The organism is Nitrospira sp. (assembly GCA_029194665.1).
Classification (GTDB): domain Bacteria; phylum Nitrospirota; class Nitrospiria; order Nitrospirales; family Nitrospiraceae; genus Nitrospira_D.
Genome location: JARFXO010000006.1, coordinates 1 through 381,365, shown reverse-complemented (window position 1 = coordinate 381,365; position 381,365 = coordinate 1). Strand labels below are relative to the sequence as shown.

366 protein-coding genes and 2 pseudogenes are annotated in these 381,365 nt (G+C 56.2%); 252 read left to right on the top strand and 116 right to left on the bottom strand.

What is annotated here, in order from left to right:
• The 18 genes from P0119_19880 to P0119_19795 all read left to right on the top strand — a co-directional run.
• Window positions 1-2,382, top strand: a 2,382-nt coding sequence (locus P0119_19880) for a 2-oxoglutarate dehydrogenase E1 component (protein ID MDF0668313.1), incomplete at its 5' end; no start/stop codon positions are given.
• Window positions 2,372-3,622, top strand: a complete 1,251-nt coding sequence (odhB, locus tag P0119_19875; protein MDF0668312.1) for a 2-oxoglutarate dehydrogenase complex dihydrolipoyllysine-residue succinyltransferase — start codon at window positions 2,372-2,374, stop codon at window positions 3,620-3,622. The genes P0119_19880 and odhB, both read left to right, overlap by 11 nt.
• A gap of 62 nt (window positions 3,623-3,684) precedes the next feature.
• Entirely contained in the window at window positions 3,685-5,079 is a 1,395-nt protein-coding gene (gene lpdA / locus P0119_19870; GenBank protein ID MDF0668311.1) for a dihydrolipoyl dehydrogenase, read from the top strand.
• A gap of 239 nt (window positions 5,080-5,318) precedes the next feature.
• Window positions 5,319-5,750 (top strand): hypothetical protein, encoded by a 432-nt coding sequence (locus tag P0119_19865; protein ID MDF0668310.1) that lies wholly within the window; start codon window positions 5,319-5,321, stop codon window positions 5,748-5,750.
• A gap of 129 nt (window positions 5,751-5,879) precedes the next feature.
• On the top strand, window positions 5,880-6,419 hold the full coding sequence (locus P0119_19860; protein ID MDF0668309.1) for an HPF/RaiA family ribosome-associated protein: 540 nt from the start codon (window positions 5,880-5,882) through the stop codon (window positions 6,417-6,419).
• Between the two features lie 248 nt (window positions 6,420-6,667).
• Window positions 6,668-7,261: a sugar O-acetyltransferase gene (locus P0119_19855; protein MDF0668308.1), complete on the top strand. Its 594-nt coding sequence runs from the start codon at window positions 6,668-6,670 to the stop codon at window positions 7,259-7,261.
• Between the two features lie 131 nt (window positions 7,262-7,392).
• Entirely contained in the window at window positions 7,393-9,237 is a 1,845-nt protein-coding gene (locus tag P0119_19850) for a glycoside hydrolase family 15 protein (GenBank protein ID MDF0668307.1), read from the top strand.
• A gap of 36 nt (window positions 9,238-9,273) precedes the next feature.
• Window positions 9,274-9,612 (top strand): hypothetical protein, encoded by a 339-nt coding sequence (locus tag P0119_19845; protein ID MDF0668306.1) that lies wholly within the window; start codon window positions 9,274-9,276, stop codon window positions 9,610-9,612.
• Window positions 9,613-9,739: 127 nt separating this feature from the next.
• Window positions 9,740-10,414, top strand: a complete 675-nt coding sequence (locus P0119_19840; protein MDF0668305.1) for a hypothetical protein — start codon at window positions 9,740-9,742, stop codon at window positions 10,412-10,414.
• A 172-nt stretch (window positions 10,415-10,586) separates the two neighbouring features.
• Window positions 10,587-11,390, top strand: coding sequence for an ROK family protein (locus P0119_19835; GenBank protein MDF0668304.1), 804 nt, complete (start codon window positions 10,587-10,589; stop codon window positions 11,388-11,390).
• Between the two features lie 35 nt (window positions 11,391-11,425).
• The gene (locus P0119_19830) at window positions 11,426-13,582 is read left to right on the top strand and encodes a glycogen debranching N-terminal domain-containing protein (protein ID MDF0668303.1); all 2,157 of its coding nucleotides are present in this window, start codon (window positions 11,426-11,428) and stop codon (window positions 13,580-13,582) included.
• Complete coding sequence (locus P0119_19825; protein MDF0668302.1) at window positions 13,579-13,743, top strand: hypothetical protein; 165 nt, start codon at window positions 13,579-13,581, stop codon at window positions 13,741-13,743. Before P0119_19830 ends, P0119_19825 begins: the two co-directional genes overlap by 4 nt.
• 108 nt (window positions 13,744-13,851) lie before the next feature.
• Window positions 13,852-14,130, top strand: a complete 279-nt coding sequence (locus tag P0119_19820) for a BON domain-containing protein (protein MDF0668301.1) — start codon at window positions 13,852-13,854, stop codon at window positions 14,128-14,130.
• Between the two features lie 241 nt (window positions 14,131-14,371).
• Entirely contained in the window at window positions 14,372-15,904 is a 1,533-nt protein-coding gene (locus tag P0119_19815) for an FAD-dependent oxidoreductase (GenBank protein ID MDF0668300.1), read from the top strand.
• Window positions 15,905-15,920: 16 nt separating this feature from the next.
• Window positions 15,921-16,148 (top strand): DUF2945 domain-containing protein, encoded by a 228-nt coding sequence (locus P0119_19810; GenBank protein ID MDF0668299.1) that lies wholly within the window; start codon window positions 15,921-15,923, stop codon window positions 16,146-16,148.
• Between the two features lie 109 nt (window positions 16,149-16,257).
• Window positions 16,258-17,628, top strand: coding sequence for a glucose-6-phosphate dehydrogenase (gene zwf, locus P0119_19805; GenBank protein ID MDF0668298.1), 1,371 nt, complete (start codon window positions 16,258-16,260; stop codon window positions 17,626-17,628).
• Window positions 17,629-17,705: 77 nt separating this feature from the next.
• Window positions 17,706-18,392 (top strand): HAD family hydrolase, encoded by a 687-nt coding sequence (locus tag P0119_19800; GenBank protein MDF0668297.1) that lies wholly within the window; start codon window positions 17,706-17,708, stop codon window positions 18,390-18,392.
• 34 nt (window positions 18,393-18,426) lie between these two features.
• Window positions 18,427-19,020 carry a GNAT family N-acetyltransferase gene (locus P0119_19795; protein ID MDF0668296.1) on the top strand — a complete coding sequence of 198 codons (594 nt, stop codon included), beginning with the start codon at window positions 18,427-18,429 and terminating at the stop codon, window positions 19,018-19,020.
• Window positions 19,021-19,256: 236 nt separating this feature from the next.
• On the opposite strand, the gene P0119_19790 is transcribed toward P0119_19795, so the two are convergent.
• Both P0119_19790 and P0119_19785 read right to left on the bottom strand, forming a co-directional pair.
• Window positions 19,257-20,891, bottom strand: a complete 1,635-nt coding sequence (locus P0119_19790; GenBank protein MDF0668295.1) for a heme peroxidase family protein — start codon at window positions 20,889-20,891, stop codon at window positions 19,257-19,259.
• Window positions 20,892-20,941: 50 nt separating this feature from the next.
• Window positions 20,942-21,892 (bottom strand): ATP-grasp fold amidoligase family protein, encoded by a 951-nt coding sequence (locus P0119_19785; protein MDF0668294.1) that lies wholly within the window; start codon window positions 21,890-21,892, stop codon window positions 20,942-20,944.
• Window positions 21,893-22,121: 229 nt separating this feature from the next.
• Here P0119_19785 and P0119_19780 point away from each other — a divergent pair, with 229 nt between their 5' ends.
• The 3 genes from P0119_19780 (at window position 22,122) to P0119_19770 (ending at window position 24,012) form a co-directional block, all read left to right on the top strand.
• Window positions 22,122-22,307, top strand: a complete 186-nt coding sequence (locus P0119_19780) for a DUF5989 family protein (GenBank protein MDF0668293.1) — start codon at window positions 22,122-22,124, stop codon at window positions 22,305-22,307.
• 74 nt (window positions 22,308-22,381) lie between these two features.
• On the top strand, window positions 22,382-22,567 hold the full coding sequence (locus tag P0119_19775) for a hypothetical protein (GenBank protein MDF0668292.1): 186 nt from the start codon (window positions 22,382-22,384) through the stop codon (window positions 22,565-22,567).
• 521 nt (window positions 22,568-23,088) lie between these two features.
• Window positions 23,089-24,012, top strand: coding sequence for a hypothetical protein (locus tag P0119_19770; GenBank protein MDF0668291.1), 924 nt, complete (start codon window positions 23,089-23,091; stop codon window positions 24,010-24,012).
• A gap of 152 nt (window positions 24,013-24,164) precedes the next feature.
• On the opposite strand, the gene P0119_19765 is transcribed toward P0119_19770, so the two are convergent.
• Window positions 24,165-24,437: a hypothetical protein gene (locus P0119_19765; GenBank protein ID MDF0668290.1), complete on the bottom strand. Its 273-nt coding sequence runs from the start codon at window positions 24,435-24,437 to the stop codon at window positions 24,165-24,167.
• On the opposite strand from P0119_19765, the gene P0119_19760 reads away from it, so the two are divergent.
• From P0119_19760 to P0119_19650, 23 genes are all read left to right on the top strand, one after another.
• The gene (locus P0119_19760; protein MDF0668289.1) at window positions 24,430-26,472 is read left to right on the top strand and encodes an FAD-dependent oxidoreductase; all 2,043 of its coding nucleotides are present in this window, start codon (window positions 24,430-24,432) and stop codon (window positions 26,470-26,472) included. The two genes, P0119_19765 and P0119_19760, sit on opposite strands and share 8 nt — an antisense overlap.
• A gap of 140 nt (window positions 26,473-26,612) precedes the next feature.
• Complete coding sequence (locus P0119_19755) at window positions 26,613-27,677, top strand: NAD(P)-dependent alcohol dehydrogenase (GenBank protein ID MDF0668288.1); 1,065 nt, start codon at window positions 26,613-26,615, stop codon at window positions 27,675-27,677.
• A gap of 40 nt (window positions 27,678-27,717) precedes the next feature.
• On the top strand, window positions 27,718-28,782 hold the full coding sequence (locus tag P0119_19750; GenBank protein ID MDF0668287.1) for an aldo/keto reductase: 1,065 nt from the start codon (window positions 27,718-27,720) through the stop codon (window positions 28,780-28,782).
• A gap of 96 nt (window positions 28,783-28,878) precedes the next feature.
• Window positions 28,879-29,940, top strand: coding sequence for an NAD(P)-dependent alcohol dehydrogenase (locus tag P0119_19745; protein MDF0668286.1), 1,062 nt, complete (start codon window positions 28,879-28,881; stop codon window positions 29,938-29,940).
• 84 nt (window positions 29,941-30,024) lie between these two features.
• Window positions 30,025-31,011 (top strand): aldo/keto reductase, encoded by a 987-nt coding sequence (locus tag P0119_19740; GenBank protein MDF0668285.1) that lies wholly within the window; start codon window positions 30,025-30,027, stop codon window positions 31,009-31,011.
• 280 nt (window positions 31,012-31,291) lie between these two features.
• A complete protein-coding gene (locus tag P0119_19735; protein MDF0668284.1) occupies window positions 31,292-31,702 on the top strand; it encodes a RidA family protein in 411 nt (136 codons plus the stop codon).
• Window positions 31,703-31,840: 138 nt separating this feature from the next.
• Window positions 31,841-32,863, top strand: coding sequence for a zinc-dependent alcohol dehydrogenase family protein (locus P0119_19730; protein ID MDF0668283.1), 1,023 nt, complete (start codon window positions 31,841-31,843; stop codon window positions 32,861-32,863).
• A 60-nt stretch (window positions 32,864-32,923) separates the two neighbouring features.
• On the top strand, window positions 32,924-33,199 hold the full coding sequence (locus P0119_19725) for a hypothetical protein (protein MDF0668282.1): 276 nt from the start codon (window positions 32,924-32,926) through the stop codon (window positions 33,197-33,199).
• A gap of 106 nt (window positions 33,200-33,305) precedes the next feature.
• Complete coding sequence (locus P0119_19720) at window positions 33,306-35,723, top strand: ABC transporter substrate binding protein (protein ID MDF0668281.1); 2,418 nt, start codon at window positions 33,306-33,308, stop codon at window positions 35,721-35,723.
• A gap of 18 nt (window positions 35,724-35,741) precedes the next feature.
• A complete protein-coding gene (locus P0119_19715) occupies window positions 35,742-36,731 on the top strand; it encodes an HlyD family efflux transporter periplasmic adaptor subunit (GenBank protein MDF0668280.1) in 990 nt (329 codons plus the stop codon).
• Window positions 36,728-39,475: a ribosome-associated ATPase/putative transporter RbbA gene (gene rbbA / locus P0119_19710; protein MDF0668279.1), complete on the top strand. Its 2,748-nt coding sequence runs from the start codon at window positions 36,728-36,730 to the stop codon at window positions 39,473-39,475. The genes P0119_19715 and rbbA overlap by 4 nt, the downstream gene beginning before the upstream one ends.
• Window positions 39,472-40,602 carry an ABC transporter permease gene (locus tag P0119_19705; protein MDF0668278.1) on the top strand — a complete coding sequence of 377 codons (1,131 nt, stop codon included), beginning with the start codon at window positions 39,472-39,474 and terminating at the stop codon, window positions 40,600-40,602. Before rbbA ends, P0119_19705 begins: the two co-directional genes overlap by 4 nt.
• A gap of 117 nt (window positions 40,603-40,719) precedes the next feature.
• On the top strand, window positions 40,720-41,622 hold the full coding sequence (locus P0119_19700) for a DUF1207 domain-containing protein (GenBank protein MDF0668277.1): 903 nt from the start codon (window positions 40,720-40,722) through the stop codon (window positions 41,620-41,622).
• Between the two features lie 85 nt (window positions 41,623-41,707).
• Window positions 41,708-42,052, top strand: coding sequence for a cytochrome c (locus P0119_19695; protein ID MDF0668276.1), 345 nt, complete (start codon window positions 41,708-41,710; stop codon window positions 42,050-42,052).
• Between the two features lie 54 nt (window positions 42,053-42,106).
• Window positions 42,107-44,242 (top strand): glycogen debranching protein GlgX, encoded by a 2,136-nt coding sequence (gene glgX / locus P0119_19690; protein MDF0668275.1) that lies wholly within the window; start codon window positions 42,107-42,109, stop codon window positions 44,240-44,242.
• Complete coding sequence (locus P0119_19685) at window positions 44,239-46,710, top strand: glycogen/starch/alpha-glucan phosphorylase (GenBank protein ID MDF0668274.1); 2,472 nt, start codon at window positions 44,239-44,241, stop codon at window positions 46,708-46,710. Before glgX ends, P0119_19685 begins: the two co-directional genes overlap by 4 nt.
• A gap of 70 nt (window positions 46,711-46,780) precedes the next feature.
• Window positions 46,781-49,966, top strand: coding sequence for a beta-phosphoglucomutase family hydrolase (locus P0119_19680; GenBank protein ID MDF0668273.1), 3,186 nt, complete (start codon window positions 46,781-46,783; stop codon window positions 49,964-49,966).
• Between the two features lie 64 nt (window positions 49,967-50,030).
• Entirely contained in the window at window positions 50,031-51,176 is a 1,146-nt protein-coding gene (locus P0119_19675) for an MlaE family lipid ABC transporter permease subunit (GenBank protein ID MDF0668272.1), read from the top strand.
• Window positions 51,177-51,188: 12 nt separating this feature from the next.
• Window positions 51,189-51,986: an ATP-binding cassette domain-containing protein gene (locus tag P0119_19670; protein MDF0668271.1), complete on the top strand. Its 798-nt coding sequence runs from the start codon at window positions 51,189-51,191 to the stop codon at window positions 51,984-51,986.
• Window positions 51,983-53,014, top strand: coding sequence for an MlaD family protein (locus P0119_19665; protein ID MDF0668270.1), 1,032 nt, complete (start codon window positions 51,983-51,985; stop codon window positions 53,012-53,014). The genes P0119_19670 and P0119_19665 overlap by 4 nt, the downstream gene beginning before the upstream one ends.
• Complete coding sequence (locus P0119_19660) at window positions 52,944-53,639, top strand: ABC-type transport auxiliary lipoprotein family protein (protein MDF0668269.1); 696 nt, start codon at window positions 52,944-52,946, stop codon at window positions 53,637-53,639. The genes P0119_19665 and P0119_19660 overlap by 71 nt, the downstream gene beginning before the upstream one ends.
• A 417-nt stretch (window positions 53,640-54,056) precedes the next feature.
• Window positions 54,057-55,421 carry an MFS transporter gene (locus P0119_19655; GenBank protein ID MDF0668268.1) on the top strand — a complete coding sequence of 455 codons (1,365 nt, stop codon included), beginning with the start codon at window positions 54,057-54,059 and terminating at the stop codon, window positions 55,419-55,421.
• Between the two features lie 313 nt (window positions 55,422-55,734).
• Window positions 55,735-56,640: an NAD(P)-dependent oxidoreductase gene (locus P0119_19650; GenBank protein MDF0668267.1), complete on the top strand. Its 906-nt coding sequence runs from the start codon at window positions 55,735-55,737 to the stop codon at window positions 56,638-56,640.
• An 84-nt stretch (window positions 56,641-56,724) separates the two neighbouring features.
• On the opposite strand, the gene P0119_19645 is transcribed toward P0119_19650, so the two are convergent.
• Window positions 56,725-57,084 (bottom strand): helix-turn-helix domain-containing protein, encoded by a 360-nt coding sequence (locus tag P0119_19645; GenBank protein MDF0668266.1) that lies wholly within the window; start codon window positions 57,082-57,084, stop codon window positions 56,725-56,727.
• A gap of 101 nt (window positions 57,085-57,185) precedes the next feature.
• Between P0119_19645 and P0119_19640 the strand changes: the two genes are divergently transcribed.
• Together P0119_19640 and P0119_19635 are read left to right on the top strand one after the other, a co-directional pair.
• Window positions 57,186-57,410, top strand: a complete 225-nt coding sequence (locus tag P0119_19640) for a hypothetical protein (GenBank protein ID MDF0668265.1) — start codon at window positions 57,186-57,188, stop codon at window positions 57,408-57,410.
• Between the two features lie 301 nt (window positions 57,411-57,711).
• Window positions 57,712-59,316, top strand: a complete 1,605-nt coding sequence (locus tag P0119_19635) for a Na+/H+ antiporter (GenBank protein ID MDF0668264.1) — start codon at window positions 57,712-57,714, stop codon at window positions 59,314-59,316.
• 289 nt (window positions 59,317-59,605) lie between these two features.
• Here P0119_19635 and P0119_19630 read toward each other — a convergent pair whose 3' ends face one another.
• The 4 genes from P0119_19630 to P0119_19615 all read right to left on the bottom strand — a co-directional run bounded on the left by P0119_19630 (window position 59,606) and on the right by P0119_19615 (window position 60,748).
• The gene (locus P0119_19630; protein ID MDF0668263.1) at window positions 59,606-59,785 is read right to left on the bottom strand and encodes a hypothetical protein; all 180 of its coding nucleotides are present in this window, start codon (window positions 59,783-59,785) and stop codon (window positions 59,606-59,608) included.
• A gap of 12 nt (window positions 59,786-59,797) precedes the next feature.
• Window positions 59,798-60,019: a transposase gene (locus P0119_19625; GenBank protein MDF0668262.1), complete on the bottom strand. Its 222-nt coding sequence runs from the start codon at window positions 60,017-60,019 to the stop codon at window positions 59,798-59,800.
• Window positions 60,020-60,125: 106 nt separating this feature from the next.
• On the bottom strand, window positions 60,126-60,524 hold the full coding sequence (locus tag P0119_19620) for a type II toxin-antitoxin system VapC family toxin (protein ID MDF0668261.1): 399 nt from the start codon (window positions 60,522-60,524) through the stop codon (window positions 60,126-60,128).
• On the bottom strand, window positions 60,521-60,748 hold the full coding sequence (locus tag P0119_19615) for an antitoxin family protein (GenBank protein MDF0668260.1): 228 nt from the start codon (window positions 60,746-60,748) through the stop codon (window positions 60,521-60,523). Before P0119_19615 ends, P0119_19620 begins: the two co-directional genes overlap by 4 nt.
• A gap of 94 nt (window positions 60,749-60,842) precedes the next feature.
• Between P0119_19615 and P0119_19610 the strand changes: the two genes are divergently transcribed.
• The gene (locus tag P0119_19610; protein ID MDF0668259.1) at window positions 60,843-61,163 is read left to right on the top strand and encodes a hypothetical protein; all 321 of its coding nucleotides are present in this window, start codon (window positions 60,843-60,845) and stop codon (window positions 61,161-61,163) included.
• Here P0119_19610 and P0119_19605 read toward each other — a convergent pair.
• Window positions 61,156-63,045: a multicopper oxidase domain-containing protein gene (locus P0119_19605; GenBank protein MDF0668258.1), complete on the bottom strand. Its 1,890-nt coding sequence runs from the start codon at window positions 63,043-63,045 to the stop codon at window positions 61,156-61,158. The genes P0119_19610 and P0119_19605 overlap by 8 nt on opposite strands.
• A 708-nt stretch (window positions 63,046-63,753) precedes the next feature.
• On the opposite strand from P0119_19605, the gene P0119_19600 reads away from it, so the two are divergent.
• The 5 genes from P0119_19600 to P0119_19580 all read left to right on the top strand — a co-directional run bounded on the left by P0119_19600 (window position 63,754) and on the right by P0119_19580 (window position 70,034).
• Complete coding sequence (locus tag P0119_19600) at window positions 63,754-64,917, top strand: efflux RND transporter periplasmic adaptor subunit (GenBank protein MDF0668257.1); 1,164 nt, start codon at window positions 63,754-63,756, stop codon at window positions 64,915-64,917.
• Window positions 64,914-68,096 (top strand): multidrug efflux RND transporter permease subunit, encoded by a 3,183-nt coding sequence (locus P0119_19595; GenBank protein MDF0668256.1) that lies wholly within the window; start codon window positions 64,914-64,916, stop codon window positions 68,094-68,096. The genes P0119_19600 and P0119_19595 overlap by 4 nt, the downstream gene beginning before the upstream one ends.
• A 77-nt stretch (window positions 68,097-68,173) precedes the next feature.
• Complete coding sequence (locus tag P0119_19590; protein ID MDF0668255.1) at window positions 68,174-68,587, top strand: hypothetical protein; 414 nt, start codon at window positions 68,174-68,176, stop codon at window positions 68,585-68,587.
• A gap of 5 nt (window positions 68,588-68,592) precedes the next feature.
• Window positions 68,593-69,039 carry a VOC family protein gene (locus P0119_19585; GenBank protein ID MDF0668254.1) on the top strand — a complete coding sequence of 149 codons (447 nt, stop codon included), beginning with the start codon at window positions 68,593-68,595 and terminating at the stop codon, window positions 69,037-69,039.
• A 122-nt stretch (window positions 69,040-69,161) separates the two neighbouring features.
• Complete coding sequence (locus tag P0119_19580; GenBank protein ID MDF0668253.1) at window positions 69,162-70,034, top strand: MBL fold metallo-hydrolase; 873 nt, start codon at window positions 69,162-69,164, stop codon at window positions 70,032-70,034.
• A 5-nt stretch (window positions 70,035-70,039) separates the two neighbouring features.
• On the opposite strand, the gene P0119_19575 is transcribed toward P0119_19580, so the two are convergent.
• The 12 genes from P0119_19575 to P0119_19520 form a co-directional block, all read right to left on the bottom strand.
• Window positions 70,040-71,740, bottom strand: a complete 1,701-nt coding sequence (locus P0119_19575; protein MDF0668252.1) for a cation:proton antiporter — start codon at window positions 71,738-71,740, stop codon at window positions 70,040-70,042.
• A gap of 210 nt (window positions 71,741-71,950) precedes the next feature.
• Window positions 71,951-72,868: a universal stress protein gene (locus P0119_19570; GenBank protein MDF0668251.1), complete on the bottom strand. Its 918-nt coding sequence runs from the start codon at window positions 72,866-72,868 to the stop codon at window positions 71,951-71,953.
• 174 nt (window positions 72,869-73,042) lie between these two features.
• Window positions 73,043-73,366: a Na+/H+ antiporter subunit G gene (locus tag P0119_19565; protein MDF0668250.1), complete on the bottom strand. Its 324-nt coding sequence runs from the start codon at window positions 73,364-73,366 to the stop codon at window positions 73,043-73,045.
• A gap of 4 nt (window positions 73,367-73,370) precedes the next feature.
• Window positions 73,371-73,640 carry a K+/H+ antiporter subunit F gene (locus tag P0119_19560; protein MDF0668249.1) on the bottom strand — a complete coding sequence of 90 codons (270 nt, stop codon included), beginning with the start codon at window positions 73,638-73,640 and terminating at the stop codon, window positions 73,371-73,373.
• Window positions 73,634-74,119, bottom strand: a complete 486-nt coding sequence (locus P0119_19555; protein MDF0668248.1) for a Na+/H+ antiporter subunit E — start codon at window positions 74,117-74,119, stop codon at window positions 73,634-73,636. Before P0119_19555 ends, P0119_19560 begins: the two co-directional genes overlap by 7 nt.
• Window positions 74,116-75,663, bottom strand: coding sequence for a monovalent cation/H+ antiporter subunit D (locus P0119_19550; protein MDF0668247.1), 1,548 nt, complete (start codon window positions 75,661-75,663; stop codon window positions 74,116-74,118). Before P0119_19550 ends, P0119_19555 begins: the two co-directional genes overlap by 4 nt.
• Window positions 75,660-76,016, bottom strand: a complete 357-nt coding sequence (locus P0119_19545) for a Na+/H+ antiporter subunit C (protein ID MDF0668246.1) — start codon at window positions 76,014-76,016, stop codon at window positions 75,660-75,662. The genes P0119_19550 and P0119_19545 overlap by 4 nt, the downstream gene beginning before the upstream one ends.
• Window positions 76,016-78,796, bottom strand: a complete 2,781-nt coding sequence (locus P0119_19540; GenBank protein MDF0668245.1) for a monovalent cation/H+ antiporter subunit A — start codon at window positions 78,794-78,796, stop codon at window positions 76,016-76,018. Before P0119_19540 ends, P0119_19545 begins: the two co-directional genes overlap by 1 nt.
• A gap of 18 nt (window positions 78,797-78,814) precedes the next feature.
• The gene (locus P0119_19535; GenBank protein ID MDF0668244.1) at window positions 78,815-79,690 is read right to left on the bottom strand and encodes a universal stress protein; all 876 of its coding nucleotides are present in this window, start codon (window positions 79,688-79,690) and stop codon (window positions 78,815-78,817) included.
• 44 nt (window positions 79,691-79,734) lie between these two features.
• Window positions 79,735-82,461, bottom strand: coding sequence for a cation-transporting P-type ATPase (locus P0119_19530; GenBank protein ID MDF0668243.1), 2,727 nt, complete (start codon window positions 82,459-82,461; stop codon window positions 79,735-79,737).
• A 111-nt stretch (window positions 82,462-82,572) separates the two neighbouring features.
• On the bottom strand, window positions 82,573-83,235 hold the full coding sequence (locus tag P0119_19525; protein ID MDF0668242.1) for a response regulator transcription factor: 663 nt from the start codon (window positions 83,233-83,235) through the stop codon (window positions 82,573-82,575).
• Window positions 83,236-83,311: 76 nt separating this feature from the next.
• The gene (locus P0119_19520) at window positions 83,312-84,892 is read right to left on the bottom strand and encodes a PAS domain-containing protein (protein ID MDF0668241.1); all 1,581 of its coding nucleotides are present in this window, start codon (window positions 84,890-84,892) and stop codon (window positions 83,312-83,314) included.
• A 279-nt stretch (window positions 84,893-85,171) separates the two neighbouring features.
• Here P0119_19520 and P0119_19515 point away from each other — a divergent pair, with 279 nt between their 5' ends.
• The 3 genes from P0119_19515 (at window position 85,172) to P0119_19505 (ending at window position 87,758) form a co-directional block, all read left to right on the top strand.
• On the top strand, window positions 85,172-85,432 hold the full coding sequence (locus P0119_19515) for a hypothetical protein (GenBank protein ID MDF0668240.1): 261 nt from the start codon (window positions 85,172-85,174) through the stop codon (window positions 85,430-85,432).
• A 93-nt stretch (window positions 85,433-85,525) separates the two neighbouring features.
• Window positions 85,526-86,299, top strand: coding sequence for a sugar phosphate nucleotidyltransferase (locus tag P0119_19510; protein MDF0668239.1), 774 nt, complete (start codon window positions 85,526-85,528; stop codon window positions 86,297-86,299).
• Between the two features lie 280 nt (window positions 86,300-86,579).
• Window positions 86,580-87,758 (top strand): site-2 protease family protein, encoded by a 1,179-nt coding sequence (locus P0119_19505; protein MDF0668238.1) that lies wholly within the window; start codon window positions 86,580-86,582, stop codon window positions 87,756-87,758.
• A 327-nt stretch (window positions 87,759-88,085) separates the two neighbouring features.
• Here the strand turns inward: P0119_19505 and P0119_19500 are convergent, their stop codons facing one another.
• Both P0119_19500 and P0119_19495 read right to left on the bottom strand, forming a co-directional pair.
• Window positions 88,086-88,607 (bottom strand): hypothetical protein, encoded by a 522-nt coding sequence (locus tag P0119_19500; GenBank protein MDF0668237.1) that lies wholly within the window; start codon window positions 88,605-88,607, stop codon window positions 88,086-88,088.
• Window positions 88,608-88,719: 112 nt separating this feature from the next.
• A protein-coding gene (locus P0119_19495; GenBank protein MDF0668236.1) for an IS5 family transposase occupies window positions 88,720-89,477 on the bottom strand; the annotation gives its coding sequence in 2 pieces (ribosomal slippage) (window positions 88,720-89,142 and window positions 89,145-89,477; 756 coding nt in all).
• Window positions 89,478-89,651: 174 nt separating this feature from the next.
• Between P0119_19495 and P0119_19490 the strand changes: the two genes are divergently transcribed.
• The 13 genes from P0119_19490 (at window position 89,652) to P0119_19430 (ending at window position 102,380) form a co-directional block, all read left to right on the top strand.
• Window positions 89,652-89,888: a CDGSH iron-sulfur domain-containing protein gene (locus P0119_19490; GenBank protein ID MDF0668235.1), complete on the top strand. Its 237-nt coding sequence runs from the start codon at window positions 89,652-89,654 to the stop codon at window positions 89,886-89,888.
• Between the two features lie 97 nt (window positions 89,889-89,985).
• Entirely contained in the window at window positions 89,986-91,530 is a 1,545-nt protein-coding gene (locus P0119_19485; protein ID MDF0668234.1) for a sigma 54-interacting transcriptional regulator, read from the top strand.
• A 235-nt stretch (window positions 91,531-91,765) separates the two neighbouring features.
• Window positions 91,766-92,035: a hypothetical protein gene (locus tag P0119_19480; protein MDF0668233.1), complete on the top strand. Its 270-nt coding sequence runs from the start codon at window positions 91,766-91,768 to the stop codon at window positions 92,033-92,035.
• A gap of 12 nt (window positions 92,036-92,047) precedes the next feature.
• Window positions 92,048-92,554 carry a DoxX family protein gene (locus P0119_19475; GenBank protein ID MDF0668232.1) on the top strand — a complete coding sequence of 169 codons (507 nt, stop codon included), beginning with the start codon at window positions 92,048-92,050 and terminating at the stop codon, window positions 92,552-92,554.
• A gap of 183 nt (window positions 92,555-92,737) precedes the next feature.
• Window positions 92,738-93,061, top strand: coding sequence for a hypothetical protein (locus P0119_19470; protein ID MDF0668231.1), 324 nt, complete (start codon window positions 92,738-92,740; stop codon window positions 93,059-93,061).
• Between the two features lie 158 nt (window positions 93,062-93,219).
• A complete protein-coding gene (locus P0119_19465) occupies window positions 93,220-94,413 on the top strand; it encodes an efflux RND transporter periplasmic adaptor subunit (protein MDF0668230.1) in 1,194 nt (397 codons plus the stop codon).
• Window positions 94,410-97,583: a multidrug efflux RND transporter permease subunit gene (locus P0119_19460; protein ID MDF0668229.1), complete on the top strand. Its 3,174-nt coding sequence runs from the start codon at window positions 94,410-94,412 to the stop codon at window positions 97,581-97,583. The genes P0119_19465 and P0119_19460 overlap by 4 nt, the downstream gene beginning before the upstream one ends.
• A gap of 1 nt (window position 97,584) precedes the next feature.
• Complete coding sequence (locus P0119_19455) at window positions 97,585-99,039, top strand: efflux transporter outer membrane subunit (protein ID MDF0668228.1); 1,455 nt, start codon at window positions 97,585-97,587, stop codon at window positions 99,037-99,039.
• Window positions 99,002-99,598: a nitroreductase family protein gene (locus P0119_19450; GenBank protein ID MDF0668227.1), complete on the top strand. Its 597-nt coding sequence runs from the start codon at window positions 99,002-99,004 to the stop codon at window positions 99,596-99,598. Before P0119_19455 ends, P0119_19450 begins: the two co-directional genes overlap by 38 nt.
• 24 nt (window positions 99,599-99,622) lie before the next feature.
• Entirely contained in the window at window positions 99,623-100,354 is a 732-nt protein-coding gene (locus tag P0119_19445) for a glucose 1-dehydrogenase (GenBank protein ID MDF0668226.1), read from the top strand.
• A 48-nt stretch (window positions 100,355-100,402) separates the two neighbouring features.
• Window positions 100,403-101,353 carry an NmrA/HSCARG family protein gene (locus P0119_19440; protein MDF0668225.1) on the top strand — a complete coding sequence of 317 codons (951 nt, stop codon included), beginning with the start codon at window positions 100,403-100,405 and terminating at the stop codon, window positions 101,351-101,353.
• Between the two features lie 27 nt (window positions 101,354-101,380).
• Window positions 101,381-101,761, top strand: a complete 381-nt coding sequence (locus P0119_19435) for a RidA family protein (GenBank protein ID MDF0668224.1) — start codon at window positions 101,381-101,383, stop codon at window positions 101,759-101,761.
• 40 nt (window positions 101,762-101,801) lie between these two features.
• Complete coding sequence (locus P0119_19430) at window positions 101,802-102,380, top strand: DNA-3-methyladenine glycosylase 2 family protein (GenBank protein ID MDF0668223.1); 579 nt, start codon at window positions 101,802-101,804, stop codon at window positions 102,378-102,380.
• 379 nt (window positions 102,381-102,759) lie between these two features.
• On the opposite strand, the gene P0119_19425 is transcribed toward P0119_19430, so the two are convergent.
• From P0119_19425 to P0119_19405, 5 genes are all read right to left on the bottom strand, one after another.
• On the bottom strand, window positions 102,760-102,960 hold the full coding sequence (locus P0119_19425) for a hypothetical protein (protein MDF0668222.1): 201 nt from the start codon (window positions 102,958-102,960) through the stop codon (window positions 102,760-102,762).
• Between the two features lie 116 nt (window positions 102,961-103,076).
• A complete protein-coding gene (locus P0119_19420) occupies window positions 103,077-103,457 on the bottom strand; it encodes a calcium-binding protein (protein MDF0668221.1) in 381 nt (126 codons plus the stop codon).
• A gap of 466 nt (window positions 103,458-103,923) precedes the next feature.
• Window positions 103,924-104,166: an addiction module protein gene (locus tag P0119_19415; protein MDF0668220.1), complete on the bottom strand. Its 243-nt coding sequence runs from the start codon at window positions 104,164-104,166 to the stop codon at window positions 103,924-103,926.
• Window positions 104,167-104,272: 106 nt separating this feature from the next.
• A complete protein-coding gene (locus P0119_19410) occupies window positions 104,273-104,692 on the bottom strand; it encodes a hypothetical protein (protein MDF0668219.1) in 420 nt (139 codons plus the stop codon).
• 42 nt (window positions 104,693-104,734) lie between these two features.
• Window positions 104,735-105,492, bottom strand: a protein-coding gene (locus P0119_19405) for an IS5 family transposase (protein MDF0668218.1) whose coding sequence is annotated in 2 segments (ribosomal slippage) — window positions 104,735-105,157 and window positions 105,160-105,492 — 756 coding nt in all. Because the reading frame shifts where the segments join, the coding sequence is not laid out codon by codon here.
• 241 nt (window positions 105,493-105,733) lie between these two features.
• Here P0119_19405 and P0119_19400 point away from each other — a divergent pair.
• From P0119_19400 to P0119_19325, 16 genes are all read left to right on the top strand, one after another.
• The gene (locus P0119_19400; GenBank protein ID MDF0668217.1) at window positions 105,734-106,615 is read left to right on the top strand and encodes an MBL fold metallo-hydrolase; all 882 of its coding nucleotides are present in this window, start codon (window positions 105,734-105,736) and stop codon (window positions 106,613-106,615) included.
• A 2-nt stretch (window positions 106,616-106,617) separates the two neighbouring features.
• The gene (locus tag P0119_19395; protein ID MDF0668216.1) at window positions 106,618-108,252 is read left to right on the top strand and encodes a hypothetical protein; all 1,635 of its coding nucleotides are present in this window, start codon (window positions 106,618-106,620) and stop codon (window positions 108,250-108,252) included.
• A 382-nt stretch (window positions 108,253-108,634) separates the two neighbouring features.
• Entirely contained in the window at window positions 108,635-109,327 is a 693-nt protein-coding gene (locus P0119_19390) for a response regulator transcription factor (GenBank protein ID MDF0668215.1), read from the top strand.
• A gap of 199 nt (window positions 109,328-109,526) precedes the next feature.
• Window positions 109,527-109,898, top strand: coding sequence for a hypothetical protein (locus P0119_19385; GenBank protein ID MDF0668214.1), 372 nt, complete (start codon window positions 109,527-109,529; stop codon window positions 109,896-109,898).
• Window positions 109,899-110,050: 152 nt separating this feature from the next.
• Entirely contained in the window at window positions 110,051-110,890 is an 840-nt protein-coding gene (locus P0119_19380; GenBank protein ID MDF0668213.1) for a hypothetical protein, read from the top strand.
• A 355-nt stretch (window positions 110,891-111,245) separates the two neighbouring features.
• Entirely contained in the window at window positions 111,246-112,811 is a 1,566-nt protein-coding gene (locus tag P0119_19375; protein MDF0668212.1) for a phage tail sheath subtilisin-like domain-containing protein, read from the top strand.
• Between the two features lie 24 nt (window positions 112,812-112,835).
• Window positions 112,836-113,363 carry a phage tail protein gene (locus tag P0119_19370; GenBank protein MDF0668211.1) on the top strand — a complete coding sequence of 176 codons (528 nt, stop codon included), beginning with the start codon at window positions 112,836-112,838 and terminating at the stop codon, window positions 113,361-113,363.
• Window positions 113,364-113,369: 6 nt separating this feature from the next.
• The gene (locus P0119_19365; GenBank protein MDF0668210.1) at window positions 113,370-114,098 is read left to right on the top strand and encodes a hypothetical protein; all 729 of its coding nucleotides are present in this window, start codon (window positions 113,370-113,372) and stop codon (window positions 114,096-114,098) included.
• Window positions 114,095-115,390, top strand: coding sequence for a hypothetical protein (locus tag P0119_19360; protein ID MDF0668209.1), 1,296 nt, complete (start codon window positions 114,095-114,097; stop codon window positions 115,388-115,390). Before P0119_19365 ends, P0119_19360 begins: the two co-directional genes overlap by 4 nt.
• Entirely contained in the window at window positions 115,387-116,655 is a 1,269-nt protein-coding gene (locus P0119_19355) for a DUF4255 domain-containing protein (protein MDF0668208.1), read from the top strand. The genes P0119_19360 and P0119_19355 overlap by 4 nt, the downstream gene beginning before the upstream one ends.
• Entirely contained in the window at window positions 116,652-118,769 is a 2,118-nt protein-coding gene (locus P0119_19350; GenBank protein ID MDF0668207.1) for an ATP-binding protein, read from the top strand. The genes P0119_19355 and P0119_19350 overlap by 4 nt, the downstream gene beginning before the upstream one ends.
• Window positions 118,766-119,044, top strand: coding sequence for a hypothetical protein (locus P0119_19345; GenBank protein ID MDF0668206.1), 279 nt, complete (start codon window positions 118,766-118,768; stop codon window positions 119,042-119,044). Before P0119_19350 ends, P0119_19345 begins: the two co-directional genes overlap by 4 nt.
• Before the next feature lie 159 nt (window positions 119,045-119,203).
• Entirely contained in the window at window positions 119,204-121,549 is a 2,346-nt protein-coding gene (locus P0119_19340; protein ID MDF0668205.1) for a DUF4157 domain-containing protein, read from the top strand.
• The gene (locus tag P0119_19335) at window positions 121,546-122,076 is read left to right on the top strand and encodes a hypothetical protein (protein MDF0668204.1); all 531 of its coding nucleotides are present in this window, start codon (window positions 121,546-121,548) and stop codon (window positions 122,074-122,076) included. The genes P0119_19340 and P0119_19335 overlap by 4 nt, the downstream gene beginning before the upstream one ends.
• A 398-nt stretch (window positions 122,077-122,474) precedes the next feature.
• Complete coding sequence (locus P0119_19330) at window positions 122,475-124,805, top strand: DUF4157 domain-containing protein (protein ID MDF0668203.1); 2,331 nt, start codon at window positions 122,475-122,477, stop codon at window positions 124,803-124,805.
• Window positions 124,806-124,956: 151 nt separating this feature from the next.
• Entirely contained in the window at window positions 124,957-125,301 is a 345-nt protein-coding gene (locus P0119_19325) for a hypothetical protein (GenBank protein MDF0668202.1), read from the top strand.
• Between the two features lie 126 nt (window positions 125,302-125,427).
• Here P0119_19325 and P0119_19320 read toward each other — a convergent pair whose 3' ends face one another.
• Window positions 125,428-125,700, bottom strand: coding sequence for a DUF433 domain-containing protein (locus P0119_19320; GenBank protein ID MDF0668201.1), 273 nt, complete (start codon window positions 125,698-125,700; stop codon window positions 125,428-125,430).
• A gap of 345 nt (window positions 125,701-126,045) precedes the next feature.
• Between P0119_19320 and P0119_19315 the strand changes: the two genes are divergently transcribed.
• The 11 genes from P0119_19315 (at window position 126,046) to P0119_19265 (ending at window position 139,808) form a co-directional block, all read left to right on the top strand.
• Window positions 126,046-126,702 (top strand): hypothetical protein, encoded by a 657-nt coding sequence (locus P0119_19315; GenBank protein MDF0668200.1) that lies wholly within the window; start codon window positions 126,046-126,048, stop codon window positions 126,700-126,702.
• 5 nt (window positions 126,703-126,707) lie between these two features.
• Complete coding sequence (locus P0119_19310; GenBank protein ID MDF0668199.1) at window positions 126,708-127,013, top strand: LysM domain-containing protein; 306 nt, start codon at window positions 126,708-126,710, stop codon at window positions 127,011-127,013.
• Window positions 127,014-127,015: 2 nt separating this feature from the next.
• Window positions 127,016-128,131 carry a hypothetical protein gene (locus P0119_19305; protein ID MDF0668198.1) on the top strand — a complete coding sequence of 372 codons (1,116 nt, stop codon included), beginning with the start codon at window positions 127,016-127,018 and terminating at the stop codon, window positions 128,129-128,131.
• Window positions 128,128-128,625 carry a phage baseplate assembly protein V gene (locus P0119_19300; GenBank protein ID MDF0668197.1) on the top strand — a complete coding sequence of 166 codons (498 nt, stop codon included), beginning with the start codon at window positions 128,128-128,130 and terminating at the stop codon, window positions 128,623-128,625. Before P0119_19305 ends, P0119_19300 begins: the two co-directional genes overlap by 4 nt.
• A complete protein-coding gene (locus P0119_19295; protein ID MDF0668196.1) occupies window positions 128,625-128,945 on the top strand; it encodes a hypothetical protein in 321 nt (106 codons plus the stop codon). Before P0119_19300 ends, P0119_19295 begins: the two co-directional genes overlap by 1 nt.
• Window positions 128,945-129,304, top strand: a complete 360-nt coding sequence (locus tag P0119_19290) for a GPW/gp25 family protein (GenBank protein MDF0668195.1) — start codon at window positions 128,945-128,947, stop codon at window positions 129,302-129,304. The genes P0119_19295 and P0119_19290 overlap by 1 nt, the downstream gene beginning before the upstream one ends.
• A gap of 3 nt (window positions 129,305-129,307) precedes the next feature.
• Window positions 129,308-132,319, top strand: coding sequence for a putative baseplate assembly protein (locus P0119_19285; protein ID MDF0668194.1), 3,012 nt, complete (start codon window positions 129,308-129,310; stop codon window positions 132,317-132,319).
• Window positions 132,316-135,450, top strand: a complete 3,135-nt coding sequence (locus P0119_19280) for a putative baseplate assembly protein (protein ID MDF0668193.1) — start codon at window positions 132,316-132,318, stop codon at window positions 135,448-135,450. The genes P0119_19285 and P0119_19280 overlap by 4 nt, the downstream gene beginning before the upstream one ends.
• On the top strand, window positions 135,447-137,573 hold the full coding sequence (locus tag P0119_19275; protein ID MDF0668192.1) for a hypothetical protein: 2,127 nt from the start codon (window positions 135,447-135,449) through the stop codon (window positions 137,571-137,573). The genes P0119_19280 and P0119_19275 overlap by 4 nt, the downstream gene beginning before the upstream one ends.
• 9 nt (window positions 137,574-137,582) lie before the next feature.
• A complete protein-coding gene (locus P0119_19270) occupies window positions 137,583-139,238 on the top strand; it encodes a DUF6519 domain-containing protein (GenBank protein MDF0668191.1) in 1,656 nt (551 codons plus the stop codon).
• 96 nt (window positions 139,239-139,334) lie between these two features.
• Window positions 139,335-139,808 carry a hypothetical protein gene (locus tag P0119_19265; GenBank protein MDF0668190.1) on the top strand — a complete coding sequence of 158 codons (474 nt, stop codon included), beginning with the start codon at window positions 139,335-139,337 and terminating at the stop codon, window positions 139,806-139,808.
• Between the two features lie 353 nt (window positions 139,809-140,161).
• Here P0119_19265 and P0119_19260 read toward each other — a convergent pair whose 3' ends face one another.
• The 6 genes from P0119_19260 to P0119_19235 form a co-directional block, all read right to left on the bottom strand.
• Entirely contained in the window at window positions 140,162-140,680 is a 519-nt protein-coding gene (locus tag P0119_19260) for a DUF488 domain-containing protein (protein ID MDF0668189.1), read from the bottom strand.
• A gap of 7 nt (window positions 140,681-140,687) precedes the next feature.
• A complete protein-coding gene (locus tag P0119_19255) occupies window positions 140,688-140,999 on the bottom strand; it encodes a TfoX/Sxy family protein (protein MDF0668188.1) in 312 nt (103 codons plus the stop codon).
• Between the two features lie 3 nt (window positions 141,000-141,002).
• Window positions 141,003-141,860, bottom strand: coding sequence for a methyltransferase domain-containing protein (locus P0119_19250; protein ID MDF0668187.1), 858 nt, complete (start codon window positions 141,858-141,860; stop codon window positions 141,003-141,005).
• A 4-nt stretch (window positions 141,861-141,864) separates the two neighbouring features.
• Window positions 141,865-142,299 (bottom strand): hypothetical protein, encoded by a 435-nt coding sequence (locus P0119_19245; protein ID MDF0668186.1) that lies wholly within the window; start codon window positions 142,297-142,299, stop codon window positions 141,865-141,867.
• A gap of 96 nt (window positions 142,300-142,395) precedes the next feature.
• Entirely contained in the window at window positions 142,396-142,602 is a 207-nt protein-coding gene (locus P0119_19240) for a DUF1059 domain-containing protein (GenBank protein ID MDF0668185.1), read from the bottom strand.
• A gap of 37 nt (window positions 142,603-142,639) precedes the next feature.
• Window positions 142,640-142,762 (bottom strand): hypothetical protein, encoded by a 123-nt coding sequence (locus P0119_19235; GenBank protein MDF0668184.1) that lies wholly within the window; start codon window positions 142,760-142,762, stop codon window positions 142,640-142,642.
• 184 nt (window positions 142,763-142,946) lie between these two features.
• On the opposite strand from P0119_19235, the gene P0119_19230 reads away from it, so the two are divergent.
• A complete protein-coding gene (locus P0119_19230) occupies window positions 142,947-143,543 on the top strand; it encodes a DNA-3-methyladenine glycosylase I (protein MDF0668183.1) in 597 nt (198 codons plus the stop codon).
• A 95-nt stretch (window positions 143,544-143,638) separates the two neighbouring features.
• Here the strand turns inward: P0119_19230 and P0119_19225 are convergent, their stop codons facing one another.
• Window positions 143,639-143,827, bottom strand: coding sequence for a hypothetical protein (locus tag P0119_19225; protein ID MDF0668182.1), 189 nt, complete (start codon window positions 143,825-143,827; stop codon window positions 143,639-143,641).
• A gap of 187 nt (window positions 143,828-144,014) precedes the next feature.
• Here P0119_19225 and dinB point away from each other — a divergent pair, with 187 nt between their 5' ends.
• From dinB to P0119_19205, 4 genes are all read left to right on the top strand, one after another.
• Window positions 144,015-145,133, top strand: a complete 1,119-nt coding sequence (gene dinB, locus P0119_19220) for a DNA polymerase IV (GenBank protein MDF0668181.1) — start codon at window positions 144,015-144,017, stop codon at window positions 145,131-145,133.
• Window positions 145,134-145,523: 390 nt separating this feature from the next.
• The gene (locus tag P0119_19215; GenBank protein ID MDF0668180.1) at window positions 145,524-145,961 is read left to right on the top strand and encodes a hypothetical protein; all 438 of its coding nucleotides are present in this window, start codon (window positions 145,524-145,526) and stop codon (window positions 145,959-145,961) included.
• Window positions 145,962-146,334: 373 nt separating this feature from the next.
• Window positions 146,335-148,680 (top strand): acyltransferase family protein, encoded by a 2,346-nt coding sequence (locus P0119_19210; protein ID MDF0668179.1) that lies wholly within the window; start codon window positions 146,335-146,337, stop codon window positions 148,678-148,680.
• A 42-nt stretch (window positions 148,681-148,722) separates the two neighbouring features.
• Window positions 148,723-150,147 (top strand): sodium:solute symporter family protein, encoded by a 1,425-nt coding sequence (locus tag P0119_19205; GenBank protein ID MDF0668178.1) that lies wholly within the window; start codon window positions 148,723-148,725, stop codon window positions 150,145-150,147.
• 86 nt (window positions 150,148-150,233) lie between these two features.
• Here the strand turns inward: P0119_19205 and P0119_19200 are convergent, their stop codons facing one another.
• The gene (locus P0119_19200; protein MDF0668177.1) at window positions 150,234-150,596 is read right to left on the bottom strand and encodes a response regulator; all 363 of its coding nucleotides are present in this window, start codon (window positions 150,594-150,596) and stop codon (window positions 150,234-150,236) included.
• Window positions 150,597-150,660: 64 nt separating this feature from the next.
• Window positions 150,661-150,906 carry a hypothetical protein gene (locus P0119_19195; protein MDF0668176.1) on the bottom strand — a complete coding sequence of 82 codons (246 nt, stop codon included), beginning with the start codon at window positions 150,904-150,906 and terminating at the stop codon, window positions 150,661-150,663.
• 404 nt (window positions 150,907-151,310) lie between these two features.
• On the opposite strand from P0119_19195, the gene P0119_19190 reads away from it, so the two are divergent.
• The 3 genes from P0119_19190 to P0119_19180 all read left to right on the top strand — a co-directional run bounded on the left by P0119_19190 (window position 151,311) and on the right by P0119_19180 (window position 155,409).
• On the top strand, window positions 151,311-153,623 hold the full coding sequence (locus tag P0119_19190) for a PBP1A family penicillin-binding protein (protein MDF0668175.1): 2,313 nt from the start codon (window positions 151,311-151,313) through the stop codon (window positions 153,621-153,623).
• A 100-nt stretch (window positions 153,624-153,723) separates the two neighbouring features.
• Entirely contained in the window at window positions 153,724-154,167 is a 444-nt protein-coding gene (locus tag P0119_19185; GenBank protein ID MDF0668174.1) for a polymer-forming cytoskeletal protein, read from the top strand.
• 144 nt (window positions 154,168-154,311) lie between these two features.
• Entirely contained in the window at window positions 154,312-155,409 is a 1,098-nt protein-coding gene (locus P0119_19180) for an AI-2E family transporter (GenBank protein MDF0668173.1), read from the top strand.
• Window positions 155,410-155,478: 69 nt separating this feature from the next.
• On the opposite strand, the gene P0119_19175 is transcribed toward P0119_19180, so the two are convergent.
• From P0119_19175 to P0119_19160, 4 genes are read right to left on the bottom strand one after another with little or no spacing between them, the layout of a single operon-like run.
• Window positions 155,479-156,072, bottom strand: coding sequence for a DUF3365 domain-containing protein (locus P0119_19175; GenBank protein MDF0668172.1), 594 nt, complete (start codon window positions 156,070-156,072; stop codon window positions 155,479-155,481).
• Window positions 156,021-158,516, bottom strand: coding sequence for an ATP-binding protein (locus P0119_19170; protein MDF0668171.1), 2,496 nt, complete (start codon window positions 158,514-158,516; stop codon window positions 156,021-156,023). Before P0119_19170 ends, P0119_19175 begins: the two co-directional genes overlap by 52 nt.
• A complete protein-coding gene (locus tag P0119_19165) occupies window positions 158,513-159,625 on the bottom strand; it encodes an ATP-binding protein (GenBank protein MDF0668170.1) in 1,113 nt (370 codons plus the stop codon). The genes P0119_19170 and P0119_19165 overlap by 4 nt, the downstream gene beginning before the upstream one ends.
• A gap of 29 nt (window positions 159,626-159,654) precedes the next feature.
• The gene (locus P0119_19160; GenBank protein ID MDF0668169.1) at window positions 159,655-160,089 is read right to left on the bottom strand and encodes a response regulator; all 435 of its coding nucleotides are present in this window, start codon (window positions 160,087-160,089) and stop codon (window positions 159,655-159,657) included.
• Between the two features lie 246 nt (window positions 160,090-160,335).
• On the opposite strand from P0119_19160, the gene P0119_19155 reads away from it, so the two are divergent.
• The 4 genes from P0119_19155 to P0119_19140 all read left to right on the top strand — a co-directional run bounded on the left by P0119_19155 (window position 160,336) and on the right by P0119_19140 (window position 162,956).
• Window positions 160,336-160,575, top strand: coding sequence for a BolA family transcriptional regulator (locus tag P0119_19155; GenBank protein MDF0668168.1), 240 nt, complete (start codon window positions 160,336-160,338; stop codon window positions 160,573-160,575).
• Between the two features lie 9 nt (window positions 160,576-160,584).
• A complete protein-coding gene (locus P0119_19150) occupies window positions 160,585-160,908 on the top strand; it encodes a glutaredoxin domain-containing protein (protein ID MDF0668167.1) in 324 nt (107 codons plus the stop codon).
• A gap of 248 nt (window positions 160,909-161,156) precedes the next feature.
• Entirely contained in the window at window positions 161,157-161,981 is an 825-nt protein-coding gene (locus P0119_19145; GenBank protein ID MDF0668166.1) for a cyclase family protein, read from the top strand.
• 426 nt (window positions 161,982-162,407) lie between these two features.
• Window positions 162,408-162,956, top strand: coding sequence for a hypothetical protein (locus P0119_19140; GenBank protein ID MDF0668165.1), 549 nt, complete (start codon window positions 162,408-162,410; stop codon window positions 162,954-162,956).
• A 172-nt stretch (window positions 162,957-163,128) separates the two neighbouring features.
• Here P0119_19140 and P0119_19135 read toward each other — a convergent pair whose 3' ends face one another.
• The 4 genes from P0119_19135 to metK all read right to left on the bottom strand — a co-directional run bounded on the left by P0119_19135 (window position 163,129) and on the right by metK (window position 167,772).
• A complete protein-coding gene (locus P0119_19135) occupies window positions 163,129-163,656 on the bottom strand; it encodes a hypothetical protein (protein ID MDF0668164.1) in 528 nt (175 codons plus the stop codon).
• Between the two features lie 44 nt (window positions 163,657-163,700).
• Window positions 163,701-164,903 (bottom strand): hypothetical protein, encoded by a 1,203-nt coding sequence (locus P0119_19130; GenBank protein ID MDF0668163.1) that lies wholly within the window; start codon window positions 164,901-164,903, stop codon window positions 163,701-163,703.
• Between the two features lie 338 nt (window positions 164,904-165,241).
• The gene (gene ahcY / locus P0119_19125) at window positions 165,242-166,501 is read right to left on the bottom strand and encodes an adenosylhomocysteinase (protein ID MDF0668162.1); all 1,260 of its coding nucleotides are present in this window, start codon (window positions 166,499-166,501) and stop codon (window positions 165,242-165,244) included.
• A gap of 122 nt (window positions 166,502-166,623) precedes the next feature.
• A complete protein-coding gene (gene metK / locus P0119_19120) occupies window positions 166,624-167,772 on the bottom strand; it encodes a methionine adenosyltransferase (protein MDF0668161.1) in 1,149 nt (382 codons plus the stop codon).
• A gap of 324 nt (window positions 167,773-168,096) precedes the next feature.
• On the opposite strand from metK, the gene P0119_19115 reads away from it, so the two are divergent.
• Together P0119_19115 and P0119_19110 are read left to right on the top strand one after the other, a co-directional pair.
• Window positions 168,097-168,651, top strand: a complete 555-nt coding sequence (locus P0119_19115) for a TlpA disulfide reductase family protein (GenBank protein ID MDF0668160.1) — start codon at window positions 168,097-168,099, stop codon at window positions 168,649-168,651.
• 2 nt (window positions 168,652-168,653) lie between these two features.
• On the top strand, window positions 168,654-169,400 hold the full coding sequence (locus tag P0119_19110; GenBank protein MDF0668159.1) for a cytochrome c biogenesis protein CcdA: 747 nt from the start codon (window positions 168,654-168,656) through the stop codon (window positions 169,398-169,400).
• A gap of 84 nt (window positions 169,401-169,484) precedes the next feature.
• On the opposite strand, the gene bamD is transcribed toward P0119_19110, so the two are convergent.
• Window positions 169,485-170,351, bottom strand: a complete 867-nt coding sequence (gene bamD, locus P0119_19105) for an outer membrane protein assembly factor BamD (GenBank protein MDF0668158.1) — start codon at window positions 170,349-170,351, stop codon at window positions 169,485-169,487.
• Window positions 170,352-170,608: 257 nt separating this feature from the next.
• On the opposite strand from bamD, the gene P0119_19100 reads away from it, so the two are divergent.
• From P0119_19100 to P0119_19090, 3 genes are all read left to right on the top strand, one after another.
• Entirely contained in the window at window positions 170,609-171,601 is a 993-nt protein-coding gene (locus tag P0119_19100; protein ID MDF0668157.1) for a ketoacyl-ACP synthase III, read from the top strand.
• Window positions 171,602-171,674: 73 nt separating this feature from the next.
• Window positions 171,675-172,295, top strand: a complete 621-nt coding sequence (locus P0119_19095; GenBank protein ID MDF0668156.1) for a DUF47 family protein — start codon at window positions 171,675-171,677, stop codon at window positions 172,293-172,295.
• A 98-nt stretch (window positions 172,296-172,393) separates the two neighbouring features.
• Window positions 172,394-173,386 (top strand): inorganic phosphate transporter, encoded by a 993-nt coding sequence (locus P0119_19090; protein MDF0668155.1) that lies wholly within the window; start codon window positions 172,394-172,396, stop codon window positions 173,384-173,386.
• Here P0119_19090 and P0119_19085 read toward each other — a convergent pair.
• The 5 genes from P0119_19085 to P0119_19065 all read right to left on the bottom strand — a co-directional run bounded on the left by P0119_19085 (window position 173,359) and on the right by P0119_19065 (window position 179,403).
• A complete protein-coding gene (locus P0119_19085) occupies window positions 173,359-175,218 on the bottom strand; it encodes an ATP-binding protein (protein MDF0668154.1) in 1,860 nt (619 codons plus the stop codon). The two genes, P0119_19090 and P0119_19085, sit on opposite strands and share 28 nt — an antisense overlap.
• Complete coding sequence (locus P0119_19080; protein MDF0668153.1) at window positions 175,215-175,925, bottom strand: response regulator transcription factor; 711 nt, start codon at window positions 175,923-175,925, stop codon at window positions 175,215-175,217. The genes P0119_19085 and P0119_19080 overlap by 4 nt, the downstream gene beginning before the upstream one ends.
• A gap of 158 nt (window positions 175,926-176,083) precedes the next feature.
• Window positions 176,084-177,874 (bottom strand): hypothetical protein, encoded by a 1,791-nt coding sequence (locus P0119_19075; protein ID MDF0668152.1) that lies wholly within the window; start codon window positions 177,872-177,874, stop codon window positions 176,084-176,086.
• 66 nt (window positions 177,875-177,940) lie between these two features.
• Window positions 177,941-178,966, bottom strand: a complete 1,026-nt coding sequence (locus P0119_19070) for a methyltransferase (GenBank protein ID MDF0668151.1) — start codon at window positions 178,964-178,966, stop codon at window positions 177,941-177,943.
• 53 nt (window positions 178,967-179,019) lie between these two features.
• The gene (locus P0119_19065) at window positions 179,020-179,403 is read right to left on the bottom strand and encodes a hypothetical protein (protein MDF0668150.1); all 384 of its coding nucleotides are present in this window, start codon (window positions 179,401-179,403) and stop codon (window positions 179,020-179,022) included.
• A gap of 266 nt (window positions 179,404-179,669) precedes the next feature.
• On the opposite strand from P0119_19065, the gene P0119_19060 reads away from it, so the two are divergent.
• The 6 genes from P0119_19060 to P0119_19035 all read left to right on the top strand — a co-directional run bounded on the left by P0119_19060 (window position 179,670) and on the right by P0119_19035 (window position 182,070).
• The gene (locus P0119_19060) at window positions 179,670-179,912 is read left to right on the top strand and encodes a hypothetical protein (protein MDF0668149.1); all 243 of its coding nucleotides are present in this window, start codon (window positions 179,670-179,672) and stop codon (window positions 179,910-179,912) included.
• The gene (locus tag P0119_19055) at window positions 179,909-180,310 is read left to right on the top strand and encodes a type II toxin-antitoxin system VapC family toxin (GenBank protein MDF0668148.1); all 402 of its coding nucleotides are present in this window, start codon (window positions 179,909-179,911) and stop codon (window positions 180,308-180,310) included. Before P0119_19060 ends, P0119_19055 begins: the two co-directional genes overlap by 4 nt.
• Window positions 180,311-180,479: 169 nt before the next feature.
• Window positions 180,480-180,749, top strand: a complete 270-nt coding sequence (locus tag P0119_19050; GenBank protein ID MDF0668147.1) for a ribbon-helix-helix protein, CopG family — start codon at window positions 180,480-180,482, stop codon at window positions 180,747-180,749.
• Window positions 180,746-181,153 carry a PIN domain-containing protein gene (locus P0119_19045; protein ID MDF0668146.1) on the top strand — a complete coding sequence of 136 codons (408 nt, stop codon included), beginning with the start codon at window positions 180,746-180,748 and terminating at the stop codon, window positions 181,151-181,153. The genes P0119_19050 and P0119_19045 overlap by 4 nt, the downstream gene beginning before the upstream one ends.
• Before the next feature lie 201 nt (window positions 181,154-181,354).
• Window positions 181,355-181,636 (top strand): type II toxin-antitoxin system prevent-host-death family antitoxin, encoded by a 282-nt coding sequence (locus P0119_19040; GenBank protein MDF0668145.1) that lies wholly within the window; start codon window positions 181,355-181,357, stop codon window positions 181,634-181,636.
• A 2-nt stretch (window positions 181,637-181,638) separates the two neighbouring features.
• Window positions 181,639-182,070 carry a type II toxin-antitoxin system VapC family toxin gene (locus P0119_19035; GenBank protein MDF0668144.1) on the top strand — a complete coding sequence of 144 codons (432 nt, stop codon included), beginning with the start codon at window positions 181,639-181,641 and terminating at the stop codon, window positions 182,068-182,070.
• A gap of 156 nt (window positions 182,071-182,226) precedes the next feature.
• Here the strand turns inward: P0119_19035 and P0119_19030 are convergent, their stop codons facing one another.
• From P0119_19030 to P0119_18980, 11 genes are all read right to left on the bottom strand, one after another.
• Window positions 182,227-183,078 (bottom strand): IS3 family transposase, encoded by an 852-nt coding sequence (locus tag P0119_19030; GenBank protein ID MDF0668143.1) that lies wholly within the window; start codon window positions 183,076-183,078, stop codon window positions 182,227-182,229.
• An 11-nt stretch (window positions 183,079-183,089) separates the two neighbouring features.
• Complete coding sequence (locus tag P0119_19025; protein MDF0668142.1) at window positions 183,090-183,380, bottom strand: transposase; 291 nt, start codon at window positions 183,378-183,380, stop codon at window positions 183,090-183,092.
• A 271-nt stretch (window positions 183,381-183,651) separates the two neighbouring features.
• A complete protein-coding gene (locus P0119_19020) occupies window positions 183,652-185,013 on the bottom strand; it encodes a serine protease (GenBank protein MDF0668141.1) in 1,362 nt (453 codons plus the stop codon).
• Window positions 185,014-185,216: 203 nt separating this feature from the next.
• Complete coding sequence (locus P0119_19015; protein ID MDF0668140.1) at window positions 185,217-185,504, bottom strand: hypothetical protein; 288 nt, start codon at window positions 185,502-185,504, stop codon at window positions 185,217-185,219.
• A gap of 67 nt (window positions 185,505-185,571) precedes the next feature.
• Complete coding sequence (locus P0119_19010; protein ID MDF0668139.1) at window positions 185,572-186,852, bottom strand: hypothetical protein; 1,281 nt, start codon at window positions 186,850-186,852, stop codon at window positions 185,572-185,574.
• Window positions 186,853-186,870: 18 nt separating this feature from the next.
• Window positions 186,871-187,818 (bottom strand): hypothetical protein, encoded by a 948-nt coding sequence (locus P0119_19005; protein ID MDF0668138.1) that lies wholly within the window; start codon window positions 187,816-187,818, stop codon window positions 186,871-186,873.
• Window positions 187,819-187,860: 42 nt separating this feature from the next.
• Window positions 187,861-188,976 (bottom strand): hypothetical protein, encoded by a 1,116-nt coding sequence (locus tag P0119_19000; GenBank protein ID MDF0668137.1) that lies wholly within the window; start codon window positions 188,974-188,976, stop codon window positions 187,861-187,863.
• Between the two features lie 22 nt (window positions 188,977-188,998).
• Window positions 188,999-189,928 (bottom strand): hypothetical protein, encoded by a 930-nt coding sequence (locus tag P0119_18995; GenBank protein ID MDF0668136.1) that lies wholly within the window; start codon window positions 189,926-189,928, stop codon window positions 188,999-189,001.
• Between the two features lie 281 nt (window positions 189,929-190,209).
• Window positions 190,210-192,159: a hypothetical protein gene (locus tag P0119_18990; GenBank protein MDF0668135.1), complete on the bottom strand. Its 1,950-nt coding sequence runs from the start codon at window positions 192,157-192,159 to the stop codon at window positions 190,210-190,212.
• A gap of 43 nt (window positions 192,160-192,202) precedes the next feature.
• A complete protein-coding gene (locus P0119_18985; protein MDF0668134.1) occupies window positions 192,203-192,595 on the bottom strand; it encodes a hypothetical protein in 393 nt (130 codons plus the stop codon).
• Between the two features lie 240 nt (window positions 192,596-192,835).
• Window positions 192,836-196,000, bottom strand: a complete 3,165-nt coding sequence (locus P0119_18980; protein ID MDF0668133.1) for a BTAD domain-containing putative transcriptional regulator — start codon at window positions 195,998-196,000, stop codon at window positions 192,836-192,838.
• A 203-nt stretch (window positions 196,001-196,203) separates the two neighbouring features.
• Between P0119_18980 and P0119_18975 the strand changes: the two genes are divergently transcribed.
• The 4 genes from P0119_18975 (at window position 196,204) to smc (ending at window position 201,758) form a co-directional block, all read left to right on the top strand.
• Window positions 196,204-196,485 (top strand): hypothetical protein, encoded by a 282-nt coding sequence (locus P0119_18975; GenBank protein ID MDF0668132.1) that lies wholly within the window; start codon window positions 196,204-196,206, stop codon window positions 196,483-196,485.
• Window positions 196,486-196,785 carry a type II toxin-antitoxin system RelE/ParE family toxin gene (locus tag P0119_18970; protein ID MDF0668131.1) on the top strand — a complete coding sequence of 100 codons (300 nt, stop codon included), beginning with the start codon at window positions 196,486-196,488 and terminating at the stop codon, window positions 196,783-196,785.
• Between the two features lie 152 nt (window positions 196,786-196,937).
• Window positions 196,938-197,900 carry a 4-hydroxy-3-methylbut-2-enyl diphosphate reductase gene (ispH, locus tag P0119_18965; protein MDF0668130.1) on the top strand — a complete coding sequence of 321 codons (963 nt, stop codon included), beginning with the start codon at window positions 196,938-196,940 and terminating at the stop codon, window positions 197,898-197,900.
• Between the two features lie 177 nt (window positions 197,901-198,077).
• The gene (gene smc / locus P0119_18960; GenBank protein ID MDF0668129.1) at window positions 198,078-201,758 is read left to right on the top strand and encodes a chromosome segregation protein SMC; all 3,681 of its coding nucleotides are present in this window, start codon (window positions 198,078-198,080) and stop codon (window positions 201,756-201,758) included.
• 33 nt (window positions 201,759-201,791) lie between these two features.
• Here the strand turns inward: smc and P0119_18955 are convergent, their stop codons facing one another.
• From P0119_18955 to tmk, 4 genes are read right to left on the bottom strand one after another with little or no spacing between them, the layout of a single operon-like run.
• Entirely contained in the window at window positions 201,792-202,646 is an 855-nt protein-coding gene (locus P0119_18955; GenBank protein MDF0668128.1) for a hypothetical protein, read from the bottom strand.
• Window positions 202,643-204,637: a methionine--tRNA ligase gene (gene metG, locus P0119_18950; GenBank protein MDF0668127.1), complete on the bottom strand. Its 1,995-nt coding sequence runs from the start codon at window positions 204,635-204,637 to the stop codon at window positions 202,643-202,645. The genes P0119_18955 and metG overlap by 4 nt, the downstream gene beginning before the upstream one ends.
• Before the next feature lie 35 nt (window positions 204,638-204,672).
• The gene (gene holB, locus P0119_18945; GenBank protein ID MDF0668126.1) at window positions 204,673-205,701 is read right to left on the bottom strand and encodes a DNA polymerase III subunit delta'; all 1,029 of its coding nucleotides are present in this window, start codon (window positions 205,699-205,701) and stop codon (window positions 204,673-204,675) included.
• A gap of 3 nt (window positions 205,702-205,704) precedes the next feature.
• Window positions 205,705-206,379, bottom strand: a complete 675-nt coding sequence (gene tmk, locus P0119_18940; GenBank protein ID MDF0668125.1) for a dTMP kinase — start codon at window positions 206,377-206,379, stop codon at window positions 205,705-205,707.
• A gap of 201 nt (window positions 206,380-206,580) precedes the next feature.
• On the opposite strand from tmk, the gene P0119_18935 reads away from it, so the two are divergent.
• The 17 genes from P0119_18935 (at window position 206,581) to glgA (ending at window position 222,527) form a co-directional block, all read left to right on the top strand.
• Window positions 206,581-207,249, top strand: a complete 669-nt coding sequence (locus P0119_18935; protein MDF0668124.1) for a DUF502 domain-containing protein — start codon at window positions 206,581-206,583, stop codon at window positions 207,247-207,249.
• A gap of 48 nt (window positions 207,250-207,297) precedes the next feature.
• Window positions 207,298-208,896 (top strand): bifunctional UDP-N-acetylglucosamine diphosphorylase/glucosamine-1-phosphate N-acetyltransferase GlmU, encoded by a 1,599-nt coding sequence (glmU, locus tag P0119_18930; protein ID MDF0668123.1) that lies wholly within the window; start codon window positions 207,298-207,300, stop codon window positions 208,894-208,896.
• 54 nt (window positions 208,897-208,950) lie between these two features.
• On the top strand, window positions 208,951-210,780 hold the full coding sequence (glmS, locus tag P0119_18925) for a glutamine--fructose-6-phosphate transaminase (isomerizing) (protein MDF0668122.1): 1,830 nt from the start codon (window positions 208,951-208,953) through the stop codon (window positions 210,778-210,780).
• A gap of 28 nt (window positions 210,781-210,808) precedes the next feature.
• Complete coding sequence (gene gatC, locus P0119_18920) at window positions 210,809-211,102, top strand: Asp-tRNA(Asn)/Glu-tRNA(Gln) amidotransferase subunit GatC (GenBank protein ID MDF0668121.1); 294 nt, start codon at window positions 210,809-210,811, stop codon at window positions 211,100-211,102.
• A 71-nt stretch (window positions 211,103-211,173) separates the two neighbouring features.
• Window positions 211,174-211,530, top strand: coding sequence for an aspartate 1-decarboxylase (locus P0119_18915; protein MDF0668120.1), 357 nt, complete (start codon window positions 211,174-211,176; stop codon window positions 211,528-211,530).
• 75 nt (window positions 211,531-211,605) lie between these two features.
• Window positions 211,606-213,072: an Asp-tRNA(Asn)/Glu-tRNA(Gln) amidotransferase subunit GatA gene (gene gatA / locus P0119_18910; GenBank protein MDF0668119.1), complete on the top strand. Its 1,467-nt coding sequence runs from the start codon at window positions 211,606-211,608 to the stop codon at window positions 213,070-213,072.
• 51 nt (window positions 213,073-213,123) lie between these two features.
• Window positions 213,124-213,531: a DUF948 domain-containing protein gene (locus tag P0119_18905; GenBank protein ID MDF0668118.1), complete on the top strand. Its 408-nt coding sequence runs from the start codon at window positions 213,124-213,126 to the stop codon at window positions 213,529-213,531.
• Window positions 213,521-213,841, top strand: coding sequence for a YtxH domain-containing protein (locus P0119_18900; GenBank protein ID MDF0668117.1), 321 nt, complete (start codon window positions 213,521-213,523; stop codon window positions 213,839-213,841). The genes P0119_18905 and P0119_18900 overlap by 11 nt, the downstream gene beginning before the upstream one ends.
• Window positions 213,838-215,268 (top strand): Asp-tRNA(Asn)/Glu-tRNA(Gln) amidotransferase subunit GatB, encoded by a 1,431-nt coding sequence (gene gatB / locus P0119_18895; protein MDF0668116.1) that lies wholly within the window; start codon window positions 213,838-213,840, stop codon window positions 215,266-215,268. The genes P0119_18900 and gatB overlap by 4 nt, the downstream gene beginning before the upstream one ends.
• A 19-nt stretch (window positions 215,269-215,287) precedes the next feature.
• On the top strand, window positions 215,288-216,574 hold the full coding sequence (eno, locus tag P0119_18890) for a phosphopyruvate hydratase (GenBank protein MDF0668115.1): 1,287 nt from the start codon (window positions 215,288-215,290) through the stop codon (window positions 216,572-216,574).
• A 27-nt stretch (window positions 216,575-216,601) separates the two neighbouring features.
• Window positions 216,602-216,961: a septum formation initiator family protein gene (locus P0119_18885; GenBank protein ID MDF0668114.1), complete on the top strand. Its 360-nt coding sequence runs from the start codon at window positions 216,602-216,604 to the stop codon at window positions 216,959-216,961.
• Complete coding sequence (era, locus tag P0119_18880) at window positions 216,958-217,842, top strand: GTPase Era (protein MDF0668113.1); 885 nt, start codon at window positions 216,958-216,960, stop codon at window positions 217,840-217,842. Before P0119_18885 ends, era begins: the two co-directional genes overlap by 4 nt.
• A 10-nt stretch (window positions 217,843-217,852) precedes the next feature.
• Window positions 217,853-219,310, top strand: coding sequence for a magnesium transporter (mgtE, locus tag P0119_18875; GenBank protein ID MDF0668112.1), 1,458 nt, complete (start codon window positions 217,853-217,855; stop codon window positions 219,308-219,310).
• Between the two features lie 52 nt (window positions 219,311-219,362).
• A complete protein-coding gene (gene recO / locus P0119_18870; protein ID MDF0668111.1) occupies window positions 219,363-220,121 on the top strand; it encodes a DNA repair protein RecO in 759 nt (252 codons plus the stop codon).
• Window positions 220,122-220,146: 25 nt separating this feature from the next.
• Window positions 220,147-220,503 carry a DUF971 domain-containing protein gene (locus P0119_18865; GenBank protein MDF0668110.1) on the top strand — a complete coding sequence of 119 codons (357 nt, stop codon included), beginning with the start codon at window positions 220,147-220,149 and terminating at the stop codon, window positions 220,501-220,503.
• Between the two features lie 104 nt (window positions 220,504-220,607).
• A complete protein-coding gene (locus tag P0119_18860; protein MDF0668109.1) occupies window positions 220,608-220,994 on the top strand; it encodes a hypothetical protein in 387 nt (128 codons plus the stop codon).
• A gap of 21 nt (window positions 220,995-221,015) precedes the next feature.
• Window positions 221,016-222,527 carry a glycogen synthase GlgA gene (gene glgA, locus P0119_18855; protein MDF0668108.1) on the top strand — a complete coding sequence of 504 codons (1,512 nt, stop codon included), beginning with the start codon at window positions 221,016-221,018 and terminating at the stop codon, window positions 222,525-222,527.
• Here glgA and P0119_18850 read toward each other — a convergent pair.
• The gene (locus P0119_18850) at window positions 222,524-223,027 is read right to left on the bottom strand and encodes a hypothetical protein (GenBank protein MDF0668107.1); all 504 of its coding nucleotides are present in this window, start codon (window positions 223,025-223,027) and stop codon (window positions 222,524-222,526) included. The genes glgA and P0119_18850 overlap by 4 nt on opposite strands.
• A 152-nt stretch (window positions 223,028-223,179) precedes the next feature.
• A complete protein-coding gene (locus P0119_18845) occupies window positions 223,180-223,788 on the bottom strand; it encodes a LuxR C-terminal-related transcriptional regulator (GenBank protein MDF0668106.1) in 609 nt (202 codons plus the stop codon).
• A gap of 339 nt (window positions 223,789-224,127) precedes the next feature.
• Between P0119_18845 and P0119_18840 the strand changes: the two genes are divergently transcribed.
• Window positions 224,128-224,466 (top strand): PilZ domain-containing protein, encoded by a 339-nt coding sequence (locus P0119_18840; GenBank protein ID MDF0668105.1) that lies wholly within the window; start codon window positions 224,128-224,130, stop codon window positions 224,464-224,466.
• Window positions 224,467-224,567: 101 nt separating this feature from the next.
• Here P0119_18840 and P0119_18835 read toward each other — a convergent pair whose 3' ends face one another.
• Window positions 224,568-225,128: an integrase core domain-containing protein gene (locus P0119_18835; protein MDF0668104.1), complete on the bottom strand. Its 561-nt coding sequence runs from the start codon at window positions 225,126-225,128 to the stop codon at window positions 224,568-224,570.
• Window positions 225,129-225,180: 52 nt separating this feature from the next.
• Here P0119_18835 and P0119_18830 point away from each other — a divergent pair, with 52 nt between their 5' ends.
• The 3 genes from P0119_18830 to P0119_18820 all read left to right on the top strand — a co-directional run bounded on the left by P0119_18830 (window position 225,181) and on the right by P0119_18820 (window position 228,755).
• Complete coding sequence (locus P0119_18830) at window positions 225,181-225,432, top strand: hypothetical protein (protein MDF0668103.1); 252 nt, start codon at window positions 225,181-225,183, stop codon at window positions 225,430-225,432.
• Between the two features lie 657 nt (window positions 225,433-226,089).
• Window positions 226,090-227,982 carry a cytochrome c/FTR1 family iron permease gene (locus P0119_18825; GenBank protein ID MDF0668102.1) on the top strand — a complete coding sequence of 631 codons (1,893 nt, stop codon included), beginning with the start codon at window positions 226,090-226,092 and terminating at the stop codon, window positions 227,980-227,982.
• A gap of 152 nt (window positions 227,983-228,134) precedes the next feature.
• A complete protein-coding gene (locus tag P0119_18820) occupies window positions 228,135-228,755 on the top strand; it encodes a hypothetical protein (GenBank protein ID MDF0668101.1) in 621 nt (206 codons plus the stop codon).
• 61 nt (window positions 228,756-228,816) lie between these two features.
• On the opposite strand, the gene P0119_18815 is transcribed toward P0119_18820, so the two are convergent.
• Window positions 228,817-229,878, bottom strand: coding sequence for a 3-deoxy-7-phosphoheptulonate synthase (locus P0119_18815; GenBank protein MDF0668100.1), 1,062 nt, complete (start codon window positions 229,876-229,878; stop codon window positions 228,817-228,819).
• Window positions 229,879-229,991: 113 nt separating this feature from the next.
• Here P0119_18815 and P0119_18810 point away from each other — a divergent pair, with 113 nt between their 5' ends.
• The 4 genes from P0119_18810 (at window position 229,992) to P0119_18795 (ending at window position 234,116) form a co-directional block, all read left to right on the top strand.
• A complete protein-coding gene (locus P0119_18810; GenBank protein MDF0668099.1) occupies window positions 229,992-230,378 on the top strand; it encodes a hypothetical protein in 387 nt (128 codons plus the stop codon).
• A gap of 108 nt (window positions 230,379-230,486) precedes the next feature.
• The gene (locus P0119_18805; protein MDF0668098.1) at window positions 230,487-232,907 is read left to right on the top strand and encodes a TonB-dependent receptor; all 2,421 of its coding nucleotides are present in this window, start codon (window positions 230,487-230,489) and stop codon (window positions 232,905-232,907) included.
• 90 nt (window positions 232,908-232,997) lie between these two features.
• Entirely contained in the window at window positions 232,998-233,441 is a 444-nt protein-coding gene (locus tag P0119_18800) for a hypothetical protein (GenBank protein ID MDF0668097.1), read from the top strand.
• Between the two features lie 96 nt (window positions 233,442-233,537).
• Entirely contained in the window at window positions 233,538-234,116 is a 579-nt protein-coding gene (locus P0119_18795; protein MDF0668096.1) for a phosphatase PAP2 family protein, read from the top strand.
• 3 nt (window positions 234,117-234,119) lie between these two features.
• Here P0119_18795 and P0119_18790 read toward each other — a convergent pair whose 3' ends face one another.
• Window positions 234,120-235,088, bottom strand: a complete 969-nt coding sequence (locus P0119_18790) for a GTP-binding protein (protein MDF0668095.1) — start codon at window positions 235,086-235,088, stop codon at window positions 234,120-234,122.
• A gap of 135 nt (window positions 235,089-235,223) precedes the next feature.
• On the opposite strand from P0119_18790, the gene P0119_18785 reads away from it, so the two are divergent.
• The 4 genes from P0119_18785 (at window position 235,224) to P0119_18770 (ending at window position 238,302) form a co-directional block, all read left to right on the top strand.
• A complete protein-coding gene (locus P0119_18785; GenBank protein ID MDF0668094.1) occupies window positions 235,224-235,976 on the top strand; it encodes an asparagine synthase-related protein in 753 nt (250 codons plus the stop codon).
• Window positions 235,960-236,091, top strand: a complete 132-nt coding sequence (locus P0119_18780) for a hypothetical protein (protein ID MDF0668093.1) — start codon at window positions 235,960-235,962, stop codon at window positions 236,089-236,091. The genes P0119_18785 and P0119_18780 overlap by 17 nt, the downstream gene beginning before the upstream one ends.
• A gap of 496 nt (window positions 236,092-236,587) precedes the next feature.
• On the top strand, window positions 236,588-237,370 hold the full coding sequence (locus P0119_18775; protein ID MDF0668092.1) for a ParA family protein: 783 nt from the start codon (window positions 236,588-236,590) through the stop codon (window positions 237,368-237,370).
• On the top strand, window positions 237,367-238,302 hold the full coding sequence (locus tag P0119_18770; GenBank protein MDF0668091.1) for a ParB/RepB/Spo0J family partition protein: 936 nt from the start codon (window positions 237,367-237,369) through the stop codon (window positions 238,300-238,302). The genes P0119_18775 and P0119_18770 overlap by 4 nt, the downstream gene beginning before the upstream one ends.
• A 779-nt stretch (window positions 238,303-239,081) precedes the next feature.
• Here P0119_18770 and P0119_18765 read toward each other — a convergent pair.
• Complete coding sequence (locus P0119_18765) at window positions 239,082-239,408, bottom strand: hypothetical protein (protein MDF0668090.1); 327 nt, start codon at window positions 239,406-239,408, stop codon at window positions 239,082-239,084.
• Between the two features lie 51 nt (window positions 239,409-239,459).
• Window positions 239,460-239,723 carry a hypothetical protein gene (locus P0119_18760; protein ID MDF0668089.1) on the bottom strand — a complete coding sequence of 88 codons (264 nt, stop codon included), beginning with the start codon at window positions 239,721-239,723 and terminating at the stop codon, window positions 239,460-239,462.
• 1,011 nt (window positions 239,724-240,734) lie between these two features.
• Here P0119_18760 and P0119_18755 point away from each other — a divergent pair.
• On the top strand, window positions 240,735-241,331 hold the full coding sequence (locus P0119_18755; protein ID MDF0668088.1) for a hypothetical protein: 597 nt from the start codon (window positions 240,735-240,737) through the stop codon (window positions 241,329-241,331).
• 382 nt (window positions 241,332-241,713) lie between these two features.
• Here the strand turns inward: P0119_18755 and P0119_18750 are convergent, their stop codons facing one another.
• Window positions 241,714-241,959, bottom strand: a complete 246-nt coding sequence (locus P0119_18750; GenBank protein ID MDF0668087.1) for a hypothetical protein — start codon at window positions 241,957-241,959, stop codon at window positions 241,714-241,716.
• Between the two features lie 1,898 nt (window positions 241,960-243,857).
• Between P0119_18750 and P0119_18745 the strand changes: the two genes are divergently transcribed.
• Window positions 243,858-244,073: a hypothetical protein gene (locus tag P0119_18745; GenBank protein MDF0668086.1), complete on the top strand. Its 216-nt coding sequence runs from the start codon at window positions 243,858-243,860 to the stop codon at window positions 244,071-244,073.
• A 235-nt stretch (window positions 244,074-244,308) separates the two neighbouring features.
• Here P0119_18745 and P0119_18740 read toward each other — a convergent pair whose 3' ends face one another.
• The 6 genes from P0119_18740 to P0119_18715 all read right to left on the bottom strand — a co-directional run bounded on the left by P0119_18740 (window position 244,309) and on the right by P0119_18715 (window position 247,853).
• On the bottom strand, window positions 244,309-245,013 hold the full coding sequence (locus P0119_18740) for a site-2 protease family protein (protein ID MDF0668085.1): 705 nt from the start codon (window positions 245,011-245,013) through the stop codon (window positions 244,309-244,311).
• Window positions 245,010-245,897, bottom strand: a complete 888-nt coding sequence (locus P0119_18735; protein ID MDF0668084.1) for a DUF2167 domain-containing protein — start codon at window positions 245,895-245,897, stop codon at window positions 245,010-245,012. Before P0119_18735 ends, P0119_18740 begins: the two co-directional genes overlap by 4 nt.
• Window positions 245,898-246,100: 203 nt before the next feature.
• Window positions 246,101-246,439, bottom strand: a complete 339-nt coding sequence (locus P0119_18730) for a hypothetical protein (protein ID MDF0668083.1) — start codon at window positions 246,437-246,439, stop codon at window positions 246,101-246,103.
• A 127-nt stretch (window positions 246,440-246,566) separates the two neighbouring features.
• A complete protein-coding gene (locus P0119_18725; GenBank protein ID MDF0668082.1) occupies window positions 246,567-247,190 on the bottom strand; it encodes a transposase in 624 nt (207 codons plus the stop codon).
• Window positions 247,191-247,224: 34 nt separating this feature from the next.
• On the bottom strand, window positions 247,225-247,626 hold the full coding sequence (locus P0119_18720; protein MDF0668081.1) for a type II toxin-antitoxin system VapC family toxin: 402 nt from the start codon (window positions 247,624-247,626) through the stop codon (window positions 247,225-247,227).
• A complete protein-coding gene (locus P0119_18715; protein ID MDF0668080.1) occupies window positions 247,623-247,853 on the bottom strand; it encodes a type II toxin-antitoxin system Phd/YefM family antitoxin in 231 nt (76 codons plus the stop codon). Before P0119_18715 ends, P0119_18720 begins: the two co-directional genes overlap by 4 nt.
• 121 nt (window positions 247,854-247,974) lie before the next feature.
• On the opposite strand from P0119_18715, the gene P0119_18710 reads away from it, so the two are divergent.
• From P0119_18710 to P0119_18695, 4 genes are all read left to right on the top strand, one after another.
• Entirely contained in the window at window positions 247,975-248,226 is a 252-nt protein-coding gene (locus P0119_18710) for a hypothetical protein (protein MDF0668079.1), read from the top strand.
• 363 nt (window positions 248,227-248,589) lie between these two features.
• Entirely contained in the window at window positions 248,590-249,174 is a 585-nt protein-coding gene (locus tag P0119_18705; protein MDF0668078.1) for a hypothetical protein, read from the top strand.
• Window positions 249,175-249,369: 195 nt separating this feature from the next.
• Entirely contained in the window at window positions 249,370-249,981 is a 612-nt protein-coding gene (locus tag P0119_18700; GenBank protein ID MDF0668077.1) for a cytochrome c, read from the top strand.
• A 10-nt stretch (window positions 249,982-249,991) separates the two neighbouring features.
• On the top strand, window positions 249,992-250,324 hold the full coding sequence (locus P0119_18695; GenBank protein ID MDF0668076.1) for a DUF5666 domain-containing protein: 333 nt from the start codon (window positions 249,992-249,994) through the stop codon (window positions 250,322-250,324).
• 225 nt (window positions 250,325-250,549) lie between these two features.
• Here P0119_18695 and P0119_18690 read toward each other — a convergent pair whose 3' ends face one another.
• The 9 genes from P0119_18690 to P0119_18650 form a co-directional block, all read right to left on the bottom strand.
• On the bottom strand, window positions 250,550-251,479 hold the full coding sequence (locus tag P0119_18690; GenBank protein MDF0668075.1) for a hypothetical protein: 930 nt from the start codon (window positions 251,477-251,479) through the stop codon (window positions 250,550-250,552).
• A gap of 176 nt (window positions 251,480-251,655) precedes the next feature.
• Window positions 251,656-253,020 carry a DUF2254 domain-containing protein gene (locus P0119_18685; GenBank protein ID MDF0668074.1) on the bottom strand — a complete coding sequence of 455 codons (1,365 nt, stop codon included), beginning with the start codon at window positions 253,018-253,020 and terminating at the stop codon, window positions 251,656-251,658.
• A gap of 271 nt (window positions 253,021-253,291) precedes the next feature.
• Window positions 253,292-253,786 (bottom strand): tRNA adenosine(34) deaminase TadA, encoded by a 495-nt coding sequence (tadA, locus tag P0119_18680; GenBank protein ID MDF0668073.1) that lies wholly within the window; start codon window positions 253,784-253,786, stop codon window positions 253,292-253,294.
• A 167-nt stretch (window positions 253,787-253,953) separates the two neighbouring features.
• The gene (locus P0119_18675) at window positions 253,954-254,592 is read right to left on the bottom strand and encodes a hypothetical protein (GenBank protein ID MDF0668072.1); all 639 of its coding nucleotides are present in this window, start codon (window positions 254,590-254,592) and stop codon (window positions 253,954-253,956) included.
• Window positions 254,589-255,194, bottom strand: coding sequence for a sigma-70 family RNA polymerase sigma factor (locus P0119_18670; protein ID MDF0668071.1), 606 nt, complete (start codon window positions 255,192-255,194; stop codon window positions 254,589-254,591). Before P0119_18670 ends, P0119_18675 begins: the two co-directional genes overlap by 4 nt.
• Window positions 255,195-255,322: 128 nt before the next feature.
• The gene (locus tag P0119_18665; GenBank protein ID MDF0668070.1) at window positions 255,323-256,522 is read right to left on the bottom strand and encodes a nucleotidyltransferase family protein; all 1,200 of its coding nucleotides are present in this window, start codon (window positions 256,520-256,522) and stop codon (window positions 255,323-255,325) included.
• Window positions 256,516-257,517, bottom strand: coding sequence for a hypothetical protein (locus P0119_18660; GenBank protein MDF0668069.1), 1,002 nt, complete (start codon window positions 257,515-257,517; stop codon window positions 256,516-256,518). The genes P0119_18665 and P0119_18660 overlap by 7 nt, the downstream gene beginning before the upstream one ends.
• Window positions 257,514-258,659, bottom strand: a complete 1,146-nt coding sequence (locus P0119_18655; GenBank protein MDF0668068.1) for a 50S ribosomal protein L11 methyltransferase — start codon at window positions 258,657-258,659, stop codon at window positions 257,514-257,516. Before P0119_18655 ends, P0119_18660 begins: the two co-directional genes overlap by 4 nt.
• A gap of 67 nt (window positions 258,660-258,726) precedes the next feature.
• Window positions 258,727-258,897 (bottom strand): lasso RiPP family leader peptide-containing protein, encoded by a 171-nt coding sequence (locus P0119_18650; protein ID MDF0668067.1) that lies wholly within the window; start codon window positions 258,895-258,897, stop codon window positions 258,727-258,729.
• A gap of 350 nt (window positions 258,898-259,247) precedes the next feature.
• Here P0119_18650 and P0119_18645 point away from each other — a divergent pair, with 350 nt between their 5' ends.
• Window positions 259,248-259,946 carry a hypothetical protein gene (locus P0119_18645; protein ID MDF0668066.1) on the top strand — a complete coding sequence of 233 codons (699 nt, stop codon included), beginning with the start codon at window positions 259,248-259,250 and terminating at the stop codon, window positions 259,944-259,946.
• 279 nt (window positions 259,947-260,225) lie between these two features.
• Window positions 260,226-260,873 (top strand): septal ring lytic transglycosylase RlpA family protein, encoded by a 648-nt coding sequence (locus P0119_18640; protein ID MDF0668065.1) that lies wholly within the window; start codon window positions 260,226-260,228, stop codon window positions 260,871-260,873.
• 226 nt (window positions 260,874-261,099) lie between these two features.
• On the opposite strand, the gene P0119_18635 is transcribed toward P0119_18640, so the two are convergent.
• On the bottom strand, window positions 261,100-263,565 hold the full coding sequence (locus P0119_18635) for a glycogen debranching N-terminal domain-containing protein (GenBank protein ID MDF0668064.1): 2,466 nt from the start codon (window positions 263,563-263,565) through the stop codon (window positions 261,100-261,102).
• Window positions 263,566-263,964: 399 nt separating this feature from the next.
• Here P0119_18635 and P0119_18630 point away from each other — a divergent pair, with 399 nt between their 5' ends.
• The 13 genes from P0119_18630 to P0119_18570 all read left to right on the top strand — a co-directional run bounded on the left by P0119_18630 (window position 263,965) and on the right by P0119_18570 (window position 279,061).
• Entirely contained in the window at window positions 263,965-264,945 is a 981-nt protein-coding gene (locus P0119_18630; protein ID MDF0668063.1) for a methyltransferase, read from the top strand.
• Window positions 264,946-265,031: 86 nt separating this feature from the next.
• Complete coding sequence (locus P0119_18625; GenBank protein ID MDF0668062.1) at window positions 265,032-265,745, top strand: DUF420 domain-containing protein; 714 nt, start codon at window positions 265,032-265,034, stop codon at window positions 265,743-265,745.
• 9 nt (window positions 265,746-265,754) lie between these two features.
• Window positions 265,755-266,246 (top strand): PCP reductase family protein, encoded by a 492-nt coding sequence (locus tag P0119_18620; GenBank protein ID MDF0668061.1) that lies wholly within the window; start codon window positions 265,755-265,757, stop codon window positions 266,244-266,246.
• A 106-nt stretch (window positions 266,247-266,352) separates the two neighbouring features.
• Window positions 266,353-267,420, top strand: a complete 1,068-nt coding sequence (locus tag P0119_18615; GenBank protein ID MDF0668060.1) for a hypothetical protein — start codon at window positions 266,353-266,355, stop codon at window positions 267,418-267,420.
• A 4-nt stretch (window positions 267,421-267,424) separates the two neighbouring features.
• Entirely contained in the window at window positions 267,425-269,299 is a 1,875-nt protein-coding gene (locus tag P0119_18610) for a cytochrome ubiquinol oxidase subunit I (GenBank protein MDF0668059.1), read from the top strand.
• Between the two features lie 76 nt (window positions 269,300-269,375).
• Window positions 269,376-269,969 (top strand): DUF3047 domain-containing protein, encoded by a 594-nt coding sequence (locus P0119_18605; protein MDF0668058.1) that lies wholly within the window; start codon window positions 269,376-269,378, stop codon window positions 269,967-269,969.
• A gap of 35 nt (window positions 269,970-270,004) precedes the next feature.
• Window positions 270,005-270,367, top strand: a complete 363-nt coding sequence (locus P0119_18600; GenBank protein ID MDF0668057.1) for a hypothetical protein — start codon at window positions 270,005-270,007, stop codon at window positions 270,365-270,367.
• A gap of 24 nt (window positions 270,368-270,391) precedes the next feature.
• Window positions 270,392-271,309: an SUMF1/EgtB/PvdO family nonheme iron enzyme gene (locus tag P0119_18595; protein MDF0668056.1), complete on the top strand. Its 918-nt coding sequence runs from the start codon at window positions 270,392-270,394 to the stop codon at window positions 271,307-271,309.
• A 6-nt stretch (window positions 271,310-271,315) separates the two neighbouring features.
• Entirely contained in the window at window positions 271,316-272,263 is a 948-nt protein-coding gene (locus P0119_18590) for an SUMF1/EgtB/PvdO family nonheme iron enzyme (protein MDF0668055.1), read from the top strand.
• Window positions 272,264-272,856: 593 nt separating this feature from the next.
• Window positions 272,857-274,773 carry a cytochrome ubiquinol oxidase subunit I gene (locus tag P0119_18585; GenBank protein ID MDF0668054.1) on the top strand — a complete coding sequence of 639 codons (1,917 nt, stop codon included), beginning with the start codon at window positions 272,857-272,859 and terminating at the stop codon, window positions 274,771-274,773.
• Between the two features lie 72 nt (window positions 274,774-274,845).
• The gene (locus P0119_18580) at window positions 274,846-276,153 is read left to right on the top strand and encodes a c-type cytochrome (GenBank protein ID MDF0668053.1); all 1,308 of its coding nucleotides are present in this window, start codon (window positions 274,846-274,848) and stop codon (window positions 276,151-276,153) included.
• 44 nt (window positions 276,154-276,197) lie between these two features.
• Window positions 276,198-277,235 (top strand): cytochrome c, encoded by a 1,038-nt coding sequence (locus P0119_18575; GenBank protein ID MDF0668052.1) that lies wholly within the window; start codon window positions 276,198-276,200, stop codon window positions 277,233-277,235.
• A gap of 53 nt (window positions 277,236-277,288) precedes the next feature.
• Window positions 277,289-279,061, top strand: a complete 1,773-nt coding sequence (locus P0119_18570; protein ID MDF0668051.1) for a c-type cytochrome — start codon at window positions 277,289-277,291, stop codon at window positions 279,059-279,061.
• 113 nt (window positions 279,062-279,174) lie between these two features.
• Here the strand turns inward: P0119_18570 and P0119_18565 are convergent, their stop codons facing one another.
• Window positions 279,175-279,678, bottom strand: a complete 504-nt coding sequence (locus P0119_18565) for a hypothetical protein (GenBank protein MDF0668050.1) — start codon at window positions 279,676-279,678, stop codon at window positions 279,175-279,177.
• Between the two features lie 106 nt (window positions 279,679-279,784).
• Between P0119_18565 and P0119_18560 the strand changes: the two genes are divergently transcribed.
• From P0119_18560 to P0119_18515, 10 genes are all read left to right on the top strand, one after another.
• Window positions 279,785-280,798: a glycosyltransferase family 9 protein gene (locus P0119_18560; GenBank protein MDF0668049.1), complete on the top strand. Its 1,014-nt coding sequence runs from the start codon at window positions 279,785-279,787 to the stop codon at window positions 280,796-280,798.
• 80 nt (window positions 280,799-280,878) lie between these two features.
• Window positions 280,879-282,603 carry an arginine--tRNA ligase gene (argS, locus tag P0119_18555; protein MDF0668048.1) on the top strand — a complete coding sequence of 575 codons (1,725 nt, stop codon included), beginning with the start codon at window positions 280,879-280,881 and terminating at the stop codon, window positions 282,601-282,603.
• Window positions 282,604-282,622: 19 nt separating this feature from the next.
• On the top strand, window positions 282,623-283,798 hold the full coding sequence (gene tgt / locus P0119_18550) for a tRNA guanosine(34) transglycosylase Tgt (protein MDF0668047.1): 1,176 nt from the start codon (window positions 282,623-282,625) through the stop codon (window positions 283,796-283,798).
• A gap of 33 nt (window positions 283,799-283,831) precedes the next feature.
• Window positions 283,832-284,158, top strand: coding sequence for a preprotein translocase subunit YajC (gene yajC, locus P0119_18545; GenBank protein MDF0668046.1), 327 nt, complete (start codon window positions 283,832-283,834; stop codon window positions 284,156-284,158).
• Between the two features lie 37 nt (window positions 284,159-284,195).
• Window positions 284,196-285,833 carry a protein translocase subunit SecD gene (gene secD / locus P0119_18540; protein ID MDF0668045.1) on the top strand — a complete coding sequence of 546 codons (1,638 nt, stop codon included), beginning with the start codon at window positions 284,196-284,198 and terminating at the stop codon, window positions 285,831-285,833.
• A 14-nt stretch (window positions 285,834-285,847) separates the two neighbouring features.
• A complete protein-coding gene (secF, locus tag P0119_18535; GenBank protein ID MDF0668044.1) occupies window positions 285,848-286,813 on the top strand; it encodes a protein translocase subunit SecF in 966 nt (321 codons plus the stop codon).
• Between the two features lie 141 nt (window positions 286,814-286,954).
• Entirely contained in the window at window positions 286,955-290,134 is a 3,180-nt protein-coding gene (locus P0119_18530; protein ID MDF0668043.1) for a PAS domain S-box protein, read from the top strand.
• Window positions 290,131-291,576 carry a sigma-54 dependent transcriptional regulator gene (locus P0119_18525; GenBank protein ID MDF0668042.1) on the top strand — a complete coding sequence of 482 codons (1,446 nt, stop codon included), beginning with the start codon at window positions 290,131-290,133 and terminating at the stop codon, window positions 291,574-291,576. The genes P0119_18530 and P0119_18525 overlap by 4 nt, the downstream gene beginning before the upstream one ends.
• Window positions 291,577-291,647: 71 nt before the next feature.
• Window positions 291,648-292,055, top strand: a complete 408-nt coding sequence (locus P0119_18520; protein ID MDF0668041.1) for a hypothetical protein — start codon at window positions 291,648-291,650, stop codon at window positions 292,053-292,055.
• A gap of 54 nt (window positions 292,056-292,109) precedes the next feature.
• Window positions 292,110-293,081, top strand: a complete 972-nt coding sequence (locus P0119_18515) for an aldo/keto reductase (protein MDF0668040.1) — start codon at window positions 292,110-292,112, stop codon at window positions 293,079-293,081.
• A 581-nt stretch (window positions 293,082-293,662) separates the two neighbouring features.
• Here the strand turns inward: P0119_18515 and P0119_18510 are convergent.
• Window positions 293,663-294,238 carry a thioredoxin family protein gene (locus P0119_18510; GenBank protein MDF0668039.1) on the bottom strand — a complete coding sequence of 192 codons (576 nt, stop codon included), beginning with the start codon at window positions 294,236-294,238 and terminating at the stop codon, window positions 293,663-293,665.
• Window positions 294,239-294,421: 183 nt separating this feature from the next.
• Here P0119_18510 and P0119_18505 point away from each other — a divergent pair, with 183 nt between their 5' ends.
• From P0119_18505 to P0119_18475, 7 genes are all read left to right on the top strand, one after another.
• On the top strand, window positions 294,422-295,144 hold the full coding sequence (locus P0119_18505) for an SIMPL domain-containing protein (protein ID MDF0668038.1): 723 nt from the start codon (window positions 294,422-294,424) through the stop codon (window positions 295,142-295,144).
• A 156-nt stretch (window positions 295,145-295,300) separates the two neighbouring features.
• The gene (locus P0119_18500; protein MDF0668037.1) at window positions 295,301-295,537 is read left to right on the top strand and encodes a hypothetical protein; all 237 of its coding nucleotides are present in this window, start codon (window positions 295,301-295,303) and stop codon (window positions 295,535-295,537) included.
• Window positions 295,534-295,953 carry a type II toxin-antitoxin system VapC family toxin gene (locus P0119_18495; protein MDF0668036.1) on the top strand — a complete coding sequence of 140 codons (420 nt, stop codon included), beginning with the start codon at window positions 295,534-295,536 and terminating at the stop codon, window positions 295,951-295,953. The genes P0119_18500 and P0119_18495 overlap by 4 nt, the downstream gene beginning before the upstream one ends.
• Before the next feature lie 149 nt (window positions 295,954-296,102).
• Window positions 296,103-298,751 (top strand): DNA methyltransferase, encoded by a 2,649-nt coding sequence (locus P0119_18490; protein MDF0668035.1) that lies wholly within the window; start codon window positions 296,103-296,105, stop codon window positions 298,749-298,751.
• 59 nt (window positions 298,752-298,810) lie between these two features.
• Window positions 298,811-299,035, top strand: coding sequence for a DUF2281 domain-containing protein (locus P0119_18485; protein MDF0668034.1), 225 nt, complete (start codon window positions 298,811-298,813; stop codon window positions 299,033-299,035).
• Window positions 299,036-299,078: 43 nt separating this feature from the next.
• Window positions 299,079-301,466 (top strand): DEAD/DEAH box helicase family protein, encoded by a 2,388-nt coding sequence (locus P0119_18480; protein ID MDF0668033.1) that lies wholly within the window; start codon window positions 299,079-299,081, stop codon window positions 301,464-301,466.
• Window positions 301,463-301,825, top strand: coding sequence for a hypothetical protein (locus P0119_18475; protein MDF0668032.1), 363 nt, complete (start codon window positions 301,463-301,465; stop codon window positions 301,823-301,825). Before P0119_18480 ends, P0119_18475 begins: the two co-directional genes overlap by 4 nt.
• Before the next feature lie 8 nt (window positions 301,826-301,833).
• Here P0119_18475 and P0119_18470 read toward each other — a convergent pair whose 3' ends face one another.
• Window positions 301,834-302,916 (bottom strand): WD40 repeat domain-containing protein, encoded by a 1,083-nt coding sequence (locus P0119_18470; protein MDF0668031.1) that lies wholly within the window; start codon window positions 302,914-302,916, stop codon window positions 301,834-301,836.
• 289 nt (window positions 302,917-303,205) lie between these two features.
• Here P0119_18470 and P0119_18465 point away from each other — a divergent pair, with 289 nt between their 5' ends.
• The 15 genes and pseudogenes from P0119_18465 (at window position 303,206) to P0119_18395 (ending at window position 318,140) form a co-directional block, all read left to right on the top strand.
• A complete protein-coding gene (locus tag P0119_18465; GenBank protein ID MDF0668030.1) occupies window positions 303,206-304,204 on the top strand; it encodes a hypothetical protein in 999 nt (332 codons plus the stop codon).
• Window positions 304,205-304,472: 268 nt separating this feature from the next.
• A complete protein-coding gene (locus P0119_18460; GenBank protein MDF0668029.1) occupies window positions 304,473-305,039 on the top strand; it encodes a 4Fe-4S ferredoxin in 567 nt (188 codons plus the stop codon).
• 158 nt (window positions 305,040-305,197) lie between these two features.
• Window positions 305,198-306,169 carry a molecular chaperone TorD family protein gene (locus tag P0119_18455; GenBank protein MDF0668028.1) on the top strand — a complete coding sequence of 324 codons (972 nt, stop codon included), beginning with the start codon at window positions 305,198-305,200 and terminating at the stop codon, window positions 306,167-306,169.
• 66 nt (window positions 306,170-306,235) lie between these two features.
• Window positions 306,236-307,186: an ethylbenzene dehydrogenase-related protein gene (locus P0119_18450; protein ID MDF0668027.1), complete on the top strand. Its 951-nt coding sequence runs from the start codon at window positions 306,236-306,238 to the stop codon at window positions 307,184-307,186.
• Window positions 307,187-307,421: 235 nt separating this feature from the next.
• Window positions 307,422-309,200 carry a radical SAM protein gene (locus P0119_18445; protein ID MDF0668026.1) on the top strand — a complete coding sequence of 593 codons (1,779 nt, stop codon included), beginning with the start codon at window positions 307,422-307,424 and terminating at the stop codon, window positions 309,198-309,200.
• 36 nt (window positions 309,201-309,236) lie between these two features.
• A complete protein-coding gene (locus tag P0119_18440; GenBank protein ID MDF0668025.1) occupies window positions 309,237-310,373 on the top strand; it encodes a hypothetical protein in 1,137 nt (378 codons plus the stop codon).
• An 18-nt stretch (window positions 310,374-310,391) separates the two neighbouring features.
• A complete protein-coding gene (locus P0119_18435; GenBank protein ID MDF0668024.1) occupies window positions 310,392-311,198 on the top strand; it encodes a tetratricopeptide repeat protein in 807 nt (268 codons plus the stop codon).
• A gap of 24 nt (window positions 311,199-311,222) precedes the next feature.
• Window positions 311,223-311,498, top strand: coding sequence for a twin-arginine translocase TatA/TatE family subunit (locus P0119_18430; protein MDF0668023.1), 276 nt, complete (start codon window positions 311,223-311,225; stop codon window positions 311,496-311,498).
• Window positions 311,499-311,510: 12 nt separating this feature from the next.
• Window positions 311,511-312,764 carry a hypothetical protein gene (locus tag P0119_18425; protein ID MDF0668022.1) on the top strand — a complete coding sequence of 418 codons (1,254 nt, stop codon included), beginning with the start codon at window positions 311,511-311,513 and terminating at the stop codon, window positions 312,762-312,764.
• Between the two features lie 86 nt (window positions 312,765-312,850).
• Window positions 312,851-313,675 carry an ethylbenzene dehydrogenase-related protein gene (locus P0119_18420; protein MDF0668021.1) on the top strand — a complete coding sequence of 275 codons (825 nt, stop codon included), beginning with the start codon at window positions 312,851-312,853 and terminating at the stop codon, window positions 313,673-313,675.
• Between the two features lie 98 nt (window positions 313,676-313,773).
• On the top strand, window positions 313,774-314,208 hold the full coding sequence (locus P0119_18415; protein MDF0668020.1) for a PDZ domain-containing protein: 435 nt from the start codon (window positions 313,774-313,776) through the stop codon (window positions 314,206-314,208).
• A 62-nt stretch (window positions 314,209-314,270) separates the two neighbouring features.
• The gene (locus tag P0119_18410; protein MDF0668019.1) at window positions 314,271-315,545 is read left to right on the top strand and encodes a multiheme c-type cytochrome; all 1,275 of its coding nucleotides are present in this window, start codon (window positions 314,271-314,273) and stop codon (window positions 315,543-315,545) included.
• Window positions 315,546-315,549: 4 nt separating this feature from the next.
• On the top strand, window positions 315,550-316,929 hold the full coding sequence (locus P0119_18405) for a multiheme c-type cytochrome (GenBank protein ID MDF0668018.1): 1,380 nt from the start codon (window positions 315,550-315,552) through the stop codon (window positions 316,927-316,929).
• Between the two features lie 100 nt (window positions 316,930-317,029).
• Complete coding sequence (locus P0119_18400) at window positions 317,030-317,314, top strand: hypothetical protein (GenBank protein MDF0668017.1); 285 nt, start codon at window positions 317,030-317,032, stop codon at window positions 317,312-317,314.
• A gap of 70 nt (window positions 317,315-317,384) precedes the next feature.
• A pseudogene (locus P0119_18395) lies at window positions 317,385-318,140 on the top strand (IS5 family transposase).
• Between the two features lie 116 nt (window positions 318,141-318,256).
• Here the strand turns inward: P0119_18395 and istB are convergent.
• The 3 genes from istB to P0119_18380 all read right to left on the bottom strand — a co-directional run bounded on the left by istB (window position 318,257) and on the right by P0119_18380 (window position 320,303).
• Window positions 318,257-319,039, bottom strand: a complete 783-nt coding sequence (gene istB, locus P0119_18390) for an IS21-like element helper ATPase IstB (GenBank protein ID MDF0668016.1) — start codon at window positions 319,037-319,039, stop codon at window positions 318,257-318,259.
• 103 nt (window positions 319,040-319,142) lie between these two features.
• On the bottom strand, window positions 319,143-319,997 hold the full coding sequence (gene istA / locus P0119_18385; GenBank protein MDF0668015.1) for an IS21 family transposase: 855 nt from the start codon (window positions 319,995-319,997) through the stop codon (window positions 319,143-319,145).
• A 21-nt stretch (window positions 319,998-320,018) separates the two neighbouring features.
• Complete coding sequence (locus tag P0119_18380) at window positions 320,019-320,303, bottom strand: hypothetical protein (protein MDF0668014.1); 285 nt, start codon at window positions 320,301-320,303, stop codon at window positions 320,019-320,021.
• A 260-nt stretch (window positions 320,304-320,563) separates the two neighbouring features.
• Between P0119_18380 and P0119_18375 the strand changes: the two genes are divergently transcribed.
• Window positions 320,564-320,932, top strand: a complete 369-nt coding sequence (locus P0119_18375) for a hypothetical protein (GenBank protein MDF0668013.1) — start codon at window positions 320,564-320,566, stop codon at window positions 320,930-320,932.
• Window positions 320,933-321,022: 90 nt separating this feature from the next.
• Here the strand turns inward: P0119_18375 and P0119_18370 are convergent.
• Window positions 321,023-321,159, bottom strand: a pseudogene (locus P0119_18370) (IS4 family transposase).
• A gap of 160 nt (window positions 321,160-321,319) precedes the next feature.
• On the opposite strand from P0119_18370, the gene P0119_18365 reads away from it, so the two are divergent.
• Together P0119_18365 and P0119_18360 are read left to right on the top strand one after the other, a co-directional pair.
• Window positions 321,320-321,538 carry a DUF433 domain-containing protein gene (locus P0119_18365; protein ID MDF0668012.1) on the top strand — a complete coding sequence of 73 codons (219 nt, stop codon included), beginning with the start codon at window positions 321,320-321,322 and terminating at the stop codon, window positions 321,536-321,538.
• Complete coding sequence (locus P0119_18360; protein MDF0668011.1) at window positions 321,522-321,842, top strand: hypothetical protein; 321 nt, start codon at window positions 321,522-321,524, stop codon at window positions 321,840-321,842. Before P0119_18365 ends, P0119_18360 begins: the two co-directional genes overlap by 17 nt.
• Before the next feature lie 38 nt (window positions 321,843-321,880).
• On the opposite strand, the gene P0119_18355 is transcribed toward P0119_18360, so the two are convergent.
• From P0119_18355 to P0119_18340, 4 genes are all read right to left on the bottom strand, one after another.
• On the bottom strand, window positions 321,881-322,495 hold the full coding sequence (locus tag P0119_18355; GenBank protein ID MDF0668010.1) for a hypothetical protein: 615 nt from the start codon (window positions 322,493-322,495) through the stop codon (window positions 321,881-321,883).
• 89 nt (window positions 322,496-322,584) lie between these two features.
• Complete coding sequence (locus P0119_18350) at window positions 322,585-322,839, bottom strand: hypothetical protein (protein ID MDF0668009.1); 255 nt, start codon at window positions 322,837-322,839, stop codon at window positions 322,585-322,587.
• An 88-nt stretch (window positions 322,840-322,927) separates the two neighbouring features.
• Entirely contained in the window at window positions 322,928-325,345 is a 2,418-nt protein-coding gene (locus P0119_18345) for a fatty acid cis/trans isomerase (GenBank protein ID MDF0668008.1), read from the bottom strand.
• Window positions 325,346-325,613: 268 nt separating this feature from the next.
• On the bottom strand, window positions 325,614-326,786 hold the full coding sequence (locus P0119_18340) for a PQQ-dependent sugar dehydrogenase (protein MDF0668007.1): 1,173 nt from the start codon (window positions 326,784-326,786) through the stop codon (window positions 325,614-325,616).
• Window positions 326,787-327,145: 359 nt separating this feature from the next.
• Here P0119_18340 and P0119_18335 point away from each other — a divergent pair, with 359 nt between their 5' ends.
• From P0119_18335 to P0119_18320, 4 genes are all read left to right on the top strand, one after another.
• Window positions 327,146-329,200, top strand: a complete 2,055-nt coding sequence (locus P0119_18335) for a sodium-translocating pyrophosphatase (protein MDF0668006.1) — start codon at window positions 327,146-327,148, stop codon at window positions 329,198-329,200.
• 220 nt (window positions 329,201-329,420) lie between these two features.
• Complete coding sequence (locus P0119_18330) at window positions 329,421-329,618, top strand: ubiquitin-like protein Pup (protein MDF0668005.1); 198 nt, start codon at window positions 329,421-329,423, stop codon at window positions 329,616-329,618.
• Window positions 329,619-329,774: 156 nt separating this feature from the next.
• Complete coding sequence (recJ, locus tag P0119_18325; GenBank protein ID MDF0668004.1) at window positions 329,775-331,475, top strand: single-stranded-DNA-specific exonuclease RecJ; 1,701 nt, start codon at window positions 329,775-329,777, stop codon at window positions 331,473-331,475.
• A 3-nt stretch (window positions 331,476-331,478) separates the two neighbouring features.
• Window positions 331,479-333,656: a bifunctional (p)ppGpp synthetase/guanosine-3',5'-bis(diphosphate) 3'-pyrophosphohydrolase gene (locus tag P0119_18320; protein MDF0668003.1), complete on the top strand. Its 2,178-nt coding sequence runs from the start codon at window positions 331,479-331,481 to the stop codon at window positions 333,654-333,656.
• 22 nt (window positions 333,657-333,678) lie between these two features.
• Here P0119_18320 and P0119_18315 read toward each other — a convergent pair whose 3' ends face one another.
• Window positions 333,679-334,116 (bottom strand): DUF192 domain-containing protein, encoded by a 438-nt coding sequence (locus P0119_18315; GenBank protein MDF0668002.1) that lies wholly within the window; start codon window positions 334,114-334,116, stop codon window positions 333,679-333,681.
• Window positions 334,117-334,297: 181 nt separating this feature from the next.
• Here P0119_18315 and P0119_18310 point away from each other — a divergent pair, with 181 nt between their 5' ends.
• Both P0119_18310 and P0119_18305 read left to right on the top strand, forming a co-directional pair.
• Window positions 334,298-334,483, top strand: a complete 186-nt coding sequence (locus P0119_18310) for a hypothetical protein (GenBank protein ID MDF0668001.1) — start codon at window positions 334,298-334,300, stop codon at window positions 334,481-334,483.
• Between the two features lie 34 nt (window positions 334,484-334,517).
• Entirely contained in the window at window positions 334,518-335,159 is a 642-nt protein-coding gene (locus P0119_18305) for an NAD(P)H-dependent oxidoreductase (protein ID MDF0668000.1), read from the top strand.
• Window positions 335,160-335,555: 396 nt separating this feature from the next.
• On the opposite strand, the gene P0119_18300 is transcribed toward P0119_18305, so the two are convergent.
• Complete coding sequence (locus P0119_18300) at window positions 335,556-337,355, bottom strand: M3 family oligoendopeptidase (protein ID MDF0667999.1); 1,800 nt, start codon at window positions 337,353-337,355, stop codon at window positions 335,556-335,558.
• 156 nt (window positions 337,356-337,511) lie between these two features.
• On the opposite strand from P0119_18300, the gene P0119_18295 reads away from it, so the two are divergent.
• From P0119_18295 to P0119_18280, 4 genes are all read left to right on the top strand, one after another.
• Entirely contained in the window at window positions 337,512-337,844 is a 333-nt protein-coding gene (locus P0119_18295) for a hypothetical protein (protein MDF0667998.1), read from the top strand.
• Window positions 337,845-337,996: 152 nt separating this feature from the next.
• Complete coding sequence (locus tag P0119_18290) at window positions 337,997-338,785, top strand: hypothetical protein (GenBank protein MDF0667997.1); 789 nt, start codon at window positions 337,997-337,999, stop codon at window positions 338,783-338,785.
• A 612-nt stretch (window positions 338,786-339,397) separates the two neighbouring features.
• Entirely contained in the window at window positions 339,398-339,523 is a 126-nt protein-coding gene (locus tag P0119_18285) for a hypothetical protein (protein MDF0667996.1), read from the top strand.
• A 183-nt stretch (window positions 339,524-339,706) separates the two neighbouring features.
• Window positions 339,707-340,540 (top strand): hypothetical protein, encoded by an 834-nt coding sequence (locus P0119_18280; GenBank protein ID MDF0667995.1) that lies wholly within the window; start codon window positions 339,707-339,709, stop codon window positions 340,538-340,540.
• A gap of 81 nt (window positions 340,541-340,621) precedes the next feature.
• Here P0119_18280 and P0119_18275 read toward each other — a convergent pair whose 3' ends face one another.
• Together P0119_18275 and P0119_18270 are read right to left on the bottom strand one after the other, a co-directional pair.
• Window positions 340,622-341,110, bottom strand: a complete 489-nt coding sequence (locus P0119_18275) for a nucleoside deaminase (protein ID MDF0667994.1) — start codon at window positions 341,108-341,110, stop codon at window positions 340,622-340,624.
• Window positions 341,111-341,208: 98 nt separating this feature from the next.
• On the bottom strand, window positions 341,209-341,526 hold the full coding sequence (locus tag P0119_18270; GenBank protein MDF0667993.1) for a tetratricopeptide repeat protein: 318 nt from the start codon (window positions 341,524-341,526) through the stop codon (window positions 341,209-341,211).
• A gap of 153 nt (window positions 341,527-341,679) precedes the next feature.
• Here P0119_18270 and P0119_18265 point away from each other — a divergent pair, with 153 nt between their 5' ends.
• From P0119_18265 to P0119_18220, 10 genes are all read left to right on the top strand, one after another.
• Complete coding sequence (locus P0119_18265) at window positions 341,680-342,576, top strand: histone deacetylase (GenBank protein ID MDF0667992.1); 897 nt, start codon at window positions 341,680-341,682, stop codon at window positions 342,574-342,576.
• A gap of 36 nt (window positions 342,577-342,612) precedes the next feature.
• Entirely contained in the window at window positions 342,613-343,491 is an 879-nt protein-coding gene (locus tag P0119_18260; protein ID MDF0667991.1) for a sulfurtransferase, read from the top strand.
• An 89-nt stretch (window positions 343,492-343,580) separates the two neighbouring features.
• Window positions 343,581-343,928, top strand: a complete 348-nt coding sequence (smbP, locus tag P0119_18255) for a small metal-binding protein SmbP (GenBank protein ID MDF0667990.1) — start codon at window positions 343,581-343,583, stop codon at window positions 343,926-343,928.
• Between the two features lie 93 nt (window positions 343,929-344,021).
• Window positions 344,022-344,312, top strand: a complete 291-nt coding sequence (locus tag P0119_18250; protein ID MDF0667989.1) for a hypothetical protein — start codon at window positions 344,022-344,024, stop codon at window positions 344,310-344,312.
• An 83-nt stretch (window positions 344,313-344,395) separates the two neighbouring features.
• Window positions 344,396-344,740, top strand: a complete 345-nt coding sequence (gene smbP, locus P0119_18245; protein ID MDF0667988.1) for a small metal-binding protein SmbP — start codon at window positions 344,396-344,398, stop codon at window positions 344,738-344,740.
• A 93-nt stretch (window positions 344,741-344,833) separates the two neighbouring features.
• Window positions 344,834-345,625 carry an acyltransferase gene (locus P0119_18240; GenBank protein MDF0667987.1) on the top strand — a complete coding sequence of 264 codons (792 nt, stop codon included), beginning with the start codon at window positions 344,834-344,836 and terminating at the stop codon, window positions 345,623-345,625.
• Window positions 345,626-345,694: 69 nt separating this feature from the next.
• Entirely contained in the window at window positions 345,695-346,255 is a 561-nt protein-coding gene (locus P0119_18235; protein MDF0667986.1) for a YqgE/AlgH family protein, read from the top strand.
• Between the two features lie 80 nt (window positions 346,256-346,335).
• Complete coding sequence (locus P0119_18230; GenBank protein ID MDF0667985.1) at window positions 346,336-347,589, top strand: PDZ domain-containing protein; 1,254 nt, start codon at window positions 346,336-346,338, stop codon at window positions 347,587-347,589.
• Window positions 347,590-347,668: 79 nt separating this feature from the next.
• Window positions 347,669-349,006 carry a DUF3422 family protein gene (locus tag P0119_18225; GenBank protein ID MDF0667984.1) on the top strand — a complete coding sequence of 446 codons (1,338 nt, stop codon included), beginning with the start codon at window positions 347,669-347,671 and terminating at the stop codon, window positions 349,004-349,006.
• Window positions 349,007-349,117: 111 nt separating this feature from the next.
• The gene (locus P0119_18220) at window positions 349,118-349,288 is read left to right on the top strand and encodes a hypothetical protein (GenBank protein ID MDF0667983.1); all 171 of its coding nucleotides are present in this window, start codon (window positions 349,118-349,120) and stop codon (window positions 349,286-349,288) included.
• Window positions 349,289-349,312: 24 nt separating this feature from the next.
• On the opposite strand, the gene uvrA is transcribed toward P0119_18220, so the two are convergent.
• Entirely contained in the window at window positions 349,313-352,183 is a 2,871-nt protein-coding gene (uvrA, locus tag P0119_18215) for an excinuclease ABC subunit UvrA (protein MDF0667982.1), read from the bottom strand.
• Between the two features lie 238 nt (window positions 352,184-352,421).
• Between uvrA and P0119_18210 the strand changes: the two genes are divergently transcribed.
• The 3 genes from P0119_18210 to P0119_18200 all read left to right on the top strand — a co-directional run bounded on the left by P0119_18210 (window position 352,422) and on the right by P0119_18200 (window position 355,931).
• Window positions 352,422-352,718 (top strand): nucleotidyltransferase family protein, encoded by a 297-nt coding sequence (locus tag P0119_18210; GenBank protein ID MDF0667981.1) that lies wholly within the window; start codon window positions 352,422-352,424, stop codon window positions 352,716-352,718.
• Window positions 352,702-353,037, top strand: a complete 336-nt coding sequence (locus P0119_18205) for a DUF86 domain-containing protein (protein MDF0667980.1) — start codon at window positions 352,702-352,704, stop codon at window positions 353,035-353,037. The genes P0119_18210 and P0119_18205 overlap by 17 nt, the downstream gene beginning before the upstream one ends.
• A 278-nt stretch (window positions 353,038-353,315) precedes the next feature.
• Window positions 353,316-355,931, top strand: coding sequence for an SUMF1/EgtB/PvdO family nonheme iron enzyme (locus tag P0119_18200; protein ID MDF0667979.1), 2,616 nt, complete (start codon window positions 353,316-353,318; stop codon window positions 355,929-355,931).
• Between the two features lie 251 nt (window positions 355,932-356,182).
• On the opposite strand, the gene P0119_18195 is transcribed toward P0119_18200, so the two are convergent.
• Both P0119_18195 and P0119_18190 read right to left on the bottom strand, forming a co-directional pair.
• The gene (locus tag P0119_18195; protein MDF0667978.1) at window positions 356,183-356,464 is read right to left on the bottom strand and encodes a hypothetical protein; all 282 of its coding nucleotides are present in this window, start codon (window positions 356,462-356,464) and stop codon (window positions 356,183-356,185) included.
• On the bottom strand, window positions 356,461-356,754 hold the full coding sequence (locus P0119_18190; protein MDF0667977.1) for a DUF4258 domain-containing protein: 294 nt from the start codon (window positions 356,752-356,754) through the stop codon (window positions 356,461-356,463). Before P0119_18190 ends, P0119_18195 begins: the two co-directional genes overlap by 4 nt.
• Window positions 356,755-356,968: 214 nt before the next feature.
• Here P0119_18190 and P0119_18185 point away from each other — a divergent pair, with 214 nt between their 5' ends.
• Window positions 356,969-357,808 carry a DUF2235 domain-containing protein gene (locus P0119_18185; GenBank protein MDF0667976.1) on the top strand — a complete coding sequence of 280 codons (840 nt, stop codon included), beginning with the start codon at window positions 356,969-356,971 and terminating at the stop codon, window positions 357,806-357,808.
• Window positions 357,809-357,835: 27 nt separating this feature from the next.
• Window positions 357,836-358,156, top strand: coding sequence for a heavy metal-binding domain-containing protein (locus tag P0119_18180; GenBank protein MDF0667975.1), 321 nt, complete (start codon window positions 357,836-357,838; stop codon window positions 358,154-358,156).
• A gap of 24 nt (window positions 358,157-358,180) precedes the next feature.
• Here the strand turns inward: P0119_18180 and P0119_18175 are convergent, their stop codons facing one another.
• The 4 genes from P0119_18175 to P0119_18160 all read right to left on the bottom strand — a co-directional run bounded on the left by P0119_18175 (window position 358,181) and on the right by P0119_18160 (window position 362,113).
• Window positions 358,181-358,519, bottom strand: a complete 339-nt coding sequence (locus tag P0119_18175) for a DUF3147 domain-containing protein (protein ID MDF0667974.1) — start codon at window positions 358,517-358,519, stop codon at window positions 358,181-358,183.
• A 15-nt stretch (window positions 358,520-358,534) separates the two neighbouring features.
• The gene (locus P0119_18170) at window positions 358,535-359,551 is read right to left on the bottom strand and encodes a hypothetical protein (GenBank protein MDF0667973.1); all 1,017 of its coding nucleotides are present in this window, start codon (window positions 359,549-359,551) and stop codon (window positions 358,535-358,537) included.
• A gap of 71 nt (window positions 359,552-359,622) precedes the next feature.
• Window positions 359,623-360,330, bottom strand: coding sequence for a CPBP family intramembrane metalloprotease (locus P0119_18165; GenBank protein ID MDF0667972.1), 708 nt, complete (start codon window positions 360,328-360,330; stop codon window positions 359,623-359,625).
• A gap of 220 nt (window positions 360,331-360,550) precedes the next feature.
• Window positions 360,551-362,113, bottom strand: coding sequence for a TolC family protein (locus tag P0119_18160; GenBank protein ID MDF0667971.1), 1,563 nt, complete (start codon window positions 362,111-362,113; stop codon window positions 360,551-360,553).
• Between the two features lie 63 nt (window positions 362,114-362,176).
• Between P0119_18160 and P0119_18155 the strand changes: the two genes are divergently transcribed.
• Window positions 362,177-362,644, top strand: coding sequence for a hypothetical protein (locus P0119_18155; GenBank protein ID MDF0667970.1), 468 nt, complete (start codon window positions 362,177-362,179; stop codon window positions 362,642-362,644).
• Window positions 362,645-362,739: 95 nt separating this feature from the next.
• On the opposite strand, the gene P0119_18150 is transcribed toward P0119_18155, so the two are convergent.
• Window positions 362,740-364,281, bottom strand: coding sequence for a M28 family peptidase (locus tag P0119_18150; GenBank protein MDF0667969.1), 1,542 nt, complete (start codon window positions 364,279-364,281; stop codon window positions 362,740-362,742).
• A 184-nt stretch (window positions 364,282-364,465) separates the two neighbouring features.
• Between P0119_18150 and P0119_18145 the strand changes: the two genes are divergently transcribed.
• From P0119_18145 to uvrB, 4 genes are all read left to right on the top strand, one after another.
• Window positions 364,466-364,720, top strand: coding sequence for a hypothetical protein (locus tag P0119_18145; GenBank protein ID MDF0667968.1), 255 nt, complete (start codon window positions 364,466-364,468; stop codon window positions 364,718-364,720).
• Window positions 364,720-365,520, top strand: a complete 801-nt coding sequence (locus tag P0119_18140) for a hypothetical protein (protein ID MDF0667967.1) — start codon at window positions 364,720-364,722, stop codon at window positions 365,518-365,520. Before P0119_18145 ends, P0119_18140 begins: the two co-directional genes overlap by 1 nt.
• Before the next feature lie 263 nt (window positions 365,521-365,783).
• Window positions 365,784-366,083 carry an RNA-binding protein gene (locus P0119_18135; protein ID MDF0667966.1) on the top strand — a complete coding sequence of 100 codons (300 nt, stop codon included), beginning with the start codon at window positions 365,784-365,786 and terminating at the stop codon, window positions 366,081-366,083.
• Window positions 366,084-366,299: 216 nt separating this feature from the next.
• A complete protein-coding gene (uvrB, locus tag P0119_18130; GenBank protein ID MDF0667965.1) occupies window positions 366,300-368,297 on the top strand; it encodes an excinuclease ABC subunit UvrB in 1,998 nt (665 codons plus the stop codon).
• Here uvrB and P0119_18125 read toward each other — a convergent pair.
• Window positions 368,294-368,554, bottom strand: coding sequence for a DUF4321 domain-containing protein (locus tag P0119_18125; protein ID MDF0667964.1), 261 nt, complete (start codon window positions 368,552-368,554; stop codon window positions 368,294-368,296). The genes uvrB and P0119_18125 overlap by 4 nt on opposite strands.
• Before the next feature lie 230 nt (window positions 368,555-368,784).
• Here P0119_18125 and ffh point away from each other — a divergent pair, with 230 nt between their 5' ends.
• From ffh to P0119_18070, 11 genes are all read left to right on the top strand, one after another.
• On the top strand, window positions 368,785-370,131 hold the full coding sequence (gene ffh / locus P0119_18120) for a signal recognition particle protein (protein MDF0667963.1): 1,347 nt from the start codon (window positions 368,785-368,787) through the stop codon (window positions 370,129-370,131).
• 46 nt (window positions 370,132-370,177) lie between these two features.
• Window positions 370,178-370,471 carry a 30S ribosomal protein S16 gene (gene rpsP / locus P0119_18115; GenBank protein ID MDF0667962.1) on the top strand — a complete coding sequence of 98 codons (294 nt, stop codon included), beginning with the start codon at window positions 370,178-370,180 and terminating at the stop codon, window positions 370,469-370,471.
• A 29-nt stretch (window positions 370,472-370,500) separates the two neighbouring features.
• Entirely contained in the window at window positions 370,501-370,998 is a 498-nt protein-coding gene (gene rimM, locus P0119_18110; protein MDF0667961.1) for a ribosome maturation factor RimM, read from the top strand.
• Window position 370,999: 1 nt separating this feature from the next.
• Window positions 371,000-371,785, top strand: coding sequence for a tRNA (guanosine(37)-N1)-methyltransferase TrmD (gene trmD / locus P0119_18105; protein ID MDF0667960.1), 786 nt, complete (start codon window positions 371,000-371,002; stop codon window positions 371,783-371,785).
• A gap of 4 nt (window positions 371,786-371,789) precedes the next feature.
• Window positions 371,790-372,194 (top strand): 50S ribosomal protein L19, encoded by a 405-nt coding sequence (rplS, locus tag P0119_18100; protein MDF0667959.1) that lies wholly within the window; start codon window positions 371,790-371,792, stop codon window positions 372,192-372,194.
• A gap of 41 nt (window positions 372,195-372,235) precedes the next feature.
• The gene (locus P0119_18095) at window positions 372,236-372,916 is read left to right on the top strand and encodes a ribonuclease HII (GenBank protein MDF0667958.1); all 681 of its coding nucleotides are present in this window, start codon (window positions 372,236-372,238) and stop codon (window positions 372,914-372,916) included.
• A 3-nt stretch (window positions 372,917-372,919) separates the two neighbouring features.
• Window positions 372,920-373,309 (top strand): YraN family protein, encoded by a 390-nt coding sequence (locus P0119_18090; protein ID MDF0667957.1) that lies wholly within the window; start codon window positions 372,920-372,922, stop codon window positions 373,307-373,309.
• A 20-nt stretch (window positions 373,310-373,329) separates the two neighbouring features.
• Complete coding sequence (ftsE, locus tag P0119_18085) at window positions 373,330-374,019, top strand: cell division ATP-binding protein FtsE (protein MDF0667956.1); 690 nt, start codon at window positions 373,330-373,332, stop codon at window positions 374,017-374,019.
• Window positions 374,016-374,915 carry a permease-like cell division protein FtsX gene (locus P0119_18080; GenBank protein MDF0667955.1) on the top strand — a complete coding sequence of 300 codons (900 nt, stop codon included), beginning with the start codon at window positions 374,016-374,018 and terminating at the stop codon, window positions 374,913-374,915. The genes ftsE and P0119_18080 overlap by 4 nt, the downstream gene beginning before the upstream one ends.
• Window positions 374,912-376,096 (top strand): peptidoglycan DD-metalloendopeptidase family protein, encoded by a 1,185-nt coding sequence (locus tag P0119_18075; GenBank protein ID MDF0667954.1) that lies wholly within the window; start codon window positions 374,912-374,914, stop codon window positions 376,094-376,096. Before P0119_18080 ends, P0119_18075 begins: the two co-directional genes overlap by 4 nt.
• Before the next feature lie 68 nt (window positions 376,097-376,164).
• Window positions 376,165-377,523, top strand: a complete 1,359-nt coding sequence (locus P0119_18070; protein MDF0667953.1) for a S41 family peptidase — start codon at window positions 376,165-376,167, stop codon at window positions 377,521-377,523.
• Here the strand turns inward: P0119_18070 and P0119_18065 are convergent.
• Entirely contained in the window at window positions 377,520-377,990 is a 471-nt protein-coding gene (locus P0119_18065; protein ID MDF0667952.1) for a histidinol-phosphatase, read from the bottom strand. The genes P0119_18070 and P0119_18065 overlap by 4 nt on opposite strands.
• 98 nt (window positions 377,991-378,088) lie before the next feature.
• Here P0119_18065 and thiS point away from each other — a divergent pair, with 98 nt between their 5' ends.
• The 4 genes from thiS to arc all read left to right on the top strand — a co-directional run.
• Window positions 378,089-378,307 (top strand): sulfur carrier protein ThiS, encoded by a 219-nt coding sequence (gene thiS, locus P0119_18060; protein ID MDF0667951.1) that lies wholly within the window; start codon window positions 378,089-378,091, stop codon window positions 378,305-378,307.
• 9 nt (window positions 378,308-378,316) lie between these two features.
• On the top strand, window positions 378,317-379,090 hold the full coding sequence (locus P0119_18055; GenBank protein ID MDF0667950.1) for a thiazole synthase: 774 nt from the start codon (window positions 378,317-378,319) through the stop codon (window positions 379,088-379,090).
• A gap of 146 nt (window positions 379,091-379,236) precedes the next feature.
• Entirely contained in the window at window positions 379,237-379,833 is a 597-nt protein-coding gene (thiE, locus tag P0119_18050) for a thiamine phosphate synthase (protein MDF0667949.1), read from the top strand.
• Window positions 379,834-380,065: 232 nt separating this feature from the next.
• On the top strand, window positions 380,066-381,365 hold a 1,300-nt coding region (gene arc, locus P0119_18045; protein MDF0667948.1), incomplete at its 3' end, for a proteasome ATPase.

Here is a 381,365-nt window from a genome sequence, read left to right as displayed (position 1 = left end):
GCGGATTTCCTGACCCTGCGTGAGATCCTGGACCGCCTGCGTGCCGCCTATTGCGGATCGATCGGCTCGCAATTCATGCATATCGACGATCCGAAGCGGCGGGTGTGGGTCCGAGAACGGATGGAGAGGCCGGAGAACCATGCAGGCCTCAAGCGGCAGGAGCAGATCCGTATCCTCACTCGACTGACCGATGCAGTCATCTTCGAGGAGTTCATCCAGCAGAAGTATCCCGGCGCCAAGAGCTTCTCACTCGAGGGGGCGGAAAGCTTGATCCCGTTGCTCGACCTGGCAATCGAGACCGCGGGCGGGCATGGCGTGGAAGAGATCGTGTTGGCGATGGCCCACCGAGGCAGACTCAACGTCCTGGCGAATATTGTCGGGAAGCGACCGCGTGAGATTTTCCATGAATTCGAGAACGTGATCGACCCTCTTCGAGACGGGCGCGGCGACGTCAAGTACCATCTGGGTCACAGCAGGGACTGGCTCACGGCATCAGGGCGAACGGTGCACCTGTCGCTCTGCTTCAACCCAAGCCACTTGGAATTCGTCAATCCGGTCGCGCTTGGACGTCTCCGCGCAAAGCAAGATCGGACCGAGGATCCGACTCGCGCGCGCCGCACGGCATTTCTCATCCATGGAGATGCGTCCTTCGCTGGAGAGGGGGTCGTGCAGGAGTCGCTCAATCTGAGTCGGCTTGAGGGGTACGGCACGGGCGGGACGCTGCATGTCGTGGTCAACAACCAGATCGGCTTCACGACGTCGCCGGAAGAGGGACGATCGTCGCTCTACGCGACGGACGTGGCCAAGATGCTTCAGATCCCGATTTTCCACGTCAACGGGGAGGATCCCGAAGCCGTCGCCCGCGTCGTGCGGCTCGCGATGGATTTCCGACGGGCCTTTCAAAGCGACGTTGTGATAGACATGTACTGTTTTCGACGGCGTGGCCACAACGAAGGGGACGAGCCCGCCTTCACGCAGCCGCTCATGTATGGAGTCATCGACAAGCGCCGACCTCTCCGCGAATACTATCTTGGACATCTCTTGCGTCTCGGCGAAGTAGATCGTGACGAGGCGGATCGGATCGCGGTGGAGCGTCGGCGTGAGCTTGAGCGTGATCTCACCGAGGCTCGGAGTCATACTTACATTCCGTTGCGAGAGAAGCCGACCGGGATATGGGCGGGGTACTATGGAGGGCTCGACGGAGATGACGACGAGGTCGCCACCGGGGTTGAACGAGGACGGCTGATCACACTGATGGAAACACTTACCCGATTGCCCGATCGGTTTCATCCACATGCGAAGATCGCCCAGTGGCTGCAGCGCCGGCGCGAAATGGGAGCCGACGCGCGTCCCCTTGACTGGTCTGCCGGCGAGGCGCTGGCCTTCGCCACTCTGGCTGTGGAAGGGCACCGGGTCCGTGTATCGGGGCAGGACACGCCTCGCGGAACCTTTAGTCAGCGGCATGCCATCCTGCACGATGTCGAGGATGGGCGGAGGTATGTGCCGCTTCAACAACTCGCGCCGGACCAGGCGCCGGTGGAGATTTGCAATAGTCCCCTCTCCGAGGTGGGAGTGCTGGGCTTCGAGTACGGGTATAGCCTGGACTGTCCCGACGGGCTGGTCCTGTGGGAGGGACAATTTGGTGACTTCGTCAACGCGGCTCAGGTCATCATAGACCAGTTTCTCGTCAGTGCCGAAGAGAAGTGGCGCCGACTGAGTGGACTCGTGCTGCTCCTTCCCCATGGGTTCGAAGGGCAGGGGCCAGAGCATTCGAGCGCGCGCCTGGAGCGTTTCCTGGAGCTTGCCGTCAACGACAATATCCAAGTGGTAAACCCGACAACACCGGCCCAATATTTTCATGTGCTCAGACGCCAGGTGCTGCGCCGATGGAGAAAACCGCTGATTATGATGACGCCGAAGAGCCTGCTTCGCCATCCGCAAGCCATCTCTACGCTCGAGGACCTCGAACAAGGCCGTTTCAGGCAAATCCTCTTCGACAGGACGGTCAGGCCGGAATTGGTCGAGCGTGTGTTGCTCTGCAGCGGGAAAGTCTATTACGACCTGGTGGGGTTGCGGGATGAGCTCAAGCGCGACGATGTCGCGATCCTGAGATTGGAGCAGCTCTATCCTCTGCGGGATGAGGAATTGCATAGGGGCCTAACGTCCTATCCGTCGAAGGCGCGGGTGGTCTGGGTTCAGGAGGAACCAGCGAACATGGGGGCTTGGCGGTATTTATTTGCACGATTCGGCGACAGGCTGATGGGAACTTGGCCCTTCTCGGCGGTTTGCCGGCCTGCTTCGGCCAGCCCCGCGACTGGATGGCATGATCTCCACAAGATCGAGCAGCAGAAGCTGCTCAAGGCGGCATTCGATGTCCATTGAACTGAAAATTCCGACGATTGGAGAATCGATTACGGAGGTCCAGATCGACGAGTGGCTGAAATCGCCCGGCGAGACCGTCCGCCAAGATGAGCCGATCGTCGCGCTTGAGACGGAGAAGACTTCACTCGACTTGCCTGCGCCCGTCTCGGGCGTTCTTGTCAAGGTGCTCAAGAAGAAGGGCGACATGGCCCAGGTCGGCGAAGTGATCGCGTATCTGGATGAGGCGGTGGTTCCAAAAGATACGGCCTCCCCAGCAGTTTCCGGTAAGACGACCACAAGCACCGTTGCTCCCAAGACCCTGCCGGTCTCGACACCCGACCAGACGCGAGTGATGCCGTCCGCCCGCCGGCTCTTGCACGAGCACCGGCTTGGCGTTGAAGAGCCGACGCCGACCGGGCCCGGCGGCAGAATGCTCAAAGAAGACGTCCTCCGTCAGCTTGAAAAGCATCGGCCCCAAACGGAACCTGCTTCCACTGCCGAGCCAGTTTCCGAAGAGAAGGCTGCGCCGCCTAGGTCTGTGCCACGTCAGCCGTTGGGCAGCCGCGACGAAGAAGCGGTACCCATGAGCCTCCTCCGGCGCCGCGTCGCCGAACGGCTTGTACAGGCTCAACAGACTGCCGCTCTCCTCACGACGTTCAACGAGATCGACATGACGGCAGTGACGGCCTTGAGACACGATCTTCAAGAAAGCTTCCAGCAGCGGTACGCTGTGAAGCTTGGTCTCATGTCCTTCTTCGTGAAAGCAGTGATCGAATCGCTCAAGCTGGTTCCGGAGCTGAACGCCGAGATCAGAGGCTCGGAGATCTTGTATCGTCACTATTACGATATCGCGGTCGCGATCGGAAGCGGGCGTGGTCTGGTTGTGCCGGTGTTGCGGAACGTCGAGCGTTTGAGCTTTGCTGAAATCGAGACATCTATCGCCGATTTCGCTCAACGCGCACAGGAGAACCGGCTTACTCTTGAGGAGCTGCAGGGAGGCACCTTCACGATTTCGAACGGTGGAGTGTACGGCTCGCTGCTCTCGACCCCGATCGTCAATCCGCCTCAGAGCGGCATCCTTGGGCTGCATGTGATTCAGGACCGACCAGTGGCTCGAGACGGACAGGTCGTGCTCCGCCCCATGATGTACGTCGCCCTCACATATGATCACCGGATCGTGGACGGCCGCGAGGCTGTGACGTTTCTCAAGCACATCAAGGCCTGTATCGAAGAGCCGGCCCGCATCCTCCTCGAAATTTAGAAGAAGGTTAAGGTTGAGGTTAAGAGGAAGGGAGCGCAGTCCAGGTGAAAGGAAGCGAAAAGATGGCTGCTCAGCGCGAGCATGATTTGATCATCATCGGTGCCGGTCCCGGAGGCTACATAGCCGCCATCCGAGCTGCGCAACTTGGGATGAACGTGGCCTGCGTGGAGCGAGAACCAGCGCTCGGCGGGACCTGTCTCCGTGTAGGATGTATCCCGAGTAAGGCGCTGCTCGAGTCGAGCGAGCTCTTCGTCGCCGCCCGTGAGCGTTTCAAGGCACACGGCATTCGACTTGCGGACGTGACACTCGATCTTTCGACCATGCTGGGCCGGAAGAATGAAATTGTGGATCGTCTCACGAAAGGCGTCGACGGCCTTTTCAGGAAACATAAGATCGTTCGGTACCTCGGGCACGGACGGATTTCTGGACCAGGAGCAGTCGTCGTGGAGACCGACAAGGAAACTGTAGCCCTGCGGGCTCGCCGGATTCTGATCGCGACCGGGAGCACACCGGCGAATTTGCCTGGAGTCAGGCTCGATGGCGATCGCATTGCCACGAGCACCGAGGCACTCAGCTATCCCGATGTGCCGGACCATCTCGTGATCATCGGCGCGGGATATATCGGCATCGAGCTCGGGTCCGTGTGGCGTCGGCTCGGTGCGAAGGTCACGGTCGTTGAGTATCTGGACCGCATTCTTTCGGGGATGGACGTGGAGATTGCCGCTGAGGCGAAACAGATGCTCGAACGGCAGGGCCTCGACTTTCGCCTCAGCAGCCGCGTGACGGGGGCACGGGTTGAGGGCGATCACTGTATCGTGGAATGCGAAGGGGCAGAGCCCATCAGCTGTGACCGCCTGTTGGTGGCAGTGGGGCGAATCCCGATGACGGCGAACCTGGGACTGGAGACCGTCGGCATCACGCCTGACGAGCATGGCCGCATCGCCGTGGACGAGCACTTCACTACGAACGCAACCGGCATCTACGCCATCGGCGATGTCATCCGTGGCCCGATGCTCGCCCACAAGGCGTCGGAAGAAGGAATCGCCTGTGTGGAGACGATCGCAGGCGGCTACGGACATGTGCAGTATGAGGCGATCCCCAGCGTGGTCTATACGTACCCAGAAATCGCGTCGGTTGGAAGGACGGAGGAGGAGCTTCGACAGGCGGAGATCGACTACCGAAAAGGAGTCTTTCCGTTTTCTGCGAGCGGCCGCGCGCGAGCCCTGGGCCAGACCGAGGGGCGCATCAAGGTACTCGCCGATAAAAAGACCGATCGCCTGCTTGGGGTCCACATCCTCGGGCCTCGAGCCGGTGACTTGATTGCCGAGGCGGCCACCGCGATGGCCTTCGGCGCGAGCAGCGAGGACATCGCCAGGACCTGCCACGCACATCCGACCCTGGCTGAAGCGTTCCGGGAAGCAGCGCTCGCGGTGCAGGGACGAGCGCTTCACATCTAGCAGGATGCTGAAAAAGCCCACCAGCGGCGTTCTCGCATCGCTCAGAGCCTCAACGTACCACCGGGTAAGAGCTGCTAAGAGCAGCTCGGGGCGGGCCGGGTGAGAAAAGCGTACGCCTCGCCTCTTCGCTTGCTGCGGCCTTGCTGGACGGCCTTTTTGAGCATCCTGAAGGTATTCTGATATGAGCACCGTAGAGCGAAGGGTTGGAGTATCACTTGCTTATCTCTGAAGGAGGAACGATGAGTAGTCAAAAGAGAGTCAACATGCGGAGTTGGATGCGAGCGTTCGTGCTCGGTGGTTGCCTGGCAATCGGCCTTGCAGCCCAGACTGATGCTCAGACCGAGCAACGGATCGATGTGCGGATTCACGACTTCACCTTCATTGCCACTCAGGCTCCACTGGTCTTGAATGTTCCAGCCGTCATCACAATTCACAATGAAGATAGCGAGCGGCATAACTTTGAATCGCCGCTCTTTGAAGGCATTCTGACGGAAGTCGAGGCCGGTGGAGTGACGACGTATGGGCGAGGAGTAGGGGGACTGTTCGTGGGTCCCAATGCCAACGCTGTGATCCGCTTTACGGTGAAGCGCCCGGGTCGGTACGAATTCAAGTGCTCGATTCATCCGAAGATGAAAGGCGAGCTGTTGCTCCTCAACATACAAGGGGTGTAATGATCGGTCGCACAATCGATGGAGTGGAGCCGGCAGACAACGCCGAACGTCGGATCGAACGAACAGCTTGTTCGGCGGGCTATAGATGGGTTCCGTTGTCAGGAACGGATCCGGATAAGGGAGGTGGATATGGAAGACACTGGAAGTCCGCGTGCCCGTTTCGTGAAAAGATCACTCATGCGGCTCGGTGGCATGATGAACGCCAACACGTTCGATGAACTGGGCCGCAACGCTACACGTTCGTCTTTCCCCGGCTGGATCCCCAAGGCAGTCAAGCGGAAGTCCGGCCGGACGGATGTGCCGCTGGTTCCCGCGCACATCCGAATGTTAGGAGTCGATCTCAGCAAAGAGCAACGAGCGTCCATCCGGCAAACGCTGAGCGTGAAGCTCGGAAAGTTTGCGAACTCAATCGAGCGGATCAGCGTTCGTGTGGAGGACGTGAACGGTCCGCGCGGCGGCATCGATCATGTTTGTCGAATCAAAGTGGTCCTCAGCGGTCTTCCGAGCGTCGTGTACGAAGCGCGGGACGAATCTCCGGATGCCGCGATCAGCAACGCCCTCACCGGGACGGAGCGGGCCGTCCGCCGAAGCCTGAAGCGCAGACGCACGAAACCGATCAAGGTTGGGGCGAGATCGAGAACCAGGGCTAGCCGACCGCCAAAAGGATGAGGAATCTCAAATGTCCCTCACATGGCATCGGAAGCCGCGCCTCGTCGTGCTCAACCCGAACCCTCCGTGCTCGACCTAACTCCCGGCTACCGTTGAGGCCACCGTTTCACAGAGCGTCGGCAAAGCCTGTGTGCCTGAGGAAGTCGTTGCCGACAGGAGAGCCGGAAAGCTGAACGGCCGGTGGGAGCGGTAGCGTCTATGGGCTGCGTTACAGCGGTGAGCAGGATCGATTCGACAAGCAGGGTTCCATGAGGGCAAAATCAGAAAAGACGAAGATGCTGAGCGGAAAGCTCTACCGCTCGGTTGACTCGGAGCTCGTCGCTGACACAGAACGGGTCCAGCGCCTGTTGACCCAGTACAATGCCACCCCGAGCGAAGCCACGGAAGCCCGTATGGCACTACTGCGTCAGATCTGTGGTTCGGTCGGGGACGGCGCAGTCATCAGGCCGCTGTTTTTCTGTGATTATGGCTATAACATCCGGCTCGGACGGAACGCCTTCATCAACTTCAACTGCGTCTTTCTCGACTGCGCGTCGATCGAGATCGGCGATAATCTGCAGATGGGTCCGGCGGTGCAGTTGTACACTGCGGCCCATCCGCTTGAGGCGGAGGTGCGACGATCCGGTTTGGAGTATGCCCGTCCGATCCGTATCGGTAACGATGTATGGATCGGAGGCGGCGCGATCGTACTGCCGGGCGTGACCATCGGTGACCGCAGCGTTATTGGCGCAGGCAGCGTCGTGGTACGTGACGTTCCGTCGGCCAAGGTTGTTGCTGGTAACCCAGCCCGCATCATTCGCTCGCTTGATGCCCACAACGATGCGGTGGATTTGTCGAAGTGAGGTGTGCGAGAACTCTTCAGAAGCGGTTACCAACGAACAGCTGAGAAATCGTGCTGTTCAGCCAGGGAAACAGCTCAAGGCAGTCCGATGTTCGGGAACAATTGCTTCGGCGATTCAGAGAGGCAACGTCGATGAATTACCAACCGATCCAAAACTACGGCATCATCGGGAACATGCGCACGGCGGCGCTCGTCAGCATCGCCGGTTCGATCGATTGGTTCTGCTTTCCGCACTTTGATTCTCCGAGCGTCTTCGCGGCCATTCTTGATCACGAGAAAGGCGGTCGATTCGAGATTGTCGCCACTCATGAGGACGTGAGGACCAAACAGTTCTATTGGCCCGACACGAATATCCTGATCACACGCTTCTACGCTGCGGGTGGAATCGCCGAGATCGAGGATTTCATGCCGCCGGGTCTGTCGAACGATTCGGCCTGGCGGCATTCGCTCATTCGCCGGGTGAGAGTCAGGCAGGGCAGCGTGGAGTTTCGCCTGCGATGCCATCCCGCCTTTGACTATGCTCGGGCAACTCATCACACAGTCGTGACCAAGCAAGGGGCCAGCTTCCATTCCGCCGGCCTCAGTCTGGGGCTGGCGACGGAGCTACCGCTCGTGACGGATGGTCGCGGCGTAACGGCGGTCTTTACTTTGGACGAGGAGCAGTCGACGGTGTTCGTGCTCGGAGGCATTCAATCCGATGAGGGCTGCGGCTCTTGTCCAGCGGCGGAAGAAAGCGACGAACTCTTCGAACAGACGGTGGACTATTGGCGTCGCTGGTTGTCTAAATGTACCTACGCAGGTCGTTGGCGGGAGATGGTCCACCGCTCAGCGCTTACCCTGAAACTGATGACGTTCGAACCGACCGGCGCCATCATCGCCGCTCCGACGTGCAGCTTGCCGGAGACTCTCGGTGGAGTCCGGAACTGGGATTATCGCTATACGTGGATCAGGGATGCCGCCTTCACCCTGTACGGCTTGTTGCGGATCGGATTTACCGACGAGGCGGTCGGCTTCATGGGATGGTTGGGGGCGCGAGCTGGAGAGGTGGAATCCGATGGATCGTTGCAGATCGTCTACGGCATCGACGGACGCCACAATCTCACGGAGCACACCCTCGATCATTTGGACGGCTATCGAGGGTCTCGGCCGGTGCGCATCGGCAACGGCGCGTACAACCAACTGCAATTGGATATCTACGGTGAACTGTTGGACTCAGTGTACCTGTATAACAAATATGTGATGCCGATCGGATATGATGTGTGGACGCGTATCCGGAGACGGCTTGATTGGCTCTGTGAAAACTGGCAACAGCCGGATGAAGGCATCTGGGAAGTGCGTGGCGGACGGAGACACTTCGTGTTCTCCAAGTTGATGTGCTGGGTCGCCATGGATCGCGGCCTTCGATTGGCCGAGAAGCGGTCTTTCCCGACGGATCGCACTCGCTGGCTTCAGGTCAGGGACCGAATCTACGAAGAGATCATGACGAAGGGATGGAGCCCCGAACGCCAAACCTTCGTGCAGCACTATGACAGCGACTCGCTGGATGCCTCCAATCTCATCATGCCGCTGGTGTTCTTTCTCTCCCCGAACGATCCGAGGATGCTGAAAACCTTGGAGGCCATCAACCGTTCACCGAAACATGGCGGTCTTGCCTCGGACGGGTTGGTGTACCGCTACGACAGCGAAACGGGAGCAGACGGGCTGCACGGAAAAGAAGGCACCTTCACCATGTGCTCGTTCTGGCTGGTCGAAGCATTGACGAGGGCGGGACGCGTCGATCGCGCGAAACTGAGCGAGGCGCGGCTGCTGTTTGAACGCATGTTGGGTCACGCCAACCACCTCGGGCTGTATTCGGAGGAGATCGGCCCATGCGGTGAAGCGCTCGGCAACTTTCCGCAGGCCTTCACTCACCTGGCCCTCATCAGCGCCGCCTTCAATCTCGATCGGGCACTCGACAGGAAATCGAAGGCAAGATGACGACATGGAACCGATTAACCAACAAAGAGGTAAGAAATGCTTCGTATAGGTCTGATGTCAGTGCTGGTCGGGTTGTTGTCATTGGGAGCCGGCGTGGTCGGATGGACGGCCGATGACGACGGCAGCCGACTCGCGATCGTGAGCCCGACACAGGGCGCAGTGATCAAAGGGGATTCTGTCCAAGTGCGGTACAGGCTGTCTAAGGGTACGGAAGCCACGCACATCCATTGTTACGTGGATGGAGAGTATCAAAAAGGGTTTAAGGGTGTGGTCAAAGGGCTGACTCGCGGTTCGCACGAGATCAAGATCGTGGCGGCGAGCCACGATCATGACGCACTGGGCGCCGAAGCGGTAGTCGCGATCGAGGTGGAGTGAGGGACAGGACCGATCGAATGGGTCGGCTGCAGGCTTATGCCAAGACAATGATCAATGAAATCGAGCGCGCCACGCAATGCCTCACCGTGGGCCAGTGAATGGACGCGCTAAAAAGGAGGACAGGAACATGGCGTTGACGGTTGACGATATCAAGAAATGGCTGGGTTCCTTGGAACAGAAGCGGGATGAGCTGAAACTTCAGGCTCACCTATTGGGGATGGAGGCCCGCGACGAACTCGACAAAGTGGACCAATCGATCGACAAGTTTCGCGGCGCGGTGCAATGGGTGTCGTCCACCGCAACGGCTGCGGCTCGCGAAGCACCCTCCACGATCAAGACCGGCGCCGAAAAGCTCACCAGGACTGTGTCGGATTCCATCACCGAATTCCAGGCTGCGCACGCCGACACCGTCGATTCGCTCAAACAACGGGCCGGAGACCTTCACACGGAGATCGAAAAAGCCACCCTGTCGCTGCAAGAAACGGTCGGATCGTTGAAAGACAAGGCGGGCGAGGCGTCGGCCGATTTTTTGCGTCTGGCCGAGGAAGCCAAGACTGAATTCATCGCAAAAGCGGCAGAAGCCAAAACACAAATGGCAGGGAAGCTTGAGGAGATGAAGCACAAAGGGCAGGAGATGAAGGAACGGTCGGAACTCCTGTCGGAAGGAGTGAAAGGAGCCTTGAAAGGCATGGCGGAAGACTTTTCACGCCATCTCGGCGAACTCCATACCGATCTGGACAAGCGGCTGACCGCTCTCAAGGGTAAGGTGGACTCGTCAGGGCAGCCCGAAGACAGGAAGTAGGGGTGCCGCCTTGGGCCAAGAAGACGGTCGACCAAGGATAGGCCTGAAGGTGACATGATCGAGCTCTGCTTTGGCCGGCCTTTGGGTAGTTGCCCGTTCACGGTTGTGTGCGTTTGTCGGCTGGTTGTTTTAAGGGAATACGGTGCGAATCCAAAGTTGGAGGCCTGATGCCATGGCAAGGCGAGTGAAGGACGACAGCGAAGCATCCCGCCGTCATCGCAACGTGTTGGTGATCGACGTGGGTGGGACCAATGTGAAGATCATGGTCACCGGAAAACGGACCGCGCGAAAGATCCCATCCGGTCCGACCATGACGGCGCAGAACATGGTGGAAGCGGTCAAACAACTCGCCGCCGATTGGTCCTATGAAGTCATCTCATTGGGATTTCCAGGGGCGGTACGAGGCGGTCGGCCGACTGCGGAACCTAAGAATCTGGCCGCTGGATGGGTCGGGTTCGATTTTAAGCAGGCCTTCGGCTGTCCGGTCAAGGTGCTTAATGACGCCGCAATGCAGGCCCTCGGCAGCTACGAAGGCGGCCGCATGTTGTTCTTGGGGCTCGGCACAGGTCTGGGTTCTGCGCTGATCACCGACGGCGTGCTGGTGCCGATGGAACTGGCGCACTTGCAGTACCGGAAAGGTCGCACATATGAAGATTACGTCGGCTTGCGCGGCCTCAAACGGTACGGCAAGAAGAAATGGCGCCAATACGTCATGCGCGTCGTGATGGCGCTGAAGAACGCGCTTCAAGCCGATTACGTGGTGCTGGGCGGCGGCAATGCCAAACGGATCAAGCAGTTGCCGAAAGGCATTCGCCTTGGCGACAACGACCATGCCTTCACCGGCGGCTTTCGCCTATGGGAAGAGGTCTGGAAGGATGAGCGTGCCGGTTGTGTCGTGCAGAGCGGCAGCGCCAGCCAAGAGCAGGGGAGGAGGACCCCATGCGCGACGATGAGTCCAGGGCGAAAGGTGGGCTAGTTGGCGCCGGCAGGCAGTAGCCGGAGGTGATGCGCATGTCGGTGAAAGTCACGGTCGGCCCTCCCGTCATCTCCATTAATCACGGGAATACCTTCTTAATTTCTGAATTCGACGGCTCCATCACGGTTGCCTCCGACCAGGGCCTCTATTCGCGGGACACTCGATACCTCAGCCGCTATCAGCTCTATATCGACGGCGCGCCATGGACCCTTCTCAATTCCGGCGCCGTTGCCTATTACGCCTCGCGAACCTATCTCGTGAATCCACGGGTATCGACGGAGCATGGAACGATCGAAGCCGAGACCTTGGGACTCGTGCTGGGTCGCACGATCGGAGAGGCGCTTCACGAAGACATCGACATCCGGAACTATAGCTCGCAACACCGGCGCTTCAATCTCGAACTCCTGATTCGCAATGATTTCGCCGATATCTTCGAGGTCCGGGCCAAAACGTTGACGCGCAGAGGTCATATCGAGACCGAGTGGACGAGCGACGCCCAACGGTTGATCAGCCGCTATGTTCACGGTGACTTTCGCAGAGCTCTGATTCTGACCCTTGAGGGCTGCGACACGAAGGCCCTCTACGGCAATGGACGCATCAACTTTGCCGTTGATCTCGCGCCCGGCGCTGCCTGGCATGTCTGCTGTAAGTACGACATCAAGGAAGACGGCATCATCCGGCCTGCTCCCGGTGAATGTGCCCATGCGTGTGAAAGTTCCCGCCCCGGTCTAACGTTGGCGGAATGGAAGCAAGCGACCACTCAGATCACCACCTCAAATGAGGAGTGGTACCGGCTGTACCTCCAGGCGGTTGAAGATATGGCGGCCCTGCGTCTCCCGGTCGACGATACGCGTCCGGACGAACTGCTGCCGGCCGCCGGAGTCCCCTGGTTTGTCAGCGTCTTCGGTCGGGACAGCTTGATCGTGAGTCTGCAGAACATGATGGTGTACCCAGATTTTGCCCGTGGAACGCTCAAGCGTCTGGCGGAGCTCCAAGCGACTGCAATGGATCCATACAGGGACGCGGAGCCGGGAAAGATGCCCCACGAGCTTCGGGTGGGTGAGTTGGCCCATTTCAAACGCATTCCCCACACCCCTTATTACGGAACCGCCGACGCGACCATCCTCTATATTATTGCGTGGCATGAGGCCTGGAAGTGGTTGGGCGATGATGTGCTCGTTGAGCACTTTGAGCGAACCATCAAGCCCTGCTTGAAGTGGATCGATGAATACGGAGATCGCGACGGAGACGGATTTCAGGAGTACCAGACCCGTTCCGACAAGGGCTATGAAAACATGGGATGGAAGGATGCCGGCGACTCCGTCCTCTATCCGGACGGCTCGCTGGTGAAAGGGCCCAAGGCGCTCTGCGAACTACAAGGATATGTCTTCGACGCAAAACGCCGGGCTGCCGAGGGCGCGGAATATATCGGCGATTCCGACCTGGCGGCGAAGCTCCGGCGAGAAGCAGCGGAGCTGCAGCAACGGTTTGAAGAGCGGTTCTGGTGCGAGGACCTCCGGTACTATGCCTATACCTTGGATGGAGACAAGAAGCCGGTCAAGACGATCGCCTCCAACGCCGGCCATCTCTTGTGGAGCGGTATCGTCCGCCCGGACCGAGCCGAGCGAGTGATGCGACGCTTGCTTGAGCCGGACATGTGGAGCGGATGGGGCATCCGGACCTTGTCCGCGCGGCATCCAGCGTACAACCCCTTCTCCTATCAGAACGGGTCGGTGTGGCCACACGATAACGGCATCATCGCCATGGGGTTCAAACGATATGGGTTTACAGAGGAAGTGGCCAGGATTGCCCGCGACATCAGCGAGGCCGGCCGCCATTTCATGCTCCATCGTCTGCCGGAGCTGTATGCCGGTATCGAACGGGGATCGGGGACGTTCCCGGTGCAGTATCTCGGTGCGAACGTGCCGCAGGCCTGGGCGGCGGGCAGCGTGTTTCATCTTCTTCGCGCCATCCTGGGACTTGAGGCAGATGCGCCACAAAAGACCCTCTACATCGATCCCGTGCTTCCACCGTGGCTGCCGGATCTCACGGTCCGTCAACTCCGGGTCGGCAGGGCGACGCTCGACCTGCGTTTTTGGCGGGAAGGGCCCGTTACCAGGCACGAAGTGCTCGCCACACAGGGCGACATACAGGTACAGGGCTTGACCTCTCGATCAGTCAGACGCTCGTGACCCAGCAAGGCGGCAAGATTCCGATCAAAAGTGAGCCTGCGACTTTTGCCGCCTGGTTACCCGAAACGTTGATGTCCTCTCTGCCGCATCATGATTTCTGCAAACAGATGTTTTCTTTTTCTGTCCCTTTGTTCGGCATCAACAGGGGATTCACCCAGTAGGACGATTGTCGTACAACAGCGTAGGTTTGAACGGTAGCGGCATGACGCGGGACTACAGACCTGGAAGCGATCAGGGATTGAACTATCATTCTCCGGAGAATATCCAATGTGATCGTGGACAGGGGGTTGGCACCCGATTACAAGATCAGACGGGATGTCTGGGAGGCCTTTAAGCAAACGCCTGCGCTCGAGCGCAATCCAACCGTCCAGGTCTCAGTGCGTAAGGCCGAGGTGACCCTCAAGGGCGACGTTCTTGATGACCTGTCAAAGACAGCAGCCGAACGGGCGGCCGAGGGCGTCCATGGGGTCAAAAAAGTGATCAATCACTTGCAGGTTGTGGAGCAGCTGCCCCCGCAGAAGCTCGAAAACCGCGAGATCGTTCGCTGACCGGCCACCGGAGGTCAAACTCAGGGAACGCACATCTTCGTCAGTGCGCTGTCGGTATGACCGCTGGTGATGAAGCGTGGCACGTCTCTGGTCAACTGTGTGCGCGGGAAACTCGTCGGCACTGGTGCCGGACCCACCAACTGACCTGATCCGAAGTTTGAACGTGATGCTGACATATGACATCGACAAACGACCGAGCAAGGCACGTGAGCGACGATTTGCATGATCAAGGAGAAATGTAATGGCCGAACAGTCACCATCACAGACTGGCCCCGATTTCACTGAGGGGGTGTCGCTAGCGGATGTCGGCGACGGTGGTATGGTGGCAGGCCATGTTGGTGGCGAGCCGGCTCTGCTCGTGCGTCAGGGCGGCGAGCTGTTTGCTGTCGGCGCGATATGCACACATTATGGGGCGCCGCTGGGTAGCGGACTGCTGGTCGATGGTACGATCCGGTGTCCGTGGCACCATGCCTGTTTCAATGTCCGCACAGGCCAGGTTGTTCGGCCGCCCGCGCTCAATGATCTGAAATGCTGGCTTGTAGAGCGGCGGGACGGCCGCGCCCTCGTGCGCGAAACATTGCCGACAGCACGACCACCAAAATTGGCGGCCGCAGGGCTTCCTGAATCAGTCGTGATCGTCGGAGGCGGCGCAGCCGGATACGCCGCGGCCCAGACGTTGCGTCAGGACGGCTATCAGGGGTCTGTGACGATGTTGAGCGCTGATCGGGCATTGCCGTATGATCGGCCGAATTTGTCGAAGGATTACCTCGCCGGGACTGCGCAGCCCGAGTGGATCCCTCTACGGTCTCCGGCGTTCTACGAGGAGCATCGCATCGATGTGCGATGTGAGAGCCGCGTCATCAAGCTCGATCCCGCGCAAAGGGCCCTCACTCTCTCAGATGGCAGTCGGGTGACCTATGGTGCCTTGCTGCTCGCCACAGGCGCCGAACCCATCCGGCTCGCGGTTCCGGGCGCCACCTTGCCACACGTGAGCGTGCTCCGTACCTTGGCAGACTGCGATGCCCTGATTGACCGAATAGGGACGGCGCATCGCTGCGTCGTGGTCGGCGCGAGCTTCATAGGTCTTGAAGTCGCGGCATCATTACGAGCGCGCGGATTGGAGGTACAGGTTGTCGCCCCAGAGGCACGTCCCATGGAACGCATCCTCGGCGCGGCGCTCGGGGATATGGTGAGGGCGCTTCATGAATCTCATGGGGTCGTTTTTCATCTCGGCGCCACCATCACCAAGATTGAACCGGATCGCGTCAAGCTATCGACTGGTAAGGAATTGGCCGCAGATCTGGTGGTGACGGGCATCGGAGTTCGCCCGGAGGTGACCGTGGCCAAGGAAGCAGGCCTCACAGTGGATCGAGGAGTCGTCGTCGATGGATTTCTGCAAACGAATGTCCCGAACATCTACGCCGCCGGCGATATTGCCCGCTGGCCGGACCAGAGGATGGGAGACCACATTCGTGTGGAACATTGGGTGGTCGCGGAGCGTCAAGGTGTCGTTGTCGCGCGGAATATCCTTGGGCAACGGCAACGGTTTGCGGCGGTGCCGTTCTTCTGGAGCCAGCACTATGATACACGCATCAATTATGTAGGTCATGCAGAGCAATGGGATTGCGTGGAGATCGACGGTGATCCCGCAGCGCATGACTGCGCGGTCACCTATTGGCGAAACAACAAGCGGCTTGCTGTCGCGACCGTCGGGCGTGATCTGGATAGTCTCCGAGCTGAGGTCGCGTTCGAGCAGGAGGTGCTACCGGCGTGAATGAGGGGGATGCAAGATGGCTAGGAGGTTCAGGATCGGTGACCATGTAACTTGGAACTCCGAGGCGGGCCGGGTCTCGGGAACCATCATTGCCATCCACAGCAAGGATTTTAGCTACAAGGGCCATGTCCGTCACGCTTCAGAAACCGATCCTCAATATGAAATCAAAAGCGATAAGACCGATCATATCGCGGCCCATAAGGGCCGCGTCCTTGAACTCGCAGATGACAAAGGCGACATGTGAAGCGTCCATGCTTCATGATCGGCCATTCCACCAGACGCATCGAGGAGTTCGTTGAGCTGTTGCGGTGAGCCGATATTGCTCTTGTCGATAAGGAAGGTGAGCGATGGTCATGGCGAAGTCCGACGCGATCGTCTTCTTCGGGGCCAGCGGCGATCTTGCGTACAAGAAGATCTTTCCGGCCCTGCAGGCCATGGCGCGGCGCGGCCATCTTGAGATGCCGGTCATTGGAGTCGCGAAGACTGAGTGGAATCTGGAACAATTAAGGAGCCGGGTCCGCGAGAGTCTCACAGAGCACGGTGGGCTGGATGAGCAGGCCTTCGTGAAGTTGTCGGGGCTGCTCCGGTATGTCTGCGGCGATTATCGCGACAAGGCGACGTTCGAACGATTGCGCAAAGAACTCGGAAGCGCCGAACACCCTCTGTGCTATTTGGCCATCCCTCCGAGTATGTTCTCCACCGCGATCGAAGGGCTGGCGCAGGCCGGGTGTCTGAGGAGCGCGCGTGTGGTGGTCGAGAAGCCCTTCGGTCGCGACCTGGCTTCCGCTCAGGCGCTCAATCGCACGCTTCGTGCCCACTTCCCTGAGCAAGCCGTCTTCCGGATCGACCACTACCTCGGAAAGGAGCCGGTCCAGAACCTCATCTACTTCCGTTTCGCGAATCCATTCCTTGAAGCCGGGTGGAACCGTCACCACGTTGAACGAGTGCAGATCACGATGGCCGAACGCTTCGGCGTGGCGGGCCGCGGCCGCTTCTATGAGGAAACGGGGGCGATTCGGGATGTGGCGCAGAACCACATGTTGATGGTGATCGCGTCGTTGACCATGGAGCAACCGGCCGGGAGCGATCATAAGTCGATTCGGGATGAGCGGGTCAAGGTTCTCAAGACGATTCGGCCGCTCAATCCGTCGGATGTCGTGCGGGGTCAGTTCCGCGGGTATCGCCGCGAAGAAGGCGTCGCGTCTGATTCGCAGATCGAAACGTTTGCGGCGCTCCGGTTCTATATCGAGAGCGACCGCTGGGCGGGCGTGCCGTTTTATGTACGGGCCGGCAAGTGTTTGCCCGTGACCGCCACCGAGGTCCTCGTGGAGTTCAAGCGACCGCCCTGCCCCGTGTTGGACGAAACCGAAGGGCCGCTGCCGAACCACTTTCGTTTTCGGCTCAACCCCGACGTACTGATCGCCCTCGGCACCAAGGCGAAGGTTCCCGGGGAGCTCATGACGGGAGAACGGATCGAGTTGATCGCGCGTCATTGTTCCGGCGACGAGATGGATCCCTATGAACGTCTTCTCGGAGACGCCGTCAAAGGTGACCTCACGCTCTTCGGGCGAGAAGACGGCGTAGAAGCCGCGTGGCGTGCCGTAGAGCCGATCCTGGGCATCGCGACTCCGTTATTCGACTATGAGCCGAACACCTGGGGGCCCAAGGAAGCGGATCAGTTCATCGGAGACGGCGGTTGGCATAACCCGATGATAGACCCCTGAGCGATCGAAACGGTTCCAGAGACGAGGCATAGTAGGATGTTGAGCGTGATTGCGTGATTGATGGAGAAGTGCGTTCTATGTCGCCGACAGACATCGTCTTCCTCTTCGACGTGGACAACACGTTGCTGGACAACGATCGGGTAACCGAGGACTTGCAACAATATCTTGAGTGCGAAGTCGGCCCTGAACGTCGGAAACGATATTGGACGATCTTCGAACAGTTGCGGGTCGAGTTGGGCTATGCGGATTATCTAGGTGCCCTTCAACGGTATCGTGCCGAGTACCCCAGGGACCCGCATTTGTTGACGGTCTCTCATTTTCTGATCAATTATCCGTTCGCCGACCGGCTGTATCCGAGTGCACTTGCGGTGATCGAACATGCCACGCGCTGGGGCCCTGCGGTGATCCTCTCGGACGGTGACGTGGTGTTTCAGCCAAGAAAGGTCGAACGTTCCGGCCTATTCAAAGCCGTACAAGGGCGTGTGTTGATTTACATTCACAAGGAACGGGAGCTGGACGATGTGGAGCAGCGCTACCCAGCCGGGCATTATGTGTTGATTGACGACAAGCTCCGTATTCTCTCGGACGTGAAGACAAGATGGGGCTCACGCGTGACCACCGTGTTTCCCCGTCAGGGCCACTATACGTTGGACCGGCAACTGTTGGCTCGTTTCCCACAGGCGGACGTGACCATCGACTGCATCGGGGATTTGCTCAATCACGATTTTTCGTCACTGCGACGTTGTAAGGATCGAACGAAGTGATCGGCTGCTGGCCTGTCGTGATCGGGTAAAGGCCATGGAACTCAGACGGGCGAAGTTGGAGGACATACCGGCCATTCTCGATGTGCAGGCGGCAAACTTCATCGGTAATCTGAAGGATGCGGAACGCCGGGATGGCTTTTTGTCGGTGAAGTTTACGCGTCAACAACTCGAGGAGATGACGGGCGATGTCGGAATCATCATAGCCGCCATCGAAGGACGCCTGGTCGGTTACCTCTGCGCCTCCTCCTGTAAGCTCAATCGACCATTCCCTCTACTCGCCGCCATGATGCAGCGATTCGATGCAATCGACCATCACGGCCGATCGCTCGCGTCCTCCCGTGTGTTCATCTATGGACCGGTTTGCATCGATCGGGCCTACCGCGGCCGAGGACTCCTCCGCGGACTGTACGAAACATTGCAACGGGAAGTCGCCGGGCGGTATGACATCGGTGTCGCCTTTGTTGCCGAGGATAATCCCCATTCCCTTCATGTCCACGTGGATGGGTTCGGGATGGCTCATGTCGGGGAGTTTGTCCTCTCGGGGAAGCAGTATCACATTCTGGCGTTTGATGTGAGATCCGAAGATGGAAATGTAGCGGCGAGTAAGCCATCTGCCGAAGATGCATGAGCGAGCGAGACCTGCCGGCTGGCCGGGTATGGCCAAGAGGTCGAAGTGACCGATGACCTGCTCGAATGGGACTATGGCGTCTATGAAGGAAAAACGACGCACGAAGTCAGGTTGGAATAGCCTGGATGGTCGATCTGGACGACTTCCATCTCCAAGGGCGAGTCGATCGAGCAGGTTGGTATCGTGCCCAGCGGATGATCCAGTGCCCGGTGGCGGTCGACGGCGATGTGGCCGAGCTAGTTGAGCGGATGAACCACGCCGGCGAAATTCAGCAAATCGGTGATCTCGAACTCTCCAGGTGTAGCCGACGGCAAGGTCGGCTTAAAGTTCTTATCGTCGCCCAAAAAGGTGTTCGTATCGGCTTGCAGTAAGCCGATGAACACCTCCCCGACGATTCGGCCTCCGACCGGCCCCAGGCGCAAGCCATTCTCAAGTATTTCCGCCTCCTTCAGGATGTAATACCAGAGTGGGGTGCTTTCGTCCATGTTGAAAGGGGCCAGTTCGGCAAGTTGTTCGGCAGTCAGCACCGGAGCGCCCATCACTTGGGCAATCGCTTGCCCTGAGGGGATTCCAAAATTGACATGCCGCATGAGATTCCGAGAGGCCAGCGACTGAACTCCGTCAGACGGCATCCCGGGCGCCGGTGCGCGTGACCCGGGGAGCTGCATGAGCGGACTCGACAGTTTGGTGTCGATCTTTTTGTTGAGCCCGAAGTTGGTGTCGAACTTGAAGAAACTCTGCCAGTCGACGAACCGACGTGGAGCCCGTTTGCCACCGCGCAGGTCATTAGGATCGGGATCGTTCGGATCGGCTGTATCATCGAAGAGGGACAGAATGAGTGGCGTCCCTGCATCCGGGCCGAAATTCAACAGATAACTTGGACGAGCTTGCGAATGGCCGAACCGGTATGCGGCCACGGCAAACTCCACCGGGATCAACAGATCGCCTCTCGAGTTGCGGAAGCGGGCATCTTGTGTCCGGTCGAGGGGCCTGTAGAAGCGCGGCCCGTTCTGCAAAATCTCATCCACCTGTTCTTGCCCGATCGTCAACGGCAAATATTCGTGAAGGATGATCCATTGGTAGTGCCATGTCACCAGACGGCGCGCCTCGTTGAATCGCTCTCGGGCCGAACGATTGGCTTGCGCCGGATCCGCGCGCAGCTGATCGACCACGGCGTTGTGAAAGCGCAGCATCGCCAGGTGGAATTGACCGATGACGACATTTTCGTCGTTGCGGCTGTCTGGGATAATCGCGTGGTTGTTGGGATCGCGCGGGAGGTCGAACCGTACCGCGCCTTTCCTGGAAACTTGCTCCGATCCAAGGATGGCCTCGATGCGGAATTTGATGTCGCCCGAATTGGTTTCGTACAGCTCAGGCGATCCGTCTGGACCGTTTCCGTACACGCTGTCAAGATCGAACGCAGCGGTGCGAAAATTCGTCGTCCGTCTGGGATCCGTTTGCTCGAGCAGCGGCGCCCTCAAGGCAAGCGTGAGATCGTGATCCAGAAACTGACCAAAGAAGGTGACCCCCTTGGTCATATTAGGATTGTCGGGATTGATCGCGTTGGTCTGGCCGTCCCGAGCATCGAGGAGGCCTCCTTTCACCCCGAGCTGTTTCGCCTGTTCCCGGGCTTCATCGGTCGGGGGCGCGAAAGGCGGCAACTCTGGAAACATGCGGCTGTAGACATTCTCAGGAGCGGCAGGAGGAGTAGGAGGAGGAGGGGTCGAGGCAGGAGGAGTTGGGGGAAGAGGGGTCGGGCTGGGCGCAGGCGGGGTGTTGTCCTGCGATGGGTTGTCGGCTGCCTGTTCGGCATTGCAAGATAAAAGACCGACAAGGCCGAGCACAATAAAATATGCTGCCCGAACGCGCATCAGCTCCTCCCAGTACATTCCAAAACCGGCTTTCTTGCCACTCTGTCAGATCACGTTTTTGCGTTTGCATCCAATGACAAATCCCAGTGCTCCCCATGCTTCAAATCCCAACTTTCAGGAGTATATTTGAGGATGCCTGCGGCAGGCGTAAAGGTGAACTCGCCAAAATAAACTCCTCCCTTCACATTGTATAAATCGACACGGACATACCCGAACCCGGCTGAGAGCTTCGCAGCCAGTGCGAGCATCTCTTCCAGATTGACCGGCTTCGGCACCCATGGTTGGATTGCACCGACCTTATCGGAGAAGTCGAGGAGCTTCCACGTCGTGTCGAAATAGGGACAGATGTCGTGGGTATGATTGCGCACCAGAATATGCTGTGGCACGCCGTTGAAACAGTGGAACTTATAGTCGAAGGGGGGAGTGCTATTCTGATCTTGCAGGTATTCCTCAACGACAATCTGAGGTTTGATGCCGTAATATTGAAACTCGCGATCCTGCCAATAATAATTGCTCGCCAACCAGCCTGAGACGGTCCGGATGATCTCGTCTCGGTCCGCCCGTCCTTTGACAATGATCACTTGTCCGGCGGCGTGGTTCGGCTTGATGACGTATTCGGTCGGCAGCCGATCAAACGGGATCGCACGAGGATCGGTCCCGTGCCATAAGAGCTTGATCAAATGTTGATCACCCACGGTACTTGCCACATGGGCTCGCACCGCATACTTATCCGTCAGATGCGTAAACCGAGGGGGCATGTCTCCTCGATTCCAGCTAATCATGCGCCAGAACAGTTTTTCCGTATAGGTTTGGGGATTGGTCAGGTTGAGCGGTTTGCCATGGATACGGGCATATCGGCGCAACAGGAAGGCCTCGCCTTCGGATCGCCGCCGCACCCGACGTTTGATAGTCCGATAATGGCTAACAAGATCATGCAGCGGTGTGTCCCGTAGTCTGGATCGAAAACCTATAAGATCCGTCGGTGAGACAGCTTGTTCCATGTCATGCTCCTTACGGATTGCAACGTGAGACAAGAACGACCATTTCTTATGTGCCACTAAACCATTGAATGAACTGGGAGAATCGAAACAGTATTTATAGTCCCTGTCTTTTAATATATGAGTGACTGTTCCCATATCCCCCAAAGAGGGGGCGTTATAACTATGGCGTTCTGTTGACTTGTGTGCAAACCAACACCCTCAGATCAGGGCAGTGTGCACAGTTGGGAGTATGGCGGCTGCCCTAGGCTATGAAAGGAAAACCATCGTGGGATTTATCAGAGAATTGTGGGCGTTTATGAAAGAGCGTAAGAAATTCTGGTTGCTCCCGATTCTGGTCGTTCTATTGTTGTTCGGTATGTTGATCGTCTTGACTCAAGGCTCTGCGGTCGCGCCGTTCATCTATACCCTGTTCTAGCGGCCGATTGGCACAAATGAGCATCGAATGGCGCGCGCTCCTGAGTCATAGGCGGATGCCACCACAGGAAGAACATGATGAGCAAGGGACAGAGCGGGCAACTGAAATTCCATCGCGAATTCCTCGATGCTCTTCAATCCCCTAGGAACCTGCCGGAGTATATGGACGCGACGGTGATCCCCGCAGTCCAGGCGAACCCAGATAAGCGAATTGAGGTAGATGCTCAGGGCGCACTAACCATTACCGAGAAACAGCCCTAACGTTTTCTGTACACACCATCGAGGCACTCTTCACACGTCGGGACGTTCGTCTCTCAAGGATTGAGCAAAGGAACGACATGCTGGAGCAGATCACTCAGCAATATCTCGGTTCCCCACCCAAGGATTACGATACTGGCAATGATGATAAACAGTTGCTTATCGATCAAAGGCTTCATCAGGACTGCTCAAGTGATCAACGATGCGGCAATGCAGGCCCTCAGCATGTATGTGGCTGGCGGATGGGTAGAACGTCCTGAAGATATACTGTATCGCCCCGGTTTATCCGGCTTATGAAGTGAGAGAGTTGCGTTTCTCCCCAAATATCTAGATACTTCTTAACTCCCAAAAGCGAAAGATCGTGGGGTTTCCTCTGGCAAGGATCTTCCGGAGGCCGGGCTGGTGGTTCTATGTATCAGATGGACTGGAATCGAAATCTTTAACCTGCAACCAAGGAGGGTACTGTGAACGGTCGTATTCAACGGTCACCGGAATGTGTGGGACAAATGAAAAGGAGAACGCACATGCGCAAGTTGATCATTCTCGGTTCGATGGTCCTGAGCTTGTCGATGCCGGCGTCCTACGCCTTGGCCGACCAAGGAGGAACGCACGGACATGGTAAGGGGACCCACATGAAGGTCACCGGTACAGTATCGGCCATCCAATCGGACCTCATCACTGTGAAGACCGCGTGGGGTCAGATCAGGATTTCCTCCGCCACCGCGCCGAAAAACCTCGAGGTTGGTGAAGAGGTGGAGATGCAGGTCAACGAGAACAATGTCGTGGTCGATGTCCATCGTGCAGGAGACGCGTCCCATTCCCATCGTTTCGTCTCCGGCAAATTGGCTTATGCGTCAAAGGACAAGAAGGAAATCAAGCTCTGGACACCCGAGGGTAAGAAGAAGTTTGACGTGCAAACTGGTCGGTCCCAACTCTCAGGCGTCAAGGAAGGAACCCCGATAACCGTCGAACTGAACGAAGAGGGTAAAGTCATCGATATCCATCGCATGACGGTGGAAATAGAACTGGACGAACATCCCCATACCCTATCCGGCTACCATATGACGTTGGACGGGGTCGTGACGAAAATCAATTCCGGCTTGGTATATGTAAAGACTCCGGTAGGCCAGTACACCATCAATGCGAAGACTGCTCCGTCCGATGCGGCGGTCGGTGACAAGGTGACCCTGTGGCTCAACGAAGAAAACCTGGTGATCGACCACCATGGGAAACATAAGAATAAGCCGGGGAAGCATCGGCTGATCACCGGCAAGCTGATTTATGCCGGATTGACCAAGCAGGAAATCAAACTGTGGACACCGGAGGGCGAGAAGGTGTTTCCACTGGATCGCATGGAAGTGAAGACCAAGCCGATTGCGGAAGGCTCGATGATTACCATTGAATTGGACGAAAAGGGAACCGTCATCGATCTTCGACAGGCGGAGTGACGGGCGACAGGGAACGCGACGCGCGCATAGGCAAGCCTATGCGCGCGCTGAATGATCATCATGCGCGATGTTCACGGTCCGGTACGTTTCGCTAGCGGGCATGTGAACTAAATATCTCCCTGCTCCTAGCAGGCTGCGGGAAAACCCTCCGTTCATCCTTCGAGAACCTCAGGACGAACGGAGCGGTCATTGCATTTGCTGATATTTTTCGTTCGTGCTGAGCCTGTCGAAGCACAAAAACCGAGTCTTTCCGCAGCCTGCTTGAGTCTGATCAGACAGCCGACCGTCACCTGGCACGTTCGTTCCACCAGCAGCCGCAGCAGGAGCTTCATTCCAGAAAATCGGACGCCAGCGCCTTCAGTTTCGACAAAACCGACTCGCACGACATCTTTGGGTTTGGCGACTGAGGTTAACGTCATGGGCATGACACGAATCATCATAGTGGGTGGGGGATTTGCCGGGGTGAAATGCGCAAGGACGTTACGGAAGAGGCTGCCGGCGAAGGCTTGCGAAATCGTGCTGTTCAGCCAAGAAAACAACATGGTGTTCTATCCGTTGTTGGCCGAGGTGGCAGGGGCTGCAATCAACCCTGGTGCAGTCACGGTGCCGTTGCGCCAGATGCTGCCCGGAGTCCGTTGCAGAACCGAGGAGGTTCGGCAAATCGACCTGGCTACGTCTGAGGTGGAATATGAAAAATACGATGGCCGTCCAGGTCGCGTGACGTTTGACCATGCAGTGCTGGCCTGCGGGACTGCGGTCAATCTAAGTTTGGTCCCCGGCATGGCCGACCATGCGTTTCCTTTGAAATCCGTGGGCGATGCCATGGCCTTGCGGTTCCACGTCATGGAACAACTTGAAAAAGCCGAGGTCTGCGACGACCCGGAGCGGCGACGCTGGTATCTCTCGTTCGTGGTGGTCGGTGGCGGCTTCACCGGAGTGGAGGCGGCCGGCGAGATCAATGACTTGATCAAAGCCAGCATGCGATTCTATAGCAACTTCAGCAGCCGTGATGTCACTGTGACCTTGGTGCACAGCCGGGATCAGATTCTCCCGGAAGTGAGCACGACTCTGCGGGAGTTTGCCCGAACAAAGATGCAGGAAGCCGGCATTCACGTAGTACTCAACGGACGTGCCGTATCGGCGACGGCGGAGGGCGTCGAGCTGCATGACGGTCGAGTGCTCCGCGGAGCCACGGTCGTTTGCACGATCGGCACCACCGCACCGCTCCTGGTTCACCGGCTCGATGTGCCCAAGGAGGGTGGCCGGCTACTGACCGATCCGGATATGCGCGTGCGTGGTACGTCGAACCTCTGGGCGATCGGTGACTGCGCCCAGATTGTCAACGCCTATGACGGCCAGGTCTCGCCGACCACCGGCCAGTTTGCCGAACGGCAAGGGCGGCAAGCGGCGGAGAACATCATTCGGATCCTGCAAGGCCAATCGACCAGACCGTTTTCTTACAGACCGCTGGGCCAACTCTGCGGCATCGGCGAGCGTAACGCGGTCGCAGAAATTCTGGGTGTGCGGCTCTCCGGGTTTCCGGCTTGGTGGCTGTGGCGAACCGTGTATCTCCTGAAATCACCGTCTTGGTCTCGCCGGGTCAAAATCGCGTTCGACTGGACCTGGGAGCTGTTCTTCCCGCGCGACCTGGCGCATCCGCGGGTCAACCAAACGGAACGGATCGCCAGGGCTCATTATCGGCCCGGTGACTTGATCTTTGCCGAAGGTGAGCCCGCGATGAGTTTTTACGTGATCGAAAAGGGCGAGATCGAAGTTCTTCGGCGTGACCCGACCGGACAGCAGCAACTTTTGGCGCGGTTAGGGCCGGGTGAATTTTTCGGAGAAATTGCGCTTCTTGACGGCAACGTGCGAATCGGGAGCGTCCGCGCCCGCACCACGGTTGAGGTGCTCGTGATGGGGAAAGAGGTCTTCTCGAAGCTTTCCGGAGCGCTGACGCCTTTCCGCAATCTCGTCGCTCAGGCGCTACGGTGGCGGAGACCCAGATTGAATCGCCACTTGAGCCAAACCTGGACTGCTCTCGAACGCCGACCGTTGTCTGCGTTCATGGAAGCGGTTCCCGAACATCGTCTCGCTCCCGACGATACGTTTGAAGACACGGTTCGCATGTTTGATCAGCTTGCAGTCGAATATCTGACCGTCTTAGATGAGAAGGGACATTTGGAGGGCATCGTCACCAGGAATGAACTGTTCGAGGCCTTCGCGCAAGGGAAGAAGCCGTCGACCAAGGTGCGGGAGTTCATGCGCGCCGATCCCGTCGTGGTGAATCCGGATGATATGAGCTTGATGGCCGGCGACTTGATGAGTAGGCACGACGTCGACTGGCTTCCGGTGGTCGAGAGCAAGGACAATCGTCGTCTGATCGGGCTCGTTCGGTCTGAGAAATTGCTGCGCTGGCTGATGGAACAATCCCAGCCCGATTCCCGGTGTCCTGACCGGTGAGGCATGGAAGGTATCTGCCGATACCTTTACAGGCTCGAACAGAGCGAGCCTCTCAATGAAGATTGAGCCATGGAGAAAAGCACCACCATTACGGAGGCATGAGGACCGTGTACGGATCGGATGAAAGGAGGGAATAGGCAATGGCACAGACAATGAAAGCATTCGTCATGAAGAAGATCGGCTCTGTGGGGATGATGGAGAAGCCGATTCCTGATCCCGGACCGAATGATGCGGTCGTCAAAACCACGGCCGCGCTCATCTGCACGTCGGATGTCCATACCGTCGGCGGCGCGATTGGAGAACGGACCAACTTGACGCTCGGCCATGAAGCCGTCGGGGTTATCTACAAGCTGGGAAGCGCCGTCAAGGGATTCCGTGAGGGAGATCGGGTCGCGGTCAATGCGATCACCCCCTGTTATCAGTGCGAGAACTGCCTGCGCGGCTACACCTCGCAGTGTCAAGAGATGCTCGGCGGGTGGAAGTTCGCCAACGTCAAGGATGGAAACCTCGCGGAATATTTCCATGTCAACAGCGCGCAAGCAAACCTGGCGCCGATTCCAACGGGTCTCATCGATGAACAGGTTGCGTACTGTGCGGACATGATGTCTACCGGGTTCATGGGGGCCGAGCACGCGAACATTCCTGTTGGGGGCTCAGTGGCCGTCTTCGCGCAGGGACCAGTCGGACTGATGGCTACGGTGGGGGCGCGGTTACTGGGGGCCGGTCTAGTTATCGCGGTGGAGGCCGTGCCGGAGCGAAAGAAACTGGCGAAAGAATTCGGGGCGGATGTGGTGATCGACTTCACGGAACAGGATCCCGTCGAAGCCATTCTCGGCTTGACGGACGGACACGGAGTGGACTCGTCCATCGAAGCCCTCGGGGCCCAGGCGACGTTCGAGGCCTGTATCAAAGCGACACGTCCCGGCGGGACCATCTCTAACGTGGGCTATCACGGAGAGGGAGAGTACGTCCAGATGCCGCGCAAAGAATGGGGCGTCGGGATGAGCGACAAGGTCATCAGGACGGGCCTCTGCCCAGGCGGAGCGGAACGGATGAAGCGGCTGATGCGGCTCTTGGAAACCGGGCGCGTCAATCCGCTGCCGCTGACGACCCATCGGTTCCGATTCAATGACGTCGAAAAGGCCTTTGAGCTGATGAGAACAAAGGCGGACGGCATGTTGAAGCCGCTCATCACGTTTGCGTGATCAGTGCGAGGCTGAACGATAACGCCTCGGAGGAGAAGTTATGCAAAAACGAAAACTCGGAAAGAGCAACTTGGAAGTGTCGGCCCTTGGGCTCGGCTGCATGAACGTGGCCTCGAACTACGGCCCCCCCGTGGACAAGGGCGTGGCGATCTTGTTGTTTCGCGCGGCCGTTGACCAGGGGGTCACGTTATTCGACACCGCCGAGGTCTACGGTCCATTTCTCAGCGAGGAACTGGTCGGCGAGGCGCTGGCACCGGTTCGTGATCGCGTGGTCATCGCGACGAAGTTCGGGTTTGAGATCGACCCCGTGACGAAAGAGCTGCGCGGCTTCAACAGCCGACCCGACTATATCAAGCGCGTCGCCGAGGGGTGCCTCAAGCGTCTCAGGACCGATGTGATCGATCTGTTCTATCAACATCGCGTCGACCCCAAGGTGCCGATCGAGGACGTTGCCGGGGCGGTGAAGGACTTGATCTCGGAAGGCAAGGTGCGCCACTTCGGCCTCTCCGAGGTGGGGAACGCGACCATTCGCCGTGCTCATGCCGTACTGCCGGTGACCGCGGTGCAGAACGAGTATTCGGTCTGGACGCGTGATCCTGAGCACGAGGTGCTTCCGGCCTGCGAGGAGTTCGGGATCGGTTTTGTGGCGTGGAGCCCGCTCGGGATGGGCTACCTGCCCGGCACGATGACCCCCTCGACGACCTTCGACCCCACATCAGACCTGCGGGCGAGGTTTCCTCGCTTCACCTCGGAGGCGCGCCGCGCGAACCGGCTCGTCGTTGAACTGCTTCAGCGCGTTGGCCAACGCAAGGACGCGACACCTGGACAAGTCGCGCTCGCCTGGCTGCTCGCGAAGAAGCCATGGATCGTGCCCATCCCAGGCACGACCAAGCTGAAGCACCTGGAGGAGAACCTCGGCGCGCTCAAGGTTCAGCTGAGTGCCGAGGAGGTCAAGGAGATCGACGCTGCATTCACAAGCATCCAGCTGCAGGGCGCTCGGGCAGACGAGGAGCTACTCCGGGCTCACGACGTTGGTGCCAACCTGGGAACGAGCTCGGCTGGCGGGCACGGCAAGTCTCCCCTGCCTCGAAAGGCAGTTCGGTAGAGCCGCGAGTAAAGCGGACTGGCGACATGGCGTCGCTGAAGTCTGGGTGACCGGAAGTGAATTGATTGAGCGAGAGAAACAAGAAGGAGGAGCACCATGTACAAGACGAAGGCCTACTCCGCTGCAAGCAAGTCGTCGCCGCTTGTCTCTGCGACAATCGCTCGTCGAGATCCAACCGAACGCGACGTGCAGATTGAGATCCTGTACTGCGGTATCTGCCACTCCGACCTCCATTCGGTCCGTAACGATTGGAGCAGCGTCATGTCCACTACCTACCCGATCGTCCCAGGCCATGAGATCGTCGGCCGTGTCACAAAGGTCGGCTCCGCGGTCACGAAGTACAAGCCCGGCGACCTCGCTGCGGTCGGCTGTCTGGTGGACTCGGACGGGACTTGCCCGAACTGTACAGCCGGGCTTGAGAACTTCTGCCCGAACCAGACCCTCACGTTCGGCTCACCGGACAAGCACAAGACCGCCCCGGTCACCTACGGCGGGTACTCCGACAGCATCGTCGTCGACGAGCGCTTCGTCCTGCGAGTTCCCACCAACCTCAACGGCGCCGCCGCCGCGCCTCTGCTGTGCGCTGGGATCACCACCTACTCACCTCTGCGCCACCATGGCGTCACCAAGGGCAAGAAGGTCGGCATCGTCGGCCCCGGTGGCTTAGGCCATATGGGGGTGAAGTTCGCTCGGGTGTTCGGGGCCCACGTGGTGGTTTTCACCACCTCGCCCAGTAAGGCAGAGGATGCGCTGCGCCTCGGTGCCCATGAGGTCGTCGTATCCCGTGATGCGAACGAGATGAAAAAGCACACCGGCAGCTTCGACTTCATTCTCGACACGGTCCCCGTCGATCACGACATCAACCAATATCTTCATCTCCTCCGCCTCGACGGGAACCTGACCCTTGTCGGAGCGCCGTCTCAGCCCCTCGCGCTGTCGTCGTTCGCGTTGATCTTCGGGCGCCGCAGTGTGTCCGGGTCGAACATCGGTGGTATCCCCGAGACCCAGGAGATGCTCAATTTTTGTGGGGAGCACAACATCACCGCCGATGTCGAGGTCATCCCGATCCAGAAGGTCAACGAAGCCTACGACAGACTGCTGAAGTCCGATGTGAAGTACCGCTTCTCGATCGACATGGCTTCTCTCAAATCCGAGTAATAGGCCGAGTGGGTCGGTATGAAAGGCAGCGAATTGCCCTTTGATCAGTGCGAGGCTGAACGATAACGCCTCGGAGGAGAAGTTATGCAAAAACGAAAACTCGGAAAGAGCAACTTGGAAGTGTCGGCCCTTGGGCTCGGCTGCATGGGCATGAGCTTCGGGTATGGCCGGCCGAAGGACAAGCAGGAAGGAATCAAGCTGATCCGCGCCGCGGTGGATCGCGGCGTGACCTTCTTCGACACCGCCGAGGTGTATGGCCCGTATACCAACGAAGACCTCGTCGGCGAAGCGCTACAACCGCTTCGTGATCGCGTGGTGATCGCCACCAAGTTCGGGTTCCACATCGAGAACGGCAAGCAAGCGGGACTGAACAGCCGGCCTGATCACATCAAGCAGGTCGTCGAGGGGTCGCTCAAACGGCTGCGCACCGACCGCATCGACCTGTTCTACCAGCATCGCGTCGATCCGAATGTGCCGATCGAAGATGTGGCCGGCGCCGTGAAGGAGCTGATCCAAGAGGGCAAAGTCAAACACTTCGGCCTGTCCGAGGCGGGCGTGAACACGATTCGCCGCGCCCACGCCGTCCAGCCGGTCACCGCCCTCCAGAGCGAGTATTCTCTGTTCTGGCGGGAGCCCGAGGAGCAGATCGTCCCCGTGCTGGAGGAACTCGGCATCGGGTTCGTGCCGTTCAGCCCGCTCGGGAAGGGTTATCTCACCGGAAAGATCAACGAGAATACCACGTTCGACGCCGCGGACTTCCGCAACACCGTTCCCCGCTTCTCGGTCGAGAACCGCAAGGCGAACCAGGCGCTGGTCGAGCTGCTCGGCCGCATTGCCGAGCGGAAGAGGACGACGCCCGCCCAAGTGGCGCTCGCGTGGCTGCTCGCGCAGAAGATGTGGATCGTTCCCATCCCCGGCACGACCAAACTGCACCGGCTGGAAGAGAACGTCGCGGCTGCGACCGTCACTCTCACGGATGAAGACCTTGGAGAGATTGAGACTGCTGCTTCCCACATTACAATTCAGGGGGCGCGGTATTCTGAAGCGGCGCAGACAATGATCAACCGGTAAAGGGTTCCGTTTCGAAGATTGAGATCGTGGGCGACCGCTATCCGGCGGAGCAACAAGAACTGGTCTCACCCATGGCTATGCATCACCGCCGCACGTTTCTGAACCGTCGGGGCTGCGTAGGGAGAAAACAATGAAAGCAACCAACGACGAAGCTAGAGACTGACAATCAAGACCCGTAGGTCACTCACGACGTGACTTTATTATTTCCGCAGCGACTGCTGTAGCGAGTGTCGGTGCTGCAAACCTGCTGAACTTACAACCCGCACAGGGAGCGAACGCCATGAACAAACCTGAATTCTTCGTCACCCCCGGTTACGGTGACCGCAACCTCAAACTGTTTCACTATTCCCAGGCGGTCAAGATCGGCAACCGGATAGAGATCTCGGGCCAGGGCGGCTGGAACGACGACTGGCAGTTCCCCGAGTCGATCACGGATGAGATCGCCCAGGCGTTCCGCAACGTCGAACGGACCCTGGCTCTCGCCGGCGCGCGCTGGGAGCACGTCATCCATGTGAACTCCTATCACGTGGGATTCGATGGCCACCAAGAGGAAATCAACCAGACCATGACGGAGCGGTTCCGTTATTACATGCCCGATCACGCTCCCGTTTGGACTTGCCTGGGAGTCGCTGCCCTTGGAGACCCAAAGATGCGGGTCGAGATCCGCGTGACCGCCATCCTTCCAGAATGAAGGGAAGGAGCCGGATTGGGCATTCTCGGCGGCTCGGTAGACGGACCTCTGCCGAAAGTGGGCCGCCCTCGACGCGAGAAGCAGGACGTACACCCGCCACGAATCGCGGCGGACACCATTTAGACGAGGAGGTACACCATGCGAGGAGCAGTTCTCTACGGCCCGCGCGATGTGCGCTTCGAGGAGCGCGACGCGCCAAAGATCATCGAGCCGACAGATGCCATTATCCGCATCTCGCTCACCTGTGTGTGCGGGTCGGACCTGTGGCCGTATCGGGGGATAGATGCACCCAATGAACCCACTCCAATGGGCCACGAGTATTGCGGGATCGTCGAAGAAGTCGGCAGTGCAGTAAAAGCCGTCAAGCGTGGTCAGTTCGTGGTGGGGTCCTTCTTCGCCTCGGATAATACCTGCGCGATCTGCCACGCGGGTTATCAAAGCCGCTGTACGCACGCGCAGTACGTGGGCGCCGGCGGTGCACAAGCCCCGTATCTCCGCGTACCACTCGCCGATGGCACACTGGTCGCCACGCGGGATCAACCCTCCGCCCACGAAGTCCCAAGTCTGCTCGCCGCTTCCGACGTCCTCGGGACAGGGTGGTTTGGCGCGGATGCCGCAGAAGTGGCGCCCGGCAAGACGGTCGCCGTCGTCGGCGACGGTGCGGTCGGCCTTTGCGCCGTGCTCGCCGCAAGACAAATGGGTGCGGAGCGCATCATCGCGATGAGCCGGCACCCGGAGCGGCAAAAGCTCGCGCGTGAGTTCGGAGCCACCGACATCGTCACCGAGCGTGGCGACGAAGGCGTGGCCAGGATCAAGGAACTGACTGGTGGGTTGGGTGCGCACTCGGTGGTCGAGGCCGTCGGAAGCCAGGAGTCCATGATGCAGGCGATTCGCTGCACGCGACCCGGCGGGCACGTCGGCTTCGTGGGCGTTTCCCACGGCGTGGAGTTGCCCGGCCAGGAAATCTTTTTTGCGGAAGTCCACCTTCACGGTGGCCCTGCGCCGGTGCGCCGCTACCTGCCCAAGCTGATCGACTTGGTGCTGAACAGGAAAATCAATCCAGGCAAGGTGTTCGATCTGACTCTTCCGCTCGATCAGGTGGCTGAAGGCTATCGGGCGATGGACGAGCGCCGCGCGATCAAGGCGCTGCTGCGGCCGTAGTTCAAAACATGGACAGTAAAAGGGACAGGCTTGCACGAAAGGAACGCTCATGAAGATTCTTTGCCTCGACCGTCCCGACCCGGTGCGACGCTGGAAAAACAGCAGCCTTACCTGCACGATGAGGTGCGCCACATCTGGGAGTCGTACAAAAAGGGCGTGATTCGCGACATCTCCTTCCGCCAGGACCGGCTCGGCGTCGCCGTCACCCTCGAGAGGAACTGTGCAGGATCGCTGAAGCCGATGCCCTGCACATTTCGCAACGATGTGGAGAAGGCCTTTGAGCTGATGAGGACGAAGGCAGACGGCATGTTGAAGCCGCTCATCACGTTTGCGTGAAGGCCTAGCCCCGTGACGTCTAGCCTTGACATATCCTGGAAGGAGCAAGTAACACTTACGAATTGCATCGCCACAGAGACGTAATCCTGTCGGGGAGTGATGGCTTATGCGTACCAAAACGTTCTTGTACATCATCGGCGTCATCTTCCTTCTGTCCTGGAGCTATAACGTGGAGGCCAAGTCGTTGCCGGTCGTCCAGGTGGGGATCGTGCGCGACGGACCCTCGGAATTTGTCCCCGATCCCCGTGATCTCATTCAGAAGGAAATTCGTGCACTCGTCAGCGGGGAATTCGACGTGCGGTTTCCCGATGATTTGCAGCTTGAGGGAGGATGGTCGGTACAAGGGGTGAAACAGGCGATCGATCGTGTGCTGGCACAGCCCCGTGTCGGCCTCGTCATCGCACTCGGGATTCTCGCATCGCAGGAGGTCGGTCAAAGAAGCCGACTACCCAAGCCTGTGATCGCGCCGTTGATCCTCGATCCGCACTTGCAGGAGCTGCCGTTCAAGAAGGGCACGAGCGGGATGAAAAACCTCAGCTATCTCGTTACCGGCAAGGGCTTCGAGCGCAATCTCGAGGTCTTCAAAGACGTCTTTCCGTTTACTCGGTTAACCCTCTTGGCGGATCGGGTTGTATTGGAGGCTCTTCCATCTAAGGACCACGCGCGAAGGATCGCGGAGACGTCCGGCCTGAATCTTACCGTGATTCCGGTCGAGACCTCTGCCGAAACGGTCGTTGCCTCAATCCCTCACGACACAGAGGCCGTCTATCTCTCGCCTCTGCCGCGTCTACCTGCCGGTGAGTTTGATCGCTTGGTTGCAGCCCTCAACCGCCGAAAACTGCCCACCTTTTCGGCGGTCGGAGAGCGGGACGTGCAACGAGGGATCGCTGTCGCTCTGTCGCCTGAATTGGACCTGGGGCGATTCGCGCGAACGATCGCGGCGAATGTGCAGCGTATTCTTGCAGGAACCGACGCAGGACGGATCGAAGTGGCTTTTGTCCGGGGCGAGCAGCTCACGATCAACATGGCGACGGTTCGTGCGATCGACAAATGGCCGAGCTACCAAGTGCTGAGTGAGGCAGAGTTGGTGAACGAGGATGCAGCCGACACCTCACGCCGTCTGTCGCTCTTCGACGCGGTTCGTGAATCTGCGGACGCGAACCTGGATCTGGTCGCGGCGAGCCGCAAGGTCGCGGCGGGAATCGGCCAGGTGGGCCAGGCACGATCCGGTCTTCTGCCTCAGGTGCTCGTCGGCACGGCAGGGGTCCTGAACGGGCGAGGGCCGGATACGTTCGGCACCGGCGAGGACCCCGGTCAAGCCGCAATTGCGCTCGGCGGATTCCGCCAACTCCTGTACTCGGACGACGCCTGGACCAAGTACAGGGTGCAGCAGAAGACGCAACTGTCTCGAGAAGAGGAGTGGAACCAGCTGCGGTTGGATATCGGGAAAGACGCGGCCATCGCCTATCTGACCGTCCTTCGGACCAAGACTGCGCGACGTATCCAGAAAGACAACCTCAAGCTGACGCGTTCCAATCTGGATTTGGCCGCGGCCCGTGAGTCGGTCGGCTATGCCCTCCGGGATGAAGTATTTCGATGGGAAACAGAGGTAGCCAACGGGCAAAAAGCCGTGGTCTCTGTCGACGCTCAAGAGCGGCAGGCGGAAGTGGACCTGAACCGGATGTTGAATCGTCCGCTGGAAGAGAAGTTTCAAACTGTGGAGCAAACCCTGGAGGACCCGGGCTTGCTGGGCGATACGCGCCAATTGTTCGCCTATGTCGAGAATCCACGTGGATTTCAGATATTCCGGGACTTCGAAGTCGAGGAAGGAATCAAAGCGGCTCCAGAATTGCGGCGGCTTGACGCCTTGATCGCAGCTCAGGAGCGAACCGTCACGAATGCCCAGCGAGCCTTTTGGCTTCCGGAAGTTGCCATACAGGGAGCCGGGTTTCAGCAATATGCTCAAGGAGGGGGAGGAGCCGGTAGTTTGACGATTCCCATGGGCCCCGTCGGCTTTGCCCAAACCCAGAACAATTTCTACGTGGCGAGTATCGGGCTGACCTTCCCTCTGTTCCAAGGGGGAAATAAAAATGCCACCTCGCTGAAGGCGCGGGAAGAACTGAATCAACTGCGATTCGAGCATTCCTCCGTCGCACAGCAGGTTGAAGAGCGGATCCGAACCTCGCTCTATCAAACCGGCGCTTCGTTCCCCAGCATCAGGCTCTCGCAGAAGGCGGCCGAGTCGGCCCGCAAGACTCTGGATTTGGTGGTGGATCAATATTCCAGAGGGGCGGTCGACATCATCAAGCTTCTGAATTCGCAGCATGCCGCGCTGATCGCGAATCAGGCCGCCGCCAATGCGGTCTACGAATTTCTGATCGATCTCGCGAAGGTACAGAGGGCGGTGGGGCAGATGAGTTTCTTCCAAAGCTCCGAAGGACGAGCGGCCTGGCTCGAACGACTGAAAACACATTTTGTGAATGCCGGCGTCTCGCCGGTTCTGCGCGATGAACCACGGAAGTAATTAACGCGGAGTGACTCCATGCCGACCTCAAAGATCGCTCGTCCCACTCTCATGCTAGGTGTGCTTCTGTTGATTGTGGCAGGAGCGTCCGTCTGGTGGTTTTATTTTCGAGTTCCACCGCTCGTGGGATTCGGCAGCGGCAACGGACGGCTTGAGGTGCAAGAGATCGACGTGGCCACCAAATTCCCAGGCCGTATTGCGGAGGTGTTGGTCGATGAGGGCGATAGCGTCCAAGTCGGACAGGTCGTCGTCCGCATGGATACGAGTTCGTTGAACGCACAAGTGCGAGAAGCGGAGGCGCAGGTCCAGCGTGCCAAACAGGGCCAAGTCACGGCCAAGGCATTGATCGCGCAACGGCGGAGCGAAGCCTTATTAGCCGAACGGGATTTGGAGCGGGCTCGTGCTCTCTACGTCAACGCCAATATCTCCGCGAAAGACTACGATCGCGCCCGGTCCACGATGGACACGGCGAAGGCCGCGATCACACAGGCTGAAGCTCAATCGGCGGAAGCGGACGCGGCGATCGCGGCGACCCTCGCGCAAAAAGAACGGATTCAGGTCGATCTCAAGGATAGCGTGCTGATTGCGTCTCGCAGCGGCAGGGTACAGTTTCGGTTGGCGGAACCAGGCGAAGTGTTGGCAGCAGGAGGAAAGGTCCTGACGCTCATTGATCCGACCGATGTGTACATGACAATCTTCCTGCCCGCGGCCGAAGCGGGGAAAGTCTCGCTGGGGGCGGAGGCGCGGATCGTACTCGATGCGGCGCCGGGTCTCGTCATCCCGGCCGCAGTCTCGTTTGTCGCTGACAAGGCGCAGTTCACGCCTAAAGAAGTGGAAACCAGGACGGAACGCGAGAAACTCATGTTTCGAATCAAGGTCAAAATCGATCCCGAGCTGGTCAAAGGACATGAGGCCCAGGTCAAACCTGGTCTCCCGGGCGTGGCGTACGTCCGACTCGATAAGGCTGTTCAGTGGCCCTCATCTCTTCAAGCCAAACTCATGCCATGAGTGAATCGCCTCCATCAGTCGCTCGTGTCACCGGCGTCACCCATCGCTATGGGGACACGACTGCTCTTGATGCGGTGACCTTGGACATTCCGATCGGCTGCATGGTGGGGTTCATCGGTCCGGACGGGGTCGGCAAATCCAGTCTGTTGGCCCTGATTGCCGGCGCAAAGAAAATCCAGGCCGGCCGGGTCGAAGTCCTTGGCGGCGATATGACGGCCGTCCGGCATCGCAACGAGGTCTATCCGCGGATCGCCTACATGCCCCAAGGACTGGGAGGCAATCTCTATCTGACCCTATCGGTCTTCGAGAACGTGGATTTCTTCGGTCGCCTGTTCGGGCAGAACCGTGAGGAGCGGGAATGGCGGATCACAGACCTGCTGCGAAGCACGGGGTTGACGCCGTTTCGGGACCGTCCCGCGGGGAAGTTATCCGGCGGCATGAAACAGAAGCTGGGTCTATGTTGCTCGCTGATCCACGACCCAGATCTGTTGATTCTGGATGAACCGACCACCGGGGTTGATCCGTTGTCGCGCCGGCAGTTCTGGGACCTCGTCGACCGGATCCGGGAGCGGCGCGCGGGGATGAGCGTGCTCGTGGCCACCGCCTACATGGATGAGGCTGAGCGATTCGATTGGCTGGTGGCCATGGACGAGGGGAAGATCCTTGCGACAGGAAGTCCTGCGGAACTGAAGGGGCGCATGAACGTACGCACGTTGGAAGAGGCCTTTGTCTCATTGCTCCCTGAAGAGAAACGTCGGGGTCACAGCGCCATCGCGATCCCTCCTCGCCGGACACCCGAGGGTCCGCCGGCGATCGAGGCGCAAGGACTCACGATGCGGTTCGGCAATTTTACGGCGGTCGATCATGTGAGCTTTCGGATCGAACGCGGCGAGATATTCGGCTTCCTGGGCTCAAATGGCTGTGGCAAGACCACCACGATGAAGATGCTCACCGGCCTGCTGCCCGCGTCGGACGGAGTCGCCAGACTGTTCGACCGGCCGGTGAACGCACAGGACCTCGAGACACGCAAGCGTGTCGGCTTCATGTCTCAATCGTTTTCCCTCTATGGCGAACTCACGGTGCGGCAAAACCTGGAGCTGCATGCGCGGCTCTTCCATCTCCCACCGGAGAAGATCCCGGGGCGTGTGGCCGAGCTGACCAGACGGTTCACGCTGGAAGACTATCTGGATGACTTGGCGGAAGCGCTTCCGCTTGGGCTCCGCCAGCGTCTCTCCCTGGCGGTCGCCGTCGTCCATCAGCCGGAGATGTTGATCCTGGACGAGCCGACGTCCGGTGTCGACCCGGTGGCCCGCGATGGATTTTGGGAGCTTTTGATAGAGCTCTCCCGCAAGGACAGCGTGACGATCTTCATCTCCACCCATTTCATGAACGAGGGCGAACGTTGCGATCGCATCTCGCTGATGCACGCGGGACGTGTGTTGGTGAGCGATACCCCCGAAGGCTTGGTCCGTACCCGTGGCGCTGCGAACCTTGAAGAGGCCTTCATCGGGTACCTCGAAGAGGCAAGCGGAGAGGCGACCCAGAAGGAGGTCATTGAGGAAGCCGCCGAGACAATGCCTTCCGCAGCGGGAACCTCAAGGGCTGATCGTGACAGAGCGTTCAGCCCCATGCGGCTGTTCGCCTATGCCCACCGCGAAGCCCTGGAGCTGAGACGGGATCCAATTCGGCTCACGTTCGCGCTGCTGGGCTCGGTGCTGCTGATGTTCATTCTCGGGTACGGCATTACCATGGACGTGGAAGACCTGCGCTTCGCCGCCCTGGACCGCGATCAAACCCCGCAGAGCCGGGACTACATTCAAAATCTCGCCGGCTCACGCTACTTCATCGAGCGTCCGTTCATCACCGATGATGCGGAACTGGACCGGCGGATGCGCAGCGCCGAGTTGAGCGTGGCGATCGAGATCCCTTCGGGTTTCGGCCGGGATTTGAAGCGAGGACGCCAGACCGAAGTCGGCGTGTGGGTCGACGGCGCCAGTCCGTTCCGGGGCGAGACCATCAAGGGGTACGTGCAGGGCATGCACTACCAGTACCTCACCGACCTGGCTCGCCGCACCTACGGCGATCAGCCACAGGCCGGTCTCGCCGATCTCGAGATGCGCTACCGGTACAACCAGGACTTCAAGAGTCTGGAATCGATGGTCCCGGCGGTGATCCCGCTGTTATTGGTCTTCATTCCGGCTCTCATGACGGCCCTCGGCGTGGTGCGGGAGAAAGAGCTCGGCTCCATCACGAATCTGTACGTGACGCCGGTCACACGCCTGGAGTTCCTGCTGGGGAAACAACTACCGTACATTGTCCTCAGCATGATCAGCTTCTTCGGTCTCGTCGCGCTGGCCGTGGTCGCGTTCAAGGTTCCCCTCAAGGGCAGCTTTGCCACCCTGATGTTGGCAGGAGTGGTGTATGTGATCGTCACGACGGGAATCGGCTTGCTGATGTCCGCGTTCACCCGTAGCCAGATCGGTGCAGTAGCCGGGACAGCGATCTTGACCATGATGCCGACGGTCCAGTTTTCTGGGTTGACCGATCCGGTTTCCTCGCTGGAGGGGATCGGCGCGTTCATCGGGCAAGTCTGGCCCGCGACCTATTTCCTCATTATTAGTCGTGGGACCTTTACCAAGGGCCTAGACTTCTGGGATCTCTATGGGTACCTGATTGCCTTGGCGGTGTTCATCCCGGTACTGACTCTGCTCAGCTTGGCATTGCTGAAAAAACAGGGCACATGAAGATAAAGCACGTATCCAATATCTTCCAACTGGGACTCAAAGAATTGCGCAGCCTGTGGCACGACAAGATCCTGGCCTTCTTCATCCTCGCGAGTTTCTCGATCATGATCTATTCCGCTGCGACGGCCTCATCCCGAGAACTGCATAACGCGCCGATCGGCATCGTCGACGAGGATCAGTCGCCGCTCTCGGCCCGCATCATCAGCGATTTTTATGGCCCCTATTTCAAGCCACCCCGGGTGATCTCGATGGATGAGGTCGACCCGGGCCTGGATGCCGGGGAATACACATTTGTCCTCGATATCCCTCCGAACTTTCAGAGAGACGTGCTCGCCGGAAAGCAGCCTTCGATCCAGGTCAACATCGATGCCACAAGGATGACGCAGGCCTTCATCGGGGCGAATTACATCCAAAACATTGTGACGGGGGAAATCACCGAGTTTGTCCAGCGCTATCGGACCGGGGCCGTGTTGCCGATTACGCTCGCGACGCGCGTCAAGTTCAATCCCAACCTGAACGGCATCTGGTTCGGCGGCGTGATGGAGATCATCAGCCAGGTGACCATGCTGTCGATCATCCTGACCGGCGCCGCCCTGATTCGTGAGCGCGAACACGGCACCCTCGAACACCTGCTGGTCATGCCGCTCATCCCTTTTGAGGTCATGGCGGCCAAGGTGTGGGCGAACGGCCTCGTGGTGCTTGTTGGTGCCGGGTTATCCCTGCAGTTCGTCGTGCAGGGCGCTTTGGGAGTTCCCATCGCCGGCTCCGTTCCCTTGTTCCTGTTCGGCGCGATGCTGCACCTGTTCTCCACGACCTCGATGGGCATCCTCATGGCCACGGTCGCCCGCTCCATGCCGCAGTTCGGACTGCTGATGATTCTCGTGGTCCTGCCGTTGCAAATGTTGTCTGGCGGGATCACGCCACGCGAGAGCATGCCGGAGATCGTGCAGACCATCATGCTGGCGGCGCCGACCACGCATTTTACGGCTCTAGCGCAGGCGATCCTGTACCGGGGTGCCGGCGTGGATGTGGTGTGGCCTCAGTTTGCGGCGATTATCGGGATCGGGGTCGCGTTTTTCGCGGCTGCGTTGGTGCGCTTCCGGGCGAGCCTCGCCGCCCAAAGCTGAAGGGCTCGCTTCGAGCTTCTGTAGGATTCCGATTGCGCGAAGAGTCTCATTGGTGCCTCGATGGATCGAGAGAGGCTGTCTTCGTTTTCACCTCTTGCGTGGTGCGTGGTTCTTACGATGCTGTCTCTGCTACCGGCGCATCCAGCCTTGGGTGAAGAATCGAGCAGGGTGGACTGCCGCTATGAAGGAATCGGGACGGTCTCGTCCGGTCACGCTGGTGCCTCGGCGCTGGAGCCCTTCCCGGAGAACGACGTCTTTCGACCACTGTGGGCCGATCCGAAGCAGCCACAGCTCTTCGCCGCCTTGCAGGGGGTCCGCGTCCGTTCCAATGACAGCTCCGTCAACCTCGGTTCGGTTGGGTTCGGTGAGAACATTGGTTTGGTTGGACGAAGGGATGGTTGTAACGGCTGGCAGGTCGGTTTGCTCGGCGGGGTCTTTGCGCAGTTCGATCTTGATTCCGGCTCCACTGATCTCATCAATGCGGATTATGTGATCGGAATTCCTGTCTCGTGGCGTCGCGGGCTCTTCTCGACCCGTGCGCGGCTGTATCATCAGAGCAGCCACCTCGGCGATGAGTTTCTATTGAGAGACCCCCAGTTCAATCGTGTGAACCTGAGTTTCGAAGCGCTTGAAGCCATCCTCTCTCTCGATGCGCCAGGAGGGTGGGGACGAGTATACGCCGGCGGAAGTTACCTGATACACAGGGAACCGGCCACACTGGACAGGATCGGGGTGCAGTGGGGGGTTGAGCTGCGAGGACGGACCGTCGTCGCTCCGATTTTGAGGACACAAATGCCCAGGCTTCGCCTCACGCCCGTCTTTGGGGCCGACTTTAAGAGTTTTGAAGAACTGAGCTGGATGGTCAATACCAACGTGGTGGGCGGCATAGAATGGTCGAAGGCCGGCGCGGACCGGCGCCTCCGGTTGTTGGCGAACTACTATCACGGGTTTGCTCCCTACGGGCAGTTCTTCGCCCTGGAGGTCGAATGGTTCGGCATTGGGCTGTACTTCTCGTTTTGATCGAGGCCCTCACGCCTAATCGGCGGACGTGTACAAGAGGAAGCGGCGGCCGATATTGCAAGCGATCGGCGAAATGGAGTGGGGTATGAATGTGTTGGCTCATGCGCTGTTTATCCTCCTCATACTCATTGGGGCGATTCAGGGATCCGACCTGTGGGCTGCTGGAGGTGATGCCTCCAAAGGAAAGCCGCTGTATGAGGAGAATTGCATGGTCTGTCATGGCCGGGGAGGCAAGGGGGATGGCTATCGCCTGTTCAATCCACCACCGGCCGACCTGACCTCCTCCGCCGTTCAGGAAAAACTTGATGCCGCCTTGCTCAGGACCATTCATGAGGGACGACCGAATACGGCGATGGGAACGTGGAAGTACGTCCTTTCCGATGAGGAGGCCCGTGACGTGCTTGCGTATGTGCGGTCTCTCTCACGATGAGCAGTGGAAACGAAGAACCAGTAAGAAGCTTCTGCCAAGGGGTGAATGAGAGGGATGAACTCAAGAACACAACCGGGCAATAGTTTTCCGCTCGGCTCGACGGTCCGCCCCGACGGAGTCAATTTCAGCCTGTTCTCGAAGAACAGCAGTCTCGTGGAACTGCTGTTGTTCGATCATCCGGGCGAGGCGAAACCGGCGACGGCGATTGCCCTCGATCCTCGATGGAACCGGACATATCACTACTGGCATGTCTTCGTGCCCGGTATTCAGGCCGGCCAGATCTATGGTTATCGGGCGTTCGGACCTTCCGAACCGCAACGTGGATTGCGGTTTGACCCAAACAAGCTGTTGGTTGACCCCTACGGGAAGGCGATGGCCATGCCGGACCGCTACAGTCGCATCAATGCGTCCGTGCCGGGTGACAATTGCGCAACTGCGATGAAAAGCGTCGTCGCCGATCCTAGCCACTACGACTGGGAAGGGGATGTCCCGCTGAAACGGCCGTTTGCCCAGACTGTCATCTATGAGTTGCACGTGCGCGGGTTTACCCGTCATCCCAGTTCCGGTCTCTCTCAGGAAACGCGCGGCACGTATCGAGGATTGATCGACAAGATTCCGTACCTGCGGGATCTCGGTGTGACCGCAGTGGAGCTGCTGCCCGTATTCCAGTTCGACGAACAGGACGCTCCGTCGGGCCTCATCAACTACTGGGGCTACAGCCCCATCTCATTCTTCGTGCCGCACCATGGGTATAGCTCCCGCCACGATCACGTGGGTCCGATGGACGAGTTTCGCGACATGGTCAAGGCGCTTCATCGGAGCGGTATCGAAATCATCCTCGATGTCGTGTTCAACCATACGGCGGAAGGAGACCACGCCGGCCCGACGCTCTGCTATCGCGGTCTGGAAAACGCGGCGTATTACATGCTGCAGGAGGACCGGTCACGCTATGCCGACTATACCGGCACCGGGAACACCTTGAACGCGAATCAGCCGATTGTCCGCCGGTTGATCCTGGACAGCCTGCGCTACTGGGTGGAGTCGATGCACGTAGACGGGTTTCGCTTCGACCTGGCCTCGATCCTCTCCCGCGACGAGAATGGCCGACCCTTGGCCAATCCTCCGATCTTGCGGGATATCGAGTCGGATCCGGTTCTGGCCGGGACGAAGCTCATTGCGGAAGCCTGGGATGCGGCCGGCCTGTACCAGATGGGCTCGTTTATTGGAGATAGCTGGAAAGAGTGGAACGGCCAATTCCGGGATGACGTCCGCGGCTTCATGAAGGGAGACAACGGCATGGTGAGGCGGGTGGCCCGACGATGGTTGGGCAGTCCTGATCTCTATGGGCACAAGGAGCGAGAACCAGAGCAGAGCCTCAATTTCGTGACCTGTCACGACGGGTTCACGCTCAACGACCTGGTCTCCTACAACCACAAACACAATGAAGCGAACGGAGAGGACAACCGGGACGGGACCGACTTCAACCTGAGCTGGAATTGCGGGGCGGAGGGTCCGACCGACGACCCGGCTATCGAGCGCCTGCGCAACCGGCAGGTGAAAAACTTCCTGGCGCTGACGCTGCTGTCCGTCGGCACGCCGATGTTACTCATGGGCGACGAAGTCCGGCGCACACAGCGCGGGAACAACAACGCCTATTGCCAGGACAATGACATCAGTTGGTTCGACTGGACCGGACTCGGGAAGCATGCCGACATCCACCGCTTCGTGAAGATGCTCCTCTTGTTGCGCTCGCTGAGTACACTGGCGCGCAGGGAGAGCAGTCTGACTCTGAATGAGATCCTTTGCCGGGCCAGGATCGACTGGCATGGAATCCTACTCGATCGGCCGGACTGGAACGACGAATCACACAGTCTGGCCCTGACGGCCGGCACCCTCGACGGGCGGTTCCTCGCCCATGTCATCATGAATGCCTACTGGGAGCCACTGGCATTCGAACTGCCGGGTGCGGCGAAGGGGGAGCAGGGCTGGCGTCGCCTGATCGATACCGGTTTGGATTCGCCGGATGACATCTGCGATGGCCTCGATGCCCCGTTCGTTGCGGGTAACAGCTATCTGGTGCAATCCCGGTCGGCGGTGGTCTTGTTCGCGCTCAACGCGGACAGTGCCGGGCAAAAAAGCGCTTCCCCAGGCAACCGACATGTCTGGAGTACTCGGGAGGAGTCTGTATGAGTGATCGTCTGGACGAGCTTCGCCGGCAATATGGATGCGGGCCTGTTTCGTTCTACGGGACAGAGGATGCCCTCTACGAACGGCATCTTGTGTTCGACAATGTCGTTGCGCCCGAGAAAGCCGGCCCGCGCGAGCGGTTTGAGGCAGTGGCACGGTCAATCCGCGACGTCATTTCGCAACGGTGGCTCCGGACGGAACAGGCATACGAGCAGAAGAACCCCAAGCGGGTGTATTACCTGTCGATGGAGTTCCTGCTCGGGCGGATGCTCGCCAACAACGTCACCAATGCGCTGCTGGGACCGTTGGCGTTTGAGGCCATGAAAAAGCGGGGGCTCGACCCACTGCCGCTGACCGACATGGAGCCGGATGCCGGCTTGGGTAACGGAGGACTTGGCAGGCTGGCGGCATGCTTTATTGATTCGATGGCGACGCTTGAACTTCCGGGCATGGGGTACGGTCTCCGGTACGAATACGGCATGTTCAAGCAAACGATCAAAGACGGCTGGCAAGTCGAGCAGCCCGACAATTGGCTGAGGCGTCCGGATCCCTGGGAAGTGGCACGATTGGAGGAAGCGGTTGAAGTGGAGTTGAACTGTTCGTTCGAACTCCGCGCAGGGGAATTCCATCCTATCATCGGCCGGCCGTCGATTCTCCTCGGCATCCCGTTCGACCGGCCGGTGATCGGCTACGGAGGGAAGACGATCAACACGCTTCGCCTCTGGGCCGCCGCCAGTCCGGACTACTTTGATTATCAGCAATTCAGCCGCGGCGACACCGTGGGCGCGCTGGCGGAAACGCTCACCGCCGACACGCTCACGCGCGTGCTCTATCCCGATGATTCGACGTATAGGGGACAGGGACTGCGCTTCCTGCAGGAGTATTTCCTCGTCGCCTGTTCGCTTGCCGATCTTGTCCGCCGCTTCCGGCATGCGAACAATGACTGGAGCGCCTTGCCGGAAAAGGTGGCGATCCAACTGAACGACACGCACCCGGCGATGGCTGTGCCTGAGCTCATGCGGATCCTGCTCGATGAGGCGCGCCTGGGCTGGGAGCAAGCCTGGGACCTGACACAGCGTTCCCTCGCGTATACGAACCATACCCTGTTGCCCGAAGCATTGGAGAAATGGCCGCTCAGATGGTTTGAAGTCTTGCTCCCGCGGGTTGCGGAGATCATGTGCGAGATCGACCGGCGTTTTCTCGACTCAGTACGGGCTCAGGCCCCCAACGACCGATCCCGCCTCAACCGTGTCAATCTCATCGAGGACGGCACAGAGCGGAAAGTTCGCATGGCCCACCTCGCCATCATCGGCTCACACAGCACGAACGGTGTCAGCGCCATTCACTCCAAGCTGTTGCGGACGCGGCTTGTGCCGGACCTCGCCGAGATATTCCCGACACGGTTCAACAACAAGACCAACGGCGTCACGCCCCGCCGGTGGTTGCTGCTCTGCAATCCCGGATTGACACGTGTGATTACCGATGCGATCGGCGATGGCTGGATTACCGACCTCAGCCAATTGGCCAGATTGAAGCCGCTTGCCGGGGACAAGGGGCTTCAGGAGCGTTTTCGCAAGGCCAAACGGGAAGCCAAGGTGCGGTTCGTGGATTGGCTCAAGGCGACAACCGGTGAGGTGGTAGATCCCGATACGATCTTTGATAGCCAGATTAAACGCATTCACGAATATAAGCGGCAACTCCTCAACGCCTTGCACATCGTAGTGCTCTACAATCGTCTGCGCGAGAATCCACACCTCGAGTTTTCGCCGCGCACGTTCTTCTTCGCCGGCAAGGCGGCGCCGGCCTACGCCCTCGCTAAGCTCATCATCAAGTTCATCAATAACCTGGCGGGAACCATCAATGGAGATCCTGCCATGAGCGGGCGGCTGAGAGTCCTATTCGTGCCTAACTACTGCGTCACACTGGCCGAACATCTCATTCCGGCCAGCGATGTGTCCGAACAGATCTCGACCGCGGGGTATGAAGCCAGCGGGACGAGCAACATGAAATTTATGATGAACGGCGCGCTGACGATCGGCACACGCGACGGCGCGACGATCGAGATGGCTGAGGAAGCCGGAGAGGAGAATTTCTTTCTCTTTGGTCTCAGCGCCCAAGAGGTCGCCGATAGCCGTGGCTGGTACAACCCGCGGTGGCACTATGAGAACGAGCCGGAGACGCGTCGGGCCTTGGACCTGATTGTTTCCGACCATTTCAGCCGCCATGAGCCGGGGGCTTTCAATCCGATTCGCGAGGCGCTGCTGACGCATGGTGATTATTACATGCACCTGGCGGACCTCAAGTCGTACAGCGAGACGCAGGAGAGACTGGGGCGCCTCTACGCTGACCCGCAGGGTTGGGCGACCAAAGCCATTCTGAATGTCGCAAGCTCTGGCAAGTTTTCCAGCGACCGCACCATTGCCGAATATGCTCGGGACATTTGGAGAGTGACACCATGCCCTGTCTCGTAGCACAAAGCTGGGCGCCGCCGTCAAACGGGCGCTGCCATGATCCAAGGTTGCACCCGAGGTACGACCTCCAATGAAACAGATGGTTCCCATTGTCACGCTGTCTCCTCGTGATTACGACGCCGTTTTGTTCGATCTCGACGGCGTGTTGACCAAGACGGCGAGTGTGCATGCAGCGGCCTGGAAAAGGCTGTTCGACGGGTTTCTCGAACAGCGCGCCGCCGCCGGTGGGAAAACATTCCTGCCCTTCGACATTGAGCGCGACTACCGGCGCTACGTCGACGGCAAGCCCCGGTACGACGGCGTGGCTTCGTTTCTTGACTCGCGCGGCATTGCCCTGCCTTCCGGCACCCCAGACGACGCCCCCGGCATGCAGACCGTGCATGCGTTGGGCAACATGAAGGACCACTATTTTCTGCAACAGTTGGAGCAGCATGGCATCGAGCCCTATGAAGCCGCGATCGCACTCGTCGAAACACTTCGCACTCAGGAGGTCAAGACGGCCGTCGTGTCCTCCAGCAACAACTGCGCGGCAGTGCTCGAGGCCGCGGGGATCTCGCACCTCTTCGACGCACGGGTGGACGGACAGGACATCACCAGGCTGGCCCTCAACGGCAAGCCGGCGCCCGATGGGTTTCTGGAAGCGGCGCGGCGCGTCAGGGCCGATCCCTCGCGGGCCGTCGTCGTCGAAGACGCCATCGTAGGCGTCGAGGCGGGGCGCGCCGGCCGATTCGATTTGGTCATCGGCGTTGATCGCAGCGGGCAATCGCAGGCGCTGCGCGAGGCCGGCGCCGATGTGGTGGTGACCAGTCTCGCGCAGGTCCAAGTGACGACGGAATCACCTTCTACGTGGTCACTGATCTACGAAGGGTTCGACCCGGCGAGCGAGGGAACCCGTGAAGCATTGTGCACGCTCGGCAACGGCTATTTCTCGACGCGCGGAGCGGTGACGTGGGCGAAGGCGGACGGGATCCACTATCCCGGCACCTACCTTGCCGGCGGCTACAACCGACTGCGCACCGACATTGCCGGTCGAGTGGTCGAGAACGAGGACCTCGTGAATTTTCCCAACTGGCTTGCGCTCGAGTTTCGCATCGCCGGTGGGGACTGGTTCGACGTGAGAAGAGTCACCATCCTCTCATATCGCCAGGAGCTTGACCTTCGCCTCGGCATGCTGTTCCGCACCATACGTTTCGAGGATGGCCAGGGGCGGCGCAGTACGCTGGGGGAGCGCCGCCTCGTCTCGATGAGCGACATGCACTTGGGCGCGCTCGACCTGGCACTCACCGCTGAAAACTGGTCCGCGCGTGTCACGGTGCGTTCGGCCATCGACGGGCGTGTCGTCAATGCAGGCGCCAAGCTCTATCGCAAATTCAACAATCGACATCTGGAGCCGCCGGCAGGCGAGGTGGTCGGTGAAGACAGCGTTTCCTTGCTCGTCCGCACTTGCCAATCGCATGTTCAGGTTGCACAGGTGGCGCGCACGCAGGCGTTCGCCGGCGATAACCCTTGGACCGGTCCGCGTCGGGTCATCAACGAACCGGGCTACATCGGACAGGAATTCGACCTCGAACTGAGGCAGGGCGAAACAGTGAAGCTTGAAAAGCTTGTCTCGTTCTATACCTCGCGTGATCACGCTATTTCCGAATGCGGATCGGCGGCCCGGAAGGCGATCGCGGGCGCTGGTCGCTTCGAGGCGATCATGGCGGCGCATGCCCTCGCCTGGAAACATGTGTGGCGTTACTTCGACGTGCATATGCTGCCGGCCGACGCCCCGTTCAAGCTGAACGTCCCGATGCTGCTTCGGTTGAACATGTTTCATTTGCTGCAGGCGGTCTCGCCCCATTCGATCGGCATCGATATCGGCGTGCCGGCGCGCGGCTGGACCGGCGAGGCCTATCAGGGCCACATCTTTTGGGATGAACTGTTTATCTTTCCGTTTCTCAATTACCGAATGCCCGAGATCACCCGGTCTCTTCTGCTCTATCGCTACCGGCGTCTGGGTGAGGCGCGGGCCGCGGCCAGGCGCGCGGGGTTACAGGGAGCCATGTTCCCCTGGCAAAGCGGGAGCGACGGACAGGAAGAAACACAGGAACTCAATCTGAACCCGCGCTCGCAACGCTGGGTGCCGGACAACTCGTACTTGCAGCGCCACGTGGGGAGCGCCGTCGCCTATAACGTCTGGCAGTACTTTCAAGTCACTCACGACATCGAGTTTTTGCGGTTTCACGGCGCCGAGCTGATGCTCGAGATCGCGCGCTTCTGGTCCAGCATCGCCCATTTCAACGATCAGCGCGGACGCTACGAGATCCACGGCGTCATGGGACCAGACGAGTTTCACGAGGGATATCCCGACTCACCGACACCCGGCCTGAAGAACAACGCCTATACCAACATCATGGCCGTGTGGGTGCTGTGGCGAGCGCTGGAAGTGCTCGACTTGCTCCCGGACATGCGTCGCGAATCGCTCATGACGCAGCTGGGATTGTCGGAAGAAGAGCTCGCCCGCTGGGATGAGATCAGCCGCAGGATGTATGTGCCGTTTCATGACGACGGAATCATCAGCCACTTCGAGGGCTACGAAAAGCTCGCCGAGTTGGATTGGGAGAACTACCGGGCCCGGTACGGCAACATCGGCCGCCTCGAACTGATTCTCGAAGCGGAGAACGACAGCGCCAACCGCTACAAGGCATCGAAACAGGCGGATGTCCTCATGTTGTTTTATCTGTTTTCCTCCGAAGCGCTCGGCGAACTGTTTGAGCGTCTGGGCTATCCGTTCGACCCGGCCACGATTCCGAGACAGGTCGCCTACTACGACTCTCGCTCGTCCCACGGATCGACGCTGTCCCGCGTGGTCCATGCATGGGTGCTGGCGCGTTCCGACCGGTCGCGGGCGGTGCGCTACTTCGCGGAAGCGCTCCAGAGCGATGTGAACGATATTCAACAGGGCACCACCGCGGAGGGCGTCCATCTCGGCGCCATGGCGGGAACGGTCGATCTCGTGCAGCGCGCGACGATGGGGATCGAAGTCACGAGTGATGTGCTCCGTCTCAACCCGAAATTGCCTCTGGGAGTGGAACACCTCGACATGCACCTTCGCTATCGCGGACATTCGCTCGATCTACGACTCACCCGCGATGCGCTCACCGTGCGCGGACGCAACGGCGGCGCGGCGCCGATCAAACTGGGGATCAAGAACGAGGTGTACGAGTTCGCGAGCAGCAACACTCGCCTGTTCAAGCTCGACCCACCGACGTGAGTTGTAAGGGGAACGGAAGACGAAGGAGATGGTGAAGGGAGATGAGTAACACGGTCATCGAGTCATGACCCAAGCACCAGAAACGTCTCTCAATTCGCTGGATGCGCGCCGCTCGAGCGACGGGGGTACGCTCACGCTCATCATGACGGGACGGTGGGATTCGGACACGACCGGGAAGTGGTGGCGGCGAGGCCAACAGATACTGACGCAAGGGAAACCACGCCGGCTCGTGATCGATGCGTCAGGGGTGAGCTATTGCGACGGTGCGGGGGTTGCGTTCCTGATCGACCTTCAGCAGTTGCAGACCCGCACCGGCGGTGATGCCGCCATTCAAGGGCTGCAGGAGGAATTCCGACGCCTTCTGGACATCTATGGGCACATCTCAATAGAGCGTCCACCGGGACGCCGTCGTGAGTCGCTTTCGATCATCGAGCAGGCTGGAAAAGCGGCGGTGGAACTGTGGCGGGATCTTCAGTCCCTCCTGACTTTCGTCGGGGAGCTGGCCGTGATGTTGCTCCGTGCCGCCCGCCGGCCCAGTCTTGTGCGATGGCGAGATGCCTGGCTTGCGGCGGAACAGTCGGGAGTCGATGCGCTCCCCATCATTGCGCTGATCGGCGTGCTGCTCGGACTCATCTTGGCGTTTCAGTCCGCCATTCCGATGCGCCGGTTTGGGGCGGACATTTTCGTCGCCGATCTCCTGGGGATAGGGATGCTCCGCGAGATGGGGCCATTGATCACCGCCATTATCCTGGCCGGCCGGTCCGGTTCGGCGTTTGCCGCAGAACTGGGAACCATGAAGGTCAGGGAAGAAATCGACGCGCTGCGTACGATGGGGCTCGAACCGGTCCGATTCCTCGTTCTGCCGCGTGTCATCGCGGCGGTGGCGATGATCCCGGTCTTGACGGTGTTCGCAAACCTGTTCGGTTTGATGGGAGGAGCGATCGTGATGCGATCGCTGGGGTACCCGCTCATCACCTATGTGAACCAAGTCCTGTCGGCGGTGACAGTGGGGGACCTCGTGGGTGGACTGGTTAAATCATTCGTCTACGGTGTTGTGGTAGCCGCGATCGGCTGCCTTCGCGGTTTGGAGACCAAAACAGGCGCCAGCGCGGTCGGCCAATCGACCACCAGCGCGGTCGTCAGCGGCATCGTGCTCATCGCCATTGTGGATGGCATCTTTGCAGTGGTGTTCTATGCCCTAGACTTGTAACCGTTGCACGTCATGTTGCCAAAAGAAAATAGGCCGATTATTCAAGTGCAGCACTTCACCGCCGCTTACGACGGCTCAGTGGTGATCGACGACATCTCTTTTGAGATCCATCGTGGCGAGGTCTTTGCCATCCTCGGGGGATCCGGCAGCGGAAAGAGCACATTGCTGAAACACATGATCGGTCTGTACCAGCCCGCCGCCGGGCATATCTTCATCGGCGGGAAGGACATCGTGACGGCCGGGGGAGAGGAGCGCACCGAAATTCTCAAGAGCATCGGGGTCACGTATCAGATGGGCGCGCTGTTCGGTTCCATGACCCTGTTGGAAAATGTCCGGTTGCCTCTGGAAGAATACACAGCCCTTCCGTCGGATGCCATGGATCTGATCGCTCGTATGAAACTCAAATTGGTAGGGCTGGAAACGTTTCTGGATTACATGCCCTCCGAACTCAGCGGCGGCATGCAGAAGCGTGCGGCCATCGCGCGCGCCATGGCGCTTGACCCGCATATTCTCTTTCTGGATGAGCCGTCTGCGGGACTCGACCCGATTACCTCGGCAGAACTCGACCGATTGATCCTCGACCTTGCCCGCAATCTCGCGATCACGTTCGTCATCGTCACACATGAGTTGTCGAGCATTGACACCATCGCCGATCGGGTGATCATGTTGGACAAGGGGGTTAAAAAGATCGTGGCGACAGGACGGCCTCAGGAGTTACGCGAACATGCCACCAATCCCTGGGTGCGTCAATTTCTCAATCCTGGTGTGTCGGCCGAGACCGCCGCAAAAGGCACGGGTGGAGAGCGATGAGCGCCAAGGCCAACTATCATAAGATCGGCGTCTTTATCGTGCTCGGATTGGTCACACTGATCATCGCGATCGTCGCGTTGAGTGGAGGGAAGTGGTTCAAAAAGGTGGTGTATTGGGAAAGCTATTTTGACGAATCCGTCCAGGGCCTCGCGGTCGGATCGCCGATCAAGTATCGCGGCGTGCAGCTCGGAACGGTGGAAGCGATCGGTTTCGTGGGCGATGTCTATGGGGAAGAACTCGGCAAGGACGACTTGCGGCGCTATGGGCGCTATATCCTCGTCCGTGGATCTGCTGCTGATCTAAACCCTCATCTCACGCAGGAAGAAAAAGAAACGGAGCGTGACGACAGGATTTCAGCGGGGCTTCGGCTCCGGCTGGCTTCACAGGGCGTGACCGGAGTGGTGTACTTAGAAGCGGATTACCTAGATCCGGAGATGTATCCGGTACTGGAAGTGCCGTGGAAACCTCAAGCTGCGTACCTGCCTTCCGCTCCGAGCAGCGTGAGTGTATTGGGTGCCGCTCTCCATACTATAGCCAGAGATTTGGAAAAAGCCGACATCCACACAATAGCCAGACATCTGGATGGCCTTGTGCTTGAAGTGACGAAAGTGGTCAAAGACACAAATGTGCAGGCATTGAGTAGCCAGACGGGCCGAGTGCTGGCCGATCTTGAGAGGATCGCTCAACAAGGTCGCCGGGTTATGGAGCGCCCAGAGTTGGTCACCATCGTGTCGGACGCAGCCCGCACGATGGAAGGGGCAAAAAACTTGGTCATGGAGTTGTCACACATCTCCAAACAGATCAAGATCGCGTCCGACAGCTTTCCGGATGCCTCGAACCGGTTAGGGAAGAGCCTCCAGCGAGTCGACACGCTGCTCGCAAATAAGAGTCAAGATATCGAGGACACAGTAGAGAATCTGCGCGTCATGTCAGAGAACCTTCGGGAAATAACCGACAATGCGAAACGATATCCCGCTCAAGTGTTCTTGGGCGAACCTCCGCCTCGGGCGGGGGCGACAAAGCGATAACTCGTCCGGGAGAGCAGCGCCTGATTTCATCGGCGTCTGCCTTGTCGCGCTCGCGCTTGGCGGTTGCGTGAATCTCGATAGGAGCTATCCGGAGAAGCACTCTTATATTCTGGAGACGGCGCGCCCAGGCGAGACGCGCGCCTCGATTCCTGAGACCGTCCTGAAGGTTCGAAAATTTCGAGTCTCGTCGGCTTTTGAAGGAAAGGAGCTGGTGTATCGCACGAGCGATGCACGTTACGAAGGAGACTTTTACAACGAGTGGTTTGTCCCGCCCAATGCCATGCTTACTCAGCAGACGCTGAACTGGATGACAACGGCCGGCCTCTTCCAGTATGTCATGGATTCGTCAGGGCCGTTGCCTGCCACGCACCTGCTTGAGGGGACCCTCACGGCCCTGTATGGAGACTATCGTGCGACCCCTGCCAAGGCCGTTCTGGCTGTCCAATTCTTCCTCCTTCATGAGGCGTCCAGTCAGGCAGAGGTTCTGTGGCATCAGGAGTATCGGAAAGAAGTGGAGGTCATGGAACGGACGCCCGAGGCACTCGTGTCGGGTTGGAATGAGGCTCTTCGACTTATCTTGATCGCTCTTGATGAAGACCTCACTCGAACGCTCCGGCGTCGGTGACCGATGGGCAGATCAAGCCGTGACGGCCGTCATTGGGACGATCTTACCTTCACGATCCAGGAAGGTCACCCGACGGACCGGCGGCGAGTGATCGATACGAGCCTCCCGAGCCCGGAGGACTTTCGCAGCCCGGGAGCAGAACAAACCGTTCCATCCCTTCACTACAGAGTGACGGCATGGTCAATCGAGGTCTTGTTGCGGAAGGCAGTCTGAGGGAGTAGGAGGAGGCACGACCTTGCGGATCGGCATGGCAGCAGGCCACGACGGATTGAAGTTGAAGCGAAACGTAGCAGGACCTTTCAGAGAAGGCCTCCTATGCGGTCGAGGTCGTGCGCCAAAGCAAGAGAATCCTTTTCATAGACACCCCGGTTATGCCGGAATAGTAGGCCTTACTTCCTAATTCTCTTGGGTAAAGCTATGTCCCTCGTGAGCTTGCTGCGCGAGACTTTTCAGGGCCTCCGGGATGATGAGCGGACACAGGGAACTCTTGAGGTCGGTGAGCAGCTGAGCTCGAAGAGAAATGTGCGGTGGCTTTGGACTGGGGAGCTAATTTCCCAACTCGGGGACGGTCTCAATAGGCCGGCGATCCTGTGGTTCGTGTACGACCTCACTGGTTCTGCTGTTAAAATGACGTTCATCGGTGTCCTTCAGACCATCCCGCCCTTGGTCCTCGGCCCAGTGATCGGTGTGTATCTCGATCGTCTGTCAGCCGACTGGAAACTTCGCGTGATGATCTCACTGGATCTCGCGCGTGTTGCGCTTTTGGCGTGGCTCGCGACCCTTTCTATTCTCGGTATGCTGACCTTACCCACATTGTACACATTTGTTTTTCTGATCGCCCTTGCTGCAATGCCGTATGGGCCGGCCTTGAACTCGACCATTCCCTCTCTGGTACAAGCTTCGCGCCTGACCGCTGCCAATGCGGCAATACAAAGCACGGCAACGCTCGGCATGTTGTGCGGACCCGCGATCAGCGGCGCCACAGTTGCCCTCCTTGGAGTGGGGCACGTCCTGTACGCCAATGCCGCCACCTTTCTGCTCGCCGCGTTCTCTAAGATGCCGATACGCGTAAATTCAGAAGCACCGAGCCCGAGCCGGAGTGGAACATCCGGTGGATGGATCAATGAACTGGCAGCCGGATTCCGGCTTGTGTTTGTTGAGCAACGAATCATTTTTCGGGTGGCCCTGTTAGGCGCCCTCTTCACCCTCGCATCGACGGGCTTCACCTTTCTCCTTCCCGTCATCACCAAGAACATGCTTTCTGGAGGGCCGATGGCTCTTGGGGTGATATGGTCGGCCCTTGGCCTCGGCATGATACTCATGTCGGTGCTGTTAATGTCGATCGCCCGGAGAACACTCATCGATCATTTGTTGCCGATATCGGCGGGGCCGGTGATTGAAGGGTTGGCCATGGTGGGTCTCGCAGCGGTTGACAGCTTTGTGGCGGCGCTTGGTCTCGTGATCGTCATCGGTGCCGGAACGGCCCTTGTCATGCCGATGATCACGGCCTTTATTCAGGCAACCGCTCCTCAGGAGACTCGTGCAAGAGCGTTGACGATCTTCGGCACCATCACGATGGTCTCCGCCATGGCGGGCATGACGGCCTTCAGCTGGGCGGCTGATCATCTGGGAAGTCGTATCGCACTCGTTCTACTTGGAGTCGTGCAAATGATGGCCGGTGTGATCGGCGTCATGTTTACGCAATCCTCGGAGCTCCAGACAAATCTCGCGAGTCGGTCCGATGACCATCCGTCAAGCAAATCGGACACCGGTATCACTTGAGCCCGTTTCGTCGATGCTCCAGCGAGTTCTGAATAGGACACAACTTTCCAGTAATCGGAGACAGAGACGAACATTGAAGCGGGAACGGCAGGTTGTCGGTGTCTGCATCCAGAGGAAAGGTAGAGGGGATTGAGACGACCGTGAGGCGATTGGACATCTTCCTCCCGATCACCATGCTGCGCTGGTTGGTGGAACAATCTCGAATCGAACCCGCTCGTTCTTGATAGGTCGAAGAGGCGAGGCGGACTGTGAGAATGCTCCGAGAGGAATTCAAGGAGCGTTTGGGCAATGACCGATAACGGGAGGTCAAGCTATGGACTCAATCGGATTCATCGGACTTGGCAAGATGGGCAGCGCAATGGCCGGCAATCTGCTCAAGGCCGGTTTCCAGCTTCATGTCTACAATCGTACGGCTGAGAAAGCCGCGGCCTTAGTTGCACAAGGAGCTAAGCTGGCCCATGAACCCGGCGACGCCGTCCAACGCGGCGGCATCGTGATCACCATGTTGGCGAATGATCGGGCGCTGGAGGAAGTCGGCGACAGTGATCGAGGATTTCTGGAACGACTTGGCCCTGAGGGCATCCATCTTTCGATGAGCACCGTCTCTCCGTGGCTGGCTCGCCGTTTGGCGGAACAGCACAGACATTACGGAGTTGAGTATGTTGCCGCTCCGGTGTTCGGACGCCCGGAGGCGGCGGCTGCACGGAAGTTGTGGATCTGTACCTCCGGTCCTGAGGCAGCCAAGGAGCGGGTGCGTCCCATCCTCGATTCTATCGGACAAGGCATCTTTGACTTCGGCGAGGAACCGGCTGCGGCGCATGTCGTCAAGTTGACGGGGAACTTTCTGCTGGCCTCGGCCATTGAAGCTCTTGCCGAGGCGCTTGTGTTGGGAGAAAAAAACGGCATCGATCGAAACAGTTTGGCGGACATGCTGGGCAGTACTCTGTTTGCCTGCCCTGCCTACCAGACCTACGGCCGCGCGATCGCGCAGCAGCGGTTTCGACCGGCAGGCTTCACCGTGGAGTTGGGATTGAAGGATGTCGATCTGGTGCTCCAGACCGCAGCCGACAGTACGACCCCGCTTCCATTGGCCGGCTTGCTCCATGATCGATTCTTGTCGGCGATGGCGCGAGGCCGAGGAGACCTCGACTGGGCAGCGGTCGCGCTGAACGTGGCAGAGGAAGCGGGGGTGTCGGTAAAGGAAGCTGTCGAACTCTAAAGCCTGGCGATGGAATCATCATCGGGGGGAGAACGGAGCAGCGAGCTGCTCATCGCGATCCGGCAGGTAGGAACAGGATGGAGGTCATGAGGACTCGGACTGCCTCTCGACGCGCTCAAGTCCCCAGTGATGCATCGCCTCCACGATGGGCTTGAGGCTCCGCCCCAACGGGGTCAATGAGTACTCCACTTTCGGTGGGACGTGAGGATAGACGGTCCGCTGCACGATGTGATCGCGCTCCAGTTCGCGCAACTGCTGCGTCAGCATTTTTTGGGTGATGCCGGCGACGGCGCGCTGGAGGTCGGAGAAGCGCAGGGTCTCTTCCAAGAGAAACCACAGGATGATGACTTTCCATCGCCCACCGACCACCTGCAGCGTCACCTCGGCCGGACAGGAGGTCGGCATCCGTTTCATGTCGGAAGGCCCAAGTAGGATGGTTACCAAATGGTGCGTTCTTCCCAAAGCCCCGTCTGGATGTTATCTCAGCCGTGAAGCCGAGACAATACCATCGGCTGCGGTGAGAATGTCTAGGAAAGGAGGCAGCCATGACCTCGACGAAATTGCAACCGTGCGTGGATATCCGGCGAAGCAGTCAGCGGTTCCACACACAGATCAGCTGGCTTGATTCGCATCATTCCTTCAGCTTCTCAAACCACTATGATCCGCGGAATACGCACCATGGCTTACTGCTGGTGCACAATGACGACGTGGTGAAACCGATGAGCTCGAAGACGCCGGAATATTACATGCCGGTGATGAGGCACGATTGACGGCGGCCGGCGCCAGGCAACTCACTGCCGGTAGGACTGAAGGGGCAGAGATTTTGATCTGGGAGACCGACGCCGCACTTGGAGTATAACCGGAAGGTCGCAGCACATAGGCAAGGGACTTCCATGGCATCAAGCGGCCCGAACATACACCGGAGTGGTGTACCCTAGTTCCCTGGCTAGCTCGGGCCGATGACTTGTTGAATGTCTCTTCCCAGGCAGCGATGTGATCCCGATTGAAAAGGCGGGCTGATGGAATACGAGCCGAGAGCAGCATAACTCAATCGACTGTAGTCGTATAGAGATGGACAGCCTCCACCAGCTCGAAATCATCATTCTGTTGCTCGCAGTCGTGCTGGCGCTCACGACCGTGGCGCAGAGAATCTTAATCCCGTATCCGATTCTGCTCGTCATCGGCGGACTCTTGTTGGGTATTGTGCCGGGTTTGCCGACCGTCACGTTGAATCCTGATCTGATCTTTTTGGTCTTCTTGCCGCCCATCTTATGGGCGGCTGCCTACTTCACGTCTTGGCGCGATTTCCGCCGGAACATCCGTCCGATCTCACGCTTGGCGGTGGGACTTGTGCTGGCGACCACGGCGGCTGTCGCCGGAGTCGCCCATGCTCTGTTGGGGTTCGGTTGGGCTGAAGCCGTCGCACTCGGCGCGATCGTTTCTCCTCCCGACGCCGTATCGGCCACGGCCATCGGTAAACGGCTCAACATGCCGCGCCGGATCGTCACAATTCTGGAAGGCGAAAGTCTTGTCAATGATGCGACGGCATTGGTTCTCTATCGGGCCGCCGTCGCAGCAGTCGTCAGCGGCGGCTTCGTGATGGGCGAGGCGCTGTTCCAATTTGTGTATGCTGCGGTGGCGGGCGTCGTGGTCGGAGTTCTGGTCGGATGGGTCACGCGATGGGTACTCCACGCCATTGAGGACAGCTTTACCGAGATCGCGGCGACGTTATTGGCTCCCTACGTGGCTTGGGTGATTGGTGAATCGATCCATGCCTCCGCGGTGCTGTCCTGCGTTGCCGGGGGCATCTATATACGGCAACACTTCAGCAAGGTGGTTGCGCCGACGACCCGACTTCAGGGACGTGCCGTGTGGGATTTGGTCGTGTTTCTGTTGAATGGTGTGATCTTCATCCTGATCGGCTTGCAACTCGGTACGCTCCGGGAAGCCGTTTCGTCGGATCGATTGTGGTCCCTCGTGATCGGCGGGACGCTCATTAGTGGGGCAGCCATTGTCGTCCGATTGGGATGGATTCCCTTGATCGCGACAATTCCACGATACCTGAGCCCAAAGCTCCGCGCCAGAGATCCTCTGCCGCCATGGCCGCATGTTTTCTTGGTGGCCTGGACGGGCATGCGAGGCATTGTGACCTTAGCTGCCGCGATGGCCTTGCCTGTTTCCACCAGCACCGGCGCGCCCTTCCCTTTCCGGTCGGAAATCATTTTGCTTAGCTTTGCGGTGATTCTTGCCACGTTGGTCGTCCAAGGGTTGACGCTGGCTCCGCTGATACGGATGCTTGGAGTAACCGGCGATTCGGAGGGAGAGGAAGAAGAAATGCATGCGAGGGAACAGGCGGCCGGCGCGGCATTGTTACGCCTGAACGAATTGACCAAAGCAGACTGGCCGAAACCGGCTCATGTCGAGCAATTGAAATTGCATTATGGAGGACGCCTGCGGCGCTTCTCGCCGGATGCCGGGATCGATCCTGATTGTAAGAAAGAAACGAGCGAAGCCTTCCTTCGACTCAGAGAAGCGACCTTAGCAGCCGAACGCTCGGCGTTGATTCGGCTCCGGGATGAAGGCACGATCAGCGACGAGGTTCTGCACCGTCTGGAACAGGAGGTGGACATCGAAGCGCTCCGTCTCGGCTTAGGCGAGCAACGACACAGGGGCTGAGGTGCGGCTTCAGGAGCCGTTCGACAGGTATCCAGGAGCGTACCTGCTCCGACTGGTCCACTGGAGAGTTCTAGCGGACATTATTCGCCATGAGCGCCAGAACGCTGTTGGAACGACCGCGTGGGTGTAGCCGAACCTGTGAGCGGGAGGGGCAGGCAAGATGATAGCGAGGTTTTCGCTCGGGCGCGACATCACGACACACGCTTGGAGCTCTGCTGGGGCGCTTGCAGAGACACCACTCCGCTTGTGCATGCGGCACACACCTGTTGTCTTCCTGGTACATTCGACGTTAGCCGGGTGTGGCCCCGACGGACACGGCGATGCGGCACCACGTCTCACCCCACGGGGCGCCCTGGGGCAGGTGCAAGACGAGGCGAGGCACTGATCGTTCCACCCACACCGCCAGTTTGTGCAGCGGATCGTCCGCCAGTCGGGCCGCGTGGTTCGCGCCCTCATAGCCACAAGCCACGCCGCAGATCCCTTACCGCAGCAGGTCACGAAGTGGATGATGGACCTTGTCCGGGTCCCGGCGGTGGACCAGACAGGCCGCCAACTGGCCGCTCAGCCCGAGGCGGTCATCCAACGCTTTGAGCAACAGGGCGCCCCCATCGGTGCTGGCTTGCGTCTGATCAAACCGCGCCACCACTGGCTTCAGTTTGTCGCAGAATTCGAACGTTACTTGCGATAAGCAGTCTGTCGCCATCGAGTTGTCTTCCAGGCTGTACGTAGAAGTGGCTGAGCACCGCTCCTCTAGCACAGTTCGGAGCCGCGATGCTTTTTTTTCTGGCCCGAGCCGTGAATAATGGGGACTAGAGTGATTCGATAAGAAGTCCCTCGATGAGAGTAAAATGGCGCCGATTGTTTGTCAGCACCTTCAGCCCGTGGCGGAGCCCTGTAGAGCCGATGAGTAGGTCAAAGTCACCTGTCATCTTCCCTGCAGCGCGGAGGCGTCCACGGTGGTGGCCAAAGATTTTGCAAGTCTCGTCATCGATACTGAGAACCGTGACCCCACGGAGAAAATCATTCAAGGCGCGTTCGTTGCCCGCTGGATTGGAGGAGTTGTAGACGCCTTCGTACAGTTCGGCGAGCGAGACAACCGACACCGCACAGCCTTCATCACGCAAGGTGTTCAGCCGGCTGACGATATTGGGGTGACCGTTCAGATAATGAATAATCCAGTCTGTGTCGATAAGATACCGAGAGGTCATAGGCTGGGGATTGGTCTCGTAGAAACCAGCCGATCGGCGTAGATATCGCGGATCAGCGCTTCGGCGTCGAGTGTGCCTTTCCACTGCCCTGCGCTACGCTGAAAAGCCTCGCGATCGGTTGGAGCGAGAATGGTCACCATGACTTCTTGGCCTTCCGGCAGGTTGATCCGTTCCAGCGGTTCGATGATGCCGCCCTTGACGCGGGCACGGATGGGGTTGCCCATAAGAGTCCTCCCTTGGAGGGATGCTCCAAGTGGTTCACAGTATAGGGCGCTTGATGTACTTGTCAATTTATCGGTACAGATTGGGAGAAGCAGGATGGTGGCTCTGACCATCAAGGATGGTCCGGAGCCGTTGGTGAAGCCACTCAAACAACAGGCGAGTGCTAAGCATCGAAGCCGGAATGTTCAGGTCATCTCGTATCTCGAACAGATGACGCACGGCGCCTCAGTGGATGCGGATGCGTTGTTAGCCCGTGCTCGGGCGATTCGTCACATGCGGCCATCGACGAAATCGTCAAAGCCTGTCAATGAGTATAGGCTTGGCTATAACATTTCGCTTCGAACCCTCTCGGGTACCATTTGGCAAGGAACCGGCCGCACACATCTCGCCAGGCCTGTGAAGTTGAGCATCATCTGAGATCCGGTTGAATCGCCATGCTCAACCTCCTATCAAAGTTTGTAGCAGGCGCGTTGGAAGTCGTAGATTGTCGCTGGACGCGGATGATGTTCATCATGCCCAAATCCTCGTGACCCAGGATGTGGCAATGAAACACGAAATCGCCGATGTCAGGCCCACGAAAGTCGATCCGGAGCGTGACACGAGGATACGGGTGGCTCGGGTCGCCATCCCAGTGTGGAACTTCGATCGTGTCGAGGAATTGTCCGGTGATCCCCGGCGCCGGCGCGCTGCCGTTCATTTCAAAGTTACTTTGCGCTTCCACCAGGAAGTGAACCTGGTGCAAGTGGAATTCGTGGTTTTCCAGCGTACGATTTTCCACAGTCCACTCTTCCACCGTTCCTTGGGTCGCAGTAATGGCAGGTCCTGCATTCGGGTCAAACACCTTTTTGGGCTGCCCTTCTACAGCCATAAAGAACTCTGTCGGTTGGATCTCATCGAAAAACAGTAGCCGTCTTGCGGTAACAGACGCAGCGACCAAACCGGCGAACCGTGTCAGTTTGGGATTGTACGCCTCGAAATGGCCGACGCGGTCATCCTCGGCAGGTTCGTGATGCCCGTGAGCCCTCACATGAATGTTCAAGAGGGGCCGATTGGGAGCATCGTCACCGTCGGTTCCCGTGTTGATATTCTGGGTCACCAACTGCGCCACTTCACAGTGGGCAGGGGGGGCATTCACGATAAATTCTACCCGCGACGCAGGCGGCAGACGGAAGTGTGTCACCTGAATCAGGCTCCCAGGCTGAGCCCCATCCTGGGAGTTCACCGGTACCCCGTCAATTGCTACTATATCGATGGGTTGCGGGATGCTGTCGAACCGCACTTGGAGATCCAGAATGCTGTCCGCAGTAGAGTTGGATACACGCCAGAACTGCCGCTCTCCCGCTTCCATGTGAAGGATGGCAGGGGTATAGGTGGTGCGACCGGTTGTCGTGTCCGTCGTGGCGTTTGTAGAAATATGGTTGACCGTGAGGTCCTGGAACGGGATGCCATTGGGGTCTCCCCCTACGCCTTCCGGCAAGCCTTGGATCGTCGGCTGGTCCCGTATCATAAGGATTCGATGACGCAGATGCGCAACGGCCGGTTTGAGGTTTTCAATTCCGTCGACGACCAGGGCTCCGGAGGCGCCACCCAGAACTGCTTGTTCCGATAGTCCGTGCACATGGGGATGATACCAGTACAGACCCGGTGGCTCGTCGGCAGGAATAGTGAGCCTATATTGGAACGTCTGGCCGGAATTAATGAGGGTCTTGATCACCTCATCGGAGTGGCATGTGGGTGACGTGTTGGTGCCATGATAGTGAATGTTCAGCGATGCCCCTGTCATGTGGGCGTGACCAGGGCCACAGTGTGGCGGATTGAGCCGCATAAGTCCCGATTGCGCCGGCGTATTGTTGGTCACGGTAATGATTAACTGGTCCCCGGGCTTCACATGCAGCGTCGGGTTTTCAAGACCGCTCGGTGTCATAAAGCAAAACAACGATCGGTTCGCCATGTCGGTTCGGGTTTGATAGGAAAATCGGACGACCAACAGGCCATCGTGGCTAAAAAGCGCCGGTGGCTGATGTACGACACTTCCAGGAGCGAATCGAGGGCAAGGATTCTCCACTGGTGGAACCGACTCCAAGAGAGGGGTGCCAGGAAGAAGCTCACCAGCCGACATCGTAACTTGGGCGAAGGCAGAGGCAGGGATCGTCGCGAACATCATGACGCCAACCACAATCTTCCAGCTGTAGAAGAGATTCAGGCAACCGCCGACGATAGCCTTGAGCGACGACACCAACGGTCTGGCGCAGTCCAGGCGGACGGAGCCGGTGGACCTGAGCAGAAGCCACATTCGCATCGAGATACTCCTTTCGGTTGTGGCTCTGGACTCGCGGTCTCTGGCCTGGCGAGAATTGAATGTCTTAGAACCTCAAAATAAGACTCCTTAGGAAATTGAGCGGGTAATTGATGGCATCGCCGAGTGAAGCAAGCGTGATGCCAGTGAACGGAACGAAGGTCGGTTTATATTTCGAGATGATTTGTCCCAGTGAATCTGCTTACGGTTAAAATAGATTTCTTCGGATCTCAACAAACGTTTGTGACAATTATGACATGGCATGCATAACTGACACAGTGGACGCATGCAAGCAGAATGACGGAAGAGTCAGGAGCTGGTAGGATTGGCGGCTACATGGCTGTGAGCGACGAGATCAACCTCAGCACCGAGCATAGTAAGGTCCGGACGAATATGGACTAGAGCGATAACTGAGGAGTTCATGCTATGGAATCGATCGGATTCATTGGACTTGGCAAGATGGGTAGCGCAATGGCCGGCAACCTGCTTAAGGCGGGCTTCATGCTTTAGGTCTACAACCGCACGCCTGAAAAAGCAACGGCCTTAGTTGCACAAGGAGCAGAACCGGCCCATGAACCCAGCGACACCGCCCAACCCGGCGACATCGTGATTACCATGCCCTTGACATCTCATGCTTGCTGAGTGGATTCTCACCGCGTGTTGTATGTCATGAAAAACGTCTTGCGAACTAAGCCGATACCGATGAGGCTCGTGATTGGCGTGCTTTTCGTCGTCGGAGCAGCCGGCCTGTTCGGCTGCAAGGGCGAAGCCGGCTCTTCCGCGCCTCGTCCGATCCCCGAAGTGCAGGTCGTTGAAACTTTTGCTCAGACTCTTCCCGATGAACCGGAGTTTATCGGGCAAGCCGAGGCGTCGAGCATTGTTGAGATTCGCCCGCAAGTCACCGGCATCATCAAGCAACGGTTTTTCCCCGAGGGTCGCGACGTCAAGCAAGGTGATCGTCTCTACGAGATCGATCCTGTGCCCTTCCGGGCGGCATTCGTGAGCGCGAAGGGACGAGTTGCGCAAGCCGAGGCGCGGCTCGTCCAGGCCAAGCAAAATCTGGCGCGTGTCAAGCCGTTGCTCGTGGAGCAGGCCGTCAGCCAAAAGGATGTGGACGATGCGATTGCGGAAGATCTTGCCGCGCGGGCCGCGCTGGAAGCGGCTAAAGGGGATCTGGTCAAGGCCAAGTTCGATCTGGACAATACGCTGATCGTGGCTCCGGTCGACGGCTTGATCGAGCGAACGCGTTACTACCAGGGGCGGCTAGTCACCGCGCAGACGGATCTCCTGACGGTCATTCATCAAGTCGATCCCATGTATGTGATCGTGAGCGCGCCGGAGAGTTTTCTCCTCAAGCGACGGCGGGACACCCTGTCGAAGCGGATTCAGCACCCGGGAATCTACAAGTTGACGGGCACCATCATCTTTGTGGACGGAACGACCTATGCGCATGAGGGAGTGTTGGATTTTGCTGAAATCGGGTTGCAGGTTCAGACTGGTTCCCGGCAAGCGCGGGTGGTGTTCCCGAACCCCGACCGGGTGTTGTTGCCCGGCCAGTTCGTGACCGTGCGCTTTCACGGAGTGTCGAAACCCAATGCCATCCTTGTTCCGCAACGTGCGGTCCAGCAGGGACCAAAGGGCGCGGTCGTCTATGTCGTCGGACAGGGTGACCAGGTAGAAGTCCGAGACGTGAAGGCGACGGATTGGCAAGAAGACCGGTGGCTCATCGAGGAAGGGCTCCGTGCAGGGGAACGGGTGATGGTGGAGGGATTCCAGCGAGTCGCTCCCGGCGCCCAGGTCATGCCCGTTACGGTTGCCTCAACGACACCAAAGACGCCTCCATCGTCGGTCGGCAGCGCGAAACAGGCAAAATGAACCTCGGGTTTTTCATCGATCGGCCGATTTTTGCCTCAGTTCTTTCCATTGTACTCGTGGTGATAGGGCTCGTGGCAATGTTGGCCCTGCCCATCGCTCAATTTCCTGAAATCACGCCCCCGGTGGTGCAGATCGAAGCCGACTATCCCGGTGCGAGCGCGGAAGTCGTGGCGGAATCGGTCGCCCGCCCCATCGAGTTGCAGCTTCCCGGGATCGATCACCTTCTCTATTTCGATTCGACGAGCACGAACGATGGTCACATGACCATCAAGCTGACCTTCGAAATCGGCACGAACGTGGATATTGCGCAGGTCCAGGCACAGAATCGCCAGAAGCTTGCCGAGCCGCAGCTTCCGCCGGAAGTCATTCGTCAAGGAGTGACCGTTAAAAAAATGTCGCCGGATCTGCTGACGGTCATGGTGCTGAATTCAGACGATCCGCAGCAAGATGCGCTGTTTCTCTCGAATTTCGCGATCCTGCGCATCCTCGACAATATCAAGCGCTTGCCCGGCGTCGGCGATGCGCTGGTCTTTGGACAACAGAACTACAGCATGCGTCTCGTCCTTGATCCAGTGCGTATGGCGCAGTTGGGTCTGACACCGACCGACATCGCGAATGTCGTGCGCGAACAGAACCGTGACTTCCCCGCCGGAACCGTCGGGCGGGAGCCCATGCCGATCTCCACGGAGCTCACCCTCCCGCTCTTTGCCGACGGACGCATGTCCGACGTGCACGAATTCGAGGATATGATCGTTCGAGCAATGCCGAACGGGTCGATGGTTCGTCTCAAAGATGTCGCGCGGGTCGAGTTGGGGGCGCAATCCTACGTGCTCGAGGGCCGTTATAACCGCAAACCCACCGCGCTGCTTCTCACTTTTCTGTTACCCGGTGCCAACGCCCTCGACACGGTCAAGGGAATTCGCGGGGAAATGGAGAGGCTGAGCAAGATCTTTCCACCCGGCGTCACCTATGACATTCCGTACGACACGACACGCTTTGTCGATGTCTCCATCAAGGAAGTGGTCAAGACCTTAGGGGAAGCCATGATCTTGGTGGTCCTGGTGGTGTACCTCTTTCTTCAAAGCTGGCGCGCCACATTGATACCCGTCTTGGCGGTTCCGGTCTCGCTGATCGGAACCTTTGCCGGGATGGCGGCCCTGGGATTTTCGATCAATACCCTCACCCTCTTCGGTTTGGTGCTCGCCATCGGGATTGTGGTGGATGATGCCATTGTGGTTGTGGAAAACGTGGAGCGCCACATGGCGAATGGACTGTCACAGAAAGATGCGGCCAAGAAGGCCATGGAGGAGGTGGCAGGCCCCGTGATCGCCATTGTGCTGGTGTTGTGTGCGGTCTTTGTGCCGGTGGGATTTCTCGGAGGGATCACCGGGCAATTGTACAAACAGTTTGCCATCACGATTGCGGTCTCCGTCGCGATTTCTGGGTTCGTCGCACTGACGCTGAGTCCGGCCCTCTGCGCACTCGTGCTGAAGCCGAGCCATGGGCGACGCAAGGGCTTCTTCGGACTATTTAACCGGCTGTTCGAATGGGTCCAGATTCGGTACTCGACAAGCGTGGGTTTCACGTTGAAACACATGGTGCTCTCGCTCGCGCTCTGTGCGGTCGTGATCGGTGTCGCAGTGAAATTGTTCACGGTGATTCCCATGGCCTTCTTGCCGGAAGAGGACCAGGGATATTTTATTACCGTCGTTCAGCTCCCGGATGGGGCGTCGAAAAAGCGGACGGACGCAGTCGTCGATCGAATCGAGCAGTACTACCATACCCTGCCAGCGGTCTATGGGACACAAGCGCTCTCGGGACAGAACTTCGTCTTCAATACCAGGGGAACCAATACGGCGACCGTCTTCGCGCCTCTCAAACATTGGGATGAACGGAAGAGCAAGCCGGACCATGTCAAGGCGCTGATCGGAGGCGCGTTCGGAGAGTTTGCGAAGATCCCCGGTTCGTTGATCCTGGCGTTTAATGCTCCCTCGATTCGAGGCCTGGGCGCCACCGGCGGCTTTTCCGTGCAACTGCAAGACCCGAGCGGTGGGGATTTTAAGCAGTTCGGCGCGCTCGCTCAGGAGTTCGTCGAACAGGCAAGGCAGGACCCGGCGATCGGGGCGGTCAGTACCAGTTTTCGCGTGAGCGCACCCCGCGTGCACGCCAAGATCAATCGAGAGAGGGCCAAGGCGCTCGGTGTGCCCATCTCTGAAGTGTTCGACACGCTGCAGGCCTATTTCGGCAACCTGTACATCAACGATTTCGTAAAATTCGGCCGTGTCTATCGGGTCCAGACCGAAGCGGAGCCTCAGTATCGATCGCGCCCGGCCGATATCAGTAAGATTTACGTTCGGGCAGTGAACGGCCGAGAACCGACGATGATCCCCCTCGACACAGTGGTGACGACGAGCTATTCCAGCGGGCCTGACCCCGTCACTCACTTCAATGGATTCAATACCGCCCTTGTCCTGGGTTCAGCGGCGCCGGGCTACAGCTCAGGCCAGGCCCTCGATGCGTTAGAGCGGGCGGCGCAAGAGGTCTTGACCCCTCAGGGGTTCGATCTCGATTGGAGCGGCATTTCTTATCAGGAACGTAAAGCCGGCTCTCAGTCGGTTGTCGCGTTTGGATTCGGCTTGCTTATGGTGTTTTTGGTGCTGGCCGCTCAGTACGAGAGTTGGACCGTCCCGTTTGCCGTGATCCTGGCCGTACCGTTCGGCGTGTTCGGCGCCTTGTCGGCGGTCTGGTTGTCGGGGATGGCCAACGATATTTATTTCCAGATCGGCCTCGTCACACTGATCGGGCTCGCGGCCAAGAACGCCATTCTCATCGTGGAGTTCGCGAATCAACGGTACCAGCACGGCCTCCCGTTGAGAGATGCGACGATCGAAGCGGCCAGCCTTCGGTTCCGTCCCATCCTCATGACCTCATTGGCGTTTATTCTCGGTGTGGTGCCGTTGGTCGTGGCCGGTGGAGCAGGGGCGGCCGGTCGTCATTCGATCGGGACTGGTGTGTTCGGCGGCATGATCGCCGCGACGATCCTTTCCGTCTTGTTTGTCCCCTTGTTCTTCATGCTGATCCGAAGGTTGGGCAGGCCTGTTACCGGACCTGTCCAACGAGAGAGAATCAGAGAAGACCGTACCGGACTTGCTTCGGTGCCCGCGCAAGGGGAACTTTGAAATGCGTATCGTGAGAGACGAGCGATGAGCTTGGATAAGAAATTCTGGAAGTAACCAGTAAGGAAGGAGACGGGAGCTTGTCGAGTTCGGACCGATCACGCACGCATCTGGACGATCTTTTTCGTGCTCTGCTTCGTCTGCACAAGGCCTTGCTGGACAACGAGCGGGTGTCCTATGAGCGCGTGCATGGACGTATCCCGTCCAACGGAGCGCTTTTGCAGCTGGTATTGAACGATCCCTGGTTCGCCTGGTTGCGGCCGCTGTCCCAACTGATGACCAAGCTCGACGAACTCAGTGAAAAGAATGACCCCTCAACCCCTGAGGAAATCTCAGCTCTGCTTGCTTCTGCACAGAGGCTCCTCATGCCGACGGAAGAGGGGGAGGGATTCGGTAGACAGTATCACGACGCACTGCAACGAAGTCCCGATGTCGGGCTGGAGCACGCGACGGTCAGAGCATTGCTGAAGCAGTCCGTCCAGAACAAGGGGTGAATCAAATGAAAGCCCATTACCTTGGTCATGTTGTGTTCTATGTGAAGGATCTCGAACGCTCGTTGGCGTTTTATCGTGATCTGCTGGGATTTAAGGAGGTCGGGCGGATCTTCAACGGAGCGGCGGCGGCACTGAGTTCCGGTCGTACGCATCACGAATTGCTGTTGATCCAGGTCGGCGATGCGCCCGGGCCTCCACCGGGCAGGCGTCGCGGGCTCTATCACGTCGGCATCAAAATCGGAGACAGCCTCGATGAGCTGCGCCAGGCCAAACGAGAGCTGGAACAAGCAGGGATCTCGATCGACGGCATGAGCGATCACACGGTCAGCCAGAGTCTCTATCTCAAAGATGCCGATGGGAACGAGGTGGAACTCTACGTGGATGCGGAGGAATCGGTGTGGAAGAACGACCCGGCAGCGGTTGTGTCGCCCATCAAGCCGCTGTATCTGTAATCCTGATGTGGAGACAAGAGGCAGCAAGCGAGAAGGCTGGTAGTCGCTCAGCTCAATCCGGCGAATACGATCTAACGGGGCGTGAGGCCGAGGCCCTGAATCATCTGTAAGGAGAGAACGGCATGTCGATCTCGAAATGGTTCTTCTTTGTGTTGATAGTCGGATGTCTGTTGTTTGACGGTCAGAGGGTGTTTGCACAACAGTCTCCGCCCGATGATGAGGTCACCGAGCTGGCCGAGGACGTCTATCTGTTCCGGCATCACTTTCATCAATCTATTTTCATCACGACGCCGAAGGGCGTGGTCGTGACCGATCCGATCAGTTCCGATGCGGCGGCCTGGCTCAAGGCCAAGATCGAGACCCTGACCGATCAGCCGGTCCGTTATGTGATCTACAGCCACCACCACGATGATCACATCACCGGCGGCAGCGTCTTCGCCGATCAGGCATGCTTCGTCAGCCATGCGGCGGCGCGGGAAAAAATTCTCCAAGCAGCGGATCCGAACACTCCGGTCCCGGACCTCACCTTCACCGACCGGATGTCGATCGACCTCGGGGGGAAACATGTCGAGTTGATCTATACCGGGAAGAACCACTCGGATAACAGCCTCGTCGTCCTGCTCCCACAAAACAAGCTCCTCTTTGCCGTCGATTTCATCCCGGTCGAGACGGTGGCCTACCGCACGATGCAGAGCGATTATCCGGACGACTGGATCGAATCGCTCAAACAGGTCGAGCAATTGGACTTCGAGACTCTAGTCCCAGGCCACGGCAAAATCGGGAAGAAGGAGCATGTGCGACAATTTCGCGGCTACCTGGAAGACCTCAGAGCGGCCGTGGAGGAGCAGGTCCGCAAGGGGGCGAGTGTGGAAGAGGCGAAAAAAACTGTGCGGCTTCCCAAGTACGAGCAGTGGCAGCGCTACGCTGATTGGTTCCCGGAGAATGTGGAGGGGATGTACCGGTACCTCTCGCAGCAGCGGAAGGAACGTCGCTGACGAGATTAACTCGATTGCCGCTTCGTTTCCATGGGTTGCCGGTATTGTTCCACATAGTCCAGAATGCGGTCCTTCGGTACTCCGAACCAGGCCAAGGCATGTCTGATGAGTGTTGCCGACGCCTCGACTTCAGGCTGAATCACCTCGGCTGCACCAACCGTACCAAGTCGTTCCGCTTCCGCTGATCCATGTGCTCGAGCTAAGATCGGGACTTTCGGATTGAGGGCGCGGAGGCGGCGCACTGTGAGCGCGGCAGATTCAATTTCAGGCAGTGCTACGATGATCAGAGACGCATCCTCCGCTCCGGCCTTTATGAGCAATTCGCGGTGGGAGGCGTCTCCATAGAGGCAGGCAATGTGTCTGGCCTGCAACTGGCGAATGGTGTCGGGATTTCGGTCGATGACCACGTAGGGAAGACTGAAGGTCTCCAACGCTCTTCCGAGCGAGCTGCCGACTCGTCCAAATCCACACAGGACGACATGTTGTCGGAGCGGGTCGCCTTCCGGCGGCCAGGGCGCCATGTCGTGCTGATCATGGGCGAGCCGTCTCCGACCTATCCACCCAGGTACATACCGGACGAGAGCCGCATTCATGAGAATGGTGATGACGGAGGCGGCAAGCGTCGCATTGTAGACTTCGCTGCCGACATGGCCTGCCCCTTTTGCAACCTGCACCAGGACAAACGAGAATTCGCCGATTTGGGTGAGACCGATCCCCACCAGGCATGCCGTGGGCCAAGAGTAGCCAAACATCCGCACGATGGTTGTCCAAATCGTGAACATCCCGGCCACGATCAAGCCGATCATGGTGGCAAGGAGAGAAAGGTTATCGATGATCACGCGTGGGTCGATCAGAATGCCGATGGTCACGAAGAAGAGCGCGACGAAGGCATCGCGTAGCGAGAGCAGCCTGGCCAAGGTTTCGTGCCCATACTCTGATGCGCTGATAATGAGGCCGGCCAGGAAGGCTCCCAGCGCGAGGGACAGTCCGACCATCTGCGTGACGGCGGCGGTCCCAAGGCTGATGGCCAGTGTCACGAGCAAGAACAGTTCATGGTTTTGTGTCCTGGCGACGTGCGTCAAGATCGGCGGGATGACTTTGGCGCCCAAGTATCCGACCGGCGCTAGGATCAGCATCGCCTTCGCAAAGGCTTTGCCGATCACGAGCAAGCGCCCCGAGTCGAATTCTCCGAGGGCCGACATGAGCACCGTCATGACGACGACCGCAACGTCTTCCACCAGGGCAATACCGATCATCACCCGTCCGTGTTTTGAACGAAGTTCACCTCGATCGACGAGGAAACGGGCGAGAACCATGGTGCTCGCCATAGAAGTCACTGCTCCGATCACGATGCTTTGGGTCGTCGACCACCCGCTCAAGGTCCCTACCAGTAGGGCCAACCCGATGGACAAGAGAATGCCGAGCGGACCGCCGGCGAGGGCGACCCATTTGACGCGCATCAGGTCCTTCACGGAAAACTCAAGTCCGATCGAAAACATCAACAGAATGATGCCGATCTCCGCAAAGAGATCGAATGTGTGAGATTCCGAGATAGTAGGTCCCGGTGTAAACGGACCGATGGCGATACCGCCCAGGACGTAGCCAAGAATCAACGGCTGCCGGGCAAGCCGAGCGAGTATGCCGCCTGCGACGGCGGCAAGGAATACCGTGGCGAGGTCTCTAAAAAATACGGGGTCGGGCTGCACGGAACACCTTTGTTAAGGGGACTCTCTTCGCCGATCGGCCCGCCATGGTCGATTGAGGGCAGGCCGCAAGACTGGGGAACGAAAATACCACAGACGAGGTGAACAATGTCGCCACCTCATCCATGAATTGTGTGTCCTGATGTCAAAATGTCTCCGGATTAGGGTTAACTTGTACTTCTGGAGAGGGAGGGGAACGCCTCGTGCCGTTGGTCATTTAAACGGTTTTTTCGCTTGAGCCTTCACCACGAAGACGGGACAGGCGGCTCTTCGAACCACAGCTTCGGCAACACTGCCCAGCATGAGTCGCTTCATGCCGCGACGGCCATGGGTTCCAACGACGATGAGGTCAACGTTCCTGCGTTTCGCCTGATCGAGAATGACTTCAACCGGATTTCCCGTGATCACGACCTTGTCGGTGATGACCTCATCTGCTTGGGACGCCGATATAATCCTCTGGAACTGTTGAGCATAGCGCTTCCGCGAGAGTTCATCGATGTGGAGCGGACCAGCCTGCAAGGAACCTGAGGGCTCGGCGGCATGGACCAACGCCACTTGCCCGTTCAGCCGTTTTGCCAGCACGATCGCGGCACGAAGCGCAGCCTTCGAAGAAGCAGAAAAGTCCGTTGCTACCAGGAGACGAGATAGGCTCAGCCGACGCGGATTGACGGAGGTACGGGAAGCAACAGACGCATGGACCGTGAGAACGGGGCAAGCCGCCCAGCGTAAGGTGCTCTCCGCAACACTGCCTAACCGGAGTCGATCCCAGCCGGTCTTACTGTGAGTTCCCATGACGATAAGGGCAACGTCAGGACTCTGTGCAACATCCAAGATGGAATTCTGAGGAATGCCCACCACAAGTCTGTGATCGGCCATGAGGCCGTTCTCGTTCGCAAGACGCACGATCCGGCCCAGCTCAAGAAGCGCCTTGGTCTTCAAGGAGTGAAGGGAACGGCGCGCACCCGGAGACCAGTGCTCGAAGTCCGGAGGGGCCTTCACGACATGGAGGATCGTGAGACGGAGATTCAACAGGAGGGCAAGTTTAAAGGCATACGGGACCGCCAGTTTCCCCGGCTTCGAAAAGTCGGTTGCCACTAGAATCGTTCTCCTTGGATGCGCTGCGGTCCTCATGGCCTACGCCCATTCCACAGTCATTACGTGCACCAACATGACGACGGCACTGTTACGGACGGCGCCGTCATGCTCCAAGACTGCATCGTGGAGGGCTTTTATAGTTCACCCGTTTCGCTCAGGTCAATTGCCGAGAAGGGGTGCCTGTCGTACCCTCGAAGGCAAGTCTGCGGGCTAGTGGCGTAGACCGGGGAAATCTTCCGGCAGCGGCGCGCGCGAGGGGAGACGCCGTCGCAGGGCGGCCTGTCCCACCAAAAAGGCGCTCACCGGCGCGGTGATGAACAAGAACAGGGCGATGAGCAGCTCACGGAGGCTCAGGCCGTCGGGGATGGAGGACAGGACCGCGGCCAGCAGCATGCCGCCCACGCCCAAGGTCGTGGCCTTCGTCGGGCCATGCAGTCGCATGAAGAAATCCGGCAAGCGAATGAGCCCGATCGCGCCGACGAGAATGAAGACGCTGCCGACCAGCAGCAGCACAGATACAACGATGTCGAGCATGTGGTTACTCTCCAATGTTGTCGCGGGCAAGATAGCGCGCCAATGCCACGGTCGCAACGAACCCGATCATCGCTATCAGGAGCGCTGCTTCGAAAAACACGGATGTTGATTGATGGATGTCCAGAACGATCAGTAGCGCGATGGTGTTGATGTACAGCGTATCGAATGCCAGAACTCGATCGGCCGGATCAGGGCCGCACAGCAGACGCAAGGTACAGCATATGATCGCGAGCGCGATGGAACCGAAGGCGATATAGAGCGCGACGGTCAGCATTCCAACATGTCCATTATCGGGCGCTCGTAACGCTCCTTGATCCTCGCGACAAAATGCTTCTCGTCTTCGAGGTGGAGCACGTGCAGCAGCAGGGTGCGGGAATCCGGTGAAAACGCGATGGACAGCGAGCCGGGAACGATGGACACGACGCTGGCAAACAGCGCGATCGCATGCGGGTGAGTCACGGCGAGCGGGACGTGCACGAAGCCCGGCCGCAGGCGCGGGACCGGCCCGAGCACCAGGCGCGCGACCGCAATGTTCGCCAGCACGATATCCCACGCCACCAATCCGGCGAGGCGCAAGGCGGTTCCAGTCGAGCGGATTCCAGGCAGTTCTCCTAAGAACGACGCCGTGATATGCGGGATGGCGATCGCAAGGACGAGTGCCAGGGCGAGTTGAGCCGGCGACAGCCCGGCCAGGGTCAACCAGCAGGCTGCGAGTGACAGCGACAGCACAGGGAATGGAAACACCTTGTTCACCGGAGGTCTCCCGTTGTATGAGGCCGGACAAGACCATCTCGTTGAGGTCCGAGGACCGCATGGACGTACGAGGCCGGCGAGAGCAGTTGCGCCGCCGTTTCATCGGTGTAACGCTTGATCGGAGCTGCAAACAGGACCAAGAGCAGACTGCAGGTCGCGAGCGCCCCCAGCGCCGTCCATTCGCCGGCGCGTGGGGCATGGGCCGGACCGACGGGGAGCGGTTCCGTGACATTCCAAAGCACGATGCTGCCTGCTCGGGAGCAGCTGATCAAGGTGAGCACGCTCGTCATCAGGATTACTGTCCATACCAGGACGACGCTCAGCCCAGTCGTCGTACTTTGCAGAATCATGAGCTTCCCCAGGAATCCCGATGAAGGCGGGATTCCGGCCACCGTCGCACCGGCGAACAGAAAGGCCAGGCCCAGCGGCGCCGCCTGCCGCAGCGGCGGTCCAGGATGAAGCTGGTCTCTCACTGCTCCGCGGCTCCGTCCGAGCAGATCGGCGACGAGGAACAGGATGGCGATGGCGAGGGTGGAATGCGCCAGATAATAGAGCGCGGCGGCGAGGCCCTTGCTCCCACCGTCCGCCACGCCGGTCAGAATCGTGCCGACCGACGCAATGGTGAGATACGCCGTCAGGGTGGCAAGGCGCTGGGCGCCGAGCGCGCCCAATGTCCCGAATGCCAGCGTGAGCAACGCAACCGGCATGAGCCATGGGGAAGTCAATTCCATGACGGCGCTTTCTCCCCTGGTGAAGATCAGCGTCGTGATGCGGATGATCGCATAGATGCCGACCTTCGTCATGATGGCGAACAGCGCCGCGACCGGGGCAGGCGCATTCGAATAGACGGCAGGTAGCCAGAAGTACAGGGGGAAGAGGGAGGCTTTGATGGAAAACACGCCGAGCAACAACAAGCCGGCGGCTCGCACGAGCCCCACGTCTTCGGCCCGTACCTCCGCGACACGTTCGGCCAGATGTGCCATGTTGAGCGTTCCCGTGATGCCGTACAGCAAGCTGGCGGCGATCAGAAATACGCTGGAGGCCGCGATGTTGATGGCGGCATAGTGCAGGGTTGCGCGCAGTCGCTCCACAATCAGGCCTTGCAATGCGAGGCAATAGGACGCGATCAACAGAATTTCGAAGAAGACGAAGAGATTGAACAGGTCTCCCGCAAGGAACGCCCCGTTCAACCCCGTCAACTGAAACAGAAAGAGAGGATGAAAGTATTGTCCGCGCGTATCCCAGCCTTGCACCGCATAGAGCAGCACCGCGAGGGCGAGCAGCGCCGTCAGCAGAAGCATGAACGCGGAGAGTCGGTCGGCGACCATCACGATTCCAAAAGGCGCCGGCCAATTGCCGACCTGGTAGACGAGCGGCGTACTGGATTCAGCTTGCGCCAGGACGGCAATCGCCGTTGCGAAAAGACCCAGCGTGGCTGCCGCACTGAGTGCGCGCGCCGTAACCATCGTCGCGCGATGCAGGACGAGGAGCAGCGCAGCCGCGAATGCGGGCAGGACGATCGGCAACGCGAGCAAGTGATTCATGGCTTACCTGCCGGCCTGGAAATCGTCGCCGGTTCAGCGCCGTCCACATGATCACTCCCTGTCTGATGCCAGGTGCGTACTGCGAGCGCCATGAGAAAACCGGTCATGCCGAAACTGATGACGATGGCCGTCAACACCAGCGCCTGCGGTACGGGGTCGGCGTATCCGGCCGCTTCCGGTGAGAGGATGGGTGGGACGCCCGAGGCCAGCCTTCCCATGGTTAGGATGAACAAGTTGACGGCATAGGAGATCAGCGAGAGACCGAGCACCACCGGGAACGTGCGCCCGCGCAGAACAAGATACAGACCGCAGGCGGTGACGATCCCAAGCCCGATGGCGATCATCAACTCCATCACATGACCTCGCCGGTTGAGGCCGGCTTGCGCCGGGCCTGCCCAAGGGCGCTCAATGTCAGGAGCGTCGCCCCGAGCACCGCCATAAATACGCCGAGGTCGAACACCGTGGCGCTGGCGAGCGGAATCTCTCCCAACAGCGGGACATGCTGATGGCCGACCGCGCTGGTGAGAAACGGCGCGCCCGCAAGCATACCGGCGAGACCCGTCAACCCGGCGAGCAACAGGCCGGAACCGAGCAGGATTCTGAAGTCGATGCGTATGCGGGTCAGCGTTTGCTGCAGGCCCTCACCCATGTACTGCATGATGAGCGCGATCGCGACGACGAGCCCCGCGAGAAATCCGCCGCCCGGCTGATTGTGGCCCCGCAGGAACAGGTAGATGGCTACAAGGAGTGTAAAAGGCAGCAGCAGTCGCGCCGCCACCGCGAACATGATGCCGGTCGCTTCAGATGGTCTTGTGACGGCAGGCCGCTCGACGCGCAGCCCTGTCGTCACTATCCAGGCTCCCAGCGCAGCCATGCTTAGGACGGTGATCTCGCCGAACGTATCGAAGCCGCGGAAGTCAACGAGCAGCACGTTCACGACATTACCCCCGCCCCCCCGCGGCAGGCTGTTTGCGAGAAAGTACCAAGTGATGGATTCCTGTCCGCGCGTCAGGACAGCCCAGGATAACGCCGCGACGCCGGTACCGGCCGTGACCGCAAGGACGGCATCGCGAATTTTGCGCCGCCGCGTTGACTCGGCGGCCGTCGACTGCGGCAGGAGCGCCAGCGCCATGAGCATCAATAGGGTCGTGACGACCTCGACGGCGAGCTGTGTCAGCGCGAGGTCCGGAGCGGAAAAATAAGCAAAGGCGATCGATACGGCCAGACCGACGACGCCGGCCAGTATGACGGCCACGATCCGCTCGCGATGAAACCAGACGGCCCCGAGCGCAGCCGCGATTCCCGCACTCCACGCGACGAGCGCAAGCGGCATCACCGAAGTCGTCTCCGCGTCGCCGGCCTCGAACCCAAACTGCAGGAACGGCCACAAGCCAAGTCCGATCACCGCCGCGATGGTGAATGCGAGATAGCGCTGGAGCGAGCCGTTCTCCATCCAGTTGGTAAGGCGACCCGCGACGCCGATGAATCCATCATAGGCGTGCTGAAAGAGCAGTCGTCCTGTGTAGTGCGCCGGTACGTGCAGGTGCAGGTCGTAGCGATGACGCAGCAGCCAGTAGATCACCGAGCCGCCGACGAGCGCGATCGCACTCATGACCAACGGCGGTGAGAACCCGTGCCACAGTGCGATGTGATAGGGCGGCAGGGAGTCCCCCACCACCGCCCTCGCCGCTACGTCTACGAATGGAGCGACGGTATAGCCGGGCAGCACGCCGACTGCGATACAAACGACCGCCAGAATCTCGGCCGGTACCTTCATATAACGAGGTGGTTTGTGCGGCTGATGAGGAAGGTTATGCGGCTCGTCGAAGAACACATCGTGGATGAACCGCACGGAGTAGGCGACGCTGAACATCGAACCCAGCACGACGGCGAACGGCGTGATGTCATCCAACAATAGCAGGTCATGGAGGTCGAGCGCCTCGGCGAAGAACATTTCTTTGGAGAGAAACCCATTGAATAAGGGCACACCGGCCATCGCCGAGGCAGCGACGATGGCCAACACAGTCGTCTGCGGCATCTGACGCCAGAGCCCGCCCAGCCGCCGCATGTCGCGGGTTCCGCACTCATGATCGATGATGCCGGCCGCCATGAACAGCGAAGCTTTGAAGGTCGCATGGTTGCCGACATGGAACACGGCGGCCAGCGAGGACATCGACGTGTCGAGACCCAGCAGGAACATGATGAGACCCAGATGGCTGATGGTCGAATAGGCGAGCAGTCCTTTCAGGTCGTGCCTGAACATCGCCACATAGGCGCCAAACACCATCGTGGTGAGGCCGACGGTGGTCGTCACGTATTCGAAGACGAGATTTCCGCCGAGCAGGGGGTAGAGTCTTGCGAGCAGGAACACGCCCGCCTTCACCATCGTGGCGGAATGCAGATAGGCCGACACAGGAGTCGGCGCGGCCATCGCAGCTGGCAGCCAGAAATGAAACGGAAACTGCGCCGATTTCGTAAACGCGCCCAGCAGCACCAAGCCGAGCGCGACATTGAACTGAGGATGATTGTGGATCGTCTCCCGTGCCGTGAACCAGACGGACAGCTCGAAACTCCCCGCGATGTTGCCGATGATCAACATCCCGGCAAGCAGGGCGAGTCCGCCGCCGCCGGTGACGGCGAAGGCCATGCGCGCGCCCTGTCGAGCCAGAGGGCTGTGAGTCCAGAAGCCGATCAACAGGAAGGACGAGAGGCTCGTCAATTCCCAGAACATCAGCAGCAGGAGGGCGTTCTCGGAGAAGATGATCCCAAGCATCGAAGTCATGAACAGCATGAGCAGGGCATAAAATCTGCCGATGCGGTCCTGCGCGGACAGGTAATAGCGCGCGTAGAGAATGACGAGCAACCCGATACCAAGGATCAGCAGCCCGAACATGAGGCTCAGCCCGTCGAGTCGGAACGAAAAATTGAGCCCGTGGTCAGGCAGCCACCGCCAACTCTGGAAAAACTGTTCGCCTGCCAGGATGGTCGGCGCTTCATGGGCGAGCAGCGCAAGGCTTACGGCGGTCGGCAAGGCGGCAGCCCATGCGGCGGCGGAGAAACCGCGACGCTGCGCGAGCAGCGTCGCGGTAGTTCCGGCGAGCAAGGGAAGTAGAATGATGATCGGCAACGTCATGGCGGGAAAACGAGGGCGCTAGGCCCGTTCTTGGACGACAAGCACATCACATTCCGAGCGGCCGAGGACATGATGTGTGGTGCTTCCAAGGAACAGGTCTTCGATCCAGGATTGACCCTGTTTGCCGATCACGATGAGGTCGGATGAGAGCTCCTCTGCTTTGGCTAAAATCACAGGAGAGGGATCGCCGCGTTCAACCGCACATGAAACTCGATCCGCATCGATATGGGCTTCACGGATCAGCTCCCCGATTTGCTTCTCTGCCGCCCGCTGTTCCTCTTCGCCGTATTGGCGGATGTCGTCCTCCGACGCACCGACAATACGGAGTCTCCCTTCAAATGGAACGTTGAATATGTGAAGGATCGTCAGGCGGGCGTTGGGCGCGATCAGGCTCGCCGTCGTCAAGGCGGAGGCAGAGTAGGAGGAAAAGTCGACCGGCACGAGCACCCGCTGATATCCTGTCTTCGGGGGGTGTTTCGTTACGAGCATCGGTCGCTTGCACGTGCTGAGCAAGCGTTCTGCCGTCGTGCCGAGAATCAGATCGTGCAGGGAACTCTCACCATGAGCACCCACCACAAGCAGATCCGCGGACTCGGTCGCCGACAGGATTTCGGTCACGGCTTGGCCGATCCTGACGTCGGTACTCCCCATCACCCCTGTCTTACGGCTGATGTCTGCGGCTACTTCGGTTAACATGCGTCCGGCATCGTCGATCAGCTTGGCTTCCACGTCGGTCGGTGTCTGCGACAATTTTCGCGCATCGTTCAAAGCCGATCGGCTCATCACATGCAACAGACTGAGATGCGCATGCTGTTCCTCGGCAATCATGGCGGCGCGTTCCGCAGCGTACCGAGCTTCATCAGAGAAATCGGTTGCTGCGATGATCGTCCTCATGTTTTAGGCTCCTGCTTCAAGGGCAAAATCAGCCGATCGCTCGGTCAGACAGACGCGCGATGAGCGGCGCTTCTGGGGAAGTGCCGAATGATCACTTTCTCCACTTCGGCGAACGTAAAGACGAACGCTCCCACCAGCACGACCTTGAGCCACTCCTCAAACGTCAGGTGGGTTGAGTGAAAGATTACCTGCATCGGACCAGTATGTACATAGGCAATCTGCAGCAGCGCACAGGCTGCAATAACAATCAGGACCCAGCGATTGCCGAAGAGCCCTTCCCGTGAAAGCACGGATCCGAGGATGTGGCGACTATTGAGCAGATAGAACATTTCCGTCACCACGATCGCACTGACGGCCATGGTACGAGCACTTTCCAGGCTTGCGCCCCGGTCCAGCTCCCAGAAAAATAGTCCCAGCGCTCCCGTCATCATCAGCAGGGACACCATCAGGATCCGCCACACGAAAAACCAGGAAAGCAGGGGCTCCCGCGGGTCGCGCGGGGGCCGCTGCATGACGTCGGACTCGGGGAGCTCAAACGCCAAGGCAAGACCGAGCGTGCTTGAAGTCACCATGTTGATCCAGAGGACCTGCGCAGCCGTCAGCGGCAGCGTCAGCTCGAACAGGATCGCGGCCGTGACGACCAACGCCTCGCCGCCATTGGTCGGCAGCATGAACAGGACGAATTTCTTGATGTTGTCGTAAATGCCTCGTCCTTCGCGCACGGCGCTGCTGATCGTGGCGAAATTGTCGTCGGCGAGTACCATATCGGCCGCTTCTCTGGCGGCATCGGTGCCTTTCAACCCCATGGCCACGCCGACGTCCGCTCGCTTGAGGGCCGGTGCATCGTTGACGCCGTCGCCGGTCATGGCCACCACGTGGCCCGTCGCCTGCAACGCATGGACCAGCCGCAGCTTGTGTTCAGGGCTCGCGCGCGCGAAGACATCGACATGGGGCACAATCGAGCGCAGTTGCATGTCGTCCATGGTCTCGACGTCGGCGCCCGTCAAGGTCGCCTGATTGTGACCGACGCCGAGACGGGATCCAATGGCGCGCGCGGTATCCGCATGGTCGCCGGTGATCATTTTGACCCGGATGCCGGCGAACGCGCATTCCGCCACCGCCGCCGTCGCTTCATCCCGAGGCGGATCAATGATCCCCAGCAGAGCGAGGAGCGTGCATCCGGTCTCAACGTCTGAAAAACTCAGACCATGCTGGATAGGCGGAGCCTGCTTTTCAGCGACGGCTAGAACGCGCATGCCCTCGCCGGCTAAGGCCTTGGCTCGTCCATGCCAGTAATTCTGGTCAATGGGCAGATCCTGACCGCCGGCCCGGTACCGGTCGCACATGTCAAGGACACGTTCTGGAGCTCCCTTCACGAAGATGAACCCGTGGTGTTCGTGATCATGGTGAAGCGTCGCCATGAATCGGTGCTCGGACTCGAAGGGGATGGCATCGGTGCGAGGGAGAACGGAATGTTCCGATGCCGGATCGATGCCCGCCTTAACGGCCAACGTCAAGAGCGCTCCCTCCGTCGGATCGCCTTCGACTTGCCAGTCTCCGTCGTGGTTGCGGAGCCGTGCGTCATTACAGAGAAGGGCAGCGCGTAAGGCACCGATCAACTCAGGATAGTCGTCGACCGACACGGCGACGCCCGTCAGATGAAATCCCCCATCGGGCGCATACCCAACCCCGGTCACTTCGAATGCATAGTCGCCGACGGCGACCGATTGGACCGTCATCTCATTCCTGGTCAAGGTGCCTGTCTTGTCGGAGCAGATGACCGTTACGGAACCGAGAGATTCGACGGCCGGCAGATGCCGGATGATGGCGTTGCGTCTGGCCATGCGACGGACGCCGAGCGCCAGCGTAATGGTCATGATCGCGGGAAGTCCTTCGGGAATAGAGGAGGCTGCCAAAGCCACGACCATCATGAACATGTCATCGGCAGCATGACCGCGCCAAAACACGCCGATCAAGAATGTGACGACGGTCATTGCTCCAATGACGATCGCCAGCCAACGACTGAATCCCGCCATCTGGCGCAACAAAGGAGTGGTCACTTCCTGGACCTGCTCCAGCATCGAGCTGATGCGGCCGAGTTCGGTTCGAATGCCGGTCGCGATCACCACCCCGACCGCTTTTCCGGACGCGACCAAGGTCCCTGAATACAACATGCAACGACGATCGCCCAGCGCAGCATCCACCGGCACCGGTGCTGGTACCTTCTCCACTACGTGGGACTCACCGGTCAGAATTGCTTCATTCACATGCAGGTTTTTCCCTGAGATGAGACGCAGATCAGCGGGCACTTTGTCGCCTGACGCGATGACCACGATGTCACCCGGTACGACAGTCTCAGCCTCTATCTCGATTCGTTCCGTGTCGCGAAGGACCGTCGTGTGGAGCGACAGCATGCTGCGGATCGCATCGAGGGCGTTCTCGGCCTTGCCTTCCTGGATAAAACCGATGACGGCATTGACGATGACGGCTGCGAAGAGCACCGCCGCGTCGATCCAGTGGCTCAGGAACGCCGCGATAACGGTCGCCACCAACATCATGTAAATCAGCACGTTATGGAACTGAACGAGAAAGCGTAGCCAGGCCGGCCGCTTGCGTGGCGGCGGAAGACGGTTGGGCCCCTCGCGCGCTAGACGCCGTTGCACCTCCGCAACAGTCAGTCCGCAATGTTGATCTGTTTCCAACCGCTCGACGACATCCTTGACGTCGAGGTGATGCCATTGGACCACATCATCTAGTTCGTGTTTCGCCATCACTTCTCCTTATCATTGCCAGATTGGTCGATCTGCGCAAGGCCGATCCCGACCAATAGCGCACTGGTGCCCTGTACGTACGACCGAGGTCATGGGTGACATGGCACTGCTTTACGTATTGAAAGGTTGGTCGCTGGCGAGACCTTGCACAATCGCGAAACGCATCAACTCCGCCGTGGTGTGGATATCCAGTTCTTCCATGAGGCGGGCCTTATGGAACTCGATGGTCTTCACGGATACGTTGAGCAGGGTGGCGATTTCTTTAGTCCCTTTCCCTTCGCCGATCAATTGCAGGACTTCGCGTCGGCGGGGGGTCAATTTTGAGACGGAACGTTTAAAGAGTGGAACACGTTCGGGATTCAACGTGCGCTCCAGCACCGGCTTGGCGATCGAGGGGGTGAGATAGTGCTGTCCTTGCAGAGCGGCCTCGATCGCCAGCGGCAGCTCCATGGGAGCCGAGTGTTTGAGCAAATACCCGCTCGCGCCGGCGTGAAACGCTTCGGTCGCGTAGGTCGGACTGGTCTGCATGGTGAGGAAGATGAGTTTCGCGTTGGGACAAAGCGTTCTAATCTGACGTGCGGCATCGATCCCGTTCAGCAACGGCATGGCAATGTCCAAGATGATCAGGTCTGGTTCAAGACGCTGAGCCGCCTCGACGAGCGCACGACCGTCTGAGGCTGTCCCGACAATCTCGCAGGTGTTTTCAAGCAGCTTGTGCAATCCGGCCAGCATCATCTTGTGGTCATCGGCCAAAAGAACTCGCGGACTGTTCAACGGATCATCCCTCCCTATCGCCTCACCGATCAGGTTGAGGTCGGTGTAGTCGGCTCAATCGGTCGCGATCTTCTCGTCATGAGGCTCCCTCAGGAATCGAGTCCGGCAACGGGACCCAGGCATGTACTTCCGTCCCCTTTCCAAGTTGAGTGCGGATACGGAACGTGCCTTTCATGAGCTGAACCCGTTCTTCCATGCTGAGGAGTCCCAGCCCGGGAGAGTGGATTTCGGCCGGATTTTGAGAAAATCCCTTTCCGTTGTCCTGGATACACACACCCACGCCCTTGGACGTGCTCAGGAGTCGAACCTGCACCTCCGATGCCTCGGCATGTTTGTGGATGTTTTGGAGGCATTCCTGTGCCACACGGTACAAACAGGTCGCAGTATCGATCGAAAGCGTCCGTGGAATGTCTCGATGCACATATTGAACGGCCAATCCTGTGCGTCGTCTGAATTCGTCGACATAGTCCCGAATGGCCGCCTCCAAACCGAGATGTTCAAGAAGCGAGGGGTGCAGCTGGTAAGCAAAGTTGTGGACGTCGTCAGCAAGTTGCCCGGCAGTCTGTCGAAGACGTAGGAGGTGGTCTCGAAGCGATGTATTTGAGGGGAAAGATTGTTCGAGTGAACCGATATCGACGGCCAGGACAGCAAGCCGTTGTGTGAAATCATCGTGCAGCTCGCGCGCAAGTCGCTCCCGCTCCCGTTCTTGAGCCGCCAGCAGCTTTGCGGTCAACTCTTCAAGTCGTGCTTCATGCTGACGCAGCAGGTCTTCTTCCTGTTTCCGTTGGGTGATGTCCTTTTCCGATCCGACCAAGCGGACGGCTTGGCCTGCGGTGTTCCAGAGCGCGATGCCACACTCTAAAACCCACATCGAGCTTCCGTCACATCGTCGGATTCGATATTCCTCCCGAAACTCCTGTCGTCTCCCGACAAGGTACTCATCGAGATGGCCGAGGACACGGGTGCGGTCATCTGGATGAATCCGTTTCGACCAATGCTCACGCGACTCTTGTTCGTCCTGGTGGGAAAACCCGTGCATCTCTTTCCAGTGAGGCGAATACACGGCCAGGTGCGTCGTCAAATCCCAGTCGTAGACACCCTCGTGCGTGGCCTGCGTCACGAGATTCCAGCGATCGAGTGCGGTCTGGAGCTCAGCGGTGCGCCGGGCAATGCGGGATTCCAGTTCCTCGTTTATTGTGAGCAAGGCTGCTTCCGCTTGCCTGCGTTGTTCGACTTCCCGTTGGAGAGATGCTTTCGCATGTTCCAACTCAGTGGTGCGTCGAGCGAATATCCTCCCACCCCACATGGCAGACCAGAGAGCGACAAAGCCGATGGTCCGGTTTACGGCAGACCAGGACTGAGGAACTCCCGGCGATGACAGAAAGAGACTTGCGAGCGTGAGCCCTGAACACAGCCCGCTCATGATGAACGCGAATCGCCACCCTCTCAGCCAAAGGCCGGCCAGACAGACCGGCACATAGAGCATGGACACGGAAATGCCGAGCGGTGTGTGCCAGTCCAGAAGAAATACTGCGGCCGCAGCTGCGTACAGCAGGACCGGCAAGATCAGAATCGGCTCGCTCGCCATCAGAGGTCGTTTTGTCTCCAACGGATTAACGTGATCCTCCAGGGTCGGCTGAATCACGGGGACGATCATAGGGCTCAGTGATCGTTCCCGCAAGAGCCGCGAGGGGTATGATCGGCGCAAGAGGATCCACTAGTAAACTTCCGCTTCCATGCTGGGTCAATCCCCAGCGGTTGAACAACCGTGACGTCGTGAAATGCTCCAGCCCCTTATTGTGAAGCAGAAAGCCTCCTGCACCAGACTCGCTAGCAAAGTCTTTGTCGCACGCTGGGTCACCCCCTAGTAGTACAGGAGCATGCAATTTCATTACGGTGCTGGTGCAGACCACGATGCAGATTGCTGAGTTTCCAAATGAGACGAGGCCGGATGAATGTCGTGCAGGACGGAGCCGGACACATGAGCTCGATTGCGGAACAGAAGGGATCGTGTCCCCGTTGTTACGGGTTCATGGTGCCGATGACCCTCGACGGCTCCGAGGAAGTCATGCCGGACCGGCGCGAGTTGCCCGGCCGGCGCTGCGTCAATTGCGGTGAGCGGATCGATCCGCTGATCCTGGCTAACCGCCGCGCCTCCGGCAGGGTGGGTACAGTGACGCCCCCGCGAGGTCATTAATTGTGGGTCGGCAATGACCGGCGCTTCTTCGGGAGATTCCGAGGTCGTTCGAGCGGACAGCCCGGTGAAGGGGCCAATGAAAGGAGGACGATCATGACGGGTGGAAATGACCGAGGACACGTCTGGTCTATCGTGTTGGCCGGCGGCGAAGGCGAACGGATGAAGCCGTTGGTGCAGCGATGGTTGGGGCGACATCGCCTGAAGCAATACTGCACCTTCGTGGGGACGCGCTCGATGTTCCAGCACACTGTAGATCGGGCAGCCGATGTCACGGGGCTCGGCAGGACAGTGGTGGTGGCTGGGCGGACGCATGAACCGGAGGTGCGAGCTCAACTGATCGGCCGATCGGTTGAGAAAGTCCTGTGGCAACCGGCGAATTCCGATACCGTAGCCGGTGTCTTTCTCCCACTCACCTATGTGCGGACCCACGATCCTTATGCAACCGTCGTGCTCTTCCCCTCGGATCATTTTGTGTATCCCGAGGCGCGCTTTCTGAATCATGTGCGGCAGGCCATCGAGGTAGCGGAGCGATGGCCTGACCGACTTGTGCTGCTCGGCGCGCGGCCGGATCGATTGGAACCGGAGTATGGATGGATCGAGCCGGAATCGGATCTCATGGATGGGGACCCAGGCAAGCCGGTGCGGAACGTGCGGACGTTTCTTGAGAAACTGGATCCGGTCAGAGCCGACGAGGCCATGCGCAACGGCGCCTTGTGGAACACCTTGGTCTTGGCGGCGGGGGCGGATGTGCTGTGGGAACTGGGGCGCCGATGCTTTGGAGGACTGCTCGCAAATTTTAAACCTTCTGGGATGCGACCTTCGCAGCCTCCAATTTTCTGCTTTCCGTCGTCTGCGGCGCTGCCTTAGGCAATCCTCCAGCTCGACGATTTACAACGGCGCGGTATCGTCCTGCGGATTGCGGGTCGGTCTTGTCTGTCTCGGCATCGGTTTCGGCCTGGTCATCGCCTGCACCATCCGGGTCTGCGTGAGTTTCCGAGGGAAAGTGGAACGAGTCCTGTTCGAGGGACCTTATGAATAGGCTGATTCAGATGACTTCAAGCTGTTCATGTTGTTGACGCAGTGGGGGGCGACTTCTGCGCGCCGATGGATGAATCGACTGTTTCACACGCTGTGCCGGAGGTGATGTTTGATCGGGCAATCAGTCAAACTGACGAGGATTGGCGGGATCGAAGTAGGCGTTCACTACTCGTGGTTCATTATCTTGTTTCTCGTCACGGTTTCACTGACCAGACAGTTTGCGTCGGAATATCCCCAGTGGTCGCCGGGTGAACATTATGTGGTCGGGATCGCCACGAGCCTCCTGTTCTTTGCCTCGATCCTCGTCCATGAGCTGGCCCACAGTTTCATCGCGCTGGCGAAAGGGATTCCGGTCCGTTCGGTCACCCTTTTCTTGTTCGGCGGTGTTGCGCAGATCGGACGGAGGCTGGATCGGCCACTGACGGAGTTTCAGATCGCGATTGCCGGACCGATTGCGAGCATACTCTTGGCTGTGGGATTTAGGACAGTCGAACATCTGGTCGGTGATGAGTTCGAGCAACTGACGGTGCTGGTCGACTGGCTTGCGTGGATCAACCTGATCCTCGCGGCGGTTAACCTTGTCCCGGGCTTTCCGCTCGATGGGGGCCGCATCTTTCGCGCAGCCCTCTGGCACATGACCGGCAGTCTCACGAAAGCGACACGTATCGCGGCGGGAACGGGACAAGGGATCGGGTATGCGCTCATCTTCTTCGGGATCTGGACCGGGTTCAGCATCGATTGGTTCAGCGGCCTGTGGTTGGCATTCATCGGCTGGTATCTCATGAACGCAGCGCAGGAAAGCTTTATTCAAGTCAGCGTCCGCTCCGCGTTGAGCGGATTGGTGGCGGAAGATGTCATGAGTCGTGACTGTCCGTCCGTGACCGGACGGATAAGTCTGGCCGAGTTGGTCCAGGACCATGTCCTTAGAAAGGGGCTATGCTGTTTTATCGTGACCTATGGCAACAGGCTGGAGGGGTTGGTCACCTGCCAGCACATTAACGCGGTGCCCCAGGAGCGTTGGGCTCAGGTCTCGGTCGGGGAGGCCATGACGCCCTTGGCGCACGTGCGGGTCGTGTCACCTGAGAAGTCGCTTCTCGACGTGCTACGGCTCCTGGAAGGTCAAGACATCAATCAGGTTCCGGTTACAGCGGGAGATCGGCTCTTGGGAATGATCACGCGCGATCATCTCTTGCGCGTGCTCACCGCCAATATGGAGCTCGGTGTGCCGCGGAAGAGGGAACTATATGTTCCGAGGTTGTCCAAACTGCCCCAGGCTTCTTCGACGTAAGCCCACGGCCAAGGATCCAAGGTTTCCGGGAGCGTCGAGGCTGGTGAGCCCTCGCGATCTCCTGTGTCTGCCGGCGTCCCGGCGCGATAAGGGCGGCTCTGTGGCCAGTTATGGGTATCTTTCCGACTCAACGTGCTGGGGGCTCGGCGCAACACCCGGGCTAGCATCCGGGCGAATGTCCCTCCTGCCAGTAGCGCAACCAGGTAGGGGTATCCATGAAACAGGTGTATGCGTTGAGACGGGGCCTTCCGGGAGGAGCCCTCACGGTTCGATGGAGACTCTTCCCGTCGGAATGCCTAAAAACAGTGAGTAAGTAGCAGTCGGTGGTTACCCTAGCGCAACTTGTAGGTCAGATTTGGCCAGGGTCGCATACCCGACCGCTTGACCGGCTTTCCCTTCCTGTTGCTCAAAAACAATACTGGTCTGGAACGGGGTCGTTCCTGACATTCCTGTCCAACCTCCGAGCCCACCGGTAAAGGTAAACTCGCCCTTACACTCTTTTAAAGTCCCGGTGCACTTCCAGTGGGCGAAACCGATGTCTTTGGCTTCATGCGCCATGATTGTGCACGGTCCCTCGATCGCTTGGAAGTCCTTCGTTCGGTTAAGGCTCACACGCACCGGACAGGACGGCTTCGAGGAATGGACAACCAGCTTGTCTCCCCCCTGATGACGGACGATCAAGGCTCCTTGTACAATTCCATTGATGACCTGCTCCCCATTTCCAAGTTCCAGGAACTCGCCGCTTCCGATCCAACTCAAACTAGAGGCTCCTGCCTCAACAGTCTTCGCCTCAGCCAAGGATGCCGTGATCTGACCAAGGGCCAGAACGATTCCGAACGCACCTGCCATGAAAAAGCTACTCTTCATATTCATACCCTTTCAATGATGAAACCCGCCGAGGCCCAGTTTGCGGCATGAGGTCAAATTTATATAACGACTGGTTCATGTCTAGGGCGTGTCATCAATTAAGCCATGTCATTGAAGCAGCGAGATAGATGGCACCGAGGAAATTGGCGGCGCGTTTGTCGTAGCGGGTGGCGATGGCGCGGAATTGCTTGAGTCTGGCGAAGAAGTTCTCAATCAGATGCCGGGCTCGGTAGAGGTCTTGATCGTATTCGCGGGGGGTGGTTCTGTTGGCTTTGGGGGGAATGACCACGACCTTGCCCGCTCGTTGCAGCGGCTGGATCACCCGTTCATCGGCATCAAAGGCCTTATCGGCAATGATGGTATCCGCGTCAATGCCGGGTAGCAAGACATCGGCGCCCTCCAGGTCATGCGCCTGCCCTGGGGTGAGATGAAACCCCGTTGGGTTACCCAACGCATCACAGGTGGCGTGGATTTTGGTGGTCAGGCCACCCTTGCTGCGTCCGATGGCTTCCTGCGCGTGGTGCCCCCTTTTGCACCAGCGCTGTGCTGGTGGGCACGAACGATGGTGGAATCGATCATCGCGTATTCGTTGTCAGGATCGTCAGCAAGACGTTCAAACACCCGCTTCCAGACGCCGCGTCGACTCCAGCGCGTATGGCGTGTGTGGATCACTCGGAAATCTCCGAACCGCTCCGGCAGATCCCGCCACGGGATCCCCGCGCGATACCGGTACAACACCGCTTCCACAAACAGCCGGTTGTCCTTCGCCGTCACGCCCACCGTCTCTTCACGACCAGGCAGCAGATGCTCGATCTTCTCCCATTGGTCATCACGCAATCCATACCGTCTCACCATCCGCAGACCCCTCCTTTGGTCTGGGACGGAGTAAATCACAACACGATGGCTCTGTGAATCGAGAAAATTAATTGATGACACGCCCTAGCATGAGGGCGTGCGAAATTCTATGGGAAGAGGCTATACTCAGCCGCGCGATCTCATCTCAACCATCCAGAGGGGGGAAGACTCATGGGACAGCCACGCATTGCAGCCAAGGAGCCGGCGGTGATTACGTTGGAACCAGGAACCTACTACTGGTGCTCCTGCGGGCGCTCGCGAGACCAACCATTCTGTGATGGGTCACATGAGGGAACCGGCTTTGAGCCGCTTGAGTTTACCCTGGATGAAAAAAAGGAAGTGGCGTTGTGTCAGTGCAAGCACACCAAGACCCGGCCATTCTGCGATGGGACGCACCGGACGCTCTGACGGGCTCAGCGAGGTTTCTGGCCGTCGGCTTATCTGCGAGACCCCTTGAGCTGTCGTTGACCGGTAGTCCATACTTGGGCGCATGGATCAGGCAGCCATGATTCCCTGCGAGACCCTCGCGGAGCGCTATCAGGCTCTTTTAGAAGTCGCCCAAGCGATTTCTGCACAACGAGACCTCGATCGGCTCTTCTTCGATTTAGCCCATCGCCTACCTCGGGTCGTGCAGGTCAATTATGTCGATCTCTCTCTCTATGATCCCATCAAGAAAGTCATGCGTCTGCATACCATTCAGGCGAACGTGCCGGCTGACCTCGTCGGGGGGCATGAAGTCCCGATCGACGACTGTCCCTCCGGAGTAGTTTGGCAGCAACAACAGCCAATCCTTGTGTCCAAATTGACGGAGGAGCGTCGATGGCCAGCGGTCATGAGCCATATGAAGGAAGATGGGACAGAGTCGTTCTGTTTTGTTCCTCTCACCACGGCGAGAGGGCGGTTGGGCGCCATGGGGTTCTTGAGCTTGAAGGAAGAGGCTTATAACGATAGGGATATAGAGTTTCTTCAACAAGTGGCCCAACAAGTGGCGGTTGCGGTCGAAAACGCCCTGGCGTTCCAACAGATTGCCGAGCTCAAAGACAGGCTGGCAAAGGAAAAGCTGTACCTCGAAGAGGAACTTCGTCTCGAGCATGGATTTGACGATATCATCGGCGACAGCGATGCGTTAAAGCAGGTGCTGAAGCAAGTCGAGGTCGTGGCTCCGACCGATTCGACCGTGCTGATCCTAGGGGAGACCGGAACGGGCAAGGAACTCATCGCTCGGGCCATCCATCGATTGAGCGGACGCAGCGAGCGCACCTTCGTCAAATTGAACTGTGCCGCCATTCCAACTGGGCTGTTGGAAAGCGAGCTCTTTGGGCATGAACGGGGAGCGTTCACGGGCGCGATTGCTCAGAAAGCCGGTCGATTTGAGTTGGCCGACAAAGGCACGATCTTTCTCGATGAAGTGGGGGAAATCCCGCTGGAGTTACAGTCCAAGTTGCTTCGTGTGTTGCAGGAACAGGAATTTGAGCGGCTGGGTAGCACGAAAACCATTCACGTGGACGTACGCTTGGTCGCCGCGACGAATCGGGACCTCAAACGTTTGGTGGAGGAGCGGCAGTTTCGGAGCGACTTGTACTATCGCCTCAATGTCTTCCCGGTCACCTTGCCTCCTTTGCGCGAACGACGAGAGGATATTCCGATCCTCGTGCGCTATTTCACGCAGCATTACGCCGTTCGCATGAAAAAGAACATCCAAACCGTGCCTGCAGAGGCCCTTGAGGTGCTCTCGCGCTATCCGTGGCCCGGCAATATTCGCGAGTTGGAGAATTTGGTCGAGCGTTCTGTCATCCTCACCCAAGGGACTGATCTGCAGATGCCGATCGGCGAACTGCAAATGGAAAGGCGTCCGGCCACCGTCCAGCCAGCAACGCTTGAGGAGATCGAGCGTGAGCAAATCCTGCGTGTGCTGGATGAAACAAGGTGGGTCATTGGTGGTCCGGCCGGCGCCGCTGCTCGGTTAGGCCTCAAGCGCACGACCCTTCAGTCCAAAATGCAGAGACTCGGTATCTCTCGCTCTGATAGCCTCGCTCTCGACCCTTCGTAGCCTCTCGCAGGCAAGCGTTTCGTGATGACATCATTTTAGGATTCGGGTTTGTGCCGATCCCTCGGCACTGTGCCGTAAGCTCGGCAGATCGCCCCGATTGCTTCGGTCAAGAGTATCCCTCACCGATGTGTATTCTCCATTAATTGCAATGGCTTCGGTGGGGCCCGCGTGAGGAAGCGCGTTGGAACATAAGTTGCCCTAGATTGAGTGAGGTCTTACACAAGGGAGGTCGATCATGGCGACAGCGGTTGAGTCGACGAAGAACGAGCGGACCGGGCGCAATCGACTGGAACGGAACAGGATCTTCAATTCCGTACCTTGTTCCAGGTGCACGGGACTCATGGTTGTGGAACAGGGTTTCGAGTCCATGCTTGGTAGCAGCGAAGCCGACGTGTTGCTCCGACGCTGTGTACAGTGCGGCGACATTGTTGATCCTGTGATTCTGCAAAATAGGCGATCGCAGCGCGGCAGTGAACTGGCGCCGAGTCAGAAGTGCGTGAGTTGAGGGGAGGGTATCATGACGGCATTCTTCAGAACAGATGATTCCTGGGCCGGTCTTATCCTTCGAGTTGGACTCGGGAGCGTGATGTTCGCGCATGGCGCTCAGAAACTCCTAGGCTGGTTTGGTGGAAACGGTTTCGCGGGGACGATGGGGTTTTTTACCCAAAACATGGGGCTCCCTTGGCTCGTGGCGTTCCTCGTCATCATCGGGGAATCCCTCGGCAGCCTGGGATTGCTCGTGGGATTTCTGACGCGGTTCACGGCGGCAAGCTTCATCGTCATCATGCTGGGCGCGATCCCAACCGTGCACTGGCCGCATGGGTTTTTCATGAACTGGTTCGGCCAACAGCAGGGGGAGGGTTTTGAATATCATCTACTCGTGATCGCGATGAGCGCCGCCCTGGTGATCATCGGCGGAGGGAAGTGGGCTCTGGATGGCGTGCTCGCTCGTTGGCTTCAGGAGCGTGACGGAGCTCCTCAACATCCGATGAGGAAGGTCGCTCACGGATTGCGGATGTTCTGATCGAACGTCGGGAAAGCCAAATGAAGAGGGCCAGACAGAGGCCAGGGTCGTATTGCACTGAAGCAAGCTAAAAGAAGGGCATCATGTGGCTGATCATTCTTTTTCTGTTGAACGTGATCGCGGTGATCGCGATGTCGGTCCTGGCTTGAAGCAGGTGACGCCGCAGCGAGGCGCGCGACGAACATGTTGAAGATTACCGAACAACGAGGGCTGGAACCGGACTCCCTGTGGCTGAGACTTGAGGGACGGCTCGCCGGTCCCTGGGTCGGAGAGCTGAGCGCCAGTTGCTGTCGGTTGTCCGCCAGGCAGCAGCGTTGCGTGATGGTTGATCTGACCGGCGTGACGTTCATCGATTCCGACGGCAAGGCGCTGTTGGCCAGTCTGTGGCGGCAAGGGGCGGAGCTGCGCGCGTCCGGTTGTTTAACCAGATGTGTCGTCGAAGAAATCAGAAGACACCAGCCGGGCGGACCTTCAGAAAAAGTCGCGACGAACGGATTGAAGGATTGATGAACCCGAATGTCGGCGATTCGTCACTGTCGTAAGAATCGGTAGGCGGTGATCGTCTAGACTTGCCCTCGTCTCAGCTGTTTGAGTAAAATAACACGTTTGCCTTGCAGTGGAAACATCGTGAGGGTTCAAAAGTAGGCAAAAGTAGGATGGGTTGTATGGAGAAAGATCATCAGTCTATGGGGTATGTCGCAGCGGGGCTTGTCTTTGTGGCCATGGCAGTCTCAGCCGCTTGTAAACAAGAAGCCGAGTCGATGCCGGCACCGGAGGTATCGCAAGTCGAGGTCGTCACTGTGCAAACACAGAACGTCCCCGATGAACCGGAGTTTATCGGTCAGGCCGAAGCGTCTCGTCCGGTGGAGATTCGTCCGCAAGTGACAGGGATTTTGAAGGCGGTCCTCTATCCGGAAGGGCGCGACGTGAAGCAAGGAGATCGCCTGTATCAGATTGAGCCGGTGCCCTTCAAAGCGGCGGTTGCGAGTGCCAAGGCCAGGATTGCGCAGGCGGAGGCTCGTATGGTCCAAGCCAAACAGGACCTGGCTCGAGTGAAACCGTTGCTTGCCGAACAGGCGGTCAGCCAGAAGGACGTCGATGATGCCGTTGCCGAGCAGCTGTCGGCCAGTGCCGCGCTGGAAGGCGCGCACGCCGACCTCATCAAGGCCCAATTCGATCTGGATAACACACTCATCACGGCTCCCATCAGCGGGATTATCGAGCGCAGCCGTTACTATGAAGGACGGTTGGTCTCGGCTCAGACCGATCTGCTGACCATGATCCATCGAGTTGATCCGATGTACGTGGTGGTGAACGTTCCCGAGCTGTTCATCCTACAACGGCGGCGGGACATCGAGGCGAAGCGAATTACCCATCCAGGAGATTACAAGTTGCGAGGCCGGCTTACGTTTATGGATGGCACGGTCTATCCACAAGAAGGGGTCCTTGATTTGTTGGAGCCCGGTTTGCGGACGGAAACCAGCTCGCGTCAAATACGAGTCACATTCCCCAATCCAAATCGTACCCTTCTGCCCGGGCAATTTGTGAAGGTCCGATTTACCGGTGATACGAAAACAGATGCGGTCCTCATTCCCCAACGAGCCGTGATGCAAGGTCCACAGGGTCCCTTTGTCTATGTGGTCAACCCGGACGAGAAGGTTGAGATTCGAGACGTGGCGGCTTCTGATTGGAAAGGAAGCCAGTGGATCATCGACAGAGGTCTGCATACGGGCGATCGGGTGGTCGTGAATGGCTTAATGAAGATCGGTCCAGGGGCTCCCGTAAAGGCCGTTCCCTGGGTCGCGGCGAATGTCTCCGCTACGGAGTCTGCCCCCAGCCCTCCTCAGGATCATTTGTGATCTCGAACGTTTTTATCGATCGGCCGATTCTTGCGTCGGTCATCTCGGTCGTGGTGGTCGTCATGGGGCTGCTCTCCGCGCAGTTCCTTCCGGTCGCGCAATTTCCTGAAATCACCCCACCGGTGGTGCAGATCGACGCGGACTATCTCGGCGCCAGCGCAGAGGTCGCGGCCGAAGGGGTCGCCCGCCCGATCGAGGTCCAGCTCCCGGGTGTTGACAATCTACTGTATTACGAATCGTCCAGCAGTAACGACGGCCACGTCACGATCAAGTTGACGTTTGAGATCGGCACAAACCCGGACATCGCTCAGGTTCAAACACAGAACCGTGAAAAGCTCGCCGAGCCGCAGCTTCCTCCGGAGGTGGTTCGTCAGGGCATCTCCGTCAAGAAGATGTCTCCCGATCTCGTGTTCGTCATCGCGCTCAACTCGACCGATCCGCGGCACGACGCCATCTTTCTCTCGAATTATGCCACGCTTCGGCTCGTCGATGAGTTGAAGCGCCTCAAAGGCGTGGGGGATGTGGTGGTGTTCGGGCAGCAGAACTATAGCATGCGGATCATCCTCAATCCGCTGCTGATGGCGAAATTGGGCCTTGTCCCGAGCGATGTCATCGCGATCATCCGTGAGCAGAATCGCGATAATCCCTCCGGAACGATCGGGAGGGAACCGGCACCGAAGGGGACCGAACTGACGATCCCGATCATTGCTAAAGGCCGTCTCACGGAGGTAAAGGACTTCGAAGATTTGATCGTGCGTGCCATGCCGGACGGGTCGCTGGTCCGGTTGAAAGATGTGGCCCGCATCGAACTAGGTGCCCAAGCCTATGGGTTGGAAGGCCGACAGAACGGCAAGCCGACGACGTTCATGCTGACGTTCTTGTCTCCCGGAGCGAATGCGCTCGATACCGTGCGTCGCACGAGAGCGAAAATGGATGAGCTGGCCCAGGATTTTCCTTCCGGCGTGTCCTATGATTCTCCGTACGACACCACGCGTTTCATCGAAGTCTCGATCAAGGAAGTGGTCAAGACATTGATGGAAGCGATGGTGCTGGTGGTGTTCGTCGTATATTTGTTCCTGCAGACCTGGCGGGCGACCATCATTCCAACCGTCGCCGTACCCGTCTCTTTGATCGGCACCTTCATCGGGCTCTATGCCCTCGGCTTCTCCATCAATACGATCACCCTATTCGGGATGGTTCTGGCAATAGGGATTGTGGTGGACGACGCCATCGTCGTGGTTGAGAATGTTGAGCGACATATGCGTGAGGATCGACTTCCTCCAAAAGAGGCGGCCAAGAGGGCCATGGGCGAGGTGACTGAGCCGATTATCGCGATCGTGTTGGTCTTGGTATCCGTCTTCGCACCCGTGGGTTTTATCGGCGGGATCACAGGGGCTCTCTATAAGCAGTTTGCGGCAACGATTGCGATTTCCGTTACCGTGTCAGGATTTGTGGCATTGACGCTGAGTCCCGCGCTCTGTGGTGTCGTGCTCACACAGCACCATCGGAAACGGAGCAGGTTTTGGGAACTTTTTGATCGTGTGTTCGGCCGGACGCAATCTGGGTATACGAGCGCGATTGCCGCTCTCGTCGTGAGGCCGCTTCGTGTCATGGCGGTGTTTGCGTTGCTCGTCGTCGTGTCCATCGGACTCTACCAGAAGTTGCCGGGTAGTTTTCTACCGGAGGAAGATCAAGGCTACTTCATCGTCATCGCACAATTGCCGGACGGTGCATCGACGCAGCGGACGGAGGCGGTTCTCGAACGAGTCGAGGGGTTTTTTCAGGCGATCCCGGCGGTTCATTCAACCGATGCCTTGGTCGGACAGAATTTCGTGTTCGGCACCAGAGGGCCGAACACGGCGACGATGTTCGTGCCGTTGCACTTATGGGATGAACGGCCGGAGCCTCAGTACCATGTAAAAGCGCTGATCGGAGCTGCCTACGGGGAGTTTGCAAAAATTCCAGAAGCCCTGCTCCTTGCATTCAATGCCCCCTCGATTCGCGGAGTGGGTGCCGTCGGTGGCTTCTCGGCGCAGATCCAAGATCCAAGTGGCGGCGATTTCAATAAATTCGCCATGGTGGCCCAGCAATTCGTCGAGCGGGCGCAAAAAGAACCGGCGATCGGACGCGTCGGGACGAATTTTCGTGTCTCCTCGCCCAGACTCTATGCCGACGTGAATCGAGAACGGGTGAAGTCCTTGGGGATTCCGATTTCGGATGTCTTTGATACATTGCAAGCGTACTTCGGCAATTATTACATTAACGACTTCGTCAAATTCGGGCGGGTGTATCACGTGCAGACGGAAGCAGACGCCGAGTACCGGTCGACGCCTCAGGACCTCTCGAAAATCTATGTGCGTGCCCGAAGCCCGAGGGGTGTCAATATGATCCCGCTCGATACAGTCGTGACGCCGAGGTATCAGAGCGGACCGGACCCGGTGAATCACTTCAATGGCTACAACACGGCGCTTTTGCTGGGTGCTGCTGCGCCTGGTTTCAGTTCAGGTCAAGCACTCGAAGCGTTGGAACGGGTCGCGGAGGAGGTGCTGGATCCGCAAGGCTATACCATCGATTGGAGCAATATCTCGTTTCAGGAGCGTCGGGTCAGTGGTCAATCAAGCCAAGTCTTTGCCATCGGGTTGTTGATGGTCTTTCTCGTCTTGGCCGCACAGTTCGAGAGTTGGGTGGTGCCGTTTGCCGTCATTCTCGCCGTCCCGTTCGCCGTGTTCGGTGCGTTGACGGCTGTCTGGCTTCGAGGGTTCGAAAACGACATCTATTTCCAGATCGGTCTCGTGACGTTGATCGGACTTGCCGCGAAAAATGCCATCCTGATCGTCGAATTTGCCAACACCCGTTATGAAGCGGGGCGACCTCTCATTGAAGCGGCGGTGGAGGCGGCCCGTTTGCGCTTCAGGCCGATCATTATGACGTCACTGGCCTTCATCTTCGGGATGTTCCCCTTAGTGATTGCTTCGGGCGCCGGGGCTGCCAGCCGTCAGTCGATCGGGACCGGGGTTCTCGGTGGGATGTTCGCGGCCACATTCTTGGCGATCTTCTTCGTGCCGTTGTTTTTTGTGCTGCTGAGAAAGATGACTCGGCGTAGCAAGCAACCTGAAGCGAGCGAGAACCAAGCCATGAGGTCGAGCTTTGCGTCGGAGGAGAATTCCTAACATGCGTACAATCTTGGCCATCGGACTTGCGTGTCTTCTTCTATCCTGCGCCATGGGCCCTGATTACACCAGGCCCAAGGCCGACACAGAGGATTCTTTCCGCATGGCGGAAGGTCCGTCGGACCTGCCCTCAATGGCTAATCTGCCGTGGTGGGAGCTTCTGCGTGATGAGCAGCTGCAGCGGCTCATTCGGGCGGCTCTTGAGAACAATTGGGATCTCCAGCGGGCGGTTGCGACCATCGATGAGTTTCGAGCAAGGGCCCTGATCGCCCGAACCGACTTTTTGCCGCAGATCACGGCTGCAGCGAACATGCCGGCCGTCCGCCACACCGCGTTCTTGTTTCCCGGCTTTCCCAATCCGTTCAACTATTATTTCTCAGGCACCGCGGCATTGGAGGTGGATCTGTGGGGTCGCCTCAGACGATCCAACGAGGCGGCGCGCGCTGACCTGTTGTCCAAGGAAGAGAACCGCCGTGCGGTGACGATTCAACTGGTCAGCACAGTGGCCGAAGCGTACTTCAATCTTCTCCAGTTCGACCTCCAGCTCGAGATCGCAAAGCGAACGCTGCAATCGTGGGAAGAGTCCGTGCGGATCGCCCAAGCACGGTTGCGCCAGGGGATGACTTCCAAACTGGACGCAGATCAGTTTGAAGCGGAACGAGCCAATGCGGCGGCTCGTACGGCGGAACTCCAACGACGGATGGTTCAAACGGAGAACGAGTTGAGCGTGCTCCTGGGCCGCAAACCCTTCAGCATGGCCCGCGGGCGTTCATTGGACGAGCAAGCACTGCCCCCGAACGTTCCCGCTGGTTTGCCGTCCGAGCTGTTGCAACGGCGGCCGGATTTGCAGGTCGCGGAACGACAGTTGGCTGCCGCCAACGCCCGTATCGGGGTCGCGAAGGCGGAACGATTCCCTAAAATCACGTTGACCGCAATGGCCGGCATGGCGCACCCCGAACTTTCCTTGCTCTTCACAGATCCCTCCTCCTTCGGCGTGTTCGGCGCCGGTTTAGCGGCTCCTATCTTTAATGCTCAAATACTGGGATTCCAGCAGGAAGCGGCGGAGGCTCAAAACAAGGAAGTATTGGCACAGTATCAACAGACGGTACTGACGGCCTTTCGCGAAGTCGAGGATTCGCTCATCGCCGTTCGGACGGCACGCAGTCAAGGCGAGTCCCAGCAGCAACAGGTCACGGCGCTGCAGTCGGCGTTGAAACTCGCCGAACTTCGCTATAGAGGAGGCCTGGCCAACTACCTTGACGTCCTCGTCGCGCGGAGAAATCTGTTCGAGGCGGAGCTGGCCTTGACCGGTACGCGACGGTTGCTTCTCTCCTCAATTGTGCAACTATACAGAGCACTCGGAGGCGGGTGGTCTCCCGATAGCCAACCGGCCGAGGAGCCAAGCAAGGATAGCGGCCATGGAGAAGCCCGCGCCCAAGCAGTGTCCTATCCATGAGTTGCTCGCTCGTCGTTGGAGTCCGCGCGCCTTCGATGAGCGACCGATAGTGACCGATCTTTTACGAACTCTTTTCGAAGCGGCTCGATGGGCGCCTTCGTCGAATAACGAGCAGCCCTGGCGATTTATCGTGGCGAGCAAGCACGACCACGAAACCGAATGGAAGCGGCTGTTCGATTGTCTGGCTGAGGGGAACCGGAGATGGGCTTTCCGCGCGCCGGTGCTGATCCTCTCGGTCGCCTGCATGAATTTCGAGGATGACGGCAATCCGAACCGACATGCCTTTCACGATACGGGATTGGCGGCGGAGAATCTCGTTTTGCAGGCAACGGCCGGCGGCTTGGCCGCTCATCAGATGGCAGGTTTCGACGTGGAGAAGGCGCGGATCGATCTCAGGATTCCTTCGGGCTTCGAACCGGTTGCGATGATCGCCGTCGGCTACCCAGGTGATCCAGCTGTGCTTCCAGAGCGGCTGCGAGAGCGGGAGCTTCGACCAAGGATTCGTAGGCCGATTCAAGAATGGACATTTTTAGGACAATGGGGGAATCCCATCGCATAACAGGATTGTTGAGGAGCCGAACGGATGAAATCATTGAGCGGGAAAGTGGCGATTGTGACCGGAGCCTCCAACGGAATCGGTCGGGCGATTGCGGAGCGATTGGCCGAGGAAGGCGCGATTGTCGTGGTGAACTATTCGAAGAGTGCGGAGAAAGCTCAGCAGGTCGTTGCGGTGATACAAGCCAAAGGCGGCAAGGCACTCGCGGTCCAAGCCGATATGAGCCAGGTGGCGGGCGCGCGCCGGCTCGTAGCCGATACGGTCAAACAATTCAACCGACTGGATATTCTCGTGAACAACGCGGGCAAGTTTATGCCGAAGCCGCTTGAGGAAACGACGGAGGAAGACTTTGACGGCGTGATCGCGCTGAATGCCAAGGGACCGTACTTTGCCATGCAGGAAGCGGCCAGAGCGCTGAAGGACGGGGGACGTATCGTGAATATCTCAACCGGTGGGACGCATCAGCGCTTTCCCGGAGCTACGGCCTATCTCGGGAGCAAAGCGGCGCTCGAACAATACACCAAAGGGCTGGCGCAAGAACTGGCTCCAAGGGGGATCACGGTGAATACGGTCTCGCCGGGTTTCACCGAGACCGGGATGATGACGGAAGAGTATCGGCAGATGGGCATTGAGCTCTCGCCTATGAAGCGGCTCGGTGTGCCAAAGGATATTGCCGACGTGGTGGCGTTCATCGTGAGCGAGGAGGCTCGATGGCTCACAGGGCAGACGATCCAGGCCGGTGGTGGGATCGTCATGTGACGCACAACGAGACCGATTGTAATCCTGGTTTAGAAAGGGGTGACCATCATGGCCGACAGAAAAATCATCGCCGTCGTGGGTGCAACCGGTATGCAGGGCGGCGGGCTTGTGCGGGCAATCATGAGCGATCCGGACAAGACCTTTCTCGCCCGTGCATTGACGAGGGATGTGAATTCGGACAAAGCCAAGGCTCTCGTCAAGCTTGGCGCTGAAGTAGTACCCGCCGATCTGGACGACGCGACCGGCCTGAAGCGCGCCTTCGCGGGCGCCTACGGCGTTTTTTGCCTGACCAATTTCTGGGAACATTTTTCTCCGGAAAAAGAATATGCGCAGGCGAAAAGCCAAGCGGAAGCGGCGAAAGAAGCGGCTGTGCGGCACGTGATCTGGTCGACGTTGGAAGATACACGCAAATGGGTGCCGCTGTCGGACAACCGTATGCCGACGTTAATGGGAGGATATAAGGTCCCGCATTTCGACGCCAAAGGTGAAGCAGATCGGGAGTTCAGCAAATTGGGCCTTCCTGTGACCTTTCTGCTGGCCTCCTTTTATTGGGACAATTTGATCTTCTTCGGTATGGGGCCAAAGAAGGGGCCGGACGGCACCCTCCTGTTCACCATGCCGATGGGAGACAAAAAGCTTCCTGGGATTGCGGTCGAGGACATCGGAAAGTGCGCCTTTGGAATTTTCAAGAGAGGGCAAGAGTGCATCGGAAAGACAGTCGGGATTGCCGGCGAACATTTGACCGGCCAAGAAATGGCGGCGGCGATGACCAAGGTCTTGGGGCAACCAGTGCGGTACAATGCGGTGACGCCGGAACAGTATCGAGCCTTCGGGTTCAAGGGCGCCGACGACCTCGGCAACATGTTTCAGTTCAAGCGCGATTTCAATGAGGCATTCTGTGGGGTACGCAACCCTGCCGTCGCGAGGAGCTTGAATCCGGCATTGCAGACGTTCGACGCCTGGCTGACACAGAACAAAAGCCGTATTCCGCTGGCTTAAGCCCACGAATAGTAATGATCTAACCAGATGCGACAGCATATTTCGACCGGAGGTCCCTGGGAGAGCAAGATCGGCTATTCGCGTGCGGTGCGCGTGGGTGCTCACGTGTCGGTATCCGGGTCGACGGCAATGACCCCCTCAGGTCTGGTCGGCAAAGGGGACCCCTATACACAAACGATTCAAGCATTGAAAACGATCGAAACGGCCCTTCAACAGGCCGGCACCTCCTTGGCCGACGTGGTGCGGACCAGGATCTACCTCACGAACATCGACCAGTGGCAGGAGGTCGGCCGGGCGCATGGCGAGATCTTTGGAACGATCAGGCCGGCGACAACGATGGTCGAAGTAAATCGGCTGATCGATCCTGATCTGCTCGTGGAAATCGAAGCTGATGCCGTCATCGGGTAGAGATCCTGCCACCGCACATTTGGTCGCAGTTGACCCAGTCATGCGTCGGTTGATCGAGGAGATTGGCCCTTTTTCACTCAAGCCGAAAGGTCGCCGTTCGCCGTTCGAATCGCTTGCCCGCGCGATCGCGTACCAACAGCTTCACGACAAAGCCGCGGAGAGCATTCTCAAGCGATTCATCGCGCTCTTTCCCGGTCGGAGATTTCCTCGTCCGGATGAGCTGCTCGCCATGCATATGAGATCGGTCAGAAATGCGGGCTTCTCGCGACCGAAGATGATGGCGCTTCGTGATCTGGCTGCAAAGACCCTCGATGGGACAGTGCCGACAAACCGTATGATCGGGCAATTGGCTGATGAGACGATTATCCGGCGGCTGATCGAAGTCCGAGGCATCGGACGATGGACGGTCGAAATGCTGCTGATCTTTCAGTTGGGGCGTCCTGATGTGTTGCCGGTCGATGATTTCGGCCTGCGCAATGGTTTCCGCATAGCCTACCGACGGCCCACCATGCCCACGCCAAGACAGCTGTTACAATATGGCGAGCGATGGAAGCCCTATCGAACGACGGCCTCCTGGTACCTCTGGCGCGCCGCGGACCGAGCAAAGGCGGGATCGTGATGTGTTGGAGCAGCAGTTCAATACCCGTCTCTCATCGAAGAGTTAACGATTGAGCTCAACGGCGCCGCCACTATGGCAAGGGAAGGGTGCAGATTTTTCCGGCGTCCGAGTTAAGCGAATGATTAGCCAAAGAACTTGTCATACTCGGCGTGCGGTCCGATCCAGAACCACTGCACTCCCTCAGGAACTGGAACGCCAAGGGCGCGGTAATGAATACCGACCCGAACACTGCGGAAGCGTCCGCCTTGTACGGATTTGAATCGCAGGGACGGATGCGTTGGATTCTGCTTGAGGAGAGCGTAATTGCGTCTCGCGAGATCCTGGATGTCAGTTGGTAGCGCATTGAAGCAGCGCCAAAATTGACTTGACGTGAAATGCCTCAAATCTCACGTGCCTTACCGCTGCGATACTCAGTGAGAGCTTCTTCAGCTAATGCATCGAATTTTCCGGCAGCAGCATCGGCCTCAATCTGGGCATCCCACGCAGCGGCATCGAACTCTAAGAACCAGCGTCGCAACTTCGCAAGTTCGTCCGGGGGAAGCTGCTCAATGGCGCGCTCTATCGTCTCGACACTGGTCATATATCCTCCTCATTTGATAGCGAAGATACCATATTCGTTGTTTCAAGGCTAACGCGTAAGCTCACCTGGTGCGGCGATAGGAGCGCTCCGGCGCAGCGCCGTGGTTGGGCCTGAACTCAGCCAAACTGGTAGCCCATGCCAACCCAGTAGTGCCAGTCATCAATTGCGTCTCGTGTCTGTGCATCTGTGTTCTTGATTGGTTTCAACTGAGCCAACGGTACGGCGAGGTCGTCCTTGCCCCAGCGGATAGTAACGAACATTTCTTTTTCGCATTCTTCCTCCGAAGGCATGCCCGTGACTTCAACTTGATCCTCGACTTTGAGTGGCGAGATTGGACGTTTCTTGATGCATGTGGCCTTGAAGGGGAACCGGAGTCGATTCTCCAGATAGTAGTACCAACCCATGGCCTGTTCCTCTGCGCCGTAGGCCTCAACGATGATTTCCATCCCGATGCGCTCCTCGCGCTGTTCATCGCGCCGAGGCTGCTTTGCTCGCATGGCGCTTTCAGGCCTTACGTTTTAAGTGAGAGGCGTGGCGTGCCGTGTCCTTCTCAACCCGATGGTTAGGCTGGTGTGAATCAATGATCCGCTGGACGCCATGTTTCAGCGCCGGAAGTTTCTTGGACACCACACCCAAGCGATCTGATACTCGACTTCCACAACGAACTGGTTAGCCGCCTTCTTTTAATCGCGCCCTGATCCATAACGGGTTTCTACGACAATCCAGTATGGCGAACACGCGAACCAACTCTCGATCCAGGCGGCCGTAGACGGCAAACGGAAAGCGCTTGGAAAGACATCGGTGATAGCCATAAGTAATTGGATGAATCCCCGCGAACAATAACAGGGAATCAATGTCGGAGAAAAGGCAGTCTAAGAAATAGGAGCCGAGTCAGGCTCCGGGCTTCGTAGAAGCGGAAGCCTTGGATCAGGTCCTCCTGGGCTTCATCCAGGATCTCGATTTTCACGACAGCTTCTTGCGCACGTCCGCTTTGGCTGTCTCCCAATCGATAAATCGAGATTGTCCCTCGGCGAGCCGCTGGCGGCGTTCATCGAGGATGTCCTTGTGCCAGACAGGGGACTCAATAGCCTCTGGGGTACGGGCGAGGTCTTCCCATAGAGACTCCATCGCAGCAAGCTTCACTTGAAGGGTCATCTCTTTGAGAGGCATGTTGAACGGCATACAGGGAGTATACCTTAGCCCCATACGGATTCAAATCCCCTGGCTAACGTTATGCTCAGCGGCGCTGATAAGCGTCCGCTGAAGCTAGAGTTAGAGGGCCGCTCATTCCGGCGATGGCACATTCCGTCGTTTAAGAAAGATCATCGATACCAACGGGGTCCCACGTCTTTCCCAGTGAGGCTCTGCACTCGCGAGCTAGTCGATACGAGAACTGCTCAAGAGATTTCGGGCTGGTATGTTCCGCTTCTACGACGCGCAACTGATCGCCGAATGCTTCCATTGCAGTCTTCACGGCTTTGCTTTCCAGGATTGATAACTCGCCCCAATACAATCGCCAGAATGTCTGGCGTTCTTTTTCGACTGCCGTAATCACGCTCGCAGTGGCAATGCTTGATGCTGCCACGCATGTCCGTCTATAGATTTCCAGTTGCTCCTCCCAAAAGCGCTTTCGGAATTCGCTACGCTTGGTAAGGCCATACTGAACAATGGCAAACATCGCTGTGACTATGCCCACAGCCATAGTAACCGTATTGATCTCAATTTGTGTCATATGCCCCGCCCGTTGAGCTGCAGGAAAATCTAGGGCGTGTCATCAATTAAGCCATGTCATTGAAGCAGCGAGATAGATGGCACCGAGGAAATTGGCGGCGCGTTTGTCGTAGCGGGTGGCGATGGCGCGGAATTGCTTGAGTCTGGCGAAGAAGTTCTCAATCAGATGCCGGGCTCGGTAGAGGTCTTGATCGTATTCGCGGGGGGTGGTTCTGTTGGCTTTGGGGGGAATGACCACGACCTTGCCCGCTCGTTGCAGCGGCTGGATCACCCGTTCATCGGCATCAAAGGCCTTATCGGCAATGATGGTATCCGCGTCAATGCCGGGTAGCAAGACATCGGCGCCCTCCAGGTCATGCGCCTGCCCTGGGGTGAGATGAAACCCCGTTGGGTTACCCAACGCATCACAGGTGGCGTGGATTTTGGTGGTCAGGCCACCCTTGCTGCGTCCGATGGCTTCCTGCGCGTGGTGCCCCCTTTTGCACCAGCGCTGTGCTGGTGGGCACGAACGATGGTGGAATCGATCATCGCGTATTCGTTGTCAGGATCGTCAGCAAGACGTTCAAACACCCGCTTCCAGACGCCGCGTCGACTCCAGCGCGTATGGCGTGTGTGGATCACTCGGAAATCTCCGAACCGCTCCGGCAGATCCCGCCACGGGATCCCCGCGCGATACCGGTACAACACCGCTTCCACAAACAGCCGGTTGTCCTTCGCCGTCACGCCCACCGTCTCTTCACGACCAGGCAGCAGATGCTCGATCTTCTCCCATTGGTCATCACGCAATCCATACCGTCTCACCATCCGCAGACCCCTCCTTTGGTCTGGGACGGAGTAAATCACAACACGATGGCTCTGTGAATCGAGAAAATTAATTGATGACACGCCCTAGTACCCATCGGAGCCGCCTAACCAGTTATGAGGCAGTTATGCGCGCTAGCAAAATGATTTCGATTCCGTCAATTACAAAGACAGATAATTTGACATATCTCTTTAATATCATTCATGATTCGAAACGACTAATATGCGATTTAAGTAGACCATGGCGGACTCGACAAAACGACTCGATTCCAATGTCGCCGGCAATTTTTTTGTTGATGCGACCTGTATCAATTGCGACACCTGTCGCCAGTTGGCGCCGCTGAGCTTCGAAGAAATCGGGGACTATTCAGCCGTCAAGCGGCAACCGGAGGGTGATCAGCAAGTTCATCAGGCCTACCAGGCGTTGCTCGCTTGTCCGGTCGGCTCAATCGGTACCGAACACAAGGACAAGGCATGCTTGCAAACCGCCATGGCGAGCTTTCCCCTCCAGATTGAGAATGGGGTGAGTTATTGCGGTTTCAATTCGGAGAAATCGTTCGGAGCGAATAGTTTTTTCATTGAACATCAGGACGGCAACTGGCTGATCGACTCTCCGCGGTACATCAAGCATCTCATTGAGGCCTTTGAGCGGCGAGGAGGGATCGCCCATATCTTTCTGACCCACAAGGATGACGTGGCGGATGCGGATAAGTATGCGGCGCACTTCGGCGCGAAGCGGATCATTCATCGGGCGGATGCGGATGCCGCTCCGGCTGCAGAACGGCTGATTGGAGGGGAGGAGCCGGTTCGAGTTGGAGCAGAGTTTCAAATCATTCCCGTGCCGGGCCATACGGCCGGGAGTATGGCGCTGCTGTATCGGGAGCGCTTTCTCTTCACCGGCGATCATCTGTGGTGGAATCCACACAGCAAATCGTTGGAAGCTCCTACCCGTCTCATTTGGAGAAGATGGACCTTGATTGAGTCCATCCGGAAACTTCTCGACTACCAGTTTGAATGGATATTGGCCGGACACGGCGATCGAGTGCATCTCGCGTCGATCGACATACGAGCACAGCTGCAGGCATTGGTCGATCGGCGCGAAAAGGGCCGTGTCTTGCGCTAGAGATGCTCACATCCGTCGCCCAGTGGATCGATCGCAACATTCTCTCTCTCGGCCGCGAGATGCGGTTGTCCTATCTCCCGCCGCTCATGGTCTATGTGGCCTACGGTATTTCTGGTCTCACCGGTATCGTTGGGACGTTCTTCGTCAAGGACTACCTCGGACTCTCCGCTGCATTTCTCGCCGCGCTGGGTTTTTGGGCCGGGATTCCCTGGGCCCTCAAGATGCCGATCGGCCACACGGTCGATCTTGTGTGGCGGTGGAAGAGCTGGCTCGTTGGGCTGGGTGCGGGGCTGTTGACGATCAGCCTTGGTATCATGGCCCTGTTGATCGGTAACCGCGAAGCGATGACGACGATATTGTCGGCGGAAATTTGGTATGTCCTGAGTGTGTTGCTGGCTCCCATCGGGTACGTCATTCAAGACGTCGTTGCAGACGCCATGACCGTCGAGGCGGTTCCCCGTGTCGACGATCAGGGGCACCCGTTCGACGATCAAACATGCAAGCTGATGCACACTACAATGCAGACGCTCGGGCGCGTTGCGATTGTCGGCGGCGGGATCCTCGTGGCGCTCGTGAATGTGTATGTCTTCAGCGGGACGGAGGGGCTGTCTCAAGCCGAACTCATTCGAGTATACAAGAACATCTACCTGATGGCCATGGTGATCCCGGTCGTCTCTGTGGTGGGGGTCGGATTAGCCTGGTGGCTCAAGCGGCGGCAGATGCAGCGATTTGTTCAGGAAGGATTCTCACGTGAGCAGGCCCGTCAGATGGTGAATGTCCGTGATGCGGAGAACGAACCGACGAAACCGAACTGGTGGATCCTCGGTGGAAGCTTGGCCTTTGTCCTTTTCACGTTGACGGTCGGATTGAGCGGATTGCCATATCGAGAGGAGATCGTGTTCGTCGGGTCGATGAGCATCGTGCTGTTCCTAATGTCGAAACTCGTTCGGGAACTAGAACCGGATAAGCGGCACACCCTGGTCGGCACTGCCGCGGTGATCTTCGCCTTGCGCGCGATTCCAGGACCTGGCCCAGGATCGACTTGGTGGATGATCGATGACCTGAAGTTCGATCAACAATTCCTGTCCGTCCTCTCCTTGATCGGAGGTATTTTGGCATTGGTAGGCATGTTCGCCTTTCGGCGCTTCATGGCCGAACGTTCGATCATGTATGTGGTCGGATTTTTAACTGTCGTCGGGACTATCCTCTCTTTACCGATCGTGAGTATGTACTACGGGTTACACGAATGGACGTCGAAGGTGACGGGTGGAATCGTCGATGCCAGGTTTATCGCGTTGGTCGACACGGCACTGGAATCGCCGCTCGTGCAGATCTCCATGATTCCGATGTTGGCCTGGATCGCGAACTCCGCTCCGGCCAATCTGAAAGCCACCTTCTTTGCCGTGATGGCCTCCTTCACCAATCTTGCGCTTTCTTTCAGTCAACTCGGCACCAAGTATCTGAATGAGATCTTCGTCGTCACCAGGGAGGTACGTGATCAAGCGACCAATGCTCTCCAAACTCCAGCCGATTACAGCCAGCTTGGCGATCTCTTGATCACACAATTGGTAATCGGACTGGCCCTTCCCTTCTCCGCCATCCTGTTCGCGAAACTCACCAAGTTTAAGGGCGCGTAACCGTGTGACAATCTGTCTCACTAAGACGACCAAACCCACGGGTGTTGCAAAGTGATACAACTTCATAAGGTTGTATCTAATCCGATTCATCCGGAATGAATCGGATTGGATACAGCTGAAACTACTGCTAAGTGTTCTCCCCATCTATCATATTGAATTCAGGTTGAAATGTTCTCACGGAGCGGATGCCGATGGCTTAGCATCAAATTTGCTGACTGTGTGTGAATGGTCACACTTTTTGTGAGCAATCTATTAGGTTTACTTTTCGACTTTATTTGTCTACAAGGATTTGCCGGCAGCACAAATGCTTCCAAGTTAGGGCTCGAGTCGATTTCTGCTCTCGAGGGGATGCCGTCATCCATAGGCTATTGTGAGGTGATCGGTGACGATCCACTGCCAACGTATCAACATTGCCATTGTCCATCGGGATGGCTTGTATCGAGACAGTTTGCAACATTGTCTAGCGCATGCCGAACCCATTTCGATCGTGCATAGTGCAGCTGTGCTCGATCAAAGAACCTGGGATACGGTTGTCGCTCGCAGACCAGATCTTCTCATCCTCGAATTCGGCTTATGTCGATGTCATGGGCCGGTTCAGTCAGGAAAAGGGATGTGTGCATCTTTACTGGGGGTTAGGACGATCGTGATAGGAGTACCAGACAAGGAGGAAGATATTCTTGCCTGCATCGAAGGAGTGGGGGCAGCTGGGTATTTATCGCTGGATGCCACTCTTGAAGATCTGATCCAGAACATCCGAGCCGTCGTGAAGGGGGAAACGCTGTGCTCTCCACGGGTTGCAAGTCTGACGTTCGAACGTGTTTCAGTCTTGGCCCGCCAAGTGGATGCGGCTCAGACTTCGACTCAGGTTGGAATGGGCCTCACACGACGTGAAGGGGAGATTGTACGGTTGATAGAAGATGGTTTGAGCAACAAGGAAATTGCTGTGCGACTCCATATCGAAGTCTCGACAGTTAAGAACCATGTCCATAACATCCTCGATAAGCTGCAGTTGCACAATCGACATTCCGCGGTGAGCTATATCAAAGAACAAGGTGCCACTGTACCTCGGTTTTGAGCCTCTCCACTGTTGCGCGTCTGCACGAGGTTTTACGTTTCATATCATGCCGCAAAATCTTGCTTAGGCGGGAAGAGATCTAGATTCGTATAGATCTGTTTTGTTGTTGTCTCTAGATCCAAGTAGATCCGCCGATCTATTGGCTCCGCACAATCTCTTCTCTACCATCGGTCATGTCACACCATTGGGGGGAACTCTTGTGGATAGAATCCGGGTGCTGATCGGGAATCATCCCATGATGATGCCCGACGCCGTCCGCCAGATGATCGCGGATCAAGACGATATGGAACTGGTGGGGGATTGCCGCGGTCCGATGAACATTCTTCAAGAAACAGGCAAGGTCAAGGCCGATGTCGTCATCTTGGCTCAAGAAGGTCAAGAAGAGCTGGGTCTTTGTAGCCAACTCCTGGCGATCTATCCGGACCTCACCATTGTCAGCGTAGCCCCTGACCTAGACATAGCCTTTACCCAGCAGCTCTGTTCGTGCCGGAGGAGGGTGATCAATGACGATCAGCTGGATATTATACAGACAATGAGAATGGCGGTGAGACAGCCGTGCGGAGAGAGGTAGATATGATGGAGCTGTACCGATGTCTCTCCCCAAAGCCATGGGCCCGTTCCGAAGCTCGCGTGGTCTCGCCGTTCTCGACTTCTATCTGAATGACGGGTAGCTCCGTATGAAGACGCAGATACCAAGTTCAGAGCCAGAAAGGAAAGGGACCCATGCCATTTCATCTCATCAAAGGAACCTTCCACGTCGTCGGCTACTCGCCGGATGGAGACTCGATCCGCTTCCAAGCCGACGATCGCAATAATTGGAATTTGCTCAACGGCCCCCCGGTCGGGCTGAATGCCAGGGAACATGCCCAACTTCGGATGGAAGCGATCGATACCCTGGAGACGCACTATCAAGGGCATCACCAACCATTGAAATTGGCCCACAAGGCCTTGCGGTTTCTACTCGATGAACTTCAGATCAAGAAGGTCAAGTTCGACAAGGGAGGCAAGGTCGTCTCCGCGCAGGACGGCACGCGCGGGTATATCCTGTCGCGCGCGATTGAAAGATACCGCCGGCCGGTCTCCTTCGTGTTTGCGGGGGACGCCGAAGAGGAGGATGGAACGGAGGTGTTTCTTCGGCCGGACCGTCTTGAAAAAAGCGTGAACTATAAGTCGGCGCTGGAAGGGCTGGCCTATCCGACTTATTACACAGGACTCTTTTCCGATCTAAGGGGAAAAGTCACGTCGGCCGTGGCGCAGGCTCGGAGGGGCGGTGGAAAAGGAATCTGGTCAAAGGATAAGACGACGAAAGGGTTTACGGTCTCAAGTCTCTCGTCTGTCACTGAGAAACACGTCATCCTGCCCAAACTCTTCCGCCGCATCGTGAGCTTCATCGGAAACGGCGGGAACATCGATGGCTTCAAGGACTTCCTTGTCGCCAATCCGGACCCGGTCATGGAATTGAAGAATGGCCATTTCACCAATCTTGACACCTTCATCGAAGTGACAGGCGAGGAGGTCAGACTCACGGTGAACCCTGAGGATCTGGTGTTCGTCGAAAAGTAAGCAACAGGGCTCGGGCGACAGATTGCACAGTCGGTCTATATCCAAACTGAATACCTGCTGACCATCGCTTCAGTCGCGCGGCTGCGCGAGGTCTTGTGTATCAGGTCGAGCCGCCTAGGTCAGAAGAGATCTAGATGCACATAGATCCATTTTGGTCCTGTCTCTAGATCCAAATAGATCCGACGATCTATTGGCCCGCCACAATCTCTTCTTTACTGTGCCATATCAGAGCAATGTGAAGAACCCTTGTGGACGAGCCGAGTACTGCGGCCAACTATTTGGTGAGTATTCAGACCTGATCATAGGGACGCAACAGCTGGTTTAACACGAACTAACAGTCTAGCGGAGGAAACCAATGCCGACATCACCGACCTATCCAGGTGTGTACATCGAGGAGATTCCAAGTGGCGTACGCACGATAACGGGCGTTGCCACATCGATTGCTGCGTTTGTCGGATGGGCACCGAAAGGCCCAACCGACCACGCTGAGCTCGTCCTCAGCTGGCCTGATTTCGATCGCAAGTTCGGTGGGTTGAACCAGAACAGCCTGATGAGCTACGCCGTCTATCACTTCTTTTCCAATGGTGGTCAGCGCGCCTACATCGTCCGCTTGGTAACGGCAGGTTCACAGACCAGTACTGACAACGCCGCCACTGCGGAAGTGATACTGGATACCAAGTTGAAAGTGACCGCGAGCAATCCCGGTGACTGGGCGAACGACTATGCGATCGTCACGAAACAGCGCTCCGATGATAACACCCGTTTCAGACTGGTCGTCACGAACATCAAAGCGGACAAGAAGGGCATTCCGGTGGAGGTTTTTGAAAATCTCTCGATGAACCCACAAGATGCACGCTATGTCGTCAACGTGCTGAAGGATGAATCCGCGCTAGTCACGGTTGCCTTAGAAGGGAATGCTTCATCTCCACCCGCAGATACCCCGATCCCGCAGCCTCCCGACCCCAATGCAGGTGTAGTTCCCGACAACGCGAAGCTGGCAAAGGGTGCCAACGGCAAAGTCCTCAAGCCCGATGAAGGAGATTTTGAGACCGCGATGCTCCCGGTCGGCGGAACAGGAGGTGTGTACCATCTCGATCGCATCGATCTCTTCAATTTACTGTGCGTGCCCGGTGAAACCACAGGCTCACAGATTCAGAATTTGCAGGAATTTTGCCGTAAACGACGCGCATTCCTGATCGCAGATTGCAATCAGGACGACGACTTCGGCGATCTCGACGATGGGCTCAACTCTGCCCTGACCGGCAGCAATGCCATCAACGCGGCATTCTATTTTCCATGGATACTTGCACCGGACGCACTACAGGAGAACCGGTCAAGAGACTTCCCGCCGTGCGGTTTCGTCGCAGGGCTCTATGCCCGTACAGATGCCAATCGCGGGGTGTGGAAAGCGCCTGCTGGAACTGAGGCCAGCCTGACGGGCGTGGTCGGAGTGAAAGTCCCTCTGACAAATGACGAAAACGGCGTACTTAATCCGAAAGCAATCAATTGCATCCGCAACTTCCCCGTCTACGGCACAATCGTGTGGGGTGCGCGCACCCTGCAAGGTAACGACGAAATCGGCTCGGAATGGAAGTACATCCCTGTCCGTCGCACGGCCTTGTTCATCGAAGAAAGTCTCTACCGTGGCACAAAATGGGTCGTCTTTGAGCCGAACGATGAACCGTTGTGGGCTCAGATCCGGCTGAACATCGGGGCCTTCATGCACAATCTGTTTCGGCAGGGGGCCTTTCAGGGCAGCACGCCGCGCGATGCCTACTTCGTGAAGTGCGACAAGGAGACCACCACGCAGAACGATATCAATCTTGGCATCGTGAATATCGTGGTCGGCTTTGCGCCGCTCAAGCCCGCTGAGTTCGTCATCATCAAATTGCAGCAAATGGCCGGACAAATCGAAGTCTAGGGACTGATGTGAGGAGGCACAAGCATGGCTCAGTTTAGCGTGAACGCACAACGATTCGATCCCTATAAGAACTTCAAGTTTCGAGTCAAATGGGACGGCAAGTACGTTGCCGGGGTGAGCAAGGTGAGTTCATTAAAACGGACGACCGAAGTCGTCGAGCACCGGGAAGGCGGCGATCCCTCGAGCAGCAGAAAGTCACCGGGCCGCACGAAATACGAGGCGATTACCCTGGAGCGCGGCGTGACCCACGATACCGAGTTCGAAAAATGGGCCAACAAGGTGTGGAACTATGGCTCAGGGTTGGGCATGGAGGTCTCGCTCAAGGATTTTCGTAAGGACATCATTATTGAGATGTACAACGAGGCAGGGCAACTTGCGATTTCGTACAAGGTCTATCGCTGCTGGGCCTCCGAATTCCAGGCTCAGCCGGACTTGGATGCCAATGCTAACGCCGTGGCGATCCAGACCATCAAGCTGGAGAACGAAGGGTGGGAGCGGGACTACGAAGTGACCGAACCAACTGAACCGAGTTTTACCGAGCCTGCTGCGTAAGCATCTATGTCTTCGCTATCTGCCAGGAGTCTCTTAGCGGTCTGGGAGCGTGGGGCGAGCGAGTCCTCGGTTGTGCAAGCACTGAGCTTGCTGGCCGCCGCCGTTCCTAAGGCGGAGCTTGGTGATCTTGAGCATCTGCCGATAGGCCATCGTGACGCACTCTTGCTCACGTTGCGTGAGCAGCTGTTTGGTCCGAGCGTGGAGACGTCGATCATGTGTCCAAAATGCCGGGATCAGCTCGATCTTGTCTTTGATGTCGATCAGATTCGAGCGCCCGTGGGGACCCACTCACGAGGAGAGTTTGTCTGTGATCTCGACGACTATCAGGTGACGTTCCGGCTGCCGACGAGTGAGGATTTGCTGGCGGTCATGAACGAGAGGGAGCCGGCTGCGGCCAAGGAACTACTGCTGAAACGCTGTCTGTTGCGTGTTTTGCATCATGAAGAGGCTGCGACGGAGGTGCCGACATCCGTTTCCGAGAGGGTCATCGAGCAGATGGCTCAGGTAGACCCTCAGGGAGATGTGCAGCTAGCGGTGACCTGTGAGGTGTGTGGACATCAGTGGGAAGCCACCTTCGACATCGTGTCCTTCTTGTGGTGTGAGATTGATTCCTGGGCGAAGCGGCTCCTGCGCGAGATCCACATCCTGGCTTCTGCATATGGATGGGCTGAAGATGACATTCTGAGGATGAGTGCCTGGCGGCGTCAGAGCTATTTGAACATGGTGCAAGGATGAGTGATTATCTTACGAACCTCCTCCTCCGTGCGCGGAGCCCCGAACGCACGATTCAGCCTCGGTTGTCGTCGATGTATGACCCTGTATCGCCTGGTTCCGTGGGTGGCGAGGTCGGAGGCTGGGGCCCTGAGGAATCATTGCATCCGCCGGGTGAGGTGAACGAGTGGTTGCCAAGACATGACCTGTTGGCGAGCCGATCTTTTGGGACGAGAGAGCAGGACCGAACGGACGGTGAAACCCCTCTGGAATCAGCAACGCAGTCGTGGGAACAGGCATCCGTCTCTACCGACGGCGATGAGCCACTGAACTTTTCTTCGGAAACTGCGTCTACTCTTGAGCCAAGGGCGATCGAACGAGATGCGGACAGCGTAACGGCTCCGACAGCGTTGTCCCGCTTGGATGATGAGCAGCGGTGGGCCACATCAAGACCTTCAGCTGAGGACAAACCGGTCAGCTTCTCACCGATAGGCAGCAGCGTGGCGGCTGGTTCCTCCCCTGTCGCTTCTATCGGACCTGATCAGGAGGAAACAGTCGTACGTCACAGGGCCGCAGGCCAGTCCGCGAGTCCTGCGCGACGGTCACCGAGTGATCAGGCGAATGAATGGGGCAGAGGACCAGCTCCTCCGCCGATTGACGATCTCTCCGATGAAAAGAGGCCGATTCCTCAAACAGTCACAACAACAGGGACACATGGTCCTGCGTCAAAGAGCTATGAAGTTGGACGAGGTCCATACGGGAGCGTTTCATCGCCTGTGGCTCCGTTTGTTGGAGCACCGACAGGACAAAGCGATGGTCAATCCCAGGCTCGACTGTCGGCAACGGTGCCTGAGTCGGAAGGGACTATCCCGGCCCTTCGCAAGGCAGTTTCTGGTGAGCCGCCCAATATCAGTGAATTCTCGCTTGATCCTTCCCTTGTCTCTTCAGCGCCAGCAACAAAGATCGGAAGGGAAACGCAACAAGTCATGTCGGGCAAGCTAGGAGATACTCCGGGGATACCTTCCCCACCGGCCGATCAGCAGCAACTATTGGCTCACTCTCTCGCCGTGCCATTGGGCTCGAAGAAATTTATTGCAGAACGACGCATTGCTTCACCAATGACGGCAACCATCGTCAACCATGCATCGGCGACGGACAGCGGAAAGCCGGTAGAACCGGTTGTGCAGGTGACCATTGGTCGGGTGGAGGTGCGTGCGGTTGCTCCTCCGGTGCGCCAAGAGAAGGGGCGCAAGTCACAATCGGCCATGAGCCTCGACGACTATCTCAAACGACGTGGTGGTCGGAGTGGAGGATGAGCAATTCACTGGCGATCGCCTCGGTGACAGCGACGTTACGTCGGCTGCTGGAAAAAGGTGGAGTTGAACACGTGACGGTCAGGACACTGGACAAGGCACCTGAAGGGATCAATGCCGACAAGCAACGGATCAATCTCTTTCTCTATCAGGCGTTACCGGATGCGGCCTTTCGCAATATGGAGATGCCGGGACGGGTGAAATCCGGAGAAACGGGTCACCCCCCATTGCCGCTCACGCTGTACTATTTGCTGACGGCCTACAGTGGCGATGAACGGGATGAGACCAGTAGTCATGCTCTCCTGGGCAAGGCGATGAGCATTTTGCACGACCATCCCCTCTTAGGGACGGACGAGATCAGAGATGCCGTGGGGGCAGACCGCGATTTGGCCGCTAGCGATCTGGCGGACCAGGTCGAGCGTATTCGCATTACGCTTCAGCCGCTGCTGTTTGAAGAGATGTCGAAACTCTGGACGACCTTTCAGATTCACTACCGCTTGTCGACGGCTTACCAAGTCTCCGTTGCGTTGATCGAGAGCACACGCTCAACCAGAACGCCGCTTCCAGTGTTGATGCGAGGAAAAGATGATCGTGGAGTCATGGTCCAACCGGATATGACCCCGCCGTTCCCGACGCTGACGGAAGTCACGGTCCCGACACGGGAGCCGAGTCAGAAGCTAGTCGCCATGACAGGCCTTCCGAAACAGCAGCCCACCGCGTTGTTGGGAGATGAGCTGCTGATCAAGGGACATCATTTGGACGGAAGTTCGGTGGTTGTGCATCTGATGAATCAACAACTCAAGAATCCTATTGAAATTCAGGTCCAAGGACCGACGGCGAATGAATTAAGGACGATCGTCCCTAATGATCCTGCTGGCCTGCCGGCAGGATGGTATACGCTATCCGCCATTGTTTCGAGCACCGGTCAGACTGGAGAGGAGAGGCGTTTCAGCAATGCTCTCAGCCTGTCTATTGCACCGACAATCAAGGGTATTAAACCTGAAAAACCTAGACGCGATGCGGTGTTGACCATTCAATGTCGTCCTGAAGTAAGGGGTACCCAGCGTGTGGCGTTACTGCTGGGCGATCAAGAACTTCTTCCGGAAGCACGATCGGCACAAACGGATACCTTGAAGTTTCGTCTGAAAAACATCTCGTCTGGCACCTATTTCGCCAGGCTACGGGTGGATGGAGTGGATAGTCTACTGGTCGATTGGAGTAAGACGCCGCCGGAATTCGACGCAACGAAAAAGGTCACGGTTCAATGACGGTCTCTAAAGCAAGCTCGTGGCAACAGCAGAACGATGAGTACCTCAGGAAAGCACTGGCGTGGTTGCGGTTCCGCCTGGCCTGGTTCATCGATCAGTCGGCGAGTTCGACGTCATCGGCGTCGTCCGAGCCTCGCTCGGCGCAGCAACAGGGTGCTCGACGTTCATCCGGGCGTGACGGCACGCAGGCTCAACCTGCCGCTGGAAGCACCAGTGTCAGTGAGAAGCAATTAGCCAAAGCTGTAGAAGAGCTGGCGACATTCGACACAGCGAAGCAGCCACCGGCATTGGTGACCTTGCGCCGCAATCTCGGCCTATCGCAGTTTGAGAGGGAAGTGCTCCTTCTCTGCGCCGCGATGGAGTTTGATACGAGAATGGCGTCGCTCTGCGCGCAGGCCCAGGATGATGTGACCCGCCGATATCCGACCTTTGCGCTCGCGATGGCTTTGTTTGCTGAGCCGGCCTGGGATGTCTTGTCTCCAGAACGGCCCTTGCGGTACTGGCGGCTGCTAGAAATCAACCAGCCAGGCGCACAGCCGCTCACGACCAGTGCGCTCCGAGCCGACGAGCGCATTGTCAATTATATAAAAGGCCTCAACTATCTGGACGATCGCCTGGTGCCGCTCCTGTTGCCGGTACGGTATGACGATCGAAGTGTGGAACTGCCACCGTCCCAACGGTCAACGGTGGACGCTATGGTTCGCCAGGTCGGAGAGGCAGGGTCGCTGCACGCAGTTCCGGTTATGCAACTGTTGGGTGCTGATTCGCCAAGCAAGCAACTGGTCGCCAGTCATGCCGCAGCGGCATTGCGCTTGCCCCTCTATCGGCTTCCAGTCGAGTTACTCCCGTCGCCACCGGCCGAACTGGAACAGCTGACCCGACTGCTCATGCGCGAAGCAGTCCTCTGGCCCTTTGCTTTATACCTAGACGCCCATGAGATGGAGAAAGCCACCGCGAACGAGACCCATGCATCCGCCCTACATCGTTTCCTATCCCGAAGCAGCGGCATCTTTTTCCTCGACACACAGGATCGTCGGATGGAAGCGGGCCGTGCCTCTGTCTCGTTCGATATTGGGAAGCCAACGAAAATTGAACAACATGTCGCGTGGGATACTCTCTTGGGGGCGCAGATGAACGGCGCGGCGGCGCGACTCGCCGGCCAGTTCAACCTGAACCTCTCGACGATTCATCAGATCGCCCGCACGACGCTGTCATCTCCTGCCGCCGGACAACAGGCGATCCCGCAACAGCTCTGGGAGGCTTGTGTCGTGGACACCCGCCCACACCTGGAAATGCTGGCGCAGCGGATCCAACCCAAAGCCTCATGGGAGGACATCGTCCTTCCCGAGCCGGAGCTCAATCTTCTGCATCAAATCGCCGCTCAGGTGGCGAATCGCACCCGTGTGTATGGCGACTGGGGGTTTGCGGCCAGGCGAGCGCGGGGCTTGAGCATCAACGCCCTGTTTGCGGGCGAAAGTGGCACCGGGAAGACAATGGCGGCGGAGGTGCTGGCGAACGACTTGCGGCTGAGTCTCTTTCGGATCGACCTGTCGGCGGTGGTCAGTAAGTACATCGGTGAAACGGAGAAAAATCTGCGGAGGCTGTTCGATGCAGCGGAGGACGGCGGTGCGATCCTCTTTTTCGATGAGGCGGATGCCCTGTTCGGCAAACGCAGCGAAGTGAAAGACAGCCACGACCGCTATGCCAATATCGAGATCAACTATCTCTTACAGCGTATCGAGGCCTATCGGGGGTTAGCCATTCTGGCGACAAATCGGAAGAGTGCGTTGGACTCGGCCTTCATGCGCCGCATCAGGTTCGTCGTAGAGTTTCGTGCCCACGGCATTCCAGAGCGGAAGGCCATCTGGGAACGAGTGTTCCCACGTGAAACAGAAACGGCAGAGTTAGATTTCGATCGCTTGGCACAACTCAACCTGAACGGCGGCAACATCAACAATGTCGCCATGAATGCCGCGTTCCTCGCGGCTCAGGCTGGATCGCTGGTGACCATGCCGCTGATCTTTGACGCAGCCCGGGCAGAGTTTCGCAAACTGGAACGGCCCATTTACGAAGCCGATTTTCAATGGGATGACGAAACGGAAGTGGTGGCATGAACGTCCGACTGCACATTGAGCGATTGATTCTGGACGACCTGCCTCTCCGAGGGAGCCAGCGGGCACTCGTACAGGGAGCTGTCGAGCAGGAATTGGCACGATTGATCGAGATGAATGGTGTTGGACCGGATACCATGGCTGGAGGTAACCGTGCCTCTGTGCCACACACGGTGATGCACATGGCGGAAGGTGCAAGCCCCGTCCAACTCGGACAGCAGATTGCCCAAGCGGTGTATCAGGGGATTGGGAAGAGTCCATCGGCGAAGAGGTCGTAGGCGAGAGTTGTAGATAAGTTGAGCGAGAGGGGCTACGAGGCCAAGGGAAGAGCGGGAATGGAACGGACTGGTGTACAGGTCGAAACGGGGAGAAGTCAGGGAGCTCGGTCGAGTTCAGGTGGCCTTCTCCAACGCCAGTGTGCCTGCGGTACGCACACGATGGGTGGAGGGCAGTGCGCGGAGTGTCAGAATAAGAAAATTGGTGTCGGTGGTAGGCCGCTGCAAACCAAGTTGGCGATCAGCGAACCGGGCGATGTCTATGAACAAGAAGCTGATCGCGTGGCGGAGCAGGTAATGCGAATGTCGCCAGCGGACGTGAGCAAGAGGCAAAAGAATGGAATGACGCAACCCCTGGTGCAGCGACAAGCCTCCATCGGTACAACAGGGTTAGCTGAGGTTCCACCGATCGTCCACGACGTGCTGAATTCACCAGGTTTCCCGCTCGATGTGGCCACTCGTGCTTTTTTCGAACTGCGCTTTGGCCACGACTTTTCGCAGGTGCGGGTGCATGCCGATACGAATGACGAGCAATCGGCACGAGACGTCAATGCGCATGCCTATACGGTAGGCCACAACATTGTGTTTGGTGCGGGTCGGTTCGCGCCAAACACCTATGACGGTGATCGGTTAATCGCCCATGAGCTGGCACACGTGGCGCAGCAGTCCTATACCCCAGGCAATACGCTGGCTGTGCAGCGCAAGGGAAGGAGGGCGGTGGTTGGCACGCATGAGGTGACGGTGACAGTCCGCTACGTCGATGATTCGACGGAGCTTGGCCATCGGCTCGTTGCCCGAATCAGCAAAGAGACGGGTATTCCTGAATCTGCGCTGTTCCAGTCAATGTTCAGCGGTGTTGCCGAAAGAATCCACTTTATGCTTGCCCGAGACCACGCGGTCAAAGTGGGAGGCAGGGTCAAGGTTGCTGTTAAAGTGTCTTACTATCCCGAGAGTTCGGTGGTAGCTGCGATTGAGCTGATAGAACCCGCCCGGCCTTTGGTGCAGGACGAACCTGGCGATCGACTCCAGGACCAGGAACACGCCTCCCCGGATGTTGCTGAGCAACCGACGCCTGGCGAGACGGTAGAAGCCAGACTGCGACGACAGGCGCGAACCATCGTACGATCCATGAGCGAAGAGATTGCTGCCGCGGATCGTCAGGGTTATGACTCAATGACGATCACGATTGAGCATACTGGCAAAGAGCTTATACCGGGTTTTCAGAAGAGAAAGCGTGCTGACACCCGACCGGCTGGAACGGTACCCATTTCGGCGAGCGAGATTGCAAAGGAACACCTCACACCCCTCCTCGAGATGATCCTCATGGGACCGGGCAGAAAATCCGAGATCGAGTTCGGTCGGACGGAGACAGGGCGGTTCGACTTCCTCCGCTACACCTCCCGTCGTCCTGTTGGAGAATTGTCAAATCAAGAACTAGGACAGGAATATCCGGATGCCGTACAACTTGCATTAAGTGGTAATCCTGAACGCCGCAATGCCATAGAAGATGAAATTGATCGGCGTGAAGAGCAAGGATTTGGAACTGCCGTACCCAGAGGCATTAAACCAAGTGTTCCTGCAAACACAGAAGTCACTCCCGATGTTGCACTCAAGATTCTCGACAACGTCTCGAAAGGGGAACCCCCATTTCGACCTGAGCTTGGTAAAGGTGGTTCGTCATGGGTTGTTACTGAAGGTTCACCCTATGTGGGTATAGATCCAGCTAAGAACATCAACATAGAAGTTGAAATCTTAAAAACAAAAGATGTTGTTGTATTTGGGGAAAACGAGTTAACAGAGATTCTTGAACAAGAAAGCAAGTCGACGGCGGCAGAGGCAGAGGCAAAATTTCGTGAAAACTTCGGATTGGATAAGACTGCCAAGCTAAGTAATCGCCTCATGAAAAGCCTCACAAGGTTTCAAAAGCGATTTGCTGAATCAAGAATGTGGGATCGAGTCGGTGAGCGAGTTCGGGCATCAACCGGCAAGGTGGGAGAAGTTGTCTTTAAGGAGGGGAGCAGGTTCTCGAAAACTCCCGGAAAGTTTGGAGTTGTTGCTGATCCGGCTAAGGTGCAGGTTAAAGGTGGCATTCCAAAGTTGATGGAATCACTGAGCAAGCAGGGTGTTAGTGCTGAGCCTGTCATTGTTGAAGCGGCAGAAGCGATGGCCAAAAAATTGAAATGGGCAGGGCGCGTTCGTGGTGTGTTCCATTATGGTGGTCGAGTTATGATCGTTGTCGCTATAGCCGCAGATGTTTATAAAATCTATCACGCAAAAAATAAGACTAGAGCAGTAATTGAATCGGCTGGTGGATGGGCCGGTGCAACCGCAGCCGGAACCGCTTTTGCTGCTTGGTTTGCTCCTGCCGATGTTGCCGGTCCTTGGGCATGGGCGGCTCATGGAGTGGGAACCCTTGTCACAGGCGCTATTGGATACTGGGTTGGATCTAAGATAACTCGCACGATTTACGAACTGGTGCTGGAGGATGAAGGGGTCGCAATAGAATGACCAGAGGTGAAGTAATTAAGCAATTGGCAGGTTTTTCAGGCCCGCTTGGGCCACTCGAATCTCTTGAGGAACGGATAAGGCGAAGGGATAAATGGTTAGCTGTGACGGACAGCGACATCGCTGGATTGCTCTTGGAGGTTCTCATGCACCCTCCAGATGTAGCAGAGCTCCTTCCAGCGACTAGGGACGATTTCGAATTAGAGATTTCAGAAGTCCTGACGCTTTTGGGGCAGCGTGACCCTTCTAGCTTTCTAGAAAGAGTAGGGCCGCTGCTGGTGAATGATCGGGCGCGGCCAACACTTATCGAAGTTATTGGCGCCTTGCGAAGACAAGAAGGTATTTACTGGCTTAGAACTCTTTTAAATAGTGCTGAACTGACAGAAGACGAGCATATTCGATTGGCCTGCGCGCTAGGAGAAATAAAAGGATTAGAGGCGCGTATGTTACTTGAGCGAATCCGATTGTCTATTTCTAGTGAGATGAAGAGCGTTCGTCGAGAGATCGATATTGCGCTTCAAAGAACATAACGCTCGGGAAAGGGAGACAGGTCAGAGTTCAGGAGAAATCAAAGGGGTCGGAAATCTTATGGTCATCGTGAATGGCCATGTCACTTCCTTTGCGGGTAACGACGCGGGCGGCCCCAAACGAATGAGGGGCAGAGTCGAACTCCCTGAGTGTACGCTGCGAATGAAGGATTGAGTTGATGAATACGCAATTTCAAACACAGGTGCAAACCACGCCAACGCCCTCCTTCACGCCTGTGCCAAGAGGAATCCTTCAACGCAAATGTGCCTGTGGGACGCACACGATGGGTGAAGGGCAGTGTGCGGACTGTGCGAAGAAGAGCGGTCTCCAGCGGAAACTTACGATTGGGGCCAGCAACGATCCGCTAGAACAGGAAGCGGATCGGATTGCCGAGCAGGTAATGGCGGGGCCAGCACCATCCACCGTCAAACCCATTCCGCCTCATATCCAACGATACACGGGTCAAGCGAATAGTCAAGCCGATCCGACGCCTCCCAGCGTAGACCGTGTCCTCACGAGTTCCGGCAGGCCTTTAGAGCCAGCGTTACAGCAGAACATGGAGCAGCGCTTAGGCCACGACTTTTCGCAGGTGCGCGTACATTCTGGCGATGCGGCCGAGCAATCGGCGCGGGAGGTGCATGCCAATGCGTATACGGTGGGTCACAACATTGTGCTCGGTACGGGACGTTTTGCGCCGGGTACGCGGGAGGGGTGGCGGTTAATCGCGCATGAGTTGACGCATGTCGTGCAGCAGTCGGGCGCGAATATCGGCATCCAGCGGGGCCCGCTGTTTCCCGCACGGACCAACTATCGCTTCGACACCGGCCAGATCACGGTGGACGACCTTTCCGACCCCGAAATCAGTATGCGGGTGCACTCGATGACACGTGGCGAGCTGCGCGCCTATCGGGCCCGCGTGATCGACCCTGGCGTGCAGGAGTACATCGGTCGCCTGCTGGCGCCGCAGCCGACGGCGCAGCTCGAGACCAACACCTTCACGGTGACGCAGGCGGGCATGGACACTTTGGTCGGCCTCAACTACTGGGAGCAACGCACTTGGACGGCGTTCGAATTGAGCAACTCCCCCGCCCGATTCACCAGCAGCGCCGAGGAGCGCGACGCGGTCTACGCAGCGCTGTGGCAAGCGTTTCCGCAGGGTCCGGCGACACCGCCGACATCGAAGCTTGTCACCATCCCGCCGAACGCGCAGCGCAAGAGCGCGCTGCTCTATGAGTTTGTGATCAGCGCGCCAGCGACGGCCGGTGGCAAGACCCGGCTGGACATCAACTTCCAGCGCGAACACGTCGGCCGCGTGACTGACACGGCAGCCGAACCGCCCAAGGGTTACATCGCGCCGCAGCTCAGCTTCAACAGCGACGTGGGGTTCCCCGAGAGCGCGGACCGCTACTTCGCCAACCACCGCGATGAACGACGGCAGATTGCCTACTGGATCAAGCAGCAAAGCGGCTCGTTCGAGCAACTGGTGGTGACGCGGTCGGTTCCCAGGGATGGGAAGGGTTCGCCCACCGAAACTCTGTTCCTGGTCAGCGGCAAGAAGGAAAAGAGCGGCGCGCTCAGAGAACTGAACATCGAATTACGTCCCGGTAGCCGGCCTGCCGAGGTGACACCGGTGGAAGACTACCGTAACCGCGACTACGGCGATCTGCTGCTGGAGAACGCGCAGTCCCAGCCGGACCCAAAGAAAGGCGACACGCTGGGCTACGTGAACGTAGCTGGCGTATCCTCAGACGAGGTGGTGTCGGTCAAGTACGTCATCGCGAACTACTTCACCGTCATCGGGACGCGCAACGCCGAAGTCGACGCGGTGGTGCCGATCACCGGCAAGAAAAGGCACGTGTTCTACACGCTTCGCTTCCGCCCCGACAACGAGGTCGATGTGGAGCGCGTCGGCGAGAAGGGTTCGAGCGAGAAGCTGGACCCCTCGCGCATGGACATCGCGCGTGTGCGCGACTACGAGGCGAATGCCTCCGAGCCGGCCAAGCTCAAGACCTGGCTGGGCAAGCGCTATCCGGGCGTCAAGCCGACCGGCGCGACGGTGGAGGATGTGCGCGACTCGGCCAACCAGGCCATGAGCAGCGATGCTGGAACGCCCGCGTGGTACCAAGCCAACTACAAGGTCACCGTCATCGACGGCGCGGCGACGCAGACGCGCCTGAGAAACGTGCACAAGCTCAACGACAAGCAGACGCCCGATGCCGACAACAAGGATTTCACGCCCCACGAATTGCGGCTGGCGGAGCTGTCACTGCAGACCTTGACCGAGACCATCCTGAAGCTGCTGCACTACGTGCGCCTCGGACGCAAGGCGAATCAGCGCAAGGCAGACGGGACGATCGGACCTTACGGCGGGGAGACGTTCTGGAACGGGTCCAACAAGACGGTGGTGATGTATGACAGCGGAATGGGCGACAACGCATCGGCCTTCCGCGGCGGCCCCGAGGGCGTGAACGTGCCGCAGGCCATGCTCTTCACCCACGAGTTCGGCCACATCATGGAGCCGAGGAGTGGCGCCAAGCGGGCATTCGACAAGTTCGTCAAGGACGCGGGCATCCGGCCGTTCACCCACTACGCCGAAGACAAGCCCGGCACCGAATTCTTCGCCGAGGCGTTTGCGATCTCGCAAACCGATCCGGAGTGGCTGCACCGCAACCACCCAAGCGTGTATCAGTGGTTCGAGACCTTCAACCACACCGGCAAGGTGCCCAAGTGACGAGGACAACACTAGAGTGAGGAAATGGGGGCAGGTTCCTTTCCCGTGGCCAAGAATGCCATGGACGCGGAAGGGGACTGTCTCGGAATAGTCGGTGTCAGGCAGGGGCAAAACGACTTGCGGGTCGGGTCGATTGGGGCGGAAGGGGCATATGACTGGGGCAGAATTGACAGGGGATCGTGAGCAAGCGGTGCAGACTCTGGGTGGAATGTTCACAGCAGAACTGTGTCAGAGTCTTCTAAGGCAAATCCGGTTCTCTGGAAGTGGGAAGCCACAAGATCTGGTTCGTAAGGTCGGTCTCGTGGTGTCGTCTGAAGAACCGACGAAGGCGGCGAAGGAGCTCCGGCAAGGGAACCTCTCTGGAAAGGAGAATGCCCGCATGAGAGCGACCGGTTTCTTGCCACAGGGCGGCAAGCTGGAGGAAGTCTTTTCGATCGAACGTCAAAATGGTTCGTTGTTCATGGCCGGCAAAGGCCAGTTGCTCGTCATCCGATAAGCCGAGATTTCCAGCAGCTTGTGTCGAGAGACAATCGATGCCGTGTTCAGCGAGTAGGGCGCACAACACAGGGGGAACGTGTTCGTCGAGATACAGTCTCATGGGTGGTCATGAAATTCGAGATGACTAGCGGATGGGGTGGGTCGTCGGGTCGAGCGCATCATTGTCGGTGATTTCTCGGTCGATCTCTTCACGATTATCGTAGTAGTACGACAGGGCATCGTAGATGGAGGCGAGATTGAGATGAGGGTAGGAGACCAACAGTTCTTCGGGACTCATTCCATGGTGCAACACATACACGACCACTGTTCGGACCGTGATGCGCGTCCCATCAATACGCGGACTCCCGCCGCAGACGGCTGGATCGCTGGTGATATGAGGGTGCAGTACTTTGGGCATGACCGAGTTCCTCGAATGACTGGGCCTAGCATAGCCGAGGCCGTGAGGCTGGTCAATGCTAGGAGCCTGTCCGACAGTGGCCTTTCTACTGCGGCGAAGGATGCACCGGCATCTGCTTCGTTCTCGGCAGCGAACAATCCTCAACGTATTCCAGCGAATACGCCTGCGGTTTTTCGCAACCTGCGGCCTTGCAGCTGCCAGCGCCTGCTTCGCCTCGCCACGAACGGCAATGTCAGACAGGCCCCTACGAAACGAATGCATGATGTGCAGGAGCACGGGTCTTGGGTGGGAATGGCGGAGTCCGAATCGGAGCAGGGAGTGAACGGACGTTGACATGAGGGACAGATGAGCAGCTTCCCGGGATCCCCTCGTTTGATGAAAGGCGCCATTGTCGGCGTCGATGCCGTTAATCCGCTCGCCAGCGTGGTGGTGTTTCAATACAACCCGGACACGATGACCCGTCGGCTGGAAGCGCGATCAACTGGTGGCGGAGAGACAAGCGATCGAGCGGAAGCGTTTCGCCTGACCGGTCCGCCGAAGGAAACGATTACGCTGAATATCGAGGTGGATGCGACGGACCAACTTGAACAGGCCAACCCGATCGCGCTTGTGTCGGGGATCTCGCCCCCGCTCGCGGCGCTGGAGATGCTGCTGTACCCCAAGAGCGCCACCGTCATTTCCAACTCAATCTTGGCCCAGGCCGGCAACATCGAGATCATTCCGCCGGAAGCTCCGTTGACGTTGTTTGTGTGGGGGGCGACGCGGGTGCTGCCTGTGCGTGTCACCGGCTTCAGCATTACGGAAGAGGCATATGATCCCTTACTCAACCCCATCCGGGCCAAGGTCGACTTGACGTTGACCGTGCTGAGTTACGTGGATCTGAAGATCTCGAACCCCGGGTACTCGCTCTTCCTGGCGCATCAGATTGCGAAGGAAGTCATGGCGACCACCAATGTGGCGAACAGTGCTCAGAATCTCACGGCGTCCATCAAGCTAGGGTGAGGTGCATGATGTTTCCTCCGACCAGTCGCTATTACGGTATCGAGATCGCGAAGTACGAACCGGCGGATGGGAAGGAGATTGCGTATCTGCGGCGCCGTTTTGTGCCAGCTGTCAGCCCGAATAGGCCGATCGTAGCAGAACATGTCGTCACGCAAGGGGAACGATTGGACAATATCACGGCGCGGTACCTTGGCGATCCCGAACAATTCTGGCGTCTGTGCGATGCCAACAATGCGATGCACCCTGAGGAATTGACCAGCACGATCGGTCGCCGGTTGCAGATCACGTTTCCTCAAGGGGGAGCCATTTAGCCATGCCGAGCCTTGGTGCCCGTCTGCAATTGCTCATCGGCCCGACGGTGCCGGCCCCGGCGCCCTATCCGGTCATGGATGCGCTCGTTGATGTGGAAGTCACGAATCGCGATCAAGATTTCGACGGGTTCAAGCTGACGTTCAGCCTGGGTAAGGATTCACTTCTGGATTATGGACTCTTGCTCACCGGGCTGCTCGATCCGCCGAGCCGAGTCATTATTCAGGTCTTTATCGGAACGCTGCCTCAAGTGTTGATCGACGGCATCATCACCAATCACCAGATAGCTCCCAGCAATAGGCCGGGGGAGTCCGCCTTGACTGTGTTCGGGAAGGATATCAGCCTGAAACTCAGTCTGGAGGAGAAGAGCGAAACCTTTCCCAACCAGGCCGATTGGGTCATCGTCAACAAGCTGATCGCCGACTATCCGACGCTGGGGTTGGTGCCTCAGGTTACGACGACGACCGATGTGCCGATTCAGGTCGATCGGATTCCCTCGCAGCAGGGGAGCGATCTTGATTTCATCCAGGAACTCGCTCGCCGCAACGGGTTTGTGTTCTACATCGAGCCGACCCCTATTCCAGGAGTGAACCACGCCTATTGGGGAGTCGACAATCGATTGGGGTTGCCGCAACCGGCGCTCACCATGAATATGGGAGGGGATACGAACGTGGATCAGCCGATGACGTTCAGCTTCGATGCGCTGGGACCGGCTGAACCACAGGTCACCATTCTCGATCCGATCACCAAGCGATCGATCGCGATTCCGCTGCCCAGCGGCTTGCATCCACCCTTGGCCCGGCAACCTGCCGGCTCGTTGCGGAAGACGTTGCCTAGAAATACCGCAAATCTCAATCCGGTCCAGGCAGCGCTGCGAGGGCTGTCCTCGGCGAGTCAATCGTCGGATGCGGTAACCGCGACAGGGGAAGTGGATGCGGTGCGTTACGGCCGCGCCTTGCGTTCGCGGCAACTGGTCGGAGTACGGGGCGTGGGCCAAAGTTACGACGGCACCTATTACGTTCAGGAAGTCACGCATCGTATCAAGCGTGGAGAGTACAAGCAGAGTTTTTCGCTTCGGCGTGAAGGACGCGGCGCCTTGACCTCGGTGGTGGTGCCATGAGCGGCCAGGGCGCGCCGTTTTACGGAAAGTTTCGAGGCGTGGTGTCCGACAATCGCGACCCTCTGATGCTGGGACGGATTCGAGCGAAGGTGCAGGATGTGTTCGGTGAACAGGAAAGCGGGTGGGCCCTCCCTGCGTTACCCTATGCCGGGAAGAACGTGGGCTTGTTCCTTATTCCGCCCACTGATGCGTCCGTCTGGATCGAGTTTGAGCATGGCGATCCGGACTATCCCATCTGGACCGGCTGTTTCTGGGCGCAGGGGGAGTTGCCGGCCTCGCCTGCGGTGGCCGAGATGAAGGTGCTCAAGACCGATGTCGCGACGATGACGCTGAACGACATAACCGGTGCGGGGGGCGTCACCATTGAGACGACTGCGGGCATGAAGATCGTGATGAATGTGACGGGGATCGAAATCACCAACGGTCAGAATGCCAGTATCAAGCTCACCGGTCCACAAGTGTCTGTTAACAGCGGGGCCTTGGAGGTGACGTAATGCCAGGGTATCTTCTGCATCTGGGTGCCACGGTGCTCTGTCTCCATGCGGGGCAAGCCCAAGCGACGGCTCCCAACCCTCGGGTGAAGGTTAGTGGACAGATGGTGGTCACTCAGTCCGCCCCTCATACGGTGGTTGGATGCCCGTTTAATGTCAGCGGGTCGCCGGTGCCCTGCGTCACGGCCCAGTGGATGACGGCGGCCTTGCGCGTCAAGGCAGGGGGGATTCCGGTGTTATTGCAAGATAGCCAGGCGATCTGCGCACCGAATGGGACCGGAGTCAATATTGTTATGACGCAGATGCGTGTCAGGGGGAATTGATGAATATCGACTATCCCTTTCATTTCGACCGGGTCGGTCGTACGGCAACGACCGGCGAGGCGGATCATATCCGCGACATGATCGAAGAGTTCCTGTTTACCAACCCCGGCGAGCGGGCGAATCGGCCGGATTTCGGCAGTGGCCTGCTGCAGATGATCTTTACGCCGAACAGTTCCGAACTTGCCACAGCCCTTCAATTTACCGTTCAGGCCGGCTTGCAACGGTGGCTCGGCGATCTCATTGCGGTCGAACGGCTGGAAGTGATGAACAACGACGAAGGCAGGCTTACCATCCTTATTCAGTACCTGGTGCGGCGTACGAATGAGCGTCGCACGACTCAGTTTTTACGAAAGGTGTAGCTCGTGGATTCCGGAGTAATGTGTCATGACGATCGCCGGCGTGAAGAGGTGCGTCAGGCGGATCTCAATGGGCTGGATTACGTCGAGGTGAGCAACGACGGTCGTGTGCTCGACGTCTATCTCTTGGGAAAGCTGACTGGTGACGTATCCGCCTCCAATATTCGTATTGATGGGGGAGTGCGCATCAAGAATATTGTCGTCACGGACGTTAAGCCTGTCCGTACCCAAGACCAAAAGCGCGATGATGTCTTGCGGGTTTTCTCCAATATGCGGGGAGACTCCTCGACGTACACGCTGCATGTCGTTGAAGCAGATGAGTATAACCGACCCGGGACGGAACCGCTGAAAGGATTTGATGCTCGATATGCCAAAGTGGACTTCACATTTTACGGAGCGGCGCCGACCAGATCAGTGTATTCTTCCAGCCAAGCAGCCCCGGTCTCTCGTGATGAACCGGAGATCAACTACCTCGCCAAGGACTACGCGAGTTTTCGCCAACTGATTCTCGATCGTCTTGCGATCGTTGCGCCGGCATGGCAAGAGCGGCATGTTCCCGACTTGGGACTGACCCTTGTTGAGGTGCTGGCCTATATCGGCGACCAACTGAGCTACTACCAAGATGCCGTAGCGACCGAAGCCTATCTCAATACAGCCCGGCAACGCATTTCCGTGCGCCGTCATCTGCGGCTGATCGATTATTCGCTGCACGATGGATGTAATGCCCGCAGCTGGGTCTGTATTGAAACGGCCGGCGATATGACGCTCGAGCCCACAGATGTCTATTTTGTTTCAGACACGAATCAGACCATGACCAGCCGCGACTTCGTCATGTCTGGAAGAGATATGGGAGAGGTGCCCTCAAGCCAATACGAGGTGTTTGAGATTCTTGAGAATCGAGCGCTGCGTAAGGAGCACAATTGTATCCTCTTCTATACGTGGGGTAACCGGGTCTGTGTGTTGCCTGTCGGGGCGACGTCGGCCACTCTTTACGATGGCTATTGTGGCGAAGCTCGCAAACTGGCACTGGAGCAACTGCGTGCGGGCGATGTACTGATCTTTGAAGAAGTGAAAAGCCCTCGGACAGGTCACATGGCTGATGCGGATCCTAATCATCGACACGCAGTTCGGTTGACGAAGGTGACGCCTGGTTGTGATGAGCTGCATGCTCAGCCGGTGGTCCATATTGAATGGGCTCGTGAGGATGCCCTTCCCTTTCCCCTCGTGATTTCAGCAATCGGCGACGCACCAGGCTGCAAATTGATTGAGGACGTGACGGTTGCGCGGGGCAATGTCGTACTCGTGGACCATGGGCGTACGGTCACTGGGAAGGAGTCTTGGATTGTCTCGGCACAGGACGAACCGACGGAGTGTGAAGGGGAAGGACAGCCGGCGGACAGGGTCGTGCAAGCGGCGCCGTTTCATCCCGCCCTTACCCAGAGCCCTGTCACTCAGGGTGTTCCATTTCCCGAGAGAAGAATGATCGCCCAGGCACAAGCTCTGGTTCTTGATCAGATCATCCGCGATCTCAGGCTTCGAGTCGTGGAGATTTGGCGTGCCGTGCAGAAGCGAGAACGGGACGCTCAAGAACGACATGAGTTGAGCCTGTTGTCCGATGAGTTTGAAACCCTGAAGATGGTTTTTGGGGAAGAGGTCCTTGCCCATTTTGACATCCTGCAGGGCGAAGGGGCCGAAGCCCACCTGAGCAAAGCGTTGAAGAAACTCCTGCTTCGCGAAGGCCGGCTACTGATGCCCTTCGTATCTCGCAGTGTGATGTTCTCGCAGAGATCTCCCTTCGCGCAGAAAATACGCCGTCTCACCACCCTGCGTGAACGTGCGTATTCTGGATACTGTCTGACCGATCGTGATGCTCAAGAGGTGGGAGCCATGTTTGGGCAGCAATACGAAGAGTGGCTGAAGCCGACCAATCCGCGCCTGTATGGCTCCGCACAGCAGGCGATACGGCAAGATGTAGGTGAGGCGCTGCCGTTCCTCACGGTCAGGGAGGAGCACGAAGGGAAGGAACAAGAAGGCAAAGAACAGGAAGGGGAGGGACAAGAAAGCAAGAATCAAGATGAGAAGGAGTGGAGACCACGACGCGACTTGCTGAACAGCCGGCGAGAGGATCGACATGTGGTCGTTGAGGTCGATGACCGAGAGATCGCCCATCTGCGGTTCGGTAACGGCGACCTTGGACGGCCTGTGCAACCGAGTGTTGCCCTGAGGGCAACCTATAGAGTCGGAAATGGAGCGAAAGGGAATGTTGTCGCCGAAGCGATTTCTCATCTAGTGTATCGTTCCACCGTTGTTTCTGGCTCGAGTGTTCTCCGGGTACGAAATCCTCTTCCGGCACAGGGAGGCTCCGACCCTGAACCGATTGCCACGGCCAAACTGAAGGCACCGGCAAGTCTTCGATCTCATATCGAGCGAGCCGTGGTTGCCGAAGACTATGTGCATCTGGCGAAACGGAACCCGAAGGTGCAGCGCGCTGCGGCTGAACTACGCTCGGCGCATGGTTGGTATGAAGTTCGCGTGTTTATCGACCCGCTGCACGGCTTTGTGCTTGAGGATGGGCTACGCGATGAACTAGCCAGAGATCTGCACGCTTATCGACGCATCGGTCATGAGGTGGTCGTGCTGCCTGCCCACTATGTGCCGTTGGAGATTGCGCTGACCGTGACGATTCATGCGCACCAACTCCGGGACCACGTGCTCCAAGAGCTCCGTGCTGCGCTCGGAACCGGGGTACGTCCTGATGGACCAAAAGGATTCTTTCATCCCGATCTTCTCACGTTCGGCGACAGTATCTATCTCAGCCGCCTCGTGGCTACGGCCCAGGCCGTGCCCGGTGTCCTCAGCGTCGAAGTGACCCGACTGTGCCGCTTGTTTTACCCGCCGGCCAGAGAGATCGAAGACGGGGTGTTACCGATTGGTCCCTTCGAAGTCGCTCGTTTAGACAATGATCCAAATCGTCCGGAGCTGGGGAGACTGGCATTGACGATTACAGGTGGACGATGACAGAACCCAAAGATTGTTGGGAACCTGCTGAGACATTGACCCCACTCTCGGTGAGCAACCGGTCGGGATTGAACAGCCTGCGGTATCGAGTCGGTACGCACTCGGCGTTTCTTGCGAGTATGAAAGCCGCGCTCTCTCGTCGGGGGTTCCCGCTGCTCGGCAGACTGACCTCAGACACCAACGACGATCCGGCCATTGCACTCCTCGACGCGTGGGCCACTGTCGCTGATGTGCTGACGTTCTATCAAGAGCGGATCGCCAACGAAGGGTATCTTCGAACCGCGAAAGAACATCGTTCCCGTGTTGAGTTGGCTCGACTTGTGGGGTACGTGCCACGTCCCGGTGTGGCAGCGAGCGTGTATCTTGCGTATACGCTCGATACAAATCTTACCGCGCAGCCTGGGAAGGAGCCTTCCGTCACCATTCCTCTCGGTGCGCGCGTCCAAACTATTCCAGGCCCTGGAGAGCTGCCGCAAACGTTTGAAACCGCGGACGAGCTCGAAGCACGATCGAGTTGGAACAACCTGAAGCCACGTCTGACTCGCCCACAAAGAATCACTCCAGAAGATGTAGAAAATAAACTGGAGAGTTTGTATTTCGATGGCATCGCCACCGGGTTGAAAACCAACGATTTCTTGTTGTTCGTCTTCCCCAATCCAGCCAAGCAATACTTTCGACGAATCTCCATGGTTCACGAGCCGGATATCCTCAATAAGCGAACCATGGTGACTTTGCAGCCTATCTCACAGTTGAGGGCTATAGAAAAAGCGGTTGATCCACTCATCCCGAACCCTCCTGAAAAAGGCAAACAGGAAATCCAAGCTGAAAAGACCATACGAAAGATACTCGAAATCGTGAAACAAGAGACGGTCGCGAACGCGTCTCCAGGGGAACGTTTAACGCGAATCTCAAAGAACATTGAGACACTTGAGGGCATCCTGAAACGAAGCCGAGCGGGGGCGATGCATGACCGGCTCGCGAAAGTCGTCTCGACGCTCAACGCGACGATCAAGAAGGACCGTGGGGGAACAGAAGGGGAGAAAGAGGACGGAACCTCTCAGATTCCGACCCCAGAAACACAGTACGCACAACGTCTACCTTCCAACCTTGTCTATGACGTACTGGCAAATATTCCTTGGCCAAAGGACACGGCATTGTCCGACCGCCTGCCGACCATGAGCGTCGAGGATAATAATCCGGTGACGGTGTATGCGTTTCGAGTGAAGGCGTCGCTCTTTGGTCATAACGCGCCAAAGAAAGCAAAAGGGTTGAACAATAAAAATGTGATGTGTTTCGAGGAATGGGACATTGAACGAGAGGAGAAGACAAAAAACGCAGTTTATCTGGATGCGAGCTATGACAAGATCGCGCCGAAGAGTTGGGTGATGCTCGAATACAGCGCACAGGAACGTGTACTGGTCACTCCCGTCGACACTGTCGATGCCGGGATTTCGCGTGCTGCGTATGGGATCACTGGGAAAAGCAGTCGGATGGTGTTGCCTTCTGCGACTGGGGGCAATCCATGGTTCCAAGAAGAAGATGGGTTTGAGGTTCTTCGTGAAACAGTCATCTATGGGCAGAGTGAGGAACTCCCTCTGGCTGCCGAGCCCTACGTCGCTCCGATTGGGGGAGAAGATAGTAAGCGGATTGAACTCGATGGCTATGTGGCTGAACTGAAGCCCGGCCGCTGGCTGATCGTTTCCGGTCAGGAGGAAGATACCAGTCAAACGCCGGATGAAATTGGACTCAAGGACAAACTACAGAGCGAGGTCAAGATACAAGGGGTGAAGCGGAGTGAGCTCGTGCAGCTGTCTGATGTTCAGCATGGATGGTCGACCTTGCTGCAGAGTGAGGGGAAGGAGAAACGTCTAGCGCCTGTACCGGGTGACCCCGTTCATACCACCCTTGTTCTCCCGACCGATTTACAATACCGCTACAAACGGGAGACGGTCGAAATCTCCGGCAATGTCGTACGCGCGACTCACGGTGAGACTCGCAAGGAAGTGCTTGGGAGCGGCGACGCCAGCAAAACCCTGCAACGTTTCTCGTTATCTCAGAAACCCCTGACCTATACGGCAGCCTCCACACCCTCAGGCAGTGCGAGTTCCTTGAGAGTCTATGTGAATGACGTTCGTTGGCACGAAGCTGAGCGCTTGACCGATCTCGGCCCCAGTGACCGCGCGTTTGTGGCGCAGACAGACGATGAACAGAAGACGACCATTGTCTTTGGTGACGGCACGAATGGAGCGCGGCTCCCAACCGGCACAGAGAATGTGAAAGCCGAGTATCGGATGGGAATCGGCAGCGGCGGGAATGTCGAAGCCGAACGGGTTCGAGTTCTCATGACACGCCCGCTCGGCGTGAAAGCAGTGGACAATCCCATGCGGGCGTCCGGAGGAGCTGAACCCGACAGCAAGAGCGCCGATCTCATGCGGGACAATGCCTCGCTAGGGGTGATGGCGTTTGATCGTGTGGTATCGGTCCAAGACTACGAAGATTTTGCCCGCAGCTTTGCCGGGATCGGCACAGCACTGGTCGAGTTGTTGCGTCATGGGCGGCAACAATTCATTCATCTGACGATTGCCGGAATCGATGACGGTCCGATTGACGGAAACTCCGATCTCTATACACACCTGATCGACGCGTTGCGGCGGTACGGGGATCCCCATCACCAGTTTTCTGTCTCGTCGCGAGAGTTGCTTGTCCTCATCCTGTCGGCCAAGATTGTTGTGCACCCAGACTACCAATGGGGCGACGTTGAGCAGAATGTCCGTGCAACCTTGCTCTCACAGTTCAGTTTTGAGAAACGCACCTTGGGCCAAGACGCATTTCTCAGCGAGGTGATCACGACGATCCAGAAGGTGCGCGGCGTGCAGTACGTCGATGTCGATGTATTTGAAAGTGTTTCCCAGATGCAAGGCGAAGGAAGACTGCGGCGCCCATTGACCTTTCCTGAGATCGATCGGGAGGCCAAAAAGATTATTGAAGCAAAGACGACGGAGGGCCATCCACAACCACGTATTCCTGTGAATGTCGCCGCGATCGTGAATGGGAAAGTTCGTCCCGCACAGTTGGCCTATATCCCTTCCGCGGTGCCGAATGCGATTGTTCTGAACGAGAGGTTGACATGAGTGAGGCTGATGATCGGGTCTATGCATTATTGCCGGTCGTGCACCGTCAGCGCGACGAAGAAACCGGTGGGCCATTAAGAGCCCTGGTGAGCGTGATCGCTGAGCAGGTCGCCATCGTCGAGCAAGACATTGAGCGTCTGTATGAGAACTGGTTCATCGAGACCTGTGATGACTGGGCGGTGCCCTATCTGAGCGACTTAGTGGGTTATCGGCCCGCGCCAGAAGTACGAGAGCGCGGCTTTGTCGACTATGAGCGTCAAAGTACGCAGGACATGGTGTTCGTCTCACGACGCGAAGTTGCCAATACGCTGCGCTATCGGCGCCGGAAAGGATCCCTCGCGCTGTTGGAGTCCCTCGCCAATGATATTGCAGGATGGGCGGCACGGGCGGTTGAGTTCTACCGACTTGTTGCCGGAAGCTATGGACTGAAACACCAGGTGATGCCCAACAATTACCTGGTGGATCTCCGGCTCGGAGATGACATTGACCGGCTGAACACACCGTTCGATGAAACGCCCCATACGGTCGATGTCCGTCGCCTTGGTTCCCGTCGCTCACAAGGCCTGTACAATCCGACTCACGTCGGTGTTTTTGTCTGGCGGTTGAAGGCCTATTCAGTCGGGCCAACACAGGCCTCTGCTGACAACCTAGAACAAGGACAATATCGGTTCGATGCGTTTGGTCATGATGTTCCCTTGTATACCTTGCCTGTGGAAGAGCCAGCGCCAACCCACATCACGGACGAAATAAACCTGCCGGTACCGATTCGCCGGCGTGCGCTCAGGGATCGGTTGGCTGACTACTACGGAGAAGGCAAGAGTTTTTGTATTTGGATCGACGATGCCGAGGAACCTCTCGACTTGAAGGATATTGTGCCCACAGATCTGAGTAGGTGGAGTTGTTCGTTCAACGGTAATCGATCTTGGGTTGCAGTGGACCCTCAGCTCGGACGGCTCTTCTTCGCCCAACCTCCGAAAATGGTGCGAGTTTCCTATCATTATGGATTCAGCGCCGATATCGGTGGTGGTGAATATGATCGCCCGATGTTGCAAGTGGTGGGGAAGACAGGGACAACAGAATCGAGCCCGACTCTCTACAAGGTTGACAGCGGACAAGATTTGATTACTGCGTTCCAACAATGGGGAAGAGACCAGCCATCTCACGCCGTGATCGAGGTTGTTAGGAGTGGATGGTTTGACATACCCGAAGGGCGGGTTTCCTTGAGCCTAAAAGCAAACCAAATCCTGCATTTGCGCGCCGCGAATGCTGTCCGTCCCGTCATCCATGGGACGTTTGATGTCACGGTACATTCTGGGAGCAGGTTGTTGCTCGATGGGCTTCTGATAGACGGCAGCCTGGTACTGAAGGGGGCGCCTGAGGAACAAAACACGCAAGCCGAGATTTTGCTCCGGCATTGCACCCTTGTGTCTGGCAAGGGAGCAGACGCATCACCGAGTTTAGAGCTGACGCGCATCGGATGGAAGGTTGTGATTGAGTCTTCTATCGTTGGACCGCTACACGTATTGCAGAATGAGGTACGAACGGAGCCGCTCCAAATTCGCGTGATCAATAGCATCATCGACTCCGGCAGTGATGGAGCGACAGCTGTGGGTGCCTCGAATCATGATGTCGCCCATGCTGTCCTATCCATCGAGCGCAGCACAATATTGGGGCAGGTGCAAGCGCATGCAATCGATTCCGCTGTCAATACGATCTTTACCGGTTTGGTCCATGTCGATCGTCGTCAACGAGGGGAGATGCGGTTTTGTTATGTGGCTCCGGAATCGCGTACACCGAATCGTCGTCAGTGCCAGCCGGATCTTGCGATGCAGGATGTGGAAAGGCGACTCGGAGTACAGCTGAAGCGAAGGCCTACTCCCGACGAAATCGAGGCAGTGCGGAGCCATATCCGACCGTCCTTCAACAGCCGACAATATGGCGATGCAGCGTACTGCCAACTCTCAGCATTCTGCCCACAAGAAATCGTGCGTGGCGCTGATGATGAAGGTGAAATGGGCGTCTTACACGACCTGTATCATCCTCAGCGCCTTACGAACCTCGATGCTCGCCTTAACGAATATGTACCGGCGGGGATGGAAGTTGGAATCATCGTCGCCAGTTAGGAGTGGAGTATGAAAGGTGATTTCTCTCGACTGACCTTCGATAAAGAGAAACAGTTCTCGCGCGTGTTCATGCAGCAGGGGCGTGTTCAGCTTGATGCGGATTGGAATGAACAAGACGCTATTTTCTTGGATTCGATACGCACGTTGACTGCGGATGTGATCGGACCGCATGGAGGCGCGACGGATACTAGTTTCAAGATTGAGCCCGGTGAAAAGGGCTTCGTCATTAGGCAGGGGCGCTATTATGTCCAGGGAATAGGATGCATAAATGATGACGCCCAAGCGTACGACCACCAGAAGAATTATCCTCTTTCTGAGTCCGAGAAGATCAAAGCCGGATTGTATTTGGTCTATGTGGATGTCTGGGAGCGTCATGTGTCAGCCGCAGAGGATGATCACATTCGTGAGGTGGCGCTTGGCGGTGCTGAGACGACATCACGTGGACAGGTCATTTGGCAAGTCAAGACTCTTCGGCTCGACGACAAGGATGCCGACCATGTTCGCTCGCAAAAGAGAGCCTTGCAGTGCATGGAAACGGCTGAAGCGATATGGCCGCGCAATCCTCAGAAAGTCCAGGAGGCCAGAAAGGGGTTTGCAGATCACGCTCAGAGGCTAATGGAGGGTCGAGTACGACATAAGGGCAATGTGCGACTCCGCGCGTCAGTATCAGATACCAATGATCAGGCAGAAACAGGATACCGCGGCGTAGAGAATCAACTCTACCGTGTGGAGATTCATAAGGGAGTTGTCGGGGAGTCTGGGGGAGCCACTTTCAAATGGTCGCGAGAAAACGGTTCCGTCACTTTTCCTATTCAAACGATGGACGGACTGAACGTCACCTTAAGCTACTTTGGAAGCGATAGCCGAGGGGGATTGAACATCGATGATTGGGTCGAGATCGTAGATGATCGAGATGTCCTCAAAGGGGTTCCTGGAGTTTTGCATCAAATAGAAAACATCGACGCGAGAGGGACGGATACGCTTATAACACTCAAGGACAATGCTGGGCCTACACGTCAGTATGGTGAGCAAGATCCCTACCATCCAGTACTGCGCCGGTGGGACCACAGCGATCGTAATGGGGAGCTGAATGACGGCGCTGTTCTCGTGCGGGAGAAAGGGACTGACGATGTCTGGATCGAGATCGAGGACGGCATCGAGATCCAATTTAGTGGCCAGACTAATGGGAAAACGATGGAGTATAGGAGCGGAGACTATTGGTTGATTCCAGCCAGAGCGGCGACAAGTGATATTGAGTGGCCCCAGACTATTGATGGGAAGGGTAAATCGATTCCTGCCGAGCAGGAACCATTCGGAATTGACCATCACTATGCGCCGCTCGCTTTTATAACTTCTGAAGATGATGGACGAGTTTGTGTCGAGCACGATTGTCGATATGTTATCACCCCCATTGGGCTTCCTGTAGGACCTCCACTGAAGCCCCCGGTTGGTCTTGATGTTCTCGCACTGACTCTTGCTGGAGCTTTGCTTGGGGTACTGTGGTTCGCAGGTGAATATTTGCCGAAATATTTGCCTATAGGAACGGATGTTTTCTTACGATTGGTTATCTATATAGGCATCGGGGGCATCTTCGGGTTTGTCCTCTCCAGCCTGTACAATGTATTTCTCCGGTGGTTAACGCCGTCGCGGCAACCGTCTGAATGATTGGAGCACACGCGGAGGTTCACCCTCGCGGTAACTGGTTTAGTATTATTCTGCAGTGAGAAGGGGGAATTTATGCGAACTCAAGTCTGTGGTTTCTTGCTCGTTCTTTTCCTTGCCATGCTCACACCCATATTCGTCGTTGGAATCTCAGTCAGTTCTGCTGAGGCGGCTGATGGAATTCCCGCCACTCCAGCTGACTATTCGAAGCTTGGTTCTGCTTTGCTCGGGTATCTTGTGATATCCGCCGTCTTGGAGATGGCACTCACCGTCGTGTTCAACTGGCGATTGTTTAGCAGGTATCTTGAAGGTAAAGGCTGGAAGACGCCTTTTGCGATTCTCTTTTCCGCTTTTGTTGTGTGGAATTATGACCTTAACATGATGAAAGACGTTCTGGATGCTCTAGGAATGTGCGGAAAGGATGGTTGTTCCCAATCACCCGCAATTGGCCGGGTTGTCACCGCTTTCGCTCTCGCTGGGGGAAGTGATGCGTTCTTCCGGCTCTTCACTAGGCTAGGGATACGCAATCCCTTGGAACGGAAGGAGAAGGCAGCAGAGGAGGCCGCAGCATAAGACGATAGGAAGCCACATTGGCAGCGGAATCGTCTGCCTGGGAATGGCAAGGGTTTTTGTTCTTCCTTCCTCTTGTAGTGGGTCTCGACCACTCATCGATCGTCTTCATTCAGGGCAGCATGAAGGCAGGTCGCCTATGCGGCAAGAAAGTATCGTGGAAGGGGATCTTACGGGTGGCCAGCGTCGATCAAGGCCGGACGCCGGACGATCAGTGGTATTGTGTTGAGGTCAACCCGTCTCCAGGATTCACGTATTTCCAACCGCAGACTAACCAAGCCATGGCCGAGCTGCTTCTGTGGGAACCTATACCGCTTGGGCACTGCGAAGATTCTACGAGGAATGGGATGATGGCCTCACCCCCTATAGCACAAGAACCCATTCTCAACCGTAGCGAAGGACGTCAGCCGATGTCGGTCTGCTTTCGTCCCCGACATGATATGTCGGACATCCCAGTCCCTCGTCACTAACGCGTCGGCGATCAAGGACCGATGGCAGCGCCAGGGGACTGCTTCGGCGCACATGATCACTGTCTTCTTGCTCGTGCTATACGCCATAAGCTCTTCTAGCGCTTCGCCAAACTGTTCTGTCTGCATGTAATCTGCGTAGCCTCGGAAGCTCGCATTTCGCCAGCCGGCGTTGATGGAATCCTTCCTGGGCTTGCGCAAGCCACCGAGATTGCCTGCATGCCGATAGTGAATGGCAGCACGAGCCAAGCTCTGCGCCAATGTCTCGGTGTTGAATTGCGGATTATGACGTGAGCGAGGAACAGTCCGTACATCGATGAGCTGCTTGATGCCATGTACTTTCAGAAGCGATACGAATTCATCGATCGGTCTTGTTGAATGGCCGATGGTCCAGAGAACTTGGGACATGGTTTGATCATCCCTTGACTGCTGCCGTCGCCCAATGAGTCAAGACTTCCGCATCTTCGATCACCTCAATCGGTACCTCATAAAAGGATTTGAGTGTTTGTTTAGCGTTTGGGCGGAATGGTTTCATGCCCTGTTTCTTGTAGGAAGGCACTGTGGCCACCGTAACTTTGAAGTACAGGCGCCCCTTATGAATGATGCCGAAAAACCTGACTCGCTGATAGAGACCGTACCCGCCGAACATGGCGCGTGCAGCCACTCCGTTCAGCTCCGCCAGCTGATCCAGAATGAAGTCTTTGAAGCCGTCGTTTTTCGTCGGCATGCCTCATCCGGGCTTGCGTCCCGCGACCATCCGCACGGCAATCGGAAACGTGATGCGGGCCCCACGCTGGAACTGCGAAGCAGCTTGGATGATAAGACGTTTCACCTCTTGTCGTTGTGCTTCCGACAGCGTCGCCATGAGATTTTGGACCGGGGCCGCGATTTCAATCAGGCTCGTATAATATTCATCGGTTGAGCCGTAGGACCATTCCCCAAGAAATTCCTGGTCCGTGATGTCTGTGAGGCCGGCTCTCTCCAACATGCCGGCCAGCTCGCCGGGCTGAGCGAGACGGAAGATGCCTGGCGCCATCGGGTCCGTCGGCGGAAGGTCGATGACCTGCTTGACGGCTGCCATTGAGAGGCCGATCGAGGGGTTCTTTTCCGGAGCGGACCAGACGGCTGTCGCGACCCAGCCTCCCGGCTTCAGGACACGCGCAATTTCTGCAGCAGCTTTGGGAATTTCTGGGAGAAACATGAGACAGAAGCGACTGGTGACGGCGCCGAAGGAAGCGGACTCGAACGGGAGGGTTGTCGCATCGCCGACTCTGAACGTCACGTTCTGAAACCTCAATTGCTTGGCCTTTCTCTCGGCTACGGTGAGCATGTGTTCGGCGAGGTCGATGCCCACCACGCTTCCATTTACTCCAACTGTCTGAGCGGCGAGGAGTGCCGGATAGCCGGTGCCTGATCCAAGATCCAACACGCGAAGACCGCTGCGCAGCCTGGCGTCGCCCAGGAGTCGGTGATTCAGGAATGCCATCTGTTCATCGAAGAAGCGATCCCACTTCTCCCAGCCGCCTGCGACGCGGTTCCAGTCTTGTCGTTGGCTATCGATGACTTGCTCAGGTGATGGCGCTGCCATGAAGTTACCTCAGGGTTTCCAGAGTCTGGCGCATCTCTTGGAGTTCGGACACAAAGAGGTCTAGGTGTTGGTCACGTTGAGGCTGATCGTTCTTGAATTTCCATAGCCGCCTGAAAATCGTCCTGAGTTCTTTGTTGTGCGTGACGGCCAGTGCGTAGGCCGGCTGTTCCTTGACTGATTTCTCGACGCAGCAGATGCTGTTGTCGATCGCATGAAACTGGTTGTGCAGATCGTCCAAGGGTTGATCGGCTCCTTTGCCTCCCTTGGCGGCGTTGGCCGTGGCTTCCGCCATATTGGTCAGGTTGATGAGTGTCTCGACGCCTGTTGCGCCCTTGGCCTTTTCGGTAAACTCCTTTGCATGTGGATAAAAGAGGTAGCTGCATCCGCTTGTGCTCAGCAGTAACAGGACGACAATTGGGAATACTGATCTCCAGTTCATATGTCCTCCTTGGTCAAACGGGTGAATGTCGAGAGGGACTTCCCGCCGCCTGATTTGGAGGTTGGGAAGTCCCTCTCTTCATCATCAGTAACGCTCTCAGACGGTGACGGGCACGGTCTTGATCGCGGCCTTCACTTGGGCGGCCATTTCCGGTGGCATCGAATCCAGCTTATGACATTGCTTGGCGTGGGTGGCGACCAACTGCATCAGTTCCGATTCCGTCTCCGCCCGCACCTGGAATCCGCAGCCGCCCGACGGTTGCACGTCCAGACATCCAAGCTGTTTGTACTGTTTGTCTGCCATGGTTTCCTCCTGTGGTTGGGGGTTGAGTTGTTAAGGATCAAGGCATCGCGCGAGCCTCGACGGTCTCGATATGCTGTGTGTAGAAGTGATCGATCGCCTCTTGATTCTTGACCTGTCGGCAGAGGACTACCACTTCCTTTCCAATGTCTATGCTCGTCATAGTGGAATCCTCCTCTGGTGAGCGGGTATAGAAGGATCGTAGTTGATTCATATGGAGGAGATCAATCCTTGATGTGCTGCGCTGGTTTTCTTGTGGAAACTCTCATTGCGATCTTGTTTGGGTGCTTCTACAATTGCCGCCGGTAAGTCTGTCCATTGCTTCAAGGGATCCCTAAACGCAAACGATGACCGTATCAGACGAAAAGACTCGGTGTAGCTGGGTCGGGGTGAAGCCACATCTCATTCGCTACCATGATGAGGAATGGAGTGTGCCGGTGCATGACGATTGCAAACATTTTGAGATGCTTGTGCTCGAAGGGGCTCAGGCTGGTCTGACATGGGAGACGATTCTGCTGCGTCGAGAAGGATATCGCAAAGCCTTTGTCGGATTTGATCCAGTCGAAGTTGCTCGGTTTACACCTCAGGGAAAGACTACACTGCTGAAAGACGCGGGCATTATCCGCAATCGATTGAAGATCGAGGCGGCCGTGACAAACGCGCAAGCCTTTCTGGCCGTGCAGAAGGAGTTTGGATCATTTGACCGCTATGTCTGGCGATTCGTCGATGGCAAGGCGAAGATCAATCGGTGGAAAAATCAGAAAGAAATTCCTGCCACGACGGCTGAAAGTGATGCACTATCGAAGGACCTAAAACAACGAGACTTCCGATTTGTGGGCAGTACGATTATCTATGCCTATATGCAGGCAGTCGGGCTGGTGAATGACCATACCTATGAGTGTTTTTTGGCGGGAAGGGCAATCAGTGAAGGTGCGCTTCTTTAATTTTTTCGAAAATTGAACAAGATTCACGGCGGAAGGACGCAGAGAACGCCACCTGACGGTCGTACTCTATCATTGCAAGGCGGGAAAGCTATCGATCAAGCACTCTTATCTCTTGGGTTTGGCCACATCGAGAATGCGGCTGCAACAACCAGCCACACCACACCCGCAAGAATCGCCCCTATGTGGAGGTCGTACCAGGCGTTTATTCCGAGGAATGCCTCATTGAGAAGCAGCGCGAGCAACAGCATAACGAATCCAACCCAATTGATGAAGCTCATGCCCATGGATTGTCTCCTTTCTAGTGATGGCCTTTGCTTGCGTGGAATTGAACCGTCTTATCTTTCAGCTGGGGGGCAATTGTACGTCACCTCTGCCATGAAAATCTACGACGAAAACGACGGAACGCTCCATGGGGCATCTGCTGATCTGTGAGTTTCGTCAGACGTTTGACGGTACTCAAGGTACCATAGGATGAAAGTGCTCAGGATTATCGCTCACTTAGATATGGATGCGTTCTTCGCGGCGATTGAAGAGCGCGATACTCCATCTTTTCGAGGGGTTCCCCTCGTTGTCGGCGCAGACCCGCTGGGCGGGAAGGGCCGCGGGGTCGCCGCCACATCGAACTATCTGGCTCGTGCGTACGGTATTCACTCGGCGACGCCGATCTCCACTGCCTGGCGCTTGTCTGAGGCTGCTCGCCGGATGGGGAAACCGCCGGTGACCTTTGTATCGGTCGACATGCAAAAGTATGCAAGGGTTTCGGAGAAAGTGATGCGGATTGTACGACGATTCATTCCTCGAGTGGAACAAGCCAGTATAGATGAAGTGTACGGCGACATGAGTTGGACCGGATCGTATGAGGAAGCACAACGCCTCGGGTGCCGTCTGAAAGAGGAGATCCATTCGGAGGAACGACTGACGGCCTCAATCGGGATTGGGCCGAATAAGTTGATCGCCAAAATCGCTTCAGGCTACCGGAAGCCTGACGGACTCACGGTCGTCCGCGAGCAGAAGGCCGAGGCGTTTCTGGCTCCACTCTCGATCCGGGTCATCCCCGGTATCGGACCTAAAACGGAAGGCATGCTGAACGCAAAAAATATCAAGATTGTCACGGATCTCAGAGCGCTGACCTTCCATCAACTCGAAGTTCTCTTGGGGAAACGCGGCGTGGATCTCTATGAGAAGGCTCGCGCACGAGATGACTCACCGGTCGAGGAATATTCGGAGCCAAAATCCATTGGGGAGCAGGAAACGTTCGAATCCGATACCCTCGACAGTCATACACTGCTCACTCAACTCGATGGGCTTGTTCGGGGCGTGAGTGATCGTATGCATCACGAGGGATTTCATTCCTTTCGAACCGTCGTGCTCACCGTTCGCTTTGCGGATTTTGTGACCAAGTCACGCGCCCATACGTTGACCATGGCGACCGATGAGAGGGCAGTATTGAGACGGGAGGCCATGAGGCTGATGCTGCCTTTTCTCGATCAGCGTGAAAACCCGCAGCGAAAACTCATCCGCTTGCTGGGCCTTCGGGTGGAGAAGCTGAGCTGTGAGGTGAATCCTGCAGGGTTGCTGGCTGATTCTTGAGTTAGCCCCGGTAAGAAATGGCAAATATCCGGACTGCAATTCGCTGACCTAACCTCGACAGCTGTATTCCCGCACAGGATTTAGGCCAAACCATCTGACATGACCGACTTTTCCATTCACCGCTCTCTGGGACCCTACATTCTGGTGAAGGGCACTCATCCTGGCCTGTATGCTTTGTCATTCATGACTGAATTATACGTAGAATCAACGGGCTATCTTCACAATACACCGGAATGGTGAATCCAGATCCCTTCGCTGTGTAGTTTCGATACGTTTTTAAACCAGGAATTTAAAGAGGGTTCTTCAGCAATCAGTATACGTATTAATTTCTGCTCAGGTATAACAATTGCTCCTCCGAACTGCAGAGGGTCGTTTATTTTTGGAGGCATCATGAACATTGGAATGAAGGAAGTCATCCACGAATCGCCTATGCGCCGAGGAGGGAATCTGAACGGTGAGGCCGCTGTGGTCGGCGTTCGTAAAGACACGGAGGCTTCATTTCCTTCGCGACGGCGGGAGATGCGGGTGAGCGAACAAAAAGTGTGCGCCTATAGCCTATGCGAATCGCTCGATGGGGAGCAAGCGACCATTGAGCAGGGTGAGGTGTACTGCATCAATAGGAGTGAGCATGGAATCCTCGTGATGATGGGTGGCCGACCTCAAAATCGACAACTATTGGAACTCCATATTGCTGAGACTCGATGGGAATACTCCCTGAGCCTGTATGAAGTACAGTGGACAAAAATACTGCCGGTTGAGTCGTACGGTAAGCTTTTTCTTGTGGGATGCCGTCTGGTATTCGGAGCATCTCGATACGGGGCAGTCTAAGTTGCGTAGGGGGTAGGGCAAAGCATCGCACCGCGTGGGCCAGTGAGCCGAAATACGTCAGGTACAGTCCGGCATAGGTCTTAATTCGTCCCCCAAGTCAGTACATCTCCCGCGGTTGAAGCCAGCATCCGCTGTCCACTGCATCAATAAGTACGACATGGTTTCCGCATGCATGTCATGAGGCGACTCCTTTGACTTTGTCATTTTCATTGGGTATGTTTCGGGTACCACATCTGACGTCATTTCGGAACAACCTGCGAAAATAACGAAAGTGGTGCCTTCTGTTTCCGGTAAGAGCGTCGAGAGCGGGCCACTTTCCGAACTTATGAGTAAGCACGTGCAGTCGGTTCAGGCAAGCGACAGGATCATGTGAATGCATTACCGTCCTGAAATAGATGGCTTGCGAGCCATCGCCGTCATTCCAGTCATATTATTCCACGCTGGGTTCCAGCTTTTTAGCGGCGGCTTTGTCGGCGTGGACATCTTCTTTGTTATCAGCGGGTACTTGATTACCACGATTATTCTTGCGGACCTTGAGGCCGGACGGTTTTCAATCCTCAATTTCTATGAGCGGCGGGCTCGGCGTATTCTGCCCGCGTTGTACTTGGTCATGGCGTCGTGTTTGCCTTTTGCTTGGTTGTGGCTCATGCCAAGCGATGCAAAGGAATTGTCGAAAAGCGTCATGGCTGGCTTGGTATTTGTACCGAATATCTTCTTTTGGCGGCAAAGTGACTACTTCGATACAGCAACGGAGTTGAAGCCGCTGCTCCATACATGGAGTTTGGGGGTAGAAGAGCAGTTTTACGTCCTGTTTCCTCTTGTTCTGATGTTTGCGTGGCAGTTGGGGCGAAAGAGAATCATAGTGTTGCTGACGATCATGGCGCTCCTCAGTCTTGCGTTAGCCGAGTATGCGATCAGTAGGAAACCGGCTGCGACGTTTTTTTTGCTGCCAACTCGGGCATGGGAATTGGCGATGGGTTCACTCATCGCGTTCTACCTGGAAGGGAAGGAGCGTGGCCAGTTCCCTCCGGTGCTCCACCAAATACTCAGCCTTGTTGGGCTCGGGATGATCGCATTAGGGAGCCTGACTTTTAGTAAAGAGACGCCTTTCCCAGGGTTCTCAGCGTTGATACCGACAGTCGGCGCTGCTTTGATTATCGTGTTTGCTTTTCCCGGAACATTGGTCGGGCGCTTGTTGGTTAGTAGAGTGTTCGTTGGTATGGGCCTTGTCAGCTATAGCGCCTATCTATGGCATCAGCCGTTGTTGTCGTACGCTCGCCATCGAAGTTTGACGGAGCCCAATGATCTCGTGATGATGAGTCTTGTCGTGCTGGCGTTCGGGCTCGCCTATCTGACCTGGCGGTATGTGGAGACGCCGTTTCGTCGCGGCGATATCGTTACGAAAAACGTACTGTGGAGATTTGCGTCTGCTTCCGTGGTGGTCATCGCTGTTTCCGCAGCCAGCTTGCAACTCATCCATTCGGATTCTCAAAGTGGAATACCCTCGGATGTGCAAAAACTGTATCGATTTAGGACGTGTTTTTTTGGCTTAGGGCAGACGTTTGAAACACTTTTGCAGAATCAATGTCACCTGACCGAAGGTTCATTTGTTCAAGCGAGTTCGAAAGAGCCAGGGCTTTCTCAGCGATATGTGTTGTATGGAGACAGTGTCGCTGCTCATTTATATCCAGGTCTTTTAAGTATGGTCGGTGAAAACGCAATAGTTCAGTTGACGGCAGGCGTATGTCAGGCAGTACGCAGTGGAAATAGCCGGCGGTGTAATGAATTCTACGACTGGTTTGTGAGTGAATATGTTCCAAGCAATAGCGTGGACGCTATTATTGTCTCGAGTGATTGGTTGACCGAATATAAAAGGGTTGGCGAGAAAGAATTCCGAATGGAACTAAAGGAATTATATGAGAGATTAAAGGGACATCGCGTCGTCGTCTATTCACAAGCAGCGTCGCTCTCCGTCGATATTCGTCGGTACGTTCATAAGCTTGAGAATTTTTCGATGAAGGCACCGGGGGATCTGAAGGTAGGGGCAAATGGTTTGACGGCAGTCAATACTATTCTCCAAGAAGAAACGGCTAAGTTTGGTTTTGATTTTCTCGATATCTCACAGTTGTTCTGCTCTGAAGAGAGGTGCGCAGTCGCAAGGGATGGAATATTTTATTTTTGGGATACCATTCATTTAACCTTGCCCGGCTCTGTACTCGTGGCAGATAGAACCTATAGTCGCTTGAGGGGAACGGTTGCGGAACCACCGGCTGTAAAACCTGATATGCCGAGGGATGACGATGTTCTCTCCACCAGCGCGATGATTGTGCGTAATGCGGACGGTACGATTCAATACTGGAGTGAAGGGGCCAAGAAGCTGTATGGATGGGAACCTCAAGAGGCACTAGGTAGGACTTCCCATCAACTACTGAAGACGGTCTTCCCTATCCCGCTCGAGGTAATTGAGGAAGTGATTCGCGTGAAGGGACACTGGGAAGGCCAGCTCATCCACGAGCGCCGTGATGGCTCGAAGGTCACAGTGGTAAGTTATTGGGATCTCCAACAGCACTCCCGTTCCCACGGTCGCTCGGCTACGGTGGTCGAGATCAACGGGCTCCCTTCGATTTCCGGCTCCGGGTCTTTCAGGAAGGAATTACTTTCACTCCTGCCGCAACCCCGATGTTCGAATGATCCGCCTCTATGCGAGACAATTTCTTGAATATCGATTGATTGCAAGTCCGGATCACTTTATCCTGCGCGCGTGGTCTTCTGGTTCGTCATTCTCTATCTTCTTCTTTCCGTCGGCATCGGACTTTTCGCCGGGACCCGTGTGCAGAACTCAAAGGACTTTGCCGTTGCCGGCAGGAGCCTGCCGTTAGCGGTTGTGACGGCGACTGTGTTTGCAACCTGGTTCGGCGCGGAAGCCGTATTGGGTATCTCAGCCACATTCGTCAAAGAGGGCTTGCGCGGTGTTGTCGCTGATCCCTTCGGGTCCAGCATGTGTTTGGTGCTCGCCGGGCTCTTTTTTGCTCCCCGCCTGTACCGACTTAACATGCTGACGGTGGGGGATTACTATCGGTACCGCTACAACCGCACCGTAGAAGTGTTGTGCACGCTCTGCATCGTCGCCTCGTACCTGGGCTGGGTCGCGGCCCAATTCAAAGTGCTGGGTTTGGTATTCAGCGTCGTGACGGAGGGGAGTGTCAGCCAGTCGGTCGGGATCGTGATCGGCGCAGCGATTGTCCTGACGTATACGACGTTCGGCGGCATGTTCTCTGTGGCGATCCTCGATTTTGTTCAGATCTCCGTGATCATGGGAGGACTTTTGTATATTGCATCGATCGTCGGGGATCTGGCGGGCGGTGTGCGCATGGTCGTCAACCATGCGGCCGAGGCGGGCAAACTTGACTTGTTCCCACCGGCCACGCTGACGGCTTGGGTCCCGTTCGTCGGGGCCTGGATGACCATGATGCTCGGTTCCATCCCACAACAGGATGTGTTCCAGCGGATCACATCGGCAAAGGACGAGCCCACAGCTGTGCGGGGCTCGTTGCTGGGCGCGGCGCTCTATTTTGCCTTCTGTTTTATACCGATGTATCTCGCCTATGCCGCAACGTTGATTGAGCCCACCAAGTTCGGAGCGTTGTTGGAGCAGGATTCACAGCTGGTCTTGCCGACCCTAGTGTTGCAACATACTCCGATCGTGGCCCAGGTTATTTTCTTTGGAGCAGTTCTTTCTGCGGTGATGAGTTGCTCCAGTGCGACTCTGCTCGCACCGTCCGTTGCATTGACCGAGAACGTCATCAGGCCGACCTGTCCATACTTGAATGATTCGGAATTTCTACGACTCATGCGCGTGGTCCTGGTAGGATTTGCCTCGGTGGTATTGGTTCTTGCGTTGTGGTCGGACGCGACGATTTATAAATTGGTCGTGAACACGTACAAAGTAACGCTGGTAGCGGCCTTTTTCCCGTTGTTTGCCGGACTTTACTGGAAACGGGCGACGACACAAGGTGCGCTGTGGGCCATTGTTGCCGGGCTCACGAGCTGGCTGGTCTTGGAGCTAGTAAGCCAGCCGACTGATGTCTGGCCTCCACAGCTCATTGGGTTCGCCATGGCGGGAATCGGTATGCTTGCGGGGTCATTGTGGCCTACCCAGCTGCGCGAGCTCCAGCGACCGATCTAGAGAGTCGAGGACGGGTTCGGATAAGGCTCTGCCCATCTGTTGAGGCGGGGCTGACGCAGTTTGTCCTATTTATCTCGTTGATCCGACTAATGATTAAGTGTGAAACGCACGACTCGACGAATAACGTCCGAGGTGAAGGGTTTCTGAATGATACGTCGGGCGCCGAATAGCTTGGCAACGTTCAGAAAATTCTGGTCGCCTGTAGCACCCGTCATGGCAATGACTCTGGCATCCAGAAATTCCTGCGTCAGCGCAAGGGTGACTTCCATCCCATCGCGCTCCGGCATCAGGACGTCGGTGATGACGAGGTCGGCCGGTGCTTCGCGATAGAGCATGAGGCCGATCCGGCCGTCGGCGGCTTCACGAATCTGATGACCCTCTGCTTCAAGGATGTCGCGCAATGTCCCCCTAATCGGTGCATCATCGTCGACGATCAAAATAGTGGCCATGCCTCTCCTTCCAAGCCAGTACTCCGCATGTAGACGACTGTGGCGGCGCAGTTTGGATTCGGTTTTACGCCGCATGCATGATGACTGAATGCACGTCCGTAAGGCGTTCGTCTTCCTCGTGGCCCGCTTCACCGTTTACGATCATCAGCTTCGGTTGTGCTTTGGCGAGCCGGTGTTGTTCGATGAGCGGGTCATGAACATTCCCGCAATTCATGCAGCGGTATCCGCTGGCCCACATATGCCCGTAGGTGCCCTCAAAATCCAGTAAGTGTTCCCTGACCATGAGTCCCTGGCAGCGTGAACAGTTCATGTGCATTCTCCTTACTAAAGGTTGCGGCTTCAAGCTGATGGTGAGAAAGATAGCCGAGGACTTGGGGGTGAGATAGATCCGGAGGAGGTAACTCGGAAGGAGGGGAGTCTGGGCGCTGGCGGGCTGCGCCGACCCATACAGGAGCGTTGAATGGGGCTCGATCTTACAAGAAACCAACAGCGATGCCCTCCGACGCAGGCGTGATTCTCGTGGCGTGAGAGCGACAATCGAAGTCCATGTTCGGTGCTGTTCAAGCTGTCGAGTTAACCAGGCAACCTGCTGGTTCTTGGCTGCAGTCAGTCACTACTTTCAGATGATGCCGTGATAGCTTAATCAGATCTTCCGGGGTGCATTTCCCATCTCGGACAGTTCCCTTGTCTGAAGATACAGGGTAAGCTGAGACCATGTCGGCTCAAACGTCACCTCGGCTCGCCCCGTTGGCGAGGCGCCTTGTTATTCCCTGCCTTATCGTGTTCGGAGTGATGTTCGCTCTCGTGGGAGGGTATGGCGTCTTCCTGTCAACGAGTTTGTCTCTGCCGAAGAGCGACGAGCATCCGCCGCTGCTGATCTATGGAGCCCCGTTTTTTCTGACGCCGGGACTCCATCCTGTGGATTCGGGGCTGGTCGATCACCTGCAGCGGCTGGAGTACAAGCCGGTTGCTGCAGCACCGCGTGTAGCCGGTGAGTATTTCGTCACAAAGGACTCAATCGAGATCTTTCTGCATGCGCAGGAGGAGAACCGACTCCCTTCGCGATCAGTCCGGTTGATCCTGATGGACGGCATCGTCACTGAGGTGTTGTCAATGTCTGATGGGCAGCCGGTTTCATTGATTTCCCTCGAACCGGTTTTGATCAGCGGGATGCGCTCCGGCTCGAGGCAGGTCCGAGAATGGATTCCTCTGGACCGTGTCCCTCCCACGCTGATCAAGACGCTGTTGATCATCGAAGATCGTCGATTTTTTTCCCATTTCGGAGTTGATCCCATCGCGATCGGTCGAGCGCTTTGGATCAACATCAGTCGCGGCCTCGTTGCGCAGGGAGGTAGTACGCTCACTCAGCAATTGGCTAAGAACCTCTACTATTCTCCGAAGCGAACCATTGGGCGAAAACTCCGGGAAGTGATGGCTGCGATGGCGCTCGAGTTCAAGTACCGAAAAGAAGAAATCCTTGAGAGTTATGTGAACGAGATCTATCTCGGCCAAGCCGGACCGGTTTCGATCTACGGTGTGGCAGAAGCGGCTCATCGCTATTTTAGTAAGAACGTTGATGAATTGTCGATCGATGAGATGGCGCTGATCGTCGGATTGATCAAGGGGCCCAATATCTATTCCCCCGTGAAAGACATTGAGTTGGCAACAAAGCGTCGAAATCTGGTGCTTCGCCGTCTGTGGGAAGAGGGCATCTTGTCGGAGGACGTTGTGGCTCAGGCCATGAATCGGCCGGTGAAGGTCATGTTGAATCAAGATGTCCTGACCGACGCGCCGTACTTTGTCGATCATCTGCTCAGAGAGATCGAGCAGGGGATCGGAACGGAAATCCCGGACGGATCTCGAATTTATTCGACCCTGGATCCCAGGGCTCAGCGAATCGCCGCACATGTGCTACAGGAAGGATTGACGAAACTTGAAAAGAACTATCCGTCGTTGGCCGAAGCCGAGCCTCCCCTTCAGGGGGCGGCGGTCGTGCTGGATGTGAAGACCGGCCACGTGTTGGCAATGGTCGGTGGTCGTAACTATCGGCTGAGCCAATTCAACCGTGCGGTGCAGGCGCATCGGTCGGCAGGGTCTCTGTTTAAGCCTTTTGTCTACCTTGCTGGATTTGAGGCAGCACGCGGCCAAGGTGCGACCGGGCTGACTCCGGCAACATTGTTAATGGATGAGCCTCTGACGTTGGAATCAGACACAGGATCTTGGTCGCCTCAGAATTATGATCGGCAGTATAGAGGTCAGGTGACGGTCCGAACAGCACTCGAGCAATCCTTGAACATTCCCGCCGTTCGGACCGCACACCGAACCGGAATGACTGCGCTCACGAATCTGCTGCACGCGTTCGGAATTACCACGCCGTTGGCCGACAATTTGTCGCTCGCGCTCGGAAGTTCTTCGGTCTCGTTGCTGCAGATCACATCAGCCTACGCGGGGCTCGCCAATGGAGGCGTTGTCATCCATCCCGTGGCACTGTCCAACATGGTACGTGAGGGAAGGGAGACCATTTGGAGTCCACCGCTTGATCGACGCCAAGCGGCCACCCCTCAGGGAGCGTTTCTCATTACGTCGTTGTTGAAAGGGGTGATGGATCGGGGTACGGGGGCCAAGGCCAGGGCGTTAGGGGTGTGGGGTCCCGTGGCTGGTAAGACTGGGACGACCGATGGGTATCGAGACGCCTGGTTCATAGGATATACCCCGGATCTTGCGATCGGTGTGTGGGTCGGTTTTGATGATGAACGGCCGATTAAGTTGACCGGCGCTCAGGCAGCCCTTCCAATATGGAGTGAGTTGGCGGCTCGACTCATCCCACAGGATTCCCCGGATTTTGAGATGCCGGTCGGGGTTGTCCGGAGGAGGATCGATCCCAAAAGCGGACAACTCGTGACGTCGCAATGTCCGGAGAAAACATTCGAGTTCTTCATTGCGGGGACCGAGCCGACGGACTATTGCGAAGTTCACGGAGGCGGGTTCTGGCAGCGGCTCAAGCAGACGTTGGGCTTGCCGCAATGAGTGGAATTCCGGCACAGGAGCGCTGGATTCCATAAACTGTTAGGCATATCCCCGGTCCTAAGGTAACGTTGGGGAAGTTGGCCTGCACCAAGGAGTCCCCATGAAAAAGACCGCCTATGCAGACGATGGCAATATGACGCTGTTGGCGAAAGGTGTCGAACTGAAAGGTGAAATCAAAGTCGACGGTACCGTGCGAATTGATGGGCGACTCGAAGGCGATGTGCACACGAAGGGAGAAGTCATTGTTGGTGAGGATGGGGTTGTGAGGGGGGCCATTCACGCCGATTCACTGATCAGCAGTGGACGGATCAAGGCCACGGTCACGGCAACCGGGAAAATCCAACTGCTCAAAACCGCTATTCTGATCGGCGAGGTCCATTGCCCGATGATGCTGATGGAAGAAGGAGCCAAATTTCAGGGGGTCAGCGATATGGGGGTCACAGGCTGGCCCGAAGAAACCCCTCGATTACCAAGCAATGTTCGCGACATGAGCGCGCATCGTGGGAAAGCGGTGGCGCTGATCGGAAGGGAAGCTGATCTGTAAGCCGACTCCCGCCTCTCGCCCTCAGGTCCTCCTCACTTACGTCGGTGGGGCTCGCACCTTCTCCTCCCATTCTTTTCTACCGTGACAGACGCCGTCGGATCTGCTATTTACTCGATGCCTCTTCAAGTGACTCAGACAGCTTCCATGACTCGACAACAAATCTTTTCCATCGTGTTTTTTGCCCTCCTGGCTCTGCTCCTCTACCAAATTGGGCTGATGCTCAAGCCGTTCTTGTTCTCGGCTTTGTGGGCTGGTCTGTTGGCCCATTGGGCATTTCCTCTCCATCTCCGGTTAACAAAACTGTTCGGCGGTAAGGACGCACTCTCTGCCGGCATACTGACATTCGGGGCGTTGGGGATTGTGGTTGTTCCCTTGGTTGTGATGGGAGTGATGTTGGTACGTGAAGCCAGCCTAGAGGAACAGGAGATCCGATCATGGGTTTCTGCCGGCGGGCTTCAACGATTGCCGGATCAAGTGGCGGCGATTCCCTTCATCGGCAGTTGGTTGAAGTCAGCCATGTCCGGTACCGGTACGCATCCGCTTTCCTTGGAACAATCGGTAATGACCGGGGTGAAGGAACTCAGTCAATTTCTCGTCGGTGGAATGGGGGGTCTGCTGAAGAACACCTTCGCTCTCGTGATGAATTTCTTCATCATGTTGTTGGTGCTGTTCTTCCTTTTCAAGGATGGCCGGCAGTGGCTCGCTGCCTTATACGATCTGATTCCGATGGAAGAATCACACAAGTCAAAAATCTTGACTCGGTTAGATCAAACGATTCGGGCGGTGGTGAAAGGGATACTGGTCACGGCGATCGTTCAGGGCCTCCTGGCGGGTATGGCCTACTTGGCGCTCGATGTACCGTTTCCGATGGGACTCACGGCTTTGACGATCGTCGTGGCGCCGATCCCATTTGGTGGGACCGGGCTGGTATGGGGCCCCCTCGTAATCTACCTGTTCTGGATAGGTGCGACCGGTAAAGCGTTTGCCCTGCTGGTGTGGGGAATCGGCGTCGTCTCAATGGTCGATCAATTTCTTCGGCCCTGGTTGATCGGCCAAGATGTGCAGATTCCCGTCCTGCCGCTCGTGCTGAGCGTGTTGGGTGGGTTGGCGCTCTATGGATTGCTCGGCCTCTTCGCCGGTCCGATCCTCATCAGTTTGTTGATGACTGCCGTACAGATCTATCGAGAGGAGTATCACCTTAAACCACCGGCCGCTTCTGCAAGCACACTCACGCCTTCGTAATCTCTCTGTTACGTTACGTCCGCCCACAGCGCTTTTTCTCAGCTGACGATGATGCGTCGTGTGTCCTGCCTACTCCAGCGGAATCGTAATGGCGATCCCACCCATCACATCGTTCAACTTGAAATCTTGCTTCGGGCTCAGCGGATGGCTGTTGTGGCAAGTCACGCAGGCAGACGAGACAGCCCGGTCTGAATAGATGGCTTGGAAGTACTGCTTCTTGCCGCTCGACACAACTCCGGTAACCGGCCGATCCGGCTGCCGCTGGAGTTCGGTCAGGGATTTTCGCTCGAACTCGGTGGCGGGACCGTTGCGCTGATAGATCGGGGAGAGCCCAATGAGCCTGTAGCGGATACCTCGTCCACTCTCGGCTACCAACCGTCCTGAATGCTGAAGGAATTGGGCAGGGAGGGGGAGGGCGTTGTCCTGCTCCCAATGTTCTGCCGCCGCGACAATGCCTTTCTCCTGCATGCGATTGACGATCTCAGTCGTGTAGATCGAGCGGTCGGCCTCGAGGATGACATGGATATAATCGGCGACCTTCTCCGGAGCAAGGCCGACGAGACCGGAGCCTCCCTTGGCGGATGGAAACGGAATCCCGATCCAAAGTCCCCCTAAGAAGAATGCGAGGGTTGCGGTTCGGAGTGCGCAGCGGCGGTTGTCCATGGGCCTCCTTCAGGAGACGTGGGAGAATTGGTCGGGAGCGTGACGATGCAAGCGGTACCGCGGCCTTCGAGGCTCTCGATACGGAGATCGCCTCCAAACTTTCGAATAATCCGCCTCGCGACCGTGAGCCCAAGGCCTGAACCTTCCCCCTGCCCCTTCGTCGTAAAGAACGGATCGAAGATCTTCGATAGGTGCTGTTTGGAGATACCGGGACCGGTATCAATGATCGTCGCAGTCACCGTCTGGCCCGACAGGGCTGTGGCCAGCGTAAGCGTGCCGGCGCCCTTCATCGCTTGAGCGGCGTTGATCATGAGATTGGCCAGCGCCTGTCGAAGTTGGTCCGGGAATGCCAGCACAGACGTATTGCCTGCATAGGTCTTGTGGACCATGATATCCTTCATTTCCACGGTCAGCTGTGCTGTGGCCAACGCTTGGTCAAATTCTCGTTCCAAAAGCAGCGGCACCGGCTTGTCTGAGGCCTCACGGGTGATCATGCCGGCAAAATCGCGAATGATGGTTGCCATGCGACGACCATGGGCCACGATGTCCCGGGCGCAGCTCTTGATGTGCTCTAGGTCCTGTTCATCCTGAATAACTTCCCCCAATCCGATGATGCCGAACAAGGGGTTGTTGAGCTCGTGGCCGATTCCGGCAGTCAACACCCCGAGACTTCCTGTCTTCTCCGCCTGAACCAGCTGGTCTTGTAGTCGGCTCTCGTCCGTTGTGTCTCGAAGCACTAATCCGATACTGTTTTCCTCCCCTGGTCTCGCGGGTAATCGGAACCATTGGTATTGATAGACGCGGGCTCCGATGTGGAGTTCAGCACGATGACCGGCCGGTTCGTGATCCGCGCTGGGCATAAGGGGGTCCCTTGGTACCTTCTCACGTTCGGTATCGCTTGTGATAACCGGCGTAGCGCCGTTCACTCGGAACTCTGCTCGAAGACGTTTCTGAACGGCCGGGTCGAGGGGAAGCATCGTGAACAGCGATGTTCCCGGCATCGGTTCCTGGATGTTGAAGGATTCACGGGCCGCCTGATTGATGTAGCGCACGACTTCATGTGCGTCGATTAAGAGAATTGGTGTGGGAACGGTGTCCAAGATTTGATCCGTCGACTGCTGCAGGACCTGGACCTCCTGGGTTTTCAACTTGACCTGGTCGGTCAGTCCGGCGAATGCGGCTTTCAGTTGACCGTTCATTCTATTAAACTCGTCTGCCAAGTCTTCCAATTCGTCACCGCTGTTGATCTGAATCGGTGCCCGTAGTTCACCGCGTCCGATGGCCTGCGCAGCCTGCTGCAGTTGCCGTACGGGCGTCACGATGCGACCGGCAGCGATGTATCCCAATGAAGCCAACAGTACAACGGCGACGGCTCCGAATACCGACACCCAGGTGAATAGATGCTGAATCGGCGCGAAGAGTTCGTCGGACGATTGCCAAACGAACGTGTGCCACGATCCATTGCCGATAGAGCTGTTCGCCGCTCGTCCGGTTTCTGGAAGAGGGGCGAAGCCGATCACGGAGGTATCCTGTCCCCCATGACCGTCGCTCGAAGCTTGCACCCATCCGGGATGCTGCGGCGTGACGAGCGGGATTAAGTTCGGATCGGATAGCGGAACGCCGGTGGGAAGAATTGGGCAGCTGACGACGATGCCGTTGCTATCGATCAACATGACATGGCCGGTCTTTCCGAATCGAGAGCCCTGGGTTGAAGGGGAAAAAAAATCCTTGGCGTCGATCACGCGGTGAAGAATCCCGACGACTTCATATCGGAGGCTATCCATGACGGGGAGTGAAATAGTGAACACATAGGCATTCACTTGGTCGTCGAAACGGATATCCTCGATATAGAGTTTGCCCACCGCTTTATGGAAGGCCGCTTGCCACCATCGGGCCTCATTGTGGCGAAACGCGGGATGTTCGGTCATAGTCGCGACGAGCGTGCCCTGTACATCGGTCAAGAACAACATCTTCGTCGAAGAGCGAACTACTCGTGGAAGCAATTGTCCCGGCGCGCTATGGACGCCGGTGAAGTATTCGTGGAGCAACGTACTGAACGGGTTCTCCATCAGGGATTTGATCGTCGTCGGATCTCGTGCCGTCCAACGCCGTTCTAGGTCCGAGGGTACCGTCTTGGGACTCTTGGTATCACCCCGTGCATCACGCCGATGTTCCAGTTCGCGGATGAGCATCGGATCATTCGCGATGCGCGCCGTGTGGGCGACTTCTTCCGCGAGCAGGAGATCGAGTTTCCGGGCTGCTTCAGTCGCCAGCGCTTCGAAGCTCTCGCCGCTGACTTCCCGGATTTCCTGAGACCCCTGCCAGAATGCCATTCCCAAGCCGACGACGAGCGGGATAAGGCCGACGAGCAGCATCGAGAGGATGACTTTGGTTTTAAGCCCCCAGCGTGAACCGGGTGGCGAGGGTGTCGGGTTATCCGTCATGATACCGTTCTTCTCTCGGCGACACCGGACCCATCCTGAAAGGTGAGGGTGAAGGTTGAGCCACGGCCGACATGGCTCTCGACCCCGATGGAGCCATTCATGCGATGGATGACATTTCTAATGTTGTACAAGCCCAATCCCGTTCCTTTCCCCGGAGGCTTCGTGGTGAAAAATGGTTCGAAAATCCGACCTTGTTGTTCCCGGGCGATGCCGCAGCCGGTGTCCGAAACACGAACCTGTGTTGTGCCGGCCACGGCTGAGGTCTCGAGCGTCAAGGTCCCGTGTTGTGCCATGGCCTGGACGGCATTCGTGATGAGATTGACGAACACATGAAGGAGTTCATCGGGGTTTCCCTTGACGACGACGTCAGGCTGATACAGCTTGCGAATTTCAATGTCCTGGAGAGCCACCGCGTAGCGGGCGATCTTGAGGGCTTCGTCCAGCTTGCCGTTGACGCCGACCAGGCCATCTTGCTGGAAGGATGTGCGGCGCGAGTAAGCAGTGAGGTCTCGACAAATCGCTATCGTGCGCTTGACGGCATCGATGATGTCCCGTGCCTGATCGTGCACGACATCAAGGTCTACTTCGTCAACCAGATTTTCAGCCAAACCGAGAATCAACTGAAGCGGATTATTCATGTCGTGAGCAATGCCGGCTGCGAACGAGCCGATTCCGGCGAGTTTTTCCGCTTGGAGCAACTCGGTGTGGAACGTCGATTCATGTTGTACGAATGTCCAGAGTAGCCGCAAGGCCTGTCCGCTTATGATGTCAGCTCCTGCCGGCAGCTGTTTGCGAAGCGCCGACTCCATCGCTGGATCACCGGTAACGTCCATGACGAGGTTGACCCCTTCGCGCTTGATCAGGTCGGTCACCTCGTTATAGGTCGGCAGGTTGAGCTCTTGGGCTCGTTTGAGCCCGGGAGCCGAACGATGCTGATCGGCGATGCCGACGATCTCAATCGTGCCGAGTTGGTGGAGCGCATTGAGCAGCGCAGTTCCCCCACGGCCCGCCCCGATGATCGCGACTCTCATCGGAGGCGGAGTGGAGGTCGGCTCGATGCTCTGACACTCGCTTTGCGAATGGGCTATGGTCGGAGAGGTGGTTGTCATGCTTGATCCCCATACGGTGGCTCAGCCCATCAGAGATGGGCCAATTCACGCTGCTCCATGGCTCGTGCGACGGAGGCCTTCAGTTTCTCGCCTTCTACCGGCTTCACGAGATAGTCCACGACTCCCTGCCTCAGCAACGAAGTGGCCATCTCCGTATCCGGGAATCCGGTCAGGACGATCAGCGGCACGCGCGGATAGTTCTGTCGGAAATAAGCAATCGCCTCGATGCCATTCACCTTCGGCATCCGGATGTCACAGATCATGACGTCAAGGAGCAGACGATTCTCGCCCGTATTGATGGTTTCGATGGCCTTCTCGCCGTTCTCTGCTTCAAGGACGTCATAGCCAGCCTTTTGCAGAGTCATTCGGACGACCTTTCGGATATCAGGCTCATCATCCACAACAAGGACGCGACCGTTGCAGCTTTCGCCTCCCACAAAAAACCCAGACTTGAATTCGCTCATAACGACCTCCTTGGTGATGAGAGAAATGTTCTTGTTGGAGAACGATCACAGCAAGGTCGATGCCGAGTTGCGATCGAGACGACATTGAAAGCTTTCGACTGTTTGCGCGTGAAGAATACCTCCATGCTTCCATTGGGTGGCTCAATTGCACCACCACGTTGCTGAAATCCACCAACCTGGAAGCTCATTGCGTTTCTGAGTCTATTTCGGCTAGGGTATTGAAAACAACGAGGAGAGAAGAGGCCGGTGATTACACCCGATGTTCTGACCGACTATATTCGTAAGAGCCTCCCGGATGCTGAGGTGACAGTAACCGATCGTACGGGAACGATGAATCATCTGAAGGTTGAGATCGTCTCAAATGGGTTTCAGGGGAAAAATCTCTTGGACCGGCATCGAATGATCTATCAAGCGTTAGACGTGCCGATGAAGGACGGACGTATCCATGCGCTCGAATTAACCGCGCGCACCAGAGATGAGATATAGGAGGAGACCATGGCCGACCCGATCGAAGATGAAATCCAGAAGGAAGTGAAGGCCCATAAGATTGTGATCTATGGCAAAGGAACCAAGACGATGCCGATGTGTGGTTTTACGAGAGAGACCATGCAGTTTTTCGACCGGTACGGGTATCCCTACGAGCTCATCGACGTCCTGTCGCAGCCGGCTAAGCGGGAAGCGCTGACGAAGATGACCAATTGGCCGACCCTTCCCAAAGTGTTTATCGACGGCACCTTTTATGGAGATACCGATATCCTCGATCCGATGGCCGCCAAGGGCGAGATCGAACCGCTGCTGAAAAAAGCATTCGGGAGGTAGAGGGAGTGTCGGCTGGCGAACGGCGAGCGAGACTCAGTTGCGCCATAACGCTCGGAAGTCAGACGGCTCATGAATCCTTTTTTTCTCCTCGGATGCTCTTCTAAGGCTGCGACTTCGTCGCAATGCCGTCACATCCTATATTGTCTTCCTGCTGTTCGGCAATTCTAGCTATGGCGCAACTTCCTCGGGCATCCGTTCCATCCGAACCTTGGGATGAGAGAGAATGAAGAGGATCAGGGCTTAAGGTGATGCGACCGAGGTACACGGCGAGTATGTGGATCGCAGCACTGGGTCTGGTCGTCAGTCTTGGATGTGCTTCTAACCGCTGGAGCAATCATTTTTCCTGGTCGCAATCGCAGATCGTTGATCTGACCCATTCCTTTGGATCGGATACGATTGTCTGGCCGACGGAGCAAGATTTTAAGCTGGTTGTCCAGCACGCCGAGGACATGCCGGGCGGATACTACTATGCTTCGAATCGTATGGAGATGCCCGAGCATGGTGGTACGCACCTCGATGCCCCGAATCATTTTTCAAAAGGAAAGCAATCGTTAGACCAGATTCCAATCGAGCGTCTAACCGGGGCTGGTGTCAAAATCGATGTCACTGAGCAGTGCGCTCGCGATCGGAATTACCGGATAACTATCTTGGATGTTGAGCGATGGGAAACCAAGCATGGTGGAATTCCTCCACACACCATCGTCCTGTTGAGTACGGGCAATGCCCGATTTTGGCCAAATCGAAAAGACTATCTAGGCACGGAATTGAGAGGGCAGAAAGGTATACAGACGTTGCATTTTCCTGGATTGCATCCCGACGCGGCTGCCTGGCTCGTGCATGAACGGCAAGTGAAAGCTGTGGGCATCGACACAGCGTCGATCGACTATGGGCAATCGACCGGGTTCGAGACGCATGCCGCTCTGCTTTCTCAGAACGTGCCGGTGTTCGAGAATCTTGCCGATCTGAATGACCTACCGGCGCGGAACTTTGACGTCATTGCACTACCCATGAAAATCGCCGGTGGGACTGGCGGCCCACTGCGGATCATTGCGGTCGTGCCACCATCTCACTAAGCTTTATCTGTCACTCGTAGCGCTTTGAGTTTCTTGGATCTTTCTTGTGGATCTTCTACAGCCGGGATCAGAATTCCGGCCGCTCCGCCAAGCATTGGCCCCTGATCTAAGAAGCCACTGGCCGACGAGACGATCTGGCGGAATTGATCCCTAAGGCAATGAAGGGTCAACTTTTAGCCATTGGACCTTTTTAGGCGGCGGCTTGTAGCAGATTCGTTCTTCACCCTTTTAGGTTCCGGCAGACCTATGTATACTCGCACTCATGAAACCTCGGCAAACAACCATCTCTCAGAAGTCACAACGGCGACCGAGCAAGCTGAGTCAGCAGCTTGCTGACGAGAAGATTGAACGAGCGAGACGTCAGACTCCAGAAGAACGGCTGGCCATCGCATTGAACCTCTCCGATTTCTGCCACGAATTGAACCGGTGTTCTCCGAAGCCCTAAGCCAAATTATTGGACGCTTGGCTCAAGCCCAGAAAGCCCGGCTGCTTCATTCCTACGCGTTGATCGGTGGCTTTGCGGTATCGGCATGGGGTGTTGCGCGAGCTACACAAGACATTGATCTTGCCGTAGCGCTCGGGACATCGGATCCGCAGGCGCTGGCTGCCCACCTTGGGGCTACCTATGAACCGGGCGGCATAGATGACCCACTACGAGGTGTCTTCCGGCTCAGCCTGAAATGTGAAGGACAGGATGTGCCGGTTCAACTGATCGTGCTGCCGTCAAAGATAGCAGCTATTGCATTCAACGGAGTTGAAACACTCACCATACTTGGTTATTCGGTGCCGGTCGTAAACTGGCAAGCTCTCGTGCTCTTGAAGCTCTACGCCGGAGGGCCAGTCGATTTACAGGATGCCCGAAGCATTGTGGCGGTACGAAAACCAACCGGGATAGATCGGGAAAGCCTCATCGCACAGGCCGATGCATTAGGACTTGCTCAAGAAGTGCGAGTTCTGTTTGATTCGGTGGCCTGAGTCAGCGCCTCCTGCATTCACTCTCGGCCTCGATCAGTTATCGCAATCCTCATGATCAAGCCTCGGTGGGGTATCGTGGCACCGATCATATCGCTCTCCCCCTGCATTACTGCCTAACTTTGTAGAAATTCAGCCTGTCCCTATTTTTCTGTTCTTTACCCAATTATTTTGTTCACACATGAACGAAAATGCCGTAGCTGAGAAGTCCAACGCTAAGAAATGTGCACAGGAAGTTGATAGTGGCTAGCCAATTAGGCACAGCATCCTTCGCCCCTTGACGAGCGGTCTCGGCCATCCACTCAGGCAAATGCTTCATCTGTTCAACTCTCAAATCTCGATATTTCTCTCGAGCAAAATTGTCCATCGTGCCCAATGACCAGAAGTAGAGGACGGTGTTCAGAAGAGAGAGAACAAATAGGAAACCGTGATTGGTGTCGTAAAGCAATGCGGCAGAAAGAATGCAGATGAACAAAAACGCCTTTGCCACAGCTGTCATTGGCGGCATTGGTATAACCCATGAGTAAGGAAGTGTTGTAACTTGTAACGCTGTGTAAGCCAAGATAGCAATGCAACTGAACGGGCTCCACGAAAGAACCGTCGCTAGATGATGAGTGGCAGGAAAAAAGAATACGCCTTCTTTTTCCACCACTTTTTCTAGGTGGACCTTCCCAGTGAGACCTTGATGAAGGTAGAGATCCATTGAGATGCTGAGATGAGAAGGCTGGATTAACTGAAGGACTGTGGTTAGCTCACAACGGCTTGTTTGGTTTCGTCCAGATGCTTCTGCAGATAGGTCATGAAGGGAGTGCCGCCGGTGCCTACGGCCGTGGGATTGGTGGTACTGGTTTGATGCTGGCGGTTGATGTAACTGTCGGCGTAACCGATGTGGATTTCTCGGAACTGGGCCAGCAGGCTCACGCAAGCACAGTAGGCGGACCACAGTTCCGGGTGACGCTGCTTGCGAGCATGAACACAGCCGGAAAGGACCGCGCGCCCTTGGCCGTCAGTTTGGCTCTCTAAGGCCTGAAGAAAGGCGCGGTGGCGGGGCGGCATGTATTCTCTCATTTCTTGTAGATACACCGTTAAAGGATCAGGTGCGTGACGGATGCCCAGTCCCGCATCCAGACAAGGGACGATTGAGCTCTGTGCACCGGTCTCACCACGAAACTGCTGCGGTTGTTGTCGATAGGCTTCGACGTTGTCATAAATGAGGCCGTCAGGCAGCGACGGACTGTTCTTCCAGCCGTGGATGTAGGGTCTCACGCGAGTGTAATACACATAGGGATCGCAGCGCTCTTTCATGCGGAGCAGCGTGTCCCGCATGGCAGTCTGCGCGGACGCCAGATCCTGTAACCCCAAGAGAACCTCATCGTCCTTTCCTTCCGAGGCCGCGTTGATCGCTCGCAGCAGCCCTTCCAGGCCAGGCCCCGCCTGCCGCTCAATCTGGATGTGGACGACGACGAACCACTCTTCATCCAGCCCACCGAGAAAGTTCTGCAGCAGCACAATATTGTCGAGCTGAATCGGCTTCATCGGATCAAGCCGGCGCCAATTGTCCAGTGCATAGGAGGCATAGGAAAGGACCGGCGGACGGCTGACCTTCTGGGCGATCTCATACCACGACCGTGCGAGTTGACAGGGAAGCTTGACGGCCGGTTTCCCCGGCGTCTCCCAGACATAGGCATGGCCGGCGAATGAAAGGATTCGCATCGCAGCTCGGTAGTCATCCTCACGCCAGCTCGTTGGAATGGACCGAAGCAACGACGGCTGTTCATCGATAAACCGCTGGACCTGGCGCGTGCTCAGCAACTTCGGCATCTCACGGCTCAGATGGTTTAGCACCGGACAGTCGAGCAGAGTCTCGTGAGGATCAGATGGTAAGAATCCTCGCTCAGAGGAGATGTCAAAATCTGTAAGCGACAGGGGTTGGAATGTGGAGGGGTTCACAGCGGCTCCTTGCCCACACTCTACCACTCGTTCACGATATTGCAATCGGTTGTGGAAACCGATTCTAAACAAAAAGGCCACCTTTTCAGGCGGCCTTTCCCTTTCTCCTCTCTCAAGCAGGTGGGCGTGGGTGCTCTCGCACTGCGCGCATTATCTCACCCACCCACCCGAGCGCGCCGAGTGCGCTCCTTACCTTTTGAGCATCGCCCGAATCAGGATGCTCAAAATGGCATCCCGGCTAGGCCGCAGGGAGCTCGGCGACCGAAGCGTACCCTTGCGGTACGTTGCAGGGAGACGAGCGACTGAGAACAACGCCGGGGGGCATTTTCAGCATCCTGTTACGTCCCCATTTCCCAGGATGCGAGATACTTCTTCTGTTCCGCCGTCAACTGGTCGATCGCCACTCCCATGCCTGCTAGTTTAAGACGCGCAATTTCTTTGTCGATGACCGGAGGTACGGGATAGACCTTTTTTTCGAGCTGTTTGTAATTCTTGACGATATACTCCGCGCTGAGTGCCTGGTTGGCGAAGCTCATGTCCATGACGCTAGACGGATGCCCCTCGGCAGTGGCGAGGTTGACGAGCCGGCCTTCACCGAGCAAGTTGACACGATGGCCATTCTTCTTGAGTGTAAACTGCTCGACGCCGGTACGGACCACCCGGCGTGCCCCGGCCAGCTTTTCGAGGGTTGGGATATCCAGCTCCACGTTGAAGTGGCCGCTGTTACAGACGATGGCCCCGTCCTTCATGGCGGCAAAATGTTCGCCACGGATGACATGGATGTTGCCGGTGACGGTTACGAAGAAATCTCCGACCGGAGCGGCTTGTTCCATCGGCATCACGCGGAAGCCATCCATGACGGCTTCGAGGCCTTTCAACGGATCTATCTCCGTCACGATGACGTCCGCGCCCAAACCTTTCGCCCGCATGGCGATGCCTCGTCCGCACCAACCATAACCCACGACGACGACCACTGAGCCGCAGACCAAGCGGTTCGTGGCGCGCACGATGCCGTCCATGGTGGATTGTCCGGTGCCGTAGCGATTGTCGAACATATGCTTGGTATCGGCGTCGTTGACAGAGATGACCGGAAACTTGAGCACTTTCTTTTCAGCCATGCTGCGTAAACGAATGACGCCGGTGGTTGTTTCCTCCGTCCCCCCAATCACGTTCCGCAGGAGTTCTTTTCGTTTGGAATGCAGGTGCGAGACGACATCGGCGCCGTCATCCATGGTGACATGTGGGCGGTGAGCGATGGCGGACTCGATGTGGCGATAGTAGGTGGGGTTGTCTTCGCCCTTAATCGCAAAAGTTGGAATACCTTCGTGTTGCACCAATGCCGCGGCGACATCGTCCTGCGTGCTGAGGGGGTTTGATGCACAGAGACGGACATCGGCACCACCGGCTTTCAACGTGATCGCCAGGTTCGCCGTTTCAGTGGTCACGTGTAAACAGGCGGTGACGCGAACGCCCTTCAGCGGTTGTTGTCGTTTAAAGCGTTTACGAATCAACCGCAACACCGGCATCGTTGCTTCGGCCCATTCGATCTTCAATCTGCCCTGGTCCGCCAGTTTGATATCTCTGACATCGTAATCCACGAAAGTCCTCCTTCTCGAAAAGAAGGCTCAGGTTAAGGTTGAAGCTGGGCAAAAACCCAACCTCATTCCCTATGCCTGAGCCTCAGTTGCTAAACCTTAACCTTGGCCTCAGCCTGTGGTCGTTACAGTCCCGCGTCTTTGCGCAATGCCTTCGTCTTATCGGTTCTCTCCCACGTGAACTCAGGCTCGGTACGTCCAAAGTGTCCATACGCGGCCGTCTTGCGGAAAATCGGCCGCCGAAGCTTGAGATGATCGATGATGCCCCGTGGAGTCATGGGGAAATGCTTGCGCACGAGTTTGTCCAGAACATCGACCGACACTTTTTCTGTGCCCTTGGTGTCGACGAGTACAGACACAGGATCGGCAACTCCGATCGCGTAAGCCAGCTGCACTTCGCATTTGTCGGCCAAGCCAGCGGCCACAAGATTCTTGGCAATATAGCGAGCCATATAGGAGGCGGAGCGGTCCACCTTTGTAGGATCTTTGCCGGAGAAGGCACCGCCGCCGTGACTGCCATGACCGCCGTACGTGTCGACGATAATCTTCCTGCCTGTGAGTCCCGTGTCGCCCATTGGACCACCGACGACGAAACGACCGGTCGGATTGATGTGATGTTTCACGCCTGTTGGATCATAGAGCCCTTTGGGCATCACGGGCTTGATGACTTTGTCCATGATGTCGCGCTCAATTTGCTTGGTGGTCACATCGGGACTATGTTGCGTGGAGACGACGATCGTATCGATCCGCACGGGCCTGCCGTTCTTGTACTCGACGGTCACTTGAGATTTGCCGTCTGGGCGCACCCACTTTAGAATGTCTGTTTTGCGCACCTCTGCCAGGCGTTTGGTCAGCCGGTGGGCCAGGACGATCGGCATGGGCATGAGCTCGTCCGTTTCATTGGTGGCGTAGCCGAACATCAAGCCCTGATCGCCGGCTCCTCCGGAATCCACCCCCATCGCGATGTCACCTGATTGCTGGTGAATAGCGGTGAGGACCGAGCAGGTATGAAAGTCGAATCCCCACGACGCATCGCAGTAGCCGACGTCCTTGATGACGTCACGGATAATGTCGGGGATTTCGACGTAGGCCTTGGTTGAGATTTCGCCGGCTACAAACGCGATACCGGTGGTTAGGATCGTTTCGCAGGCGACGCGGGAATATTTATCCTGAGCAATGATGGCGTCCAAGATGCCGTCGGAAATCTGGTCGGCGATCTTATCCGGATGTCCTTCAGTGACCGATTCTGAAGTAAACAAGAAATTGTCTCGCATGTGCCCCTCGTGGGTTCAGGTTATGGAAATACCAGCGTTGCTGTATCTGCTGATGGTGAATGTGACGAGTGGTGCTGAGTGACGGATCTCGCACAGACCTGCGCAATTCTAGAGAGATCAGTCGGTTTTGTCCATCACTTCTATCGTAGGGGGAATAAATTTGTCCTTCGTCGTTTGCTTGACTCAGGTTTTTGCGGACTTGTAACATGCTTATATTTCCAGTAAGAACCATGCTGAGCCTGGAGGAAGGAATCCTTAAACCTCAAACCTCTCGATCGCTGATCTTTTGAGGGCAACAAAGTAAATGTCCCTCTGGTCAAGGCCATGAAGAATTCTCTAGTGACTGCTGTTTTCACCTTCGCGTCGGTTGGTGTACTTTTCGCGGCACCTTGCTCTGAGGCGGAGTCGACCCAGACCAAAACGAGGCCGGGCTTCGAACGCGGTGTCGTTCAAGTCGGTGACGAAGCGCCGAATTTCATGCTGCGAGACCTTGCCGGGAACGTCATGAGTTTGTCTCAGCTCAGGGGGAGGGTCGTCCTACTAAATTTCTGGGCGACCTGGTGCGGACCGTGCCGTGTCGAGATGCCGGCGATGGAACAGCTTTATCGAACGTTGCCTCGAAGAGAGTTCGAAATCCTGGCCGTGTCGACGGATCCACAGGGCGCAGCGGTTACCCGTCCGTTCCAGCGGGAAATGGGGTTCACATTTCCCATTCTTCATGACTCGGAGTACCGCGTAGGCCTGGCGTATGGGGCACGTACGATTCCGATCACGTTCATGGTCGATCGCCGAGGCATCGTGCGACAAAAGATTTTCGGTGCACGCGATTGGGACTCACCGGAGGCCCGTGACCTGATTCATGAACTGATGAAATCGTAGCCATGACGCAATCCATCCCACAGATTTCGCTCATTGCCGCCTTTTCGGCGGGGCTCCTTTCGTTCGTGTCCCCGTGCGTGCTGCCGTTGGTACCGAGCTATATTTCCTACATTACCGGCCTGTCGGTCGAGCAGTTGACGGACGCGACCGAACGGGTCAAGTTCAAGAAGGCGATCGTCTTGAACTCGTTGTTGTTTATCCTTGGATTTTCATCGGTCTTCATTGCCTTCGGCGCATCGGCCAGTTTTCTCGGTCAGATCCTGATCTCCTATCAAGACGTGATTCGACGCATTGGTGGTGTGTTGATTGTCGTGTTCGGGCTGTACCTGCTCGGAATTCTGAATCTGAAGTTCCTAAAAATGGAGCATCGGTATCAGTTTCGCAGTAGGCCGGCCGGGTACCTGGGGTCGTTCTTGATCGGTGTCGCTTTTGCCGCTGGTTGGACACCCTGTGTCGGGCCGGTGCTGGGATCCATTCTTCTCTATGCCGGTACGACCGATTCTCTTCTTAACGGAATTGTATTGCTGGCATTTTATTCGTTCGGGTTGGGCCTGCCTCTATTTCTCACGGCACTGGGCATCGATCGATTCTTAGCCTATTTCAAAGAAGTGCGAACCTATCTGTGGGGCGTTTCAACCGTGAGCGGCGTCATGCTGGTCCTCGTCGGCGTGATGATCTACGCCAATTCACTCACCATGGTGACGAGTTTCTTAGAGCGATACGGGATCGGTTGGTATCTTGGGCAATGAAGGGCTGTCGGCTTGTTGAAGTAGGCACTCAGCGACCAGTCTTACCACCGCAGCACTCAATTCTCAGCATTCGCTACTACTGATTCAGCACCAGGCGCCAAGACGACAGACTGTAACGCCTTGTCCCAGCGTGGTGGCAGCGGAAGCACCGAACGAGTCGAGCGACGGAGGGATGCCGAGCGTTCCGATTGCCGGTGGGGATGGATTAGCGGCTGGCCGACTGCTTCGGACCGTCCCTGAGCCTGCGTCGGAAGGGGGCACAGAATCTGGCTTCTGGGCTAGAACCGTACTTGGTTGAGCCCCGCCGATTTTCTTCAGCAATTTTTTACCATCCTCCGAAACTGTACTGTTCGGATGCCTTTCTCCCAATGAGATGAGATTCTCCCTCGCCCAATCGTCGGCTCCCATTTCATGGTATGCCTTGGCGAGGAAGTACAAGGCTTCTGCGGCGGCGGGCTTATCAGGATACTCCTTCAAGATTTGCTGGAATCGATGCGCGGCAGCGAGGTAGGAACCTCGCCGGTAATAGAATTGTCCTACGAAAAGGTGCATCTGAGCGATCCAATCTTGGCATTCCGTGAGTTTTTGCTGAGCCTGGTTCTCATAGCGGCTTCCGGGAAAATCTTTTCTCATCTGCTCAAATGCAGCGATAGCCTTGTGTATCGGTTCGGGATCACGATCGATGGTCTTTGCCATCGCAAAATGAATTTCTCCTATCCTAAAGGCTGCATAGGGAGCCAGGACGTGATTGCGATGGAGCTCCATGAAGTGTTTGTATTCGACCAATGCCTCCGCATACTCTTCTTTCTCAAAATACGCCTCCCCTCGCTTCATGATGACGTTGGGGTGGTAGTGGTTCTCAATCGTATCTCCGAGGAAAATTTGTTCATCGGTGCCACTCAGGGCTTTCTTGATCCCGCTTCGTACGTCGCCGGCTGAGAAATCACCCACGCACGAGACCATGAGCAGAGAGCCAACGCCGAGCCAAGCTGCTAGGCATAAGCCAGATGGCTTGGATAAGGAGATGGAACTGATTCGAATAGTATGGCGGCGCATGGCCGATAGAGATAGCAAGGAAATGGGGAAAAAGCAATCATACAGACGGTTTGGGTGCACTTTGGTTGACCTGTCTCCTCAGGCTCCCTATAATCCCGCCCCACGTTGGAGGTCCGAACAATTTCGTCCACGTAGGTCAGTAGTTGAGGGACATGATCCGAGCAAGAGTCATTGGAACAGGCAGTTATCTCCCCTCTCGGGTTGTACCCAATGAAGAGATCGCTCCTAAACTGGGACTGACCTCGTCGCGAATCCAACGGTTAACCGGGATTCGAACCCGTCACTGGGCCGGAGATCACGAGGCATCTTCCGATATGGCAGTTGCGGCAGGACGTCGGGCACTTGATGCCGCTGATTGCGCGGCTTCTTCCATCGATGCCATCATTCTCTCCACGACCTCTCCCGATATGGTGTTTCCGTCAACAGCCTGTTCGGTCCAACGAGGATTGGGATGTAGACAAGTGGGGGCATTTGATGTGTCTGCCTCCTGTTCTGGATTCTTGTACGGGCTATCGATGGCACAGGCCATGATTCAGAGCGGGCAGGCCAAGACCTGTCTCGTCGTGGCCGCGGAGGTAAAGTCTCGATCGCTCGATCATCAGGATGAAGCGACGGCACTCTTGTTCGGCGACGGCGCAGGTGCCGTCATCCTACAGGGTGAAGAGGACTGCAGCCCTGAGTGGCGAGGGATTCTTGGGATCAGGTTGTATGCCGATGGGGCGCACCACGGGCTCATTCGAGTCCCGGGGGGAGGATCACGGACGCCCTTGTCATCCGTTAGGGTGCGTAAGCGGGAGCATACGCTTCGCATGCAGGGGGCATCGCTGTTTCGGATAGCCGTTCGCCGGATTGAACAGGCTGTGCTGGAGATCTTGAAAGAATTCGGCATCGGTCCCGGAGATCTCGAACAGGTCGTCCTTCACCAAGCGAACGGTCGAATCTTGTCTCACGTTGCCGATCGCCTGGGTATCGACCGGGACCGATTGGCATCGGTGATCGAACGATCTGGCAATACGTCCTCCGCGTCTCTTCCGATCGCGCTCGATGATGCCGTTTGCAGCGGGAATATCTCGCCGGGCGATCTGGTGCTGCTCGGCAGTTTCGGCGGCGGATTCACTTGGGCAACGGGCCTCGTACGATGGTAAGGCCATTGATCGGACGCGGCGGCTTGTCCGGTCTCACATCACCGACGCACCATGTGAATTAGGAGTGTGAGATATGATTTTCGGCCTGCTTCCCAAAGAAGAAGCGTTTTTTGACTTATTTAAACAGGCGGCCCACAACGTCATTGAGGGCAGCCGTCTGCTCAAGGAGCTGATGGAGGACTACACGAATGTCCATCAGAAGATCGAGCAAATCAAGGAAGTGGAACATGTAGGGGACGGGATTACTCACGACATCGCCTTGCGCCTCAATCAAACCTTCCTGACTCCTCTTGACCGTGAAGATATCCACGATTTGGCCAGCGCATTAGATGATATTCTCGACGCGGTGGAAGCGGTGGCCGACCGGTTTGCCATGTACAGGATCACGCAGCCGACCGAGAGCGCGATTCGGCTGGCCGATATTCTTCATCAAGCTTCCGTCGCGGTGGGTCGCGGGGTCGATCATATCGCCATGTCTCATGAGGAAGTGAAAGAGTACAGTGTGCAGGTGAATAGTCTGGAGAACGAGGCTGATCGTGTGTCGCGCGACGCCATTTCAGAGCTGTTTGAGAAAGAGACCAATCCGATCGCCGTCATCAAGTGGAAAGAAATTTATGAAACCTTCGAAGAAGGAACCGACCGTTGTGAGGATGTCGCCAATGTCATCGAGCGCATTGTTCTCAAGCAGTCCTAGTCGTGTGTGAATAGAAAGCCCACCCATGAAGTCTGTGAGTTCTCAAGCCCTTCACCTCGAATGGTTGTCGGGTAGGCGTTTAGTATTTCAATCCAACCATGACTGAACTCAGCGGTATCCTTTTTGTGACAGTGGTGTTGGCGCTTCTGTTCGATTTTTCGAATGGGTGGCACGATTGCGCCAATGCTGTGGCGACGGTCGTCTCCACCCGTGTATTAAGCCCCCTCGCTGCGGTGCTGTTGGCTGGAGTGTTGAATGTCGCCGGAGCGTTCTTTTCGACGGCCGTGGCAAAAATGATCGGGGGAGGCATCGTGTTTCCCGACGCGATCACGAATACCGTGGTGGCCGGAGCGATGGGAGGGGCGATTCTCTGGAATTTTCTCACGCTGATGCTGGGACTGCCGACCAGTTCCTCTCACGCGCTGATCGGTGGACTCGTCGGCTCGGCGGTGGCGCACGGCGGCTGGGCGGTGGTGCAGTTCAACGGCCTGCGCAAGATTCTCGAAGCCATGATTTTTTCTCCCCTCTTGGGGTTCGGGATCGGATTTCTCCTGATGGTCCTGGTCAGCTGGGTGTTTTTTCGAGTTCATCGGGGTGTGGCGACCAAGCTATTCAGCCGACTCCAAGTCGTTTCGGCCAGCTTCATGGCATTCAGTCATGGGGCGAACGATGCTCAGAAAGTGATGGGTGTCATTACACTCGCCCTCGTGGCGTCCGGTCAGTTGACATCAGCGGAAGTGCCGACGTGGGTGATCGTGGCCTGCGCGCTGGCGATGGGGCTTGGAACTACCGTCGGCGGGTGGCGGATCATTCGGACTCTAGGAATCAAAATGGTGAAACTTGAGCCGGTTCATGGATTCTGTGCGGAGACGGCAGCCGCATCGGTCTTGCTGTTTGCCGCACACTTTGGCTTGCCGGTCAGCACGACCCACACCATCACCTCCTCGATCTTAGGTGTTGGATCGACCAAGCGTCTGTCTGCGGTTCGATGGGGAGTGACGAACAAGATCTTTTCAGCGTGGGTGTTTACACTGCCCGGAGCGGCGCTGTTGGGGGCGGGTGTTTATGCCTTGCTTGCTTCGCTCACGTGATGGAGGCTGCCGGCAGCGGTACTGAGCGGCAGACGGACCACAAATCGACTCCCTTGAGGATGATTGGCTTCGACCCACACCTGTCCTCCATGCCCTTCAACGATATGCTTCACGATCGCGAGGCCGAGTCCCGTCCCTCCCAACTCTCGTGACCGGGCTTTGTCGACGCGGTAAAACCGTTCGAAGACACGAGGCCGGTCCTCTTCGGGAATGCCGATTCCGGTATCGGCGACGCTGAGCTCGATCGCCCCGGCCGGTGGTTCGGCATTCCCAGCCGGGTGAGCGAGTTTGGCGCCGATCGTAATGGTCCCACCCGCAGGGGTATATTTGACGGCGTTGTCGAGTAGATTGGTCAGGACTTGTACGAGCCGTCCTTCGTCCCCTGCCACAGGGGGGAGCGATGGATCGACCACCGTGACGAGCCGGTGACGATTTTTGTCGGCGATTGGTTTGATCATCGACAGCGTCCGGTCGATGACGGAGCGCAGTTCAAGCGGGTCCTCTTTTAACGAGACGTCGCCCGATTCGATTTTCGACAGCTCGAGCAAATCTTCAATGATCAGATTCAGCCGATCGCTTTGTTTGAGGATAATTCCCAAGAATGTCGTCGAAGCGGAGGGATCGTCCTTGGCGCCGTCGAGCAACGCCTCGACGTAGCCTTTGATCGAGGTGAGCGGGGTTCGAAGTTCGTGAGAGACATTCGCCACGAAATCTTTCCGTATCTTTTCCAGCCGTCGCAGCTCGGTCATATCGTGGAACACCAATACCACACTGGCCTCGTTTTCCCGCTCACCTCCTGCAGGGGAGGCTTCAATCTGAAGGCAGCGCCCGCTTAGCTGCAGCACAATTTCATCCTGATGATGGGTGCGCGATCGTAGAATGGACGTCACCAGGTCATTGAGCTGTTGATGGCGAAAGAGTTCGGCGCAGGGTCGCCCCCGAGCCTCCACGCGGGAGATGCCGAACATGCGCCCTAAGGCGGGATTGATCTGCAGCACATGGCCGCGGGAGTCCAACACCATCACGCCTTCGACCATCGAGGTCAGCACGGCCAGCAGTTGAGAGCGGTCCTCCGAGAGTTCCTCGATCTTGGCGTGAAGCTGATCCGCCATGTGATTGAGTGTCGAGGCGAGGAGGCCGACTTCATCTTGTGCGGTCGTTCTGACGTGAAATACTTGGTTGTCGGAACCCAATCGGCGGGCGGCCGACGCGATATCCGAAAGAGGTTTGGTAATACTGTGAGCCAGCCAGACGCTCAGCGTCAGGGCGACGAGGAAGGCGATTCCGAGCGCGAGAAAGAGACGTTGCTGTAACTCCGAGAGTTCACGGTCCAGCACGACCATCGGAACGCCTACTCGCACCACGACCGGCGACGCATTCTGGGGTGGCCGCATGAGAATGGCATGGTACATCGTTCGCTCGCCGGTCGTGTGGCTGGGACGGATGTCCTCTCCATGTCCTGTGGAAAGGGCTTGTTGGACTTCGGGCCGAGACCGGTGATTTTCCACGCTGTGCAAGTCGGTATCTCGTACGGCGCTATCGGCGAGCACAGTTCCGTTTGCGGCGACCAGGGTCACACGGGCGGAGGCTCGCTGGCCAAGGTCGCGTGCCATCTCTTGCAAGGAGGAAAGGGTTGCTGGTGAGGAAGGTGAGAAAAACTGCGGTTGAAAGCTGTATTCGACAAGCTTGGCTTTGGCCTCCAACTCATCACCGAATTGTGTGACGTACCGCCGTTCAAGGGAATGAACGGTCATCACGCCGGCGATCAACAGTCCACAGGAGACTGCCACGAGCGTGCCGAGTGCTACTTTCCACCGAATCGACCATGTCATTCTGATACGTTGGAATCTTTGAGCTTATATCCCAATGATTTCACAGACACGATGGCCTCTTCGAGCAGCGGCAACTTCTGTTTCAAACGGCGGATATGCACGTCGACCGTTCTGGTCGTGCCATAGTAATCGTAGCCCCACACAGCATTGAGCAGAACTTCTCGGGTCAATACACGGCCGCGATGCCGCAGCAAATGCTCGAGCAGGCCGAACTCTTTCGCCGTCAGCGGCACCTCTTGTTTCCCGAGACTGACCTCATGCCGCTCCAGATTCATGGTGAGCGCACCATAGTGCTGCGGATTTGATCCACCGGCAGGCACACGTTCGATTCGACGCAGCAGGGCCTTCACGCGGGCGATCAGCGCTTTGGGACTGAAGGGCTTGGTCACATAATCATCGGCGCCCAATTCAAGACCGACGATCGTGTCCGACTCTTCGGCTTTTGCCGTCAGCATGAGGATCGGGAGCATGGCGGTATCAGGAACGGAGCGGAGGCGTTTGCAGACTTCGAGTCCATCCATCTCAGGCAACATCAGATCGAGGACGACCAGATCGGGTTTCTCCTCTTTCACTTTCTTCAGAGCTTCAAGCCCGCTCATGGCGGTGAGAGGTCGAAACCCCTCCTTCTCCAAATAGTGCTTAACGAGCTGCAGAATGTCCTGCTCGTCTTCAACGACGAGGATTTTCTTGTGGTTGGTGAAGCCCATAGGCACTTCAGCCTACGGGGGAGGGGAAAGAGAGTCAAGTGAGAGGAGGGATCGCTAGTTCAACGTCGAGCCAGGAAGCGGAGATTGGCTGCTGGTCTTGCGTAGAACCGCGCGGCCTTCATTTCACCAAGAGGCGTCTAGGTGCTTACCCGGCCTGGTTAGGCCGGGTTGGCCGAAACATCAAGGTGCCTCAAAATCTCTTGCTTTGTCCCACATGAATCACAGAGTTTGCGGAACTCGGCGCGATCAAGTATCCGGTCAACGTAGAGTTCAGCGGTAACGGGATATGGCAAATCTGCATGGAGTCCGCCCCAGCGAATGGAAGGATGGTTAGGCAACAGTGCACCATTGAGGTTCCGAACCGACGCTTGGGGTGGTCGAGCAAAGGTTACGGTGATTGGTCGGCGTGCCCACCCGAGGAATGTCCATACTTTCAATCGATGGCGTTCAATATCGTAGAAAACAGGAACCATTGCCCGTAGATCCAAACGAAGATCAGGATCAGATTCTACTCTGATCGCCCAGTAGGCAAAACGATCTGCGGCATCCCTGGCGGCTGCATCAGAACCTATAGCGGCGTCAGGAGTAAGGCCGAGCTCTCCGCAGACGCTTGTGTGAGCACCGAGAAATAGGGTTTCAATTCCAGCGAGTTCCTCTGCCAGAGGCGTTGAAACTGGTCCGGCTTCTGTTAGTCGATGGAGGTGCTCCAACTCGCTTGGCCCGAAGGTATCCTCCAGAACACGTCGAATGTATCTGTACCCAATTGCTCGGCGGAGGTAGAACGTGGCAAGAGGCTCTGCTGAAAGCACCGGGTCGATTCGGATGTATTTCTCTCTCCCCATGGTTGCGCCAAAGGAGGCTTGTTCGAGTTGCTTGATGTGCGTCTCGCGGGTCAAGGTCAGAAGCCCTTTGAATAGCTCGAGAAGGAGTCCCCTATACTGGTCGTCTAGCTGAAGGCGCTTCGCTTCCGGCATCAGATCAGGGACGACGAGGGGTTCTAGGCTCCACGTTTGATAGTCGTACCATCCAGATTCAGTGTTCGGCTCAAGGTTGAGTTGGTGTGAACGGATCCGGCGGATCATCTCGTCCGCCAGTATGAAGCCCTCTGGGATCGGGTTGACACCGAATAGTTTTTTCATCAGCGTGGTCTCATGTGCGACGGAAGGCGGGAAGAAGCGCATGTCTTGCTGGATACGACCTGTTTCGCCTCGGTCGTAGGCATCCAGGAGACTGCGCAAGTCAGGATGCGCAAATGGGTTCGTGAGGCTCGAGATCAGGCGAAGATGGCGTTCGTAGATGGCCCGTGCCGACTGGTCAGCATGCAATGCGTTCGCCAGGGTTTTGATGCCGGTGATATTCATGCCGCTTTGAAGTAGTCGGTCCTGCTGATAGATATTCTCCAATTGTCGTGACCAGCTGTAGAAACTGATCGGCTTGGAGCGCATCTCGTCGGCAAGGAAGAGCTCGACGGCATGCCGTGCGTTTGCCTCAACGGCGGGTGGAACATCAGTGACAGGTATGTGCCCGAGACGAGCTGCTCCCAAGAGAACGTCCTGTGCGGTTCCAGCCACGGAAGGGTCGGCTCCAGCCAGGACGCGCCCCAGTGATGCGATGAGGGCCGCTTTCCCCGCATGCCGACCGCCGCCGTCCTGTACGGCAACTTCGATAGCCGCAAAGAGTCCCTCGTCGAAGATCTTCGACTTTTGCGCTAAGACTGCGGCGGACATGGGAGCAGTGGGGCAAATTGTATTGAGGTCAAGAATTGGGTAGAGCCGTGTCTCGGCCCTCTGTTGGACCTCATCTGATCCGAATGATCCCCAAAAGTCCTGTTCCTCCGGAGCCTGGATGGCCAACACTTGGGTCGACAGATCAAGCTCTACCTTGAAAGTATCGCTGATAGCCGTTCGTTTCCCTGGGGCTATGAACTCATTGGCCGTTATGAAGTGCATTGATTTGGTCACGCCCGGAAAGGATTTGTCAGGGTACCATTCCAGAGCACACCCATGTTGAACATATTATTTGTAGGCCACTGCCGCGCTCGATGGCCCAGCCAGGTGAATGACCTCGAATCGTGTGAAGCCGACCTCGCCACACCACCGGCGGAAGTCCGCTCCGGAATAATCGAATGCGTCGCCGAATTCAATGAGCATGTTGAGCGACATCAGCAGTCCCTGCACGTTCTCGCGGCGGGCATCATCGATCAACGCCTCGATGGCCACCAGCGCGCCGCCCGGCGGCAAGGCATCGTAGACCGAACGGATCAGGTGCAGCTTTTTTTCGAGATTCCAGTCGTGCAGGATCATGCCCATCGTGATGAGATCGGCTTGCGGGAGCCGGTCCTTGAAGAAGTCGCCGGACGCCGTACGCACGCGACTCTCCAAGCCGGCGGCGGCGATATGTTTCTTCGCGATCGGCTCGACGACCGGTAGATCAAAGCTGGTGCACGTGAGATGAGGGTGCCGTTTCGCGACCTCGATGCTGAGCAGTCCGGTCGCACCGCCCACATCGCAGAGGGTCCTGAAGTTCGAGAAGTCAAATTTCTCCGCGAACGTTTCGAAATTGAGGCGCGAGAGTCCAGTCATCGCAGCCATGAATTGTTCCAACCTTGGAAGGTTCGAATAGAGTTCCTCAAACATCCCTTTCTGTCCGTGCTTGATCTCGTTCTGGGGCTGTCCCGTCCGTAACGCCTCGGGCAAATCATTCCAAAATTTGTACAATCGCTCATTGAGCATGACCAGAATCCCACCGATGTACCTTGGGCTTGCTGCATCGAGGAACATGGCGCCTTCCGGCGTATTGAAATACTTCGCTTGTGGACCCTCACCGTCGCGGTCGAGAAACTTCATCGCTACGAGGGCATCGAAAAAGTCTGGATCAGCGCGGGAGTGGAATTGCAATTCTTTGCCCAGCTCCGCTCCAGTGAGCCGACGACCGGCGAGAGTGGTGAACAGACCTACCTCGACAGCCGTGAGTAGGACCTTGGAACCCCAAAAGCCGAAGGCGGTCTGCAAAATGGAAGATGGAGTTGGAATCGTATTCATACGATAGCGCCCCCTTGCTATTCTCCTCTCACCGATCTACTTACTTCCCGGCCTTAAACATCAACGAGAAGTCCGCAGATACTGATGAACACCCGTACATTGCCCGTAGCATCCTTACGCGCTACCGAAAACCGGAGATCGGACTTGGGATCTGCGTAGAGGGCTGCTTCCTGGCTCCCAAAAAATCTCGTTGGAAACTCGGGCTCATCTATTTCTGAAATGCCGGTTGGTGCGATCGGATAGATGCCGACTTCCGCTCGTGTCGTCACGTGAATGGCGTAGAAGAGGGATTGATTTGGGTGTCCAAACCCATTGATGCCGAGGAATTTGACGTCGAATCGTTTCCTGGCGGGCACGGTATAGATCACGACATCCTTGTCGTTTTCTCCGCCATTCAAATTGACGACAATCCCCGTTTGAAAAGGTCGTTGTGCCATACGAGGTGGCCTCCTTTGATAATCAGAATCAGAGAGGGAAGTGGTTCAGCTGCCGCTAACGATGCACTCTCTCATCACATAGCGAGGGTACGGAGGACGGGAGAGAGAGTCAAGCGGATAGGGCAGGGTATAGAACCCTGTCGATTCGCCCGGAGGGGTGGGTATATTCTACCAAGCTGCTTCTGGGACGGCACTTGGCCGGGTGGTGCTGTAAGGATAGTATCCATATCGGTAGCATTATGGATGCCCACTGAGAGGAGGCGGCGATGGCGACTCTGGCTATCAAGAATGTTCCGGAACCGGTGGTAAAGCGGCTTAAACAACAGGCAGCCGCGCGGCATCGAAGCCTGAATTTTCAGGTCATCTCGTATCTCGAACAGATGACGCACAGCGCCCCAGTGGATGCGGATGCGTTGTTAGCTCGCGCTCGGGTACTTCGTCGTACGCAGAAAGGAGTCAAAGTGACGGATCGATTCCTGGGAGAACTGAAAGTAATCGGTCGGCCATGATCGTGGCCGATACGAATGTCTTGATTTATCTGTATGTCCAAGGGCAATGGACGGCTGAGAGCGAAGCCGTGCTGCGACGCGATCCTTCATGGGCGGCTCCGTTGCTGTGGCGATCTGAATTTCGCAATGTGCTGATCGGGCTCGTCCGCAAGCGGGCACTGTCGCTGGAGGCAGCGGCGGCTATCGCCGAAGAGGCAGAACGGTGGCTGGCCGGCCATGAGTACAGCGTCATCTCTCATCACGTGCTGAGCCTCGTGGCGCAATCCGGCTGCTCGGCCTCCGATTGTGAGTTTGTCGCCCTGACGAAAGATTTGCGAGTGCCCTTGGTGACGACGGACCGGCAGATCCTCAGGGCATTTCCTGCCATAGCGGTCTCACCATCCGCGTTTGTTGGCTGAGTATGGAAAGGACAGTGACACCGGTGGCAGAATCCTGAAACACAAAGGTATCCGGCCCCTTAACTTCTGCCCAAGTGTATCTCAAGGATTCGAGGGAAGTGTGGGATAATTGTTGTGCAAGCGGAGCACCTGTAGTACAATGGCGTCCTACAAATAGGAGGACGCTAAGATGCCGTTGACGGTTCGGGTGGACGTGAAGACCGAACGGTTGCTGCTTCGGCTGGCTCGCAAGCGGGGTGAGACGAAATCAGAGATCATTCGAGATGCCATCGGAGTACTTGCCAAGGAGGTTCGCGTTCAAGAAGCGACCGAACCTCCCTATGAGAAAGTGCGGGACCTCATCGGCAGCGTGAGCGGGGGATCCGCCGACCTCTCTACGAGGACGGGAGAAAAGTTTCGCCGCGCGCTGGTTGGCCGACGTGAGAAGCCCGGACGATGATGCTGGTGGATGCCGGGCCGCTCATCGCCCTGATTCATAAAGATGATGCAAATCATGCCCGCTGCGTCGCGGTATTGCAGTCGCTCACCGAGCCACTGCGTACCGTGTGGCCTGCCTTGACTGAGGCGATGTATTTGTTGAGTTTTTCCTGGAAAGCTCAAGAAGCCTTGTGGGAGATGCTGGAGCGAGGCGTCGTCGATCTCGCGACTCTTGAAGAGCGAGACCTATCGAGAATGAGAGAGCTGATGAAGAAATACCGCGATCTCCCGATGGACCTCGCCGATGCCGCATTGGTGACGGTGGGGGAACGGGAGAGAATTCGACGAGTCTTTACACTCGATCGCCGGGATTTCGAAATCTATCGTCCAGCCAAGCTTGGCCGTTTCATCATCCTGCCGAATTAGCGGACAGTTTCTTTCCCACTTGGTGTCTCGTTTCTCAGACGAGCCAGTGTCACGCAGTGGATCTTGGAAAACGATAAGGCCTGAAGCTTCCCGATGCAATCGTTGCCGCCACAGCATTGGCACTGGATGTAACACGGAGAGGCGACGACGGATTCTTGTCTTCATTTGTTAAAGTAGCTACAATAGCCCCTGAGGTCAACCATGAGTCGGATCGGCGTCAAAGAGCTTAAAAACCGCCTCACACACTATCTCCGTCGGACTCAGAAGGGAGAAGAGATCATCGTGACCGACAGAGGACGACCGATCGCGCTGCTCCAGCAAATCGAGACCGGCAAACCCGGGACTCGCGAAGCCCGGCTGGCACAATTGGCGGCACTCGGCAAGATCATCTTGCCGACCGCGGCACCGAGAAGACGGCTGAAGCCGCTGGTCTACCGTGGTCCATCAGTCGGGCGCGTCGTGGTCAATGACCGCGAACGGTGACGATGCTGTACTGGGACACGAGCGCGCTTGTAAAACAATTCATCGAGGAAGCTGGAACCGACGAAGCTCTTTCCTTGCGCACCGGATCTCCGCCCCATGCGACGGCGACGATTACTTACACCGAGACCTTCTCGGCCCTGCGTCGGCGCGTAAGAGAATCCGTACTGGGAGCGCCCGAGTACGAGGAAATCGTGCGCCGTTTTTTACAGGACTGGCCCACCTATGTGCGGATGAATCTGGACGAGGTCGTTCTCGCGCGCTCGAAGGCACTGCTCGAACGATACCCACTGCGCACGCTCGATGCCATTCATCTGGCTTCGGCAATCGAACTGCAAAGTCACCTCGAAGAGCCCTCTGTGCTTATCTCGGCAGATACCCAGCTCCTCAAAGCCGCTGCTGCCGAACGCCTCGAAATCAAACGTCTCCCCTTGTAAGACCCAAGTGTTCAGGACCTCAATGCGGGTTTGCTGCTTGGCCAGCGTGGCGTTGAACTGATCAACTTTATCACTGAGCTTCAGGGTGTTGGCGAACGCCGAAAGGCGATGCACAATACAAGATCTGAGGTGGCCCCGAAACAACAGACACGTGAGTTAAGAGCCACTTCCCTGCCGTTCGAATTCCTCCGGGCTCCGATAGCCGAGGGTTTGATGTAAGCGCTGCCGGTTATAGAAGCCCTCGATATACTCCGCAATGGCATACCGGGCTTCCGTGTGATGGTCAAAGCACCGATGATGCACCAATTCGTTCTTCAAGGAACTAAAGAAGCTCTCCACCGGGGCATTATCGTAGCAGTTGCCTTTGCGGCTCATGCTCGAGAGCACCCCACGTCGTGCTAAGAGCTGCTGATAGAGCGCCGCGCGGTACTGGTTCCCTTGGTCACTGTGATGAATGAGTCCGGGCGCAGGGCGGCGGTGGTGCCACGCCATCCACCAGGCTTCGGCCACGACGGTGAGGGTTTGACGGGGACTCATCGCCCAGCCCACAATCCGGCGTGAGTAGAGATCCAGCACCACCGCGAGGTAGAGCCAGCCCGTGCGAGTCGGCACGAAGGTATAATCGGCCGTCCAGACCCGATTCTTGGCCGAGACCGCAAACTGCTGATTCACCCGATTGGGAATCTCCACAACGGCAGGATGCCGGGCCCGAATCGTACGGGCGTGGCGCCGACGGCGGAGCGTCACCAGCCCCGCCTCCCGTCGCAGTCGCGCCACCCGATGTCGCCCACAGACCAGCCCTTCCCGCTTCAAGAGCTGCCACATCTTGCGCGTTCCATAGGCTTCTCGCGTCTGTTGATGGAGCACGCACATCCGCGTGAGGAGGCGCTGGTTCGCCTGTGTCCGACTACTCGGCGTACGCCGACACCAACCATAGAACCCGCTGCGACTGACCTGGAGTACCCGACACATGCGCGTCACCCGAAACTCCCGCTGATGCCCCTGCATAAACGCGTACCTCACCGTGATTCCCTGGCAAAGTACGCCGCGGCTTTTTTTAGGATGTCGCGCTCCTCGGTGACCCGCGCCAACTCCCGTTTCAGGCGGGCGAGCTCCGAGGTGCGTTCCTTGCGCCCCCCACCGGGGAAGGCGCTGGTCCCCCGCGCCCGCACTTCCGTCTGCCATTTGTAGAGGCGATTGCGGGGAATCCCCAACTCTCGGGCCAGGTCGGCCGCCGGGCGGCTCCCGCTCTCCAGCAACTGGACGGCTTCGCGTTTGAACTCGGGCGAGAACTGTTTCCGTGTACCCATCGGACACCTCCATGGGGGATCCTGTCCCCCTTGCAAGGTGTCTGTCAAACCAGGGCCACCTCAATCCGACCCCTACTTACCTCTTAATATCTTTAGCTGCCCCTACAAGTCATTTCGTATATACAGGTGAAAAATGGCGAATGGATTTACATGTTTTATCCATTCTTGCCTTGAAGATGTCAGACACTAGTGCTACACGATCTAACGAAACCATACTTACTTGAATAATGTGTCTCCAGCTTCCTGTAAATTACATCACCGGACACCGCCACTACTTCTCACGGCCATTATTCTCCGTCCGAATTTGCCACCCTCTTAACGTCATGGTGAGCATCGAGGTGGGAACTGCATAGCCGTATTGTCCCCTTCCTTCAACAATTACTCCAACAACCGTACCGTTCAGAAACAGTGGCCCTCCGGAGTTACCCTCTTCAACAGGTGCCTGGAATGCCAAGTCCCGTCCGTTTAGACCACTAATACTTCCATTAGTAACGGTCCAAGGAATTGCGGCAGGTAATGGAAACCCAATGAGTGAAACCTGCTCACCGCCGGTCACTTGGGCAGTCGTATCCAAGCGGAGCTCTTTTAATCCAGATGGAAGCTGTCCTTCCATGAACAGAGCTGCTAACCCCTTAGGATTACCTCCTTCCATTCCAATTATTTTGGTCTGATAGGAGTGTGGGGTATCTGTGAAAAACGTGACCTCCGGTTTAGAATCACCTTCAACAACGTGCGCGGCTGTCACAATGTATGCGGCGTGCTTGTCGAGTCGTACGATAAATCCTGTCCCCGTTCTATGAAGACCTTCGAATTGAGCGGTCACTCTCACCACGCCTTTTTTCAAGTCGTCGATCTGCCATTGTCCTACACTGTGCGTGTCGTCGGAGTCGGCTTGGTCACTCTGATTAAGAGGCTCGCGTGTTTCGGAGATGGTGGAGAGCCGTGCTACGATACGCTTATCATCTTTCAAAATCTTGTCCGAGATACTTTCGATCATCTGGCTCAATTGTTCTTCTACTACCGTGGTAGCATAGCGACCTTGACTGCTAGTAGCGAGCGGCACGGTGATAGGACTGGTCAGACCGAACGTGAGGACGGTAGCTCCCGTCAACCCCATGGCTGAGTTATCCATATCTATACCGAATGTCTTAGAAACATCATACGAAGATACCCGTTGCTTCGAATAGGGGTCTTGAAGGGACAGTTGGAGTCGAGCGTAAAAAACACTAATGGGCACGTCTTTCTCCCCCCTCGGGAACTCATGGGTTTTATTTTGTAGTTCAACTTCGAGATGTGCCAATAGATTTGTATCGGTCGCTTCTCGTACATCCGTTATTACAGAGACGCCTTCAAATATTGAACTCAATTTCGATGCAAGAGCGGCAGTCAATCCAGGATCTAAATTAATTTCATACTTAAAAGGACCTCCTCTTCCGTGAAGATCTGGTGATTCTTTTCTAACAAGGGAAACCTTCAAAGGAATTTTGTGGTCCGGCCGTGACGGCGGAATAGTAAAGTCGCTGGGAATTGAGCCCTTATACGTGCATCCGACAGCCCCAGTAAAGAGAAGGCAAATGAGTATGTGATAAACGAGTACTTTTGAACCCGTGGATCCTGAAAAATCCCAAATCATGTCTTGGCGTAGCTCCCGACACGACTCTGCATGCCGCTGGTGGAAGCTAGAAATCATAAGTATAAATCAGCAACGTGAGAAGAGTATAGGGTATCCTTGGCCAGTTGATAACGTTTCGCTCTCAAATTGCTGCGCGATAGGATGCCCCAGAATGAAACGACACAAAACCTCCCGACACGTGGTCCACGGAATGTTCGTTCAGCTTAATAAAGGGGTCTGTTAAACATAAGAAAGACACCTTCGTCGATGTCGATGTTCGCTTTGGATGGGACATGGGTATCAAAAAGGATACCATTCATAATGACGAAACCGGTGATCCGTCGCAGGGGGATATGTCGATGTTTGTCGAACAAACTGTTCGACCTGAAGATTGTCAGATGCATCTCAATGAAAATGGTCGGCTCAGCCGCCCCACTGTGTCGATAACACTTCGTCTGGTCCTTGCCATTGCAACGTTGCGGCGTCACGCCAGAAGTATCCCACCTCTCCATCGTTCGCTCGTGCGACCAATTCGAGATTGCCGAGCTGTTGGCGGAAGGTCCCCTATAGCAACGAAAATCAGATCGTCCGCATCCAGCTAGTGAGAGAGCTTTCAGTGTGGCTACCTGCGATTGCACCTCGAACGGAATAAGGAACGTTCTGATTTGTTGAAGCACGGATCGCATCTTTTATTGAAGTAATTCGACGACCGTTCGGCGGCATCTTGGGAGCATAGCCGTTCGTTCTAAAGAAGCAGTAAATGCGTTTGTCCTGAACTGGGCTACCATTTGTAAAACGTTGAATGTGCACTTCTCCGTCTGTAGCTGTAATGTTAAATCGCAATTCCGCTTCCTTTTGACCTTTGTTGGGATCGTAAATAAACAGCCGAACGTCCTGACCACTTTTCTCATAGGCGTAAGCCAGCACTTGATGGTTGCTTCCAACGTCCAAGTTGTCCGTTTGAATCAAACCCATGGGAGATAACTTGCCAGCATCAATATCGGCTTGAATACGTGGCCATTCTTCTCGATAGGTCACCCAGGAACGGCCCCTCGCTAAACCCGCGACATTCTGAATAACCCCCTCATCTCCATTGGGATAATGCGGTGAGGAGTAGCCTAGATAACGATGACCTTGTCCCGCAATATCAAAACTATCCAGCAGTCGATCACGGATATATTTGAAAAGAACATCATCATGCGAAGACGGACTTGCGCTTTGTTGCGGAGGAAGTAGATGGTGCTGATAGTAATCCATCACGGAGTACACCATGCCGCCGCATAATCCGGCATCGGCATGCGTTATGGGCAGCCAGTTCTCATCAAGTACCTTGTTGATTCCTAAGTCTCCTAATGGTCCGGGTAACGACTCGAACAATCTATTCCACAAAAATCCGATGGAGATGACAGGCAGGTCGCTGTTCCAACGGTTGGTAAACGCGAAGCCTCTTCCATGCGGATGAAAGTTTGGAACGCTACGACGAGCGGTGCGGCGTAGGCGAATCTCGAGTTCAGCTTCATGCCCCTGGCCACCCCAATGAGAAACTTCCCATCCTGCAGGTGCCCAAATATGGAAAGTATTATTGTATTGAGACTCAATCAAAGGACTGTTCCAGTGGATGTAGAGTTCGCCACCTCCCTCGGGAGCGATAATGTTATAGCGAACTCTGCCTTCAGTGCCTGAGGTTGGCACAAGTGCTAAATCTCCTTCGCCTTGAAACCCTTTCCTTTCTCCGGGCTTGATGACAGGCGGTGGATTCCAATCCGGGGTGAAATCGCCACTGACAATCTCACTACCGGCGAAAGTCAGCGTGGCTTCCGATTCATTGCGTATGAAGACATACATTCGGATGCGGCTCATTGGTACCTCCTCCAATTGTTACTGCAACGCAATCAGAATGGGGATTAAGCCTTGACCATTGCGGAGCGGGCGTAAGGCTTTGCCAATCACCGATCCAAATGCCTTGAGTGGGTCGTCGGCCCTCATTGCATGGCCTGGAATGGTTGCAGTCGTCAGGAGGTCTCCAACTTCAATTGGGGCCTGGCTCGCATCGGCCTTGCAAAACACTTTTCCGAGCAGTGCGATAGGTTTACGGTTTGGTTGCGAACCCTGCTTATCGAGTACGATGCCTGGTTTGTAATCACCCGCACCCGAGATAACGCCTGCCACTCGCTTGTCATAAGCCTGATGGCTCGGTTGTAGCGCTCCTTGGTCACTGAGAACCATGACGGTACCTGCTTCCACACCACTTGCTTCCATGACATCAAAATCTTCGGCGCAGTCGGCATTTGTTAATCGAATGTCTCCTGTCACTTCGATATCTCCTTCGAAAAGCCCAGCTAAACGCCCGCCTTTGCCGACAATCCCAATACCGGTTTCACTTTCGCCGTGAAGACCAATGGAACTCTTCGAAAATCCGGCTACACCCCAATTATCATTGCTCCAGCCTTCGACGCCTCTCCCCTGGGCCGAGGTTCCACGCACGCCAGCAGAAGCCTGACTTTCACCAGCTACCCCATACTGCGTCTTACTCCATCCTTCAATCCCCCGACCTTCGGAACTTTTCCCAATAACCCCCACGCCACCTGTGCTTTCTCCATGAACCCCAACCGAAGCCTTGGATATGCCCGCCACTCCGAAATTGTCATTACTCCATCCTTCAACGCCTCTTCCCTGGGAAGAAGTTCCCCGAACACCAGCGGATGTCTTGCTTTCACCGGCGACACCATATTGAGTCTCGCTCCATCCCTCAACTCCACGACCATCGGTGCCGATACCTACAATTGCATTGTCCCTGCCAGTAACTTTGTTGTTAAGAGTGGGCATCTCTAACCTCCATAAATGAGTTAATTATCACCATTTGTGCTTCTAACTTAGGAGTTCGATCAACCTATCACGTAAGGAGTGGGTTCCGGAGAGAACCTGGTCCTTAACCGAGAATCCACTTGTTAGTCCTAATGTCGATCGCGCAACCTGGCGCACGCTCATTGTCTGTACTGCCGCAGCAGGGGCAATCTGAACTTGCACTCTATCTGAGGGGAAGTTTGTCAGCAGTCGCACAGAAAGGTTGTACTGCGTGTCGAGATAGTCTCGGCCAGGCAGTTGCGTATTGCCACTTCCATCAATCCTCGTCTCGGTGGCGATGCTTCCAGCATAGTATGCAAATCCATCAGGACGAAGCTGGTGAATAACTACAGCCGATTGGTCTAGCCCACGGTCCCACCCATCGAATCTGTATTCAACAAAATAGGTAACCTCTTGCGGCGAATTGAGTTGGATGGTTGCAACCTGCTTGTGTGTCGGCTGCTGTTCACTCAAAGGCGACAAGGTGAGAATTGTCTTATTGGGTGAACGCCCATTGGTGGGGATTTGTGCTATTCGCCACGATAGCCAGCCAGCGTTAAAAATATAGGGTGCGCACAATCCAGGACCGCTTGCTCCGAACCTGCCATTGAACGTTGGGTCGTGGTCACCGAAGTCCATTGCGCTCATGATGCAAAACGGATCTTTATAGTCTTGTGGATCCGCTACTGAGCGAGAGTGGTTTGATAAACCAAGTGCGTGTCCAACTTCCTGAAAAATTACAGCTGGAGCATGATTGGGACCACAGACTGCGTATCGTGCTGTTGACCCAAAAAGATCCGTATCACTGTGGGTAGCCAAGACAACGCCGTAGAATTTATTGACATCAATGCCAGACTTCGTTGCTGCGTTCTTAGCCCAGTCAACGAGATCGCGACGGCCTTGTTGATTTATGCCGCTGCCGGTGTACTCACTTCGCTTCTTATCAAGCTCTAACCATGGAGTGACCTCGGATCCGCTAAAGTCCAATTGACCAAAAGACATGTCTTGCCAAAACTTAGCAACACTTTCGAGATCTGGCGCAGTAAAAAGGTCGGTGTAATGCTCTAAGGTGTGGGGGGCTGGACCCGTCTCATCTTTGAACCTACATCGAATAATCAGCCAAGGCACTTTCTGACTCATAGTCACCTCACCTGTTTTAGAGCTACTGCAGAGCCACAAGAATCGGTATCAATGCCCGCCCCTCTGCTAAAGGACGGAGTGCCTTTCCGATAATGGTGCCAAGGGCCTTCGACGAGTCTGAAACCTTCATTGCATGTCCTGGCGTGCCAGAGGTGGTAAGCAGATCGCCCACTTCTATCGGCATCACGTTCGCATCAGCCTTGCAGAACACTTTCCCAACCATGGCGATGGGCTTTCGGTAATTGCTGTTTGTTTGCTTGTCCAGGATGATGCCTGGTTTGTAGTTGCCTGCGCCAGAAATCACGCCTGCTACACGTTTATCGTAAGCCTGATAACTTGGTTTGAGTGAACCGTCTCCGTTGAGAACCATGACGGTTCCCGGTTCCGCATTATCGGTCACATCGATGTCGAAATCCTCTGCACAGTCAGCATTAGTCAAACGAATATCTCCGGTAACCTCGACGTCACCCTCGAACCGCCCAGCCGGAACGCCTTTTCCGAAAATACCGGGACCCTGATTGGTTAAGTGAAATCCACAAACGGCTGCCTTACCCGGTCCACTTGCATGACCTTTGACGCCATCTCCACCATTCTTTCCCTCACCTAATACACCAGCTGCCCCTGCGTTTGCGGGCGCCTGGGTTTCCCCATAAACGCCGATCCACTTCTTTCCGATTGCCTGAAGTCCTGCTGAACCTTCACCAAAGAGAGCAACACCTTCCGCTTCATTGGTGCCAACAACCCCTGCGTGATCTTTGTTTTTAGACGTACCGCGAACACCCTCAAAATTTGTGCTTTCACCATATACACCAATCCAGTCAGTACTCACTCCAATTACGCCTGATCCACGTGCCGCCTCCCCCATGATCCCCATACCCTGATCTGTGGCAGTGCTCTTGCCGTGAACTGCAGGTTCATTTGGTTTCGAAGATTCTCCTCGTATCAGTGCCATGTCAACCTCCTTCTAATCGTTAGAGTTAACTGACAACCACGCTTAAACGCTACCCACCATACGCAAAACCTATACCTTCAAAAAATAAGTGAACGGTACTGTTTGACAATGGAAAGCGTACGCTTATTCCTCATTCTAGAGAACAACAGTGAGATGTTGCATCATTGTACAGCTGGGAAATACGTATGCTGTATCCGATCCGATTCAGCGGTGAATCGGATCGGATACAGAAGTTCTCTTCACCCATTACGCGCCAATGCAGCTATCTTTGAATGCGACTCTTATCGATCATCATCATGCCCACGATCATGATCGTCATCATCATGCTTATGACCTTTCTTGCCGATCGGATTCCGCTGGGATTTCGTCAGCTGGGCCTTGTAGGCGATGGGCAGTTCTTGGACCCAGCCGTTATAGACATTGGGCACCGGCAGGACGCCCTGGCCGCCTTGGCCTTTGTTGCCGATGATCTTGTCGTCCTTGGCGACATGGTCATCCGCTAATATCACCGCGCCCACGATCACGGCGTCGTCCACATTGCCATCATTATTCGGATCATAGTCCAGCACGATCAGCCGATTGGCGAACTTGCTGGTCACATAGGCATAGTACCCGCCGCCTTTCTTGGCGCCGAAGTTCACGCCGTGGCAGCCTGGATCGCAGGTGAGACTTTTCACTAACGTATCGGTCTTGGTGTCGATGATGGTGATCGTGCCGGTGAGGGTGTTGCCGGTAATCACGAACTTGCCGTCCGGACTCACCGGTGTCTGGATGGGAAGGCCGCCGATCGGTCCACCGGTCGGGCCGGTCATCACGTCGTAGCTCCCCAACAACAGTTCGATGTCTTTTATTTTCTTCCCCGGCTCACAGCCCTTGGCGAGCGGGCCGCACATGACCGAGATGGTGTGCCCTAGGTAATTCGACACGTAGTACTTGCTCGAATCCGGCATCATGCCCGCCGCGATGGGCAAGGCGCCTGTTGGCTGCTGATCGACGATCTTGTTTTCCGTGAAATCGAACAGGGTCGAGTCGTTCGTATTTGAATTAGGCGTCGCCATCGAGTGCCCGTCATACCCCATCCAATGGGCGTGAGGCTGAGTCTGCTTCGCCCCGTCCTTGGACATTTGGATGAACCGCTTGAAGGCGAGCAGGCCGGACGGCAGGCGGTCATACTCCGCCACGGTATCTTCGCCGTTGCAGGTCACATGCACTTGCTGCGTGTCCACCCGAGTCATGACATGTGCGGGATCATTGCATTTCCCGTCCAGATCCAGTTCCTGAAGCAGCTTCCCGTTATGACGATTCAACACATAGAGGCTCTTGCCATGCCATTCCGTTTGGTAAATCTGCTTCTGGTCGTGGCTCGCCCACATGTTATGGCCGTTATTCATCTTCTGCTCGGGCAGCGCGATCTTGCGTTTGACGTCCCAACTGGTGGCCGACACGACCGTCATCGTGCCAGGGAACCACTCCGGTTTGCCCTGCGTCAGCTCATAGGCCGTATCGATCCACACTTCCCCGATGCCCTTCTTATAAGGCGGCACTTGCTTGTCGATCGGCTTGCCATCGTAATTTTGTCCAAGGATGGCGCCCTTTAGATTGACGACGGCAGACCCGACATTGACGCTCACGTCAGGGTACTTCGGCTGATAGATCTCGCCGGCCTTCGTGTAGTCCTTCCAATTGGAGGGGCTCGTGACGATAAAGAAGGCGCGCAAGAGACGGAGTCCGAGATCCGACGCGGTGGGGAAGGTGACTTTCCCCAGACTCGTTCCCAAGAGCGTAATTTTCGCGCCGAGATCGAGCCCGGGCGTGCTTGGATCGTCCACAATGACCCCGCCGAGCATGTAGGGGTGGAGTTTGCAGACAAAGACATACAAACCTGGTTCCTTGAGGGTCACTTCGTGATTGGCGGTATTGGCCTGGTCCTGATCGATGACCCCTCGTCCGGGAGCAAACTCCGGCGCATTTTCCGGCCAGATCAAGCTGGTGACGGTGTGGCGGCTCTCTACATCTCGCGGCCCGCCCTGCGTTTGCTTGAAGAAAACCTTCTCGCCCTTGTTGATGATTGCCAGCGAGCGGCTGCCGGTCTCCGTGATGTCGGCGCCCGTATCGAACCAATAGCCCGGCGTGTCGTTGACGGTAAAGGTCGCATTGGCCGCAAAGGCGAGTTGCCCCGCGCCGAGCAGCAACCCTGCAACGAGGGGTAATCCAGGAACAATCTTCATCATGGCCTCCTTAGTGATGAATTGAACTCGCGCCCACTCTTCTCGCTTAGCGTTTCTCTTTCTCCTGCTCGATCGCCCATTGCTGTTCGACGATTGCGGTGGCCCTGGCCCTCACGGCCTGGTCTTGATCCTCCATCGCTTCGAACACTGGATCGAAGGAGGCCGTCGTGCTCTTTGTTGTCCAATGGTCCAGGGCTCGCAATCTGGAGTAGGGATCTTGCGAGGCGAGATCCTTGAGGACGGGCTCCGGTACGCCGGGGACTTCACGGTTCCGGCCGTTTGGCTTATATGGCTCCGCATCCGCCTTAGCGTCGGCCTTGTTGTCCGCAGCAGCTCCTGGCTTGGTTTCGCTCTCAGCGTTCCCTCCCACAGCAGCGGCCGTCATTGATGCGATGTTGGCCGTTGCTCCGACCACGCGACCGGTACTGTTGTCAGGCATTGTGGGTCCGCATGCGGCCAGTCCGACCAAAAGCACGCAAGTTGCTCCTGAGAGCTGCCATCTTTCCGGCTTGTGGCACACCAACAAGATATTCGGGAGCCAAGAGAGGGTTGGTCGGCGCATTGCGTATTGACCTGAGACCGTAAAAAATTAATAGGTGAAAAAGCGGGTGGACGCTACCCTACATAACGTTACAGATCTGTGACAGATGAGACGATTGGAGCGGATTTGAAGAAGGACTCAGGGTTTTGCGATGGTGTGGTAGAGAGAGACAGTTTCCTGGGTCGGAGGGACGCCGAGTTTGGTTTGAAGTGCCTGGCTGAATCGCTGATACACACCGATGGCCTCGGAGCGACGTCCTAACCGCACATAGGTCATCATGACCCGTCGGCACATCACTTCCGCCACCGGTTCGACTTCAAGGGCACGCAGATACTTTTGCGCCGCTTCACCGACTTCGCCGCGCTCTTCCAAGAGTGTGCCCAGTTGTTCGGTGAGATCGAGGAATCGCGCTCGCAATTGTTCCTGCACCGGCAAGACCCAGGACGCGGTCTCGCCTTGCAAAAAATGGCCGTGATACAGGGCAAGCGCTCGTTCGAGGGCTATGGCATCAGCTCGATCGACGTGCTGAGCCAGGCGGTCAAAGGCAAGATGATCCTGCGACACCAGCGATGGATCGAGTGAGACATGGCCATCGGAGACTCGCACGGCCTCGTCATGCCGCAGAAGCTTTCGCAGTCGGTGCAGCGTCGTCCGAAAGGCCTGATCGGCAGCCTCGCCATCCGCGTCCGGCCACAAGGCTTCTTCGATGAGATCTTGACTGGCGCCTTGCGCTCCTGCTGCACAGAGGTACTTTAAGAGTTCGAGCGGCTTGCGCTGAGTTTTCCCTGAATAGGCAAGTGGGACATCATCAATGGCCACTTTGAATCGCCCCAAGGTGGCAATCTTCACAGGGTAGGGCCAGTGTTTCAGCGCAGCAGTTGGGGCGCGCAGGCCGCGTCGACGAATGACGCTGCGCACATACTCGACCTCGATATCGCCCTCCAACGCATGCGCCAGCAGGTCAGCCATCACTGTCGGTCGCCACCAAAAGTCCAATACGAAATAGTTGTGACGACGGGCAATTTCCAACCCTTCTTGAAGATGTTCATGAGCCAGATCAAATTGTCCATCTCGCAGGTAGGAGTGTGCGAGCGTCACACGACACTCTGCGGCTCTCCAAGGACTGCGTATGACTCGCGCATAGTCAAGTGTCGTTCTCAAATGCTCGCGCGCCTTCTCTATTTGACCAAGTTCAATCAAGACCTTCGCCAATCCTCCACGGAAAAGGCCCTCAAAGTGAGGCAAACTAAGGGAGCCGATAGTTTCGACTGCTAATAAAGCAAAATCGAGGGCCGAAGACAAGACTCCTCTGATGAGTGATGCCCCTGCCCGGTAGTAGCTGCACAGGCCAAGGGAGAATCGCTGGTGAAACTGATTTTCCTCCTGCAAGAAGTTAGTCAGCCTTTCCCCTTCTTTATCGTCCCCGACGGTCAAGGCGTAGTATGCCTGACATGATCGCACCATCGTCCTGAACACCAGGATCCCGTACCTTTCTGTGATTCCAAACGCCTCTTCTAGCTTTGCCGTCGCCTGCGCACGGTGGCCGGTACCCCATTCGTAGTGCGCTTCCATTACCTTCCAGGTCAAGAGATACACAGGTGGAAGAACGACGCCCTTACTCCATGTAGCCAGGTCATCAAGAGTTCGGCGCAGCCGAGGGAATTCTCCTCTCCACCACATCAGGTTCATGAATGCGATCGCCACACCGACACGAACAGATGGATCTTCTACCTCGCGGAGGATTTGGTCTAAAGATTGGTCTAGCTCTTGGAGCAACGAGTGATGTGGGCAGGCAAAGATCAGTCCTTGAAGCTTCGAGAGTACGTTTGCCTTAACGGCTGAAGAGGGGCATCCATCATGCTGCTGAAGGATTTTATGAAGCCGGTCCCCCCAAATAATGGCAGGGGCCATATCATCCGCGCGACAATAGTAGGCTTCAATAACGCCGCTGCAGGAGAGGAGCAGTCCCGCAATATCTTGCTGCGTGGATTCGAATTGATGATAAGCTTCCTCCAATTCCTTGATTGCGGGAATGGGGTCGAATATCAATCGGCTTATCCCGGACCAATAGAGGAGCCATGGGCGTTGTTGCCGCTCTTCTTGCGGAAAGAGTGAGACGTATCCTTGGAGTGTTTGATTCCGTCCCTGAGAGAGCAACTTCTCGGCGCTCTCATTGATCAGCCGGCTCAGGTCATCCCACGAGTTCGTTTCCGCATAGAGTGCGACGGCTGTATCCTGTTGTCCGTACCGTTCCGCCACTCGCGCGGCGGTGCGTTTGTGGCCGTGCAACTCTCCATCGAAATGAACGCGGCATCGATCGAGAAGAAAATCCCGGAACAGATCATGATAGTGATACCGCCCCTGTGTATCGGCGCGCCGATCCAAGAATAGACCCCGTTGGTACAGATCGCGAATCACTTGCGCCGCATGTGGATCACCGCTGACCTCTTCCGCCATGGCCTCCGTCACCCATGGGAGCAGTGCCGTGCGCATCAACGCTTCTCTTGCTTGGGGAGTCATGTGCTCAAAGACCTGATTGGCGAAATAGTGAAAGACCTCGGTCATGTCGGATGGCGCAGGCTCGTTCCAGTCCTCATTCGCCTGCAACCGTTCCAACAGCAGCACCGTGCCGGCCACCCAGCCGTTCGCCTTGGCATGAAGCGACGCGACAGTGTCCTTCTCAATGCCTGGAACAGATGAAGCCAGGGAGAGCGTTTCTTCAAGGGTCAATCGCAAGTGTTCCCATTGGATGTGTCCCACCCTGTTGTGGGTCAGTTCTCTGGCGAAGTGTGAGGGAGGCTCGCCTCGGCTGATGACAACGAGCGTCGTGTCAATCGGGAACTCGGCGAGTGCGACCGGTAGCATTGAGTGGAGAGCCGCCTCGGCCGGTAGGTCTTGATAATTGTCCATGACCAACACGGCCGGTGCTGGAACCTTCGACCATAGCTCACGCATGAACCGCCTGGTGAATCCCGGCACATCCGCCATGTATTCCGGGGTCAGCGCCGGCAAGCGAAGTTGCTTCCGCCCGGCTGCGGCTTGAGCGGCCTGCGCGAGGTAATGAAAAAATGTGGCGAGATCTGCGTCGCCGGGATCCACGTGATACCACAACGTCCGCAGTTTGTGCTCGGTAAGGTAGCTTGCGATAAGGGCGGTCTTGCCCGCGCCGGGAGGACCTGCGACCCAGACCAGCGGATGGCGGCGGCACTGTTCTTTGACCAACTTGAAGAGACGCTCACGACGCCGTACCGCATGGAGGCGGGGAAGGGTAAGTTTGGCTAATGCGGCAGTCCGACGTGGCATGCGTCTCCAGTAGGTGAATTCAAGGAGCGCGCCATCTTAATCAAGGACGTAACAGACCGCAAGTGTAAAGACCGGCTCAATCTCTGTGCTTCACGTTCGCGACGCTTGTAGCGCACGTTTATAGGCTGTTCGCCACGACCATCTTGCGGGCCAGGGTTAAACCTGCTAATGTCTATACAATTGCTATACGAGAGGAGATATCGATGAGCGCAATCAGCTTGCTTCGAAACGCTAAACCGGTCAATGTGCGAGAAGCCCAGGCACAGCTCTCAAAATTGATCCGCTCGAAGTCTCCCTCAATGGTTTTATCCCATGGCAAACCGGTTTCGTTCCTTGTGCCCTATGAAGACTTCTTGGACCTAGTCGAAACCCTCGACGAACTCAAGGACAAGAAACTTATCGGCGAAATTGAAAGGGCACGCGCTAAGTACAACCAGGGCAAATCGGTTCCCGCCGAACGTCTCTTCAAAAAGATGGGGCTGTAGTTGCCCTACGAGGTGGTTTTCCCCAGCGAACGAATCGAGCGCGTATTTCAAAAGTCGTTAGAGCATGTTCCCGCCGGCTACCGTGAAGCCATTGTTACTGCCATTCGATCACTCGCGAATAATCCCAAGCCTCAGGGCAAGCGGGCCAAGCGGCTCACCGGTCAGCTCATTGTGTCGCAATTCACGGCTGAGTACCGTCTGCGCATAGGCCCTTATCGGGTTCTGTATGATGTCGATGATCAACGAAAGAAAGTGGTGATCTTGAAACTCGCCAAGCGGGATGAGCACACATACAAATAACGGATCAGACGGAAAGAAGCCGCACCGTGGGGCCTCGAAGCGATAATGCGGTCGGCCAATTCTGTTGACGAGTCCCCTTGTTCTCACGTATCGTGACCAGCTACGTTGACTGTAGGACCTTGTAGAGCCTGGCCGAAGGAGCTACGACGAATATGAAGATCTATCTTGCCAATCCCCGTGGGTTTTGCGCCGGTGTCGATCGGGCGATCGATATCGTGGATCTGTCGCTCAAGAAATACGGGGCGCCCATTTATGTTCGTCACGAGATCGTCCACAGCCGCCATGTCGTGAATTCGCTCCGGCAAAAAGGCGCGGTCTTTGTGGAAGAGTTGAACGAAGTCCCGGAAGGGTCGGTCGTCATCTTCAGCGCACACGGCGTGGCGAAGTCGGTCTGGGAGGAGGCGAATCAGCGTCGCCTTCATGTGATCGACGCGACCTGTCCGCTCGTGATCAAGGTTCACAACGAAGTGAACCGCGATTATACCCAGGGATACGATCTGATCCTCATCGGTCATGCCGGTCACCCGGAAGTGATCGGCACGCTGGGTCAGATCCCCGATAAGTTTCACTTGGTGTCGTCGGTCAAGGATGTCGAAGAGCTGAAAGTGGACAATACGGTCAATCTGTCGTATGTCACGCAGACAACATTGAGCGTCGATGAATGTCGGGACATCGTCGGCGCACTGCATCAGCGGTTTCCGACCATCAAGGGGCCGCATCAGGAAGATATCTGCTATGCGACGCAAAACCGGCAGAATGCCGTTAAAGAATTGTCTCGCTTGGTGGATGTCATTCTGGTCATCGGGTCGCCGAACAGCTCCAATTCCAATCGTCTGCGCGAACTGGGAGAGCAGTGCGGGATTCCCTCTTATCTCATCGATTCAGCCGCCGACATCGATCCTGCATGGCTGCAAGGGGCCAAGGCAGTCGGGATTGCGGCCGGTGCCTCAGCCCCGGAAATCCTGGTTACGGAAGTAGTGGCCTCCTTGAGAGCCTCGGAACCATCAGAGGTTGAAGAGCTGACGGTCATTGAGGAAGATGTCGAGTTCCTGCTGCCGAAGGAACTCGTCCAGATAGAATCCTCGAAGAAGTCGGTAGCCGGCGCCGTCGGCTAGCTGCCGTTTCCATCCGCACATATCTCCAAATGGCCCTATATATTGTAGGGCCATATCGATTTTCCCACTATACAATGTGTTTTGTTTTTGATTTCTCAGAACCCTTGTGGTACAAGGACCAGCGGCTTGTATTCCTGGGAAGAAGGCTGTGCCTGTTCGTAATTTTAAGGTGAACCGATGCATTTGAAATCGTTGAACATGTTGGGTTTCAAGTCGTTTGCTGACGCCAAGATCGAGTTTCCCGAAGGGGTCACCGCGATCGTTGGGCCGAATGGGAGCGGAAAGAGCAATGTCGTCGACGCCATCCTGTGGGTGCTGGGCGAGCAAAGCACCAAAACGCTCAGAAGCGAAAAGATGGAAGACGTCATTTTTAACGGCACCGAACTCCGAAAGCCTTTGGGGATGGCGGAAGTGTCGTTGGTGATCGGCGGGCTTGATCCCGCGATAATGAAACTGGATGGGAGCTCCGGACTTCCGAATGAACTGACTGAGGCGCATGAGATCATGATTACCCGCCGTTTGTACCGCAGCGGCGAGAGCGAGTATCTCATCAACAAGATTCAGTGCCGACTGAAGGATATCCGGAGTTTGTTGCTCGACACGAGGGCGGGCAGCAAAGGACATACTGTCATTGCTCAGGGCCAGATCGACCAGATCTTGAATGCGTCGCCGCAAGAGCGGCGCGAGCTTATCGAGGAGACCGCGGGCATCGTCCGGTATAAGAAGCAAAAGGCCGAAGCACTGCGGAAGCTCGAAGCGACGCAGCAAAACCTCCTGCGTGTCCGAGACATCGTGGCCGAGGTCAAGAAGCAGCTCAATTCTTTGGAGCGTCAAGCTCGCCAGGCGCGCACGTTTCAGACGTTGCAGGGTGAGGCGCGAGGAATCGAAGTGACATTGTTGACGAGGGAATTCAGAGTATTGCGACAGTCCTTGCAGGAGGCGGAGACTGAAGTTCTGAACCTGGATCAACAGGAATCTGAGAAGGCGGCCGAACAGGCTCGGTCCACGACGGCACTCGAACAGGCGCGCCTTGATGCGATTGCGACCGCCGATTCCATCGGGAAGATTCGAGAAGGACTGGTGGGTGTCGAACAACAGCAGGCTCAGGCATTGACCGCGGCGGAAGTCGAACGAAACCGAGGGCTGCTGTTCAGCCAACAACAGGTACAGGAATCGGCTGAGCTGGAAGAACTGGTCCGATCACAGGAGAATCTGGCCGCCGCGCTTCAAACCATCGAGTCGTCATTGACGTCGGTCGAAGAGGAGATGGCGACACGTGATCGGGCTCTCGGTGAACTCGATGAGGAGATGAGGCGCTTGCTCCACCAACGGGTTGCGGCCGTTGCAGAGGAGGAGCGAGGCCGCAAAGATGTCCTGCAACTGGCTGTTCTCGTCGCGAATACCGAACAAGGCCTCTCGCAATTGGCCCAACGAATGGAAGATCTTGCGGGTCGTGGAACTCGCTTGTCGTCGGAACGGGACGAATTGCGGAGCCACCGTGAATCGACGATCGATCGCCACGAGGTGTTGCGCAAGGAATATGGAGAGGCGGACCGCCTTGTTTCGCAACTGCGGACGGAACGGGGAACTGTGCAAGAGGAGGCTGCTCAAGCGACCGGCGCCCTCCAGTCGTTGGATCAGGTGGTCTTACGACGTTCGGAAGAGCTGGCGGGAGTGGATTCGCGCCTTGAGGCGTTGCAGAGTGTCGTTCGTGAGGAGATGGGCTACGGACGGCAAGGGGCTCAGCAAGGTCCTGCCCTGAAGTCTTGTGACGGAGTGCGGGATGCGGTGGCCGAATGGCTGGTGATCCCATCAGGGATGGAACGGGCGGTTGAGGCGGTGCTGGGGGAGCGCGTGCGAGGATGGTTTGTGGATGAACCGTCCGTCGGGCGGCAGTTGATCCGTTTTCTCCAGGAGGAGGCACTGGGACGAGGCAGTTTTATTCCGCAGCGTCCGCGCTGGGAAGGCGGGCGGGCTCATGACTGGTGGCCGGCGATCGCGACGCAGCCCGGCGTCATCGGGCTCGCCGTGGATCTGGTCCAGACGGACGCGGCCCGAACGGCGGCCCGCGATTCGCTGTTCGATCGCGTCGTTATTGTTCGATCATTGGACCAGGCGATGCCGTTGTGGGAGCAACAAGCGTGGAGCGCTCCGAACGGTCCCATTCTGGCGACCCTGGATGGTGAGGTGGTGGATGCATCCGGCATCGTGACGGGTGGCCAGGTACAAGGCACGCCGGGTCTGCTCGAACGCCGACGGGAGGTGATCGATCTTGAAGCCAAACGTCACGTCCTTGTCCTGGAGCTCGATCAGAACAAGCAACAGCGAGAGATGGTGTTTGCACAGATCCAGTCGCTCACCCAGCGGGACCGCCAACTCGGCGATGCGCTTCGTGAGGCCGAAATGCAGAATCTGTCGCTGCGCAAGGACGAAGAAAAACTTCAGCATGTGCTGAACGATCTTGATCATCGACTCACCGGGACGGAGATGGAAATTCAAGAAGGGATCAGCGAAGGACGGCGGTTGGAACAAGAATCGCACTCGATCCAGGCCCGATTGGGTCAGTGGCTTGCTGAGAAGAGCGGACAGGAAACGATGTTGGGAAGGGTACGCGAGCGACTGGGGCTGCTCGATCAAAATATGAGAACGCACCAAGAACGTGTGACGGAGGCGAAGCTGACCGCGGAAGGGTTGCGGGCCAAGCGGGAACATGAGCAGCTGAACCAGTCTCGTGTGGCACAACAGATTCAAGAAACGGAAGATCGACATGGTGCATTGGCTGAGCACTTGAACAGTTTGAAGGGACTCATTGACCAGAGCCGAACAGAACAAGCCCGTCAGGAGGCGCTCTGCCAAGAACTTGCCGTAACCGCAGGGCGGGTGAAGGGGGAATTGGTCACCGCTCAGGAACGACAGGCGCAACAGATGGCGACGAGCCACACGCTTGAATCCGGTCTGGAAGAATTGCGCCGAGAAATTTCAGTCATTCGGGATGCTCGGATGACGGTGGAGGTTCGACGAGCGGAAGTTCGTACGCAATTGGGGACCGTCGAAGGAACCTTGTCGGGAACGTATCAGCTGGATCCGATCACGCTGGTCGAAAATCCGATGACATCAGGCGAATCGATCAGGGCGGATGACGCCGCAGCCGTGCAGGAGACCGAACAGCGCTCGGATGCCGAGTTGAAAGAACAGTTACAGAAGCTGCGTGATCGGTTGGATCGTATGGGGCCGATCAACCTCGCCGCCATCAGCGAACACCAGGAGTTGGAAGAGCGCCACAAATTCTTGTCTGACCAGGAGCAGGATCTGTCGACCTCGATTGCATCGCTCAAAGAGATTATTCAACGGATTCACCGAACGACGAAGGAGATGTTTGCGGCCACGTACGAGGAATTGCAGCAGAGGTTCACCGAGGTTTTCGGCCAATTCTTCCCCGGCGGGCGGGCCGAACTGCAGTTGGTCGATGAACCGCCTCCGGAAAACGGTGAACCGGTCGGCAGTCAGGAGCCAGGCATTGAAATTGTGGCACAACCGCCCGGCAAACGGTTGAAGAGCATTACCATGCTGTCGGGCGGAGAAAAGACACTCACGGCGATGGCGCTCTTGTTTGCGAGTTTTCTGATCAGGCCGACGCCGTTCTGTTTGCTGGACGAAATCGACGCCCCGCTGGACGAGGAAAACATCGGCCGGTTCACGGGAGTCTTGAAAGAGCTGGCCCAGAACGCGCAGTTTCTCGTCATCACGCACAATAAGCGGACGATGAACATTGCCGATTCTCTCTTCGGCGTCACGATGGACGAGCCTGGGGTGTCCAAACTGGTGTCCGTTAGGCTCGGCGATCTACAGCCAGCGTAGGAGGAGCTGCCCTCCGAATTTGAGATGAGCCGGCTACCGAGAAGACTTAGGCGGGAGACGCTCGCTTAACACCGGATAGTTTGCTTGATCCATTCCTGAATTGCCTGTAGCCAGGTCAGTCGCAATCACGCGAAGCTTGATCCCATCGGGAACCTCCCTCGACGGCGGAACAAAGAACGGCGCTTCGAAGGCGCGGCTTCCTTCGTCATAAAACAGTTGTAACCGCTCAATGATTCGGTCTCCGATCAACACCTCTCCATAAATACGGATCTTCCGCGAGTCCCAATCCCCATGGGGTCGGACCAGTGAGCCGGACAGGGTTCGGACTGAGGCTCGAAGTTTCACATCGTCTTTTGCAATGAGTGCCTCACGCGGCTTGGGTCGCTCGATCTGCACCAGGTAGCCATGGAGATGCAGGACAATGCCATCGTTCGTCAGGTCTTGTCCCGGGATCAACAGCAAGGTCATGCTGGTTCTCTGTAACGCAGCGAGGTAAGCGAGTGGCCCTTCCGCGGAGATTTCCACTACCGTCGGTTTCTGCAGTTCCAACGTGGTGGTGAAGGCCGCAGCAGGACGAGAGCTGTAGATCGGCTCTTCCATCATGTGGGGGGTACGCATGATTTGATTCTGATCTCCTGATTCGCCCTGTTGCAGGCCGGTTGCCAGAATGTGGCCGCTTGCGACATCAGTAATCGTCACGCGCGCTCCGCCGACTTCGCGGCCTAACACCATTGCCCCATGCGCGACGACCCGCACGAGCACCGTGGTTGGCTGAGGACCGTTGAGGGGTAGTGCAGGAAGTGTCTGACCTTTGGCCGATGATGTGAAGCAGGGGAGCAGGATGAGGGGGAGAATCAGTCTAAGCGCGACGAGGAAAGATCGTGTCATTTCACCTTGGTGCCGGGATCGACTTCTTCCTGAATGGTGAGCAGCCCCTGTACATCGGTGTCACCCGCCGCGAGCACCATACCCTGTGATTCAATACCCATGAGTTTGGCGGGTTTGAGATTCGCCACGATCACGATGGTTTTGCCGACCAGCGCGTCCGGCTCATACTTCTTGCCGATACCGGCCACGATCTGACGTTGTTCAGTGCCAAGGGACACTTGGAGCTTGATCAACTTTTCCGATTTCGGAACCCGCTCGGCGGAGAGTACCTTCGCCGCCTTGAGCTGAATCTTCATGAATTCGTCGAGGGTGATTTGCGGTGGAGCTGCTGGAGCAGGTGCAGTCGGCGCCGGTGTCGTCTGTTGAGGAGTTGTTGGTGCGTCACTCACGGGTGTAGCTCCTTGGGGCTTGGTTATATCGATTCTTGGGAAAAGCGGCTTGCCCTTCGCGATCTCAACACCTGGCCCATGCTGGCGTAATACTAGTTTTCTGCTTTGCAACTGTGGGTTCAAACCAAGTTGACGAGCCACTTCAATAGCCGTTTCCGGCATGACTGGGTAGAGTACAGGAATGAGGAATGCTAGTGCCTTTGTCACACGATGCAGAACACCGTGGAGCCGGTCTGTGTCCTCTGCCTTCTTGGCTAGAGCCCAAGGCGCTGTCTTATCAATGTACTGATCACATCGCTGGATTAATTCCCACATGCTTTCGAGCGCCCGATTAAAACGCAGGTCCCTTGTGTGTACCATCGCACTTGTGACTAGCTCACCTATGTCCTGTTCTAACTGATTGTCCAACCCATCTTTGGGCGCGCTGCTTGGAGGAATCTTGCCTTGAGTGAACCGCTCAATCATCGTGAGTGTTCGACTGAGCAAATTCCCCAGGCCATCGGCCAGTTCGCTATTGATACGGCTAATCAATGCCTCCCGTGAAAAATCTCCATCCTGACCGAATGGAACTTCGCGCAGCAAAAAATAGCGAAAGGTGTCCGTGCCGAACTCATCGAGTATCTTGTTGGGGTCCACAACGTTCCCTCGGCTCTTGGACATCTTTTCACTGTTCACCGTCCACCAGCCATGGGCGAAGATGGTCTCCGGTAACGGAAGATTTAGGGCCATCAGCATCGTGGCCCAATAGACGGCATGCGTCGTCAGGATATCTTTGCCGACCAGATGAACATTGGCCGGCCAGAAGTGATTACCAGCGGGTTTCTCTCTGGGGAGGTATTCCAAGGCGGAGATGTAATTCACCAGCGCATCGAACCAGACATACGTTACATAATCGTGATCAAAGGGGAGTTCTACACCCCACGTAAGGCGCGACTTAGGGCGAGAAATAGAAAGATCTTCCAGGGGCTGCTTTTCAAGAAAACTGAGGACTTCGTTAAACCGTGATGATGGCCGAATAAAGGCCGAGGGCCTATCAGCAAGGCCAGAATGTGCCTTCATATGGTCGATCAGCTTCTGATGATATGCACTCATTCGGAAAAAGTAATTCGTCTCGCTTAGCCTCTCCACGGGGCGTTTGCAATCGGGGCAGAGCCCTCCAACAACGTCTTTTTCAGTCCAAAAGCGCTCATCAAATGTGCAGTACCAGCCTCTGTACTCCTTGGGATAGATTAACCGATCGTCTTTTTCGTCTCTTGTGTCATAAAGCTGTTGAAGGTAGCGCTGAACGATCGCCTTGTGTTTAACATCCGTCGTTCTGATGAAGGCGTCATTAGAGATATTCAAACGTTTCCACAGATTTTGAAATCGAGGCACCATACCGTCACAGTATCGTTGTGGGTCAGCACCGACCTTGGCCGCCGCCTGCTGCACTTTTTGTCCATGCTCGTCGAGGCCGGTGAGGAAGAACACCTCGCGCCCGCGCAGGCGCCAGTAGCGCGCCAACACGTCAGCCGCTACCGTAGTATAGGCATGGCCGATATGCGGCACGTCGTTGACATAATAAATCGGCGTGGTGATGTAAAAGGTGTTGTCCTTGGTCATGACCAAGGCAAGATATCAGTTGGCGGCGTTTATTGCTAGGCGGAGGCTCCGACCCGGACCAGGCCGAGTGCCTCGCGCAGACGGAAGAACGTCGTTTCCAGCGCCATCTGCACGTTCAAGTGCCGCGTGGCCTGCTGCTCAGTCCGCTCGATGTCATTCAAGAGGGTCAGGAGAGCGTCGATGTCCGCTCGTTGGGCATATCGGCGCAGGTCGGTGAGTTGATCGAGGTGAAGGATCTGGTCCTGATCCCCATCCACGATGACAATGACAAGATCACGGATCCACCGCGCAAGCCAGGCGAGCGTTTCTGCTCCACGGTCTGTCTTTGCGAAACTTTCCGATGCAGCGAGAATGGTCGCGCTCGATTTCAAGCTTTCCGGCTTCACCAAAGTCAGGCATTCTTGCTGTCTCGCACGAACGTCTGCCATATTCGCCGTGAGCGCTTCTCCGATCCGGCCATCGGCGAAGACCGCCAGGAAACGAGCATCGGCAGGAGGAAGCTCACGCTTGACTATCAATGCCGCCTCAACTTGCGTGCGGGCCGGAGTGGTGAAACGGAGCGCTTGGCAGCGTGACCGAACGGTGATCGGGAGTGCATGGAGCCGGCTGGTGATCAGGATGAAGAGAGTATGACCCGGGGGCTCCTCCAAGGTCTTGAGGAGCGCATTGGCTGCCCCGATCGTCAGTCGGTCCGCGTCATCAATCAAGCAAATCTTCCGTTCCCCGACGAGTGGTCGATAGACGAACTGGTGTTCGATCTCCCGTACTTGCTCGATTTTGATTTGCGGTGTGGTTGCTTTTGGGTCTGGCTCGATGACGAAGTAATCGGGGTGCGTCCGTGCGGCTATCTGCAGGCAGCATCGGCAATGCCCACAGCTGTCCTGAGCCTCCGTCTGAGCGGGCTGTTCGCAGTTGAGGGTCTGAGCCAGCCGCACGGCGGTCATCAACTTTCCCACCCTGGCTTCGCCATAGAACAGATATGCATGGGCCAAACGACCATTGCGCAGGGACGCCTGAAGGAGGGAGATGGGTTGCTCGTGGCCGGTGATATCGGTGAAAGGCATGGGCTATCGATGCCTCGATGTCCGTGCGGAATACGTTCTGAGCCAGTTCATGACCAGGTCTTCTACGGTTTGTGCCACCGATTCCAGAGGTCGTGCGGAATCGATCATCATGATGCGTCGAGGTTCTCGACGGGCCAACGCGTGAAACCCCGCGCGAACTTTCCGATGGAACCGTTCCGTTTCTCGATCGAGTCGGTTTTGGGTAGCGGCGCCACCACGACGCCGACTGAGTCCAACAGCGACTGGGACGTCGAAGAGCAACGTGAGTTGGGGAGGAAGTTTTCCAGTCGCCCAATCGTTCATCGTGCGCAACAGGCGGAGATCCAATCCCCGCCCATACCCCTGATAGGCCAACGTCGAGTCTGAGAATCGATCACAGACGACCGTCATCCCGCGTGCGAGTGAGGGTTTGATGACGTGATCCACATGTTGGCGTCTCGCCGCGAAAATAAGGTAGGCTTCCGTCTCGGGAGCGATCGTTTCTGCCGAATGGTCGAGCAGGAGACTCCGCAGACGTTCAGCGAGAAGCGTCCCGCCCGGTTCTCTGGTATGCAGCACGTCTATGCCTTGTGCGCTCAGCCGCTCGCAAAGTCTTCGAGCTTGTGTCGTTTTTCCGCTTCCTTCACCGCCTTCCAGCGTGATGAAAATGCCCGTCGTTTTTCTGGACGTTCTACCCATTGGCGATTTTCATTTCAGCCGTAATCGGGGATCGATCCTATGTCAGGTCCCGGTGAATAGCAAGAGCGGTACCTTCTGAAACCTCACCCTATTTAAGTACATAACCCATTGAAATTTACAATAAAACGCTTGCGAGGTTTGTCGGGAACTCTGTAAGATGAACAGCTGAATACTCTGCCTGTGGCTGGGTGTCGGTGATTCATGCTCAAGACCGCGCTAAGACGCTATTTTCTAACAGGGCTCCTGCTTGTCACTCCTATCTGGGGTACTATTCTCGTTCTGAAGACCCTGTTCGTCGCGGTAGACGGCATCCTAGGCGACGTCGTCGCAGAATTGGTGCCCGACCATTATATCCCAGGCTTAGGGATCGTCACTCTGGTGCTGCTCATTTTTTTGGTCGGGTTGTTCGCGGCGAATTTCATCGGACGCCAGATTGTGGGGCACTGGGAGGATTGGCTTAACCGACTACCCCTTGTACGGGGGATTTATTCTACATTGAAATCCATGATGGATATTCTGTCCTTTTCGGAGCGAGGGTCGTATCGGCGTGTCGTCTTGATCCAGTTCCCGAAGAACGGCCATTATTGTTTTGCGTTCGTGACCGGCATGACGAAAGGTCAGACAACGGCATTGGGCCAGGAGGCGCTGGTTCATGTTTATGTGCCCACCTCGCCCAATCCGACGTCGGGCTATTTTCTATTGGTGCCGGAACGGGAAGTGACATCTGTTGATATCAGTATTGAGGAAGCGATGAAACTGATCGTGTCGGGCGGTCTCTATACCCCGTCCGGCACAATTGCTTCGGCCCTGAGCGGGGACTCGAAGTGGAGTCAGGTCAAACAACCGGATGCCGGTGTGCCGATCGGATAAATACGTGTTTTAGACTCGATTGCGATCCTCTCATATCCGGAGTCCTCGATGAAACGATCAGGAGAGCAACAGACGACGGTCACGGGTATTCCCGGCTTAGGGGTGATCGTGATGGCGGCCGGGTTGGGCAAGCGAATGAAGTCCAGCCAGGTAAAGGTGCTGCACCATGTCGCGGGGCAGCCCATGGTTCTCTACGCCGTTGATGTGGCGCTACAACTGGCGGGCCATCGCATTGTGGTTGTGGTCGGGCATCAATCCGACAGGGTTCGGCAAGTGATTGAATCGGGTGTCTCGGGCAGGCCGGGATCACAGTTCGTGCGCATCGTCGAGCAGGCCGAACAACTTGGGACCGGCCATGCCGTGATGCAAAGCCGCCCCGCGTTCTGTCAGGGCGACGAACCACGTCCGACGAATTATCTTATCTTGAACGGTGACACCCCGTTGCTGAGAGAGGAGACGACGCGCGAACTGTTGAGGGTCCATCACACGCAGAGCGCGACCGTGACGATTCTGACGGCGATGCTCGATGATCCCAGCGGCTATGGCCGAGTCATCCGCCGACAGTCCGGCGGCGATCCCCAGGGTGACATCACTCCATCCGATGTGTTGAAGATCGTCGAAGATCGTGATGCTAGTCCGGTAGAACGGGCCACCAGGGAAATCAACGCCGGGACGTATGTCGTGTCCGGAGAATTTCTTTTTGAGGCCCTCGAAAAACTGGAGCCACGCAACGCACAACATGAATACTATCTGACGGATATTGTTCGAATGGCAGTCGCACAGGGGCGGTCGGTTGCAGCCGTGACCCTTCAAGATCCCGAGGAGGGGCTGGGGGTCAATACCAGGCAACAGCTGTCGACAGCGGAGCGAGTCGTCCGCCAGCAGATTCGTGATCGCTGGCTTGAAGCCGGAGTTACGATGCGAGATCCCGGCTCCGTGTGGATTGATGCCGGCGTCACCATCGGAAGAGACACAGTGCTTTACCCACAAGTGAGCCTCGAAGGCAAAACAAGCGTTGGTGAAGGGACGACCATCCGTTCCGGGGTCCGCATTTCGGATTGTCTGATCGGAAACAATGTAGAGATTCTCGATCATTGCGTGTTACGCGAATCGCAGATCGACGACGACGCTCATCTGGGACCATTTGCACATTTGAGACCTGGGGCGATCGTGCGGCGAAAGGCGAAGGTCGGAAACTTCGTCGAGATGAAGAAGACTGAACTGGGCGAAGGGTCTAAAGCAAATCATCTGACGTATCTCGGCGATGCGCGAATCGGGAAAGGCGTGAATATAGGAGCTGGGACGATCACCGTAAATTATGACGGCGTGAACAAACATCAGACGTTGATCGAGGATCATGCATCTGTCGGGAGCGACACACAGCTCATCGCACCAGTGACGGTAGGACGCGGTGCCTATATTGCCGCAGGCACGACCGTGACGCAGAACGTGCCCGTCGATTCATTGGCGATCGCTCGTGTTCAGCAAGTGAATCGAGTCGGGTGGGCAGCTAAACGGCGGATGTTGCTGACCGCCCGTCCGGCGAGCGAAAATTCAGCGGACGCTTCCGACAAGCAAGAGGGCCAAAGAGCCAAAAAGACTTCGAGCAACATGAAGAACAGGCGCGCGAAGTCATTGAAACGCTGATTGCGACCGGAGAATTGTCTGTCGGTCAGTCTCGTTAGACCTGGAGCAACCGCCATGTGTGGAATCATCGGATACGTCGGCAATCAAGATGCGATTCCGATTCTCATCGGGGGACTGGCGAAGTTGGAGTACCGAGGGTACGACTCCTCGGGAGTCGCCGTCATGCAGGGAGCAAAGATTGCCGTTAGACGGAGCGTGGGCAAGCTGGTCAATCTTCAAAATTCGCTCAAAACCAACGAACTCAAGGGAACGGTCGGAATCGGCCATACCCGGTGGGCGACCCATGGAAAGCCCTCGGAACAGAATGCCCATCCGCATCGGTCGAAAGGGTGTGTGTTGGTGCACAACGGGATTATCGAAAACTATCAGGAACTGAAGCAGCAATTGCAAAAAGACGGCTACAAATTCGAGTCGGAAACCGATACGGAGGTTGTCGCCCATTTGATCGATAAGTATCTTCAGAAGGAAAACAAGCTGGCCGATGCGGTGCGGCTCGCGACAAAAGATGTGCGGGGGAGTTATGCACTGGCGGTGATTTCCGAGCGGGAACCCGGAACGTTGATTGCCGCCCGATCCGGCTGCCCGCTCGTCATCGGACGGACGGAGTACGCGTCCTATGTTGCTTCCGATGTGATGGCGATGCTTGCCCATACGCGGGAAGTGACCTATCTCGAGGAGGGGGACGTGGCGGTGGTCACGCAACAGCGAGTGGATCTGACCGACGCCGACGGCCATGACGTTTCGCGTCAGTCGTCGACGATTACGTGGGATGCTTCGGCAGCGGAGAAAAGCGGCTACCCCCACTTCATGCTGAAAGAGATTCACGAACAACCTCAGACCATTCTTGATACCATGCGCGGACGGTATTCCTATGAAACGGGGGAGGCGGATCTCCCTGATATCGGCTTGACGCCGAAGGAATTCGCAGCGGTTGAGCGCATCTGGATCGTCGCCTGCGGCACGTCCTGGCATGCGGGGCAAGTCGGAAAGTATCTGTTCGAAGAAATGGTCCGTACCCCGGTGCAGGTGGATATTGGGAGCGAGTTTCGGTATCGCGATCCGCTCGTCGGGAAAAACGACCTGTTTATCACGATTTCTCAATCCGGTGAGACGGCCGATACGCTGGCTGCTGCGCGAGAGGCGAAGCAAAAGGGCGCACGTGTGGTCTCGATCGTCAACGTCGTCGGCAGTACCTTGGCACGTGAGTCGGACGGAGTATTGTACACGCACTGCGGGCCGGAGATCGGAGTCGCCTCCACGAAGGCGTTTACGGCGCAACTCACCGCGCTGTATCTTCTGGCATTGCATTTTGCGCGAGTTCGTAATGTGATGAAGGTAGCGGATGGGAAAGCCTGGCTCGACCGGTTGGTGAAGTTGCCGGTGTTGGTCGAACGGGTGCTGCAGCGAGAGGCCGAAATCGTGGCCATCGCCAAGCGGTATTACAAAAAACGGAACTTTCTGTTCTTGGGACGCGGCATCAATTACCCGATCGCACTGGAGGGGTCGCTGAAGCTCAAGGAAATTTCCTACATCCATGCCGAAGGCTATGCGGCGGGTGAGATGAAGCACGGCCCGATCGCGCTGATCGACAAAGATATGCCGGTCGTGGTTCTGGCGCCTCGGGATCGGCTCTACGACAAGACGGTCAGCAATCTCATGGAAGTGAAAGCGCGACGCGCGCCAGTGATTGCCCTCGTCGCAGAAGGAGAGCGGGAGCTCGGCAAGATCGCGGATGCGGTGTTTACCATTCCTGACACCCATTCGCTGATTTCGCCGATCTTGTTTACCATCCCGCTTCAACTTCTCGCGTATCATATTGCCGTGTTGCGCGGGGCGGATGTCGATCAGCCGAGAAACCTGGCAAAAAGCGTGACGGTGGAATAGGCGAAGCTGAAGGGGAACAGAGGAGCAAATGGAAATCACTCAACAGGATGTAGAGAAAGTAGCGCAGCTGGCGAGATTGGCTGTGAGCGCGGCTGAAAAGGAGACATTTGCCAAACAGTTGACCCAAATTCTCGCACATGTCGATACGTTGAATCAGTACGACACGACGGGAATCGAGCCGACCGCCACCGTCATGGGGCAAGTGAATGTGTTTCGCGAGGACCTTGTGCGCCCGTCGCTCCCTTCGGAGATGGCTTTAGCGAATGCGCCAGAGCGTGAAGCGGACGGGTTTGTGGTACCCAAAATTCTAGAGGAGCGTTAATCGTCAGACAGTCGACTCGTACGGTGACGGCAACGAATGACGAGTGGCGTCGACGAATAACGGGAAGATCGATGTTTCGACAAATGCTGCGTTCCAAAATTCACCGTGCCACGGTGACAGGGGCTCATCTTGAGTATGAAGGCAGTCTGACCATCGATCACGACTTGATGGAGGCTGCCGGGATCCTACCGTATGAGGCGATCATCTGCTCGAATCTGAATAACGGCGAACGATTCATGACCTACGCGATCAACGGGACGCGAGGGAAAGGGGAGATTATTTTGAACGGGCCCACGGCTCGCAAAGCCGCGGTCGGGGACCAGATCATCATCTTCTGTTACGAGTATTACGGCGACGAAGAGATCAAGAAGCACGCACCCAAGATCGTTCGGGTGAATGAAAAGAATCGAATTGTGGTGATGAGCTGACAGGCTGAAACGAGGCCGATCGATGAGCTCCCGTGTCGGTCCGTGTCGCGCTCACCTGTCTGTAGCAGGAACTTCATGTCCCTCCAGAAACTAAGCCTCGTCGAGCTTCATAAGAAATTCAAGGCAGGGGAAGTCACGGCCACAGAGATTGCGCGCGCCTATTTTCTGCGCATCAGCCAGGTGGAGCCGAAGGTGAAGGCCTTCGTCACGCAAGCGAAGGAAGCAGCACTCGCACAGGCGGAAGCCTTGGATCGAAAGCTCAAGGCATGGAGAAAGATCAATCCGCTCACCGGAATGCCGCTTGCCATCAAGGACAATATCTGCACGGAAGGGGTACTCACAACCTGCAGCTCTCGAATGTTGCAGAATTTTGTGCCACCCTACGATGCGACGGTGATCGCCAAGTTGCGGGCCCAGGAGTACATGTTGTTGGGTAAAACGAATTTGGATGAGTTTGCGATGGGATCGTCGACGGAGCACTCCGCATTCGGCCCCAGCCGAAATCCTTGGAACCTACACTGTGTGCCGGGAGGATCTAGCGGAGGATCCGCGGCAGCGGTGGCGGCGGAGGAATGTGTGGCGGCACTTGGTTCAGACACCGGCGGCTCCATCAGGCAACCGGCGGCGTTCTGCGGAGTGGTGGGGCTGAAGCCGACCTACGGACGGGTCTCGAGATATGGATTGGTCGCGTTCGCCTCCTCGCTGGATCAAATCGGGCCGATCACGAGAGACGTGGCTGACGCGGCATTTCTTCTGCAGGCCATTGCAGGGCATGATCCGATGGATTCCACGTCGGTCGATCGCCCTGTGCCGGATTACATGAAGGCGCTGCAAAAACGGGATCTCAAAACTCTGAAGATTGGCGTACCGGTTGAATTTTTTACCGAAGGACTCGATCCGGATGTCGAGCAGGCAGTCAGAGCAGCCATTGAGGAGCTGAGGCATCTCGGTGCAGCGGTCAAGGAAATTCGTCTCCCGAGTACCGACGCGGCTGTGGCAGTGTACTATGTGATCGCGACGGCGGAAGCCAGCTCGAATCTCGCCCGCTTCGACGGAGTGAAGTTCGGTTTCCGTGCCAAGGAAACCAAAGATCTCCTCGAACTGTATATGAAGACGCGGCAGGAGGGATTCGGGCCGGAAGTCAAGCGTCGGATCATGCTGGGGACATACGTACTCAGTGCCGGCTATTACGATGCCTATTATGGGAAGGCCCAAGCTGTACGAACGTTGGTCTGCCAGGATTTCGTGACCGCGTTCGAGGAGGTGGATCTGATCGTGACTCCGGCCACACCGACGCCGGCCTTCAAACTTGGTGAAAAGAGCGAAGATCCTCTCCAGATGTACCTCTCTGATATTTTTACAATCTCGGTCAATCTGGCTGGATTGCCGGCGATCGCCCTGCCTTGCGGCTTCAGCAAAACAGGGCTTCCCATCGGCTTACAGCTCATCGGGCGAGCCTTTGAGGAGGAGACGCTGCTTCGGGCTGCCCATGCCTATGAGCAATCGGCACACTGGCGGCTCAAAAAACCGATGCTACGGTAGGGGCTGCTGAGGAAGAACATTCGGGATGAAAGACCGGGAGGATTGACACCTATGACGATCGTCGAAATCGCCGCGCTCCTCGTAGCTGTGGCATTTGCTGTGCTGGTCGGGTATCTCGTACCGGTATTGATGCAAGTCCGCAAAACGGTGGCTGAGTCCGAACAGCTCCTCTCGAAGATGAACGCCGAGGTGCCGGCTCTCGTGGCTGAACTTCGGGCCATGAGCCAGAACCTGAATGATGTAACCGCCCAGGCTCGTGAGGGGGTGGAGCATGCGGCCGTCTTGCTTCACGCGGTGGGTGAAGTGGGTGAATCCGTGCAACAAGTCCATAATGTTGTTCGTGGATCGAGTGGGACGCTCTTAAATAATGTGGTCAGCATGGTTGCAGGTTTCAAAGCGGCCACCAAGGTCGTGCGTAAACGCATGAAACATGAAGGAGGGACACACAATGGCGGATGATCGAGGAACATCAGCGATGGTTTTCCTGGCGTTCTTGAGTGGAGCGACGATGGGTGCCGTCGCGGCACTGTTACTGGCACCACAAGCAGGTGACGAATCGCGCGACCAAATCAGGAAATACGCTCGTCGTGCAGAAAATGATCTTCGTGATCTGGCCGGCCGTGCCGGTGAGGCATTTGAAGAAGTCGTCGGTCAGGGCAAGGAGTTTGTCGAAAACAAGCGATCGGTCTTGCGAGAGGCTTTCGACGCCGGACGTGAAGCGATAAAGCGGGAGCGGGGTCGTATCGACGAGGGGCCTGATCGAGGATGATCTTTGAGACCGTCATCGGAGTGGAGGTCCACGCCCAACTGCGGACCAGCTCCAAGATGTTCTGCGGGTGCGGCACGACATTCGGTCTGTCGGCCAACAGCCAGACCTGTCCGGTCTGCCTCGGTCTGCCGGGCAGTTTGCCCGTGATCAATCGAACGGCGGTCGACATGGCAGTTCGTGCAGGCTTGGCGCTGAAGTGCACGATCGCGGCGAACAATCGATTCGCGAGAAAGCACTATTTCTACCCGGATTTACCCAAGGGGTATCAGATCTCCCAATATGAAGCCCCCATTTGCCAGCATGGGTGGATGGAGATTCGTGATGGTAGCGGGGCGAAACGAATCCGTATCCGTCGCGCTCATTTGGAAGAGGACGCCGGAAAAAACATCCATGAAACCGGCACCAGTGGGAGCCGAGTAGATCTGAACCGCGCCGGCACGCCGCTGTTGGAGATCGTGACGGAACCGGACATGCGTTCGGCTGACGAGGTGGTGGCCTATCTCAAAGGACTGCGGGAAATCTTAATGTACCTTGAGGTCTGCGACGGGAACATGGAGGAAGGGAGCTTTCGGTGTGAGCCGAATCTGTCGCTGCGTCCGTCCGGGCAGAAGGAGTTTGGGACGAAAGTAGAGCTCAAGAACATCAACTCCTTCAAGTATGTGAAAGATGCAGTCGAGTATGAGATCAAGCGACAGACGAAGGTCTTAAATGAGGGAGGCAAGATTCGCCAGGAAACGAGGCTCTGGCATATCGAACGTGGTGAAACGGCGGTCATGCGATCCAAAGAAGAAGCCCATGACTATCGATACTTCCCCGACCCTGATCTGGTGCCGTTGAAGTTGGACGAGGAGTGGATCGAAGGATTCCGTGCCGACTTGCCCGAACTACCGGCCGTGCGGACGAAACGATTTATGTCGGACTATGGGTTGCCTGAATATGACGCCACCATCCTGACGGCTTCGAAAGGCATGGCGGACTACTTTGAAGTGTGCACGAAGCAGTTCAATCAACCCAAGACCGTGAGTAATTGGGTGATGGGTGAGTTGATGAGAGAGTTGAACAACTCTGGGACAGATATATCAGCGTCGCCTGTCACACCTGAACGGCTGGTGAGCCTTTTGCAGATGGTAGACAAAGGGACTATCAGTTTAAAGGTCGCCCGTGAAATCTTTCCGGAACTCTATAGCAGCGGGAAGACTCCCGAACAAATCGTGCAGGAAAAAGGGTTGATGCAGGTCTCTGATGAAGGGGCGCTGGCGAAGATTATCGAAGATGTCCTCAGCAAGAATCCGGGGCAGGTCACGCAGTTCAAGGAAGGCAAACAACAAGTATTGGGTTTCCTTGTCGGGCAGGTGATGAAGGCAAGCGGGGGGAAGGCAAATCCGGTAAAAGTGAACGAGTTATTGAAGAAGAAGCTGAGCGTCTAACCAGAGAGGGATAAGTGGTATGAGCGCGATTAGAGAAATCAAGGGCAGGCAGATTATAGACTCCCGGGGCAATCCAACGATTGAGGCCGAAGTGACGCTGGAAAGCGGCGCGAAGGGGCGGGCGGCCGTTCCATCTGGAGCGTCAACGGGGGAAAAGGAAGCGATTGAACTCCGTGACGGTGACAAGAAACGATGGATGGGAAAGGGCGTCTCAAAGGCGGTCTCGAATATCAGCAAGGTGATTGCCCCGGAATTACTGGGCAAGGAAGCATTCGATCAGGCCGGTATCGATCGAGCCATGATTGCGTTGGATGGAACGAAGACGAAGAGTAAGTTGGGGGCCAACGCGATCTTGGGTGTCTCGTTAGCCGTGGCGAAGGCATCGGCGAGTGAAACAGCACAGCCGCTCTATCGTTATCTCGGAGGGGCGAATGCGCGAGTGCTTCCCGTACCGCTCATGAACATCATCAACGGGGGAGCCCATGCCGATAATCGTTTGGACCTCCAAGAGTTCATGATCATGCCGGTAGGTGCAAGCCGATTTAGCGAAGCCCTCCGAATGGCCACCGAGGTCTTTCATTCGTTGAAGGCCCTCTTGAAGAAGAAGGGTCTCAACACGGCCGTGGGTGATGAGGGTGGGTTCGCCCCGGATCTGCAATCGAACGAAGAGGCGTTGGGCCTGATTTCACAATCGATAGAAGACGCCGGCTATAAGGTTGGACAGGATATCGCCTTGGCGTTGGACTGCGCGGCAAGCGAGTTCTACGACAAGGGACGGTATGTTCTCGAAGCGGAAAAGAACCCGGAGCGTTCGTCAGATGAGATGATCAGCTACTATGGAAAGTTGCTGGATCGTTATCCGATCCTCTCGATCGAGGACGGGTTGAGCGAATTGGATTGGAAGGGTTGGAAGATTCTCACAGAGAAGCTGGGTAACAGGGTGCAGCTCGTCGGGGACGACATCTTCGTCACCAACGTCGAAATTTTCTCAAAGGGCATCAAGGAAGGAATCGGAAATTCAATTCTGATCAAGCTCAATCAGATTGGGACCCTGACAGAAACTCTGGACGCGATCGAACTTGCAAAGCGATCGGGCTATACGGCGATCATTTCACACCGGTCCGGTGAGACCGAAGACACCACGATTGCGGACGTGGCGGTCGCGACGAACAGTGGTCTGATTAAGACGGGATCCTTGTCTCGAACGGATCGCGTGGCGAAATATAATCAATTGCTCAGGATCGAAGAGGAGCTAGGAACCGTGGCGTTCTATCGTGGTCGAGAGGCTGTGCGAGCGAGGGCCTAGCTGATTCCGTAGTCAGCGGATGGAGAGATGATGGTCAAACAGAATCGCGGACGGCAGTGGCTGGAATGGCGGCAACGCATACTTATCGCCATGCAGATGATCGGCGCTGGTGGCTGTGTGTGGCTGCTCGTGGCCTTGTTTTCCGGAGAAATGGGCCTGACGCGGTACCTGTCTATGCGTGATTACGCCAGAAATTTAGAGCAAGAACTCTCGGCTTTACATCGTGAAAATGCCTTATTGCAGCGAGATATTACTCGTCTCCAGCATGATCCCGCCAAGATCGAGCAGTTGGCTCGAGAGCAGTTGGGCTATGTGCGCAAGGGTGAAACTGTGTATCAGTTAGCGCCGGATCCAGAGAAAACCCCACAGCCCTTCTCGAAGCCATGAAGTTCGGAACGGTGGCCATCATTGGCCGACCCAACGTCGGCAAGTCGACGCTGCTCAACTGCCTGCTGGGTGAAAAAATCTCGATTGTCTCAAGTAAGCCTCAGACCACAAGGACCCGTATTATGGGCGTCGTACATGTGGAAGGAGCACAAATCGTCTATCTTGACACGCCGGGGCTTCATAAACCCGAGCACCTGTTGAATCGTCGAATGGTGCGCACTGCTGTGGAGACTATGGAAGGTGCGGATGTGTTCTACATGCTCATGGATGCGACGAGCCGACCAGGTCCTGGAGATCTGACCGCTGTAAAACATATGAAAGACGTACTGGCCAAACAGCCACGTCCGGTCATCCTTGTCGTCACGAAAATCGATCTCGTCAACAAGCAGAAGCTGCTTCCGATTCTCGCCAGTTATAACAAACTCTTCGCTTGGGCGGAGATCGTGCCGGTTTCTGCCAAGGTCGACGACAATGTTGACCGGTTGTTGGCCCTGACCGTTTCTTATCTTCCGTCTGGAGAAGGAGCCTACGGCGACGATGTCGTGACAGATCAGACAATGAGAACGCTGGCGGCTGAGATGATCCGTGAGAAGGTGCTGCAAGAGACGGAGGAGGAGGTGCCATATGCGGTTGCGGTCGAAATCGATGAGTTCGTCGAGCAGGGGAAATTGGCGAAGATTCGGGCGTCGATTTTGGTGGAGCGAGAGACGCAGAAGGGCATCCTCATAGGCAAACAAGGAGAGCGGTTGAAATCGATCGGTACGCAAGCCAGACTGGACATGGAACAGCTATTCGGTATGAAAGTGTTCCTAGAACTGTGGGTGAAGGTGAAGAAGGCGTGGCGTGAGGACGAACAGGCTTTGGTGCAGTTAGGGTACTGACGAAACAGACATGCAGACGGAACGACCGAGAGAGCCGCGGGTGACGGATCAGCAACCTCGCCAGTCCGAGCGCGACGTGTTGCGCGAAATCTTGCGGGATCAGACAGAACGTGGGCAGACGAAATCGGACATTGTCATCCAGTCGGTGCAGAAGCTACTGCGACGCGGAGCCATTACAAATCTTTCCAAGATGTTGGGACGTATGCATCCCGCGGACATCGCCAAAGTCGTGACCCATCTTTCCTCCCCAAAGGAAAAGCGTGAAATTTTCGAACTGGTCCGCGGCGAAGGCAAGCGCGGGCAAGCGCTCAGTGAACTCGACGGTGAAAGCATCCAGCAAGTACTCGCGGATCTGTTGCATTCCGATATCGCGTGGCTCTTGAAAGACCTTGGTCCCGATGACGTGGCGTACATTCTTGGATTCCTTCCTGAAGAGCGGAGCAAAGAAATTCTGGCCTTGATGAAGACGGAAGATTCGACCGAGGTGGCCGATATCTTGAAGTATCCGAAGGATACGGCGGGCGCGATCATGACCACGGAGTTCTTCTCCTTGCCGGAAGATGCCACGGCACATGAAGCGATCCGTCGGTTGCAGCAAGCCACCGATGCCGAAATGGTGTTCTATATTTATGTGACGGACAAGGATGATCGCCTGGTCGGTGTCCTCTCGCTCCGGCAACTGATCACCGTCCCTCCGACAACTCCCCTGAAAAATATCATGGCGCGAGAGGTCATGAGTGTGGCGATCGACATGGACCAAGAAGAGGTTGCGCGCCAGGTGGCCAGCTATAACTTGTTGGCTATTCCGGTTGTGGAACGGGACGGCAAACTCGTGGGCATCATCACGGTTGATGACGTGGTGGATGTGATTCGGGAAGAAGCGACCGAAGACATGTTGAAGATGGCCGGGGCGATTGAAGAAGAAAGCGGCGCCAAATCTTCGAGCCTCGGCTCGGCAAAACTGCGGTTGCCGTGGCTCTTCACCAACTTGGTCGGCAGTCTCCTGTCCGGTGCGATCCTCTGGTATTTCCGTTATACGATCCAGGAAGTCGTGGCAATCGTGAGCTTTATTCCTGTGATTGCGGCGATGGGCGGTAATGTGGGATTACAGTCGTCGACGCTGATTATTCGAGGATTGGCCACCGGCTCCGTGGATCTCACCCATGTATGGCCCGTCTTTTTTCGGGAAACGAAGATCGGCTTGGTCATGGGGCTGGCCTGCGGGGTGACACTGACGCTGGTCGCCTGGGTTTTGCACCAAGGGTTTTTAGGCATGGTCGTCGGAGCTTCGCTGATCATCGCATTTCTGGTGTCCACCAGCATGGCGACGATTATGCCGATCCTCCTCAAGCGTGTGGGCGTCGATCCAGCCGTTGCGGCTGGTCCCTTTGTCACGACGGCGAACGATATCACCGGTATTACAATCTATCTGACTTTGGCCAGTCTTTTCTTGGAGTATCTCCGGTGACAGGGCCTGGTGTGTCTCCACGTTTCTATCGCGGATGGGAGTGGAGGGAGCGATGCCTCTGGTAAAGACGACGGCAATCGTCCTGCGGAGCCGCAAGTGGGGCGATGCCGATCGAATCGTCACCTTGTATTCCAAGGATTTTGGTAAAATCCGAGGCGTCGCTCGTGGTGCCCGTCGTCAGAAAAGCCGTTTTGGGGGTGCAATCGAACCGTTCAGCGTGTGTCGCCTGAATCTATTTGAGAAAACAGGAGATTCGCTATTTAGGATTTCGCATGTCGATCTGGTACGGTCCTCTCAAGTGCTGCGGGAAGACCTTCGCCTGATGGCCTCGGCGGCGCGGATGGTCAACGTCGTAACAGCGATCACGCCCGATGGAGATCCAGATCCGCTCTTGTTTGATACCCTGGAGCAGGGCCTCGCCTCGCTCCACGAAACCAAAGACTCGAGCTTTACGGCGCTCCTTTTTCAGGTCAGGCTGCTCGGGTTGACAGGATTTCGCCCGCAGACCGATCAGTGCGCCGCCTGTGGGAAGACGCATTTCATCGGAGAGCCTCAATTTTCTCCGACCGCCGGAGGTATCGTCTGCCTGGCCTGTGCCTCACGTCAACGAGTTCGATGTGTCGCATTCTCACGAGGTAGCCTCTTGTTCCTCCAACAAGCCATTCGACTGGCTCCTACGGTACTTACACGGTTGCGGGCTGCGGGGCAGGTGCGGAATGAGGTGGAGGAAGCAATTGAAGGGTACGTCACGGTTATTGCTGGGAAACGGTTGCCACCGGTTGACTTCCTATCGTGTGCATCGTCAGGATGAACCAGACATGAGGAGAGGTGAAAGCATGGCCGCCACTGCTCTGGAGCCCCGAGATATGGAGTGGCTCGACAAGGGAGTGCTCGGAATCCAGTGGAGCGATGGCCACAAGGGCCGCTATCCGGTCCGTTATCTGCGGCAGCATTGTCCCTGCGCGGCCTGCGTCGATGAGTGGACAGGCGAGCGGCGTCTCAAGTCAGAGGATGTACCGATCTTGATTATGCTCCAGGATATCGAGCCGGTGGGACGCTACGCCTTGCAGTTCAAATGGAGCGATGGCCACGATACCGGTATCTATGCTTATTCATTGCTGAGAAAATTGTGTCAGTGCGACATCTGTCAGCCGGTGAAACCAGTTGAGTCAAAATCTAGACGGCTCCTGTGAGGCTTGGATATAACGTGACCAATATTTCCGTGGCCCCGATAAATCCGATAAGGTGCCTAATCAGTGGAGTTGTAATACTTGCATCGATCGTAGGTTGCAAGAGCATGCCGACATTGGAGCAGCAAGAACAGCTGGTACGAGTCAATAATCTTGTGCTGAATCAAATCACCACCAGGGCAGTCGTGAATGTCTGGGGGAAACCGCCGTATTATCACAGTGAATTCAGCCATTTTTTTGTGATGCCGGATTTCACTGTTATTCCGCGATCGCGGGTGGCAACAGGAGAGGCTCCGAGGGGCTGGAAATCCGGCGTGCATGCGGGCGAAGGAGTGTATTTCGCATACCCGGATCATGGGTGGCTCTTGGTATTTCTCGATGATCACCTTGTCTACAAGGAAGAGCTCAAAGCTGAGGAGTTGCATGCTCTTGCAAAATCCTGGGCTTATGAGGATCGATTCAAAACCCGGCTTGACGGAATTTCCAGTCCCTAGATATTCCGCATAATACCGCGCATGACTTCAGCATCAGGAGATGGATTGAACGTCGTGATGGCAACCTCCGAGGCCGTTCCGTATGCCAAGACGGGCGGATTGGCCGATATGGTCGGCGCGTTGGCGATTGAGCTGACGAAGTTGGGGCATCATGTGACATTGCTGATGCCGGGGTACCGAGGTCGAGTAAGCCGTGAGGCTTGTCAACTGGCCATGCGATTTTCTATTCCGATGAATGGGAAGCCGCTAGACGTAACGGTGGAAGAAGAGAGAGATCCGGTCACTGGTGCATCACCTAGGTTGAGGGTACTGTTCGTGCGGTACGATCCCTACTTTGATCGCCCGGGCCTCTACCAACAAGACCATCGCGATTATCCGGATAACCTCGATAGATTTGTCCTATTCTGTCGTGCGGTTCTTGAAGTCGTGCGTAGGCTGGTCGAGACTCGATCGGAAAAGGTTGATGTGCTGCACCTACACGATTGGCAGACAGCCCTGTGCGCAGTCTATCTGAAAACCCTTCCTCATGAATATAAGGGACTTGAGCAACTGAAAGTGCTTCTTACTCTGCATAACATGGGGTATCAAGGAACCTTCCCTGGCCAGGAGTTTATGAAGACGGGGCTTCCCCCATCGGTTTTTTCCCCGAGCGGCATCGAGTTCTATGGGGCAGTTAATTGTCTGAAAGGCGGCATCGTCTTTTCAGATGCTGTTTCTACGGTGAGTCCAACCTATGCGAAGGAGATCATGACCTCAGAACATGGATGTGGTTTGGAGGGCGTGCTGGCAAACCGTGCGGATGGCGTCAACGGGATTACAAACGGCATCGATGTCGCTGTCTGGAACCCCGAGAGCGACCCCTACCTGCCGGCGCAGTATACGGTCGGTGATCTGTCTGGAAAACTTACATGCAAGCGGGCGCTACAACGGGAGCTTGGGCTTCCGAATCGTGATGTCCCCTTGTTGGCTGTGATCGGTCGGCTGACCTTTCAGAAGGGGTTTGATCTCTTGCTGGATGTGATTCCTGAGCTCATGTCCCTAGCTACACAAACCGTTGTGCTCGGTACCGGAGATCACCATTTGGAACGACAATTTATTGAAGCCAGAGCCAGATATCCTGATCGAATTGGGTTATTCCTTGGTTTTGATGAAGGGATGGCGCATCGTATTGAAGCTGGTGCTGACATGGTAATCATGCCGTCTCGCTATGAGCCATGTGGTCTTAGTCAGCTGTATAGCCTTCGCTATGGCACGGTACCTGTTGTTCGCCGTACCGGAGGATTGGCGGATACCGTCGTTCCATTTCGACCTTCGACGGTCAAGTCCGGACAGGCAACCGGCTTCCAATTCATTGATTCTTCGGCTGACTCTCTGCTCGTGGCGCTCTTGCTCTCACTTCATGTGTATGCAGAGCGGCAGACATGGCGATCCTTGATCCAGGCTGGGATGAAGACCGATCTGTCTTGGAATCGATCGGCAAAACTCTATGTAGATTTATATAGATGGATGCAGGGAGAAACGAGAGAGAGCTAGCGAGCGTTGAAGGAAACGTTGATCACTTGCCCAAGTCTTGCCAGCAACGTCTTTGCCCTTAGAACGTAGTAAGAGTTTTCTTGCTTATGCAGCCTGATGACGGAAACCAGGAGATCACGGGCGGTATCAGTCTGTCCTTGATTAAGAGCTAGTTCTCCACTGTATAGAGCGCAAGAGGCTGCCATTGCTTCGACATCAACCGCCACCCGGCTCGTTGGATTGGCCACTAGACGCTCAAGATGAGTCGGCAACGGCAGGACAAACCCTTCGTACACCTCTTGGCTAGCTGAACGTAGTTGCTTCAGATCTGAACTCGCCTGTGCTAAATCAGAGGTTGATTTACAATCGGCATAGGTATTCCACAGTGACATGAAGCCGCTATTTTTAACCTCTGTCAATTGGGACGAAGCACCGGTTGCACAACCTGAGGCAAGAATCGCTACTCCCAATAACCCCACCATCAGTCCTGCTCTGAGCGCGTCATGCTTCATTTCATTCATGCTCCAGCTGAACGAAATGCAAATGGCAGGCCTGAGAAGCATCGCCTGAAATTGTAATTAAAATAAGAGAGTTTTGCAGAACCAGCTGGTAGCAATGTGTTAATCTCAACTCACTGTTGCGTCATTGACACATCAACGTATGAAGACATCTATTAAGAATTGAAGATTTGGACGAGAATTCCAGTTCGGGTGGTAGCGTTGGTCTTTCGCATGATGTGCTTAATGTGTTCTTTTACCGTTTGTTCAGTAATCTGGAGAGCATTGGCGATTTCTTTATTGGTCCAGCCTTTTGCCAGATTTTCAACGACTGATTGCTCGCGGTTAGTCAACTGAAAACGTTCTCGAGCATGTTCTGTATTGAGGTTTTGTTTCCGCCCCAACTCTTCCATCGTAACGACAAGCCTGGCGTTTTGGATGCCTCCTCGGTCCGGTAGGCCAAAGCCTCTTAAAAGGATAGGCTGATTAGGGTCACCCGTTACGCGCTTGAGTTCGAATTGTTCCCAATCCTTGGCTTCCGTGCGTATGTGAAGGGCTTTAATAATTTCCGCACAAAGCTCTGTCAGTGCTGTTGGGAGGACTCCATGCGCTGAGATCGTAGTAGTGCTCCCCTGGTCGACGGCATTGATCTTTTTGGCAAGTTCCGTAGCTTGTCGATTCATATGCAGAAGTTGCATAGATGCTGACAGCACCACTATCCCGGACCCGGCTCTCTGATCAGCAAGCGCATCTGTTTGCTCAATACCTTTAATGGCCTGTGTCATAAGTGTGTTAAGACATCACAAAATTATCAAATTAATGAGATATCAAGTCTCACAAACAACCAGCCTTAGCTCGATCCGATAACAAATACGAGGGTGACGCAGGAATAGTACCTAACACTTCCGAGGTAGTCAACATATACCTTTGAAGAAGCAGCCTACGTCCTTGGTATTGTTGATCCAGGAAGCGATAAATATATTCCGCATAGACTTGACATGACGTGACGGGGGTCGTTCGGACAAGGCCTGAACCATGTCCGGACAGCCAATATCCGATCTAAGAATGCAGATTCAATCCGAGGCGTAGGGATCTTACTGAGGGGAGGAATGGACGTGGGGTCAATGGAATGGGAGTGGTCGATAAGAGATAGCCATGAAAACCATAGCGAGCGGGCTGCGTTGTTGCGACCAATTCTTTATGAGATGACAGCGTCAGAGGCAGGGAATGCTGATGTTGTCAAAGAGGGAAAAGCGCTGTCCCTGAATATTAGCAGCGGAGGCATGTTAGTGCTTATGGACCGAGCCCCGGATATCGAACAGGTATTGAAAGTCTATGTACCGACACCTATAACGATTGCTGAAACGCCAACGCTCGCTGAGGTGCGTTGGACAAGAAAGCTTCCGATTGGAGACTCAAGCGGCCGCATCACCTATTTCGTAGGGCTGAAGTTCATACTCTAGTTTTGCCTGGCCACACGTCACACGTGGGGATATCGAGAGATGTCGGAATCACACAGATTCTTTCAATGAACTGCTGGACATTCGCGTTCCCTGCATGGTGGTCAGAAGTGCTTCGCCGCCGAGGAGCCTGGTTTCAGCTCCATGCCACAAGCAAGAATGCGAGCTTGGTCAGGACCAACCCAAACAGGAACGAGCCAAGGCGCATTGGTTCTCGGCTGATCAGTGGCTCTCAGAATCGAAAGGCTGTCTGCGATCTTCACAGTAGCTCGATGTTCTTGTTTGAACTGACACGGCCTCCGATACCCGGGAGTCGAATGCAAGTACCGAGTGTTGTACAAATCGACCCACGCCGCCAGGACGCGTTCCAGGTCCGGAGCGCTCGTCCACTTCCGGAGCCAGAGGAGTTCTTCCTTCAGCGTCCGCATGAGTCGTTCTATGTCGGTGTTCCCGTTCGGATTATTGTCGCTCATCAATGACAGCCCTTGAGCCTGGACCCCCGCCGGGCATTGGTGTTGTGACGTCTGCTCCAGCGCCGGGAGCCAGTGAGTGTGCTTTATTTGCCTCCCAGCATCGTGGCCGACAATCTTCTTCGTGTAGCAATTCAGGACCAGGACAAAGTAGGTCCAACCCACCTGCTCCACCAGCAACCCATAGGCCTGCATCAGCCGCAGTAACCTGTAGCTGGGTCCGGATGCCTCGATAGCCTCAGAGCGGATGCTCGGCTTTCAGGGCAAGAATCCGCTGCACGACGAACTCATTTCGCTTGGCGACGGTCTCCGAGCTGCGCCGCCCGATCAGCTAGCCCTAATCCATCCGAAAATAAAGATTCGGCTGTTGGCTTATGCTGCGGCTCCTGCCGTGGCGAACAGCCCCACCGTGCTCACTTCACCCATCCCCCGGTGGGGCTCTTCCGTTGCGCGCGCTTGGTGGAAGCCGCGTCTCGACGCGGCCGGGTTGGGAGGGTGAGAAGTTCGCTCCGTTCGCCACGTCACCCGCAGCGTTGATGCGATCTGTTGTCAAAATTATTTCGGATTAGGGCTAGAAGCACAGCCGCAGCAAGATGGCCTCGGCTCCACCGTGATCGGATGGTCGGTGAAGGCGGAGCGGATCTTTGGGTACAGCGGTGACGCTGCAGGGCGACGGGTTCGCATGCTAAACATCCTGTGCCGACAACATTGACTTGTCGCACAGGCACTTGCCAAAATATGCGCATTACTCGCTCCTTGTCCTTCTGTGAAGAGCTGAGGATGTCAATATCGTCCCGTACAGTCGCGATACTGCTCATGATCCAACCGGCGGAGGGGACCGGATGTGCGCCAACATGGGAAGGCTTGGAAGGGAATGATGCAAATGATGGTCACCGGGATCCAGATAAGCCAATGACGTTAGTCTTCGCGGTTATTTCTACGTACACACACTTTTGAGTGCGCTGTGTTCTTACCCCTGACATGATTGAGACAGTAGCATGAGCCGGGCGGAAGCGACTGAAAGAGGTGGAGGCATCCAGTGCAATGAAGTACGGCAGACCATGAACGGGAGAGGACGAAGCTCACGGAAAATTGAGACGCAATGAAGCCTATACGTACCTTGTTGTTCTTGAGGAACTTACTCTCGTGGTGGCTGATGGTGATGCTGTTGGCCTCGATCATGCACGGCGTTGCGATGGCAACGCCGGCTGACGAGGAAAAGGCACAGACTATCGTCCACATGCTGGATTATGTCGGTGTGGATTACCTCGGGGTCGTGCAGGATGGCAAGGTGGTGAACGTCGAGGAGTACGCGGAACAGCACGAGTTTGCCACGCAGGTCGTAGTCCTTCTCGACCAGTTGCCCGCCGTTTCCGAGCAGCCGACGCTATTGAAGCAGGCTCGTGGGCTTCTTGCACGCATTGAGGCCAAAGCTCCTGGCAGCGAGATTTCCGCACTCATCGGCCGGCTGCGCATAGGCGTGATCCAAGCTTGGAAGTTGAGAGTGACGCCAGAACAACCTCCTGACCTCCAGCAGGCCGCGAGACTCTTTTCTCAACAGTGCGCCGCGTGCCATGGCACGCAGGGGCACGGCGACGGACCACTGGCGAAGGGTATGGAACCGCCGCCTAGCGATCTACAGGATGAGGCTCGCATGCGCCAGCGCAGTCTGTACGGTCTGTACAATACCATTACGCTGGGCGTGCACGGCACGCCGATGCGGGCCTTCACCGAACTCTCCGAGGCCGACCGCTGGGCACTGGCCTTCTTTGCCGGCGGTCTGCGCGCGGATTCTGAAGTGGTGGCGAAAGGGGAGGCACTGTGGCGGCAAGCCGAGGGCAGAACAGCTTTTGAAAGCCTGCGCGGGCTGGTGACAGAGGCGCCCAGTGAGCAAGCGCCTCCTGGTTCATCGATGGACGCTGTGCGTGCCTACCTGACACAACAGCCACAAGCGCTGCAGGCCGCCGCTCAGAGACCGCTGGGTTTGTCCCGTACTAAGCTCGACGAGGCAGCGCAAGCCTATGCGAAGGGCAACCGAGAAGATGCACAACGCCTGGCGACAGCGGCCTACCTTGACGGCTTCGAGCTGATCGAATCGGCACTGGACAATGTTGATGCGCCACAGCGCTTGGAAATTGAGCGCGAGATGACGTCGCTACGGACGGCCATCCGCGAGGGGCGGCCGTCCGAGGCCATAACAGCGCAGACCGCGAAGGTCAAGGCCCTGCTCGACCGTGCCGATGACGCGCTCTCCGGTAGCAGTTTATCGCCGAATACGGCCTTCGTAACTTCCATGCTGATCTTGTTGCGCGAGGGATTGGAAGCGATCTTGGTGCTGTCAGCCATCGTGGCCTTCACCGTCAAGATGGGACGGCATGATGTCTCACCCTACATCCACATCGGTTGGATCGGAGCCTTGGCGCTGGGCGGCATCACATGGATCATCGCTCGTTACGCCCTTAGCATTTCAGGCGTCAGCCGCGAACTGACGGAAGGCATCACAGCACTGCTGGCTGCGGCCATGCTGCTATACGTCGGCTGGTGGCTGCACAACCGCGCGAACGCGCAAGCTTGGAACCGCTTCGTCCGCGAGCAGATCAATGCCGCGCTGAGCAAGCGCACGCTGTGGGCGATGGCCGGTATCTCATTCCTCGTCGTGTATCGCGAGTTGTTCGAAGTGATCCTGTTTTACGAGACATTGTGGTCGCAGGCTGGTCCGGCAGGGCAGGGCGCGGTGCTGTGGGGCATTGCCACCGCAGCGTTGCTGCTGGTACTGATCGGCGGCATGATCCTTCGCTACAGCGTACGTCTGCCGATCGGGCCGTTTTTCACGGTCACCTCCAGCCTGCTGGCGCTGATGGCCGTCGTCTTTGTGGGGAATGGGGTTGCGGCATTGCAAGAAGCAGGCGTGCTGGAAACAACGACGGTGCGCTTCTTCTCACTGCCGATGTTGGGAATCCATCCAAGCGCGCAGAGCCTCATGCTCCAGGCGCTGACACTTGCGTTGATCGCCGGTGGATTTTGGTCCAGCCGGGCGAAGGCGGCATAACAAGCGCATCGCATCTACAGCCCAGATATTGCTCCGGCGAGGCGGTCCTCGACTGTGCCTCCCTTAATCTGATACCTCTCGAAGTGCCGTTCAGGTCCGATCCGGATATCGTGGTGCGATGTTCGTGACGGATGGGCCCCGACACTCTTCCTATGAATCTACAAGTAGGCATTGCGTCCTTTGCCGGCACCGGCGTCGAATTTCTAGAAACCGCCGTGATTGCCTATGCGTTGGCTCGAACCGGTTCCGTCAAGGAGGCGATCATCGGAACGGTGCTGGGAAATCTGCTCATAGCCCTCCCAGCCTATGCTGCCTGGCCATGGCTCGCGCGTATTCCCATTCATCTCTTCCAATGCGTGGTCGGCATCCTCTTGCTCTGGCTCGGCGGGTCGTGGTTGATCAAGTCCGTTCGTCGAAAGCGGCACAAGCAACGGCCGAGGTGGGTTGACGCTCCTCTGCGGGAGTTTCCAAGCAGCAGCGAATCGGGTGGAACAAGGTTCAACTTCTTCACGACATTGGTCATGACGAAAAGCGCGGCGATCGAAGCCTTTGAAATCTGCATGATCGTCTCGGCGTTGGCAGTGGCGTCTGGGGCGTGGGGTTCCGCATTGACGGGAATGACCGTCGCGTTGGTGGCAACAGGGTGGCTGGTGATCGTCGCAAAAGGCAAGCTTCAGCGTGTGCCGGAGGTGGACTTCAAACTATGGACCGGAGTGCTGCTCTCATCGATCGGCCTCTGGTGGGTCTACGAAGGATTGGTGAATTGGCCGTGAGCGACTCCTTGTCCGAATAAGGAGACTGATGATCGCAGCTATAGGCCGGAGAAGATAGAGTTTAGAAAACCGGCTTTGGAGTGATTGCTGCAGCGAGTTCGGTCAAGAGGCGTTCGGTCTCATCCCAGCCAAGACAGGCATCGGTAATCGAGACGCCGTGAAGGAGTGCGACGCCTTCTTTCCACGCTTGTCTGCCGGGATTGAGATTGCTTTCGATCATCAGGCCCATGATCGCCTGTCGGCCCTCACGGAACTGCCTCAGAACTTCGCGAGCGACGAGGCCCTGACGCGTATGGTCCTTACGGGAATTGTCGTGCGAGCAATCGATCATGATGGGACGGGCGATACCTTCGCCGGCTACTGCAGTCTCAGCAGTCGCGACATGTTCCGGCTCGTAGTTCGTTCTTCCACCTCCACCGCGCAGCACGATATGGCGGTCGGGATTGCCCATGGTTTTGATGATCGCCGTTTGTCCATCGGCGTTGATACCGACGAAGTGGTGCGGCGCACGGGCGGAAGTCATGGCATTAATCGCAACCTGCAGGCTGCCTTCGGTCCCGTTCTTAAAACCGACCGGCATCGATACACCGCTGGCCATTTCTCGATGGGTTTGGCTTTCCGTGGTGCGGGCCCCGATCGCCGTCCAACTGATGAGGTCGGCGATGTACTGCGGACTGATCGGGTCCAACAATTCGGTACCGCAGGGGAGGCCCATCTGATTGATCTTGAGGAGAATCGTTCTTGCCAGCTCCATACCCGTCGCGATATCGCAAGTACCGTCCAGGTGAGGATCATTGATGAGGCCTTTCCATCCCACAGTGGTCCTGGGCTTTTCGAAATAGGTCCGCATCACGATCAAGAAGCGATCACGGAATGCATCGGCGACCGACTTGAGCTTGGCGGCATATTCATAGGCGGCATCGGGGTCATGAATGGAGCAGGGGCCGACGATGACTAGGAGTCTTTCACGATCCTTTCCGTGGAGAACTTTGCGAATCGCTTCTCGGGTTTCGACGACGAGTGCCGCAGCTTGATCGGTAATAGGTAGCTTGATCTTAATGGCGCGCGGAGATGGCAAGGCCTTGATTTCAATAACATGCTGATTGTCGATCGGTCTATTCATGAGGGATTACGTCCTTCCACTCTCATTCTTGATGACACCTTGAGGGGGTAGTAATTTAACGAATCAGGCAACAAAAGTCCATATTGGTTGCCCCGATCGGCCGATCAAGTGCGATGGTGCTCTGTGTTGCAGTTCTTGCAATTCTGGCCATGGGTGCCTATTCTACCGCCATGTTTTCGCTCACGTTCAGGTCTCTTTCCGCGCGGCTCCTTGCTGGAGTCTCGTTGGGGATGGTCTGCATCATCCTGGGACTGGCTCCGTTCGCCGTGGCCCAGGAGGTTCACCATGAACTGGCCGCAGCGGACTCAGATGGTCACGAACATTCGGACACCGACATCTGTCAGTGGGTGCAACACCATATCGCCGGTTCGGTTGATCTGGATGTTCCACGATTAACTGTCTGCGATGCTGTCCGGCAGCAGGAACCTCCGAGTGATTCCATTCTCCTATCAGCTGCTCCTTCCCTGGTCGGTCCTTCTCGCGCTCCTCCGCAAGTATAGCTGGTCCATCACCCTAAGCAGTCAGTCTGGCTGGTAGGCCCTGGGATTCCAGTGCGCCTCATCCATTCGTTCATTAATGTGATGGGTTTGTGAGCGCGGAGGGACACGATGTACCCAGTCGTGAAGTGTGTGTTGGTGGTGACGTTCGTCATGATCGTTATGACACTCGCATGGGGTCTGTGCTCAATCGTTTCTGCACAGAACAATGACCAAAACTTGACAATTAAGGGGGTTGTTCAAAGCCAAGATCTTCGGCGAGCGGACCAGGCTATGGTCCAGGTACGTGATCAGGAAGGGAGCGTGGTCTCACAAGGGGTGACGAATCAGGCGGGGGAGTTCATCATCACGGTGTCGCAAGAGGGTACTTATTCTATCAGTGCCGTCCAAGGTACGTACAGAAGTGAATATGTCATCGTAAAAATCGGGACCGATAAGCCGATTCCTGTGACGCTTACGTTGGCGGTGACGCAGGAGATTGCCTTGGAGATCGTCTCGCAGCTGCCGCCAATTCAGTACAAAGCTTCCAGCGAGACCTACCAATTAAGCCGGAAAGACATCGAAACCCTTCCGCGCGGCAACAATAACACGGTAGCGGATGTGCTCCTGACCATTCCGAGCGTGGCTTACGGCGCCTTAGGCCAAACGCACATCCGGCAGGACCATGCCAACCAGCAGTTTCGCATCGACGGGATTCCCATTCCCGACACGGTGACCGGCGCCTTTGCCGACATCGTCCCGCCTCGTGCCTGGGAACGGGCCGATATCATCCTGGGTGGCATGGAGGCGCAGTACGGCAACAAGACGGCCTTGGTGGTCGATATCACGAGCAAGAGCGGCACGAAGCCGGGATTCGGATCACTGCAGGGTTTCGGCGGATCTTATGAAACGGTGAACCCTTCGTTTGAATACGGTGGGACGATCGGTGAGAAAGTCCGCTTCTACGCTCTGAATAGTTATGTCAGCAATGCCAGAGGGCTCGACCCCCCGACGTTGGGCACCGCGAATTTTCATAATCAGAGCGAGAAGAACAATGCGTATCTCCGCGGCGACTATCAGCTCGACAATCGCAACAACTTCAGCTGGATCCTTCTCACCTCTGTGGGGAGGTTTCAGATTCCCACGACGCCTAATCTCGCCGCCAATCAAAGCGTGTTGGCCCTGTTACAAGCCCAGGATCCCACATTCAACCCTGTCAACTCGAAAGACGTCAACCAGTTCCAAAACGAAAACAATCAGTATAGTCAAATGGTCTGGAGACATGATGTGAATGCGAGTCGTTTCTTCAACCTGGGATTCTACTTTCGGCGTGGAGTAGCGAATTTTCAAACCGACCCGTTGAACGCGTTATCCTACGCGGACGATGTGAACTCGGCTCAGACTTCGAACCAGGGGCGAACGGCCTATTCCGGTGGCTTTCGCTTGGACCATACCTGGGTACTCGGCAATCAGCACCTGATAAAAGGGGGCATGCAGTTCGACTATAGCCGGGCGAGCAATGCGACGCAAATCTTTGCGTTTGGCGACAGTGGCGGCGTGCCCGCCGGACCAGTGATTACGCGGGAGGCATCCAACCAAACCATTCAAACGCGACAAGAATTTTGGCTGCAAGATCAATGGACGCCGCATGAGCAATGGACGTTCAATGTGGGTGTGCGGGGCGATGCGATTCAAGGGTTCTACAACGAAGGACAGGTCAGCCCGCGGATCGGGGTGACCTACAAACATGACCAATCAAACGTGTTTCATGCCTACTACGGTCGGCTGTTCACACCGCCCAACATCGAGCAGATCGCGTTCGTCAATCTCAATACCCAAGACACAACGGCCGCTCCGGACGATCCGACAGGGTTCCGTCCTCGGGCCGAACGCGCGCATTATTTTGAAGTAGGGAGCTATCATGCCATCGGCCGCTATGTGACGCTGGAGCTGGTGGGCTATTACAAGCTGGCCAATTTTCTCTCCGATGCTGGTCAGTTCGGGACGACCCCGCTGTTGAATTTCTTTGCGTTCGAGCGAGGCTGGCAGCGTGGGATTGATGCTGCGTTGAAGATGCAGGTGAGGGACAAACTCACCTTGCGCGGAAACGTGGCATGGGGACAATGCAAGGGGTATGGTCTGCAGTCAGGACAGTATTTGCTCGACCAGGCGCAAATCAACGACATCACGTCAAGCAGTGGAGTTTTCTGCGATCACTCACAGTTTGTGACGAGTTCGGCCGTGCTGACCTACCGCCTCTTGGAGCGGACCATCATCACCGGACAAATGCTCTATGGTTATGGATTGCGAACCGCGGAAGCAGGTGCAAAGACCAATTCCTCGCACGAACCTTCGTATACGGTCTATAATCTGTCCCTTGCGCATACGATCCCGCTGCCCTGGCATGGACAGAAATTGCTCTTGGGGTTCGATCTTATCAATCTGTTTGATCGACAATATTTCTACAACAGTGGTGAGGGCAGCATCGGGCTCGGTGTGGCCCATGCGGGGATGCCGCGTTCGTTTTTCTTTCGTGCACAGTGGTTTTTCTGAGGTGGAGAAGGTTGAGGTCAGGGTCAAGGTGCTGTCAAGATGGCTGATGGATGTAGGTGCATCGGGCTCAAGCGCAGGAGAACGGACAGCATGGTTCTGCGACACCTAAGATGGCTGCTGGCCGGTGGAATCATCGGTTCCTCCATCCTGCCGGTTGCTGCGCATGCAGTGGCCGGTAATGAGGCGACGCATGCCTCTGATCATGAAGAGGATGTGCTCGAACTTCCCGAAGTCCATGTCCACGGCTTGTCGCTGAATAAGGATCAGCAACTTGGCCCGGTGCCGAAATCGACTCCGTGGCCCGGCATTCCACCGTCGCTCGAAGGCCAAGAACTCGATGATTGGATGAAGGCCCGTCTGTTAGTCTCGAAACATGCCAAGGTCACGGTCGTGGTACTCGAACCCTGCAAACATCGAGAGCTCACGATCGCCGGAATCAATGCGCTCGGCAAATGGACCTTCGGTCCGCAAATGAAAGGGGACGACCCGGTCGACGGCGAGGTGACTGTCCGCATTCATTTCAGGACGCAATGAGGTTGCGTCTGCGTCAAGTGCCACTTGTCAGTCGGGTAACAGATCGGTTCATGCTTGACGGTTAACAAGTAACGTTTTATCGTCGCACGCATGAGCATGGACGAGGCTCTCTTTCTGACCATCAACGGGTTGGCAGGCCGGTCGGCGGCTGCTGATCAATTCTTTCTTCAACTGGGAAATCGCAGCATGCTCTATCTGCCCGGAGCTTGCGCCATCATCTATTGGATCTGGGCCAACCGGCGCGAGGCGTTGTTTGGAGGTCCGGCTCTAGGAGCAGCGGTCGGGTTTTCAGATTTCATAGGCGGACAGCTCAAATGGGTTTTTGAACGGGTCAGACCTTGCAGGGCACTTACCGAAGCGGTCAAGATCGAACCGAACAGCTGCGGTGCCTTGTTCAGTTTTCCGTCGAATCACGCGACCAACACCGCGGCAATTGCGTCGTTCTTACAAGTCCTCTATCCCAAGTCCGGCTGGGTCAGTTGGCCGATTGTCGCGCTGGTTGGATTTGCAAGGGTATATGTCGGCGCACATTACGTGACCGATGTGCTCGGTGGATGGATGCTCGGAGGGGCACTGGGTGGAGGGGCCGCCTGGGCGCTACTGCGATGGCCTAGGTTCAGGAAGAAATTGGAAGGGGTTGTGAGGCCGATCAAGGAAGTGGATGTGCGGTCCTAAAGCTTACGAAGTCCTCTGGTGGTGTTCCACCGTGGCTAAGAGCTCAGCCCCCAGACGGTCCACATCGTATCCCCTCCCGATCAGCACCAGCGTCGGCTCCGGTTCATCCAAGAGAGTGAGCGGTGTGATTGTGGCCTGCCCCGGCGGCGCATACTGGAATTCCTGCAGCTCCGGTTCCTGCGCGAATCGGAAATAGCCTTTCGCCCGTTCAAGTTCTTTTGGGAAGGTTTTGATCCAGGCCAGAAACCTCCGACGATTGAGCGGGCCGGGCAACGGGATCGTGGTCGCGATGGGATGGTAGGGCGCTCGCTGATGTGAGGCAACTCGCGACTTACTGAATTGCACATTGGTAGGAGTTGCTGGTTTCGGTGAGGGATGCGGAGCCAACAGGTCGGCGGCATCGAGGCGCGCGTGCGACGTTTCCCATAGGCGAGCATAGGGGTTTTGTTCGAGGATGGCGGCACGGAACCGCTCCCAATGGCCTGGGACATAGAGGTCCCGCTTGTTCAAGATCAGTTCATCGGCACAACGGATGGCTTGTGTCGTCACATAGGCGGCGGAGTGACTTTCCTCCGCCGATACCGGATGCAGAAGGGCCATGACTCGTTCAAGAGAAGCCAACCGGGCCGTATAGGCATCAGTCACCGCATCGATCACTTCAGCCGGATCGGCGAGGCCTGAGCATTCCAGAATCAGCACATCCGATCCATGATCTCGCACCAGCTGCGCAATCCCCCAGGAGAGATCTTCTTTCGTGTCGCAGCAGACACAGCCCCCGGCGAGGTTCATGACTTGTTCGGCGAGCGTTCCGGCCCGAGGGCCATCAATGCTGACGGTCCCTGCCTCGTTCATCAACACGCCGGTTCGTCGGCCCTGTGCCTTCCAATACTCCAGCAGCCGCATTAAGAGCGTCGTCTTCCCGGCACCAAGCGAACCGCAGAGAATGTAGAAGGGGGCTGGAGTGAAGGTCATACTCATCCTTGATCAAGCACGTGCTATTGTACCGGGATGGATCCAGAACATGAAGGGCGGGGAAGTGGAAGATTCTTCCGCGCCGGTTGTCCAGCAATGGCCCCGTCAATAGCCGGCGGCGTGAGGCTGTAACAAATGCCATCCACCATTGACGATCCAGCTCATCTCATGCTTCATCGACTTGTGGATATGACATATTTATACCTACGTTTATTAACCAGGATTCTCTCTCTCCGCCAAGCCAAAGGCGAACGGTTTGTCACTAATTCTGATACCGAAGTTCTCCTGGCCGCGTATAAGGTTTGGGGACGTGAGCGTGCATCGCATTTTCGCGGGATGTTTCCGGGCGCACTGTGGGATCGAGAAGAGAAAAGCCTTTTCCTGGCGCGCGATCGCTGCGGAGAAAAACCTCTTTTCTATCACAGGGATGATCAGTGTCTCATGTTTGCTTCGGAGCTAAAGGGACTCCTGCCGATGCTGACATCAAGCCCGGCGCTTGACCCGTCGGTCGTAGATATGTACCTGCACTATCAGTATGTCCCTGAGCCGTTGAGCCTGCTTCAAGGTGTGCAGAAAATTCCGGCAGGTCATACGCTCATGTTGTCGCTTGATCACTGGTTTGCCGAACCGTTGCGCTACTGGACTGTAGAGGAGCCGCCGAAAATCAGCGGCTTGCCGATGGATAGTCCCGGTATGCTGCGCGGCATTCGTGAAGCCCTGGAAGAGGCCGTAAAGTTGACTCTCCGTTCTGATGTCCCCGTAGGAGTGGCATTGTCCGGTGGGATCGATTCCAGGGCCATTGCCGCTCTGGCGCGACAGCACTCCTCTTCTCTGTCAGCGCTGGGCCTCGTTGCTGTGTGGGGTGGGAACCGTGCCAAAGCCGGTTGAGCAATTGCACGTTTATGCGGCCGATCGCGATTATTTCGCCTATAAGCTGGTTCTTCTTGAAGAATGGCACAAGAGCGTGGTAAAGGCCAAGAGTTCGCAACATCTCAATGCGTGACCACACACCATTCCGAAGCGAATCGTCTCATCCGATGGCCTCACGTGAAGAACTTTGAACGATCATCAAAAAGACAGATATCACCATCTGCAAGGCTAACGAGGGAGCCAGATAGAATCCGGCAGTTGGAGGTACGCGCTTGTAGACACGCGCCAAAATAGGTGCACGTTATTGTGACGATACCCGCTCGTACCCCCGACCGACGGATGGAGGAGTTGCTCAAATTCTCATCTCACGCTGATAACCAGACGAGCCTGATTTGTCATCTAAACGCAGTAGCCAAGACCTGTATTCCCCTCACTGGTTGAGTAAACCAAAAATAAAGAGTCTCTTCGAGGAGAAAGAGGATTGACAATTCTTCCTGCCTAGGATACTGCTCCGGTCAGATCAAAAAATACTCTCGGGCAGTACAGGTGGCGGATTTGCTATGCATGTCATTAGGGAAAGAAAGTGACGAGAGTAGGATTCACCGGCCCATGAACAAGGAGAGCTGTCGATGAAAACGTTGGTCTTAGCCAATCAGAAGGGCGGCGTGGGGAAAACGGCGATTGCCTGCCAACTTGGGTACTTTCTCGTCGAATACCTCAAGAAACGAGTGTTGATCATTGACTTGGACCATCAAGGAAACACATCGAAAAACATCATCATGTCGAACCTGGCGACCACCTCGGCAACTACAGCTCACCAATTATTGACCGAACATGTCACGACTCTTGAGGAGGGAAATTTCGTAGTGATCCCGTCGCACGGTGACCTCTTGAGACTCGAAAGGCGGGAAGAAGATCACAACCAATTCGCCATGAATCTCAAACTCTTCCTGAACGAAATGGATGACCGGTTTGATGTGGCTATCATTGACACGAATCCGAACCCTGATATTCGTGTCCTTGCTTCGCTCGTGGTGGGTGATTTTGTGTTGTCACCCATTCAATTGAATCAAGAGGCCGTCGATGGTATTGCCGCGCTACGGGCGCAGGTCTTAAAGATACAAAGTACATTGAATAAAGATCTTCGATTCATTGGTCTGCTTCCGAATCTTGTGGAGCCCACTCCCTTTCAACGCGCCAATTTCGAACAGCTCTGTACGGCTTTTGCCTCGCTGTTCATTCGACTGGATGATGGACGTATGGCCGCCATTCCCTCACGCACGGCTGTGGCTGAAGCCCAGGCGATGGGCGCGCCTATCTGGACATTGCAAAAAACGAGTTCACGAGATGCGTGGATGCATCTCAAACCGATCTTTCATAAAGTTGCTCATACGATGGGGGTTATAGAATGAAAAAACCAATCACAGCGACACTGGATCTCACGGCTCTTGATCGTACCGCTTCTGCTCCCACTCCCGATCCGATCGCCAAAGAACGGACCGTGGCGGCTGAAGTCTTAGGGCGCCCGCTTCAAATTCCGGTCAGGGACATTGATGAAGATCCAGCCCAACCACGCCAAGAATTCGATGCGGCGAGTATGGAGGAGTTGGAGAACAGTATCAGACTGCACGGAGTCAAAACTCCTGTGTCGATCCGTCCGCACCCCACCGAGCAGAAGCGATGGATCTTGAATTTTGGAGCACGCCGACTCAGGGCCTCCAAATCTGCCGGGAAACCCACGATTCCCGCGTTCGTCGATCGGTCGCATACCGATTACCAGCAAGTCATCGAGAATTTGCAGCGGGAAGATCTTAAACCTCGTGAACTGGCGATGTTTATCAAAAGAAAGATGGATGAAGGGGAGAAGCAGGCGCAAATTGCAGAACTCCTTGGTGTGAATCGGTCCATGGTCACGAATCATTTAGCGCTCATCGATCCTCCTGGTTGCATTGAGGAGATTTATACGTCCGGCAAATGTCTCTCAGCGAAGACGCTCTACGATTTGCGGAACCTGCACAAGGAGTTTCCGAAGGATGTCGAACGGTGGTGCACCGCCACGCAGGAGATTACACGTGCGACGGTGTCGGCGTTGTCCGCCAAACTCAGAGGTCCACGAAAATCAAACAGCGCCTCGCCGAAAGTTGAGCAGGGGAGCGAGGAGCAGCTGCTCAGTCCGTCGACAACGATGCCTTCGTTGATCATCATCTTTCAAGATCGATCAGGAACGGTGGATCTGCATAAAGCTCCGCAGCAACCCAATCACCTGATCGTACATTTTACGGATGGAAAGCAGGAGGAAGTCCCAGCGCGCCAATGTCAAATTGATCAAATCATTTTTCAATAATCCACGGTCACTGCCCCCTCTCCTAATCCTAGCCAGGGAAGGGGAGGGGGAGGGCGATCACTCATGACACCGTAGTCGTTTGCCACCCACTAGCTTTTCAGATCGGTATCAAATCGCTTCCTGCCATCCCAACTAGATTTAGTCGTGAGTAATATGAGCGGGTGGACTTGTTGTTGGACATGTCCAACAAAACGCCGTACCATTCCTTATCACTTCTCACGACCTAGACGAACCGTATCAACTGGAACGGCTAATCCGTCCAGACGGAGCATGAAATGGACAATGAGACAATCGGATCTCCACTACAATAGTACGCTCAGGGCACGAACTGGCCAGCGGTGGTTATTCGCGGTTGGGGTTATGGGTGGAAGGTAAGCATGAGTCGGTCCATGAACAGTTGCGACTATCAGTGGTTGAGAAATTGGAGTTGAGCATCTGGAGACTGGAGAAATTGTTGGGCACGACATGGGGGGCCCGGCAACAAGAACTTTCAATGTGCTCTCAAGGTGATGTGTGGGCAAGAGGCCATACAGGTGCTCGAGCTGGTGGTAGGTAGGGGGCAGTGGTAGATCGTCGGTATGGTTTTGAAAGCCGCCTCGACCTTGGTGAGCTGGATATCGAGTTGCCAGAGATCTTCGTGGTCTCGCTCACAGAGATTGGTGCGCAATAGAGAGCCGCCTTCGCACCGGCGCACTTGGCGAAGAGTCTTCCGAGTGCTCCCTCATTGAATAAGGTGTCTGAGGTCGCCGGTTGAGGGGAGGGGTGATTTCCATCAAGCTTCAGGTGGCCCATCCGCGTCGCTTGGCCGTACCGAGTTTGAGCCGCATCAGCTCGAATTGATTTAGTTGCTTCACAAGCTTCATGAGCCGCCAACACACGGTGCGTTTCTTGTGGATGCGATCGCGACTTTCGACGAACAGGGACCGTTCGCTCGCTTGCTGCAACAGATTTCCATTGACGCCCTGGTGCACCGAGACCCAAGGCAAAGGGATGAGATCGCGCTCCAGTTCGGTGAGCCTGGCCTTGGGTGTGTCAACCGACAGCAGACGAGGGGCACCTGCCTGCCTGTCCGCAAACACCTCTTTGATGGAAATGCAGCGATCCATCACCCAGGTTCGTTCCGCTTTGCCATATTGCGTCTCAATCTACTACAAGAATCACTTGAGTGTGGTCTTGTCGGTGGGGTTTCGGGAGAGCACTTCGTAGGCGAGAAGAAACCCGTCCGGGGTGACGATCAAAGCGATGACGACTTGGGTGCAGTCAGAGCGTTTATCGCGATAGGAACCATGGCGGAGCTCGTCGCTCTCGTCTTTCGGTGGTGGCGATTCGAAAGAGGGGCTGGCCGGGTCGTAGAGCAGGACATCGAATTGATCGCTGAAGATGTCATGCCATGGCACGGTCAGATGATGGAACAACGCCATTTTATGGGCAGCACTTTGTCGAGGTAACGATAGAGCGCATTATTTTCCACGAGCCGAAGGTTCGTGTCTGGCAGATCGTCCACGGCGCTTTGCTCAAACCGCAGTCGGTGTAGGCGTCATTCGCTGCCGAGATCGAGCAAGCGGTACTGCGCGAGCGTCTGCAGGCTGTTCTGCCGACCGATGCCTTCGCGACAGCGAGGTAGACGTACATGCCACAAACGATCACGTCCTACCTGTTCGTATAGGTGACAGCCGAGCCAACAGGTACTCCATTGCCGCGACCGATGCCACTCCATCGCATCGAGCCGTCCATGAAGGCCCATTACCTGGTGTATTCGGGCACCTCGCGGTGAGTGGGAAATGCGGTCGGTTGGGTGCGCCGTTGGGTATCTTCATCGAACGTCTCGACTATCCGACACCGCTCCTCGCGCTGGATATTGTTAACCGCAGTTGATCGATCTTGATGTAGGATCGGCATTCAAATCTTCTTACAGGCGCAGGAGGTTTGGCATGCCTGTCCGTTAGGTCTCCGCATCCCGGCTCTACACGAGATTCGCTTTTCGGTTACCCGCCATCCGATCACGATTTAGGCTGACGTGATTCTACTTCCACTGCATTGCGAACTGATTGGACCGCGGGTCACGCTCGCGCCATTCCTCGATCCATTCGTGAAGACTTCCAATGGTTAGATTTTCGCGGTGGAGGTGCTGCTGGTTTGGAGGTGGGGGCTGGAGCTGGGCGCTGAACGGTTTGAACAGCTGACCGGCTATCGGCGTGATTCGTTACTCTCGTGTCTGTTGGGCCGCTCTCGGTTTCCATAGTTTCATGCGTTGCGAAGCTCGTCCCACGCCCTAAGTATCGATGGCTCACGGATGTCTTGGAAGCCTTGGTGACCATGCGGCCGACCTTGCTGGGGCATAGTCTGGCTTTGAATTTTTTCTTGTTTTGTCGCTCGGGTGAAGCCGGCGGTGTGAAGAGCCGCAAGTCGGTGAAACTCAGGCCACCACTCCTATGATCATCTGGGCGCGTCGCGACCAACGATGGCGTTTGTGGGCCACGTTACGAACGAACCGTACTGGTACAGCAAACGACGTGCATGAATTTTTGACCCGAGCGTTCGCGCTGCTGGCCACTGGACCTCGGACCAGTCTGGTGCTGGCCGATGTCGGATACCTTGAGTCGGCCTTCTTGCTCTACGGTGAAGACCTGCGATCCTTCTCCATCATTCTGATGCGCAGCCTGTCCAAGAGAATGACTTATGGTCAGTCGTCTGCGGTGGCTCGCTCGCGACGACCTTGTTGCCGATCTGGCGTGAACAGTGGCGCCGGTCAGCGTGTCTGCCAGTCACTCATGGAGTGGTTCGTGGCGATTAAGCGGTGGCTGATTGAGCGCCCGGATCTGAAGACTGTGTCCTTTGTCGCCAGTGTTCTCTATAGCCCTGAGCTGATCCCGCGCAGATGTACGACCCAAGGCGGACAGCGAGCATTGGATCAGGAACTAAAAGATGGTCTGAGTTTTAACGCTTCTGACCGCAATCGGTCGACGCGGCCGATACGACCTTCGAATCAGTTGCGGCGGAGCGTCATCAATACCTGCAGGCCATTCTAGACGGGATTCCGATTGCGACGCGGTCGGAGTGGGATCTCGTCGAGTCCTACGCTATATCCAATGCTTCGTCGTGGTAGGCGGACCCACTAAGACAACCGTCCCATCTTCGCCGTCCACCACGATGCTTCCAGTTGATCGTCACTCAGCTGACGAATCCTGGTTCAGTCATGAATGCATGAGCTAGGGGGCATGTTGTTGGACATGTCCAACAAAACATTTAACTGCCTCTGATCTGTCAGGGTCACACGCATCCTTTCAATAAACTTAGGTGTGTTCCAGCTCCATGAATGGCGATCGCGAAGGACTTTTATACAGATGGGTGTGGGTTCAGCCCTATGCCGCAAGCAAGGACACGGGTTTTGGTTCTGCCTATATTGCGGCATCAGTCGCCCAGCCGTACAGCTGTGGGGGGGAGAGTTTTCCGGTGAGTAAGGATGCGGAACCTGAGAGCCTGAAGCAGAGATCGCATCGTCCGTCTCGTCGCGTCCTGAATCGGAGCCACGCGGATCTGACCCTCGGTTTGCACGATGAACGTAAACTTGATTCTGAACGCATTCAAGGAGGATTGCTTCGTCTTCACATTGTTCGGTCGGCCACTGAAGCGATTCGGAAGGTCCTCCAGGCTCATGAGCGGGCCTCGATGGTTCACAGACGACCACAGGAGAGTCCCAGTTGGTATAGCTGTCCGGTGACTGGAAATCGCCTGCAGGCCGATACGATGAAGGTCAGGGCCTGCCTCTTCTAGTTATGCCGCCATTGACGAGTGCGCGCACAGGCTGGTTATTGCCCTGTATCTCGATCGTATCGCTACCAATGTGATTCGGTTGCCTGAGGCATCGAGTCATCGAAGGGGCTACGCTTTCGATGCGGCTGGTGCAAACAGAGCGCGGTGGCCAGTTTTTGAGACGTTCCAGGAGGCGCTGCAACATTATTGGTATAAGGTCCGGCCCACTCGTCCCCGACCCCCTCATCTCAATGGCAAGGTCGAACGTTCTCAGCATACCGATCCGATTGGAATTCCATTCCACCGTGGATATACCGGATCCGTTGCTGACAGTCCTGTTTGCTGGGCGAGAATTCCACTACAACCGACTTCGGCCCCACAGAGTATCGGTGAACGAAATACCAATCGGACGCTACCTCGAACTTCTAGGGGTGACTCGATGTCAAGACAGCGCAGGCGGTCGGTGCCAGTCTAAATAGGAACGAGCCAAGGTAGGCGAGTTTCGGCCGATCAGCAGGTCCTAGAGTTGAAAGGATATCCTCGGTCTTCGCAGTATTATCGCTGCTTACGGCATGGTCTGGACGTGGCCTGTCCGAGTGCGACCAGTTCTCTCGGATAGAACTCTCGTTGTACGACACGATGGTTGAGCAGCGACTCGTCATCACTCACGTGGCTCAATAAGGGAGGGCAGAACTGTAGGGGTAGGATATTGGCATCGACGAGCGAGTGAGAAGTGAGTCAAGATCAACTGAGGCCATCATGAATGTGAGGCGAGAGGTCTGGGTTGCTCGAATGGCTGGAAATGTTGCGTACGCGATGTGGCTTAAGTCAGGCAGGTTAGCAAGGCTTGCAGGGGCAACAAGCGCAAATTGCTGGCTCGTGAAGTAGTGGCAATTCCTCCGTTCTCACGTTGCAGGACTATCTGAATGTTTTCAGTGATGAATTTGAACTGACCATCGATGCCTGTCGTCTCATCTCAACGGCATCAAGGTTGTCAGCATTCGACGATAGACCGCTTCCAATTCAGAACTTCTCGAGGTTCGGATCTCACGAGTCAGGCCCTGCCTCTGAGATGCGGGCATCTTGAATCGATAAAATTGTTTGCCTGTCCATGTAGGAGGCCACAGTTCCCCGTCGTCTGTCGTAGGTTGCTACGGAGGATAGATCAAGCCGTTAGATTCCGTTTCAGCAATCGTTGAGAGGCCACAATTTCATCATGCCATTACTGTTGGACCAAGTTATGACACCATGAGGAGACGACATCTTGTTGGACATGTCCAACAAATCACTTCGGTTCTCGCCAATCATGTCCGTCATGTCACGCCGCACGGATTTGGCCATGGATCTTCTGAATCGAACAGACTAAGCGGCTCCGGCGCAGTGTGGACGAGAGGTCGAGCATGGCGGTTATTCCTGCTTGCCGGTCCGCTCAACGAACGGCTGCTGACGATTCAGGCAGGTACGAAGGGTGATTAGGTCAGTCTGCGAGAGTGGCGGGTCGAGTAAGAACGGCTCTTCCGTCGGCACTGAGATGGGGAGGGGGATCGGTGAGTGGTGGGACGTGTGGATGCGACCAGCGTCACCCTCGAGCGTGATCGACTAACTTGGTACGCACGGGATTAAGCAGGATATCGCGCAGGACGGTGAGTAGATGATCGTCCTGTTGAATGGGAAATCTCTTGAAGCGATCTTGCCAGACATGTCCATGACTGCGGTAGTGCAGATGGTAGTATCGGACATGACTGGTCATTCACCATTACACGAACGGGCTGAGGGTTGCCTTGGTGGCTTACTGCACCCAGATGAAAATGATTGAGCATCAGGCAGAAGCCGAAAATCATGACGGGATGTCGGACTTTAGCTGCCTCGAGCAGATCGAGGAAGGCGGCATGGTCGGCGTCCTTCTGAAGGACGACGGCTCCACCGTTGCCACGGTTCAACACGTGATAGACGTGGCCAGCGCTGGATCCGCGAGGAATGCGAGGCATGAGGCGTTCACCATGGAAGGCAAGCAATAGTCATTTCAGCAATCGTCGACCACCCTCGATGTGACTAGAGAATTCCGGTTTAGCCAGATCCTGATCTTAGGGGGTGACTAAGACTTGTTGGACATGTCCAACAAACCGTCTGATCCAATTAGATCTCCTATCACCGCACCGTAACTTTCTGGTCAAGAACACCCGCAGACCGCGCACCTATTTTTTAGGTGTAAACAAGAACTCTTACTCCTTAGCTTTGGCGAAGATGATTCGGTTAGAGGCCGACTGCCCGATGAGTTTCGTAGGTCATCACACCGAGAAATCCTGTGAGTAACAGATAGTAGGCCGCATAACTCCACCGCGTGGATTGAGGCACAGCATAATATCGTGCAGGTAAGGACGATTCGCTTTGTCGGAATGTCGAGAGCAAGTGGGGTATCGCCAGGAGAGCCACCAACAAAAGCATTGGGCTCTGATTCCAGATGAAGAGCATAACAATCATGGGGGCCCCAATCCACCAGGTTTTAGGAGAAATTATTGAGGTAATTCGTCCGCCATCAAGAGGGGATAAGGGAATCAGGTTAAACAGGTTTAGCATAAGTCCGGCATAGGCCAACGCCCGTAATAGTGGGCTCTGGTAGAAGTCGGCTGCATAGTAGCAGGCCATGGCCGCGAACGTCCCGACCACTGGGCCAGCCATCGCCACATAGGCTTCCGTTTCGACATCCATCGGTTGCTCTTTTAACTGAATCCATGCTCCGACGAAGGGAATAAAGGTTGGTGCTCCAACGTGCAATCCCCGCTGACGAGCCGCAGCAAAATGGCCCATTTCATGGCAGAAGATCAGACCAACCAGTCCCGTGGCGTACCACCACCCGTAGAGAAAACTATAGGTCACCACTGACAACAGCATCGTGCCGGATGTCAGTAAGACCTTTCCGAACTTTGCGCCTGCCAGCAGGGCAAGGAGCGTCTTCATAGCTCCGTACTCTGCCGGTTCGGTTTGGGTGATGAACGTCCTTTGACGAGCTTCCACACCCATGCGGCTATACCGACGGCGCCGATCACAATGACCTTCTTGAATGCGATGAGCAGCACGAGCAGTTTTGCCAGCAGCCCGGATTTAAACGCCGCGCCAGCCACGAGTGCCGCCAAGCCAACTGCCGCCACTTTGTCCGTCGTACTGTTAAAATCAGCATATCGCTTGCCGGTCACAAAATTGAGATTGGAGAGGAGCAGAGCAGAATAGTTTCTCAGTTTGGACAATTGATTGAGATCCGCGACAAGATTCATGCTCATGTATCCATGTCGCCCGAGTGCCAGGGTATTGTAATTGGCGATGGCCTCCTGCCCTTGGTCAGCAGAAATTGCCCACACCACCTTGTTATTCGCCTTATCATAATGGGGTTTTTCCTCCCAACCCCGGATTGTCAGCGGGGAGATCCCACTCTCTCGTCTCTTTGCATTGGCCTCCTCCGTCCCTTCCTTGATTGAGGCCAACATCTCCTCGGCATCCCAATCTGCGGCATCGTCATCCTGAACATAGCCGGCATCTATAAATCGGATGACGACAAACCAATTTTCCCCCTCCGAACCACCGGCGACTAGTCCCAATTCTTCTCCAGATGGAAAGTTGCCCATATCTTTTAAGAGCCGCTGTGCATCTTGAGGCCCTAAGAATACGAATTCCTCAGGCACCTTGAGTGTGGCTTGATCTCCCAACTGGGCTTCAAACGGCCCTGGTTGCCATGCATAGGTGGGTTCAGACTTCGTCGGCTCTTGAGCATCAACGGCTTGCGCCAAGAACAGGGCACTGAATAGAGCCGCCACGCATACGAGAATATGAAGAAGTCTGGGAGTCATAATTATTACTCTCCTAATACAGAGGTGTGAGGATTTCCTGAGTTGCGTATGGTCATAAATCGTACCACTTCACAAGAGCTTGTAAGGGTCACGCCAGAAGCTGAATCAATTGGACGATCGCATATGCTGTTCTGATGGATGGCGTTCCGCGTGGAATTATCAAGATGTCCGTTGAAATTTTCTGAGCCGCTCCATGGTTATGGTTACGCCGCTTTCTTCATCGAAGCCGGTTGCGGCTCTGCCTGTTCAGCCTCAATCATCTCCATGACCTGTACGGTCTGGGCATCGCCGTTCACCTTCCTGAACCGGCCTTCGCAGGCGAGCAGCACGGTCCCCAACCATCGCTGCAGCATGAGGCTGCCCCGTGTTCGCTTGATGTTCCGCTCGCTGTGCTGGACCAACGAGAACATGCTCTCAATCGGGTTGTGGACGGGAGCGTCTTGCGGAGCACGGCCGGCATCTGGAGCCAATGAAGCACCAAGAGTTCCTCGAAAGCTTTCCGGAGCGACTTCGCCGCCGACTCGTTCGTGGTTCGCAGCCACCCCTCCAACTCCAGGAGCATCCGCCTGGTGTTGGCATAACGTGTCTGCTCCAAGGCTGTCATGAGTCGCCAATGCGCCTCGCGGCGAGAGGGCTTGGTCAGGTGCCGTTGGAGGTTCCGGCTCTTATCTAATGGTCCAGCGCTGATGCACCAGCTTCTTGCCGAATCTGGCCCGGAGTGCTTTGATCAGCCCCCTGCCGCCATCGGTGACGAAGAGGATCCGTCGAGAGAATGCCGAGCCCCGATGATCCAGGTCCCCTGAACAGGGCTTTGCAGATTTCCTGATTCTCTGAGGACCCCTGCGAGAACTCGAGGGCCATCTTCTCCGCGGCCATGTCCAGCCCCAGGGCCACAAGAACCGCCTCACCACCTCGGTGGATCGTGTCGAGGAAGAGTGCAAATGGTCTGAAAGTCTCCAGTGATCGCTGTTGAAACTCCTTCAGCTTCGCGGCCGTCAGCTCCACGATTTTTGGCGAGATCTCGGTAGGGGACACGCCAATAGCGTGCGCCACGTCAAGGACGGTGTCGGCATATTTCTGGACGGATACGGCCCGGAGGATCTTCTCTAGCAGTTCCTCGGAAAACACGCCGGGGGAAACGCAGCCGAAGCCCCCGTTGGGGTCTGACCTTGCACCGTGCATGGCGCAGGAGGAGGTTCGAGCTTGCCACATTGCCTCTATGAATCGGCCTCCATTGGTCAGAAAGGGCTCCTGACCTCTTTGATCGTTCCCGCGCAACAGACGGTGCTTCATCCAAGTCGTTGTCCAACGGCATGAGCTTATGGGCTTATCGACCTGCGTGGTGCCGCCTCACGGTGTGTTGCCATTCAAGGAGGCGTTCGTCTGCGGTCATCAACGTCGCGCGATGCACGATAGCGGTCGCGGCAATGAAGCGATCAGCGGGATCCTTGTGAAGCGAGGCAAGATCCGCAGCGAGGATGGCGATGGCGCCGTCGACCGGCCACTCAATCAGGCCGGCTTGCAGCAAATCTGCGCGCCAGGATGCGGGCGATTCTGGAAGCATAATGCGTCCTCGTGCGTGCAGCATTGCGCACTCCCAGAAGCTGACCGCGCTGACGGCAAGTTGCTGAACTCGCCACGCCTGTTTGATGAGGTGACGAGCTGTGCGACCCAAATCGGAGGCATCGGTGTCCATCCACACCAGGGCATGGGTATCAAGCAGGATCATTTGAGCGCTTCCCATTCCACATCGATCGGCGAGACGATGTCGCCCTTGATTGCAATCAATCCTTTGTGCATGCCGAAAGGCGACCGTGGCCGCTTACCGGCATGGGGCCGTAGTTCGACAATCGGCTTCCCATTCTTCGTGACTAACAGAGGCTTGCCGGTGCGCGCCACCTCATCCATCAAGGCGAGACATTTGGCCTTGAATGTGGAGGCATTGACGGTTTGCATGCGGTACCTCGTTGATTTGAATCTGACCATTGACATGGTCATCCTAGCACAATGCCGAATCCTTCGCCACGCTGCTCATCCTTGAATACAGTCAAGACCTTTCCTCAACGGCGTCCAGCGTGTGAGCGTTTGGGATTATGAGAGAGAAGGGGATGAGTTCAACCTGGGCCTAGAACAGGCGTATGGCTTCGGCTTCGGTAAGGCCGAGGCGGTGGGTGGGGAAGATGAATTCGTCGGACCCGGTCGGCGGCACCAGCGGGGCTACAGCAACGGTTGGAGCTTGCTCAACGTTTCCATGATCGCGTTGGGTGATGCCGTCCCTTTCTTCACGGCTTGGCGAGTCTTCCTATCAGGGTCCGACAATCTTCCTTGACGTTGTGCTCAACAGAGGTTTAGGCTAACGATCTGCGAAGAGGTGCGTGATGAGACTTGTGATTGCTAGTCTCCTCATCCCTTTCACCGCGTACGCCAGGTATCGTGGTAGTCTCAGCACCAACCAATGTGATCTCAGTTCCCACGCGAATCTATTCGCGCCCGGCAGTTTCTTCTCATTGAAGAGGCTTTGGAACGAGCAAGGTCGTCACAGAAGCTCCGCCCGTAATCAGTCTACCGCCATCACTGTCTGTGCCACGGATGATTCCCTATTCTGCAATCGGCAAGGTCGGTCCAGAACCACGCTGGGAAAACACCAGCGTGATCCCAAGTCGATGAATAATCCAATGAAGGAGGGAATGTTATGTCTAGAAAACATTTCATATCCTACGCGCCCATCTGCTTAGCGTTCCTGCTACTAGGGTCACAGGCTATCGCCCACGATGCGGATCTCGGCGGGCCAAATACCCATAGGAATGTACCAGCTACGATTACGAAGATCGAATCGGGGCTGATGTACCTTGATATACAAGGGACTTCAGGCAAGAAAGTGGCACCGCGATGGGTCAGCGTAAAGAAGGCGGAACGTATGGGACTGCACGAAGCCAAGGTGGGTGATGAAGTGACCGTGACGGTGGATGAATCGAATGTTCTGCTGGACATTCACGATCCAAGCCGTCCTATCCATCGTCATCGCGTTGTGGTTGGGAAGCTTGCCTATGCGGATCCGTTCTGGGAGGTCGTCGAGATCTATACTGGTGAAGGATTGGAGTCGTATTCAGTTGACTCTTTAGCGGGCACCAAACTTGGTGCGCTTAAAGAAGGAGCTTTAGTAAGAGCAGAGTTAGACGAGGCGAATGTGATGATTGACATCCATCCCTACCACCGGCAACGCGAGCAGGCAGGTAGTTCGCGCAACACGCAACCGAGGGCGCACGCGTCCAGATGAGTGCGGCACGATCGCGGAAGCAACGGTGCCCCACAATCTAGCAGCTCGTGTGTGTGTGGCTTTGGCCTCATCCGCTTGAGATCACATGTCGTGAGGCTTGGGTGTCGATTCTCAAGTCCCCTCCGAACGTGAGGGGATCACGAAGGTTCTAGGGGGCCATCATCGTAGCAAGGGTCAACCGGGGAGCGTCGATTAATGACCAAAGGTGTCGGGGCGTTGCTCGCGATGGCAATGATTGTTGTGACAGGAAATGTTGCAGCGCTGTGGTTCGTCCTGCAATCAGGTTTTAGTGCGACGGAACAGCCAATGAAGCTCGAGGTTCTGTTCGCGCGCCAGCTCAGGCACCTGGCAATGCCAGCAGCCCAGAGGCAGATGAGCAACCCCGTTGTCGCCTCAGACGAGGTGCTTGCAGAAGCGCGGGTTCACTTTGCGGACCACTGTGCGACCTGTCACGGGAATGATGGAAGTGGCTCTACCCTGATCGGACAGAACTTCTATCCAAGAACACCCGACCTGACTAAAATAGAGACGCAGTCCTTTTCCGATGGAGAGCTGTACTATATCATCCATAATGGCATTCGATTTACCGGAATGCCCGCATGGGGGAAAGGCCGTTCAGAACCAGATCTCGATAGTTGGAAGCTGGTGCATTTTATTCGTCATCTCCCCAGCATTACGACCAAGGAATTGGAAGAAATGGAGAGGTATAACCCCACGAGTCAAGCGGCGCGGGAAGAGCAGGAACAAATCGACCGCTTTCTGCAAGGAGGAGAACTTGCTCCACACTCTCCCGCACCGCATCATTAAGTGAGGCAAAATGCTGACCAACATGGTGAAGCGAGTAGGAATACTGGTCCTGCTGATGACTGCAACATTACCCGGGATGGCCGCCGCGCACGGGGAAGGGCAGCACGTCTTTGGCACAATCACCGCCATCGATACTGCTGAGATTCAAGTGCTGACGACAGAGGGGAAGACAGTCTCAATCCCCACAGTCGCCGAGACAAAATATCGGAATAAAGGAAAAGGGAGTGGAGGGAACGTTCCTAAGGTAGGCGACCGAGTCGCGATAGATGTCACGAAGAAAGATGGCAAATTGATGGCCACTGAAGTCCAATTCTCCTCCTTTGCGAAGCCACAGAAGCCGTGAAGAGACGATGTTTGCCGACAGGTGAGTTGACCCCATCCCGCTTCAACAGGTGCAGATCCTCTGTGGGCGTCAGTGGAATGTGTGGTCACAGTCGTCGAGTACCCGCACCGCGGGAGGTACCAGTTTTATCTCCGTAGGACATCTCACAGATGGGATCTATTGCTCACTAGGTGTGGGTGTGCGTCGATTGAGGTTTGCACCCTTTCCGCATGGGGTCTTGATCGTTCAATGTTGATAACAATTCTTTGTCGGGTCATCCGGCGGGGAGTCGGCCGCGCACTTGGGACCCATGGGTCGCGGTATCCGCACGTATCCTTCGACCGTATGATTTTTTTCGAGGATCTCGAAATGAGACTCGTGGCAGGATCCTGAACAGCCTGGCGTAGTCGGCAGCGGATTGTTCAGGGTCATAGATTTTCCTCCGATGGGGATGAAGCGTGGGTAGGTAGTTGTGGTCGCGCCGAACGTGAGTTGTCCGTGGTCTAACGAGTGCTCGACGCGAGTGGTAAATGTGGGGCGCGCATGTTCCGGTCTCAACACCGTTGCCCATGTGGGATCGTCAGGCCCATACAAGAAGACGTTGTTCCCGCGGTGGCATTCCGTACAGGGCACGGTGTCCACAGCAAATCCCTGGGCCGGATCGTTGAGTGAGGCGATGGAAACTTGAGCCGTCTCTGGGTTCCAGCTTGTGCTTGGTGAGCGAGGATTGTTCCCCCAAAAACAGGCGTACCCGGTCGTGGCGCTCTGACAGATGACCTGGAACGATCCGCCATTCCTTCCCAACGCAATGCAAGCACCTCTCACATCTGGCGAGGCGTACGACCAGACGCTCGCGAACGTTGTTTCATCAACCGTAACCTTTTCCAGCGTATTCGGCGTCAACAATATGGTGCTGAGGTTGCCGTGACTTTCCCATTCAGATGAAGACTGCTTCCAATCAGGTGGAACCGGAACACCTTTTGCGCGGCACGATTCCGTGTAATTGTCTTCGCTCGCTACGTTCACGCTTGCTGGTTGAGCAGGAATAGGGGAGCGGGCCTTCGTTCCTTCCTTCGGCGACTCGATCAGCGAACAGCCTGCGAGTGGTAGGCAGATCAAGGCCATGACATATAATGTGAGAAATCTCACGATTGTTCCAAAATCCCAAGCACCCATCGCCACACTTCCTGCGTGACTTTATGTGATCAGAGTGCCTGATTATACATTGCAAGGAAGGATGTCAAGATCTCTTTGCCGGACCATAGGTCTAGCCAGATCTGAGGAAATGTCCTGAGCCTGTTTTTGACGAGAATCATCATCTACATGCAAAGTCATTGCGACCACACACAGCCCTACAGGGTCAAATCACGAACTGAGCCAGGGACCAACTGAGGACGGTCGGCCTCGAGCGCGCTGAGGGCATCAGCTCCCTCTGCCAGCAGACCCTCTAGATCGGCCGGTTGGGTAGCCTCGCGGGTGGCGTCCTCCAACACCAAGCGAATGTTTTTGGCGGCGGCGGCCCGCCGATCCTTGCTGGTCGCGCTGCTGCCAACGTTTTTGAGGAGCCGGACCAGACCCCGCGCGACAGCCGGCTCTCTGGCCCCGAACCGCCGGATCTGCTCTGTGCCGAGTCGCAAATAGTCGGCGAACGTAGGGAACGGTATAGCCACGCGCACCGTGTCATGTTCATCCTGATACAGCCGGTCGCCCAACCGCCGGCGAGACAGGACGCAGAGGACCACCGCCAAGTGATGCAATGCTTGGGTCGCTGTGTAGGGATCGTTGATTGCCGCTGACAGTGCCCTGTTGCCAATATCGACCAAGCGGCGGATGCCGAAAGGAACATCCTGCAGCATAGTCCGCTCGAAAGCGACCTGGATGGAGTTGCGGATTGCCTCTCGCAGGACAGCTTCGGGCGGTGCATGATCGGCCGATCTGTGCCAAGCCCAGGCGATTGGTGTCCCGGCGATGACATGGTCCCCCACCATCCTGATGAGCCGGATCACCACGTCCTGCCTCACAGCTGCTTGGACGAGCACTTCAGGTGCGACATCTTGGATATAGCCGGACTGGTCGGAGGGAACGGTGACGGCCCATGCGGGTGGATCCGGGCAGCGCTCCTCGGGTTCCTCGTAGCCGAGCCGATCAGGATAAAGGTTGTCGATGACTTCCAGAGTTTCCCGCACAATCATGCCCATAATCGTGTCGATCTGAATCGAGGAAGAAAGATGATGGATGAAGTAGATGAGCACCCCCAAGCTTGCCAGCGCGAGCCCAAGCGATCCGGAGACGGCTAGGCGGGGCATGAATGCCGCCGCGTCGGGGTTCTGCACCCCGACGGTATGTAAACCTGCCGTGCTGTAGGCGAAGGCGCCCACGAAGACACTCAGGACGAACTGCGTCCCGCGGTCACGCATGAAATTGCGCAACAGCCGGGGTGAATACTGGTTCGAGGCGATCTGCAAGGCGATGATTGTCAGAGCAAACACCAGGCCGGTCACTGTGATCATCGTGGACGACACCACAATCAGCATTTGGCGAGCGTCCTCGGGCGTGCCCTGGAAGACCAGCCACCGTATAGACGAATCGTCGCCAATCGGCACGTGGGATAAGACCATTCCCGCCACCAGGAAAAACACAACGGAGACGGTCGGCATGACCCACAGTGCGCTGCGAAGGTGATCCCACAACACTCGACGCCGAATAAGCATGCTCATATCGCGGCCTCCGGTTTGAGTGCGCTCTTACGTGATGAACGAGCAGCATCTTCGAGGCTGAGATGGAAGACGATCTCGGTAGTCCAGGAAGCCGAGGCTCCAAGGGCACGTATGCAGGAAGACAGCAGGCATGACCACCGAACTAGAGGTATGGTCGGAGCGAGTATAGCCAGATTGATCCGTCCAAAGCAAAATTCATGATCCCACAAACAGACGGGGGAGGGCGCATGTTCTTCCGGTGCCGAAAATGCCTGCCGGTTTGGTTTCGGTGCTAGGCGGTCGACTTTGGGGGAGCGCTCTCCGAAAAAGCACTTCTTTGAGCTCGAAAGAACTTCTGTAGGAGCTCGCGGCTCTCCTGTTCGAGCAGGCCTCCCAACACTTGCACTCGGTGATTGAGTCGGCGCTCGGCTGGAATGTCAAAGATCGATCCGCAAGCTCCGGCTTTGGGATCCCAAGCCCCGAACACAAGCCGCGCGATGCGGGCCTGCATTATTGCTCCAGCGCACATCGGGCAGGGTTCGAGCGTGACGTACAATGTTGTGTCAGTGAGGCGCCATGTCTGCAGCCGTTCAGCCGCTTTCCGGATCACGATCATTTCCGCATGCGCTGTCGGGTCCTGCGAAATTTCCCGGTAGTTGTGACCGGCCGCGATCACTTCCTGGTTGTGCACGAGGACTGCGCCGATCGGGACTTCCCCGATCGGCGCTGCAAGCTTCGCCTGCTGAAGCGCCAGCTCCATGTAGTGGGAATCGTGTGCTTGTTGCATCGAGTGTGCGGTCGAGGAGTCCTTGCTGATCGCTGCACATACTAGCATGAGAACTGGAGAGAGTGACAGAAGAGGGGAAGCAGCGTGAGAGCGGATTGGTTTTCAAGGCGGAGGAGCAGCAGAGTAGGAGAAAGAGGGGTCGATGGTTTAACCTATGGAGTTTGCACTCATCGGCCTCTTCTCTGAGCCAGCATTACTTTCAGTTCTTCTAACTCGGCTTCCCGCTGAATCAACTGGTCTTTCACCTCTGCGAGTTCGGCCATGCGGCGCTGAAGTTCTTCCCGGATCTGCGTGAGTATTTCTTCGCGTTCGCTGAGCTGCTGTTGGAGAGTTGCCAGCTTAGAGCCAGTTTCTACCGCTTGAGACTGTAGTTGAGCCACCTTCTCCATGTCTTCGGTCACTTGGGTGGAGGCGTTCCATCCAAAAAACGACAGCATGATCAGGACCACGAGGATGACCATTCCCAACGCCCAGCCGAATGGTGTGGCAGGTGGAGATGACGGCGGGAAGAGGTGATTCATCCATTCGCCCGGCTCAAGACTTGGCTTGGACCGTGATGGGGTTTCTGACTCAGTGGCGGGGGACGACACACGGGACGACAGAATCCTATTCTTTAAGGTTCGGGGAGGAGTCGTGATGACGAGCCCGAACGGCAACGTCACTGCTACCGACTGATACGCTTTCAGCCTCGTGCGGCAAGGGATACATCCTGCGAGCAGATGGGCCTCCAGGGCCTGCCGCTCAACCCGTTCAAGCGCTCCGATCGCGTAGAGCGGAACAGCGGCTTCCAACTCGTGATGTGTCATACCGCTTCCGCTTCTTCCCAAGATGCTTGCAATGATTCAAGCAGTTGCGACATGCCGAGGGCGATGCAAGTCTTCACCGCTTCCACCGGCTGATTCAAATGCGCCGCGATCTCCGCATCGGGAAAGCCCTTATAGTAAGCCAGCTCAATCACCTGCTGTTGGACCTGCGGCAAGCTCACCCACGCCGCTCGGACCAGATTTCGCAACTCTTGGTCGGCCGGTGAATCAAAAGTATCGGAACTTGGGTCGGCAACTTGGCTCCGCTGGGCGTCATCCATGGACGGGGCCATCTGGCGGAGGGTACGAGGGCCGCGTGCCCGCAATCGGTCGATCGCCCGGTTGCGGGTCAGCGTGATGAGCCAGGCGATGGGAGTGCCTCGACCGACATCGTAACGAACGACCTTTCTCCAGACATTGAGGTAGATCTCTTGAAGAACGTCGGCTGCTTCTTCACGGTTGTCGAGAATACGCAGTGCCAGGCTGAAGAGCACAGTACTGGATTGATCGTAGAGCTGGTTAAAGGCGTGGACTTCGCCTTTGGCGACTCGAGCCACTAGTTTAGGGTCAATGGCCGAGGCGACGAGCTGAGAGGATGTCTCCATAGAATGTTGCTGGTGGTGATCGAGGTGGTGATCCGTGAACCGGTCATCACTATAGCACTCTCCCTGCACTCGACGAAGAATTCGCGCAAAAGGATGCGCGGGATTATCGCCTGCTCAGAACATGAAATCTATCGGCGGAGGGATGAGCTCGGTCCTGTGGCGACGATGGTGCCGATCCATGCGACGGCACAGCGAAGGCCTTCAGCCCCTATATGGAAGAATCTAGCGAGGTAGGATCCGATGAGACCTATGCGAGTGGAGGCTCCATATCGCCGCGTCATGAATTGGGCAGAGGGAAAGAGGAGGGCGGAGAGGTAGTGGAATTGTTGGTGAAGGCTTTCAAGAGAACAGAGAAGTACAAGCTCTTCTCGTCCGCTGAGAGACGACCGAGCGAGGATCTGATTGCAGCCCATCAACGACAAAGGCGAAGAAGCACCGTGCACGTTGGTGGCGAGCTGTCTCGTCACTGCTTCAGGTACGGGCGAATGAAAAGTTTCCGTCACGATCGTGAGGACGTCATAGACTGCCTGAGTCTGCTCCATGAGCCGCGCCTGATGCATGAGGGTGTTCCAGTCGAGCGTTGAGCTCTGCCGCTGGATCACGCTATGCAACTCATAAAACCACAGGAGCGGAGCCTGCCGCCCTTTATGATGGAGGTGAAGGCAGAGATGGAGCAGAAGATCTTCATTGCTAAGGGCCCAGGTATTGCCCCCTGCCCATTGCTGTCTCCTGACCCGTGTCCACACCGGTTCCATGGCGGCAACGCCGATAAACGGTGGGTAAGCCAGAGTCCAATGAGGTTCCACCAGGAAACCATGATTTGGATGAACGAATTCCAGTGAATAGGAGAAGGTCTCTAGAAAGCCAGGCCGATGTTCGTGGTTCGTATAGCCAAGGTGCTGGAGGATGTCCTTGAGCGCAGTGAGATCCTCGCGATGAACGAGGAAGTCCAGATCATCCATCTGGCGGGTCGAGCCATTACCATACAAGTGTTCGGCCAACACCGGTCCACGAATTGGAACACAGGCAATGCCCTGCTGTTCACACGTAGCCAGGATGTCTCGGAGTTGTTTTACCAAGAGCAAATGCCAGGCTGTGTGCAGAGCCACCTGTTGCTTGAGAACATTCAGTAACCGGAGAGGGATTTCATGTCGGTGGGTGGGATGGCTGAGCCAACAAAGGAGGAGAGGGGCCATTCGTTGCGTGATGGCTTCTTCAACGACGGTCTCCCAAGCATCGTGTGGGACGAGGGCAGGTTGGTTTGTTTCAGACCAGGTATCCGTCAAAAGGGCCGTCAGAAAAGAATGTACGAACGGCAAGGTCAACATGCTGTTCTCAGATCGTGGAGAATGCCCGCCCGCACGTGGGGCAGAGCTTCGAATGAGTCCGGAATGATCAAGCGACGAACAGGGACCCGAGCGACGAGATGATGAAGAAAGTCGAATTCGCGGGCCAACATGGATCGGTCTTCAATATCCAGTTTGAACGCCAGCGAGAGGAGCGTCATGAGAGCCTCCCGCTGAGCAAGAGTCGGCCGCTCAAGGGCGATGGCTGAGGCAGCCTGTGGCGGGCTGCTGGTTTCGATCACGTAGATCCCGGCTAACGAAATGGCGGGAGGGCATATGGATGTGGCGGAGGCCGCAGCGGTGAAACGCTGTTTCGGAGTATAGTGCGCCACCGGCGCAGAAGCTCCCGTTGTGCCGTAGAGCGCGGCGATTGCATCATCCCAAAGTCTGAGCCCAGGGTAGGTGGGGATCGTAACGATGTCTTCGCCGTATCTTTCGAGGACGACACAATCATCGGCTAATACGGAATATCCCGCGGAGAGAAAACTCGCCGCCAAGGTGGATTTCCCGCTTCCGGTCGGACCGAGGAACGCACAGGTACCATAGGGTGTGGCGACCGCGGCTCCATGCAACACCTCCTTCCCTCGATAGTTCAGCACGAGGGGGAGCACTTGGTCCAGGAACAAATGGTTCACGGTGTGAGCAGGTGTGTGCCGATGCGGGATGCAGCGGATGGAACTGTCCGATGGAGAAAACACGAAACCGGCCAGATCGGGAAAGTGCAAGAGATAGCCTGCGGCGATCTTGGCACAGCGCAACCAGGGTGTGCCGTCTGCGAGCGACACGGTCAAGTACCAGGATGTGGGCGTAGGAATGTGTTCATCAGATGAGCAAAACACGATGTGTAGGTCAGCCGGTTCTGAGGCAGCTGGAGTCGCGGATTGCACCAGTTCATGCAGCGGCGAACTACAATTCAGAATATGGCCGTACGCGCGATACCGCACGCAGGAGTTCCGCAGAAGCGCCTCAACGGTCATGTGGAGTACCTGGTGACCACTTCGGCAACAAACGTGGCTGCGCTGGGTAGCGAAGCGAACAGGTTAGGGTGGCGACGGAGCACTTCCTGCTCGATCTGCGCTAATGGTCGCTGTCCGTCGCAGAGCGTCAGCACAGTGAGACGTGCGGCGCCCCGTGGACTGAGGGTCGGGACGAAGGCTGGGTGAGTACGCTGCAAGTCTTCCCGTGAGATGAGCATGCCTTTGAGCGTACTATGAGTAAAGCGCATAGGTTCTGGTGCCGATGCTTTATTCTTATGGATTTCAATCGTCCACGTGACCGCACTTTGAACGGGAAGAATGTGCATGGTAACGGTCATTGAATCTCCAGTTTGGACAGGAATCGGCCGGTCGATCGGAAAGAAGACGTTGCGCCGATCGATGCGGTGTTCGCTCAGTGGTGAATTGGTTATGGTGACAGAGGGAGACAGGTGAGCCACGAACCAACAGCCCAGGCCGTGCAGGGTCCCGGGTTTGCTGATCGAGAGCCTGCATTGGAACTGAAGTGGTTGGGAACCACCGACACTGGGGTCTATTGAGAGCGGTTCCACCGATTGCCCCAAGAGCTGTTCAGGCATCAATTTGACCGGATAGCCCGTGTTGGCGGCGATGGAACAAGCCGGGCTGACATCAAATCCCATGTGAGACTGGTTCCAGAATTCGACTTGCTGCCACAGGGCTTCATGTTCTACGGGAGCGAGACAGAACGTGATGCGCCCGGGAATCATTGCGCCGTTCGGCTTGAGAAACCGACGGCGGGCGTCACTGAAATAGTCAAAGAGGCCGGCTTCAAATCCAAAATGCCCAATTTGGTCGGCGAGGATCACGTCGGCCGGCTCAGGCAAATCGACATGGGTCGAAAGCTCTTTAATGAAACGAATCCGGTCTGTCAATCCGTTGGCGTGACAGATCTCACGAGCCAATTCGATGAGGCTGGTCTCCTCGATCGAATAGACACGCTTGGCCCCAGCTTCGCAGGCTAAGAGGCCCAGAATTCCGGTTCCACATCCAAGATCAACGACAACCGATCCCGGTACAACCAATTCTCGAATCGCCTGACGAAATGCTGCGAGGCGTATATGGTCCTGAAGATAATGGCGATGCTCATCGACAACAAGTGACAAAGGAGAAGCCTTCGAGTATCAAAGAGTTGGATATGACGAATAGAAAGTGGCTTCTGTCAGCCCCCGGCTAAAGGCACATCCCCATCCCCATGAACATTCCCGGCATGCCATCCGGAAACATTCCGCTCGGGCTGCCTTGAGTCAATTTAGCAACGTCGCCATATTCTACAAGGGTTGGAGGGCTGTAGAGTTTTTTAGGAGAGGGAGTTTTCTGATCGACGCTGGCTTCTTGTTCCATGGAGCATCCCTCCCATTGTCGCCGCGATTGTACAGAACTCCTAGGGAGGTCGCTAGGAGAAATATGCTCTGGCGGGACCCTTGTTTGAGATTGACAGGAGGTTGTAATATTTCATATACATACTCGGTCTCCATCACGTCATGATCATGTCTTCGACAAGAGGATGTTCGACAGTGCTTTTTTGGTGTGATGCAAGAGAGAGAAACGGGTAAGTCAGGGACTAGGATGTTGGTCAATCACAAGGAGGCAGTCCAATGAAGAGTGCGTTAACAATTATGTTTGGTGTAGCAGCCGTCGCGTTGGTCGCGGCGCCTCTCACCTCGTACGCGGGTGGAACGATCACTGGAAAGGTGACGTATGCCGGTAAGGCGGAGCAAAAAGAGTTTCTCTTTTCAAAGTTCCCGAATCCCAAGTTCTGCCCTAAGAACCCCAACAAGAGCTTGATGGATGGGGACAAGCGGTTTCTGAAACAGATCGAAGTCGGGAAAGACGGTGGTTTGAAGGGCGCGGTGGTTGCCGTGACCGACGTTGAAGACAAGGCGTTTATGGACGGCTATGGCGGCACGGAAGTCACGGCCGCGTTCTGCGAATTTTTGCCGTTCAGCGGCATCGTCGTCAACACCCGTCCGTTCAAGGTGGAGAACACGGATGCTGACCCGGATGATCCTAAGTCTGTTCAGGGTGTGCTCCATAACCCCCATAGCTTCACCGTAAAGGGCACCACTTCAGCAACCGGTTTCAACATCGGGCTTGCCAAGAAAGGCGACAAGCTTGATAAGCCGGTGACCTTCCGTGGCGGTGCAGAGAAGGAAGGGTACTTCCGGTTACAGTGCGACCAGCATGAGTTCATGCAGTCGTTCTTCCTGCCTGTGTCGAACCCGTATTTTGCCGTGGTGAAGGACGATGGTTCCTTTGAGATCAAGGATGTCCCGGCCGGCAAACACAAAGTCATCGCCTGGCATCCATTTGCCGGGAAGGCTAAGAAGATAGAGTTTGAGGTCGAAGTGGCCGATGGCGGCACCGCCAACCTCAAGGCTGAAATCAAGTAAGGCAAGACTCGTTCTCGTATGTACAGTTGAAGGGCAGCGGAGCACCCGCTGCCCTTCGTGTTTGAGCCAGCCCATTTTCATCCTTAATTCATCACCTTGCCTCTTTAGAACAGCCGACGATAACTGGTCCCTCGAGGGAGGAGGGCCATGAAGTTCCGTTCTTCAACCTTAGGGAGTGTTTGTGACCACCTCCGGCCGAATAGGTTCGCCCTGCCACTGCTCCTACTTCCCATCATTCTGACTCTCGCGTCCTGTTCGGTGATTGAGGCGTCCTTCTCAGTGATTACGACGACTTTCTCGGCTCTCAAGACTAGCTATCGTGTCGTCAAAAAGACGGTTAAAGGCACGATCTGGGTGGTGAGCGGTACCTATGAATTGACGAAAGAGACCACCAAACTTGTCTATCATATCGGGGAGTTTACCTTTGAGGTTGTGCGTGCTCCATTGGACTATCCATTGATACGAGACGACATCCAGACCATCGATGGGCTGCCGGTCAAGGAGGCGATCAGGCTTGGGCGGGTGAAGGCTGCTCCGTACACCGTCAAGGGTCAGCAGTATGTGCCGATGACCATCGTCAACGCACAGACCTACGAAGAGACGGGCTGGGCCTCATGGTATGGGGAGGAAACAAGGCGCCAGCCAGGAGGGCACATGACGGCCAACGGTGAGCTGTTCAACCCCAACGCTTTGACGGCGGCTCATAAGTATTTGCCGCTTCCGATTCACGTGCAGGTGACGAATCTCGAAAATGGAAAGTCGGTCATCGTCAGAGTGAATGACCGCGGCCCCTTCCCCAGTCGGCACAACCCTGATTCTGGGAAGCGGATCATCGACCTCAGCCGGAGAGCAGCCGAACAACTTGGATTTGTCGAACAGGGAGTTGCCAAGGTCCATGTTGAAACTATCCAGCTGGAAGAAGCTTGAACGGAAATCTGATCTCGTCGCGTGGGAAATTCGAAGAAGGGTCAGGCTGAGGAAGATCCGGAAAACAGACCCGGTGATGAGGCATCAAGTTCCCGCTGCTCGAACTCCTCCGGACTCCGATCGCTCAACGCCTCTTTTGCGCGGTACAAGGTGAAGTACGGACCCCGTATCTTCAGTACCAACTTTCCGACTTTGGCCCAAGCCTCCGCCTGGCGTTGGCGCGTTTTCAGCCTTGCTCCACGACCACATCCAGCGCACCGTCGACCTTAAGCACATGGACGTGCACTGTGCCATCCCGGGTCCGTTCGTATCGAAGGTCTACCTGCGCCGGCCCCACCTCCATCCCTTGAATGTGCAGTTCATCAACGGGGTTGGGTAACGTCGGACGAACGATTCGGAGCCGACGATCGAACGCTTCGGGAACCAATCCCAAGACCGCCTCAAGGAGGTAGGGGACGGCTCCTGCCGCCCAGGCCTGCGGCGGATTGGCGGCGGCATACGGGACCGGCACCTCGTACTCGCTGCGGCTGAACCCTGCGAACAGCTCGGGTAGCCGATAGGATTTGAAATGCATGGCTGCTTCCAATAGCCCGTCGAACACCCGGCAGGCTGCCTGATCGTAGCCGTAACGCCTGAATCCCATCGCGATCAAAGAATTGTCGTGCGGCCACACGCTGCCGATGTGATAGCCCAGCGGGTTGTAGGCCTGCTCCCTCTCCGAGAGTGTACGGATCCCCCAGCCGCTGAACATTTCGTCGGACATGAGCCGATCCACCGTGCGCTTTGCCTTGTTCTCCTCCACGATCCCGCTCCAGAGGGCTTGTCCCGGGTTCGATGAGATCACGGCTGCGGGCCGCCCGTCTCCTTGCAAAGCCATGGCGTAAAATCCGCGCTCCGCTATCCAAAAGTCCCTGTTGAACCGAGCACGGAGATCAGAGGCTTCTCGTCGAAGCCGGGCAGCGCGTGTCACGTCGCGGGCACGCTCGTATAATTGCGCAACCGCAAGCTTGGCCCGGTAGACATAGCCTTGCACCTCAACAAGCGCGATGGGCGGAGCGGCGAGGCTGTCGTCCGTATTAACGATGGCCTCGCCGGAATCCTTCCATCCCTGATTATCCAGCGGTTTCCATCCCTGATTAGCTGACGACTGTTCCGACCGGCACATGTATGCGAGATAGCCGTGACCGTATCGATGCGCGGTGGTCTCAAGCCATACGAGCGCCCGGTCAACGGAGTCTTGCAACTCGTGAAACAGGTCTAGGCTGCCGGTCCAGGCGGCATGGCGCCCAATCAGAATGAGAAACAGCGGCGTCGCATCGATCGATCCGTAGTAAGGGGTCTGTGGAATGAGGCCGAGACGGGCCATCTCTCCCATGCGTAGTTCGTGGAGGATCTTGCCCGGCTCTTCGTCTCGCCATGAATTTTCCTGCCGGCCCTGATACTTCGCCAGCAGACGCAACGTCTGCTCGGCCACGCTCGGATCGTAGGCGAGCGTCTGCAACGCAGCGATGAGACTATCCCTTCCGAACAAGGTCGCGAACCAGGGCGTGCCGGCGGCAAAGAACGTGAGGTGGTCGATCTGGCTCCGCAGCAGTCCAAGATTGACGAATGAGCGCGCGATGACTTTGTTCAACACCAGATTGTCGCTGATGATCCGTGGGAGCGTGCTGGACCAGACCGCCGAGGCCTGGGGAACCTCGGAGTCCGGCTTTTCCGGAAGCGATGGCCGCCGCACGCTCGCTTGCGCATCATGTGGATCTCGAGACTCCGCCAAGAGGAGTGACACACGCAAGTCCGTACTTTCCTTCGGCTCAAGCATGATCGGAATGTGCGCGGTCTGGGCGCCTGTCACTTCCACGGATGGCGAAAACTGGATGCCCAGGCTTCGGTAGAACCCATCTTTGCCTTCATACAAAAAACCCAGCACGCCGTTCCGCCACGTAGGTGGGTGTAGAACTCCCAATGTCCGCGACAACGCATCGCGCACGTCATAGACATCCTCGAAAGCAGCCCGAAAGGAGAATGAGAGCAGAAATTCCGCTCGTCGTCGCCCGAAATTCTTGATGAGGAACCGGTCATGTAGGGCTGGTCGCGCGTCATCGACGACACGCTGCCACGCAATTCCAATCGCATCCTGGCAGAGGACCTCGCCGTCGGATGTCCTGACTCGCGGATTCGTCAACTCGAACTTTGCAAGAACAGGGCACGCAGCCGCACTGCTCAGGGCGACCGGAAGCTTGCCGGCCAACCGAACGACGTATCCACTGAGGAACCGGCAATCATGATAATACAAGCCGAACCCATGTCCACCGGTCAGTGGCACCATGCCGTCCGCGTCCGCGACAAAGCACACGTTGCCGTTCTTGATGACCACGGCGTTGGCCAAGCTACTCCCGACACGAGGATCACCGAGATCCGACGACCGGCGTTCCCGATCATCAGACGGCTGGAAGGGTGAAGTTTCGCCTGGAGCTGTGGAGGGGACGGTGATTGAGAGCGGGACGGCGATCAGCGAAGAAAAGCGAAGAAACTGCCGGCGTGAGATCGCAGACACCCCTCTTCGCGTTTGAGCGGACATCTTCGAGGAACTTCGACCAATCCACGACGGATCAGGATCTTTCGCTCTGATGTGGAAGTCGCTGTCATTCGGATCGAAACTCCTTCGGTCAGGGCTGTCAGCTTTTCGTGCCATGCCCCTTCCTGATTGTTCATGCGCCGGTCAGCGCTAGGTCAACTCAGAAACACGTGTACAGACCTTACGGTGTGTTATGTATGAAACATACGTGCGCTCGACGAAGTTGTCCACTGGTAAAGTCCCTATGGTCGAGAGAGTTCTCTCCACGGGCTTCCAGACCAAGGAGAATGCGCTACCCGTATTTCAGCTTCATGAGAAGAATCGTCCCGGCCAAGGTCAGGCTCTTCTCGTGGAACTGTATCGCCTGGACATCGGCCGAAGATCAAGGCGGCGCTAATTATTGGGCCACCTTCTTGGTCACCGACAGTCACCGATAGAGAGTTCAGCGCCTTGTCTTTTACTTTCCGATCTAGGTAAGATCCTGAGATTCAGAGCTCTATGCTCGAGGGGGTTGGTGTGTCAAGAGAACTCTCACTCGCGGAAGTGTTCCAGCTTGGCTACTATTGGGAGACCAAAATCCTTTTGACGGCCGTGAAGCTGGACCTGTTTTCCACCATAGACGACAAACCGAGAACAGCCAAGGATGTCGCGAGTCGACTTCAGGCTGATGAACCGACCCTCTGTCTCTTGTTGAACGCCCTCGTTGCGATGAAGTTATTGTCAAAGGAGGGCGACTTGTATGGCAACTCTTCGACGGCACTGAAGCACCTCGTCCGGCATTCGGACCAGTACGTCGGTCATCTGCTCCTCTTGCACGATGCGGAGTGGAATAATTGGGGGCAATTGGAAGATACGATTCGAACGGGGCGACGGGCAGTCGATCGGCACGTCTTCGAGACCGATCCGGAATTGGGAAGCAACGTGTTGGCCGTGCTCAATCGCATTGGACAGCAAAGCGGACCCGATCTTGCTAAACGGCTGAATCTCGTGGGGAACGAACGGCTGTTGGATCTGGGCGGTGGCGCAGGAACCAACGCCATCGCCTTTTGTCAGGTGTACTCTGAATTGCGTGCAACTGTTTTTGATCTGCCGGTTACATTGAAGGTAACGGAAAAAACAGTCAAGGAAGCAGGCTTAGAATCACGAATCACGCTGCATCCTGGTGATTTCAATAGAGATCAATTCGGGGGACCGTACGATGTGGTCCTGATGTCGGATATTCTTCACTATCAAACGTTCCAGATGAATCAGGATCTGGTCAAGAAGGCCTTCGCATCACTGGCGCCAGAGGGGCGGTTGATCATTAAGGATCGATTTCTGGACCAAACCGGCACCGGTCCGGCTTGGACGACGGCATTTGCAGTCCATATACTCGTGAACACGCAGAGCGGCGGTTGCTACAGAATAAGCGATGCGGTTCAATGGCTGACCAAGGCGGGATTTGGCTCTGTCGTGGAATTAGAAAAGACGGCCGTGGTCCAAGGTGTAAAGACGTAAGCCGTGAAGTGTGAAGTGCGGCTCGCAAAGCGCGGACCGAATTGCGAGGTACGCTTCGCGAGATACGAGCGACGAAGGATGTAGCGATGGATTGGTTACGAGAGCCAGGGTTCTTTGGGACTCATGCCACGACCGGAGCGGACTTAAGCCAGTTGATGGCCACACTCTTTACCAGCCTCTTCATCCTGGGATGGTTCCAAGCCCGCAAGCGAAACGCCGATGCGCATCATTGGTTGATGTTTGGGGGAATGATTTCGATGCTCAGCTTCTTCATCGCGTACTATCTCTTCCGACAGCTCGGCGTACTGGCCGTCGAGGGAAAAGAAGGATTTGGCGGTTCCCAATCGCTCTATGATTACGTGTTTATTCCGGTGCTCACGCTCCACATCATTCTGGTCATCATCGGCCTGATCATGGCGGTGTACATGATTGTATTGGGCTTTCGCTCCCAACAGTTTCTTTCCGGAGCGCGGTCTCTCCGGGAAGCACGGCTGCTCACGACCTGGAAGAAGATCGGGCTCATCTTCAGCGGAATTGCCGTAGTGGTGCTCGGGTTATTTTTCTCGCGTGTGGCGACCGCCGGTTTTTCAATGCGCAAGTTGGAAGTGTACCTGGCATTTCTCATGGTGGTCGCATTTGTGTTCGCGATTGAAATGACCATTCAACGGATTTGGCCCAATGGCGCCCGGCGGCATCGCGCGCTCGGTCGGTTCACGATGGTCATTTACTGTGTCTTGTTTGTCACGGGGAGTTTTACCTACACCATGCTCTATATTCTTTATCCAGGGAAGATTGGGTAGCCTATTAAGATGCTGACCTGCGGCTGTGGTCGATGGATGCATGCGGAAGGGATTGAAGAACGTGCCGGCGAAACCGGTGCGTCTCAATGGTTCATCCGGTCGGAATGCAAGGGCTGTGGCCTGAAAATCGGCATCGACGTGCCGGAGGGACAGACGCAGGGACTTGTCGATCGATTGATGTGGACTGATGAGGCATTGCACCGGCTGGATCGCATGCCGCCCTATATCGCAACGCTTGTTGAGAAAGATGTGGAGCAAGATGTTCGTCAGCGCGGTTCATCGGTGGTCACATACGATGCGTTGTTGCGTCCAACAATCGGAGAGCGAATTGAATGGGACCTTGAGACGGAGCGGCGGTTGGAACGAGTGCCGGCTCCGGTTCGCGCCATGGCTCGGATCGAACTTGAGCGAACCGCGGCGGATCGAGGAATGTCGCAGATTACCGTGTCTCTGATGGAAGAAGTGAAGGCGAAGTATTTTGGGATGGGTTCTTCCAAATAGCAATGAAGGCTGAGGACTGAAAACTGAGTGCTGAGAAGGGACAATGAATGAAACCGGCCATTCCCTCGGCTGAGTCCGTCGTCCTCTTGCCTCAGTCTTGAACATCATGTTGCATCGGATGGCCTTGCGGGTGCTTCCGAGTTTAAGTTTGGCGGTCACGGAAGCGGCCGTGCGCAAACAGAAACGGATCGTGATGTTGGTCCCGGGACTGATCGCGTTCGGGGTGTATCGCCTCGTCAAGCATCTCGTTCCAATCGCAGATCCTCTTGTACTGTTGACGGTCAGCGGTCTGGTGGCAACGGTCACCTCGGTCCTGGCCTATCGAGCCGGCCGGTCTGCCCCGTGGTCCGTCATTATCCACCAAGATGGAGTGCGTCTCATCAGCTGGCTTGCCGGCTGGATCGGTGCCATCTATGGCATTCAGCTCTCTCTGTTGGTGCTAACCCTGCTGTGGATCATGCATTACGATTATCTCCAACATCCTGATGGGCCTGCCATGATGGCGATCATCATTTCATGCACGGCGGTCGCGCGCGATGCGTTTGAGATCGGACATGTACGTAAGCTCTCCCTGTTGGGACGGCCATTTCTCACGTTCCCTGATGGCGAGCAACTTCGTGCCTTGGTGCAGCGTAGGGCCGGGCAATTGGGACCTTGGGTTGTGGTTGGTCTTGGTATGGGGGCGATTGCATCGTTGTCGGGGATTGCCATCGCCGATGTTCAAGGAGCCGCGTTGGCTCAATTGTTGAGTGTGACGGTCCTCGGCGGTGGCCTCGCTCTCTGCGCCTATTTCGGCGGGCTCTACCCATCTACATCGTGGACTCGCACTCTCCGTCAGACCGCACCGGGAGAATTGCTGAAGTATTGGTGGTGGCCTGGGATGGCCTTTGCTTCGACCTATTACCTCGTGGCGATGGGACTGTTGTTATTTGTCGCGAAGCAGCCGACGATTACGCGGGTCTCAGCCGCCGTGATGGGTGCGTTGGTGACGGCGGTGATGGGCTTGTATGGGTATTATCTGGGCGATCGTCGCCATGTGGAGGATGATCATGCTCCGCAACTATCGAGTGGAATGTTGCGTTGTCCGTTTGTGATGGGAATTCTTGGAAAACCGGTCAGTGCCGACGGTGCGGCTGAGGAGTTGGCAATCGGCAAGGCTGGAATGAAGGGGTAGGTATATGGGGCAAGGATTCCGGTTGAAACGCTTCTCGATCAGTGGTGCGATCTGTATCGCGATGGTCGCGATTGTCATTGGATGCGTGTGGAACGGGCCCGAACCGTCATTTGCGGAATCTTCGACGGATGTGTATTTCGGCACTGAGGGGACTCCACAAGGACCGGCGGCTCCTGCGCCGCATGAGACGGCTTATCCGCGAATCGGCTCCTTGGACAGTCGGTTGCTGGTGTGGTTCGTGACACAGCAACATACCTACTTCGGTGGTTTCGTGCTCGCTCTTCCTTTATTTTGCGCGCTGCTCGAGTTCCTGGGTTTGACAACGAAGAAGCCGGCCTTGGCCCTTCGCTACGACGGTCTGGCGAGAGATCTGGCGAAGGTGGCGGTTTTGGCACTGTCGGTGACGGCGCTCATCGGCAGTACGATGTTGACGATGTTCATCACGCTGTACCCCAGTTTCATGACCTATATGGGCGGGACGTTCAAGGGCTTCATGCCGGCCTACGCTGCCGTGTTCCTCGGGGAGACGCTGCTGCTGATCGTCTATTACTACGGGTGGAATCGGATGACGGATCGCGGCATGAAATGGATCCACGCGGCGATCGGCATCCTGACGAATATTGTGGGGACAGCGTTGCTGACGCTGGTAAACTCTTGGTCTGCCTTCATGATGTCGCCGGCAGGGGTGGATGCGCAGGGGCGGTTCTTGGGGAATACCTGGCACCTGCTCCATTCTGCCCTCTGGAACCCGCTCAATGTTCATCGCTTCCTCGCGGACATCATGTCCGGTGGCGCGGTCGTGCTGGCCTATGCCTGTTATCGGTTTTTTACGAGCAAGACCGACGAGGAGCGAGCCTATTTCGATTGGGTCGGATACGTCTTCTTGTTTGTCACGGTCTGCGCGCTCATGCCCATGCCCATTGCCGGCTACTGGTTGATGAAGTCGGTGTTCATGTTTCGCCAGACGATGGGTGTGACGATGATGGGTGGGTTGCTCACATGGCTGTTTGTGGTCCAGGCACTCTTGATCGGTGTCTTATTCCTGGGGATCAACTACTACCTCTGGCAGAGTATGGCTCGAATCAAAGGGGGCGAACGCTATCAGCCTTACTATCAGCTCTTGTTGAGCCTGTTGATGCTGGCGCTCTTTATTTGGCTGACACCGCACACCCTGTTGATGTCTGCGAGTGAAATGAAGGCGATGGGAGGCGCTCAGCATCCCGTGGTCGGCAACTACGGAGTCATGTCGGCCAAAAATGGTGCCGTTAACATTATGATTCTCGTCACTGCGCTCAGCTTTTTGTACTATCGCCGAGCGAATCGAACCATGACCATCTCATGGGTCAGGACTGGAAACGCCCTCATTGCGATACTATACGTGGTGGGTGCGTTGAACATCATCTGGCTGTCTGTCTATGGCTTCTATTTACCGGCAAAGGTTCGGGTCGGTCTTTCAGGTCCCCAAGCGCTCACCACGTTGACCGTGGTCCTTGTTGGAGTGGTGATCAATCGCCTCATGCTTAAAGGAGCGGTGGTGCATGGCCCCATTCAGTGGGGGAAAATCCCGCTGCGCGGCATGGTGGGCTTGTTCGGGTTAGCGGCATCCTTTAGTTGGGTTATGGGGTTGATGGGGTACATTCGCTCATCGGGACGCCTGTCTTGGCATGTCAGTGAAGTGATGGCCGATGTTTCACCATGGGCCTTCACCCCGGACCTTCAATTCGCTACGAAAATGGTCACGCTGAATATGGTGGTGTTTTGGGCGGCGGTCCTCGCACTGTTTTGGATGTGCGAGAGAGGACAGCAGCCGGTGATGGGTGAGGAATTCCACGACAAACGAACTCCCCTCCTCACGCCGATCCCATCGCAAGAAACATAGAAAGGGAATGAAGGATATGAAGCGTCGGGCTCTGCATTGTGCCGCAATCGTTCTCAGCCTGTCGATGAGCCTTGGCATGTGGCAGCCATCCGCATTTGCCCAAGGGCAACCATTAGTCCTGGAAGATTTTCAGACGAAGGAAGAAGATGGGTTTCCTTCGCAGTGGGATCACGAAAACCAGCGAAGTCAATCGAAAGGCCGTGAAGCCTACAAGGTACGGTCGGAGTACGGCACGAATTTTCTGTCGGCGAAAGATGCCGGTCAGCGCATCAAGAAGAAAAAAATCGACTGGGATCCCAAGGCCTATCCAATTTTGACCTGGCGCTGGCGTCTCATCAAAGCAACGACCGGAACTGAACCGCTGGCCGCGGTCTATGCTTCTCTCGATACCGATCTCCTCTTTATCCCGGTCTTCACGAAATATGTGTGGAGCGAGTCGAAACCGGAAGGCACCTTAACGGAAGGCGGCATGTTTAGCGGCTCCGAGATTGTCGTCCAAACTGGAACGAAGGAGATCGGGCAATGGTTTGAGGAGCGCGTGAATGTGTACGAGGACTTCAAGCGGATTCACAAGCATGAGCCGGCGGAGAAGGCTTGGGGCATATCCATTATCGCGACACCTGGTGTTGAAATCGATTTTGGTCCGCTGATTGCCGTTCCGGCCAAGTAGCGATCCGTCTTTTCGATCCATGAAAGATCGATGCGATGGCGAGGAGCAAAGCGTTTGATATTGCCCTAGGAATGACCGTGATGGGTACCGTCGGTACTCTGATCGGGCTGACCTTGGGTGGTGGGCTGATGCCCGTTGCCATAACTGTTGGACTTGTTCTCGGGGTGGTGATCGGCTTTCTCGGTGGGCGTCGATTTCTCATCAGTATTCTGATTGGGACGGTGCTGGGTGGCGCGTTGGCCTGGATGTTGGCCGGGGTGGAGCGGGTGTGGGTCGGTGGCGGAGCAGGAGCGGCAATGGGTGGCTTCCTTGGCGTCCAGATTTCCATGCTGCTCGATGTGCGCGCTGCCCGGAAGGCGGCATCGGAACAGGGTGTGAAATCGGCGTCTTATCGGTAATTCCTCCAAGTTGTAGAGGTGTCCGTGGAAAACAAGGGCGTCTTGGTCGGTTCCATCATTTTTGTGTTTGCATCGTTCTTTCTCATGATCGGCATGCTGGTCTACGAGTCCTATAAGGCAAATCAGATGAAACAGCTTGTCATGTCGGCAAAATCGGAAGCCAGACCGATGGCGAGCGGCTTGCCGGCTCAGGATTTCTCGATGTACAAGACGAAAACGGGGGATGAAGGTCGGGAGATGGTGCAGATCCCCGAAGGCCCTTTTACGATGGGCAGCAATGAGGGGGATCCGGATGAGGCTCCCGAGCATCAAGTTTACCTGAAAGGATTCTATCTCGACCAAAAAGAAGTCACCCAAGAGGAATACATGCGCTTCGCAAAAATGACCAAGCGCCCGATGCCCAGGATCGAGGTGTTCGAAGACGATCAGTCGAAGATTATGAAGTCGGGATTGGCTGCCATGAGTGTTACCTGGGACGAGGCGGCCGCCTACTGTAAGTGGGCCGGCAAGAGACTTCCAACGGAAGCTGAGTGGGAGAAGGGTGGCCGTGGCGAGAGCAAGAAAAAATATCCGTGGGGAGACAAGTTTGTCACGAATGCCGCCAACCTCGACGGCAGTGAAGACGGGTATAAATATCTGGCTCCTCCCGGGTCCTTCGATGCGGGACGGAGTCCCTACGGTCTCTATGACATGACTGGTAACGTCGCGGAGTGGGTCGAAGATTCCTACGACGAGCATTACTACAAGAAATCTCCGTTTCGTGATCCCAAAGGGTCCGAAAACGCGGATCTCAAAGTCGTGCGCGGTGGCTCGTGGCGAGAAACCGAGCATAATGCGAGGCTGTCAAAGCGATTTGCGGCCAAACATTGGCGAACAGACGTGACGATCGGTATTCGTTGCGCAAGTGATCTGGATCAGGCGACAGGACTGCCTGAGTCTTAACCCGACATGCTCGAAACTAAATTTAAACTGGTATTTCTGCTCGTCGTGCTGGTTTGTGCCGCCATGCCCATCACCGCTATCTTACGAGGCACCACCCTCACACCATATGAAGCGCTGGAGTCAGACGCCAATTCTGAAACTGACCCAGAACGGGATAGCGCTTCTGGAGGGGACCCTATTCCGGAGGACATGGTGACGATTCCGGCAGGACCATTCGTTCGTGGAACTGAGGATGGGGGATTCGACGAGCAACCGCAGCGGACCATCTTCCTTGATACGTATTCGATCGATCGATATGAAGTAACCAACCATCAATATCAACAATTTGTTACTTCAACAGGCCATCGAAAACCGGGACTGCCTTCGCGCTATGCAAAAAGTGGCAGCAAGGTACGTGGTGTAAACCAACCGGTCGTCTACGTTTCCTGGGATGACGCATCGGAGTACTGCCGTTGGAACGACAAGCGGCTTCCGACTGAAGCCGAGTGGGAGAAAGCTATGCGTGGTACGGACGGCAGGCTCTGGCCATGGGGGAACAAAGAGCAGGCCAATGGCGCCAACTGGGCCCGAGTACAGGATGGACATGAGGTATCCGCGTCCGTGGGGAGTTTTCAGGCTGACAAAAGTCCCTATGGGGTGATGGATGGAGCGGGCAATGTCATTGAGTGGGTCGCGGATTGGTACGATGAAACCTACTACAAGAGCTCACCGGAAGAGAATCCACCGAGCCCTGAATATGGCACCTACCGGGTGCTTCGCGGCGGAGGCTACACGACGACCGGAGGCGATGTTCGAATTACCAGTCGAAGCAAGATGATGCCGGATTTTCGAGATGAGACCATCGGTTTTCGCTGCGCCATTTCGAAGACAGGAATCAGAGAAGCAAAGGAGGGGAAGCCGGATGAATTTACAGAAAATCGAAGTAGTAGAGAATCAAAAACACGGCCAAAATGATGTTGACAACCATGCCTGCCAAAACTATAATGTCAAACACTTTTGAGTTTTTCGTCACGAGTTCTCCTGTTTGATTCGTCCACAAGCGACGAAATCTGATAACACAGGGTGAAATATCTGTCAAGAAACTGTCGCGTTTTTGGATTTTTGTAAATTCTATTTCTCGAGCAGGAGTAAACGGAACAATGGCAACAGCTACACCTGACAGTGAAATAAAAATAAAAATCGGCAAGATGATTTTCTACATCACCTGTGCCGTCGGCATATGGTTTTTTTACTGGCTTGCCGGAATCCAATGTCCCTGCTGAGATCGTGAATCTCGCCTAAACCACAGGGCTCGGGTCCGCAGTTCAATCAAGATATGGCCAGGTAAAGAGGAGAAGAGGGAAATGAGCGCGTTGAATAATCCAATCATTGCAGTGATTGTCTCTCTTGTTATCGCGGTCGGCTATTTTACGTTTGTTGACCATTACCTAATGGATATGCAGGGGTTGGACTACTGGTACCTATTCCGAAAATAGGCTGTGAGTGGTGGTCGAGCCTTCTGGTGAACATCCGCTAATTTAACGCTAGTGTATTTAAGGAGGTATTCCATGGGCCTTTTAACCGGCAAGCGCGTGTTTTCGATTGTGGCGCTCTGCATGATGGTCGGCCTCCTTCTACTCCCAATCGTCATAGCTCTGCCTTCGCCGGCTATCGGTGAAGAGGCTCCTGCTGGCGATGCGGCGAAGAAGGATGGAGATAAAGTTGAGAAGGGTCGGGATGTCTATTATAAGACGGAGGGTATCGTCGTCGGCGCTCCCGCTCCTAAGACCACGGATGGTCCCAAGGATTATCCGCGATACAACTTCGAAAGTCGTGTCTTGATCTGGTTTGCCAACCAACAGCATCTTTATTATGGGAGCTTCGTGTTGGCTGTGCCGATTTTTTGTATGATCATCGAGTTCATGGGCGTCGTAACCAAGGACAAGGCCCTTGCGAAGCGTTACGATCAACTGGCCTACGATTTTATCAAGATCAGTCTTACGGCTTATTCGCTCACGGCCATTCTTGGCGGAATCCTGATCTTTACCTTCCTGACTCTGTATCCGGCGTTCTTCGGGTATCTGTCCAGTATCTTCCGCCCAGTCATGCATATCTATGCATTGATGTTCGTGGCTGAGAGCGGGACCCTCTACATCTACTATTATGGCTGGGACAAGATGAAAGAGGGTTTCCTCAAGTGGATTCATCTGAGCATGTCTGTCGTCTTGAATATCATCGGCACACTGCTCATGTTCCTGGCGAATTCTTGGATTGGATTCATGATGTCGCCCGCCGGTGTCGACGAACAGGGTCGGTACCTGGGGAATATCTGGCATGTTATTCATACTGCCTTGTGGAATCCTCTCAACCTCCATCGCATTCTTGGCAACATGGCGTTCGGTGGAGGAGTCGTGGCCGCCTACTCCGCGTATAAGTTCCTGGCGGCGAAGACTGAGGAAGATCGCGCGCACTACGATTGGATGGGCTACATCGCAATGGCGCTTGGCGTGTCCTTCTTAATTCCGCTACCTTTTGCTGGCTACTGGCTCATGCGCGAAGTGTATGCGTATCGTCAGCAGATGGGAATCACTCTGATGGGCGGTTTGCTAGCCTGGCTTTTTATCATCCAGGCCACCATGATTGGAATTCTTTTCTTGAGTTCCAATTACTATCTTTGGCAAGCAATGGGCCGCATGCGTGGTGCCGAGAAGTATCAACGGTACATTAAATATCTTGTGTTTCTGCTCATCTGCGGATTCTTGGTTTTTATCACGCCCCACACCATGGTGATGACGCCGGCTGAATTGAAGGCCATGGGAGGACAGCAGCATCCGGTGTTGGGTAACTTTGGGGTCATGTCGGCGAAGAATGGCGGCATCAATGTGATGATTACGACCACAGTGTTGAGCTTCGTCTGGTACATGCGAGGCAATAAAGTCTCGACGGTATCATGGGCGAAGTTCGGGAACATCTTCATGGGAGTATTCTTTGCCTGCGCGTACATCAACATTATCTGGCTCGCAATTTACGGGTATTATATTCCTGCGAACGTGCGAGTTGGGTTGTCTGTCCCGCAAGTGGCGACAACGTTGTCCTGTCTCTTCTTTATGTTCGCGCTGAACAGTGTGATGATGAGAGGGGCTAAGCAAATGGGGCCGATTGAGTGGGGTAAGATTTCCGTCCGCTCACAGTATGCTCTCATCATGTTGGCGACGGCCTTCACCTGGATGATGGCATTAATGGGCTATATTCGCTCGTCCGTTCGCCTGTTCTGGCACGTCAATGAGATCATGCGGGATAACTCCCCTTGGGCCTATACTCATACGGTGGGATTCGCCGCGAACATGATTTCTTTCAATGTACTGTTTTTCTGGATCAGTATTCTTTTCGTCTTCTGGATGGGCAGCTTGGGGGCGAAGAAGGTTCCGGTGGAGGCCAAGGCCGGCATTCCAGGCAGCGTCCCGCAGCCGGCTGCTAGTCACTAGTCGGAGGCTTATTGATAGTTGGCTCAACGGGGGGATTTCTTTCCACCTCGGTAGCTGTAGGAGGTCAAGACCTTGGGTAACCTGATTGCTGAAACGCTCTCGGCGAGTTGGATGGCTCTGGCTATCCTTGCAGGGCTGATGGTTTATTTTCAGATGTCTATCAAAGATCCTGCTGCCAGAAAACGCGCAGTGTTCAAGACGTTCATCGGAATCGTTTCATGCTTCCTCTTGTTCATGGCAATCGTCAATTACAAGACGAATTTTTATGGAGAAAGCCGGCTGCTGCCGGTCTCCCTCGTGACGATTACCGTGACGACCTTCGTCATGGCGCTCTACTTTACCAATCTCAGTGCAATGTTGAAGGTCGGCGGGTTTATGTTTTTCGTGGCTGCGTTCCTTTCTGGATACGGGAACTGGCTCCCGCAAGTTGAGGGAGGGTTTCCTCCCAAGGAAGAAAAATTGGATTTCAGCTCCATGACTTCCCAACAGTTGGCTGACGAAGGGGAAAAGATTATTTTTGGCGGGATTGGCAAGAATAAGGAACAGGGGGCTATCGGAAAAGGCCAATGTCCGCTTTGTCATGCCTTTCACGCCGGGATGTTGGGTGAACGAGCTCCAAATCTTTTAGGTCTTCCGGAGCGTTCCGAGAAAGAACGGTTGGCAGATCCTAAGTATTCCAAGGGCAATCCGTCGAAGCGTGAATATGAACAAAAGGAAGCGTTCCCAGGGTCTGGAACCGCTGAAAATGCTCTCGAGTATATTGCTGAATCGCATGCCTGTCCGAGCTGCTACGTTGTGGCGGGCTATGGAGTGAAGGGAACAAACGACAAGCAAAGTCCAATGCCGGCTATTCACAAGCCGCCTATCTCTCTCAGCCTTCCGGAGCTGGCAGCGGTAGACACGTGGTTCTATGTCCGTGAAGGACGCGATGCCCCCTCCTTTGAAGAGATCGTGAAGGCCTACGAGAAGTTTATTCCAGAAGCAGACCGTCCCAAGATGGCCGAAGACAAGCCTGCGGGAGCCACCTCGTTGATGGCCGATGGTTCAGAGCCTGTCGATCAGATTTTTGCTAAAGCACAATGTGTGTCCTGTCATACGATTCCAGGGATTCCAGGGGCAATGGGGACGATCGGTCCCAAACTTGAAGAAGGCACTAGTGCTCCACAGCGCATAAAGGACCCTACGTATAAAGGTACTGCAAAATCTCCTGCTGAATACATCATGGAGTCTATCGTGGATCCCAGTGCCTATGTCGTAAAACCATTCCCGGATAACACAATGCCGAAAGTCTTCGGACAGAAGCTGAGCGCCGGTGCATTGAAGAAAATTGTCGACTACTTATCGCAAGTCAAGACTGGAGCGCCACCACCGAAGATTTAATAGCGTTCGGTTGTTTTTATCCGGAGACCAAAGGGAGTTTTCCAATGAAAGCGTTAATGTCGCTTGGTGCTCTGATAGGAGTAGCGGGGCTTCTCCTGCTTGGAGGGATGATCTTCGATGTTATCCCCTCGAATACCGTACGTTTGGTCGAAGGCTATATGCCCATGCAAATGCTTTTTGAGTTTGCATGCTTCGTCGCGGGCTTTGCAGGGTTGAGCTATATGATGAGCGCTATGGGCATGGCGCTTCCTCGTTTTTGGCAAGGGATCGGCTTCTGGGCGTTCGTGTTACTGTATTTGAAATTCCGCGTCTATCCACCGATTCCCTTCAGCGTCCGCGCCATGTATGGCACAGTGTCTCTCGTCGCGGTCTTCATGTGGGTCTCGGCTAGTGAGGAAGATTGGAAGAAATTCAAGCAGCCTATCATGAACGTACTCGACGCGCAGACCGGGATGAACAGACTATTGCGTTATGCCTATCTTGTGATTCTACCCATCCTTATCGGCGGGTTTTCCTACAACGCGATGATGCCCAAATCAGAAGAACCGATCGAGTTACGAACGGTTCACCCAGCGCCTCCGGCCAGCACGAAGGTTCACGGCAAGACCTATACATTGCAGACTTCGCAGAATCCATACCGGGTGAATCAGGAAGGGAAATACGATCAGGAGTACACGAACGCCAATATTGTCGAGCAAGGTATGGGTCGGTTGATGAAACCGAACGCCAACCCATGGGATGACAAAAATCAGGGGTACTTGAAGTATGTACGTGAAGGTGGAGAGATATTCTTCCAAAACTGTCATTTCTGCCATGGAGATAATCTTAACGGCCGCGGACTGCATGCCTTCGCCTTCAACCCGATTCCTGCAAATTTCACCGATCCAGGTACAATCGCACAACTCCAAGAAACATTTATCTTTTGGCGTGTTTCTAAAGGCGGCATCGGGCTGCCGAATGAAGGATTTCCTTGGGCCTCGGTTATGCCCCCATGGGAACAACATTTAACGGTCGATGAAATCTGGAAGGTGATTTTGTTCGAATATTGGCATACAGGGTACTATCCACGGACCTGGGATTAGTCGCCATTAACCCTTTAGAATGCCAACCAGACATAACGAAGAAGAGGCTTAACATGATGGACAGCATAACTCAGAAGGCCGGAATTGCAGCGGTTGCTGCCTTCGGAGTCGTTCTGGTGTCTAGTGCAAGTTATTCAATTGTCTCGGCACAGGGGCTCCCAGAAGGTTTTAAGAAAGGGGACCTTGCACCTGAACCCTCCGCAGAAATGATTGAGGCGGGGAAACGTGTCTATTTTACCAAGTGCGTCTGGTGTCACGGGGTCGATGGTGCCGGTGACGGACCAGGAGCTGATCGTCTCTGGCCTCGTCCTCGAAACTTCAATCAAGGAACATTCAAGATTCGCCATACAGCGAGCGGTGAATTGCCGTTGTTCGATGCCAAAAAGCCGATCCCAGGTCAAAACGATCTCTTTGAGACGGTTACCCATGGGCTGCCCGGTTCCGCCATGCCATCCTGGGAAGGTATCCTGACCGAAGAACAGCGTCTTCAAGTCCTGGCTTTCGTCACAACCCAGCTGGTCAAGGATCGAAAATTTACGGATAAACAGTCGGAAACTCAAACAGTATTGCAGTTGGCTGAAATCAAGGCAAAACCCGCAACCGATGAAAGCAAGAAACGCGGTGGTGAATTAGTCGTCGAAAAGAAGTGCGTCGAATGCCACGGCATGGAAGGGCGTGGGGATGGGAATGCCTTTAATTTGAAGGACGACTGGGGTTTCTCGATTCAACCGGCCGATTGGCACAAGTGCTGGAACTTCCGCGGGAGCCGTCAAGATCCCTACAACGTGGGCAACATTTTCCGAACTTTTTCGACTGGTGTCAATGGTACTCCGATGCCATCGTTTGCGGATAACACGACGGTGGATGAACGGTGGGATATAGCCAATTTCGTTAACTCCTTGTGCGAGAGGGATGCCTTAGGCAATCCGCTTCCGATCGATCCATTGACGGATAAGCCGAAAATCAACTTCGTGGTCCCCTCCGATCTCGTTGAAGGTGAAATTCCTGCCGACATGGAACACGAGGCTTGGAAGAAAGCTCCGAAGCGATATGTGGCTATGGGTGGACAGATTACTCATAAACCCAGGAACTTCGTGAACCGGATCGACGATATCTGGGTGCGGTCACTCTACAATGATAAGTCGATCGCCTACCTTTTGGAGTGGGATGATAGGACAAAGAGCGTCGCAGAAGGAAAGCTTCCCTGGGCTCCGACTCAGGTCAACATCGATATTAAGGAGCAGGATCCAAAGACGGGTGAATCGGAATCCATAGCTGCTCACCAAAACAATTACACGGTATACAACGATGCGATAGCCATTGAGACAGCAGTAAAGTGGAAAGAGCTACCTGCGCCGATCAAGCCTCGCTACTTGTTTGGTACCAACGACCAATTCCCGGTTGATATCGTCAAGTGGGAGGCAGACGGATCCCTCCGCGCGTTCAAAGGCACTGGTTGGGATAAGGATTTCGAAGAACGTGATAATTACGAAGAAAGCATGAAGCTCTTGAAGGGCGAATGGAAGGACGGTCGTTGGTATGTCATGATCCAACGGCCGCTCGGCAATAAGAAGGATCAGGACTACGACGAGGATACATTCTTCGAGATGGGTCAGTACATTCCGACGGTGTTCTTTGCCTGGGATGGCCACAATGGCGATGCCGGACGAAAGATGGCGGTTTCCGCCTTTTTCTATACATTCATGAACCCGCCCATTCCTCGTGAAACGTACATCTACCCGGCGATTATTGCCGTTGGTGTGGTGCTGCTCGAAGGGTGGGTCCTGACTCGTCGCGCCAACAAGAAAAAGGGAAAGACTCTGTAACATTTCTTAGACCGGCGCGTTAGCGTAGCACGAAGATAGAGGGGGTGGGGCGACCTACCCCCTCTTTTTTTTACCCAGGTGACGTGCTCATGATCAGCGATGTGACGGGCGTCCTACTGGCCGGGGGAAAGAGTAGGAGGATGGGAGAGGACAAGCGATGTGTCCTCGTCGGTCAACGGACTCTCTTTGAACGAAGCTGTGCTGTTCTCTGTGAATTGTTTGAGCAGGTTTACGTTGTCATCGCTCAAGACGGTCCTTCCTTGCGAGCAGAAGTACCCGTGGTCCGCGATCTTGTTCCAGACTGCGGAAGCCTTGGCGGATTGTACACGGGCCTTCAACTGGCGCAGACGCAACATATTTTCCTCGCTGCCTGTGATATGCCGTTCCTGAACCCGGATGTCATTCGGTATCTGGTTCACCTGAAAGACCAGGCTGATATTGTTATCAGTCGGTGGGCGAGTCGTCTGCAGCCGACTCATGCCGTGTACGGCCGAGGCTGCCTTCCGGTTCTTGAGGACATGATGAAACTCCATAATCGGAAGATACAAAGCATGATAGATCATCCCACTCTTCGCGTGCGCGTGATAGCTGAAACGGAGATCAGGCAAATCGATCACGATGGATGTTCCATGTTCAACATCAATACGCCGGCCGATTTAGAGCGCGCTCGATCAGTACACAATGCTGGTACGGGTTCCGTGTCATAGTGGTTCGGAAAGACACGTGAAACGCACCATCCTGATCATTCATCCCGGCGCACTCGGAGATGTCCTGCTGGCTGTCCCAGCGATAAGGAGCCTGAGTGTGAGGTTTCCCCAACATGAGACCGTGCTCATCGCGTCTGCAGCCGTGAGCCGACTACTGCTGGACTGTGGGGTGATTGATGATTGGGATTCGTTGGAAGGGCAATCATGTCTGGGCTTGTTTTCGGAAACTTTATCCATCTCCGGAGAATTGCAATCAAGAGTGAACCGGTGTGATCTGGCTGTGGCTTGGACGGAGGACCGAGATGGCACCCTTCATGCTCTGTTTCGGGAAGCGGGGGTAGGGCTGGTTCAGATTCAGTCGCCATTTTCCCCTGCATTACGGGCGAGGCATCAGAGCCACCGCTTTCTGGAGATGCTGGGTAAAACGGCCGGAGATGTTTCACCAGGGGGAACGATGCGGGTTGGCCCGCATCTCTCGGAGTGGGGGAGAGACTTTCTTGAGACCTTGGGGATCTCTCACGATCAATCGTTGGTACTTGTGCATCCGGGCAGCGGAAGCGTTCACAAGTGTCTTGAACCCAGAAGGATGTCCTTGCTGATCGAACAGCTATGGCGAAGGGGGATGTGTCCCCTGATTTTGGAGGGACCGGCGGATCGGGATGTCGTGGGTCATGTGCTGCAGTTCGTGAGTAAGCCACCCCTCGTTCTTAGAAACCTTGATCTTTCTCAGCTTGCCGGGGTGCTTGCGCAGGTAACGTTATATATCGGCCATGATTCGGGTGTGACTCATTTGTCTGCTTTGTTGGGTGTATCGACCATTGCGTTATTCGGTCCTACAGATCCACAACGGTGGGCCCCACGTGGTAGCCATGTGACGATCCTGCGTGGGTCGCCCTGTCACTGTGAGTTGTGGGAAACGGTAAGAAAGTGCGTGGAGAAACCCTGTCTTCAAGTACCGATCGAAGAGATTCTGGTCGCATCGGGGTTTGGATCGAGTGTGAGCAGCGCAAACCCTCGTAATTCCATGTAAACCGCCTTGTCTCTGCCTATCTCATATGATAAAGTGCCGCGTTAATTTCCTTCCGTTGGTAAGGACTTAGAGGAATTGCTGTGTCTCAAGGACTCGTGCAAGAGAGAGTAACGACGGCCCTACTTGAAGCCCTCAACGGCGCGAGGCTAAAAGGGCAGTTGAAGACGGAGACTTGGCCATCACTTACTCTTGACGCGCCCAAACGGTCGGAGTGGGGGGACCTCGCTTCCACGGTGGCGATGTCTTTGGCTTCCTCTGAGCACAAGGCACCTCATGACATCGCTCAAATCATTCTAGAAAACCTCCCTCAGAGAGAGCAGATGTTTGATCGTGTTGAGATCGTCCGTCCCGGTTTTTTGAATCTTACGGTAAAACCAGCTCTCTGGCAGGAGGTTCTCAGTGAGATCGAGGTAAAAGGGGCCCGCTATGGTCGGGCGGCTGTCGGAGCCGGTCGTCGAGTGCTGGTTGAGTATGTCAGCGCAAATCCGACTGGTCCATTGCATGTGGGCCATGGCAGGGGAGCAGCGGTGGGACAGGCTGTTGTCCGGTTGCTGAATGCGATCGGATACGATGCTGTAGGCGAGTACTATATCAACGACGCAGGACGACAGATGAAATTGTTGGGCGCGTCGGTTTACGCTCGTTACCAAGAATTGTCGGGGCGGACCGTCGAATTTCCTAAGGATGGCTATCATGGTTCGTACATCACGGCTGTGGCACAACAGCTCAAGGAGCAACTCGACCGTATAGCCGGTGGACTGACCCCTACCGACCTTGAGGCTCGCTGCCTCTCACTTGCCTATCAGAAATTGTTGGGGCTGATCCGCGAGGATCTGCTGTTATTTGGTATCGAGATCCAATCCTGGTTCAGTGAAGCTTCGCTTCTGAAGTCGAACGCCATTGAGCGGGCCATGGATGAATTGAAAGCCAGGGAACTTCTGTTCGAACAGGAAGGAGCCTGGTGGTTTCGGGCGTCGAGGTACGGTGATGAAAAAGACCGCGTCGTCAAGAAGCAGGACGGTGAGTACACATATTTAGCGTCCGATATCGCCTATCACCACGACAAGCTCCGGCGCGGTTACGAGCTGCTGATCGACGTCTTTGGTGCCGACCACCATGGGTATATCCCGCGCATGCAAGCCGTCATGCAGGCCTATGGACATCCCAAAGATCGATTACATGTTGTGTTGGTCCAGCTGGTGAAGCTGCTGCGGGATGGAGTCGAAGTGAAGATGTCCAAGCGGACCGGGGAATTCATTACGATGCGGGAAGTCATCGAGGAGGTCGGAGCCGACGCCGCGAAGTTCTATTTCTTGATGCGGGATTCCAAGACTCATCTGGAGTTCGATTTGGAGTTGGCGAAGCAACGATCCGCCGATAACCCGGTGTACTACGTTCAATACGCTCACGCGAGAATTTGCAGCCTCTGGCGTGTGGCCTCCGAAAGGAGAGTGACCCGTCCGTCCGCATTGGAGACGGACCTGACTGTTTTAACTGACCCCGATGAACTGGGACTGATCAAAAAGCTTTCCGCCTATCCTGAAATTATCCAAGCCAGCGCGCTGGCCTTTGAGCCCCACCGTGTGACGTATTACCTTCAGCAATTGGCAGCGCTCCTCCATACGTTCTATAACAAACACCGTGTGTTGCCTCCCGGAACCGATCAAGAGCATTGTGAGTCAGCTTCCGCCGAGATCCTCACACCTAAGCGGACTGCCGCGCGACTGGTCCTGATGGGAGCGGTCCAGCAAGTCCTCAGAAACGGGCTTGACGTGCTCGGTATCTCCGCGCCTGAGCACATGTAACTGGCAAGCCCCATACAAGATGATGGAGTACCAAGTCCAACAATCCGACCGGCAGTCAAAAGGCCGCATCGGCCTGCTTACGACCAGCCATGCAGAGATCAACACACCGGCCTTCATGCCGGTAGGCTCGTTGGGCCCAGTCAAGGGGCTTGAACCGGAGGACCTCCAGAGCCTAGGGTTTCGACTCATCCTCAACAATGCCTATCACCTATACCTGCGCCCTGGTCATAAAATTGTGGCTGACATGGGCGGGCTTCATGCCTACACCGGATGGCCGGGAGCGGTCCTCACCGACAGCGGTGGGTTTCAGGTTTTCAGTCTAGCGAAATTGTGTGACGTCAGTGACGAGGGTGTCACGTTTCAATCACACCTCGACGGCTCGACACATTTCATTACGCCGGAAAAGGCGATAGAAATCGAAGAGGCGTTGGGAGCCGATATCATCATGGTGCTGGATCACTGTGTGGCGTTACCTGCCGGTCGAGAGATCGTCCAGGAAAGTGTGCGTCGGACTCAGCTCTGGGCTGAGCGATGTCAGGTCAGCAGGCGACGAACGGATCAAGCCTTGTTCGGCATCGTACAGGGTGGACTGGAAGCGGACTTGCGAGTAGCTTCGGCGAGGGAGTTAGTCAGATTGGGGTTCGACGGCTATGCGATCGGCGGCTTGTCGGTCGGAGAAAGTAAGCCGGACATGCAGGCGATGCTCGATGTGACGGTGCCGGAGTTGCCGGAGAGAAAGCCCCGGTATCTCATGGGGGTTGGACATCCGGAAGATCTGCTTGAAGGGGTGGCTCGCGGGATCGATCTCTTCGATTGCGTTGCTCCCTCGCGTCATGGCAGAACAGGCTCGCTGTTTACAACGACAGGCCGGGTCGTCATCAAGCAAGCTCAATATGCTGAGGATGAACGACCGATCGATTCTGATTGCATGTGCCCGGTATGCCGCCGATACTCACGAGCCTATTTGCACCACTTGTTTATGGTCAAAGAAATGCTGGGAGCACGGCTGAATACGATTCATAACTTATGGTATTACTCCGACTTGATGCGCCGCATACGAGAAGCCTTGGAAGAGGGAACGTTCCAGGAGTTTCGGGAAGCATTTTATCGCCACCACAACCGACAGACAATGATGGTCGGTTTAGCAGAGAGTCAAGAATCGTGCAGACAATCGCATGGAAACGGTCATACATAGAAGAAGGGGATTGACTTGATGTTGATGGAATCGATGGCATGGGCTGAGGGAACGGGCGGAGGCGGCTCACCCGCCAGCGGAGGGGCGGGCGGAATTCTATCTCTGATCCCGTTCCTCTTGATCTTTATCATTTTTTATTTTCTTCTGATCCGGCCTCAACAGAAGAAGCAAAAGCAACAGAAGGCGTTGTTGGACGCGGTCAAGAAGGGCGACAAGGTGGTCACCACGTCAGGGATCTGGGGCACCATCACCAACCTGGGAAAAGAGACCGTGACGCTGCAGATTGCCGATAATACCAAGGTCAAAATGCAGCGCGAGAATATTGCGCGAGTGCGCGCAGAGGATGACGACAAAGAATAAAGACTCGTAGTTCTATGGGGTAGGGGTCGCGGACGACATGAAAAAAGTAAGCGGGCGCTTATGGCTATTAACGCTGGTTATCTTAGCATCGGTACTGGCCTTTCTCCCATCCTATCAGCCGATGTATCAGGCTTTGCCAAGCTGGGTGAAGGGAGTCCTCCCGAACAAGGGAATTACGTTGGGGTTGGATCTACAGGGCGGCATCCACATGGTCCTGGAGGTGGACGAGGACCGTGCCGTGGAGATTGCGGTGGACCGTTCCGTCACGGCGCTGCAAGATCTCGTCGCCGAAAAGAAGGTGGCGGCCGATTCCATCAAGCGAACCGGGCATGATCAAATCACGATTCAGTTACAAAATGCCGACGCAAAGGCTCCGGTTCAAAAACTAATCGACAACTTCCCTATTTTTGTCGAGAAGGAGTCGGCAGGATCGACCAATACCGTCGTGTGGGAGCTTCGCGAGGCGGAAGCCAAGCGAATTAAGGATTCGGCGATCAACCAAGCCCTGGAAACCATCCGCAATCGGATCGATCAATTCGGTGTCGCGGAGCCGATCGTTCAGCGTCAAGGGTTGAAGCAAATCGTCGTCCAGCTGCCTGGTGTCAAGGATCCCAAACGAGCCAAGGATCTGATCAAAGAGACGGCGCTGCTTGAATTCAAGATGTTGGATGAAGACATCCACCTGGATCTACCAGCACGTGTTCCGAAAGACAAAGAAGCCGAGGTGATCCAGCAGTTTGCCGGAAAGATGCCGGAAGGCGACCAGATCTTATTCGAACGACTGGTCGATAAGGACACCGGTCTTGAGTTTCGCATTCCCTATGTCGTCAAGAAACGGGTCATGCTGACCGGTGATGTGCTGAGCGATGCACGTGTCGCCATCGGTCAATTCAACGATTCGTATGTGTCCATCACATTTGACTCCAAAGGGGGACAGGAATTCGAACGGATTACGGGCGAGAACGTGAAGAAGCGGATGGCTGTCGTCCTCGATAACACCATCTATTCGGCGCCGGTTATCCAAGAACGTATCTCAGGGGGACGTGCACAGATTACCGGGACTTTCACCACGCAAGAGGCCAATGATTTGGCGATTGTCTTACGAGCCGGGGCGTTGCCCGCTCCACTGAAGATCGTCCAAGATCTCACGGTCGGACCATCCCTTGGACAAGATTCCATCGACAAGGGCGTCAGAGCGACCCTCATTGCGGGGGTGATGGTGGTGATCTTCATGGTCGTCTATTACCGCCTATCCGGGCTTATCGCCGATTTTGCGCTGGTGCTGAACCTTATCTGTCTCATGGGTGCACTATCTGCGTTGACCGCTACGTTGACCCTCCCCGGCATCGCCGGTATTGTGCTGACGATCGGAATGGGAGTCGACTCCAACGTCCTGATTTTCGAGCGCATCCGTGAAGAACTCCGTGGCGGAAAGGCCGTACGATCGGCCATCGATGCGGGTTACGACAAAGCGTTCCTGACGATCGTCGACTCACACGTCACGACGTTGATCACAGGGGTGGCTCTGTTTCTCTTCGGGACCGGGCCGATCAAAGGGTTTGCCGTGACCTTGTGTCTTGGCATCGCCATCAACCTCTTCACGGCGTTGGTCGGGACAAAAGTAATATTTGATCTGTTGTATCATCGACAAAAAGTCGAAGCGCTGAGCATCTAGCCATGAAGCCGACGATGATCAGTCTTCAGGGGAAGGCGCAAAGCGATCAAAAGGGAGCGCGCATGTTAGAGATTCTCGGGAAGACCAACATTGACTTCATGGGCAAGCGCAAGTTCTCGTTTCTCTTTTCAGGAATTATGGCCTTGCTCGGCCTCATCGCGCTCGTACAGATTGCGCGAGGGGCGGCTAATTTGGGCATCGACTTCGCCGGAGGGACGGCTGTGCAACTCAAGTTCGAGCAGCAGGTCCGGATCGATGAAGCCCGCAAGGCCCTGGAAGCCAACGGCTTGGACGATGCGGAGTTGCAGGAATTCGGACTCGACAACAAACTCCTCATTCGGGTGAAGGCTTCCACGACGATCGAAGAGAAGACCGCGGATCGTGTGGTGGGAATCTTCGCCAAAGAGTTCCCTGCCACTAAATTCGTGGTCGACTCCACGACTGAGATTGGACCGACCATCGGGAAGAAGCTTCAGGAAGATGCGCTCGTCGCAATCGTCATCTCATTTGCGGGCATTATCCTGTACATTGCGGCGCGATTCGAGCTCCGGTTCGGCGTTGCCGCCGCGTTGTCGACGTTTCATGACGTCTTGGCCGTGGTCGGGTCCTTCTATCTCTTGGACAAAGAAATTACCCTTCTGATCGTGACCGCGCTCTTGACGCTGGCGGGATATTCCTTGACCGACACCGTCGTGGTGTTTGATCGGATCAGGGAAAATCTGAAGTTGAGGCGTCGAGAAAGCGAGGAAGCGACGATCAACGCCGCCATCAATCAGGTGCTGAGTCGTACGATCGTGACCAGCTCAACCGTGGTGCTCGTCCTTATCCCGTTGACCGTGGCAGGCGGGGAAGTGCTGCACGATTTCTCACTTGCGCTGCTCTGGGGGGTGGTTGTCGGTACCTATTCCTCGATATTCGTCGCCAGCCCTCTCTTATTGTTGTGGCCGGGAACGCCGGGCCGACTCTTGAAACGCGGCTGAGCGAATGGTGGAATAGGGCGTCGCGCGTCCGTCCCGTACTGCCGGTGGTGAGCGGGGCATTGAGCACACCACAGCGGGCGACCTAGAGCGCGAGAGCGTTCTCACGAGCAAACAGCGTTCCTACGTCTCTGTGGTCTAGCCATGACACTCTGGAGCCGTTTTCACAGCCTCCAGCAGAAGATCATCGCAGCGATCGTGATGGTCGGTCTCTTGCCGCTTACGCTCCTGCTTGCCCTCATCTATGTAGAAGAGCGACGTGCTTTGCGAGAATCGACGGGGGCGAATTTCAAAGAAGTGGCCGTCGAAGCCGCCCGTCGGATCGAGATCCACATTACGCGAGGTATGAACGAAGCCCAACAACTGGCGACGACACCCTTCCTTCGCACCGCCGTCTCAGAGGCCAACCGCACGTACGAAGGCAAAGACGCTCAAAGCATTTCAGATATCATCAAGGACTGGCAGCAGCGGTGGAGGCAGCGCGACAAACGAAGCGAATTTCCGCTCTTCGTCAACCGAATTGTGACCAACTACTTGATTCGATGGCACGAGATTCGAAAGTCGGACTATCTCGGCATTTTGATCACCGATGGACAGGGAGCCTTGGTCGTCAGCTCAATTCCCCAAGTGGAGTATTCCTATGTCAAGACCGGCTGGTGGCAGGCTGTGGTAAAAGGCGGCAGTCGGCAGCCATACGTGAGCGAAATCGCTTTCGACCCATCGTTCGGGACTCATGTGGTCGTGGTGGCTGCTCCGATCCTGGACGATCAACGTCGAACTGTGATCGGAGCCGTGACGATCCTGCTTCGACGGGATACCTTGTTCCAGTCCATCGCAGACGGCTCCTTCGGCATGACAGGACACGCTATGCTGCTCGCCTCAGACGGAGGTGTGGTGATTTGCCCGGTCCTTGCTCCCGAGGCCCATTCGATCGATACCGAATTGCTCAGTACGCTGGGGGTTATGAAACCGGCATGGGCAGTGGCCGCCGACGATTCGCACGGAAATAAGCGCGCCCTGATCGGGTTTGCACCGGTGCGGTTTGCCGATCAACTCGCGACAGGCAGTCTCGGCGGAAAACGATGGATTACCCTGGTGCGTCAGGATGCAGCGGAAACGTTCGCTCCGCTGGGCGAGCTGATGACCAAGATGTTGTTGTTCGGCTCGGTGGTGTTGATGAGCCTTGGGGGGATCGGGGTCATCGTGGCTCGCAGGATCGCGCGGCCCATTCAGCTGTTGCACGATGGAGTGCAGCAGATTGGGAGCGGTCGCTTGGAGCAGCGGGTGGAGTTGAAGACCGGCGATGAAATCGAAGGACTTGCCCAGGCCTTCAATCAGATGGCGTCCAATCTGCAACGTTCGTTCGGACAGCTGGAACAACGGATGACGGAGGTCCGGCAGTTGGAGGAAAAGTATCGAGATCTGATCGAACATGCTCCGGAAATGATCTGTCAACTCGACCGCGGCGGTCGACTGGTGCACGTCAATAAGACCGGCCTGGACAAACTCGGATATACTTCCGACGAGATGCTCGGCATGAAGCTCTGGGATTGTGTTCCCAAGGGACAGGAATTGAACGTATTGCACTTCCTGGAAGGGCTCGTGTCACACGGGCAAAGCTCGATGGAAACGGTGCTGTTGGCCAACGATGGTCGGTCGATGGATGTGGAGGTTCATGGGACGGCCCTGTTCGATCAAGAACGAGGCGGACTGATTCACTCCCGTGCGTTCGTTCGAGATGTGACCCAACGACGTCGGTTGGAGCAGGAGATACAGAGGTACACCGTTGGGTTGGAACAGGCGGTGTCGGAGCGCACCGAGCAGCTGACGGTCTCTCAATCCCGCTACAAGGCCTTGTTCGACTTCGTGGCCGATTCTGTGTTTATGGTGAGTGCAACGGGGGCTGTCGTTGCCGTCAATGAACGGGAAGTGCGGGTGCTCGGCTATGCCGAATCGAAGATCGTCGGGCAAAACTTTCTCGACATCGTACCGGATGCGTACCACCAAGCGTTCACGAGTTGGTTGTACGATGTCAGTACGGAGCAACGGCAGGTCGCCACTCAGGAAATAACTGTGTACCACGCCGATCTCGACGAGATCCCCGTGGAAATGGACCTGATCCGCGTGGGTGGGACCGAACCAGTGCTTGTGATGGTGCAGCTTCGCGATATCACCGACCGGAAGAAGCTCGAGGGCCAACTGCAATCATACCGAGAAGACCTGGAGCTGAAAGTCCGGGAGCGCACCAGAGAAATCGAAGAGACCAAGCAGTACTTAGAAAATTTGCTCGAGAACGCCAACGACGTCATTTATACACTCGATCTCGATCAACAGTTCACCTATGTCAACGGCAAGGTCAATGCATGGGGATATCGCAAGGATGATTTGATCGGTCGGCCCTATCTCTCGCTCCTTTCACGGCGTCATCGGGGGCGGCGTCTGAAGAGCACATTGGATATCGGAGCCAAGCAGGTGTACGAGGTCGAGGTTGTGACTCGGCTGGGTGAAGTGCGTACCGTCATGGTCAGTGTCTCTCCCCTTCAAGGAGCCGACGGGGAGATCCTTGGAGTGCTTGGCATCGCGCGTGACATGACGGAGACCAAGAAGCTGGAGCGACAGATTCGTCATGCGGAAAAACTGGCCTCAATCGGCCAATTGGCGGCCGGGGTGGCCCATGAGATCAACAATCCACTGGGCGGGATTCTCAATTGTCTCTACAACCTTCGAAAAGGTCCCCTCTCTCCGGCACGTCAAGAGGAATACTGGGTCTCCATGGAACATGGCGTTCGACGTGTTCAAAAGATCGTTCGGCAGTTGCTCGATTTTTCACAGCAGCACGAACCGGCATTCAGCCCGGCCGATATCAATCGAATCGTCGACCAGGTACTGGGGTTGACCACTCACCTCTTTGTACCCAATCGGATTCGCTTGGAAACCGTTCCTGGGGAGGGATTGCCGAACGTGATGGTTGATCGGCATATGATCGAACAGGTCTTGATGAACTTGATTTTGAACGCCGTGCAAGCCATGAAAAACGGTGGAGTGCTGACGATCAGAACATCCGTGGTCGAGGGCATCTGCCGGGTCGACGTGAACGATACGGGTTCGGGCATTCCTGCATCCGTCCTCCCACGAGTCTTTGATCCTTTCTTCACGACCAAAGGGGAAGGGGAGGGGACGGGGCTGGGTCTTTCGGTCAATCTCGGCATCGTGGAACGTCATGGCGGGAAAATTTTGGTCGAGAGCGAGGTCGGAAAGGGAACGACCTTCACATTGTGCCTGCCCGTGTCACGAGAACGTACCTTTGCGGAGAGGGAGGTATGAAAGGGTTGACCATTCTGCTGGTCGACGATGAGCCTTTGATGCGGCTATCCATGATGGACGCATTGGAGGCAGTCGGTTGCGATGTCCGGGCGGTACCGACCGGGACGGAAGGGATCGACGCGATCCGAGAGAACACATTTGATGTGGTGATCACCGACCTCCGGTTACCTGGTGTGGATGGCCTGACCGTGCTCCGGACGGCCAAAGACAAGGAGCCCCAGACCGAGGTCCTCATGATTACCGCACATGGATCAGTCGAAACAGCTGTTGAAGCCATGAAGCTGGGAGCATTTGATTACATCACGAAGCCATTCCAGATGGATGAAATGCTCCTGATCGTCGAGCGGGTCAGCGGCATGATCGCACTCCGTCGGGAGAATCAGGACCTCAAACATCAGCTCGAAGATAAGTTCTGTTTCAACGGCATTCTAGGGGCGAACAGTCGGATGCGCGCCGTGCTCGACAAGATCAAGCTCGTGGCTGAGACCGATTCTACCGTGCTGATCGTCGGTGAGAGCGGGACGGGTAAGGAGCTTGTCGCCAATGCGTTGCATCAGAACAGCTCGCGGAAAGGGTATCCGCTGATCAAAGTCAGCTGCGCCGCGTTACCGGAGACGTTGCTGGAAGCGGAGCTCTTCGGCCACGAGAAAGGCGCGTTTACCGGTGCCCTGCGTCAGCGCCGGGGGCGATTCGAAATGGCAAATCGAGGGACTTTGTTCCTGGACGAAATCGGCGAAATCTCGCCTGTGGTGCAGGTGAAGCTCTTGCGTGTCCTGCAGGAGCGTACGTTCGAACGTGTGGGAAGCAACGAGCCTATAGAAACGGATGTGCGGCTCGTGTGCGCCACACAGAAAGACCTGCGCAAAGAGGTGGCTCAGGGCCGGTTCCGTGAAGACCTCTTTTACCGGCTCAACGTCGTGCCGGTCGTCGTTCCACCGCTCAGGGAACGGCAAGAGGACATTATGGTGATCGCCGATCATGTCCTCGCAACATGCTCGCTGAAGCTGAACAAACAGCTGCGCGGGTTTTCCCAGCAGGCGCGTGAATTATTGCTTCGCTATTCGTACCCGGGCAATGTGCGGGAGTTAGAAAATATGGTCGAGCGGGCCGTGGCTCTCGGTCGAGACCGTGCCGCGGTTCAACCGGCCGACCTCTGTGGATTTCAAGCTTGCCCATTCCTGGGGGGCGTCCCACAGGAATCCTGTGGATTCTGTAGCGAAGGTTTGACCGGAGGGAAAAAGAAGAAGGATGCGACCCTGACATCGCTTGCTGTCGCGCGAGAGCGATTCGAGAAGGACTACATCGTCTCCGTGTTGGAACGTGTCGATGGGAGCCGCACGACCGCCTCCAGAATCTTGGGACTGTCCAGAAAAGCACTTTGGGAGAAATGCAAACGCTATGGTGTTCCGTCTGCACATAGCGACGCTGAAGATGAAAGCTGAAGGCCCGCCCGCACAGTCGTGAAGGAGGGCGTCGTGTCAAAGGATGTCACGTACTTGATGTAGGAGGAATTATGAATGTTTGGCGCCAAGTCATTCTAATCTCGTGGGGTGTCGTTCTCCTTGCGGGAGCCGTGTCTGCGGCTGAACCGGCAGAAGTGGAGAAGTTCGTCAACGCCCGAATCGAGATCGGTGAGATGATGACGAACTATTTCAAAGATGGCCAGAGTTATGGTGAGGGGCAGCGCCCATCCCAGGAGCAAATGCGACAAATGGGAGCAGACATCACTGCCAAGCTCACCGCGCTTCTCGCCAAGTACGATCTGACGCTCGATGAATATCGCAAGCGCAGCCCGGAGGTGTTTGCGGATGATGCGGCGGTCAAGCGCTACCTCAACGAGCATCCGGACCTCAAAAAACGTTATGAGGCACTGCCGCTCGATCGCATGGGGCGAGGTGGCAGTACCGGGCGAGGGTATTAGGTCCAGTGGTGGTGATCCGTTCCGAGGAAATCTCAGAGAGAAGGCTGCATACCCATGGAATACACACATCTTGGCCGGTCCGGCGTGAAAGTCAGCCGGCTCTGTCTAGGCACGATGAATTTCGGTCCGCAGACGAACGAGCAGGACAGCTTCGCGCTGATGGATCGGGCATTGGATCTCGGCATCAATTTTTTTGATACAGCGAATGTGTACGGCTGGAAGCTCGGTGAAGGATGGACCGAGCAGATCATCGGCCGTTGGTTCGCACAAGGGGGAGGCCGTCGGGATAAGGTGGTGCTGGCTACGAAGGTGTACGGTCGCATGGGCGAATGGCCGAATCAGGCGCGCCTCTCGGCCGTACACATCAAACGAGCTTGCGAGGACAGTCTCCGACGGTTGAAGACCGACTGGATAGATCTGTATCAAATGCATCATGTCGATCGGGAAACACCGTGGGACGAAATCTGGCAAGCGATGGAACAGTTAGTCAGGGAAGGTAAGGTGGTGTATGTGGGCAGCAGCAATTTCGCCGGTTGGCACTTGGCCCAGGCTCAGGAGGCCGCACATCGCCGTCACTTTTTTGGGCTGGTGTCGGAACAAAGCCTGTATAACCTCAATGAGCGTACGATTGAGCTGGAAGTCATTCCTGCCTGTGAGGCCTACGGCATCGGTCTCATCCCCTGGAGTCCCCTGGGAAGGGGCCTCTTGGGCGGAGCCCTTCTGTCCGACAACATTGGTCGGCGCGCGGACGCAGATCTGAAACAGGAGGTGATCAAGTCCCGTCCCAAATTGGAAGCGTACGAGGGCCTGTGCGCAAGGATTGGTGAAAGACCGGCTGATGTCGCACTTGCCTGGCTGCTGCACCAACGAGCCGTCACGTCGCCCATTATCGGTCCTCGCACGATGGAACAGCTGGAAGGGGCTATGAAGGCAGTGAGTCTTTCCCTGGGCAACGACATCTTGAAGCAGCTGGACGAGCTCTTTCCCGGACCTGGTGGAACTGCGCCGGAATCCTATGCCTGGTAGGTCAATTTGGGTCGGTTCTGCTTATTCCCCACCATGATCCATTCGGCTCTGGATTTGAGAAATTGGTCCCTAGATCTTTGTCACATGTGATGGAGCCATCTTTCTTCTTCTAAGCCCTTGACAGATACGAAACATCGCTCCTGACGCTGAGAGCAACCATCCACAGAAAAGGATTGAGCCTGTGGATAGCGAAGCGAATGGTGGCAATTGGCGGTGGGCGGCGGGCAACGATCACAGGATGTCAAGCAGATTTTTCTAGGTATGCGTGAAAACATACGGAAATACCACGTAGGCCACCATTACTTGTAGCCCTGCCGATATGAGGCGGATGCCTAAAAAATAGGCGATCCGATGAATAAGTACGTCATTCGCACCATCTTTCCGGTACAAATCGACTTGTCCACATGGTTATCCACAAAAGATGGGGAGTGGGAATTTTCATGCCAGATTCATAGATAATTCGTATTCCATGGGAAAATTTTTATTCGATCTCTGGAAGATCTCGTTCGCTTCCGAGGTCGAAAGCTACCAAAATAGGGACGACGAGAAGGAAAATGCGGGGAGGGAGAGCAAAATGGCTGTCAGGCGTAGGGCGGAGCATGCCCAGGCTTCCACTTGATACTACAGCCGATGCTGGGTCTCTGGGTACCGGCGATAGGTTTGCCGGTAAGGACTGCCTGAATAGCGCTGCGGAGATCACGCCCGGTCACCGGCTTATTATTGCCGGGACGACTGTCATCCAATTGACCGCGATACACCAGCCGCCTGTCACGATCGAGGAGATAGAAGTCAGGAGTACAGGCAGCTCGATAGACCTTCGCCACTTCCTGCGTCTCGTCGTGACAGAAGGGAAAGGTGAAGCCTAGCCGCTGAGCCATGTCTTTGAGCTTGGGCGGGGCATCGTCGGGATAGCCGATCGGATCATTACTGCTGATGGCGATGATACCCAAGTCTGTGTGCCGATAATCCTGCCCGATCTTGGCGAGCTCCTGCTCGACATGCACCACGTAGGGACAGTGTCTGCAGATGAACATAACCAAGAGTGCGGTCTTATCAGCAAATGATTCCAGAGAATAGGTCCGCCCGCTTACGACATCGCGCAGTGAAAAAGGCGGCGCGTCTGTTCCCAGGGGGAGCATGGAGGATGCTGTTGCCACAATGACAGCTCCTTTGATACTGGTAAGAAGAAGATGCCGTATGTCGGCTGCTTGGGTCAAGTCCCAATGGGTGGTTGTCTTGCTTGGGCATAACTGAGTGGGAAGACGCGCTGCCGTACATCTGTTGTTTGTGGGTGAGCCATGACAAGGATGAGTGCTCTCGTTAATGAAAGGAGAACAAGCATGTGGATTATCTGGCTGCTGGTGCTGCTGGGGTTTCCGGTTGGGGCGCAGGCGCATGATGAGACGAAGCCCGAGGCGTCGACCCTCACGGTCAGCGAAACCGGGACGATGACGCAGGCGCCGGATACGGCGTTCGTGACATTCGGTTTGGACAGTCCCGGTAAAGTACTCGCCGAGGCGCAGAGGCGGAACAGCGCCGCCATGAGCAACGTCATGGATCGGCTGCGGGAGTTACAGATCGACAAGGAGCGGATACAAACCTCGTCCTTTACGGTCACCCCGCAGTATCGGCCGCCGGCTAGACGTTCCGCTAATGCACCGCCTACTCCGCCGGAAATCGTCGGTTACATCGTCAGCAACATGGTGACGGTGGAAATCCGCGCCCTCGACAAGGTCGGCACGGTAATTGAGGAGGTCTTGAACGCCGGCACGAACAGCTTTCATGGGTTGCGTTGGGGGTTGCGCGATGAGCAGCTGGTACGTCTGAGCGCATTGAAGCAAGCTGCGGTCAAGGCGCGGGAGAAAGCGGCAGTGCTGAGCGAGGCGCTCCATGTGAAACTCGGGCGGGTGTTATCAGTCAGCGAAGGCGGTCATGTGGTCAGACCCACCGCTCCGATGGCGCGCATGGCCATGGATGCGGGTGCCGGCGATGTGCCGATCTCGCCCGGGGAGATTAAAGTCGAGGCAACGGTGACACTCATCTACGAAATCGCTCCGAACTGATGGGCCGCACTTCTTCGCAGGATTCGGATCATCAGTGATCGAGCAGGATATCGTGAAAATGCTATGTGCTGTATCGAACTGACCGTTGCTTCTTCCCCTCCTGCCAGCTATCATTTTGCTTGCAAGATGCTATCGAACGATCGAACGGAGGAGAGCATGGCTCAATTATTGGTGCGGGACCTCGACCCCAAACTTATCGGACGGCTGAAGAAAAAGGCTAAGGACAACCGGAGGTCGTTGCAAGGCGAGGTCAAAGTCATTTTGGAGCAGGCTGCCGAACAGATGACCATGGCTGAATTTGTGCACGAGGCGACTCAAATCCGCAAGCGTTTGAAGGGGCGTCGTTTCAGCGACAGCACCGACTTGATTCGTGAGGATCGAGACAGCCGGTGAAGATCGTTCTTGACGCCAGTATCGCGGTCAAATGGTTTGCAGACGAGATTCATGACGATGCGGCCCGCCGGTTGCTCGCCGAGCGCCATGAATTGTTGGCTCCCGAGTTGATCTATGCGGAAGTCGCGAACGCCTTTTTGAAGCGGTGGCGCCGAGGAGAAATGTCGCGGGAGTCGGTCGATAATGCCGTGGTCCAATTTGCGCGCGCGCCGCTGAAAACGGCTGCCACGGCTGGTCTGCTGGCAGCCGCATGGCAGATCGCCATGCGACACGATCGGAGCGTCTATGATGCGCTGTACGTCGCGCTCGCCGCAAGCCAGTCCTGCCCTTTAGTGACCGCCGATCGAAAACTCTTCAATGCGTTGAAGGATCACGCCGGAGTCGTCCATGTGCTGTGGGTTGAGGATTTACCGTGATGGTGGCACGTGAAGCCCGCTAAGGAGCCATGGCGGCAACACGGTTCCAGTCATACCCGGCCTGCAACGGATGCCGGTATGGATGATTTCTGCCCAGTAAAAGAGTATCCTGCCGCGCAATTTGGTTAGTGTTCCAGAGGACTAGGTGCATGGCGAAAAAGTCCAAGTCTGCGGCAAAGGCGAATCAAACCGCCCCGTACAAGCACTCGGAGGCCACAAGCCTCATGCGTCCGGAGGTCGGCACGCAGGCGCAGTTCAAGAAGAAGAAACCGCCGAAGACCTACCGCTATGATTCGTCGCTCTCGCCGGCGCTTGATTGGGACGCCAAGAATCCATCTCGGGAACAAGGCGAAGCCCTCATCAAGCAGGTGCTCGACGCCAAGAGTCTCGAAGAAGCGAAGGCTGCCGCCTCCAAACTCAAAAGTCTCAGCAAGCCATTCCTGAACTGGGCGGGTAAGGCCGAGCGGCTGTCGTTCGACGTGCCGACCTTGCCGCTCTTCATTCACGAGCGGCTTTCGACCAAAGCCATCATCGAAACGCTCGCCGGGCACAAGACCGACAAGCAAGAAGACATGTTCGCCCTCTTCGGCGATCCGCAACATTCGATCACCGATCAGGTGCTGAAAGCCTACGAGTATCAGGACAATTGGACCAACCGGATGGTCCTGGGCGATTCGCTCGTCGTGATGAATTCGCTGCTGCACTACGAAGGCTTGGGCGGTCAGGTGCAGATGATCTACATGGACCCGCCCTACGGCGTGAAGTTCGGTAGCAACTTCCAGCCCTTCGTCAGGAAGCGGGATGTCTCCCACAACGACGACGAGGACATGACCCGCGAGCCAGAAATGGTCCAGGCCTATCGGGATACGTGGGAGCTCGGGCTGCACTCCTACTTGACCTATCTGCGAGATCGGCTTTTGCTCGCGCGTGATCTCCTCACGCCTAGCGGCAGCATCTTCGTTCAGATCAGCGATGAAAATCTCCATCACGTGCGGGAAGTGATGGATGAAGTGTTTGGGGCGGAGGATTTTGTTGCTGTAATCTGTTTCGTGAAGGCCACGGCTCAGACGACAGAGCTTATTTCTTCTGCAGCGGACTATCTTCTTTGGTATGCAAAGGAAAGGTCTCGCACGAAGTACAGCCAAGTATATTTGACGAAACAGTTGGATTCAGATGGTGCTAGCAACTATTCCTGCATTGAATCGCCAGACGGAAACCAATGGCGCCGGCTAAACAAGAAAGAAAGAGAACAAACAGAATTAATTCCAAGAGGCTGGAAAGTCTTTAGTATGGGTGACCTTACGTCTCAAAGGCCACCTGGCAGTTTTCCATTTTCGTTTCAAGGACAGGTCTTTACTCCGGGAAAGAACTATTGGAAAACTTCTGAGGGTGGCTTAAGACGACTCGGAGACGAAAGACGGTTGATTGTTCAGAATGGCCGAATCTACTACAAGCGTTATCTCGAGGATTTTCCTTGTTATCCGCTAACTACGACATGGGCGGATACAGCAAGCAGTTTTGCTGAACGGACATATGTCGTACAAACTACTTTGAAAGTTGTTCAACGCTGTCTCCTCATGACCACCGACCCAGGCGATCTGGTCCTCGATCCAACCTGCGGTAGCGGTACGACGGCCTATGTTGCGGAGCAATGGGGCCGCCGTTGGATTACATGCGACACGAGTCGCGTACCGCTGGCGCTCGCGCGGCAACGACTCCTGACTGCCACCTTTCCTTGGTATGAGCTGAAAGATAATAATCGTGGACCTGCCGGAGGCTTCACCTACAAACGCAAGCAGAATAAGAAGGGAGAAGAAGTCGGCGGCATTGTCCCACATATCACGCTTAAGTCCATCGTCAATAATGAGCCACCAGCCGAAGAAATGTTGGTGGACCGGCCCGAAGTCGAGAACGGCATTACCCGTGTGACCGGCCCCTTCTGCGTTGAAGCGACCATCCCCATGCCGGTGGACTGGGAGGGTGATGGGGTCGAGGATTCCGGAGCGGTTTCCGTTGAAGCCTATGGCTCCTTCGTGGACCGCATGTTGGAAGTGCTCCGCAAGAGCCCGGTGCTCCGGTTGGAAGGCAACAAAACTGTTATGTTGAAGAACATCCGTCCGCCAGCCAAGACGCTCTCTCTTTCTGCTGAAGCGTTAGTTTCAAATGGCCAGGACAAGCCAGTCGCCTTCGTGTTCGGCCCGGAGAACGGCGCAGTCAGCGAAAAGCTCGTCTATGAAGCGGCTAAGGAAGCCAACGGCAAGAGCTACACACATCTCTATGTGGTCGGTTTCGCCATTCAACCCAACGCGCGGACGCTGGTGGAGAAATGCGCAGAGGTCATGGGCGTGCCCGCCACCTATGTGCAAGCCACGCCGGATTTGATGATGGGTGACCTGCTCAAGAACATGCGGTCGAGCCAGATCTTCAGCGTGTGTGGGCAACCGGAAATTAAGGTGAGTCGCAACAAGGAGAAGCAGTATCAGGTCGAGCTGCTCGGCTTGGACGTGTTTGATCCCATCACGATGGAGGTGACGCATCGCAGCGGCGCCGATGTGCCGGCCTGGTTTCTGGATACGGATTACAATGACCTCTGTTTCCACGTCTCGCAAGCCTTCTTCCCCCGCACCAGTGCCTGGGATAATCTCAAGAAGGCGCTCAAGGGTGAGTATGAAGAGAGCGTGTGGGATCATTTGTCCGGCACGACGAGCGCACCGTTTGAGACGGGTGAGCATAGGCAGATCGCCGTCAAAGTGATCGACGACCGGGGGAACGAATTGCTGGTGGTGAGGAAGCTGTAGGCGTAGAGTGTTAGCACACAAAGTCCTCGACCGATCTGTCATTGTATAGGAGGTGAGCGATGAAGACGTTAGAAGAACTCGTGCGAGAGCTTCCTCCTGACATGCAGGAAGAGGTGCGAGAGTTTGCGCAATATCTGTTGGAGAAACGCACCAAGGGCAAGAGGAAGTTTTTGGCACAGACCTGGGCCGGTGGACTGAAAGAATTCCGCGACCAATACACCTCGCTGGAGCTTCAGAAGAAAGCGCTCGAATGGCGGGGAGACGATGTATCTCGTGGACACTAACCTCATCCTGGAAGTCTTGCTCCGACAAGCCTAACGGCATCAGATGAGCGGTTACGAAGTTCCCGAACCCATTCTCAATTCTCCGTTCGACGAACCCTCTGAACATTGGCATATCGTGGAAGGCGAACAGCCGGAGCGGCGGCCTGGCCGACGTCCGGCGATGTATTTCTATCGCGACCCAAAAGCCAAGCCGGAAACAGAAGCGGGGCGTGTCGTCGGCACCGCCATCGAGCTGAAGCTCGTCAACCGTATTCGTGAACAGGTGAAGAAGTGGCGGCTGGAGGGTTATCCAGGCGTAACCAGAACGACTCTGGAATTGCTGCACTGGTGGCGGCGGGACGGACGGGCACAGCGGCTCTTCTTTGCACAGCTCGATGCCGTGGAGACGATCATTTTTCTCACGGAGGCGAGAGCCGACTATCGGCAGGGCATCGAGGTCCCTCAAGAAGAAATCAGCGAGGACAAACGGAACGATGGCTACGCTGGATTCCGTCGCTATGCCTCAAAAATGGCAACCGGTTCCGGCAAGACCACGGTGATGGGGATGTTGGCGGTCTGGAGCATCCTCAACAAGGTGAACGACCGAAGCGATGCTCGATTCTCCGACGTCGTGCTGATCGTCTGCCCGAATGTGACGATCAAGAACCGGCTCCGAGAGCTGGACCCTGAAGGTGGCGAAGCCAGCCTCTATCGTTTGCGCGATCTGGTTCCGTCACACTTGATGCCATCGCTGACGCAGGGGCGAGTCCTCGTCACCAACTGGCATGTCTTCGAGCCACAGTCGATGCAAACCGGTGGGGTTGGCGCGCGGGTGAACAAGGCCGGGGTCGAAGTCCGCACGAAAGAAACCATTACGATCAGTTCGAAGACGACGACGGCGCGTGGGACGCGATATCTGACGCTGGAAGATTTCGAACGACAGGTAGCTGCCGGGTTATTGACGGTGCTTGACGAGGAGCGGGAGAAAGACGGCACATTGGAGAAAGTCAGTGTCGAATCACGACGCTATGTCGAGAGCGACAGGGCACTGGTCAATCGCATTCTTGGGCGCGAAGTGGGCGGCAAACAGAACATTCTCGTGATGAACGATGAGGCGCACCATGCCTATCGGATCGTGCGTGCGGAGCGAGAGGAGGATGAAGAAGACCTCTTCGGTGAGGATGAAGAGGCCGAAGACTTCTTCAAGGAAGCGACGGTCTGGGTTGACGGGCTGGATCGCATTCAAAAACTGCGCGGCATCAATTTCTGTCTGGATCTTTCAGCTACTCCCTATTTTCTCGGTCGCGTCGGTCAGGATACGAACCGGCCCTTCCCATGGGTCGTCAGCGACTTCGGGCTGATCGATGCGATTGAATCCGGCTTGGTGAAAATTCCTCAGCTTGCGGTGCGGGATACGACCGGCAAGGATATTCCCGGCTATTTCAATATCTGGCACTGGATTTTGCCCCAGCTCACTCCGGCCGAACGAGGAGGGAAGAAGGCCAACCCCAAGCCCGAAGCGATTTTGAAGTATGCCCATCATCCCATCGCGATGCTGGGCGCGCTATGGGAAAGAGAGCGTGAGGATTGGGTGAGAGATCGAGACGATCCCCGGCCTCCGGTCTTCATCCTGGTCTGCAAGAACACGCAGATCGCCAAGGTGCTGTACGAATGGCTGGCGGAAGACAAGGCACCGACCGGCATTCCGCCTGTGAAACTCGAAGGGTTCAGAAACAACGGTAGACAGAACACGATCCGGGTGGATTCCAAGGTCGTCCATGAGTCGGATTCTGGTGAAGCGAAGAACGACGAAGTCCGCTGGATGCGGTTCACGTTGGATACGGTCGGAAAGACTGCTTGGCCGACGGATCGGGTGGGCCGGCCGATCTACCTGGATGGCTTCAAGGAATTGGCCGACAAACTTGAGAGGCCTGAGCATCCGCCAGGCCGAGACGTGCGTTGTATCGTCAGCGTCGCCATGCTGACCGAAGGATGGGATTGCAACACCGTGACCCACATCATCGGGCTTCGGCCCTTCATGTCGCAGTTGCTCTGCGAGCAGGTGGTGGGGCGAGGCCTGCGGCGAGCCAATTATGAAGTGGGACCAGATGGCAAGCTCACTGAAGAAGTGGCCAAGGTGTTCGGTGTGCCGTTTGAGGTGATCCCGTTTAAAGCGAATCCTCAGGGGCAGCCGCAACCTCGCGTGAAGCGATACCATGTCCATGCCATCCCTGCGAAAGCCCAATTCGAGATCAGGTTTCCCCGCGTCGAAGGCTACACTCAAGCGATTCGCAATAAGGTGACCGTTGGGTGGTTGAACGATTGCTGGAAGCGATCCGTCCCGACACCTCACAGGGGGAAGCGCCGGAGGTGCCTCGCTATGAAGCCACACGCGGGCCAGGCTCAACGGCGGATGTCGATTTCTGGACAAGTCGCAAAGTGCGGGAGGTGAACAAGTCACACCTCAACTATGTCGTCGCGGATACCAAACAATGGGAGCAGTCCGCCGCATATTATCTGGACAAGAGCAAAGTAGTCGAGGCCTTCGTCAAGAATTCAGGGCTCGGATTTGCGATTCCATATTTACATAACGGTCAGATGCACGACTATGTGCCGGACTTTCTCGTTCGTATGAAAACTGAACCCACGAGCTGTCTGATCTTGGAAACGAAAGGGTACGACCCGCTGGAGGACGTGAAACGCGCGGCGGCTGAACGATGGGTTGCGGCGGTGAATGCAGACGGAACCTATGGGGAGTGGCGGTATGCAGTTGCCAAGAAAGTGTCGGATGTTCCTGGCTTGCTACAGTAGTGGTGTTCTTACTCTTCCGTCTTCTCTCCTCCTTCCCACAGCTTGACCGTCCGGTCCCAGGAGGCGCTGGCGAGGCGCTTGCCGTCGGGGGAGAAGGTGATGCAGCGTACTCCTCCGCTATGGCCTTTCACGGTCCGGAAGTTTCGTCCTGTGGCCAAGTCCCAAAACTTGATAGTCTGATCGTCGCTCCCGCTGACGAGCACTTTTCCGTCGGGGGACACAGCGAGACAGCGGACCCAGTCCTTGTGGCCGGTGAGGATTTTCTTCTCGACAAGGGTCGGCATCTCGAAGAGCTTGATGGTGGTGTCTCGGCTGCCGGTAATCAGGAGCTTGGCATCCGGGGTGAAGGTCATGGCGCCGATCCAATAGTCCATCGGTTTTTGGAATATGCTGTCGTCCGTCGCGACGAAGTAGCCGCGGGTTTCAGTGGTATCCTCCTCGTCCTGCCGCCAATGGCCATCGTGCAGCACCTTCTCCTCGCCGCTCGGGAGCACCTCCCAAACCTTGAGCTTCCCGATATCGGTCCCGCTGGCGAGATGAACGCCGTCCGGTGAAAACGCCACGCAAACCGACCAGTGATGGTCGTACTCGTCTTTTCCGAGCAGGGTCATCAACTCGGTCCCGGTGGTAATCTCCCAGATCTTGATGTCTTTGTTGTGACTGCCTCGCGCGAGCATGAGGCCGTCCGGCGAAAGCGAGAGACAGCAGACATTATGATCGTAGCGTGTGAACAGGAGCTTCATCGGCTCGCCGGTCTTGCCGTTCCATAACCGGATCGTGCGGTCTTCGCTACCGGTGGCGAGGACCTGTCCGTCCGGAGTGAAGACGATGGCGCGAATATCTTGGGTATGACCGCGAAGCGAGCGCAGTAGCCGACCGGTTTCGATGTCCCACATGCGCACGAGGCGTTCGGCGCCGCCGCTGGCGAGTGTTGTCCCATCGGGAGAAAAGGCGACCGCCCAGACTCCGTGCGAATGACCACGGAACGTTTTCACTTCTCGGCAGTCGGTCGTCCAGTACCCTAAGAAATCGACGGAAGGTACAGGCGCAGCCGCCGTCTCAGAGGAGTTGTTCACGAGCGAAGTGGTCATTGTGCGTTCCATCATTGGTAAGGTACTTTCCTTGGTCGCCCGGTCCTTGATTGGGCAACAGCCGGGCCAGTATAATTCCGCTGGTCGTTCGGATCGTAAGAGATGCCTCACAGCCAAGTCAACCCTTCGACCGCCCCATCTGTGGGAGGGAAGATGCGCAGGGTTGACGGTGAGGGTGTGCTCACGGCATCATCGAAGCGCCAAGCCAGGCTCTGATAAACGATGTCGTCGATCGGTCATCATACAGGTTGTCTCACAGTGGTATTCTCAAGCCGCTAAGGGTTCGTCCATGGAAATCAGATTCCAACCGGCTTTGCTCCAGGAAGTGATCGACTCGTTCGTTGAGAAGACGGAACGGGAAGGCGATCCTACGTACTACAAGGAATTCCATGAGCATGCCGACCCGATTTATGAGAAGTTCATTCTCGAAGACCGAGAGGGGGAGTTCAAGAAGCTCTATCAATATCTCTTCGGTATCTGGGGGTTTTCAGATATTGTGCGAGACTCGTTTCACGAGTATCCGCTGTTACGGGAGAAGGTCGGAATCGTCCTGGTCAAGGGTGTGCTGAAGGAGGATCAGGAAGGCGTCGATATCCTCAGGAAATGGGGGGCTGTTGAGAAAGGTTTGGCCCAGGAGTTTGAGGCGAAGGGGATGAAGGGCGTGGGGATCAAGCTGATTCCCCGTCGATTTTACGACCCGGCGCTGACGCGCTATTGTCGCCATGAGCTCATGCACATCTCCGATATGATCGATCCACAGTTCGGTTACGATCCTGATACCAAGGTGGGGCTGAATCCCGGCGAAGAGACGTTGATCTTACAGCGCTATCGTGTGCTCTGGAGTTTGAGCGTGGATAGCCGGCTGGTCACGGCCGGCAAGGAACCCATGCTGAGCAAGGAGGATCGATTCAAGGAATTCCGATCGTGGTACCGAAAGATTCCACCGCCTCAGCTGAAGTCGGTGTTTGAGGGACTCTGGCAGGCTTCGTATTTCACTCACGCCGAGCTGATTGAGATGGCCGGTGACACGCTCCGTGTGATGGATCGGGCTGTGGATGTGGAAGGCGGCGAGGTCCCGGAGACTGAAAATAAGATCATGCTCATGCCGGGCTTCCCTTGCCCGCTCTGTCGGTTTCCCACCTATTCGTGGGTCGAAGATATGGGAACGAAACTGGAGCCGTATGTGCTCGACTTCATCCGTGAGAATCATCCAGGATGGGACGTGGAGTTCGGAGCCTGTGATCGCTGTGTTGAGGTGTATCAGTTGCGTGCCGATGGCGTCATGTAGATGAGGAGGGTGAAAAAGACCGCCGGCTGTGTTCTCGGCTCCCAAGAATCTTCAACGTACCGAACTCGGGAAAGATGCCGCTTCGGCCGCTCGGGACGGGCGAGTGAGATCGGGAAATGAGCTGCTCCGGCAGCTCGGGGCGGGCGGGTGAGAAAAGTGCGCCTGCGGTCCTTGCAGCGCCCGTAGCCTTGCCGAACGACCTTTTTGACCCTCCTCCAAGGAATCCACATCAGTGGCAACCAACCCTTCATATGGCCGGCGAGATTTCTTGAAGGATTCCGTCTTCTCGACCGTCAGAGCCGCGCGCGAACTCGTCAAAGAGGCAGATGGTCTTCAAGCGGAGCCGCCTTCCGCGCCGACGCGTATTGACTGGCTGCGTCCCCCTGGTGCGGTGGGAGAACAACTGTTCCTTGAACGTTGTACAAAGTGCAAGGATTGCGTCACGGCCTGTTCACCCGGCGCGATCGTCGCACATCCGCAGGACGGCACTCCCGTTCTTTTTGCCGATCAATCCCCCTGTCTCCTCTGCGAAGACCTCCCCTGCATCGCAGCATGTGGGACGGACGCGCTCGTGCCCGTCATGGGGATCACTCAAGTCCACATGGGCATCGCCGCGATTTCACACCGATTCTGTACGGCTGGTCAGGGATGTCATGCGTGCGTGTCGAAGTGTCCAACAGACGCCCTTGTGATGGATGTTGCGTCGTTGCATCTTTCCGTGGTGACGGAATCCTGTGTCGGGTGTGGAATGTGTGAGATGATCTGCAAGACCGTCAATGACCATGTTGCGATCCGTGTGATACCGTCAAGGCATTTGGCAAGGATCGATGCGTGATGACGTCACTCCGGAGAGATCGCTCAGCAGAAGATCTCAATTCACAACATCGAACCAATTCGCTCTTGACTTCATACCGCCCTTATTCATATACATACATGGCTCTGTTGCCTAACCTTAGGGGGTAAGGTGAACGAGGCGGCGAGGAGATAATTGCTATGACGAGTCAACAGCCGATGCAAAGCGTATCTGCATCAGCAACCGGCATACTACCGACCTCTTCCACCATCAAGGACTCTCCTGCCGTCGAACGCGCGCTTAGTCGCAGTAAAATCTACTTGCTGATCTCCTGGAGCCTGCTGTACCCCGAGGATGAGGAATTTCTCGATTATCTCCGGTGCGGCGAGTTCGTGGAGGATGGTCGGGCGGCTCTCGATGCATTGGAGGTCGCCCTCGGACCTGACGGCAGCGGGCTGGCGAAGGAAAAGTTGAGTCCGCTCAAGCAACAGTTTGTCCGGGTGGAGAGCCTGATCGCGTCCGAATGTGTGAACTGGCACTTGAGCGATCTACAGTCGGAACATCGTCGCGTCTTCAGTAACGTGATTACGCTCGATTGCCCTCCCTATGAAACTCTGTTCGGGAACGACCATGTGTTTGCGCAATCCCACGTGATGGGCGACATCTCCGGCTTCTACAAAGCCTTCGGAGTCGAATTGTCGAAAGACATTCATGAGCGCCTCGACCACCTCAGCGTGGAATTCGAATTCATGCACTTCCTCGCCTACAAGGAATCCTACTCGCTCTGCCACGATGGGCCGGAGAAGACGCAAATCGTTGTCGATGCGCAGAAGAAGTTCGTGAAGAATCATGTCGGCCGATGGGTGCCGCTGTTCTGTCGTATGCTGACCAAGAAAGCGGACTCCGGTCTCTTCAAATTAGTCGCCGATCTGACCGCTGATTGGATGGAGTTTGAGACGGCCTTCTTGGGCGTGACCCCTCAGCCCTATACGGAAACCGACTATCGTCCGGCGACGTTCAGCTCTCCCGAAGGCCAGACTTACGAATGCGGCGCGCAAGATCAGGGGAACGAATTGACCATGTTGTTGAACGAAGTCGGTGCCCAGTCGTTTATGGATGTGAAAGAGAAAGACAAGGAGAATGAAGAAGGGCATCCATCCGGAACGGCATGAATCGACTTGATAACGGTTTTAGCACAAACAGAGTCCTTATAATAATTCAGAGAAGGGAGTAGCACTATGAGGATAGCGCAGACGACCAACAAGAAATTGGTGTTTGCCATTCTTCTCTCCGCTGTCACCGTCGGCCTGATGCTGACGTTGGGGCGGGTACCGCTGGCCGTCAGTCAACCGGTCACGATACCGGCCAAGACGATCAAGGGCCCGATCCCCATGGACGGCGCCAATCCCATTTGGGAAAGTGTCCCGGGCGTCGTCATTCCGTTGAGTGGTCAGCTCATCACGACACCGATGCATCCGAATATCTCGGTGAAGTCGGTGTTCGTCAAGGCCATGACCAACGGCAAGGACATTGGGTTGCGGATGGAGTGGAGTGATCAAACGAAGAATGACACGGCGATCGGGCCGCAAGACTTTCGAGACCAGGCTGCCGTGATGTTTCCGGTGAACACCGCCGGCGCTCCGCCGTTCCAGTGCATGGGACAGTCCGGGGGGACGACCAATATCTGGCGGTGGAATGCCGAATGGCAGAAGGATCTCGGCAAGGACAGCGCGGGAATCTGGGATGTGGACGATCAGTATCCAGGTATCTTCTGGGATTATTATTTTGAAGAGCCGGCAGGCGGTGTCACCTATCCGGATCGCATCGGTCGAAGCCTAGGGCCATTCAATCCCGGCATCTGGTCCGGGAACATCATGTCTGATCCGACACTTCGTGTGAGTTCAGTGGAAGATCTGAATGCGAACGGGTTCAGCACCCTCACGACGCAAGCGCACCAGAATGTCATCGGAAATGGGGTCTGGGAGCCGGCTGGGTCCGTCAAAGGCGGAGGCTATACCGGTCCGACATGGCGGATCGTCGTGAAGCGGACTTTGGAAAGCGGCGATGCGAACGATGTGCAATTCAAGGCAGGAATGTCGGTGCCCATCGCCTTCGCAGTGTGGGACGGTGCCAATGTCGAGCGGAACGGCATGAAGTCGCTTTCGACCTGGTTCACGTTGAAACTGTAGCGAGCGACATTCGAGCTGATCGCAACAACGGCTACGTTGCGTCATTCTAAAGAGGCCTCGAATCGAAATCCCGGTAAATGAGGGAGCGATTTGAGGCCTTTTTATCTGAAAGGTTCAGCACTCGCCTAAGTCTCGACGTTTGCAGGATTGCATTTCTCAAAGTGCGGGGGGTATAGGTATAAGAAAAAAGATTTTCGAAGCTGCTGATTTGCAAGCATAAAAGGACATACATCCCATGAAAGTCTCGCTACTTTTCCCTCCAACCTGGCATCCGTCTCAACCCTACCTCAGTTTGCCGTCTCTGACCGGGTTCTTGCGTCAGGGAGGGGTTTCCGATGTCTCGCAGCGCGACCTTGGTATCGAATTGTTGGATACGGTGCTGACGAGAGATTATGCGGCCGAGGTGTATCAGCGGTTGATTGCCACGCAGCTCGATCTCGAGCGGACTCAAACGGGAGAGACGGGTCCCGGAAGCCGGGAGCATTATGTGAAGGTGACGGACTCGCTCGATCGGTTCTCCTATCTCGTCGATCGGATCGAGCTTGCCAAGGAAACGTTGCGCAGCGATGGATTTTACGACTCCGACGCCTATCGGGCGAGCTTGTTCATGATTGATAAGTGGTTGGAGGTCGTTTCCTCAGTCTATTTCCCGACCAGGCTCACAGTGGTGGATAATCAGTTTGGGAACTATTCCATCTATTCCTCGAAGGATCTGATGCGGGTCGTCCGTGACGAAGCCCAGAACCCATTCCTCAGCCTCTTCCGGGACCGATTCATTCCGTCGATCGTCAACAGCCGTCCTGATCTCATCGGGGTCTCGATTACGGCCACGTCCCAAATCATTCCCGGCCTGACGCTCTGTCGACTGATCAAGGAGACTGCCCCGGACCTTCACGTGACCATCGGTGGCAGTATCTTCACTCGTCTCGTGGACAACATTCGTCGCTGCCCGAGCCTCTTCGAATTGACCGACGATATTGTCGTGTTTGAGGGCGAAACGGCCCTGTTGGAATTGGTCAATCAGCTGGCAGGCAAGAAGGACTACAGTAAGGTTCCCAACCTGATTTATCGACACAACGGGAAGATCACCGTCAACCAGCCGTTCTATTCTGAAAATGTCAATCAGCTTCCCGCACCGAACTATGACGGTTTCCCGCTGGACCGGTACTTGTCGCCGGAGCCGGTCCTGCCGGTTCAGTTTTCGCGAGGCTGTTACTACAAAGATTGTGCGTTCTGTGCACTGACCCTCGATCACCAGAATTTCAGGCAGAAGGATCCGGGGCGTACGGTCGAGGAGCTGCGATGGCTGAAACAGCGCTATGGGGCGCGCCATTTCTTTTTCACCGATGAATGCTTTGCGCTGTCGCCGACAAAACGGTTGTGTCAGCAGCTGATCGAGAAACAGCTCGATGTCAAATGGACCTGCGAGATGCGGTTCGAGAAAAACCTCTCGCGCGAGCTGTTGGCGTCGATGCGCGATGCCGGCTGTTTGAAAATCGTCTTCGGGTTGGAATCCTTCAACCAGCGCATCATGGATTTCATGAAGAAGGGGATCAAGCAAGAATGGGTCCGGAGGATCGCGGACGACTGTGTGGATCTCGGCATCGCCGTGCATTGCTACATCATCGTCGGGTTCCCCACGGAAAAGGAAGAAGAAGCGCTTGAAACCATGAATTTTATCGTCGAAAACAAGAAACTTCATGAGTCGTACGGATTTTCTTGCCAACCCTGCCTGTTCGACTTGGAAAAGGAAGCTCCCATCATGAGCGACCCCGGTGGATACGGGATCCGACGAATCATGCGTCCGTCGGCGGAAGATCTGAGCCTCGGGTTTTTCTATGAAGTGCAGGAGGGCATGACTCCTGACGAGGCGGAACGACTGTATCAGTATGTCTATGAGCGGATCAGTGAGGTCGTGTGCGAACTTCCCTTCAACTATGCGATGGCCGATGGGTTGCTGTACATCTCAAGGGCGAAAGAAGGGGCCGGACAGGCGCCGATGGCCGCACATTGACCTCATTTTTTTGCGACAGCTATAATGCCAAGATCTATGAGCATGGTCACGAAGGCAACGGCTTTTGGCGAGCGAATGACGGGGAAAGTTTCGGACTTCGGTCCCCTGTTCGAGTATACCGTCAAGCTTGTTCTCCTGACCTCCTTTCTTGAGCTGGTTCTCTATCGTCTGATCTCCCGTCTTGGGATGCATCTCAGCAAGATGGCGGTGGATCATCCGTGGATCACACCCACATTCAGCGCCCTGACAGAGGTCGGCACGTGGCTCCTCAACATCGTCGCCGTGCTGTTATTCTTGGCACTCACACTGACCTTAATCAACCGGTGGGGAGTGCCTGAAATAAGCCGGCTCAGCAAACTTGGTAGTGGGGGGGCGGCACTCTTGTTGCTGTTGACCGTGGTGTTTCTCGTTGTGCAGCCCGGCATGTTGGGGGCAGTCGTGTATAACGGGTTGACGCTGTTGGTGCTGACGGTGTTTGTGTCGGAATTTGTGATGACGCACCGTGAGCCGGCACAACGTGTGCTGGCCGGCACATATTATTTGGGTGTTTCCGGGTGGCTGTACTATCAGATCGTTTCGACCATCTACAGTTTGACGGGAACGATCGCGGCGCCTCCCTTGGTCTACGAATCTCATCGTGTGGGTGAGGCGTTGATGGTCCTGGCCAGTTTCTTCGTTTTTGTGGCCTATGGGAAGAGTAAGAGTCTATCCTTGCGAACGACGAATCGGCGACAGCGGAACAGGGCCATTTGGTTTTGGTCGACGACGGGTGTCATTTTTACTGCCCTCCTCGTGGCCGACTATCTCTTGGACCTCTATAATCCAGCATTCGCTTCGGCCTTCCGGCAGGCCTCGCAAGGTATCGGCTGGATCTTTCAATTCGGAATGGGTTACACCTTCTATCTCCCTTTTGCCCTGTATGTCGGGGGATTGCTCTGCTGGTCCTACACCGTGGTCAAGTTGCTGATGATCGGGCGACTGGCTGGTTATGGGATCGGTTTGATGTTCGTGGCCGGGTATGCCTTATTGTTCTCGAACCTTACCTTGATGGTTGTGCTTGGAGTCATGTTACTTACCCTTGATCGTGTGAAACCAACCGCTGCCGAATCGGTGCCGAACGCTGCCGGTCCTGTGATGTCGACATCGGACGGCCTACTCCCAGGACAGATCTAGTTTCAGAAAGAGATGTTTATGGAAAATCCAGAACCGACGCCCTCGCAATCGGAGACCGTCCTTGACCCCGGGGATCAGCCGCTTACTCCGGACGAAGAGATCTCCGGGATCGAAAAATTATTGACGGACGAACCAGATGACTTTCAGGCTCGCTGTCGACTCGGTGAACTGTACTTCAGCAAAGGGCGTCTCGACGATGCCTTAGCAGAAGTCAAGAAGGCGATTGAGATGGCGGAATTTCTTCGCGCGGAAATGAATCGCTCACTGGCCATGTATTACGCCAATCTGGGAACGATCTATGCCACCAAGAACATGGCCGATGAAGCCGAGGTTGAGTTTCGACATGCGTTGGATATCTTCCCCCATGATGTCTTGGCGCTGTTCAACCTTGGGAGGCTCCACGCCGATAAGAAGCAATACATGGAGGCGAAGAACTACTATGAGCGCCTCGTCGAACTCACGCCGGACGATCCGATTGCTTGGTATAACCTGGGGGGGGTCTACATTGAGCTGGATAACCCTCAAGTGTCGGACTACAACACGATCGACATGGGAATTCAGTGCTACCTTCGCACCTTGGAGCTGGATCCCAAGCACTTGGAGTCGAGTTTCAAGCTGATGGAAATCGCGCTCAATCATAAGAAGACCGATTTGGCGGTCCGCGTCATGGAGAGTGCGGTGGAGCACAATCCGGACGAACCGCTGGCGTACTACAACCTCATCAGCGTGTATGACAAGTGCAAGATGTTTGACCAGGCGGAAGAGGCTCGGAAACGGTTGAAGGAGCGGTTTGCCAAGAAGTCGAAGGATGGTCCGAGGCCCTAATTCATTTTTTGGAAGAGGTGCACTATGTTCGGCAGTCTAGGGTTCACCGAGCTGGTTCTCATACTCATGATTGTGCTGATTATCTTCGGCGCCGGGAAATTGCCGCAATTGGGTGAAGGCCTCGGCAAGGCGATCAAGGGATTCAAGAAGTCCGTCCATGAGGCGGACGCGATCGAGGCCGACGCTCAGGCGGCGGTGCAACAGGCCGCTGCACCTCAAACCGTGACTGCGGCTCAGACTCAGAATGCCCCATTGAATCAACCGGCTGGAGCTAGCGCGCAGCCGGCTCCACGAGCCTAGGGCGCCACGCATATGGAAACCGAACTCGGATTGGCTGCCGGCTACATTGAAACCTTTGCCGGGAACGGCAAGGCCCGAAGCACGGGTGACGGCAAGCGCGCGGTGAAAGCTGGAATCCCGCTCCCCCACCACATCTCGCTCGACAAGACGGAGCAGTGGGTCTATTTTGCCGAGTCAGGGTCCGACCGAGTCAGGCGCGTCAATCTTCAGGAAGGCACGGTCCACAATTTTGCCGGAATCGGGGAGACTTGTTATAGCGGTGATGAGGGTCTCTGTGGCGAGGCAGGACTCTATCTGCCCTTGGACGTCGCCTTTGATTCCCAGAACAATTTGTATATCTGTGATTCCGGAAGCAACCGGATTCGAAAGGTCGATCATGCGACGGGCACCATTACGACGGTGGTCGGTACCGGTCAGCATGGGTTCAATGGCGACGGTCTCGCGCTGGAAGTCAATCTGACCTGGCCTGCAGCAATCGCCTTTGATCGCGAGGACGTTCTCTTCATCGCGGATACTCAAGCCCATAAAGTAAGACGGTTTGATCCCAAGACAGGATTGGTCACAACGATTGCCGGGACCTGGTCGGCCGAAGATGAAGCACGAGAACAGCCGCTGGTGGCGAGGAATCTAGTTGTCTTGTCAGGCGACGCGATCGGAATCGATTTCAGCGATGATCAGGGATGGCTTATGCCGGTCTGCTCGGACGGGTTGGATATGTCGATGTATCTAGACGATGGAAGACCGGCGATCGATGCGCGCCTCTACGACATAGTCGGTCTGGCGGTTGATACCGGGGGTGATGTGTACGTTGTCGACAAGGGCAGCAATCGCGTCAGAAAGATCGATTCCCAGACGGGAATTATTTCGACTGTCGCAGGAGTCTGCCGATACGGATATGACGGCGACGAGAAGCCGGCCGTCAGAGCCATGTTGCACGCCCCGGAAGCCGTGGTCTTTGATCACGATGACAATCTCTACATTTCCGATACCATGAACCATCGAGTTCGCAAGGTGGATGTGAAAACCGGTCTCATTGCCACGGTCGCTGGAAACGGGGATAGTGGATATGAAGACAAGAACATCGGCGGCTGCGGGGCCGCTCGATTTGTCGCCAAGGAATCGGCCGGGATGTTGCGACATGGAGACGGTCTGCTCGGGACCGAGGCTGTGGTGAATTCGCCCGTCGGTTTGGCCGTGGATTCGCAAGGCCACCTCTATATCTGCGAACGAGGAGAAAATAAGATCCGTCGTCTGAAGCTCTCGTAGTCAATCCCTCCTGCCTCCACATGTGTCCCGCCCGCGTTTTGTGATATTCTGAATTCGGCTTTCTTTCGGAGTACCGTGCGGTGCGAATGACGGACATCGACAGTTCCCGCTTTCATCTTGTTTGGTTTTTTTTCGGCATGATTGTCGTTGCCGGTGTGCTCGGAGCATTTGGGATTCCGCTGGTCAGTTCGGAGGGAATGACGATCAGATCGTACTTACTCCACGGTGATTTGCCGAACGCTGCCGATGATGTCGCCTGGAAGAAGGTCTCCCCGATCACTATTCCTCTGAGCGGACAAGTGATCACGAGGCCGGTGTGGCCGGAACCCACCGTGCGCGCGTTGACGGTGCGGTCCATTCACAACGGGACCGAGATCGCCTTCCTGCTGGAATGGCAGGACAATACGAAGAATGATCGGCTGACTCCCGGCACCTTTCGGGATGGGGTTGCGATCGGCCTTCCGCTCGGCGATGCTCCGGCATTTTTCTGCATGGGGCAGCTTGATCACTATATCAACATCTGGCATTGGAAGGCGGATTGGCAAAGCGATATCGATCGGCGGGCGGCTCGGGCATCGGAGAAAAAAGAGGGAGGGGTTCGGACCTTCGAAGTCATCCCGCGACGAGTCTCTTCGGTGGAAGATTTAATCGGCGGGGGATTCAGCACGTTGACCACAAAGGAGAGGCAGGGAAGAGTGCAGGGACAGGCGGTATGGAGAGATGGTGTGTGGCATGTCATGATGCGCCGTCCCCTGGTGAGCGAGGAACAAGAGAATGAAGCCACCCTTGTTCCTGGTCGAGTGCAGACTGTTGCATTCGCCGTGTGGAATGGAGAAAACAAAGAGCGAAACGGCCAGAAGGCGGTAGCGCCATGGTTTCAACTCAGCATCGATCCTGTCGCCAAACTGTAGCAGAGACCCTGACGAAGCCCATCTTTGGATGGCCGGTGTTGTAAGGAGGAGTTTCTCTTGGGATTGAGCGGCGGGATCGCCGGTGGAGATGCAGGATCGTGAGTTCTCGTCTTGTATGGGAAATGCTCCTGTGCTGTGGCCTTGTCTTTTGCGAGATGGGGACGGGGCAGGCTGCGATGCAGAACGGTGCAATGACCGAGGATGAGGCGTCCAAACTTGGAGAGGAGTTCGGGATTGTTGTCGGCGCCGTCGATGAAGAGATTCAAAAAGAGCTGAAACTACAGAAGCCGCAGGGAGTGGCTGTGTTCGAGGTCATCGGGAATTCACGCGCGGACTATGCGGGCATCAAGGTTCGATCCGTTATTAAGGAAATCGATAAACAGGAAATCCGAAACATGATGGATTTCGGCCGAGCCATCAAGAAAGCCATGAAAGAATGCAATTTTACCGTTGGAACCTACGAGCCGGCTGATCCAGGCGATCCGGTCGGCTGGGGTGTCAATTTTCACTTTGTCGGTTGTAAGCGGGATTAGTGACGGTCGTGATGAGTGGTGTGATGGGACATGGCCGGTCGTGGCGACGACGATGCCTGGTGATGGCCGTCTGTCTTCTCAGCCTGCTCGGCATGCCGAGCACCAATCATGAAGGAGCAATCGCTCAAGGAGCGGATGGTCAGTCCCCGGCCGACTGGGTAGCAGAAATCGAGAAAGTCTTCATCCGTTCTGAAGACTGCAAGCAATGTCATGAGCGGCATTACGAAGAGTGGAAGGGAGCCAGAGAGCAGACGCCAGATTTGAAGACCTTCGGTCGTGTGGATGCCGCCCTCCTGCACGGCACGTCGTTGGAGTCACCTGCATTTCGAACCGTGCTGGGTCTGTGGAGGCAGACGAATCCCACGCCTGATGAACAACGCCGCTGCCTGTCCTGCCATGTGCCTTCCATCAACGTCTTCCCTCAGCATGCCGAGAAGATTGCGACGCAAGTGATTGCCGGCATGCCCAAGATTGAAGGAATCGGCTGTGCGGCCTGCCATCTGATGAATGGGATTGAAAAGGATTTGCACTCACCGCCGACGTTTACATTACAACCTGGCAGCACATTCTATGGCCCCTATTCAAATCCGGAAGAGAACCTCGTCCATCCATCTGCCCCGTCGGACTACTTCCGAGCGGTCAGTTTTTGTGCCTCCTGTCATTTCGATAAAGTGAAGGATACGACGCAGAAGAATCTGCCGGGAGAAATTCTGCAGGGCACGATTTGTCAGGATTGCCACATGGAGCCGTCGACCGGGAGTTCCACCTCTAAACGTGGCTCGATGACCAGACCTATCGGGCGTCACTGGTTTCGTGGTGTCGTCGGTTCCGGTACCATGCTCAAGAATCGGAACCTACAGGCTGAGTGGATGCCTCGGATCGATATGGACGTGACGAAGAGCGAAACGTCGGTGGAGGGAACCGGAATTGTGAAGGTCGGCAGTCTCCCGCACAGTTTCCCCGATGGTGATCCGGTATTGAAACAGTTTTTTCTGACCGTCACAGCGAAGGACGCGACGGGCAATACGTTAGCGGAACAGACGAAACAGTTTGGGTTGCCGTATGACAAAATCCTGCGTGGTCCGATTCCGGATCCCTTCATCAAGGGTGGCAACACAAGAAAGGTTCCCTTTACGTTGACGCTTCCCTCCGGAACAGCCGCCGCGTCGATAGAGGCAGTGCTGACTTATGCGCTCATTCCTACGCCTGAACCTCTCCTGCTGGAGCGATACCTTGCGACTCTGGAGACCGACACAGAGCGGGAGGGGGCGAGAAACATCGTTCAGGAATATACGCAACGGCGCTTTTTGACGTATCGTGTCAAATCACTCTCCTAGCAGAATGTTGAAAAAGTCCTCCAACATCGTTCTCGCATCGCTCAGAGGCTCAACGTACCGAAGCGTACGCCTCGCCTCTTCGCTTGCTGCGGCCTTGGTCGGTGGAATGCGCGGTCTGGCCGCGCTGGGGTGGGCGGGTGAGAATGAAGGACCTTTTGAACATTCTGCGGTCTGGCTCAGTTTTGTCGTTACGATTGGTGCTGCTGTGTTATCTGATGGCGTGCTCACATCCGTGTCCGCTCAGAACTCAACCACTCAGTCACAGATCGAGAAGGCCTTCCCTCATTCCAGCAAATGCAAACGGTGTCACGAGCGTGTGTATGAAGAGTGGGAAACCTCCCCTATGGCGAAGTCCATCCATTCCCCGGCGTTTCGTGGGTCGCTTGATATTTACTTGAATTCAGCGATGGGAAAAGACAAGGCGCTGTGTTTTCGTTGCCATGCCCCGCACGTGCGAGAGTTTTCGGATCATGCGCAGCTCTTTGTGGACCAAACCAACGCGGGCGACCCCTCCCTGGATGGAGTAGCCTGCAGCCAGTGTCACCTGATCAAGTCTCTGGACCTGGCTAAGCATCCCCCGGAACCTAAATATGAGATCGGGAGCAAAACTCTCTATGGGCCCTATGGTGACTTCGTTCAGAACCTTGCACATCAGTCCATGGAACTGGGGCTGTTTCAAAAGTCTGACCTCTGTTTGAACTGCCATCAGTCCGTGCCGTCAGCATCGAATCTGGGCAAGACCAACGACCTGCTCGGGAATTGGGACCAAAGCCGGGCCGTAAAATCCGGCAAGGAATGTCAGACTTGCCACATGCCGCAGCAGGTCGGCGAGTCGGCCAATGGAGAAAAGAAGCGTAAAATCGCAAACCATACGTTTCCCGGCCGCATCGGCAAGTTGCGCCAGGAAGCGGCGAAACTAGACGTGCAGACAAAGCTCGACGGGGACAAGACGACCGTCATGGTAAAGGTCCAAAGCCTGGTGCCTCACAATCTGCCTACGACGCACCCTGCATGGGCTACGGTGGTATTAAATCTGGACATCAAAGGGAAAAACCTTAAAACGGTGTTTACGGATAAGCGTGTCTATGGTCGGACGTATCTGGATGCCCAAGGTCAGAAGACGGTCTTTGACTTTGAGGCAGTGAAAGTTGCCGAAGACACAGTATTGAAACCCGAAGAGACCAGAGAAGAAACATTCACGTTTCCAACACCGAAAGATACCAAGACGTTCGACGTCGAAGTCGGATTGAATTACGCTCCACTGACCGGTCCTGCCTCATTCCTCGAACGGGTCGAAACAGAATCCTCCAAAGGCTCGCAGGACCCAGCCTTCCAGCCAATCGAGATCGTCAAGCGCACGGAGAATATTCCGATCGGGAAGTAATAGAGGCTCGCTGCGAGTGAAGCGTTGGATATGGAACGAGAGATACCGCGAGCTAATCGCGAGGCTCTCAGCGATTCACTTGATAGGTAGGCATCTCTTCATGAGCGTACTGCTTCAACGTATTCATGCTGTTGCAACGTCGTGGCCTTTTCTGATCAGCCTGGCGTTGCTATTGGTGAATGATATCTACCTGAAGCGCCACTATGCAGGACTGTTGACGGGAAAGCTGTCTGATTTCTCCGGCATCTTCCTTGTTGCGCTAATAGTTTTCACCCTTCTTCCTTGCTGGCCGTATTTGGTTTCATCAGCGATCGTTGTCGCTTTCGTCTGGTGGAAAAGTTCATTGTCAGACGAATTCATTTGGCTAGGGCGTGTCATCAATTAATTTTCTCGATTCACAGAGCCATCGTGTTGTGATTTACTCCGTCCCAGACCAAAGGAGGGGTCTGCGGATGGTGAGACGGTATGGATTGCGTGATGACCAATGGGAGAAGATCGAGCATCTGCTGCCTGGCCGTGGAGAGACGGTGGGCGTGACGGCGAAGGACAACCGGCTGTTTGTGGAAGCGGTGTTGTACCGGTATCGCGCGGGGATCCCGTGGCGGGATCTGCCGGAGCGGTTCGGAGATTTCGAGTGATCCACACACGCCATACGCGCTGGAGTCGACGCGGCGTCTGGAAGCGGATGTTTGAACGTCTTGCTGACGATCCTGACAACGAATACGCGATGATCGATTCCACCATCGTTCGTGCCCACCAGCACAGCGCTGGTGCAAAAGGGGGCACCACGCGCAGGAAGCCATCGGACGCAGCAAGGGTGGCCTGACCACCAAAATCCACGCCACCTGTGATGCGTTGGGTAACCCAACGGGGTTTCATCTCACCCCAGGGCAGGCGCATGACCTGGAGGGCGCCGATGTCTTGCTACCCGGCATTGACGCGGATACCATCATTGCCGATAAGGCCTTTGATGCCGATGAACGGGTGATCCAGCCGCTGCAACGAGCGGGCAAGGTCGTGGTCATTCCCCCCAAAGCCAACAGAACCACCCCCGCGAATACGATCAAGACCTCTACCGAGCCCGGCATCTGATTGAGAACTTCTTCGCCAGACTCAAGCAATTCCGCGCCATCGCCACCCGCTACGACAAACGCGCCGCCAATTTCCTCGGTGCCATCTATCTCGCTGCTTCAATGACATGGCTTAATTGATGACACGCCCTAGTTCATCAAGCGGGTGGTGCCGGGTTTGGAAGAATTATTGACCACACAGTGTCAAGGGTCATCCAAATTGCCCCAGTTATGGTCATCGAAAATTCCCCACCCCGTTAGGTTGTCGTTGACGCTTCTTCGACCCGCACAAGTCCGGCTTTGAGTTTCTCCTTCAGCCGGTAGGAATGGCCCCGGATGTTGATGGTGATCGCGTGGTGGAGCACCCGATCCAGGATCGCAGTCGCCAGCACCCGGTCGCCAAACACCTCGCCCCAAGCCCCGAAACTCTGGTTACTGGTCAAAATCATCGGCCCCTTCTCATAGCGGCGTGAGATGAGCTGAAAGAACAAGTTGGCCCCGGTGCGGTCAATGGGCAGATAGCCGATCTCATCAATGATCAGCAACCGGGGAATGGTATAGAGCTTCAGCTTGTCCTCCAGCCGATTCTCCGTGAGCGCCCGAGTCAGCGTAGCGATCATGGCGGCGGCTGTCGTGAACAACACCCGATAGCCCTGGGCAATGGCTTGCAGCCCTAGCCCGATGGCCAGGTGGCTTTTGCCCACACCGGGCGGCCCCAAGATCACGACATTCTCGCCGTGCTCGATGAAGTGGCAGGTCGCCACCTGCTGAATCTGCTTCTTATCCAACGAAGGCTGGTAGCTGAAGTCGAAGACCTCCAGACTCTTGACGAATGGAAATCGCGCCAAACTCGTCCGCATCGCAATGTTCTTCGCGGTCTTGGACGCGACTTCTTCGCCGAGCACCTGGTCGAGGAAGTCGGCATAGGGCAGCTCCTTGACGGCCGCTTCTTGTAAGAGGGCCTCCAGCCGCTCCCGACTCTTCAAGAGCCGTAGGCGCGTGAGTTGGTCACGGAGCCGTTCCAGTTGCGCCGCGTTCATGGCCGCCCCTCCTGCGACGCCGTGCGCTCACACACCGCCTCGTACCAGGCCAGATCCCGCACTTCGACCTCCGGCAAGGCATCGGGGCGAGGGGACCGATCGCTCACCGTGGACCGACGGTGGCGGGCGAGACGCGCACTGGCTCCAGGGCCGTGCTCGGGCTGGATTCGGAATTGGTGCTGGCCCGGGAGCACCGGGTGCGTCGCGATCTCTTGGTCACGGTGAAAGATGTGGACCGTGTCCCCCGTCGTTGCACTTCAACCCGCTGACCAATGAGCCGGAAGGGCACGGAGTAGCGGTTCGTCGCCAGGCTGACCAAATAGTCCTCGGCCACGATCCGTGAGACGCGCGCCTCCTGCTGGAAGGCGCGCTGGTCCGCCAGCGGGACCAGGTGGTTGCGTTCTCGCGCAAACCGGACGAGTGGCTCCTCATGCGTCGTGCCATGGATGCGGCGGTCGGCAATTGTCGCGGTCCATTCGTCAAGTTGGGTTTGAAAGTCCACCAGATCGACAAACGTTCGTCCCGGCAGAAAGTTCCGTTTCAGATATTTCACGCCGGATTCGACCTTACCCTTGGTCTGGGCCCGATAGGGCCGACACACGCGCGGCTCAAAGCCCCAATAGTCGGCGAAGGCTTTGAAGGTGGGATTCCAGAGCCGCCGCCCCGTCTCATCCGCATAACAGACGGTTCGCGGTCGGTCATACAGATGCTCTCGCGTGTGGCCACCGAAATGCGCAAAAGCCCGTTCATGGGCCTCGAGAAACTGCGCCAGCCGCTCATCGGCACAGGCGTAATAGAACCCACGTCGGCTGAACCCCAACGTCAACACGAACACGTGCACCACCGTCGGGCCGGCGCGGAAGGGCACGGTGGCTTGGCCCCAATCAATCTGACTCTGCTGGCCCGGCGGTGTCTCAAAGCGGAGGAGGGGCCCGCTCCGCCTGCAGCTGACCCTCACGCAGCGGCGCCACCCCTCGCTTCACCGTCTCATAACTGCCGATGTACTCGTGGCTCGCTCGCAGTTCCTGATAGAGAATCCGCGCCGAATAATTAACCTGCGACGACGGGTCCGCACAAAGTCGGCATGGGCGGTCAGCAGCGTCTCCGTCATCGCCGCTCGGCGATAGGGTTGCCACGTCGTCTGCTGCAGACTGCGCCGCACGGTCTTCCGATCCAGGTCCAACCGCCGCGCAATCCCTGAAATGGATCCCCGCTCTTCATGACGCAACCGTCGAATCTCCGCCCACCGCTCTTGATCCACCATACATACCTCCCGGGAGTGTGGTCTACCTGGGACGGTATGATCGTTGTCTCCTTGCTATCGTCAAGTTCCATCACATCCCTCCTTCGGTGAGAGGGTGGGGAGAATTCATTGACCACATCTGGGGATTATTGCATGACCGCTGACACACACAGACTTATTCGCACTTACTATCGTGCCTTTAGCTTACGCTATAAGCCAGTGCATCGACTCTTGTCAGCTCTCTACGCGCACATTCGGGCGTGTCTTGGCAACACCTACTCGTGATTGCGTTTCTCGCTACCCTCGGCACATCTGTCATGCCTTTACACCAAGGCTATGAAATTCGTGAAACCAAAGAATCTGATCACAGTTCTGCACCATTGGCGGCAGACATGATCAGAAGTGTCGCTGAAAGTCACGGCCTAAAGTGCATCAGCTGTGAGCGTCTAACTGAAACGGCGAAATACGGCGATGGGTATATTAAGTTGGAGTATGCAATCAAGACCGACCGAATTAGTTTTCAGATATCTGGCTTGCCGGGTTTTCCGCTCTTCAGCCGTATTCCCGGACGAATGGACGCATTGAAGCGTGATTTGAATGACCGATTGAGCGGGAAGTTTCAGAACCTTGAATTTGCCGAGCCATTATAGAACCACAGTCGTGTCCGACAGATTTCAGAATAGATTGATCTGGTTTGGGTTGGGCGTAGATATTTCATCCACCTCTATGTCGGTAAGAAGTTGACCCAGCGGCACGTTTTCGAATGGTGTCACGCTCAGAACTGTAACATGGCATGCAGAGACAGGAGCAGATGCAGTCGCTTTCGGACGATTGCCACAAGCACACAGACAGCCACCGCAATCCAGATTTGGTTTTGACGGCGTTGGTCGAGGTACCGAAGAAGTGAGCGCGCGGCTGACATCGCAGGGACGCCGCTTTAGTTCATCTTGAATCCAGCTCTGACTTGCCAGTAGACTTGTCTGCCGGTATCGTAGTCAGACGCGGCGCGTATCGACCGGTCTCCATCGGGGGTGCGTATGGAAGCCCAATATCTGAGTCGTGACCCGGAAATCATGAGTGGCGCTCTCTGTTTCAAGGGGACTCGTGTGCCGGTTCAATCTCTGTTTGACTACTTTGAGGGGAACTCGTCGTTGGAGGAGTTTCTGAAGGATTTCCCCACAGTTTCTCGTGAAGCAGCCATAGCCGTTCTTGAGGTAGCGAAGGAGCGGCTTTTCGCTCATGCGCCTGCTGCTTGATGAGTCCGTCCCTCGCCGGTTTCGCCAGGCCTTACCTGTACACACTGTCAAAACAGCGGTGGAAATGGGATGGGGCGGGAAGAAGAACGGTGAGCTGTTAGCACTCGCAGCCTCCCAGTTCGAGGCATTCATTACGGTCGATCAAAACCTTCCTTACCAGCAGGACATTTCGACGCTTCCCATCGCGGTTATTGTTCTTGTAGTCCTCTCCAATGAGCTGCAGACCCTTCTCCCCCTTGTGCCACGCCTTGAGGAGACACTTGCAACGTTGCAGCCGAGATCGCTTGTTCAGATCAGAACATAACGGGCGCACAATGAAATAGAGACCCAGGATTGATTGGCTCATCCCATGATGCTGCCAATGCAGATGGCATTCGCGACGAACCGGCCGTACGGCGCGTCGCGGCACTGCTCCCAATCCGACTCGACCCAATAATTCTGTTTAGAAATCCGTTTGAGAAAATGCTGGGTTGTGAACGGACTCTTGCCGCGGTTCTGTAAATAATCAAAGTAGCGGTTGTAACCGATCGGCAGGCTGGCCACGAGTTTGCCGGACGGGGCCAGGCAGGCGGATCGCAGATGATCGAGTGCCTGCAGTAGTTTGATTGGTACCTGTGGCTGTTCGTCCCACCCAATATGTTCCAAGGTTGAGATGCTGATGATCAGGTCGTACTTATCCTGAGGGGCAAACTCGACGATATCCTTATTGATGACACCGGAGCTGACTTCATATTTGTCGACGACCTCATGCTGAATGGGAAAATAGTGAGATAGGACGTTGCCCACTTCGAGTACCCGCTTGCCTTCATGTTTTAGGAGGAGTTCACGGAAGATGGGGATCTCGACGCCACGCTCGTTCTTCCAGGTCTTGTTATACGGATGGTACAGGTATTCGTACTCCCGACCGTCGAACTGGAAAGTCTTGGTTCGCACCAAGCGGGTCAGCGTCATCTTCATGAGACGCCAGTATCGTCTGAAGGCATTTCTCCTGGCTGTGGCCTTAGTGTAATCGTAGGTATAGGACAAGAATGGCCTGCTTCGAGGGATTACTCGAAGATAATGCGAGATCCAGGTGATTTCATTTTGAAGATCTGCAGGGCATTGTAAATGCCCTTGGCTGGGTGGTTCAGGATCAGGCGAGAGTTGGTGATATGGGTGTCGAGCAGTTCATATTGTCCGCCGCTGTAATACAGGTCGCAGTCGTCGATCTGGCAGTTCTTGTAGACGTGATTGTCCAATGCCAGTTTCGCCTTGGTAAAGGTTTGCCCGTCAATAATGATGTAATTCGGTTCCAGTCCCATTTCGCCAGTCTCCGCGGCGCACTATAGCAAGTCTCTGCTTGAACAGCAAACCAACGTTCGGTCATGACCTCGCGGGTCTCCCGTCTCGTTATCGATTCTCCAACCGGTTGAGGTCGAGCAGCCCCGCTCCGAGCGGGTCTATCCGGTGGTAGAGCTCGTGGATTTTATCGCTGTGCGACCAGAAGTCCTGACTGGTACGGCGCACGGCAAAACGCTCCGCGAGCTTTCGATAGTCTGTCTCACCCCTGAGCTCGGCGACCGCTGCGATGAACTCGGACAAATCCTGCTGCGCCACACGATAGAAGGCGTTGGGGTAGGTCCCGATCAATCCACGCGAGACCGTGAGTCCATCTTCATCCGGGAGGCGACGCGACTGCTGGTTAAAGAGGGAGGCGACGTTGCTGAATCCGTTGTCGTGCAGCAGCGTATAGATTCGGTCGTGATGCGCCTCCGTTCCCGTTCCGTTTGTGACGGTCAATACCGCGACTTCGGGCAACCATTGCAGCGCTCGCCCTTTGATCCGCGCCAGAGTGCGTAACTGGGCGCGCAGCTCTTGATCCGGTTCCCCTTGCACATCGTAGGCTTCGTTGAGCGCTCCGGTGAGCCGCTGCCGCAATAGGTTGAACAGCTCGCGTTTGGGCCTGTTCGTTCGGTACGTGATGCCGCTTTCCTGCTGTACACGGATACGAGATCCGTAGACATAGTCCTTGACCGACTGGTGGGCATCCCGGTACCAGAAGTCCCGTTCCCGCTCCCGCTCCTTGCCTGGGAGTAGCATCAGGAAGTTGAATTCCCCCTCCATCCGCAAGAAATCCATGTAGAGACGTGTGTCGAGCTGGTGTCCGGCGAAGCTATAGACGTCGAAGCCGGCCACGAGTAGATAGTAAATCCGCTCGAATAGATCGTAAGACAGGAGCCAGGCGGTCTTTGGATCATCGCCGACCAGGCCCTGTACCACCGAGGCGCTGTCCGCATGGCGGAAGACGGTGAGGGCTGCGTTACGGTTCCGTCCCTGCCCGTTCCAGATAAAAGACAGGTCGTGCGCCTCGTGCTCGACTCTGAGGTCTTCAAGATAGGCTTGCTTGGCTTTGAGGAATTCGTCCTGCATGCGGGAGTATTTCACCCAGGAGGTCAGGCCGAGCCGGGTCGTTCCCTCGGTGGTCGGCAGGTAGAGATGCTTGCTCGTCCTCGCCAGGAATTCCTCGTTCTTGTCGAGCACCGCGCTCTCCGGGTCTACGAAGAAAATCCAGAACCGATCATCGATGGCGGTGAGCGCGATGGTTCCGCGGCAGACCGGCCCCTTGATGAACAACATGACAAAGGCAAGGGCATCGTCGAGCAGAAACCGGTAGCGTGAGCGAACCGGTAGGTCACGGAAGGCGACAAAAGGGTTCGAGGCTACGAGGGCGTCATAGGAGGGCAGGGCTTGGACGTTGTACGGCTGGTCAAGGAACAGTTCGGTGTACCGCTGCTTACGTGAAGGGTTGAGCGCATAGGGGGTGTGTGCCTTGGCCAGGAGGCTGCCGTGCACCGGCTCAAGACGGTAGTAGCCGCGGGGCACACCTGGGTCGTCATAGGGTCGACGTGTTACGATCGGGTCGATGGGCTGACCCGGTGCCGAACGGGACCGCACGAGGCGAAACCACTGTCGATCGGGCAACTCGTCGAAATAGAGATGCATAAGATACAGGTGCTCGTAGAGATAGCGACTCATCAACCGCTGCTTGGGAGAATCCCCGTTCAGAAAGGCTTCCCATTCCGCGACCAGCGCGCTGGGGTAGGGTAGTGTAGGGGCCGGCTCTCGGTAAGGGGTGCCTTGAGCGACCCACTGCATCAGGATTGAGTGCTCCAGGTCAGTCAGGCCTGGCAACCCATAGGGCATGCCCCAGAGAGGGTAGACGGCGCTAAAGGAATCGAATTCGGACTCGGTGGGACATTGCTGCTTTCGATCGAGCGACAAGTCCAACGATTCGGGGAGCAACGACTCGGACGGCAGCTGGTGGGCCCGCTTGAGCGTCAGCATGCGGGCAAGCACCCCGGCGAGGCGAGCTTCCTCCGGTGCCTGCGCTTGCTCTTGTATGACCGGAAAAAACTGCTTCCTCCGCCAGGCTGCGACCGAATGGGCATCGTCGAAGAGCCTGGTCTGTTCGGCTGTGTGAAGTCGTGTGATGTCGTAAATGGGCTTTTTGTGTGCGCCTCGTACGATGCCCTCATAGGCGGTCAGGTTCAATTGACAAGGTGCGTCATAGCAGCCATGGCAGACGGCACAGCGGCGTTCGATGATCGGCTGCACGTCCCGCCAATAGTCGACGATTGTGCTTCCGGCCGTCGTGGGGGGAGGAGTGGCCGGTTCGCCCGCCTGTATCGGTCCTGACGGCGTGGCGCCTGTGCATCCGGTCAGACTCCAGACTAGTAGGCTCAGAAATAACCAGCCGGCTGTGGCGAGGCAAGGAGGCCGAGTCACCGAGAATTCCGTTCCGTCCTCGACATGACCTCTGTGTCCCATTGCTGCTCTCCCATCCTTCTGTAGTTGACCGGAAACTGTAACATAGCGCGATGAGAAATGGCGGAGTTCTGGCGCTGGTCTCGTTTCGAGCCAACGCTTCATCAGAGGAGCAGAAGACTTCTTCGACCCTCTGTTCTCGCTGACGAAAGGAAGCCCACGTATTCGGGGGCAGGATCCGCAGTGGGCGGTACGTCCTTACTCCAATTTACCTAACTGTCGTGCTCTCACCGAGCGGAGTTGCTGAGGCACATAACAAATGGAAAGAACTCTAATTCGGGACGATCCGGGATATGGTGCCACTCTGGGTCAGGATATAGAGCTCTCCCGAGCCGTCCTGGCCGAAACTGGTGATGTCTTTTGAAGAAGCAGCCAGCAGGGGCCACTCTGTTCGGTCAAGAGCCGAGCCGTTATTGAAGCGGAAGCTGCGGACAAACCCGGCGCAAAAATCAGCATAGAAATAGGTGCCTTGGACGGTTTGTATGGCTTGGCCACGATAGACGTAACCACCGACAACGGAGCAAGCTCCGTTGTCGTGTGCGTACTCAACCGTCGGTAGGGTGAGTGTTCCATTATTGCAGTTGGTGCTCGGATTAAAACAGGTGGAACCTTCCATCAGTCGCCAACCGTAATTCAGCCCGCGGCCGGCATTAGGCCCTGGTGATACATTGACTTCTTCTCGGGCATCCTGGCCGACATCGCCGATATAGAGGTCGTTTCCATCGAACGAAAAGCGCCAGGGATTCCGGAGTCCATAGCTCCAGATCAACTGATTGCCTCCGCTCAGGACAAATGGGTTTATTGTTCCGCTGGTGCAGGCTGTTCCGGTGGTCGGATCGATCCGGAGCAGTTTTCCCAGTCGGCTTCCAAGGGTTTGGGCGTTATTGTTCGGATCCCCAGAACCTCCGCCGTCTCCAACTCCTGCGTACAGACATCCATCCGGTCCGAACGCCAACATGCCTCCGTTATGGTTATCAAAGGTTGGATGGGGAATAGAGACCAAGGTGACCTGCGATGCAGGAGCAGCGACGTTGGGGTCTGTTGGCGACACCAGAAGCTGAGCGATCGTGATTGCGCCGTTGGCGTCCGTAAAATAGATATAGAACCGACCGTTGGTATTGTAGTTTGGGTCGAAGGCCGCTCCCAACAAGCCTTGTTCTGCTCCACTCGTGATGCCCGTCACGGTCAGAAATGTCGAGAGCAGGCTTCCGGTTGCCCGATCAAGTACTCTAATAGTGCCTCTCTGTTCCAGGACAAAGAGACGATTTGCGTCCCCACGGGGGGCGGTCAGGAATACCGGGGAGGTAAGGTTCTTCGCGATGGTTTGGAGCTTCAGAGCGGTTGAGGTCGGAGCGTTGTCTGGAGTGTCACTGTTTTCTCCACAAGCAGCAAGGAGGCTGGAGAAACCCAAACAGAGGCTGATCCACAAGATACATTTTCTCATGGTAAGTCCTTGTCTTGCTTGATAGCTACTCGACATCCTACCATTCCCTTTGGTACCAAATCCCTAGTCGAATTCAGTGCGAGGGGCTTCATTGCTGGATAGGCTTCCCTAAGCCTTGACATAATCCTGGTCCACGATCTTGCGAGCTTGGCTGGTCAGCTGTTCTATTCAGAGGGCGGTCTTTTGTCTTGATCCGCTCAGTGCGACTCTATAGAATGGCCCAGCTTTTCGGGTGGTTAGCTTCTTGTTCGACTCCGCCCGCCTTGGGTTTGCCCACTCGCGCATGTACTTTGGATGGGTTGAAGCCACGGAGAGCCGTGTGACATAAGGAGTCCGTTTAACCAGTAGGAGGATTTCCCGTGAGTGACTCAGCGATTGTAACGTTTGCTCTCATAGCGGCCGTGGCCGGCATTGCCTATGGGCTGTACCTGGCGATGTGGGTGTTCAAGCTCGACGCCGGCAATGCCAAGATGCAGGAAATTGCAAAAGCCATTCAAGAGGGTGCCAGTGCCTACATGAATCGACAATACAAGACCGTTGGGTATGTCGCCGCGGGCCTGTTCGTCATCCTGTGGGCGGCCGGAGCCCTGTCGGATAAATTTGGTCTGATCACTGCGGCCGGATTCTTGGTCGGCGCCGGAGCCTCGGCCCTTGCCGGCTACGTGGGCATGATTATCGCGGTGCGCGCCAATGTGCGGACGGCTCAAGCTGCACATGACGGCATGAATGCCGCCTTGGTCGTTGCCTTCCGCGGTGGAGCTGTAACCGGCTTGCTGCTGATCGGCCTCGGACTTCTGGCTATTACCGGGTTCTACACCATTGCAGTATCAATGGCAGGACAGGAAAAAGCCATTCACGCGTTGCTCAGTCTTGGATTCGGTGGCAGTCTGATTTCCGTCTTTGCACGCGTCGGTGGCGGTATTTATACGAAGGCGGCGGATGTCGGTGCCGACTTGGTCGGCAAAGTAGAAGCAGGGATTCCCGAAGATGATCCAAGAAATCCCGCCGTGATCGCAGATAACGTGGGTGACAATGTGGGTGATTGCGCCGGCATGGCGGCAGACTTGTTTGAAACCTATGCTGTGACGACCGTGGCGGCCATGGTGTTGGCCTTCACGATGTTTAAGGGGGCGACTGCCCCTATTCTGTATCCGTTGGCCTTGGGTGGTATCACCATCTTTGCCACGATCGTCGGTATCCTCTATGTCAAGGTCGGTCCAGACGGGGAAATCATGCCGGCGCTGTACAAAGGGTTGTTTGTGGCCGGTGGAATTGCGGCTTTGGCGTTTTTACCGTTCACCTTCATGATCATGGGTGGAGTAGGCGGTGTCAGCGGATTCAGCTATTACATTGCAGCACTGCTGGGCTTGGCCGTGACATTAGCGCTTGTGTTTATCACGGATTATTACACGTCCAAGAGTTATGAGCCGGTGAAGTACATCGCCAAGGCGAGCGAAACCGGCCATGCGACAAATATTATCGCAGGTTTGGCGGTGGGTATGCAGGCGACTGCAGCTCCCGTAGTGGTGATTGCCCTGGCAATTCTCGGCAGTTATTGGATTTGCGGGGGAGCGGAATCCAGTGGGCTGTATGGTGTTGCCGTCGCAGCGGTGTCCATGCTCTCGATGGCAGGGATTGTGGTTGCGATCGATGCCTTCGGCCCGATCACTGATAATGCCGGTGGCATCGCCGAAATGTCGCACCTCGGTAAGGAAGTCAGGGATATCACGGATCCATTGGATGCGGTCGGCAATACGACCAAGGCGGTCACAAAGGGCTATGCGATCGGGTCCGCTGGTTTGGCGGCGGTCGTGCTGTTCGCGGAATATTCCCGCGAGGTCGCAGCCCGCAATCCCTCACTGGCTGCATTTGATCTTTCCAATCCAAAAGTCTTAGTGGGGCTGTTCCTCGGCGGTATGTTGCCGTTTATTTTCGGCGCACTCTGTATGAAGGCGGTCGGGCAAGCCGGTGGTTTGATCGTCGAGGAGGTTCGGCGCCAATTTCGGACGATCAAGGGCATTATGGAGGGGACCGGTAAGCCGGAATATGGAACTTGTGTGGATATCGTGACGCAGGCGGCGATCCAGAAGATGATGATCCCGGGATTGATTCCGGTGGTCTCGCCTCTCTTGATAGGAGTGATCCTTGGCCCTCAGGCGCTGGGAGGGGTGCTCGTGGGCAGCATCGTGACCGGTTTGTTCGTCGCGATTTCCATGACGAGCGGTGGTGGCGCCTGGGACAACGCCAAGAAGTTTATCGAAGAGCAGGGCAAGAAGGGGAGCGAGACACACAAGGCGGCGGTCACCGGTGATACGGTCGGTGATCCGTATAAGGACACAGCTGGTCCTGCCGTGAATCCGATGATCAAGGTGATTAATATCGTGGCGTTGCTTATTATCTCGCTCATTGTCTGATGGCAGTTCTCGTATCTCGCGGCCCGTTGTTCGCACCATGAGGAGGGTTGCTCACGCTCTCTTCACGATCGAGCGGTCTTACTCACTCGGTTTCTGAAGCCAGGAAACGGCTCTTCTTCTTGACGGGAGTCATCTCCTGGTTTTTACGTCAGCTTGACGGTTTTACGAGTGCTGGAGTAAGGTTAATTAAACCTGTCCTTGTTTACCGGGAGGTGCTCGGATGGAAAAACAAGAGCGAAAACAGGAAACCAGACGAGAGCCGCAAGGTAAGGAAGAAGTTAAGGCGAATCCCAAGGTTGTCGAAGCCGGCAAGAAGATCAAGGAAGACATCGATAAGCTGGTCGATGAAATTGATGACGTCCTTGAAAAGAACGCCGAAGAATTTGTGAAAAACTACGTGCAAAAAGGAGGAGAATAACACCGGTTCCAACTCCCCACTCCCACTCGATTCGTCCGACTCTTTCCACAAGGTCATCGGTTTGACAAAGCAGAAGCGGCTTATTACAGTCTGCCTCGTTCCTTTGTGATCCGTGGTCTGTATTGTGACACGGCGCAGCCTCTTAAGGAGACGCGGATGAAGTCTAAGCGTTGGGTCGTTCGCCAGGTCGATCCCATTCAACGGGGTCTCTTATCACAAGCGTTATCCATCTCATCGGTGACTGCCTCGTTGTTGCTCAATCGGGGTGTCACGAACGTGGACCAGGCGACAGCCTGGCTGTCGCATCTCCAAACCCATGATCCTTTCTTGATTCCCGATATGGAACGGGCGGTTGACCGTCTGTATCAGGCCACGCAACGGCGTGAGGTCGTCTGTTTTTACGGCGATTATGATGTGGACGGCATGTCCGCGACGAGTATTTATCTTTCATTTTTCCGCGGACTCGACGCCGAAGTCCGGGCCTATGTTCCTCATCGTCTTCGTGAAGGATATGGACTCAATGAAAATGCTGTTCGGAGGTTGGCGCAGGAGGGCGTCTCTTTATTGGTGACGTCCGATTGTGGGACCACATCGCACCGTGAGATTAGCTTTGCCAATCAATTGGGAATCGATGTCGTCGTGACCGACCACCATCAAAGCGATAGAGAAATGCCGCCGGCCTTGGCAGTGATGAATCCCCATCGATCCGAAGCGCGGTATCCCTTTCACGGGCTTTGTTCCGGAGGGTTGGCGTACAAAGTGGCTCAGGCCTATGAGAGAAAATACGGCCCCGGTTCGGTGGCTCTGGAATCGCTACTGGATTTGGTCGCGCTTGCGACAATTGCCGACGTGGTTCCGTTGCAAGATGAAAATCGACTATTCGTTCGAGAAGGTCTTGCTCAGATTTCCCGAGGGGCGCGCTGCGGTATACGTGCCTTGAAGCATGTCGCAGGGATCAGTCGTGAATGCACGACGGAAACCGTCGCGTTTAAACTCGGACCCCGACTCAATGCCGCAGGGCGACTAGATGAGGCCACCAAAGGTGTCAGACTTCTGACGACCGAGTCTGAACGGGAAGCCAAAGAGTTGGCTGAAGATTTGGAGCAGTTGAATCGAGCCCGCCGTGATCTTGAGGCCGAGATCCTACAGGAAGCGTTAGCTCAGGTGGAAGCGCGCGAGTGGCCTGGCGGCGTCGTGCTGTATGCACGAGGGTGGCATCTCGGGGTTGTCGGTATCGTGGCCGCCCGGATCATGGAGCGGTTCCATCGGCCGACGGTCGTCATCGCCGTCAATGAACAGGGTATCGGAAAAGGGTCCGCTCGGACCGTTCCCGGGTTCGACTTGTATCAGGCCTTAACCGCTTGTCGAGACCTGCTCCTGGCATTCGGTGGCCATCCCACCGCGGCTGGAATCACGATTCATGAGGCGAGGCTGCCGGAGTTTTCGGAACGATTTTCCGCCATAGCCGAGACATGGATCCGGGAGACTCACAGTGTTCCCGTGCTGCATGTGGATTCAGAAGTTCTGCTGAACGAAGTCACGTTGCGGCTGATTCGGGAGATCGGGACGTTGCATCCATTCGGGGCTGGAAATCCGGAGCCGACGTTCGCCGTCAAGGGTTTGGACGTTCTCAACGCTCGAATGGTCGGAGAGAAGCATTTGAAGATGACGGTCCGCCAGGGAGGGTCATTACCGTTTGATAGTATTGGATTCGGGATGAAATCGTTGGAGGAGTATGGATTGTCTCTCAAGACGCCCATCGACATCGCGTTTACGCCGGAACTGAATCACTGGAACGGGTATGATCGGATTCAACTGCGTCTCCGAGATATAAGGGCTGCAGGTCGTGAGTCATAGAAGATGTACGAAACAGTGACGAGTATCGATCAATTGTTGGCTCGTTTGCAAGACTACCAGCCTGAGGCTGATCTTGGCGTGGTACGGAAGGCTTATGAGTTTTCCGCGAGGGTGCATGAAGGACAAGTGCGTCGATCCGGAGAGCCCTATGTGAGGCATCCTGTGGCGGTGGCTGGAGTATTGACGTCCTTGAAAACCGACGTCACCGCGGTTGTGGCAGGGCTTTTACACGACACACTGGAAGATACGGTCGCGACGGCCGCCGAGATTCAGCGTGAATTTGGGAAAGAAGTCGTGCATCTCGTCGATGGGGTGACCAAGATCGGGAAGATCACCTTTAAGAGTTCAGAAGAAAAACAGGCAGAAAATTTCCGCAAGATGGTGCTCTCGATGGCGGACGACATTCGCGTCGTGATCATCAAACTGGCCGATCGTCTCCATAATATGCGAACCCTTGAACATCTCAGTGAGAAAAGAAGACAAGAAATCGCACTAGAGACGGTAGAAATCTATGCACCGTTGGCGAATCGCATCGGGATCGGATGGGTCAAGAATGAACTGGAAGATTTGTGTCTGAAACATCTCAAGCCGGATGTCTATGAAACCCTGCGGGTGTGCGTGGCGAAGCGCGACGAAGATCGTCAGCAATACATCCTGGAGGTGCAGGCCCTCGTTGAGAGGGCTCTGAAAGAGAATGGGCTGGTCGGAGGGGTGTACGGGAGACCAAAGCATCTCTACGGTATCTACCAAAAAATGAAGAAGCAATCGATCTCCTTCGAAGAGGTGTACGATCTCACCGCCTTGCGCATAATAACGGATACGAAGATGAACTGTTATGCGCTGCTGGGTGTCATCCATTCGTTGTGGCGACCGCTGCCGGGCCGCTTCAAGGATTACATCGCGATCCCCAAATCGAATCTCTATCAATCTCTCCATACCACCGTGGTAGGGCCGAAGGGGGAGCATGTAGAGTTTCAGATCCGCACGGAAGAAATGCATCGCGTGGCTGAGTATGGGATCGCAGCGCATTGGAAGTATAAAGAACAGGGGAGAGTGCATGATAAAGACAGTAAGGCCTTCGGATGGTTGAGGCAGTTCATCGAATGGCAAAAAGATCTGCCGGACAATCGCCAATTCATGGATTCCGTGAAACTTGAATTGTTCCACGACGTGGTCTATGTCTTTACGCCCAAGGGAACCGTCAAAGAATTGCCTAAAGGGGCCAAGCCGGTAGACTTCGCCTACGCGATTCACACGGAAGTCGGCGATCACTGTGTCGGGGCGAAGGTCAACGGGAAGATCGTTCCGCTCAAGCATGAACTGACGAGTGGCGACACCATCGAAATTCTGACATCGCCGAACCAGACTCCACACAAGGATTGGCTTAAGTTCGTACGCACGTCACGGGCGAAGACAAAGATCAAGCATTGGATCAAGGCGGAGGAACAGAAAAGAAGCTTGGAAATCGGTCGGCGTTTGCTCGAGACGGAGATACGTCGTCATGGTCTAGCACCGGCGCAGGTGTTGAAGTCTGATTCCCTTCTCGATGCTGCAAAACAAGTGGGGTATGAAACAATCGACGACCTAGCGGCGGCTGTGGGATTTGGAAACGTCGCAACGGCTCAAATCCTCGGAAAATTGATGGCTTTGCCGTCCGCTGATGCTCCGACTCAATCCGAGCCGGCCGGCTCCCGCAAAGTCATCAGTACGAAAGGAGAGGAGCCGGTCGTCCAAGTGAAGGGGGGGCGCGATCTGTTGATGCAACTGTCGCGATGCTGTAACCCAGTTCCCGGAGACAGGATCTTGGGATACATCACGCGTGGAAGAGGTCTGACCATCCATTCCGTCGACTGTCCCAACCTAGAAGCCTTGGATTATGATCGAGAACGTTTGGTGGAAGTGGAGTGGGATACGGCCACACCGAGTCAGCATCCGGTAAAAATTACCGTCATTGCGGCGGACAAGACGGGAGTGTTGGCGAACGTCTCCTCGGCGATCGCCGAATGCAGAGCGAATATCAGTCGAGCCGAAATCATCACTCGGGAAGACCGCAAGGCGCAGCTGGATTTTGTCGTCGAAATCGCCGATACGGCTCACCTGAATCGCGTGCTGAAAACTATCGAACGCGTAGAGGGCGTCATTACGGCACGGCGCGTTCGGTCTTGGCAGGAACGATCATGAAGAAATGTACCGAAAAAATCCCCTAAGGCTGGCCGAACAGCAGTTTGGTCCCTTTCTCAATCTTGTATCCGTCCACTGTACCACCGGCAATTTCGAGCACATACATCGCATCATCACTGTTGGGGCGGTATTGAGGACAGGAGTCGTCGGTCTTCGTGCAAATCGGAACATTGCGTTCGATATGGGTGACCTGCTTTTTGGCGTCGAGCCAAATCAGATCGAGTGCGATCTTTGTGTTTTTCATCCAGAATGACCAGGCTTGCGGTTGAGTGAAGAAAAATAACATCCCATGATCTTTTTTCAGGTGATCCCGATACATCAAGCCGACCGTGCGCTTCAAAGGCGTATCGGCGATCTCGGCATGGATCGTGATGCCCGAGGGAGTCTGGATATGTACGAGCCCTCCGTCAGAGGCGTCGGATGTCGGCATGCGGAAGAGGAGTGACCCAATGAGCGCCATGGAACACAAAGAGAAGTGAATTAACTTTCCGAATGACATGAGCGCATCGTAGCCATCCGGGCCAGATCAGTCAAGGAACGTATTGTAGAGCCGTTGCGAGCAGATGGCGTTTCCCGCGCGTCAATCTTGCAATCCTTTTGGGCAATGTGCCATTCTCAGGCGCCGGGTGAAAGAGGGGACCATGCAGGAAAAACGACGGGTGTTATACAAGAAGGGCGTCTTCGTTTGCCCTGGATGTCGTCAGTCCTATGTTCAAGAGAAATGGATCGAAGAATGGCGGATTCGGTGCCATCGCTGTACCTACCGTGGAACACTGACAGAAGTGTCGGTTGAGGAGCATCTCGAGGAGGAGACGTTTCGTCGCTGACCCTTCCGTATGTTTGCATCCAGAACCTAAGGTTGTGTCACCATATCCCACCAAGATTCATACCTCGAGTGAATCACGGCATCTCCTGGCCGTCGTGTTGGCGTTGGTCACGCTGTGTACCGGCTGTGTGTCCAGGTCATGGGCGGACGAATCCTCGCCCGCGATCAAAATCCTCGTGGCGTATCATTCGCTCTCAGGAAATACTGAGCGCATGGCGGAAGCAGTGGTGGCTGGAGCAAAGTCGGTCTCCGGTACCCAAATTGTTTTGAAGCGTGTAGGACAAGTAACCGCTGAAGATTTGTTTTCTGTCGATGCGGTTGTGGTCGGCTCTCCTGTCTATTGGTCCAACATGTCGGGAGAGGTAAAGACCTTTTTCGATAATTGGCAGTTCAAATTCGGCGTCTTCCCCGAATTCAAGATGAAAAACAAGGTGGGAGCCGCCTTTTCCACGGGAGGGCAAGTCTCAAGCGGGAAAGAGATTACGATGTTGACCATCCTCGCCGCGATGCTGGGAAACCAAATGATTGTGGTGAGCGATGGTGGTGCCTTTGGAGCGTCTGCCACAACCGAGGGTGAGAGTCCGGGAATCGATGGTAAGGAGCTCGCCGAGGCCGAAGCGCTGGGCCGCCGTGTTGCCGATGTGACGAAGCTCATCAAAGGGGGGGCTTCACGTTGAACTATTCCGAATGAATGAGTGCCGAAACCTCTACTGTGGATTGACCCGCGAAGGAAGCGGCGCACCTACCGATCCACGATGCCGGCCGATGCTCCTTGGACAGCGAGATCAACAAACTCGTGGATATTTTTTGCGCAACGACCGCAACTGCCGCTCTGCTTAAGGCCAAATTTGGACTTGAGCTGACAGGGCATCACAAGCCCTGCTCGCCCCGCATCACGAACATCTGACTCTGTGATTCCTCGGCACAAACAAACAAACATTCAGTCACCATATGGCGATTATGAGAAGCATTCTCATTGTGCCATCGAAAAGCGATTCTGTCAAGTGGTCTCTCGAAGTCTCTCGAAGTCTTGTCTGGCGTCAGTTTAACCGTTATTCATGAATCAGATAAAATTACGAGAGAGTTCTTTCCATCTGCTGCACCATTTCCGTAATGGTATCGAATCCTGACTGCCAAAAGGAGGCGGATGTCATATCCACGCCCAATTTGTTGAGAATGACCTGGGGTGATTGAGATCCGCCGGTGGCGAGCAGGTCCAGATATTTTGGAACAAATGGTGCCCCTTGCTCCCTGTACATTCTGTATAAGGCCAATACAAGCAAGTTGCCAAAGCTGTAGGCGTAGCAATAGAACGGACTGGCGAAAAGATGAGGGATCATGAGCCACTCCCATTGAAACTCATCCGGTACTCGTACGGCCTTGCCGAACTGCTGTCTCAGCCCTGAGAGATAGGCTCGTGCCAGTTGGTCTCCTGTGGCCCCTTCCGCCACCATTTGATGCGCTATTTGCTCAAAGCGAATGAAATAGGCCTGCCGTAGCACGGTTGCGTAGAGGTCGTCCAGTTGACTCACGAGCAAGCCTTGTCGAACGGCTTTGCTGTGCTCGTTCGACATGAGGGTGTCAGAGAGAATACGTTCACCGAAGACGGACGCTGTCTCCGCCAAGGGGAGGGTTGAATGGAAGGTAAAGATCGAATGGTCCTTTGCCATGATTCCATGGATGGCATGGCCAAGCTCATGGGCCATGGTCGCGATGTCTCGGGCTTCACCGGTGTAATTCAACATCACATAGGGAGTGAGGCCAGGCACCACGCTGTGGCAATATGCGCCCCCCAGTTTGCCGGGGCATGTGGGTCCGTCGATGTGTCGATCACGAAAGACCTGCTCGGCTAACTCCGCAAGTCGTGGAGAGAAACCGCGATAGGCGCCAAGCACCATGCTGACGGCATCGGCATACGCATATTTCTTGGTTTCTGCCCGATGGGGAGCGTAGATATGATACCGATTCATGGGGGAGATTTTGCAGATCTTCGCCTTCAGTTTGAAGTAGGTTTGGAAAATCTCGGCATTCTTGGCGCAGGTGGACAACAGCACGTCGACGGCTTGGTCCGGCACATCATTGCCGAGGTTACGGGTTGCGATGGGGGAAGCAAACCTACGAAGTTCGACGTTCTCAGCCTTCCAGTCGTTCACGAGTGTCCGATATATTTCTCCCAGCAAGTCACGTTGGGCTGAGAACACACGATAGAGTTCTCTGTATGCAGCCTGACGGATGGATGCCTTTGGGCTTCGCACGTGGCTCATGAGTTCTTCGCGGTTCATGGTGCGCGGCTTCCCGCCGATCTTCATCGTGAATGCCAGTCCGTTGGTCACGACGTCATAGAGTGTGTTGACGGCACTCCGACCGGTCACATTCTTGACGTTGACGATCTTCTCCTCCGATTCAGAAAGTGTGTGAGGTGTGTAACGCCTGATGGTTTCCAGGTAGTAGCGAAGGTCACCGGCGTCGGCCATCAGCCTTGCCGCATTTTCGTTATCTACTCCCTGCCACCAGAGGTCAAGAAAGAGCAGGCGATTGTTTACGGCGGTGAGCCGCTCCTCCACCTGCGACTTAAACGAGCGTGCTTTCGTGTTTGTGGTGTTTTCCGAAAACCAAAGGTAGGCAAATGCGCCAAGCCGGGCAGAGCGCTCCGCGATCGACTCGGTGAGCGCCAGGATCGATCGGAAATCCGAGCTCGCCATTGTCGCCTGGAGCCGAGGACGAGCCGACTCAACCAGCACGACCTGCATCTCAAGCGCTTCCAAATGCTGCGCCAGGTCGGTCAGAGGGTTCTTGACGAGATGAGTGAGATCCCAGCGGTTAGACACCGCCGAGGATGAAGTCTTTCGCCGAATCGGATGCCTCGCGATCATGCTCGATCTCCTTTGCATAGCTGCCCAAGGGCGAACAGGTCACATCCTATCATCCGGCTGTGCCGTGATTGGAGAAAATGATCAGAGTCCAATGGATGCACAGCCGCGTTGACAGTCAATCGTCCGGGTGCAAAGATTGTTTTCACGGACTGCAACATGAACGACCACGAACTCCATCGTGTTGTTCAATATGTAACCGCAAGCACGTCCTACGCGCGGGACACGGTATTGGACATCCTGCAGACAGGTCTCGGAGAACTGTCTGCTCTGGCCGCGCATTCGACAAGGCCCTTCGAACGGGAAGCGCTCCTCGAATATGTTTCCCAATGGACGATCAAACGAACGGGACAGCCTGAGCCGTTGGTGCGGGAAGTCCTGGGATGCGCAGGTCGATGGTTGGATGAAGTGTACGACGAATGTGTCGCTCGACAACCGGAGGTCTTGGGCGAGTCACCGGATGACGACGAAGGCGACAAGCCGGTCGCATGATGGTCGGTGGTGCTTTGTGAGGTGTATCTCGTCGCGATAACATCAAGACAAGCTGTCAACGTGTTTGACGGACCACAGTGGGAAATGTGATGGCACGCTGGCGACCGCGACGGACTGTGAAACTTTACTCCGGTTTGGGTGAAGTTTATGGTATGCCCGTCGGTATATCTTGGAAGCGCCATTCCTCGCAAGGCCTTTCCCGCCATCTCGATGACCAATGGAACATGCTCAAACGGCACTGTACCGATCATTCGAGTCATCTTCGGCTCGTACGGCTTCTTCATCGCCTGCTCCATCATGATCTGGGCGTGCAGGAATCTGCGCTGGCGGAACTGGAGCTGGCCACCCAGTTGATTCGCATCGGACACCGAGTCACGTTTCTCCCTGAGTCACAAGCCAGAACGGCCGATTTGGAATGCCGTCGCGGATCGGGACGGTTTTTTGTGGAGGTGACGGCGATGGTAGGCTCGGCTGAACGACGGCGGATGCCTGTGCGTGGGATCACGAGTGACGAGGGGTCGGAAGCAGAAACGGATCGTGGCGTGATCTTGATCCACCGAATCTTAGCGCGCATCAGACAAAAGGCGAAGCAGCTTGCCGACTATTACGATCCGGTCATCTTGAGCATTTCCATACCACGGGCGGATCTGTCGGGAGGGCGTCAAGGTCGGCGGGAGCAGATTCGAATGGACCTGAAGGCGCTGGCCGGCTCCGCAACCGTCGATTTGATGAAACTACGACATCTCAGTGCCGTATTGATCTCACTGTGGGACGTCGAGCCGCTTCCTTCCCGAGCGGCGTTGAGGCTTGCCAATGTGAACTTAGTTGAACGAGCCGATCATGAGCGCACTCAGCCGCGTGTCCGCATGCTCATTCAGAACCCCGCTGCTGCTGCGTCGCTGAGCGATCGACAAGCGGAGGACTTCGGCCTGATTTTTTGATGGAGCCCATACGTAATCGGTATCATCAAGGACCAGGAAGATCGCTCGGCACCTTTTCATGTCTCATGTCTCGGTACCTGTCCATGTCCCACGCTGCTTCCATCGAATCTCCTCTCCGCTGTGTGTAGAGACGTCTCTGCCCCTCTCTTATAGCAGCGAGTAGAGCCGATTGGTGATGGGATTCCCCAGGAGCCGTTTTCTCAGCCGAGAGGAATGACAACTCCTGCTTGACATCGCCTGGTAGGAGTTGTTGGTGAAGCCCCCTGGGTTGTACCGCTTCTGCTTCGTCTTTACTCCATTCAACCGCATATCCTCTTGAGCAACGCGGCTTCCGCTCGGAAGTGTCAATTTGTCACGCCCGCTCAGTACTGTCTCAACGCTATTCGAGCAAGCCAGCTGTTTTCATTTGAAATGTGGGCGATGTCTTCAAGCACGGCTTATGCACGTAGATAGTCTCATGGTGTTCGTTCACACAGAATTTTGTGATCATGAAGGCCGGCAAGATGTGTTTCCACGATGGACCTCATCGCGAGGGCGTAAGTCGTCTATTTGCGGTTCAAGTCGACGACAGACGAAATCATGTGTGACTTTCCCCGGTCCAGGGAGGTTGGTATGAGAGCAGTAGTCATGGGTTGCATCATCACGTGCGGCTATGTGCTGCCCGAGTTGCTGCCGGCCGTGTATGCGGGCTTGGTAGTGGACGTTTTGCTGCAAGCGGTAGGCGGGGTGAGTTCATGACGATCGAATAGCCTCTTCGCGCAAATGAGCGGCTGGGACGCTTAAGGCAGGTTACGCGGAATCGAACCAAAGGGGTGTCTATCGAGGAAATTTCCATATCGACACGACTGTCGGAGGCCAGAGATCTTCAGAGTCCAGAGCCTTCTATCGTCCGTCTGTTTTCTGACGGATTAGGAGGATACGATGAGGCTCTGGATATGGTTTTTGATGATACTGCTCTCCGTGCTACTGACGAGTGAGGCATACGCCGATCTTGATCCCTTCGAGTTTCAGATCTACCCCTATGAAACCGGTGGCAAACAGCATTTCGATCCTCAGCTGTTGTCCAGTTTCGTGGCGTCTGGGTTTCAGGAACCAGGCCGCGGTACCTCATCGGACAGCACATTCGCCAGTCAATACATGACGCGGATGGCTGCTGAATTCGAGTATGGTCTCACCAAGAAGATTGACTTCGCTTATTACCTGAATTGGGCCATTCCAGGGTCTCCCCTGATGGCTCCTCAGTATGCCGGCTCGAAGTTCCGACTGCGCGGACGGCTTTTTGAAAAAGACCAGCTGCCCGTCAACTTGGGATGGTATGCGGAGATCGAATGGTGGAACAAGCAGTTCGAGGATAACACCGTCGAGGGAGAGATCATGCTCGTCGCTCAAAAGGATATCGGTCGTTGGACGTTCATCATCAACGCTCCAGACTTGGATCACGGTTTGGTCGGAGCCGATACGAGCAAGTGGTTTTCGTTTGGCTATCGAGCCGAGGTTCGGTATTGGGTCAGCAAAAAGCTGACTCTGGGGCTCCAGCCTTATGGTACGATCGGCCAACTACAGGATCCTCACCCGCTGCCGGATCAGCAGCACTATATCATGCCGGTTGTGCATATGATCCTGCCCGGAGAGGTTCCCGCGAGTTTCGGCCTGGGGTTCGGTCTCACACCCAATTCAGACCTGGTGATTTTTAAGGCCAATTTTTACTTTGGAGGGGCGGGGAGCCTCGCACGAGATATTCGGCTGTGGCGCTAGTTGTGCGTTGGCTATGCGCTCATGATTTCTTCATTCTTATGGGCCCCGGCCATGGCACACTCTCCGGCTGAATAGGCCCAATCATCTCTTTCGGGAGTTGTAGATTCGACCTCCGGATCGCTCATAGCGCCGAAGGACAGCAATGGCTTCAGCTCGGCAGAGATCTCTGGTTACGGTGATCCTACGTTTCTTCAGCTCCGCGATCCAATTCTTGGGTTTGGGAGCTTCGTCGAACCCGATCGATGTTGCATCGGATCTTCGCGCGCCGCAAACGACTTTTGAGACACCGGACCAAATGATCGCGCCGTAACACATGGCGCAGGGTTCACAACTCGTAACCAGTTCGAGCATCGGCATGCCGTCGGTCCCCAGGTCGAAATGCCTCAGGGTTTGGTGTGAATTCGCGAGTGCCACCATTTCGGCGTGGGCGAGGGAACAGTTGGAGGGTTCCACGACATTGACACCGACAGCGATGAGCCGGCCCGTTTGAGACTCAAATACGGCAGCTCCGAATGGCCCACCGGTTTGCGCAGTGACGTTCGTGAGGGCGAGTTGGATCACGAATCGCATGCGATCAGCAGCTGTCACAAGCGGGTCTTGCCGGCGGCGCCAGACAGAGCTAGCCCATGGGGGAGGACGAAACAGGAAGCTGGATGAGGGACCGGACCTCACGATGGGAGCGACAGCTTCAACGCTTCGAGATTCTTTGTGACCATGGCGTCGCCGTTCTTCGTTGATACGTCGATGCCCGTGGCACAAACGGTTCGGCACTCATCCAGACGTCCCAGTTTTTGGAGTGACTGAGCGAGTGCGAGATAGGCAGCCGAATAGGTCGGTTTCACGGTCACGCACTGATGTAAGGATTTGGCGGCTTCCTCGAAGAGGCCATCATCCATATAGGCTTTCCCCAAGCCGAACCAGGCCACATCATCATGGGGGTCCATGTCGAGAAGTTTCTTGAGCGGTTCAATGCGAGGGTTAGGCATGAGCACCTATCCGGATCACAACAGTGAATCGACCGTAGCACGGGCTTGCCGACGTTGTCTATGGCGTTTTCTGCGTGATAGTCTGATACTTCACGGGTAATTGATATGGGGAAAACTGGTCTCGTTTATCATTCGGCCTATCTTGAGCACGACATGGGACCCGGGCATCCGGAGTCGCCTCATCGGCTGCGTGCGATCATGCAACGGTTGGAGCAAAGCGGGACTGCAGCTCGTCTGGTGAGAATTGAGCCTCGAAGAGCCGAGGAGGAATGGATTACACAGGTCCATGCCACCAACTATGTTGAGATGCTCAATCGGGAAGCACCGGCTGTCGGCCGGATGCCTCTTGATCCTGATACGTCGATGTCGCCCGGCACGCTGAACGCTGCTTACCTGGCAGCCGGGGGTACCTTGGCAGCGGTCGATGCGATCATGGCTCACCAGGTCGATCATGTGTTTTGCGCGGTGCGTCCTCCCGGACACCATGCCGAAGCCGGGCGGGCGATGGGGTTTTGTTTCTTCAACAACGTGGCCATCGCCGCGCGCTATGTCCAAAAGAAATACGGACTCACCAGAGTGCTGATCGTGGATTGGGACGTCCATCATGGGAATGGGACGCAGCATAGCTTTGAACAAGATCCTTCAGTTTTATTCTTTAGCACACATCAGTATCCGCATTATCCCGGCACGGGGCGAGGAACCGAGCGAGGCAACGGAGCGGGGGTAGGTTTGACAGTCAACGTCCCGATGGAGGCAGGGGAGGGCGATGAGGAGTACCACGCGATCTTCCTCAAATCGCTGGTTCCAGTGGCCGACGCGTTCAAGCCTGAGTTTGTCATTATCTCAGCGGGATTCGATGCGCACAAGGATGACCCGTTGGCCGGGATGGGTTTGACGGAGGCAGGATATGCCGATCTGACGGAAATCGTTGTCGGTGTCGCCAAGCGCCATGCGAAAGGCCGCATCCTGTCGTCTCTCGAAGGCGGCTACAATCTGACGGCGTTGGCGCACTCGGTGGATGCGCACATCAACGCGTTATTAAATGCTTGAATCACGCGACAGCGAACGGTGCAGAAGGAAGACATCATGCAGCATCCGTTATTGATCGATACCGAAACGCTTCAGCAGCAGTTGGGCCGTTCTGATCTTACCGTCATCGATGTCCGCGGCAAGGCGGCGTACGAGTTCGGCGGACATATCCCCGGGGCGGTGCATTCGACATGGCATGAGTACAGTGATCCCACTGCTGTGCCCAAGGGATTGCTCAACCCCGATCTCGGCCAGATTGAACGGACCCTGAGTCGGCTCGGAATCAATCAAGACAGCGATGTCGTGATCTACTCCAATCCATTCGACAATTGGGGCGATGAAGGGCGGATGTTTTGGATGTTGGAATACCTCGGCCACAAACGCCTGCGTATTTTGGACGGCGGATGGGTGAAATGGACGGCGGAGAAGCGACCCTTCGAGCATGGACCGGTCTCTCGGATCATGGGAAATTTCAAGGCTCAACCGGTACGGGCTCTGATTGCGCTGAAGGACGAGTTGAAAGGCCTCGTCAGGAAGCCGCATCCCCAGACGGCCATTCTGGATGCGCGCAGCGTTGAAGAATATCTTGGGAAAGAAGTGTCCGGCCTCCCGCGGTCCGGTCACATCCCCTCAGCCATACATGTGGCGTGGAATGGCTTCTTGAACAAGGATGCGACCGTCAAGGATCTCCCCGCGATCAAGGAGCTATTGGAGGCAAAGGGGGTAGGTCGCGAGCAGGAAGTCATTTGCTACTGTACCGGCGGTGTGCGATCAGCGTGGCTCTATTTCATCCTCAAGCTTGTCGGGTATCCGAAGATCAGCAACTACCCAGGGTCCTGGTGGGAATGGAGCCGAGACTTCGCGTGCCCTGCCGAAACGGATCTTCATGCCCTCCAGAAAATCCTCGGATTCGATCCTGCCTCCAAACCTTCTTGACAGGTCGAGAGGCGCTGTGTAAATGTGAATTCACAAAATTCCTTCACATGGAACCTGCGAATCTTCAACCATCAAGGAAGGAGGCAGCCATGATGAGAAGAATCATTCGTAGTGCGATGTTGGTACTCGGGCTTGGCGTGTTGGTCGGCATACCAATGCTGAACGGCCTGGCGCTCGCCGGACATGTCCGAGATGCCGCTGATCATGCAAAGGCCGCCGTGTTGCACGGCAAGGAGGGACATGCGGATGTCTGTGCCGAACATGCAGATGCAGCGCTCAAGAGTGCACGGGGTGCGAGAGTGAAGAGCCCGCATTTGGATGAAGGTATCAAGCACCTCACGGAAGCTGTGAAACACGGGAAGGCCGGGCATGCAGACGCTTGTACCGAACATGCCGAGGGGGCGGCCACGCACCTGGTTGAAGTGAAAGAGCAGTAGTCGATGAGAAGCAGCTACGGCTGCTGCAAGGTGCCGTTGTTGAAGCGGGCAGGGACACAATCCCTGCCCGCTTTTATATGAGACGGAATATGCGTGCAAGTCGGATTTTACCAGTTCGATCCACAATTCGGCGAGGTGACGAAGAATCTCGATGTTGTCACGGCTAAGCTGGAACAGGCAAACACGGACCTTATCGTCCTGCCGGAATTATTCGTGACCGGCTTGGCTGTACTCCATCCCCAATCTGGCGGGTATCCGAAGGTCACCAATTATTATCCGGGATCGTGGTGGGAATGGAGCCGAGACTTCGCGTGTCCTGCCGAGAAAGACTTGCATGCACTTCAAAAAATTCTCGGATTTCATGCTGCCTCCAAACCTTCTTGACAGTCTGAGGAGCGATGTGTAAGGTGAATTTACGAAGCCCCTTCACGTGAAACTGCGAATCTTCAACCATCAAGGAGGCAACCATGATGAGAAGAGTCAGTCGTAGCGCAATGTCGGTATTCTGGATTGGCCTGTTGGTCGGCGTCCCGGCGTTGAGTAGTTCAGCGCTTGCAGCGGACAAACATGCGGCAGAAGCAGTCGAGCACGCGAAGGGCGCGGCGTCGCATGGGAAAGAAGGCCATGCCGATGCATGTGTTGAGCATGCGAGTGAAGCACTTAAACACGCACAAGCGGTAGCGAAAAACCCACATGGGGCTGAAGGTGTGAAACACTTAACGGAAGCCGTGAAACATGGCAAGGCCGGACATGCCGATACCTGTACCGAACATGCCGAAGCGGCGGCCATGCATCTGGCTGAAGTGAAGTAGTCGAAGAGTAGTAACCACGGCTGCTGCAAGATGCCTTTGTTGAAGCGGGCAGGGACAGAATCCCTGCCCGCTTTTATATGAGACGGAGTATGCGTGCAAGTCGGATTTTACCAGTTCGATCCACAGTTCGGTGAGGTGACGAAGAATCTCGATGTCGTCACCGCCAAGCTGGAACAGGTCGAAGCGGATCTCATCGTGTTGCCGGAGTTATTCGCGTCCGGCTATCAGTTTCTTTCACAGGAAGAAGCGCAGCGACTGGCAGAGTCGGTTCCGGACGGCGTGACGGTGCGTCGTCTGATCGACATCGCGAAACGTCGCAAGATGCATCTCGTGGCGGGACTCCCTGAACGATCCGGGGCCCGCTGTTACAATTCCGCGGTGGTCGTGGGGCCGTCGGGTTTTCTTGGGTGTTATCGGAAGACCCATCTCTTCTACGAAGAGACGCAGTGTTTCACTCCGGGTGACTCAGGGTTTCTTGTGTGGGATATCGGTCCGACGAAGATCGGCATCATGATTTGTTTCGATTGGTACTACCCGGAGGCCGCGAGGAGCTTAGCGATGCAAGGGGCCGACATCATTTGCCATCCATCCAACCTGGTTTTGCCGAACTGCCCGGATTCCATGCCGGTCCGGTGCCTCGAAAATCGGGTATTCGCCGTGACGTGCAATCGCATCGGCAGTGAAGCCCGAGGCGGGAAAGAGCGGTTGACCTATATCGGTCAGAGCGAAGTGGTCTCACCCAAAGGCGTCATTCAATATCGGGCGTCTCGTGACCAAGAAGAGCTGACCATCGTGGAGATTGATCCGGCGGAAGCCCGCAACAAAAGTTTGAATCGCTACAACGATCTGTTTCGCGACCGTCGCACCTCACTGTACAAGTTGTAATTCCGAGTCACACGTCCCGGTAACGCCCGGTGCTTGCGCAAGTTACGTAAGCAGAGTAGGATTTTGTGCATGAACGTCGAACTCCGTAAAGGCATTTTTTTGATCGCTGCCCCGAGCCTACGTGATCCGAACTTTCGCCAGACCGTCGTCTTGCTGTGTGAGCACGGGTCGGAAGGAGCACTCGGCGTCATCGTGAATCGTCCCACTGCCATGTCCATCTCCGAAGCCCTCCCACAGGTTCCTGTGATCGAGGGATCCGGCCATGTGCTCTATGCCGGCGGTCCTGTGCAGACGAATCAAGTGATGCTGCTCTACCGGGGCGATCAGTTTCCGGAGAATGCGCACCACGTGTTCGACGGCGTCTGTCTGGGCGGGGACGTCGGCATGGTCGAACGCATTCTCACCGGTGCCGGAACGACAGAATGCTTTCGCGCCTATCTTGGGTACTCGGGATGGGGACCAGGCCAGCTGGAAAATGAGATGCAGACCGGATCGTGGATCACGTTACCCGCAGATCCGCAGGCGGTGTTTGAAAAAGATCCGACGCGTGTCTGGGGGGATATCCTCCTCACGCTGGGGGACGCGTATCACCCGTACGCCGACATGCCTTTCGATCCCTCCTGCAACTGAATGTTTCCGGCAGGTTCTGCGGCAGAATCCACCACATCATCGTTGAAGCTTGCGGTGCCGAATGGTAGGGTTCACGGCTAATGCAATCCTTCCTCCCCCCCTGCTCTGTCCGGCTCCGGGAAGTTGCATTGGTCATCGCGGCCATGACGCCGGCGCTCTTATTATCCGGCTGTGGTGTCGGTTACACGATCGTCAAATCAGAGGCGAAACTGGATCGATTGTCGGTTCCCATGACCAAAGCGCAGGTCCTGCAAGAAATCGGAAAACCGGATCGAATTATTCGTGACGATGGACGGATGCTGGTCTGGGAATACTCGTTGACGGCGAGGAGACAATGGCTGTACGAGATGGCCTATTGCCCGATCGCGGTATGGTTCGGCGGGTGCATCCTGTATCCCTTTACGAATTTCGCATCGGATCAGCACGAGTCTCCGCACCATGTGGTCTTGGTGGATGACGAACTCTGTGCCTGGGGACCCCCGGCGGCTATCCTTCAGCGGCGGCGCGTCTGCGTCACCGCCGGCGGCATGACATCGACAAGATATGGACGTGGGGTTCGGCCGGAGCCGGTGGTGACCGGCAACGGGCCGATCAACCGCGACACGATCGATCAGTATCGTACGATGGCCGTCATGCTGTTCAAGGACGCCGACGGCGCTCCGGGAACCGGCTCACGCGTGGCCGGTATCGTGACAAGTCTCATGTTGGACCTGGATGTGCATATGGTTGAACGGTCCAAGTTGGATGACGTGTTGAAGGAACAGGTGATCCAGCTGACCCATGCCGACGATGCCGATGCCCTTGAGGTGGGTAAATTGATCGACGCTCAGGCCATTATTGTCGGAGAAGTGCAACAGTGGGAACGGCGTGAGCAGGAACGGACCCATAGCGTCTCGCTGACTCTACGGATGATCGACGTCGAGACGGGTTTGCTCCTGTTCAGCGGGCAAGGATCTTTGACTGATCCGACGACGGACAATCCTGAAGGTTCTGCTCGTCTGATTGTCCATAGGGTGCTTGCCAGATTCGCTTCGCAGACCGGTCTCTTGGGATCCGGCCAGATCGGCGTGAGTTGGGAGCTGCAGGGAGACGACGTGAGCCGATTCTACGTCGTCAAAGAATTACGTATTGGGATGCCGGCGGAAAAGGCCGGACTCAAGGTCGGGGATCAGGTCATCGGATGCAATGGGATTCGACTGGTCGAGGCCGAGACTGAGCGGGAAGTCAAACGATTCTGCCAGGTTGAGGCTGGACAGGTATTGCAACTCACTGTGCGACGTGCCGATCAGGTGCTCGTGATCCCTGTCACGGCTGAGAAGCGCCCCGGCTTATAAGTAGCGCATCCGCAAAACGTGTCATAGAGGAGGAACCGTGCATCAGTCGGATCTATCTGGGTCGGGCACTGAGACTTTCTTGAGAAAGTTGCATGAACGTCCGCACCAGCCGGTTGGGAGATGGTTGCGTGCGCCTGCCCATATGCACTACGAAGCGTTTCGGATGGCCGACCCGCCGACGCAACGTCCAGCCAGTCGATCGGAATTCCAATCGCTGTTGGAACATTTTAAGGTTCCCGCCGAGACGACGGATCTCCGGGAAAATTTCGGCTACGGTATCAAGGAATCCGAGGACGGGGATCGGCTCATCCTCATCTGGCAGGCGCATACGGAATACTATAACTACCAACTCTGGCATATCCCGTCGGAATCGAACGGAACAGTAACCTTCGGACCATTGAGGTTTCCGGATTACACGTTTCCTATGGAGCTGCTTGGGTCGATGGTCTGCCGATTGGATGTTCTTCTGACGACGGACATGCTGCCGGCGCGGAGCGAGTTGCGTGGGCTGATGCCCGGCCCCGTCTTGTACGGAAGCCGAATCTTCAATGAACAGACATGCGTCGCGACGAGCTTTACGCCGGACGACCAAGGGCGAGAGCGGTACTGGGTCGGGGTCGGTTCGTCGCAAGGCGATCCGACACGCCTGAAAGATATCGTCGATGCCATTGTGCGGATCGAGACCTACTATCATTTGTTGTTGATGCAAAAGCCGCTGTTCTCCGCCGCCATCGACCAGGTCTACAAATTTGAGCAGGTTCACTTGAAGCAGCGAGAAATTATTACGTCTCACATCGCCCACGCAAACTCGGAAATCTTGCAGCGATGGCTGAATACCCTCACCCAGGATCTGTTGAAGACGAACCGTATGGCGGGAAAGCTGCATTTCGAGTTGTCCGCCTCGCTCCCGTACGACAAGATCGTGCATACGACGCTGACCTCTATCGGCGAGCATCCCATGGACTCCTATCGTCCCATCTCCGATTATGTGTTGGGAGGCATCACGGGAGTCGCGGAAGGCTATCAACAGCTCTTGCGTCGCATCGACACGCTCCGCGGGGGCTTCGAGGGCATTATCGCGATCATTCGGACCCGCATCGACTTGATCGTGGAATCGCAAAATCTCGCATTACTCCAAAGCGTCGACAAAACGACCAAGAGCCAGGTGATCTTGCAACATACGGTCGAAGGCTTGTCAGTGATCGTGATCGCGTATTATTTAGCGGGACTTGGGGGGTATGTCTTTAAAGGATTTGCCGAACTCGGTTGGCTCAAGAACGTGAATTTGGCCTCCGCGATCTTTGTCCCGATTGCGATTGGCCTGGCCTTTCTCATTACGACGGTGAGCAAGAAATATCTGCAGAGGAAACTGGCAGACGAACAGCCGGAGGCGAAGGGCGACAAGCGGGAAGAGTGATCGAGCGGCACTTTTCGGTTGTCGAAGCCTGGCCTGTCAAGTACAGTCTGGCGAGACCTTGTTGCGAGCGTTCACGTGAATGCTCATGATAAAAAGCAAGAAGAGAGGCGGATGGCCGCCAATCTGCTCCGAGGGATCGAACTTACCGAATTGGCGCTAGCCTTACGCCTTGCCACGATGCGGCAGCAGAATCCCGCTTGCACCATGGCTGACGTGATGCACGAGGTCCGTCTGGCGAAAGAACGGGCATGGCATCCGAATCAGATCTGGCAGGAACATTGACGGAGCTATTGACTCAGCCGGTTACTATTTCTCGGGAAAGATCTTCGCGAGAAACCGTCCTGTATGTGACGCAGCCACTTTTGCCACCTGTTCCGGCCTTCCTTCAGCCACGATTTGTCCACCCGCTGACCCGCCTTCGGGGCCGAGGTCGATGATCCAGTCGGCCGCCTTGATGACGTCCAGATTGTGTTCAACGACGACCAGCGTGTTGCCGGCGTTGACGAGTTTGTGGAGAACAGCGAGGAGCTTCTTGATGTCTTCAAAATGTAAACCGGTGGTCGGTTCGTCCATGATATAGAGCATGTTGTTAGGGGACTGGCTCCCAGAGCTGGGCGAGGGGTGCCTGTCCCGCTTCCGGCTACGAAATGGGACCGTCTCTTTGCGGGACAGTCCCCCACCGGAGATCAGCTCGGCGGCGATTTTCAATCGTTGAGCTTCACCGCCGGATAGGGTCGTGGCTGATTGGCCCAGGCATAGATAGCCAAGGCCGATGGAGCTAAGTAGATGTAGCCGTTCCTGGAGTTTCAGCGTCCCGGTGAAGAAGGAGAGCGCTTCCTCCACGGTCATGTTGAGGACTTCGGAGACATTCTTGCCACGGTAGCGAATCTTCAGAATCTCGGGTTTGAAGCGTCTGCCTTCGCAGATTTCGCAGGGCGCGTAAATATCCTCGAAGAAATACATTTCCAACTTTTCCACCCCGCTGCCTTCGCAGCGTTCGCAGCGGCCACCGGCGGCATTGAATGAAAAGTGTCCCGGGGTGAGTCCCCGGTGAAGCGCCGCTTGTTCGGACGCGAACAGCCGGCGAATCTCATCGAACGCTTTCAGGTACGTAATCGGGTTGGAGCGAGGCGTGCGCCCGATCGGCTGTTGGTTGATCAAGCGGATACCGCTGAGATGCTCAATGCCCTTGATCGCCTTAAACCGCCCCATGGGAAGAGATTCCAGGCGGAAGGCTCGGGCGACGGCTCGATAGAGGGTATCTTCAACCAGCGTACTCTTGCCTGAACCGGAGACACCGGTCACACAGACCAGCATGCCGAGGGGGATACGAACGAACAGGTCTTTGAGATTATGTTCGGTCGCGCCGGCGATCACCAGCATCTTGCCGTTGCCGGATCGTCGCTTGGTGGGCAGGGGAATCTGTTCTTCGTCACGCAGGTATCGGGCGGTGGTTGCTCGGCGATCCTGGATGAATTCCTGCGTGGGTGCCGCGCGGACGATTTCGCCGCCCTTTTCTCCGGAATGGGGACCGAGTTCGACAAGGTAATCGGCCGATTCAATCATGCGGCGGTCATGTTCGACGACGACCACCGTATTGCCTGTGTCAGCCAGATCGTGGAGGATTCCGGCCAAGAGATCAGTATCCCTGGCATGAAGGCCGATGGTCGGTTCATCAAGGACGTACAAGGTGCCGACCAACTGAGATCCCAGTTGGTTGGCAAGCGCGACCCGTTGCGCCTCGCCGCCGGAGAGGGTCTTGGTTTGCCGATTAAGCGTCAGGTACCCGAGGCCGACGCGTTGGAGAAAGCCGAGTTTTGCTTTGAGTTGTCGCAGAATATCAGCGGCGATTTCTCGTTCAAAGGACGATAGAGGTAGAGATTCTGCCCATTCGGAAAAGCGCTCTACAGTCCGCTCCATCGTTTGGTGGATGTTGGCACCGGCAATCTTGACGAACAGCGCATCCGGTTTGAGGCGGCTGCCATGGCAACTGGGACAGTCGAAGGGCGTGCGGTAGCGGCTGAGGAAGACACGGACATGCAGCTTGTAGCGCTTGCCTTCCAGGTACTCGAAGAAATCGTTGATCCCATCGAACGACTTGTCCCCCTCCCAGAGCAATCGTTGAGTATCATTGGAAAGCGAGGTGAACGGAATCGTGGTATCTACCCCGTGTCGTTTCATCGCGGACAACATCTGTTTCTGCCACCAGGCGGAGCTGGGCTTGCTCCATGGCTCGACGACCCCTTGAGCAAGCGACTTGGTTGGGTCGGGGATGACCAGCTCCGGATCGTACCGCAGCACGTTGCCGAACCCTTTACATTCAGGGCAGGCGCCGAGCGGATGGTTGAACGAAAAGAGAATCGGTTTCAGGGGTTCGAAGGTACGTCCGCAACTCTGGCAGAGAAATCTCGTGCTGTAGGATTGGCGTCCATGGTCGATGATGTCGATCGAACAGTGCCCGTCTCCTTCACGAAACGCGGTTTCGATCGCTTCGACCAGACGAGTGCGGTTGTCCTCCCGGATCACCAGGCGATCGAGAACGATGAAGAGCGATGGTGCTTGATGGAGTGATGACGGTTTGATCTCGTGCAAGTCAAGCACATCGTCGGTGGCCTTAATTCGAGTGAATCCGCGGGTGAGCAATGATTGGACAAAAGCAGGTTCTTCTTTGGAGGAAGGAGTCGCAATGGGGAATAGTATCATCGCTCGGGCATCGAGCCATCGCTTGAGGAGATCGTCGGTCACCGCGTCAGGCTGAAACGAACGGGCTTCCTGATGACAGTCTGGGCAAGTAGGCTTGCCGATCTTCGCGAAGAGCAGGCGAAGCAGATCGGCGATTTCTGTCGTCGTCCCGACCGTCGAGCGAGCCGTCCGCACTTGATTCTTCTGTTCGATGGCAATCGCCGGACGCACGTTAATGAGGCGATCCACATCCGGTCGAGCTACCTTGTCGAGAAACATGCGGGCATAGGTCGAGAGCGACTCGACATACCGCCATTGACCTTCCGCGAAGATCGTGTCGAACGCCAGCGAGGATTTACCGGACCCTGAGACTCCGGTAATGGCCGTCACCTGATTGTGGGGAATCTGCAGCGAGATGTTCTTCAGATTGTTCTGCCGGGCCCCTTCGATAATGAGGACTGCAGATTGGTTCTGGGGTTGAGGGCTAGATTTCAACGTGGAGCTCCAGACAAGAAAAACAAACAATCGTAGCGTGGATTCTTCATGAATATCTACTCCGGCAGCTGATTCTTCGGCAGATGGGGACAGTGACATTCACATTGCTTCGGAGAGAGGATTCGGTACCCCAGGGGAAGAAATCCATAGTGTCGAATAGGTGCTCCCATGCTAGAATTCGCCCGTTCTCACTGGGGGGCGCCAGTAAGGACTGGTGAAGGGAGGAAATCCGGTAATCATGAAGACTCGTGAAGAAGTCCTTCAGGTCATTGAACAGAATCAGGTAGCGCTGAAAAAGTTGGGGGTGCGTCGGCTCGGCCTGTTCGGATCCTGTGCGCGGGGCGAGGCCACGGCAGGGAGCGATCTCGATTTCGTTGTGGAGTTTTCGGACAAGTCCTTCGACGCCTACATGGATCTCAAGAGCTTTCTGGAAGACCTGTTTCACTCCCGCATAGACCTGGTTACCATCAGCGGAATCAAACCGCGTCTCTTGCCGATCATTCAAAGAGAAACGGTCTATGCCTCGGGATTCTAAGGTCTATCTGGAGGACATTCTCGAGGCCACTCGAAAGATTACGGCGTATACCGGCGCTCTGTCCAAAGCCGAGTTCATGGAGGATGAGAAAACGATCGACGCAGTCGTCCGCAATCTTGAAGTCATTGGTGAGGCCGTCAAAAAGCTCCCTGAGGATTTGCGCGCGCAGCATTCCGCCGTGGAATGGAAGAAAATCGCGGGTCTTCGAGATATTCTGATTCATGAATACTTCGGTCTTGATGCGGAGATTGTGTGGGATATCGTGCGGAACAAAGTGCCGGCGCTCGATCGAGAGGTACGCACGATGCTCCACGAATAGCATCGGTTACCCCTGTGTGAACAAGTTGCTCAGAATACTTCTAAACGCCCCCAATACCCCCTGCTGCTCGATCTAGAATCTACCGTGTAGAGTCAGGAGCAAAGCGTCTTCTGTGCTTGTCATACTGTGTACGGCAAGAGGCCGCCCCGTCAGGAGCGGTTCAAACGGGATCGCTCCACCCGCTCAGTTTCGTGGCTCCTGGTCCTTGCCTTTGGCTGACGGAAGCGTAAAATGCGCTCCGTACGTATCCACCCTGGCCTAAGGGTTGAGGTGCCTTCATGACATTAAGCGACAAACCCCTCAAAGCCTTTGTCTCTTCCACGTTCATCGATCTCAAGGATCATCGTGCGCATGTGATCAATGCGCTGCGGAATGCCGGGTTGTTTGTGGATCCGATGGAGAACTGGACAGCGGAAGGCGATGAGCCCAAGAAGTTTTCTCAAGATCGCCTCAATGGCTGCGACCTCTGTGTCTTGCTTGTCGCCTTCCGTCGAGGGTTCGTACTAGACGGAGAGAACCGAAGCATTACACAAATGGAATATGACACCGCAGTGAAGCAAGGGATTGATATTCTGCCGTTTATGCTTGCCGAGGACGCGCCTTGGCCGCGGAAGTTCGATGAATTGGGCAAAGACCCGGGGATACAAACATGGCGACAGCAGCTTCAGAAGAGTCATGGGGTTGAATCTTTTTCGCTAGACCCTCGTTCCATCGATATGACGGGTGCTCTGGGCCGTTGGTTGGCCAAGAGAACGCCGGTTCAGTCAGAGGTAGGGAAGATTGAACGCATCGACTGGCCGGAAGGCAAGTCGCCCTATCGCGGGTTGCTGTGGTTCAACCAGGAGTATGCGCCCTTGTTCTTCGGGCGTGACCGTCAAGTGGACGAGTTGATCGGCAAGCTGAGCGAGCCAGGAGGACGCGCGCTGCTCGTCATCGGGGCATCCGGGTCGGGGAAATCGTCCGTGGTATCAGCAGGAGTCTGGCAGGCCGTCATCAAACAAGGGAGATTGCCCGGAAGTGCACAATGGGTCTGGCTTCGCATCCAGCCCAGTGACGGCGACACACCCTCTGATGCACTTGCCCGTGGACTGAAGGACATCTTCCAACTTTCCGTACGACCGCGATTGACGACCAGGGGTTCCACGTTGTGCGATGTCCTCGCCCACCAGCTCAGCCAAGGCCAGGAATTGATCTTGTTCGTCGATCAATTCGAAGAGTTGTTCACGAGCGGCTTCAACGAGCCGGACATTCAGGACTTTCTTGAGTTGTTGATCGGCACGGCCAAGGAAACAATCTACCGACTCAGGGTCGTGGCCACGATCCGCAGCGAATTTCTTGGAAAACTGGAAGCGTATGAATCCACGCTGAATCTGCTCAATAGCCCCTACCGGTATCATCTGGGTCCTGTCTCGCCAAGGATGTTGCAGGAGATGATCGAGAAACCGGCTGAGGCCACCGGTTACACCTTTGAACCGGGGCTCGTCGAGCGGATCTTGCAAGATACCGGGCAAGCGCCGGGGAACGTGGCGCTCGTGGAGTATGCTCTCAAGCAACTCTTTGAACGGCGCAAGGGCCGGACATTTACAGTGGAGGCCTATGAGGCCATCGGTGGCGTGGTCGGAGCGATCGCGACGAAGGCTAATCATGTATTGACAGAGTTGCCGGAAGAGGTGCGCGGTGCATTTGATGCCGTGTTTGCCGAGCTGGTGCATGTCGAACGTGAGCGACCTCCGACACGAAGCCGTGCCGCCGTCTCTGCGTTCAGTGCAGATGCGAACGCGCTGCAGCTCATTGAAGCTTTGGCGGGACAAGATTGCCGGATCCTGGTCACGAGCGGGAGCGGGCAAGAGGCCATTGTGGAAGTCACCCATGAAAAGTTGTTCACCGCTTGGGGAAAGCTCAAGGAGTGGATCGACAACAGCGACGCCAATCTGCGACTGATCGACTTCGAGGAGGAGTGTGCCAAGCGATGGCATGAGAAGGGCTGCCGCGTCCAGAACTTGTGGGGATCGGAACAAGCCGCAGCAGTCTACAGCGCTTTGAGACGATTCAAGAAGGCGCCATCTTCACAGCTTCAGACAATGATGTACCCACAGGATATGCTGATTGAGCGGCTCGATGATGTGGCGCTTTCTCATCTAGACCGCTTGTTGATCGGTCAAAAGCTGACGGAGTTTGGTGATCCTCGGCCCGGTGTTGGGCTCACGCAGGATGGGCTGCCTGACATTGAGTGGGTCGATATCCCTGGAGGAGAGGTGAAGTTGGACCGGGTCGAGGATATGGTTGAGGTCAACCCCTTCCGGATCGCCACATACCCAGTGACCAACGAGCAGTTTGCGGCGTTCGAGAACGCAAATGATGGTTATCGAAATGAGGAGTGGTGGAAGGACATCCACCAGCACGATAAGGCCAAGGATCCGAGATGGCTCGATGCCAATTGTCCTCGGGAGTCGGTCTCCTGGTACGAAGCAATTGCCTTTTGCCGCTGGCTCAGTCACCGGACTGGCTCAAGTATTCGTCTTCCCACGGAATGGGAGTGGCAGCAGGCAGCAACAGGAGGAGATTCACAGCGCGAGAATCCTTGGCCTGGTGAATTCGATAAAAGTCGGTTTAACAGTTTTGAAAGCCGACTGGAACGCACGACTGCGGTCGGGATGTATCTAGCTGGGGCGACGCAGCATGGTGTGCTGGATATGGCAGGCAACGTCCAAGAGTGGTGTCTGAACACCTATGAGCGAGACATCACGATAACAACAGGTGGCAGTCGCGTGCTCCGGGGCGGCTCTTGGAAATATCTGGTGGGGCGCTTGAGTACGTCGACCCGTTACATGGAACTCGCCGGCGACCGAAACAACTACACCGGCTTCCGCCTTGCCCAGGACATTGAGTCCTAACCCTGTGCCCTTTGCTGTTCAGTAATCTCCGTGTTTTCCGTTTCCGAATGGAACTCAAGGCTCGAGGATCGAGTAAGGGCAACTTGAGAAAATATGAGGTCGCAGATGGCTGCCTCCACAGTGCCTCAGGCGGTGCAATCCTATCACGAGCTGCTGCTGTGGCTGATTCCGCAGCTCGATAGGCTTCCTCGCGCGCGCCGATGTACATTGGGCGAGCCCAGGTCTATCAGTGTATCGTAAAGCAGGACTGGTTAATTAGTCTGTGACGCGGAGCGGCTGACGTATTTATGCAGAATGCTGGCGATCAGGCTTTGATAGGGCAGGCCTTCCTCGGCGGCGCGACGCTTGAGCATTTCGAGGTCGGCGGTCGATAACCGGATATTGATCCGGGCGTCTTTGCGTGTGTAGCGGCGGGCGGCTTCCATGGCTTCTTTTTTGGCGATGGCCTGATTCTTGACCGGCCTGAAGGCGCCGCGCTCGTACTCAGTGATCAGCTGTTCCTCGTCTTTATCCAAAGCAGGTTTCTTTTTCATGGTGTGTTTCCTTTCGCACGGTTTCTGGTCGCCTTGCGGCTGGGATAGATTGTCTTTAAACACAGTGTCTGGTGTTCTCGGACGACCGGCACGACGTAGATATATCCATCAACATCGACCTCATAGAGAAGCTGGTTGGGGTAGCGCTCGCGGTCGTGATGCTCCAGCACCTGAATGAGATTGCCGCTTTCGATCAGAGCAATAATCTGTTCGAAGCTGATCCCTCGTTCCCGGATGAGCCAGACGTTCTTGTCCGGGTCGAAGGCATACTCCCACTCTTCTACATCCATATGCAGGATGCTATGACGATGTGTGCCTGTTGTCAATAATCCGTCAGTCCGCTCACACGACCGGGTCGGCGGCCCCGAGCGCTGCCATGGCATATTGCAATCGGTTGTGGTAAGCGATGCGCTGCGGCTTGAAGTAACCCTGATTCGAACTGGAATTCGTTTATTGGTTTGTAGCTGTTAAACACCGTTGACCATCCGAAAGGAGGGACTGCGCATGGCGCTCTATGCTTTTGATGGAACGTGGAATGTGGACGAAGCCGATGAAATCAAGGAGACGAACGTGCTGGCATTCTGCAAGTGTCTCCCCCTTGATATGAGGGTGTTTTACTTGGAGGGAGTCGGAAGTCGGCTTGGGTTTATTGGAAAGCTCCTTGGGGGTCTGGCAGGAGTGGGCGGGCGGTTCCGGATCGCCAAAGCGATGGAGCAACTGAATCAGTATTTTGCCGAGGGGGACCGGACGATCGACATTATTGGGTTTAGTCGAGGGGCGGCCCTTGCCCTGCACTTTGCGAATCAAGTGCAAGAGGAGAAGTCAGGGGCCGAGGTTCGCTTTCTTGGTCTCTGGGACACGGTTGCTTGTTTTGGTCTCCCCGGGAATGATCTAAATATTGCGTGGGATCTCACGCTGCCCGACAACGTCAAACAATGTTACCACGCGATGGCGCTCGATGAGCGGCGAGGGAACTTTTGCCTGACCCGAGTGGTGCCGGGCAAGGGCGGAAAGCTCGGAGATCGTCTGCACGAAGTATGGTTCCGTGGGGTCCATTCCGATGTTGGTGGTGGACAATGTCCTGGGCTGTCAAACATTGCCCTCTGTTGGATGCTCCGGCGGGCCAAGGAAGCGGGTCTTCCTGTCGCCGAGGACAAATTGAAGCAACATGCGCTCATGTGTGACCCGGCTGCCGTAGTCTCCAAGAGCTTCGACCCAAAGAAAGACCCACAGCGCACGATCAATCCAGGCGATTTTGTGCATGAGTCGGTCACAGCACGAGGACAATCAGGAGGGAGGGCGCACAACGATCCGCCGTTGGGAGTTCGTATTGTTCATGGGTAGGCTAATGACGCTTAACCAGGAGGGTTCATGATTCTCTCGACGACCAACAACATCGAAGGCAAGAAAACGGTGAAATATTTGGGATTGGTGTCCGGAGACGCGATTTTGGGGGCGAACATCTTTCGTGATTTTTTTGCCTCGATCAGGGATATCGTCGGTGGTCGCTCAGCGGCCTACGAAAAGGAACTCCGAAAGGCCAAGAATATTGCGCTGGAAGAAATGGAGGAGCAAGCCAAGAACTTGGGCGCCAATGCGATCGTCGGGATCGACATCGACTATGAGACGATCGGCACCAACAGCAGCATGCTGATGGTCAGCGCGAACGGGACAGCGGTCGTGGTGGAGTAGGATTTCTCTGTGAGCTTGACGAATCTATCGCAGCACCATCTTCAGCAGCCCAATGCATCCCATATACAGGACGAGCGAGCCGATCATGGCCGGCCAGAAGCCGAGGCGGGGGATACCCATGATCATGGCGACAACATAGACAATCCAGGGTGGGGCAAACCACAACAAGTTCTTGGCATAGTCGACCGTTGTCCCGCCGCCTCCGTTCATGTACAGCAGAATGAACGTGACGCCCGTGATGGCGGGAAAGGTGCTGGCCATGGCGGCAAGGAACGACTTGCCTTGCGAGCCAAGATAGGTGGAGAAGGTTACGATACTGCCGCCTAAGAGAAAGTACACCGCATACTTCGCAAGATCGGTCACGAACAGTCCTCCTCGTTATGCTCCATGAAACGCCTCCATCGCTTCCCTCTCCAGCGCCTCGCCCTGGCCGGTATAACGCGGCGAAAAGTGAAACACGACGAGATCGCGGACCTGAGCCCTACGCGCCATGAAGCCGGCTTGCCTGGCCGTCAAATGATACCGACCACGGGCCTTCTCTGCATCGCAATCCAGATACGGCGACTCGCAATAGAAGATATCTGCTCCATGAGCGAGCGCGACGATCTTGGCTTCGTTTTCCTCGTCGTACCGCGCGTCGACGACATAGGCGATCTTTTGCCCTCGTGAGATCGTCAAGAACCGGTCCTTCACTTCTCCCAGCATAAATTCCTGCTCTTCGCGACGATGCTCGTCGTAGAGCGCCACGGTGAAGTGGAAATCGTCCGACTTGCCTTGCCAAATATGCTGCTTCACGTCTTTGAGCCAGGCGCCGACCCGAAGCCCTGCCTCATGCAATTTCTGTCTGTTGACGTTGATGTGAAATTGCTCTTCCAGCGAGTAGGCGAAGGAGGGGATACGATGATTCAAGGTCACGGCTTTGACCGTGAACATCGGATCTTCGAGCACGGTGAAGAGTGGGCCGTCGCGCTGTGGCGTTGGAGAGACCCCTTGCTGGGACGGCTGAAACCCGTCACTCGCTCGAAACACAGTCCGTCGAATCTCCTGTTCGTGGAACTCCCGAACTTCGATCGTGAGGGGATATCCATCCACAAGATTCCAGGTATAGCCGCGCAGTTTGCCATGGATATTGTCGATCAGGCCCGGAGGCCCGAACAATCGAAGCGTCTTCCCCCGTCCAAGCCCGACGCGAAGAACAGTATCAAACCCGATGAAATGGTCCATGTGTGTATGAGAGATGAAGATTTCTCCAGCCCTGAGTAATCTGGTCGGTCCCAGGTTGTCGTTGTGCCCGAGATCAAAGATCAAGGCTCGCTTCGACCAGCGGATCTCCACGTACATGCCGGGATCGCCGAAGACATCGTTGACCAGATAACTGGAAAAGGAAGGGTTCATGAGCCAATCATTCAGCGATCTGCTAATCTGATGATCTGTTGAATTGGTTCCGTCAACCGATCGTCACATACTCATCCTATCGCCGTTTTTACCGCACTGTACATCACGATCACTTCGACCGCGTGAGCCATAATCGTAATCCAGAGGTTGCGTGTTCTGAGCCAGATGCTTCCCCAGATGAGCCCATCCCAGAGAGCGATCCAGTGAAGATATTGAAAAGTATTCACCATGAACGGGTCGAATGCAAACGTGAGCGTGCTGGCCGTGAGGGCTAGGGGAGACAGGCATCGGCCGGAATTGGAACCCCGCCACTGCGATTCAAGTTCGGCAAGACGTCCTAGCAGAAATCCACGAAAGTTCAGCTCCACGAACAATGCGATGCAGCAGATGAGCCACGGTACCATGAGGAGGAAGGGGAGCCGACCGTGAGGCGTCTGCTTCAAAAACGTAATGTCGTAGCCAAGAGATGGATAGGCGACCAGAATCACGAACGTATTGAGAACGCCGAGCAACAATCCCGTCAACACTCCCCACTGGAGCCCGCTCCAGATTTTTCTCCTTTCTAACCCGAGTTGCACCGGGACCTCCGCGACGCGCACAGCCCAGAGACTGAGTCCCACATAAGCGAGAAACTGCGGTGCGAATTGGACGAGCAGTTGCTCTTTGAGGGAAGAGGGAAGCCCGTAGTAGCCGAATGTCGCTCCGATTGGGAGCAGCGACAGTGCTGCTCCCACGGAAGAGGCTTGTCTTGGAGCCGGACGGTCGGGCTCGGAGGCCATCGGAGCGCTAGCCCGCATTATTCGTGACGATTCGTGACGAAACCGCCAAGACGCCACGCGAGACGGGCACGTGGAGCCCTGAGAGGCCAAGGCATACTTGAAACAGTATGTCGAGGTCACGAAGGGCGAGCCTGCCCGCCAGGCCGCGCGAAGCCTGCGGCCAGGCTGGTCGCAGCGGCGTATCGGCGGTTGCAGTAGGAGCGCTCATGAATAATGCGGGCTATGAGAGTTCGAGATGGTAGCGGTCCAACGTAGTCGCTTTATGGCGAGCAAGGTTGGACAGCGACTTGTTGTAATCGACGATGGCCCGCAGCTCGTTGCCTTGGGCAGTGGCAAGGTCGCGCTGAAAATCGAGCACGAAGCGGGTCGTGCTGAGCCCGACCTTCAACCGTTCCTGCTCGGCCTGTAGCTGTTTTTCAGCCATGATGCGCGCCGACCTGGTGGTCTCGATACGCTTAAAGTCGGTCTGGACCCGGCGCACGGCCTCCCGCACGCCGACGATGATTTGCTGCCGCACGCTGGCGAGCGAATCCTCGGCATTTCGGGCATCCAGTTTCCGTTTGTTGTACGTGTTGATGGCGGCCCGGTTGCCGAGCGGATAACTGAGCACCAGCCCAGCTCCATAGTTGTAAAAATCACCGCTGAAGTTTCTGCTGAAGGAATCGGGGTAGTCGGCCCCTAGTCCGGCGAGTCCTACCGTGCCTTGGAATGAGAGAGTGGGTAACAACTGGTTGCGGGCGAATTGTTTATTCAGTTCACCCGATTCGACATTTTTCTTCGCCTGCACGATTTCCGGCCGCTGTTCGATCGCCGTATCGATGGCTTCCTGAAGGCTGAGGGGTTCAAGGACCGTGACGGGGATATCGGCGGGGGTGAGGCGGACGTCTTGGCGCAGGTCTTCTTCGCCGGGATTCAAGAGGCGGCGCAGTTGATCTTCCTGATCGCGAATGGCTTTTTCCGCGACTAAGATCTGCTCCACTCTGGATGCCATGGCAGCCTCGGCTTGGAGCACGTCGACGATCGACATGACGCCGGCTTTTGCCTTGGCGCGGTTGGCCGCTAAGAGTTCTTCGGCGGCCTTCATGGCGGCTTGCGCCACTTTCAAATTCTCATTCGCAAACACCAGTTCCCAGTAGGTTTGTTCCACCGTGGTGATGACGGTCAGCACTCGGTCTCGAAAGACATGTTGTTCGACCTCGGCATTATTCTGGGCGACCTTGATGAAGGTCTTGTTGATCCCGATCCCCGCGTTCCTGAGCAGCGGCTGAGTCAATGTGAAGGCCAGGCCTCCTGTCCAGGCAGGATTGAAGAGAAATCCTTGGGCGACATTCGCGTTCACGCCGGTTCGGGACGGGCTATAGTTGACGTCGAAATTGCCGCCTGTAATGAGGTTGGTCTGAGCATCGAAGGTCACGGAACTGTTTATCTGATCGAAGATCGTAATCTGTCTAAGGTCAGGTCTAGTTCCTCCGAATACTGGTCGATTGAGCGGGTTCACCGTCCGATTGTATTGGCCGTTGACGCTGAGGTTGAAATCGAACTTGGATTGTTCGATGATGATGTCCGCCAACCGGCTTTCCTTATTGTGGCGACTGATACTGATGTCGAGATTGTTCTGCAGCGCACGCAGCGCTGCATCGGCGAGCGACACGCTTTCACGCCGCTCCGCAGAGACCCGTTCGGTCACATCTAAACCCCAGCCATTGAGCGGTGCCGAGATGCACCACAAGCCGGCGATCACAATGGTCGCAAGGCGGTGATGAGTTGAGGATCTGCAATTCATAATTTCCTCCTTGATTCACGATCCGAGCGAGCTCATACTATAATGAGTCCTACGGACTCTGTCATGAACATTAGTATCCCGCACGCTCCTGTTGATGGAGCAGCCACTCGCCATCGCCTATGGAGTCTCCTCGTCGTTCTGATCTCTGTGCTCGTGGTCGCGGCATTCAGCTCGAGCCCCTCTGCATTGGCGCAGAATGTGTCGGCAGGGTCTACGACCTCTACTGTACGGTCGTTTGATGGAGGGCTCGGTAATCTGTTTCGATTCGGCGGTGGCAGCCTGTACATCGACCGGCAGGGAACACAGGGGTTTCTCTACTTTCCTGGGCAATACTTCCAAACGTACAACTTTCGAAACCCTACCACTGGTCAGGCTTGGAGTGGGGCCGTCATGACCTTCGGCCCACAATTATCCATTGGGCTTATTCAAGGCGCGAATCAAGTCGGATCCGGAATCGTCCTTCCTGGACCACCACCTCAAACGGCTCCCTTGCCTCCGATCGAGTCGGACATCCTTGACGAGATTCCCTAATTCACTGAGCAAAACTGCTCCTCATGTGAGTACTCGTATTCTGTAGAGACTCGATGTCCTGAAACAGTCTGTTCCTTTCTCCCGCTCGCAACGCTTCATGGTTGGTAGGCGAGTTGCCACGTCACCGCCAGCACATACCGGGCCACGGTGTTCAAGATCTCTGGATCGATGGTGTCGGCGGTATCCGATGGTTGATGAAAGTGTGGATGTACACCGCCGCTCACGACAGTGACCGTCGGTACACCGGCTTCTTTAAATGGTACGTGGTCGCCGCCGGGGAAAAAGCCATAAAGATCCAGTTTCTCGTGAACGCCGGCCACCCTCCCGACCTCTAGTAGGGCCTCTTTCTCTAATCCTGTCACGCCTACGGTGAGCCGTCCATTGCCAACGCCGGCGTGGTCGATGTTGATCATGGCTTTTGTAGCATTGAGTGGAGTGATGGGTCGTGACGTATACAGACGTGAACCAAGCAGATCGCGCTCCTCGCCGCTGAAGGAGACAAAGAGGATCGTTCGCTTTGGGCTTGTCTCCCACTTTGCAAGGGCTCGCGCCACTTCCAAGATGACTGCCGTTCCGGAGGCATTGTCGTCTGCGCCGGGGAAAAGAACGCCTCCTGGACGACCGAAGTGGTCTCGGTGGGCTCCGATGATCACAGACTCTGTTCCGGTTCCAGGGATCATCCCCACTACATTGACCAGATTTCCCTCCTCCATCGTCGTCTTCCACGCAAGCGACGCAAAATGGTTTGTCCGTATGGCCTGTGATGAAGGTGCTTGGTTCAGGCGCTCTTGAAGGACGCGCAGACGATCGGGAACGTCTCTCTTCGATTCCGCGAGAATCTCTTGGGCAAGCGCCGTACTAATCCAGGCTCCAGGAATGGCGTGATCAGGAGGTAATTGACCATAGAAGGCGCTGGGACTCCCTGTGATGCCACGGCGGACCTCATAGGGGGAAAGCAGTGGCCCGGTCGCCATCAAGTAGCCGATCGCGCCGTGGTCCCGTGCAAACCGGACCTTGTCGGCATGACTGATGGGAGGGGTATAGTGGTTCGGCTTGCCTCGTAGAAACAGCACGATGCAATTATTTACGTCGATGCCCGCATAGTCGTCGATGCCTTGCGCAGGATCGACAATACCGTATCCGACAAAGATGATTTGGGCGTGGAGATCAGCGGATGGCGAATCGAAAACGGGAAAATAGTCTGAGCCGAGAGTTTCGGCGGCTAAATGATCTATCGGCCCGACTCGTACTATTGGTTCCGGTGCTATTAGGGGAGTGGATAGCAAGGAGGTCATTATCCCTGATGCAGTACCATCCTTGCCCGTCAAGAATGGTATTCTCAGTGAGCCATTGCGAACGAGTGGTAAGCGCAAACCTGCCGAAAGAAACTCTTGCGCGATCCACCGAGCTGATTCGAGGTCTGCTTGCGTGCCGCTTTGCCGTCCATTGAATGCAGGACCGCTGAGTGTTCGAATGTCGGCACTCATCCGTTCTGCGGAGAGCGAATCGATGGCTGCCCGAAGGCCTGTCTTGGGCGATTGAGCCAGGCTTGGATTGGGTGAGAGCAAAAGGCAGACGGTCGCGAGGACCACGATGCAGCGGGCTTTGGAATCGCCGGTGAAACAGGTAAGGTTCATAGTGATACCCTGATCATGTCAGGTTGCACGCGGATGCACGCGGATGTGGGATCATAGCATGAGGGAAAGCAGGTTGCGGAGTCGCATGGAGCCCAGGTACTATTCGACGAGTACCGGTAGGAGGCTTGAAATATCGGACGACGTTCGGAGCGGCTGAAACCGTTTCTGAAATAAGGGGAGAGGTATGGCGGGTGGTGAATCAGGGAAGGGATTATACGATCATCTGTATCGGCGGTTTTTTGAGCAGCGCGATACCCATGACGGGTATTCGTTCCAACAGGCCCCTGGCGGCAGTGCACCAACGCATGCGGTGACGTTCAGCGAAAAACTGCGTTGGTGGACTTGGGATCGATGGCAACGACGCAAGAAGATCCTCGCCGAGCGGGACCGTCTGCAGCGAGAGATTCTTCAAATTCAGAAATCAGGAAGCTCATCGTAGTGCGTGTATTGTCTTTGACATCTCGAACCGGTTCCGTCATCAGGCGGACCCGGCAAGGGCTCTTCGCTCTCTTGGTGGCTGGTCTGAGTCTCGTCATGGGGTACAGCCCTAGTTACGGAGTTCAGAAGGAAACCTCGGAAGAAAAGGCCGTTAATCTCAAGAAACAGGCGACAGGTGGGCTTTTCCAACGATGGACCTTCGATCAGGATCAATTCAATACGCCGCCCGGCGGTTTCGTACGGAGTAATTCCAATGACGAGCCGCTTGCAGATTGGATGGTCCAGGGGCATGGGACCGCACCTTCTCCGCCCAATATTATCGTTGGTTCATCGAGTTGCACGCAGCCCTGTTATCAGGCACTTGTGGCCGATGGATTGGAATATGAGTATCCGGATCTCAGCGTTCGCTTTCATGCGCAGCAAGGAACGTCTGGGCTCGGAGGCATAGCGTTTGGTGTGCGCGACAGGCGCAATTTTTACCTGGCGGTCGTCGATTCGATCGGTCAAAACGTGCGGCTCGTTCGCTTGGCGAATGGGAGCGAATTGCTCCTCGCGCAGGCGTCGATTAGTCTGAAAAAGGTTGATTGGCATTCACTCAGAGTGCAACGAAACACCATCATCAGCAAAGATTTTATTGAAGTGTTCGTAGATGGAGTGCTGGTCCTTTCCGTTGAGGACCAAGCCTTGGGATTGGGGCAAATTGGGCTGGTCGTTCTTGGAACATCGACCGTGTTGTTCGACAGCTTCCATGCAGTTCCTCTCTTTTCCCACCGACCGCTTTCCACGCCGCCGGCCTATTAACGTGGGTTCATCAGCGGACCGGTTTAGCCTCAAACTTGCCATTTTTCGTCGGTCTGGAGTATCATGAAATGGTCGGTTCGCTAAAGGCCTGGGAAGACCGACGCTGAAAGTGACAAGGCCTGAATGGATGTTGTATTGGGCCAGTCCGGGAATCTGATCGGAAGCCAAAGCTAAACCGCCGCTGTGTTGACGCCTTCGGCCCATTCCTTCCTCGTTGTTTTCTCGAGTCCAAGACAACATCATTGTGTCAAAGGAGGACTTCGATGGGTGCGAAGATCTATGTCGGTGGATTGCCCTATGCGACGACTGAGCAACAACTAAGCGATCTGTTTGCGGTGTATGGGACGGTGGCCTCGGCGCGGATTATTACGGACAAGTTCACTGGGCAGTCTCGGGGGTTTGGATTTGTCGAAATGTCGTCCGACGGAGAAGCGCAAGCGGCGATAACCGCCTTGAACGGCACACAACTTGGGGGCCGTACGTTGACGGTGAATGAAGCTCGTCCTCAAGAGCCCCGCTCCAGCGGAGGAGGGCGTGGAGGATTCGGAGGCGGTCGCGGTTAACCTCGAGTCTGTTCCGCTGCGATAAGGGCTGCCGGAATTTCCGGCAGCCCTTTTTACGTTGTGGGTTGCGATATCAAGAGTCACCGATGTCCATCCGGATTTCCAGTCACCAGTCTACGCAGGAAACCATGCTTCGGCGAGGTGTTGCCGAACAACCACTAGAAATCGCAGCCATCACGCCGCGGGGCTCCACATGGTTTCACCGGGAGGGAGACCGTGCCACCCTTTAAGTTAGAGGCTCCCTTTAAAGCTTGCGGAGATCAACCGGAAGCCATTGCGCGGCTGACAGCTGGAATCCAAGCTGGAAAGCAGCATCAGGTATTGCTCGGCGTCACTGGGTCCGGCAAGACTTTCACGATGGCGAACCTCGTCGAGCGAGTTCAGAAGCCGACGCTCGTGCTGGTCCACAACAAAACGTTGGCCGGTCAGCTCTATCAAGAGTTCAAACAGTTTTTCCCCCATAACGCTGTCGAGTATTTCGTGAGCTATTACGATTACTATCAACCGGAGGCCTATATCCCTCAGAGCGATACGTATATCGCGAAGGATGCCTCGATCAACGATACCATCGATCAGATGCGCCACTCCGCCACGACCGAGCTGTTGCAACGAAACGACGTGCTGATCGTGTCCTCGGTGTCCTGTATCTATGGGCTGGGGTCACCGGAGGTCTACCATGACATGCTCATATATTTGGAGGAAGGCGTCGAAACGAGACGAGAAAAGATCTTATCGAAACTGGTGGAGATTCAATACGAACGCAATGATGTGGATTTTCATCGTGGGACGTTCCGGGCGCGCGGGGACGTGATCGAGATTTTTCCTGCCTCGTCTGAAGCCAAGTCGGTGCGCATTGAGCTGTTCGGAGACGTGGTGGATGCCATTCATGAGATCGATCCACTCACCGGGAAATCATTGAGCAAGCTTCCCAAGATCGCGATTTATCCGAACACCCATTATCTCATTGCTCCGGATCGCTATGAGCGGGCCATCACCGGTATCGAGGAAGAACTGGAGGACCGCGTGGCCTTGTTCAGGAAGACGGGTCGACTGCTGGAGGCCCAACGGCTTGAGCAACGTACCAAGTTTGATCTGGAGATGATTCGAGCCATGGGTTATTGCCACGGGATCGAAAACTACTCGCGTCATCTCAGCGGGCGGAGGCCTGGTGAGCCCCCTCCCACATTGTTGGACTATTTCCCAAAGGATTTTCTATTGATCGTCGATGAGTCTCACGCGACGGTTCCCCAAGTCGGCGGGATGTATGAGGGAGATTACTCCAGAAAACGGACGTTGGTGGAGTACGGATTTCGACTCCCGTCGGCGGTCGACAACCGTCCGTTGAAGTTTTCTGAGTTCGAGAGTTGTCTCAATCAGGTGTTGTATGTGTCCGCAACCCCCGGCAGCTACGAGCTGGAGCATGCCGGCCGTGATGTGGTTGAGCAGATCGTTCGGCCGACCGGTCTGATGGACCCCCACATCGATGTCGTGCCGGCCAAGGGACAGGTAGACCATCTCCTCGGGCAGGTCCGCTCGGAGGTGGCCAAGGGTGGCAGGGTACTCGTGACGACCTTAACGAAGCGGATGGCGGAGGATTTGACTGAGTATTACCACGACTTGGGAATCAAGGTGCGCTATCTGCATTCCGACATTAAGACCCTTGAGCGAGCCGAGATCGTCCGGGACCTCCGGTGCGGGACGTTTGATGTGCTGGTCGGGATCAATTTACTGCGCGAAGGGCTCGATCTCCCCGAAGTGAGCCTCGTGGCGATTCTTGACGCTGATAAGGAAGGCTATCTGCGCTCGTACCGAGCGTTGATTCAAACGGCCGGCCGAGCCGCGCGCAATCTCGAAGGCCGGGTCATTTTTTACGGAGATGTTGTGACGGATTCGATGAAACAGGCACTCGATGAAACCAGCCGCCGCCGTGGGATCCAAGCCGAGTATAACGGTGTCCATGGGATTACCCCGGTCGGTATTACGAAAGGGATTCCTTCCCTCGAGTATGCGGTGGCCGACATGGACTATGTCCGGTTGGATCTTGCAGCTGAATCGGTCGAGCCATATGAGAATTCAGAATCAACGGATCAACTCATCGAACGGCTGGAGTCGGAAATGAAAGCTGCCGCCAAAGAGCTGGCCTTTGAGCGGGCGGCAGAGCTACGCAATCAAATTCGATCGCTCCGGCTTCAAGCTTTGAACGCGAAATCTTAGACGTGCTTGTAAAGGTAGATACCAATGAACATCCCGAGGATGCTCAGGATATTAACCTTAATGTTGAATCCGAGGACGAGTTTGATCAAGACAAGGTCGATGGTGAGCGGCGGATTGATCCCGGGATTATAATGCGTCGCAAAAATGTTTTGAATGGTGCCTTGAGGTGCCATGACATGGAGAATCTCCCCGAGTATCCCGCCAAGGAGCCCTCCGATCAGCACGAAAATGAGCAAAACCCAGGGCGATTTTCTCACGCGACCGAGCTTCTTTCTTTATGAGTTTCCGTACAGTGGTTTTTGGGTGGCTGAAGGGCACCATATCCGAAGGCTTTCGGCATGTCAATAAAACTACTGGCTCGTGATGACCTTGACTTGCCTTGCTTGGTCCGATAGACTCCTCGATACTCTTTTTCCAGGATTTTCGAGGCGATCGGAGGTCTTGTGCAAGGCTTCGATGGCCTCTTTCTTTGTGGTGATACGGCATCATGCTCGATGCGCTGAGCGATAAGTTTGAGAAAATTTTGAAGAAACTCCGAGGGCAGGGTGTGCTCACGGAGCAGAACATCACGGAAGCATTGAAAGATGTGAGGTTTGCGCTTCTTGAAGCAGACGTCAACTTTAAAATCGTCAAGGAGTTCATCGATCGCGTCCGTCAAAAGGCTGTCGGTCAGGAAGTCCTGCAGAGTCTGACTCCCGGACATCAGGTCGTCAAAGTCGTCTGGGACGAGCTCAGGGCGATGATGGGGAATGAGCGGGCCGGACTTGCCCTGAGCTCACAGCCCCCGACTATCTTGATGATGGTCGGATTGCAAGGGGTGGGAAAGACCACGGCCAGCGGCAAACTTGCGCGTCTGTTTAAGAATCAAGGGAAGCGAGCGCTGTTGGTAGCTGCTGACCCGCGTCGTCCTGCGGCCGGCGAGCAACTGAGCGCTCTTGGTCGGGATCTCGGAGTGGAGGTTCACCGAGCGGATCACGTTCAGGCTTCTCAAGCGGATGTGGTGCATATCTGCCGTACCGGGGTCGAGCGAGGGCGCGATCAGGGTTTTGATCTCATCATCCTTGATACCGGAGGCCGATTGCATATCGACGACGAGTTAATGAACGAACTTGTCGCCGTGAAAACAGCCGTGTCTCCTCATGAGGTCTTGTTGGTTGCCGATGCGATGACCGGACAGGATGCGGTCACCATGGCCGGTCAGTTCGATCAAAAGGTCGGGTTGACCGGTATTATACTCACCAAGGTCGAGGGGGACGCACGCGGGGGCGCGGTCTTATCGATTCGGGCCGCAACCGGGAAGCCCATCAAGTTTCTTGGTGTCGGGGAAAAGCTGGATGCTTTAGAGCCGTTTCATCCGGACCGGATGGCTTCCCGTATTCTTGGGATGGGCGACGTGCTGTCGCTCATTGAGAAAGCCCAAGAAAGCGTCACTCGTGAGCAGGCCGAGGAAGCTCAAAAGCGGCTCTCCAGCAATACGTTCACGCTGGAGGATTTTCGGACTCAGCTCAGCCAGATGAACCGGATAGGCTCGTTGGAACAAATTCTCGGCATGCTTCCGGGCGGGCAAAAACTCAAGCAAGCGATCGAGGGTGACAAGCCTGAGCGAGAGATCGGCCGTGTGGTCGCGGTGATCGATTCGATGACCCCACGGGAACGCCGCGATCATACCATCATCAATGGAAGCCGAAAGAAGCGGATCGCCCGTGGCAGCGGCACCACGGTGCAGGATGTGAACCGTCTCATCAAGCAGTTCTTGTCCGCCAAGAAGTTGGCAAAGGCGATGACCGGTGCGGGAGGGCGGCGACAGCTCGCCCAACTCATGCGATCTCGATAAGCGATCATGACCGATAGTGCGAATTCAGCGTAAAAGGAGGACAGTTGTGGCTGTACATTTGAGACTGGCGCGAACGGGAAGACACAAACGACCGATGTATCGGGTGGTGGCCGCTGATTCACGGAAAGCGCGCGACGGCCGGTTCCTGGAGATCCTTGGGATTTTTGATCCGTTGAAAGAAGCCGGTGTGCCGGAGTTGAAGCAGGAACGGGTGCTGACCTGGCTAAGGCACGGCGCTCAACCTACGGTGACCGTGCGGACGTTGTTGCGCAGGGCAGGGGTCTGGAAGCAGTTTGAGGCTGAAAAAGCTGCGCAGAAACAAACGCCTGCAAAATCCTGACTCGTGTGACGGTGAGTCCGTTGGAAACCGTGACCGTAGGGCGGATCGAGCGGCCCTTTGGCGTCAAGGGGGAAGTGAAGGTTCTGCCGCTATCCGATGTTCCAGGTCGATTTGAAGGGTTGAGGGCGGTGAGTCTCGTCGCAATAAATGGACGGACTCTTGAGACTAGCGTCACCCATGTGAGACGGGCGGGAGCTCGATTTATTCTTGAATTGACCGGTTTGACCAGCCCAGAGGACGCGAGTCTCTGGCGTGGTGGGTTCATTCAGACAATTCGCGGGCCCGTGCCCAAGTTGCCGGATGGGCAGTACTATGAGTGTGATCTGATCGGTCTTGCTGTTTCCTCCGAGGAGGGACAGCCGCTTGGTGTGTTGGAGGAGATTTGGGACTTGCCGGGAAATCCGCTGTTCGTTGTTCGCAAGGGGAGCAAAGAGATCTTGATCCCAGCAGCGAAAGAACTGGTTCGTACCGTCGACCTGGCAGCTCGAAAAATGACTGTCCGGTTGATCGACGGATTGGGTGAGTAGCATGTTGAGGTTCGAGGTTCTGACACTGTTCCCTGGGATGTTCGCCCCGGTCCTGGCTCACAGCATGCTCAAACGAGGCCAGGGAAAAGGGCTTCTCACCGTGAAGGTGCACAATTTGCGGGACTTCACGACTGATCGCCACAAAGTAGCCGATGATATGCCGTATGGAGGTGGAGCCGGCATGGTCATGAAGGCTGAGCCGATCCTTCTTGCGGTGGCTGCGCTTCGAAATGAAGCGCGGGCAAACGAAGAAGACATTCGATTGCTGTTTCCAACTCCTCACGGGCGGACTTTTACGCAAGACTATGCAGAGGAGTTGGCGGGTGAGCGTCGCCGAATCGTCATTCTGTGCGGGCACTATGAGGGAGTGGATGAGCGTGTCCGTCTGACATTAGCTCCGGAGGAAGTCTCACTGGGAGATTATGTGTTGACCGGAGGTGAATTGCCGGCGCTCGTCTTGATCGATGCAGCAGCCAGACTCGTTCCCGGCGTCCTGGGTGACCCCAGTTCCGTATTGGAAGAGTCGTTTTCGGACGCGTTGTTGGAGTATCCACAGTACACGAGGCCGGCAGAAATCGGAGGAATTGGCGTGCCCGATGTCTTGCTTTCTGGCCATCATGAGGCCATTCGATTGTGGCGTCGGAAACAAGCGTTGCGCGGCACGTATTTGCGACGCCCCGATCTTTTGAAAGATCGGATGTTCACGAAGGAAGATCAACAGTTGTTGGATGAATTGATGAGCGAAGGTCTTTTGACGACCCCGCCATCATGCCGGGAGGAGGGTTAAGTCCATGAATCAGTTGGAACGAATTCAGCGGTCGTTGACAAAGAAATCAGTGCCGAGATTTGAGATCGGGGATACCGTCAGGGTCCACGTCAAAGTCGTCGAAGGCGAGAAGGAGCGTATTCAGGTCTATGAAGGAACCGTGATCGCGCGCAAGGGGAGTTTGAATACCGAAACGTTTACAGTCCGAAAACTTTCGTACGGGGTCGGGGTCGAACGGATTTTCCCGGTGCACTCTCCGATCGTCTCCAAAGTGGATGTGGTTCGGCAGGGGCGTGTTCGGCGTGCGAAGCTCTACTATCTGCGAGGCAAGAAGGGGAGGTTCGCGAAGGTCGAAGAGCGCGAGTTTGTCGGAGAGAGCAAGCCGTCAGCACAGCCGACGACTTCTGAGGAGGAGGCTGTGACGGCCTAGACCGGTTCCGCGCATGTGTTCCCTCACGGCAATGTGATTCTGTGATCGGTGAAGGGATGTGTGGTGGACCCAACCAAGAGTTCGAGTTAGAAGCCCGGCTGTGCGGGTATCGTCGAATTGCCGGTATCGATGAAGCCGGACGTGGCCCATTAGCCGGTCCAGTCGTCGCCGCCGCTGTCGTCCTACCGATCCGATGTCGACTCTCAGGGGTCGATGATTCCAAGCAACTTTCTGAAGGGCGGCGAGATCGATTGTATGCCGCGATTCTTGAGCAAGCTGTGGGGATGGGAATCGGATCAGCGGACGCCGGGGAGATCGATCGGCTCAATATTCTCGAAGCGACCAGGCTAGCGATGCGGCGAGCCATCGATCAGCTGGCTCCTCCTCCTGATTATCTACTCATAGATGCCGTCACTCTTCCTGGAGTCAGAATCTCTGTACGGCCGATTATCAAGGGAGACTCCCTCTCCCTCTCGATTGCGGCGGCCTCCATCATCGCCAAGGTCACGAGGGATCGTCTCATGGCGAAGTACCATGACATGTTCCCCGAATACGATTTTCTCTCCCATAAGGGGTATGGCACAACCGGACATCTGCAGCGATTGGCGCGTCATGGTCCGTGCTCCATTCATCGTCGAACGTTCACGCCGGTGCAAGAGATGATCATCGGTACGAAGAGGAAGTCGCACGGACTGATGCGCTCCACATTGTTCGAGCAGTAAGCGATGGCCACTTCCGACCCGCGCCATCAGTTCGGCCAAGCCAGTGAAACGCAGGCCGAACAGTTCTTGCTGGCCAAGGGCTACCGAATTCTCGATCGCAACGTACGGACTCCTCTCGGCGAATTGGACCTCGTGGCGGAAGACCAAGGTGTTGTGGTTTTTGTCGAAGTCAAGGGTAGGACCACGGAAGCCTTCGGCGGTGCTTTGCTCGCGGTGAATCATCGCAAGCGGGCAAAGCTGACAAAACTGGCTGCTCTCTACTTAGCCCAACGGCATTGGTCCGATAAGGCCTGCCGATTCGACGTGGTGTTGGTCCAGGGGAGACCTTCCGACCAGGGACAGATCGAACATCTCCAGAACGCGTTTGACGTCGGAGAACGCGGCAGGTTCTAGTCCTTCTCCAAAGGGTTTCCATGGATGCCATCATTCAACTCATCCACGTGTCCAAATGGCATGATCGAAAATCCGCTCTGTCCGATGTCACGCTCGAGATTGAAAAGGGGGAGTTTGTCCTTCTCATGGGATCGAGCGGGGCGGGGAAGTCTACGCTGCTGCGCATGCTGTTCGGTGAGGAGCAGCCGGACGAAGGACAGATTTTTGTTCACGGGAGGAATGTGACGAAGCTCAGACCAACCGAGATTCCTTATCTTCGACGGAAGGTCGGTGCGGTCTTTCAAGACTTTCGTCTCTTGCCGAAGAAATCCGTCTTCGACAATGTGGCGCTTCCCTTGCTCGCTCAAGGCGTGTCCGAGAAAGATATTCGTCGTAAAGTCACGGAGGCGTTGCGTGCCGTCGATGTCGATCACAACAAAGATCAGTTGCCGAACAGTCTCTCCACGGGAGAACAGCAGCGTGTGTGCATCGCACGGGCGATCGTCAACGGGCCGGTGGTGCTCCTGGCCGACGAACCAACGGGGAATCTTGATCCGGAACACACAAGAGAGATCATGGAGTTGTTCAAATTGATCAATGCTCGAGGGACGACCGTGATCGTCGCGACGCACGATCCTCATGTCCTGCATCACGTGAATCGTCGGGTGATTACCTTGGTGCAAGGGGTATTGCTGTCGGAGCGGCGGATCGGGCAGGGAGTCGGCCTATGAGACGACTCTATTATCTCGTTCGCGAAGCGTGGGCGAACATGCGCACTAATCGGACGACTACGATCGTTGCCGTTCTGACCACGGCGTTTACCTTGGCTTGTGTGGGTATATTTTTGTTGCTCTATATGAATTTGCGGCAGGCCGCAGGAGCGCTCCAGGAAGACGTCAAGCTCATGGTCTATTTGGAGGATCGACTTCGGGGCGAAAGAGTGCAGGAACTGGAGCGAAAACTCAAGGCTGATCGCATGGTTGCCCAGGTGTTCTTCATTTCGAAAGAACAGGCCTTGGGAGAATTTCGAGCTCAATTCCCCGGTGAGTCCCACTTACTCGAAGGGCTTGGCGAGAATCCGCTCCCGGCTTCGTTTGTGGTGACGCTGGCGCCGAGCTTTCGGTCTCCTGACGCCATGAGAGGCTGGGTTGAACGAGTGCAAACAATGGCAGGTGTCGCCAAGGTCGACTATAATCAAGAATGGCTCAGTTTGTTGGCGGAGCTGATCGGATATATCGAACTGGCTGCGATCGGCGTCGGGATCCTCCTCTCCGCAGCCGCAGTGACGATCATCGGGAATACGATCAGGCTTGCCCTGTTGGCTAGACGGGAGGAGATCGAAATTCTTCGTTCGATTGGGGCTACGCGCACGTTCATCCGGATTCCATATTTCCTCGAAGGAGCTGTGCTCGGAGCGTGCGGCAGCGCACTGTCGTTAGGAATTCTTAAGGTGGCGTTTGAACTGTTCCGGCAGCAGATCCAATTGACAGGCCGTTTCAGTGGGATTGAGGGCATGATCTCGTTTTTCCCCCTCTCGGTATGTCTGGCGCTCGTCATGGCGGGGATGGGGCTTGGTTTTGCAGGGAGCGTGGTGTCGCTTCTTCGTGTTGGGGAGGGGCGGGCATGAGTATCTCCTTCACCATCCTACTCTGGTGTCTTGCGGTAGGAGGAGGGTGGACATCCGTCGCCAGTGCGGCGAATGATCCGATCTCTGAAAAAATCGAGCGAGAACGGAGGACGCTTGATCAGCTGAAGGGCAAGATTGACGAGAAGCGGAAACGAGCGGAGGAAGCAGAAAAGAAACGAGAATCGGTTCTGCAGGGCATCCAATCCCTCGATGAACGACTGGTGCAGCATCGGCAAGATCACCATGAAATCAGCAAGCAACTGAGGCGGAAGGATCGGGAACTCGAAGAGATTACAGACCGGCTTGGGGTGATGCGAACCAGCATTGATGCACGACGTGAGGCCATTCTTGCCCGGCTCCGTGTGCAGTATATGGAAGGACGGTTTGGTCGTGTGAGGGTTCTCTTCACGGCGGACTCATACGGTAATCTTCAGCGCCGCGGACAATACCTCTCTGCCGTTTCACACAAGGAGTACGAATTGCTGAAGACATTCCGAGCCGATATGGAGCGGATGGAGCAGGCGGAGCATCAGCGCAGCGAGGCCAGGGTCGGACTGATCGCCTTCAAGCTGAACATTGAAAAGAAACTGGTCGACATCCGAGCGCTCCAGAAGGAGAAAAAGGTCTATCTGGCGAAGATCACGCACGAAAAGGATTCCTACAACCGCACGGTCGAAGAACTGCAGCGTTCCGCCTCGCGAGTGGATGGTCTGTTGCATGAGTTGGAAACGCGCAGACGTGCCATGGCCTTGCATCCTCCGACGGCTTCACCCTTGGCGCATGGAGTGAGAGGCACGCTACCTTGGCCGGCCGAAGGCAAAGTCGTATCGTTTTTCGGGCGTCAGAAACACCCGACGTTCAACACCTATGTCCAGCGCAAAGGCATCGAAATCCGAACCGAAGAGGGAAGCTTCATCCATGCCGTCATGACTGGAAACGTCGTCTATGCAGACTGGTTGAAAGGATACGGACTCGTTATAATCTTAGATCACGCCAACGGGTTTTTCTCACTGTATGCGCACGCGTCCAAGATTCTGGCCAAAGCGGGTGAACAGGTTGCCGAAGGTCAGCCTATCGGAGAGACCGGCGACACGGGCATGATTGGAGAAAATACTTTATACTTCGAGTTACGTGAAGGGGCCGAGCCGGTCGATCCGCTCCACTGGCTGGCAAAACGATAAAATGTGCATGGTCGGTGTCGATCGGGTCGAAGGGTCCGAAAACGTATGAAAGAAGGGATGTGAAGCTTATGGAACAGCAGCCGCGGCGGAAGTCTTGGGTGGTCGGACCGATGATCGCGCTCGCCCTGCTCTGCGGGGTCGTCATCGGGAAAGGCTGGGAGCGAACCGGTCACGCCGGTGAAACCTATGAAGAGCTCAAAACCTTCTCCGAGGTCTTGAATCAGGTTCAAAAGCACTATGTCGACGAGACGAAGCCGAAGGATCTGATCCAAGGGGCCATTCGTGGCATGCTGTCGACGCTCGATCCCCACTCAGCGTACATGACTCCGGAAATGTATAAGGAGATGCAGGTCGAAACCAGGGGAGAATTCGGCGGAGTCGGGATTCAAATCGGTGTGAAGGACAACCGTCTGGCCGTGATCGCGCCGATCGAAGGCACACCCGCGCATCGAGCCGGGATCAAAGCCGGCGATTTCATCATTAAAGTCAACGACGACACCACGAAGGACCTGACGTTGATGGATGCCGTCCAGAAGATGCGAGGGCCGAAAGGCAGTAAGGTCAACCTCACCATTCAACGGGATGGGACAGCGGATCCCTTGGTGTTCACTCTCGTTCGGGACACCATCAAGATTGAAAGTGTGAAATCGAAGGTCATCGACAGCCTCGGCTATGTCAGGCTCACTCAATTCCAGGAAGCGACCGGTCGAGACCTTTCGAAAGCGATCAGACAGTTCAAGGAGCAGAAGGTCCAGGGAACCATTCTTGATTTACGAAACAACCCTGGTGGTTTGCTGACCGCGGCCGTCGATGTGTCCGAGCAATTTCTTCCCAGCGGGAAGCTGGTGGTGTACACCAAGAGCCGAGAAGGGAAAAAGGACGAATGGTTCGCGAAATCCAAGGATCAACTTGAAGATCTCCCGGTCATCGTTCTCGTCAACGAGGGATCGGCGAGTGCGTCGGAGATCGTAGCCGGAGCGTTGCAAGATTGGGGGCGGGCCGTCGTGGTTGGGACGACCTCGTTCGGAAAAGGGTCGGTGCAGACGATCTTGGCCTTAGGCGATGGTTCGGGGCTTCGCCTCACGACTGCGAAGTACTATACGCCGAAAGGTCGGTCGATCCAGTCGACCGGGATTATTCCGGATATTGTGGTGAAGCTGTCCCTGCCGGTGCTTGCCAAGGCGCCTGACGGAAAGCCGGCTGAAAAGGACCAGGAGGGGAAGGCCGTCAAACCGCCGACCGGAAAAGAAGGGTCACCGCCGACTGGGAAGTCTCCCGATGAGGGAAGTCCGAAGAACGGAACGGGTCCACAGTCGTTACCGGCTGAAGCGGGAGGGGAACTCTCGCTTGAGCAGGATGTCCAGCTGCAGAAGGCAGTGGAATTGCTGAAGAGCTGGAAGATCTTCAAGGAACTCAAGAGTTCCTAAGGCTTGTCATTTTGGATCCGTTGTCGGACAGCCTGCAGCAAAAGTTCCTCTGATCCGGAGAAGCTCGGCAGAGTTCGAAGCAGATGAGATCGAATGAGCTGATCGAGATCGGGGAGCGTCCTGATGCCGAGTCGGAAGTACAAATAGGTCACGAGTGATTTGGAGAGACCCGGAAGAGTTGTCCAACTGCTGACCTCTGCCGGGAGCGGAGTCTGAAGCTCTTCGTAGGCGCGGATGGTTCCGGTCTCAAGGAACTCTTCGATCTTTTTCGCCAGATCGGTTCCAATCCCGTCGATAGCCTCCAGATCCTGCCGCTCCGCCACGGCTGCTACATCTTCGTCGATGGCAAGCAGCGCATCCGCAGCCCGGCGATAGGCCCTTACTCGATAAGGATTCGCCCGTTGAGCTGAGAGGAGATCTGCTATCGATCGAAAGAGGGCGGCCAGTCGTTGATTATTCTCCTTCATACGCCGGACCTTGGGCCTGTATTGTGCGGTTTCTTTGGCCTTTCAGGCAAGGGACACTTTGTTGACAAGGTGAATTCCGGTCCCATAGGATGACAGGCGTGCAGGATGCAATTCAGATCCACGTGAACGGACAGGCACGGGCCTGGCGGAGTGGTGCAACGATCGCTGATCTGTTGCAAGACCTTGACATTCAAACGGAGCGGGTGGCTGTAGAGCTGAATCTTGAAATCCTCGATCGGGCTGCATTTGGCCAGCGGCCGCTCAAAGATGGGGATCGGGTCGAGATTCTCGGGTTTATCGGCGGTGGGTCATTCTAAGAGGATACCATGACGGATGATCGACTAGTGATAGCGGGGCGGGAATTCAAGTCTCGGCTATGGGTCGGAACAGGAAAGTACAAAGACTTTGTTGAGACGCAAAAGGCCATTGAAGCGTCCGGCGCCGATGTGGTGACGGTCGCAGTTCGGCGAGTGAATATCACCGATCGCTCGAAAGACAATCTGCTCGATTACATCGACCCGAAGAAATACACGATTCTGCCCAATACGGCCGGATGCTATACCGTGGAGGATGCGGTGCGGTACTCGCGTTTGGCTCGCGCGGCCGGTGTTTCCGATTTGGTGAAATTGGAAGTGCTCGGCGATGAAAGGACCCTGTTTCCGGATACGGCCGGTTTGATCGAAGCGGCCAAGATCCTCATTAAGGAAGGATTTATCGTCCTTCCGTACACGAATGATGATCCGATTGTCGCGAAGAAGCTCGTGGATATCGGATGTCCGGCGGTCATGCCCTTAGCTGCGCCCATTGGGTCTGGGCTCGGGATTCGGAATCCGTACAATCTGAAAATCATCATGGAAACCGTCAAGGTGCCGATTATCGTCGATGCTGGTGTCGGAACCGCGTCGGACGCAGCTTTGGCGATGGAGTACGGCGCCGACGCGGTGCTCATGAATACGGCCATTGCGGGCGCGCGGGACCCGCTTGCCATGGCGGAAGCGATGAAATATGCGGTTCATGCTGGGCGTCTGGCTTACAAGGCCGGCCGCATTCCTCGAAAGCTCTACGCGACGGCGAGTAGCCCGATCGAAGGGATGCTCTGAAGTAGTTTTGACTGCTAAGTGATGACTTGTGAGTTTCGTCAGCTAGAGAAGAACAACGTGAACGGCCTTCACGCCTATTCTCCAAGGTTCGGCAATTCGGTTTCAGCCTCCCACCGATGCCGCCGGTAGACTTTCGGTTGCTTCTGGTGACAGATCGTCACCAGACTCACGGACGTCCTCTTGCAACGGCCCTGAATGACGCGATCAAGGCCGGCGTACCGGCTATTCAGCTGAGGGAACGTGATCTGTGCACGAGCGACTTACTGTCGTTGGCACAAAAAATCCAAACGCTGGCAACACCTGGATTGGTGTCGTTGATCGTCAATGATCGCGTCGATCTGATGATGGCGCTGAATTTGGACGGCGTGCATCTTCGATCCGACAGTCTGCCTCCTCTTCCTGTGCGACAGATGATCGGACCAGATCGATTGATTGGGGTCTCCACGCACTCGGTGGAGGATGTGCGATGCGCGAATCAGAGCGGTGCCGATTATGTCGTGTTTGGTCCCATTTTTGAGACTCCGTCGAAGCGCTCGTTCGGGCCCCCGCTTGGGCTCAATATGCTGGCCGATGTCTGCCGCCGATCGGCCATCCCCGTTCTTGCCATTGGAGGGATCACCTGCGAACGAGTGCGGGACGTTCGTCGAGCCGGTGCTCACGGAGTTGCCGTGATCGGAGCGCTGTTGACTCGGGACGACATCGGCGAAGCCGTCCGAGAGTTTACACAGGCTCTGGAGACGTGATACGGCCTGGCACAACGGGGATAAGTCTCGCGCAAGATCGTCCGTTGGAGTTGACCACCCCTAGGTCGGGTGTTAGAATCCGATCACCAGATTATTCGCGCGTACGCTCGATGTCACGAACTATTCGTGTCGTCCGGATATGGCGGAAAATAAGGGCCAGCCAAATCGACTCCGGTCCCTCCGAGATTCTGTCAAGAAGATTACGAAGCGGCTGTCTGAGGGGAATGGAGAGATGATTCACAAGAACGACGAACATGCGCGCGAGATGGACAAGCTTCGTGTTCAGATCCAGTCGATGGAGGAAGAAATCCGTCGACTCTACCAATCGCGCTACCAACTCGATCAAGCCAATAAGCAAAACGAAAGACTCGTGGCCACGCTGCAGGAAGCGAAGGCCCAAATCGAGGCGCTGCGTACCGAGGTGGAAAAATTGACAGCGCCGCCGTCGGCGTATGCCATTTTCTCCAGTATGAATGCGGACGGGACCGGAAATGTTTATGTGTCGGGACGGAAAATGAAGGTCAGCCTTCATCCCTCGATCAAGCGCAATGAGTTGCAGAAGGGACGGGAAGTCGTCCTGAATGAAGCGCTCAACGTGATCGAGGTCAAGGGGTTCGACAGTCAGGGAGAGGTGGTTCGACTCAAAGACGTCTTGGAAGGGGCGCGAGCATTGGTCACGCTCCATTTCGATGAGGAGAAGGTGGCCGAGCTCGGCGACCCGTTGCTCGCTGAACGGCTGAGCGTGGGGGATCACTTGTTGTATGATCCTCGCTCGGGGTATGTCATTGAGAAGCTGCCGAAGTCCGAAGCGGAAGAACTCGTGTTGGAAGAGGTTCCGGATGTTGATTATGAACACATCGGAGGCCTCCAGAAAGAATTGGAGCAGGTACGCGATGCCGTCGAACTTCCGTTTCTGCATCCACAGGTATTCTCCGAGTATAAGCTCAGCGCACCGAAAGGGGTTCTACTCTATGGCCCACCCGGTTGTGGAAAGACGCTGATCGCCAAAGCCGTCGCCAATTCGATCGCCAAGAAATTAGGCCATCGGGCAGGCAAGGAAATTCGGAGCTACTTTCTCCATGTGAAGGGCCCTGAATTGCTCAATAAGTACGTCGGGGAATCGGAGCGTCAGGTCCGTGAAGTGTTTAAGAAGGCGAAAGAACGGGCAGACGACGGTCATCCGGTGATCGTGTTTTTCGATGAGATGGATGCGCTCTTCAGAACCCGTGGGACAGGCGTGTCCTCGGATATCGAATCGACGATCGTTCCGCAATTTCTCTCTGAGATTGATGGGGTCGAGCGATTGCGTAACGTCATCGTCATTGGGGCCAGCAACCGCCAGGATTTGATCGATCCCGCGGTGCTTCGCGCCGGTCGATTGGACGTCAAGGTCAAAGTGGGGCGACCGGATGCCACGGCTGCCCGTGACATTTTCTCGAAATATATCTCAACGGACCTTCCTTTTGCCGCCGAGGATTTGGAACGACATAGAGGCGACCGACAGGCCTTGGTCAATCAATTGACATCCCTGA

Coding starts and splice junctions, on each gene's coding strand:
- odhB (MDF0668312.1), top strand. CDS start 2,372: ATGTCCATTGAACTGAAAATTCCGACGATTGGAGAATCGATTACGGAG.
- lpdA (MDF0668311.1), top strand. CDS start 3,685: ATGGCTGCTCAGCGCGAGCATGATTTGATCATCATCGGTGCCGGTCCC.
- P0119_19865 (MDF0668310.1), top strand. CDS start 5,319: ATGAGTAGTCAAAAGAGAGTCAACATGCGGAGTTGGATGCGAGCGTTC.
- P0119_19860 (MDF0668309.1), top strand. CDS start 5,880: ATGGAAGACACTGGAAGTCCGCGTGCCCGTTTCGTGAAAAGATCACTC.
- P0119_19855 (MDF0668308.1), top strand. CDS start 6,668: ATGAGGGCAAAATCAGAAAAGACGAAGATGCTGAGCGGAAAGCTCTAC.
- P0119_19850 (MDF0668307.1), top strand. CDS start 7,393: ATGAATTACCAACCGATCCAAAACTACGGCATCATCGGGAACATGCGC.
- P0119_19845 (MDF0668306.1), top strand. CDS start 9,274: ATGCTTCGTATAGGTCTGATGTCAGTGCTGGTCGGGTTGTTGTCATTG.
- P0119_19840 (MDF0668305.1), top strand. CDS start 9,740: ATGGCGTTGACGGTTGACGATATCAAGAAATGGCTGGGTTCCTTGGAA.
- P0119_19835 (MDF0668304.1), top strand. CDS start 10,587: ATGGCAAGGCGAGTGAAGGACGACAGCGAAGCATCCCGCCGTCATCGC.
- P0119_19830 (MDF0668303.1), top strand. CDS start 11,426: ATGTCGGTGAAAGTCACGGTCGGCCCTCCCGTCATCTCCATTAATCAC.
- P0119_19815 (MDF0668300.1), top strand. CDS start 14,372: ATGGCCGAACAGTCACCATCACAGACTGGCCCCGATTTCACTGAGGGG.
- P0119_19810 (MDF0668299.1), top strand. CDS start 15,921: ATGGCTAGGAGGTTCAGGATCGGTGACCATGTAACTTGGAACTCCGAG.
- zwf (MDF0668298.1), top strand. CDS start 16,258: ATGGCGAAGTCCGACGCGATCGTCTTCTTCGGGGCCAGCGGCGATCTT.
- P0119_19800 (MDF0668297.1), top strand. CDS start 17,706: ATGTCGCCGACAGACATCGTCTTCCTCTTCGACGTGGACAACACGTTG.
- P0119_19795 (MDF0668296.1), top strand. CDS start 18,427: ATGGAACTCAGACGGGCGAAGTTGGAGGACATACCGGCCATTCTCGAT.
- P0119_19790 (MDF0668295.1), bottom strand. CDS start 20,891: ATGCGCGTTCGGGCAGCATATTTTATTGTGCTCGGCCTTGTCGGTCTT.
- P0119_19785 (MDF0668294.1), bottom strand. CDS start 21,892: ATGGAACAAGCTGTCTCACCGACGGATCTTATAGGTTTTCGATCCAGA.
- P0119_19780 (MDF0668293.1), top strand. CDS start 22,122: ATGGCGGCTGCCCTAGGCTATGAAAGGAAAACCATCGTGGGATTTATC.
- P0119_19775 (MDF0668292.1), top strand. CDS start 22,382: ATGATGAGCAAGGGACAGAGCGGGCAACTGAAATTCCATCGCGAATTC.
- P0119_19770 (MDF0668291.1), top strand. CDS start 23,089: ATGCGCAAGTTGATCATTCTCGGTTCGATGGTCCTGAGCTTGTCGATG.
- P0119_19760 (MDF0668289.1), top strand. CDS start 24,430: ATGGGCATGACACGAATCATCATAGTGGGTGGGGGATTTGCCGGGGTG.
- P0119_19765 (MDF0668290.1), bottom strand. CDS start 24,437: ATGCCCATGACGTTAACCTCAGTCGCCAAACCCAAAGATGTCGTGCGA.
- P0119_19755 (MDF0668288.1), top strand. CDS start 26,613: ATGGCACAGACAATGAAAGCATTCGTCATGAAGAAGATCGGCTCTGTG.
- P0119_19750 (MDF0668287.1), top strand. CDS start 27,718: ATGCAAAAACGAAAACTCGGAAAGAGCAACTTGGAAGTGTCGGCCCTT.
- P0119_19745 (MDF0668286.1), top strand. CDS start 28,879: ATGTACAAGACGAAGGCCTACTCCGCTGCAAGCAAGTCGTCGCCGCTT.
- P0119_19740 (MDF0668285.1), top strand. CDS start 30,025: ATGCAAAAACGAAAACTCGGAAAGAGCAACTTGGAAGTGTCGGCCCTT.
- P0119_19735 (MDF0668284.1), top strand. CDS start 31,292: ATGAACAAACCTGAATTCTTCGTCACCCCCGGTTACGGTGACCGCAAC.
- P0119_19730 (MDF0668283.1), top strand. CDS start 31,841: ATGCGAGGAGCAGTTCTCTACGGCCCGCGCGATGTGCGCTTCGAGGAG.
- P0119_19720 (MDF0668281.1), top strand. CDS start 33,306: ATGCGTACCAAAACGTTCTTGTACATCATCGGCGTCATCTTCCTTCTG.
- P0119_19715 (MDF0668280.1), top strand. CDS start 35,742: ATGCCGACCTCAAAGATCGCTCGTCCCACTCTCATGCTAGGTGTGCTT.
- rbbA (MDF0668279.1), top strand. CDS start 36,728: ATGAGTGAATCGCCTCCATCAGTCGCTCGTGTCACCGGCGTCACCCAT.
- P0119_19705 (MDF0668278.1), top strand. CDS start 39,472: ATGAAGATAAAGCACGTATCCAATATCTTCCAACTGGGACTCAAAGAA.
- P0119_19700 (MDF0668277.1), top strand. CDS start 40,720: ATGCTGTCTCTGCTACCGGCGCATCCAGCCTTGGGTGAAGAATCGAGC.
- P0119_19695 (MDF0668276.1), top strand. CDS start 41,708: ATGAATGTGTTGGCTCATGCGCTGTTTATCCTCCTCATACTCATTGGG.
- glgX (MDF0668275.1), top strand. CDS start 42,107: ATGAACTCAAGAACACAACCGGGCAATAGTTTTCCGCTCGGCTCGACG.
- P0119_19685 (MDF0668274.1), top strand. CDS start 44,239: ATGAGTGATCGTCTGGACGAGCTTCGCCGGCAATATGGATGCGGGCCT.
- P0119_19680 (MDF0668273.1), top strand. CDS start 46,781: ATGAAACAGATGGTTCCCATTGTCACGCTGTCTCCTCGTGATTACGAC.
- P0119_19675 (MDF0668272.1), top strand. CDS start 50,031: ATGACCCAAGCACCAGAAACGTCTCTCAATTCGCTGGATGCGCGCCGC.
- P0119_19670 (MDF0668271.1), top strand. CDS start 51,189: ATGTTGCCAAAAGAAAATAGGCCGATTATTCAAGTGCAGCACTTCACC.
- P0119_19665 (MDF0668270.1), top strand. CDS start 51,983: ATGAGCGCCAAGGCCAACTATCATAAGATCGGCGTCTTTATCGTGCTC.
- P0119_19660 (MDF0668269.1), top strand. CDS start 52,944: ATGCGAAACGATATCCCGCTCAAGTGTTCTTGGGCGAACCTCCGCCTC.
- P0119_19655 (MDF0668268.1), top strand. CDS start 54,057: ATGTCCCTCGTGAGCTTGCTGCGCGAGACTTTTCAGGGCCTCCGGGAT.
- P0119_19650 (MDF0668267.1), top strand. CDS start 55,735: ATGGACTCAATCGGATTCATCGGACTTGGCAAGATGGGCAGCGCAATG.
- P0119_19640 (MDF0668265.1), top strand. CDS start 57,186: ATGACCTCGACGAAATTGCAACCGTGCGTGGATATCCGGCGAAGCAGT.
- P0119_19635 (MDF0668264.1), top strand. CDS start 57,712: ATGGACAGCCTCCACCAGCTCGAAATCATCATTCTGTTGCTCGCAGTC.
- P0119_19625 (MDF0668262.1), bottom strand. CDS start 60,019: ATGGCGACAGACTGCTTATCGCAAGTAACGTTCGAATTCTGCGACAAA.
- P0119_19620 (MDF0668261.1), bottom strand. CDS start 60,524: ATGACCTCTCGGTATCTTATCGACACAGACTGGATTATTCATTATCTG.
- P0119_19615 (MDF0668260.1), bottom strand. CDS start 60,748: ATGGGCAACCCCATCCGTGCCCGCGTCAAGGGCGGCATCATCGAACCG.
- P0119_19610 (MDF0668259.1), top strand. CDS start 60,843: ATGGTGGCTCTGACCATCAAGGATGGTCCGGAGCCGTTGGTGAAGCCA.
- P0119_19605 (MDF0668258.1), bottom strand. CDS start 63,045: ATGCGAATGTGGCTTCTGCTCAGGTCCACCGGCTCCGTCCGCCTGGAC.
- P0119_19595 (MDF0668256.1), top strand. CDS start 64,914: ATGAACCTCGGGTTTTTCATCGATCGGCCGATTTTTGCCTCAGTTCTT.
- P0119_19585 (MDF0668254.1), top strand. CDS start 68,593: ATGAAAGCCCATTACCTTGGTCATGTTGTGTTCTATGTGAAGGATCTC.
- P0119_19580 (MDF0668253.1), top strand. CDS start 69,162: ATGTCGATCTCGAAATGGTTCTTCTTTGTGTTGATAGTCGGATGTCTG.
- P0119_19570 (MDF0668251.1), bottom strand. CDS start 72,868: ATGAGGACCGCAGCGCATCCAAGGAGAACGATTCTAGTGGCAACCGAC.
- P0119_19565 (MDF0668250.1), bottom strand. CDS start 73,366: ATGCTCGACATCGTTGTATCTGTGCTGCTGCTGGTCGGCAGCGTCTTC.
- P0119_19560 (MDF0668249.1), bottom strand. CDS start 73,640: ATGCTGACCGTCGCGCTCTATATCGCCTTCGGTTCCATCGCGCTCGCG.
- P0119_19550 (MDF0668247.1), bottom strand. CDS start 75,663: ATGAATCACTTGCTCGCGTTGCCGATCGTCCTGCCCGCATTCGCGGCT.
- P0119_19545 (MDF0668246.1), bottom strand. CDS start 76,016: ATGGAGTTGATGATCGCCATCGGGCTTGGGATCGTCACCGCCTGCGGT.
- P0119_19540 (MDF0668245.1), bottom strand. CDS start 78,796: ATGACGTTGCCGATCATCATTCTACTTCCCTTGCTCGCCGGAACTACC.
- P0119_19535 (MDF0668244.1), bottom strand. CDS start 79,690: ATGAGGACGATCATCGCAGCAACCGATTTCTCTGATGAAGCTCGGTAC.
- P0119_19530 (MDF0668243.1), bottom strand. CDS start 82,461: ATGGCGAAACACGAACTAGATGATGTGGTCCAATGGCATCACCTCGAC.
- P0119_19520 (MDF0668241.1), bottom strand. CDS start 84,892: ATGATCGTCCCCGTGATTCAGCCGACCCTGGAGGATCACGTTAATCCG.
- P0119_19515 (MDF0668240.1), top strand. CDS start 85,172: ATGAGACGAGGCCGGATGAATGTCGTGCAGGACGGAGCCGGACACATG.
- P0119_19510 (MDF0668239.1), top strand. CDS start 85,526: ATGACGGGTGGAAATGACCGAGGACACGTCTGGTCTATCGTGTTGGCC.
- P0119_19500 (MDF0668237.1), bottom strand. CDS start 88,607: ATGGCAGGTGCGTTCGGAATCGTTCTGGCCCTTGGTCAGATCACGGCA.
- P0119_19490 (MDF0668235.1), top strand. CDS start 89,652: ATGGGACAGCCACGCATTGCAGCCAAGGAGCCGGCGGTGATTACGTTG.
- P0119_19485 (MDF0668234.1), top strand. CDS start 89,986: ATGATTCCCTGCGAGACCCTCGCGGAGCGCTATCAGGCTCTTTTAGAA.
- P0119_19480 (MDF0668233.1), top strand. CDS start 91,766: ATGGCGACAGCGGTTGAGTCGACGAAGAACGAGCGGACCGGGCGCAAT.
- P0119_19475 (MDF0668232.1), top strand. CDS start 92,048: ATGACGGCATTCTTCAGAACAGATGATTCCTGGGCCGGTCTTATCCTT.
- P0119_19470 (MDF0668231.1), top strand. CDS start 92,738: ATGTTGAAGATTACCGAACAACGAGGGCTGGAACCGGACTCCCTGTGG.
- P0119_19465 (MDF0668230.1), top strand. CDS start 93,220: ATGGAGAAAGATCATCAGTCTATGGGGTATGTCGCAGCGGGGCTTGTC.
- P0119_19455 (MDF0668228.1), top strand. CDS start 97,585: ATGCGTACAATCTTGGCCATCGGACTTGCGTGTCTTCTTCTATCCTGC.
- P0119_19450 (MDF0668227.1), top strand. CDS start 99,002: ATGGAGAAGCCCGCGCCCAAGCAGTGTCCTATCCATGAGTTGCTCGCT.
- P0119_19445 (MDF0668226.1), top strand. CDS start 99,623: ATGAAATCATTGAGCGGGAAAGTGGCGATTGTGACCGGAGCCTCCAAC.
- P0119_19440 (MDF0668225.1), top strand. CDS start 100,403: ATGGCCGACAGAAAAATCATCGCCGTCGTGGGTGCAACCGGTATGCAG.
- P0119_19435 (MDF0668224.1), top strand. CDS start 101,381: ATGCGACAGCATATTTCGACCGGAGGTCCCTGGGAGAGCAAGATCGGC.
- P0119_19430 (MDF0668223.1), top strand. CDS start 101,802: ATGCGTCGGTTGATCGAGGAGATTGGCCCTTTTTCACTCAAGCCGAAA.
- P0119_19425 (MDF0668222.1), bottom strand. CDS start 102,960: ATGACCAGTGTCGAGACGATAGAGCGCGCCATTGAGCAGCTTCCCCCG.
- P0119_19420 (MDF0668221.1), bottom strand. CDS start 103,457: ATGCGAGCAAAGCAGCCTCGGCGCGATGAACAGCGCGAGGAGCGCATC.
- P0119_19415 (MDF0668220.1), bottom strand. CDS start 104,166: ATGGGGCTAAGGTATACTCCCTGTATGCCGTTCAACATGCCTCTCAAA.
- P0119_19410 (MDF0668219.1), bottom strand. CDS start 104,692: ATGACACAAATTGAGATCAATACGGTTACTATGGCTGTGGGCATAGTC.
- P0119_19400 (MDF0668217.1), top strand. CDS start 105,734: ATGGCGGACTCGACAAAACGACTCGATTCCAATGTCGCCGGCAATTTT.
- P0119_19395 (MDF0668216.1), top strand. CDS start 106,618: ATGCTCACATCCGTCGCCCAGTGGATCGATCGCAACATTCTCTCTCTC.
- P0119_19380 (MDF0668213.1), top strand. CDS start 110,051: ATGCCATTTCATCTCATCAAAGGAACCTTCCACGTCGTCGGCTACTCG.
- P0119_19375 (MDF0668212.1), top strand. CDS start 111,246: ATGCCGACATCACCGACCTATCCAGGTGTGTACATCGAGGAGATTCCA.
- P0119_19370 (MDF0668211.1), top strand. CDS start 112,836: ATGGCTCAGTTTAGCGTGAACGCACAACGATTCGATCCCTATAAGAAC.
- P0119_19365 (MDF0668210.1), top strand. CDS start 113,370: ATGTCTTCGCTATCTGCCAGGAGTCTCTTAGCGGTCTGGGAGCGTGGG.
- P0119_19360 (MDF0668209.1), top strand. CDS start 114,095: ATGAGTGATTATCTTACGAACCTCCTCCTCCGTGCGCGGAGCCCCGAA.
- P0119_19355 (MDF0668208.1), top strand. CDS start 115,387: ATGAGCAATTCACTGGCGATCGCCTCGGTGACAGCGACGTTACGTCGG.
- P0119_19350 (MDF0668207.1), top strand. CDS start 116,652: ATGACGGTCTCTAAAGCAAGCTCGTGGCAACAGCAGAACGATGAGTAC.
- P0119_19345 (MDF0668206.1), top strand. CDS start 118,766: ATGAACGTCCGACTGCACATTGAGCGATTGATTCTGGACGACCTGCCT.
- P0119_19340 (MDF0668205.1), top strand. CDS start 119,204: ATGGGTGGAGGGCAGTGCGCGGAGTGTCAGAATAAGAAAATTGGTGTC.
- P0119_19335 (MDF0668204.1), top strand. CDS start 121,546: ATGACCAGAGGTGAAGTAATTAAGCAATTGGCAGGTTTTTCAGGCCCG.
- P0119_19330 (MDF0668203.1), top strand. CDS start 122,475: ATGGCGGGGCCAGCACCATCCACCGTCAAACCCATTCCGCCTCATATC.
- P0119_19325 (MDF0668202.1), top strand. CDS start 124,957: ATGACTGGGGCAGAATTGACAGGGGATCGTGAGCAAGCGGTGCAGACT.
- P0119_19320 (MDF0668201.1), bottom strand. CDS start 125,700: ATGCCCAAAGTACTGCACCCTCATATCACCAGCGATCCAGCCGTCTGC.
- P0119_19315 (MDF0668200.1), top strand. CDS start 126,046: ATGAGCAGCTTCCCGGGATCCCCTCGTTTGATGAAAGGCGCCATTGTC.
- P0119_19310 (MDF0668199.1), top strand. CDS start 126,708: ATGATGTTTCCTCCGACCAGTCGCTATTACGGTATCGAGATCGCGAAG.
- P0119_19305 (MDF0668198.1), top strand. CDS start 127,016: ATGCCGAGCCTTGGTGCCCGTCTGCAATTGCTCATCGGCCCGACGGTG.
- P0119_19300 (MDF0668197.1), top strand. CDS start 128,128: ATGAGCGGCCAGGGCGCGCCGTTTTACGGAAAGTTTCGAGGCGTGGTG.
- P0119_19295 (MDF0668196.1), top strand. CDS start 128,625: ATGCCAGGGTATCTTCTGCATCTGGGTGCCACGGTGCTCTGTCTCCAT.
- P0119_19290 (MDF0668195.1), top strand. CDS start 128,945: ATGAATATCGACTATCCCTTTCATTTCGACCGGGTCGGTCGTACGGCA.
- P0119_19280 (MDF0668193.1), top strand. CDS start 132,316: ATGACAGAACCCAAAGATTGTTGGGAACCTGCTGAGACATTGACCCCA.
- P0119_19275 (MDF0668192.1), top strand. CDS start 135,447: ATGAGTGAGGCTGATGATCGGGTCTATGCATTATTGCCGGTCGTGCAC.
- P0119_19270 (MDF0668191.1), top strand. CDS start 137,583: ATGAAAGGTGATTTCTCTCGACTGACCTTCGATAAAGAGAAACAGTTC.
- P0119_19260 (MDF0668189.1), bottom strand. CDS start 140,680: ATGTCCCAAGTTCTCTGGACCATCGGCCATTCAACAAGACCGATCGAT.
- P0119_19255 (MDF0668188.1), bottom strand. CDS start 140,999: ATGCCGACGAAAAACGACGGCTTCAAAGACTTCATTCTGGATCAGCTG.
- P0119_19250 (MDF0668187.1), bottom strand. CDS start 141,860: ATGGCAGCGCCATCACCTGAGCAAGTCATCGATAGCCAACGACAAGAC.
- P0119_19245 (MDF0668186.1), bottom strand. CDS start 142,299: ATGAACTGGAGATCAGTATTCCCAATTGTCGTCCTGTTACTGCTGAGC.
- P0119_19240 (MDF0668185.1), bottom strand. CDS start 142,602: ATGGCAGACAAACAGTACAAACAGCTTGGATGTCTGGACGTGCAACCG.
- P0119_19235 (MDF0668184.1), bottom strand. CDS start 142,762: ATGACGAGCATAGACATTGGAAAGGAAGTGGTAGTCCTCTGCCGACAG.
- P0119_19230 (MDF0668183.1), top strand. CDS start 142,947: ATGACCGTATCAGACGAAAAGACTCGGTGTAGCTGGGTCGGGGTGAAG.
- P0119_19225 (MDF0668182.1), bottom strand. CDS start 143,827: ATGGGCATGAGCTTCATCAATTGGGTTGGATTCGTTATGCTGTTGCTC.
- dinB (MDF0668181.1), top strand. CDS start 144,015: ATGAAAGTGCTCAGGATTATCGCTCACTTAGATATGGATGCGTTCTTC.
- P0119_19215 (MDF0668180.1), top strand. CDS start 145,524: ATGAACATTGGAATGAAGGAAGTCATCCACGAATCGCCTATGCGCCGA.
- P0119_19210 (MDF0668179.1), top strand. CDS start 146,335: ATGCATTACCGTCCTGAAATAGATGGCTTGCGAGCCATCGCCGTCATT.
- P0119_19200 (MDF0668177.1), bottom strand. CDS start 150,596: ATGGCCACTATTTTGATCGTCGACGATGATGCACCGATTAGGGGGACA.
- P0119_19195 (MDF0668176.1), bottom strand. CDS start 150,906: ATGAACTGTTCACGCTGCCAGGGACTCATGGTCAGGGAACACTTACTG.
- P0119_19190 (MDF0668175.1), top strand. CDS start 151,311: ATGTCGGCTCAAACGTCACCTCGGCTCGCCCCGTTGGCGAGGCGCCTT.
- P0119_19185 (MDF0668174.1), top strand. CDS start 153,724: ATGAAAAAGACCGCCTATGCAGACGATGGCAATATGACGCTGTTGGCG.
- P0119_19180 (MDF0668173.1), top strand. CDS start 154,312: ATGACTCGACAACAAATCTTTTCCATCGTGTTTTTTGCCCTCCTGGCT.
- P0119_19175 (MDF0668172.1), bottom strand. CDS start 156,072: ATGGACAACCGCCGCTGCGCACTCCGAACCGCAACCCTCGCATTCTTC.
- P0119_19170 (MDF0668171.1), bottom strand. CDS start 158,516: ATGACGGATAACCCGACACCCTCGCCACCCGGTTCACGCTGGGGGCTT.
- P0119_19165 (MDF0668170.1), bottom strand. CDS start 159,625: ATGACAACCACCTCTCCGACCATAGCCCATTCGCAAAGCGAGTGTCAG.
- P0119_19160 (MDF0668169.1), bottom strand. CDS start 160,089: ATGAGCGAATTCAAGTCTGGGTTTTTTGTGGGAGGCGAAAGCTGCAAC.
- P0119_19150 (MDF0668167.1), top strand. CDS start 160,585: ATGGCCGACCCGATCGAAGATGAAATCCAGAAGGAAGTGAAGGCCCAT.
- P0119_19145 (MDF0668166.1), top strand. CDS start 161,157: ATGCGACCGAGGTACACGGCGAGTATGTGGATCGCAGCACTGGGTCTG.
- P0119_19135 (MDF0668164.1), bottom strand. CDS start 163,656: ATGGATCTCTACCTTCATCAAGGTCTCACTGGGAAGGTCCACCTAGAA.
- metK (MDF0668161.1), bottom strand. CDS start 167,772: ATGCGAGACAATTTCTTGTTTACTTCAGAATCGGTCACTGAAGGACAT.
- P0119_19115 (MDF0668160.1), top strand. CDS start 168,097: ATGAAGAATTCTCTAGTGACTGCTGTTTTCACCTTCGCGTCGGTTGGT.
- P0119_19110 (MDF0668159.1), top strand. CDS start 168,654: ATGACGCAATCCATCCCACAGATTTCGCTCATTGCCGCCTTTTCGGCG.
- P0119_19100 (MDF0668157.1), top strand. CDS start 170,609: ATGATCCGAGCAAGAGTCATTGGAACAGGCAGTTATCTCCCCTCTCGG.
- P0119_19095 (MDF0668156.1), top strand. CDS start 171,675: ATGATTTTCGGCCTGCTTCCCAAAGAAGAAGCGTTTTTTGACTTATTT.
- P0119_19090 (MDF0668155.1), top strand. CDS start 172,394: ATGACTGAACTCAGCGGTATCCTTTTTGTGACAGTGGTGTTGGCGCTT.
- P0119_19085 (MDF0668154.1), bottom strand. CDS start 175,218: ATGACATGGTCGATTCGGTGGAAAGTAGCACTCGGCACGCTCGTGGCA.
- P0119_19080 (MDF0668153.1), bottom strand. CDS start 175,925: ATGGGCTTCACCAACCACAAGAAAATCCTCGTCGTTGAAGACGAGCAG.
- P0119_19075 (MDF0668152.1), bottom strand. CDS start 177,874: ATGCACTTCATAACGGCCAATGAGTTCATAGCCCCAGGGAAACGAACG.
- P0119_19070 (MDF0668151.1), bottom strand. CDS start 178,966: ATGAATACGATTCCAACTCCATCTTCCATTTTGCAGACCGCCTTCGGC.
- P0119_19065 (MDF0668150.1), bottom strand. CDS start 179,403: ATGGCACAACGACCTTTTCAAACGGGGATTGTCGTCAATTTGAATGGC.
- P0119_19060 (MDF0668149.1), top strand. CDS start 179,670: ATGGCGACTCTGGCTATCAAGAATGTTCCGGAACCGGTGGTAAAGCGG.
- P0119_19055 (MDF0668148.1), top strand. CDS start 179,909: ATGATCGTGGCCGATACGAATGTCTTGATTTATCTGTATGTCCAAGGG.
- P0119_19050 (MDF0668147.1), top strand. CDS start 180,480: ATGCCGTTGACGGTTCGGGTGGACGTGAAGACCGAACGGTTGCTGCTT.
- P0119_19045 (MDF0668146.1), top strand. CDS start 180,746: ATGATGCTGGTGGATGCCGGGCCGCTCATCGCCCTGATTCATAAAGAT.
- P0119_19040 (MDF0668145.1), top strand. CDS start 181,355: ATGAGTCGGATCGGCGTCAAAGAGCTTAAAAACCGCCTCACACACTAT.
- P0119_19035 (MDF0668144.1), top strand. CDS start 181,639: ATGCTGTACTGGGACACGAGCGCGCTTGTAAAACAATTCATCGAGGAA.
- P0119_19030 (MDF0668143.1), bottom strand. CDS start 183,078: ATGCAGGGGCATCAGCGGGAGTTTCGGGTGACGCGCATGTGTCGGGTA.
- P0119_19025 (MDF0668142.1), bottom strand. CDS start 183,380: ATGGGTACACGGAAACAGTTCTCGCCCGAGTTCAAACGCGAAGCCGTC.
- P0119_19020 (MDF0668141.1), bottom strand. CDS start 185,013: ATGATTTGGGATTTTTCAGGATCCACGGGTTCAAAAGTACTCGTTTAT.
- P0119_19015 (MDF0668140.1), bottom strand. CDS start 185,504: ATGGAGAGGTGGGATACTTCTGGCGTGACGCCGCAACGTTGCAATGGC.
- P0119_19010 (MDF0668139.1), bottom strand. CDS start 186,852: ATGAGCCGCATCCGAATGTATGTCTTCATACGCAATGAATCGGAAGCC.
- P0119_19005 (MDF0668138.1), bottom strand. CDS start 187,818: ATGCCCACTCTTAACAACAAAGTTACTGGCAGGGACAATGCAATTGTA.
- P0119_19000 (MDF0668137.1), bottom strand. CDS start 188,976: ATGAGTCAGAAAGTGCCTTGGCTGATTATTCGATGTAGGTTCAAAGAT.
- P0119_18995 (MDF0668136.1), bottom strand. CDS start 189,928: ATGGCACTGATACGAGGAGAATCTTCGAAACCAAATGAACCTGCAGTT.
- P0119_18990 (MDF0668135.1), bottom strand. CDS start 192,159: ATGATGAAGATTGTTCCTGGATTACCCCTCGTTGCAGGGTTGCTGCTC.
- P0119_18985 (MDF0668134.1), bottom strand. CDS start 192,595: ATGCCTGACAACAGTACCGGTCGCGTGGTCGGAGCAACGGCCAACATC.
- P0119_18980 (MDF0668133.1), bottom strand. CDS start 196,000: ATGCCACGTCGGACTGCCGCATTAGCCAAACTTACCCTTCCCCGCCTC.
- P0119_18975 (MDF0668132.1), top strand. CDS start 196,204: ATGAGCGCAATCAGCTTGCTTCGAAACGCTAAACCGGTCAATGTGCGA.
- ispH (MDF0668130.1), top strand. CDS start 196,938: ATGAAGATCTATCTTGCCAATCCCCGTGGGTTTTGCGCCGGTGTCGAT.
- smc (MDF0668129.1), top strand. CDS start 198,078: ATGCATTTGAAATCGTTGAACATGTTGGGTTTCAAGTCGTTTGCTGAC.
- P0119_18955 (MDF0668128.1), bottom strand. CDS start 202,646: ATGACACGATCTTTCCTCGTCGCGCTTAGACTGATTCTCCCCCTCATC.
- metG (MDF0668127.1), bottom strand. CDS start 204,637: ATGACCAAGGACAACACCTTTTACATCACCACGCCGATTTATTATGTC.
- holB (MDF0668126.1), bottom strand. CDS start 205,701: ATGCCTTTCACCGATATCACCGGCCACGAGCAACCCATCTCCCTCCTT.
- tmk (MDF0668125.1), bottom strand. CDS start 206,379: ATGGGTAGAACGTCCAGAAAAACGACGGGCATTTTCATCACGCTGGAA.
- P0119_18935 (MDF0668124.1), top strand. CDS start 206,581: ATGCTCAAGACCGCGCTAAGACGCTATTTTCTAACAGGGCTCCTGCTT.
- glmU (MDF0668123.1), top strand. CDS start 207,298: ATGAAACGATCAGGAGAGCAACAGACGACGGTCACGGGTATTCCCGGC.
- glmS (MDF0668122.1), top strand. CDS start 208,951: ATGTGTGGAATCATCGGATACGTCGGCAATCAAGATGCGATTCCGATT.
- gatC (MDF0668121.1), top strand. CDS start 210,809: ATGGAAATCACTCAACAGGATGTAGAGAAAGTAGCGCAGCTGGCGAGA.
- P0119_18915 (MDF0668120.1), top strand. CDS start 211,174: ATGTTTCGACAAATGCTGCGTTCCAAAATTCACCGTGCCACGGTGACA.
- gatA (MDF0668119.1), top strand. CDS start 211,606: ATGTCCCTCCAGAAACTAAGCCTCGTCGAGCTTCATAAGAAATTCAAG.
- P0119_18905 (MDF0668118.1), top strand. CDS start 213,124: ATGACGATCGTCGAAATCGCCGCGCTCCTCGTAGCTGTGGCATTTGCT.
- P0119_18900 (MDF0668117.1), top strand. CDS start 213,521: ATGGCGGATGATCGAGGAACATCAGCGATGGTTTTCCTGGCGTTCTTG.
- gatB (MDF0668116.1), top strand. CDS start 213,838: ATGATCTTTGAGACCGTCATCGGAGTGGAGGTCCACGCCCAACTGCGG.
- eno (MDF0668115.1), top strand. CDS start 215,288: ATGAGCGCGATTAGAGAAATCAAGGGCAGGCAGATTATAGACTCCCGG.
- P0119_18885 (MDF0668114.1), top strand. CDS start 216,602: ATGATGGTCAAACAGAATCGCGGACGGCAGTGGCTGGAATGGCGGCAA.
- era (MDF0668113.1), top strand. CDS start 216,958: ATGAAGTTCGGAACGGTGGCCATCATTGGCCGACCCAACGTCGGCAAG.
- mgtE (MDF0668112.1), top strand. CDS start 217,853: ATGCAGACGGAACGACCGAGAGAGCCGCGGGTGACGGATCAGCAACCT.
- recO (MDF0668111.1), top strand. CDS start 219,363: ATGCCTCTGGTAAAGACGACGGCAATCGTCCTGCGGAGCCGCAAGTGG.
- P0119_18865 (MDF0668110.1), top strand. CDS start 220,147: ATGGCCGCCACTGCTCTGGAGCCCCGAGATATGGAGTGGCTCGACAAG.
- P0119_18860 (MDF0668109.1), top strand. CDS start 220,608: ATGCCGACATTGGAGCAGCAAGAACAGCTGGTACGAGTCAATAATCTT.
- glgA (MDF0668108.1), top strand. CDS start 221,016: ATGACTTCAGCATCAGGAGATGGATTGAACGTCGTGATGGCAACCTCC.
- P0119_18850 (MDF0668107.1), bottom strand. CDS start 223,027: ATGAATGAAATGAAGCATGACGCGCTCAGAGCAGGACTGATGGTGGGG.
- P0119_18845 (MDF0668106.1), bottom strand. CDS start 223,788: ATGACACAGGCCATTAAAGGTATTGAGCAAACAGATGCGCTTGCTGAT.
- P0119_18840 (MDF0668105.1), top strand. CDS start 224,128: ATGGAATGGGAGTGGTCGATAAGAGATAGCCATGAAAACCATAGCGAG.
- P0119_18835 (MDF0668104.1), bottom strand. CDS start 225,128: ATGCAGGCCTATGGGTTGCTGGTGGAGCAGGTGGGTTGGACCTACTTT.
- P0119_18830 (MDF0668103.1), top strand. CDS start 225,181: ATGCTCGGCTTTCAGGGCAAGAATCCGCTGCACGACGAACTCATTTCG.
- P0119_18825 (MDF0668102.1), top strand. CDS start 226,090: ATGGTGATGCTGTTGGCCTCGATCATGCACGGCGTTGCGATGGCAACG.
- P0119_18820 (MDF0668101.1), top strand. CDS start 228,135: ATGAATCTACAAGTAGGCATTGCGTCCTTTGCCGGCACCGGCGTCGAA.
- P0119_18815 (MDF0668100.1), bottom strand. CDS start 229,878: ATGAATAGACCGATCGACAATCAGCATGTTATTGAAATCAAGGCCTTG.
- P0119_18810 (MDF0668099.1), top strand. CDS start 229,992: ATGGTGCTCTGTGTTGCAGTTCTTGCAATTCTGGCCATGGGTGCCTAT.
- P0119_18805 (MDF0668098.1), top strand. CDS start 230,487: ATGTACCCAGTCGTGAAGTGTGTGTTGGTGGTGACGTTCGTCATGATC.
- P0119_18800 (MDF0668097.1), top strand. CDS start 232,998: ATGGTTCTGCGACACCTAAGATGGCTGCTGGCCGGTGGAATCATCGGT.
- P0119_18795 (MDF0668096.1), top strand. CDS start 233,538: ATGGACGAGGCTCTCTTTCTGACCATCAACGGGTTGGCAGGCCGGTCG.
- P0119_18790 (MDF0668095.1), bottom strand. CDS start 235,088: ATGACCTTCACTCCAGCCCCCTTCTACATTCTCTGCGGTTCGCTTGGT.
- P0119_18785 (MDF0668094.1), top strand. CDS start 235,224: ATGCCATCCACCATTGACGATCCAGCTCATCTCATGCTTCATCGACTT.
- P0119_18775 (MDF0668092.1), top strand. CDS start 236,588: ATGAAAACGTTGGTCTTAGCCAATCAGAAGGGCGGCGTGGGGAAAACG.
- P0119_18770 (MDF0668091.1), top strand. CDS start 237,367: ATGAAAAAACCAATCACAGCGACACTGGATCTCACGGCTCTTGATCGT.
- P0119_18765 (MDF0668090.1), bottom strand. CDS start 239,408: ATGGATCGCTGCATTTCCATCAAAGAGGTGTTTGCGGACAGGCAGGCA.
- P0119_18760 (MDF0668089.1), bottom strand. CDS start 239,723: ATGGCGTTGTTCCATCATCTGACCGTGCCATGGCATGACATCTTCAGC.
- P0119_18755 (MDF0668088.1), top strand. CDS start 240,735: ATGATCATCTGGGCGCGTCGCGACCAACGATGGCGTTTGTGGGCCACG.
- P0119_18750 (MDF0668087.1), bottom strand. CDS start 241,959: ATGAGCCTGGAGGACCTTCCGAATCGCTTCAGTGGCCGACCGAACAAT.
- P0119_18745 (MDF0668086.1), top strand. CDS start 243,858: ATGAAAATGATTGAGCATCAGGCAGAAGCCGAAAATCATGACGGGATG.
- P0119_18740 (MDF0668085.1), bottom strand. CDS start 245,013: ATGAAGACGCTCCTTGCCCTGCTGGCAGGCGCAAAGTTCGGAAAGGTC.
- P0119_18735 (MDF0668084.1), bottom strand. CDS start 245,897: ATGACTCCCAGACTTCTTCATATTCTCGTATGCGTGGCGGCTCTATTC.
- P0119_18725 (MDF0668082.1), bottom strand. CDS start 247,190: ATGAAGCACCGTCTGTTGCGCGGGAACGATCAAAGAGGTCAGGAGCCC.
- P0119_18720 (MDF0668081.1), bottom strand. CDS start 247,626: ATGATCCTGCTTGATACCCATGCCCTGGTGTGGATGGACACCGATGCC.
- P0119_18715 (MDF0668080.1), bottom strand. CDS start 247,853: ATGCAAACCGTCAATGCCTCCACATTCAAGGCCAAATGTCTCGCCTTG.
- P0119_18705 (MDF0668078.1), top strand. CDS start 248,590: ATGTCTAGAAAACATTTCATATCCTACGCGCCCATCTGCTTAGCGTTC.
- P0119_18700 (MDF0668077.1), top strand. CDS start 249,370: ATGACCAAAGGTGTCGGGGCGTTGCTCGCGATGGCAATGATTGTTGTG.
- P0119_18695 (MDF0668076.1), top strand. CDS start 249,992: ATGCTGACCAACATGGTGAAGCGAGTAGGAATACTGGTCCTGCTGATG.
- P0119_18690 (MDF0668075.1), bottom strand. CDS start 251,479: ATGGGTGCTTGGGATTTTGGAACAATCGTGAGATTTCTCACATTATAT.
- P0119_18685 (MDF0668074.1), bottom strand. CDS start 253,020: ATGAGCATGCTTATTCGGCGTCGAGTGTTGTGGGATCACCTTCGCAGC.
- tadA (MDF0668073.1), bottom strand. CDS start 253,786: ATGCAACAAGCACACGATTCCCACTACATGGAGCTGGCGCTTCAGCAG.
- P0119_18675 (MDF0668072.1), bottom strand. CDS start 254,592: ATGACACATCACGAGTTGGAAGCCGCTGTTCCGCTCTACGCGATCGGA.
- P0119_18670 (MDF0668071.1), bottom strand. CDS start 255,194: ATGGAGACATCCTCTCAGCTCGTCGCCTCGGCCATTGACCCTAAACTA.
- P0119_18665 (MDF0668070.1), bottom strand. CDS start 256,522: ATGTTGACCTTGCCGTTCGTACATTCTTTTCTGACGGCCCTTTTGACG.
- P0119_18660 (MDF0668069.1), bottom strand. CDS start 257,517: ATGACCGTTGAGGCGCTTCTGCGGAACTCCTGCGTGCGGTATCGCGCG.
- P0119_18650 (MDF0668067.1), bottom strand. CDS start 258,897: ATGGAACAAGAAGCCAGCGTCGATCAGAAAACTCCCTCTCCTAAAAAA.
- P0119_18635 (MDF0668064.1), bottom strand. CDS start 263,565: ATGGCACGAAAAGCTGACAGCCCTGACCGAAGGAGTTTCGATCCGAAT.
- P0119_18625 (MDF0668062.1), top strand. CDS start 265,032: ATGGATTGGTTACGAGAGCCAGGGTTCTTTGGGACTCATGCCACGACC.
- P0119_18620 (MDF0668061.1), top strand. CDS start 265,755: ATGCTGACCTGCGGCTGTGGTCGATGGATGCATGCGGAAGGGATTGAA.
- P0119_18615 (MDF0668060.1), top strand. CDS start 266,353: ATGTTGCATCGGATGGCCTTGCGGGTGCTTCCGAGTTTAAGTTTGGCG.
- P0119_18610 (MDF0668059.1), top strand. CDS start 267,425: ATGGGGCAAGGATTCCGGTTGAAACGCTTCTCGATCAGTGGTGCGATC.
- P0119_18605 (MDF0668058.1), top strand. CDS start 269,376: ATGTGGCAGCCATCCGCATTTGCCCAAGGGCAACCATTAGTCCTGGAA.
- P0119_18600 (MDF0668057.1), top strand. CDS start 270,005: ATGGCGAGGAGCAAAGCGTTTGATATTGCCCTAGGAATGACCGTGATG.
- P0119_18590 (MDF0668055.1), top strand. CDS start 271,316: ATGCTCGAAACTAAATTTAAACTGGTATTTCTGCTCGTCGTGCTGGTT.
- P0119_18585 (MDF0668054.1), top strand. CDS start 272,857: ATGGGCCTTTTAACCGGCAAGCGCGTGTTTTCGATTGTGGCGCTCTGC.
- P0119_18575 (MDF0668052.1), top strand. CDS start 276,198: ATGAAAGCGTTAATGTCGCTTGGTGCTCTGATAGGAGTAGCGGGGCTT.
- P0119_18570 (MDF0668051.1), top strand. CDS start 277,289: ATGATGGACAGCATAACTCAGAAGGCCGGAATTGCAGCGGTTGCTGCC.
- tgt (MDF0668047.1), top strand. CDS start 282,623: ATGATGGAGTACCAAGTCCAACAATCCGACCGGCAGTCAAAAGGCCGC.
- yajC (MDF0668046.1), top strand. CDS start 283,832: ATGGCATGGGCTGAGGGAACGGGCGGAGGCGGCTCACCCGCCAGCGGA.
- secD (MDF0668045.1), top strand. CDS start 284,196: ATGAAAAAAGTAAGCGGGCGCTTATGGCTATTAACGCTGGTTATCTTA.
- secF (MDF0668044.1), top strand. CDS start 285,848: ATGATCAGTCTTCAGGGGAAGGCGCAAAGCGATCAAAAGGGAGCGCGC.
- P0119_18530 (MDF0668043.1), top strand. CDS start 286,955: ATGACACTCTGGAGCCGTTTTCACAGCCTCCAGCAGAAGATCATCGCA.
- P0119_18525 (MDF0668042.1), top strand. CDS start 290,131: ATGAAAGGGTTGACCATTCTGCTGGTCGACGATGAGCCTTTGATGCGG.
- P0119_18520 (MDF0668041.1), top strand. CDS start 291,648: ATGAATGTTTGGCGCCAAGTCATTCTAATCTCGTGGGGTGTCGTTCTC.
- P0119_18515 (MDF0668040.1), top strand. CDS start 292,110: ATGGAATACACACATCTTGGCCGGTCCGGCGTGAAAGTCAGCCGGCTC.
- P0119_18505 (MDF0668038.1), top strand. CDS start 294,422: ATGTGGATTATCTGGCTGCTGGTGCTGCTGGGGTTTCCGGTTGGGGCG.
- P0119_18500 (MDF0668037.1), top strand. CDS start 295,301: ATGGCTCAATTATTGGTGCGGGACCTCGACCCCAAACTTATCGGACGG.
- P0119_18490 (MDF0668035.1), top strand. CDS start 296,103: ATGGCGAAAAAGTCCAAGTCTGCGGCAAAGGCGAATCAAACCGCCCCG.
- P0119_18485 (MDF0668034.1), top strand. CDS start 298,811: ATGAAGACGTTAGAAGAACTCGTGCGAGAGCTTCCTCCTGACATGCAG.
- P0119_18480 (MDF0668033.1), top strand. CDS start 299,079: ATGAGCGGTTACGAAGTTCCCGAACCCATTCTCAATTCTCCGTTCGAC.
- P0119_18470 (MDF0668031.1), bottom strand. CDS start 302,916: ATGACCACTTCGCTCGTGAACAACTCCTCTGAGACGGCGGCTGCGCCT.
- P0119_18465 (MDF0668030.1), top strand. CDS start 303,206: ATGGAAATCAGATTCCAACCGGCTTTGCTCCAGGAAGTGATCGACTCG.
- P0119_18455 (MDF0668028.1), top strand. CDS start 305,198: ATGACGAGTCAACAGCCGATGCAAAGCGTATCTGCATCAGCAACCGGC.
- P0119_18450 (MDF0668027.1), top strand. CDS start 306,236: ATGAGGATAGCGCAGACGACCAACAAGAAATTGGTGTTTGCCATTCTT.
- P0119_18445 (MDF0668026.1), top strand. CDS start 307,422: ATGAAAGTCTCGCTACTTTTCCCTCCAACCTGGCATCCGTCTCAACCC.
- P0119_18440 (MDF0668025.1), top strand. CDS start 309,237: ATGAGCATGGTCACGAAGGCAACGGCTTTTGGCGAGCGAATGACGGGG.
- P0119_18435 (MDF0668024.1), top strand. CDS start 310,392: ATGGAAAATCCAGAACCGACGCCCTCGCAATCGGAGACCGTCCTTGAC.
- P0119_18430 (MDF0668023.1), top strand. CDS start 311,223: ATGTTCGGCAGTCTAGGGTTCACCGAGCTGGTTCTCATACTCATGATT.
- P0119_18425 (MDF0668022.1), top strand. CDS start 311,511: ATGGAAACCGAACTCGGATTGGCTGCCGGCTACATTGAAACCTTTGCC.
- P0119_18420 (MDF0668021.1), top strand. CDS start 312,851: ATGACGGACATCGACAGTTCCCGCTTTCATCTTGTTTGGTTTTTTTTC.
- P0119_18410 (MDF0668019.1), top strand. CDS start 314,271: ATGGCCGTCTGTCTTCTCAGCCTGCTCGGCATGCCGAGCACCAATCAT.
- P0119_18405 (MDF0668018.1), top strand. CDS start 315,550: ATGTTGAAAAAGTCCTCCAACATCGTTCTCGCATCGCTCAGAGGCTCA.
- P0119_18400 (MDF0668017.1), top strand. CDS start 317,030: ATGAGCGTACTGCTTCAACGTATTCATGCTGTTGCAACGTCGTGGCCT.
- istB (MDF0668016.1), bottom strand. CDS start 319,039: ATGAACGCGGCGCAACTGGAACGGCTCCGTGACCAACTCACGCGCCTA.
- P0119_18380 (MDF0668014.1), bottom strand. CDS start 320,303: ATGGTGGATCAAGAGCGGTGGGCGGAGATTCGACGGTTGCGTCATGAA.
- P0119_18365 (MDF0668012.1), top strand. CDS start 321,320: ATGGAAGCCCAATATCTGAGTCGTGACCCGGAAATCATGAGTGGCGCT.
- P0119_18360 (MDF0668011.1), top strand. CDS start 321,522: ATGCGCCTGCTGCTTGATGAGTCCGTCCCTCGCCGGTTTCGCCAGGCC.
- P0119_18355 (MDF0668010.1), bottom strand. CDS start 322,495: ATGAAGATGACGCTGACCCGCTTGGTGCGAACCAAGACTTTCCAGTTC.
- P0119_18350 (MDF0668009.1), bottom strand. CDS start 322,839: ATGGGACTGGAACCGAATTACATCATTATTGACGGGCAAACCTTTACC.
- P0119_18345 (MDF0668008.1), bottom strand. CDS start 325,345: ATGGGACACAGAGGTCATGTCGAGGACGGAACGGAATTCTCGGTGACT.
- P0119_18340 (MDF0668007.1), bottom strand. CDS start 326,786: ATGAGAAAATGTATCTTGTGGATCAGCCTCTGTTTGGGTTTCTCCAGC.
- P0119_18330 (MDF0668005.1), top strand. CDS start 329,421: ATGGAAAAACAAGAGCGAAAACAGGAAACCAGACGAGAGCCGCAAGGT.
- recJ (MDF0668004.1), top strand. CDS start 329,775: ATGAAGTCTAAGCGTTGGGTCGTTCGCCAGGTCGATCCCATTCAACGG.
- P0119_18320 (MDF0668003.1), top strand. CDS start 331,479: ATGTACGAAACAGTGACGAGTATCGATCAATTGTTGGCTCGTTTGCAA.
- P0119_18315 (MDF0668002.1), bottom strand. CDS start 334,116: ATGGCGCTCATTGGGTCACTCCTCTTCCGCATGCCGACATCCGACGCC.
- P0119_18310 (MDF0668001.1), top strand. CDS start 334,298: ATGCAGGAAAAACGACGGGTGTTATACAAGAAGGGCGTCTTCGTTTGC.
- P0119_18300 (MDF0667999.1), bottom strand. CDS start 337,355: ATGATCGCGAGGCATCCGATTCGGCGAAAGACTTCATCCTCGGCGGTG.
- P0119_18295 (MDF0667998.1), top strand. CDS start 337,512: ATGAACGACCACGAACTCCATCGTGTTGTTCAATATGTAACCGCAAGC.
- P0119_18290 (MDF0667997.1), top strand. CDS start 337,997: ATGCCCGTCGGTATATCTTGGAAGCGCCATTCCTCGCAAGGCCTTTCC.
- P0119_18285 (MDF0667996.1), top strand. CDS start 339,398: ATGAGAGCAGTAGTCATGGGTTGCATCATCACGTGCGGCTATGTGCTG.
- P0119_18280 (MDF0667995.1), top strand. CDS start 339,707: ATGAGGCTCTGGATATGGTTTTTGATGATACTGCTCTCCGTGCTACTG.
- P0119_18275 (MDF0667994.1), bottom strand. CDS start 341,110: ATGCGATTCGTGATCCAACTCGCCCTCACGAACGTCACTGCGCAAACC.
- P0119_18270 (MDF0667993.1), bottom strand. CDS start 341,526: ATGCCTAACCCTCGCATTGAACCGCTCAAGAAACTTCTCGACATGGAC.
- P0119_18265 (MDF0667992.1), top strand. CDS start 341,680: ATGGGACCCGGGCATCCGGAGTCGCCTCATCGGCTGCGTGCGATCATG.
- P0119_18260 (MDF0667991.1), top strand. CDS start 342,613: ATGCAGCATCCGTTATTGATCGATACCGAAACGCTTCAGCAGCAGTTG.
- smbP (MDF0667990.1), top strand. CDS start 343,581: ATGATGAGAAGAATCATTCGTAGTGCGATGTTGGTACTCGGGCTTGGC.
- smbP (MDF0667988.1), top strand. CDS start 344,396: ATGATGAGAAGAGTCAGTCGTAGCGCAATGTCGGTATTCTGGATTGGC.
- P0119_18235 (MDF0667986.1), top strand. CDS start 345,695: ATGAACGTCGAACTCCGTAAAGGCATTTTTTTGATCGCTGCCCCGAGC.
- P0119_18230 (MDF0667985.1), top strand. CDS start 346,336: ATGCAATCCTTCCTCCCCCCCTGCTCTGTCCGGCTCCGGGAAGTTGCA.
- P0119_18220 (MDF0667983.1), top strand. CDS start 349,118: ATGGCCGCCAATCTGCTCCGAGGGATCGAACTTACCGAATTGGCGCTA.
- P0119_18210 (MDF0667981.1), top strand. CDS start 352,422: ATGAAGACTCGTGAAGAAGTCCTTCAGGTCATTGAACAGAATCAGGTA.
- P0119_18205 (MDF0667980.1), top strand. CDS start 352,702: ATGCCTCGGGATTCTAAGGTCTATCTGGAGGACATTCTCGAGGCCACT.
- P0119_18200 (MDF0667979.1), top strand. CDS start 353,316: ATGACATTAAGCGACAAACCCCTCAAAGCCTTTGTCTCTTCCACGTTC.
- P0119_18195 (MDF0667978.1), bottom strand. CDS start 356,464: ATGAAAAAGAAACCTGCTTTGGATAAAGACGAGGAACAGCTGATCACT.
- P0119_18190 (MDF0667977.1), bottom strand. CDS start 356,754: ATGGATGTAGAAGAGTGGGAGTATGCCTTCGACCCGGACAAGAACGTC.
- P0119_18185 (MDF0667976.1), top strand. CDS start 356,969: ATGGCGCTCTATGCTTTTGATGGAACGTGGAATGTGGACGAAGCCGAT.
- P0119_18180 (MDF0667975.1), top strand. CDS start 357,836: ATGATTCTCTCGACGACCAACAACATCGAAGGCAAGAAAACGGTGAAA.
- P0119_18170 (MDF0667973.1), bottom strand. CDS start 359,551: ATGAACCCTTCCTTTTCCAGTTATCTGGTCAACGATGTCTTCGGCGAT.
- P0119_18165 (MDF0667972.1), bottom strand. CDS start 360,330: ATGGCCTCCGAGCCCGACCGTCCGGCTCCAAGACAAGCCTCTTCCGTG.
- P0119_18160 (MDF0667971.1), bottom strand. CDS start 362,113: ATGAATTGCAGATCCTCAACTCATCACCGCCTTGCGACCATTGTGATC.
- P0119_18155 (MDF0667970.1), top strand. CDS start 362,177: ATGAACATTAGTATCCCGCACGCTCCTGTTGATGGAGCAGCCACTCGC.
- P0119_18150 (MDF0667969.1), bottom strand. CDS start 364,281: ATGAACCTTACCTGTTTCACCGGCGATTCCAAAGCCCGCTGCATCGTG.
- P0119_18145 (MDF0667968.1), top strand. CDS start 364,466: ATGGCGGGTGGTGAATCAGGGAAGGGATTATACGATCATCTGTATCGG.
- P0119_18135 (MDF0667966.1), top strand. CDS start 365,784: ATGGGTGCGAAGATCTATGTCGGTGGATTGCCCTATGCGACGACTGAG.
- ffh (MDF0667963.1), top strand. CDS start 368,785: ATGCTCGATGCGCTGAGCGATAAGTTTGAGAAAATTTTGAAGAAACTC.
- trmD (MDF0667960.1), top strand. CDS start 371,000: ATGTTGAGGTTCGAGGTTCTGACACTGTTCCCTGGGATGTTCGCCCCG.
- rplS (MDF0667959.1), top strand. CDS start 371,790: ATGAATCAGTTGGAACGAATTCAGCGGTCGTTGACAAAGAAATCAGTG.
- P0119_18090 (MDF0667957.1), top strand. CDS start 372,920: ATGGCCACTTCCGACCCGCGCCATCAGTTCGGCCAAGCCAGTGAAACG.
- ftsE (MDF0667956.1), top strand. CDS start 373,330: ATGGATGCCATCATTCAACTCATCCACGTGTCCAAATGGCATGATCGA.
- P0119_18080 (MDF0667955.1), top strand. CDS start 374,016: ATGAGACGACTCTATTATCTCGTTCGCGAAGCGTGGGCGAACATGCGC.
- P0119_18075 (MDF0667954.1), top strand. CDS start 374,912: ATGAGTATCTCCTTCACCATCCTACTCTGGTGTCTTGCGGTAGGAGGA.
- P0119_18070 (MDF0667953.1), top strand. CDS start 376,165: ATGGAACAGCAGCCGCGGCGGAAGTCTTGGGTGGTCGGACCGATGATC.
- P0119_18065 (MDF0667952.1), bottom strand. CDS start 377,990: ATGAAGGAGAATAATCAACGACTGGCCGCCCTCTTTCGATCGATAGCA.
- P0119_18055 (MDF0667950.1), top strand. CDS start 378,317: ATGACGGATGATCGACTAGTGATAGCGGGGCGGGAATTCAAGTCTCGG.